This window comes from Nocardia farcinica (genome assembly GCF_001182745.1).
GTDB classification, from domain to species: Bacteria; Actinomycetota; Actinomycetes; order Mycobacteriales; family Mycobacteriaceae; genus Nocardia; species Nocardia farcinica.
On record NZ_LN868938.1, the window covers coordinates 1402816 to 1845995 of the forward strand.

The 443180-nt window shown below is 71.8% G+C and carries 459 protein-coding genes, 3 pseudogenes and 1 riboswitch (2 of these 463 only partly in view); of the genes and pseudogenes, 249 read left to right on the forward strand and 213 right to left on the reverse strand.

What is annotated here, in order from left to right; genetic code table 11:
* Positions 1 to 915, forward strand: the 3' portion of a protein-coding gene (locus tag AMO33_RS06795; protein ID WP_011209238.1) for a glycosyltransferase. 351 nt of this gene lie to the left of the window's left edge; the window shows 915 of its 1266 coding nt (coding positions 352–1266); its start codon lies beyond the left edge, outside the window; its stop codon occupies positions 913 to 915.
* On the opposite strand, the gene AMO33_RS06800 is transcribed toward AMO33_RS06795, so the two are convergent.
* Both AMO33_RS06800 and AMO33_RS06805 read right to left on the reverse strand, forming a co-directional pair.
* A complete protein-coding gene (locus AMO33_RS06800) occupies positions 869 to 1366 on the reverse strand; it encodes a DUF6328 family protein (RefSeq protein ID WP_011209237.1) in 498 nt (165 codons plus the stop codon). The genes AMO33_RS06795 and AMO33_RS06800 overlap by 47 nt on opposite strands.
* Complete coding sequence (locus tag AMO33_RS06805; RefSeq protein ID WP_041560979.1) at positions 1353 to 1775, reverse strand: ChaB family protein; 423 nt, start codon at positions 1773 to 1775, stop codon at positions 1353 to 1355. The genes AMO33_RS06800 and AMO33_RS06805 overlap by 14 nt, the downstream gene beginning before the upstream one ends.
* Before the next feature lie 112 nt (positions 1776 to 1887).
* On the opposite strand from AMO33_RS06805, the gene AMO33_RS06810 reads away from it, so the two are divergent.
* The 7 genes from AMO33_RS06810 (at position 1888) to AMO33_RS06840 (ending at position 6310) form a co-directional block, all read left to right on the forward strand.
* The gene (locus AMO33_RS06810) at positions 1888 to 2463 is read left to right on the forward strand and encodes a nucleotidyltransferase family protein (RefSeq protein ID WP_011209235.1); all 576 of its coding nucleotides are present in this window, start codon (positions 1888 to 1890) and stop codon (positions 2461 to 2463) included.
* 6 nt (positions 2464 to 2469) lie between these two features.
* A complete protein-coding gene (locus tag AMO33_RS32940) occupies positions 2470 to 2733 on the forward strand; it encodes a BON domain-containing protein (protein WP_060591350.1) in 264 nt (87 codons plus the stop codon).
* Positions 2734 to 2738: 5 nt separating this feature from the next.
* Positions 2739 to 3470: a metallophosphoesterase family protein gene (locus AMO33_RS06820; protein ID WP_060591352.1), complete on the forward strand. Its 732-nt coding sequence runs from the start codon at positions 2739 to 2741 to the stop codon at positions 3468 to 3470.
* Positions 3471 to 3558: 88 nt separating this feature from the next.
* The gene (locus AMO33_RS06825) at positions 3559 to 3870 is read left to right on the forward strand and encodes a hypothetical protein (protein ID WP_060591355.1); all 312 of its coding nucleotides are present in this window, start codon (positions 3559 to 3561) and stop codon (positions 3868 to 3870) included.
* A gap of 46 nt (positions 3871 to 3916) precedes the next feature.
* On the forward strand, positions 3917 to 4378 hold the full coding sequence (locus AMO33_RS06830) for a hypothetical protein (RefSeq protein ID WP_060591358.1): 462 nt from the start codon (positions 3917 to 3919) through the stop codon (positions 4376 to 4378).
* Positions 4379 to 4408: 30 nt separating this feature from the next.
* A complete protein-coding gene (locus AMO33_RS06835; RefSeq protein WP_060591361.1) occupies positions 4409 to 4726 on the forward strand; it encodes a hypothetical protein in 318 nt (105 codons plus the stop codon).
* A gap of 57 nt (positions 4727 to 4783) precedes the next feature.
* Positions 4784 to 6310 (forward strand): FAD-dependent oxidoreductase, encoded by a 1527-nt coding sequence (locus tag AMO33_RS06840; RefSeq protein ID WP_060591364.1) that lies wholly within the window; start codon positions 4784 to 4786, stop codon positions 6308 to 6310.
* A 9-nt stretch (positions 6311 to 6319) separates the two neighbouring features.
* On the opposite strand, the gene AMO33_RS06845 is transcribed toward AMO33_RS06840, so the two are convergent.
* The 4 genes from AMO33_RS06845 to AMO33_RS06860 form a co-directional block, all read right to left on the reverse strand.
* Entirely contained in the window at positions 6320 to 7408 is a 1089-nt protein-coding gene (locus tag AMO33_RS06845; RefSeq protein WP_060591367.1) for a PP2C family protein-serine/threonine phosphatase, read from the reverse strand.
* 173 nt (positions 7409 to 7581) lie between these two features.
* Complete coding sequence (locus AMO33_RS06850) at positions 7582 to 8469, reverse strand: SDR family oxidoreductase (protein WP_011209227.1); 888 nt, start codon at positions 8467 to 8469, stop codon at positions 7582 to 7584.
* 9 nt (positions 8470 to 8478) lie between these two features.
* Complete coding sequence (locus AMO33_RS06855) at positions 8479 to 11721, reverse strand: carboxyl transferase domain-containing protein (protein WP_060593333.1); 3243 nt, start codon at positions 11719 to 11721, stop codon at positions 8479 to 8481.
* Positions 11722 to 11797: 76 nt separating this feature from the next.
* Positions 11798 to 13303 (reverse strand): flavin-containing monooxygenase, encoded by a 1506-nt coding sequence (locus AMO33_RS06860; RefSeq protein ID WP_060591369.1) that lies wholly within the window; start codon positions 13301 to 13303, stop codon positions 11798 to 11800.
* A gap of 172 nt (positions 13304 to 13475) precedes the next feature.
* Between AMO33_RS06860 and AMO33_RS06865 the strand changes: the two genes are divergently transcribed.
* Entirely contained in the window at positions 13476 to 14492 is a 1017-nt protein-coding gene (locus tag AMO33_RS06865) for a TIGR03617 family F420-dependent LLM class oxidoreductase (protein ID WP_060591371.1), read from the forward strand.
* A 441-nt stretch (positions 14493 to 14933) separates the two neighbouring features.
* Positions 14934 to 15542, forward strand: coding sequence for an HAD family hydrolase (locus tag AMO33_RS06870; RefSeq protein ID WP_060591373.1), 609 nt, complete (start codon positions 14934 to 14936; stop codon positions 15540 to 15542).
* Here the strand turns inward: AMO33_RS06870 and AMO33_RS06875 are convergent.
* The 4 genes from AMO33_RS06875 to AMO33_RS06890 all read right to left on the reverse strand — a co-directional run bounded on the left by AMO33_RS06875 (position 15499) and on the right by AMO33_RS06890 (position 18504).
* Positions 15499 to 16167 (reverse strand): hypothetical protein, encoded by a 669-nt coding sequence (locus AMO33_RS06875; RefSeq protein ID WP_086846217.1) that lies wholly within the window; start codon positions 16165 to 16167, stop codon positions 15499 to 15501. The two genes, AMO33_RS06870 and AMO33_RS06875, sit on opposite strands and share 44 nt — an antisense overlap.
* A gap of 95 nt (positions 16168 to 16262) precedes the next feature.
* A complete protein-coding gene (locus AMO33_RS06880) occupies positions 16263 to 17150 on the reverse strand; it encodes an LLM class F420-dependent oxidoreductase (RefSeq protein ID WP_076573451.1) in 888 nt (295 codons plus the stop codon).
* Between the two features lie 57 nt (positions 17151 to 17207).
* A complete protein-coding gene (locus AMO33_RS06885; RefSeq protein ID WP_060591380.1) occupies positions 17208 to 17417 on the reverse strand; it encodes a hypothetical protein in 210 nt (69 codons plus the stop codon).
* Positions 17418 to 17427: 10 nt separating this feature from the next.
* Positions 17428 to 18504 carry an NAD-dependent epimerase/dehydratase family protein gene (locus AMO33_RS06890; RefSeq protein ID WP_060593335.1) on the reverse strand — a complete coding sequence of 359 codons (1077 nt, stop codon included), beginning with the start codon at positions 18502 to 18504 and terminating at the stop codon, positions 17428 to 17430.
* 126 nt (positions 18505 to 18630) lie between these two features.
* Between AMO33_RS06890 and AMO33_RS06895 the strand changes: the two genes are divergently transcribed.
* The 3 genes from AMO33_RS06895 to AMO33_RS06905 all read left to right on the forward strand — a co-directional run bounded on the left by AMO33_RS06895 (position 18631) and on the right by AMO33_RS06905 (position 20911).
* Positions 18631 to 19248: a TetR/AcrR family transcriptional regulator gene (locus AMO33_RS06895; protein WP_060591382.1), complete on the forward strand. Its 618-nt coding sequence runs from the start codon at positions 18631 to 18633 to the stop codon at positions 19246 to 19248.
* Positions 19249 to 19307: 59 nt separating this feature from the next.
* Complete coding sequence (locus AMO33_RS06900; protein ID WP_170916112.1) at positions 19308 to 20450, forward strand: alkaline phosphatase family protein; 1143 nt, start codon at positions 19308 to 19310, stop codon at positions 20448 to 20450.
* Between the two features lie 140 nt (positions 20451 to 20590).
* Positions 20591 to 20911: a hypothetical protein gene (locus AMO33_RS06905; RefSeq protein WP_060591386.1), complete on the forward strand. Its 321-nt coding sequence runs from the start codon at positions 20591 to 20593 to the stop codon at positions 20909 to 20911.
* Positions 20912 to 20917: 6 nt separating this feature from the next.
* Here the strand turns inward: AMO33_RS06905 and AMO33_RS06910 are convergent, their stop codons facing one another.
* The gene (locus AMO33_RS06910; RefSeq protein WP_011209214.1) at positions 20918 to 22471 is read right to left on the reverse strand and encodes a succinic semialdehyde dehydrogenase; all 1554 of its coding nucleotides are present in this window, start codon (positions 22469 to 22471) and stop codon (positions 20918 to 20920) included.
* 176 nt (positions 22472 to 22647) lie between these two features.
* Between AMO33_RS06910 and AMO33_RS06915 the strand changes: the two genes are divergently transcribed.
* From AMO33_RS06915 to AMO33_RS06930, 4 genes are read left to right on the forward strand one after another with little or no spacing between them, the layout of a single operon-like run.
* Complete coding sequence (locus tag AMO33_RS06915; RefSeq protein WP_060593337.1) at positions 22648 to 24885, forward strand: sensor histidine kinase; 2238 nt, start codon at positions 22648 to 22650, stop codon at positions 24883 to 24885.
* Positions 24882 to 25277 carry a roadblock/LC7 domain-containing protein gene (locus AMO33_RS06920; protein ID WP_011209212.1) on the forward strand — a complete coding sequence of 132 codons (396 nt, stop codon included), beginning with the start codon at positions 24882 to 24884 and terminating at the stop codon, positions 25275 to 25277. Before AMO33_RS06915 ends, AMO33_RS06920 begins: the two co-directional genes overlap by 4 nt.
* Positions 25274 to 25648 carry a DUF742 domain-containing protein gene (locus tag AMO33_RS06925; protein WP_011209211.1) on the forward strand — a complete coding sequence of 125 codons (375 nt, stop codon included), beginning with the start codon at positions 25274 to 25276 and terminating at the stop codon, positions 25646 to 25648. The genes AMO33_RS06920 and AMO33_RS06925 overlap by 4 nt, the downstream gene beginning before the upstream one ends.
* Positions 25629 to 26243, forward strand: a complete 615-nt coding sequence (locus AMO33_RS06930; protein ID WP_060591389.1) for a GTP-binding protein — start codon at positions 25629 to 25631, stop codon at positions 26241 to 26243. The genes AMO33_RS06925 and AMO33_RS06930 overlap by 20 nt, the downstream gene beginning before the upstream one ends.
* A 79-nt stretch (positions 26244 to 26322) precedes the next feature.
* On the opposite strand, the gene AMO33_RS06935 is transcribed toward AMO33_RS06930, so the two are convergent.
* From AMO33_RS06935 to AMO33_RS06950, 4 genes are all read right to left on the reverse strand, one after another.
* A complete protein-coding gene (locus AMO33_RS06935) occupies positions 26323 to 27177 on the reverse strand; it encodes an LLM class F420-dependent oxidoreductase (RefSeq protein WP_060591392.1) in 855 nt (284 codons plus the stop codon).
* A gap of 79 nt (positions 27178 to 27256) precedes the next feature.
* Entirely contained in the window at positions 27257 to 27769 is a 513-nt protein-coding gene (locus AMO33_RS06940) for a hypothetical protein (RefSeq protein WP_060593338.1), read from the reverse strand.
* 11 nt (positions 27770 to 27780) lie between these two features.
* A complete protein-coding gene (locus AMO33_RS06945; protein ID WP_060593339.1) occupies positions 27781 to 28182 on the reverse strand; it encodes an NUDIX hydrolase in 402 nt (133 codons plus the stop codon).
* Between the two features lie 118 nt (positions 28183 to 28300).
* Entirely contained in the window at positions 28301 to 29407 is a 1107-nt protein-coding gene (locus AMO33_RS06950; RefSeq protein ID WP_060591395.1) for a winged helix DNA-binding domain-containing protein, read from the reverse strand.
* Positions 29408 to 29588: 181 nt separating this feature from the next.
* Between AMO33_RS06950 and AMO33_RS06955 the strand changes: the two genes are divergently transcribed.
* Positions 29589 to 30209, forward strand: coding sequence for a TetR/AcrR family transcriptional regulator (locus AMO33_RS06955; RefSeq protein ID WP_060591399.1), 621 nt, complete (start codon positions 29589 to 29591; stop codon positions 30207 to 30209).
* Between the two features lie 9 nt (positions 30210 to 30218).
* Here the strand turns inward: AMO33_RS06955 and AMO33_RS06960 are convergent, their stop codons facing one another.
* Positions 30219 to 31040, reverse strand: coding sequence for a dihydrodipicolinate synthase family protein (locus AMO33_RS06960; protein ID WP_240327442.1), 822 nt, complete (start codon positions 31038 to 31040; stop codon positions 30219 to 30221).
* Positions 31041 to 31043: 3 nt separating this feature from the next.
* Here AMO33_RS06960 and AMO33_RS06965 point away from each other — a divergent pair, with 3 nt between their 5' ends.
* The 18 genes and pseudogenes from AMO33_RS06965 to nuoN all read left to right on the forward strand — a co-directional run bounded on the left by AMO33_RS06965 (position 31044) and on the right by nuoN (position 50102).
* Positions 31044 to 31679 (forward strand): LysR substrate-binding domain-containing protein, encoded by a 636-nt coding sequence (locus tag AMO33_RS06965; RefSeq protein ID WP_240327443.1) that lies wholly within the window; start codon positions 31044 to 31046, stop codon positions 31677 to 31679.
* Between the two features lie 117 nt (positions 31680 to 31796).
* On the forward strand, positions 31797 to 33038 hold the full coding sequence (dinB, locus tag AMO33_RS06970; RefSeq protein ID WP_060593340.1) for a DNA polymerase IV: 1242 nt from the start codon (positions 31797 to 31799) through the stop codon (positions 33036 to 33038).
* A gap of 92 nt (positions 33039 to 33130) precedes the next feature.
* Complete coding sequence (locus AMO33_RS06975; RefSeq protein WP_041560973.1) at positions 33131 to 33514, forward strand: PLD nuclease N-terminal domain-containing protein; 384 nt, start codon at positions 33131 to 33133, stop codon at positions 33512 to 33514.
* Between the two features lie 67 nt (positions 33515 to 33581).
* Positions 33582 to 33980: an Rv3143 family two-component system response regulator gene (locus AMO33_RS06980; RefSeq protein WP_060593341.1), complete on the forward strand. Its 399-nt coding sequence runs from the start codon at positions 33582 to 33584 to the stop codon at positions 33978 to 33980.
* Positions 33981 to 34288: 308 nt separating this feature from the next.
* Positions 34289 to 34669, forward strand: a complete 381-nt coding sequence (locus AMO33_RS06985; protein ID WP_060591402.1) for an NADH-quinone oxidoreductase subunit A — start codon at positions 34289 to 34291, stop codon at positions 34667 to 34669.
* A 48-nt stretch (positions 34670 to 34717) separates the two neighbouring features.
* Positions 34718 to 35272, forward strand: a complete 555-nt coding sequence (locus AMO33_RS06990; protein WP_011209198.1) for a NuoB/complex I 20 kDa subunit family protein — start codon at positions 34718 to 34720, stop codon at positions 35270 to 35272.
* A complete protein-coding gene (locus AMO33_RS06995; RefSeq protein WP_060591405.1) occupies positions 35269 to 36030 on the forward strand; it encodes an NADH-quinone oxidoreductase subunit C in 762 nt (253 codons plus the stop codon). Before AMO33_RS06990 ends, AMO33_RS06995 begins: the two co-directional genes overlap by 4 nt.
* Before the next feature lie 83 nt (positions 36031 to 36113).
* Positions 36114 to 37391: an NADH-quinone oxidoreductase subunit D gene (locus tag AMO33_RS07000; RefSeq protein ID WP_041560970.1), complete on the forward strand. Its 1278-nt coding sequence runs from the start codon at positions 36114 to 36116 to the stop codon at positions 37389 to 37391.
* Positions 37388 to 38125 (forward strand): NADH-quinone oxidoreductase subunit NuoE, encoded by a 738-nt coding sequence (gene nuoE, locus AMO33_RS07005; protein WP_011209195.1) that lies wholly within the window; start codon positions 37388 to 37390, stop codon positions 38123 to 38125. The genes AMO33_RS07000 and nuoE overlap by 4 nt, the downstream gene beginning before the upstream one ends.
* A complete protein-coding gene (nuoF, locus tag AMO33_RS07010; RefSeq protein WP_060591407.1) occupies positions 38122 to 39447 on the forward strand; it encodes an NADH-quinone oxidoreductase subunit NuoF in 1326 nt (441 codons plus the stop codon). Before nuoE ends, nuoF begins: the two co-directional genes overlap by 4 nt.
* A pseudogene (locus AMO33_RS32945) lies at positions 39444 to 40046 on the forward strand (2Fe-2S iron-sulfur cluster-binding protein); the annotation flags it as partial. The gene nuoF and the pseudogene AMO33_RS32945, both read left to right, overlap by 4 nt.
* Positions 40047 to 40426: 380 nt before the next feature.
* The gene (locus AMO33_RS32950; RefSeq protein WP_390502143.1) at positions 40427 to 42070 is read left to right on the forward strand and encodes a molybdopterin-dependent oxidoreductase; all 1644 of its coding nucleotides are present in this window, start codon (positions 40427 to 40429) and stop codon (positions 42068 to 42070) included.
* Positions 42063 to 43856, forward strand: a complete 1794-nt coding sequence (nuoH, locus tag AMO33_RS07020) for an NADH-quinone oxidoreductase subunit NuoH (protein ID WP_060591410.1) — start codon at positions 42063 to 42065, stop codon at positions 43854 to 43856. Before AMO33_RS32950 ends, nuoH begins: the two co-directional genes overlap by 8 nt.
* The gene (locus AMO33_RS07025; protein ID WP_011209191.1) at positions 43853 to 44677 is read left to right on the forward strand and encodes an NADH-quinone oxidoreductase subunit J; all 825 of its coding nucleotides are present in this window, start codon (positions 43853 to 43855) and stop codon (positions 44675 to 44677) included. The genes nuoH and AMO33_RS07025 overlap by 4 nt, the downstream gene beginning before the upstream one ends.
* On the forward strand, positions 44674 to 44973 hold the full coding sequence (gene nuoK / locus AMO33_RS07030; RefSeq protein WP_011209190.1) for an NADH-quinone oxidoreductase subunit NuoK: 300 nt from the start codon (positions 44674 to 44676) through the stop codon (positions 44971 to 44973). The genes AMO33_RS07025 and nuoK overlap by 4 nt, the downstream gene beginning before the upstream one ends.
* Before the next feature lies 1 nt (position 44974).
* Positions 44975 to 46861 (forward strand): NADH-quinone oxidoreductase subunit L, encoded by a 1887-nt coding sequence (gene nuoL, locus AMO33_RS07035; RefSeq protein WP_011209189.1) that lies wholly within the window; start codon positions 44975 to 44977, stop codon positions 46859 to 46861.
* Between the two features lie 11 nt (positions 46862 to 46872).
* On the forward strand, positions 46873 to 48489 hold the full coding sequence (locus AMO33_RS07040; RefSeq protein WP_060593342.1) for an NADH-quinone oxidoreductase subunit M: 1617 nt from the start codon (positions 46873 to 46875) through the stop codon (positions 48487 to 48489).
* Between the two features lie 68 nt (positions 48490 to 48557).
* Complete coding sequence (nuoN, locus tag AMO33_RS07045) at positions 48558 to 50102, forward strand: NADH-quinone oxidoreductase subunit NuoN (RefSeq protein WP_240327583.1); 1545 nt, start codon at positions 48558 to 48560, stop codon at positions 50100 to 50102.
* 41 nt (positions 50103 to 50143) lie between these two features.
* Here nuoN and AMO33_RS07050 read toward each other — a convergent pair whose 3' ends face one another.
* The 3 genes from AMO33_RS07050 to AMO33_RS07060 form a co-directional block, all read right to left on the reverse strand.
* Positions 50144 to 50980 carry an alpha/beta fold hydrolase gene (locus AMO33_RS07050; RefSeq protein WP_060591415.1) on the reverse strand — a complete coding sequence of 279 codons (837 nt, stop codon included), beginning with the start codon at positions 50978 to 50980 and terminating at the stop codon, positions 50144 to 50146.
* Between the two features lie 66 nt (positions 50981 to 51046).
* On the reverse strand, positions 51047 to 51532 hold the full coding sequence (locus AMO33_RS07055; protein ID WP_076573455.1) for a GNAT family N-acetyltransferase: 486 nt from the start codon (positions 51530 to 51532) through the stop codon (positions 51047 to 51049).
* A 61-nt stretch (positions 51533 to 51593) separates the two neighbouring features.
* A complete protein-coding gene (locus AMO33_RS07060) occupies positions 51594 to 52166 on the reverse strand; it encodes a peptide deformylase (RefSeq protein ID WP_060591417.1) in 573 nt (190 codons plus the stop codon).
* A 46-nt stretch (positions 52167 to 52212) separates the two neighbouring features.
* On the opposite strand from AMO33_RS07060, the gene AMO33_RS07065 reads away from it, so the two are divergent.
* Together AMO33_RS07065 and AMO33_RS07070 are read left to right on the forward strand one after the other, a co-directional pair.
* Positions 52213 to 52776: a PadR family transcriptional regulator gene (locus tag AMO33_RS07065; RefSeq protein ID WP_060591420.1), complete on the forward strand. Its 564-nt coding sequence runs from the start codon at positions 52213 to 52215 to the stop codon at positions 52774 to 52776.
* A 91-nt stretch (positions 52777 to 52867) separates the two neighbouring features.
* Positions 52868 to 53356: an AAA family ATPase gene (locus AMO33_RS07070; protein WP_240327444.1), complete on the forward strand. Its 489-nt coding sequence runs from the start codon at positions 52868 to 52870 to the stop codon at positions 53354 to 53356.
* Positions 53357 to 53569: 213 nt separating this feature from the next.
* On the opposite strand, the gene AMO33_RS07075 is transcribed toward AMO33_RS07070, so the two are convergent.
* From AMO33_RS07075 to AMO33_RS07090, 4 genes are all read right to left on the reverse strand, one after another.
* Complete coding sequence (locus AMO33_RS07075) at positions 53570 to 55189, reverse strand: amidohydrolase (protein ID WP_060591423.1); 1620 nt, start codon at positions 55187 to 55189, stop codon at positions 53570 to 53572.
* A gap of 120 nt (positions 55190 to 55309) precedes the next feature.
* A complete protein-coding gene (locus AMO33_RS07080) occupies positions 55310 to 55756 on the reverse strand; it encodes a GlcG/HbpS family heme-binding protein (protein WP_011209177.1) in 447 nt (148 codons plus the stop codon).
* The gene (locus AMO33_RS07085; RefSeq protein WP_060591426.1) at positions 55753 to 56685 is read right to left on the reverse strand and encodes a DMT family transporter; all 933 of its coding nucleotides are present in this window, start codon (positions 56683 to 56685) and stop codon (positions 55753 to 55755) included. Before AMO33_RS07085 ends, AMO33_RS07080 begins: the two co-directional genes overlap by 4 nt.
* Positions 56675 to 58213 carry a flavin monoamine oxidase family protein gene (locus AMO33_RS07090; RefSeq protein WP_060591428.1) on the reverse strand — a complete coding sequence of 513 codons (1539 nt, stop codon included), beginning with the start codon at positions 58211 to 58213 and terminating at the stop codon, positions 56675 to 56677. Before AMO33_RS07090 ends, AMO33_RS07085 begins: the two co-directional genes overlap by 11 nt.
* A 240-nt stretch (positions 58214 to 58453) precedes the next feature.
* Here AMO33_RS07090 and AMO33_RS07095 point away from each other — a divergent pair, with 240 nt between their 5' ends.
* Positions 58454 to 58801 carry a DoxX family protein gene (locus AMO33_RS07095; RefSeq protein WP_060591431.1) on the forward strand — a complete coding sequence of 116 codons (348 nt, stop codon included), beginning with the start codon at positions 58454 to 58456 and terminating at the stop codon, positions 58799 to 58801.
* 4 nt (positions 58802 to 58805) lie between these two features.
* Here the strand turns inward: AMO33_RS07095 and AMO33_RS07100 are convergent, their stop codons facing one another.
* Together AMO33_RS07100 and AMO33_RS07105 are read right to left on the reverse strand one after the other, a co-directional pair.
* A complete protein-coding gene (locus tag AMO33_RS07100; RefSeq protein WP_197657736.1) occupies positions 58806 to 60392 on the reverse strand; it encodes a three-helix bundle dimerization domain-containing protein in 1587 nt (528 codons plus the stop codon).
* Positions 60393 to 60876: 484 nt separating this feature from the next.
* Positions 60877 to 61350 (reverse strand): hypothetical protein, encoded by a 474-nt coding sequence (locus AMO33_RS07105; RefSeq protein WP_011209171.1) that lies wholly within the window; start codon positions 61348 to 61350, stop codon positions 60877 to 60879.
* Between the two features lie 89 nt (positions 61351 to 61439).
* On the opposite strand from AMO33_RS07105, the gene AMO33_RS07110 reads away from it, so the two are divergent.
* The gene (locus AMO33_RS07110) at positions 61440 to 62012 is read left to right on the forward strand and encodes a TetR/AcrR family transcriptional regulator (protein ID WP_060591434.1); all 573 of its coding nucleotides are present in this window, start codon (positions 61440 to 61442) and stop codon (positions 62010 to 62012) included.
* Positions 62013 to 62035: 23 nt separating this feature from the next.
* On the opposite strand, the gene AMO33_RS07115 is transcribed toward AMO33_RS07110, so the two are convergent.
* From AMO33_RS07115 to AMO33_RS07135, 5 genes are all read right to left on the reverse strand, one after another.
* Positions 62036 to 62320: a hypothetical protein gene (locus AMO33_RS07115; RefSeq protein ID WP_060591436.1), complete on the reverse strand. Its 285-nt coding sequence runs from the start codon at positions 62318 to 62320 to the stop codon at positions 62036 to 62038.
* Entirely contained in the window at positions 62317 to 63894 is a 1578-nt protein-coding gene (locus AMO33_RS07120; protein ID WP_228808154.1) for a radical SAM protein, read from the reverse strand. Before AMO33_RS07120 ends, AMO33_RS07115 begins: the two co-directional genes overlap by 4 nt.
* Positions 63894 to 64286, reverse strand: coding sequence for a hypothetical protein (locus AMO33_RS07125; RefSeq protein ID WP_076573459.1), 393 nt, complete (start codon positions 64284 to 64286; stop codon positions 63894 to 63896). Before AMO33_RS07125 ends, AMO33_RS07120 begins: the two co-directional genes overlap by 1 nt.
* Positions 64283 to 65038 carry a prolipoprotein diacylglyceryl transferase gene (locus tag AMO33_RS07130; RefSeq protein ID WP_060591441.1) on the reverse strand — a complete coding sequence of 252 codons (756 nt, stop codon included), beginning with the start codon at positions 65036 to 65038 and terminating at the stop codon, positions 64283 to 64285. Before AMO33_RS07130 ends, AMO33_RS07125 begins: the two co-directional genes overlap by 4 nt.
* A 139-nt stretch (positions 65039 to 65177) precedes the next feature.
* Positions 65178 to 65771, reverse strand: a complete 594-nt coding sequence (locus AMO33_RS07135) for a DUF308 domain-containing protein (protein WP_060591442.1) — start codon at positions 65769 to 65771, stop codon at positions 65178 to 65180.
* A gap of 192 nt (positions 65772 to 65963) precedes the next feature.
* Between AMO33_RS07135 and AMO33_RS07140 the strand changes: the two genes are divergently transcribed.
* Entirely contained in the window at positions 65964 to 66518 is a 555-nt protein-coding gene (locus AMO33_RS07140) for a putative immunity protein (protein WP_060591444.1), read from the forward strand.
* A 46-nt stretch (positions 66519 to 66564) separates the two neighbouring features.
* On the opposite strand, the gene AMO33_RS07145 is transcribed toward AMO33_RS07140, so the two are convergent.
* The 4 genes from AMO33_RS07145 to AMO33_RS07160 form a co-directional block, all read right to left on the reverse strand.
* On the reverse strand, positions 66565 to 67272 hold the full coding sequence (locus AMO33_RS07145) for a cation transporter (protein ID WP_060593348.1): 708 nt from the start codon (positions 67270 to 67272) through the stop codon (positions 66565 to 66567).
* Complete coding sequence (locus tag AMO33_RS07150) at positions 67272 to 67607, reverse strand: ArsR/SmtB family transcription factor (RefSeq protein WP_060593347.1); 336 nt, start codon at positions 67605 to 67607, stop codon at positions 67272 to 67274. Before AMO33_RS07150 ends, AMO33_RS07145 begins: the two co-directional genes overlap by 1 nt.
* A gap of 211 nt (positions 67608 to 67818) precedes the next feature.
* Positions 67819 to 68892 (reverse strand): coiled-coil domain-containing protein, encoded by a 1074-nt coding sequence (locus AMO33_RS07155; protein ID WP_060591446.1) that lies wholly within the window; start codon positions 68890 to 68892, stop codon positions 67819 to 67821.
* Positions 68893 to 69844: 952 nt separating this feature from the next.
* Positions 69845 to 70198 (reverse strand): RidA family protein, encoded by a 354-nt coding sequence (locus AMO33_RS07160; protein ID WP_050768278.1) that lies wholly within the window; start codon positions 70196 to 70198, stop codon positions 69845 to 69847.
* A gap of 175 nt (positions 70199 to 70373) precedes the next feature.
* Between AMO33_RS07160 and AMO33_RS07165 the strand changes: the two genes are divergently transcribed.
* On the forward strand, positions 70374 to 71342 hold the full coding sequence (locus tag AMO33_RS07165; RefSeq protein ID WP_060591448.1) for a helix-turn-helix transcriptional regulator: 969 nt from the start codon (positions 70374 to 70376) through the stop codon (positions 71340 to 71342).
* Here the strand turns inward: AMO33_RS07165 and AMO33_RS31355 are convergent.
* On the reverse strand, positions 71330 to 71488 hold the full coding sequence (locus AMO33_RS31355; protein ID WP_159005582.1) for a hypothetical protein: 159 nt from the start codon (positions 71486 to 71488) through the stop codon (positions 71330 to 71332). The genes AMO33_RS07165 and AMO33_RS31355 overlap by 13 nt on opposite strands.
* Positions 71489 to 71530: 42 nt before the next feature.
* On the opposite strand from AMO33_RS31355, the gene AMO33_RS07170 reads away from it, so the two are divergent.
* Both AMO33_RS07170 and AMO33_RS07175 read left to right on the forward strand, forming a co-directional pair.
* A complete protein-coding gene (locus tag AMO33_RS07170) occupies positions 71531 to 72442 on the forward strand; it encodes an LLM class F420-dependent oxidoreductase (protein WP_011209157.1) in 912 nt (303 codons plus the stop codon).
* Positions 72443 to 72554: 112 nt separating this feature from the next.
* Entirely contained in the window at positions 72555 to 73757 is a 1203-nt protein-coding gene (locus AMO33_RS07175) for a site-specific integrase (RefSeq protein ID WP_060591450.1), read from the forward strand.
* A gap of 9 nt (positions 73758 to 73766) precedes the next feature.
* On the opposite strand, the gene AMO33_RS07180 is transcribed toward AMO33_RS07175, so the two are convergent.
* On the reverse strand, positions 73767 to 75146 hold the full coding sequence (locus AMO33_RS07180; protein WP_159005584.1) for an MFS transporter: 1380 nt from the start codon (positions 75144 to 75146) through the stop codon (positions 73767 to 73769).
* Positions 75147 to 75219: 73 nt separating this feature from the next.
* Between AMO33_RS07180 and AMO33_RS31360 the strand changes: the two genes are divergently transcribed.
* Positions 75220 to 75867 carry a TetR/AcrR family transcriptional regulator gene (locus AMO33_RS31360; protein WP_060591453.1) on the forward strand — a complete coding sequence of 216 codons (648 nt, stop codon included), beginning with the start codon at positions 75220 to 75222 and terminating at the stop codon, positions 75865 to 75867.
* 341 nt (positions 75868 to 76208) lie between these two features.
* Here AMO33_RS31360 and AMO33_RS07190 read toward each other — a convergent pair whose 3' ends face one another.
* Positions 76209 to 76688 carry a nitroreductase family deazaflavin-dependent oxidoreductase gene (locus AMO33_RS07190; RefSeq protein ID WP_228799676.1) on the reverse strand — a complete coding sequence of 160 codons (480 nt, stop codon included), beginning with the start codon at positions 76686 to 76688 and terminating at the stop codon, positions 76209 to 76211.
* A 74-nt stretch (positions 76689 to 76762) separates the two neighbouring features.
* Between AMO33_RS07190 and AMO33_RS07195 the strand changes: the two genes are divergently transcribed.
* Positions 76763 to 77491: an endonuclease/exonuclease/phosphatase family protein gene (locus tag AMO33_RS07195; protein ID WP_060591458.1), complete on the forward strand. Its 729-nt coding sequence runs from the start codon at positions 76763 to 76765 to the stop codon at positions 77489 to 77491.
* A gap of 5 nt (positions 77492 to 77496) precedes the next feature.
* On the opposite strand, the gene AMO33_RS07200 is transcribed toward AMO33_RS07195, so the two are convergent.
* Entirely contained in the window at positions 77497 to 77823 is a 327-nt protein-coding gene (locus AMO33_RS07200) for a hypothetical protein (RefSeq protein ID WP_240327445.1), read from the reverse strand.
* Positions 77824 to 78150: 327 nt separating this feature from the next.
* Between AMO33_RS07200 and AMO33_RS07205 the strand changes: the two genes are divergently transcribed.
* On the forward strand, positions 78151 to 79473 hold the full coding sequence (locus tag AMO33_RS07205) for a family 1 glycosylhydrolase (RefSeq protein WP_060591460.1): 1323 nt from the start codon (positions 78151 to 78153) through the stop codon (positions 79471 to 79473).
* Between the two features lie 16 nt (positions 79474 to 79489).
* Here AMO33_RS07205 and AMO33_RS07210 read toward each other — a convergent pair whose 3' ends face one another.
* Positions 79490 to 80755 carry a PucR family transcriptional regulator gene (locus AMO33_RS07210; protein ID WP_060591462.1) on the reverse strand — a complete coding sequence of 422 codons (1266 nt, stop codon included), beginning with the start codon at positions 80753 to 80755 and terminating at the stop codon, positions 79490 to 79492.
* Positions 80756 to 80913: 158 nt separating this feature from the next.
* Here AMO33_RS07210 and AMO33_RS07215 point away from each other — a divergent pair, with 158 nt between their 5' ends.
* On the forward strand, positions 80914 to 81645 hold the full coding sequence (locus AMO33_RS07215; RefSeq protein ID WP_060591464.1) for a TetR/AcrR family transcriptional regulator: 732 nt from the start codon (positions 80914 to 80916) through the stop codon (positions 81643 to 81645).
* Positions 81646 to 81648: 3 nt separating this feature from the next.
* Here the strand turns inward: AMO33_RS07215 and AMO33_RS07220 are convergent, their stop codons facing one another.
* The 3 genes from AMO33_RS07220 to AMO33_RS07230 form a co-directional block, all read right to left on the reverse strand.
* Positions 81649 to 82638, reverse strand: coding sequence for an AurF N-oxygenase family protein (locus tag AMO33_RS07220; protein ID WP_011209148.1), 990 nt, complete (start codon positions 82636 to 82638; stop codon positions 81649 to 81651).
* A 142-nt stretch (positions 82639 to 82780) separates the two neighbouring features.
* Positions 82781 to 83476 (reverse strand): TetR/AcrR family transcriptional regulator, encoded by a 696-nt coding sequence (locus AMO33_RS07225; protein WP_060591467.1) that lies wholly within the window; start codon positions 83474 to 83476, stop codon positions 82781 to 82783.
* A gap of 21 nt (positions 83477 to 83497) precedes the next feature.
* Positions 83498 to 84193, reverse strand: a complete 696-nt coding sequence (locus AMO33_RS07230) for a MerR family transcriptional regulator (protein ID WP_060591470.1) — start codon at positions 84191 to 84193, stop codon at positions 83498 to 83500.
* Positions 84194 to 84281: 88 nt separating this feature from the next.
* Between AMO33_RS07230 and AMO33_RS07235 the strand changes: the two genes are divergently transcribed.
* Together AMO33_RS07235 and AMO33_RS07240 are read left to right on the forward strand one after the other, a co-directional pair.
* A complete protein-coding gene (locus AMO33_RS07235) occupies positions 84282 to 86015 on the forward strand; it encodes a GMC oxidoreductase (protein ID WP_060591473.1) in 1734 nt (577 codons plus the stop codon).
* Positions 86016 to 86120: 105 nt separating this feature from the next.
* Positions 86121 to 87692 (forward strand): GMC family oxidoreductase, encoded by a 1572-nt coding sequence (locus AMO33_RS07240; RefSeq protein ID WP_060591475.1) that lies wholly within the window; start codon positions 86121 to 86123, stop codon positions 87690 to 87692.
* 35 nt (positions 87693 to 87727) lie between these two features.
* Here the strand turns inward: AMO33_RS07240 and AMO33_RS07245 are convergent, their stop codons facing one another.
* Positions 87728 to 88078, reverse strand: coding sequence for a DoxX family protein (locus tag AMO33_RS07245; RefSeq protein ID WP_041560117.1), 351 nt, complete (start codon positions 88076 to 88078; stop codon positions 87728 to 87730).
* Between the two features lie 106 nt (positions 88079 to 88184).
* Here AMO33_RS07245 and AMO33_RS07250 point away from each other — a divergent pair, with 106 nt between their 5' ends.
* Positions 88185 to 89060 (forward strand): sigma-70 family RNA polymerase sigma factor, encoded by an 876-nt coding sequence (locus tag AMO33_RS07250; RefSeq protein ID WP_060593350.1) that lies wholly within the window; start codon positions 88185 to 88187, stop codon positions 89058 to 89060.
* A 31-nt stretch (positions 89061 to 89091) separates the two neighbouring features.
* Here the strand turns inward: AMO33_RS07250 and AMO33_RS07255 are convergent, their stop codons facing one another.
* A complete protein-coding gene (locus tag AMO33_RS07255) occupies positions 89092 to 89568 on the reverse strand; it encodes an HAD-IIIC family phosphatase (protein ID WP_011209141.1) in 477 nt (158 codons plus the stop codon).
* A 264-nt stretch (positions 89569 to 89832) separates the two neighbouring features.
* Between AMO33_RS07255 and AMO33_RS07260 the strand changes: the two genes are divergently transcribed.
* Complete coding sequence (locus AMO33_RS07260) at positions 89833 to 91383, forward strand: acyl-CoA carboxylase subunit beta (RefSeq protein ID WP_060591478.1); 1551 nt, start codon at positions 89833 to 89835, stop codon at positions 91381 to 91383.
* Between the two features lie 289 nt (positions 91384 to 91672).
* Complete coding sequence (locus AMO33_RS07265) at positions 91673 to 93772, forward strand: acyl-CoA synthetase (protein ID WP_060591481.1); 2100 nt, start codon at positions 91673 to 91675, stop codon at positions 93770 to 93772.
* A gap of 7 nt (positions 93773 to 93779) precedes the next feature.
* Here the strand turns inward: AMO33_RS07265 and AMO33_RS07270 are convergent, their stop codons facing one another.
* Positions 93780 to 94634 carry a helix-turn-helix domain-containing protein gene (locus AMO33_RS07270; protein ID WP_060591485.1) on the reverse strand — a complete coding sequence of 285 codons (855 nt, stop codon included), beginning with the start codon at positions 94632 to 94634 and terminating at the stop codon, positions 93780 to 93782.
* A gap of 228 nt (positions 94635 to 94862) precedes the next feature.
* Here AMO33_RS07270 and AMO33_RS07275 point away from each other — a divergent pair, with 228 nt between their 5' ends.
* From AMO33_RS07275 to AMO33_RS07285, 3 genes are all read left to right on the forward strand, one after another.
* The gene (locus AMO33_RS07275; protein ID WP_060591488.1) at positions 94863 to 95363 is read left to right on the forward strand and encodes a DUF2599 domain-containing protein; all 501 of its coding nucleotides are present in this window, start codon (positions 94863 to 94865) and stop codon (positions 95361 to 95363) included.
* A 31-nt stretch (positions 95364 to 95394) separates the two neighbouring features.
* Positions 95395 to 96054: an NAD(P)H-binding protein gene (locus AMO33_RS07280; RefSeq protein ID WP_060591491.1), complete on the forward strand. Its 660-nt coding sequence runs from the start codon at positions 95395 to 95397 to the stop codon at positions 96052 to 96054.
* A 674-nt stretch (positions 96055 to 96728) separates the two neighbouring features.
* Entirely contained in the window at positions 96729 to 96956 is a 228-nt protein-coding gene (locus AMO33_RS07285; RefSeq protein WP_041560115.1) for a hypothetical protein, read from the forward strand.
* 150 nt (positions 96957 to 97106) lie between these two features.
* Here AMO33_RS07285 and AMO33_RS07290 read toward each other — a convergent pair whose 3' ends face one another.
* Positions 97107 to 97994: a helix-turn-helix domain-containing protein gene (locus tag AMO33_RS07290; RefSeq protein ID WP_041560114.1), complete on the reverse strand. Its 888-nt coding sequence runs from the start codon at positions 97992 to 97994 to the stop codon at positions 97107 to 97109.
* Between the two features lie 196 nt (positions 97995 to 98190).
* Positions 98191 to 98415 carry a DUF397 domain-containing protein gene (locus AMO33_RS07295; protein ID WP_060593351.1) on the reverse strand — a complete coding sequence of 75 codons (225 nt, stop codon included), beginning with the start codon at positions 98413 to 98415 and terminating at the stop codon, positions 98191 to 98193.
* A gap of 341 nt (positions 98416 to 98756) precedes the next feature.
* On the opposite strand from AMO33_RS07295, the gene AMO33_RS07300 reads away from it, so the two are divergent.
* Together AMO33_RS07300 and AMO33_RS31365 are read left to right on the forward strand one after the other, a co-directional pair.
* On the forward strand, positions 98757 to 99554 hold the full coding sequence (locus tag AMO33_RS07300; protein WP_011209132.1) for an SAM-dependent methyltransferase: 798 nt from the start codon (positions 98757 to 98759) through the stop codon (positions 99552 to 99554).
* Positions 99555 to 99875: 321 nt separating this feature from the next.
* Complete coding sequence (locus AMO33_RS31365; protein WP_011209131.1) at positions 99876 to 100037, forward strand: hypothetical protein; 162 nt, start codon at positions 99876 to 99878, stop codon at positions 100035 to 100037.
* Positions 100038 to 100059: 22 nt separating this feature from the next.
* Here AMO33_RS31365 and AMO33_RS07305 read toward each other — a convergent pair whose 3' ends face one another.
* Positions 100060 to 101151, reverse strand: a complete 1092-nt coding sequence (locus tag AMO33_RS07305) for an NAD(P)-dependent alcohol dehydrogenase (RefSeq protein ID WP_060593352.1) — start codon at positions 101149 to 101151, stop codon at positions 100060 to 100062.
* The gene (locus tag AMO33_RS07310; protein ID WP_011209129.1) at positions 101151 to 101618 is read right to left on the reverse strand and encodes a DUF4334 domain-containing protein; all 468 of its coding nucleotides are present in this window, start codon (positions 101616 to 101618) and stop codon (positions 101151 to 101153) included. Before AMO33_RS07310 ends, AMO33_RS07305 begins: the two co-directional genes overlap by 1 nt.
* A gap of 92 nt (positions 101619 to 101710) precedes the next feature.
* Here AMO33_RS07310 and AMO33_RS07315 point away from each other — a divergent pair, with 92 nt between their 5' ends.
* On the forward strand, positions 101711 to 102274 hold the full coding sequence (locus AMO33_RS07315; protein ID WP_060591494.1) for a TetR family transcriptional regulator: 564 nt from the start codon (positions 101711 to 101713) through the stop codon (positions 102272 to 102274).
* Positions 102275 to 102300: 26 nt separating this feature from the next.
* Here the strand turns inward: AMO33_RS07315 and AMO33_RS07320 are convergent, their stop codons facing one another.
* A complete protein-coding gene (locus AMO33_RS07320; RefSeq protein WP_011209127.1) occupies positions 102301 to 102945 on the reverse strand; it encodes a TetR/AcrR family transcriptional regulator in 645 nt (214 codons plus the stop codon).
* 160 nt (positions 102946 to 103105) lie between these two features.
* Here AMO33_RS07320 and AMO33_RS07325 point away from each other — a divergent pair, with 160 nt between their 5' ends.
* Together AMO33_RS07325 and AMO33_RS07330 are read left to right on the forward strand one after the other, a co-directional pair.
* Positions 103106 to 104521, forward strand: coding sequence for an NAD(P)/FAD-dependent oxidoreductase (locus tag AMO33_RS07325; RefSeq protein WP_060593353.1), 1416 nt, complete (start codon positions 103106 to 103108; stop codon positions 104519 to 104521).
* Entirely contained in the window at positions 104514 to 106283 is a 1770-nt protein-coding gene (locus tag AMO33_RS07330; protein ID WP_060591497.1) for a hydroxysqualene dehydroxylase, read from the forward strand. Before AMO33_RS07325 ends, AMO33_RS07330 begins: the two co-directional genes overlap by 8 nt.
* A gap of 13 nt (positions 106284 to 106296) precedes the next feature.
* Here AMO33_RS07330 and AMO33_RS07335 read toward each other — a convergent pair whose 3' ends face one another.
* Genes AMO33_RS07335 through AMO33_RS07345 form a run of 4 tightly spaced genes read right to left on the reverse strand, consistent with a single transcriptional unit; the run spans position 106297 to position 109669 of the window.
* Positions 106297 to 107361 carry a phosphotransferase family protein gene (locus AMO33_RS07335; protein WP_060591499.1) on the reverse strand — a complete coding sequence of 355 codons (1065 nt, stop codon included), beginning with the start codon at positions 107359 to 107361 and terminating at the stop codon, positions 106297 to 106299.
* The gene (locus AMO33_RS31370) at positions 107358 to 107498 is read right to left on the reverse strand and encodes a hypothetical protein (protein WP_159005586.1); all 141 of its coding nucleotides are present in this window, start codon (positions 107496 to 107498) and stop codon (positions 107358 to 107360) included. The genes AMO33_RS07335 and AMO33_RS31370 overlap by 4 nt, the downstream gene beginning before the upstream one ends.
* Positions 107495 to 108391, reverse strand: coding sequence for an SDR family NAD(P)-dependent oxidoreductase (locus AMO33_RS07340; protein ID WP_076573467.1), 897 nt, complete (start codon positions 108389 to 108391; stop codon positions 107495 to 107497). Before AMO33_RS07340 ends, AMO33_RS31370 begins: the two co-directional genes overlap by 4 nt.
* 48 nt (positions 108392 to 108439) lie before the next feature.
* Entirely contained in the window at positions 108440 to 109669 is a 1230-nt protein-coding gene (locus tag AMO33_RS07345) for an MCE family protein (protein ID WP_082668609.1), read from the reverse strand.
* 132 nt (positions 109670 to 109801) lie between these two features.
* On the opposite strand from AMO33_RS07345, the gene AMO33_RS07350 reads away from it, so the two are divergent.
* Together AMO33_RS07350 and AMO33_RS07355 are read left to right on the forward strand one after the other, a co-directional pair.
* Positions 109802 to 111160 (forward strand): cytochrome P450, encoded by a 1359-nt coding sequence (locus AMO33_RS07350; protein ID WP_011209121.1) that lies wholly within the window; start codon positions 109802 to 109804, stop codon positions 111158 to 111160.
* Positions 111160 to 112824 (forward strand): FAD-dependent oxidoreductase, encoded by a 1665-nt coding sequence (locus AMO33_RS07355; protein ID WP_060591503.1) that lies wholly within the window; start codon positions 111160 to 111162, stop codon positions 112822 to 112824. The genes AMO33_RS07350 and AMO33_RS07355 overlap by 1 nt, the downstream gene beginning before the upstream one ends.
* An 86-nt stretch (positions 112825 to 112910) precedes the next feature.
* Here AMO33_RS07355 and AMO33_RS07360 read toward each other — a convergent pair whose 3' ends face one another.
* The 7 genes from AMO33_RS07360 to AMO33_RS07390 are packed head-to-tail and all read right to left on the reverse strand — an operon-like array spanning position 112911 to position 119293.
* Complete coding sequence (locus tag AMO33_RS07360; protein WP_060591506.1) at positions 112911 to 114137, reverse strand: cytochrome P450; 1227 nt, start codon at positions 114135 to 114137, stop codon at positions 112911 to 112913.
* A gap of 10 nt (positions 114138 to 114147) precedes the next feature.
* Positions 114148 to 115248: an NAD(P)H-dependent amine dehydrogenase family protein gene (locus AMO33_RS07365; RefSeq protein ID WP_060591509.1), complete on the reverse strand. Its 1101-nt coding sequence runs from the start codon at positions 115246 to 115248 to the stop codon at positions 114148 to 114150.
* Positions 115249 to 115271: 23 nt separating this feature from the next.
* A complete protein-coding gene (locus AMO33_RS07370) occupies positions 115272 to 116516 on the reverse strand; it encodes a hypothetical protein (protein WP_082668610.1) in 1245 nt (414 codons plus the stop codon).
* Positions 116517 to 116521: 5 nt separating this feature from the next.
* On the reverse strand, positions 116522 to 117073 hold the full coding sequence (locus AMO33_RS07375) for a nuclear transport factor 2 family protein (RefSeq protein WP_011209116.1): 552 nt from the start codon (positions 117071 to 117073) through the stop codon (positions 116522 to 116524).
* On the reverse strand, positions 117070 to 117297 hold the full coding sequence (locus AMO33_RS07380; protein WP_011209115.1) for a ferredoxin: 228 nt from the start codon (positions 117295 to 117297) through the stop codon (positions 117070 to 117072). Before AMO33_RS07380 ends, AMO33_RS07375 begins: the two co-directional genes overlap by 4 nt.
* Positions 117294 to 118088 (reverse strand): SDR family oxidoreductase, encoded by a 795-nt coding sequence (locus AMO33_RS07385; protein ID WP_060591515.1) that lies wholly within the window; start codon positions 118086 to 118088, stop codon positions 117294 to 117296. The genes AMO33_RS07380 and AMO33_RS07385 overlap by 4 nt, the downstream gene beginning before the upstream one ends.
* Complete coding sequence (locus AMO33_RS07390; RefSeq protein WP_060593355.1) at positions 118088 to 119293, reverse strand: cytochrome P450; 1206 nt, start codon at positions 119291 to 119293, stop codon at positions 118088 to 118090. Before AMO33_RS07390 ends, AMO33_RS07385 begins: the two co-directional genes overlap by 1 nt.
* Before the next feature lie 369 nt (positions 119294 to 119662).
* Between AMO33_RS07390 and AMO33_RS07395 the strand changes: the two genes are divergently transcribed.
* From AMO33_RS07395 to AMO33_RS07415, 5 genes are read left to right on the forward strand one after another with little or no spacing between them, the layout of a single operon-like run.
* Positions 119663 to 120046, forward strand: coding sequence for a carboxymuconolactone decarboxylase family protein (locus AMO33_RS07395; protein WP_060591518.1), 384 nt, complete (start codon positions 119663 to 119665; stop codon positions 120044 to 120046).
* Positions 120047 to 120084: 38 nt separating this feature from the next.
* Positions 120085 to 120945 (forward strand): LLM class F420-dependent oxidoreductase, encoded by an 861-nt coding sequence (locus AMO33_RS07400; protein ID WP_011209111.1) that lies wholly within the window; start codon positions 120085 to 120087, stop codon positions 120943 to 120945.
* 2 nt (positions 120946 to 120947) lie between these two features.
* Positions 120948 to 122222, forward strand: a complete 1275-nt coding sequence (locus AMO33_RS07405; protein ID WP_060591523.1) for a glycosyltransferase family 4 protein — start codon at positions 120948 to 120950, stop codon at positions 122220 to 122222.
* Complete coding sequence (locus AMO33_RS07410; protein WP_060591527.1) at positions 122209 to 122937, forward strand: class I SAM-dependent methyltransferase; 729 nt, start codon at positions 122209 to 122211, stop codon at positions 122935 to 122937. The genes AMO33_RS07405 and AMO33_RS07410 overlap by 14 nt, the downstream gene beginning before the upstream one ends.
* Positions 122924 to 123970, forward strand: coding sequence for a prenyltransferase (locus AMO33_RS07415; RefSeq protein WP_060591529.1), 1047 nt, complete (start codon positions 122924 to 122926; stop codon positions 123968 to 123970). Before AMO33_RS07410 ends, AMO33_RS07415 begins: the two co-directional genes overlap by 14 nt.
* Before the next feature lie 18 nt (positions 123971 to 123988).
* Here the strand turns inward: AMO33_RS07415 and AMO33_RS07420 are convergent, their stop codons facing one another.
* Entirely contained in the window at positions 123989 to 124645 is a 657-nt protein-coding gene (locus AMO33_RS07420; RefSeq protein WP_060591532.1) for a class I SAM-dependent methyltransferase, read from the reverse strand.
* Positions 124646 to 124706: 61 nt separating this feature from the next.
* On the opposite strand from AMO33_RS07420, the gene AMO33_RS07425 reads away from it, so the two are divergent.
* Positions 124707 to 125285 carry a TetR/AcrR family transcriptional regulator gene (locus AMO33_RS07425; RefSeq protein ID WP_060591535.1) on the forward strand — a complete coding sequence of 193 codons (579 nt, stop codon included), beginning with the start codon at positions 124707 to 124709 and terminating at the stop codon, positions 125283 to 125285.
* A 3-nt stretch (positions 125286 to 125288) separates the two neighbouring features.
* Here the strand turns inward: AMO33_RS07425 and AMO33_RS07430 are convergent, their stop codons facing one another.
* Complete coding sequence (locus AMO33_RS07430) at positions 125289 to 127391, reverse strand: MMPL family transporter (protein ID WP_170916114.1); 2103 nt, start codon at positions 127389 to 127391, stop codon at positions 125289 to 125291.
* 191 nt (positions 127392 to 127582) lie between these two features.
* Here AMO33_RS07430 and AMO33_RS32030 point away from each other — a divergent pair, with 191 nt between their 5' ends.
* The 5 genes from AMO33_RS32030 (at position 127583) to AMO33_RS07445 (ending at position 130430) form a co-directional block, all read left to right on the forward strand.
* The gene (locus tag AMO33_RS32030) at positions 127583 to 127759 is read left to right on the forward strand and encodes a hypothetical protein (protein ID WP_167547506.1); all 177 of its coding nucleotides are present in this window, start codon (positions 127583 to 127585) and stop codon (positions 127757 to 127759) included.
* Positions 127760 to 128019: 260 nt separating this feature from the next.
* Positions 128020 to 129276 carry a PucR family transcriptional regulator gene (locus tag AMO33_RS07435; RefSeq protein WP_011209103.1) on the forward strand — a complete coding sequence of 419 codons (1257 nt, stop codon included), beginning with the start codon at positions 128020 to 128022 and terminating at the stop codon, positions 129274 to 129276.
* Positions 129277 to 129308: 32 nt separating this feature from the next.
* The gene (locus AMO33_RS32515) at positions 129309 to 129443 is read left to right on the forward strand and encodes a hypothetical protein (protein ID WP_255266243.1); all 135 of its coding nucleotides are present in this window, start codon (positions 129309 to 129311) and stop codon (positions 129441 to 129443) included.
* Positions 129444 to 129447: 4 nt separating this feature from the next.
* Positions 129448 to 129894 (forward strand): hypothetical protein, encoded by a 447-nt coding sequence (locus tag AMO33_RS07440; RefSeq protein WP_060591538.1) that lies wholly within the window; start codon positions 129448 to 129450, stop codon positions 129892 to 129894.
* A gap of 101 nt (positions 129895 to 129995) precedes the next feature.
* Positions 129996 to 130430: a CBS domain-containing protein gene (locus AMO33_RS07445; RefSeq protein WP_011209101.1), complete on the forward strand. Its 435-nt coding sequence runs from the start codon at positions 129996 to 129998 to the stop codon at positions 130428 to 130430.
* 6 nt (positions 130431 to 130436) lie between these two features.
* On the opposite strand, the gene AMO33_RS07450 is transcribed toward AMO33_RS07445, so the two are convergent.
* Entirely contained in the window at positions 130437 to 130868 is a 432-nt protein-coding gene (locus tag AMO33_RS07450) for a pyridoxamine 5'-phosphate oxidase family protein (protein WP_011209100.1), read from the reverse strand.
* 138 nt (positions 130869 to 131006) lie between these two features.
* Between AMO33_RS07450 and AMO33_RS07455 the strand changes: the two genes are divergently transcribed.
* From AMO33_RS07455 to ligD, 9 genes are all read left to right on the forward strand, one after another.
* Positions 131007 to 132299 carry an aminotransferase class V-fold PLP-dependent enzyme gene (locus AMO33_RS07455; RefSeq protein WP_082668712.1) on the forward strand — a complete coding sequence of 431 codons (1293 nt, stop codon included), beginning with the start codon at positions 131007 to 131009 and terminating at the stop codon, positions 132297 to 132299.
* Positions 132296 to 133561, forward strand: a complete 1266-nt coding sequence (locus AMO33_RS07460) for a heavy-metal-associated domain-containing protein (protein WP_060591541.1) — start codon at positions 132296 to 132298, stop codon at positions 133559 to 133561. The genes AMO33_RS07455 and AMO33_RS07460 overlap by 4 nt, the downstream gene beginning before the upstream one ends.
* Complete coding sequence (locus tag AMO33_RS07465; protein WP_060591543.1) at positions 133558 to 134967, forward strand: Y4yA family PLP-dependent enzyme; 1410 nt, start codon at positions 133558 to 133560, stop codon at positions 134965 to 134967. Before AMO33_RS07460 ends, AMO33_RS07465 begins: the two co-directional genes overlap by 4 nt.
* Positions 134967 to 136292, forward strand: coding sequence for a pyridoxal-phosphate dependent enzyme (locus tag AMO33_RS07470; RefSeq protein WP_060591546.1), 1326 nt, complete (start codon positions 134967 to 134969; stop codon positions 136290 to 136292). The genes AMO33_RS07465 and AMO33_RS07470 overlap by 1 nt, the downstream gene beginning before the upstream one ends.
* A 55-nt stretch (positions 136293 to 136347) precedes the next feature.
* Positions 136348 to 136974, forward strand: coding sequence for a TetR/AcrR family transcriptional regulator (locus AMO33_RS07475; RefSeq protein ID WP_060591549.1), 627 nt, complete (start codon positions 136348 to 136350; stop codon positions 136972 to 136974).
* A gap of 93 nt (positions 136975 to 137067) precedes the next feature.
* Positions 137068 to 138780 carry an acyl-CoA dehydrogenase family protein gene (locus tag AMO33_RS07480; protein ID WP_060591552.1) on the forward strand — a complete coding sequence of 571 codons (1713 nt, stop codon included), beginning with the start codon at positions 137068 to 137070 and terminating at the stop codon, positions 138778 to 138780.
* Positions 138781 to 138874: 94 nt separating this feature from the next.
* Positions 138875 to 139267 (forward strand): cold shock domain-containing protein, encoded by a 393-nt coding sequence (locus AMO33_RS07485; RefSeq protein ID WP_060593358.1) that lies wholly within the window; start codon positions 138875 to 138877, stop codon positions 139265 to 139267.
* Between the two features lie 133 nt (positions 139268 to 139400).
* Entirely contained in the window at positions 139401 to 140489 is a 1089-nt protein-coding gene (locus AMO33_RS07490) for an ATP-dependent DNA ligase (protein ID WP_179946646.1), read from the forward strand.
* The gene (gene ligD, locus AMO33_RS07495) at positions 140486 to 141487 is read left to right on the forward strand and encodes a non-homologous end-joining DNA ligase (RefSeq protein ID WP_060591555.1); all 1002 of its coding nucleotides are present in this window, start codon (positions 140486 to 140488) and stop codon (positions 141485 to 141487) included. Before AMO33_RS07490 ends, ligD begins: the two co-directional genes overlap by 4 nt.
* A 7-nt stretch (positions 141488 to 141494) precedes the next feature.
* On the opposite strand, the gene AMO33_RS07500 is transcribed toward ligD, so the two are convergent.
* From AMO33_RS07500 to AMO33_RS07515, 4 genes are all read right to left on the reverse strand, one after another.
* Positions 141495 to 142187 (reverse strand): hypothetical protein, encoded by a 693-nt coding sequence (locus AMO33_RS07500; RefSeq protein WP_060591559.1) that lies wholly within the window; start codon positions 142185 to 142187, stop codon positions 141495 to 141497.
* A gap of 269 nt (positions 142188 to 142456) precedes the next feature.
* Positions 142457 to 143083: a TetR/AcrR family transcriptional regulator gene (locus tag AMO33_RS07505; protein ID WP_060591562.1), complete on the reverse strand. Its 627-nt coding sequence runs from the start codon at positions 143081 to 143083 to the stop codon at positions 142457 to 142459.
* Positions 143067 to 144212, reverse strand: a complete 1146-nt coding sequence (locus AMO33_RS07510; protein ID WP_011209088.1) for an acyl-CoA dehydrogenase family protein — start codon at positions 144210 to 144212, stop codon at positions 143067 to 143069. The genes AMO33_RS07505 and AMO33_RS07510 overlap by 17 nt, the downstream gene beginning before the upstream one ends.
* A gap of 128 nt (positions 144213 to 144340) precedes the next feature.
* A complete protein-coding gene (locus AMO33_RS07515) occupies positions 144341 to 145024 on the reverse strand; it encodes a flavin reductase family protein (protein WP_309545920.1) in 684 nt (227 codons plus the stop codon).
* Between the two features lie 116 nt (positions 145025 to 145140).
* Here AMO33_RS07515 and AMO33_RS07520 point away from each other — a divergent pair, with 116 nt between their 5' ends.
* The gene (locus AMO33_RS07520; protein ID WP_041560105.1) at positions 145141 to 146571 is read left to right on the forward strand and encodes an SDR family NAD(P)-dependent oxidoreductase; all 1431 of its coding nucleotides are present in this window, start codon (positions 145141 to 145143) and stop codon (positions 146569 to 146571) included.
* A gap of 19 nt (positions 146572 to 146590) precedes the next feature.
* Positions 146591 to 146965 (forward strand): DUF2784 domain-containing protein, encoded by a 375-nt coding sequence (locus AMO33_RS07525; RefSeq protein ID WP_060591564.1) that lies wholly within the window; start codon positions 146591 to 146593, stop codon positions 146963 to 146965.
* Between the two features lie 39 nt (positions 146966 to 147004).
* Here AMO33_RS07525 and AMO33_RS07530 read toward each other — a convergent pair whose 3' ends face one another.
* Positions 147005 to 147763 carry a thioesterase II family protein gene (locus AMO33_RS07530; RefSeq protein ID WP_060593361.1) on the reverse strand — a complete coding sequence of 253 codons (759 nt, stop codon included), beginning with the start codon at positions 147761 to 147763 and terminating at the stop codon, positions 147005 to 147007.
* Between the two features lie 39 nt (positions 147764 to 147802).
* Here AMO33_RS07530 and AMO33_RS07535 point away from each other — a divergent pair, with 39 nt between their 5' ends.
* The 4 genes from AMO33_RS07535 to AMO33_RS07550 all read left to right on the forward strand — a co-directional run bounded on the left by AMO33_RS07535 (position 147803) and on the right by AMO33_RS07550 (position 152927).
* The gene (locus tag AMO33_RS07535; protein WP_011209083.1) at positions 147803 to 149149 is read left to right on the forward strand and encodes a CoA transferase; all 1347 of its coding nucleotides are present in this window, start codon (positions 147803 to 147805) and stop codon (positions 149147 to 149149) included.
* A 175-nt stretch (positions 149150 to 149324) separates the two neighbouring features.
* Positions 149325 to 150875 (forward strand): MFS transporter, encoded by a 1551-nt coding sequence (locus AMO33_RS07540; protein ID WP_373862121.1) that lies wholly within the window; start codon positions 149325 to 149327, stop codon positions 150873 to 150875.
* Between the two features lie 100 nt (positions 150876 to 150975).
* Positions 150976 to 152043: a nucleoside hydrolase gene (locus tag AMO33_RS07545; protein ID WP_011209081.1), complete on the forward strand. Its 1068-nt coding sequence runs from the start codon at positions 150976 to 150978 to the stop codon at positions 152041 to 152043.
* Positions 152040 to 152927 carry an amidohydrolase family protein gene (locus AMO33_RS07550; RefSeq protein ID WP_060591567.1) on the forward strand — a complete coding sequence of 296 codons (888 nt, stop codon included), beginning with the start codon at positions 152040 to 152042 and terminating at the stop codon, positions 152925 to 152927. The genes AMO33_RS07545 and AMO33_RS07550 overlap by 4 nt, the downstream gene beginning before the upstream one ends.
* A gap of 51 nt (positions 152928 to 152978) precedes the next feature.
* Here the strand turns inward: AMO33_RS07550 and recD are convergent, their stop codons facing one another.
* From recD to recC, 3 genes are read right to left on the reverse strand one after another with little or no spacing between them, the layout of a single operon-like run.
* A complete protein-coding gene (recD, locus tag AMO33_RS07555; protein WP_060591569.1) occupies positions 152979 to 154865 on the reverse strand; it encodes an exodeoxyribonuclease V subunit alpha in 1887 nt (628 codons plus the stop codon).
* On the reverse strand, positions 154862 to 158203 hold the full coding sequence (locus tag AMO33_RS07560) for a UvrD-helicase domain-containing protein (RefSeq protein ID WP_060591572.1): 3342 nt from the start codon (positions 158201 to 158203) through the stop codon (positions 154862 to 154864). The genes recD and AMO33_RS07560 overlap by 4 nt, the downstream gene beginning before the upstream one ends.
* Positions 158200 to 161538 carry an exodeoxyribonuclease V subunit gamma gene (gene recC / locus AMO33_RS07565; RefSeq protein WP_060591575.1) on the reverse strand — a complete coding sequence of 1113 codons (3339 nt, stop codon included), beginning with the start codon at positions 161536 to 161538 and terminating at the stop codon, positions 158200 to 158202. Before recC ends, AMO33_RS07560 begins: the two co-directional genes overlap by 4 nt.
* A gap of 248 nt (positions 161539 to 161786) precedes the next feature.
* On the opposite strand from recC, the gene AMO33_RS07570 reads away from it, so the two are divergent.
* The 3 genes from AMO33_RS07570 to AMO33_RS07580 all read left to right on the forward strand — a co-directional run bounded on the left by AMO33_RS07570 (position 161787) and on the right by AMO33_RS07580 (position 164557).
* The gene (locus tag AMO33_RS07570; protein ID WP_228788317.1) at positions 161787 to 161939 is read left to right on the forward strand and encodes a hypothetical protein; all 153 of its coding nucleotides are present in this window, start codon (positions 161787 to 161789) and stop codon (positions 161937 to 161939) included.
* A gap of 99 nt (positions 161940 to 162038) precedes the next feature.
* The gene (locus tag AMO33_RS07575) at positions 162039 to 162938 is read left to right on the forward strand and encodes a serine hydrolase (protein WP_011209075.1); all 900 of its coding nucleotides are present in this window, start codon (positions 162039 to 162041) and stop codon (positions 162936 to 162938) included.
* A gap of 188 nt (positions 162939 to 163126) precedes the next feature.
* Complete coding sequence (locus AMO33_RS07580; protein WP_060591577.1) at positions 163127 to 164557, forward strand: NAD(P)/FAD-dependent oxidoreductase; 1431 nt, start codon at positions 163127 to 163129, stop codon at positions 164555 to 164557.
* A gap of 24 nt (positions 164558 to 164581) precedes the next feature.
* Here the strand turns inward: AMO33_RS07580 and AMO33_RS07585 are convergent, their stop codons facing one another.
* The 3 genes from AMO33_RS07585 to AMO33_RS07595 all read right to left on the reverse strand — a co-directional run bounded on the left by AMO33_RS07585 (position 164582) and on the right by AMO33_RS07595 (position 166829).
* Positions 164582 to 165295, reverse strand: a complete 714-nt coding sequence (locus AMO33_RS07585) for an urease accessory protein UreD (protein ID WP_060593363.1) — start codon at positions 165293 to 165295, stop codon at positions 164582 to 164584.
* A 139-nt stretch (positions 165296 to 165434) separates the two neighbouring features.
* Positions 165435 to 166151, reverse strand: coding sequence for an urease accessory protein UreG (gene ureG, locus AMO33_RS07590; protein WP_060591580.1), 717 nt, complete (start codon positions 166149 to 166151; stop codon positions 165435 to 165437).
* A 27-nt stretch (positions 166152 to 166178) separates the two neighbouring features.
* Positions 166179 to 166829, reverse strand: coding sequence for an urease accessory protein UreF (locus AMO33_RS07595; RefSeq protein ID WP_060591586.1), 651 nt, complete (start codon positions 166827 to 166829; stop codon positions 166179 to 166181).
* 154 nt (positions 166830 to 166983) lie between these two features.
* On the opposite strand from AMO33_RS07595, the gene AMO33_RS07600 reads away from it, so the two are divergent.
* The 3 genes from AMO33_RS07600 to AMO33_RS07605 all read left to right on the forward strand — a co-directional run bounded on the left by AMO33_RS07600 (position 166984) and on the right by AMO33_RS07605 (position 169385).
* Positions 166984 to 167718, forward strand: a complete 735-nt coding sequence (locus AMO33_RS07600; protein ID WP_060591589.1) for a hypothetical protein — start codon at positions 166984 to 166986, stop codon at positions 167716 to 167718.
* Between the two features lie 114 nt (positions 167719 to 167832).
* Positions 167833 to 168051 (forward strand): hypothetical protein, encoded by a 219-nt coding sequence (locus AMO33_RS31375; protein WP_086845768.1) that lies wholly within the window; start codon positions 167833 to 167835, stop codon positions 168049 to 168051.
* 296 nt (positions 168052 to 168347) lie between these two features.
* A complete protein-coding gene (locus AMO33_RS07605; protein ID WP_060591591.1) occupies positions 168348 to 169385 on the forward strand; it encodes a methyltransferase in 1038 nt (345 codons plus the stop codon).
* Positions 169386 to 169544: 159 nt separating this feature from the next.
* Here the strand turns inward: AMO33_RS07605 and AMO33_RS32830 are convergent, their stop codons facing one another.
* Entirely contained in the window at positions 169545 to 169718 is a 174-nt protein-coding gene (locus tag AMO33_RS32830; protein ID WP_314826380.1) for an ATP-binding cassette domain-containing protein, read from the reverse strand.
* Positions 169719 to 169749: 31 nt separating this feature from the next.
* Between AMO33_RS32830 and AMO33_RS31380 the strand changes: the two genes are divergently transcribed.
* The gene (locus tag AMO33_RS31380; RefSeq protein ID WP_139337502.1) at positions 169750 to 170472 is read left to right on the forward strand and encodes a hypothetical protein; all 723 of its coding nucleotides are present in this window, start codon (positions 169750 to 169752) and stop codon (positions 170470 to 170472) included.
* Positions 170473 to 170612: 140 nt separating this feature from the next.
* On the opposite strand, the gene AMO33_RS07610 is transcribed toward AMO33_RS31380, so the two are convergent.
* On the reverse strand, positions 170613 to 172106 hold the full coding sequence (locus tag AMO33_RS07610) for an MFS transporter (protein WP_060591594.1): 1494 nt from the start codon (positions 172104 to 172106) through the stop codon (positions 170613 to 170615).
* A gap of 107 nt (positions 172107 to 172213) precedes the next feature.
* On the opposite strand from AMO33_RS07610, the gene AMO33_RS07615 reads away from it, so the two are divergent.
* The gene (locus tag AMO33_RS07615; RefSeq protein ID WP_060591596.1) at positions 172214 to 172888 is read left to right on the forward strand and encodes a TetR/AcrR family transcriptional regulator; all 675 of its coding nucleotides are present in this window, start codon (positions 172214 to 172216) and stop codon (positions 172886 to 172888) included.
* Here the strand turns inward: AMO33_RS07615 and AMO33_RS07620 are convergent.
* Positions 172885 to 173547 carry an O-methyltransferase gene (locus AMO33_RS07620; protein WP_060591599.1) on the reverse strand — a complete coding sequence of 221 codons (663 nt, stop codon included), beginning with the start codon at positions 173545 to 173547 and terminating at the stop codon, positions 172885 to 172887. The genes AMO33_RS07615 and AMO33_RS07620 overlap by 4 nt on opposite strands.
* Positions 173548 to 173667: 120 nt before the next feature.
* Here AMO33_RS07620 and AMO33_RS07625 point away from each other — a divergent pair, with 120 nt between their 5' ends.
* Entirely contained in the window at positions 173668 to 174504 is an 837-nt protein-coding gene (locus AMO33_RS07625) for an SGNH/GDSL hydrolase family protein (protein WP_060591601.1), read from the forward strand.
* A gap of 19 nt (positions 174505 to 174523) precedes the next feature.
* Here the strand turns inward: AMO33_RS07625 and AMO33_RS07630 are convergent, their stop codons facing one another.
* The 3 genes from AMO33_RS07630 to AMO33_RS07640 all read right to left on the reverse strand — a co-directional run bounded on the left by AMO33_RS07630 (position 174524) and on the right by AMO33_RS07640 (position 176543).
* On the reverse strand, positions 174524 to 175519 hold the full coding sequence (locus AMO33_RS07630) for a WXG100 family type VII secretion target (protein WP_060591603.1): 996 nt from the start codon (positions 175517 to 175519) through the stop codon (positions 174524 to 174526).
* Positions 175520 to 175522: 3 nt separating this feature from the next.
* Positions 175523 to 175858 carry a hypothetical protein gene (locus tag AMO33_RS07635; protein ID WP_011209061.1) on the reverse strand — a complete coding sequence of 112 codons (336 nt, stop codon included), beginning with the start codon at positions 175856 to 175858 and terminating at the stop codon, positions 175523 to 175525.
* 88 nt (positions 175859 to 175946) lie between these two features.
* Positions 175947 to 176543, reverse strand: coding sequence for a YbaB/EbfC family nucleoid-associated protein (locus AMO33_RS07640; protein WP_076573536.1), 597 nt, complete (start codon positions 176541 to 176543; stop codon positions 175947 to 175949).
* A 216-nt stretch (positions 176544 to 176759) separates the two neighbouring features.
* Between AMO33_RS07640 and AMO33_RS07645 the strand changes: the two genes are divergently transcribed.
* The gene (locus tag AMO33_RS07645; protein ID WP_060591609.1) at positions 176760 to 177542 is read left to right on the forward strand and encodes a VOC family protein; all 783 of its coding nucleotides are present in this window, start codon (positions 176760 to 176762) and stop codon (positions 177540 to 177542) included.
* Positions 177543 to 177609: 67 nt separating this feature from the next.
* Here AMO33_RS07645 and AMO33_RS07650 read toward each other — a convergent pair whose 3' ends face one another.
* The 5 genes from AMO33_RS07650 to AMO33_RS07670 all read right to left on the reverse strand — a co-directional run bounded on the left by AMO33_RS07650 (position 177610) and on the right by AMO33_RS07670 (position 181445).
* Positions 177610 to 179331, reverse strand: a complete 1722-nt coding sequence (locus tag AMO33_RS07650; protein ID WP_011209058.1) for an urease subunit alpha — start codon at positions 179329 to 179331, stop codon at positions 177610 to 177612.
* Positions 179328 to 179654 (reverse strand): urease subunit beta, encoded by a 327-nt coding sequence (locus AMO33_RS07655; protein ID WP_060591610.1) that lies wholly within the window; start codon positions 179652 to 179654, stop codon positions 179328 to 179330. Before AMO33_RS07655 ends, AMO33_RS07650 begins: the two co-directional genes overlap by 4 nt.
* Positions 179655 to 179661: 7 nt before the next feature.
* Positions 179662 to 179964, reverse strand: a complete 303-nt coding sequence (locus AMO33_RS07660) for an urease subunit gamma (protein ID WP_011209056.1) — start codon at positions 179962 to 179964, stop codon at positions 179662 to 179664.
* 87 nt (positions 179965 to 180051) lie between these two features.
* Complete coding sequence (locus tag AMO33_RS07665; protein WP_060593364.1) at positions 180052 to 180498, reverse strand: PaaI family thioesterase; 447 nt, start codon at positions 180496 to 180498, stop codon at positions 180052 to 180054.
* 236 nt (positions 180499 to 180734) lie between these two features.
* Positions 180735 to 181445: a hypothetical protein gene (locus AMO33_RS07670; protein ID WP_060591613.1), complete on the reverse strand. Its 711-nt coding sequence runs from the start codon at positions 181443 to 181445 to the stop codon at positions 180735 to 180737.
* Between the two features lie 107 nt (positions 181446 to 181552).
* On the opposite strand from AMO33_RS07670, the gene AMO33_RS07675 reads away from it, so the two are divergent.
* The 10 genes from AMO33_RS07675 (at position 181553) to AMO33_RS07720 (ending at position 193174) form a co-directional block, all read left to right on the forward strand.
* Positions 181553 to 182599, forward strand: coding sequence for a FecCD family ABC transporter permease (locus AMO33_RS07675; protein ID WP_011209053.1), 1047 nt, complete (start codon positions 181553 to 181555; stop codon positions 182597 to 182599).
* Entirely contained in the window at positions 182596 to 183699 is a 1104-nt protein-coding gene (locus AMO33_RS07680; protein WP_060591615.1) for a FecCD family ABC transporter permease, read from the forward strand. Before AMO33_RS07675 ends, AMO33_RS07680 begins: the two co-directional genes overlap by 4 nt.
* Positions 183696 to 184535 (forward strand): ABC transporter ATP-binding protein, encoded by an 840-nt coding sequence (locus AMO33_RS07685; RefSeq protein WP_060591617.1) that lies wholly within the window; start codon positions 183696 to 183698, stop codon positions 184533 to 184535. The genes AMO33_RS07680 and AMO33_RS07685 overlap by 4 nt, the downstream gene beginning before the upstream one ends.
* 128 nt (positions 184536 to 184663) lie before the next feature.
* Complete coding sequence (locus AMO33_RS07690) at positions 184664 to 185056, forward strand: BlaI/MecI/CopY family transcriptional regulator (RefSeq protein ID WP_041560102.1); 393 nt, start codon at positions 184664 to 184666, stop codon at positions 185054 to 185056.
* A gap of 96 nt (positions 185057 to 185152) precedes the next feature.
* Positions 185153 to 186094, forward strand: coding sequence for a M56 family metallopeptidase (locus AMO33_RS07695; protein ID WP_011209049.1), 942 nt, complete (start codon positions 185153 to 185155; stop codon positions 186092 to 186094).
* 224 nt (positions 186095 to 186318) lie between these two features.
* On the forward strand, positions 186319 to 187821 hold the full coding sequence (locus AMO33_RS07700; RefSeq protein ID WP_229434999.1) for a DEAD/DEAH box helicase: 1503 nt from the start codon (positions 186319 to 186321) through the stop codon (positions 187819 to 187821).
* 170 nt (positions 187822 to 187991) lie between these two features.
* Positions 187992 to 189026, forward strand: a complete 1035-nt coding sequence (locus AMO33_RS32520) for a DMT family transporter (RefSeq protein WP_060591623.1) — start codon at positions 187992 to 187994, stop codon at positions 189024 to 189026.
* Between the two features lie 53 nt (positions 189027 to 189079).
* Positions 189080 to 190516, forward strand: coding sequence for a GuaB1 family IMP dehydrogenase-related protein (locus AMO33_RS07710; protein ID WP_060591627.1), 1437 nt, complete (start codon positions 189080 to 189082; stop codon positions 190514 to 190516).
* Between the two features lie 212 nt (positions 190517 to 190728).
* Positions 190729 to 192117, forward strand: a complete 1389-nt coding sequence (locus AMO33_RS07715; protein ID WP_011209045.1) for a hemolysin family protein — start codon at positions 190729 to 190731, stop codon at positions 192115 to 192117.
* Positions 192110 to 193174: a hemolysin family protein gene (locus AMO33_RS07720; RefSeq protein ID WP_060591629.1), complete on the forward strand. Its 1065-nt coding sequence runs from the start codon at positions 192110 to 192112 to the stop codon at positions 193172 to 193174. The genes AMO33_RS07715 and AMO33_RS07720 overlap by 8 nt, the downstream gene beginning before the upstream one ends.
* Positions 193175 to 193232: 58 nt before the next feature.
* On the opposite strand, the gene AMO33_RS07725 is transcribed toward AMO33_RS07720, so the two are convergent.
* Positions 193233 to 194168: an alpha/beta hydrolase gene (locus tag AMO33_RS07725; RefSeq protein WP_060591632.1), complete on the reverse strand. Its 936-nt coding sequence runs from the start codon at positions 194166 to 194168 to the stop codon at positions 193233 to 193235.
* A gap of 371 nt (positions 194169 to 194539) precedes the next feature.
* On the opposite strand from AMO33_RS07725, the gene AMO33_RS07730 reads away from it, so the two are divergent.
* Positions 194540 to 195019, forward strand: a complete 480-nt coding sequence (locus AMO33_RS07730; protein WP_060591635.1) for a hypothetical protein — start codon at positions 194540 to 194542, stop codon at positions 195017 to 195019.
* Positions 195020 to 195066: 47 nt separating this feature from the next.
* On the opposite strand, the gene AMO33_RS07735 is transcribed toward AMO33_RS07730, so the two are convergent.
* Both AMO33_RS07735 and AMO33_RS32045 read right to left on the reverse strand, forming a co-directional pair.
* On the reverse strand, positions 195067 to 196323 hold the full coding sequence (locus tag AMO33_RS07735; protein ID WP_060591638.1) for a PucR family transcriptional regulator: 1257 nt from the start codon (positions 196321 to 196323) through the stop codon (positions 195067 to 195069).
* A 191-nt stretch (positions 196324 to 196514) separates the two neighbouring features.
* Positions 196515 to 196682, reverse strand: a complete 168-nt coding sequence (locus AMO33_RS32045; protein ID WP_011209040.1) for a hypothetical protein — start codon at positions 196680 to 196682, stop codon at positions 196515 to 196517.
* 293 nt (positions 196683 to 196975) lie between these two features.
* On the opposite strand from AMO33_RS32045, the gene AMO33_RS07740 reads away from it, so the two are divergent.
* From AMO33_RS07740 to AMO33_RS07755, 4 genes are all read left to right on the forward strand, one after another.
* Entirely contained in the window at positions 196976 to 197860 is an 885-nt protein-coding gene (locus tag AMO33_RS07740) for a hypothetical protein (protein ID WP_060593365.1), read from the forward strand.
* Positions 197861 to 197979: 119 nt separating this feature from the next.
* On the forward strand, positions 197980 to 199554 hold the full coding sequence (locus AMO33_RS07745; protein WP_107103090.1) for an LVIVD repeat-containing protein: 1575 nt from the start codon (positions 197980 to 197982) through the stop codon (positions 199552 to 199554).
* Positions 199551 to 200183, forward strand: coding sequence for a DUF305 domain-containing protein (locus tag AMO33_RS07750; protein WP_060591640.1), 633 nt, complete (start codon positions 199551 to 199553; stop codon positions 200181 to 200183). The genes AMO33_RS07745 and AMO33_RS07750 overlap by 4 nt, the downstream gene beginning before the upstream one ends.
* A 66-nt stretch (positions 200184 to 200249) precedes the next feature.
* Positions 200250 to 200993 (forward strand): PaaI family thioesterase, encoded by a 744-nt coding sequence (locus AMO33_RS07755; protein ID WP_060591643.1) that lies wholly within the window; start codon positions 200250 to 200252, stop codon positions 200991 to 200993.
* Between the two features lie 245 nt (positions 200994 to 201238).
* On the opposite strand, the gene AMO33_RS07760 is transcribed toward AMO33_RS07755, so the two are convergent.
* Positions 201239 to 203419, reverse strand: a complete 2181-nt coding sequence (locus AMO33_RS07760; RefSeq protein WP_060591644.1) for a malate synthase G — start codon at positions 203417 to 203419, stop codon at positions 201239 to 201241.
* Positions 203420 to 203678: 259 nt separating this feature from the next.
* Between AMO33_RS07760 and AMO33_RS07765 the strand changes: the two genes are divergently transcribed.
* Genes AMO33_RS07765 through AMO33_RS07780 form a run of 4 tightly spaced genes read left to right on the forward strand, consistent with a single transcriptional unit; the run spans position 203679 to position 207373 of the window.
* The gene (locus AMO33_RS07765) at positions 203679 to 204359 is read left to right on the forward strand and encodes an SDR family NAD(P)-dependent oxidoreductase (RefSeq protein WP_050768275.1); all 681 of its coding nucleotides are present in this window, start codon (positions 203679 to 203681) and stop codon (positions 204357 to 204359) included.
* Positions 204360 to 204393: 34 nt separating this feature from the next.
* Positions 204394 to 205443 (forward strand): zinc-binding dehydrogenase, encoded by a 1050-nt coding sequence (locus tag AMO33_RS07770; protein ID WP_060591646.1) that lies wholly within the window; start codon positions 204394 to 204396, stop codon positions 205441 to 205443.
* A complete protein-coding gene (locus tag AMO33_RS07775; RefSeq protein WP_060593367.1) occupies positions 205440 to 206078 on the forward strand; it encodes a TetR/AcrR family transcriptional regulator in 639 nt (212 codons plus the stop codon). The genes AMO33_RS07770 and AMO33_RS07775 overlap by 4 nt, the downstream gene beginning before the upstream one ends.
* 2 nt (positions 206079 to 206080) lie before the next feature.
* A complete protein-coding gene (locus tag AMO33_RS07780) occupies positions 206081 to 207373 on the forward strand; it encodes an acyl-CoA dehydrogenase family protein (RefSeq protein ID WP_060591648.1) in 1293 nt (430 codons plus the stop codon).
* A 25-nt stretch (positions 207374 to 207398) separates the two neighbouring features.
* Here the strand turns inward: AMO33_RS07780 and AMO33_RS07785 are convergent, their stop codons facing one another.
* Entirely contained in the window at positions 207399 to 208088 is a 690-nt protein-coding gene (locus tag AMO33_RS07785; RefSeq protein ID WP_060591650.1) for a winged helix-turn-helix transcriptional regulator, read from the reverse strand.
* Between the two features lie 87 nt (positions 208089 to 208175).
* Between AMO33_RS07785 and AMO33_RS07790 the strand changes: the two genes are divergently transcribed.
* The 5 genes from AMO33_RS07790 to AMO33_RS07805 all read left to right on the forward strand — a co-directional run bounded on the left by AMO33_RS07790 (position 208176) and on the right by AMO33_RS07805 (position 212229).
* Entirely contained in the window at positions 208176 to 209306 is a 1131-nt protein-coding gene (locus AMO33_RS07790) for an acyl-CoA dehydrogenase family protein (protein WP_060591652.1), read from the forward strand.
* A 176-nt stretch (positions 209307 to 209482) separates the two neighbouring features.
* Entirely contained in the window at positions 209483 to 209605 is a 123-nt protein-coding gene (locus AMO33_RS32525) for a hypothetical protein (RefSeq protein ID WP_255266222.1), read from the forward strand.
* Positions 209606 to 209655: 50 nt separating this feature from the next.
* The gene (locus AMO33_RS07795; protein WP_060591655.1) at positions 209656 to 210189 is read left to right on the forward strand and encodes an HNH endonuclease; all 534 of its coding nucleotides are present in this window, start codon (positions 209656 to 209658) and stop codon (positions 210187 to 210189) included.
* Between the two features lie 38 nt (positions 210190 to 210227).
* Complete coding sequence (locus AMO33_RS07800) at positions 210228 to 210500, forward strand: WhiB family transcriptional regulator (RefSeq protein WP_011209027.1); 273 nt, start codon at positions 210228 to 210230, stop codon at positions 210498 to 210500.
* Positions 210501 to 210624: 124 nt separating this feature from the next.
* Entirely contained in the window at positions 210625 to 212229 is a 1605-nt protein-coding gene (locus AMO33_RS07805; protein WP_060591659.1) for a VWA domain-containing protein, read from the forward strand.
* Between the two features lie 14 nt (positions 212230 to 212243).
* On the opposite strand, the gene AMO33_RS07810 is transcribed toward AMO33_RS07805, so the two are convergent.
* The gene (locus AMO33_RS07810; protein ID WP_060591661.1) at positions 212244 to 213083 is read right to left on the reverse strand and encodes a Vgb family protein; all 840 of its coding nucleotides are present in this window, start codon (positions 213081 to 213083) and stop codon (positions 212244 to 212246) included.
* Positions 213076 to 214551, reverse strand: coding sequence for an ABC-F family ATP-binding cassette domain-containing protein (locus tag AMO33_RS07815; protein ID WP_060593368.1), 1476 nt, complete (start codon positions 214549 to 214551; stop codon positions 213076 to 213078). The genes AMO33_RS07810 and AMO33_RS07815 overlap by 8 nt, the downstream gene beginning before the upstream one ends.
* Positions 214552 to 214623: 72 nt before the next feature.
* Between AMO33_RS07815 and AMO33_RS07820 the strand changes: the two genes are divergently transcribed.
* Positions 214624 to 215232, forward strand: coding sequence for a TetR/AcrR family transcriptional regulator (locus AMO33_RS07820; protein WP_228786976.1), 609 nt, complete (start codon positions 214624 to 214626; stop codon positions 215230 to 215232).
* A 4-nt stretch (positions 215233 to 215236) separates the two neighbouring features.
* Here AMO33_RS07820 and gcvP read toward each other — a convergent pair whose 3' ends face one another.
* The 7 genes from gcvP to AMO33_RS07855 form a co-directional block, all read right to left on the reverse strand.
* Positions 215237 to 218041, reverse strand: coding sequence for an aminomethyl-transferring glycine dehydrogenase (gene gcvP / locus AMO33_RS07825; protein WP_060591665.1), 2805 nt, complete (start codon positions 218039 to 218041; stop codon positions 215237 to 215239).
* Between the two features lie 165 nt (positions 218042 to 218206).
* Positions 218207 to 218311: riboswitch (glycine riboswitch) on the reverse strand.
* 98 nt (positions 218312 to 218409) lie between these two features.
* On the reverse strand, positions 218410 to 218967 hold the full coding sequence (locus tag AMO33_RS07830) for a MerR family transcriptional regulator (protein ID WP_011209021.1): 558 nt from the start codon (positions 218965 to 218967) through the stop codon (positions 218410 to 218412).
* A gap of 185 nt (positions 218968 to 219152) precedes the next feature.
* The gene (locus AMO33_RS07835) at positions 219153 to 219626 is read right to left on the reverse strand and encodes a bifunctional nuclease family protein (protein ID WP_011209020.1); all 474 of its coding nucleotides are present in this window, start codon (positions 219624 to 219626) and stop codon (positions 219153 to 219155) included.
* Positions 219627 to 219771: 145 nt separating this feature from the next.
* Positions 219772 to 220545, reverse strand: coding sequence for a transcriptional regulator FtsR (ftsR, locus tag AMO33_RS07840; protein ID WP_060593369.1), 774 nt, complete (start codon positions 220543 to 220545; stop codon positions 219772 to 219774).
* Positions 220546 to 220690: 145 nt separating this feature from the next.
* Complete coding sequence (gene odhI / locus AMO33_RS07845) at positions 220691 to 221176, reverse strand: oxoglutarate dehydrogenase inhibitor Odhl (RefSeq protein ID WP_011209018.1); 486 nt, start codon at positions 221174 to 221176, stop codon at positions 220691 to 220693.
* Between the two features lie 164 nt (positions 221177 to 221340).
* Positions 221341 to 221739 carry a glycine cleavage system protein GcvH gene (gene gcvH, locus AMO33_RS07850; RefSeq protein ID WP_011209017.1) on the reverse strand — a complete coding sequence of 133 codons (399 nt, stop codon included), beginning with the start codon at positions 221737 to 221739 and terminating at the stop codon, positions 221341 to 221343.
* Between the two features lie 78 nt (positions 221740 to 221817).
* Positions 221818 to 222411, reverse strand: coding sequence for a CDP-alcohol phosphatidyltransferase family protein (locus AMO33_RS07855; RefSeq protein ID WP_011209016.1), 594 nt, complete (start codon positions 222409 to 222411; stop codon positions 221818 to 221820).
* A 129-nt stretch (positions 222412 to 222540) separates the two neighbouring features.
* Between AMO33_RS07855 and AMO33_RS07860 the strand changes: the two are divergent.
* The 4 genes and pseudogenes from AMO33_RS07860 to AMO33_RS07875 all read left to right on the forward strand — a co-directional run bounded on the left by AMO33_RS07860 (position 222541) and on the right by AMO33_RS07875 (position 227323).
* Positions 222541 to 224234, forward strand: a pseudogene (locus AMO33_RS07860) (GMC oxidoreductase).
* A gap of 52 nt (positions 224235 to 224286) precedes the next feature.
* Positions 224287 to 225678, forward strand: a complete 1392-nt coding sequence (locus AMO33_RS07865; RefSeq protein ID WP_060591666.1) for a DUF2252 domain-containing protein — start codon at positions 224287 to 224289, stop codon at positions 225676 to 225678.
* 99 nt (positions 225679 to 225777) lie between these two features.
* Positions 225778 to 226668: a nuclease-related domain-containing protein gene (locus AMO33_RS07870; protein WP_060591668.1), complete on the forward strand. Its 891-nt coding sequence runs from the start codon at positions 225778 to 225780 to the stop codon at positions 226666 to 226668.
* Positions 226669 to 226693: 25 nt separating this feature from the next.
* Positions 226694 to 227323, forward strand: coding sequence for a phosphatase PAP2 family protein (locus tag AMO33_RS07875; RefSeq protein ID WP_060591670.1), 630 nt, complete (start codon positions 226694 to 226696; stop codon positions 227321 to 227323).
* 46 nt (positions 227324 to 227369) lie between these two features.
* Here AMO33_RS07875 and AMO33_RS07880 read toward each other — a convergent pair whose 3' ends face one another.
* Positions 227370 to 229301 carry an acyl-CoA dehydrogenase family protein gene (locus AMO33_RS07880; protein ID WP_060591672.1) on the reverse strand — a complete coding sequence of 644 codons (1932 nt, stop codon included), beginning with the start codon at positions 229299 to 229301 and terminating at the stop codon, positions 227370 to 227372.
* 77 nt (positions 229302 to 229378) lie between these two features.
* Between AMO33_RS07880 and AMO33_RS07885 the strand changes: the two genes are divergently transcribed.
* The 6 genes from AMO33_RS07885 to AMO33_RS07910 all read left to right on the forward strand — a co-directional run bounded on the left by AMO33_RS07885 (position 229379) and on the right by AMO33_RS07910 (position 235350).
* Positions 229379 to 230032: a TetR/AcrR family transcriptional regulator gene (locus tag AMO33_RS07885; RefSeq protein WP_060591673.1), complete on the forward strand. Its 654-nt coding sequence runs from the start codon at positions 229379 to 229381 to the stop codon at positions 230030 to 230032.
* On the forward strand, positions 230032 to 230949 hold the full coding sequence (locus AMO33_RS07890; RefSeq protein WP_060591674.1) for an ABC transporter ATP-binding protein: 918 nt from the start codon (positions 230032 to 230034) through the stop codon (positions 230947 to 230949). Before AMO33_RS07885 ends, AMO33_RS07890 begins: the two co-directional genes overlap by 1 nt.
* Positions 230946 to 232580 carry an ABC transporter permease gene (locus AMO33_RS07895; RefSeq protein ID WP_060591675.1) on the forward strand — a complete coding sequence of 545 codons (1635 nt, stop codon included), beginning with the start codon at positions 230946 to 230948 and terminating at the stop codon, positions 232578 to 232580. Before AMO33_RS07890 ends, AMO33_RS07895 begins: the two co-directional genes overlap by 4 nt.
* Before the next feature lie 98 nt (positions 232581 to 232678).
* On the forward strand, positions 232679 to 234196 hold the full coding sequence (locus tag AMO33_RS07900) for a threonine/serine exporter family protein (protein ID WP_011209007.1): 1518 nt from the start codon (positions 232679 to 232681) through the stop codon (positions 234194 to 234196).
* Positions 234197 to 234273: 77 nt separating this feature from the next.
* Positions 234274 to 234543: a GlsB/YeaQ/YmgE family stress response membrane protein gene (locus tag AMO33_RS07905; RefSeq protein ID WP_082668612.1), complete on the forward strand. Its 270-nt coding sequence runs from the start codon at positions 234274 to 234276 to the stop codon at positions 234541 to 234543.
* A gap of 144 nt (positions 234544 to 234687) precedes the next feature.
* Positions 234688 to 235350, forward strand: a complete 663-nt coding sequence (locus AMO33_RS07910; protein ID WP_041560097.1) for a biliverdin-producing heme oxygenase — start codon at positions 234688 to 234690, stop codon at positions 235348 to 235350.
* Between the two features lie 4 nt (positions 235351 to 235354).
* On the opposite strand, the gene AMO33_RS07915 is transcribed toward AMO33_RS07910, so the two are convergent.
* A complete protein-coding gene (locus AMO33_RS07915; RefSeq protein ID WP_060591676.1) occupies positions 235355 to 236179 on the reverse strand; it encodes an IclR family transcriptional regulator in 825 nt (274 codons plus the stop codon).
* Between the two features lie 82 nt (positions 236180 to 236261).
* Positions 236262 to 236474, reverse strand: a complete 213-nt coding sequence (locus AMO33_RS07920) for a three-helix bundle dimerization domain-containing protein (protein ID WP_011209003.1) — start codon at positions 236472 to 236474, stop codon at positions 236262 to 236264.
* 177 nt (positions 236475 to 236651) lie between these two features.
* On the opposite strand from AMO33_RS07920, the gene AMO33_RS07925 reads away from it, so the two are divergent.
* Together AMO33_RS07925 and AMO33_RS07930 are read left to right on the forward strand one after the other, a co-directional pair.
* Positions 236652 to 237134 carry a nuclear transport factor 2 family protein gene (locus AMO33_RS07925; RefSeq protein ID WP_011209002.1) on the forward strand — a complete coding sequence of 161 codons (483 nt, stop codon included), beginning with the start codon at positions 236652 to 236654 and terminating at the stop codon, positions 237132 to 237134.
* A gap of 120 nt (positions 237135 to 237254) precedes the next feature.
* Positions 237255 to 238349 (forward strand): YncE family protein, encoded by a 1095-nt coding sequence (locus AMO33_RS07930; protein ID WP_060591677.1) that lies wholly within the window; start codon positions 237255 to 237257, stop codon positions 238347 to 238349.
* A gap of 98 nt (positions 238350 to 238447) precedes the next feature.
* Here AMO33_RS07930 and AMO33_RS07935 read toward each other — a convergent pair whose 3' ends face one another.
* Both AMO33_RS07935 and AMO33_RS07940 read right to left on the reverse strand, forming a co-directional pair.
* Positions 238448 to 239521 carry an NAD(P)H-dependent amine dehydrogenase family protein gene (locus AMO33_RS07935; protein WP_060591679.1) on the reverse strand — a complete coding sequence of 358 codons (1074 nt, stop codon included), beginning with the start codon at positions 239519 to 239521 and terminating at the stop codon, positions 238448 to 238450.
* A gap of 2 nt (positions 239522 to 239523) precedes the next feature.
* Positions 239524 to 240315: an SDR family oxidoreductase gene (locus tag AMO33_RS07940; RefSeq protein ID WP_060591680.1), complete on the reverse strand. Its 792-nt coding sequence runs from the start codon at positions 240313 to 240315 to the stop codon at positions 239524 to 239526.
* Between the two features lie 130 nt (positions 240316 to 240445).
* Here AMO33_RS07940 and AMO33_RS07945 point away from each other — a divergent pair, with 130 nt between their 5' ends.
* Entirely contained in the window at positions 240446 to 241330 is an 885-nt protein-coding gene (locus AMO33_RS07945) for a helix-turn-helix domain-containing protein (RefSeq protein ID WP_060591682.1), read from the forward strand.
* A 19-nt stretch (positions 241331 to 241349) separates the two neighbouring features.
* On the opposite strand, the gene AMO33_RS07950 is transcribed toward AMO33_RS07945, so the two are convergent.
* Positions 241350 to 241769 carry a hypothetical protein gene (locus tag AMO33_RS07950; RefSeq protein WP_060591689.1) on the reverse strand — a complete coding sequence of 140 codons (420 nt, stop codon included), beginning with the start codon at positions 241767 to 241769 and terminating at the stop codon, positions 241350 to 241352.
* Positions 241770 to 241837: 68 nt separating this feature from the next.
* On the opposite strand from AMO33_RS07950, the gene AMO33_RS07955 reads away from it, so the two are divergent.
* The 3 genes from AMO33_RS07955 to AMO33_RS07965 all read left to right on the forward strand — a co-directional run bounded on the left by AMO33_RS07955 (position 241838) and on the right by AMO33_RS07965 (position 243918).
* Complete coding sequence (locus AMO33_RS07955; protein ID WP_060591691.1) at positions 241838 to 242365, forward strand: DinB family protein; 528 nt, start codon at positions 241838 to 241840, stop codon at positions 242363 to 242365.
* Positions 242366 to 242440: 75 nt separating this feature from the next.
* Positions 242441 to 243112, forward strand: a complete 672-nt coding sequence (locus AMO33_RS07960) for a FadR/GntR family transcriptional regulator (RefSeq protein ID WP_060591693.1) — start codon at positions 242441 to 242443, stop codon at positions 243110 to 243112.
* Positions 243109 to 243918, forward strand: coding sequence for an ABC transporter ATP-binding protein (locus AMO33_RS07965; RefSeq protein ID WP_060591695.1), 810 nt, complete (start codon positions 243109 to 243111; stop codon positions 243916 to 243918). The genes AMO33_RS07960 and AMO33_RS07965 overlap by 4 nt, the downstream gene beginning before the upstream one ends.
* Positions 243919 to 243935: 17 nt before the next feature.
* On the opposite strand, the gene AMO33_RS07970 is transcribed toward AMO33_RS07965, so the two are convergent.
* Positions 243936 to 244589, reverse strand: a complete 654-nt coding sequence (locus AMO33_RS07970) for an HAD family hydrolase (protein ID WP_060591697.1) — start codon at positions 244587 to 244589, stop codon at positions 243936 to 243938.
* A gap of 122 nt (positions 244590 to 244711) precedes the next feature.
* On the opposite strand from AMO33_RS07970, the gene AMO33_RS07975 reads away from it, so the two are divergent.
* Positions 244712 to 245374, forward strand: a complete 663-nt coding sequence (locus AMO33_RS07975) for a PaaI family thioesterase (RefSeq protein WP_041560095.1) — start codon at positions 244712 to 244714, stop codon at positions 245372 to 245374.
* Here AMO33_RS07975 and AMO33_RS07980 read toward each other — a convergent pair whose 3' ends face one another.
* From AMO33_RS07980 to AMO33_RS07990, 3 genes are read right to left on the reverse strand one after another with little or no spacing between them, the layout of a single operon-like run.
* The gene (locus AMO33_RS07980) at positions 245375 to 246538 is read right to left on the reverse strand and encodes a sulfotransferase family protein (protein ID WP_060591699.1); all 1164 of its coding nucleotides are present in this window, start codon (positions 246536 to 246538) and stop codon (positions 245375 to 245377) included.
* 17 nt (positions 246539 to 246555) lie between these two features.
* Positions 246556 to 247332, reverse strand: a complete 777-nt coding sequence (locus AMO33_RS07985; protein WP_011208990.1) for an SDR family oxidoreductase — start codon at positions 247330 to 247332, stop codon at positions 246556 to 246558.
* Entirely contained in the window at positions 247332 to 248492 is a 1161-nt protein-coding gene (locus tag AMO33_RS07990) for a hypothetical protein (protein ID WP_060591701.1), read from the reverse strand. Before AMO33_RS07990 ends, AMO33_RS07985 begins: the two co-directional genes overlap by 1 nt.
* 84 nt (positions 248493 to 248576) lie before the next feature.
* On the opposite strand from AMO33_RS07990, the gene AMO33_RS07995 reads away from it, so the two are divergent.
* From AMO33_RS07995 to cysC, 3 genes are read left to right on the forward strand one after another with little or no spacing between them, the layout of a single operon-like run.
* The gene (locus tag AMO33_RS07995) at positions 248577 to 249464 is read left to right on the forward strand and encodes a helix-turn-helix domain-containing protein (RefSeq protein ID WP_011208988.1); all 888 of its coding nucleotides are present in this window, start codon (positions 248577 to 248579) and stop codon (positions 249462 to 249464) included.
* A gap of 32 nt (positions 249465 to 249496) precedes the next feature.
* A complete protein-coding gene (gene cysD, locus AMO33_RS08000) occupies positions 249497 to 250429 on the forward strand; it encodes a sulfate adenylyltransferase subunit CysD (RefSeq protein WP_011208987.1) in 933 nt (310 codons plus the stop codon).
* Positions 250429 to 252267 carry an adenylyl-sulfate kinase gene (gene cysC, locus AMO33_RS08005; protein ID WP_060591702.1) on the forward strand — a complete coding sequence of 613 codons (1839 nt, stop codon included), beginning with the start codon at positions 250429 to 250431 and terminating at the stop codon, positions 252265 to 252267. The genes cysD and cysC overlap by 1 nt, the downstream gene beginning before the upstream one ends.
* An 11-nt stretch (positions 252268 to 252278) precedes the next feature.
* On the opposite strand, the gene AMO33_RS08010 is transcribed toward cysC, so the two are convergent.
* Entirely contained in the window at positions 252279 to 252638 is a 360-nt protein-coding gene (locus AMO33_RS08010; RefSeq protein WP_011208985.1) for an Rv2640c family ArsR-like transcriptional regulator, read from the reverse strand.
* Positions 252639 to 252734: 96 nt separating this feature from the next.
* On the opposite strand from AMO33_RS08010, the gene AMO33_RS08015 reads away from it, so the two are divergent.
* A complete protein-coding gene (locus AMO33_RS08015) occupies positions 252735 to 253241 on the forward strand; it encodes an ArsI/CadI family heavy metal resistance metalloenzyme (protein ID WP_060593371.1) in 507 nt (168 codons plus the stop codon).
* A 91-nt stretch (positions 253242 to 253332) separates the two neighbouring features.
* On the opposite strand, the gene AMO33_RS08020 is transcribed toward AMO33_RS08015, so the two are convergent.
* From AMO33_RS08020 to AMO33_RS08035, 4 genes are all read right to left on the reverse strand, one after another.
* Positions 253333 to 253746, reverse strand: a complete 414-nt coding sequence (locus tag AMO33_RS08020; RefSeq protein ID WP_060591703.1) for an arsenate reductase ArsC — start codon at positions 253744 to 253746, stop codon at positions 253333 to 253335.
* Positions 253747 to 253760: 14 nt separating this feature from the next.
* The gene (gene arsB, locus AMO33_RS08025) at positions 253761 to 254861 is read right to left on the reverse strand and encodes an ACR3 family arsenite efflux transporter (RefSeq protein WP_060591704.1); all 1101 of its coding nucleotides are present in this window, start codon (positions 254859 to 254861) and stop codon (positions 253761 to 253763) included.
* Complete coding sequence (locus AMO33_RS08030) at positions 254858 to 255235, reverse strand: ArsR/SmtB family transcription factor (protein ID WP_060591705.1); 378 nt, start codon at positions 255233 to 255235, stop codon at positions 254858 to 254860. The genes arsB and AMO33_RS08030 overlap by 4 nt, the downstream gene beginning before the upstream one ends.
* 69 nt (positions 255236 to 255304) lie before the next feature.
* Complete coding sequence (locus AMO33_RS08035) at positions 255305 to 256210, reverse strand: alcohol dehydrogenase catalytic domain-containing protein (protein ID WP_060591706.1); 906 nt, start codon at positions 256208 to 256210, stop codon at positions 255305 to 255307.
* A gap of 116 nt (positions 256211 to 256326) precedes the next feature.
* On the opposite strand from AMO33_RS08035, the gene AMO33_RS08040 reads away from it, so the two are divergent.
* The 8 genes from AMO33_RS08040 to AMO33_RS08075 all read left to right on the forward strand — a co-directional run bounded on the left by AMO33_RS08040 (position 256327) and on the right by AMO33_RS08075 (position 265539).
* Positions 256327 to 256773, forward strand: a complete 447-nt coding sequence (locus AMO33_RS08040) for a winged helix-turn-helix transcriptional regulator (RefSeq protein WP_060591708.1) — start codon at positions 256327 to 256329, stop codon at positions 256771 to 256773.
* 87 nt (positions 256774 to 256860) lie between these two features.
* Positions 256861 to 258651: an acyl-CoA dehydrogenase gene (locus AMO33_RS08045; RefSeq protein ID WP_060591710.1), complete on the forward strand. Its 1791-nt coding sequence runs from the start codon at positions 256861 to 256863 to the stop codon at positions 258649 to 258651.
* Positions 258652 to 258857: 206 nt separating this feature from the next.
* Positions 258858 to 259616: a GntR family transcriptional regulator gene (locus AMO33_RS08050; RefSeq protein WP_060593372.1), complete on the forward strand. Its 759-nt coding sequence runs from the start codon at positions 258858 to 258860 to the stop codon at positions 259614 to 259616.
* The gene (locus AMO33_RS08055; RefSeq protein ID WP_011208977.1) at positions 259613 to 259840 is read left to right on the forward strand and encodes a 4Fe-4S dicluster domain-containing protein; all 228 of its coding nucleotides are present in this window, start codon (positions 259613 to 259615) and stop codon (positions 259838 to 259840) included. Before AMO33_RS08050 ends, AMO33_RS08055 begins: the two co-directional genes overlap by 4 nt.
* A gap of 14 nt (positions 259841 to 259854) precedes the next feature.
* Positions 259855 to 261276 (forward strand): ABC transporter substrate-binding protein, encoded by a 1422-nt coding sequence (locus tag AMO33_RS08060; protein WP_060591712.1) that lies wholly within the window; start codon positions 259855 to 259857, stop codon positions 261274 to 261276.
* Positions 261273 to 262118 carry an ABC transporter permease gene (locus AMO33_RS08065; RefSeq protein ID WP_060591715.1) on the forward strand — a complete coding sequence of 282 codons (846 nt, stop codon included), beginning with the start codon at positions 261273 to 261275 and terminating at the stop codon, positions 262116 to 262118. The genes AMO33_RS08060 and AMO33_RS08065 overlap by 4 nt, the downstream gene beginning before the upstream one ends.
* Positions 262115 to 262861: an ABC transporter ATP-binding protein gene (locus AMO33_RS08070; protein ID WP_011208974.1), complete on the forward strand. Its 747-nt coding sequence runs from the start codon at positions 262115 to 262117 to the stop codon at positions 262859 to 262861. The genes AMO33_RS08065 and AMO33_RS08070 overlap by 4 nt, the downstream gene beginning before the upstream one ends.
* The gene (locus tag AMO33_RS08075) at positions 262858 to 265539 is read left to right on the forward strand and encodes a fumarate reductase/succinate dehydrogenase flavoprotein subunit (RefSeq protein WP_060591716.1); all 2682 of its coding nucleotides are present in this window, start codon (positions 262858 to 262860) and stop codon (positions 265537 to 265539) included. Before AMO33_RS08070 ends, AMO33_RS08075 begins: the two co-directional genes overlap by 4 nt.
* Before the next feature lie 19 nt (positions 265540 to 265558).
* Here the strand turns inward: AMO33_RS08075 and AMO33_RS08080 are convergent, their stop codons facing one another.
* The gene (locus tag AMO33_RS08080) at positions 265559 to 265780 is read right to left on the reverse strand and encodes a hypothetical protein (protein WP_041560093.1); all 222 of its coding nucleotides are present in this window, start codon (positions 265778 to 265780) and stop codon (positions 265559 to 265561) included.
* A 267-nt stretch (positions 265781 to 266047) separates the two neighbouring features.
* On the opposite strand from AMO33_RS08080, the gene AMO33_RS31385 reads away from it, so the two are divergent.
* The 3 genes from AMO33_RS31385 (at position 266048) to AMO33_RS08090 (ending at position 267580) form a co-directional block, all read left to right on the forward strand.
* Complete coding sequence (locus AMO33_RS31385) at positions 266048 to 266194, forward strand: hypothetical protein (protein WP_011208971.1); 147 nt, start codon at positions 266048 to 266050, stop codon at positions 266192 to 266194.
* Between the two features lie 76 nt (positions 266195 to 266270).
* Complete coding sequence (locus AMO33_RS08085) at positions 266271 to 266624, forward strand: hypothetical protein (RefSeq protein WP_011208970.1); 354 nt, start codon at positions 266271 to 266273, stop codon at positions 266622 to 266624.
* Between the two features lie 215 nt (positions 266625 to 266839).
* Positions 266840 to 267580, forward strand: coding sequence for an LGFP repeat-containing protein (locus tag AMO33_RS08090; protein WP_060591718.1), 741 nt, complete (start codon positions 266840 to 266842; stop codon positions 267578 to 267580).
* On the opposite strand, the gene AMO33_RS08095 is transcribed toward AMO33_RS08090, so the two are convergent.
* Genes AMO33_RS08095 through AMO33_RS08110 form a run of 4 tightly spaced genes read right to left on the reverse strand, consistent with a single transcriptional unit; the run spans position 267564 to position 270689 of the window.
* On the reverse strand, positions 267564 to 268445 hold the full coding sequence (locus AMO33_RS08095; RefSeq protein WP_060591721.1) for a metal ABC transporter permease: 882 nt from the start codon (positions 268443 to 268445) through the stop codon (positions 267564 to 267566). The genes AMO33_RS08090 and AMO33_RS08095 overlap by 17 nt on opposite strands.
* Before the next feature lie 28 nt (positions 268446 to 268473).
* Positions 268474 to 269208 carry a metal ABC transporter ATP-binding protein gene (locus AMO33_RS08100; protein ID WP_060591723.1) on the reverse strand — a complete coding sequence of 245 codons (735 nt, stop codon included), beginning with the start codon at positions 269206 to 269208 and terminating at the stop codon, positions 268474 to 268476.
* On the reverse strand, positions 269208 to 270146 hold the full coding sequence (locus tag AMO33_RS08105) for a metal ABC transporter substrate-binding protein (RefSeq protein WP_011208966.1): 939 nt from the start codon (positions 270144 to 270146) through the stop codon (positions 269208 to 269210). Before AMO33_RS08105 ends, AMO33_RS08100 begins: the two co-directional genes overlap by 1 nt.
* 57 nt (positions 270147 to 270203) lie before the next feature.
* Positions 270204 to 270689, reverse strand: coding sequence for an STAS domain-containing protein (locus AMO33_RS08110; protein WP_060591724.1), 486 nt, complete (start codon positions 270687 to 270689; stop codon positions 270204 to 270206).
* Positions 270690 to 270972: 283 nt separating this feature from the next.
* Between AMO33_RS08110 and AMO33_RS08115 the strand changes: the two genes are divergently transcribed.
* Together AMO33_RS08115 and AMO33_RS08120 are read left to right on the forward strand one after the other, a co-directional pair.
* Positions 270973 to 272199 carry a cytochrome P450 gene (locus AMO33_RS08115; RefSeq protein ID WP_011208964.1) on the forward strand — a complete coding sequence of 409 codons (1227 nt, stop codon included), beginning with the start codon at positions 270973 to 270975 and terminating at the stop codon, positions 272197 to 272199.
* A 7-nt stretch (positions 272200 to 272206) separates the two neighbouring features.
* Complete coding sequence (locus AMO33_RS08120; RefSeq protein ID WP_060591727.1) at positions 272207 to 272917, forward strand: TetR/AcrR family transcriptional regulator; 711 nt, start codon at positions 272207 to 272209, stop codon at positions 272915 to 272917.
* A gap of 22 nt (positions 272918 to 272939) precedes the next feature.
* On the opposite strand, the gene AMO33_RS08125 is transcribed toward AMO33_RS08120, so the two are convergent.
* Positions 272940 to 274757 (reverse strand): hypothetical protein, encoded by a 1818-nt coding sequence (locus tag AMO33_RS08125; RefSeq protein WP_082668613.1) that lies wholly within the window; start codon positions 274755 to 274757, stop codon positions 272940 to 272942.
* 238 nt (positions 274758 to 274995) lie between these two features.
* On the opposite strand from AMO33_RS08125, the gene AMO33_RS30965 reads away from it, so the two are divergent.
* The 5 genes from AMO33_RS30965 (at position 274996) to AMO33_RS08150 (ending at position 281938) form a co-directional block, all read left to right on the forward strand.
* Positions 274996 to 276366 (forward strand): MFS transporter, encoded by a 1371-nt coding sequence (locus AMO33_RS30965; RefSeq protein ID WP_060591730.1) that lies wholly within the window; start codon positions 274996 to 274998, stop codon positions 276364 to 276366.
* Between the two features lie 8 nt (positions 276367 to 276374).
* Entirely contained in the window at positions 276375 to 277514 is a 1140-nt protein-coding gene (locus AMO33_RS08135) for a M20 family metallopeptidase (protein WP_197657740.1), read from the forward strand.
* A 137-nt stretch (positions 277515 to 277651) separates the two neighbouring features.
* Positions 277652 to 279253 carry a serine/threonine-protein kinase gene (locus AMO33_RS08140; protein WP_060593375.1) on the forward strand — a complete coding sequence of 534 codons (1602 nt, stop codon included), beginning with the start codon at positions 277652 to 277654 and terminating at the stop codon, positions 279251 to 279253.
* Positions 279254 to 279268: 15 nt separating this feature from the next.
* Positions 279269 to 280906, forward strand: coding sequence for a serine/threonine-protein kinase (locus AMO33_RS08145; RefSeq protein WP_060591731.1), 1638 nt, complete (start codon positions 279269 to 279271; stop codon positions 280904 to 280906).
* Between the two features lie 270 nt (positions 280907 to 281176).
* On the forward strand, positions 281177 to 281938 hold the full coding sequence (locus AMO33_RS08150; RefSeq protein ID WP_060591733.1) for a 3-hydroxyacyl-CoA dehydrogenase: 762 nt from the start codon (positions 281177 to 281179) through the stop codon (positions 281936 to 281938).
* Positions 281939 to 281965: 27 nt separating this feature from the next.
* On the opposite strand, the gene AMO33_RS31390 is transcribed toward AMO33_RS08150, so the two are convergent.
* The 3 genes from AMO33_RS31390 to AMO33_RS08160 all read right to left on the reverse strand — a co-directional run bounded on the left by AMO33_RS31390 (position 281966) and on the right by AMO33_RS08160 (position 284533).
* Entirely contained in the window at positions 281966 to 282115 is a 150-nt protein-coding gene (locus AMO33_RS31390; RefSeq protein WP_157838381.1) for a hypothetical protein, read from the reverse strand.
* Between the two features lie 175 nt (positions 282116 to 282290).
* Entirely contained in the window at positions 282291 to 283622 is a 1332-nt protein-coding gene (locus AMO33_RS08155) for an NAD(P)/FAD-dependent oxidoreductase (protein ID WP_373862105.1), read from the reverse strand.
* 263 nt (positions 283623 to 283885) lie between these two features.
* Entirely contained in the window at positions 283886 to 284533 is a 648-nt protein-coding gene (locus AMO33_RS08160; protein ID WP_060591736.1) for a TetR/AcrR family transcriptional regulator, read from the reverse strand.
* A 127-nt stretch (positions 284534 to 284660) separates the two neighbouring features.
* Here AMO33_RS08160 and AMO33_RS08165 point away from each other — a divergent pair, with 127 nt between their 5' ends.
* The 3 genes and pseudogenes from AMO33_RS08165 to AMO33_RS30245 all read left to right on the forward strand — a co-directional run.
* Positions 284661 to 286040, forward strand: a complete 1380-nt coding sequence (locus AMO33_RS08165; protein ID WP_060591737.1) for a flavin-containing monooxygenase — start codon at positions 284661 to 284663, stop codon at positions 286038 to 286040.
* The gene (locus AMO33_RS08170) at positions 286037 to 286984 is read left to right on the forward strand and encodes an alpha/beta hydrolase (RefSeq protein ID WP_060591740.1); all 948 of its coding nucleotides are present in this window, start codon (positions 286037 to 286039) and stop codon (positions 286982 to 286984) included. Before AMO33_RS08165 ends, AMO33_RS08170 begins: the two co-directional genes overlap by 4 nt.
* Positions 286981 to 287417, forward strand: a pseudogene (locus tag AMO33_RS30245) (SDR family NAD(P)-dependent oxidoreductase); the annotation flags it as partial. The gene AMO33_RS08170 and the pseudogene AMO33_RS30245, both read left to right, overlap by 4 nt.
* Positions 287418 to 287482: 65 nt before the next feature.
* On the opposite strand, the gene fadD1 reads toward AMO33_RS30245, so the two are convergent.
* The 3 genes from fadD1 to AMO33_RS08190 form a co-directional block, all read right to left on the reverse strand.
* A complete protein-coding gene (fadD1, locus tag AMO33_RS08180) occupies positions 287483 to 289090 on the reverse strand; it encodes a fatty-acid--CoA ligase FadD1 (RefSeq protein WP_060591743.1) in 1608 nt (535 codons plus the stop codon).
* Between the two features lie 77 nt (positions 289091 to 289167).
* Positions 289168 to 289512 carry a histone-like nucleoid-structuring protein Lsr2 gene (locus AMO33_RS08185; protein ID WP_060591745.1) on the reverse strand — a complete coding sequence of 115 codons (345 nt, stop codon included), beginning with the start codon at positions 289510 to 289512 and terminating at the stop codon, positions 289168 to 289170.
* A 114-nt stretch (positions 289513 to 289626) separates the two neighbouring features.
* Complete coding sequence (locus AMO33_RS08190) at positions 289627 to 290655, reverse strand: NAD-dependent epimerase/dehydratase family protein (RefSeq protein WP_373862107.1); 1029 nt, start codon at positions 290653 to 290655, stop codon at positions 289627 to 289629.
* A gap of 147 nt (positions 290656 to 290802) precedes the next feature.
* Between AMO33_RS08190 and AMO33_RS08195 the strand changes: the two genes are divergently transcribed.
* Positions 290803 to 291447, forward strand: a complete 645-nt coding sequence (locus AMO33_RS08195; RefSeq protein ID WP_060591747.1) for a TetR/AcrR family transcriptional regulator — start codon at positions 290803 to 290805, stop codon at positions 291445 to 291447.
* A 54-nt stretch (positions 291448 to 291501) separates the two neighbouring features.
* On the opposite strand, the gene AMO33_RS08200 is transcribed toward AMO33_RS08195, so the two are convergent.
* Both AMO33_RS08200 and AMO33_RS08205 read right to left on the reverse strand, forming a co-directional pair.
* Positions 291502 to 292569, reverse strand: coding sequence for an NAD-dependent epimerase/dehydratase family protein (locus tag AMO33_RS08200; RefSeq protein WP_060591750.1), 1068 nt, complete (start codon positions 292567 to 292569; stop codon positions 291502 to 291504).
* A gap of 76 nt (positions 292570 to 292645) precedes the next feature.
* Positions 292646 to 292834, reverse strand: coding sequence for a DUF2795 domain-containing protein (locus AMO33_RS08205; RefSeq protein ID WP_011208944.1), 189 nt, complete (start codon positions 292832 to 292834; stop codon positions 292646 to 292648).
* 147 nt (positions 292835 to 292981) lie between these two features.
* Here AMO33_RS08205 and rfaE2 point away from each other — a divergent pair, with 147 nt between their 5' ends.
* The 3 genes from rfaE2 to AMO33_RS32050 are packed head-to-tail and all read left to right on the forward strand — an operon-like array spanning position 292982 to position 295527.
* Entirely contained in the window at positions 292982 to 294502 is a 1521-nt protein-coding gene (gene rfaE2 / locus AMO33_RS08210) for a D-glycero-beta-D-manno-heptose 1-phosphate adenylyltransferase (RefSeq protein ID WP_060591751.1), read from the forward strand.
* Positions 294503 to 294513: 11 nt separating this feature from the next.
* Positions 294514 to 295365 carry a glycosyltransferase family A protein gene (locus tag AMO33_RS08215; RefSeq protein WP_050768272.1) on the forward strand — a complete coding sequence of 284 codons (852 nt, stop codon included), beginning with the start codon at positions 294514 to 294516 and terminating at the stop codon, positions 295363 to 295365.
* 24 nt (positions 295366 to 295389) lie between these two features.
* Positions 295390 to 295527 carry a hypothetical protein gene (locus AMO33_RS32050; protein ID WP_167547507.1) on the forward strand — a complete coding sequence of 46 codons (138 nt, stop codon included), beginning with the start codon at positions 295390 to 295392 and terminating at the stop codon, positions 295525 to 295527.
* A gap of 94 nt (positions 295528 to 295621) precedes the next feature.
* Here AMO33_RS32050 and AMO33_RS08220 read toward each other — a convergent pair whose 3' ends face one another.
* The 3 genes from AMO33_RS08220 to AMO33_RS08230 form a co-directional block, all read right to left on the reverse strand.
* The gene (locus AMO33_RS08220) at positions 295622 to 295897 is read right to left on the reverse strand and encodes a GlsB/YeaQ/YmgE family stress response membrane protein (protein ID WP_011208941.1); all 276 of its coding nucleotides are present in this window, start codon (positions 295895 to 295897) and stop codon (positions 295622 to 295624) included.
* 119 nt (positions 295898 to 296016) lie between these two features.
* Positions 296017 to 296907, reverse strand: coding sequence for a manganese catalase family protein (locus tag AMO33_RS08225; RefSeq protein ID WP_060591753.1), 891 nt, complete (start codon positions 296905 to 296907; stop codon positions 296017 to 296019).
* A 107-nt stretch (positions 296908 to 297014) separates the two neighbouring features.
* Entirely contained in the window at positions 297015 to 297683 is a 669-nt protein-coding gene (locus tag AMO33_RS08230; protein WP_060591755.1) for a TetR/AcrR family transcriptional regulator, read from the reverse strand.
* Positions 297684 to 297902: 219 nt separating this feature from the next.
* Between AMO33_RS08230 and AMO33_RS08235 the strand changes: the two genes are divergently transcribed.
* From AMO33_RS08235 to AMO33_RS08245, 3 genes are read left to right on the forward strand one after another with little or no spacing between them, the layout of a single operon-like run.
* Positions 297903 to 299252, forward strand: coding sequence for an MFS transporter (locus AMO33_RS08235; protein WP_011208939.1), 1350 nt, complete (start codon positions 297903 to 297905; stop codon positions 299250 to 299252).
* Positions 299253 to 299284: 32 nt separating this feature from the next.
* The gene (locus AMO33_RS08240) at positions 299285 to 299752 is read left to right on the forward strand and encodes a MaoC family dehydratase (RefSeq protein WP_060591757.1); all 468 of its coding nucleotides are present in this window, start codon (positions 299285 to 299287) and stop codon (positions 299750 to 299752) included.
* A complete protein-coding gene (locus AMO33_RS08245) occupies positions 299749 to 301380 on the forward strand; it encodes an AMP-binding protein (RefSeq protein ID WP_060591758.1) in 1632 nt (543 codons plus the stop codon). Before AMO33_RS08240 ends, AMO33_RS08245 begins: the two co-directional genes overlap by 4 nt.
* A 16-nt stretch (positions 301381 to 301396) precedes the next feature.
* Here the strand turns inward: AMO33_RS08245 and AMO33_RS08250 are convergent, their stop codons facing one another.
* On the reverse strand, positions 301397 to 302212 hold the full coding sequence (locus AMO33_RS08250; protein ID WP_011208936.1) for an SDR family oxidoreductase: 816 nt from the start codon (positions 302210 to 302212) through the stop codon (positions 301397 to 301399).
* Positions 302213 to 302321: 109 nt separating this feature from the next.
* Here AMO33_RS08250 and AMO33_RS08255 point away from each other — a divergent pair, with 109 nt between their 5' ends.
* The gene (locus AMO33_RS08255) at positions 302322 to 302924 is read left to right on the forward strand and encodes a TetR/AcrR family transcriptional regulator (RefSeq protein ID WP_060591760.1); all 603 of its coding nucleotides are present in this window, start codon (positions 302322 to 302324) and stop codon (positions 302922 to 302924) included.
* Positions 302925 to 302930: 6 nt separating this feature from the next.
* On the opposite strand, the gene AMO33_RS08260 is transcribed toward AMO33_RS08255, so the two are convergent.
* Together AMO33_RS08260 and AMO33_RS08265 are read right to left on the reverse strand one after the other, a co-directional pair.
* Positions 302931 to 304319 carry a lipase family protein gene (locus AMO33_RS08260; RefSeq protein WP_060591762.1) on the reverse strand — a complete coding sequence of 463 codons (1389 nt, stop codon included), beginning with the start codon at positions 304317 to 304319 and terminating at the stop codon, positions 302931 to 302933.
* 107 nt (positions 304320 to 304426) lie between these two features.
* Positions 304427 to 305716 (reverse strand): MFS transporter, encoded by a 1290-nt coding sequence (locus AMO33_RS08265; RefSeq protein ID WP_060591769.1) that lies wholly within the window; start codon positions 305714 to 305716, stop codon positions 304427 to 304429.
* A 179-nt stretch (positions 305717 to 305895) separates the two neighbouring features.
* Between AMO33_RS08265 and AMO33_RS08270 the strand changes: the two genes are divergently transcribed.
* A complete protein-coding gene (locus tag AMO33_RS08270; RefSeq protein WP_240327448.1) occupies positions 305896 to 306612 on the forward strand; it encodes a GNAT family N-acetyltransferase in 717 nt (238 codons plus the stop codon).
* Between the two features lie 17 nt (positions 306613 to 306629).
* On the opposite strand, the gene AMO33_RS08275 is transcribed toward AMO33_RS08270, so the two are convergent.
* A complete protein-coding gene (locus AMO33_RS08275; RefSeq protein WP_060591774.1) occupies positions 306630 to 307721 on the reverse strand; it encodes a glycosyltransferase family 9 protein in 1092 nt (363 codons plus the stop codon).
* A 248-nt stretch (positions 307722 to 307969) separates the two neighbouring features.
* Here AMO33_RS08275 and AMO33_RS08280 point away from each other — a divergent pair, with 248 nt between their 5' ends.
* From AMO33_RS08280 to AMO33_RS08315, 8 genes are read left to right on the forward strand one after another with little or no spacing between them, the layout of a single operon-like run.
* Positions 307970 to 309187, forward strand: coding sequence for a glycosyltransferase (locus AMO33_RS08280; protein WP_060593377.1), 1218 nt, complete (start codon positions 307970 to 307972; stop codon positions 309185 to 309187).
* A gap of 28 nt (positions 309188 to 309215) precedes the next feature.
* Positions 309216 to 309920 carry an SDR family oxidoreductase gene (locus AMO33_RS08285; RefSeq protein ID WP_060591775.1) on the forward strand — a complete coding sequence of 235 codons (705 nt, stop codon included), beginning with the start codon at positions 309216 to 309218 and terminating at the stop codon, positions 309918 to 309920.
* A gap of 47 nt (positions 309921 to 309967) precedes the next feature.
* Positions 309968 to 310918, forward strand: coding sequence for a glycosyltransferase (locus tag AMO33_RS08290; RefSeq protein WP_060593378.1), 951 nt, complete (start codon positions 309968 to 309970; stop codon positions 310916 to 310918).
* Positions 310915 to 312033 (forward strand): glycosyltransferase family 9 protein, encoded by a 1119-nt coding sequence (locus AMO33_RS08295; protein ID WP_060591777.1) that lies wholly within the window; start codon positions 310915 to 310917, stop codon positions 312031 to 312033. Before AMO33_RS08290 ends, AMO33_RS08295 begins: the two co-directional genes overlap by 4 nt.
* A gap of 10 nt (positions 312034 to 312043) precedes the next feature.
* Positions 312044 to 312622 (forward strand): HAD family hydrolase, encoded by a 579-nt coding sequence (locus AMO33_RS08300; protein ID WP_060591778.1) that lies wholly within the window; start codon positions 312044 to 312046, stop codon positions 312620 to 312622.
* Positions 312619 to 313236, forward strand: a complete 618-nt coding sequence (locus tag AMO33_RS08305; RefSeq protein WP_170916115.1) for a D-sedoheptulose-7-phosphate isomerase — start codon at positions 312619 to 312621, stop codon at positions 313234 to 313236. The genes AMO33_RS08300 and AMO33_RS08305 overlap by 4 nt, the downstream gene beginning before the upstream one ends.
* A 1-nt stretch (position 313237) precedes the next feature.
* Positions 313238 to 314212 carry a PfkB family carbohydrate kinase gene (locus AMO33_RS08310; protein ID WP_060591780.1) on the forward strand — a complete coding sequence of 325 codons (975 nt, stop codon included), beginning with the start codon at positions 313238 to 313240 and terminating at the stop codon, positions 314210 to 314212.
* Positions 314203 to 315165 (forward strand): glycosyltransferase family 9 protein, encoded by a 963-nt coding sequence (locus AMO33_RS08315; RefSeq protein ID WP_060591781.1) that lies wholly within the window; start codon positions 314203 to 314205, stop codon positions 315163 to 315165. Before AMO33_RS08310 ends, AMO33_RS08315 begins: the two co-directional genes overlap by 10 nt.
* Positions 315166 to 315197: 32 nt before the next feature.
* Here AMO33_RS08315 and AMO33_RS08320 read toward each other — a convergent pair whose 3' ends face one another.
* The 3 genes from AMO33_RS08320 to AMO33_RS08330 are packed head-to-tail and all read right to left on the reverse strand — an operon-like array spanning position 315198 to position 317864.
* Positions 315198 to 316196 (reverse strand): hypothetical protein, encoded by a 999-nt coding sequence (locus AMO33_RS08320; RefSeq protein WP_137354733.1) that lies wholly within the window; start codon positions 316194 to 316196, stop codon positions 315198 to 315200.
* Entirely contained in the window at positions 316183 to 317544 is a 1362-nt protein-coding gene (locus AMO33_RS08325) for a hypothetical protein (protein ID WP_060591784.1), read from the reverse strand. Before AMO33_RS08325 ends, AMO33_RS08320 begins: the two co-directional genes overlap by 14 nt.
* Positions 317541 to 317864: a hypothetical protein gene (locus AMO33_RS08330; RefSeq protein WP_060591786.1), complete on the reverse strand. Its 324-nt coding sequence runs from the start codon at positions 317862 to 317864 to the stop codon at positions 317541 to 317543. The genes AMO33_RS08325 and AMO33_RS08330 overlap by 4 nt, the downstream gene beginning before the upstream one ends.
* Before the next feature lie 163 nt (positions 317865 to 318027).
* On the opposite strand from AMO33_RS08330, the gene AMO33_RS08335 reads away from it, so the two are divergent.
* Positions 318028 to 319443: an MDR family MFS transporter gene (locus AMO33_RS08335; protein ID WP_060591787.1), complete on the forward strand. Its 1416-nt coding sequence runs from the start codon at positions 318028 to 318030 to the stop codon at positions 319441 to 319443.
* Positions 319444 to 319507: 64 nt separating this feature from the next.
* Positions 319508 to 320500 (forward strand): LLM class flavin-dependent oxidoreductase, encoded by a 993-nt coding sequence (locus AMO33_RS08340; RefSeq protein ID WP_011208918.1) that lies wholly within the window; start codon positions 319508 to 319510, stop codon positions 320498 to 320500.
* Between the two features lie 19 nt (positions 320501 to 320519).
* Here the strand turns inward: AMO33_RS08340 and AMO33_RS08345 are convergent, their stop codons facing one another.
* The 5 genes from AMO33_RS08345 to ilvD all read right to left on the reverse strand — a co-directional run bounded on the left by AMO33_RS08345 (position 320520) and on the right by ilvD (position 325581).
* A complete protein-coding gene (locus tag AMO33_RS08345) occupies positions 320520 to 321347 on the reverse strand; it encodes an NADPH-dependent oxidoreductase (protein WP_081433301.1) in 828 nt (275 codons plus the stop codon).
* Positions 321348 to 321417: 70 nt separating this feature from the next.
* On the reverse strand, positions 321418 to 322284 hold the full coding sequence (locus AMO33_RS08350; protein ID WP_060591789.1) for a glycosyltransferase family 2 protein: 867 nt from the start codon (positions 322282 to 322284) through the stop codon (positions 321418 to 321420).
* A gap of 66 nt (positions 322285 to 322350) precedes the next feature.
* Positions 322351 to 323121, reverse strand: a complete 771-nt coding sequence (locus AMO33_RS08355; protein WP_060591791.1) for a phosphotransferase family protein — start codon at positions 323119 to 323121, stop codon at positions 322351 to 322353.
* 65 nt (positions 323122 to 323186) lie between these two features.
* A complete protein-coding gene (locus tag AMO33_RS08360) occupies positions 323187 to 323543 on the reverse strand; it encodes a hypothetical protein (protein ID WP_060591793.1) in 357 nt (118 codons plus the stop codon).
* A 148-nt stretch (positions 323544 to 323691) separates the two neighbouring features.
* Positions 323692 to 325581 carry a dihydroxy-acid dehydratase gene (ilvD, locus tag AMO33_RS08365; protein ID WP_060591795.1) on the reverse strand — a complete coding sequence of 630 codons (1890 nt, stop codon included), beginning with the start codon at positions 325579 to 325581 and terminating at the stop codon, positions 323692 to 323694.
* 83 nt (positions 325582 to 325664) lie between these two features.
* On the opposite strand from ilvD, the gene AMO33_RS08370 reads away from it, so the two are divergent.
* Positions 325665 to 326462: a helix-turn-helix transcriptional regulator gene (locus AMO33_RS08370; protein ID WP_060591798.1), complete on the forward strand. Its 798-nt coding sequence runs from the start codon at positions 325665 to 325667 to the stop codon at positions 326460 to 326462.
* Positions 326463 to 326488: 26 nt separating this feature from the next.
* On the opposite strand, the gene AMO33_RS08375 is transcribed toward AMO33_RS08370, so the two are convergent.
* From AMO33_RS08375 to AMO33_RS32530, 3 genes are all read right to left on the reverse strand, one after another.
* Positions 326489 to 327883, reverse strand: a complete 1395-nt coding sequence (locus AMO33_RS08375) for a WS/DGAT/MGAT family O-acyltransferase (RefSeq protein ID WP_060591799.1) — start codon at positions 327881 to 327883, stop codon at positions 326489 to 326491.
* Positions 327880 to 328905, reverse strand: a complete 1026-nt coding sequence (locus tag AMO33_RS08380) for an alpha/beta hydrolase (protein WP_060591801.1) — start codon at positions 328903 to 328905, stop codon at positions 327880 to 327882. Before AMO33_RS08380 ends, AMO33_RS08375 begins: the two co-directional genes overlap by 4 nt.
* A 266-nt stretch (positions 328906 to 329171) precedes the next feature.
* A complete protein-coding gene (locus AMO33_RS32530) occupies positions 329172 to 329294 on the reverse strand; it encodes a hypothetical protein (protein ID WP_255266225.1) in 123 nt (40 codons plus the stop codon).
* A gap of 475 nt (positions 329295 to 329769) precedes the next feature.
* Between AMO33_RS32530 and AMO33_RS08385 the strand changes: the two genes are divergently transcribed.
* From AMO33_RS08385 to AMO33_RS08405, 5 genes are all read left to right on the forward strand, one after another.
* Positions 329770 to 330105: a hypothetical protein gene (locus tag AMO33_RS08385; RefSeq protein ID WP_050768268.1), complete on the forward strand. Its 336-nt coding sequence runs from the start codon at positions 329770 to 329772 to the stop codon at positions 330103 to 330105.
* 408 nt (positions 330106 to 330513) lie between these two features.
* Positions 330514 to 330744 (forward strand): ribbon-helix-helix domain-containing protein, encoded by a 231-nt coding sequence (locus AMO33_RS08390; RefSeq protein ID WP_011208906.1) that lies wholly within the window; start codon positions 330514 to 330516, stop codon positions 330742 to 330744.
* A complete protein-coding gene (locus AMO33_RS08395; RefSeq protein ID WP_060591803.1) occupies positions 330741 to 331193 on the forward strand; it encodes a PIN domain-containing protein in 453 nt (150 codons plus the stop codon). Before AMO33_RS08390 ends, AMO33_RS08395 begins: the two co-directional genes overlap by 4 nt.
* A 21-nt stretch (positions 331194 to 331214) precedes the next feature.
* Positions 331215 to 331586, forward strand: a complete 372-nt coding sequence (locus AMO33_RS08400) for a hypothetical protein (RefSeq protein WP_060591805.1) — start codon at positions 331215 to 331217, stop codon at positions 331584 to 331586.
* A gap of 59 nt (positions 331587 to 331645) precedes the next feature.
* Positions 331646 to 332407, forward strand: a complete 762-nt coding sequence (locus AMO33_RS08405; protein ID WP_060591807.1) for a siderophore-interacting protein — start codon at positions 331646 to 331648, stop codon at positions 332405 to 332407.
* A gap of 4 nt (positions 332408 to 332411) precedes the next feature.
* Here the strand turns inward: AMO33_RS08405 and AMO33_RS08410 are convergent, their stop codons facing one another.
* Entirely contained in the window at positions 332412 to 333158 is a 747-nt protein-coding gene (locus tag AMO33_RS08410; protein ID WP_060591808.1) for an HD domain-containing protein, read from the reverse strand.
* 31 nt (positions 333159 to 333189) lie between these two features.
* Positions 333190 to 334134, reverse strand: coding sequence for a GlxA family transcriptional regulator (locus AMO33_RS08415; protein WP_060591810.1), 945 nt, complete (start codon positions 334132 to 334134; stop codon positions 333190 to 333192).
* Positions 334135 to 334264: 130 nt separating this feature from the next.
* On the opposite strand from AMO33_RS08415, the gene AMO33_RS08420 reads away from it, so the two are divergent.
* Together AMO33_RS08420 and AMO33_RS08425 are read left to right on the forward strand one after the other, a co-directional pair.
* Positions 334265 to 335317, forward strand: coding sequence for a Gfo/Idh/MocA family oxidoreductase (locus AMO33_RS08420; RefSeq protein ID WP_060591812.1), 1053 nt, complete (start codon positions 334265 to 334267; stop codon positions 335315 to 335317).
* Positions 335318 to 335373: 56 nt separating this feature from the next.
* Positions 335374 to 336165, forward strand: a complete 792-nt coding sequence (locus AMO33_RS08425) for a M50 family metallopeptidase (protein ID WP_041560085.1) — start codon at positions 335374 to 335376, stop codon at positions 336163 to 336165.
* A 42-nt stretch (positions 336166 to 336207) separates the two neighbouring features.
* Here AMO33_RS08425 and AMO33_RS08430 read toward each other — a convergent pair whose 3' ends face one another.
* Positions 336208 to 336723 (reverse strand): gluconokinase, encoded by a 516-nt coding sequence (locus AMO33_RS08430; protein ID WP_011208898.1) that lies wholly within the window; start codon positions 336721 to 336723, stop codon positions 336208 to 336210.
* An 84-nt stretch (positions 336724 to 336807) separates the two neighbouring features.
* Between AMO33_RS08430 and AMO33_RS08435 the strand changes: the two genes are divergently transcribed.
* Entirely contained in the window at positions 336808 to 338619 is a 1812-nt protein-coding gene (locus AMO33_RS08435) for a serine/threonine-protein kinase (RefSeq protein ID WP_060593380.1), read from the forward strand.
* Positions 338620 to 338735: 116 nt separating this feature from the next.
* Positions 338736 to 339647, forward strand: a complete 912-nt coding sequence (locus AMO33_RS08440; RefSeq protein ID WP_082668616.1) for a DUF5995 family protein — start codon at positions 338736 to 338738, stop codon at positions 339645 to 339647.
* 39 nt (positions 339648 to 339686) lie between these two features.
* Here AMO33_RS08440 and AMO33_RS08445 read toward each other — a convergent pair whose 3' ends face one another.
* The 4 genes from AMO33_RS08445 to fabG form a co-directional block, all read right to left on the reverse strand.
* On the reverse strand, positions 339687 to 340478 hold the full coding sequence (locus AMO33_RS08445; RefSeq protein WP_060591813.1) for an SAM-dependent methyltransferase: 792 nt from the start codon (positions 340476 to 340478) through the stop codon (positions 339687 to 339689).
* Between the two features lie 78 nt (positions 340479 to 340556).
* A complete protein-coding gene (locus tag AMO33_RS08450; protein WP_060591815.1) occupies positions 340557 to 342089 on the reverse strand; it encodes a phytoene desaturase family protein in 1533 nt (510 codons plus the stop codon).
* A gap of 51 nt (positions 342090 to 342140) precedes the next feature.
* Entirely contained in the window at positions 342141 to 342557 is a 417-nt protein-coding gene (locus AMO33_RS08455; protein WP_011208893.1) for a hypothetical protein, read from the reverse strand.
* Between the two features lie 116 nt (positions 342558 to 342673).
* Entirely contained in the window at positions 342674 to 343435 is a 762-nt protein-coding gene (gene fabG, locus AMO33_RS08460; RefSeq protein ID WP_060591818.1) for a 3-oxoacyl-ACP reductase FabG, read from the reverse strand.
* A 124-nt stretch (positions 343436 to 343559) separates the two neighbouring features.
* On the opposite strand from fabG, the gene AMO33_RS08465 reads away from it, so the two are divergent.
* Positions 343560 to 344174, forward strand: coding sequence for a QsdR family transcriptional regulator (locus AMO33_RS08465; RefSeq protein WP_011208891.1), 615 nt, complete (start codon positions 343560 to 343562; stop codon positions 344172 to 344174).
* A 17-nt stretch (positions 344175 to 344191) separates the two neighbouring features.
* On the opposite strand, the gene AMO33_RS08470 is transcribed toward AMO33_RS08465, so the two are convergent.
* Positions 344192 to 344836 (reverse strand): LUD domain-containing protein, encoded by a 645-nt coding sequence (locus AMO33_RS08470; RefSeq protein WP_060591820.1) that lies wholly within the window; start codon positions 344834 to 344836, stop codon positions 344192 to 344194.
* A gap of 174 nt (positions 344837 to 345010) precedes the next feature.
* Between AMO33_RS08470 and AMO33_RS08475 the strand changes: the two genes are divergently transcribed.
* Positions 345011 to 345790: a uracil-DNA glycosylase gene (locus AMO33_RS08475; protein ID WP_082668617.1), complete on the forward strand. Its 780-nt coding sequence runs from the start codon at positions 345011 to 345013 to the stop codon at positions 345788 to 345790.
* Positions 345791 to 345815: 25 nt separating this feature from the next.
* The gene (locus tag AMO33_RS08480; RefSeq protein ID WP_060591822.1) at positions 345816 to 346787 is read left to right on the forward strand and encodes a proline dehydrogenase family protein; all 972 of its coding nucleotides are present in this window, start codon (positions 345816 to 345818) and stop codon (positions 346785 to 346787) included.
* Positions 346788 to 346882: 95 nt separating this feature from the next.
* On the opposite strand, the gene AMO33_RS08485 is transcribed toward AMO33_RS08480, so the two are convergent.
* The 7 genes from AMO33_RS08485 to AMO33_RS08515 form a co-directional block, all read right to left on the reverse strand.
* Positions 346883 to 347488, reverse strand: a complete 606-nt coding sequence (locus AMO33_RS08485) for a GTP-binding protein (RefSeq protein ID WP_041560084.1) — start codon at positions 347486 to 347488, stop codon at positions 346883 to 346885.
* Complete coding sequence (locus tag AMO33_RS08490) at positions 347463 to 347813, reverse strand: DUF742 domain-containing protein (protein WP_011208885.1); 351 nt, start codon at positions 347811 to 347813, stop codon at positions 347463 to 347465. Before AMO33_RS08490 ends, AMO33_RS08485 begins: the two co-directional genes overlap by 26 nt.
* On the reverse strand, positions 347810 to 348241 hold the full coding sequence (locus AMO33_RS08495; RefSeq protein WP_041560083.1) for a roadblock/LC7 domain-containing protein: 432 nt from the start codon (positions 348239 to 348241) through the stop codon (positions 347810 to 347812). The genes AMO33_RS08490 and AMO33_RS08495 overlap by 4 nt, the downstream gene beginning before the upstream one ends.
* Positions 348241 to 349614, reverse strand: a complete 1374-nt coding sequence (locus AMO33_RS08500; RefSeq protein WP_060591823.1) for an ATP-binding protein — start codon at positions 349612 to 349614, stop codon at positions 348241 to 348243. The genes AMO33_RS08495 and AMO33_RS08500 overlap by 1 nt, the downstream gene beginning before the upstream one ends.
* Positions 349615 to 350155: 541 nt before the next feature.
* Positions 350156 to 350707, reverse strand: coding sequence for a YceI family protein (locus AMO33_RS08505; RefSeq protein ID WP_011208882.1), 552 nt, complete (start codon positions 350705 to 350707; stop codon positions 350156 to 350158).
* Between the two features lie 79 nt (positions 350708 to 350786).
* Positions 350787 to 351482, reverse strand: coding sequence for an FMN reductase (locus tag AMO33_RS08510; protein ID WP_060591825.1), 696 nt, complete (start codon positions 351480 to 351482; stop codon positions 350787 to 350789).
* Positions 351479 to 352663, reverse strand: coding sequence for an LLM class flavin-dependent oxidoreductase (locus tag AMO33_RS08515; RefSeq protein ID WP_060591827.1), 1185 nt, complete (start codon positions 352661 to 352663; stop codon positions 351479 to 351481). The genes AMO33_RS08510 and AMO33_RS08515 overlap by 4 nt, the downstream gene beginning before the upstream one ends.
* Before the next feature lie 121 nt (positions 352664 to 352784).
* Here AMO33_RS08515 and AMO33_RS08520 point away from each other — a divergent pair, with 121 nt between their 5' ends.
* Positions 352785 to 353216, forward strand: coding sequence for a type II toxin-antitoxin system Rv0910 family toxin (locus tag AMO33_RS08520; protein WP_011208879.1), 432 nt, complete (start codon positions 352785 to 352787; stop codon positions 353214 to 353216).
* A gap of 58 nt (positions 353217 to 353274) precedes the next feature.
* On the opposite strand, the gene AMO33_RS08525 is transcribed toward AMO33_RS08520, so the two are convergent.
* The 12 genes from AMO33_RS08525 to AMO33_RS08580 all read right to left on the reverse strand — a co-directional run bounded on the left by AMO33_RS08525 (position 353275) and on the right by AMO33_RS08580 (position 360434).
* Positions 353275 to 354753: a DHA2 family efflux MFS transporter permease subunit gene (locus tag AMO33_RS08525; protein WP_060591829.1), complete on the reverse strand. Its 1479-nt coding sequence runs from the start codon at positions 354751 to 354753 to the stop codon at positions 353275 to 353277.
* 49 nt (positions 354754 to 354802) lie between these two features.
* Positions 354803 to 355633, reverse strand: a complete 831-nt coding sequence (locus tag AMO33_RS08530) for an SDR family oxidoreductase (protein ID WP_076573483.1) — start codon at positions 355631 to 355633, stop codon at positions 354803 to 354805.
* Between the two features lie 10 nt (positions 355634 to 355643).
* Entirely contained in the window at positions 355644 to 356144 is a 501-nt protein-coding gene (locus AMO33_RS08535; protein WP_011208876.1) for a hemerythrin domain-containing protein, read from the reverse strand.
* Positions 356145 to 356226: 82 nt separating this feature from the next.
* Positions 356227 to 356799: a hypothetical protein gene (locus AMO33_RS08540; RefSeq protein WP_060591831.1), complete on the reverse strand. Its 573-nt coding sequence runs from the start codon at positions 356797 to 356799 to the stop codon at positions 356227 to 356229.
* Entirely contained in the window at positions 356796 to 357434 is a 639-nt protein-coding gene (locus AMO33_RS08545) for a DUF6286 domain-containing protein (protein WP_060591833.1), read from the reverse strand. The genes AMO33_RS08540 and AMO33_RS08545 overlap by 4 nt, the downstream gene beginning before the upstream one ends.
* Complete coding sequence (locus tag AMO33_RS08550) at positions 357431 to 357778, reverse strand: Asp23/Gls24 family envelope stress response protein (RefSeq protein ID WP_060591834.1); 348 nt, start codon at positions 357776 to 357778, stop codon at positions 357431 to 357433. The genes AMO33_RS08545 and AMO33_RS08550 overlap by 4 nt, the downstream gene beginning before the upstream one ends.
* A complete protein-coding gene (locus AMO33_RS08555; RefSeq protein ID WP_011208872.1) occupies positions 357775 to 357963 on the reverse strand; it encodes a hypothetical protein in 189 nt (62 codons plus the stop codon). The genes AMO33_RS08550 and AMO33_RS08555 overlap by 4 nt, the downstream gene beginning before the upstream one ends.
* A 29-nt stretch (positions 357964 to 357992) precedes the next feature.
* On the reverse strand, positions 357993 to 358478 hold the full coding sequence (locus AMO33_RS08560; protein WP_060591837.1) for an Asp23/Gls24 family envelope stress response protein: 486 nt from the start codon (positions 358476 to 358478) through the stop codon (positions 357993 to 357995).
* Between the two features lie 105 nt (positions 358479 to 358583).
* On the reverse strand, positions 358584 to 358898 hold the full coding sequence (locus AMO33_RS08565; protein WP_060591839.1) for a hypothetical protein: 315 nt from the start codon (positions 358896 to 358898) through the stop codon (positions 358584 to 358586).
* Positions 358895 to 359272, reverse strand: a complete 378-nt coding sequence (locus tag AMO33_RS08570; protein ID WP_060591840.1) for an Asp23/Gls24 family envelope stress response protein — start codon at positions 359270 to 359272, stop codon at positions 358895 to 358897. Before AMO33_RS08570 ends, AMO33_RS08565 begins: the two co-directional genes overlap by 4 nt.
* Positions 359269 to 359859, reverse strand: coding sequence for an Asp23/Gls24 family envelope stress response protein (locus AMO33_RS08575; RefSeq protein ID WP_082668715.1), 591 nt, complete (start codon positions 359857 to 359859; stop codon positions 359269 to 359271). The genes AMO33_RS08570 and AMO33_RS08575 overlap by 4 nt, the downstream gene beginning before the upstream one ends.
* Complete coding sequence (locus AMO33_RS08580) at positions 359856 to 360434, reverse strand: RNA polymerase sigma factor (RefSeq protein ID WP_011208867.1); 579 nt, start codon at positions 360432 to 360434, stop codon at positions 359856 to 359858. The genes AMO33_RS08575 and AMO33_RS08580 overlap by 4 nt, the downstream gene beginning before the upstream one ends.
* A gap of 165 nt (positions 360435 to 360599) precedes the next feature.
* On the opposite strand from AMO33_RS08580, the gene AMO33_RS08585 reads away from it, so the two are divergent.
* Entirely contained in the window at positions 360600 to 361037 is a 438-nt protein-coding gene (locus tag AMO33_RS08585) for a DUF6098 family protein (protein ID WP_041560077.1), read from the forward strand.
* A gap of 145 nt (positions 361038 to 361182) precedes the next feature.
* Positions 361183 to 361722 carry a hypothetical protein gene (locus tag AMO33_RS08590; protein ID WP_060591844.1) on the forward strand — a complete coding sequence of 180 codons (540 nt, stop codon included), beginning with the start codon at positions 361183 to 361185 and terminating at the stop codon, positions 361720 to 361722.
* Positions 361723 to 361768: 46 nt separating this feature from the next.
* Here AMO33_RS08590 and AMO33_RS08595 read toward each other — a convergent pair whose 3' ends face one another.
* Positions 361769 to 362251 (reverse strand): hypothetical protein, encoded by a 483-nt coding sequence (locus tag AMO33_RS08595; protein ID WP_011208864.1) that lies wholly within the window; start codon positions 362249 to 362251, stop codon positions 361769 to 361771.
* A 294-nt stretch (positions 362252 to 362545) separates the two neighbouring features.
* Here AMO33_RS08595 and AMO33_RS08600 point away from each other — a divergent pair, with 294 nt between their 5' ends.
* Together AMO33_RS08600 and AMO33_RS08605 are read left to right on the forward strand one after the other, a co-directional pair.
* Positions 362546 to 363094 carry an LppA family lipoprotein gene (locus AMO33_RS08600; RefSeq protein WP_139337503.1) on the forward strand — a complete coding sequence of 183 codons (549 nt, stop codon included), beginning with the start codon at positions 362546 to 362548 and terminating at the stop codon, positions 363092 to 363094.
* Positions 363095 to 363200: 106 nt separating this feature from the next.
* The gene (locus AMO33_RS08605; RefSeq protein ID WP_011208862.1) at positions 363201 to 364184 is read left to right on the forward strand and encodes an LLM class F420-dependent oxidoreductase; all 984 of its coding nucleotides are present in this window, start codon (positions 363201 to 363203) and stop codon (positions 364182 to 364184) included.
* Positions 364185 to 364196: 12 nt separating this feature from the next.
* Here the strand turns inward: AMO33_RS08605 and AMO33_RS08610 are convergent, their stop codons facing one another.
* From AMO33_RS08610 to aztB, 4 genes are all read right to left on the reverse strand, one after another.
* Entirely contained in the window at positions 364197 to 365876 is a 1680-nt protein-coding gene (locus AMO33_RS08610; protein ID WP_060591850.1) for a hypothetical protein, read from the reverse strand.
* Positions 365877 to 366109: 233 nt separating this feature from the next.
* Positions 366110 to 367273, reverse strand: coding sequence for a zinc metallochaperone AztD (gene aztD / locus AMO33_RS08615; RefSeq protein ID WP_060591853.1), 1164 nt, complete (start codon positions 367271 to 367273; stop codon positions 366110 to 366112).
* 29 nt (positions 367274 to 367302) lie between these two features.
* Positions 367303 to 368214 carry a zinc ABC transporter substrate-binding protein AztC gene (aztC, locus tag AMO33_RS08620; protein WP_060591855.1) on the reverse strand — a complete coding sequence of 304 codons (912 nt, stop codon included), beginning with the start codon at positions 368212 to 368214 and terminating at the stop codon, positions 367303 to 367305.
* Positions 368211 to 370193, reverse strand: a complete 1983-nt coding sequence (gene aztB / locus AMO33_RS08625; protein WP_060591859.1) for a zinc ABC transporter permease AztB — start codon at positions 370191 to 370193, stop codon at positions 368211 to 368213. The genes aztC and aztB overlap by 4 nt, the downstream gene beginning before the upstream one ends.
* Before the next feature lie 59 nt (positions 370194 to 370252).
* Here aztB and aztA point away from each other — a divergent pair, with 59 nt between their 5' ends.
* Both aztA and AMO33_RS31395 read left to right on the forward strand, forming a co-directional pair.
* A complete protein-coding gene (gene aztA / locus AMO33_RS08630) occupies positions 370253 to 370993 on the forward strand; it encodes a zinc ABC transporter ATP-binding protein AztA (protein WP_060591861.1) in 741 nt (246 codons plus the stop codon).
* 598 nt (positions 370994 to 371591) lie between these two features.
* Positions 371592 to 371759, forward strand: a complete 168-nt coding sequence (locus tag AMO33_RS31395; RefSeq protein ID WP_159005486.1) for a hypothetical protein — start codon at positions 371592 to 371594, stop codon at positions 371757 to 371759.
* 38 nt (positions 371760 to 371797) lie between these two features.
* Here AMO33_RS31395 and AMO33_RS08635 read toward each other — a convergent pair whose 3' ends face one another.
* From AMO33_RS08635 to AMO33_RS08645, 3 genes are read right to left on the reverse strand one after another with little or no spacing between them, the layout of a single operon-like run.
* Positions 371798 to 372055, reverse strand: coding sequence for a DUF4235 domain-containing protein (locus AMO33_RS08635; protein ID WP_011208855.1), 258 nt, complete (start codon positions 372053 to 372055; stop codon positions 371798 to 371800).
* Positions 372052 to 372450, reverse strand: coding sequence for a DUF3618 domain-containing protein (locus AMO33_RS08640; protein ID WP_060591862.1), 399 nt, complete (start codon positions 372448 to 372450; stop codon positions 372052 to 372054). The genes AMO33_RS08635 and AMO33_RS08640 overlap by 4 nt, the downstream gene beginning before the upstream one ends.
* On the reverse strand, positions 372447 to 372881 hold the full coding sequence (locus tag AMO33_RS08645) for a phage holin family protein (protein ID WP_060591864.1): 435 nt from the start codon (positions 372879 to 372881) through the stop codon (positions 372447 to 372449). The genes AMO33_RS08640 and AMO33_RS08645 overlap by 4 nt, the downstream gene beginning before the upstream one ends.
* Before the next feature lie 391 nt (positions 372882 to 373272).
* Here AMO33_RS08645 and AMO33_RS08650 point away from each other — a divergent pair, with 391 nt between their 5' ends.
* The gene (locus tag AMO33_RS08650; protein ID WP_011208852.1) at positions 373273 to 373863 is read left to right on the forward strand and encodes a DUF6328 family protein; all 591 of its coding nucleotides are present in this window, start codon (positions 373273 to 373275) and stop codon (positions 373861 to 373863) included.
* On the opposite strand, the gene AMO33_RS08655 is transcribed toward AMO33_RS08650, so the two are convergent.
* The 3 genes from AMO33_RS08655 to AMO33_RS08660 all read right to left on the reverse strand — a co-directional run bounded on the left by AMO33_RS08655 (position 373779) and on the right by AMO33_RS08660 (position 376204).
* The gene (locus AMO33_RS08655; RefSeq protein WP_041560072.1) at positions 373779 to 374201 is read right to left on the reverse strand and encodes a hypothetical protein; all 423 of its coding nucleotides are present in this window, start codon (positions 374199 to 374201) and stop codon (positions 373779 to 373781) included. The genes AMO33_RS08650 and AMO33_RS08655 overlap by 85 nt on opposite strands.
* Positions 374202 to 374302: 101 nt before the next feature.
* Positions 374303 to 374461 (reverse strand): hypothetical protein, encoded by a 159-nt coding sequence (locus AMO33_RS31400; RefSeq protein WP_157838376.1) that lies wholly within the window; start codon positions 374459 to 374461, stop codon positions 374303 to 374305.
* A 141-nt stretch (positions 374462 to 374602) separates the two neighbouring features.
* Positions 374603 to 376204: a flavin-containing monooxygenase gene (locus AMO33_RS08660; protein WP_060591866.1), complete on the reverse strand. Its 1602-nt coding sequence runs from the start codon at positions 376202 to 376204 to the stop codon at positions 374603 to 374605.
* 358 nt (positions 376205 to 376562) lie between these two features.
* On the opposite strand from AMO33_RS08660, the gene AMO33_RS08665 reads away from it, so the two are divergent.
* Positions 376563 to 377261, forward strand: a complete 699-nt coding sequence (locus tag AMO33_RS08665) for a hypothetical protein (RefSeq protein ID WP_076573485.1) — start codon at positions 376563 to 376565, stop codon at positions 377259 to 377261.
* A gap of 13 nt (positions 377262 to 377274) precedes the next feature.
* The gene (locus AMO33_RS08670; RefSeq protein WP_082668620.1) at positions 377275 to 378159 is read left to right on the forward strand and encodes an alpha/beta hydrolase fold domain-containing protein; all 885 of its coding nucleotides are present in this window, start codon (positions 377275 to 377277) and stop codon (positions 378157 to 378159) included.
* 3 nt (positions 378160 to 378162) lie between these two features.
* Here the strand turns inward: AMO33_RS08670 and AMO33_RS08675 are convergent, their stop codons facing one another.
* Entirely contained in the window at positions 378163 to 378507 is a 345-nt protein-coding gene (locus AMO33_RS08675) for a histone-like nucleoid-structuring protein Lsr2 (protein ID WP_011208846.1), read from the reverse strand.
* Positions 378508 to 378661: 154 nt separating this feature from the next.
* On the opposite strand from AMO33_RS08675, the gene AMO33_RS30255 reads away from it, so the two are divergent.
* On the forward strand, positions 378662 to 378862 hold the full coding sequence (locus tag AMO33_RS30255; RefSeq protein WP_081433183.1) for a hypothetical protein: 201 nt from the start codon (positions 378662 to 378664) through the stop codon (positions 378860 to 378862).
* Positions 378863 to 379094: 232 nt separating this feature from the next.
* Here the strand turns inward: AMO33_RS30255 and AMO33_RS08680 are convergent, their stop codons facing one another.
* Positions 379095 to 380411, reverse strand: a complete 1317-nt coding sequence (locus tag AMO33_RS08680; RefSeq protein WP_060591871.1) for an FUSC family protein — start codon at positions 380409 to 380411, stop codon at positions 379095 to 379097.
* A 66-nt stretch (positions 380412 to 380477) separates the two neighbouring features.
* Here AMO33_RS08680 and AMO33_RS08685 point away from each other — a divergent pair, with 66 nt between their 5' ends.
* The gene (locus AMO33_RS08685; RefSeq protein ID WP_060593384.1) at positions 380478 to 381509 is read left to right on the forward strand and encodes an LLM class flavin-dependent oxidoreductase; all 1032 of its coding nucleotides are present in this window, start codon (positions 380478 to 380480) and stop codon (positions 381507 to 381509) included.
* A gap of 272 nt (positions 381510 to 381781) precedes the next feature.
* Positions 381782 to 382999 (forward strand): esterase/lipase family protein, encoded by a 1218-nt coding sequence (locus AMO33_RS08690; RefSeq protein WP_099421859.1) that lies wholly within the window; start codon positions 381782 to 381784, stop codon positions 382997 to 382999.
* Positions 383000 to 383062: 63 nt separating this feature from the next.
* Here the strand turns inward: AMO33_RS08690 and AMO33_RS08695 are convergent, their stop codons facing one another.
* Positions 383063 to 384283, reverse strand: coding sequence for a PucR family transcriptional regulator (locus tag AMO33_RS08695; protein ID WP_011208841.1), 1221 nt, complete (start codon positions 384281 to 384283; stop codon positions 383063 to 383065).
* A gap of 171 nt (positions 384284 to 384454) precedes the next feature.
* On the opposite strand from AMO33_RS08695, the gene bla reads away from it, so the two are divergent.
* The gene (gene bla / locus AMO33_RS08700) at positions 384455 to 385396 is read left to right on the forward strand and encodes a class A beta-lactamase (RefSeq protein WP_060591873.1); all 942 of its coding nucleotides are present in this window, start codon (positions 384455 to 384457) and stop codon (positions 385394 to 385396) included.
* Positions 385397 to 385411: 15 nt separating this feature from the next.
* Here bla and AMO33_RS08705 read toward each other — a convergent pair whose 3' ends face one another.
* The 3 genes from AMO33_RS08705 to AMO33_RS08715 all read right to left on the reverse strand — a co-directional run bounded on the left by AMO33_RS08705 (position 385412) and on the right by AMO33_RS08715 (position 387897).
* Positions 385412 to 386428 carry an aldo/keto reductase gene (locus tag AMO33_RS08705; protein ID WP_060591875.1) on the reverse strand — a complete coding sequence of 339 codons (1017 nt, stop codon included), beginning with the start codon at positions 386426 to 386428 and terminating at the stop codon, positions 385412 to 385414.
* Positions 386425 to 386877, reverse strand: a complete 453-nt coding sequence (locus AMO33_RS08710; protein ID WP_041560069.1) for a MerR family transcriptional regulator — start codon at positions 386875 to 386877, stop codon at positions 386425 to 386427. Before AMO33_RS08710 ends, AMO33_RS08705 begins: the two co-directional genes overlap by 4 nt.
* A 78-nt stretch (positions 386878 to 386955) precedes the next feature.
* On the reverse strand, positions 386956 to 387897 hold the full coding sequence (locus tag AMO33_RS08715; protein ID WP_060591877.1) for a GlxA family transcriptional regulator: 942 nt from the start codon (positions 387895 to 387897) through the stop codon (positions 386956 to 386958).
* A 196-nt stretch (positions 387898 to 388093) separates the two neighbouring features.
* On the opposite strand from AMO33_RS08715, the gene AMO33_RS08720 reads away from it, so the two are divergent.
* The 3 genes from AMO33_RS08720 to AMO33_RS08730 all read left to right on the forward strand — a co-directional run bounded on the left by AMO33_RS08720 (position 388094) and on the right by AMO33_RS08730 (position 390214).
* On the forward strand, positions 388094 to 388516 hold the full coding sequence (locus AMO33_RS08720; RefSeq protein WP_060591879.1) for a DUF6010 family protein: 423 nt from the start codon (positions 388094 to 388096) through the stop codon (positions 388514 to 388516).
* A gap of 121 nt (positions 388517 to 388637) precedes the next feature.
* Entirely contained in the window at positions 388638 to 389258 is a 621-nt protein-coding gene (locus AMO33_RS08725; RefSeq protein ID WP_011208833.1) for an NAD(P)-dependent oxidoreductase, read from the forward strand.
* A gap of 14 nt (positions 389259 to 389272) precedes the next feature.
* Positions 389273 to 390214 (forward strand): AraC family transcriptional regulator, encoded by a 942-nt coding sequence (locus tag AMO33_RS08730; protein ID WP_011208832.1) that lies wholly within the window; start codon positions 389273 to 389275, stop codon positions 390212 to 390214.
* A gap of 1 nt (position 390215) precedes the next feature.
* On the opposite strand, the gene AMO33_RS08735 is transcribed toward AMO33_RS08730, so the two are convergent.
* Positions 390216 to 390758, reverse strand: coding sequence for a carboxymuconolactone decarboxylase family protein (locus AMO33_RS08735; RefSeq protein WP_011208831.1), 543 nt, complete (start codon positions 390756 to 390758; stop codon positions 390216 to 390218).
* 126 nt (positions 390759 to 390884) lie between these two features.
* Here AMO33_RS08735 and AMO33_RS08740 point away from each other — a divergent pair, with 126 nt between their 5' ends.
* Positions 390885 to 391220 carry an ArsR/SmtB family transcription factor gene (locus tag AMO33_RS08740; protein WP_011208830.1) on the forward strand — a complete coding sequence of 112 codons (336 nt, stop codon included), beginning with the start codon at positions 390885 to 390887 and terminating at the stop codon, positions 391218 to 391220.
* Positions 391217 to 391699 (forward strand): SRPBCC family protein, encoded by a 483-nt coding sequence (locus AMO33_RS08745; RefSeq protein WP_060591881.1) that lies wholly within the window; start codon positions 391217 to 391219, stop codon positions 391697 to 391699. The genes AMO33_RS08740 and AMO33_RS08745 overlap by 4 nt, the downstream gene beginning before the upstream one ends.
* Before the next feature lie 232 nt (positions 391700 to 391931).
* Here the strand turns inward: AMO33_RS08745 and AMO33_RS08750 are convergent, their stop codons facing one another.
* Positions 391932 to 392912 carry an AraC-like ligand-binding domain-containing protein gene (locus tag AMO33_RS08750; protein WP_060593385.1) on the reverse strand — a complete coding sequence of 327 codons (981 nt, stop codon included), beginning with the start codon at positions 392910 to 392912 and terminating at the stop codon, positions 391932 to 391934.
* A gap of 310 nt (positions 392913 to 393222) precedes the next feature.
* Here AMO33_RS08750 and AMO33_RS08755 point away from each other — a divergent pair, with 310 nt between their 5' ends.
* From AMO33_RS08755 to AMO33_RS08765, 3 genes are read left to right on the forward strand one after another with little or no spacing between them, the layout of a single operon-like run.
* On the forward strand, positions 393223 to 394371 hold the full coding sequence (locus AMO33_RS08755) for a serine hydrolase domain-containing protein (protein ID WP_082668623.1): 1149 nt from the start codon (positions 393223 to 393225) through the stop codon (positions 394369 to 394371).
* Positions 394372 to 394396: 25 nt separating this feature from the next.
* Positions 394397 to 395803 (forward strand): flavin-containing monooxygenase, encoded by a 1407-nt coding sequence (locus tag AMO33_RS08760; RefSeq protein ID WP_060591884.1) that lies wholly within the window; start codon positions 394397 to 394399, stop codon positions 395801 to 395803.
* Positions 395804 to 395817: 14 nt separating this feature from the next.
* The gene (locus AMO33_RS08765; protein ID WP_076573487.1) at positions 395818 to 396897 is read left to right on the forward strand and encodes an alcohol dehydrogenase catalytic domain-containing protein; all 1080 of its coding nucleotides are present in this window, start codon (positions 395818 to 395820) and stop codon (positions 396895 to 396897) included.
* 56 nt (positions 396898 to 396953) lie between these two features.
* Here the strand turns inward: AMO33_RS08765 and AMO33_RS08770 are convergent, their stop codons facing one another.
* Complete coding sequence (locus AMO33_RS08770; RefSeq protein ID WP_060591889.1) at positions 396954 to 398180, reverse strand: cytochrome P450 family protein; 1227 nt, start codon at positions 398178 to 398180, stop codon at positions 396954 to 396956.
* Between the two features lie 275 nt (positions 398181 to 398455).
* Here AMO33_RS08770 and AMO33_RS08775 point away from each other — a divergent pair, with 275 nt between their 5' ends.
* Entirely contained in the window at positions 398456 to 399721 is a 1266-nt protein-coding gene (locus tag AMO33_RS08775) for a cytochrome P450 (protein WP_011208824.1), read from the forward strand.
* Between the two features lie 251 nt (positions 399722 to 399972).
* On the opposite strand, the gene AMO33_RS31405 is transcribed toward AMO33_RS08775, so the two are convergent.
* A complete protein-coding gene (locus tag AMO33_RS31405; protein WP_062954214.1) occupies positions 399973 to 400251 on the reverse strand; it encodes a hypothetical protein in 279 nt (92 codons plus the stop codon).
* Here AMO33_RS31405 and AMO33_RS31410 point away from each other — a divergent pair.
* Together AMO33_RS31410 and AMO33_RS08785 are read left to right on the forward strand one after the other, a co-directional pair.
* Entirely contained in the window at positions 400244 to 400594 is a 351-nt protein-coding gene (locus AMO33_RS31410; RefSeq protein ID WP_062954213.1) for a helix-turn-helix domain-containing protein, read from the forward strand. The two genes, AMO33_RS31405 and AMO33_RS31410, sit on opposite strands and share 8 nt — an antisense overlap.
* A 15-nt stretch (positions 400595 to 400609) precedes the next feature.
* On the forward strand, positions 400610 to 401359 hold the full coding sequence (locus tag AMO33_RS08785) for an SDR family oxidoreductase (RefSeq protein ID WP_060591893.1): 750 nt from the start codon (positions 400610 to 400612) through the stop codon (positions 401357 to 401359).
* Between the two features lie 17 nt (positions 401360 to 401376).
* Here AMO33_RS08785 and AMO33_RS08790 read toward each other — a convergent pair whose 3' ends face one another.
* From AMO33_RS08790 to AMO33_RS08800, 3 genes are all read right to left on the reverse strand, one after another.
* Positions 401377 to 402030, reverse strand: coding sequence for a response regulator transcription factor (locus tag AMO33_RS08790; protein ID WP_086838962.1), 654 nt, complete (start codon positions 402028 to 402030; stop codon positions 401377 to 401379).
* Positions 402027 to 403397, reverse strand: a complete 1371-nt coding sequence (locus tag AMO33_RS08795; protein WP_060593387.1) for a sensor histidine kinase — start codon at positions 403395 to 403397, stop codon at positions 402027 to 402029. The genes AMO33_RS08790 and AMO33_RS08795 overlap by 4 nt, the downstream gene beginning before the upstream one ends.
* 81 nt (positions 403398 to 403478) lie before the next feature.
* Positions 403479 to 404231 carry a TetR/AcrR family transcriptional regulator gene (locus AMO33_RS08800; RefSeq protein ID WP_062954212.1) on the reverse strand — a complete coding sequence of 251 codons (753 nt, stop codon included), beginning with the start codon at positions 404229 to 404231 and terminating at the stop codon, positions 403479 to 403481.
* A 187-nt stretch (positions 404232 to 404418) separates the two neighbouring features.
* Here AMO33_RS08800 and AMO33_RS08805 point away from each other — a divergent pair, with 187 nt between their 5' ends.
* Together AMO33_RS08805 and AMO33_RS08810 are read left to right on the forward strand one after the other, a co-directional pair.
* Positions 404419 to 405378, forward strand: coding sequence for an ATP-binding cassette domain-containing protein (locus AMO33_RS08805; RefSeq protein ID WP_060591897.1), 960 nt, complete (start codon positions 404419 to 404421; stop codon positions 405376 to 405378).
* The gene (locus tag AMO33_RS08810; RefSeq protein ID WP_011208817.1) at positions 405378 to 406184 is read left to right on the forward strand and encodes an ABC transporter permease; all 807 of its coding nucleotides are present in this window, start codon (positions 405378 to 405380) and stop codon (positions 406182 to 406184) included. The genes AMO33_RS08805 and AMO33_RS08810 overlap by 1 nt, the downstream gene beginning before the upstream one ends.
* 41 nt (positions 406185 to 406225) lie before the next feature.
* On the opposite strand, the gene AMO33_RS08815 is transcribed toward AMO33_RS08810, so the two are convergent.
* Together AMO33_RS08815 and AMO33_RS08820 are read right to left on the reverse strand one after the other, a co-directional pair.
* On the reverse strand, positions 406226 to 406642 hold the full coding sequence (locus tag AMO33_RS08815) for an SgcJ/EcaC family oxidoreductase (protein ID WP_060591899.1): 417 nt from the start codon (positions 406640 to 406642) through the stop codon (positions 406226 to 406228).
* Positions 406643 to 406656: 14 nt separating this feature from the next.
* Positions 406657 to 407085 (reverse strand): hypothetical protein, encoded by a 429-nt coding sequence (locus AMO33_RS08820; protein ID WP_082668624.1) that lies wholly within the window; start codon positions 407083 to 407085, stop codon positions 406657 to 406659.
* Positions 407086 to 407172: 87 nt separating this feature from the next.
* Here AMO33_RS08820 and AMO33_RS08825 point away from each other — a divergent pair, with 87 nt between their 5' ends.
* Complete coding sequence (locus AMO33_RS08825) at positions 407173 to 408054, forward strand: helix-turn-helix domain-containing protein (RefSeq protein WP_060591900.1); 882 nt, start codon at positions 407173 to 407175, stop codon at positions 408052 to 408054.
* On the opposite strand, the gene AMO33_RS08830 is transcribed toward AMO33_RS08825, so the two are convergent.
* Positions 408001 to 409239, reverse strand: coding sequence for an alpha/beta hydrolase family protein (locus AMO33_RS08830; protein ID WP_060591902.1), 1239 nt, complete (start codon positions 409237 to 409239; stop codon positions 408001 to 408003). The genes AMO33_RS08825 and AMO33_RS08830 overlap by 54 nt on opposite strands.
* The gene (locus tag AMO33_RS08835; RefSeq protein ID WP_060591904.1) at positions 409236 to 411317 is read right to left on the reverse strand and encodes a M13 family metallopeptidase; all 2082 of its coding nucleotides are present in this window, start codon (positions 411315 to 411317) and stop codon (positions 409236 to 409238) included. Before AMO33_RS08835 ends, AMO33_RS08830 begins: the two co-directional genes overlap by 4 nt.
* A gap of 160 nt (positions 411318 to 411477) precedes the next feature.
* Between AMO33_RS08835 and AMO33_RS08840 the strand changes: the two genes are divergently transcribed.
* Positions 411478 to 412287 carry a class I SAM-dependent methyltransferase gene (locus AMO33_RS08840; RefSeq protein WP_060591905.1) on the forward strand — a complete coding sequence of 270 codons (810 nt, stop codon included), beginning with the start codon at positions 411478 to 411480 and terminating at the stop codon, positions 412285 to 412287.
* A gap of 37 nt (positions 412288 to 412324) precedes the next feature.
* On the opposite strand, the gene AMO33_RS08845 is transcribed toward AMO33_RS08840, so the two are convergent.
* Positions 412325 to 412792 carry a DUF6194 family protein gene (locus AMO33_RS08845; protein ID WP_060591907.1) on the reverse strand — a complete coding sequence of 156 codons (468 nt, stop codon included), beginning with the start codon at positions 412790 to 412792 and terminating at the stop codon, positions 412325 to 412327.
* 62 nt (positions 412793 to 412854) lie between these two features.
* On the opposite strand from AMO33_RS08845, the gene AMO33_RS08850 reads away from it, so the two are divergent.
* Positions 412855 to 413598: a MerR family transcriptional regulator gene (locus AMO33_RS08850; protein ID WP_060591909.1), complete on the forward strand. Its 744-nt coding sequence runs from the start codon at positions 412855 to 412857 to the stop codon at positions 413596 to 413598.
* Here the strand turns inward: AMO33_RS08850 and AMO33_RS08855 are convergent.
* Both AMO33_RS08855 and AMO33_RS08860 read right to left on the reverse strand, forming a co-directional pair.
* The gene (locus AMO33_RS08855; RefSeq protein ID WP_011208808.1) at positions 413582 to 413956 is read right to left on the reverse strand and encodes a hypothetical protein; all 375 of its coding nucleotides are present in this window, start codon (positions 413954 to 413956) and stop codon (positions 413582 to 413584) included. The two genes, AMO33_RS08850 and AMO33_RS08855, sit on opposite strands and share 17 nt — an antisense overlap.
* Complete coding sequence (locus tag AMO33_RS08860) at positions 413953 to 414336, reverse strand: nuclear transport factor 2 family protein (protein WP_060591911.1); 384 nt, start codon at positions 414334 to 414336, stop codon at positions 413953 to 413955. The genes AMO33_RS08855 and AMO33_RS08860 overlap by 4 nt, the downstream gene beginning before the upstream one ends.
* A gap of 96 nt (positions 414337 to 414432) precedes the next feature.
* Here AMO33_RS08860 and AMO33_RS08865 point away from each other — a divergent pair, with 96 nt between their 5' ends.
* The 14 genes from AMO33_RS08865 (at position 414433) to AMO33_RS08930 (ending at position 427685) form a co-directional block, all read left to right on the forward strand.
* Positions 414433 to 415563, forward strand: coding sequence for an acyl-CoA dehydrogenase family protein (locus AMO33_RS08865; protein ID WP_060593389.1), 1131 nt, complete (start codon positions 414433 to 414435; stop codon positions 415561 to 415563).
* A 130-nt stretch (positions 415564 to 415693) separates the two neighbouring features.
* Positions 415694 to 416482: an enoyl-CoA hydratase/isomerase family protein gene (locus AMO33_RS08870; protein WP_011208805.1), complete on the forward strand. Its 789-nt coding sequence runs from the start codon at positions 415694 to 415696 to the stop codon at positions 416480 to 416482.
* Positions 416483 to 416511: 29 nt separating this feature from the next.
* Positions 416512 to 416865 carry a Zn-ribbon domain-containing OB-fold protein gene (locus AMO33_RS08875; RefSeq protein ID WP_011208804.1) on the forward strand — a complete coding sequence of 118 codons (354 nt, stop codon included), beginning with the start codon at positions 416512 to 416514 and terminating at the stop codon, positions 416863 to 416865.
* A 4-nt stretch (positions 416866 to 416869) separates the two neighbouring features.
* Positions 416870 to 418021 carry a thiolase family protein gene (locus AMO33_RS08880; RefSeq protein WP_011208803.1) on the forward strand — a complete coding sequence of 384 codons (1152 nt, stop codon included), beginning with the start codon at positions 416870 to 416872 and terminating at the stop codon, positions 418019 to 418021.
* A gap of 80 nt (positions 418022 to 418101) precedes the next feature.
* Complete coding sequence (locus AMO33_RS08885; RefSeq protein ID WP_373457334.1) at positions 418102 to 419244, forward strand: acyl-CoA dehydrogenase family protein; 1143 nt, start codon at positions 418102 to 418104, stop codon at positions 419242 to 419244.
* The gene (locus AMO33_RS08890; RefSeq protein ID WP_060591913.1) at positions 419241 to 420197 is read left to right on the forward strand and encodes a phosphotransferase family protein; all 957 of its coding nucleotides are present in this window, start codon (positions 419241 to 419243) and stop codon (positions 420195 to 420197) included. Before AMO33_RS08885 ends, AMO33_RS08890 begins: the two co-directional genes overlap by 4 nt.
* A 26-nt stretch (positions 420198 to 420223) precedes the next feature.
* Entirely contained in the window at positions 420224 to 421426 is a 1203-nt protein-coding gene (locus AMO33_RS08895; protein WP_011208800.1) for an acyl-CoA dehydrogenase family protein, read from the forward strand.
* Entirely contained in the window at positions 421423 to 422178 is a 756-nt protein-coding gene (locus AMO33_RS08900) for an SDR family NAD(P)-dependent oxidoreductase (protein WP_060591915.1), read from the forward strand. Before AMO33_RS08895 ends, AMO33_RS08900 begins: the two co-directional genes overlap by 4 nt.
* Positions 422179 to 422190: 12 nt before the next feature.
* Entirely contained in the window at positions 422191 to 422964 is a 774-nt protein-coding gene (locus tag AMO33_RS08905) for an SDR family NAD(P)-dependent oxidoreductase (RefSeq protein ID WP_011208798.1), read from the forward strand.
* Positions 422964 to 424043 carry an NAD(P)-dependent alcohol dehydrogenase gene (locus AMO33_RS08910; protein WP_060591917.1) on the forward strand — a complete coding sequence of 360 codons (1080 nt, stop codon included), beginning with the start codon at positions 422964 to 422966 and terminating at the stop codon, positions 424041 to 424043. Before AMO33_RS08905 ends, AMO33_RS08910 begins: the two co-directional genes overlap by 1 nt.
* Complete coding sequence (locus AMO33_RS08915; protein WP_060591918.1) at positions 424040 to 425551, forward strand: class I adenylate-forming enzyme family protein; 1512 nt, start codon at positions 424040 to 424042, stop codon at positions 425549 to 425551. The genes AMO33_RS08910 and AMO33_RS08915 overlap by 4 nt, the downstream gene beginning before the upstream one ends.
* A gap of 43 nt (positions 425552 to 425594) precedes the next feature.
* The gene (locus tag AMO33_RS08920; protein ID WP_011208795.1) at positions 425595 to 426218 is read left to right on the forward strand and encodes a TetR/AcrR family transcriptional regulator; all 624 of its coding nucleotides are present in this window, start codon (positions 425595 to 425597) and stop codon (positions 426216 to 426218) included.
* 73 nt (positions 426219 to 426291) lie between these two features.
* Positions 426292 to 426627 (forward strand): EthD family reductase, encoded by a 336-nt coding sequence (locus AMO33_RS08925; protein WP_060591920.1) that lies wholly within the window; start codon positions 426292 to 426294, stop codon positions 426625 to 426627.
* A complete protein-coding gene (locus AMO33_RS08930; RefSeq protein ID WP_060591922.1) occupies positions 426624 to 427685 on the forward strand; it encodes an MBL fold metallo-hydrolase in 1062 nt (353 codons plus the stop codon). The genes AMO33_RS08925 and AMO33_RS08930 overlap by 4 nt, the downstream gene beginning before the upstream one ends.
* On the opposite strand, the gene AMO33_RS08935 is transcribed toward AMO33_RS08930, so the two are convergent.
* From AMO33_RS08935 to AMO33_RS08955, 5 genes are read right to left on the reverse strand one after another with little or no spacing between them, the layout of a single operon-like run.
* Entirely contained in the window at positions 427634 to 428407 is a 774-nt protein-coding gene (locus tag AMO33_RS08935; protein WP_060591924.1) for an SDR family NAD(P)-dependent oxidoreductase, read from the reverse strand. The two genes, AMO33_RS08930 and AMO33_RS08935, sit on opposite strands and share 52 nt — an antisense overlap.
* A gap of 34 nt (positions 428408 to 428441) precedes the next feature.
* A complete protein-coding gene (locus AMO33_RS08940; protein WP_060591926.1) occupies positions 428442 to 430169 on the reverse strand; it encodes an ABC transporter permease in 1728 nt (575 codons plus the stop codon).
* On the reverse strand, positions 430166 to 431317 hold the full coding sequence (locus tag AMO33_RS08945) for an ABC transporter ATP-binding protein (RefSeq protein ID WP_060591929.1): 1152 nt from the start codon (positions 431315 to 431317) through the stop codon (positions 430166 to 430168). Before AMO33_RS08945 ends, AMO33_RS08940 begins: the two co-directional genes overlap by 4 nt.
* Position 431318: 1 nt before the next feature.
* Positions 431319 to 432101: an SDR family NAD(P)-dependent oxidoreductase gene (locus tag AMO33_RS08950; protein ID WP_011208789.1), complete on the reverse strand. Its 783-nt coding sequence runs from the start codon at positions 432099 to 432101 to the stop codon at positions 431319 to 431321.
* A gap of 24 nt (positions 432102 to 432125) precedes the next feature.
* Positions 432126 to 433163, reverse strand: coding sequence for an ABC transporter substrate-binding protein (locus AMO33_RS08955; protein WP_060591931.1), 1038 nt, complete (start codon positions 433161 to 433163; stop codon positions 432126 to 432128).
* 162 nt (positions 433164 to 433325) lie between these two features.
* On the opposite strand from AMO33_RS08955, the gene AMO33_RS08960 reads away from it, so the two are divergent.
* The 4 genes from AMO33_RS08960 to AMO33_RS08975 all read left to right on the forward strand — a co-directional run bounded on the left by AMO33_RS08960 (position 433326) and on the right by AMO33_RS08975 (position 438539).
* The gene (locus AMO33_RS08960) at positions 433326 to 435266 is read left to right on the forward strand and encodes an oxidoreductase (protein ID WP_060591933.1); all 1941 of its coding nucleotides are present in this window, start codon (positions 433326 to 433328) and stop codon (positions 435264 to 435266) included.
* Between the two features lie 59 nt (positions 435267 to 435325).
* Entirely contained in the window at positions 435326 to 436651 is a 1326-nt protein-coding gene (locus AMO33_RS08965) for an FAD-dependent oxidoreductase (RefSeq protein WP_060591935.1), read from the forward strand.
* Between the two features lie 67 nt (positions 436652 to 436718).
* The gene (locus tag AMO33_RS08970; RefSeq protein WP_011208785.1) at positions 436719 to 437417 is read left to right on the forward strand and encodes a hypothetical protein; all 699 of its coding nucleotides are present in this window, start codon (positions 436719 to 436721) and stop codon (positions 437415 to 437417) included.
* An 87-nt stretch (positions 437418 to 437504) separates the two neighbouring features.
* Complete coding sequence (locus tag AMO33_RS08975) at positions 437505 to 438539, forward strand: NADP-dependent oxidoreductase (RefSeq protein WP_060591937.1); 1035 nt, start codon at positions 437505 to 437507, stop codon at positions 438537 to 438539.
* 4 nt (positions 438540 to 438543) lie between these two features.
* Here AMO33_RS08975 and AMO33_RS08980 read toward each other — a convergent pair whose 3' ends face one another.
* Genes AMO33_RS08980 through AMO33_RS08990 form a run of 3 tightly spaced genes read right to left on the reverse strand, consistent with a single transcriptional unit; the run spans position 438544 to position 440266 of the window.
* Positions 438544 to 439428, reverse strand: a complete 885-nt coding sequence (locus AMO33_RS08980; protein WP_060591939.1) for a TIGR01777 family oxidoreductase — start codon at positions 439426 to 439428, stop codon at positions 438544 to 438546.
* A 59-nt stretch (positions 439429 to 439487) separates the two neighbouring features.
* Positions 439488 to 439859, reverse strand: coding sequence for a hotdog family protein (locus tag AMO33_RS08985; protein ID WP_011208782.1), 372 nt, complete (start codon positions 439857 to 439859; stop codon positions 439488 to 439490).
* A complete protein-coding gene (locus AMO33_RS08990; protein WP_107103118.1) occupies positions 439856 to 440266 on the reverse strand; it encodes a hypothetical protein in 411 nt (136 codons plus the stop codon). Before AMO33_RS08990 ends, AMO33_RS08985 begins: the two co-directional genes overlap by 4 nt.
* Before the next feature lie 203 nt (positions 440267 to 440469).
* Here AMO33_RS08990 and AMO33_RS08995 point away from each other — a divergent pair, with 203 nt between their 5' ends.
* From AMO33_RS08995 to AMO33_RS09005, 3 genes are all read left to right on the forward strand, one after another.
* On the forward strand, positions 440470 to 441645 hold the full coding sequence (locus AMO33_RS08995; RefSeq protein ID WP_041560895.1) for a Rieske 2Fe-2S domain-containing protein: 1176 nt from the start codon (positions 440470 to 440472) through the stop codon (positions 441643 to 441645).
* Between the two features lie 28 nt (positions 441646 to 441673).
* The gene (locus tag AMO33_RS09000; protein WP_011208779.1) at positions 441674 to 442852 is read left to right on the forward strand and encodes an acyl-CoA dehydrogenase family protein; all 1179 of its coding nucleotides are present in this window, start codon (positions 441674 to 441676) and stop codon (positions 442850 to 442852) included.
* Positions 442853 to 443036: 184 nt separating this feature from the next.
* Positions 443037 to 443180: the beginning of an IclR family transcriptional regulator gene (locus AMO33_RS09005; RefSeq protein WP_060593391.1), read on the forward strand. It continues 708 nt past the right edge of the window; the window shows 144 of its 852 coding nt (coding positions 1–144); its start codon is at positions 443037 to 443039; the stop codon falls past the right edge of the window.

Here is a 443180-nt window from a genome sequence, read left to right on the forward strand (position 1 = left end):
GCGCGAGCCTTCGACATCCCCGTGGTGGTCACCTTCCACGCCTTGGGCACCGTCAAGCGCAGGCACCAGGGCCTCGCCGACACCAGCCCGCCCTCACGCATCCGGTTCGAGCGGCTGATCGCCACCCGCGCCCGGCACATCCTGGCCACCAGCGTGGACGAGGCGGTGGAGCTGGTGCGCATGGGCGTGCCGCGCTTCCGCATCTCGGTGGTGCCCTCGGGTGTCGATGTCACGGCGTTCACCCCGGGCGGCGCGGCCGCCGACCGCAAGGCGCGGCACCGGCTGTTGTGCGCGGGAAAGTTGCTGCCGCGCAAGGGATTCGACGTCGCGGTGCGCGCCATGCCCGAACTGCCCGGCACCGAGCTGGTGATCGCGGGCGGCGCGGTCGGCGACGACGTGGCCGACGACGCGGAAACCAAACGGTTGCGCAGGCTGGCCGCCGAATGCGGTGTGGGCGACCGGGTCCGGCTGCTCGGCCGGGTCTCGCACAGCGCCATGCCCCGGCTGTACCGCTCCGCCGACGCGGTGCTGGCCATCCCGCGCTACGAGCCGTTCGGGCTGGTGGCGCTCGAGGCGATGGCCTGCGGCAGGCCGGTCGTCGCCACCGCCGTGGGCGGCATGCTCGATGCGGTGGTCGACGGCGTGACCGGACGTTTCGTCGCCCCGGCCGCCCCCGAGACCGTCGCGCGCGCGGTACGCCCGCTGCTCGACGACGACGTGCTGCGCCGCACCTGGGGCGCGGCGGGGTGCGAGCGGGTGCGCGAGCGCTACTCCTGGGACCGGGTGGCGGAGCGGACGCTGGCGGTCTACCACCGGGCCGCACCGACCCGGGACAGCGCGCTGGCGCGCGAGCTGGTCGATCCGGCGCTCAGCCGGCGCGCCGCCCCGGCCCGCGCCACCGCCACGGCGAGATGAGCCAGGCGATCAGGAACGACACCGCCACCAGCGCGCCCGCCGCGGACCCCGCCGCCGGGTGGACGACGATGTCCACCACCAGGACCAGCGACCCGACCAGCGCGACACCCAGCAGCGCCAGGCCCGCGATCGCGCAGCGGTGGGCGGCCGCCACCACGTTGGCCAGCCGGTGCCGGCGGAACAGGATCCGATGCCACGACACCGGCGCGACCAACAGCACCGTCGCACCGAAGGCCGCGGCAACGGTGGCCAGGTAGACCGCGCGCTCACGGTCGGACAGTTCGGCGAACCCGGCTTGGAACGGCACGATCAGCAGGGCGCCGACCAGGAACTGCACCCCGGTCTGCACCACGCGCAGTTCCTGGACCAGGCTGTTCCAGTTGCGGTCCAGCCGTTCGGTTTCGGTCTCGCCCCTGGCCACCCGGTTCCAGGCGTCGTCAGGAACGCGCACGGGCGGTCTCCCGGCGATTCTCCTTCTCGATCGCCGAGATCAGCTGGTGCTTGGTCATCTTCCACCGCCCCGTGATGCCCAGCCGCCCGGCGACATCGAGCAGGTGTTTCTTGGAGGCGTTGGCGTTCACCCCGCCCGCGGTCTCGCCTTCGGCATCGGGCCCGCCGTGTTCGGCGCGCTCGTCGGAGGGCCCGCGCTGCTCCTTGGCCTCCCAGTGGTCGCCGACCTTCTCGTAGCTGTGCTTGAGCGCGCTGTAGCCGACACGGTACGCGCGCTCCTCGCTGCCGTACTCGGCCAGGGCGGCATCGTGGGCTTTGGCGAAGGTGCGCTGCGCCTTCTCCTCCGAACGCCGCAGCGTGCTGGGCAGCTCGGACTTCTTCGCCTCCCCCGTGCGGGTGGTCTTCGGCATCTCCACTGCCCCCTTTCGGATCGGGTTCACCGGCGGTTTCCCGGCACTGGCACGGCTCGCATACCCGTGCTCACCACTGATTAACCGACCTGGCGCCGGGTATCACGCCGGCATGGTCGCCACGATGGACGAATTGCTGCACGCCCTCACGCGTGCCGTGAACGCCCTGTCCGAATCCGACGTGCGGTTCGCGGTGGCGGGCGGCTGCGCGGTCTACGCCCGCGGCGGTCCCGCCTCCGACCACGACGTCGATCTGTTCGTCAAACCCGAGGACGCCTCCCGCGCCGTCCAGGTGCTCACCCGCGCCGGGCTGCGCGGCTGCGACCCCGCCGAGGACTGGCTCAAGAAGGTCTACGACCGCGACACCCTCATCGACATCATCTACCGCCCCAACTGCCGCGACGTCACCGACGAGCTGCTCGACCGGGCCGAGACGATGCGGATCGGTCCCGCGGTCGCGCCGGTGGTCAGCGCCACCGACCTGATGGTGGACAAGCTGCTGGTCTTCGACGCCCATCGGCTGGATCTGAGCCCGCTGCTGCACATCGCCCGCGATCTGCGCGAGCAGGTCGACTGGCCGCAGGTGCGCGCGGAGACGATCCACTCCCCCTACGCGAAGGCCTTCCTCGGGCTGATCGACGATCTCGGCATCGCCGACACGCGCGCCGACATGAAGAAAGCCGGGTGAGAACCGATGGACAAGCCGCAGTACCAGGTCGCCCACCTGCGCCGGGCCCTCGCCGAGGATCCGCGCACCGCGGAACTGGGTGTGCAGGTCACCATCCGCGGCGATGTCGTCGTCCTGGACGGCGAGGTGGCCAGCGAGGCGCTCAAGGAACAGATGACGGCGGTGGTGCGCGAACAGCTGCCGCAGCTGCGCGTCCACAACGACGTGCGGGTGGTGCATCCCGCCGCACCGGCGGGCGCCGAACACCTGTCGACCCCCGAAAGGAGTTGAGCCGCATGCGCATCGCCGCGGTTGGAGACGTCCATCTCGGCACCGATTCCGGCGGGCAGTTGCGCCCGGTGCTGCGCGAACTGCCGTTGCGGGCCGACGTCCTGCTGCTCGCCGGCGACCTCACCCGGCACGGCACCGTCGCCGAGGCCAGGGTGGTGGCCGAGGAGTTCGCCGATCTCGGAGTGCCCGTGCTGGCGGTGCTGGGCAACCACGACCACCACAGCGACGCGCAGGACGAGATCGCCGCGCTGCTCACCGACCACGGCATCACGGTGCTCGAGGGAACGGCCGCCACCGTCGAGATCGAGGGGCGCACCCTCGGTGTCGCGGGCACCAAGGGCTTCGGCGGCGGGTTCGCCGGCAAGTGCGCCAGCGTCTTCGGTGAGCGGATCATGCGCGAATTCGCCCAGCACACCTGCGATCTGGCGGAATCGCTGCGGGCGGTGCTGCGCGAGCTGCGCACCGATGTCACCGTCGTCCTCACCCACTACTCCCCCGTCAGCGACACCCTGCACGGCGAGCCGCGCGAGATCTATCCGTTCCTCGGCTCCTATCTGCTCGGTGAGGTGATCGACGAGTTCGATGTCGACCTCGCGCTGCACGGGCACGCCCATGCCGGGACCGAGCGCGGCACCACCCCCGGCGGCATCCGCGTCCGCAACGTGGCCGAGCCGGTGATCCGGTCCGCCTACGCCATCTACGAACTCGAGCCCGCCCGCACCCGCGTGGGGCTGTGAGCCACGCCGCCGTCCCGGTCGATTGGCCGGAAGAGCCACGGGTATCCCCGAAGCGGCACCCGTGACGAGGTGGACTCGAAAGGAGACCATGATGAGTGCCCAGAGCCATTCCCCCCAGCACGGGGACTTCCCCGACCACGCCAGGACGATGCGATCGCACGCGGGCGAAGCCATCGAGGACACCCGCAACTGGCCGGGCATGATCCTGGTCGGACTCGGCATCGTGACCGTCGGCCTGACGCTGGTCGCGGCCGGTTACGGCTTCGAGGGCTGGGCGATCATCGGCGGCATCGCCGCAGCCCTGTTCCTGATCATCGGGGCGGTGCTGATCCTCGCCGAGCACCGCAGGCTCCAGAAGCTCTCCGACCGGAATTCGGGTTTCGACGACCGGGGTCACTGACCCCGCCGCACACCGGCCGCGCCGGTGCCGAGAGGAAGAACTGAACATGACAGCCCCGAGCCCGCGCAGGCGGGCCTTCTCGGCGTTGCCCCTCGCCGCGGCGTGTGCGCTGCTGGCCGCCTGCGGCAACGCCCTAGAGACCGACCAGCCCGCGGTGCCCGCGACGCCGACCGATCCCGGTTTCGAAATGACCATCGCCCCGCCGTCGAGCTCGGTCACCGACGTTCCCGACCCCGACCGGATCTCTCCGGAAGCCGCCACCGCGCTGTGCGACACGATCCGCGCCGACCTGGACAGCTGGCGCGATCAGGGCTCGATCATCGCGCGGGTGAGCTTCAACGGCGCCGTGCACAACTGGGCGGTCCGCAACGGCGGACTCAACGACGCGGTGGTGCGCGACCGCTCCGTGGTCGACACCGCCACGACCACCCAGTGTCCGGATGTCCGCGACCGCGCACTCGAGGTGCTCGACGTCCCCGACCTGGCCGCCGCGCTGGCCGGGTTCTGAAGCCATGACACACAGGAAGCGAGAGATCCGATGAGAGCACCGCGGAACACCGTCGCGGCACTGCTGGCCGCCGCCGCCCTCGCCGCCTTCGGCACGGCGTGCGACGAGGCCGAGAAGGCGGTCAACAAGGGCGGAGACACTCCGTGCAGCGAGTTCACCGCCCAGGACGCCGACAAGAAGCGCACCACGGTGACGAAGTTCCTCGAGGAGGAACGCGGCGAAGCGCCCGCCGATCAGAACACCCTGGATCTGGCCATCGCCGCCATCGACCTGATGTGCAGCGCCCAGGCCGACCCGGACACCCCGATCCACCAGGCGGACCTGACCGGCGTGCTGGTGCCCAAGTAGCCGCCCGTGATTGCGTCGGCCGCGTTTCGCGGCCACCGCAACGGATATGCCCCCTGCATGACGTCACTGTGGTTGAACGACGCGGAGGTTCCCGCGCGGTTGCGCCTCACCGCCGGTGCCCGATACGACACCCTCGTCGTCGGCGCCGGACTGGTGGGGCTGACGACGGCGCTGCTGCTGGCGCAGAGCGGACGCGAGGTCGCCGTCCTCGAGGCCAGGCGGGTGGGCGCGGGCACCACCGGCGCCTCGACCGCGAAAGTCTCGCTCCTGCAAGGCACCAGGGGCAGCACCATCGCCCAGCGCCACGGCACGGCGACGCTGTCCCGGTACGTCGCCGCCAACCGCGACGGCCTGGACTGGCTGCTGCACTTCTGCGCCGACCACGACATCGACGTCCAACGGGTGCCCGCATACACCTACGCGCAGGACGAATCCGAATTGTCCTCGGTGCGAGCGGAGTTCGAGGCGACCCGCGCGGTCGGCCTGCCCACCGAGCTGGTGGACGAGCTGGACGTGCCCTTTCCCGCGCACGGCGCCGTCCGGCTGGCCGAGCAGGCACAGCTGGACCCCATGGCCGTGCTGGCGGCGCTCGCGGCCGAGGTCGAGGCGCACGGCGCGCCCATCTACGAGTCCACGCGCGCGCAGGCATTGCGCCACGACGGCGGGCAGATCGTGGTGCGCACCGAGCACGGCGACGTCTCGGCCACGAACGTGGTGGTGGCCACCGGCACCCCGATCTTCGACCGCGGCGGGTTCTTCGCCCGGCTCACCGCGCAGCGCTCCTATCTGGCGGCGTTCCGCGTGCCGGGGCCGGTGCCGCACGAGATGTACATCAGCGCCGGTCAGCCCAGCCGCTCGCTGCGCTACCACCCCACCGCCGACGGTGATCTGCTGCTCGTGGGCGGCAGCGGCCACGAGGTCGGCCGCACCCGCTCCGAGGCCGCGCATGTCGAGCAGGTGCTGGACTGGACGCGGCGGTGGTTCCCCGGCGCCGAACCGCTGTACCGCTGGTCGGCGCAGGACTATCACCCGGTCAGCGAACTCCCGTACGTCGGGCCGTTGCTGCCCGGCCAGGACGGCGTGCTGGTGGCCAGCGGCTTCGCCAAGTGGGGCATGACCAACGGGGCGGCCGCGGCGCTGGCGCTGGCCGGGCGGCTGACCGGCAAGACACCGGCCTGGGCGGGGACGCTGGCCACCTGGCAGCCTGGTGAGCTGAAGTCGCTCGGCTCCGGCGTGCAGGTCAATGCCGCCGTCGCGCAACACATGTCGACCGGCTGGCTGCGATTGCTCGGCAACTCGGGCACGACCGTGCCGCCGGAGGGCTGCGGCCGGGTCGAACGGCACGGCCTGCACCCCACCGCGGTGTCGACGGTCGACGGGGTCACCCACGAGGTGTCGGCGGTGTGCTCGCACCTCTACGGCATCGTGCACTGGAACGACGCGGAACGCAGCTGGGACTGCCCGCTGCACGGTTCGCGGTTCGCCCCCGACGGCAGCGTGCTGGAGGGCCCGGCCACCAAACCGCTGCCGACCCGCCGCAGCCCGCTGCCGGCGAGCCCGGCCACCGAGAACCTCGGCTCCTGACCCCGGCCGCTAGGAGACCGGCGCGAGCGCGATGGTGATGTTGTCGTTGCCGCCGCTGCGCACCGCGAAATCGGCGAGATCGCGCGCGGCGGCCATGGGATCGGGCGCGGCGGCCAGCGCGGCCAGCCCGTCCGGCTCGGGGCGGTAGTTCCACAGCCCGTCGCTGCACAGCAGCAACCGGCCCGGCCCCACCGCACGGAAAGTCCGCACCGCGTTCTCCGACCACGGGTTCTCGTCGGAATCCGCCCCGAGCCAGCGCAGCAGGGTGTGCGCGCGCGGGTCGTTCATCGCGGCCTGCTCGTCCATCGCGCCCGCGTCGACCAGGGCCTGCGCCCAGGAGTCGTCGACGGTGAGCCGCTGGGACGGCATGAAGCCGGGATCGTCGCGGAACGGCTCGGCGGCAAGCCAATACGCCCGGCTGTCACCCACGTTGGCGACGGTGACGTCCACGGCGCCGCCTCCGGCGCCGCGCACGACGGCCGAGACGTAGGTGCACGACGGTGCGTGCAGATCGTCGGTGGCGATGGCGCGCACCGCGTCGGCGGCCGCGGCGAGTCCGGCCTGTGCCGCGTCCGGCGCCGTCGCCCCCTGGCGCAGTGCCGCCAGGCAGGCCTGTACCCCGGCCCGCACCGCGGTGCCGGAGGCGGCCTGCGGATTGGCCGAGGTGGACACCCCGTCACAGACCACGATCACGGTGGTGTGCGGGCCGTGCTCGCCCTCGAGCACGGCCGCCGCGACCGCGTCCTCGTTGCGCGCGTGCGCGATTCCGCGATCGGTCACCACGCACACCGCCCCCAGATCGGCCTCGAACCGGTCGGCGGCGGCGCCCGGCACCGGCAGCGCGACGTACTTGCCGTCGAGGTCGGCGCCGCAGCCAGGACACCGGGGTCCGCTCACCTCGGCGTCGCAGTCGGGGCAGCGCGGGCCGCTGTGCCGGACCGGCCGGGTGGCCGGGTCGTGTCCCGCGGGCAGGCCGGAACTCTCGGCGGTGATCTCGACGGTCGGGGCCTCGGCGGGCCGTGGCGTCGCGCCGGGCGCGCGGTGTTCGACGGGCTCGGTGGGCACGTCGGCGGGATCCTTGGGCAGATCGGGATTCACAGGGTGGTCCTCGAACGGATGTCGGTGGCACGGCCGACCGGCAGGTCGGGCCTCCAGCGTTCCAGACCGGCGGCCCCGTCGCCCCACTTCGCCCCCTGACCGCATCGCGGCGTGTCGCCCCGCACCCAGTCCCCCTTCGTCGTCGGCCGGCGCAGTTCTCGCCTGGATGCTACCTACGGCAGCGGGGCATCGCGCTCGCGGCCGGACTCGCGCAGCACGCCCGGCTTGTCCACGTAATGCTGCATGGCCCAGTTCAGCCCGCGCATGGCCAGGGTGTAGGCGGGCGGGAAGTACCGTTGCGCCCAGTGGCCGACGCGGATGTCGTGGGAGGTGTAGACGAGGTAGCGGTTGCGCTCCACCCCGCGCACGATCGATGCCGCCGCCGCCTCGGGCGTCACCGCGTGGCGCAGGAACAGCTTCATCCCCTTCTGCACGGCCTCGGCCTCCCGGTCGACCCCGGCGATCTCCACCCGGTTCACCATCGGGGTGCGCATCGCCCCCGGGCACACCAGGCTGACCCCGATCCGGTGCCGGCGCAGGTCGAAGCGCAGCACCTCCGAGACACCGCGCAGACCGAACTTGCCCGCACTGTAGGGCGCGTGCCACGGCAGCCCGAACAGGCCGGCCGCCGAGGCGACGTTCACCAGGTGCCCGCCGCGGCCCGCGGCGATCATCGGCGGCAGGAACTCCTCGATGACGTGGATCGGCCCCATCAGGTCGATGTCGACGGTGCGGCGCCACTGCCGGTGGGTGAGCCGGTCGACCGTGCCCCAGGTGGCGATGCCCGCGACGTTCATGACGATGTCGACGCTGCCGAGCCGGGCGTGGGTCTGCTCGGCCAGCGCGACGACGGCGTCGTGGTCGCTCACGTCGAGCGCTTCGGCCAGATGCACGGTGGCGCCGCCGTCGCGCAGCTCCGCGGCGGTACGCTCGAGTCCTGGGCCGTCGATGTCGGTGAGTACCAGCGAGGCGCCCTTGGCCGCGACCGCCTGCGCGGTACTGCGGCCGAGCCCGCTGGCGGCGCCGGTGATCAGGCAGCTCTTGCCGTCGAACTTGGTCATGCCACGACCCTAGTGTTCACGAACATTGTTGTCTATGAATCGTTGTCCCCGAGCTCTTTCCGGGCCGGTCAGCAGCCCGATCCAGCGTCGGGTGTCGGCCGGGTCGATGACGTCGTCGAGTTCGAGCACGGTGGCCGCCGTGAGCGCCTTACCGTTGGCGTAGGCCGCCGCGACGAGGGCGTCGAACGCCTCGGCTCGCTCGTCCGGGTCGGCGATGGCGGCCAGTTCCTTAGCGAACCCGAGCCGCACCGCCCCCTCGAGGCCCATCCCGCCGATCTCGCCGGTCGGCCACGCCACCACGAACCGCGGCGCGCGGAACGAACCCGCCGCCATCGCCTGCGCGCCCAGCCCGTAGCCCTTGCGCAGGATGATCGTGCCCCACGGCACCCGCATGTTCGCCGCGTCGACGAACAGCCTGCTGAACTTGGTCACCGTCGCGTGCTTCTCCGCGTCCGGGCCGACCATGAACCCCGGTGTGTCGCAGAGTGCCACGATCGGTAGCCCGTGCGCGTCGCAGAGCCGCAGGAACGCACTGAGCTTGTCTGCGGCCGGCGCGTCGATCGCCCCGCCGAGATGGTGGCAGTCGTTGGCCACGAGACCGTAGGGCTTCCCCTCCACCCGCACCAGCGCGGTCACCACGCCCACACCCCAGTCGCGGCGCAGTTCCAGCACCGAGCCCACGTCGACGACCGCCTCGATCGCGGCGCGGATGTCGAAGGCGCGCAAGCGGTTCTCCGGGACGACGTGCCGGGCCAGCCGCGGATCGGGCGCCTGCCACTGCTTGTCGGCGCCCTGGAAGTAGGCCAGGTAGCGGCGGGCGATGTCGACCGCCTCGGCCTCGTCGGCGGCGACCACGTGGACCACGCCGTTGCGCCGCTGGACCTCGATCGGCCCGATGTCCTCGGGGCGGAACACGCCGAGTCCGCCGCCCTCGATCATCGCGGGCCCGCCCATGCCGATGTTGGCGTCGGGGGTGGCGATCACGACGTCGCACATGCCGAGCAGCGCGGCGTTGCCCGCGAAGCAGCGCCCGGAGACGATGCCGATCAACGGCACCCGCCCCGACAGCGCACCCATCGCGCGGAAGGTGGTGACGTCCAGGCCGGAGATCCCCGGGTAGTCGGTGTCACCGGGCCGCCCGCCGCCACCCTCGGTGAAGAACACCACGGGCAGCCGCTGCTCGTGCGCCAGCTCCAGCATCCGGTCGGTCTTGGCGTGATTGCGCATGCCCTGGGTGCCCGCGAGCACGGTGTAGTCGTAGGACAGCACCACCGTGCGCGTCGCGTCGGGGCCGAAACGATCGGCGTTGACGGTGGCGACGCCGCCGATCAAGCCGTCGGCGGGGGTGTTGGCGATCAGGTCCTCCTGGCTGCGGCGCAGCCGTTGCGCGGCGACCGCGAGCGCACCGTATTCGACGAAGCTGCCCGCGTCGACGAGGTCGTCGATGTTCCGGCGGGCGGTGCGCCTGCCCAGCCGGTGCCGTTTGGCGACCGCGTCCGGCCGCGCCTCGTCCAGGACGCCGCGGTGACGCTCCAGGACCTCGGCCAGGTCGGGCCGGATGGCGTCGAGGTCGACGGTGGCGCGCTCGGTGTCCTCGCCGTCGTGCTCGGCGGGCGCCCACACCAGCAGCGCGGTGTGCGGGTCCACCACGTCGCCGGGCGCGACCAGGTGACGCAGCACCCGCAGCGGCCGCTCGGCGCGCAACACGTGCTGCATCTTCATCGCCTCCAGCACCGCCACCTCGGCACCGGCCGCCACGACGGCGCCGGTGTCGGCGAGGGCGACGACGGTGGCGCCCATCGGCGTGGCCAACGCCTGCTCGTCGGGCCCGAGCTCCGGCCCGGTGCGATCGGGCCCGGACCCGTCGGGCACGGACTCCGGTGGGACCACCGGCGCGAGTTCGGCCGCGGCGGCGAGGATGCCGTCGACGTGCCGCTCGAACCAGCCGGTGTCGACCGGACCGGCCTCGGCGAGGGCGTCGAGGATCGCGCGCAACACCGCGACGTTGGTGTCCACTCCGACGACGACGGTCTCGGCGAGCGCGTCGGCGCACCGGCGCACGGCCGCGGCGTGGGTGTCGGCGCGGGCGATCACCTTGGCCAGCAGCGAATCGAACTGCACCGTGTGCCGCAGGCCCGCGAACACCGCGGTGTCGACCCGGACGCCCGCGCCCGTCGGCGCGTCGAAGCGGGTGACGATGCCCGACCCGGGCAGCACGTCCCCGCCCGCGGTCATGGTCTCGGCGTTCACCCGCGCCTGCACGGCGTGCCCGCGCGGGGTGGTGTCGGGCAGCGCCAGTTCGGCCAGCGTCCGGCCGCGGGCCAGCGCGAACTGGATGCCCACCAGGTCGAGTCCGGTGACCTCCTCGGTGACGGTGTGCTCGACCTGCAGGCGCGGATTCACCTCGAGGAACCACGCTTCGGCCCCGCGGACCAGGAACTCCACCGTGATCACCCCGCGGCAGCCCACCGATTCGGCGAGCGCGGCCGCCGCGCGGTGCAACCGTTCGCGCACGGTCTCGGCCAGCTCCGGCGCGGGCGCGATCTCCACCAGCTTCTGGCGGCGCCGCTGCACGCTGCAATCGCGGTCGCCCACCGCCCGCGCGTGCACGCCGTCGGCGACGACCTGGATCTCGATGTGCCGGGCCCCGTCGACCAGCGCCTCGGCGAACACCCGGTCGTCGCCGAAGGCGGCGTTCGCCTCGGCCCGGCACTGGGCGTAGGCGTCGGCGAGTTCGTCCGGGTCCCGGACCGCGCGCATCCCGCGGCCACCGCCTCCGGCGGCCGCCTTGATCATCACACCGTCGGGATGCTCGGAAAGCAGCGCGGCCACGGCCGTCGCGTCCGCGCCCACCGGGGTGCCCGGCGGCACCGGCACCCCGGCACGTTCGGCGGCGGCGCGGGCGGCGACCTTGTCGCCGAAGGTGGCCAGCACCCGCGGATCCGGGCCGACGAAGACGAGCCCGGCCGCGGCGCAGGCCCTGGCGAACTCGGCGTTCTCGCTGAGGAATCCGTAGCCCGGGTGCACCAGCGCGCCCGCACCGGCGGTGCGGGCCGCGGCCACGACCGCGGGGATGTCCAGGTAGGCCGCCGCCCCCTCCCCCGGCAGTTCGACCGCGTCGTCGGCCAGTCGCACCGGCAGGGTCGCGGCTTCGGCGGGGGTGTGCACCACCAGCGTTCGATACCCGTGGGCCCGGGCGGCCCGCACGATCCGGACCGCGATCTCGCCTCTGTTCACCACGACCACACGCATGGGGCCAGTCTCGCCGACGATCATGGTCGGGGGCCACGCGGGGCGAGCACGGCCCGTCCCGCGTGGCCCCGGCGGCTCAGGCGCTGCGGGTTTCGGCGGCGCGGACCGGTGCCGACGCGGCGGCGTGCGCGTCGAAGGTGAGCACACCGTCCTCGATCGGCCCCTTGCGCAGGAAGGCGCGATCGCGGAAGTAGTTGTTGATCACCTGCCACGGGCCGTTGGTGCCCTGGCGCGGCATCACCGCGTCGCCGCGCTGGATGTAGCCGGAGGTCAGCGCGCCGCCCATCACCGAGTCGGTGCCACGGTCGCCCTCGCGGGCCACGGCGGTGAAGGTGCGGTACCCGCGCTCGGCCATGTGCCCGAGCAGCCGGCAGAAGTACTCGGCGGCCAGGTCGGCCTTGAGGGTCCAGGAGGCGTTGGTGTAGCCGAGCACCACCATCGCGTTCGGGATGCCGTCGAGCAGCGCGCCCTTGTACACCACGCGGTCGCGCACCACGACCGGCTCGCCGTCGACCTCGAGCGCGCCGCCGCCGAGCATCTGCACGCGCAGGCCGGTGGCGGTCACGATGATGTCGGCGGGCAGCTCCTCGCCGGATTCGAGCCGGATGCCGTCCTCGGTGAAGGTCTCGATGCGGTCGGTGACGATCGAGGCCTTGCCACTGCGCAGCACCTTGAACAGGTCGCCGTTGGGCACCACGCACAGGCGCTGGTCCCAGGGGTTGTAGCTGGGAGTGAAGTGGCGCATGTCGATGCCGGAGCCGACCTGCAGCCGGATCGCGGCCAGCAGCAGCTTCTTGGCCTTCTCCGGATGGGTGCGGGAGAGCTGGAAGCTGGCCCGCTGCAGGGCGATGTTACGCGCGCGGCCGACCTGGTAGGCGATCTTGTCGGGCACCCGCGCCTTCTTCAGCGCCAGCGCCACCGGGTCCTCGGCGGGCAGTGCGGTGATGTAGGTGGGCGAGCGCTGCAGCATGGTCACGTGCGCGGCGTCGGTGCTCATCGCGGGCACCAGGGTGATGGCGGTGGCACCGCTGCCGATCACCACCACGCGCTTGCCGCGGTAGTCCAGATCCTCGGGCCAGTGCTGCGGGTGCACGATCCGGCCGCGGAAGTTCTCCTCGCCGGGGAACTCGGGCCGGTAGCCGTTGTCGTAGTCGTAGTAGCCGGTGCAGCCGACCAGGAAGCGGCTGGTCCACTCCTCGGTGGCGCCGGTGCGCTCGTCCAGCGCGGTGACCGTCCACAGTTCGCGCTCGCTCGACCAGCCGGCCAGGATGACCTTGCGGCCGAACCGGATGTGCTCGGTGACGCCGTATTCGCGGGCGGTGTCCTCGATGTACTGGCGGATGTTCGGTCCGTCGGCGAGCACCTTGGTGCCGTTCCAGGGCCGGAAGCCGTAGCCGAAGGTGTACATGTCCGAGTCCGAGCGGATGCCCGGGTAGCGGAACAGGTCCCAGGTGCCGCCGATGCTGTCGCGCCGTTCGAGGATCGCGAAGCTGTGCTCCGGACGTTCCCGGGTGAGGTGGCAGGCCATTCCGATGCCGGACAGCCCTGCGCCGATGATCAGTACGTCGACATGCCGCGTCATTGAGGTACTCGTTTCGTCTGGGTCGCGCACTCGGGCTCCCTTGTCCGAGCGTTGCCGCGAGGTTACATGTTATCGCAAGTTACGTCTAGATCAGGGCGTCCCGGATGCTACATTCGCGACCGAATTGAAACGCGTTGCAGTCCGCCGTGGCGGTCGGAGGAGTGGTGGTCCGATGCGGGTGTACACGGCGATCTACGGCCTCACCGACAGCGCCGAGCGGGCGCGGGCACTCCGTGCGTCGGGGGTGGCGGGGGTGTTCACCTTCGAAGGTCCGCACGACGTGTTCGCCCCGCTGACGCTGGCCGCGACCGTCGGCGGACTCGATCTGCTCACCAACGTGGCCATCGCCTTCCCCCGCAACCCGATCCATCTGGCCCACCAGGCCAACGATCTCCAGCTGCTGTCCGGTGGCCGATTCACCCTCGGCCTGGGCACCCAGATCCGCACCCAGATCGAACGGCGATTCGGTGCCACGTTCGACGATCCGGTCGAGCGCATGGCCGAGCTGGTCGCGGCCCTGCGCGCGATCTTCGACTGCTGGCAGACCGGTGAACGACTGGATTTCCGCGGCCGCTACTACCGCCACACCCTGATGACCCCCACCTTCAGCCCCGGCCCCAACCCCTTCGGCCCGCCGCCGATCCACCTCGGCGCGCTGGGGCCCCGCATGACCGCGATGGCGGCCCGGGTCGCCGACGGCCTGCTCGTCATGCCCTTCACCTCCCGGCGGTACCTGCGGGAACGGACCATGCCCGCGGTGGACGAGGGCTTGGCCGCCGCCGGGCGCGAGCGCGCCGATTTCACCGTGGTACCCGAGGTCATCGTCGCCGTCGGCCGCTCCGCGGCCGAGCAGGCCGCCGCCGACGCCGCCACCCGCCGCCTGCTCGCCTTCTACGGCTCCACCCCCGCCTACCGTCCCGTGCTCGACCTGCACGGCTGGGGCGAGCTGCAACCGGAACTCAACGCTTTGTCCAAGCAGGGTCGCTGGCAGGAGATGGCCCACCTCGTCGACGACGACATGCTCGCCACCATCACCGCCCGCGGCACCCCGGCCGAGGTGGCCGCCGACATCCGCGCCCGGGTGAGCGGACTGTCGGACCGGGTGTGCTTCTACCAGCCCTACGCACCGGACGACGCGACGCTGGCGGAGCTGGTCGATCACCTGGTCGGTGCGGATCAGGCGGTCTGACCTGCGAATTCCGCGTATGACGAGCGAACCGGTCACGCGTGCACACACTGCAAACACGCACGGCTTGCACCGCGTCCCGCCCCCGCTTCGGGCTGCGGCCCGTGCCGACCGGCACGCGGTGCACGCCCGGTTCCACGTGAATCAGGCGAGACCGCAACACAATTCGGCATCGGACGCGTCGTGCCTCGGCGGAATTCCCTCGGCGGCAGACTTTTCCGGCTATCCGCGCTGTCGCCGACGGACAGGTCCGGCTCGGCGTCGCCCGTGATCCCCGTCTCCGGCACGGCCACCGGCAGCCCGACCGCGCCAGGGCCGCGATCGCGCGGCGGACCGGAACCGGAACGCAGGGGCGCAGCCACGGCCCGCCCCGCCCACCCGCGGTGACCGGAACGCCGACCGCACCCGGACGGCCGCTCGGGCCGCTCGTCTAGGGTCGGACGGGTGAGCTGGACCGTCGGATTCGACCTGGACATGACGTTGATCGACTCGCGCCCCGGGGTGGCCAGGGCGGTCGACATCGCCGCCGCCGAGTTCGGGGTGGGCGTGCGCGGGGCCGACATCGTCGACAAGCTCGGGCCGCCGATGCCGATGCTGCTGGCCGACGCGGGCATGGACGAAAGCCTCATCCCGGCGTTCGTGTCCCGCTACCGGGAGCTCTACCCCTCGGTGGTCGCCCGGATCCCCGCGATGCCGGGCGCGGACGCCGCGCTGGCGGCGGTGCTCGACCGGGGCGGCCGGGTGGTGGTGGTCACCGGCAAGCACACGCCGCTGGCCCAGCTGCACCTCGACGCGCTGGGCTGGCGGGTCGACGCCCTGGTCGGTGACCTCTGGTCGGCGGCCAAGGCCGGTGCGCTGCGCGAGCACCGCGCGCGGGTGTTCGTCGGTGACCACGCGGGCGACATGCGGGGCGCGAAGGCGGCGCAGGCGCTGGCCGTCGGCGTCACGACCGGACCGTGCGACGCCGACGAGTTGCGGGCGGCCGGGGCGGATGTGATTCTGGCGGGCCTCACCGATTTCCCGGCCTGGCTGGACGAGCAGGCCGTCGCCTGATCGCCCCGCGCAGCCCGGCGCGGCGGCGCGGTCCGTCCAGCACCGCCGACCCCGCGCGCGCCGGCGCACCGCCCGCGGCGCCGAGCACCGGCACGTCCTCGCGGTCCACCGGCGCGGACTGACCGCCGCGGGCCACGGTGCGGCCGAGCACCGGCACGCCCTGTTGCACCACCCGCTCGCCACCGATCAGCACGTCGGGACGGTGCGCCCGGATCGCACCGAGCACCGCGTCCACCCGCACCGGCAACGCGCTGACCGGGACACACGGGCACGCCCGCATCGACCCGCCGCGCAGCACGATCTCGAGCACCCGGCCGCGCCCGTCCCGCCGCACCCGCACGTGATCGACACTGCTCCAGGCGATGTGGCCGAGCGCGGGATGCGCGATCGCCTCGTCCCCGATCACCAGCTCGGGCCTGCGCCGCAGCGCCGCCCACCCCATCTCGCAGGCGATCGGCCCGAACAACAGTGCGCCGACCAGGCCCGCCAGCACCGCCACCCCACTCACGGCCGCGGCCAAGCCGAGCACCGCGACGACACCGCAACACACCAGCGCCCCTGGTGCCGCGCCGGTCGACCGATACACCGTGTCCGGCCGCCGGGGGCTCCCCTTCTCCGAATCCATTCGAGCGATCCTAGCCACGCCGCCACGGTTGGCAAGGCCGACGGTGGCCCCAAACCCGCCCCGCCGCAAACAGTTTGAGGCCGTACCCGGCGAGATCAGCGGGCGCGGGCCAGGATCGGGGCGAAGGCCTCCATGCTGTCCTCGAGGACGGTGAAGTAGCTGATGCCGAAACGTTCCCTCAGTTCGTGCAGGCGCTCGGCCGCCGCCTCCGGCGAGCCGGCGAGCAACGTGGGCACCGAACGCGGGTCGACGGCGGCCTCGGCAACCATCGCGGGACGATAGGTCTCGAACAGCTCCGTGGCGGCCGCACCGTCCCCGGCCACCCGCTGGATCAACAGGTTCAGCTCCACCTCGGACGCGCGCTCACCCAACGCCCCGCGCACGAAATCGACCCGCTCCCCCAGCTGCCGCTCACCGGCCAGCAGCAGCGGTCCGCCGTCGCGGGCGGCCGCGGCACCGGTGAAGCCGATGATCCGGGCGTGCGCGGCGGCGACTCGCAGCAGCCGGTCTCCCCAGCCCGCGATCAGCAGCGGCGGTCCCGCGGGCTGGGCGGGCCGCGGGCGGTGGTCGGGATCGGCGAACAACCGCCGCAGGGTGGTGGCGGTGCGTTCCAGGTGCGCGACCCGGCGCCCGCCGCTCTCGAACGGAATCCCCGCCTGCTCGAATTCCGCTTTCACGTAGCCCGCGCCCAATCCGAGTTCCACGCGGCCGTCGGTCAGTTGGTCCAGCCCCGCGACCTCACGGGCGAGCAGCACCGGGTTGTAGAACGGGGTGTTGAGCACGAAGGTGGTGAGCCGGACGCGCTCGGTGGCCTCGGCCGCGACCGCCATCGCGGGGAACGGGGCGGGCATCCCGAGATGATCGGCGACACCGAGGACGTCGAAGCCGAGTTCCTCGACCCGGCGGCACTTGCGCACCCAGTCCCGCCGCGACTCCGCGAGCACCATGTTGACACCGAACCTGAACGGACGCTGTGTGTTCACCGCTTCTGTCTAACGGCTCGGCCCCCGGCGCGCCACCGGTATCGCCGAGCGAACGGCTCAGCACCAGGCCAGGGTGCCCACGGCGACCGAGCCGCCGGCGAGCGCGACCGCGGCGGAGACGGCGGGCACGGGGCGGCGTGCCACCTGCCGGACCGACCGCCATCCGGTGGCGGCGCGGGCGGGCCGGTCAGGCCGGTCGGTCGCGGATCGGTTGCGCAGCTTGCGGATCAGGCCGATGGTGGCGACGACGAGGGTGGTGACGAGCACGGCGGCCTCCTCAGGCGCTCGCGGGGGCGGGGCGGGTGCGGCGCGGCGACGCGGGCGCCGCCGCCGGGGTCGGGACGAGGCCGTGCGCGATGAGGCTCTCGGCGGTGTCGAGCACCGTGTCGCGCACCGGACGCATGCGCCAGCCGAGATCGGCTTCGGCCTTGGCGGCGCTGACGTTCTCGGTGCGGCCGAGCACCGGCACGGTGAGCCGCACGGTGCCGTCGACCAGGGCGAGGGCGCGGATCAACCAGTTCGGCAGCACCCGGGTGGGCACCCGGTACCCGCGCGGGTTGTACTCGTCGGCGAGCATGCGGGCCAGCTCGCCCATCCACAGCGGCGGTGCGGCGCAGATGTAGCGGTTGCCCGCGGCGGCGGGCGTTTCCAGGGCGAGCCGGTGGGCGACGGCGAGATCGCGCACGTCGACGGGGGTCCACCCGGTGCGCACCGAGCCGGGCACCTCGCGGGCCAGCAGCTTGCGCACCGGCTCGTGCGAGGTGCTGGTGGCCGCGGTCAGCAGCGGGCCGAGGATCATGCCGGGGTTGAGGGCCACCAGTTCCAGCCCGCGCTCGTCGGGCAACGCGGCCACGAAGTCCCAGGCGGCACGCTCGGCCAGGGTCTTGCTCTTCTGGTAGGCCGGCACCCGGTCGACCACCGACCAGTCCGCCTCCGTGCGCACCGCGTCGTTGCCGTGGCCGTAGGCGATGGCGGCGACCGAGGACGTGAGCACCACGCGGCGCACGTCGGCGTCGACCGCGGCCCGCAGCACCCGCAGCGTGCCCTGGACGGCGGGCTCGATGAGCTCTCGTTCGTCCTTCGGTGGCGTGGCGGGAAACGGGGAGGCCACGTGCAGCACGGCCGCGCAGCCCGCCACGGCGGCGGCCCAGCCGGTGTCGGCGCCGAGATCGGCGGAGGCGAATTCGAGATCGCCGTCGAGACGGCGGGCCAGCTCGACCAGATGGGCGCGTTTGCCGGTGTCGGCGAGATCGCGCACGGTGGCGCGCACGGGATGGCCGTGGGCGAGCAGTTCGGCGATGACGTGGCCTGCGACGAAACCGGTGGCACCGGTGACGAGTACGCGTGTGTTCATGAAGTCCACCTGTCCGGGAGGGATGCGGCGCGGCGGGAATCTGAGCGCCGCTCAGATAATCTAAGCACCGCATAGATTGGTTGTCCAGGGAAATCCGCGCCGGCACCGGTCGCATACGCTCGGAGGGTGAAGCGGACCAGTTACCACCACGGCGCGCTCCGTGCCGAGTTGATGGCCGCCTGCCTGCGCCTGATCGAGACCGAAGGACTCGCGGCGGTGAGCCTGCGCCGCGTCGCGCGGGAGGCGGGCGTCAGCTCGGGCGCGCCCTACCACCACTTCCCCGACCGCGCCGCACTGCTGGCCGCCCTGTCCATCGAGGGTTTCCGCCTGCTCGCCGAGGAGCTGCGGGCCGCGCGCGCGGCGGCCGAGGGCACGCCACTGGACGCGCTGGGCGCGCTCGCCGCCGCCTACGTCCGGTTCTCCCGTACCCGGCCCGCGTACTTCCGGTTGATGTTCCGGCCCGAGTTGTCCCAGCCGGACAAGCATCCCGAGGCAGCCGCGGCGGGCGACGCCGCCTTCGGCGTCCTGGCCGAGGCCATCGGCGACTGTGTCGCGGCCGGGCAGCTGCCCGCCGACAAGGCCGACACGCTCGGCATCACGTGGTGGGCGGTGGGGCACGGCCTCGCCTCGCTGTGGCTGGACGGTCAGCTCGGCAAGCGCAGCGCCCAATTGGGCACCACCGCCCCCGAGCTCACCGACGACGTGCTCGCCACCCTCGTCCGGCTGCTGCGCCCGCACCCCTGAACGGGCCGGCACTCCCGAATACGCTTGCCACCGCGTCCCGGGGTTGCCATCCTGGCCAGGTGTTCGCCGCGCCCCGATACGGATCGGGTTCCCTCGCCGATGTCCTGCCCTCGGTCCTGGCCTGCCTTGGCGTGCCGGGCGAAGAGGATCGCCTCGGCCTCGACCTCACGGCCCGCCGCGTCTGCGTCCTGCTGATCGACGGACTCGGCGCCGAGCTGCTCGCCGAACACGCCGAGGCCGCGCCGTTCCTGTCCGGCCTGGCGTCGATGCCGCTGACCACGGGCTTCCCCAGCACCACCGCCACCAGCCTGAGCTCGCTCGGTGTCGGTGCCCCGCCCGGCGAACACGGCATCGTCGGCTACCAGATGACCGTGCCCGGCTACGACCGGCTGGTGAATCCGCTGCGCTGGCGGTTGCAGGGCGGCGGCCCCGAGGTCGATCTGCTGCGCGAACTGGTACCCGAACAGTTCCAGCCCCGGCCGACGACCTTCGAGCGCGCGGCCGCCGCCGGAGTGCGGGTGACCCAGGTGGCGCCCATGTACCAGGCGAACTCCGGGCTCACCCGGGCGGTGCTGCGCGGCAACGAGTTCCGGCCCGGCCTGTCGTTCGGCGATCTCGTCGACGGCACGATCACCGCGCTGCGGGCGGGTGAGCGCTCCCTGGTCTACGCCTACCACGGCGATCTGGACACCACCGGTCACGTGCGCGGCCCCTCCTCGGAGGCGTGGCTGCTCGAACTCGGGCACATCGACCGGATCGCGGCCGCCATCGCCGCCCGCCTGCCCGCCGACGCCGCCCTGGTGGTCACCGCCGACCACGGCATGGTGGAACTCGACGGCACCGTCGATTTCGACACCGTCGAGCCGTTGCGCGACGGGGTGCACCGGCTCGGCGGCGAGCCGCGAGCACGCCACGTCTACACCGTCGACGGCGCCACCGCCGACGTCGCCGCGGCCTGGCAGGAGACCCTCGGGCCGGATTTCGCGGTGCTGCCGCGCCAGGAGGTGATCGCCCGCGGCTGGTTCGGACCACTCGTCACGCCCGAGATCGCCGCCCGCATCGGCGATCTGGTGGTGGCCGCCGCGGGCACCCGCGGGGTGATCCGCAGCGCGGCCGAACCGCTCGAGTCGGCGATGATCGGTCACCACGGTTCGCTCACCACCGCGGAACTGGATGTGCCGCTGCGCATCGCCACCGCCTGACACGCCGCGATCCGATTGCTCACACTCGGCGCGTCGCGCGCGGGTCGGCGCCCGCCTCGGCGCGCAGCGCCTCTAGGCTCACCGTCGGGGGAGGTGGATCGCGCGGCTCATCCGCTCGACCGAGGCACCAGGAGGAGCGGATGAACGGCACGGCGGGCAGGACCGCACTGATGATGGCGGCGGCGGCCGCGGTGGCGGTGCTCGGCGGCTGCACCGATATCGAGCGGGCCCTCAACAAGGGCGGTGACACCCCGTGCCGCGAATACGTGGCGCAGGACCCCGACACCAAGCGGACCACGATCACCAAGTTCGTCAAGGAACGCGATCACCTGGAGAACGAGCCGCCGGGCACCTCCGTCGACGTCACCATGGTCGCCGTCGACGTGCTGTGCGGCGCCCAGCGCAATGCCGAGACGCCGATCAAGAACGCCGACGTCGCGGGCATCTTCTTCAACAAGTAGCGCCGGTCAGCGGCCGGGCAGGAACCGCAGCGACCGGGCCACGGTCATCAGGAACTTCTGCCACATCTCCTGCGGGACCAGCGGCGGGGTGTCCAGATTGAGGAACCGCGTCACCACCACGGTCTGCGGTTCGGTGAACTTGAGCAGGCCGTCGGGGCCGTGCCTGCGCCCGACACCCGAGATGCCCATGCCGCCCATCGGCGCGCCGGTGGTCCCCCAGGCGGGCGCGTAGCCCTCGTCCACGCACACCGTGCCCGCGCGCAGTTGCCGGGCGATCTCCTCGCCCGCCGCCTTGCTCTGCGCCCACACGCTGGCGTTGAGGCCGTACTCGGTGTCGTTGGCGCGCCGGATCGCCTCGGCCGCGTCCTCGACCGGGTAGATCGAGACCAGCGGGCCGAAGGTCTCCTCGCGCCCGCACTCCATCTCGTCGGTCACCTCGGTGAGCACGGTCGGCTCGAAGAACAGCGGCCCGAGATCCGGCCTGGCCTTGCCACCGACGAGCACCTGGGCGCCCTTGGAGGTGGCGTCGGCGACGTGCTTGGACACCGTCTCCAGCTGGGATTCGGAGATCAGGCTGCCGATGTCGGCCGAATAGTCGTAGGCGGCGCCTAGTTTCGCCGCGCGCACCGCCTCGACGAACTTCTCGGTGAACTGCGCGGCCACCGCCTTCTCCACATACAGCCGCTCGATGGAGATGCAGAGCTGACCGGCGTTGGAGAAGCAGGCGCGCACGGCCGCCTTGGCCGCGCGATCGAGGTTCGCGCCCGCGGTGACGATCATCGGGTTCTTGCCGCCGAGCTCGGCGGAGAAGCCGATGAGCCTGCGCCCGCACTGCTCGGCCAGCGTGCGGCCGGTGGCCGAGGAGCCGGTGAACATCAGGTAGTCGCAGGAGTCCACGATGGCGGTGCCGACGACCGTGCCCGGGCCGGGGACGACGGCGAGCAGGTCGCGCGGCAGGCCCGCGCGGTAGAGCAGTTCGGCGGCCGCGAGGGCGGAATAGGGGGTCTGGCTGTCGGGCTTGACCACGACGGCGTTCCCGGCCAGCAGCGCGGGCACCGAATCGCCGATCGAGAGCAGCATCGGGTAGTTCCACGGCGCGATCACCCCGACCACGCCCTTGGGCTGGCTGTACACCGCGGCCCGGTTCAGCACCGGGAAGGCGCCGGGCACCTTGTGCGGGGCCAGCAGGGCGGGCGCGACCCTGGCGAAGTAGCGGGCCGCGAACATCAGGCCCATGACCTCTTCCTGCGCCGCCCACCGCGCCTTGCCGGTCTCGGCCTGGATGACGTCCATCAGCTGCTCGCGATGCTCGACGAGCAGGGCGCGGAACCGGTCGAACACGGTCGCCCGCTCGCGTGGGGCGCGTGCGGCCCAGCGGGCCTGCGCGGTCGCGGCCTTGCCGAAGGCGACGCGCACGTCCTCGGCGGTGCCGACGGGCACCTCGCCCAGGACCGCGCCGGTGAAGGTCTCGGTGATCGTGCGGCGGGCGCGGTCGCCCGGGTCGTCGATCGCGGCGAGCGCGCTCAGACGGGCGAACACTGCGGCTTCGGGCGCCGGCATCTTTGCCTCCTACTTGTGAGTAACCCGCGGGTACACACAATCTACGCCGCCGTCCACCGCCACCGCATCCTCCCGGCGGCGCGCCGACAGCACATCCACCGTGCGATTGTCAATTGCAGTCTCGCTCAACGAGACCGGAATGACAGGGGTGTAGTCCGCTGAACTACGTTGTGCGGATGTTCAGAGCGAGGCTCGGTGTCCGGGGCCGGATCCTGGCGATCGCGCTGGTGCCGAGCCTGGTCCTGCTGGTGATCGGCGTCGGCGCCGCGGGATACCTGGTCGACGAGGGCAGACAGGCCAGGGACTGGGCGGTGCAACTACAGGCGGCCATGCCCAGCGCACGCGAACTCATCGAGGCCGTCCAGCAGGAGCGCCGCTACACCCTCGCCCATCTCGCGGGCGACCCCACCACCGGCCCGGCGCTCACCGCCGCCCGGGTCCGCCTCGACGGCGCCTTCCGGCAGCTGATCGAGGTGTCCGGCGACGTGCGCGCCGCCAGCGACGACCGCTACGGCGACGACCTCGCCGGTTTCGCCACCCTGGGCCAGCACCTGAGCGGGCTGCGCGCCGGCGTCGACGTCCGCCAGGTACCCGCCGCCGACGCCTACGCGTTCTACAACCGCCTGCTCGACGTCGTCACCGTCGGCACCCAGGTGACCCGGCAGTCCGCGCCCAGCGCCGAGGTCGGCGTCGAACTCACCGAGGGCATGCGGATGCTCTACGCGGCGGAGGCCATGTCCAAGGCCAACGCGCTGGCCGCCACGCTCGCCGACGGCGGCCCGCCCGCGGTGCCGGTCGAGGAGTTGCTGTATCAGATCGGCTTCTACCACACCGAGATCGGACTGCTGGCCGCCGACATCGACAACGAGCAGCGCGAGGCCGCGGCCGCCCTCACCCGCTCCCCCGCCTGGCAGCAGGTCACCGCCATGGAGAACGCGGTGCTGCGCCGGGTCGCCGGTGCCGACACCGCCGACCCGCCGATGGACACCGAGCAGTGGCAGAGCGCCGCCGCCGAGGTCAATCGCGGGCTGCTCGACCTGTGGATCGCGCAGAACAAGCGCACCCAGCGCTTGGCCGAGGAGACCTCCGGCGACTCGGCCCTCGGCTCGCTCTACGGCGGCATGGGCGTCATGCTGGTCAGCGTCGCCGCGTTCCTCATCGCCGTGGTGCTGGCCAACCGGATCATCCGCAGGCTCAAGCGGTTGCGCGGGGAGACGCTGGCCCTGGCCGACGAACGGCTGCCCGCCATGCTGCGCCGGCTCCGCGCCGGCGAGTCCGTCGACCCCGCCGCCGAGACACCGCGGCTGGACTACGGCCGCGACGAGATCGGCCAGGTGGCGCGCGCCTTCGAGCACGCCCACGCCGCCGCCGTCACCGCCGCCGTCGACGAGGCACGCACCCGCGAAGGGGTCAAGGCGGTGTTCCTCAACATCGCCCACCGCAGCCAGATCGTGGTGCACCGCCAGCTGGAGATCCTCGACGAAGCCGAATCCCGCCAGGAAGACCCGCAACTGCTCGAGACGCTGTTCCGGCTCGACCACCTCGCCACCCGGGAACGCCGCAACGCCGAGAACCTCATCGTGCTCGGCGGCGGCATGCCCGGCAGGCAGTGGCGCCACCCCATCCCGCTGCTCGACCTCGTGCGCGCCGCCGTCGGCGAAACACTCGACTACGCGCGGGTACACGTGCACCGCATCCCCGACACCCACGTGCTCGGCTCGGTGGTGGCCGACCTCGGGCACCTGCTGGCCGAGCTGGTGGACAACGCGATCGCCTTCTCCCCACCGCAGTCACGGGTGGAGCTGTCCGGCGCCGTCGTCGGCCGCGGCGTCGTGGTCGAGGTCAGCGACCAGGGCATGGGCATGTCCGAGGAGGAGCTGGCGCGGGTCAACGAGATGTTGCGTGAGCCGCCCGACTTCGGTGTGGCCCGGCTGTCCGCCGATTCGCGCCTCGGGCTGTTCGTCGTCGCGCAGCTGGCCGTGCGGCACGGTGTCTCGGTGCGCCTGTCGGAATCGCCCTACGGTGGCGTCCGGGCGGTCGTGCTGATCCCCAGCGCGTTGCTCGCCGCCGAGCCGCCCGCCCCGCGGCCCGCCGAATATCCACTGCGTCAACGGTATTCGGCCGTCCCCGACGAGCCTGCCGGGGACCGCGCCGACACCGCGGTGGCGACCCTGGCCCCGCCCGCCCCGGTGCGGGCGCCCGCGGCCGCGTTCACCCCCGACGGCCGCCCCCAGCTGCCCCGGCGCAGGCGCCAGGCCCCGCGAGCCGCCGAGTCGCCGGCCACACCCGCCCCGGCCGCGCCCGACCGCGAACGTTCCCCCGAACAGGCCCGCGATCTGATGTCGGCCATAGAGAATGGAACCCGGCAGGGCCGCCGCGAGCGGCTCGCCGATGGACAGGAAGGCGAACAGTGAGCACTGCCAAATCCGGTGATCTCGACTGGCTGCTCGATGACCTGGTCGACCGGCTGGCCGGTGTGCGCCACGCGGTGGTGTTGTCCACCGACGGATTGCTGCTCGGCCGATCGAAGGCGATCGAGCGCGACGACGCCGAGCATTTCGCCGCGATGTCGTCGACCCTGTACGGGCTGGCGCGCAGCGCGGGCAGCCGATTCGACGGCGGCGGGGTGCGCCAGGCGGTGATCGAACTGGACCGCGCGGTGCTGTTCGTCACCTCGGCGGGCGACAACGCGTGCCTGGCGTTGCAGGCCGCCGAGAACGCCAACCTCGGCATGGTCGCCTACGAAATGAACGTCACCGTCCAGCGTGTCGGCTCCTACCTGTCCACCCCCGCCCGTTTGTCATGACGCGCGGGGGCGAGCCGTGGTTCGACGAGGCGGCCGGGCCCGTGGTCCGTCCGTACGCGCTGATCCGCGGCCGCACGATGGGCGCCGCCCACGATCTGGACATGCTGACGGTGGTCGTCACCACCACCGCGGCGCCGACTCTGCGCAGGCCGGAGCCCGAATACGGGATCATCACCGCGCTCTGCGCGCAGCCGAAATCGGTGGCCGAGGTAGCCGCCCACTTGCAACTTCCCGTTGCGGTGACAAAGATTCTCGTCGGCGACCTGATCGGCGAGGGACACCTGATCTTCCGGGCTCCGGTGCAACCGGAAACAGGTCCCGGCGGTCTCAACGTATTGCGAGCGGTATTGGATGGCATCAGAAAACTTTGACCCCGCACGGGTCGATCCCAGCGGATCCCAGCGCTTGGCCGCCTCGGTCAAGATTCTCATCGCGGGCGGCTTCGGGGTCGGTAAGACCACCATGGTGTCGGCGATCAGCGAGATCACGCCACTACGCACCGAGGAACTCATCACCGAGGTCAGTACCGGCGTCGACGACCTGTCCGGCGTCGAATCCAAGGAAACCACCACGGTGGCGCTCGATTTCGGTCGCATCACCATCGACCGTGATCTCGTGCTGTATCTGTTCGGCACACCGGGCCAGGACCGATTCTGGTTCCTGTGGGACGAATTGTCCCGGGGCGCGCTCGGCGCGGTGGTGCTGGCCGATACCCGGCGCCTCAGCAATTCCTTCGCCGCGGTCGATTTCTTCGAGCGGCGCGGGCTGCCGTTCATCATCGGCGTCAACTGCTTCGACGGCGCACCGCGCTACACCGTGGACGAGGTGCGCGACGCGCTGGACCTCGATCCGGAGACGCCCGTGCTGCTGTGCGATGCGCGCAGCCGCGATTCGGTGAAGAACGTGCTGCTCACCCTCGTCCAGCATCTGATCGAGCTGGCGGGCCGCGCGGCCGTCGCCACCTGAGCCGGCTCGGCATCCCCGCCCACGGACGCGGATGCCGGGCACCGGCGGCCCGGCTCGGTCGGTCGGCCCGACCGTCCGGTCAGTGTGGGCCGAGACCGAACCGTTCCGCGAAAGCGGACAGCTGATCGAGTTGTTCGGCCGGGTCGGCCGCCGTCGCGCTCACGACCACCCGGGTGACGCCCTGCGCGACGAAAGCGTCGAGCCGCTCGGCGGTCATGTCGATGCCGCTCCAGCGGGTGTATTCGAGAGCGTCCGGGTCGCGCCCGGCCGCCGCCGCCGTGGCGCGGGCGAGTTCCCATTGCGCCGCGCGATCCCAGGGCATCAACGCTCCCCCGGCGAAGTAGCCGTCCCCGCGCAACCCGGCCCGGCGCGCGGCGGCCTCGCTGGAGCCACCGATGTGAATCGGCAGCGGGCGCACCGGCGTCGGATACTGGACCACGCGGTCGAGGTCGAAGAACTCGCCGTGGAAACTCACCCCGTCCTGGTCACCGGACCACAGCAGGCGCAGCACGTCGATCGCCTCGTCGGCGCGACGGCCGCGGGCACGGAAGTCCACCCCGGTGGCGGCTGCCTCGCGCGGCACCGTCCCCAATCCGACCGTCAGCAAGCGCATCCGGCCCTTGGACAGCACGTCGATCGTCGCCAGCTGCTTGGCCAGCACCACCGGATGCCGGTACGGCAGCAACAGCACCCCGGTGCCCAGCAGCAGCCGCTCGGTCGCGGCGGCGACGTAGGCCAGGGTGTCGAGCGGGTCGAGGAACGGCAGGGTGGGTGCCACCTCGGCACCGTGCAGTTCGATCCCGGGGCCGAGGACCAGGTGTTCGGGCAGATACAGCCCGTCGAAACCGCAGGATTCCGCGTGCCGGGCATAGGCGACGAGGCGGTCGGGGTCGGTGCCGAAATGGGCACTGCTGTAGCTGACGGCGAAGTGCATGCTGGTCCTTCCGGGCGCGACCGCGCGGGTGCGGGTCGTCTCGGAGGGAAACCGCGCCGCGCGCAGACCGATTCCCGGTTCAGAGCTGGCGGGTCCAGGCGATGAACAGCAGCGCGCCTGCGGCGGCGAGCGCGATGGACAGCGGAATCGCCCACGGCGGCCCGGTGCGCCCGAGCAGTCGCTGCGCCAGCCGCCACTGCACGGCGCCGAGCCCGGCGATCGCCAGGAGCCAGACCGGCAGCAGTGCCACGCCCAGGACCGCGTGCACCGCCCAGGCGCCCGCCAGGGTCGGGCCGCCCCAGGAGTTCGCGTGGTCGTCGCCGGTGAGCACCGGGTAGGCCAGCCCGCGGGTGAGCGCGACGAGGGCGAGGAGGGCCAGGAACCAGCCGACCAGGCCCGAGCCGCCGCTGAGAACCGAATGCGCGAGCACCCGCAGCGGGCCGGGACGCTCGAGCCGGACCGGGCTGCGCAGCCAGCGCCGCGGCACCCGCAGCCGGACACTCACCGGCGCGAACGCCAACGGCAGCGCCGCCAGCCCGTATCCCGACCAGCGCGCGAGTGTCGCCGCTGTCGTCCGTGGGCCCCGGCGCATACCGTCCCCGTTCACTCCAGCAGACCGGCGGCGTGCAGGTCGTCGAACAGCAGTTGATCCACCGGCGGTACCCGCGGGCGGTCGGCGTACCCGAACCAGGCCAGCTCGTCGATCTCGCTGCTGGCGGCGAGGGTGCCGCGGTATTCGGCGGTGTAGCAGGCCATCCGGACGAGCACGTCGTCGCCCGGTGCGTGCGCGCCCGCTTCGTAGACGCCCACCGCCGCGACGGTCCCTGCGATCAGCGCGACGGTCAGTTCCTCGCGGATCTCCCGCAGCAACGTGTCCAGATCCGATTCGGCGCCTTCGCGTTTCCCGCCGGGAATGAAGAAGACGTCCTTGCCGCGCGGACGCGCGCACAGGATGCGTCCCCGCACGATGTGCACCCACGCGACCGTATCGATGAGTGTCGTCACCGGGCCTTCCCTCATCGCCGCAGCCTACCGGGTCGCGCCGTCCGAGGTCGGCCATGAGGCGACACGGTGGGTGCTGCCACGCGGGTACCCGGTGCGGGCTGCCGTCCCAGGGTGGGCTTCACACCCGCCGGACGCGCAACGCCGCCCGACCCGTCGCGGTCGCCACCCGGTCGAGCGCGGCGTCCAGGTGTTTCGGGAGCGGGGCGTCGTCGAACATCGACACGGCCACCTCGTCGTCGGCGAATTCCCAGGTGCCCGCGATACGTCCGCCGACGACGACCAGCGGCGCGATCCAGCCGGCCGTCCGGCTGACCTGCGCGCGGTGTGCCTTGGGCAGCAGTTCCGTGGCGGCGGTGCCGGGGCCGAGAACGTACTGGTCGAACGGGCCGAGCAGGTGGACCTCGGCGCTCGGTTCGGCCGCGGCGAGGTCGTCGGCGTGTTCGGCGAGCAGCGCGCCGGGCGTGCCGTCGACGTCCACGGTCACCAACGCCGCGCCCATGTCGGCGAACCAGGACCGCACCACGGTCTTGCGGTGGCTGGTGCGGGTGAGCCACGCGTCGAACGTCTCCGGTGTCGCCGGGCCGTAGGCGCCGAGGTAGGCCGCGATCGCCCGCGGCGCGGCCTCCTCGGGCGCGAGTGGGCCGGTCCAGCCGGGAACGGCGCGGCGGGGACTGGTGAACGTCACCCGGTTGCCCTCGGCCGGCCCGTGGCAGAGCACACCCTGCCAGGCCAGCGGTTTGAGCAGCGCGCCCCACCCGGAATTCAGCTCGGTACCGAGCCGGTGGAACCGCGCGTCGGCCAGTAACGCGTCCACCAGTTCGGCGCGGGTGAGCGCGGCGTCGGCGAGCACGTCCCCGACGGCCTCGGCCAAGGCCGCCACGTCCGCGGGCGAGGCGCCGAAGGCCTTCTGCCAGGACGGTTTCTCCCACGTGCGCGCGGCCGCGATGAGCGGCAGCACGGTCGCCGCGGTCGCGGGCGTCATCGCGTGCAGCGTGCCGCGCATCGCCCAGGTCTTCACCAGCGTCCCCGCCGCCAGCGCCTGCGCGACCGCGCCCGTGCTCGGCTCCGCACTGCGCAACGCCACCGCCAACTCGGCCGAGGAGGCCACCTGCGCCTGCACCCCCACCAACCGCTCGGCCACCTCGACGGCCGACCGCGCGCCCGCCCCGGACACGAACTGCCTGCGCAGCCGCCAGGCGAACACCTGCTCCCACGTGACCCGCACCCGCTCCTCCTCATCACCGGACCGGCTGGAGGCTACCGGCCGTGGGCGACAGATCCGGCCTACCCGGTGACATGTTCGTGGCTATGAACGAACCACAGGATGCGCGGCAGCACCGACGAGCGTAGCACTTGGATGATATCGGCGTACCATAAGCGGTTTCGGAGGACGAAGGGACGACATCGTGCCGCGACTGGTGGATCACGACGAACGACGACGCCAGATCACCGACGCCGCCCGGCGGGTGATCGTGCGTGGCGGACTGGCGGCCGCCACCTTCCAGGCCGTCGCCGCCGAGGCGGGCATCTCGGTCCGCCTGGTGCAGTACTACTTCGGCACCAAGAACGACTTCCTGCTCGGCACCCTGAAAGCCGTGCTGGACGACATGGCCGTCCGCTTCATCCGCCACGTCGAAGCGCTCGGTCCCGACCCCGACCCCCGCGCGGCCATGCGCGCCACCGCCCTCGCCCTGCTCCCCCTCGACGAGACCCGCCGCGCGGAAGCCCTCGTCCTGTCCGCCTACCAGACCGCCCGGCTCACCGGCTCGCCCACCATCCCCGGCGAAACCCTCGAAGCACCCCGACTGCTCGCCCAGACCTTCGCCGGCCACCTGCGCCGTGCCCGCGGCAGCGATACCGACACCCACACCAGCGACACCGACACCGAAGCCGACGCCGAACTCCTCACCGGCATCCTCGTCGGCCTCACCCAATCCACCCTGGCCGGCTACCACACCCCCGACCGCGCCACCGCACTCGTCGACCACGCCCTCGACCGCCTCCTGGGTTCCGCGCCCCGCCGGTGACCCCGGCCGTCAGCGACCGGCCGTGACCACCGCGCCCGGGTACTCCGCCCGCAGCGCCCGCACCGCGGCCAGCACCGCCGGGAACGGCGCGGCGGTCAGCAGCGGCAGGCGCACCCGCGGCGTCGACAGCAGCCCGCGCGCGTGCAGCACCGCTTTGATCACGGTCGGATTGGGCTCCGACAGCAGCAGCCGGGCGGGCTCGACCAGACGATCGGCCAGCTCGCGCGCCCGGTCGGGCGTCCCGTCCAGCCAGCGCCGGTGCAGCTCGACCAACTCGCGCGCACACACGTTCGCGGTCGCCAGGATCCCGCCGCGCGCGCCCATCGCCAGCAGCGGCGAGACCAGCGTGTCCTCACCCGCCAGCACGGAGAAGGTGGCCGGGGCGTGCGCGATGAGTCGCGCGGTGTCGGTGTCCACCGCGCCCACCGCCTGCTTCACCCCGACGATCCCTGGTTGCCGGGCCAGCTCGAGCATCGCCTCGTATCCCACGGTCTGCGCCGTGCGATAGGGGACGTTGTAGACGAGCACCGGCACCGGGCTGCGTTCGGCGACGTACTCGAAATGCGCGACGACGCCGGCTTCCGAGGGCCGCACGTAGTACGGCACCACCGTCAGCACCGCCGCGACGTCGGTCCGGGCGACGGTCTGCTCGATCGCCCGCACCGTCGCGACGGTGTCGTTGGAGCCCACGGCCGCGATCAGCGGAACACCACGGGCCCGGCACACCTCGCCGCAGACCCGCAGCACCCGAACCCGCTCGGCCGCCGACAAGGTCGCCGGTTCGGCGGTCGTGCCCAGCGCGACGAGGCCCGCCGCACCCTCGTCGAGCACCGTGTGGGCGAGGCGCGCCAGCTCGGCGGCGGCGACCGCGCCGTGCTCGTCGCGCTCGCCCGCTCCGCGCCGGACCTCGCCGTCGACATCACCGAGGTCGACCCCGCCGAAGTGCCGAACCTGCTGCGCGGCGGTCGGCTCGATCTCGCCCTGGTCCACGAGTACGACAACGTGCCCTCCGCGCTCGGCGCGGGCCTCGATCTGGAGCCGTTGCTCGTGGAGGCCGTGCATCTCGCCTGTCCCGCGAGCTGGAATCCGGACCGCGAGATCACCCTCGGCGACCACGCGGAGTCGCGGTGGATACTCGCCAATCCGGGCACCCTCTGCCACAGCATGGCCGTGCGCACCTGTCGAGCGCACGGCTTCGAACCGCGGGTCGCCCACCACATCGACGACTTCGCCGCGGTGCTCCGGCTCGTCGCCGCGGGGGCCGGTGTGGCCCTCGTTCCCCACCTCGGCGTGGACCACCTGCCGGCCGGTGTGCGGCTGGCCGCCCTGCCGGTCGGCAGGCGAACCCGTATCGCCTATCGTCGCGGCAGCGCCGACCAACCGCTGTTCGCCGCCGTCGCCGCCGAACTCCACCGCGCGGCGGCGGCGTTCCGCGCGGACGACGGGATCCGGCTCGACGAGAATTCCTGACCGCCGAGGAGTGCCCCGCCTCGTCCACCGCAGTTTGTCACCCCCGCATGCGAACATGTGTTCGTGTCGGAAAGCCGCCTCGAACCCCCCTCGCCCACCGTTCGCGGGCGCGGCGGCATCGGGGACGCCGGGGCCGAACCGACCCGGGCACCCCGCCCGCGCATCGAAGCCAGGGCCGATGCCTCGATCCTGCACGCCGACCTCGACTCCTTCTACGCCTCGGTCGAGCAGCGCGACGATCCGAGCCTGCGCGGCAGGCCGGTCATCGTCGGCGGCGGGGTGGTACTGGCGGCCTCGTACGAGGCGAAGGCGTTCGGGGTGCGCACGCCGATGAACGGTGCGCGGGCGCTGCGGCTGTGCCCGCAGGCGGTGGTGGTGCCGCCGCGGATGAGCGCCTACGCGGCGGCGAGCAAGGCCGTCTTCGAGGTCTTCCGCGACACCACCCCGGTGGTCGAGGGCATCTCGATCGACGAGGCGTTCCTCGACGTGGCCGGGCTGCGGCGGATCGCGGGCGAGCCGATCGAGATCGCCCGGCGGCTGCGGGCCCGGGTGCGCGACGAGGTCGGCCTGCCGATCTCGGTGGGCATCGCGCGTACCAAATTCCTGGCGAAGGTGGCCAGCGCGGTCGCCAAGCCGGACGGACTGCGGCTGGTGGAGCCGGAGCGCGAGCTCGAGTTCCTGCATCCCCTGCCCGTCGAGCGGCTCTGGGGCGTCGGCGACGTCACCGCGCGGACACTGCACGAGCACGGCATCACCCGGATCGCCCAGCTCGCCGAACTCGGCGAGAGCGGGCTGCGCGGGTTCCTGGGTCCGGCGGCGGCCCGGCACCTGTCGGCTTTGGCGATGGCACGCGACCCGCGCCGGGTGGAGACCGGGCGGCGACGCCGTTCCCTCGGCGCCCAACGCGCGCTCGGGCGGCGGCACCGCACGCCCGAGGAGGTGGCGGCGTACCTGCACGGGCTGGTCGACCGGCTCGGCAGGCGGCTGCGCGCGGCGGACCGCCTGTGCCGAACGGTGGTGCTGCGCATGCGTTTCGACGATTTCACCCGCGCGACCCGCTCGCACACCCTGCCCGAACCGACCGACGACACCGCCACCGTGCTGCGCGCGGCCCGGCTGCTGCTCGACGCCGCGACCCCGATGATCCAGCAGCGCGGCCTCACCCTGATCGGCCTCTCGCTCACCAACCTCGTCGACGCCGACCCGCTGCAACTCACGCTGCCCCTGGAACCGCGCCCCACCGGCACCCTCGACCGCACGCTCGACGAACTGCGCCGCCGCTTCGGGTCGGCGGCGGTCACCCGGGCCGCGCTGATCACCAGCGGCGAGGGACTTTCGGTGCCGCTGCTCCCCGACTGAACCGATAGCGCTATGGTTGCCGGAACGGCCGGACGGGGGGCGTCACCACTCGGGACCGCGGAACGCCGGCCACGCTATCGAGGAGAATGTCCGTGCCCTACGCCGTGTTCGGCTTCCTCACGCTCGCGCTGTGGGTCTACTGCCTGGTCGACATCGTGACCTGTCCCGAGGCCGGCATCCGCCACCTGCCCAAGATGGGCTGGCTGCTGGTGGTACTGCTGGTGCCGACCATCGGTGCGCTGCTGTGGCTGTTCGCGGGCCGCCCCCTGCACGAGGGGGCGCCGCGCTCGACCACCCGCTACGCCGAGTACGACCGTCCCGGCCGCGCGGTGGCGCAGAACCCCGAGGACGACGAGGCGTTCCTGCGCGGGCTGCGCGAACGCGCCGAACAGCAGCGCCGCGAAGCCCGACGGCAGGAGGAGGAACGGCAGGAGCGGGAACGCCGGGCGCGCGAGAGCCGCGGCGACGCGGGCTGATCCGATCCGGCCGAACTTCGCCCGCCCGCCGCGGGGACGGACGTACGATGCGATCGTGGCCGACGAGATGCGTTCCACCGCACTGCGGGTCCTGGTCTACAGCAACGACGCCGATACCCGGCGCCAGGTCGTGCTCGCCCTTGGCCCGCGCCCGCACCCGGACCTGCCGGAGTTCGACTACCTCGAGGTCGCGACGGCACCGATGGTGATCGAGCGGATGGACGCGGGCGGCATCGATCTGGCCATCCTCGACGGCGAGGCCACTCCCGCCGGCGGTCTCGGCATCGCCAAGCAACTCAAGGACGAACTCGCGCAGTGCCCGCCGGTGCTCGTGCTCACCGGCCGCCCGGACGACGCCTGGCTGGCGAAGTGGTCGCGCGCCGAGGCCGAGGTCCCGCACCCGATCGATCCGCTGCGGCTGACCGAGTCGGTGGTCGAGCTGCTCCGCGATCGCTCCGCGGCCTGATTCATATCCATCGCACATGACCGGCCACCGCCGTGGCCGGCCCTCCCGCGCTCCGACCGCGACCCGAGCCGGTGCGCGCACCTGCCCGATTACCCCCGTTTCGGTCATGAATCGCAGTCGCGAATTCGATCAAACCGGACCCCGCAAAGGCCGCTCACGCACGTGCGGCGGTTGTAGGCTGTGCCGTAGCTCACACGGATGCGGGTAGCGGAATGACAGCCCCGTGACAATCACCGCTGCCCGCGCGCCGTCTCGAAGCTGCCCACCGGCCGTCGAGGAGCCTTGGCTCGCAAGGAGGGGAAGCGCTCGTGAACCTGGAAACGCCCACCCTCGTGCTCGGCGCGCTGGCCGGCGCCTTCGCCGTGTTCTCCATCGTGCTCTCGGCCCTGGTCGGCCCCAAGCGCTACAACCGGGCGAAGCTGGAAGCCTACGAATGCGGCATCGAGCCGACACCGCACGCGGTCGCCGGTGGGCCGGGAAATGCCACCGGGCAACGCTTTCCGGTGAAGTACTACCTCACGGCGATGCTGTTCATCATCTTCGACATCGAGATCGTGTTCCTCTACCCGTGGGCCGTGCATTTCGACGCACTCGGGCTGTTCGGTCTCGTCGCGATGGCGCTGTTCATCTTCAACGTCTCGATCGCCTACGCCTACGAATGGCGGCGCGGCGGGCTCAGCTGGGACTGATCACCGCCGGAGTCACGCCCGCACAGTGGAAGTGAGAGTCAGTCGGATATGGGTCTCGAGGAAAAACTGCCCAGCGGGTTCCTGCTGAGCACGGTGGAGAGTTTCGCCGGATATCTACGCAAGGGCTCGGTGTGGCCCGCGACCTTCGGCCTGGCCTGCTGCGCCATCGAGATGATGGCCACCGGCGCAGGCCGTTTCGACATCGCGCGCTTCGGTATGGAGGCCTTCCGCGCCTCGCCCCGGCAGGCCGATCTGATGATCGTCGCGGGCCGGGTCAGCCAGAAGATGGCGCCGGTGCTGCGGCAGGTCTACGACCAGATGGCCGAGCCGAAATGGGTGCTGGCCATGGGGGTGTGCGCGTCCTCGGGCGGGATGTTCAACAACTACGCGGTGGTCCAGGGGGTCGACCACGTGGTGCCGGTCGACATCTACCTGCCCGGCTGCCCGCCCCGCCCGGAGATGCTGCTCAACGCGATCCTGGCACTGCACGACAAGATCCAGCACACCCCGCTGGGCGTGAACCGGCAGGAGGCGGTGCGCGCCGCCGAGCAGGCCGCCCTCGCCGCGACTCCCACCATCCGGATGGAGGGCCTGCTGCGATGAGCCCGGACACGCCCCGCGGCGGCGAGCTGCACCCGCCCGAGCCCGACGCCGCCGCCACCGCGGGCCCCGAAGGCACCCCGCCGGACACCGAACCGGCCGCCGAGGTGATCGGCGTGCGGCACGGCATGTTCGGCATCCGCGGCACCGGCGACACCTCCGGCTACGGTCGCCTGGTCCGCCCGGTCACCCTGCCCGGCGGCACCGCGCCGCCCTACGGCGGCTGGTTCGACGAGGTCGTCGACCGGCTGCGCACCGCGCTGGAGAACAGCGGCACCCCCTTCGGGTCGGCGCTGGAGAAGATCGTGGTCTTCCGCGGCGAACTCACCCTGCACGTGCGCCGCGAGCACCTGGTGACCGTGGCGCGCCTGCTCCGGGACGACCCCGCCCTGCGATTCGAACTGTGCCTGGGCGTGAACGGCGTGCACTACCCCGACGACGCGGGCCGCGAACTGCACGCGGTCTACCCGCTGCGCTCGATCACCCACAACCGCCTCCTGCGCGTGGAGACCTGCGCCCCCGAGGCCGACCCGCACATCCCGTCGCTGTTCGAGGTCTATCCGACCACCGACTGGCACGAACGCGAGACCTACGACTTCTTCGGGATCCTCTTCGACGGTCATCCGTCGCTGACCCGCATCACCATGCCGGACGACTGGCGCGGTCACCCGCAGCGCAAGGACTACCCGCTGGGCGGGATCCCGGTCGAGTACAAGGGCGCGCGCATCCCGCCGCCCGACGAGCGGAGGGCGTACAGCTAGTGAAGGACACCGAGACCCGGCCGGGCCGCCACCGCGCCCCCGAGCCGGCACACCCCGAGCAGCCGGACACCACCGGCGACACCGTGGTCACCGTCTCCGGCCAGGACTGGGACACGGTCACCGAAACCCTCGGCGGCGCACGCGAAGAGCGCATCGTCGTGAACATGGGCCCGCAGCATCCGTCCACGCACGGCGTGCTGCGGCTGATCCTCGAGATCGAGGGCGAGACCGTCGTCGAAGCCCGCTGCGGCATCGGCTACCTGCACACCGGCATCGAGAAGAACCTCGAATACCGCACCTGGATGCAGGGCGTCACCTTCGTGACCCGGATGGACTACCTGTCACCGTTCTACAACGAGACCGCCTACTGCCTGGGCGTGGAGCGGCTGCTGGGGATCACCGAACAGATTCCCGAGCGGGCCAGCATCGTCCGGGTGCTGCTGATGGAACTCAACCGCATCTCCTCGCACCTGGTGTGCCTGGCCACCGGCGGCATGGAGCTCGGGGCGCTCACCCCGATGCTGTTCGGCTTCCGCGAACGCGAACTGATCCTCGACGTCTTCGAGACCATCACCGGCCTGCGGATGAACCACGCCTACATCCGCCCGGGCGGGCTCGCCCAGGACCTGCCCGACGACGGTGTCGCCAAGGTCCGCGAGCTGCTCGACCTCATGCCGAAGCGGTTGCGCGACATGGAACATCTGCTCACCCAGAACCCGATCTTCAAGGCCCGCACCCAGGACATCGGCTACCTCGATCTCACCGGCTGCATGGCGCTGGGGATCACCGGCCCGGTGCTGCGGTCCGCGGGCCTGCCGCACGACCTGCGCAAGTCCCAGCCCTACTGCGGCTACGAGACCTACGAGTTCGACGTGCCCACCACCACCGGCTGCGACTGCTACGGCCGCTACCTCATCCGGGTCGAGGAGATGAAGGAGTCGCTGAAGATCGTCGAGCAGTGCCTGGACCGGCTGCGGCCCGGCCCGGTCATGATCGAGGACAAGAAACTCGCCTGGCCCGCCGACCTGAAACTGGGCGCCGACGGCCTGGGCAACTCCCCCGCCCACATCGGCCGCATCATGGGCAGCTCGATGGAGGGCCTGATCCACCACTTCAAGCTCGTCACCGAGGGCATCCGGGTGCCGGCGGGCCAGGTGTACGTGGCGGTGGAGTCGCCGCGCGGTGAGCTGGGGGTGCACATGGTCAGCGACGGCGGCACCCGGCCGTACCGGGTGCACTACCGCGATCCCTCGTTCACGAATCTGCAAGCGGTGGCGGCGATGTGCGAGGGCGGCATGGTCGCCGACGTGATCGCCGCCGTCGCGAGCATCGACCCGGTGATGGGTGGTGTCGACCGATGAGCGACCGACAGACCGGCGACGGGCACGCCCCGATCCTGTTGCAGTTGAGCACCCGGCCCGAGCCGTACCCGCCCTCGGTGCGGGAACGACTCGCGCTCGACGCCAAGGAGATCATCGGCCGCTACCCGCAGCCGCGCTCGGCGCTGTTGCCGCTGCTGCACCTGGTGCAGTCCGAGGACGGCTACGTCACCGCCACCGGCATCGAATTCTGCGCCGAACAACTCGGGCTCACCGGCGCCGAGGTGACCGCCGTGGCGACCTTCTACTCGATGTTCCGCCGCACCCCGACCGGCGACTACCACGTCGGGGTGTGCACGAACACGCTGTGCGCGGTCCTCGGCGGCGACGCCATCCTGGCGAGCCTCACCGAACACCTGGGCATCGCCGCCGGGGAGACCACCGCCGACGGCGCGATCACCGTCGAGCACATCGAATGCAACGCCGCCTGCGATTTCGCGCCCGTGGTGATGGTCAACTGGGAGTTCTTCGACAACCAGACCCCCGAGTCCGCGCGAGCCCTGGTCGACGCGTTGCGTGCCGGGGAACCGGTGCGGCCCAGCCGCGGCGCGCCGCTGTGCACCTTCCGCGAGACCGCGCGCCTGCTCGCGGGCTTCCCCGACGAGCGGCCCGGCGCGCTGGACGGCGCGGCCGGGCACGCCACCCTGGCCGGGCTCGAGATCGCCCGCGACCGGAACATGACCGCGCCGCAACCGGATTCGGGAGAGCTGCGATGACCGCGCTCGCGCCCGTCCTCACCCGCTACTGGGACGACCCGCAGTCGTGGACCCTCGACACCTACCGCCGCCACGACGGCTACGAGGGCCTGCGGATCGCGCTGGGCATGGAGCCGGACCAAGTGATCCAGACGGTCAAGGACGCGGGCCTGCGCGGCCGCGGCGGCGCAGGCTTCCCCACCGGCATGAAGTGGGGATTCATCCCGCAGGGCCCCGGCCCGGACGGCACCGTGAAACCGCACTACCTGGTGGTCAACGCCGACGAGTCCGAACCCGGCACGTGCAAGGACATCCCGCTGCTGATGGCCACCCCGCACGCGCTGGTGGAGGGCGCGATCATCGCCTCCTACGCCATCCGCGCCAACACCGCCTTCATCTACCTGCGCGGCGAGGTGGTACCGGTGCTGCGGCGGCTGCGTGCCGCGGTCGACCAGGCCTACGCGGCGGGTCTGCTCGGCCGCGACATCCTCGGCTCCGGCTTCGATCTGGAGCTGATCGTGCACGCGGGCGCGGGCGCCTACATCTGCGGCGAGGAGACCGCGCTGCTGGATTCGCTGGAGGGTCGCCGCGGCCAGCCCCGGCTGCGCCCGCCGTTCCCCGCCGTCGCCGGTCTGTACGCCTGCCCGACCGTGGTCAACAACGTGGAGTCCATCGCCAGCGTGCCCCCGATCCTGCGGTACGGCACCGACTGGTTCCGGTCGATGGGCAGCGAGAAGTCGCCCGGGTTCACGATCTACTCGCTGTCCGGTCACGTCACCCGGCCCGGCCAGTACGAGGCGCCGCTCGGCATCACCCTGCGCGAGCTGCTCGACTACGCCGGCGGCGTGCGCGCCGGACACCGGCTGAAGTTCTGGACACCCGGCGGCTCGTCCACGCCGCTGTTCACCGACGAGCACCTGGACGTGCCGCTGGACTACGAGGGCGTCGCCGCGGCGGGCTCGATGCTGGGCACCAAGGCGCTGCAGATCTTCGACGAGACCACCTGCGTGGTGCGGGCGGTGCTGCGCTGGACGGAGTTCTACGCCCACGAGTCGTGCGGTAAGTGCACACCGTGCCGCGAAGGCACCTACTGGCTGGTGCAGTTGCTGCGGCGGATCGAGACCGGCGGGGGCACCGAGGCCGATCTGGACACCCTGCTCGACATCACCGACAGCATCAACGGCAAATCGTTCTGCGCGCTCGGCGACGGCGCGGCGAGCCCGATCGTGTCCTCGGTGAAGTACTTCCGCGACGAGTACCTCGCGCACATGCGCGGCGACGGCTGTCCGTTCGACCCGGCGCGGTCGACGGCGTGGGCCGAGGCAGGAGAAGGGGTTCGATGACCGCCACCGTCAGCAGCAACGCCAGCGGCGTGGTGCCCGCCGACCTGGTCACCGTCGTCATCGACGGCGTGCAGGTCAGCGTGCCCGCGGGCACGCTGGTGATCCGCGCCGCCGAGTTGATCGGCATCCAGATCCCGCGCTTCTGCGACCATCCGCTGCTCGACCCGGTCGGCGCGTGCCGTCAGTGCCTGGTCGAGGTGGAGGGCCAGCGCAAACCGGTCGCCTCCTGTACCCAGACCGTCGCCGACGGCATGGTCGTGCGCACCCAGCTCACCTCGCCGGTCGCCGGCCGCGCGCAGGAGGGCGTGATGGAGCTACTGCTCATCAACCATCCGTTGGACTGCCCGGTCTGCGACAAGGGCGGGGAATGCCCGTTGCAGAACCAGGCGATGTCCTCCGGCCGCCCGGAGTCACGCTTCGACGGCGTCAAACGGACCTACCCCAAACCGATTCCGCTGTCGAGCGCGGTGCTGCTCGACCGGGAACGGTGCGTGCTGTGCGCGCGCTGCACCCGCTTCTCCCAGCAGGTCGCAGGCGACCCGTTCATCGAGCTGATGGACCGCGGCGCGCTCGAGCAGGTGGGCACCGCGCAGGCCGCGCCGTTCGACTCCTACTTCTCCGGTAACACCGTGCAGATCTGCCCGGTCGGCGCGCTCACCGGCACCAGTTACCGGTTCCGCGCCCGCCCGTTCGACCTGGTCTCCTCGCCCAGCGTGTGCGAGCACTGCGCGTCGGGCTGCGCGCAGCGCACCGACCACCGGCGCGGCAAGGTGCTGCGCCGGCTGGCCGGCGACGATCCCGCGGTCAACGAGGAATGGAACTGCGACAAGGGCCGGTGGGCGTTCACCTACGCGAGCGAGCCCGACCGGCTCACCACCCCGCTGGTGCGCGGCGCCGACGGCGAGCTGCGACCGGCGTCCTGGTCCGAGGCGCTGGACGCGGCGGCCCGGGCCTGTCCGCCGCGCGCGGCGACGCGGGCGTGCTGGTCGGCGGGCGGGTCACCGAGGAGGACGCCTACGCCTACGCCAAGTTCGCGCGGATCGTGTTGGGCACCAACGACATCGATTTCCGCGCGCGTCCGCATTCGGTGGAGGAGGCCGACTTCCTCGCCGCGCGGGTCGCCGGGCAGGGCGTGGTCGTCGACTACGACGCGCTGGAGCGGGCCCCGATGGTGCTGCTGGCCGGGTTCGAGCCCGAGGAGGAGTCGCCGATCGTCTACCTGCGGCTGCGCAAGGCCGCCCGCAAGCGGGGGCTGGCGGTGTACTCGGCGGCGCCGTACGCCTCGCGCGGGCTGGCGCGGATGGGCGGCGCGCTGCTCCCGACCGTTCCCGGCGCCGAACCGCACCTGCTCGACGCGTTGCGCACCGGGCAGCTGCCGGAACCGAACGACCGTCCCGCGTCCGCGGAATCGGCCGATGCGGCGCACGGCACGGGCAGCCCGGAACCTGCCTCCGCCGCCGTGGTCGCGGGGGTGGACGGGGCCACGGTCCGCCGGGCGGCGGAACTGCTGCGGCGGCCGGGGGCGGTGATCCTGGTCGGCGAGCGGATGGCGGCGGTGCCGGGCGCGCTCTCGGCGGCGGTCCGGCTGGCCGAGGAGACCGGCGCGGCGCTGGCCTGGGTGCCGCGCCGGGCCGGCGAGCGCGGCGCCGTGGAGGCGGGTGCGCTGCCCGGCCTGCTGCCCGGCGGCCGTCCCGTGACCGATCCCGCCGCGCGCCAACAGGTCCGAGCGGTCTGGCAGACCGACGAACTGCCGGTCACACCCGGCCGCGACACCGGCGCGATCCTCGAGGCGGCACCCCGGCTCGGCGCCCTGCTGGTCGGCGGCGTCGATCCCGCCGACCTGCCCGACCCGGCCGCGGCGCTCGCCGCCCTCGACGCCGCACCGTTCGTGGTGAGCCTCGAGCTGCGGCGCAGCGCCGTGACCGAACGCGCCGACGTCGTCTTCCCGGTGGCCTCGGCGATGGAGAAGGCGGGCACCTTCCGCACCTGGGAGGGCAGGCCGCGCCCGTTCGCGGCCGCGCTGGGCACCTCGACGGTGCGCCGCGAGGCGGCACCGCTGTCGGACCACCGGGTGCTGCACGCCCTCGCCGCCGAACTCGGCGTCCGGCTCGGCCTGCCCGACGCGGACGCGGCCAGGGCGGAGCTGACCGCGCTGGGCGCCTGGGACGGGCAGCGGCTGGCACCGCCCGCGCACCGCGCACACCCGGTCACCCGGCCGGGGCCGGGCACCGCACTGCTGGCCGGCTGGCGGATGCTGCTCGACAACGGCCGCATGCAGGACGGCGAACCGAACCTCGCGGGCATCGCCCGCCCGGCGCTCGCGCGGCTGTCCGCCGCGACCGCGGCCGAGATCGGCGCCGCCGACGGCGACCTCGTCGAGGTGGCGAGCGAGCGCGGGGCGCTCACCCTGCCGCTGGCGGTCACACCGATGCCGGACCGGGTGGTGTGGGTGCCGCTGAACTCCCCCGGCTGCGCTGTCCCCGCCCAGCTGGCCACCCCGGCCGGTGCGGTGGTGCGGATCCGGCGAGCCGGTCGCGCGCCGCAGACCGGGCCGGTCGCCGCCGTCGTCGCGGCATCCGGTGCCGCCGAAGGCGCTACCCAGCAGGAGGACGACCATGCCTGACCTGTCCCTGTTCGGCCACGACCCGTTCTGGCTGGTCGTCGCCAAATCGGTCTTCCTGTTCGTCTACATCATCCTGATCCCGCTGGTCGCGGTGCTCGCCGAACGCAAGGTCGTGGCGCGCATGCAGATGCGGGTCGGCCCGAACCGGGTGGGCCCGTTCGGGTCGCTGCAGTCCATCGCCGACGGCGTGAAGATGGCGTTCAAGGAAGACCTCGTCCCCGCCATCGTCGACAAACCGATCTACCTGCTGGCGCCGGTCGTCTCGGTGATCCCCGCGTTCATGGCCTTCGCGGTGATCCCGCTCGGCGGCGAGGTGTCGGTGGCGGGCAACACCACCGCACTCCAGCTCACCGACATGCCGGTCGGCGTGCTCTACATCCTGGCCATCACCTCCATCGGCGTCTACGGCATCGTGCTGGCCGGGTGGGCGTCCGGCTCGACCTACCCGCTGCTGGGCGGGCTGCGCTCGACGGCACAGGTGATCTCCTACGAGATCGCGATGGCCTTGTGCTTCGCGGCGGTGTTCCTGCACGCGGGCACGATGGCCACCTCCGGCATCGTCGGCGCCCAGCATCCGACCTGGTTCGTCTTCCTGCTGCTGCCCTCGTTCCTCATCTACTGCGTGTCGATGGTCGGCGAGACCAACCGCGCGCCGTTCGACCTGCCCGAGGCCGAGGGCGAACTCGTCGGCGGCTTCCACACCGAGTACTCGTCGCTGAAATTCGCGATGTTCATGCTCGCCGAATACGTGAACATGGGCACCGTCTCGGCGCTGGCGACCACGTTGTTCCTCGGCGGCTGGAGCGCGCCGTGGCCGTTCAACCTCATCCCGGGCGCGGACGCGGGCTGGTGGGGGCTGCTCTGGTTCACCGCCAAGGTGTGGACGTTCATGTTCGTGTTCGTCTGGCTGCGCGGCACCCTGCCCCGCTTGCGTTACGACCAGTTCATGCGGCTGGGCTGGCAGCTGCTCATCCCGGTGTCGCTGCTGTGGGTGATGCTGGTCGCCACCGCCCGGCTGCTGCGCGCCGACGGCCACGCGTGGGCCACCGGCGCCCAGGTCGTCGTCGGAGTCGCGCTCACCGCGGCGATGATCGGGCTGTTCCTGCGGGCGGGCCGCCGCCCGGCCGCCCCGCCGGAGCCGGAACCCGAACCGTCCGGCGAGGCGGTGTTCCTCGGCTTCCCGACCCCGCCGGTGCCCGCCGACGCCCACCGCGTCGACAACCCGAAGGGCGGCCTGCTCGAACCGCTGGCGGGTTTCGCGGTCACCGCGGCCACCATGTTCAAGAAGCCGAACACCGAGTTCTACCCCGAGCAGAAGGTGCCGACCGCGCCGCGCTACCACGGCAGGCACCAGCTCAACCGCCACCCCGACGGGTTGGAGAAGTGCATCGGCTGCGAACTGTGCGCGTGGGCCTGCCCGGCCGACGCCATCTATGTCGAGGGCGCCGACAACACCGAAGACGAACGCTTCTCCCCCGGCGAGCGGTACGGCCGCGTCTACCAGATCAACTACCTGCGGTGCATCGGCTGCGGCCTGTGCATCGAAGCGTGCCCGACGCGCGCGCTGACCATGACCAACGACTACGAGCTCACCGACGACAACCGCGCCGACCTGATCTACGAGAAGGACCGGTTGCTCGCCCCGCTCGCCCCCGGCATGGTCGCTCCTCCGCACGCGATGGCGCCGGGCACCACCGAGGCCGACTACTACCTCGGCGCGGTCACCGGCGGCGCCCCCGCCGCCGAGCAACCCGCGCCCGCGGGCGCGAAAGGAGGTGCGCGGTGACGCTGGTACTGGCCGCCGAGCCCCTGACCCGAGCTTCCACCGGTGAGGCCGTGCAGTTCTGGATACTGGCTCCGCTGGCGGTGCTGGGCGCGCTCGGCATGGTGTTCGCCGCCAAGGCCGTCCATTCGGCGATCTGCCTGGCCGCCACCATGATCGCGCTGGCGGTGATGTACATCGCCCAGGACGCGTTGTTCCTCGGTGTCGTGCAGATCGTCGTCTACACCGGCGCGGTGATGATGCTGTTCCTGTTCGTGCTGATGCTCGTCGGCGTCGACTCGGCCGAATCACTGCGCGAGACCTTGCGCGGGCAGCGCATCGCCGCCACGGTCGTCGGGATCGGGTTCGGGCTGCTGCTGATGGCCGGAATCGGGATCGGCATCCGGGAGTCGGGAGTCACCTTCCCGGCCACCGGCTTCCCGGGCCGCGACGTCATCGCCGAACTGGCCGAGCTGATCTTCCTGCGGTATGTGTGGGCGTTCGAGCTCACCGGCGCGCTGCTCATCACGGCCACCATCGGCGCGATGGTGCTCGCCCACCGCGACCACTTCGGCGCCAGGACGACCCAGCGCGAGCTGTCCCGCCGCCGGTTCCGCGACGGCGCGAGCCGCGCGACACCGCTGCCGACGCCGGGCGTCTATGCCCGGCACAACGCCGTCGACGTCCCGGCGCGGCTGCCCGACGGTTCCTTCGAGGAACTCTCGGTCAGCACGATCCTGCGGCACCGCCGTACCAGGGCCCTCACCGAGGCGGCCGCGCTGTCGGTCGGCTCCGGGGGCGGCCAGGACGGTCCCGAATCCGCCGACGAGGGAGGCCAGCGGTGAATCCCGCGAACTACCTGTTCCTGTCCGCGCTGTTGTTCACCATCGGCGCGGCCGGAGTCCTGTTGCGCCGCAACGCCATCGTGGTGTTCATGTGCATCGAGCTGATGCTCAACGCGGTGAACCTCGCGTTCGTCACCTTCGCCAGGATGCACGCGAACCTCGACGGGCAAGTGTTCGCCTTCTTCACGATGGTCGTCGCCGCCGCCGAAGTGGTGGTCGGGCTGGCCATCATCATGACCATCTTCCGCGCCCGCCGCTCGACCTCGGTCGACGACGCCAACCTGCTGAAGTTCTGACGTGGATACCGCAACGTTGTCGCTGTTGCCCGCGCTGCCGCTGGCGGGCGCGGTCGTGCTGCTGCTGATCGGTCGCCGCGGTGACCGCTGGGGTCACCTGCTCGGCACCGCCACCGCGCTGGCGTCGTTCGTCGTCGCGGTGGTCGCGTTCGTGGCGATGCTGGGCCGCGCCGAACCCGCCCGCGCGATCCACACCGACCTGTTCTCCTGGGTGCCGGTGGCCGGCCTGCAGGTGGATTTCGGGCTGTCGCTGGATCAGCTGTCGATGTGCTTCGTGCTGCTGATCACCGGGGTCGGCACGCTCATCCACGTGTACTCGATCGGCTACATGAACGCCGATCCCGGCCGCAGGCGGTTCTTCGCCTACCTGAATCTGTTCCTGGCCGCGATGCTGATCCTGGTGCTGGCGAACAACTACCTGGTGCTGTACCTGGGCTGGGAGGGCGTCGGCCTGGCCTCCTACCTGCTGATCGGCTTCTGGTACCACAAGCCCTCGGCCGCCACCGCGGCGAAGAAGGCGTTCGTGGTCAACAGGGTCGGTGACATGGGATTGGCGCTGGCGATGATGGCCATGTTCGCCACCTTCGGCTCGGTCGGCTTCGACACCGTGTTCGCCGCGGCGCCCGGTGCGAGCGAGGCGACACTGACCGCCATCGGCCTGCTGCTGTTGCTGGCCGCCTGCGGCAAGTCCGCGCAGGTGCCGCTGCAGTCCTGGCTCGGCGACGCCATGGAGGGCCCCACCCCGGTCTCGGCGCTCATCCACGCCGCCACCATGGTCACCGCCGGTGTGTATCTCATCGCCCGGTCCAACGCCATCTTCGACCTCGCGCCCGGCGCACAACTCGGCGTGGTGCTCGTCGGTGCGGTGACACTGCTGTTCGGCGCGATCATCGGCTGCGCCAAGGACGACATCAAGAAGGCGCTCGCCGCCTCCACCATGAGCCAGATCGGCTACATGGTCCTGGCCGCCGGACTCGGCCCGGCGGGCTACGCCTTCGCCATCATGCACCTGCTCACGCACGGCTTCTTCAAAGCCGGGCTGTTCCTGGGCGCGGGCTCGGTGATGCACGCGATGAACGACGAGACCGACATGCGCCGCTACGGCGGGCTGCGCACCCTGCTGCCGATCACCTATGTCACGTTCGGGCTCGGCTATCTCGCGATCATCGGGGTGCCGCCGTTCGCGGGATTCTTCTCCAAGGACAAGATCATCGAGGTGGCCTTCGGCGACGGCGGCGCGGGCGGATACGCCCTCGGCACGGCCGCGCTGCTGGGCGCCGGGCTCACCGCCTTCTACATGACCCGGGTCATGCTGATGACGTTCTTCGGTGAACGCCGGTGGGCGCCGGACACCCATCCACACGAGGCGCCCGCGGTGATGACCGGCCCGATGATCCTGCTCGCGATCGGCTCGGTCGCCTCGGGTCTGCTGTTCGTGCTCGGCAACGGGCTGCAGAACTGGCTGGAGCCGGTCGTCGGCGCACACCACGCCGAGCACGCGGTGCCGCCGATCGTGGTGACCGTGCTCGCGCTCGCGGTCGTGGCAGTCGGCGCGGGCATCGCCTACCAGCGCTACGCCCGGGCCGAGATCCCGCGCACCGCACCGGAAGCCGTCGGCCCGCTCACCGTGGCCGCGCGCAACGATCTCTACGGTGACGCGGTCAACGAGGGCCTGCTCATGCGACCGGGCCTGCACCTGACCCGCTCGCTGGTGTTCCTCGACAACCGCGGCATCGACGGCCTGGTCAACGGCACCGCCGCGCTGATCGGCGGGCTGTCCGCGCGGGCCCGCCGCATCCAGACCGGCTTCGTGCGGTCGTATGCCCTGTCCATGTTCACCGGCGCGGCCCTGGTGGCCGCCGCCCTGGTGGCGGTGCGCATCCTGTGAGCGAGGCGGTCGTGAGCGATTTCCCGTGGTTGACCATCCTGTGGCTGCTGCCGGTGGCGGGCGCGCTGGCGGTGCTGGCCGTGCCCGCCGAACGCCGCACCCTCGCCCGCGGTCTGGCGCTGGTGGTGTCGGTGGGTGTGCTCGGCGTGGCCGCCGGTCTGGCGGTCGCCTTCGAACCCGGGGGCGCCCAGTACCAGTTCGTCGAGTCCCGGCAGTGGATCCCGGCGTTCGGCGCGGGCTACACGCTGGGGCTGGACGGGATCGCGCTGGTGCTGGTGGTGCTGACGGCCGCGCTGGTGCCGCTGTTGATCCTGGCCGGCTGGCACGACAACCGCGAGGTCGGCAGCGGCCGCCGGGTCGCGCACACCTACGTCGCGTTGACCCTGCTGGTCGAGGCGATGGTGCTGATGTCCTTCCTGGCCCTGGACATCCTGCTGTTCTACGTGTTCTTCGAGGCCATGCTCATCCCGATGTACTTCCTGATCGGCGGATTCGGCCCGCGCACCGGCGATCTCGCCGCGCGCGCCACCCGATCCCGGGCGGCGGTGAAGTTCCTGCTCTACAACCTGCTCGGCGGACTGATCATGCTGGCCGCGGTGATCGGGCTGTACGTGCTCACCGCGCGGGCGGGCCTCGGCCCCGACGGCGGCGGCACCTTCGATCTGCGCACCGTGGTCGCGGCCGCGAATTCCGGTGCCCTCGGCGCGGGTCCGGCGGTGCTGAACGCGCTGTTCCTCGGTTTCATGTTCGCCTTCGCGGTGAAGGCGCCGCTGTGGCCGCTGCACACCTGGCTGCCGGACGCGGCGGTGGCGGCGACGCCGTCGAGCGCGGTGCTGATGATGGCGGTGGTGGACAAGGTCGGCACCTTCGGCATGCTGCGGTTCTGCCTGACACTGTTCCCCGGCGCGTCGCAGACCTATGCGCCGCTGGTGATCACGCTCGCGGTGATCGGGATCCTCTACGGCGCACTGCTGGCCATCGGCCAGACCGACGTGATGCGCCTGATCGCCTACACCTCGATCTCGCACTTCGGTTTCATCATCCTGGGCATCTTCGCGATGACCAGCCAATCGCAGTCCGGCGCCACGCTCTACATGGTCAATCACGGCATCTCCACCGCCGCGCTGTTCCTGATCGCCGGGTTCCTGGTCTCGCGGCGCGGCACCCGGCTCATCGCCGACTACGGCGGGGTGCAGAAGGTGGCGCCGGTGCTGGCGGGCACGTTCTTCGTGGCGGGCCTGGCGACGTTGTCGCTGCCGGGTCTGGCGCCGTTCGTCAGCGAATTCCTGGTGCTGGTCGGCACGTTCAGCCGGTATCAGGTGGCGGCGGTCTTCGCGACCGGCGCGCTGGTGCTGGCCGCGATCTATGTGCTGTGGCTGTATCAGCGGATGATGACCGGGCCGGTGAAGGCCGGCAACGAGAAACTGCCCGACCTGGTGCCGCGGGAGCTGCTGGTGGTCGCGCCGCTGATCGCCGGGCTCGTGTTCCTCGGCGTGTACCCGAAGGCGGTGCTCGATGTCGTCGATCCCGCGGTCGGCCAGACCCTCACCACCATCGGCCGCCAGGATCCGGCGCCGACGGTGCCCGCGCCCGCCGCCGCGGACCTCCAGGAAGGTGGACACCCGTGACCGCCCAGCCGCTTCCGCTCGCCGCGACGGTGCCCGCCCCGAGCATCGAATACGGCGTGCTCGCACCGATGCTGATCGTGTTCGGCGCCGCCGTGGCCGGTGTGCTGGTCGAGGCGTTCGTGCCGCGCCGGTTCCGCTACGGCACCCAGCTGGTGTTGGCGCTCGGCGGTTCGGCGGCCGGGTTCGTCGCGGTGCTGGCCGTGTGGGGCGCCGAGCAGACGGCGGTGGTCGGCGCGGTCGCCGTCGACGGGGTGACGCTGTTCCTGCAGGGCACGCTGCTGGTGGTGGCGGCGCTCGGCGTGCTGTTGATGGCCGAGCGGCGCGGGACGCGCAGCCGGGTGCGGTCGGGTCCTGGCACGTGGAGCCGGGCCGCCGCGACCCTGGATCGTGGCCTGGACGCGTTCACCCCGCAGGCGGCGGCGGTGCCCGGCAGCGCCGACGAACAGGCCGCCGCGCGCGCGGGTGCGGTGACCACCGAGGTGTTCCCGCTGACCATGCTGGCGGTCGGCGGCATGATGCTGCTGCCCGCGTCCAACGATCTGCTCACCATGTTCGTCGCGCTCGAGGTGCTGTCGCTGCCGCTGTACCTGCTGTGCGGGCTGGCGCGGCATCGGCGGCTGCTCTCCCAGGAAGCGGCGCTGAAGTACTTCCTGCTCGGCGCGTTCTCCTCGGCGTTCTTCCTCTACGGCGTCGCCCTGCTGTACGGGCAGACGGGCACGGTGCGTCTCGGCGGCATCGCCGACGCCTTGGCCGCCCAGCCGCAGGACGATCCGCTGCTGGCGTTGCTGGGGTTGGCGATGCTGGCGGTGGGGTTGCTGTTCAAGGTGGGCGCGGTGCCGTTCCAGGCGTGGGTACCCGACGTCTATCAGGGTGCGCCGACGCCGGTCACGGCGTTCATGGCGGCCGCGACCAAGATCGCGGCGGTCGGTGCGCTGTTGCGCGTGCTGTATGTCGGGGTGCCCGGCCTGGTGGACGACTGGCGGCCGGTGCTGGCGACGGTCGCGATCGCGACGATGGTCGTCGGCGCGGTGCTGGCGGTCACCCAGACCGATGTGAAGCGGATGCTCGCTTACTCCTCGATCACCCACGCGGGCTTCCTGCTCACCGGGCTGCTCGCCGCCGACGACGCCGGAATCCACGCGGTGCTGTTCTATCTCGCCGCCTACGCGCTGGGCACGCTGGGCGCGTTCGCGGTGGTCACCCTGGTGCGCGACGGCGACGAGGAGGCGACCGGGCTGGCGCAGTGGGCCGGGCTGGGCCGCCGGTCCCCCTGGGCGGCCACAGTGTTCGCGCTGTTCCTGCTCTCGTTCGCGGGCATCCCGCTCACCAGCGGGTTCGTCGCGAAGTTCGCGGTGTTCGAAGCCGCCGCCGGTGGCTACGGCGCGGCGGTGGTCGTGGTCGGCGTGCTGACCAGCGCGGTGGCGGCGTTCTTCTACGTGCGGGTGATCGTGATGATGTTCTTCACCGACCAGCCCGCCGACGCCCCCGCTGTCCTGCCCCTCGCGCTGACGCGGGCGGTCATCACGGTGACGGCGGCGGCCACGCTGGTGCTGGGCATGTTGCCCCAGCCGCTGCTCGACCTCGCCGAGCACGCGGCCACCTTGGTGCGCTGAGCACGCCACCGCAGCTGCGCGGTACGCGCCACCTCCGACCGTCAGCGCCGGGCTGCCGAGTCGGTGAGAAAGGCCGCGAATCCGGCCGGATCGTCGACGAACCCGGTGTGATCGCCGGGAAAGACCACCGGCTCGCCGCCCAGCCGGGCGGCGAGCGCACGGGAGGTGCGGTCGCAGAGTTGCCCGGCGGAATCCGCGCCGACGCCGACGACGACCTTCGCGCCCTGAGCGGTGAGTGCGGCGATGTCGGGCTGCCAGGTCACGGTGCCGAGCAGTTCGTGCTCGAACCAGTACCGCTCGGTGGCGGCCTGTTCCGGGTCGCGCGCGCCGCCGAACATCTGCTCGAGCGCCTCGTCGGGGATCGGGATGTTCGCCTGGGCGAAGAACATCCGCCAGGCGCCGACCACGTCCCCGGACAGATAGGTGGCGATCATGGCGTGGGTGCCCGCCCGCAACGCCTCGCGGTCGTCGAGCAGTTCGATGAGCGGCGGTTCGTGCGCGATCACGGTGGCGACCAGGTCGGGGCGCCGCTGGACGAGCGCCAGCGCGCTCACCGCGCCACCGCTGGAACCGAACACCGTGGCCGGTCCGGCGCCGAGATGTTCGATGAGCCGGGCCAAGTCGTCGCCGCGCAGGGCCGGGGTGGAATCGGCGGCCGGGTGGTCGAGCGTACTGCCGCGATGCCCGCGCGGATCGGTGGTGAGCACGGTGTGGGTGGCGGCGAGCTGCTCGGCCACCGCCGCGAAATCCGCCGCCGCCATCGGCGCACCCGCCAGCACGAGGAGCGGGCCCGCGCCGCGCACCTCGTAGTACAGGCGTGCGCCGGGCACGGCGAGTTCACCGGTGCGGGGTTCGCTGATTCGACTGGATGTGGTCATGGGGTCTCCCGGATTGTCGAGGCTTCACCGGAGTCGACGGGGCGGGAGTACCGGATTCATCGGTCGTCAGTCTTCGAGGACGCGTTCGAAGGTGACGCGAACGGTGTTCGGCCCGTCGTAGCCGGGGTAGGCCGCCGTGCTCACCGTGAACCCCATGCGGGCGTGGAAGGCCTGGGACGCGGTGTTGGTGTCGGAGGTGATCGCGCGGACGATCCGCCGGCCCCGGGCGCGAACCAGCGCGAAGAAGCGCTCGTAGAGCGCCCGCCCGAGGCCGTGCCCGTGCAGGTCGGGTGCGACGCCGACGAAGTGGATGTAGGCCTCGTCCGGCCGGGACTGCGAGAGGAACCCGATCAGGAACCCCACCAACTGTCCGTCGCGCTCCACCACCGTGCTGGTGTCGGTGAAGTGCTGGAAGAACAACCGCGGCAAGAGCCCGGCCCGCTGCCGCGACCCCTCCGCCCCGCCCAACCCACCCCACCACTCGTCGAGCACGGCCAACACCCGGGCGTGATCCTCCTCGGTCGGTTCCCGGTACACCAGATCGGTCGACACATCACCTGCTGCATCATTATTTGCCACAATGCATATTCTTGCGCGCCGCGAGCGAGGCGCGTCAATCCGAATCCGGTCCCGAGTGGTTCTTCGGTGGTAGCCAGGTGTTGCCCGGGACCGTCCAGCCGTGGGCTTTGATCATGCGGCGGGCGGCGCGGGCGTGGCGGCCGAGCAGGCGCTCCAGGTAGAGCCGGCCGGCGAGGTGGTCGGTTTCGTGTTGCAGGCAACGGGCCAGGTAGCCGGTGCCCTCGACGGTGATGGGTGCGCCGGTGGCGTCGAGGCCGGTGACCCTGGCCCGGTCGGCGCGGCCGGTCGGGTACCACTCCCCCGGCACCGACAGGCAGCCTTCGAGGTCGCCGTCGGGGTCGGGCATCGTTTCCGGTAGTGCGGAGGTTTCCGCGACCGGGTTGACCACGACTCCGCGATACCGGTGTCCGTGGTCGACCAGGTCGTAGACGAACACCGCGCGCGGGTCGCCGATCTGGTTGGCCGCCAGGCCCGCGCCCTCGGCCGCGGCCAGGGTGTCGAAGAGGTCGTCGACCAGGGCGGCGAGTTCGTCGTCGAACACGGTGACGGGTTGGGCAGGGGTGGTCAGGCGCGGGTCGCCCGCGATGAGGATGGGTCGTATCGCCATGCCGCCGAGGGTACTCAAAACCGAGTAGTCGTGTCAGACTAGGAGCATGAACGAGACGCGGTTGTTCGTGCTGGCGGCGCTGGCCAAGCGCGGACCGATGCACGGGCACCAGCTGCGGCGCGACGCGCGGTTGGATCGCGCGGATCTGTGGTCGCGCGTGCGGCCCGGCTCGCTGTACAGCGCACTGCACCGGATGGCCGACGAAGGCCTGATCCGCCCGTTGCGCACCGAGCAGTCCGGTGCCCTGCCCGCTCGCACCGTGTACGAGATCACCGGCGAGGGGCACCGAGAGCTGCGCGCCCTGCGCGACGAGGCGTTCAGCGAGGTCGACATCCGCCCGGATCCCGTCGATCTGGCGTTGGCGGTGAGCGAGGATCTGGACGGGGAGCTGCTGCGCGGCTACGTCGAAGACCGCCTGGCAGCCCTGCGCGCCCGCCGATCCACCCTCGAGCACCAGCTCGACCGCCGCTGGCCCGACCAGACCGCGGCCGACGATCTCGTGGTCGAGCACGCCACGCTGCGCATCCAGGCCGAGATCGACTGGCACGAAAAGGTTCTCGCCCACATCGACAAACTCGACACCGCAGCGGCGGCCGACCGACAGCCCTAGGGCGCGGGGATCAAATCCGATCTGATTCAGATGGCCGATGAGCGGAGCGTCGCAAGTCGCACCGTCGGTGACGGAGCGTAACCTCGGTCCGGTGGCAGTGAGCAAGGCACGACGCCCCCGGGTCGTGATGATGTGCGGGCCGGCTGGTGCCGGCAAGACCACCTATGCCAAGCGCCTGGAGCGCGACGGTTGGACGCGTTTGTCGTTCGAGGTGGAGTTCTGGGATCGCGGAATCACGACGATGCCCTCCGCCGAAGTGGTGGCCGACGTGGCAGCAGACCTGAAGGCGCGGTTGCTGCGTCACGTCGCGGCGGGGGATGATGTCGTGCTCGACTTCGGATTCTGGTTCCGGCGTCAACGCGACGAGTTCCGCGCGCTGCTCGCGCCCCAGGGCATCGTGCCGCAGACTGTTTACCTCGCGACAAGTCTCGAGACCATCCTGAGCCGAGTCGGTGATCGGCACGGCAGGCAGGCCGACGATTGGCCGCTCACCGAGCAGACGGCGACGGAGTACTTCGAGCGGTTCGAGCCGCCGACGCCCGATGAGGGGCCACTCGAGGTGGTCGGCCAGGCCATGTGATTCACGTCGGTTTCGATCCAGATCAGCGTGGCGAGGAGGGTGATCGCGGCGCTGTGGGCGCGGGCGGTCATGTCCGAGCGCATCGCGATGGCTCTCCATTGCTCGGGCTTGTCGAAGCACCGTTGGACGCCGGTGCGTCCCTGATCGAGTTCGCCGACCACGAGCCCGGACGTCTTGATCAACGCTCCCCGGTCCGGGCGGTGGGCGATGTCCTCACCCCGTGAACGTCGGCGTTCCGGCGAGGTAGGTGGCGTGCACCTCGATCGCGGGGAGCTCCGCGGGATCGACGTCGTACGGGTCTCGGTCGAGGACGACGAGGTCGGCGTATTTGCCCGGGGTGAGCGATCCGGTGATGTCGTCGGCGAACAGTTGGTAGGCGGCGTCGAGGGTCTGTGCGCGCAGGGCCTGGTCGAGGGTGATGCGCTCCTGCGGGGCGAGCACGCGTCCGGTGCGGGTGGTGCGGGTGACGGCGGCGGCGATGTTGCGCAGCGGCTCTTCCTCGGTCACCGGGCTGTCGTTGTGGAAGGAGATCCGTACGCCCGCGTCGAGCGCGGAGCGAGCGCGTGTCCAGTGCGCGCCGTGGTCGGGCCCGAACAGGTCGTCGACGAGCACGTCGCCCCAGTGATAGATGTGGTCGATGAACAGGCTGCAGGTGACGCCGAGGCGGGCGGCGCGCCGGAATTGCTCGGCGGTCATGGCGCCGCAGTGTTCCAGGCGCAGCCGGTGGTCGGGGCGTGGGTGGGCGGCCAGCGCCCGTTCGTAGACGTCGAGGATGGTGTCGACGCCGTGGTCGCCGTGAATGTGGCAGGCCATCTGCCAACCGTGCGGATGATAGGCGGCCATGATCGAATCCAGTTGGGCCGCGGTGTAGTTGGCGTGTCCGCGGTGGTCGTGGGCGAGGCCGAGCGCGGCGGTGGCGGCGGTGTTCAGGTAGGGGAAGGAGATGTCGATGTTGCCGATCCAGGGTGAGCCGTCCAGCCACAGTTTGATGCCGATCTGGCGGAACATGTCGTCGCCGTTGTCGAGCGGGCAGCTCGCCCGGCCGTCGGCGGTGGACATTTCGTAGACCCGCATCCGCACCTTCGCCAGATCCCGCCGGTACAGCTCGTCGGTCAGTGGGCGCAGCCGGTCGGAGAAGGCCATGTCGCTGCACAGCGTGACTCCGCGCCGGGCCAGTTCGGCGTGCTGGCGGGCCAGCAGGCCGGGGCCGGTGAGTTCCCCGGCGAGGATCGGGGCGACCACGGCGAGTACGGCGGGCGCTTCGTAGACGCGGCCGGTCGGTTCCCCGGTGGCGTCGCGTTCGAAGCTGCCGCCGACCGGGTCGGGGGTGGCGGCGTGCACGCCCGCCTGCGCGAGGGCGGCGCTGTTGGCGTAGGCGAGGTGTCCGGAGTTCTGCCAGATCACGATCGGGCGGGCCGGGCCGAGGTCGTCCAGCCACCGCCGGGTGGGTTCGGGGAACCCCTTCTGCAACAGGATGTCGAGGCCGTAGAAGATCAGCGGAGCGTCCGCGGGGGCCACGGCGAGGGCCCGCTCGATCGTGCGGTGTACGTCCTCGGCGCTGGGGCAGGTGGTGACCGGGCGGATGTCGACGACGGCGTCGGAGTACATCATCTGGTCCTGGGTGGGGTGGGTGTGTGCCTCGACGAATCCCGGCAGCAGACAGCGCCCACCCAGGTCGATCATCTCGGTGCTCGCCCCGCGCAGCTCCAGGACCTCCTCGGCGCCCACGGCGGTGATCCGGCCGCCGGTGACCGCGACCGCGCTCGCGCGCGGCCGGTCGGGGTCCATGGTGTGGACGGGTCCTCCGGTGACGATCAGATCGGCCGTGCTCATCGCACACCTCCGCGGACGGGAGAACAGCGGGCGGAACAGCTCGAACCACCGAACGATAACAGCCGCCCGCGCCGCCCGGGCCGACATCGCCGCCGGCCGAGCAGCCCACGCCGCCGGATGTCAGGTCGACGGCGCGCCTGTCTCGGGCACCAGCCCCGCCGCGCGGATCCCGGCGATCGCGGCCAGCTCGTCCTCCGCCGAGGTGGCGGCGCCGGTGACGCCGACCGCGCCGAGCAGCGTCCCGGATTCGGCGCGGACGAACACCCCGCCGGGCACGTCGAGGATGCGGCCCTGGGCGAGCACGGCGACCGAGGTGAAGAAGGCCGGTGCGGCGGCGGCGCGGCGGGCGATCTCCCGGTTGGGCACGCCGAGCCCGAGCACACCCCAGGCCTTGGCGGTCGCGATGTCCGGGCGCAGGATGCCCGAGCCGTCCTGGCGGTGCAGCACGACCGGGTGTCCGCCGGGGTCGAGCACAGCCACGGTGAGCGGGTCGTAGCCGTGTTCGACGCCGAAGGCCACGGCGTGCTCGGCGATGGTGACAGCGGCGGTCAGGCTGATCGATGTCATGGAATCCTCCTCGGGACAGGGTGTTTCGATGCCGGTGTGACCGGCGGGGCAGGGTCGGATCGGGTGGTCGGCACGGCGGCCAGCGCGGCCAGGACGAGGGCGCCGCCGAGGATCTGGGCCGGGCCGATCCGTTCACCCCCGACGACCGCGAACGCCGCGGCGACCACCGGCACCGCGAACATGAGCAGCATGGTGCGCGCCGAGCCGAGGGCGCGCACCCCGCGATACCAGGCGACGAGGCCGAAGACGGTGACCGCGAGCACCGAGAACGCCAGCGACACCCAGGTGAGCGCGGCCCACTCGGCGGCGCCGGGCCGGGCGCCGGGCAGCAGCGCGGCGCCCGCGAGCAGGACCGCGCCGCCGATCAGCGCCGCCCACGCCGTCACCCGGACCGGGCTGTAGCGGTCCAGCAACGGCCGGGTGACCACCGGATACAGTCCCCACAACACGCCCGCGGCGAGCGCGGCCAGATCTCCGGCGAGGCGGTGCACCGGCGGCGGCCCGTCCGGTCGGCCGGTCACCACCAGGATCACCCCCACCGTGGCGACCAGCGCGGCGACGACGACCGGGCCGGGCACCCGCTCCCCCGCCACCGCGGCGAACAGCGCTGCCCACAGCGGCGAGAGGGCGATGAGGATCGCGGCCTCGGTGACCGTGGTCCAGGCGACCGCCAGCGAGAACGTCAGCTGATAGGCCACGATGCCGATCGACGCCGAGACCGCGAGCCGCGGCCATACCGCCCGCGCCACCCACGGCGCGCCCTCGGTGAGCAGCACCACCGCGAACAGCAGCGGCGCCGCGGCGGCGAACCGGATCGCGTTGTAGCTCAATACATCCAGTTCCCGCAGGCCCCAGCCGGTGACGGTGTAGCTGGCGCCCCACACCAGCGCCGCCGCCGCGGGCAGCAGTGTCGCCGGCTCACGCCGCACGAGCCAGGCTCACGCGATCGAGCACCTGGGTGACCGCGTCGAGCGCCGACTGCAGTGCGCCCTGGATCCACGCGTGTGCCACCGAGAGGTGTTCGCCGGCGAAGAAGATCCGCGGCGCGGGCGCGGGATGGGCGGCGCCGATCCCGGCCAGGTACCGCGCGTGCTCGCCGGGCGCCAGATAGGCGAACGCGCCGCCGCCCAGACCGACCTGTTCGTCCCAGGTCCAGTGCACCACGTCGTCGACCGAGGCGACGATGCCCGGGTGCAGCTTGTCGAGCGCGGACAGCACGACGCGGGTGCGGTCGGCTTCGGGCAGCGCGGCGAAGCGGCGGGCGTTGTTCTCCCACAGGTAGGCGGCGGTGAGTACGGCCGGACGATGCGAGCGGTCGCGGTCGCGGGCGGTGAGGCGATCGGTGCCCGGCACCCGCACGGCGTTGTCGGCCGGATACCACACCTGCTGGATCGGCAGGTCGGTGAAGCTGCCGCCGCCGTAGATGCCGTCACGGTACTCCCAGGGCCGGTCCCGCAGGTGCAGCAGGGTTTTGGTGCTGCTGGCGTAGTTCATGCCGCGGATGGCCTGCCGCTGGCGGGCGGGCAGGCCGGGGGTGATCTCGATCTGGTCGAGGCCGGGCGCGGGCACGGCGCAGACGAGGTAGTCGAAGTCCTCCTCGACCGGTGCGCCGAGCTGCTCGCCGTGCACGCGCACACCGTCGCCGTCGACCCGCACGGCGGTGACGCGGGTCGCCAGCCGCAGGGTGCCGGGGCGCAGGGCCGCGACGAAGGCGCGCACCAGGGCGTCGGTGCCGTCGACGAGCTCGACCTGGTCGACGTTGAACAGCCCGAAGTAGTCGACGAGCACCTCGAGCAGGGAGGCGTGCTCGTAGTGCAGCAGCCCGCTGGCGTGCCCGACCAGATCCCACGCCTCGGCGGAGAGCCGCTCGCGCGCGAACTGCCACAGCGAGGTGCCCGCCAGCCGCTCGAGTTCCGGGTCGGCGACGTCGCCGGCGAGCAGCGCCTTGCGCCGGTGCTCGCCGAGCCCCTCCCACGCCGAACGCAGCAGGGTGTCCAGCAGTGTCAGCGGGTCGCCCTGCTCACCGGCGGCGAGCCGATAACCGTTCACCACCCGCGCCACGTCGGCGCGCCGCACGCGCGTGTCGCGCAGCAGATAGAGGGCGTCGGGGTTCGCGTTGACGAACGGCCTTGTGGGTAGCGCGAATTCGCGTATGTAGTGCAGGGTGCAGTGGTGGTTGCCCGGGATGCGCATGGCACCGAGTTCGCCGTGGGTGCCGTCCCAGAACCGCCAGGTGCGGATGCGGCCACCGGGCCGGGCGGTGCGTTCGAAGACGGTCACGGCCAGCCCGCGGCGCTGGAGTTCGTAGGCGGCGGCGAGCCCGCCCACACCGGCGCCGACGACAGCGACCCGCGCGGGCGCCGCCGGTGCCGGGGTGCGCAGTGGCGCGGGAAAGGCGAAGGACTCGTCGAACAGCGACTCGCCACGGATCGGGCGGTGCTGTGCGGTAGCAGACATCGGACATCAACTCCCCCAGTAGGATTCGAGCCGGACCGATCCGCCGCCGCGTCGCGGGCGGACCGCGGTTCGAGCCTGTCCGGTCCGGGCCCGCGGGGCGAGCATTGCGATCAGCTCGAGCGAAGATGCCCGATTCGCCCGTCGTCGCGCATCCTCCGATTCGCGGCCGTGTCACACTCGGGCGGCCCGCATCGTCTCCCTGCCGACAGACCAACACGAGTCGGAAGGACGGGGAGTCGAATGGACGTCGCGTATCACATCGTCACGGTGGCGGCTGCGCTGTGGATCGGGTTCTCGGGGTATTCGCTCTACAGCAAGCAGCCGTTCGTCGTGGAACCGCTCGAGCGGTACGGGGTTCCGCGGGCCTGGTGGAATTGGTTGGCGGCGGCGAAGTCGGCGGGCGCACTGGGCCTGCTCGCCGGGTTGGTGGTGCCCGCGGTCGGTGTCGCCGCGGCGATGGGGTTGATCGTCTACTTCCTGGGTGCCGTCGCCACCACGATCCACGCGAAATCGTATGGGACGACCGTGTTTCCGCTGCTGTACCTGGCGCCGGCGGCGGCGGCCCTGGCGCTGCAGCTGGCCCGGTGAGGGCTCAGTTGTAGGAGCGGGTGACGCCGTCGAGCAGGCTCTCGAGAGTGTCGTAGGTGGGGGTGTCGACGACGTCGATGAGCTCGGCGGGGACCGGGGCGCGGTGTTCGGCGGCGACGGCGGCGAACTGGGCGGCGTCACGGGTGCGGAAGCCGTGTTCGGCGGCCAGGCGCTGGAGTTCGGGGTCGGTGGTGAGCAGGCGGCCGAGCCGGTCGCCCGGTTCGTCGAAGGGCACGACGGTGTGGGTCGACAGCACGGTCGGTGAGGGGTAGGCCAGCACCATGCCGGGCTGGATGCGGCCCTGGGCCAGCGCTTCGACGTACTGGGCTTCGTAGATGAGCACCAGCGGCGCGGGGCCCATGCCCGCGGTCAGGTATTCCTGGAAGGGGCCGGCACTGGAGTTCTCGGCGTAGCCCTGGCCGGTGAACAGACGGGTCAGCTGCGGCAGCACCCGCTGCTCGGCGTCGGAGCCCTGGACGACGGCGTTGTCGTTGGCGACGAACGCCGCGATCGCCAGGAACATCGCCGCCGAGTTGGAGGTGCGGGGGTCGGTGGTGGAGACCAGGATGTTCTTGCGCACGGGGTAGACGGTGTTGCCGGGCAGGTGCGTCCACTCGGTATTGCGTTGGACCAGTTCGAGATAGCGTGCCATGTCGACGGTGGGCTCCGGGCCGGGACGGAGGACGCCCGCGCCGGTGAGCAGGTCGGCGATCGGGGCGAAGGTGGCGATCGCCATCGGGGAGGAGAACGGCGTGTACTTGGTCGCCACACCGCGGGCGCGCTGGATGCGTTCGGCGGCGGTGGCGCTGGAGGGGAAGGCGAAGCTGTAGCCGGACAGGTCCATGTCGGCGATCTGGCGGGACCCGGCGGGTTCGATCTCGGCGCGCAGGCCGTGCCGGGCCAGCGCGTCGATGACGCGCTGATCTTCGAAGAAGGACGCCTTCTCCGAGCCGACCGCGCCGCGCACCACGGTGAGGGCGGGTCCGCTGGCCGCGGCGGGCTCGGGCTCGGGCTGGCGGCCGAGCTGGGCGGCGACCACGACGGCCACCACGAGCAGCGCGCCGCCGGCCAGCGCCAGGGTGCGTCGGGACACGCGGCCCACGGTGGCGGCGTGCCGTGCCCCGCTCCCCCGGGACTCCGCATCCGCCGATATCGCTGGTGCGCGGTGGCCGGTGCGGTTGTGCGGCGTAGCGTGGTCCCGCCCAGCCGATTCCAGCCGGGTGCTCGGCTGCGCTGCCGCACCGGCGTCCGGTGCCGGAGAGGCGACCGGTGCCGGAGAGGCGACCGGTGCCGGAGAGGCGACCGGTGCCGGAGAGGCGACCGGTGCCGGAGAGGCGACCGGTGCCGGAGAGGTGGCCGGCGTCGGAGTGGCGACCGGGCCGGCCCTGGCGGTCCGGTCCAGTTCGCGCCGGGCGATGCGTTCGACGAGGATCGGCACGAACTCGCGGACCGGGTTGCCGGTGAACCGCTCCCGGGCGTGGTCGATGACGGTGCGCACCCGTTCGGGCGGATGGGTCTCGGTGTAGCTCTCGACCAGGCTGTCGGCCAATCGGCGCAGTGCCTGTTCTTCGCGGACGGTATCGACAGCCACCACACACTCCCTCGGACCACGTATCCACCGGCGCCGCGCGCCGCCACCACCTGAGTTGCGCGCCGAAACGATACCGGCAGCGCACGGGTCTCGGCAGCGGCCGCGGACCGGCGCCGAGGGGCCGCCTCGACCCGCAGCGAACACCTCCGCGCGGGTGTCCTGGCCGGTATCCGCGCAGGTCGGCGGGCATGCGGCGGCGGTCGCCTGGCTTCGGCGGCAACCGTGCCGCGCTGCCTGCTGTGCGGACGAGAGTTCACTCGGGCATCGGCCCCTCGATACCGGTTGTTCGCCGGTGCGACGCGCAGACCGACCGCGTTCGCCACGGGACCGTTCGCCACGGGACCGTTCGCCACGGGACCGTTCGCTGCGTGACCGTTCGCTGCGTGACCGTTCGCCACCGGACTGTCAGGTGCGGGACCGTCCGGTGTGTCTGCCGTCGCCGGACCGGCGCGCACCCGTGGCGGGCACGAGAGAACACCACCGCTCAGACGGCAGCGATGGTGACCGCCGCGGCGAGGAGTGCGATCGCCTGCAATCCGACCCGCACACCGATGATGCTGTCCCATCGTTGCTGCAGCGCACGGGCATTCGCCGGGATGATGCCCGACAGCGCGGCTGCCTTCTGGGCGATGTTGACCGGCTTGGCGATTCGCGCGTACAGCACGAGCCAGGCGATCAGGGCGATCACCGACACTCCGGCGGCGGCGGCCGCGACCGTGTGCCCACCGAGCGCGGCGGCCACGGCGGCGGCGAGCATGCTCACCAGTCCGGTGATGCCGACCGGCGGCATGCGCCGGTCGGCGTAGTAGTGCCCCCACCCGGCACTGAGGGTCATCGCGGTGTCGTCGAGATGGGTGTTGGCCGAACGCACGACGAGCGCGGCGGCCGCGTCGGTGCCGTAGACGACGGCGTTGGCCGCCAGCGCGAGCACGGCGAGGACCTGAACGACGGTGATCATGGGCGGACTCCTGAAAACTAGCGTTGCTATCTGATGTAGCGACACTAACGTTCTGGCGCTACGTTGTCTAGCGCTGCTAGGTTCGCGGTATGGGTATCCAGAGCAGGCGGGAGCGGGAGCGCGCCGAGCGGCACCGCCTCATCGTCGACACCGCGCGCGAGTTGGCCGAAACCGAGGGCTGGGACGCGGTCACCGTCCGCAAGCTCGCCGACCGCATCGAATACAGCCAGCCCGTGCTCTACAGCCACTTCGCGGGCAAGCGCGCCATCGTCACCGCGGTGGCCCTCGACGGCATCGCCGAACTCGCCGAGGCACTACACCGGGCCCGCACCTCCGCACCCGACGCCCCCGCGGCCCTGGCCGCCGTGGCCCGCGCCTACACCGACTTCGCCGCATCCCACCCGGCCCTCTACGACGCCATGTTCTCCCAGCCCACCGATCTCACCTTCGGCGAGGGTGCCCCCGAACCGTTGCGCGCGGCATTCGCCGAGCTGGTGGCCACCTTCGCTCCCTTCGCCGCCGCCACCGACGTGGAGACCCTCACCGAAACCGTCTGGAGCACCCTGCACGGCCTGGCGAGCCTGGAACGCGATGCCCGCCTGCGCCCGGGCCTGCGGGAACAACGCCTCGACATCCTCGAGCGCTGGCTGACGGGCGCCTGACGCTCGCTGCCGCGGGCGATGTGTCAGATGAGCGGGTGGACCACCGCCACCACTCCGATCACCACGAGCAGCGCGAGATAGCCCAGCACGAGCCGGGTGTCGCGCAGCAGGCAGCGGCTGCGGCGCAGTCCGTGACGCCAGGCACGCCAGTAGCCGACGAAGGCCAGGGCGGCGAAGGCGATCAGGGCGAGCGGCCCGACCAGCCAGGTGAGCAGGGCGACGGTGGCGTAGACACAGAGGTTCAGCGGGTCGGGCGTGGCCTGTTTCGCGGTGGCCTCGGTGTAGTAGACCCCGGGGTTGTCGCTCATGGTGTGGTCACCGGGAGCAGCGCGGCCCCGGCGGGGGCGGCGGCGGACAGGCGTTGGCGCGACAGGGCGGGCCAGGCCTGCACGGCACAGAAGGGCGCGCACTGGTCCTGTTCGGCGCGGGTGCCCACGTGCACACAGCACTGGGTGAGGCGTTCCTCGAGCATGGTGTCGATGTCCATGAAGGGTTTGACGGTGAGGCGGACGACCCGCTCACCCAACAGGGTCCGCAGGCGGGCCTTGCGGCCGGGCAGCGCCGAGGAGGCCAGCGTCAGCAGCGTGGACATGCCCAGATCGCAGTGCTGGCAGATGGTCTGCCAGACCCGCCCGATGTCGGGGTGCGACAGCGAGGACTGTTCCGAGAGCAGCCCGAGCAGGGATTCGCGCACCGCCAGGCGCAGATCGGCGGGGATGTCGCTGTCGGCGATGCGGTTGGCGACCAGGCCGAGGCGCTGTTTGAGGGTGTCGTGTCCGAGCAGAGCGGTCAGGGAGCGCCAGTCGCCCGCGTCGTCGCGCAGCAGGTAGCCGACCGAGCAGCAGTGCGGGTGCGAGCAGGGCAGTGCGGTCAGGTCGCGCCAGGTGACCAGGCCGTCGGTCTGCGGGCCGAGGCGGGCCAGCACACCGGTGTGGGTGAGCCGGTGCATCGGGTCGATGACGCCGCTGCGGCCGGAGCCGAACTGCGGTTGCAGGGAGACCCCGCCGACGAACGGGGTGTCCAGTGCGGTGCGCACGACCGCGCCGATCTCGTCGTCGTTGACCCCGAACGCGACGGTCATCACCAGGGTGGTGAAGATGCCGTGACCGGAAAGACGGCGCAGCGCTTCGGCTTTGAGGGCGCGCAGATCCCCACCGCGGTGGTGGCGGGAGGCGGCGGCGCTGACCCCGTCGTATTGCAGGTAGACCTCCACGCGTTCGCGGTGCTCGGCCAGCAGCGCGACCAGCGACTCGTCGCGGGCGAGGCGCACGCCGTTGGTGTTGATCAGGATGCGGGTGATGGGGCGGGCGGTGAGTTCGGCCAGCAGGGTGGGCAGGTCGGGATGCAGGGTGGGTTCGCCGCCGCTGAGCATGAGCACATCGAGCCTGCCGTGTTCGCGGGCCAGCCGCTGGTCGACGTTGGCGAGCACGTCGGCGACGGCGACGACGCCGGCCAGCTCCGGGGTGGAGTCGGCGAAACAGGTGGGGCAGCGCAGATTGCAGCCCTCCACGATGTCGGCGAGCAGGATGCAGGTGTGCTGGGTCTGCATCTCCGGCAGTCCGCGCAGGTAGGCGGCGGGCACGGGGTCGAAATTGCCCGGCGTGTCGGGCAGGTGGGCCTTGGTCGGGGCGGTCCATTCCTCGAGGTAGGCCAGGATCTCGGGATGCTCGTCGTAGAGGGTGCGCACCATGCCGTGCTCGGGGCAGCCGCGTTCGAGGTAGACCCGCCCGTCGCGTTCGGCCAGCCAGCCCGAGCGGCGGGCGACCTCGGCGAGCGGGCGGTCGGGGTCCGCGCGGTGGCAGTGCGGGCAGAACGCGTTGACGTAGCGCAGGATCCGGTCACCGCGCAGGGGCATGCCGGTGCCGGTCGGTCGACGGCTCATCACGGTACTCCGTTCGAGGCGGGCCAGGTCAGGGCGGCATACAGGTCGGGGTTGACGCCGGTGCAGAGGCCGACGGTGCAGATGGTGACCAGGGCCCAGCCGATCATCAGCCCGAGACCGAGTCCCTTGGCGACGGCGTTGCGGGTCCGGATCAGCAGTCCCCCACCGACGAAGACGGTGAGCACCCCGGCGGCGGTGGCCACACCGAGGATGATCTCGCCGGTGGTCCCCGGCCGGTCGGAGACCAGCAGGAACACCATGAACCCGAGCACGGCGTTGGCGCAGATGTAGACGAATGCGCCGAGCACCGCGAATCCGGCGACGGCCAGACCATTACCGGAGCCGGGCGGCGGCGGGCCGACGGGTGGTGGTGGGGGTGGGGGCTGGGTCATGCCGCGACCTTTCGTCGGAGGACAGCGTCATAGGTGCCGCGCCGGTAGCCGAGGGTCAGCCGGACGGCGACCAGCACCAATCCGGGCAGCAGGAACCACTGCGGGCGGGTCAGATCCAGCCACACGGTGTCGTTGGCGCGGGTGAATTCGACGAGGAACCGGAAGATCGCGTAGGCGCCGATGTAGAGGGTGAACAACTCCCCGGGCGCGGTGATGCGGGTGCGCGCCCACCGCAGCGCGGCGAACGCGGCCAGGTGGAAGGCGATCTCGTAGAGGAAGCTCGGATGCATGGCGGCACCGCTGGCGCAGCCCGGGCACTGCGGGACGGTACCGGGTGCGTGCACGCCCCACGGCAGGCCGGTGGGCCGCCCGGGTGCTTCGGTGAGATGGCAGCCGATGCGGCCGACCGCCATGCCGAGGGCCACGGCGGGGGCGAACAGATCACCGGTGCGCTCGCGGTAGCCGATGAGACGTTTGGCGACCAGCACGCCGAGGTAGGCGCCCAGCAGCCCGCCCAGCACACTGCGGGCGCCGAACAACCAGCTCTCGTAGGGGTCCAGCGTTTCGGCCAGGCTCGACAACCGCATACCGATCGCGCCGCCCACCAGCGCGCCGGTGACCGCGACCAGCGATTCCTCGCGCAGCGCGGCCCGGCGCCTGCATTCGAGCACGAACACCACCGCCGCCACCGCGACCCCGAGCGCCACGAAGAACCCGTGGGTGGGGATCCCCCCGATCAGCTGCGGCACCATGGGCCGAGACTAACCGCCGCGCCCGCTCGCGGGCATGAGTGAAACCACTCGGTATGTCGGCAGGTGCGCGGTGACCGCCGAACCCTTCCAGCCCTCCCCCGCGCCCGATCACCGGTACGGACCCACCGACCGACCCGGTTCAGCCGCGCGGCACCACGATCCGGTTCGCCCACACCGCGCGCGCCTCCGCGCGCCCGACCCCGGCCACGCCCAGCTCCGCCGCCCCGATCGCGAGCAACCCGGCCGCTGCGACGAATCCGAGCGCCATCGTCGACTCCAGCGGCCACAACAACACGACGATGCCGATCACCAGCGCCGCCACCCCGGCCAGCTCGAGACGCAACGGCTCGGACAGCTGCTCGTCCCACACCGCGACGGTGGCCTGGCTCACCCCGCGCATCGCCCACCCCAGCCCCAACCACATCGACAGTGTCGGTATCGAATTGCCGCCGCTGAGCGCCAGCACCGCCAGGATCACCGACAGCAGCCCGGACACCAACAGCAACGCCCGCAACGGCATCGCGAACCGCGCGCCGAACGCCAGGAACACCTGCGCGCCCGCGCTCACGGCCAGGTACAACCCGAGGAGCAGTTCGAGGGTCGGCACGGTCTTGCCCGGCCACAGCGCCACCAGCACGCCCAGCGCCACCGAGCAGATACCCAGCACGAGAATCGCTTCCCGGCCACCCCGGACTCGCGACGAAACCGGCTTTCCGCCATAGTTGTCCGACATAAGCCCATGATATGGGCGGGCGAACAAGCGGTTCGTCAGTGCCGGGAGTCGGGTTCGCAACGTCACCATGCCGCAAGGGTGCCCGCTGAGCCCGGATCGACACCGCCCATCGAGGGGGCTTGGCAGCCATCGCGCGCCGGGCGGCCCGGCGCCGAAGTCTCCACCGGGACTTCAACGATACTGTCGAGGCTCATGACACCGAACGACCGGCACCCCGCCATCGACCTCACCCTCGACGAGGTGCGCGCGGTCACAGCGTTCGCGCTCGCCTGCGCCGAATCGGTGCTGCCGATCGCCGAGCGCGACTGCCCCGACGACCCGCGCCCGCGCGCCGTCCTCGACCGCGCGCGTGCCTTCGTCACCGGTGGCCCACGCACGCAGGCGATCCGGGTGACCGCGCTCGCCGCGCACCGCGCCGCCCGAGAGGCCCGCGACCGGGGGATGGACGCCGCCGCGGAGGCGGCGCTGGCCGCCGGGCACACCGGCGGAGCCGCCTACCTGCATCCGCTGGCGACCGCGACCCAGGGCGGACACATCCTCCTGTCGGCCGCGCACGCGGCGCGCGCCCGCGAACTCGACGCCGGAGACCCGACCGTCGCCGCCGACACCCTCGCCACGGCCCAGCGGCTGGCCGGCCCGGTGGTGCGGGCGGTGTTGCGGCGATATTCACCCGCACCGGCGCGGGGACGCGGACGGGTGGGTGAGTTGTGGCGCACGCTCGACTCCGCCCTCCGCCAGACCGGGTGAGTTGAGTTCCGCCGCACGGCTGTTCGGCTCCGCGAGGTGGCTTCGGTCACCCCTCGCCGACGGTGCCCTCATCGCACCCGGACCTCCCGCAGCACCCGTCGCCGATCGCGTCCCCGTCGATCCGGGCGGGGGCCACCGGCGTGCAGCAGTGGTCACCGTTCCAGGCTTCGCGGCCTTCCTTCACCGCGACGGCCGCGATCACCAGCGCCGCGATCGGGTCCGCCCACGACCAGCCGAACAGGCTGTTGAGCACCAAGCCCAGCAACAGCACTCCCGACAGGTAGGTGCACAGCAGCGTCTGCTTGGAATCGGCCACCGCCGAGGCCGAGCCCAGCTCCCGCCCGGCCCGCCGCTGCGCTGCCGAGAGCACCGGCATGACGACCAGACTCACCGCGGCCAGCACAATACCCACGGTGGAATGCCGGGCTTCGCCGAATCCGGCCAGCGCCCGCACCGCCTCCACACCGACATAACCGGCCAGCGCGAAGAAGGAGCAGGCGATCACCCGCAGCGCCACCCGTTCGCGCGCCTGCGGGTCGGGCCCGGCGAACTGCCAGGCGACCGCCGCCGCCGAGGACACTTCGATCACCGAATCCAGTCCGAACCCGATCAGCGCGGTGGAGGACACGCGCGCCCCCTCGGTGAGGGCCACGCCCGCCTCGATCACGTTGTAGGTGATGGTGGCCGCGACGAACCAGCGGATCCGCCGCGCCAGCACGTCCCGCCGCGACAACGCACTCGCCGACGCCGTCATCAGCAGCACCCCTGCTCGTCCGAGGCCGGGCAGCAGGCCGGATCGACGGCGAGCACCAGACCCAGCAGATCCCCGAGCGCGGCACCGACACGGGCGTCGGCCAGCTCGTAACGCACGCGCCGCCCCTCGGGCACCGCGACCACCAGCCCGCACCCGCGCAGGCACGCCAGATGATTGGACAGGATCTGCCGCGACACCCCGAGCTGCTCGGCCAACTCCGACGGATATCCCGGCTGCTGCCGCAGCCGCACCATGATCCGCGCGCGCGTCGGGTCGGACAGGGCGTGCCCGAAGCGAGCCAGCGCGTCGATGTGCAGCACGGGAGCGGTCTCCATGCCGAAATAGTACAGCGGAATCTGTACTGTCGGGGCCGGGGCGGTCGCCACGAGGACTGACACCTGCCGATCCGCACGGCGGCGCGCACCGCCCACGGCCGGTATTCCGCAGCAGGGGCCGCTACCCGACGGTGCGGCGGTCGTGTTCGAGGAACGAGGAGAGTGCGCACTCGACCCCCGGGGTGTCAGGGACCGCTCGGTGAGCGGGTGGTCAGACCGATTCCGGTGTGCCCGAACGCCGCCCGTCGAGGAGTTCGTCGAGTTGGCGTTCGGCCCGTTCGGCGCGCGCGAGGGTTTGGGCGCGGGCGTCGTCGAGGGCCGCGATCCGCTCGGCGGTCTCCGCGCGGACCTGCTCCAGGGCGGCGGCCGCTTCGGCTCGTGCCTGCTCGAGCGCGGCCGCGGACTCACCGCGCACACGCTCGAGCGCCGCGGCGGAATCGGCGCGCACACGGTCGAGGGTCGCGGCCGATTCCGCGCGCAGATCGGCGAGTTCGGTGGCGGCGGCGCGGCGGGCTTCGGCGGTCTCGGCGCGGGCGAGACCGAGTTCGGCGCGGGCGGTGTCGAGTTCGTCCCGGGTGCGCGCGAGCTCGTCGCGAACGCGGGCGAGTTCGGCCTTGGTGTCGGCGAGGGCCTCGGCGCGTTCGGCGGCGGCCTGTTCGGCCCGGGTGATGGCCCGCTCGGCGTCGGCGGCACGTTGGACGGCGAGGTCGCGTTCGGCGGCCGCGGCGGTGGTCTGCTGTGCGGCCTCGCGGCGGACCTGTTCGATCTCGGCGGCGGCCTTGGCTCGCGCGGCGTCGACGTCCTCGGCGGCCTGCCGGCGGGCGCGTTCGATCTCCGCGGCCGCCTCCTGGCGCGCCGCACGCAGGTCGGCCTCGGCCGCGCTGCGGAGGGTGAAGGCTTCCTCGGCCGCGGCGGCCGCGACCCGCTCGACCTCCTGGAGCGCTTCCGCACGCGCCGAATTCGCCTCGGCTGCGAGAGCTTCGGCGCGCTCGGCCGCCGCGGCCGCGTCCTCGGCCGCCGATTCGGCGACCGCGCGCGCGTCCTCGGCCTCCCGCCGCGCCTGCTCGGCCGCGACGGCGCTCATCTCCGCTTCCGCGATCCGCCGCGCCGCATCCGCCTGCGCCGCCTGGACCTGCGCTTCGGCCACGGAAGGGTCGGCGAGGGTGGACAATTCGGCGACCGCTGCCGTGAGGTTGGCGCTCAGTTGCTCGGCCAGTCCACGAAACTGACCCAGCAGCTCATCGGCTCGCAGCCGGGCAGCCGTCACCGGACCCTGTTGCGTCACAGTGACACCAGCCGGGGGTGCCTGCGTCTCCTGCTGCATCCGCTGCCGCTCCCGCCAGGCCCGCCACCGCGTATGGTCCGGGTGGTCGCAGTACTCCGACGGGCGGCCGGGCCCGCTCCCGCGCGTGACAGGACGGGAACAGCCGGGATAGTTGCAGACACTGGACACGGGTGGATCGTAGCCGCACCGGCCGCGTCCACCGCGTTCCCGCGGACGGGCCGAGGGCGACGATTGCGCCGTTCAGCCGACGGCGACGAGGAGTGCCACCGCCCCAGCCCGGTCGAGTGCGAGCGCGGCCATCACCGCATAGATCAGGATCGACACCACCCCGGCGACCCGCAAACCCGCGGGCAGCACACGCGGGTGCGCGCCTCCCCAGGTGAAGCGCCCCAGCGGCGCCCCGCGGCCACCGCGATCTGGACGATCGCCAAGGCGGCCAGCAGGGCGACGAACAGTCACGCCCAGATCATGACCGCGACGCCAGCCGATCGGCGAGATCCACGGTCCGCCACGGTCGCCGCGCTTCGCCCCCGGACAGACGGGGACATCCCACCCCTCCGCCGTCGTGCAGCACCGGCGAGGACGACGTTTCCTCTACGCCGACGGCCAACGAAATGCCCTTGCCCCCAGCGGAGAGGAGTGGAGACCGTCCCTTTCCTGACCGCCGATAAGTGAACCTTATCGGCGGTCAGGATCTCCCGAACATCGGAATCAACTCTGCTCATTTTCGTTATCGTTACCGTCACGCCAACGCAACGTATTGCGACGTAAGCGGTCGAAAAACTGGGATCGGTTGCACGGACGTACCGAACGTGAGCCACAACACTTCCGCACGCACTGGCGAGGACGGCACGCCGAATTCCCGTCCCCTACTGCTTCCGCACGACGCGGGCGTACCCCGGGCGGGTTGGACGACCGTCCCCGGTCGCTGCGGCCGGGGACGGTGACCCACTCACTCCACCGCGGTCGCCTCGAGCTCGACCAGCTGCCCCGGCACGGCCAACCGCGTCACACCGAGCATCGTGGTCGCCGGCGCCACCCCGGCCGCACCCAATCGGCCGGCCAGCACGCCGTAGTGTTCGAGCAGCAGGTCGACGTCGGTGGTGTAGACGTCGAGGCGGACCAGGTTCGCCAACGACATGCCGCCCGCCGCCAGCACCGCCTCCACGTTGTCCAGGCTCAGCGCCAGCTGCGCCGCCATGTCACCGTCGTGGCACGGTTGCCCGTCCGCGCTCATGGCGGTCTGCCCGGAGCAATACAGGGTCCGGGTGTGCCCGGTGACGAGCTCGCCCTGGTTGAACCCCATCGCCAGCGACCACGTCACCGGGTTGATCGCCGTTCGTTCCGCTACCACATCAGCTCCATTCGCTTCGTCGGATCCGGCGCCCCGCGGTCGGGTGACCGCGTGGTCGAGCGCCGTGCCGAGGAGCCTTCCCGGTAATGACGACACCCTCTGTCGCGTATCGGACTAGGGTTTTGCGGTGCGCGCGGATCGATTGGTGTCGCTGGTGCTGCTGCTCCGACAACGCGGCAGGGCCACCGCGGCCGAGCTGGCCGCCGAACTCGAGGTGTCCACACGCACCGTGCTGCGCGATATCGACGCACTGTCCACCGCAGGCGTTCCCGTGTACGCCGAACGCGGCAGGTACGGCGGCTTCGCATTGTTGCCCGGATTCCGCACCGAGCTCACCGGCCTCAACCACGACGAAGCGCTGGCCTTGCTGATCGCCGGATCCCGCCGCGGAGCACAGGCATTCGGCCTCGACTCCGCGCTCGCCTCGGCAATGCTCAAGGTCGTCGACGCACTGCCCGACACCTATCGCGACACCGCCGCCGACATCGCCGAGCGGCTGCTCATCGACCCACGCACCGACCTGCTGTCGCGTCCACTCGCGGCCGAGGAGATCCCCGGCACCGTCCTCGCCGAGATCCGGCGCGCGGTGCTGGCCGGCCACCGGCTGCGCATCCACTACGCCGCCGTCGACCAGCCGCCGCGGTGGCGCACCGTGGACCCCATCGGCCTGGTCGTGGCCCGCGGCCAGACCTACCTGCTGGCCACCCGATCCGGCGCGGACCGCACCTACCGGCTGGCGCGAGTGCTCGCCGCCGAAGAACTGCCCGACCCCGCCCAGCGACCCGAGCAGGTCGACCTGGACCAGATCTGGCAGGAGCGCAGCATCCGCTTCCGCACCGGCGGCGACCAGATCACCGTGCTGCTCCGACTCAACCCGGCCAGACGCGACGACCTGGTGACCACCGCACTGGCCGTGCTCACCGAAGAACCCGACACCGACGGCAGGCTGCGCATGGAAGTCACCTTCCAGGACTCCCGCCACGCCGAATGGGCACTGTGGCAGCTCGGCATCGACGCCGAAGCCCTCGCCCCGCCGGCCCTGCGCGCCGCCCTGCACGACCGCGCCGCCGCCATCGCCGCCCGCTACGAGCGCTGACCACCACCGACGGCCCGCGACACCAGCCGCATGATCCAGAACGGCTCGGGCGGAAAGGCCACCGTCCAGTACTTCAGGGCGGCCGCCAGCGCCTGCGCGGCGGCCCGCCGCGTAGGCTTCGGGCGAGCGACGACGCCGGGTCGCACCGGGCCACCGGGGCGCCCTCGGCACGACCCGAAGGAGACCCCGTGCGGATCGGAATCATGCTGAACGAGCATGCCGGACCCGACAGCCTGCGCCTGCTCACCGACGAGCTGCGCCGCAACGCCGACGAAGGATTCGACTCGTCCTGGCTCACGCACGTCTTCGGCGTGGACGCGCTCACCGCGCTCGCCGTCGCGGGCAGCCGAGTTCCCGACATCGCCATCGGCACCGCCGTCGTGCCCACCTACCCACGCCACCCCGGGGCCCTCGCCCAGCAGGCGCGCACCACCGCGCTCGCGGTCGGACCCGACCGGCTGACGCTGGGCATCGGGCTCTCGCACCAGATGGTCATCGAGAACATGTACGGCTACGACTTCGCCCGCCCGGTCCGGCACCTGCGCGAATACCTCGAGGTGCTGATGCCGCTGGTGGACGGACAGCCGGTGTCCTTCAGCGGCGAAACGGTCAGCGCCAACCTGCAACTGAGCGTCCCCAACGACGACCGCGTGCCGGTGCTCGTCGCCGCGCTGGGCGAACAGATGCTCCGGCTCGCGGGCAAACGCACCGACGGCACCGTGCTGTGGATGACCGGCCCCACCACCATCCGCGACCACATCGCCCCCACCATCACCGCCGCCGCGACCGAAGCGGGCCGTCCGGCACCCCGGATCGTGTGCGCGCTGCCGGTGCTGGTCACCGACGACCCCGACGGCGCCCGCGAACGCGCCGCCAAGGTGTTCAAGATCTACGGCAGCCTGCCCTCCTACCGCGCCATGATGGACCGCGAGGGCGCCGCGGGCCCGGCCGACCTGGCCATCGTCGGCACCGAGGACCAGGTCGCCGAACGGGTGCGCACGGTCTTCGCCGCTGGCGCCACCGAATTCGTCGGTATCGTCTTCGCCGACGGCGACGACGCCACCCGCACCCGCAAGCTCCTCACCGACCTGAAATCCTGACCACGTGATCCGGCGCGCGCCGACCGGTGCGGCGCGCCCGACCGGTCCGGGGATCGATCGCCGTAGACTCGGCGAAACCGGTGCGGCGGGCGGTGATTCACGAGGAGGTGCGGTGCCGGAGGGAACGGTGGTCGTGGCGGTGCCCGACGCCGTGCGCGGGGAACTGCGACGCGGAGTGGGCAGCGTGCTCGTCGACGCCGCGGCACTGCGGCTGGTGCGCGAACGATTCGACGACGGTCAGGCCGGCGCGTTACGCCGCTACCTGGAGGCCTCGCAGTCACCGAACACGTTGCGCGCCTATCGAACCGACTGGGTCGCCTGGGCCGCCTGGTGCGCGCGCGAAGGACGCCAGGCCCTGCCCGCCGAACCCCTCGACGTGGCCGTCTATCTCGCCGCGGCCGCCGACGCCCGCCGCGAGGACGGCACCTGGGCGTTCGGACCCGCAACCCTGGAACGCAAATCCGCCGCCATCGCCGCCGTCCACGCCGCCAACGGCCTGCCCTCCCCCACCCGCTCCGACGTCGTGCGACTGACCCTGCGCGGCATCCGCCGCACCCGCCGCAGCGCCCCCACCCGCAAACGCCCCGTGCTGCTGCACACCCTCGAACAACTCCTCGACGGCCTGCCCGAACCCGGCTGGCCCGGCGAACCGGCCCGCCGCCGCGACACCCTCGCCCTGCTCATGGGGTTCGCCGGCGCCCTGCGCCGCAGCGAACTCGCCGGACTGCGCCTCGGCGACGTCGAACAACGCACCGACCACGCCACCGGCGAACCGCTGCTGCTCCTCCATCTGCCCACCACCAAGACCGACCCCACCGGCACCGCCGAACACCGCGTCGTCCTGCCCCGCGGCAAACACCCCCGCACCTGCCCCGTCTGCGCCTACGCCGACTGGCTGCGCCTGCTCGACATCCACCACCGCGGCGGCACCGACGCCGTCCGCGCCTACTGCGCGCAAACCCACCACGACCCCGCCCTGCACCGCTGCCACGGCTTCACCGGCAGCACCGGCGGGCACCCCGACGCACCCCTGCTGCCGACCATCACCCGGCACGGGCACATCGGCGCGCGCCCGCTGTCCGGCCGCGCCGTCGCCGAACTCGTCAAACGCTACGCCGCCCGCGCCGGCCTCGACCCCGCCCTCTTCTCCGGCCACTCCCTGCGCGCCGGCTTCGCCACCCAAGCCGCCCTCGGCGGCGCCGGCGACCGCGAGATCATGCGCCAGGGCCGCTGGTCCAATCCCCGCACCGTGCACGGCTACATCCGCACGGCCGACCCGCTCCAGGACAACGCCGTCACCAAACTCGGCCTCTGAGAAAACCGTTCACCGGTCCTCCGTCAGGAGACCGAGCACCGCCATTCCCGCCGCCAGACCCGCCGCGACCAGCAACGCCGCGTTGTACCCCCGCACCGCCGACCCACCACCGTCGGCCACCGTGCCCACCACCGTCACCAACCCGGCCAAACCCACCGCACCGCCGACGTGCCGGGCCATGTTCACCAACCCCGAACCCAGTCCCGCCAACTGCGGCCCCACCGCCCCGGTCACCAGCTCGACGATCGGCATCGTCAGCACCCCGACCCCGGCCGCCCACACCATCGTCGGCCCGAGCACATGCACCACATACCCCGGCGATTCCGGCAGCCGCGCCATCCACACCAGCGCCACAGCCGCCACCAGCGAACCCGCCACCACCAACAACCGTGCACCGCACCGGGGCAACAGCGTCCGGGACGCCAGGGAACCCACCAGGATCACCGCGCTCATCGGCAGCAGCGCTGCCCCCGTGCGCAGCGGGCCGTAGCCGAGCACCTGCTGGTGGTACAGCGACAGGAAGTACACCGTCGCGTTCATGACCCCACCGAACAACGCCATGATCGCCACTCCCGTCGCCACCCCACGCCGCCCGAGCACCGGCAACGGCAGCAACGGCGCCGGAACGCGCTGCTCCACCACGACCGCCAGCCCGAACAGGATCACGGCGGCCGACAAGGCCAAGAGCACCCGAGCCGTACCCCACCCGTGCTCGGCCGCGTGCGCCAGCCCCAGAATCAACGCACCGGCGCCACCGGTGACGGCGACCGCGCCGGTCACATCCAACCGCGCCCGCTCGACAGGCCGGACCACCGGGAGTCCCACCGCGGCGGTCGCCAGAACCACCACGCCCAGTGGCACATTCACCAACAGCACCCACCGCCATCCGAGCAGCGCGGTGATCGCACCACCCAGCACGAACCCCAGCACACCGGCCGTCGCCGACACCGCCGCCCAGATCGCCACCGCATGCCGTCGCCGTTCCGGTTCGGCGAAGGTCGTGACGAGCAGGCTCAACGTACTCGGCGCCAGCGCGGCGGCGCCCACGCCCTGCGCGAACCGGGCCGCGATCAACAACCACGCCGCGCCCGCCACTCCGGCCACCAGCACCGCGACGGTCGATACGGCTGCACCGTACAGGAACACCCGCCGATGGCCGAACACATCACCCGCCCGGCCCGCCAACAGCAGGAGCCCACCGAAGGTGAGCAGGTATCCGTTGAGTACCCACTGCTGACCCGCCGCCGACAACCCCAGATCCCTCGCCATGTCCGGGAGCGCGATCGTCACGATCAGCCCGTCGAGCACTACGAGGAACTGCGCGGCGCACGTCACGAACAGCACAACGCGCGCGGTGCCGACGGTCGACCTGTGGTAAACAATGTTCACCACAGGCACGGTAGCCGTGCCCCGCCGTGCCCGTCAACCACCACACCCCCGCGGCCCCGTTACCCTCGGCACCGTGGTGAAACGCGGATTGACCAGGGAGCGGCTCGTCGCCATCGCACACGACTTCGTCGCCGCTCACGGCATCGACGCACTCACCATGCGCAGGCTCGCCGCCGCCGCCGAGGTCTCCCCCGGTGCGCTCTACAAGCATCTGCGCGACCGCAAAGACCTCCAGCGCGCCATGGCCGATGCCATCTTCACCACCATCGATCTCGACGACATCGACCTCGACCACCCGGATGTCGAGCAGGTCCTCACCTGCTGCACGCGCCTGCGCCAGGCCATGCTCGCCTTCCGCGACGGCGGTCGCATCGTCGCGGGTTCCTACGCACCCACCGTGGCCACCGCGCGGCTCGGCGTCACCCTGCGCACGCTGCTCGCCGCCGTCACCCGCGCGCCCTTCACCCCCGGTGACCTCGCCTCCGTGCTGCGCTCGTACACAACGGGTTTCGTCATCGAGGAACAGGCCTACCTGGAGATCTCCGACAGTGGGGAATGGGACGACCTGATCACCGCGCTGGAAGCCACCGGCCAGCCGCGCGTCGATTCCACCGGCGACATCATCGCGATCATGACCGGCGACCGGGACGAGCGATTCCGTGCCGGACTGCGCGCGATCCTCGCCGGGACGGTGCGCGCAGACATCGACAGCGCGGGATAGTCCGGCGTCCTGCCGGCGACGGCGGCGCAAAAGCCCCGAACGAAACGCCGGGCGGCCGGCAGCTCGACCACCTCGGGATTGCCGAAGGTGGCCGGAGTCCGCAGCCGACACGCTCTCTGTTCGAAGACCACGGCCTGCCTGTGGCCGTCTCTCCCGTCACGTTCGGCGCGACGCTCCCCACGCCCCGAGACAGGCTTACTCGATCACGACCCCGGCGAATCGCCTGCGCAAAGGGCGTACGGTCCGAATCCGACCGGCAAGCCGGCCCGCCACCGCCGTGGGCGGACAGCACCAGAGTGGTCATCCGTCAACGCCCCCGAGCTCGCCGTACGCCGTCCCACTCACTCCCGCACGCGCTGCAACACGAACATCCGGAACTCGCGACCGCCCGACAACTCGCACTCCATCAGGTAGCCGGGCCAGAACCGCACGGCCGCCGCCCAGGCTTCCTTGCGCTCCGGTCCGGTCAACTCCACCACCCGTACCGGATACCGCTCGCCCCGGCGATGCACCACCGCGCGGTCGGCGGCGCGCAGGTTCGCCGACCATACGGGGTGCTTGGCGCTGCCCCAATTCGAACCGACGACAAGGTGATCCGGGCCGTACGGCACATACAGCAGCGCGGTGGTGCGGGGCCGACCGGTCTTGCGGCCCGCCACCGTCAGTTCCAGGGACGGCAGGCCCGCCAGGTCCAGTACCCCGTACCGGCCGCGGGTCAGCCGACGTACGAGCCGTTCCCAGCGGACCACCAGGGGCGCCGTGCGCATCACCCAGCGTTGCCGGGCGAGATACCGGGCCAGGACGGGCAACGGGTTGGCCATATCCGCCATCCTGGCACGATCCGGACGCCCCGTGTGGCGCGGCGCCCCGACGGGGATCGGTAGCATCACCCCGTGTGATCACGGTGGCCACCTGGAATGTCCTGCACCGCATCCACGCCGACAACTGGGGTGAGGAGGCGCCGCGCCGGTGGCCGAACGAGGCCGCCCGGATCAGCGCCGTCACCGAGTGGGTCGCGAGCCGGTCCGAACAGGTGATCGCACTACAGGAAGTCAGCGGCGACCTGCTCAACAGCCTGCGCATCGCCCTCCCGGACCGGACCGTGCCGTATTTCCGCTACCCCCGCATGCCCACGCCGCGACGCACGGCCGCCGAACTGACCGAACCCGCCGAATACCTGGTGCTCATCCTCGACAAACCCGCCCGTCCACTGGTCGCCGAGGCCTTCCCCGACGACCCGGGCAAGGGCGTGCTCGCCGTACAGACCGACGAACTCGTCGCCGTCGCCACCCATCTCAGCGGACGCGGCCGCACCAACGGCCAGCTCGACCGGCTGGCCGCCCTCACCCGCGAACACACCGACCGGCCGGTCGTGTTGCTCGGTGACTTCAACACCGGCCGTGACGCGGTCGCGCAGCACCTGCCCGACTTCACCGTCGCGATCCCACCCGAGGACGCGCCCCCGACCCGCCCCCGCGAGCGTGCCGGCCGGTCCCGCACCATCGACCACATCGTCGTCCGCGGCGCGCGCATCACGGAGGTCGGCGTCGAGATCACCGGCGACCGCTCCGATCACAACTTCGTGCACGCCGCCCTGGCACTGGACCCACCGCCCCGGATCTGACGCGGTCACCCGCAACAGAACGGATCGTCACAGGGCGCACCGACCTCACTGCCGTACACGGCGAACGGTTCGACCACGGCCAGGATCGCGCTCGCGGTCGCGGCCTCGAGCATCGTCGACACGGTCAGCGGCCGTCCCCATCCCGCGGGCAGGTCGTTCAGGTCGTACCGGGCGGCGCCGTCCACGAATACCGTCCACAGGTCGTGGTCGGGAAAAGGATTGCGGCGCAATACCCACCACGCGCCGTCGACCGACGCGGCCACGGGAAAGCGGTCATCGCCGGTCCTGCACCACCGCAGATGCACCGGCAGGTCCGAAAGATGGTCGGGCACGGGTCCGATTCTCCTCTTCGTCCTTGCTGGTCGTTGCATCAGTACGGGGCTGGTTGGCAGCGTTCGGTGAAGAGGGTGAGAATCATGGTTAGATGCGAATATCTACGTATCGGCACTTTTTCTCGCGGGCGTCTTGGACCACCTCCCTGCCCGCCGGCTCGCTTCTCCAACCCGGTTCCGGAGCGGCACCCTCGCCCCGGCGCACTCGCCTCCCCCGACTCTTCCGTACGAATCACTCGGTCCACCCCCCCAATCGGACAATCGACCAGTACAGTGGCGCCCGAGCGCCATCCCGCCCTCCCCCGTCCGGACACAACAGGAGCCACGATGCGATCACCCCGTCGCCGTCACGTCCTGGCCGTCGTCGCGGTAACCACGGCCGCGCTCTTGCTCGGCGGCCCCACCACCGCCCAGGCACAGCCCGCGCCCGACCGGGTGGCGCCACTCGGCAACGACTTCCTCTGGGGTGTCGCCTCCTCGGGCTATCAGTCCGAAGGCCAGGCGCCCGACAGCAATTGGTCCCGCTATGTCGCCCAGGGCAAGACCGAGGACCCGTACGCGAACAGCGTGGATTTCTTCGGCCGCTACCGCTCCGACATCCAGCTCGCCGCCGACCTCGGTGTGCGCGTGTACCGGATCGGCATCGAATGGGCCCGCGTGCAGCCGCGCCCGGGCGAGTGGGACGAGCAGGGGTTCCGCTTCTACGACGATGTGGTCGCCGCCATCCGCGCGGCGGGGATGCGGCCGATGATCACCCTCGACCACTGGGTCTACCCCGGCTGGGCCGTCGACCGGGGCGGGTGGGGCAACCCGGGGATCGTCGAGGACTGGCTGACCAACGCGCGCCGGGTGATCGACCGTTACGCGCCCGCCGACCCGCTGTGGGTCACCTTCAACGAGCCGCTGATGTACCAGATCAACGAGGTGCGCCACGGCGGCCTCTCCCCCACCGACGTCCCGGCGATGCACGACCGGATCGCGCGGGCCCACAACGCGATCTACGACCACATCCACGCCGTGCAGCCCGGCGCGATGGTCACCAGCAACGTGGCCTACATCCCCGCCGTCGAGGACGTGGTGAACAAACCGCTGCTCGACAAGATCGGCGGCAAACTCGACTACATCGGCATCGACTACTACTACGGCGTCGCGCCCGACGCGGTGACCGAGGAATGGAGTTTCGCCGAGCTCTGGAAGAACCCGCTGCACGCCGAGGGCATCTATTACGCGCTACGGCACTACGCGCGCGCCTTCCCGGGAAAGCCGCTCTACATCGTGGAGAACGGCATGCCCACCGAGAACGGCCACCCCCGCGCCGATGGCTACGGCCGCGCGGACAACCTGCGCGACACCGTCTACTGGCTGCAGCGCGCGGTCGCCGACGGCATGAACGTGCTGGGCTACAACTACTGGAGTCTCACCGACAACTACGAATGGGGCTCCTACACACCGCGTTTCGGCCTCTACACCGTCGACGTCCGCACCGATCCCACCCTCACCCGCCGACCCACCGACGCCGTGGCCGCCTACCGGGAGATCACCGCGTCCGGCGGCGTGCCCGCGGACTACCGCCCCACCCGCGACCCGAAGCTCTGCTCGCTGGTCGACGGGCTCTCGAGCTGCCTCGAACCGGTGACGCTGACCCGGTGACGCTGCCCCGGTGAACTCAGGCCCGGCGGCGTACTCGCGCGCCGTCGGGCCCGGCGGCGGGCTCGGCCGTGCGGTGCGTGCGGGCGACCAGGGCCGAGCGCAGGTACCACAACCCGGAGGGGTTGGTGGGGTCGAAGCCGATCAGGTGACCGATGCGCTTGAGGCGGTAGTCGACGGTGTTGGTGTGCACGTGCAGCAGCCGGGCGGTGCGCTGTCGATTGAGGTTGGTGGAGATGTGCACGCGCAGGGTTTCCAGCAGCTCGGGGTACTCCTCGAGGGGATCGAGCAGCCCGCCGAGGTACTCGCGGGCGGGGCCGGGCCGGGTGAGCTGGTATTCCAGGGCCAGATCGGTGAACCGGTAGAGTCCGGGCTCGCTGTGCATGCGCTGCACCATGTCGAGCAGTTCGTGGGCCTGGTCGGCGGCCTGCGGTACCCGGTCCGGCTCGGCGGCCACCACCGCGGCCCGCACCGGCACCTGCGCGGCCCCCGACAGGCGGGCGACCAGGTCGTCCAGCGCCTCGTCCGCGCAGGCGTCGGTGGGGATCAGGACGGTGCCGCCGTCCACGCTGAGCAGTGACAACGCGGCCTCGCCGACCCGGGTCGCCAGCTCGGCCTGTACTCTGCGCAGCTTGCGCCGGGCGACGACGCCGCCGTCCAGTGCCGGGTTGTGCTCGTCGGGGTGCTGCGGAACCGCCAGGGCCAGGACGTGATACGACGCGGCGATCGGAATGCCGCACTCACGCACCATGGTCGAGGTGGTGTTGCCCGCGAGCAGTGCCGAGGTGAGGGTGTGCACCGCGGTGTGGTGTTCACCGACGACCGCGCGCAGCTCCCGCACATAGGCGGCGGAGACGGCCACGGTGATGGCGTCGAGGATCTCCATGAACCGGCGCGCCACGTTGATCAGGCTCTCGTAATCCTGTGCGCTGGCCTGGGATTGGATCAGATCGAAACTGAGTTTGAAGCCCTCGTGGATGGCGTGCTGGATGGTGTCGATCGGGATGCCCTCGCGCGCCCAGCCCGCCGCCGCGGCGGCGACCTCGTCGATGTTCTCGCCGATCTCGTGACCGTCGAGCATCCGCATGGTCAATTCCAGGCAGGCGCGGGTGACCGCGGTGACGTCGCCGGCCAGCGCGTCGCCGGGCAGCGTTCCGCACGGCACGACGTTCTCGACGAAATGGCCTACCATTCGCCGGGAGATCGTGCGAACATCCCGCAGGTGCGTCGACGCGGGCCGGCCGGAGACGATCAGGTCCGGATCGGCCGTGGGTGGTGGGGTCATCGAGATTCCTTCCGCCCGGGTAACGCAGCGATTCAACCTAACGGCAATCGCGTGCTCGCTGGGAGGCGCAGGCGTCCGGTTTGTGATACTCGACGAGCGCTCCGGCGGCCCGTTGTGATCATCGCCAGCCGGATGGGGTGGTGTTCTAGACTCGGTGCGTGTCGATCTCCGCGTCACCCGATCCGCCGCGCGGCGGCAGACAGGCGCGTTGGCAGCCGCACAACGACCGGCGCCGCGAGCGCATCGTCGCCGCGCTCATCGAGCTGATCGAGGAGACCCCGCCGGGCATCGAGGTGCCGATGCAGCGGATCACCGAGCGGGCGGGGCTGGCGAAATCGGTGGTCTACCGGCAGTTCTCCGGCCGGGACGAACTCGACCGCCGGGCCAGGACGGCCATCTCCGATCAGTTCGCCGACACCCTGGCCACCGCGCTGGACGTCTCGGTCGGCTCGATCAACGAGATCCTGCACCGCGCCATCGCCGCGGTGGTCGACTGGATCGACGGGCACGCCAGCCTCTACGAATTCCTGCGCCGCGGCCCGGCGCTGGGCGACCCCGACGACGTCGACGGCGTGAGCAGCCTGAAGGACCGTATCGCCGCGGACACCCGCGGGCTGGTGTCCGGCTTGGCGGGCGTGATCGGCGTGGTGGACGAGCCGGTGGTCGACACCATGACCTTCGCCATCGTCTCGATGACCGAGGCGACGGTCACCCGCTGGGTGCGCAGTCCGGACCGGTTGATGGACCGGGACCGGCTGGTCACCGAACTCGCCGGGTACGCGTGGAGCGTGCTCGACGGCGTGTGCCGGGCCCAGGGTCTGCTCATCGATCCGGACGAGCCGCTGTTGTCGGTGCTCACCCGGCTCTCCGACGTGCAGACCCCGGGCTGACGGTCACGCCGCCCGGCGCTCGGGTTCGCTGCGGTAGCGCGAGGCTTCCCCGTCGACGTTGAGCAGCGCCCACAGCCGCTTGGTCACCGGGTTCATCAGGCCGAGTTCGTCGGCGAGTTTGCGCACGTCGCCGAAGTAGCCGGCCAGGATGCGCTTGGAGTGCGGCGCGCGCCAGAACGCTTCCTTGAAGACCTCGCGGGGCACGTCGAACTTCTCGGCGAACGAGCGCGGCGGCACCATGATCTCGCCGGCCAGCCACCGCATCACCACCGGGAAGGCGACCGCGCACACCGCCCGGCCCGCGGGCGTCATGTGCTCGAGGTGCGCCTTGAGGAACTCGTTGGCGAACGAGATGTGACGGGCCTCCTCGGCGATGTGGATCTGCATGCACCGGCGCACGGCGGGCGGGATGTTGCCGCCGTCGCGCAGCAGCGCCTTCTGGTAGTGGTCGATCGGCTCCTCGCCGCCGAGGATCCCGATGAACAGGATGGCCGGGGCGAAGCCGCCCGCGACGCCGATGAACGGCGAGAGCCTGCGGAAGATCGGCCGCATGCCCGGCACGTCGTCACCGATGCGGTTGACCAGTTCCTGGAACATCTGGATGTGGTTGCACTCTTCGGTCATCTCGTGCAGGCAGTACCGGAACTCCGGTGACTGGTTCGGCAGCTTCATGATGTACTGCATCATTCCGCGGATGAGCACACTCTCGAAGGCGGCGCCGACCTTGATCGCGTTGGCGGTGCGCCAGCGGCCGATCTCGATCTGCCGCTCCACGGGCAGGTTGCGGTACCACGAGGTCGCGCCGAGCGGATCGTAGTCCGGCGACAGGATCCAGCGCGGGTCGTTCTTGTCGATCCCGAGTTCCGGGGAGTCCCAGTCGATGTCGAGATACGGGTCGAATTTGCGGTGCACCGATCCGTCCGACAGGGTCGCCAGGGCGTCCCGGTACTCCTGATCGAACAGTCCGGCACGTACCGATTCGGACAGCGTCATCGATGCCTCCTCGTTCCCGCCGGCGCGCCGCGCCGGCTCTGCGCACGCGGGGTGCGTGATGTGATCCAGAATATATGGGACTACCGGTCCCACACAACACCCCGGGTGTCGTTCGCGCGTCCGGGCCGCGAATCGTCGCGGCTCAGGCGGGCAGGCCGAGGAGTTCGACCAGGTTCTCGACCAGCAGCTCGAACAGTTCGTCCCGGTCGGCGAAGGTGTCGCGGCCGTACATGTCGAACACGTCGAACCCGACCGCGCCGAACAACGCGGTCCACACCGAGACCAGGCGCGGCACCAGCCCGTCCGGCAGCCGGACCCCGAATTCCGCGCCCACCCGGGCGAAGCTGCGGGCCAGGTCCGGCGAGACCCGGACCGGCCGCGCCGGCTCGGTGAGCAGGCCGCGCTCGTGGGCGTCGGCCGCGATCCGCAGCAGGGCGGCGATCACCCTGGTGCCGGGATCGACGGTCTGTTCGGCGGGTGCGTCGTAGCCGGGCACCGGGGTGCCGAACAGCAGCCCGTACCAGGCCGGTTCCGCCAGCGCCCACGCCCGCACGGCCCGTGCGGCGGCCCGCAGCCGCTCGGCCGGGTCCTCGGGCGCGGCCGCGATCGCCGCGTCCACCGCGTCGCCGAGCGCGTTGTAGCCGTCGACCACCAGCAGCGTGAGCAGTTCGTCGCGACTGGCGACGTACCGGTACACCGCCGAGGAGACCACCCCGAGATCGCGCGCCACCGCGCGCAGCGACAGCGCGGCCGCGCCGTGCAGAGCCAGATGTTCGCGGCCGATGCGCTTGATGTCCTCCATGGTCCGGGCCCTGGCCCGCTGGCGGGGTGTGGTCATGTCCCACACCCTAGGCGGCGCTCAGGCCTCGGATTCGCGGACCGCGCGGTCGATCTCGTCGGCCAGGGTGGCGCCGGCGACCTCGCGGGCGGCGGCGCGGAAACGCTCACGGAACCGGCTGTGGTCGATGCCGATCCCTTCGCCGCCGTAGCTCGTCGCGGCCGCGTCGCGGAAGGTCGCGACGATCTCGTCGGCGAGTTCGGCCAACCGGGTCCTGATCAGTTTCCGCAGCGCGCCGCTGAGGGTGATGTCGGTGCCCAGGTCGTAGAGGATGAGCGCGCCTTTGAGCATGGGCTGGTCGGGAATGCGCCAGCCGCCCTCGCACCGGTGCAGGTACTCGGCCGCGATCAGTTCGTCGAGGATGTCGGCGCGCCGGTCGCCGAGCAGGGCGGTGAGCTGGTCGTCGTCGAGCACCGCCGATTGCTCGCCCGCGCCGGGATAGCGGGGATCGAGGACCGCGCGCCAATCCGCCGGGGCGCCCGACTGTGCCTGGACGTCGAACACCTCGCGGATCGCGTCGAGGCGCAGCCCGCGCGCCTGCATCTCGGCGATGTCGCGCAGGCGGGCGAGGTGATCGTCGCCGTAGACGGCTTCCTTGCCCGCGCGGCCGGGCTTGGGCAGCACGCCCAGCGAGTGGTAGTAGCGGATGGTGCGCGCCGGGACGCCGCTGAGTTCGGCGAGCTGCGAGCGGCTGTAGCGGGACACGACTGTCAGCATAGAGCGCCACCTCCCGCCTTCGTTGACAGTTCCTACTGTCGGCGTTAGCGTAGCGCGCGTCACTGCCGACGCGACCGAGGAGTTCCGCATGACCCAGCGAGAAACCGACTTCGACGTGCTCATCGTCGGTTCCGGGTTCGGTGGCAGCGTCACCGCGCTGCGCCTGGTCGAGAAGGGCTACCGGGTCGGCGTGCTCGAGGCCGGACAGCGCTTCGCCGACCACGAGCTGCCCAAGACCAGCTGGGACGTGCGCAAGTTCCTGTGGGCGCCCGCTCTGGGGTGCTACGGCATCCAGCGCATCCATCTGCTGCGCGACGTGCTCATCCTCGGCGGCGCGGGGGTCGGCGGCGGCTCGCTGAACTACGCCAACACCCTCTACGTGCCGCCGGAGCCGTTCTTCCGCGACCCGCAGTGGCGCGACATCACCGACTGGCGCGAGGAACTGACGCCGTACTACGAGCAGGCCCAGAAGATGCTCGGCGTGGTCCGCAACCCGCACATGACGCCCGCCGACGAGGTCTTCAAGAAGGTCGCCGACGACATGGGCTTCGGCGACACCTTCGTGCAGACCCCGGTCGGCGTGTTCTTCGGGGAGCCGGGAAAGACCGTGCCCGACCCCTACTTCGGGGGCGTCGGCCCCGAGCGCACCGGGTGTGTCGAGTGCGGTGACTGCATGGTCGGCTGCAAATACGGGGCCAAGAACACCCTGGTGAAGAACTACCTCTATCTCGCCGAGCAGGCGGGCGCACAGGTGGTGCCGATGACCACGGTCACCGCGATCCGCCCGCTCCCGGACGGCACCTGGGACGTGGAGACCAAGCGCACCGGCAAGCTGATCGGCAAGCAGCCCAAGACCTACACCGCGGGCCACGTGGTGCTGGCGGCAGGCACCCGCGGCACCCAGCAACTGCTGTTCGCCATGCGCGACAAGGGGGTGCTGCCCAAGCTCTCCGACCGCCTCGGCGTGCTGACCCGCACCAACTCCGAGTCCATCGTCGGCGCCGCCACCAAGACGCTGCAGCCCGGCCAGGACTTCACCAAGGGCGTGGCGATCACCTCCTCGATCCACCCCACCCCCGACACCCACATCGAACCGGTCCGGTACGGCAAGGGCTCCAACTTCATGGGCCTGCTCCAGACGCTGATGGTGGACGGTGGCGGCCGCATCCCGCGCTGGCTGAAATTCCTGCTGCTGGTGCTGCGCCGCCCGCTGGACCTGCTCAGCTTCCTGAGCACCAAGAACTGGAGCGAGCGCACCATCATCTCGCTGGTGATGCAGCACCTGGACAACTCCATCACCACCTACACCAAACGCGGCCTGTTCGGTCGCAAGATGACCTCGAAACAGGGCCACGGCCAACCGAATCCGACCTGGATCCCGGTGGGCAACCAGGTGACCCGCAAGGTCGCCGAGGAGATCGGCGGCATCGCGGGCGGCAGCTGGGGTGAGATCTTCAACATCCCGCTCACCGCGCACTTCCTCGGCGGCGCGGCGATCGGCGCCGACCCCGAGCACGGCGTCATCGACCCGTACCACCGCGTCTACGGCTACCCCACGCTGAGCGTGGTGGACGGTGCCGCGGTCTCGGCCAACCTGGGCGTCAACCCGTCACTCACCATCACCGCGCAGGCCGAGCGGGCCGCCGCCTACTGGCCGAACAAGGGCGAGCAGGACAAGCGCCCGCCGCAGGGCGAGGGCTACCGCCGGATCGACCCGGTGCCGCCGGTGCGCCCGGTGGTGCCCGCCGAGGCCCCCGCCGCCCTGGTGCTGCCGATCAGTCCGGTGCGCCGCACCGAGCAGGACACGCCCGCCGCGGGCTGACCCACCGCTCGCCACCCCACTTCGGCGAAACACCGCCGGGGTGGGCCGCGTGCTCGTATCTTGGCCCTAGCAGCAGATCGGAGTGGGACAGTGGCAGCAGAACAGATGGCCGCGGACTACGTCGTGGTCGGGACCGGGTCCGCGGGCGCGGTGGTCGCCCACCGGCTCAGCGAGGATTCCGGCACCCGTGTGGTGGCGCTCGAGGCGGGTCCGCCGGACAAGAACAAGTTCGCGCACATCCCGGCCGGATTCGCGAAACTGTTTCGCTCCGAACTGGACTGGGACTACCTGACCGAGCCGCAGCCCGCCCTGGACGGGCGCCGCATCTACTGGCCGCGCGGGCGGATGTTCGGCGGCTCCTCGTCGATGAACGCGATGATGTGGGTGCGTGGCTTCCGCGCCGACTACGACGAGTGGGCACTGCTGGCCGGGGACGAGTGGGGCTTCGCCGCCGCGGTGGAGCAGTACCGGCGCATCGAGAACGTCCAGGACGCGCAGTACCCCGACGAGGGCACCGGAGGGCCGATCCACGTCGAGCACCAGCGCAGCCCGCGCTCCTCGACCGCGGCGTTCCTGACCGCGGTGCAGGAGTCCGGCTTCCCGGTGGAGCCGCCGAACCGCCCGCAGCCCAAGGGTTTCAGCCAGACCATGGTCACCCAGCACGGCGGCAGGCGGTGGAGCACCGCCGACGCCTACCTGAAACCGGCCATGCGCCGACCGAACCTCACCGTGCTACCCGAGGCGCTCGCCACCCGGGTGCTGTTCGAGGGCACGCGGGCGGTCGGGGTCGAATACCGCCGCGGCACCGAGACATTCGTGGTGCGGGCGCGGCGCGAGGTGGTGCTGTGCGGCGGTGCGATCAACAGCCCGCAACTGCTGATGCTGTCCGGCGTCGGCGACGCCGATGAGCTGGCCCGGCACGGCATCCCCGTGGTCCGGCACGCACCCGAGGTCGGCGCGAACCTCCAGGACCACCTCGTCGCGGGCCTCGGTTACTCCGTCGAGGGCGATTCGCTCTTCGCCGCGGAGAAACCGAAGGAACTGCTGAACTACCTGTTGCGCCACCGCGGCATGCTCACCTCCAACGTCGGCGAGGCGTACGGGTTCGTGCGCAGCAGGCCCGACCTCGAGCAGCCGGATCTGGAGCTGGTGTACGCGCCCGCCCCCTTCTACTACGAGGGTCTGCTCGACCCGACCGAACACGGCGTCATCCTGGCCACGGTGTTGTTGCGCCCGGAGAGCCGCGGCCGCATCACCCTGGCCTCGGCCGACCCGACCGCCAAGCCGGTGATCGATCCGCGCTACCTGTCCGACAGCGACGGGGTGGACCGCGCGGCGATCCTGTCCGGCCTGCGCACCTGCGCCAGGATCGCCGAGGCGCCCGCCCTCAAGGCCGTGCTGGGCGATCTGATCTACCCGCCGAAGGCACCCGCCGACCTCGAAGCCGCCATCGAGCTGGCGCTCACCGGCTACTCGCACACCCTTTATCACCCGGTCGGCACCTGCCGCATGGGTACCGACCCGGTGAGCGTGGTCGATCCGCAGCTGCGGGTCCGCGGCGTGGCGGGGCTGCGGGTGGCGGACGCGTCGGTGATGCCGCTGCTGGTCCGCGGGCACACGCACGCGCCGAGCGTGTTCGTCGGCGAGCAGGCGGCCCGCTTCCTGCGGGCGGGCTGAGGACCGCCCGCGGCGGGGATCCTCGCGACCGACCCCTAGGACGCGACCAGCGTGACGCCGAGCGCGGCGACCGAGATCGCCAGGTAGGGCAGCGGGTAGCCGACATCGGCGAACACTCGCGCGCGCAGGACGGTGAGCACCGCGAGTGAGAAGTAGCCGACGAGCCCGATCGCGGCGGCCAGACCGACCGGAGCGACGACGAGCCCGGCCAGCAGCCCGAGCGCGCCGATCGCCTTGACGGCCGCCAGCGGGTACAGGGCCCGGTCCGGGATGCCGTAGGTGCGCATGTTGGCGCGCACCCATTCCGGGCGCACCAGGTCCACCCCCGCGGCGAAGGCGGCCGCGGCGGCGGCCAGTGCGGTGAGGACGACGTAGGCGACGTGCATGGGGACACCCTTCTGTCGAGGCCGACGAGCGGCTCTGCGATCGTGATGACGCGGGCGCGCACGCGCCCGTCATGAGGTCGACGGACGGGGGGCGGCGAAGGTGACCGTGGACGAGCCGCAGCAGCTGGCCGGGCGCTTCGAACGGCAGCGCGGGCGGCTGCTCGGCCTCGCCTACCGCATGCTCGGCGGGATGAGCGAGGCCGAGGACGCGGTCCAGGAGGCCTGGCTGCGGCTGTCCCGCGCCGACACCGCCGACGTGGTGAACCTGGACGCCTGGCTCACCACGGTGGTGTCCCGGATTTGCCTGGACATGCTGCGCACCCGGGGCGCGCGGCGCGAGGAACCCCTCGACGCGGCTACCGCACTGCTGCGGCCCGCCCCCGACCGCGCACCGGAAGAGGAAGCGGCACTGGTGGATTCCGTGGGCCGCGCGCTGCTGGTGGTCCTGGACCGGCTCGGCCCCGACGAGCGGGTCGCCTTCGTGCTGCACGATCTGTTCGCCGTGCCGTTCGAGCAGATCGCGCCGATCGTGGACCGCAGCGCGGCCACCACGAAGAAGCTGGCGAGCCGGGCCAGGGCGCGGGTGCGCGGCGAGCAGACCGCGGCCGACCCGGATCTCCCCCACCATCGCGCCGTGGTGCAGGCCTTCCTCGACGCCGCCCGCGGCGGTGACATCGCCGCGCTGCTGCGCGTCCTGGCGCCCGAGGTGGTGCGCACCGCCGATCCCGCCGCGCTGCCCGCCGGTGCGGCGCCGGTCGTCCGCGGCGCCGACGCCGTCGTGCGCGAGACGCTGCTGCTGCGCACCCGCGCCGCGGCCGCCGATCTGGCCCTGGTGGACGGCCGGGTGGGCATGGTCGTCGCCCCCGCGGGCCGGCTGCTGCTTGCCCTGCGGATCACCGTGGCCGACGGCCGGGTCGCCGGCTACGAGGTGGTGGCCGAGCCGGCCCGGCTGGCGCGGCTCTCCCTCGCGGTGCTCGACTGATTCGGGCGGCCCCGGCGCACGGAGCCGAAAACTACACGGCCGGAATGCGATCGAAGCCGAGCGGCGGTGTCGGGTGCGGGCCGGAGCGGCGGACCGGGCGGAAATCCGGCAGCGCGGTGAGCACGTCGACGTTGCGCGCCGCGTAGCAGCGGACCTGCGGCAACGCCCGCGACACCTCGGCGCGCTCGACCGGCTCGTCGTCGATGTAGGCGATGGTGTCCAGACTCAGGCCGAGGGTGCGCGCGATCCGCACGATCGACGCCGATTTCCGGCCCCAGCCGATCTCGAGGGCGGAGAACATCTCGTAGACGCCGTGGCGGTAGAGCCGCTCGAGGGTGAGCCCGCGGTCGCTGCGGCTGGCGGCGGCGTGCCAGATGCCGCGCTCGTTGAGGACCCGCAGCGTGCGCAGGGCGGCCGGTCTGGGCGCGGTGCTGGTGGCGTCGCAGACGACGCCGTCCCACAGCGTGTTGTCCAGTTCCCAGACAAGACATCTCAGAGCCGGTCGCATGCCTGCCCCTCATCGGTTCGTCACCACAGCAGCCGCGCCGATAATACCGTTCGCGCCACGACCCGCCACCCGAGCGGCATCGTCGACCGGGTGCTTTCCCGCTCCGGCCCAAGTCACGCCCGGCCCCGCCTGTGAGGTCGCCCATGAGTAACGGTCCCGGGGTGTGCGAAGCGTCTCATCCCGGATAGAGTCGAGCGCCGCGCCTCCGCACAGTGATATCGGCGGATCGGGCGCCACGGCGAGTTCGAAGGACAAGACGACACTATGAGCGGTACGCGAGAGAAGCTGGATCAGCTACTGGGGATCCTGGAACTCGCCGAGGAACCTGCCGGAGAAGCCGGCATCGCGAAACGCAAAGCCAAGGAGATACCGAGCGCTCGCGAGCGCGTGCGCATGCTGCTGGACAAGGGCACGTTCGTCGAGATCGGAAAACTGGTGCGCCAGCCGGGATCCGGCGACGCCATGTACGGCGACGGCGTGGTCACCGGCCGGGGCTACATCGACGGCAGGCCGGTGGTGGTGATCGCCCACGATCAGACCGTGCACGGCGGGTCGGTGGGCGAGATGTTCGGTCGCAAGGTGGCCGCGGCGATGGAGTTCGCCTACCAGAACGCCTGCCCGGTCATCGCCATCAACGACTCCGGCGGCGCCCGCATCCAGGATGCGGTCACCTCGCTGGCCTGGTACGCGCTGATGTGCCGTCGGCAGGAGGATCTGTCCGGCTACGTCCCGCAGATCGCCGTCATGCTCGGCAAGTGCGCCGCGGGCTCGGTGTACGGGCCGGTCAACATGGACGTGCTGGTCGCCACCGAGAAGTCCTACATGTTCGTCACCGGCCCCGAGGTGATCAAGGCGGTCACCGGGGAGACGGTCAGCGCGGAGGAACTCGGCGGCGCGGCGGTGCAGGCCGAGAACGGCACCGTGCACCACGTCGCGTCCACGGAGCAGGCCGCTTTCGACTGGGTGCGCGACTACCTGAGCTACCTGCCGTCGAGTTGCCTCGAGCAGCCGCCGGTGGTCAACCCGGGTCTCGAGCCCGAGATCACCGACCACGATCGCGAGCTGGACTCGATCATCCCGGACTCGGACAAGGTCGGCTACGACATGCACGAGATCCTGCTGCGCATCTTCGACGACGGTCAGCTGCACGAGATCGGCGCGGCCACCGCGGGCAACCTCATCACCGCCTTCGCCCGGGTGGACGGCCGCCCCATCGGGGTGATCGCCAATCAGCCGCAGGTGCTCGGCGGGGCGCTCGACGCGCAGTGCTCGGACAAGGCCACCCACTTCATCCGGCTCTGCGACGCCTTCGGCCTGCCGCTGGTGTTCGTGGTCGACACCCCCGGCGTGCTGCCCGGTATCGAGGAGGAGCGCAACGGCGTCATCAAGCGGGGCGGCCGGTTCTTCCGGGCGGTGATCGAGGCGACCGTGCCCATCGTCACCGTGGTGACCCGCAAGGCCTACGGCGGCGGTTACGCGGTGATGGGGTGCAAGCAGCTCGGCGCCGATGTCAGCTTCGCCTGGCCCACCGCCCGCATCGCGGTGATGGGCGCGGAGAGCATGGTCGGCATCATCGGCCGCAAGAAGCTCGCCGAGACGCCCGCCGACCAGCGCGAGGTCGTGCGGCAGCAGATGATCGATTTCTACAACGCCACCATGGCCACCCCGTGGATCGCGGCCGAGCGCGGCTACATCGACGCGGTGATCGAACCGTCCCAGACCCGGCTCGAGATCCGCAAGGCACTGCGGATGCTGCGCGACAAGAATCCGCGGCCGCGCCACAATCCGCGCAAGCACAGCCTTTTCCCGGTGTAAGCACGAATTTCCCGCGCGCGGGCGATTTCCGGTGGAATCGTGAATGATCACAGATTCCACCGGAAATCGCCCGTTTTCGCTTCCGCCATGGTCGACCGTGGCTCCCGATCCGTGGGATGACCTGCGGTTCTGTGCGATCCCACAAGTCCGTTCGCGGTCGGGTGAGGTGGGCAAACAAAGTGTGAACAGTGGTAACCGAAAACGCTTGACCAAGATCGAGCGCGAGGGTTACAAATGAAATCTCCGCCGACCCGAGCTGTTCGAACCGGCCGACGAGAATTGCACGCCAGTGGTTACCGATGTCCTCGATGTGACCGCGGATCTGCCCATCTCCCGCCAGGCGGTGTGGGATCTGCTCCGCGAACCGCAGACCTATCCTCGTGTCTTTCCCGGTGTGGGCGCCTGCGATCCCCTGGAATCGGTGGGCGGCCACACGATGCTGCGCCTGCGCGTCGGCACCGCCGCCGCGGGCATCCGCCTGCACACCGTCCAGCTCCGCGTCGGACGCTGGTACGAGAGCCTGGAGCTGGTGTGCCCGGCGCTGGGCAGCTTCGCGTCGGTGCGGCTGCTCGGCGACGAGCGCCGCACCCGCGTCACCGTGACACTCTTCGCGCCCGGCCGCATGCACCCGGCGATCGAGCGCTCCACCAACGCCGCCATCGCCGCCTGGACCGAACGCGGCCTGCGGCGCATCGCCGACCTGGTGCGCGGCACGCCGACCTCCACGGTGGTCAACGGCGAGAACTCCCCGGTCCGCCGGCGCGCCGAAGTGCTGCGCCAGATGGTCGGCACCGGTGTCGTGCCCACCACGCGACCCGACATCGGGCTCCGGCAGCTGCGCATGCTCTCCGAGTGGGGATTCAACATGGCGGGCGGGTACGCGGCGGGCGCGGTGTTCGACCCGGCCCGGACCGCCCTGGTCGACGAGCACGGCACCGCCACCTTCGCCGACGTGCACGAGCGGACCACCGCGATCGCGGGCGCGCTCGGCGAACTGGGCCTGCGCGCGGGCGACGCGGTCGGCCTGCTGGCCCGCAACCACCGTGGCATGGTCGAAACCATCGTGGCGGCCGGGAAACTCGGTGTCGACGTCGCGCTGCTCAACACGGGACTGCCCGCCCGTCGCATCGAGGAGGTGGTGCAGCGCGACAAGCTCACCGCGCTGTTCGTCGACGACGAGTTCGACCATCTGGTCCAGTACCTACACGCCGACCTGCCGCGCTACGCCACCGAGGCCACCGCGGTCCCGGGCCGGATCACCCTCGACGATCTGGCGGGCATGGGCCACACCCGGTTCCGCAAACCCACCCGGCCCGGCAAGCTGATCGTGCTCACCTCCGGCACCTCGGGCACCCCCAAGGGCGCGCGACGTCCGCATCCCAAGGGCTTCAGCACCGTCGCCGCGCTGCTCTCCCGCATCCCACTGGGCATGGACGAGACCATGCTCATCCCGGCGCCGTTGTTCCACACCTGGGGCCTGGCCGCGCTGCAACTGAGCACCGCGCTGCGCTCGACGGTGGTGCTGCCGCGGCACTTCGACGCCGAGCAGTGCCTGCGGCTCATCGCCGACCACCGGGTCAGCACGCTCATCGCCGTGCCGATCATGGTGCACCGCATCCTGGAACTGCCCGCACACGTGCGCGCCCGCTACGACACCTCCAGCCTGCGGGTGGTCGCCAGCTGCGGAGCGCCGCTGGCCGCGCACACGGTGCTCGGCTTCATGGACGCCTACGGCGAGATCCTCTACAACGTCTACGGCTCCACGGAGGTCTCCTGGGCCACCATCGCCGATCCGGCCGACCTGCTCGCCGCCCCCACGACCGCGGGCACACCCCCGCTGGGCACCAAGGTCGCCGTGCTCGGACCCGACCACCGCCCGGTGCCCGTCGGCGCCACCGGGCACGTGTTCGTGAGCAATCACATGCTCTTCGACGGCTACGTCAACTCCGCCCCGCCCGACGAGGCCGACGGCATGCTCGACACCGGCGATCTCGGCTATCTCGACGCCACCGGACGGCTGTTCATCGCGGGCCGCGACGACGAGATGATCATCTCCGGCGGGGAGAACGTCTTCCCCCGCCCCGTGGAGGAGGCGCTGGCCTACCTGCCGCAGGTGCGCGAGGTCGCGGTGGTCGGCGTGCCGGACCCGGAGTACGGCCAGCGGCTGGCGGCGTTCGTGGTGAAAAGGGAAGGCACCGGACTGGATTCGGACATGGTGCGCACCTACATCCGCAACCGGCTGAGTCGGTTCTCGGTGCCGCGCGACGTCACCTTCCTCAGCGCGCTTCCCCGCGGTGACACCGGCAAGATCCTCAAGCGCCTGCTCACCGGCGAGGCCGGAGGCGAGGATCTGCACCCGATCATCGGGACGATCGCCCCGAACCCCTGACCCACCCTCAGCGGCCCAGCGGCTCGTCCACGGTGGCGGGCTGGCGCAGCCGTAGCGCCTCTAGCAGGCCCTTGGTGTACTGCGGCGGCGACGCGTGCACCGAGAGCATGTTCGCGACCGCGCGATAGGCGGACAGGTCCGACTCCTTGTCCAGGTACAGCGCGCCGGTGAGCTGCTGGAGGTAGACGATGTCGGGCAGGTCGGCCTCGGTGAAGCGCAGCACGGTGAAGGCGCCGTCGGCGAGGGCCGGTCCGCCGACGTGGTCGGGCAGCACCTGCAGGGTGATGTTCGGTCGGTCCAGGGCCTCGAGCAGCCGATCGAGCTGGTCGCGCCACACGGCCGACCCGCCGATCGGCCTGCGTAGCGCGGCTTCCTCCACGATCAACCACACCTGCGGCGGGTCGGTCCGATCCAGGATGTGCTGCCTGCGCATGCGCAACGCGACGCGGCGCTCGATCGCGTCGGCGGGTTCGTCGGGGTGTGCCAGGGTCAGCAGGGCGCGCGCGTAGTCGGCGGTCTGCAACAGTTCCGGGACCGCCCGTGGCTCGTAGCAGCGAATCAGCCGCGCGCCCTGCTCCAGGCCGAGATAGGTGTCGAACCACTTGGGCAGCCAGTCCGAGTCGTGGTGCCACCAGCCCGAGGCATTGGCCTGCCTGGCCAGCGTGAGGAACTCCGCGCGCTCGGTCTCGTCCTCGACGCCGTAGAGCGTGAGCAGGTCGACCAGATCGCGTTCGCGAAAACCGGTGCGACCCAGCTCCAGCCGGCTGATCTTCGAGTGCGATCCGCGGATCGCCTCGCCGGCGTCCTCGCGCGAGATGCCGCGGCTCTCGCGCAGCCGCCGCAGCCTGCCGCCGAGAATCATACGAAGCACAGTCGGACCGCCTTCGGGAGCGGGTTGTCTTGCGGGCGGGGCAGATTCGGTGCCGGGAGCATGGCGTCGGCCGTCCGGGGAACGCATCCATAGAGTCTGCCATGCGCACAGCGCATGACTCCAGCACTAAAACGGAGTGTCTTCAGTGATATTCATCCGGGGTCGCCGCGGCGTCTAGGCTGGTTCACGACGCGGCCCCACGGCAGGGAAGGACGGCGGGTGACACTTCGGAGACCGGCGGGCAGGCGCGCGGCGGCGGTCCTGGCCCCGCTGGCGCTGGCCGCCCTCCTCACCGGTTGCGGCGACGACCAGCCCGCCGCCGCTCCCCCGGCCACCGCCACCACCCCGCGTCCGCCGACCACCGCCACACCGCCGCCGGTCGCCGCACTGCCGACGATCGATCCCTACGCGGACGTCCCGCTGATCGATCGGGTGGAGTGGACCGACACGGTCGACGGCGACCGGCTGCTGGTCGTGCCGACCCGGGCGGGCCGGGACACCACCTTCCCCGGCGCGGAGAACCGCGCCTGGGCCGAGATCGTCGCGCTCTCCCCGGCGGCCGACAGCCCCGGCATGCGCGACCAGTTCGTCTGCCACTGGCACTGGGCGCGGCTGGTGCAGCCGGACAAACCGAGCTGGAACCTGGAACCCTGGCGCCCGGCGGTCGGGTATCAGGAGACCGTGCGGGCCTCCTGCAATCCCGGCGGACCCGAGCGCTGACCCGAACCGGCGTCGACACGAGAGGACCGACATGGACGTGGTGATCGCAGGCGGACACGGCAAGATCGCGCTGCTGCTGGCCGAGCAGCTGACGGCGAACGGGCATCGGGTGCGCAGCCTGATCCGCAACCCCGAGCACACCGGTGACGTCGTGGCGACCGGCGCGGAGCCGGTGCTGCTCGACCTCGAACAGGCCGACGTCACCGCGGTGGCCGCCGCCCTCGCCGGCGCCGACGCGGCGGTCTTCGCGGCCGGCGCGGGACCGGGCAGCGGTGCGGCCCGCAAATACACCGTCGACCGGGACGGTTCGGTCCTGCTCGCGGAGGCGGCCCAGCGCGCCGGAGTGCGGCGCTTCGTGCAGATCTCGGCGATGGGCACCGGTGCGCCACCGGCACCGGGAACGGACGAGGTGTGGGCGGCCTATCTCGACGCCAAGACCCAGGCCGAAGACGATCTGCGGTCAAGGGATCTGGACTGGACGGTGCTGCGGCCGGGCCGCCTGGTCGACACGGTCTCCAGCGGTTCGGTCACGCTCAGCACCGGACGGGTGGGTCGCGACAGTATCGCTCGCGCGGACGTCGCCGCCGTCATCGCCGCGTTGCTGCCCGCAGCGAACACCGTGCACACCACACTCGAGCTGGTAGCGGGCGTCACACCGATTTCCGAGGCCGTCGCAGCAATCAGTAACTGAAAAATTGCTGAACTGATCTGCGCGGCAAGGAAATAAGTACCATCCACTCGGTTGGATTCAGCCCCGGGCACATCCATTGGATTCGTTTTCATCACGATTGCGTGTGCTTGCTCCCGTTCGGATGACAGAAGCGGTAGACCGGGAGTGCACGGCGAATCCGATCGAGCGGAAGGCCTCACGCACCGCGAGACGGATTCTTCACACACCGGTGAGTGCGGGCCCGGACCGCGCCCGCACCCGCCGGACGAAGCACCACCCCAGGCCCGACCGACCCGCCGGCACCCGATCCGACGGGCCACGAGCGGCGGAAACACCGCCGCGCGACGGGCAGCGCACGGTATCCGCACGGGGATGATCGGTGGCAGTCACCCATAGCGAACCACCCGGTCGGCACGACCGGTAGTACTGCCGGAATGCGAAAGTCATTCTCTGCGAATACAAATGGACCGTACAGATGTACTTGCATCTGCAAGACACACGGTCCTAGACTCTGAATCGCACAGCTCGACAAGGGGACAACCAGGGGCGGCCGTTACGGCGAATCGACGGGCAATGTCGCCATAAGTTAGCCGCCGCCGAAAGTCAGGGGCGTTCACATGAATCAACCACTCATTGGCGGCCACGTCGGCCTCGCCGAATCCGCTCTGGCCGTCCAGCCAGCGAACGGTAGAACCATGAGCACACCGTCGGCCCGGTCCGGGCAACGAACCACCAGCTATTCGCGGGAGACCGCCGTCGCCTTCGTCATCGACGCCGTCGAGTCCACCGGCGCCGCGACGCGGAACGACTTCGACATCGATCGGATCGTCAACACCGCCCACGACCTGGCGGACGACTGGGATCTGAACACCCTGCAGCCGGAGACCTTCTGGCGCATCGCGGCCACGTTCATCAAGCAGTGACGGCCGCGCGGTAGCTGCCGGTTCGCCTCCCGATCACCGTCCACTGGTCGGGTGGCGGTACCGCGGGCCACGACGACGAATGACGGCCTGCCCGGAGCGATCCGGGCAGGCCGTCATCCATTTCGCGACCGGGCGGTCGCTTCCGAACTGCTACAAGCCGGCGGCGAAGTTCTTCAACCAGTCCACCGACTTGTCGGGCGCCAGCGCCTGGACGCTCAGGCGGTCCATCACCGACCGGTACAGCGCCAAGTCCTGCGTACGATCCAGATACAGGGCACTGGTCAGGTGTTCGAGGTACACGACGTCGGGCAGTTCCGCCTCGGCGAAGCGCAGAATGCTGAACGACGCCCCCGCGGCGGCGTGCTCACCCGCCGAGTAGGGCAACACCTGCAAGGTGACGTTGGGCAGCGCGGCGAGTTCGATCAGGTGCTCGATCTGCGCCCGGTGCACCTGCACGCCGCCCACCGGCCGGTGCAGGGCCGCCTCGTCGAGGACGGCCCACACGATCGGCGGCTCCGGCCTGCGCAGGATCTCCTGCCTGCGCCTGCGGACGTCGACCCGGCGATCGGTGTCGGCGTCGTCGCTGCCCAACGCCAGCACGGCGCGGGCGTAATCGGGGGTCTGCAACAGGCCGGGCACGAGGTGTGCCTCGTAGGTACGGATCTTCCACGCGGCCTGTTCCAGACCGAGATACTGACCGAACCACTGGGGCAGCAGATCGCTGTAGCGATGCCACCACCCCGGCTCGTTGGCCCGGCGCGCGAGATCCAGGAACGATTCGCGCTCGGCGGGGTCGACCACGCCGTAGAGCGTCAGCAGATCCCGGATGTCGCGTTCCTTGAAGCCGGTGCGGCCCAACTCCAGACGACTGATCTTCGCGTGCGATCCGCGGATGGCGTCACCCGCCGCTTCCCGGGTGATGTTGCGGCTCTCCCGCAATTTCCTCAGCTGACCGCCGAGTGCGATCCGCAGTACGGTCGGACCACGTTCCGCGACAGCTTGTTGCACACGACCGTCGTCGTTGGGTTCTGCGATCATGGAGCTCGTCTCCGCTACTCGAGGGCGCATTCCCGTCCGCACGGGAGGCGCCACTGCGCCACCAGCATCCAGGGGGTCCCGGCACCACCAGTGTGGCACATCCGTCGCCGGTCACAAAGACCACCGGCACACCTGTGGCGTCGCGGGAATCGGCGCACCGCTCGACGACGGAGACGATCCGGCGCCGCCCGGGCTCTCAGTTGGTCAGATCGTCGAACTCCCCGGCTTTCGCGCCGCGAACGAACGCATCGATCTCGGGCCGGGTGTAGAAGATGACTGCTCCTTGGGGGTCGCGCGAGTTCCGCATGGCCACAAGACCGTTGGTCGCCTCGGCGAGTTCGACGCAGTTGCCGCCGCTCGGGCCGCTGAACGAGCTCTTCCGCCAGGCACCGGTGATGCGGTGCGCGATCGTCTCCGACATGTCCACTCCTCGTTTGCGCAGTGTGAGTGATTCGTACGAGTCGGTTTTGCAGATGCACGCTCAAACGTTCTTGCATTTGCACCGACGCGTGGACGATAGCACGAAGTTCACCGCGGGGGGCGTTGTGCGCCAAGGATTTTCGGACCTACTGGTCGGCTTTGTTACGCGTGTCGAGAACTGTCCGAATACGCCGAGTTCAGGTCCCTCATCTCGGCGGCCGACCGGCCTTGAATCTTGTACTGTCACAGTGCAACAACGGATGTACCGACCGTTCGCGCGGGGAGGTCGCGCACGGCGGTACCGCCATCACGAAGAACCGCTCGCCTGAGGAGTCGCACGCAATGCCCGATGACCACGCCCCGTTGATCCGGACCGACATCCCGCACTCGGCGCGCATCTGGAACTACTGGATGGGCGGCAAGGACTACTACGAAATCGACAGGGTCGCCGGCGACGCGGGCATCGAGGTCGACCCCGACATCACCACCATGGCGGTGCAGTCACGGCAGTTCCTCATCCGCGCCGTGCGGTTCCTGGCCAGCGAGATCGGCATCCGCCAGTTCCTCGACATCGGCACCGGCCTGCCCACCATGCAGAACACCCACGAGGTGGCCCAGAGCGTCGCGCCGGAGTCCAAGGTCGTCTACGTCGACAACGATCCGCTGGTGCTCACCCACGCCAGGGCGCTGCTGACCAGCACCACCCCCGAGGGCGTGACGACCTACGTCGACTGCGACTTCCACGACCCCGAGCAGATCATCGCCGACGCCCGCAACGTGCTCAATCTGAACGAGCCAGTCGGCGTGATGTTCATGGGCGTGCTCGGCCACGCCAAGACCTACGACGAACTGCGCCGCATCGTGGACACCGTGCTCGCGGCGGTGCCCTCGGGCAGCTACCTGGTCATGTGGGACGGCACCGACGACAGTGCCGAGTACGTCGCCCTGTGCAAGAACTACGCCGAAACCGGTGGCGTGCCCTATGTTCCGCGGCCGCAGGAGCAGATTCGCGCGGTGTTCGACGGATTGGAGATGGTGGAACCGGGGTTCGTCTCCATCACGCAGTGGCGGCCCGACGCCACCCAGGTGGGCGAGATCCGGCCGATCTCGGCCTACGGCGCGGTCGCGCGCAAGCCCTGACGCCGACGCGGCATCACGAGCCAAACCCCCTGCGGCACAACGGCGGCCGTCGTCCTGCGCGGACGGCGGCCGCCGTTTACAAACCGCCCGGCACCCTTACAGATGTACTTGCATCTGTAAGCGACACGGCCGTAAACTCGCCGCAAGACATATCGGGGAGGTCCGCCGGAATTTCCGTTCGGCGCCGGATCATCGCCTCCCCATCGCCAGAAGCGAGGGGCGGTCGAAATGCACCAACCATTCCGAACTCCCTACCCGGCGGGCATCGCTGCGGGGATAGCCGAACCACCACGCTCCCCCGCCGAGACCTGGCGTGCTCGGGTGTACACCGATGTGGCATCGGCCGATTGCAGCGTCGAGCCGGGCGGGCTCACCTATCGCCGCGCCCGCGAGATCCTGCTCGTTCACGAGGTCCACGGACCGCAGTGCCGGCAGTGGCTGGCCGCCGCGGCCTACCTGTCGGCCGGACTCGACGACGAGTGACCGAAGCGGCACGCCCTAGAGCTCACCAGCGCAGCACCGGTTTGACGATCGTCCCCGCGCGCTGATCCGCGAGCGCCGTCTCGATCTCCGCGCTCGGATAGACGCTCACCAGCCGATCCAACGGCAACCGGCCCGAGCGGTACAACTCCAGTAGCCGGGGCACGAATTCGGTGGGCACCGAGTCCCCCTCCAGGCAACCCCGGATGCTCTTGCCGTGCACCACGATGTCCCGCATGTCCAGCGGCGGTGCGCCGGTCCCGAGGCCGACCGCCGCGACGGTGCCACCCACCCCGAGCGCGCGGACCGCGTCGGCCAGTACGGTGGGAATGCCGGTGGCCTCCAGCGCGTGGTCGGCCCCTCGCCCGGTCAGTTCGCGCACCCGGGCGGTGGTGTCGCCGTCGGCGGGGTCGAGTGCCGCGGTCGCGCCCAGTTCGAGCGCCAGGGCGCGACGTTGCGCCGAGGTCTCCACGACGACCGTCCGCACCCCGTCGAGCGTGCGGGCCGCCAGCAGCGCGGCCAAGCCCACCGCGCCCGCGCCGTACACCACCAGCCAGGAATCCGCTTCCGGCCGAAGCAGATTCAGCACGGCACCGGCGCCGGTCTGGAAGCCGCAACCCAGCGGGGCGGCCACGACCGGATCGACCGACGGGTCGATGACGACGGTGTTGTCGGCGGTGGCGAGCGCATAGCCGGCCAGGCTCGATTGACCGAAGAACCCGTCGAGGACCGGTGCGCCGTCGACGGTCACCCGCGGCGTACCGTCCGCCCTCCGCCCGAACGTGTTGAGAGCGGTGGCTTTTCGGCAGTATGCCGGGCGGCCGGTGGCGCAGTTGCGGCAGGCGCCGCAGTGCCGGAACGTCAGGACCACGTGGTCGCCGGGGCGCACCGCCGTGACCGCGCCGCCGACCTCCTCGACCACCCCTGCGCCCTCATGGCCGAGCAGCACCGGTCGATCGGCGGCGCCGGCGGCCCTGCTGACCAGATCGGTGTGGCAGATGCCCGAGGCGAGCACGCGAACCAGGATCTCGTCCGGACGCGGGGCGTCCAGGCACACCTGTTCGAGCTGGAACGGGCCGCGCGGATCCCGCGACAGCGCCGCCGTGGTCGTGCGCATCACGAATCCCGCTCCAGCAGGAAGTAGAAGTGCTCACCGCGGCTGAGCACCAGCTCGGGCCTGCCGTTCATGATGCCCATGAGGGTGTTCTCGTCGAGCCACTTGAAATGGTCGAAGACGGCGCGGCCGTCGTAGACCATGGTCGCGGTGACCTCGCCGCGGAACTCGATGTTCCACAACGTCGCCTCACCCTGGCCGAGTTCCACATTGGAGAACAGGCTGCCGTCCTCGGCGCGGCAGATGAGCGGCTTGGCATCGTCGAGCGCCAGGAAGTGCTTGCCGTACCAGCGGCTGGCGGGCAGCGCCCGGCACAGCGGATGACCGGTCGGGAAGGCATCGCCGCGCCAGTTGCCGAGGATGTCCTCGGCCCGCGCGGTCGGCAGCTGCGCCCACAGCCGGTCCAGGTCGCGGGGCGAGACGCCCTCGTGCTGCTCGCGCAGTTGCCGCCAGTCGATCTGTTCGCTCATCACAGTCCTCGCCTCCGCCGGTGCCGAACCACCCGGTTCGCGGATCGACCTTATATCCGAACCAAACGGTTCGGCAAGATAGGATCGTCGGCATGCGTGCAGCTGGAGAGGCCACCCGGGAGCGGATACTCGCGGCGGCGAAGGCCGAGTTCGCCGAGTTCGGCGTCGCCGGTGCGCGGATCAATCGCATCGCCACGGCCGCCCGCGCCAGCAAGGACCGGCTCTACGCCTACTTCCCCGGCAAGGACGAGTTGTACGCGGCCGTCACCGAACGCTGGACGGCACAGACCACCGCGGAGACGGCGCTGGCGGCCGACGACCTGCCCGGCTACGTCGGGCGGTTGTTCGATCATTTCGTGGCCAACCCCGACAATGCCCGGTTGCAGGCGTGGGCCGATCTGGAACCGACGACGCACGCGGCCGTCGCCACGGTGCTGAAGGCGGCGATCGCCCCGAAGCTGGCCGAGATCCGGCGCGGCCAGGCCGCGGGCACGGTGACCACCGAGTTCCATCCGGCCGCCTTGCTGCGCATCCTCACCGATCTGGCGCGCACGTCGGCCACCCACGCGATCCAGGCCACGTCCGGGCCGAGCCGGGCGGCGCAGCGCGAGGCGATCGTGCTGGCCGCGCGCCGCCTCGTCGAGCCTCGCCCCTGATCGGAAACCTTGGGGTGCGGCGTCTTTCAGCGACCGGGCGCGTCCCCGTACACGATCAGCCAGATCGCCCGGCCCAGCGCCGCGGCCAGGGCATCGTCGCCGACCGCCGAGTTCGACGCGAACGCGGTCGCGATGGCGCGTTCCACCATCGCGGTCAACACCAGTGCCGTCGCGGCGCTGTCCACCGCGGGGTCGATTCGACCGGCCGCTTTCTCGGCGTCCAGGCGCTCGCGCACGATCGCCACGAACGCGGCGACGCGGCCGCGCCAGTAGCGGCCGACCGCCCGGTCGTAGGCGGCCACCTCGCTCAGGGCCAGCAGCAGGTAGCGGTGTTCGCGGAACCCGGCGATCATCGCCGCGATGGCCGCGACGACACCGGCCGGTTCCTCGGTGTGCTCGGCACGCCACCAGTTCTCGGCGGCCTCGAACAGGTCGGTGGTCGCCAGTTCGGCCATCCGGACCAGTAGCTCGCTCTTGTCCGGGAAGTAGCGGTAGAAGGTCGAGCGCGCCGCGCCCGAGGCCGCGGCGATCTTCTGCACGGCGATCTCGGTGTAGGGGGTGCCGTCGGCGAGCAGGTCCTCGACGGCGGCCAGCACGCGCCGCTCGAATTCGGCGCGGCGCTCGTCGTCCGGCTTGCGCGCGCTCCTGGGCACCCGGGTCAGCGACGGCATCCGGCACCCGTCCTCGCGGCGCGCGAGAGCCGTTCGGGTCGGCGGCGTGGCTGCATGTCGACCATTGTGCCCGCATCCGCACAGTCGTTGACAATCCCGCGCCGGGCCCGGACCATCAATCGGACAGTGTGTCCGAGACTTAGTGACCGAGGTGGTCGGAATGAGCGGTACCCCCGCCACGGGCGTCGAGGAAACCGAGGTCGTCGTCGTCGGGGCGCGCTGTGCCGGATCGGCCGCGGCCACCGCCTTCGCCCGGGCGGGCCGGGCGGTCGTGCTGCTCGACGCGGCCCGCTTTCCCTCCGACACGCTGTCCACCCACCTGCTGTGGCCCGCGGGCGTGGCCGAACTCCGGCGGCTCGGCGCGCTGGACCGGGTGCTGGCGCTCGGCGCCCCGCCCCTGCGCACCGCCTTCGCCGCGGGCGCCGGGCTGGCGGTGCGGTCGAGGTTCGAGCCGGTCGACGGGATCGACTACGCGCTGTGCGTGCGGCGCACCGGCTTGGACGCGGCACTGGTGGCGACCGCCACGGCGGCGGGGGCGCAGCTGCGCGAGGGGGCCCGCGTCGCGGAACTGGTCTGGGAGCGCGGGCGCTGCGTGGGTGTCCGCTACGCCGAGGGGAACGGTCTCCGGGAGCTGCGGGCGGCGCTGGTGGTGGGAGCGGACGGGCGGCGCAGCACGGTCGCCCGGCTGGCCTGCGCGGGCGAGCCCTGGCTGGCGCGGGCGAGCGGACGCGACTGCTTCTACGCCTACTGGCGCGATGTCCACCATGATCGCCGCGCGATCGCCGCCCAATGGCGCGAGGGCACCGACCTGGGCACGGCGTTCCCGTGCGACGACGGCCTGCTGTTGAGCCTCGTGCAGCCCGCCGCGAGCACCGAGCGGCTCGGACCGGGCACCGCCGAACGGCGTTATACCGCGGCGATCGCGCGGATTCCGGGTCTGGCGGCGCGGCTGGCGGGCTGCGAGCGGGTGGGGCGGGTGCGCTCGGCGACCGGACTGGTCTCCTATTTCCGCCGGTCGGCCGGTCCGGGCTGGGCGTTGCCGGGCGACGCAGGCCATTTCAAGGATCCCGTCACCGCACAAGGCATCCGGGACGCGCTGCGGTACGGCCGCCTGCTCGGCGAGCAGGCGGCGCCGATGCTCGACGACACCCACGCACTCGACGCGGCGGTGACCGCCTGGGAACGCGAGCGCGTGGCCGAGTGCCTGGAGATCTTCCAGTGGACGAACCGGCTCGCCCGCGGCACCGCCATGAACTCCCTCGAGACCGAGCTGTACCGGGCGGCACAGGCCGACCCCGCGCTGGCTTCGGCGGTGACCGCGATCTTCTCGCGGACCCGGCGCCCCACCGACATTCTCGGTCCCGCACGCGGCGCCGCCCTCACGGTCTCGGCGCTGCGCCGGGCGTTTCCCGGCATCGGTCCGGTGCTCGGCGATCTCGCCGCCGAGGCCCGCGACGCGGTCGCCGACTGGTGGCAGGCGCGGGCGCTGGCACACCACCGGTTCGGCGCGCAGTCGTCCGCCCTCGCGGCGGCCACCCCTCCCTCCGCCGTCTGCTCAGGAGATCGACATGGATGACAAGCGACCGGGCATCGTGAACCGCCGCGACGTGCTCCGCGGGGCGCTGGCCGCGGGTCTCGGCCTCGCCGCCACCGCACCAGCGGCCGCGGCGCAGCGACGCCGAACGCCGTGGTTGCGCACCGGCGGCGGGCGCAGCGTCGCGATCTTCGGCGGCGGCGTGGCGGGACTGTCGGCCGCCCACGAACTCGTCGAACGCGGTTACCAGGTGACCGTGTACGAGCCCGCTCATCTCGGCGGCAAGGCGCGCAGCATGGCGGTGCCGGGGACCGCCCGCGACGGGCGGCTCGATCTGCCCGGCGAGCACGGATTCCGGTTCTTCCCCGGCTGTTACCAGAACATCCCCGAGATGATGCGGCGCATCCCGTTCCCGGGGAACCCGAACGGTGTGGCGGACAATCTGATTCGCGTCGAGGGCACGGTGGCCGGCTTCCGGGGCAGGCCGCCGATCTTCGTTCCGGTGGAGGTCGGCGCGATCGATCAGCTGACGCCGCAGCGGTTACAGAACACGGTGGTGGGCGGGCTGAGTTTCATTCCCGAACTGCCGCCCGACGAGCTGGCCTTCTTCGGCAGGCAGATGATGATGTGGTTCACCTCCTGCGATGCCCGCCGCTTCGGGCAGTGGGAGCACATGACCTGGGCGCAGGCGCTCCGGGCCGAGGGCAAGTCCGCGGCCTACCGCGAGTACCTGGTCAGCGCGCTGACCAGGATCACCGTGGCGGCCAAGCCGCACATGAGTTCCGCGCGCACCATCGGCACGATCGGCGAGGCGCTGGTACTGGCAGGCACCGGGCTGATCAAGGAGTATTCCGGCGGGATCGACCGCATCCTGAACCGGCCGACCAACGAGGCATGGATCGACCCGTGGGTCGACCATCTGCGTGCGAGCGGGGTGCGTTTCGTGCTCGGCCGGGCGGCGAGCGCGCTGGAGCTGGCCGAGGGGCAGATCGCTGCGGTGCGGCTGAGCGGTGGCGAGCGGGTGACCGCGGACTGGTACGTCTGCGCGATGCCGGTGGAGCGGACGGTACCGCTGCTGAGCAACGCCGTGCTCGACGCCGACCCGAGCCTGGCGGGCATGCGTGAGCTGGTGGTGGACTGGATGGTCGGCATCCAGTACTACCTGCGCACACCGACCGACATCCCGGAGGGCCACATCGCCGCGCTCGGCTCGCCGTGGGCGTTGACCGCACTGCGGCAGGCGCCGATGTGGGTGGGCGATTTCGCCGCCCGCTACGGCGACGGCACGGTCCGCGAGTGCCTGTCCGTCGACATCTCCGACTGGGACACCCCCGGCATCCTCTACGGCCGAACCGCCAAGGAATGCTCCGCCGAGGAGATCGCCGCCGAAGTGTGGGCGCAGCTGAAGGAATGGCTCAACACCGCCACCGGCTGGCTGCGCGACGAGGACGTGCACTCCTGGCATCTCGATCCGGGCATCACCTGGGGCCGCGGCGGTATCGAGAACGCGACCCCGCTGCTGGTCAACACGGTCGGCTCGTACGCGAACCGGCCGGAGGCGCGCTGCGCGATCCCCAACCTGTTCTTCGGCGGCGACCACGTGCGCAACCACATCGATCTGGCGACGATGGAGGGCGCCAACGAGTCCGGGCGCGCCGCGGCGAACGCGATCATGGACGCCGCCGACGACCCCGGCCCGCGGGCGCCGATCTTCCCGCTCGTGCGGGTGCCGGTGTTCGAGGCGGCCAAGGCGATCGACGCCGACCGGTATCGGGCCGGGCTGCCGCACGTGCTCGACGTCTGACATCGCCTCCGGTTCAGCCCGGTGTCGCGGCGAGTGAGCCGAGTTCCCGGATCGCGGCGCAGCTGCGCCGGACCATGGCGGCGAACATGGCGTCGCCGCGCTCGCTCGGCGTACCGTAGGCCGCCCCGAACACGGCGACCAGCGGACCCTGCGGCATCGCGAAGACGTAGTCGCGCCGGCATTGCCCGAGGGTGTATCCGGTGACGCCGAGCTCGCACAACGCCCGCCAGTACTGTTCGACGAGCGCGTCCTCGTGGCGTGCCCGGTCGGCGGGGTCGAGCGCGGTACCGACGAAATAGGCCAGATCCCGTGCGGGCAGGCCCAATCCGAGGGTCTGCCAGTCGACGGCGGTGACGGTGCCGCCGCCGCGGGTGTCGAACAGCAGGTTGTCGAGCCGGTAGTCGCCGTGGACGAGCGCGAATCGCTCCGGGCGGGCCACCAGCCAGTCCGCCGACCCGGCGGCGCAGGCCCGCAGCGTGTCGGCATCGGCGGGGTCCAGCCGGTCGCCGAGGCGCGCGAGGAAGGTGTCGAGCGCCGGGCCGTAGAGGTCGGCCAGCATCGCCGCCTCGCCGGGCCCGGTGAGCGACAGGCCCGGTTCGTCGAGCAGCGTGGGGTCGCACCAGCGCGGCGCGTGCAGTCCGGCGAGATTCCGGACGGCGGCGGCGGCCTCCGGGTAGCCGCAGCCGGCGATCTGGTCGCCCGGCGTGGCCGGGGCCAGATCCTCGAGCAGGAGGGTGAACTCGGCGCCGTCGCCCCGGCTGACGGCGTGATGACACCGCGGCACCCGCACCGCCACCGTCGCCGCCAGACGGGTGTAGAACGCGACCTCCTGCCGGTAGGGGCCGGCGAGCATGGCGCGGGTACCGGGGTCGGCGGCGGGCAGCTTGGCCAGCACGCGTTCGGGCACGCCTGCGCCGTCGAGGTGGACACGGTACACGGCGCCGATCTGGCCGGTGCCGACCGGTTCGACGCGGGCGGCCCGCACCGGGCGGCCGAGCGCGCGACCGAGCCACTCCGGGGTGAGTTCCGCTGCGGTGCAGGCCGGTTCGAGGTCCGCGGCGGTGACGTCGGCGCTCACGCTGTGGTGCTTCCCGGATCGGCGAGCAGCCCGGCGAACCGCGCCGGGTCGCGGCGGCGCTCCCAGGCTGCCGGCACGGGCGCGAGGTCGGCGGGGGTGGAGCACCCGAGTTCGGGGAAGCGTGGTACGGCACTCATCGGCGGGCCCGCCGCCCGATCATGTGCTCGAGGTCGCCGAGTTCCCAGGGGGGATCGGCGTGGTGGTCGCGGTAGCCGAGAACGGCCGGCGTGGGCCGCTCGAACCGGCCGACGAATCCGCCCGCGGCGACGAAGACCTGCCCGGTGACATCGGCGGCGCGGTCCCCGGCGAGGAACAGGTACAGCCGCGCGGCGTACTCGGCGGGCGGCGCGTCGAGCGCGCCGTGCGCGGACACCTCGTCGAGCAGCCCGCGCCGGTGCAGCTCCCGGATCTTCGCCTCGTAGCCCGGCCCGCTGGACAGGCGGGTCTTCGCGCCCGGGCACACGACGTTCGCGCGGACGCCGTGCTCCTTCAGCTCCGCCGCGACGGCCAGCGTCAGACTGGTGACCGCGCCCTTGCCCGCCGCGTATCCGGTCCCGCCGTAGTCGCCGAGGTAGGCGAAGGAACCGGTGGTGACGATCGACCCGCGACCCTGGGCGACCATGTGCGGCGCCACCGCCCGGCAGGTGGCGAACGCCGTACCCAGGTGCGCCTCCAGCAGTGCATTCCATTGCGGCTCGGTGACATTCAGGATCGACGAGCCGTCCGGCTCGGGCACGCCGGCGCAGTTCACCAGCACGTCGACCGCGCCGAACTCGGCGCGGCAGGTGGCGACGGCCTGCTGCGCCACCGCCTCGTGCGCCGCCGACCCCGGCACCCCGACCACCCTGCCGCCCTGCCGCGCGCGGGCGCCGAGGTGCGCGACCGCGGCGTCGACCGCGGCGCTGTCGCGCCCGTTCACGACCACCCCCGCGCCCTCGGCTGCCAGGGCCTCGGCGACGGCGCGGCCGATGCCGCTGGTCGCGCCGACGACCACCGCACCGCGGCCACGCATCGATCCATGTCCGCTCATGCTCGGATTCGCTCACTTTCGTCGTGCCACCGGCGGGTATACCGGCGGTCAGCGCCTGCCCACGCCGGGCAGGCCGGCGAAGATGATCTCGAAGACGCGGGGCGGGTCGTCGAGCCACCGGATGCCCGTCGAGGGCGTGAAGGGCGCGCCTTCGCTGGTGTCGGTGACGACGTAGTCGGCGTGCGAGCCGGGCACCCGATCGGTGATGCCCGCGCAGCTCGGCCCGCCGGTCGCGTTCACCTTCGGCAGGTCCTCGGGATAGCTGTAGGGCTCACCACCCAGCATGAAGTTGGTGTTGAAGGCCGCGCCCGGCTGGTTGCCGCCGAAGATCGCCTCACCCTGGGGCAGCACCGACGCCACGCCGGTGACGATGCAGTAGAAGACCGGGTTGTACCGGTTCAGCAATCCGGTGGTGGGGGCCAGCAGGCCGAGCGACTCGGCCAGCCGCCCCTCGTTCGCCGCGAGCACCGTGCCCGCCGTCTGCGCGAGCCCGGTCACGTTCATGAGCACCTCGTCGAACTCGGCGGCGTGCTCGGTGAGCGTCGTGGCGGTGCCGGTCGCGTTGTCGACGGTGTGCAGCAACTCGGGCGCGGTATCGGCGTAGAGGTGCCCGACCTGGGCGGTGGCCGCCATGTCCGCGCGGAGCGCGGGCAGCGTCGGATTCATCTCGCGCAGGTAGGCGTCGGCGCGAGCGAGCAGGTCACCGAGCGTTTCGCCGCGGCCGTGCAACGCCTGCCCGATCGCGGACAGGGTGGCGTTGAGCTCGGCGGGATCGATCCGGGACAGGATGGTCGACAGCCGTTGGAACAGGGTGTTGAACTCGACGGTCACCGATTCGCCGCGCACCAGCGCCCCCGCGCGCAGCGGCCGGTCCGACGGCTGCGGCGGCGCGACGAACTTGACGTATTTGGCACCGAAGACCGTGGTGGAACGGATGTCGACCAGGGCGTTCTCCGGCACCATGCGCATCAGCTCGGGATCGAGGGCGAGCGTCAGCCGCACCCGGCCCGCGGCCGGTTCGATCGCGGCCACCCGGCCGATCTCCACGCCCCGCATGCGCACCTTGGCGTCGGGGTCGAGCACCAGGCCGCTCCGCGGCGCGTCGACGGTGACGACCGCGGTGGACTGGAACCGGCCGGTGAACATGGCCAGCGCCAGCAGCATGACGGCGAGGAGAACCGTCACCATCGCCAGGCCGGCGACCTTGAGCCGCAGTAGCGACCAGGCGGTGCGCAGCAGTACGTATCGCTCGTGGCTGTCGGATTGTCCTGCGTCCACTTCTCACCTCTCGCGAGAGGGCCGGGTGCGCGGGGCCGACCGCGACTCCTTGCCCGGGTCCGGTCAGCCGTAGTACTGTCCAGACACGTGTCCATCATATGACGTGGACAGGTATCTGGGGAAGGAATTCCGATGACTCTGGTGAAACCACGGCGGGTCTCCGGCGGCGAACACGAGCACGGGCATCTCGAGGAGTTCCGCACCGATCCGATCGCCCTCATGCGGCGGGTGCGGCAGGAGTGCGGCGATGTCGGCGCCTTCGAACTCGCGGGCAAGCAGGTCATCCTGCTCAGCGGCGCGGAAGCCAACGAGTTCTTCTTCCGTTCCGGGGACGAGGACCTCGACCAGGGCGCGGCCTACCCGTTCATGAAACCGATCTTCGGCGAGGGCGTCGTCTTCGACGCCAGCCCCGAACGCCGCAAGGAGATGCTGCACAACTCCGCCCTGCGCGCCGAGCAGATGCGCGGGCACGCCACCACCATCGCCGCCGAGGTGGACCGGATGATCGCCGGATGGGACGACGAGGGCGAGATCGACCTGCTCGACTTCTTCGCCGAACTGACCATCTACACGTCCTCGGCCTGCCTGATCGGCGTGAAGTTCCGCAACGAACTCGACGATCGCTTCGCCAGGCTCTACCACGAGCTCGAGCGCGGCACCGACGCGCTCGCCTACGTGGATCCCTACGCCCCGATCGAGAGCTTCCGCCGCCGCGACGAAGCCCGCGCCGCGCTGGTCGCGCTGGTGCAGGCCATCATGGACGAGCGTGCGGCGAACCCGCCCGCCGACAAGTCCGACCGGGATCTGCTCGACGTGCTGGTCTCGGTGCCGAACGAGGACGGCGGTCCGCGCTTCTCGGCCAGCGAGATCACCGGCATCTTCATCTCGATGATGTTCGCCGGTCACCACACCACCTCGGGCACCGCGGCCTGGACGGTCATCGAACTGCTGCGCCATCCCGAGCTGCGCGACCGCGTGGTGGCCGAGCTGGACGAGTTGTTCGCCGACGGCAAGGATGTCAGCTTCCACGCGCTGCGCCAGATCCCGCTGCTGGAGGCGACGCTGAAGGAGACGCTGCGGATGCACCCGCCGCTGATCATCCTCATGCGGGTCGCGCAGGGCGATTTCGAGGTGTGCGGGCACCACATCGCGGCGGGCGACCACGTCGCGGCGACCCCGGCCATCTCCAACCGCCTGCCCGAGGACTTCCCCGACCCCGACACCTTCGACCCCGGCCGCTACATCGACCCGAACCAGGAGGATCTGGTCAACCGCTGGACCTGGATCCCGTTCGGCGCGGGCAGGCACCGCTGCGTCGGCGCGGCGTTCGCGCTCATGCAGCTGAAGGCGATCTTCTCGATCCTGTTGCGGGACTGGGAATTCGAGATGGCTCAGCCGTCGGAGAGCTACCGCAACGACCACTCCAAGATGGTGGTGCAGTTGCAACAGCCCTGCCGGGTGCGTTACCGCCGCCGGGTCAGGACCAGCTGATGGCCTACGTCATCACCCAGCGCTGCTGCAACGACGCCAGTTGCGTGGCCGAATGCCCGGTGGACTGCATCCGGCCGCGCCCGGAGGACCCCGAGTTCACCTCGGCGGAGATGCTCTACATCGACCCGGAGACCTGCATCGACTGCGGGGCGTGCTTCGAGGCCTGCCCGGTCGGGGCGGTCTACGCCGAGGACGAGTTGCCCGCGCAGCTGGACCGCTACCGCGAGATCAACGCCGACTGGTTCGCTCGGCACCCGATGACCACCGATCTGCCGCTCCCGGCGCCGCCCGCGCGGCTGCCCGCCCACCTGGGCACCCTGCGAGTCGCGATCGTGGGCACCGGTCCCGCCGCCTGCTACGCCGCCGAGCATCTGCTGGCCGCGGGCAACGTCGAGGTGGAGATGTTCGACCGGCTGCCCACCCCGTGGGGCCTGGTCCGCCACGGGGTGGCGCCCGATCACGGCCAGACCAGGGCGGTGGCGGAGATGTTCGCCGCGGCCATCAAGCGCGACGCGGTCCAGCTGCATCTCAATGTCACTGTCGGCGAGCATGTCGCCCAGGCCGAATTGTTGGACAGCTGTCACGCGGTGATCTACGCGGTCGGCGCCTCGGCCGACCGGGAGCTCGGCATCCCCGGCGAAAACCTGCCGGGCAGCCATTCCGGCACCGATTTCGTCGCCTGGTACAACGGCCATCCCGAGCACGCGGACCTCGCCGTCGATCTGTCCGGCGAGCGCGCGGTGGTGATCGGCAACGGCAACGTCGCCCTCGACATCGCCCGCGTGCTCACCGCCGACCCCGACGAGCTGGCCCGCACCGACATCGCCGACCACGCGCTGGCCGCGCTGCGGCACTCGCGCATCCGCGAGGTGGTCGTGCTCGGCAGGCGCGGCCCGGCGCAGGCGGCCTACACCGGTCCCGAATTCCTCGCCCTCGCACACCTGTCCGGGGTGGACGTGATCGTCGACCCCGCCGATCTGGCGCCGGGGCCGGGCACCGCCGTGCCCGAGGGCGACGACGCCGCCCGCCGCAAGGTGGCGCTGGCCCACGAATACGCCTCGGCCGCGGTGGGTTCGGGCCGCCGTCGGATCCGCTTCGGCTACCGCGCCGCCCCCACCGCGATCCTCGGGACGGACCGGGTCACCGGTGTGGAGTACGCGCGCACCCGCGTGCGGCAGACCGCCGACGGCGTGGTCGCCGACCGCACCGAAGACCGGGCGCACATCGAGGCGTCGCTGGTCCTGCGCGCGACCGGCTACCGGGGCGTGCCGGTGCCCGACGTGCCGTTCGACCCCGAGCGCGGCATCGTGCCCAACACGGCCGGTCGCGTCCTCGACGCGCCCGGCGGCAGGCCGGTGCCCGGGTTGTACGTCACCGGCTGGATCAAACGCGGCGCCCGCGGCGTGATCGGCTCCAACCGCGGCGATTCCGCCGAAACCGTGCAGGCCCTGCTCGCCGACTTCCGTGCCGGACTGCTACCCACCCCGGCCGGTGACCGCACCGCCCTGACCGCACTGATCCGCACTCGGCAACCCGACGTGGTTGACCGCACCGCCTGGCAGGACATCGACCGCGCCGAACGCGCCGCGGGAGCCGCGACCGGCCGCCCCCGCGTCAAACTCACCAGCGTCGAAGCCCTGCTCGCCACCGCCCGCCGCGGCTGACCGGACCACCGAGCGCACACCACTCGACACACACGCCACGAAGCGCCGCGACCCCTCGATCGCGGCGCTTCGCCGGTTCCGCAGACCTATTCGTAGGCGACCTGCCAGCTCTTGATGCCGTGGATCCAGCCGTTGCGCAGGCGGACCGGCTCGGCGAGCTGGCGCAGGTCGGGCATGGCGTCGGCGATGGCGTTGAACATCAGGTCGATTTCGAGGCGGGCGAGGTTGGCGCCGACGCAGTAGTGGGTGCCGGTGCCGCCGAAGCCGACGTGCGGGTTGGGGTTGCGGCCGATGTCGAAGGTGAACGGGTCGTCGAAGCCGTCCTCGTCGAAATTGGCCGAGCCGTAGAACAATCCGACGCGCTGGCCGGCCCCGATGGTCTGCCCGCCCAGTTCCACGTCTGCGGTGGCGGTGCGCTGGAAGACGGTCACCGGGGTGGCCCAGCGCACGATCTCGTCGGGCGCGGTGCGCGGGCGTTCGGCTTTGAACCGCTCCCACTGCTCGGGGTGGTCGACGAAGGCCTTCATGCCGTGGGTGATGGCGTTGCGGGTGGTCTCGTTGCCCGCCACCGACAGCAGGATGACGAAGAAGCCGAACTCGTCGGAGGCCAGCCCGTCGCCGTCCACGTCGGCGTGCACGAGCTCGGTGACGATGTCCTCGGCCGGGCAGGCTCGGCGCTGTTCGGCCATGTTCCAGGCGTAACCGAGGATTTCGGCCGAGGCCATCGCCGGGTCGCCGTACTCGGGGTCGTCGTAGTTGAGCATCTGGTTCGACCAGTCGAAGACCTTGCGGCGGTCCTCCTGCGGCACGCCGAGCAGTTCGGCGATCGCCTGTAGCGGCAGCTCGCAGGCGACCTGTTCGACGAAATCGCCGCTGCCCGCCCGCTTCGCCTCGTGCACGATGCGTTCGGCGCGTTCGGTGAGCGCGGCGCGCAGGCTCTCCACCGCCCGCGGGGTGAAACCCTTGGCGATGATCCGGCGGATCTTGGAGTGCTTGGGCGGGTCCATGTTCAGCAGCAGCGCGCCGGTCTCGTTCATCTGCTGCGGGGTGATGTCGCCGGGCAGCCGGATGATGGAGCCCTTGAGCTGGGAGGAGAAGAGTTCCGGATGGCGCGAGATCTCCTTGATGTCGGCGAGCTTGCTCACCACCCAGTAGCCGCCGTCGTGGAAGCCGCCGGAGTCCGCGTCGGCCTGCGGATTCCACCAGACCGGCGCGGTGCGGCGCAACAGCGCGAACTCCTCGACGGGACGGCGCCGGGCCCACAGGCCGGGGTCGGTGAAGTCGAAGCCCGGGGGCAGCGACGGTGCGCTCATGGGGTACCTCCTAGGAATGCGGGTGGTCGCCGGCGGGAGCGGCGGCGCGGTGCACGGGCCCCGCGGCGACACCACCCAGCAGCGGCAGGTCGAGATAGGTGCGCACGCCCGGCTCGGCGGCGACCACGGCGGGCACGGAGTTGACGCAGTGCATGGCCGTGGCGACGATGCCGGGATGCCGTGCCAGGCCCGCCGCGGTGCTGTGCGCGTGCATGCCGGTGATCACCGCGTGCGTGCCGGGGTCGCCGACGATCCGGATGTCGTAGCGTTCGCCCGCCGGACCGAACCGCCACGGCGGGTCGAGGTCGTCCTCCCCCATCAGCCAGTTCACCCCGACCGTCACCACCGCCGCGCCGTCGACGGTGCCCTCCCAGCGGATGCGCTGTCCGGCCACCAGGCCGGGTTCGATGACCCCGATCGGTGATTCGATGGGCGCGGTGGCCACGGCGACCTCGTGCACGGTGCGCACCTCGTCGTCGAGGGCGAATCCGAGCGCGTCGGCGATCATCCGCACCGACTGGCCGTAGCCGCCGGCGAGCATCGCCGCCATGTGTCCGCCGGTCGCCTCGGTCGGGGTGGCGCCGAAGCGCATCCATTCGCGTACCACGTCGGGGGCGCCATAGGTGCGGATGTCGGAGTACTCGTGCGCGTGCACCTCGGTGATCGAACCGGAGAACGCCGAGAGCACGATCGGCAGCTTGTCGGTCATGCCACCGGGGTGGATGCCGGTGCCGTGCAGGGTGACGCCGGCCTCCCGGCACACCGCGTCGAAGCCCGCGCGCTGCTTGCCCGCCGGATGGAACCAGCCCAGCGGGGTGACGAGGTTCTTGCCGGAGCGCAGGATCGCCCGCATCACCGCGGTGTCGGCCGTCATCGGACTGTAGATCACGCAGTCGGCGGGCAGCGCGAGCAGGGCGTCGGCGTCGGTGCTCGCCCGCACCCCGATCTCGGCGCGCCCGACCAGCGTGCCGAGGTCCCGGCCGTCCTTGTCCGGGCTGTGCACCCACGCCCCGACGAGCTCCAGGCCGGGATGGCCGAGGACGCCCTCGATCGCGGCGCGCCCCACCCCGCCGGTGGCCCACTGGATGACCCGCAGAGGTTGGTCTGCCATCGGCTCTCGCCTCGCTCTCTCGCTCACACCACGGTGAGCGGCAGGGGAATTCCCCGGTCGGTGAACTCGAAGGCCGCCCCGGTGCTGAACCGGGTGACGGCCACCTCGGAGGCCTCCCGGAACGGCCGGTCGGCCAGGGTGAACTCGACGGACAGGCCGTCGGCGGTGTCCTCGCCGGTCGCCACGTATCGCGGGTCGACCGCGCGGGCGAGCGCGTCGAGCGGCTGCAGCTGCCCCGCGGTCAACAGGGCGGGCCAGGTGCCGTCGGTCTGCGCGCCGCTCGCCCGCGGAATGTGCAGGCGCACCCGCTCCCCGGCCTCCTCGATCTCGATTCCGGTGTAGGGCAAGGGATTCAGCGCCGGATGCACGCGCAGGACGGCGGCCAGCGCGGCGGCGTCGGTACCCAGCCCGAGGCAGCGACGCAGTCGTTCCGCGGTGAGCCCGGCGATGCCGGTGAACTGTTTGCGCGCGATCACCGCCGCCTCCTCGGCACCGGCCCTGGCGCGCACGGCGATCAGGAAACCCATCGTCAGCAGGTGCTGTTGCAGGCACACCTCCTCGGCGATGCGCACCAGCGCCGAGTGGGAGAAGTCGGCGAAGCGCAGATCGCTGAGCAGCGGACCGGAATAGTCGGCCTGTCCCTCCTCGGTCGGGTCGATCGGGGCCAGGTCCAGCCGGGCGGCCGCCGATCCGGCGAGCAGCCCGGCGTTGGGCGGCACCGGCGGCGGGACGTGCGCGGCATCGATGGTGACCGTCCACGCGCACACCGGTACCCGGCCCGCCGGGTTGCGGGGCGGGCGGTGGATCGGGCGGACCTGGGCGTGCGGGTTGGTCGCCAGCGCGGTGGCGTCGAAGGTCGGGTCCTCGATGTCGTGACACATCGAGACCACGAACTCCTCCCCCATCGGTTCCACGTCGGCGAGCGCGCCGCAGTGGTCGAGCCAGAACTCGCCGTGATCGTGGTCGTCGACGCGGAACCGGAAGTCCATGAACTGCGGCGGCGCGCCGATGTCGAGTTGCAGGCCCTTGAAGATGGTTTCGACGCTGTCGCCACGAAAGTTCAACGCCGCCTGCATGCGCCGGGTGTAGACCGGGCTGGCGGTCTGCCACTCCTCGATCGCCACCTGCGCCATCCCCTCGCGCCCGAACGCGGCGATCGAGTACGCCATGCCCGACCGGTCGATGAGGTGCCCGCACAGCAGCAGTTCGGGCACCAGTGCGGCCAGGGTCTCGCGGGCGAGCGGGCGGAATCGGCTGGACTCGCTCATCGCACTCACCAGAGCGGGACCGGCGACTCGCCGATCTTGTACCAGCCCGGCAGTCGCGTGCCGGAGGTGGAGCGCTGGATGCGCTGCTGCATGCCGGGCGAGAGCGCGTCGGCGGTGATCATCTCCAGGAACAGCGCCGAGACGTTGCCGAAGTCGAAGAAGTCACGCTGCCAGGACCATTGGAAGTTGCCGCCGTAGCGGAACCAGCTGCCGCCGATGCCGTTGACCGTGTAGTGGCTGCCGTCCGGGCGGGTGGCGTCGGCGACCTGCTTCCACAGTCCGATCACCGAACCGCTGCGGTCGTCGACCACGAACTCCTGGTACGGATAGGTCCAGCCCTCCAGGCCGAGCATCTCCTGTCCGAGGGCGAGCTCGCGGATCTCCGCCCGGCCGACCGCCATGAACTCCTGGGTGGGCCCGTAGTTCCAGCCGTAGGTGGCGTCCTCGGTGTACAGCTCGGCCAGCGGCTTCCAGTCGCCCTTCTCCTCGCATCGCTGGTTCTCCGCGACCCAGCGGCGCACCATCTCGTCGAGTTCTTCGCGCTCGTAACCCGTCATCGGTGTGTCCCTTTCGCAGTGGAATCGTCCTCGTCCTCGACGAGCGACAGAGCTTGGGTGGGGCAGTAGCGGACGGCGTCGGCGACCTGCGCGCGCAGCCCCGGACCTGGGGCGGGATCGAGGATCTCGACCTGGCCGCGCTTGGGCACCCGGAACACCTCCGGCGCCTCGGCCTGGCACATCGCGTGCCCCTGGCACAGGTCCAGGTCGACCACGATCCTCACGAGTCCGCCTCCGGCCGCGGCTTCAGGGGCGCTTCCGGCTGCACCTCCACCAGCACCAGGTGGGCGCCGCGCGGCGCGCTGACCACCGCGACCACCGCGTCGGCCAGCTGCGACGCCCGCAGGAAGTACGGGTGCCGGGCGAAGCCCCACTCCTGCCAGGCCTCCAGCATGGGCCCGACGACCTCCGGCGCCGAGGTCATGCCCATCCCGGTCTGGGTGGGCCCCGGCCGCACCAGCGACGCCCGGATCCCGGTGCCCTCCAGTTCCATCCGCAACTGCACCGCCATCGCCTCGACACCGGCCTTGGCCGCGCTGTAGGCGCCGGTGTGCGGACGCGGGTGGTCGGCGCAGTCGGAGCTGATGAGCACGATGTCGCCGCGCCGGCGCGCCGTCATGCCCGGCAGCACCCGGTGCACCATGCGGTGCGCGCCGACCAGGTGCACCTGCACCTGCTTCACGAACTGGTCCGGCGCCATCTCCCCTACCGGCCCGAATTCGATGTCCCCGGCGCCGGACACCAGCATCTCGGTGGGCCCGTGGGCGGCCTCGGCGGCGGTGACGAACGCGTCCACCGAGGCGTCGTCGGTCACGTCGAGGCGGTGCGCCAGTGCGGTGCCGCCGTCGGCGCGGATCTTCCCGGCGATCTCCTCGCACAGCTCGACCCGGCGGGCGCCCAGGGCGACGGGGTGTCCGAGCGCGGCCAGCGCCACGGCCGTGGCGGCGCCGATGCCCGAGGACGCGCCCGCGATCAGCGCGGGCCTGCGCGCGGGATGGGGGTCGAAACGGGGCATCAGTGCACCTCCACGGTGATGGGCAGGTGGGCGAACCCGCGGACGTTGGTCGAGTGCACCCGCTCGATGCCCTCGGTGACCACGGTGTACTCGGTGACGCGCGTGGCGAATTCGCGCAGCGCGACATTGGCCTCCAGCCGGGCCAGGTGCGCGCCGAGGCAGAAGTGCACGCCCGCGCCGAAGCTGGCCAGCGCGCTGGTGTCGTGCCGGTCGATGCGGTAGCTGTCGGCGTCGTCGAAGGCCGCCGAATCCCGGTTGGCCGAGCCGATCAGCAGCAGCACCTTGGCGCCCGCGGGAATGGTGCCGCCGTGGTAGTCGATGTCGGTGGTGGCGCTGCGGGCGACCATCTGACTCGAGGTGTCGTACCGCAACGTCTCCTCCACCCAGTCCGGTACCCGGTCGGGATCGGCGGCGACCTTGGCGTACTCGGCGGGGTTGCGCGCGGCCCAGTAGACCGCGTTGCCCAGCAGTTTGGTGGTGGTCTCGTTGCCCGCCACCACCATCAGGAACATGAAGCCGATGATCTCGTCGTCGGAGAGCGAGTCGCCGTCGATCTCGGCGTCGAGCAGGGCCGAGGTGAGGTCGTCGGTGGGGTCGGCCCGACGGTCCTTCACCATGTCGGCGTAGTAGCCGACCAGCCGCAGCGAGGCGTCGATCGCCGCGTCGGGCACGTCCAGCACGCCGTCCTCGCGGTGCACGACCAGATCGGCCAGCCTGCGGATCTCGGCGCGGTCCGGCTCGGGCACGCCCATCAGCTCGGAGATGACGTCCATCGGCAGCTTGCCCGCGAACTCGTCGATCCAGTCCAGCCGCCCGCGCTCGAGCGCGGGCTCGAGGTAGGACAGCGTGATCTCGCGAATCCTGGTCTCCATCTCGGCGACCCGGCGCGGGGTGAACCCCTTGTAGACCAGTTTGCGCATGCGCATGTGCCGCGGGTCGTCCATCGCCAGGAACGACATGGTGCGATGCGCGTGCGGGCCCCAGGCGGCCGGGTCGAGCGAGACGCCGTTGGCGCTGGAGAGCCGGGTGGCGTCACGGAAGGCCGCGGTGACGTCGGCGTGCCTGGACAGCGCCCAGAAGTCCAGCTCCGGATTGTGGTAGAGCGGCGCCTCGGCGCGCAGCCGCGCGTAGACCGGATAGGGATCCTCGTGGAAGGCGTAGTCGTAGGGGTCGAAGATCACCGGTTCCGACGATGCCGCCGTCATCGCGTGCACCCCCATTTCGATAACAGGTTCTTCCGGGGCGGCGGCCCCGTGACGCAGCGTGGAGACAGATAGCTGGACATGTGTCTGGACACTACCACCGACACTATTCCATAACAATGGGAACGTACGATCACTCCATGAAACCGCCGCGGCGATGCGCCGCGCAGCGAAATCGCACTACCGGACGACCGCGAAAAACAGGAACATGTTCTTGCGGTTCATGATCAGTTCGGACTATATTCCGAACACCTGTCCAGACAGCGCAGGAAAGCCGCGGACCCGCCCCGCGGCTCCCCCGGGCCCCAGGAGTGACCGCATGCGGCGTACCACTGAGCACACCGTCCGCACCGGCGCGCGGATCGCGCGGCCATGACCGCGCCGCACCCGCCCACCGGCGCCGAGAACCCCGGACCGACCGTGCGCGAGCGCGGGCTGGCCAAGATGGCCGAGGTCTACGGCTTCGACTTCGCCGACGGCACCGACGAGCTCTTCGCCCTGACCGCCGACCACCTCTTCGCCGGCATCTGGTCGCGGCCCGGGCTGAGCGTGCGCGATCGCAGGTTGCTACTGCTGGGCGCCCTCACCGCGGGTGGCCTGCCGGACGTCGCGAGCATCCAGGTGAGCGCCGCGCTGCACAACGGGGAGTGCACCGGCGAGCAGCTGCACGCGATCGCCCGATTTCTCGGCACGCAGCTCGACCCCGCGCAGGGCGACGCACTCGACGAGGTTGTCACCGCCGCGCTCGGCGCGTGACGCACGACCTGACCCAGCACAGACAAGGCAGCACACCCATGCGCTTCGGCATCGTTCTCTTCACCAGCGACCGCGGGATCACCCCGGCCGCGGCGGCCCGCGCGGCCGAGGATTTCGGCTTCCACTCCTTCTACGTTCCCGAGCACACCCACATTCCGGTCAAACGCGAGGCCGCGCATCCACAGACCGGTGACGCGAGCCTGCCCGACGACCGCTACATGCGCACCCTCGATCCGTGGGTCTCCCTCGCCATGGCGGCCGCGGTCACCGAACGCATCGAACTGGCGACCGCGGTCGCGCTGCCGGTCGAGCACGACGCGATCACCCTCGCCAAGACCATCGCCTCGCTGGACCACCTCTCCGGCGGCCGGGTGCTGCTCGGCGCCGGATTCGGCTGGAACACCGACGAACTCGCCGACCACAAGGTGCCCGCGGGCAAGCGCCGCACGGTGTTGCGCGAATACCTCGAGGGCATGCGGGCGCTGTGGCGCGACGACGAGGCCGAGTATCACGGCGAACACCTCGACTTCGGTCCCAGCTGGGCCTGGCCCAAGCCGGTGCGCCGCGACGTGCCGGTGCTGATCGGCGCGGCGGGCACCGAGAAGACCTTCCGCTGGATCGCCCGCTCGGCCGACGGCTGGATCACCACCCCGGGCGAAACCGACATCACCGACCGGCTCGCGCTGCTGCGGTCGATCTGGACGGAAGCGGGCAGGCCGGGAGCGCCCCGGGTGGTCGCACTCGACATCAAACCCGACGCGCAGCGGCTCGCGGAATGGCGGGCCGCCGGAGTGACCGACGTGTTGTACGGTTTGCCCGACAAGCCCGAGGAACAGGTGCGGGCCTATCTGGAGCGCCTGGCCGCCAAACTGGCCGTCCCGGCCGGGGAAGGGAACTGAGCGTGCGGATCGCCCTGCTGTCCTACCGGAGCAAGACCCACTGCGGCGGACAGGGCGTCTACGTCCGCAAGCTCAGCGCGGGGCTGGCCGAACTCGGACACGAGGTGGAGGTGTTCTCGGGTCAGCCGTACCCGGAGGACCTCGATCCGCGTGTGCGCCTCACCGAGGTGCCCAGCCTCGACCTCTACCGCGATTCCGACCCGTTCCGCACCCCGCATCCGCGCGAGATCCGCGACCGGATCGACCTGTTGGAGCTGGTGACCATGTGGACCGCGGGCTTCCCCGAGCCGCGCACCTTCAGCCTGCGCGCCGCGCGACTGCTGCGCGAGCGCGCACGCGACTTCGACGTGGTGCACGACAACCAGTGCCTGGGCAGCGGGCTGCTCGACATCGCCGAGTTCCTGCCGGTGGTGGCCACCGTGCACCACCCCATCACCCGCGACCGCGCGGTGGACCTGGCCGCCGCACCCTGGCGACGCAAACCGCTGGTTCGGCGCTGGTACGGCTTCCTCGGCATGCAGCAACGGGTCGCGCGCAGGATCCCCGACCTGGTCACCGTGTCGAGTTCGTCGGCCGCCGACATCGTGGCCGACTTCGGCGTCGACCCCGGCCGGCTCAACGTGGTGCCGCTCGGCGTGGACACCACCCTGTTCGCGCCGCGGGCGGCCCCGCGGGTCGCGGGCCGCATCGTCGCGGTGGCCAGCGCCGACAAGCCGCTCAAGGGCGTGGCGCATCTGCTGCGGGCCTGCGCGCGGCTGCGGGTGACCCACCGGATCGAACTGCAGCTGGTCGCCAAGCTCGAACCCGAGGGTCCCACCGAGAAGCTCATCGCCGAACTCGGCCTGTCCGACATCGTCACCGTGCGTGCCGGCCTCAGCGACGCGGACTTGGCCGATCTGCTCGCCTCGGCCGAGATCGCCTGCATCCCTTCGCTGTACGAGGGCTTCTCGTTGCCCGCGGTGGAGGCGATGGCCAGCGGCACGCCGCTGGTGGTCAGCCGTACCGGCGCGCTGCCGGAGGTGGTCGGCGAACCGGGGGTCTGCGCCGATCTGATCACCCCCGGCGACGCCGACGAACTGGCCGCCGCCCTCGGCGCGCTGTTCGACGCGCCGTTGCGCAGGCAGGCGATGGCCACCGCCTGCCGCGCGCGGGCCGTCTCGGTGTTCAGCTGGGAATCGGTCGCCGCCCAGACGGCCCGGATCTACCTGCGTGCGATCGCCCGTACCGGGAGCCGCGCACTCGACAACGCCCAGGAGGTTCCTCGTGCTCACCGTTGACTTCGACCGGCTCGCACTCGGCCCGGGCACCCGGGTGATCGACGTCGGTTGCGGCGCGGGACGGCACTCCTTCGAGGCCTACCGGCGCGGGGCCGACATCATCGCCTTCGACCAGAACGCCGACGACCTCGCCGGGGTGCAGACCATGTTCGAGGCGATGGCGGCCGCCGGCGAGGCGCCCGCCGGCGCGAACGCGCAGACGGTGCGCGGCGACGCCCTGGCACTGCCCTATCCCGACAACCACTTCGACGTGGTGATCGCCTCGGAGATCCTCGAGCACATCCCCGCCGACGACCAGGCCATCGCCGAACTGGTGCGGGTACTGGAACCGGGCGGCCAACTGGTGGTGACGGTGCCGCGCTGGCTGCCCGAGCGGGTGTGCTGGGCGCTGTCGACCGAGTACCACAGCAACGAGGGCGGGCACGTGCGGATCTATCGCGCGGACGAGCTGCGCGACAAGATCGCCCGCCGCGGCATGCGCTTCGTGCACCGCACCCACGTGCACGCCCTGCACGCGCCGTACTGGTGGATCAAGTGCGCGGTCGGCGTCGAGCGCGATCATGCCCTCGTGCGCGCCTACCACCGAATGCTGGTGTGGGACATGATGTCCCGTCCCGCGGTCACCCGGGTGGCCGAAGCACTGCTCGATCCGCTCATCGGCAAGAGCGTCGCGTTGTACTTCGCCAAGCCGGCGGTGCACCGTGCCGCCGTCTGAGCTGCCCGGCGTCCCGTGGGCGCTGACCCGCTCACAGTGCCACCGCACCGGCGCCTCGATCGCGGCCGCGCAGGAACCCACGGGCGCGATCCCCTGGTTTCCGGGCGGGTACACCGACCCGTGGGATCACGTGGAATCGGCGATGGCGTTGACCGTCACCGGTTTCCGGGACGAAGCGGTCGCCGCGTACCGGTGGTCGGCCGAGACGCAGCGGCCGGACGGGTCGTGGCCGCGCCAGTTCCGCGCCGGGGTGGTCGAGGACGGTGGCGCCGAGACGAACTTCTGCGCCTACCTGGCCACCGGGGTCTACCACCACGTCCTGTGCACCGGTGACCTGAATCTCGCCGCGGAGCTGTGGCCGACCGTGCGCGCCGCCGTCGACTTCGTCCTCGCCGCCGCCGGTCCGCAGGGCCAGATCTATTGGGCGGCCGACGAACACGGCGGTGTGCTCGCCGAGGCCCTGGTCACCGGGTGCGCGAGCATCCACCACAGCCTCGGCTGCGCCGTCGCGCTGGCCGAGCTGATGAACGATCCGCGCCCGGAGTGGGCGCAGGCCCGCCACCGGCTCGGCGCGGCACTGCGGCATCGACCCGACCTGTTCACCCCGAAGGACCGCTACTCGATGGACTGGTATTACCCGGTCCTCGGCGGAGCGCTGCGCGGTCCGGCGGCGGTGGCCAGGATCGATGCGCGGTGGGACGACTTCGTGGTCGGCAACATCGGCATCCGCTGCGTGGCCGACCGGCCCTGGGTGACCGGCGCGGAAACCTGCGAGCTGGTGATGGCGCTGGACGCGCTCGGCGACGACGACCGCGCGCACCGCCTGTTCGCCGCCATGCAGCACCTGCGGGAGAACGACGGCTCGTATTGGACCGGCCTCGTGTTCGCCGACGGCAAGCGCTGGCCCGAGGAGCGCACCACCTGGACCGCGGCCGCGGTGGTGCTGGCCGCCGATGCGCTCTCACGCACCACCCCCGCCAACGGACTGTTCCGCTCGACCGCGCTCCCGGTGCCCGCGCCGGTCGGCGTCTGACCGACACGGGCGTCCCGGTCAGGAATCGCCGGTTCGTTCCAGCACGCGCAACGAGCCGGTCGCGCTCACCTCGCGGAATTCGCCGCTGTCGAGGGCGCGTCGGTAGATGTGATAGGGCGGGCGCCCGCCGTCGGCCGGGTCGGGAAAGACGTCGTGAATGGCGAGTGCCTTGCCCACCGCCACGAATTTCGCCCAGCCGGAATAGTCCGCCTGCGCCGCTTCTTCGGTGTGTCCGCCGTCGATGAAGAGGAAATCCAGCGGCGCGCCCCACACCGACGACAGTTGGGTGGACGAGCCCACCAACGCGACGACGGTGTCGCCCAATCCGGCCCGCAGGACGGTGCGACGGAATGCGGGGAGGGTGTCGAAACACCCGGTTTCGGGATCCACCAGGGAACTGTCGTGGTATTCCCAGCCCGGCTGGTGTTCCTCCGAACCGCGGTGGTGGTCCACGGTGTAGACGGTCGACCCGCACGCGCGCGCGGCCGCGCCGAGCAACAGCGTGGATTTTCCGCAGTAGGTGCCGATTTCGACCAGCGGACCGCCCGCGCAATACCGCGCGGCGGCCGCGTGCAGCGCGCGTCCCTCGTCCTCGGGCAGAAATCCGCGCACCGACCGGGAAATGTCGAACAATTCGGCTTCCGAGACCGCGGACCCGGCGCTGAGCTGCGTCATGAACTGACCGTTCTCCCTCGAATATTGCTGTTCAGGAACGACAATAGTAGCATCTAGACACATGTCCGAACGCGATTCCATCACCCTCGAGGCGACGCGCAGGCGGCTCAGCGGCAAACAGGCCGACACCGTCGACAAGCTCACGCGCGCGGCGCTCGACGTGCTGGCGCGGGAGGGCTACGCGGGAATGACGATCCGGATGGTGGCCGCCGCGGCGGGCGTCGGCGCCGCCACCGCCTACACCTACTTCTCCTCCAAGGAACACCTGGTGGCCGAGATCTTCTGGCGGCGCCTGCGCGCGGCACCCGTGCCCGCGGCGGCTGGGTCCGACCGGACGGCGCGCGTGATCGCCGAATTGCGGACGATCGCCCTGCTGGTCGCCGACGAGCCCGAGTTGTCCGGCGCGGTGACGGGCGCGCTGCTCGGCCGCGATCCCGATGTGCAGCACCTGCGCACCCGCATCGGCGTGGAGATCCGCGGGCGGATCAGTGCCGCGCTGGCCCCCGACCCCGACCCGGAGATCATCGAGTCGCTCGAGCTGATCTACGCGGGCGCGCTGATGCGCGCGGGCATGGGCCACGAGTCCTACGCCGACATCGCCGACCGCATCGTGCGCTCGGCGATGCTCGTCCTGCGCTGAGCCTCAACGAATTCCGGCACGCTGGGCCGGCACGTCGCCGGTGTCCGGCCGGGCGTCGAGGCGGCTCGGCCACCACACCCGCGCGCCGACGAGAGCGAACAGCGCGGGCACCACCACGGTGCGCACCACGAAGGTGTCGAGCACGATACCGATACCGACCACGATGCCGAGCTGGGTCAGCGTGATCAGCGGCAGCACGCCCAGCACACAGAACACCGCGGCCAGCACGATGCCCGCGCTGGTGATCACCGGCCCGGTCGCCGAGACCGCGCGCACGATGCCGGTGGCGGTGCCGTATTCCGGCGCCTCCTCCCTGGCCCGGGTGACCAGGAAGATCGTGTAGTCGACCCCGAGCGCGACGAGGAACAGGAAGCCGAACAGCGGCACGGTGGTGTCCAGCGCCGGGAAGCCGAAGATGTGCTCGCTCACCAGGCTGCCGAGCCCGAGCGCGGCCAGCGCGCTGAGGACCGTCACCCCGATCAGCAGCACGGCCGCGGGCAGCGCGCGCAGCAGCGCCAGGAGCACCAGGAACACCACCGCCAGGATCAGCGGAATCACCAGCAGCTGATCGCCGCGCGCGGCTTCGGCGGTGTCGAGTTCCTTCGCGTCGCTGCCGCCGACCAACGCCTCGGCGCCGGGCACCCGGTCCAGCTGCGTGCGCAGGGCGCGGATCGTGTCGAACGATTCGGCCGAGGCGGGGGCGGCGTCGAGCACCACGGTCCAGCGGGCCAGCCCGTCATGGGCGGGGCCGGTGCGCATCGCGCGCGACACGCCGTCGGTGCCGTCGAGCGCCGCCTGCACGCCGGCGGCGGCCTCCGCGCGCGCCAACACCACGGTGGGATCCGAAGCGCCGGAAGGGAAATGGGCCGCGACGGTGTCGAGCGCGTCCACCGATTCGGCGCGCACCCGGAACTGGTCGGCCTGCGCGAGTCCGACATCCGCGCCGAACAGCCCGGTGGCGCATACCAGCAAGGCGCCGAGCGTGGCCGCCGCGATCGGCAGCGGCCTGCGCACCACCGCCGCGGCGATGCGGTACCAGACCCCGGACCCGGCCACGTCCCGGCCGTCGACACGGGGAACGAACGGCCAGAACACCCGCCGCCCGCACAGGGCGAGCGCGGGCGGCAGCGCGATCAGCACGAACACCGCCGCCACCACCAGTCCGGCCGCGGCGAGCAGGCCGAGACTGCGGGTGTTGGGCAGGGTGGCCAGCAGCAGGGTGAGCAGTGCGAGCACGACCGTGACGTTGCTGGCGACGATCGCCGGGGCGCAGCGGCGCACGGCGGCGCGCAGGGCCGCGCGGTGATCCTCGGCGCGGTGCAGTTCGTCGCGGTAGCGGGAGATGAGCAGCAGGGCGTAGTTCGTGCCCGCACCGAAGACCAGCACACTGGTGATCCCCGCGGTGGAGCCGTCGAAGGTGAGCCCGGTGACCCGGGCCAGGCCGACGCCGACGCCGGCGGCGACCCGGTCGGCGTAACCGACGACGAGCAGCGGCACGAGCCACAACACCGGCGAGCGATAGGTGAGCATCAACAGCAGCGCGACCACCAGCGCGGTCACCACCAACAGGGTGACGTCGGCGCCGGCGAACGAGTCGGCGATGTCGGCGCCGAACGCCGGGCCACCGGTGATCTGGGCGCGCAGCCCCGCGGGCACGGCCTCGCCCGCCAAGGTGCGCAGCCGCTCGATCTCGTCGGTGAGGGCCGTGCCGTTCAACTCACCCGGCACCGGCACCTGCCCGAGAGCGACCTTGCGGTCCTCGGACACCGTGAGCCGATCCGGGGCGGCGCCCGCGTCCGTGCGCAGGCCCGCCACGGCGGCGCTCGCCGCGGCCACCTGGTCCTCGGTCAGTTCCGCGCCGTCGGGGCGGTCCAGCACGACGATGGCGGTGGCCACGTCGCCGCCGGGGAAATCCCGCAGCAGCCGCTGCACCTGCGCCGACTCGGCCGAGTCGGGCAGCGAGGTCGGTGCCTGTCCCGCCGAGTCGTTGGCGCCCACCAGGCCCAGCAGGGCGCCGGACGCCAGCAGCAGGGCGAGGAGCACGAGCCAGGAGCGCCGCCCGGTGACGACGGCGGCCAACCGATCCCACGGATTCACGTCGTCCACCTTCCCAGATCCGCCGTCCGCGCGGGTGCGCGGCCGGTGCCCCGGCGCGGCGCGCCGCGGGCCACTGTCGGATGTCCCGAAAAATCTTTGCGCACAATGATGTTCGTACAGATGTGCTTGCATCTGCACGATTACCGCGCTTAGGATCACCCGAAACAGGGGAGCTTCACACCCGTCGAAGGCCAGGCGTCATGACTCAGCCACCATCACGTTCCCGTCGTCTCGGCATCGCCGAGATCGCCGCCGTCTACGGCACCGAGGCCTTGCATCGCCGCATCGCGCAGTTGCGGGCGTGCGGCCAGCACTACGCCGCGGTGGCGATCGAACGCGAACTACTCGGCACGACCGACACCACCCCGCGGCCCTGACCGGGAGGCACCGGGACGACACCGCACCGAGGGCGATGAATCCGGCGGCCGGCCGTCGTCTGCGTGCCGCGCCCGACATCGCCGCACGCTACGGGGATCCGAATGCCTGACATGTCAAGCGAACCCGCAATCAGGACATACCCGACCGAACGGTGTCGATCTCGCCGAAGCCGACCCGCTGGTGGGAATCGTTTCCTATAGTGAGGCACGATTCGGGCGCGGTCGCAGGACGCCCGAGGTGGCAGTGGGAGCGCTGATCCATGACCTTGCCCGCGCCGGACCTCTCTCCGGAGCCGTCCGCGCCTGCGCTCGAAATCGGCGGGCGGCCGGCGTCGGTGCCGTTGCAGAACACCGACCGGGTCGCCTCGACGATGGTCGGGCACTTCGCGTCCACCGCCCCGTGCCGGACGCTGCCCGGGGAGCAGCTGCGCGGTGACGTCACCAAGGTGACCCGCTTCTGCCTGGCGCTGGCCGCGGAAATGTTCGACCGGCGCGCCGTACCCGCCGCCGACCAGCTGGGCGAGGTCCGCGAAGCGGCCGCGCAGTGGGCCCGGGAAGCGGTGCCGTTGAGCACCATCCTGCGCGCCTACCACGAGGGCCTGCGCATGGCGTTCGGGCTGGTCACCGCGCCCGCCGAGGACGGTGACGTGGGCGAGGTCCTGGTCGCCACCGACCTCATGCTGGAACTGTTGCAATCGATCACGGCCGCGGTGTGCGACGCCTACGTCGACGAGCAGCATCTGGTCGCGCGCGAACACCAGACCGCCGCGCAGACGCTGGCCTCGGCACTGCTGAGCGGCCGCGCCAGCTCGGCGGTGGCACGCCAGAGCGGGATCCCGATCGCCGAGGTCTACCAGGTGGTCGCGCTCGCCATTCCCGCGCACCCCGACGAGCTCGATCCGCGCATCGACACCCAGGTCGCGGCGCGCCGCAAGCTGCGCCGCGTGCAGTCCGGGCTGGCCACCGCCTTCGACGCGCAGGTGCTGGCGCTGCTGTCGCCCACCGGTGGGACACTGCTGGTCCCGCACGGCGAGCAGCACCGGCCGTTCACCGCGGAACTGCTCGCGGTACTGGGCAAGGCCGCCGAGGTGCCGTTGTCGGCGACCGTGGTCACCGCCGCCACCGACCGGATCCCGGAATCGGCCGAACAGGCGCACGAACTGCTCGAGCTGGCGCAGCTGGCCGGACGCGGCCCCGGCCTGTACGAAATGGCCGACCTCGCGGTGGAGTACCAGCTCACCCGCGGCGGTCCCGCCACCCGCCAGGTCGCCGGTCTGCTCGAGCCCCTCGACGCCCACCCCGAACTCTCCGACACCATGCGCGCCTACCTGCGCAACGACATGAACCGCCGGATGACCGCCCGTCAGCTGTTCGTCCACCCCAACACCGTCGACTACCGCCTGCGCCGCATCGCCCAACTCACCGGCATCGATCTGGCCACCTCCGCGGGCATCTCCCAAGCCGCCATCGCCCTCCTCGCCCGCGACCTCCACCGCCCCACCCGCACCCCCCACTGACCCCGACCCACTCGATGCCGATTCGTGCCGAGATGCAGGCGCTGAAGGTCGAGCTCGAGAATCCGCAGGGCTTTCCCGGTGCGCGGTGGCCGGAAACCGGTGCTCAGAACTACACCGACGCCACGGTGACAGATGGAGACGCCGACTGGTCGGTCAAGACGGCGTGATGCGATGAGTGTCATGGGCTCGGGCCAGGACTCCCAAGCCGGACTGGGTTCCGTCGATCGGATCCGCACGTGGAGTTCGATGATCCTGGGGACTCTCGCGCTGGTCACGGCGGCGGGCATCGTGGTGCTGTTTCATGTCTCGCAGCCCGAGCCAGGGCGACTTGCGGCGACTGATGTGCTCGTCCTCGTCCTGGTCGGGCTGTCGACCTGCACTTTTCTGGCGGCGGGTGCGCTCGTCCTGCGTGGACGGACTCCTGCTGTGGTGCTCAGAGCCGTCGAACTGCTGTTGTGGCTCGACCTGATGGTTCTCGGGGCCGCGACGATCGTGCTGTTGGCCGGCGGTTCGTTGGCTCCGCTCACCTGGCTCGCCGCGATCGGCTTCGGCTTCGATATCGCTCGGGTCCTGCGGACCGCCGTCCGCAGCGGTGGCCGGTCTCGTCGACCCGCGTAGGCGGACGTCTCGCGACCCACCCCACTCGATGCCGATTCGTGCTGGCGTGGGGGGCGGGATCGCGCGATCCTGGAACCCCGTGAGTCTGGATGGTGAGGCTTATGCGTATCGCGGAGATCTTGCGTCGGAAGGGTTGCGAGGTCGCCACCGTCACTCCCGGTACGACGGTGCGTGCGCTGCTGGCGGTGCTGGCCGAGCACAACATCGGTGCGGTGGTGGTGTCGCCGGGCGGCGGCCGCATCTCGGGCATCGTGTCCGAGCGTGACGTGGTGCGCGGCCTGCACGAGTACGGTGCGGGGCTGCTGGACACGCCGGTCAGCGACATCATGACCACGCCGGTGCGCACGTGCGCGCCGGAGGACCGGGTGGACGGCCTGCGCCGCATCATGACCGAGCACCGGGTCCGGCACCTGCCGGTGGTGCGCGACGACCGGCTGGTGGGCATCGTCAGCATCGGCGACGTGGTCAAGAGCGCGATCTCCGAACTCGCCACCGAGCGCCAGCTGCTGGTCGACTACGTGCAGGGCCGCTACTGACAGCACTCACATGTCGTCGACGGACCCCAGGTCGGCCGAGAGCCACCGCTCCGGCCGCATCGAGACCACGACCTGCGGCCCGTAGGCCTCGGCCGCCTTCAGATACGACTCCACCTTGTCGGCGGGCAGGTACCGCTCGACCATCTCGCGGTGCTGCGCGTCGGTCATCGGCTCGATCCCGGTGACCGGCCCCTCGACGGTGACGTAGCGGATGGTGGGCTCGACCTGCTGCACCATGATGCTGAACCGCCCCGCGTCGCGGATGTGGCGCAGTTTGCGGGAGTCGGCGCCGGTCAGCACCCACAGGTCCGACCCGGGGCGGTACTGGTACCAGATCGGCACCAGCAGCGGGCCGCGGCCGGGACCGGCGGCGACCGACAGGGCCGCGCTGTGCGGCCGGGTGAGAAACTCCTGACGCTCTTCCAGGCTCAACGGCATGCCTCCGAGTGTAGGCCGCGGGTCCGGCACCACCCCGCCCGCGAGCCGAAACATGTTGAGTGCGTGAAACCTTCGAGCGCGGCGGGAAAACTGCGTATCGTGGATTCCGTCCACCCGGTGGGTGAAGGGAGGGTCACGGTGCGGACATCCACGCCGGGTTCATCCACGTCCACCCGCCCGTCGATCACCTCCCCCGTCGGCGCGTCGTTCGCGTCCGTGCCGGCACTGTTCCCCGCGCTCGCGGACCCCGCCCACACCTATCTCGACAGCGCTGCCACCACCCAGAAGCCGGTGCCGGTCATCGACACCGTCACCCGTTACCACCGCGAGCGCACCGCCAACGCCGGACGCGGCTCCTACCCGTGGTCGACGGCGCTGGCCGCACGCATCACCGAGATCAGGGCACGGACGGCCGCCTTCCTCGGCGCGGGGCACACCGACGAGATCGTGTTCACCCCCGGCGCCACCGCCGCGCTCAACGCCGTGGCACTCTGCTGGGGCCTCGCCGTGCTCGACGACGGCGACGAGATCCTCTACAGCCCGGCCGATCACGCGTCGAACGTGCTGCCGTGGCACCACCTGCGCGGACTGCTGGGCCGGGTCGGACGGCGGATCGACCTGGTCCCGTACGCGACCACCCGCCGCGGCACCGCCGACATCGACGACATCCTCGCCCGCGCGAGCCCGCGCACCCGGCTGGTCACCCTCGCCCACCTGCATCACGTCTACGGTGGCCGCACCGATGTCGCGGCGTTGCGGGCGGGCCTGGACCGGCGGGTGGCGCTGTGCGTGGACGCCAGCCAGAGCGCGGGCCATCTGCCGCTGGACGTGACCGCCCTCGGCGCCGACTTCGCGGTCCTCGCCGCCCACAAGATGTTCGGCGCACCCGGCCTCGGCGTGCTGTACTGCGGCCGGCGCGTGCACGACTCGCTGCTGCCGTTCCTGCCGGGTGGGAACTCCGGTGTGCGGGTGGGTGATTCGGGCCTCGAATCGACCGGCATGCCACACCTGCTCGAGGGCGGGACCCCGGACATTCCCGCCGTCCTCGCTCTCGGCAGCGCCCTCGACGTGCTGGAATCCCTCGGCCGCGACCGCATCGCCGCCCACAACCACCTGCTCACCCGGCGGCTGATCGACGGCCTGCGCACGGTGCCCGGCCTGGACTTCCTGCCCGGGCCCGCCCACGGCCCCGAGACCGACGGCGACGGCATCGTCTCGTTCACCCTCGACGGCATCGCCGCCGCCGATCTCGGTTTCGTGCTGGCCGAGCACGGTTTCCTGGTGCGCACCGGATCGCACTGCGTGCCGGCCGCGGACCACGCTGCCCCGCACCGTGATTCGGTGCGCGTGAGCACGCACGTCTACACCACGGTCGAGCAGATCGACCGGTTCGTCCGCTGTGTCGCGACCATCGCCGAGGAGGTCACGTGAGTGCGCACACCCCCCGCTACGACCGGAGGGCGGCCTCGCGGGTGCTGGCCGAGCTCACCGAGCCCGGCCTGTTCACCGGCCCGCTCGAGCCCGGTGAACCCCGGCTCGTCGAATACACCGCCACCCCGGTGCGCGGCGAGCCCGGCAGCCACCTCACCACCTCCCAGCGGATGTATCTGGAGCGGTTCATGCGACCCTGCCGTCCCGAGCAGGTCACCACCGCCACGCATCGGATGACCTGGACCGACAGCGACGGCGTCCCGAACACCGGGCACTTCCGCGCCGACGGCCTCGGCCCGCTGGTGCCCGTCGCGGCCAGGGAAACCGTGCTCGTGCTCCGGCGGGCGCTCACCGCCGACACCGCGCTCGCCGCCCGGATCGCCGCGCTCGGACCGCAACAGCACGCGGTGCTGACCGGTACCACCACCGACCACGACCCGCTGGAGATCCTGTGCGTCGGCATCGAGGCCGCGGCGCGCGCGCTGGCACAGCACGCGCTGCTGGCCCGGCAGACGCCGTACCGGGAGCCGGGCGAATTCGCCCGCGGGCTCGCCGATTCCGGCATCTTCACCGCGGTGGCCACGCGCTGGTTCTGGGAGTTGCAGGCCTCGACCTACCGCCGCGGCATGATCCCGGCGACGCTGGTCGCGCTGCCCGACGGCACCGTCCGCTACACGGCCGAGACGGTGGCCACGCTGCGGGCGATGAAGGACGCGACCATCGCGGAGGCGCACGCGGTGATGCGCCGCGCGACCACCACCGAGGGCCTGACGGTGGCCGAGGCGCTGGCCAAGTACCACGACGAGCTCGACCTCATCTCCCGCCAGTACGCGCTGCTCGGGCCCGGCACCCGGCCCGCCTGCCTGGCGGCGATGCCGCATCAGCTCGACGGGCGGCACTACACGCTGCTGCCGCTGGTGATCGACCGCTTCGTGGAGACCTTCGGCGCGGTCGTCGACCGCTGCCGGATCGTGGCCGCGCCCGAGACCGGCGAACCCGGCGACGAGCCGCTCGCCGCGCAGGACATGGTCTGTTACGTCCCCGACATGAGCTGCCGGCACTGCGTGCGCACCATCACCGCGACACTGGCGGGCATGGGCGTCCCCGTGCTGGAGGTCGACCTGGAGACCAAGCGGGTCGTGGCGGAATTCCGCAGCCCGCGCAACCGGGCCAGGGTGTTCGAGGCGTTGCGCGACGGCGGCTACACCCCGGTGTCGGAGCGGCCGCGGGTGGCCGGTCCGGCCACCGAGCCGGTGGTATGAGCGGCGAACCGCCCGCGCTACCGGCGCGGCTGCATCCGCTGGTGCGCGCCTTCCTCGACGACCGGGCCGCCGTCGCGGCCGTCGCCGACTCCGGCACACCCGCGCACGTGGTGTTCCCGCAGGTGCTCGCCGAGAACGTGGGCGCGCTGGCGGCGGTGCTCGACCGGAGCCCGGTGCGATCGCGGATGTGCTACGCGCACAAGGTGAATCGCTCGCCGGCCTTGGCGAGGGCGGCCGAGCGGTGCGGCATCGGCATCGATGTCGCCTCCCCCGGCGAACTGGCGAACGCGCGCGCGGCGGGTTTCGCGCCCGCGCGGATCGAGGTGACGGGGCCGAAAGGCGCGCGCTTCCTGGCGACGGCGGTGGCGTCCGGCGCCACGATCAACGTGGACAACCTCTGGGAACTCGCCGCCCTCGACGACCTCGCCCGCGGCACGGACCCGATACCGGCGCTGCTGCGCGTCGGTGACCTCCCCGGGACGCCGCGCAGCCGCTTCGGTGTGCCGCTGCCCCGGGTCGACGACGCCCTGCGGCTGCTGGCCGCGTCCACCTCGCGGATCCGGTTCCTCGGCTTCGCCTTTCACCTCGATTCCGGCGCGGTGACCGACCGGGTGCGCGCCGTGCAGACCTGCCTGGCATTGATCGAACGCGCCCACGCCCACGGCCTCGCTCCGCACGTGCTCGACATCGGCGGCGGGCTGCGCCAGGTGTTCACCGCCGACGCCGACCGTTTCGACGGCTACGTCCGCGCGTTGCGCGACGGGCTGGCCGGGCGTGGGCCTGCGATGAGCTGGCCGGGGCAGACCTTCGGGTATCACGTCGCAGGCGGTGCGGCCCACGGCACGCCGGTGTTCCACAAGTACGGCAACACCGTCGGCGCGTCCGACATGCTCGCCGAACTGCTGGCCGCCCCGCTGGCCGAGCACGAGGGTCGCCCACTGGGCACGGTGCTGGCCGACAACCTGCTCGAGCTCTGGCTGGAGCCGGGCAAGGCGTTGGTCGACCACGCGGGGCTGACGCTGGCGAGCGTGGAGTTCGTCAAGGAACTCGGCGACGGCACCGTGCTGGTCACCCTCGACCTCAGCCGCGACACCGTGACCCCCGCCGACCAGGAGGTGATGGTCGACCCGCTGGTCCTGCCCGGTGCGCGGCGCGACGACGGTCCCGCGGTGGGGGTCTACTTCGCGGGCAGGCTGTGTCTCGAACGCGACCTGATCACGACCCGGCAGGTGTTCCTGCCCGGCGTGCCCGCGCCCGGTGACGTGGTGGTCTTCCCGAACACCGCCGCCTATCACATGGATCTGTCCGCCTCGACCGCGGCGAGGTGGGCACCGCCGCGGCGGTGGGTCGTGGAGTCCACCGAGGCGGGTTTCGCGGCGCGCCCCGACACCGAGGCCGCCGCCTGATGCGCTACGACCACATCACCGACCTCGTCGGCAACACTCCCCTGCTGCGACTCGATCCGGCGGTGCACGGCCTGGACGGGGTCGAGCTGTTCGCGAAACTGGAGTCGCACAACCCCTTCGGCTCGGTGAAGGACCGGGTGGCGGTCGCCCTGCTGCGCGACGAACTCGACCGCGTGCGCGCGGACGGGCAGAGGCTGATCGAAGCCTCCAGCGGCAACACCGCCAAGGCCCTGCGGGTGCTCGGCGCGATGTCCGGCGTCGGGCTGCGCGCGGTCACCAACCGGATCAAGGTCGGCGAGGTCCGTGACCTGCTGCGCCTGCTCGGCACCGAGATCGTGGAACTGCCCGGGCTGTCGGAATGCCCCGATCCCGGTGCGCCCAACGACGTCGCGGCGGTGATCGCGGCGACGATGGCGCAGGCACCGGGCGCCTACCACCACCCCTCGCAATACACGAACGAGAAGAACATCGAGGCGCACTGGCACGGCACCGGCCACGAGATCCACCGCGACCTCGCCGCGCGCGGCATCGACCGGGTCGACTATCTCGTCGGCGGACTCGGCACCACCGGCTCCACCCGCGGCACCGCCACCCACCTGCGCACCCACCATCCCGGCCTACGCACCATCGGGGTGGTGTCCACCCGGGCGGATTTCATCCCCGGCATCCGCTCGGAGACCGAGATGTGGGACGTGGGGCTGTTCCGGCCCGAGTTCTACGACCGCATCCTCGCGGTCGACTCCGGCACCGCCATCGAGGCCACCCTGCGCCTGGCCACCGGGTACGGCGTGCTGGCCGGGCCGACCAGCGGCGCGTCCTACGCGGCGGCCCTACAGACACTGCGCGACCTCGACCGTTCGCGGCGGCCACCGGACGGTCCGGTCGTCGCGGTCGTGATCGTCTGCGACCGGCTCGAGCCGTACCTGTCCTATATCAAGAAGCGCAGGCCCGACCTGTTCGGCGGCGCGGATCCCGAGGCGGCGCCCACGCCGGCCGAACTCGCCGCCGTTCCCCGCCTGACCCCGGCCGAACTCGCCGACCGCGACCGGACCGAGCGGCTGACCGTCGTCGACACCCGCGGGGCGATGGCCTACCGGATCGGGCACGTGCCCGGCGCGATCAATCTGCGCGACGACCTGCTCGACGACATGCTCACCCACGGCGTGCCGTTCCCCCGCGGCAGGCCGGTCGTCTTCGTCTGCCCGGTCGGCGAGGTCGCGCTGCGTTTCGCGGTCCGCGCCCGGCGCGCGGGCTACGACGCCGCGAGCCTGGACGGCGGCGTGGTGGCCTGGCGCGACGCGGGCCTGCCGTGGGAGCGCGGCTGACGACGCGGGCGACTGAGCGAGCGGCGCGGCGCCGGCCGAACGATAGTGTGGGGCCGTGCAGACAGGTCAGGATTCAGACGACGCCGGTCCCCGCATCTGGGGTGGAACGACGCTCACCGAGCGCCGGGAGGCGCGCCGTGCCGCGCTGCTCGAGGCCGCGCTCGACCTGATCGGGGAGGCGGGGGCGGCGGGAGTCACGATGCGCGCGGTGTGCCGGCGGGCCAATCTCACCGACCGCTACTTCTACGAGAGTTTCAGCAGCCGCGACGAGTTGCTCGACGTGCTCTACCGCGGGGTCGCCGAGGAGTTCCTCGATCCGATGACGGCGTTCACCGACGCCGACGATCCTTCCCGCGACCGGGCGCTGGCCGAGGTGCTGGTCGACAAGGTGCTCGAGGATCCGCGCAAGTCGCGGCTGTTCCTGGTGGAGCCGTATTCGAGCACGGGCTTGGGGCAGACCACCATCGCGGTGATGCCCGCGTTCACCCGGCTGATCCAGGATCACCTGTTCGTCCACATCGAGGATCCGGTCAAGCGGAGGCTGGCGGCGGTGAGCATGGCGAGTGGGAACGCGGGCATGTTCTCGGCGTGGTTGAACGGTTCGCTGCGCGCGACCCGCGAGCAGATCGTCGAGCACTGCGTGGCGATGCTGGGGGCCTACCGCACGCTCTACCGCTCCTGACACCGGACCGTTTCTTCGCGGCACCGCATTGACGGCGGCTGCCTTCACTTCTAAATTGAAGGCACCTGCCCTCAGATGAAAGGCGTCGCTGCCATGCCACTGTTCAACCCGACGACGGACACCTTCGCGGAGTTCGATCCGAAGACGCGGGAGCTGCTGACGGCACTCGTGGACTTCTTCGAGCGCAAGGGCAAGCAGAAGCTGACGGCCGACACCCACCGCGCCGAGTGGTACGACGACTGGATGGCCTTCCTGGCCGAGTCCCGCATCCTCGCCTACATGGCGACCCCGAAGGCGCACGCCGGCGGCGATCCGGACAAGCGCTGGGACACCGCCTTCATCTCCAAGTTCAACGAGATCACCGGTTTCTACGGCGCCCAGTACTGGTACGCCTGGGGGGTGTCCACACTCGGGCTGGCCACCATCTGGCAGAGCGACAACGCCGAGGCGCACGCCCGCGCCGCCGAGGAACTCGACCGCGGCGGCATCATCGCCTTCGGCCTGTCCGAAAAGGACCACGGCGCCGACATCTACGCCACCGACATGCTGCTCACCCCCGACGGCGCCGGCGGCTTCACCGCCACCGGCGGCAAGTACTACATCGGCAACGGCAACGTCGCGCGGCTGGTGCCGACCCTGGGCAGGCGCACCGACATCGAGGGCCCCGACGCCTACGTGTGGTTCCTCGCCGACTCCCAGCACCCCAACTACACGCTGGTCAAGAACGTCATCCACGGCCAGAACTACGTCAGCGCCTACGATCTGGCGAACTACCCGGTGCGCGCGCAGGACGTGCTGCACACCGGCAGGCGGGCCTTCGACGTCGCACTCGCCGCCGTGAACTGCGGCAAGTTCAACATCGGGATGGTCACCCTCGGCATCGTCCAGCACAGCTTCTACGAGACGATCAACCAGGCGCACGGCAAGATCCTGTTCGGGCACCCGGTCACCGATTTCGGTCAGGTGCGCCAGATCCTGTCCGACGCCTACGTGCGGATCACCGCGATGAAGCTCTACCACGAGCGCGCCATCGACTACATGCGCTGTTCGTCCCCGGCGGACCGGCGGTTCGTGCTGTTCAACTCGATCGGCAAGATGAAGGTCACCCGAGAGGGCGAGCGGGTGTTCCGGGAACTCTCGGATGTCATCTCCGCCAAGGGATTCGAGAAGGACACCTACTTCTCGATGGCGCGCGGCATCATCGATTCGATGCCGCGACTCGAGGGCACCGCGCACGTGAACATGGCGCTGACGCTGAAGTTCATGACCAGCTTCCTCTACAACCCGGCCGAGCTGCCGCCGGTGCCGGTGCGCCGCGATCCCGGCGACGACGAGGCGCTGTTCCGCCAGCCCGGCGCGGCGGGGTTGAGCAAAGTCCGTTTCGCGGACTGGCGGATCCCGTTCCGCCGATTCGAGCACCTGCCCAACGTCGCCCTGTTCCTGGCCCAGGCCGAGCGGTTCGTGCAGTTCCCGGTGCAAGCGCCGATGACCGACGCGCAACTGGCCGATCTCGACTTCCAGCTCGCCGTCGGCGAACTGTTCACCCTGCTGCCCTACGGCCAGCTCATCGTCGAACAGGCCGCGCTCGCCGGCACCGCCGAAGAACTCGTCGACGCGATCTTCGAGGTGCTGGTCCGCGACTTCGCCGGGTACGCGCTGGGCATCTTCACCAAGCCGTCCTCGACCCCGGCCCAGCAGGACTGGGCGCTGGCCGCGCTGGCAAAGCCCGTCTCCGACCCCGAGCGCGCGCGGCGACTCTACGCGGAGGTGCTCGGTTACGCGGGCAGCTACGAGATGGCGCCGTAACGGCGGCCGACTCGCACGACGCCACCGCGCTTCGGGCCGACCGCGGCGAGCTGGCGAGCTAGAGTTGCCCGATAGCGACGGCGGCGAGGAGCGGGTGTTGGTGTCCATCGGGAAATTGGTGTCCTTCGACAGTTCGCGGGGGTTCGGGTTCATCCGCCCGGAGGACGGTGGGCCGGATGTGTTCGTCCACGTCAACGACATCGGGCTGGACGAGGACGAGCTACGCCAGGGCCGGGTCTTCGAGTTCGACGTGACCGAGGGCGACCGCGGCCCCAAGGCGATCAATCTGAGCGCGGTCGGCGGTGGCGGGCCCGCCGCCGCACCGCGCGTCCGCAAGGACCGCGGCGGCCAGCTCAGCGCCGACGAGCATCGCCGGTTGATCACCGAGCTGCTGCTCGACGCGAGCCCCGCGCTGACCGCCGGGGAGATCCTCACCATCCGGGAGCGGCTGACCGCGTTCGCCGACGAACGCGGCTGGCTGGACTGACGGCGCGGCGGGCGCACAGATCCGCGCTCGTGTCGGACCGGCGTCCTACGATCGAGCCGATCGCCCGCCGGGCGATGAATTCGCGTCGGCCGCGGCGTCGACACGGGTGAGGACGCCGACCCGAGGAGGAAGCGTGGACCTGCCGGTGATGCCACCCGTCAAGCCGATGCTGGCGAAAGCGACGCCGACGGTGCCGCGTGAGCCCGGCCTGTGCTACGAGCCGAAATGGGACGGCTTTCGCTGCGTGGTGTTCCGCGACGGCCCCGAGGTCGAGCTCGGCTCCCGCAACGACCGCCCGCTGACCAGGTACTTTCCCGAGGTCGCCGAGCTGTTGAAGCAGGCGCTGCCGGCGCGCTGTGTGGTGGACGGCGAGATCGTGGTGGTCACCGAACACGGCCTGGATTTCGACGTGCTGCAGAACCGCCTGCATCCGGCCGCCTCCCGGGTGAACAAGCTGGCCGTGGAGACACCGGCCAGCTTCGTCGCCTTCGATCTGCTCGCCCTCGGCGACGAGGACCTCACCGGCGAGCCGTTCGCCGAACGCAGGCGCAGGCTCGAGCAGATCCTCGACACCGAGCTGGCCCGCGTGCACCTCACCCCGCTCACCCGCGATCCCGACGTCGCCGAGGACTGGTTCACCCGGTTCGAGGGCGCCGGCTTCGACGGGGTGATGGTCAAGGCCGCCGATCAGCCGTATCAGCAGGACAAGCGGGTGATGTTCAAGGTCAAGCACGAACGCACCGCCGACTGCGTGGTGGCGGGCTTCCGCTGGCACAAGGACGGCCAGGGGGTCGGTTCGCTGCTGCTCGGTCTCTACGACGACGACGGGCGGCTGCACCACGTGGGCGTCGCCAGCAGTTTCACCGCCGCCCGGCGCGCGGAACTGGTCGACGAACTCGCCCCGCTGCGGGAGAACGCGCTCGTCGACCACCCCTGGCGGGAGTGGGCCGACGCGGCGGCCCAGGCCAGGTCGGAGGGCAAGATGCCGGGCGGGATCAGCCGGTGGACCGGCGGCAAGGATCTGTCCTGGGAGGCGCTGCGGCCGGAGCTGGTCGCCGAGGTGCGCTACGAACACGTGCAGTCCGGCCGGCTGCGCCACGGCGGCAGGCTGGTGCGCTTCCGCACCGACCGCACGCCGCAGTCGTGCACCTACGCCCAGCTCGAGGAAGTCGCGCCCGCGGAACTGTCGGAGATCTTCACCGAGACGGCGGCGTCGCGATGAGCGGGCCCACCCTGGAGGTCGAGGTCGACGGCCGGGTGCTGGCCATCAGCAACCCGGACAAGGTGTATTTCACCAAGCGCGGGGAGACCAAGGCGGATCTGGTCCGCTACTACCAGGCGGTGGCCGAGCCGCTGCTCGGGGTGATCCGTGATCGGCCGCTGCTGCTGGAACGGCACCCCGACGGCGCCTCGGGCAAGTCGTGGTTCCAGAAGCGGGTGCCCAAGTCGGCCCCGGACTGGCTGCACACGGTCGAGGTGACCACCCCCAACGGCACCACCAGCGACGCGCTCGTCGCGCACGACCTCGCGCACATCCTGTGGGCGGTGAACCAGGGCTGCCTGGGCTTCCACGTCTGGCCGAACCGGGTGCGGGACCTCACCGTCGCCGACGAGCTGCGCATCGATCTCGATCCCTCCCCCGGCATCGGCTATCCGGACCTGGTGCAGGCGGCGAAACTGACCAGGGGATTGTTCGACGAGCTGGGCATCGCGTCGGCCGTGAAGACCTCCGGCTCGCGCGGTCTGCACATCTACGTCGCGCTCGAGCCGCGCTGGGACGGGTACCAGGTGCGCGCGGCGGCGGTCGCGCTGGCCAGGGAGCTGGAGCGGCGGCATCCGGACCTGATCACCGCGCACTGGTGGAAGGAGGAGCGCGGACAGCGGGTCTTCGTCGACTACAACCAGAACGCCCCGCACAAGACGGTGTTCGGGGCCTGGTGTGTGCGGCCGAAGGTCGGCGCGCAGGTGTCCACGCCGATCTCCTGGGACGACCTGGACAGCGTGGTGCCCGACGATCTCACCATCGCGACCGTGCCCGCGCGGCTGGCCGAGCGCGGCGATCCGTGGGCGGACCGGGCGCCGCAATCGATCGAGCCGCTGCTGGCGATGTCGGAACGGGACATGGCCGCCGGGATGATGGACGCGCCGTGGCCGCCGCAGTACCCGAAGATGCCCAACGAGCCGCCGCGGGTGCAGCCCAGCCGGGCCAAGAAGCAGTAGCGCCGCCTCACTCGGTCCAGCGGACCCAGGCGGCGTCCCGCGCGCCACCCTCGCACACCAGCGCGCGGCCGTCGGCGGTGCGCCCGGATTTGGCGATACCCGGATCGCAGGTCTCGCCCGGTTCGTACACCCCGGTGCCGACGTGGTACGGCCCCGACCAGCGGTAGACACCCTCGGTGGCCGGGTCACCCAGGCACAGCAGCGTGCCGCCGTCGGCCGCGCTGCCGATCATCCCGAGCTGCGCGGCGGTGCACGCGGCGCCCTTGCGCACCACCGGCGCCTCGGCCGTCGGCAGCGCGGTGGGCGTGGTGCTCGCCGGCGGCGGGGTGGGGGTCGTGGTGGGCGGCGCGGCGGTCGATCCGGCCGTGGACTGCGGGGCGACCAGGTCGTCGGCGCGGGTGAGGCCGTCCGACAGCAGGTTTCCCGACATCAGCACCAGCGCCGCCAACGTGGCCACTTCGGCGAGCCCGAGCAGCACCGCGAACGTCGCCATCGCCCGGCCGCGCGGATGCCCGAAGGCGATCAGGCCGAACACGATCGCGACCGGGAACAGCGCGAGCAACGCGGCCACGAGCGCGATCACCGCGTACGGGTTGACCATCGGGCGCGGTTCGGGCGGGAACGGGTCGTCGGGCTCGTGCTCGTCGGGCCACGCCTGCGGCCACGGCTCGCTGTCCTGCCATTCCTGCGTCCGTGCCATCGCCGGTCCCTCTCGCACATCCCACTCTCGCGCGGCGCCCCGGAAGCGGCGAACCCCACCAGATACCGGGACAGAATACGGGCGCGTCCGGCGGATGGTCGGGCCACCGCGGTGATCGGGACGTAATACGCGTCACACCGCAATCGGCTGAAGGGAACCGATTTCTGCACTCGATGCAAAACGGCATCCAGTGCATGACACGGCGGGCGATCGGCGCATCACGGTCGACCGGTGGCGGGACGCGACACGCCGCCACCCGCCGGACCGGATCACTCGGCCGTGTCGACCGTGCGCATCGTCTCGGTGACCAGGGTGTACAGCAGATCGGCGAGCAGATGGTGGACCTGATCGCGGGTCAGGTTGCCGCGGGTGATCCATTCGCGGCCCGCGGCTTTCACCAGCCCACCGTAGGACCGCACCATCGCGCGCAATTCTGCACTGTGTGCAGAATCGGCGAGACCGACCATCCGCAGCGTCCGCTCGGCCGCCGCGTCGTCGGCCTCGTCGAGGATCTGCTGCACCTCCGGATCGTCACCGACGCCTTCGTGACTGGTGACCTTCACCCAGGTGCTGCCGTGTTCGGCGATGGTGTCCAGCAGCCACCGCACGCTGGCGTCCACCCGTTCCCGCGGGGTGCCGGTGGGCTCGAACATGTCGTCGGCGCGGGGCAGCGTCACCATCCGGCGCACCACCGCGAGATACAGGTCGCGCTTGTTGCCGAAGTAGTGGTTGATCAAGCCGCGGGCCACCCCGGCCCGCTGCGCCAGTTCGGCGGTGGACACGGCCGCGTACGGCCGCTCGCCGAACATCTCGATCGCGCGGGCCAGGATCTGCGCGCGCCGCTCGTCGGGTTCGAGCCGGCGCCTGCGCGCGGGGGCCTCAGAGTGACCGGGCAATGAGATCCTTCATCACCTCGTTGCTGCCCGCGAGGATGCGCAGCACACGGGCACCGGTGTACAGCTGGGAGATCGGATACTCCGTCATGTACCCGTAGCCACCGAACAGCTGTAGGCAGCGGTCCACCACGCCGCCGAGCTGGTCGGTGATCCAGTACTTGGTCATCGCCGCGGTGGGGATGTCGAGTTCCCCGCGTAGGTGCTTGACGATCGCGTCGTCGAGGAAGGTGCGCGCCACCCTGGCGATGGTGGCACATTCGGCGAGTTCGAACTTCGTGTTCTGCATGGCGTACAGCGGCTTGCCGAACGCCTCGCGGCCCTTGGTGTACTCGACGGTGAGCTGGACGGCCTTCTCCATCATCGGCACCGCGATCACCGCGGTGACCAGGCGCTCCTGCGCCAGCAGCTGCATCATCTGGTAGAAGCCCTGGCCCTCGGCCTCGCCGAGCAGGTTGCTCGCGGGCACCCGCAGGCCGTCGAAGAACAGCTCGGCGGTGTCCTGGCCCTTGCCGCCGATCTTGCTCAGGATGCGGCCGCGGGTGAAGCCCGGGGTGTCGTCGCCGACCTCGGCGAAGATCAGCGAGACCCCCGCGGCGCCCTTGGTCGGGTCGGTCTTGGCGGCGATGATGATGCCGTCGCACAGCCAGCCGTTGGTGATGAAGATCTTCGAGCCGGTGATGACGTACTCGTCACCCTCCCGCACCGCCCTGGTCTTGATGTTCTGCAGGTCCGAGCCGGTGCCCGGTTCGGTCATGCCGATGGAGAGCACCATCTCGCCGCTGGCGGCCTTGGGCAACACGCGGCGCTTGAGCTCCTCGGAACCGAACTCGGCGAGGTAGGGCGCGATGATCGAGCTGTGCACGGGCATGCCGAGGGCGCCGTCGCCGGCCAAGGTCTGCTCTTCGATGATGGCGGCCTCGTGCGCGAACGTCCCACCGCCGCCCCCGTATTCGGCCGGGATCGCGGTGCACAGCAGGCCGAGTTCACCGGCCCGGTTGTACAGGTGGCGGTCGGGGTGGCCCTGCTCGACGAACTTCTCCTCGTGCGGGACGACCTCCTTCTCGAAGAAGTTGCGGGCGAGTTCGCGTACCGCCTCGACCTCGTCGTCACTCCACGCCGCGCGTGCCATGGTGTCGATCCTTTGCTCGCTGTGGCCCGGCCTCGGGCACCGGACCCCGGCATCAGAGTCCCAGCCCTATTGGCGGCTTGTCAACAAAGGACGGACAAGAGTCCGCCGCGCGGGTGGAACCGGAGCGGTCAGGCCTCGTGACCGGGTCGCAGACCGGCGACGCGGTCGTAACGGAGGGCGGGCCCGGCGACCGGCGCGCGCCCGGCGAGCGGTTCGAGCAGCAACCCGCAGTGATCGCCGAAGTCGTGGCGTTCGAGAATGCGCCCGGCGAACCAGCCCGACGCGCCGGTGAGCACCGGCACCTCGTGCGGGCCCGGCGTCCACGCGCAGTGGGCGAACTTGTCCACGGTGTCGCCGGATTCGGTGGCGAAGAGCCGGGCCAGCGCCTGCTGGCCGGAGGCGAGCAGATGCACCGCCAGATACTCGGCATCGGCGGCGACGCGATAGGTGTGGTTCCTCTTCGACAGCCCGACGAGGAACCGGCGCGGTTCGATGCTCACCTGCGTGCCGAAGCCGACCAGGCAGCCGGCCCGCACCCCGTCGGCCACGGTGGTCACCACCCATACCGGATAGTCGGCGGCGGCGACGACCGCGTCGAAGGCCTCCTCGACACCCTGCCGGGCAACGACCACGGTTCCCTCCTCACCCTCGTCCCGCCGCGGGCGGGCGTACCCGTCGCGGCGGTCGCGCCCCCTGGTAGCGCGCGCGACGGTCGGGGGCGAGCCGTGCGCGCCGTCCCGCGGCCCACCGAGGGCCGCCCCGTCCACCGTACCGAGGCCGAGCGGATCGGCGGCGACGGCAGCGATTGCCACAGCCGTTGATCGGGTCCGCCGCGGCTGCTCACCCACCGCGGTCGGGGCACCGCCGGGGGTTTGCGAGAATGGATGCCGCGTTCGCCCCCAGCTCACGAAGGATGTTCCCAGACCCGATGGCCGAGACCCGTATCGATCCCGACGAGCTGGCCACCTGTCTACGGGTGCTCGATCAGGCCGCCGAGCTGGACAAGGACGACCCCGACTCGGTCGCGGTGCAGCGGGCCGTCGGCCACATGTTCAAGAAACTCAAGCAGCGCAGGCGCAGCGAGGCCCGCCGTCGGGTCGCCGAGGCCGACCGCGCCGTCGTCGCCGCCACCGCCACCGGCTCACCGAACCGCATCGATGACGAGACCGCCGGTATCCCGCTGTCCTCGAGCGCCGCGGGCGCCAGCGCGGGCGAACTGCTGCGGGCACGGCCCTGCTACATCTGCAAGCAGCGCTACACCCGGGTGGACGCCTTCTATCACCAACTGTGCCCGGAGTGCGCGGCCGCCGGCCACGCCAAGCGCGACGCGCGCACCGACCTCACCGGCAGACGCGCGCTGCTCACCGGCGGCCGGGCCAAGATCGGGATGTACATCGCGCTGCGGCTGCTGCGCGACGGCGCGCACACCACCATCACCACCCGCTTCCCCAACGACGCCGTGCGCCGCTTCGCCGCGATGGAGGACAGCGCGCAGTGGCTGCACCGGCTGCGCGTGGTCGGCATCGACCTGCGCGACCCGGCCCAGGTGGTGGCCCTGGCCGACGACGTGGCCGCGCAGGGCCCGCTCGACATCCTCATCAACAACGCCGCCCAGACCGTGCGCCGCTCCCCCGGTGCCTACAGCGCGCTGGTCGAGGCCGAATCCGCGCCGCTGCCCGCGGGCGCGCTGCCCGACGTGGTGACCTACGGCAAGACGATGCAGCCACACCCGACCGCACTCACCGCCTCGCTGGCGCCCAGCCTCACCGCCGCCGACGTCGCCGAACTCGCCCTCGTCGCGGGATCGGCCACCCCCGACCGGATTTCGCGTGGCGTGGCGATCGACGCGGGCGGCCTGGTACCGGATCTCGCGCACACCAACAGCTGGGTGCAGACCGTCGGCGAGGTGGACCCGACCGAGTTGCTCGAGGTGCAGCTGTGCAATTCGGTGGCGCCGTTCATCCTGGTCTCCCGGCTGCGCCCGGCCATGGCGGCGGCACCGGCGCGGCGCAAGTACATCGTGAACGTCTCGGCCATGGAGGGACAGTTCAGCCGCGGCTACAAGGGCCCGGGCCACCCGCACACGAACATGGCCAAGGCCGCGCTGAACATGCTGACCCGCACCAGCGCCGGCGAGATGTTCGAATCCGACGGCATCCTGATGACCGCGGTGGACACCGGCTGGATCACCGACGAGCGCCCGCACTACACCAAGATGCGGCTGGCCGAGGAAGGCTTCCACGCGCCGCTGGATCTCGTCGACGGCGCCGCCCGCGTCTACGACCCCATCGTGCAGGGCGAGAACGGCGTGGATCTCTACGGCTGCTTCCTCAAGGATTACCGGCCCTCGCCCTGGTGAGAGTGCCTACCCTGGAGGCATGGGCTACCGCCTGCTCGCCGATCTCACCGCGCTGACGCATTTCGCGTTCGTCGGGTACGTGGCCCTGGGCGGGTTCCTGGCGTGGTCGCGGCCGTGGGCGTTCTGGCCGCACCTGGCCGCGGTCGGGTGGGGATTCGGCACCGTGCTCGTCGGCTACGACTGCCCGCTCACGCACGTGGAGAACTGGGCGCGCCGCCGGGCCGGTGACGCCGAACTGCCCGCCACCGGGTTCATCGACCACTACCTCACCGGGGTGATCTATCCCGAGGACGCGGTCGACCTGGTGCGGCTGCTGGTGGCGGTGGTCGTCGTGGCGTCCTGGGCGGGGGCACTGGTGACGATCCGCCGCCGCGGCGCCCCGGTCGGGCCGTGACGATGTCCGCCCGAGCGGGGCGGCGTGCGCGGTGCCCGGTCAGGACTCGGCGAGCACGGAACTGATCAGCGCGGCCACCTCGGCGACCTGCTCGTCGAGGTAGAAGTGCCCGCCGGGGAAGGTCTCGCGCCGGAACGCGCCGGTGGTGAAATCGCGCCACTCGTCGCCTTGTTCGGGCGTCATCGTCGGATCGGCGGTGCTCACCAGCGCGGTGATCGGGCACGGCAGCGGATCGGTGCCGCCGGGGGTGTAGGTCTCCACCGCCTGGTAATCGGCGCGCACCGCGGGCAGTACCAGGTCGGCGAGGCCGGGCTCGGTGCGCAGCACCGCGACCGAGGACGGATCGGTGGCCAGGCGTTCGAGGTCGGCGATCAAGCCCTCGTCCGGACCCTGGTGCAGCCTGCCCGGTTCGACGAACGTGGGTGCGGGACGGCCGGAGACGAACAGGTGGGTGAGCGGCAGGCCCGCCTCGGTCAGCCTGCGCGCGGTCTCGTAGGCGACGGTGGCGCCCATGCTGTGCCCGAACAGGGCCAGCCGATCGACCGGCTGGGGCAGCAACTCCGCGGCGATCCGGTCGGCGAGGGTGTGCAGATCCGGCACCGCCGGCTCGCCGAGGCGGTCCTGCCTGCCCGGGTATTGCACACCGAGGACCGCGATGCCGGGGCCGGTGCGGCGGGCGAGTTCGCGGTACGCGGTGGCCGAACCACCGCCCGGCGGGAAACACACCAGGTGATGGCGCGGCGCGGGGTCGGTTCGAAGTTCGCGCAGCCAATCGGTGGCGGCGATCGCCCTCTCCAAGTCGGTCTCCTCCGGGTCGTAACGGCTAGTCTCGGACTGGTGAACGCGCACACACGGCTGGTCCACGACTACGAATCCGGAATCGGTGTCCCCGCGTCCGGCATTACCGATTCTCCCGATCCCGGTAGCAATCTCGCTGCGACCCTGCCGGTGTGGGCGCTGGCCGCCGGGTCGGTCGCCGCGGTGGCCGCCGCGGCCAACCGGTTGCGCGACGCGCACGGACTGGCCCCGGTCCCCCACCGTATCGACCCGGAGCGGATCACCGCCGCGTTCTCCAGTGATCACCTGATGCGCGTGGACGGCCGCCCGGTCACCGCGTTCGCCGATCTGTCCGGCTTCTTCCCCACCTTCGACGGCTGGGTCCGCACCCACGCCAACTATCCGCACCACCGCGCCCGCCTGCTCACCGCGCTCGGACTACCCGAGGACATCCCGTTCGACATCGCCGTCGCGCAGATCGCCATGAGCCGCGCCGCCGACATCGAGGACAACGCCGCCGCGGCCGGGGCGATCGCGGTGCGGGTGCGCACCGAACAGGAGTGGGCGGCCACCCCGCAGGCCGCGGCCGCCGCGTCCGGGCCGGTGGTGGCGATGGAGCAGCGCGAGGACCGCTCGGGCAGCATGATGCGTTCGGAGGCGACGCCGTTCCAGCCGCTGCGCGGGGTGCGGGTGCTCGATCTGACCCGCGTCGTCGCCGGGCCGGTGGCCACCCGCACGCTCGCGCTGCTCGGCGCCGAGGTGCTGCGGGTCGATCCGCCGTGGCTACCGGAGCTACCGTGGCAGTTCGCCGACACCTGTCAGGGCAAGCACTCGGTGCTGCTGGACCTGCGCACCGGCTCGAGCACCTTCCACGACCTGCTCGCCAACGCCGACGTGCTGGTGACCGGTTATCGGCCCGGCGCGCTGGAGCAGGCGGGCCTGATCACCGCGGTGCGCCGCGGGCTCGTGCACGCCCGGGTGTGCGCCTGGGGCGAGAGCGGTCCGTGGGGAGATCGCCGCGGATTCGACAGCATCGTGCAGGCCGCCACCGGAATCGCGGTGCTGGAGGGCGCCCCGCAGGTGCCCGGCGCGCTGCCCGCCCAGGCGCTCGACCACGCGTCGGGGTACCTGCTGGCAGCGGGTGTGATCGACGCGCTGGCCGCCCGCACCTTCGACGGTGTCGGCCGCGACGTGCGAGTGTCGTTGGCGCGCACCGCGTCCTGGCTGCTGGCCGCTCCCGGTCGCACCGTCAAGCATCCGCCGCCCGCCGCGCCGAACCCGCACGCGGTGGTCGCCCACGGCACGCTGCTGACCGCCGCGCCCGCGCTGGCCGAGTATCCCGATTACGCCTGGCCCGCACCGCAGTTCGGGTCCGGCGCACCCGCCTGGCCGGTGCGCACCCGGTAGTCCACGGCGCGAGCACGAACGACTGCTCCGCGACCGCTGGTCCACACCGGAGAAGTTGTCCCCACCCGCCCGAAATTCCTTTGCGCCGCCACCGCGGCGGGCGGTGGAATGGGTCACCGCCGACATCCCGGTCGGCGGACACGACCAACGACGCGGCAGGGGACTCATCGTGGACATCATCGGCGACCGCCTACCCACCGCGGCGCCCGCGCGGGCGGGCCGCCGCGAATGGGTCGGCCTCGCCGTGCTCGCCCTCGCCTGCCTGGTGTACGCGATGGACCTGACGGTGCTGCACCTGGCCGTGCCGATGATCAGCGCCGATCTGCACCCGACCGGCTCGCAACTGCTGTGGATCATCGACATCTACGGGTTCATGGTCGCCGGGCTGCTGATCACCGCGGGCACGCTCGGCGACCGGCTGGGCAGGCGGCGGATGCTGCTGTTCGGGGCGGCGCTGTTCAGCCTGGTCTCGATCGTGGCCGCCTTCGCCCCCAGCGCGGAGATCCTGATCCTGTGCCGCGCGCTGCTCGGCATCGCCGGTGCGACGGTGGCGCCCTCGACGCTGTCGCTGATCTTCGACATGTTCGCCGATCGGCGGCAGCGGTCACTGGCCGTGGGGGTCTGGGTTGGCGCGTTCTCCACCGGCGGCGCGGTGGGGCCGATCGTCGGCGGCGTGCTGCTCGAACACTTCTGGTGGGGATCGGTGTTCCTGCTCGCGGTCCCGGTGATGGGGTTGCTGCTGGTGCTCGGCCCGATGGTGTTACCGGAGTACCGGGATCCCACCGCGGGCAGACTCGACCCGCTGAGCACGGCATTGTGCGTGGCCACCATGCTCGCGGTCGTGTTCGGGATGAAGAAGATCGCCCAGGACGGGCCCGGCGTCGTCGCGGTGGGCGCGCTCGGCGCGGGGCTCCTGCTGGGCGCGGTGTTCGTGCGACGACAGCTCACCGGCGCCGCGCCGATGCTGGATCTGCGCCTGTTCCGGCTGCCCACCTTCCGTTACGCGCTGCTCATCAACGTGGTCGGGGTGTTCGTCGCGTTCGGGTACTTCCTGTTCGTCGCGCAGTACCTCCAGCTGGTGCTCGGACTCTCGCCGTGGCAGGCGGGGCTGATGATGGCGCCGTCCGGGCTGGCGTTCATCGTCGGTTCGCAGGCCGCACCGCGCCTGGTCCGGGTGGTCCGGCCCGCCTACCTCGTCGGTGGCGGGCTGCTCACGGCGGGGATCGGGCTGTTGCTCATGACCCGGCTGGCCGCGGACGGCGGCGCCGGCCTCGCGGTGGCGGCCGCCTTGATCAGTTCGCTCGGCCTGGCGCCGGTGTTCGGCATCACGACCGAGATCGTCGTCGGTTCGGCGCCGCCGCAGCAGGCGGGCGCCGCCTCCGGGGTGTCCGAGACCGGCGCGGAACTCGGTGGGGCGCTCGGCATCTCGATCCTGGGCAGTATCAGCGTGGCCATCTATCGCGGCGACCTGAACACGACGTTGCCCGACGGGCTGGCTCCGGCTCAGCGCGACGACGTGCGCGACACGCTCGGCGCGGCGGCGCGGGTGGCCGCGGAGCTGCCTGCCGCCACCGGTGAAGCCGTGCTGACGGCGGCGCGGGCGGCCTTCCTGCACGGTGTGCACCTCACCGCCGGGCTGGCGGGCGTGTGCGCGCTCGTCATCGGTGTGTTCGCACTGCGGCGGCTGCGGCATCTGCCCGCGGGCGAACTCGACGCCGGGCACTGAGCGGCGCACCGGCGCGCGGTGCGCCGGTGAACGACCCAGCTCCGACCGGCCGCGGAGGGCACCCGGGCGTGGGCGGGAACGGGTTGATTAGGCTCGGTTCGTGCGGCAGAAGATCATCGTGGACGTCGATACCGGCATCGATGACTCGCTGGCGCTGCTGTATCTGCTGGCCTCCCCCGAGGCCGAGATCGTCGGCATCGCCGCGACGGCGGGCAATGTGAGTGCGGCGCAGGTGGCCGCCAACAACCTGGCCTGGCTGGACGTGTGCCGGGCGCCGGCGATCGAGGTCGCCCTCGGTGCCGCCGCACCGTTGGCGATCCCGCTGCGCACCACCGAGGACACCCACGGCCCGCAGGGGGTCGGCTACGCCGAACTGCCCACCTCGGCCCGCCCGCTCTCGGACCGCTCGGCCGCGCAGCTGTGGGTCGACCTGGCCCGCGCGCATCCCGGGCAGATCACCGGACTGTGCACGGGACCTCTGACCAACCTGGCGCTGGCCCTGCGACTCGAGCCCGCCCTGCCGCTGCTGTTGCGCAGGCTGGTGGTGATGGGCGGGGCGTTCAACCATCCCGGCAACACCACGCCGACCAACGAGTGGAACGTCCACGTCGATCCGGAGGCGGCCAAGGCGGTCTTCGACGCCTTCTCCGCCGCCCCGCCCGAGCGCAGGCCGCTGATCTGCGCCCTGGACATCACCGAGACCATCGAGATGCACCCGCACCACCTCGCCGAGCTCGCCCGGCGGGCGGGCAGCACGCCGGTGGAACAGCCCGCCCCCACCGATCCGCCCGGCACGCGGTCGACGGCCGCCAACCCGGTGATCCGGCACGTCACCGACGCGGTGCGCTTCTACTTCGAATTCCACGACGCCTACGACCAGGGCTATCTCGCGCACATGCACGACCCGTTCGCCGCCGCCGTCGCGCTCGACCCCGCGCTGGCCCGGGTGCGGCCCGCCACCGTGGACGTCGAGCTCACCGGCACCATCACCCGGGCGACCACGGTCGCCGACTGGGCGGGCATGTGGGGCAGGCCCTTCAATGCCGACATCGTGCTCGGCACCGACCCGGCGCTGTTCTTCGAGCGCATGATCGACCGCGTCGGCGCGTACGCGCGGTCGCTGTACCCGCCCGTGGCGAATCTGCCCGCGACACAGGAGGTTCCGTGACCGACCGCACCGACGACACCGCCTACCTCGCCGGGTTCCGGGCGCGGCTCGGCCTGCCCGGCATCGTCGACGTGCACACGCACTTCATGCCGGAACCGGTGATGCGCAAGGTGTGGGCGTATTTCGACGCGGTGGGCCCGCTGGTCGGCCGGGAGTGGCCGATCACCTACCGCGACGAGGAACAGGTCCGGCTGAAGACGTTGCGCGACTTCGGGGTCCGCGCGTTCACCTCGCTGGTCTACCCGCACAAGCCGGAGATGGCGGCCTGGCTCAACGGCTGGACCGCCGAATTCGCCGCGCGCACCCCCGACTGCCTGCACACCGCCACCTTCTACCCGGAACCCTCCGCGCCCGACTACGTGGCGGCCGCGCTCGCGGACGGCGCGCGGGTGTTCAAGGTGCACATCCAGGTGGGCGACTTCCCGCCGAACGACCCGCTGCTCACCCCGGTGTGGGGGCTGGTGGCCGAGGCCGGGACGCCGGTGGTCATCCACTGCGGTTCGGGTCCGGCGCCGGGCCGGTTCACCGGGCCCGAACCCGTCGCCGACATCCTGACCCGCTTCCCGGGCCTGCGGCTGATCGTCGCGCACATGGGCACGCCCGAGTACTCGGAGTTCCTGGATCTGGCCGAGCGCTTCCCGAACGTCTGCCTCGACACGACCATGGTGTGGACCGATTTCAGCGAGAGCGACGCACCCTATCCGGTGCACGAGCACGGCCGGCTACGCGACCTGGCCGACCGGATCCTGTTCGGCAGCGACTTCCCCAACATCCCGTACCCGTACGCCCACGCGGTGCAGGCCCTGGAACGCCTCGAGCTGGGCGACGACTGGCTGCGCCGGGTGTGCTGGGAGAACGGCGCCCGGATGTTCGGTCTCACCTGATCCGGTGCGCGCCCGAGGCGCCGGGCCGAGCCGCGGAGCGCTCGGCGCCGCTCATCCGCCCGCGGGCCGCGACAGCCCGCTCGCCCGCAACACGCGCCGCCCCACCGCCGCCCGGATCGACTCCTCGGTCCCGATGACGCGGACGTGCCCGCGCGCCCGGGTGATCGCGGTGTAGAGCAGTTCGCGGGTGAGCAGGGTGGATTCGGGTTCGGGCAGCACGATGGAGACGGTGTCGTACTGGCTGCCCTGGCTGCGGTGGATGGTCATCGCGAACACGGTCACCACCGCCGGGAACTGGGTGGGGTGGACCAGGTAGGGCTCGCTGCCGCGTTGCAGGGCCGCCCGCAGCGAACCGTCGGGCATGGCGACGATCACCCCGGTGTCGCCGTTGTAGATGCGGGCCTCGTGGTCGTTGGCGGTGACGAGCAACGGCTGGCCCGGATACCAGGACGACTGCGCGGAGTCCGGGCCCGCGCCCGCCGCGGCGGCCCACTCCCCCGCGAGCCGGTCCCAGCGTTCCACACCGAACGGGCCCTGCCGGTGCGCGCACAACAGCCGATGCGATTCCAAGGCGGTCAGCGCGCCGGTCGCGTCCCCGGCCTGCGCGGCGGCCGTGACGGTCCGGGCGGCGCGCACCACGTCGGCGCGGACGGCGGCGACGTCGTCGGGCGCGCACAACGACAGGTCGTCGCCGCCGGTGTGCAGCAGGTCGAGTGCGCGGTCGGCGTCGCCGGCGCGCACCGCCACGGCGAGTTCGGCGATGCGGCCACCGAATCGGCGCCCGCGGGTGAGCCGTACGATGCCGCCGCGCAGCCGCGTGCGCTCCAACGCGGTCAGGCCCTCCGGATGCGCGGCGAGGTCTGGTGGGGGGCCGCCGAGGATGCGGTCCAGCTCCGGGTTGGGGATGCCGAGCACCGGCCCGGCGACGAGGTCGGCGAGCACCGCGCCCGCGTCGACCGACGCCAGCTGGTCCGGGTCGCCGACGAGTACCAGCCGGGTGTCCGGCCGTAGCGCGGCGAGCAGGCTGCTCATCATGGTCAGCGACACCATCGAGGTCTCGTCGACCACGATCACGTCGTAGGGCAGGCGGTTGAATTCGTTGTGGCGGAAGCGGGTTCGACGGCCGCGTTGCCAGCCGAGCAACCGGTGCAGGGTGGCGGCCGACAGCTCGGGCAGGCCGAGCTCGCCTGCCTGTTCGCGCACCGCCTCCTGCAGCCGGGCGGCGGCCTTGCCGGTGGGGGCGGCCAGGGCGATGCGCAGCGGCGGCGCCTTGGGGTCGGCGCGGCGGTGGGCGTCGAGCAGCGCGAGGATGCGGGCGATGGTGTGGGTCTTGCCGGTGCCCGGACCGCCGGCGACCACCGTCGTCCAGTGCGTGGCGGCCAGGGCGGCCGCCAGCCGCTGCCGATCGGGCGCGCCGTCGTGGTCGGCGCCGAACAGCCGGTCGAGTTCGCGGCGGACGATCGCGGCGTCGACCCGGGGGTGGCTCGCGGCGCGTTCGGTGAGTACGCGCCGGATGGTCTGCTCCTGCCGGAAGTACCGGTCCAGGTACAGCAGCGGGCCGTCGTCGCCGGGTACGACCCGCAGCGGGCACAGCGGGCCGGCCGGACCACCGCACACCAGCGGGCTCACCCGCAGCGCGGCGATCACGGCCTCGACGTCCGGCCAGGGCAGGGTGGCCGGGTCGATGCCGGTGCCCGCGTCCCAGCTCTCGTCGGCGTCCACCCCGATCTCGCGCATCCGGTGCAGCTCCAGGCACACCGACCCCGACCGCACCGCCCGCACCGCCAGCGCGGCCGCGAACAGCACCAGCTCGGATTCCTCGCGGCCGAGCCTGCCGAGCCGCACCGCCACGTGCACGTCGGCGGCCGAGAGCACCCCGGCCTCGTTGAAGGTGCGCAGCAGTCCGGTGCCGCGCTGCGCCAGCTGGATCGAGGTCACCGGTCCTCCTCGGCGCCCGCGAGCAGATCCGAGAGCGCGAGCACCAGCGGCACGGGCGGGTCCCAGTCGAACACGCCGTGGCCGGGCGGCGTCTCGGGTCCGATCATGCCGCGCACGAACAGGTAACGGCAGCCGCCGAGGTGGCGCGCGGGGTCGTAGCCGGGCAGCCGCCAGCGCAGATACCGGTGCAGCGCCACCGAATACAGCAGCGCCTGCAGCGGGTAGTGCGAGCGCAGCATCTCCGCGGCCATCCGCTCGCGGGTGTAGTGGCCGACGGTGAGGTCGCCGGTGCCGAGCCGGTTCGTCTTGTAGTCGACGACCACGAATTTCGGGCCGGGCAGCCGCAGCACCGCGTCGATACTGCCGGTCAGATACCCGCGCAGGGTGACGTCGTCGAGCCCGGCCAGCAGGTCCGGGTAGCCCGACAGGTCGTCGGCCTGGCCGAGGTGGGCGCGCACGAGTTCGGCGATCGCGCCGAGGGTGGCGGCCCGGGCCGCGGGGGTGTCACCGCCGCCGAGCGGGAGCTCGAACTCCAACTCGCTCAACCGGTCCCGGGCGGCGATGTCGGCCAGGGTGCCGAAGCCGAGCGGGGTGCGCAGCACGGCGAGCAGCGCGGTGGCCAGGACGCCGTGGTCGAGGTCGGCGAGCAGTTCGGCCGCCGCCTCCCGGCAGCGGGTGCGCACCTCGGCGGCCAGATCCGGTGCGTCGGTGTCGATCCGCTCGAGCACCCCGTGCACGAGCGTGCCGAATTCCGCGCCGTAGGGCAGGTCGTTCATCAGCGAGGGCGCGGCGGTGGCGGCGGGCTCGTCGCTGAGCAGTGCCGGAGTCTCGGGTTCGTCGCCGGGGCCGCGCACGTCCTCGGGCTCGGCGTCGGTGACCAGGTCGTGCGCGCCCGCGGTCAGCGCGGAGTAGGAGGTGCGCCGCCACAGCAGGTCCAGCGACCGGTCGAACCGGGCCGCGGCCAGCTCCCCGGTGACGGGTTCGACACGCACGCGGCGGATCTCGACGGCCTCGGCGGTGTCCACCGCGGTCACCGAGATCGCCGCGCCCGCGGGCTCGGCCCAGGCGGTGAACATCGGGACGGCCGCGGTGTCGGCGGGCACCGGCGCCCGGTCGGGCACGTGCGGGCCGCCCTCGGGACGGCCGAGGATCATCCGATGCAGCGGTGCGGCGGCGGTGCTGTGCGCGGGCGCCCACCAGGCGACGACCTGGCATTTGGCGCGGGTGAGGGCGACGTAGAGCAAGCGCAGTTCCTCCCCGGCCTCCTCGGCCTCGCAGCGCAGTTTGCGCTGGGCGTAGCCGGGCGCGTCGGGGCCGCCGACGTCGAGCACCCGGGTGCCGTCGTCGTCGTGGAACAGCAGCGAGCCGGGATAGGGATTCTTGGCGTTGTCCCACGCGAACGGCAGGTACACGATGGGGAATTCGAGCCCCTTGCTGGCGTGCACGGTGGCGATCTGCACGGCGGCCGCGTCCCGGTCCAGCCGCCGGGAACGATCGGCGACCGCGCCGGAGGCGGGGTCGCGCACCCGGTCGGCGAGCCAGCGGGTCAGCGCGGTCAGGCCGAGTCCGTCGGCGAGGGCCACCTGGTCGAGCAGCTGGGCGATGTGGCGCAGGTCGGTGAGGGTGCGTTCACCGTTCTCGATGCCGAGCAGCCGGGGCGCGAGACGCGCCTGCGCGGCGAGACGCTCGTACACCGCGGCGAACCCGGCGCGCGCGAACAGCCGGGCCGCGTCGCGCAACTGCGCGCTCACCCGCCCGACGAGATCGGCTCCGCCCCGGTCGATCTCGGCCGGCGGGTACCCCAGGATCGGGGTGGCGGCGGCCAGCCGGACCCGGTCGGAGCGGTGCGGCTGTTCGAGCGCGCGCAGCACCCACAGCCAGTGCGTGGCGCTCGGCGTGCCGAACACGCTGGTGCCACCGGCCAGGACCGAGGCGACACCGACCCGGTCCAGGGCCGCGCGCACCACATCGATCTGCGTGCGGGTGCGCACGAGCACGGCGATGTCGCCCGCCGCGACCGGCCGCCGGACCGCCCCGGCGCCGTGCCCGTCGGTCACCTCGGCGCCGGATTCGAGCAGTCGCACCAGGTCGGCGGCGAGATCGTCGGCGACCTTGGCCCGCTGCCGCCCGACCGCCGGGAAGCCCGACTTGTTGAGTGGGCCCGCGCCCGTGCGCGGCAGGCAGCGCAGCCGCAGCGGGGTGATCAGTTCGGCCGGGCCGGACAGCCTGCTCCACGGCCGTGTCGCCTCGACCGGGTACACGCTGATCTCGGGATGTCCGAGCGCGGCGCCACCCTGCAGATGGTCCAGGGCGCGCAGCAGGCCCGCGTCGCTGCGCCAGTTCCTGGTGAGTTCCTTGCGGCTGTCGGCGTGCGCGACCGCGTCGAGGTAGCTGAGCACCTCCGCGCCGCGGAACGCGTAGATGGCCTGCTTGGGGTCGCCGACCAGCACGAGGGTGGTGTGGCCGTGGAAGGAGCGGCGCAGGATGTCCCACTGCAGCGGGTCGGTGTCCTGGAACTCGTCGACCAGCGCGACCCGGTAGCGGGCCCGGACGCGGGCGCAGGCGCCCTCGCCGTGGTCGGGGTCGGCCAGTACGTCGTGCAACAGCACCAGCAGATCGTCGAAGTCGCGCAGCCCGGCCAGCCGCTTGCGGCGTTCGGTCTCGGCGCGCACCGCGGCGGCGAAGGCCACCCGCTCGCCCGGTTCGTCCTCGTCGTCGGGCACCAGCCGGGCGTGCCGGTCCCGGGCCGCGGCCAGCGCCAGCGTGTGCGCCTCCTTGCGCCCGAACGGCGGCTGCGCGCGTGCGTAGCGGTGCAGGTACAGGTCGTCGGCCACGGTGACGACCAGATCGTCGACCGTCTCCACCAGCCGGGCCGCGGTGTCGCGCTCGCCGGCGAGACCGAGTTCGTCGAGCATCCGCTGGCAGAAGCTGTGCGTGGTGGCGATGGTGCCCGCGTCGAAGTCGGACAGGGCCGTGAGCAGGCGGGCGCGGCGCAGCGCGACCTCGGTGTCGTCGGCGGCGGCGAGATGGGCGATCAGCTCGTCGCCCGCCGCCCGGGCCGAGTCCGGGTCGGCCAACGCGGCGGCCACCGCGACGAACCGGTCGCGGGCGCGTTCGCGCAGCTCCTGGGTGGCGGCCCGGCTGAAGGTGACCAGCAGCAACTCGGCGATGCGTACCCCCGCCTCGGCCACGTAGCGCACGGCGAGGCCGACGATGGCGTGCGTCTTCCCGGTGCCCGCGCTGGCCTCGAGCACCGTGGTGCCCCGCGGCAGCGGGCCGCACGGGTCGAAGGTCTCGGGGGTGACGGGCGCGTGGTCGAGCGCGAACGGTGTGCTCACGGTTGCCCCTGGGTCTCGGCGGCCAACAGCGGGGTCCACAGCCGCACGGCCAACGCGCCGAAGCGCGTCGGCTCACCGGGCGAGCCCGCGGGCGCGGGGGCGGCGGCGAGGTGGTCCAGGCGCGGGGCGGTGCCCCACACGTACCGCAGGTGCCGGTCGGTGTGTTCGCCGAATTTGTCGGGACCGTTGGGGCCGCCGTCGAATTCGCGCTCGGCCGCGGCGAAGGCGTCCTCGGCCGAGCCGCCGCGCACCCGGCGTTCGGCGTAGGCGGCCGAGGACGCGGGCGCGATCGGCAGCGGCTCGGTGAGTCCCTCGTCGCGCAGGCGCACCAGGTCGCGCAGCACCGCGACGGCCGCCGGGCGGTCCGGTGCGGTGAGCTCACAGCGCCACGCCGGGCGACGGAACTTTCCCCGGCCGGTGGTGACGGCGCGCCAGGACCGGTCCTCGGTGGCGGCCAACGCCAGCAGCGCCACCCACGCCCCGATCCGGTGCTTGGCCGCGACCCGCGAGAACGTGGTGCGCACCAGCGTCTCCCCGCGGACCTCCGGCACCGTGCCGGTCAACCGGCGGCCGTCGCCGAGGTCGACGGCGATGTCGACCGCGCGCGGCGCGGCCGCGTAATCCGGCTGCGCGACCCGCACCAGGGTGTCCACCGTGTGTTCGATCTCGTCGAGCACCGCACCGCCGAGCCGGAACGGCGGCAGGGTGCCGCGCCGCCACTCCGCGGCGCGCAGTCCCGCCGGGTCCGCGCCGGTGAGCCGGGCCGCGAGCATCCGTTCGCCCAGTTCCCATTTGGCCAGGCCGTCGAGCTCGATGGGCAACGCGTCGGCGAGGTCCTCCTCGTGCTCGGGAACCCGCAAACCCAGTCGCTGCCAGAGGAATCCGCGCACCGGGTGCTCGGCGAAGGCGATGAGGTCGGCGAGTGCGACATCGCCCCGCTCGGCGGGCGGCAGCGGTTCGGGCAGGAACGGCGGCGCCGGCTCGGGCACCCGGGCGGCGGCGCGGGCCCCGGCCAGCGCGACGGTGTCGAAGCTGAACGGCGCGGCGGGGTCGAAATTGCGGCGATCGAAGCTCTGCAACGGGTGCCGGGTCAGCACCTGCGCCATCGCGTCGGCGCCGACGTGGGCACGCACCACGTCGAGCAGTTCGGCGACCGGGATCGCGGGCGGGCGCGGCGAGCCGGTGACCGGGTCGGCGCCGGTGTGGAAGATCAGCAGCCGCTCGCGGGCCGCGAGCACGGCGTCCAGCAGCAGCTGGCGGTCCTCGCTGCGCGGATCCCGTTCGCCCAGCAGCGGTTCCCGGGCGAGCACGTCGTCGCCGTCGACGCCGCCGGTACGCGGGAAGACGTCGTCGTCCAGGCCGAGCAGCACCACCACCCGGTGCGGCACCGACCGCATCGGCACCATCGTGCACACCGTCAGCTCCCCGGTGCGGAAGTTGGCGCGTGTGGGCCGGGCGGCCAGCCGATCGGCGAACAGCACCGCGACGTCGGCCAGCCGCAACGGCACATCCCCGGCGTGCTCGGTGGCGGCCGCGATCTCGGCACGTGCCTCGGTGCGCACCCAGGACTGGCTGTCGGGCACGTCGGTGAGCAGTTCCAGCGCCCGCCCGAGCACCTGGGCCCACTCGGTGGCCGGGCGCGGGCCGCGCAGATCGCGCAGGCACACCGCGAGGCGGTCGACGAATTCGGCGAAGCGCCCGGCCAGATCGACGTCGTTGCTGTCCACGTCGTCCAGCGGCAGTGCGAGATCCAGCCAGTCGTCGCCGGATTCGTCGGCGGTGACGCCGAGCAGGATGCGGTCCACGGCGCCGTTGAGGGTGTTCTGGGCGAAGTCGGCCAAGCCGAACGCCTGCCGCTGCCGCTGCCCGATCCCCCAGCGCGCGCCCGCCGCGGCGGCCCACTCGCGCAACCGCTCGATGGCGTCGTCGTCGAACCCGCACCGGCGGCGGACGGTTTCGGAGGCGGCGAGGTCGAGCACCTGCGTCACGGTGACGCGCCCGTCCGCCAGCTCCAGCAGGGTCTGCACGACGGCGAGCAGTGGATTGGTCACACCGCGGCCGCGGTCGGCCAGGCGCACCCGCAGCAGGTGTGCGGGGTGGGCCGGCTCCGGGGCCTCGTCGGCGCCGCCCCGGGCGCCGAACGCCGCCCGCACCAGCGGCGCGTACGCCTCGACCTCCGGGCACATGATCAGCACGTCGCGCGGTTCCAGCGTCGGATCGGCGGCGAACAGGCCGAGCAGACAGTCGCGCAGCACCTCCACCTGGCGCGCGGGACCGTGGCAGGCGTGCACCTGCACCGTGCCGTCGGCGGGCAGCCGCGCGGGCGGCCACGCGTCGTCGCGGATGCCTGCCTGCACGCCGGCCAGCAGCGAAAGCTGCTGCGGGGACGGCGCTTCCGGTGCCGACAGCGGCCCGGTGTCGATCGCGCCGGTGCCCGCCAGCCGCTGCTGGAGTTCGCGGACGTCACGAGCCAGCCCGGTGAGCAGCGGATGCCGGACGGCGCTCGCGCTGGTGTCGGCGGCGCGGGCACGCGCGGGCGGGCGGCCGACCAAGGCCGACCACAGCGCGGGACTGGGATGCACCAGCCACACGTCGACCTCGCGGCCCGCGCCCACCGCGTCGAGCACCGCGAGCTGATCGGTGGTCAGGCGCGTGACGCCGAACAGCGAGAGCCGCTCGGGCAGGTCCAGCAGGCCGGGTTCGGCGCGCAGCCGCTCGCACGCCGGGGCGAGCCGCTCGGCCGGGCTCGGGCTGCCGATCTCGGCGCGCAGCATCCGCCACAGGCGCGGCTGCCAGCGCAGGTCCGCGGGCACCTCGCCGCCGGCGCCGTCGCCGTCGCCGCCGGCGGCCCAGTCCAGCAGCAGGGCCGGACGCTGCGCGGCGTAGCTGTCGAACAGGGCGGCCAGCTGCGCGGCGGTGGCGTAGCGCCTGCCGATCCGGTGGTCGCGGCCGCGCGAGGGCGCGCCGAGGTGGCGGGCCAGCACCGCGCACCACGGCTCGGCGACGGCGCGGTCGATCACCCGCAACAGCGTCCACACCACCCGCTGGTGCGCCCACGGGTCGTCCTCGGGCGCGATGCCGGTGCAGGCGGCCAGCGCCTCGGCGACCAGCGCCGCGGGTGACGGGAAGCGGATGTTGGCGGCGACCCCGTCGCGTCCGCCCGCGGACACGCCGAGCACCGCGGACAGGCGCTGGGTCAGCCAGCGCTCGACCCCCTTGGCGGGCACCGCGACGACCTCGGCCGCGAACGGATCCGGCTGCGGCACGGCCAATCGCGCGGCGAGCGCGTCGGCCAGGATGTCCGCGCGCTCGGCCCGTCGGATGTGCAGCGGCATTGCACATTTATACGCCAGCGACCGGCGCGCAACTCGCCCGGCCCGCCGAGGCGGAGTGAATTGGAACACACCCGGGCGCGCGAGTTCGCCGTGTCACCGCGTCTGTGTCGGACCTGTGTGCGACAGTGCTCAACCGGGAGGAGCTGGTACGGGGTGGAACGGGAAAGTTCATGTCGAAAGGCTGGTTCGCGTTCATGGGTTCGATGGTCATTCCCTTGGTCCCGAGAAACGGGTTCACGGTGCGCCGCGTGGGTGACCGCTGGGAACTGGTCAACTCCCGCCACTACGGCCGCGACGTCGTGCTGCACACCTGGCCGCGCGAGCGGCACTCCGAGGCTTTCGAGCACTGCTACCGGCTCAACGGCCGCACCGTCGAGGAACTGCGCGCCGCCTTTCACTGACGCCGAAACACCCTGCGGGCCAACACAACCGGGGTCGCCGAGCGCCTAACACATCACCGCGGTGAGCTCAAGACGTGCATCCTGAGCCGTAGTGTGCCAATGTCGTCCCTCGTGCGTTATCCGAAGGCCGCCACCGGGGCCGTCCCCCGCGTGGCCGCAACCGCCTCTGTCCTGGCCGCCGCGGCGATCCTGATGCCCGGCGCGCCCACCCCGCTGCCCGGCGTCACCGCGCCCGCGGCCCATGCCGCCCCCGCCGGCTGCTTCGCCGGGTTCGACTGCGACATGAGCAGCCGCATCCGGGCCGCCGACGACTACCTCGCCGGCCGCCCCGGCGTCACCGGCTACGTGCTGCGCGACCGCGTCTCCGGTGCGGTGTACGCCAACGAGCACGCCGAGGACTCGGTGTGGACCGCCTCCACCATCAAACTGGCGATCGCCGCCGACCTGCTCAACCGCGCCCGCGTCGGCGCGATCGTGCTGACCCCCGAGGACCGCGGCCTCATCGAGTCCATGCTCGCCACCTCCAACGACGCCGCCACCGACCTGCTGTGGAACAAGTACGCGGGCCCGGACCGGATGGCCTACAACAACGCCTTCCGCGCCAACGGCATGGTGAGCCTGGTGCCGCAACCCACCAGCACCGCGCTGTTCCCCGACTGGTCGTTCCAGAAGTGCACCGCCGCCGATCTGGACCGGATGATGAACCACGTGCTCGACGTCATGCACCCCGACGATCGCGCCTACCTGCTCGACCGCATGCGGGCCGTCGACTCCAATCAGCACTGGGGCGTGTGGGGCGCGGGCGAGTCGATGCGTCCGGGATTGAAGAACGGCTGGTCCGAGGAGCAGGGCGGCTGGGTGGTCAACTCGGTCGGCTTCGCCGGGCCGGGCGAGCGCTACACGCTGGCGATCATGACGTCGATGGGCGGCGAAGGCGGCTACACCGAGGGTGCCGACACCGACACCCAGCTGGCGAAACTGCTGCTCGCGGGGCGCTGAGCGCGACGTTCGCGCCGCGCAGGCCGACCGCCGCCGCGCCCGACCGGGCGCCGCGGCCCGCCCGCGGTCGCGACGCACCACGCCGTAGTGCGTCCTCGTCGTGACGACCGCACAGCGGCCGACTACCGTTGTGCGTGTCAGGAGAACCGTTGGCGGGGTGAGCCCCGGGTCTGTCGAGGAGCACGACGATGAGCAATCGGACCGGCGAGAACCGTCGTCATCAGGTGGTGGTGATCGGCTCGGGCTTCGGCGGCCTGTTCGGCACCAAGCACCTCAAGCGCGCCGACGTGGACGTCACCCTGATCTCCAAGACTTCCACCCATCTGTTCCAGCCGCTGCTCTACCAGGTCGCCACCGGCATCCTGTCGGTCGGTGAGATCGCTCCCGCGACCCGCCTGGTGCTGCGCAAGCAGAAGAACGCGAGGGTGCTGCTCGGCGAGGTGATCGATATCGACCTGGAGGCCAAGACGGTCACCTCCCGGCTGCTCAACCAGAACACGGTCACCCCGTTCGACAGCCTCATCGTCGCCACCGGAGCCCAGCAGTCGTATTTCGGCAACGACCAGTTCGCCACCTACGCCCCCGGCATGAAGACGATCGACGACGCCCTCGAGCTCCGCGGCCGCATCCTCGGCGCGTTCGAGGGCGCGGAGCTGGCCACCACCCAGGAGATGCGCGACCGGCTGCTCACCTTCGTCGTCATCGGCGCAGGCCCCACCGGTGTGGAACTGGCCGGGCAGATCGCCGAACTCGCCGACCGCACACTGGAAGGCACCTTCGACAACATCGACCCGCGCGACGCCCGCGTCATCCTCATCGAGGGTGCGGGCGCGGTGCTCGGCCCGATGGGTCCCAAGCTCGGCGGCAAGGCCCAGCGCAGGCTCGAACGGATGGGCGTGGAGATCCAGCTCAACGCCATGGTGACCGATGTCGACGCGCACGGTGTCACGGTCAAGGACGCCGACGGCACCATCCGCCGCATCGAGTCCTCGTGCAAGGTGTGGTCGGCGGGCGTGCAGGCCAGCCCGCTGGGCAAGATGCTGGCCGAGCGCTCCGCGGGCACCGAGGTGGACCGCGCCGGTCGCGTCATCGTCGAGCCCGATCTCACCATCAAGGGTCATCCGAACGTCTTCGTCGTCGGCGACCTGATGTCGGTGCCGGGCGTGCCCGGCCAGGCGCAGGGCGCGATCCAGGGCGCCACCTACGCCGCCAAGCAGATCAAGGCCGGGCTGCACGGCCAGCGGCCCGAGGACCGCAAGCCGTTCAAGTACTTCAACAAGGGCAGCATGGCGACCGTCTCGCGGTTCAGCGCCGTCTGCCAGATCGGCAAGCTGGAGTTCGGCGGGTTCATCGCCTGGTTGGCCTGGCTCGCCCTGCACCTGTACTACCTGATCGGCTACCGCAGCCGCATCATCACCTGCATCCAGTGGTTCGTCACCTTCCTCGGCCGCAGCCGCGGGCAGATGGCGGCCACCGAGCAGTGGGTGTTCGCGCGGCTCGCCTTGGAACAGGTCAACGAGGACCAGGCCGACGCCGACGAACTGGCGGCGGCGCTGGGTGCGCCACCGGCGGCCGGGTGGGCACCGGGGAGCAAGGCGGCGGATCAGCGCGCCTCCTGAGCGCGGGCGGCGGCTCGTCGTTCATCACCGGCGCGGCGACGACTGTGCCGGCAGTGCCGCGGCGTCCGTGAGGCGTTCGGGCGTCGGGGTGTCCGCCAGCCGGTCGCCGAGACCGGTGAAGAGGCTGCCGCCCGGTGCCAGGGGCAGGCGCGCCGCCGTGACGCCGTGGGTGGCGGCCGGACGGTCGTCGGGGTAGCGGAGTTCGCTCACCAGCGCACGGGGCGCCGTGAGGACGTCGTCGACGGCGGTGTGCTCGCCCAGCTCGATCCGATGCCGCACCAGCGGCAGGTCGCCGAGGTCGGCGGTCAGGTCACCGCGCCACCGGCCGTGCCGCTCGCCGCTGCGGCCGATCTGCACGAGTTCCCGCATCCGCAGCCGGGCGTCCGGATCGAGCAGCGCGGTCGTCGCCGTCCGATGTTCGGCGCCGCCCGCGACGATCATCGCCGGGGTCTCGATGTCCAGTTCGCCGTACGCGGCGACCTCGAATCGCCAGTGCGCCGTGGACACCGGGGTGCCCCGCCCGGGCAGTGCCAGGGCGGCGGCGACCGCACGCACCGCGAGCCGCGCGCCCGGCCCGACGACGACCGTGATGTCGAGGTGGTCACCGCCCAGCGGAGTCGCCGCGGTGCCGATGAGGTGGACGGTGTCCGGGCCGGTGCGGCGTGCCGCCAACCCGCCGCCGGCCTCGATGCGCGGCAACGTGCCCGCCTCGGCGACGATGCGGAGCCGGGTGTGCACCGACGAGCCGCTGTCGGACGACAGCCCCTCGCAGGCACCGGCTCCGGCCGGTGCCGACGCTCCACCGGACAGCCGCGGCACCGGGTGAGCGGCGAGCGGGCCGGGCCCGGGGCCGCGGCGGTCCGTGCCCGGTTCGGCGTCAGTGGGCAATGCCGGATGCGGCGCCGTGCCGGTCCGCCTCGGCGATCGCGGCGAGTTGCTCGCGGACCCAGGCCAGTACCGGGGTCGCGGCGGGGTCGTCGGTGAGCGAGATCAGGGCGGTGGGACGGCCCTGGCGGACCTTGGCGGCGTCGCGCTCCATCACCCCGAGGTCGGCGCCGACGAGCGGGGCGAGGTCGGTCTTGTTGACCACGAGCAGGTCGGAGTAGGTGACGCCCGGGCCGCCCTTGCGGGGCACCTTGTCGCCGCCGGCCACATCGATGACGAAGATCTGCACGTCGATGAGACCGGAGGAGAACGTGGCGGTGAGGTTGTCGCCGCCGGATTCCACCAGGATCAGATCCAGCGGTGGGTTGGCGGCGATCAGGTCGTCGATGGCGTCGAGGTTGGCGGTGATGTCGTCGCGGATGGCGGTGTGCGGGCAGCCGCCGGTCTGCACCGCGGTGATGCGCTCGTCGGGCAGCACCGCGTGCCTGCGCAGGAAGTCGGCGTCCTCGGTGGTGTAGATGTCGTTGGTGAGCACGGCCAGCGAGAGTTCCTCGCGCAGTTGCCTGCACAGCGCCGCGACCAGGGCGGTCTTGCCCGACCCGACCGGTCCGCCGATGCCGATCCGCAGCGGCTCCCCCGGCGTGCGCTGCCGCTTCGGACGGTCGTGCGCGTGGTCGTGGGGTTCACCGTCGATCAGGTGCGGTGGCATCGGGTTCTCCTTCTCGGTCGGGCGGGATCAGCTGGCGAACAGCGGCATGTCCCGCCGCGGATGGCGTTCGGCCAGCACATCCTGCAGCGGGTCGGACAGGGCCGCGAGCCCGGTGACGGCCGCGGCGGCGGTGCGATCGCACACCGGGGCCAACCGGACGGTGCACGCGGCGATGTCGGCGGGGTCGAGGGCCAGCAGGCGTTGCGCCGCGGTCGCGGCGCCGGTCAGGGTGGTGTAGACGACGACGCCCGCGATCTCGTCGGGCGCGGCCCCGCACGCGAGCCCCACCGCGCCGAAGGCCGTGGACAGGTGCGGTTTCGACGGCAGCGACCGCCACTCCGCCTGCGGCCACACCTGTTTGGCCAGTCGCAGCAGCCCGCGCCCCTGCGCCCGGGAGGCCGCGCGGGCGGCGGGTGCGAGCGTCCGGGCGTCGGCCTCGGCATCGGCCCGGCCCAGCGTCAGCTCGCCGGCGCACACCGCCGCCGCGAGCGACGCCGCCACCAGGCCCGAGGTGGCGACCCGGCGGCGCAGATACGCCTCCACGGACGTGAGGTCGCGAACCAGACCGGAGGTGACGGCCTCCTCCACTCCGCCGGAGTGCACGTGGCCGCCGATCGGCAGGCGCGAATCCGCCAGGGCGTAGAGAATCGCCCGGGGCTGCGCGCCGCTGGAGTTCATCGCCCGATCCTATGCCGGGCGTGTCGGTGCCGCCGGGCGAGCCGGGGTGGGCTGCGCCACCGGCGTGGGTGTTTCCACTCAGGGCGGGTGCGTGGGTTCACCGGGGCGCGCCGGGCTGCCGGGGTGCGAAGATCCTCGCGGGCAGGAGGTTTCGATGGACACGAGGGACGACAGGCGGCGGGTCTCCCCCGGCGAATGGCTGGCGCGGATGATCGCGGTGGTACTGCTGGTGCCGGTGCGGATGCTGTGGGAGGGTGCGCGGCTGTGCGGGCGCGCGGTGGGCGCCGCCTGCCGGTATCTGCTGGACCGGCTGATCGCGCCGGTGGGCCGGGTGATCTGGTACTGGGTGGTCCGCCCGCTGTGGCTGTTCGCGAAGGACGCGGTGTGGGGGTGGGCCCTGCACCATGTGCTGTGGGGCATGGTGCTCACGCCACTGGGTGCGTTCCTGCTGGACCGCCTGCTGCGGCCGCTGCGCCGGGCCGTCGAGGAGTGGGTGTGGCGGCGTGTGCTGCGGCCGGGCCTGGTCCTGCTGTGGCGATGGGTGCTGCGGCCGATCGGATACGCGGTCGCGGTCGTGGCGGGCCGGCTGTGGCGGTGGTGCGTGGAATGGCCGCTGCGGGTGCTCTGGCGGTGGGTGCTGCGTCCGCTGTGGATCGCGGTCGCGGCCGTCGCCTGGTTCGGGTGGCGGGCGGCGACGGCGATCGTCGATGTCCTGGTGGTGCGGCCGTGCCGGTTGCTGTACCGGGTGATCGTCGGTCCCGTGCTGCGGTGGGTGGCCGAGATGTGGCGGTTCGCCGTCGTGCGGCCGGTCCGGTTCGTGCACCGGCGGGTGGTCGCCCCCATGAATCGCGTCGCCGCCGAGGTGCTGGCCGCCGTCTTCGGGCGATGACTCGCGTGGCCGACGACTCGCGCGCCTGACGGCTCACGTGCTTGGCCGGATATTTGCGCACTATGGCACCGCTGCCACTCGTGGCAGGAAGTTGCGTTGTGAAGACTTGCTGCCATGGATGTATCAGGGACCCGATCGATCGCACCGCAGCGCGCGCCGGCGCCCGACCGGCACCGCCGCGAACCGAACGGCACACCGTGGTCGGTGGACAGCATCGGCGCCGCCGCGACCACGCCGGGCGCCCGCGCCTTCCTCCACCGCGTCGCCACCGCACTCGCGGCAGCAGGTCGTGCCGTGCCGTTCCATCGCGAAGACTCCTGGGACAACTCCTGATTCGCTGTCGGCAGCCCGGCCGATCCGCCGCGCGTCCTGCGCGTGCCGACCATCCCGGTCCGGTGCTCTGCGGACGCGACGGGTCGCCGCGACCGGCGTCGTGCGAGGATCGACACCGCACCCGATCGGAAGGACTGACCGTCGTGACCATGGGCATGGTGTTGGGCGACCGCCACTCCCGCGCTTCGGCACGGGAGCCGGCGGTGCCGCCTACCTCGTGATCACCGGGTAGCCCGCCTGCTCCCCCTCGAAGCGTCGTCGGCCACGACCACCCACGACCTTCCCGGGAGCATCACATGTCCACGATCAGCTGGACCGAGCACGGAACGCGACGAACCGGTCGCTGGCACTCCGAGAACGGCACGCCGCCGCCCGCCCGCGTCGTCGTCGCCGACGACCGCACGTCGGCGGCCGCGGCGCTGCGCCTCGCGCGTTCGGGCACCGCCCTGCTGTGGCGCGGCGATTTCCACAACGCCGGTAACCTGTTGCGCGCCATGGGGCGTCGACTCCCGGCACCCGCGCGCGCGACACCCGATGACCTCGGCGCCCACTTCCACGCCCACCGTCGGGCACGCGCGCGCCGCGCGGCGCTCCTGGGGAAGGTCGTGGTCGCGGTGGAGCGCGACCACTCGGTCCGGCTCCGCCGGGCACCCGATGTGCGGGCCGCCTGTCGGCATGCCTACGGTCATCTCGCCGGCGAGCCGGGCGCGGCCACCGACACCCCGACCGTGGTCTCGCTCCCGGAACTGCTCGGCGTCGTCGGCGCCTATCAGTGGCACGACCGGGGCATCGACATCCCCATCGGCACCGGCACCGGGGTACTCGCGGCCGTTCTCGCCCAGCGCGGCGCCGCCGACGTGCGGGCCACCGACCTCAACCCGCGCGCGGTGCGGTGTGCGCGGTCCAACCTGCGCCGACTCGGCCTCGACGATCGCGTGCACGTCACCGAAGCCGATCTGTGGCCCGCCGTCCCGGCGCACGCCGACCTGATCGTGTGCAATCCACCCTGGCTCCCCGGGCATCCGACCTCGGCGCTGGAACTCGGCGTCTACGACCCCCGCTCGGCCGTGCTCGACCGCTTCCTCACCGGACTGGCCGACCACCTGACCCCGCAGGGCGAAGGCTGGCTGATCCTGTCCGACCTCGCCGAACGTCTCGGCCTGCGTCCCCCCGACGAGCTCCGGGCGCGCATCGCCGCCGCGGGTCTCACCGTCGTCGGGCGTGCCGAGACGGCGCCGCGCCACCCCCGCAGCACCGACCGCGCCGACCCGTTCCACGCCGCTCGTTCCCGCGAGCGCACCGTGCTCTGGCGGCTGCGGCCCGCGACGCCCTGAGCAGCACGGACGTCACCGCGGCAGTGCCGGTTCGGCCACCGGCGCGCCGCAGCGGATGACGTGGTCGCCGTCGCGGACGAGCCCGGTGCGATGGGTGACCGCGACGATGGTCATCTCCCGGCCCGCGGCGCGCAGGCGCTCGAAGATGCTGCGCTCGGTTTATTCGTCGAGCGCCGAACTCGGCTCGTCCAGCAGGAGCAGCCGGGGTGCGCCGATCAGGGCGCGGGCCAGCGCCAGGCGTTGGCGTTCGCCGCCGCTGAGCAGGCTCCCGCGTTCCCCGATGCGGTAGTCCAAGCCACCGTCGAGCTCGGCCGGCCACTCGCCCAACTCCACCGCGCGCAATGCCTCGAGGACTTCGGCGTCGGTGCCTGGCCTTACGGTAGAAGTCCGTCCACCCCTGCCGGGATCGCCGGAAGTACCGGTCGTTGGCCGCCACGACCCAATCGATGCCGCGGAACACCCGCAGCGACACCAGATTCGTGAGAACGTTGCCGAGCAGGTTCGACGCTTCGTCGCTGTTGTGCTGGGCGCGCTTCAGATACGCGCTGGTGACCTTGTTGGCGCGCAGGGTCAGCCACACGCTCGCCGCGCCGTAGCCGACGACCGCGGCGCCGATCGTCCAGTCGACATAGCCGCCGATCACCAGGAACGACAGCGCGACGTCGAAGAGCCCGCCGAGGAAGGCCATCAGCAGGATCTGCACGAGCATCTTGTTGGACCGATGGAAACTCGCGACCACGCTCGCGATGCGCGCCGGATTGTTGGCCACGGCCAGCGAGCCGTCGGCGCCCAGGAGGCTGCGCAGCACCGTACCGTCGGCCGTCGTGGCCACCCGCTGCTCGACCGCATTCGCCAGCACCATGCGGACGTCGTACAGGAACCGGGCGGCGGCGACCGCCACGGCATAGGCGGCCAGCGCGGCCGCCACCGTCGTGGCCGGGCGGTCCGGCCGCTGGACGATACCGGCGAGGATCAGCGGCGAGGCGATCGCACACGTCGAGCCGAGGGCGGTCACCGCCACGAAGGCGGCGACCCGCGAGCGCGCCGCCCCGAGCCCGGCCAGCACGACCCCGCGTTGCACCGGTGACATCAGCGCGCCCGCACCGCGCATCCAGCTCTCCCCTCCCCGAAGGTCGCCGTCCCGGGCACCGCTCGACGGCGGGTCGGACAGCTGCCGACCGAGGCAGGTCTACCACGGCCCACCGACACCCGGCGGCCCCGCCGGGGTCAGCTCTCGCCCACCCGCCCGCGCCCGGTGCTCACCCACGCGATCACCGCCATCGCCGTCAGGACGGCCGCGCCGACCCCGGTCGCGACGTGCATGCCGGTGACGAACGATTCACGGGCGGCGTGGATCACCGCGTCGTTGCCCGCGGCGTGCTGCACCGTCTCCCCGAGGGTGTCGCCGAAGTCGCCGCCGGAGCGGAAGACCAGGGCGGCCAGGGAACCGAGAAGGGCCAGGCCCAGGGCGTTGCCGAGCTCGAAGCTGGTCTCGGAGATGCCGACGGCCGACCCGGCCCGTTCCGGCGGCACCGAGGAGACGGCGACATCGGAGACGAGCGTGAAGGCCAGGCCGTAGCCGACGCCCGCGATGGTGGAGCCCGCCACGTACCAGCCGACGCCGCCGTCCACGCCGACCCCGAGCACCATGAGATTGCCCACCGCGGCGGCCAGCAGGGCGATGACGAACGTGGCGCGCACGCCGAGCACGTGGCCCACCCGCGCACCGCCCATGGAGAAGACGAAGACCGCGATCGCCATCGGGATGCCGAGCAGTGCCGCCGCCAGCGGGTCGCGCCCGGTGACCGACTGCAGGTACACGCTGGTCAGGTAGCTCAGCGCGGCCAGCGACATCATGCCGGCCAGGCTGGAGCCGATCGCCACGCGGAACTGCGGGCGACGGAACAGGTCCAGATCGAGAAGCGGCTCGTCGAGCACGCGCTGGCGGCGGGCGAACAGCACCAGCACGACGGCGCCGAGCAGGCCGATCAGCACCGCCTCGAGATCCACCCCTTCGGCGGCGGCGTGCTTGACCGCGTAGACCACCGGCAGGATGCCGCCGATGGACAGCGCGACGCTGGGCAGGTCGAGCGGGCCCAGTTCCCGGGAGCGGTGCTCGGGCAGCACCAGCGGGCCGAGCGCGAGCAACACCAGCAGCACCGGGGCGTTGATGAGGAACACCGAACCCCACCAGAAATGGTGCAGCAGCAGCCCGCCGATGATCGGGCCGACCGCCGACCCGCCCGCGAAGAAGGCCGTCCACACGCCGATGGCGGCGGCACGCTCGCGCGCGTCGGCGAACAGGGTGGAGATCAGCGCCAGGCTCGACGGCAGCAACGTCGCACCGCCGATGCCCATCAGGGCGCGAGCGGCGATCAGCACGGCGGCGCTGGGCGCGAAGGCGGCCAGCACCGAACCGACACCGAAAACCGCGGCGCCCGCCAGCAGGATGTTGCGGCGGCCGATCCGGTCGCCGAGATTGCCCATCGTGATGAGCAGGCCGGCGATCAGGAAGCCGTAGATGTCGAGGATCCAGAGCTGTTGCGTGGCCGACGGATCCAGGTCGGTGGTGAGCGTCGGCAGCGCGAGGAACAGCACCGAGACGTCCATCGACACCAGCAGCACCGGCAGCAGCAGGACGGCCAACCCCAGCCAGGCCCGTCGCGAGCCGACCGTGGGCGCCGCCGCATCCGCGGGCTGCTGCGCCTGCACCTGAGTCATGGCTGCGCCCCTGTCATATCCGAATCCTCTCCCATCTCGCGTACACCGTACGCCCGGCCGGGGTACAGTGTACGCACACGGGCTCCCGAGGGGAAGTGAGTGATGGGATGACCGAGCCGAAGCTCAGCCGGGAGGCGATCGTCGACGCCGCGATCGCCCTCGCCGACGAGGACGGCCTGGACGCGCTGTCCATGCGGCGCATCGCCGACCGGATGGGGGTGGGTGCGATGTCGCTGTACCGGCACGTCGCCGGCAAGGACGAGCTGATCGCGGCCATGACCGACGAGGTCGCCGGCCGCTACCCCTATCCGTCGGCGGCCGGTCGCGGCTGGACGTGGCGCGACCGGGTCCGCATCGCCGCCGAGGTGGACTGGCAGCTCTATCAGCAGCACCCGTGGGTGCTGCTGACCTTCGCCATGCCCCGGTACAGTTTCGGCCCGCAGAGCCTGAGCTGCCTGGGCTGGCTGGTGGAGGGCTTCCGCGAGCTGGGGGTGAGCACCCGGGAGGCGATGCGGATGACGTTCACGGTATGGAACTACATCTCCGGCGCGACCCTGCCGCACATCAGCGAGGCGCTGCTGCTGCGCCAGGACGCGGGGGTCGAGGCGGGCAACGGGTTGCGCGCGCTGCTGCAGGGCGAGCCGATCGGCGAACCGCCCGCCGCACTCGCCGATCTGCTCGGCGCGGGCACGGACGACCTCACCCAGGAGCAGTTGCTCTACGCCGGCCTGGAGGCGCTGTGCGACGGCTTCGCCGCTCGGGTGGCGGCGCGCACCGGCTAGTCGACCACGGCGAAGGCGAAGCCGTCCCAGCCCTTCGCGCCCACCGTCTGGAGGACGGTGGCGTCCAGGCGCGGGTCCTGGTCGAGCAGTTCGACGAGCTCGCGGCTGGCGTGCACGGCCGAATCGGTGGACGCCTCGTCGATCAGCGCGCCGTGGCGCACGACGTTGTCGACCACGATCACGGTGCCCGGCCTGCCCAGCCGCACCGCCCAGTCGACGTAGTTCGGGTTGTTCTCCTTGTCGGCGTCGATGAACACGAGGTCGAACGGCTCGGGCCGCTCCTGCGCCAGCGCGGGCAGCGTCTCCATCGCCGCGCCGACGCGGATCTCCACCCGCCCGGCGACGCCGGCGCGCGCCAGGTTCGCGCCCGCGACCCGGGCGTGCCGCTCCTGGTACTCGAGGGTGACGACGCGCCCCTGCTCGCCGACCGCGCGGGCCAGCCACAAGGTGCTGAAGCCGCCCAGTGTCCCGATCTCGAGCACCCGCCGCACGCCCAGGGACTTGCCGAGCAGATACAGGAACTTGGCCTGGGCGGCCGAGACGTCGATGGGCGGCAGGCCCGCCGCCGCGTTGGCCTCGAGCGTCGCCGTCGACGCGGGGTCGCGCACCAGGTGCGATACCAGGTAGCCGTCCACATCCGCCCAGTCAGCTGTCGTCATATCAGCAGTCTGCCATCGCGGCCGCCGGAATCGGCTCCGCCCGCGGAGCGGGCACGGTAGCGTGCAAACCGGAACCAACGCGTCTCAGATTGACGCCTCCTCGACGAAGCGGAGTTCACCATGCCCCTCGGTCACCGTCTCGCCGCCGCGGCAGCGGGCCTGCTCGCCCTGCCCGGCGTCCTGCTCCCCGACGCCACCGCCGCACCCACGGACGGCGGCGCGGAGTATGTGGCACTGGGTGATTCGGGTGCGGCGACGACCGGGGTGCGCGACCTCGACCTCGGCGCGCCACTGCTGTGCGCCCGCTCGACCGCCGACACGCCGAAGCTCGTCGCCGCCGAACTGGGCCTGCGGCTGGACGACCGCACCTGCAGTTCGGCCAAGATCGACCACCTGTCCACCTCCCAGGGCCCGGGCATCGCTCCGCAATTCGACGCCCTCGGCCCGGCGACCCGGCTCGTCACCGTGCACATCGGCGCCAACGACACCGGCATGACCTCGTATGTGGTCGGCTGCCACCTGGCCGGACTCGGCATGGGCGCGTGCACCACCGACGGCTGGGACGCCGCGATCGACGGCATCGCCGACGAGTATTCCGCCGCGCTGGAACGGATTTCGCAGCTCGCGCCGAACGCCCGGGTGATCGTGGACGGCTGGCCGACCTATGTCCGGCCCGGTGGTTGCCCCGAGCTCGTCGGCCTGCGTCCCGAGGACGCGGTACTCGTGCAGCGCGCCTTCGACCGGCTCAACGCGGTCGTCGCCCGCGCCGCCGCCGAGCACGGGGCCGACTACGTCGACACCCGCGGCCCGTCCGAGGGTCGTGACATGTGCGCGCCCGCGGGGGTGCGGTGGTTCGACCCGGTACTGGCGACCGAGACCCTGCTCCCCTACCACCCGACTCCGCAGGGCATGCGCGGCGTGGCCGACCTGATCGTCGCGGCGGTGCGGGCGCGCTGACCCGACCGCCGCGAGATCCTCACGCCTGCGCCGCGGCCGCCTGCACCTCGACCACCCCCACCAGCATCTTCGTCACGTCGTCGGCGAGCGCCGCGATATCGAACAGCACCGTCGCCAGCTGTGTCAGCATCCGCGAGACGCTCATCGTCGCGGTCGAGATCTCGAACACCGCGCGGGCGATCAGGCCCGGGGAGGCGCTGCCCGCGCTGGCGATCAGGATCGCCGCGATCTCGACGAGCACCCCGGCGAGGCTGTTGAGGATCTCGGTGATGATGCCGCGCACACCGTCGACCACGTCGGCCATCTTCTGGTTGACCGTGCTCAGCACGTCGGCCAGGCCCGCCTGGGTGATCAGGTCGGCGGTCAGCTCGTCGACCTTGGCGCGATACGCGTCGGCGGTCGCCCCGACCCAGCCCGCCGTGCGGGTGGCGCAGTCCCGCTGCCAGTCGGCCGCGACCCCCGCCAACTCCTGCGAGATCTTCGCCCACGAGGACGAATACGCCTTCACCATGTCGGGATTGCCCGCCAGCGAATCCAGCGACTTGCGCAACGGCTCGACGTGTTCGAGCATCCAGCCCATCAGCTGGCCGCCCAGATAGTTGAACGGGTCGAACTTCGCCAGCGGGATGCCGCGCAGGTAGTTCTTCGCCATGTCGGCGATCTCGACGGCGTCGGCGGCGACACCCCACGCCTTGAGCGCCGCGCCGTACAGGTTGCGGCCGGAATCCTGGCCCTGCAACGCCGCCCACGCGTTGTGCAGGCCCTCGAAGGTGTCACCGACGACGGTGCCCTTGAGGATCTGCGCATCGGGATCGGCCTCGCCCACCTGGCCTTTCGGCACGCCGACCTTGGTGAGGAACGGGACGTCCTCCTGGTAGTACTCGTTGCGGAAGTCGGCCTTGTCCTCGATGAGGTCGTTGCCCTCGGGGGCGGCCGGGTCGTCGAACGTGCTCGGGAAGCCGGGAAGGACGGCCTCCTCGTTGAGGAACTTGCCGACCTGGTTCTCGTAGGACATCCCTCACCCCTGCCGGTCGATCTGCTCGCCCTGCTGGGCGAGCTGCTTGGCGCGCTCTTCTTCGAGCGCCTGGAACTGGTCGGCGGCGATGCACAGCTTGGGCGGAATCGCCCCGGTCTCCTCGACCAGCACCCGCAACCGCTCGGAGATCCGGTCGTGCAACGGATTCAGGATCGACCGGGCGTAGGGGCCGACGAGCAGGCCGTAGCCGTCGTCGACGTGGCCGAGATAGTCGGCGGCCTCGCGCGCCTTCGGCACGCCCTCGATCGTCTCCGTCACCGTGGCAGCGTGCGCGCGCAGCACACCGACCTCGATGTTCACGCCTTCGGCACTGGTCATCTCGCCTCCGCCTCTCGTCCGTCTCCCCCGGCCTCATCTGTCTCTGACGCGGCGGGACCGGATTCGGTTCCGCCGGACCGCCGCCGATCTATTCCAGCCAGGAGCGGCGCCGGTAGTAGAGGTCGTCGGCGTCGGGCTCGGCGGGCGCGACCGTCCGGTCCCGGTCCGGTTTACGGGTGCCCGGGGTGGTCGGCGGCGGTGTGTAGGCCGCCGGCGGCGTGGGATCGGCGGGCACCGGCGGGTCGACGTGCAGTGCCGGGTCGACGTGCGCTGCCGGGTCGGCATGCGCGGCGGGGTCGGCCTGCGGCGCGGCGGGCACCGGGTCGGGGAATCGTTCGGCGTACTGCGCGAGGATGGCCTGGCCTGCCCCGTCCTGGCCGACCAGGTCGTGGACCAGCTCGCCGACCTGCCTGCGCAGCCGGGCCTGTGCCCGGTGCGTGCACGCCATGAGCTCGGCGGCGACGGCGGCCGGGTCCATTCCGCGGGTGCCTGGTGCGAGTTCGATGCCGGTGGTCACCCCGTCGGCGTCGACGGTGACGGCGATCCTGCCGTCCGCGCTCCGCTCGGTCACCGAGAGCGCCCGCATCCGGCCCTGCAGGTCCTGGTAGCGCTGCGCGGTGCGCTCCAGGTTCTCGGCCCACCGGGCCAGCTCGTCGGCGGCCTGATTCGCATCGTTGCCGAGCACGGCGTCCCCTTCCACGCGTGGCCGCCCGCGGGCGGCGTCCGGTCACCGGGGCGTCGCCTGCCGACTCCCCCGTTCGTCGGCGGGCACCTTACCCACCGCCGCCGTGGCCGGGCGATGTCGGGCGGGTCGGAACGGCTCGTCGCGGACCGATGAATTCGCCTGGGCGGTCCCGTCACTACGGTTGTATCCGATCCTCCGACTCCCCAGGAGACACAGATGACGCAGTCCGGTTTCGCCACGGGTGCACCCTGCTGGTTCGACGTGACGTCCCCCGACATTCCGGCCACCGCCGCCTTCTACAGCGAGCTGTTCGGCTGGAAGGCCGACGATCTCGGGCCCGAGGCCGGGCACTACACGATCCTCAGCCAGGACGGCGCGCCGGTCGCGGGCATCGCGCCCGCGACCGCGCCCGACGGCAGCACCGCCCCGCCCATGTGGACGACCTACTTCGCCGTCCCCGACGCCGAGGCCACGGTGCGCGCCGCGCGCGAGGCGGGCGCGCAGGTGTACCTGGAGCCGACCGACGTGTTCGGACAGCTGACCTTCTCGGTCCTCGGCGATCCGGCGGGCGCGATGTACGCCGTGGCCCAGCTCGTCACCCATCCCGGCACGGCCCGCTGGGCCGAGGTGAACAACCCCTGCTGGGTGGAGTACGCCGCGACCGGCGCCCCGGCCGACGCGATGGCGCACTACGCGCGCGTGCTCGGCTGGCGCCACCAGACCGCCGCGTGGGAGACCGACACCGTCGCCCCCTACCAGGCGCTCGCGCCGGGCGCGGGTGGCCGCGAGTTCGGCGGCGCCCACGCGGCCACCGAGGGTGAGCCCGCGCCGTCCTGGTCGGTCACCCTGCGGGTCGAGGACTGCGACGCGCTCGCCGAACGTGCGGTCGCACTCGGCGGTTCGGTGGTGACCGCCGCCGCGGACATGCCCGGCCCGTCGCGGGTGGGCGCGCTGGCCGACCCCGCGGGCGCGACGTTCGCGACGATGTCGTTCGGCTGAACGGCGGCATCCGGCCGACCGACGGCAGCGTCGCGCCGATCACCGGTGCCGGTCGGCGCGACGTGGGTCAGAACAGGAAATACCGTTGCGCCATCGGCAGTTCGGTGGCGGGCTGTTCGGCCCACACCTCGCCGTCGACCCGTACGGTGAAGGTGTCCGGGTCGACCTCGATGCGCGGCATGGCGTCGTTGAGCGGCATGTCGGTTTTGGTGAGCCGGCGAACGTCCTTGACCGCGACCAGCTTCCGCCGCACCGCCAGCCGCTCGGCGAGTCCGTCGGCCAGGGCATGCTCGGAGACGAAATGCAGCGACGTGGCGGCCGCGACGGGTGCGGCGGCGCCGAACATCGGGCGCGGCAGCACCGGCTGCGGCGTCGGGATGGAGGCGTTGGCGTCACCCATGGCGGCCCAGGCGATCGCGCCGCCCTTGAGCACCGCGTGCGGGCGCACCCCGAAGAAGGCGGGGTCCCACAGCACCAGGTCGGCCAGTTTGCCCACCTCCACCGACCCGATCTCGGCGTCCAGGCCGTGCGCCACGGCCGGGCAGATCGTGTACTTGGCGATGTAGCGGCGCACCCGCGCGTTGTCGGCGGCGCCGTCGCCGGGCAGCGCGCCGCGGCGGCGTTTCATCACGTGCGCGGTCTGCCAGGTGCGCATCACCACCTCGCCGATGCGGCCCATCGCCTGCGAGTCGCTGCCGATCATCGAGATGGCGCCCAGGTCGTGCAGCAGATCCTCGGCGGCGATGGTCGAGGGCCGGATGCGGCTCTCGGCGAAGGCCAGGTCCTCGGGGATGGACGGGCTCAGGTGATGGCACACCATGAGCATGTCCAGGTGCTCGTCGAGCGTGTTGACGGTATGCGGGCGGGTCGGATTGGTGGAACTCGGCAACACGTTGGGATGCGCGGCCACCGTGATGATGTCGGGCGCGTGGCCACCGCCCGCGCCCTCGGTGTGGTAGGCGTGGATGCCGCGGCCGGCGATGGCGGCGAGGGTGTCCTCGACGAAACCGGCCTCGTTCAAGGTGTCCGAGTGCAGCGCGACCTGCACTCCGGAGGCGTCGGCGACCCGTAGGCAGGCGTCGATCGCCGCGGGCGTGGAGCCCCAGTCCTCGTGCAGCTTGAAACCCGAAGCGCCCGCGCGCAACTGCTCCCACATGGCGGCTTCGCTGACGGTGTTGCCCTTGCCGAGCAGCGCGATGTTCAGCGGCCAGTGGTCGGTGGCCTCGAGCATCCGGGCCAGGTGCCAGGCGCCGGGCGTCACGGTGGTGGCCTTGCTGCCCTCGGCCGGGCCGGTGCCGCCGCCGATGAGGGTGGTGATGCCGCCGCCGAGCGCCTCGTCCATCAGCTGCGGGCAGATGAAGTGCACGTGACAGTCGATGGCGCCCGCGGTGAGGATGCGCCCGTTGCCGGCGATGATCTCCGTCGAGGGGCCGACCACGAGGTCGGGGTGCACACCGGACATGGTGTCGGGATTGCCGGCTTTGCCGATGCCGCAGATGCGACCGTCGCGGATGCCGATGTCGGCCTTGACGATTCCCCAGTGGTCGACGATGACGGCACCGGTGATGACGGTGTCGGGCGCGCCGTCGGCGCGGGTGGCACGCGACTGCCCCATGGACTCGCGCAGCACCTTGCCGCCGCCGAAGACGGCTTCGTCGCCGGCCAGCCCGGGTCCACCGCTGCGATCCTCGGTGATCTCGATCAGCAGGTCGGTGTCGGCCAACCGGATCCGGTCGCCGGTGGTGGGGCCGAACAGTTCGGCGTAGCGGGCCCGGCTCAGTTCGGTCACTGTTCTCCCTCGGGGTCGTCCAGCTTGCCGGGCGGGTTCGGCCCGATCCCGTACACCTCCCTGGTACCGGCCAGCGGCACCAGCGAAACCCGCTGCGCCAGGCCCGGTTCGAAGCGCACGGCGGTGCCGGCCGGAATGTCGAGCCGGCAGCCGTGGGCGGCCGCACGGTCGAAGTCGAGCGCGGCGTTGGCCTGCGGGAAGTGCACGTGGCTGCCGACCTGCACGGGCCGGTCGCCGGTGTTGACCACGTCGAGTGCGATGCGTTCGCGGTCGGGGTTGATCTCGATCACCCCGTCGGCGCAGAGGTATTCGCCCGGAATCACGACGGGCTCACGCGATCGGCTGGTGGACGGTGACGAGCTTGGTGCCGTCGGGGAAGGTGGCCTCGACCTGGACGTCGTGGATCATCTCCGGTACGCCGGTCATCACGTCGTCGCGGGTGAGCACGGTGCGGCCCGAGGCCATCAGCTCGGCGACGCTGCGCCCGTCCCGCGCGCCCTCGAGGACGTGGTCGGTGATGAGCGCGACCGCCTCGGGGTGATTGAGTTTGAGGCCGCGGGCCTGCCTGCGCCGCGCCAGCTCGGCGGCGTAGCTCAGCAGCAGGCGTTCCTGCTCGTGCGGCGACAGGCGCATCCGGGCTCCTCACCGGGTCGGCGGACGGGTGACGGTCATTCTGGCACGGTCACCGCGGTGCCGCCGGTCGAGCGCACCCCGGTGTGGTCAGTCCCGCTTGGGCAGGTTCTGCAGGCGGACCTGGCCGCGCGCGACCACGCGCTCCTGCTCGTCGGTGATGACCACCTGCCACAACTGCTGGAGTCGGCCGCGGTGCAGCGGGGTGGCCTCGCCGCGCAGCAGGCCCTCGCGGACCGCGCGCAGGAAGTCGGTGTTGTTGTTGACGCCGACGACGGTGCCCTGGTCGCCGTACCAGACGCTGCCCGCCACGCTGGCCAGTGTCTCGATCACGGTGCAGTAGACGCCGCCGTTGACGATGCCCGCCGGCTGGAACAGGTGCGGCTGTACATCGAATTCGCCGCGCACCCGGTCCGGGCCGAGTTCGGTGTAGCGCAGGCCGAGCAGGTCGGCGAAGGTGCCCTGCTCGAATTCGTTCAGCATCTCCGGTGTCACGCCGGCCAGCGACTCGACCGGGGGCGTCTGCTGTTGCGTCATGCGTTCCACCTTTACACCTCACCGGACCGGGCGGTACGGGCGGGCCGCCGGAAGGGCGGCGAACGAAAAAGCGGCGGGCCCCATGGTGGTGGGGCCCGCCGCGGCAACGGATCGGGGGTCACTGCAGCCCTCAGGACTCTCGCTCGATCCTCACGCCGGGATTGACTATAGGACAGGCTTACCTAACTTGCAAGAGCGTCGAGGTCTCCCGTGTCGAATTCCGGCGTCCGCCCCGCTCAGCCCAGCAGGCAAGCACTGCGGCGGACCGGCAACCCCCGCTCCTCGAGTGCCACCAGCAGTCCCTGCCCGCGGCGCGCCCCCAGCACCGAATCGGTGCGCGCCAGATCCGGCACGTAGGTGGCGGCGCCGACCACCGATTCGCCCACCAGCGACCAGAATCGGCGCGCGCTCAGCCCCGAACAGCGCGACAGCCCGTGGTGCACCAGCGCCAGCGACGCCTCGCAGCGGTGCGCCAGCCACACCGACATCGCCCGCTCGCACGGGAATCCGACGACGCCGTGCGCGCCGACCAGCGGGTCGTCGTCGAGGACGCGGATCGTGGTGTCCTCCAGGCCCGCCCAGTCGATGCCGCCGTCGTTGTCGTTGTGCACCCACAGGTTCTCCGGGCCGGGATCCCAGGCGCGGCCCTCCATCACCAGCAGCGCGGCCACCCGGCCGACGACGGCGTGGATGAGCGCGGTCGCGACCACCTCGGCGGCGACCTCGGCGTTGGTCATCTCGGCGGCGTGGCGCCGGTACATCAGCTCGATGCGGCCCTCGCGCAACCCCTCCGAGAGTTTCCACCAGCGGCGGCGGCCGTGTTCGGCGACGGCGGCCACGGCGTAGACGCGCGGATGGTCCGGCTGCAGCGCGCGCAGCCGGGAACAGGCACGCCCGAACACCGGGTCGGCGTAACGATCGGGGATGCTGGTCACGGGCTCGGTCATCGAACCTCCTCGGGTCGGCTCCGCGATGGAGTCGGAGCGGGAAGATAGGTTAGGCTTACCAGACCTGAACCCCTGGCACCAGATCGAGGCAGGAGCACGTCGTCGCCGTGACAACCCTTGGCACCGTGCGGCGACGACGCCGCGTCGGCCTGCTGGCCCTGCTCGCGCTGCTGGCGCTGGCCGCCCTGGCCAGCGTCGCCCTCGGCGCGCGCGCCATCGCACCCGGCACCGTCTACGAGGCGGTCGCGCACGCGCTGGGGTGCGCGGACGGGCCGTTCACCTGCCCGGCCGCCTCCACCACCGAGGAAATCGTGCGCGGCCTGCGGATTCCGCGCACGGCACTGGCACTCGTCGCGGGCCTGGCCCTCGGCGCCACCGGTGCTCTCATCCAGGGCTACACCCGCAACCCGCTCGCCGACGCGGGCCTGCTCGGCCTCAATTCCGGCGCCGCGTTCCTCGCGGCACTGAGCGTGTACCTGTTCGCCTTCACCGACCCCGAGCAGTACATCTGGTTCGCGATGGCCGGCGCGCTGCTGGCCGGGCTCGCGGTGTTCGGCGCGTCCTCGCTCGGCGGCGGCAAGGCCAGTCCGCTGAGCCTGGTGCTGGCCGGCGCCGCGATGACGGCCTTCCTCCAGGCGATGACGCAGGCGGTGGTGCTGTTCGACGCGACCGCGCTGGACACCTACCGGTTCTGGGTGGTCGGCACGGTCGCCGGGCGCGATGCCGCGGTGTTCTGGCAGGTACTGCCGTTCATCGCGGTGGGCGCGGTCCTGGCGACGGCGGCGGCGCCCGGCCTGAACCTGCTCGGTCTCGGCGACGATGTCGCACGCGGACTCGGCATGAACATCGCCCGCAGCCGGGCGCTCGGCTTCACCGCGGTCGTGCTGCTGTGCGGCGCGGCGACCTCGGCGGTCGGGCCGATCGCGTTCCTGGGGCTGGTCGTCCCGCACATCGCGCGAGCCTTCACCGGGCCGGACCACCGCTGGCTCATCCCCTATTCCGCGTTGCTCGGCGCGGTGTTGCTGCTGTGCGCCGATACGCTGGGCCGGATCGTCGCACGGCCGGGCGAGTTGCAGGTGGGCGTGATGCTGGCGGTCGTCGGCGCGCCCTACTTCATCGCCCTGGTGCGCCGCAGGAAGTTGGTGAGCCTGTGAACGTCACGGTGCAGGACCCCGACACCGCGCTCCGGCGGGTGCGGCCCGCGCTGCGGGTCGGGCCCGTCTCGCTGGTGCTGCGGCCGCGGATGATCGCGATCGTGGCGGTGCTGGCCGCGCTGGCGTTCCTGCTGTTCTGCTGCGACATCGCCTTCGGCGACACCACCATTCCGCTCGGCCGCGTGCTGGACGTGCTCGGCGGCGGGGGCACCCGCTCGCAGCGGTTCATCGTGCTGGAGTCGCGGCTGCCCCGCGCGCTCACCGCGCTGGTGATCGGCGCGGCGCTGGCGCTGGCCGGCGCGATCACCCAGTCGATCCTGCACAACCCGCTGGCCAGCCCGGACCTGCTCGGCATCACCACCGGCGCGAGCCTCGGCGCGGTCGCGGTGCTGGTCGGCACCGGCGGCGCCACCGGGTTGGCCGCGACGGTCGGCGCCCCGCTGGCCGCCCTGGTCGGCGGGATCGGCACGGCCGTGCTCATCTATCTGCTGGCCTGGGGCCGCACTCCGGGCGGCGAGGCAGGCACCACCGGACTGCGCTTCGTGCTCATCGGCATCGGCGTCAACGCGCTGCTCGGCGCCGGGGTGAGCTGGCTGGTCGCGCAGGCAAAACCGGAGGACGCCGCCCGCGCGCAGCAGTGGCTGACCGGCACGCTCAACGGCGCCGACCACGACCGCCTGCTCCCCGCGGCGGTCGCACTGGCCGTGGTCACGCTCGTCGCGCTGGCCTCGGCCCGCACGCTGGCGGCGATGCGGATGGGCACCGACACCACCCGCATCCTGGGTGTGCGCATCCAGACCCAGCAGGCGATCCTCGTCGGCGCGGCCGTCGTGGCCGCCTCGGTGGCCACCGCGGCCGTCGGGCCGGTCGCCTTCGTCGCGCTCGCGGCACCGCAGATCGCCCGCGGCCTGTTGCGCACCGCCGGTGAACCGCTGATCGGGTCGGCGGTGGTGGGTGCCATCCTGGTGGTCGGGGCGGACGTGGCCGCGCGCACCCTGTTCCCCGTCGACCTGCCGGTGGGCATCGTCACCGCCGGTGCGGGCGGGCCGTTCCTGCTCTACCTGCTCGTGCGCATGAATCGGAAGGCGACCCTGACATGACCGTCACCACCACCGGTGCCGCCGCGCACCAGCTCGGCGCCCAGGGCATCCGCCTCGGCTACGGCGATCGCGTCATCGTCGACGGGCTCAGCCTGGACATCGCGCCGGGCGTGGTCACCACCGTCATCGGCCCGAACGGGTGCGGCAAGTCCACCCTGCTGCGTTCGCTGGGCAGGCTGCTGCGCCCGAGCGCCGGCCAGGTGCTGCTGGACGGCAAGGCGATCTCGTCGATGAAGACCAAGGACGTCGCCCGCATCGTCGGCATGCTGCCGCAGACCCCGGTCGCGCCCGAGGGCCTCACCGTCGCCGACCTGGTCGCCCGCGGCAGGCATCCGCACCAGTCCTGGCTGCGGCAGTGGTCGGCCGACGACGAGACCGAGGTGTTGGCCGCGCTGGAACAGACCGGCATCGCCGACCTGGCCGACCGGCCGCTGGACGAACTGTCCGGCGGCCAGCGCCAGCGCGCCTGGATCTCCATGGCGCTGGCCCAGGGCACCGACATCCTGCTGCTGGACGAGCCGACCACCTACCTCGACCTGGCGCATTCGCTCGAGGTGCTCGACCTGGTCGACCGGTTGCACGACGAACTCGGCCGCACCGTCGTCATGGTGCTGCACGACCTGAATCTGGCCATCCGCTACAGCGACCGGCTCGTGGTCATGCACGACGGGCGCATCGTGGCCCAGGGCAGTCCGGGCGACATCATCACCGCCGAGCTGCTGCGCGAGGTGTTCACCCTCGACGCCTCGGTGCTCGAGGACCCGGTCTCCGGACGGCCGATGATCGTGCCGATCGGCACCCGGCACGTCCGCCCCGGCGCCGCCCGCCCCGCCTGACCGGGAGGTCGCCGGGGCCGTTCCAGGCCACAGCGGGGCGGTCGGTATGAGCAATACCACACCAGCAATCGGACAGTTACGACAGGGTGTAGTACGCGTTCGTGTCGTTGAGTCCGTAAACTTGGGGAATGGCAGGTCTTGGTGAACTCGAGAAGGCGGTCATGGACCAGTTGTGGTCCAGTGACGAACCGCAAACCGTCCGGCAGGTGCACGAGGCGCTGGCCGCACGCCGGGAACTCGCGTACACCACGGTGATGACCGTGCTGCAACGGCTGGCGAAGAAGAACCTCGTGGTCCAGCGCCGCGACGATCGCGCCCACCGGTACGCCCCCGTGCACACCCGCGACGAACTCGTCGCCAGCCTGATGGTGGACGCGCTGCAACAGGCCGAGGAGGCGGGCAGCCGCGCCGCCGCGCTCGTGCACTTCGTGGAACAGGTCGGCCCCGACGAGGCCGACGCGCTGCGTGAGGCGCTGGCCAAGCTCGAGGCCGCCGAGGGCACCTCACCGCCGGGCGAGTAGCACGGCAGGCCGCCCAGTAGTATGGGGGCGGCTTCGTGCCCCGGGGCGCACAACGCCGTGAGCCCTCGGCCCCCCACAACGCAGTGAGCTGAGTCGATGAACGCAACCGCGCCGGTCTTCGCCGGTCTCGCTTTGCTTCTCGCGGGGCCCGCCCCCGCGCTGCTCAGTCGCGCCAAGTGGCCGTATCGCACGCCGCGCGCGGCGCTGGTCCTCTGGCAGGCCATCGCGCTGGCCGCGGTCCTGAGCGCGTTCGGGTCGGGTCTGGCGATCGCCGCCGAACTGCTCGTCCCCGGCCCCGACGGGCGGCCAACCACCTCCCCCACCCGGGAGATCGACGCGCTCGGCTTTCCGCTGTGGCTGGCCTACGTCGTCGTCTTCGCGCTCACGCTGCTCGTCGGCGCGCGCCTGATCTTCTCCATCGTGCGGGTCGGCGTGCACACCCGCAGACGGCGGGCCAAGCACCGCATGCTGGTCGACCTGCTCGACCAGAGCGGGCCGCGCAGGCGCGCGCACGACATCCGCGTGCTGGCGGCCACCGAACCGATCGCCTACTGCCTGCCCGGCCTGCGCCAGCGGGTGGTGCTCAGTGAGGGCACGCTGACGAATCTGGCCGACCCGGAGGTCACCGCGATCGTCAGCCACGAGCGCTCGCACCTGCGCGCCCGCCACGATCTCGTGCTCGAGGCGTTCACCGCCGTGCACGAGGCGTTCCCGCGGGTGGTGCGCAGCAAGGCGGCGCTGGGATCGGTGAAACTGCTCATCGAACTGCTCGCCGACGATTCCGCGGTCAAGGTCACCGGTCCGGCGCCGCTGGCCCGCGCGCTGGTCGCCTGCGCGAAATCCACTGCGCCGCAAGGGGCGCTGGCCGCCGGCGGGCCGACCACACTGATCCGCGTGCAGCGGCTGGGCCAGGGTGGCAGTGGCGATGTGCGCATCGCCACAGCCGCGTATCTCGGTTCGATCGCCATCCTGGTGGTGCCGACGCTGGCTGTCGCGGTACCGTGGTTGGTCGAACTCAGTCGGCTGTTCAACAGCTGAGCGTTTCCCGCTGAGCCGACAGCCGTTCCCCACCGAGCGGACTCCACCGCCCGAGTACGAACGTTTCCTCCACCGCGAGCAGGCCCCGGTTCTCCGCAGGGCAGCGCGCGGGCGCACCCTCCGCAGCGACGATCGCGACGGTCCGGCGCGCACGGGCCGCGCCCACCGGCGTGGCTCTCCCCCGCGGCGCCCCGGTGCGCCGCGCCACGAAAGGCTCCATCTCCGTGACCACCTCGCCCGACGCCGCGACGCCCACCGTGACCTTCGCGGAACTGGGCCTGCCCGCCGTGCTCGTCCAGGCCCTGCGCCGCAACGGCATCGACGCCCCCTTCCCCATCCAGGCCGCCACCGTGCCCGACGCCCTCGCGGGCAAGGACGTGCTCGGCCGCGGCCCCACCGGCTCCGGCAAGACCCTGGCCTTCGGCCTGCCCATGCTGGTGCGCCTGGCGGGTAACGCCGCCGCGCCGCGCCGCCCGCGCGGGCTGGTGCTCGTACCCACCCGGGAACTGGCCGCCCAGATCGAGCGCGCCCTCGACGAGCCCGCCCTCGCGCTGGGCCTGCGGGTCGCCTCCGTGGTCGGCGGCGCGCCGATCAAGCGCCAGGCCGATCGGCTCGCCCGCGGGGTCGACCTGCTCATCGCCACCCCCGGCCGGTTGTCCGACCTGATCGCCCAGGGCGCGGCCGCGCTCGACGACGTATCGATCACCGCGCTCGACGAGGCCGACCACATGGCCGACATGGGCTTCCTGCCGCAGGTCACCCGGCTGCTCGACCGCACCCCCGCCGACGGGCAGCGGCTGTTGTTCTCGGCGACCCTCGACGGTGAGGTCGACAAGCTGGTCAAGCGCTACCTGCGCAACCCCGTCACGCACTCCACCGCGCCGCCCTCGGCGTCGGTGGCGACCATGTCGCACCACCTGCTGTACGTGCGCAAGGCCGACAAGCGGGCGGTGATCGCCGAGATCGCCGCGCGCGAGGGCCTGACGATCCTGTTCGTGCGCACCAAGCACGGCGCCGACCGGCTCGCCAAGCAGCTGCGCGCGGCGGGCATCGCCGCCGGGGCGCTGCACGGCGGCAAGGCCCAGAACAACCGCACCCGCACCCTGGCCGCGTTCGCCGACGGCTCGGTGCCGGTGCTGGTGACCACCGACGTGGCCGCCCGCGGCATCCACGTCGACGGCATCTCGCTGGTCGTGCACGCCGATCCGCCCGCAGAGCCCAAGGCATACCTGCACCGGGCGGGCCGCACCGCGCGCGCGGGCGAGGACGGCGTGGTGGTCACCCTGGTGACCGAGGACGAGCGCGCCGACGTGGAGAAGATGACCCGCAAGGCGGGCGTGGACGTGGTCGGGGTGAACGTCACCCCCGGCCACCCGGCGCTGCGCGAGATCACCGGCGCGCGGACGCCCTCCGGGGTGCCGGTCCCCGCGCCCACTCCGCCCGGCGGGCCGCAGCAGGCTCCGCAGAGCCGCGGCGCCGTCACCACCCACCGCGTCGGCTCGGCCCGCCGCGGCCGCGGCGGCGCCCGCACCACCGAGGCCGTGGGCAGCCACGCCGATCGCCCCGCCCGCGGACGCGCCGCGGCCGAGACGGGCGGCGCCCGCACCGGCTCCCGCCGCGCGGAAGGCAACGCCGAAGCCCGCGGCACGCGCGGTGGGCACCCCGGCCGCCCCGCCCGGCACACCGGCGCCCCGACCGGTAGCCGCCGCAGGCGCGCCCAGGGATGACGCCGGGCGCGGCCCGGAGGTCGCGCACGGTCTGTCACCCCGCCCACCGGTGCCGCCGGCCACGCCGGGCGGCGGCCCCCTCGTCCGACTGAGACACGCCCGGGTTTCGCGACTCGCCGAGCTGCGGCGACTCGCGAACCTGGTCGGCTACCGGACGGCAAACTGGATGGGTGGAGCATCCGATCTGGTCGATCGTCTGCGCGCTGGCGGCGGCACTGCTGTTCGCGGTGGCGGCCGTGGCGCAGCAGCGGGCCGCGGCGGCGGTGCCTGCGGGCGATTCACTGGTGCGGACGCTGCTGCGGAGCCCACGCTGGTGGGCGGGGATCGTCGGCGACGGCGGTGGCTACGGGCTGCAGGTGGCCGCGCTCGCGCTCGGTCCGGTGTTGCTCGTCCAACCGCTGCTGGTGACCTCGCTGGTGTTCGCGCTGCCGATCGCGGCCCGGGTCGACCACAGGACGGTCGGTCGCCGGACCTGGGCGGCGGCACTGTTGCTGCTCGCCGCGCTCGGGTGCTTCCTCGTCGTCGGCGCGCCCACCTCCGGGAATCCCACTGCCCCGCTGCGTGATTGGGCCGTGCCGTCGGCGGTCCTGCTGGGCGCGGTAATCCTCGCCGTGGTCGCGGGCAGCAGGAGCCCAACCCCGGAGCCGGCCGACCCCGCGCACACGCCGCGTCGACCACCGGACCAGCCCACGCCGCGCGGCACCCCTCCGGCCGAGCCCACCACCCGGTCGACGGGACCGCCGCCCGAGGGCTCCCCCGCGGCGGAGTCCACGCCCGCCGGGACGGTCGCTCGATCGGTTCAGCGCCCGCCCCCGGCATCCCCACGTTCCGCCTCGCGCGCCCCGCTGCTGTTCGGTGCGGCCGGTGGCGCGCTGTTCGGTCTCGCCGCCGCGCTCACCGACTTCGTCGCGGGCCGGTTCACGCACGGACTCGGCGCGGTACTCACCACGTGGCAGACGTGGGCGCTGGTCGCGGCGGGCGTGGTCGGCGTCTACGTGCAGCAGCGGGCATTCCAGGTGGGCAGCATCGCCGCGGCGCTGCCCGCCGCCACCATCGCCGAACCGCTCGCCGCCGCGTTCCTCGGCCTGACCGTGCTCGACGAACGGCTGCGCACCGACGGATTCGGGCTCGTGGTCGTCGTCGCATCGGTGGCCGTGCTGTGCGTGACCACCGTGCGCCTGGCCCACGCACAAGCCGCCGAATAGCGCGACCCGGCCGAAACGGGCGCGTTGTCCGGCCGATCGTTACTATCGGTCGAGTGCAGTTCCTCCCCGGACACCAGCCGCCCTACGATCTGACCTACGACGACCTCTTCCTCGTCCCGAACCGGACGGATGTGGCGTCGCGCTTCGACGTCGACCTGTCGAGCGTGGACGGATCGGGCACCACCATTCCCATCGTCGTGGCGAACATGACCGCCGTCGCGGGGCGCCGGATGGCCGAGACGGTCGCCCGCCGCGGCGGCATCGTCGTACTGCCGCAGGACCTTCCGCTGGACGCGGCCGCCGACACCATCGGCTACGTCAAGAGCCGCTCGCTCACCGCCGACACCCCGGTGTCGATGGAGCCCGAGCACTCGGTGGCCGAGGCCCTCGCCCTGATGCACAAGCGCGCGCACGGCGCGGTCGTGGTGGTCGAGGACGGCAAGCCGGTCGGTGTGGTGACCGAGGCGTCGTGCACCGACGTCGACCGGTTCGCCCGGCTGCGCGAGGTGGCCCGCACCGACTTCGTGTCCGCGCCCGCGAGCACCTCGCCCCGCGCGCTGTTCGATCTGCTCGAGGCCGAGCACGCGCAGCTGGCCGTGCTGACCACCGAGGACGGCGCGCTGGCGGGCGTGATGACCCGCACCGGCGCCGTGCGGGCGGGCATCTACCAGCCCAACGTCGACGCCGAGGGCAAGCTGCGCATCGCCGCCGCCGTCGGCATCAACGGCGACGTGGCCGCCAAGGCGAAGTCGCTGGTCGACTCCGGCGCCGACCTGCTGGTGATCGACACCGCGCACGGCCACCAGGAGAAGATGCTCGAGGCGCTGCGCGCGGTCGCCGGGCTCGGGCTCGGCGTCCCGCTGGCGGCGGGCAACGTCGTGTCCGCGCAGGGCACCCGCGATCTGGCCGAGGCGGGCGCCGACATCGTCAAGGTCGGTGTCGGCCCCGGCGCGATGTGCACCACCAGGATGATGACCGGCGTGGGCCGCCCCCAGTTCTCGGCGGTGGCCGAATGCGCTGCCGCGGCAAAGGAAGTCGGTGTGCACGTGTGGGCCGACGGCGGCGTGCGGCACCCGCGCGACGTGGCGCTGGCGCTGGCGGCGGGCGCGTCCAACGTGATGATCGGCTCCTGGTTCGCCGGCACCTACGAGTCGCCCGGCGACCTGCGCGTCGACCGGGACGGCAACGCCTACAAGGAGAGCTTCGGCATGGCGTCCAAGCGGGCCGTGGCCGCCCGCACCGCCACCGACAGCGGCTTCGACCGGGCCCGCAAGGCACTGTTCGAGGAGGGCATCTCCAGCTCGCGGATGCGGCTCGACCCGGAGCGGCCGGGCGTCGAGGACCTGATCGACCACATCTGCTCTGGCGTGCGCAGTGCGTGCACCTACGCCGGTGCCCGCACCCTGCCGGAATTCCATCACCGGGCGGTGCTCGGGGTGCAGTCGGCCGCCGGATTCGCCGAGGGACGGCCGCTGCCGAGCGGGTGGTGAGCGGACGGACGCGCCGGAGGCGGGCGACGCGACAGGCACGCCCGCCCGGTACCATGAGGGATGCCGGTTCGCCCGGCACCCCCGTCGCCGCACCCCGAAAGGAACAAGTTGTCACCCGCGTCCGAGGGCGCCACTCAGGAGGGCTCCTCTACCGAGCCGGGTGACCAACCCGGCGCAGTCGCTGCACATGCTCTCCCCGGACGGTGTTGACCGTGTCCACCGTCCTGACCGTTCTCAGCCTCATCGGCTTCATCGCCCTGACCGCGGGCACGGCGTTGTTCGTCGCCGCGGAGTTCTCCCTCACCGCCCTGGAACGCAGCACCGTCGAGGCGCACGCCCGCGAGGGTGACGTCCGCGCGCGGATGGTGCGCCAGGCCCATCGCACGCTGTCGTTCCAGCTCTCCGGCGCCCAGCTCGGCATCACCATCACCACCCTGATCACCGGTTACATCGCCGAGCCCGTGCTCGCGCGGCTGCTGCGGCCGGTGTTCACCGCGGTGGGCCTGGGCGAGAGCGCCGCGGGCGGCATCTCGCTGGCGCTGGCGCTGGTGCTGGCCACCTCGCTGTCGATGATCTACGGCGAGCTGGTGCCCAAGAACATCGCCATCGCCAAGCCGCTGGCCACCGCCCGCGCCACCGCCGGGCCGATGGTCGGCTTCTCGGTGGTGTTCAAGTGGATGATCCACTTCCTCAACGGCACCGCGAACTGGGTGGTGCGCAGGCTCGGCGTCGAGCCCGCCGAGGAGCTGCGCTCGGCACGCTCCCCGCAGGAACTCGGCTCCCTGGTGCGCACCTCCGCCCAGCGTGGCGCGCTGGACCAGCGCACCGCGCAGGTGATGGACCGCTCGCTGCAGTTCGGCGAGCGCAGCGCGGAAGAGCTGATGACCCCGCGGGTGAAGGTCGAGTCGCTGGACAAGGACGACACCATCGCCGACCTCCTCGCCGCCGCCGGCCGCACCGGCTACTCGCGGTTCCCGGTCATCGACGGCGACCTGGACAACACCCTGGGCGTCGTCCACATCAAGCAGGCCTTCACCCAGCCGGCGGCGCAGCGCCGGACCATCCCGCTGCGCCTGCTCGCCCGGCCGGTGCCGGTGGTGCCTGCCAGTCTCGACGGCGACGAACTGCTCGAACGCGTGCGCGCGCACGGCATGCAGGTGGCGCTGGTCGTCGACGAATACGGCGGCACCGCGGGCCTGGTCTCGATGGAGGATCTGATCGAGGAGATCCTCGGCGACGTGCGCGACGAGCACGACGAGGAGGAACGCGATGTGCGGCGCACCGCTGACGGCTGGGACTGCTCGGGCCTGCTGCGCATCGACGAGGTCAGCCGCGCGACCGGGTACGAGGCGCCCGAGGGCGAGTACGAGACGCTCGGCGGTCTGGTGCTGACCCGCCTGGGCCGCATCCCCGAGGTGGGCGACGAGGTGATGCTGCCGAATTCGCCCGCCCATCATCGTCATCCCTACGAGACCGAACAGGGTGGCTGGATCGCCCGGGTGGAGCGGATGGACGGCAGGCGCATCGACCGCGTCCGGCTGATCCCGGTCACCGCCGAGGAACTGGTGTCGCGCACGTTGCAGGAGCACAGCCATGGGTGATCTGTTCGGTGTCGCGCTCACCGTCGTGCTGCTGGCGGGCAACGCGTTCTTCGTCGGCGCGGAGTTCGCGCTGATCTCCGCGCGCCGCGACCGGCTGGAGGCGCTGGTGGCGCAGGGCAAACGCAACGCGATGACCGTCATCAAGGCCGGTGAGAACCTGTCGATGATGCTGGCCGCCGCCCAGCTCGGCATCACCATCTGCTCGATCCTGCTCGGCCGCGTCGGCGAGCCCGCCGTCGCGCATCTGCTGGAGAAGCCGTTCGAGCTGGCCGGACTGCCCGACCAACTGCTGCACCCGGTGGCCTTCGCGCTGGCGCTCACCATCGTGGTGATCCTGCACATCCTGCTGGGCGAGATGATCCCGAAGAACATCGCCCTGGCCGGGCCGGAGCGCACCGCGCTGCTGCTGGTGCCGATCCACCTGATGTTCCTGCGGCTGGCCCGCCCGCTCATCGCGCTGTACAACCTGGCGGCCAACCTGTCGCTGCGGATGCTGCGCATCGAGCCCAAGGACGAGCTGGACGCCACCGTGTCGAGCGTGGAGCTGGCCGAGATGATCGGCGAGTCCCGCTCGGAGGGCCTGCTGGACGAGGAGGAGCATCGCCGGCTCACCCAGGCGCTCGGCACCTCCGAGCGCACCGTCGCCGACGTGATGGTGCCGCTGGCCACCACCCGCTCGGTCCCGTTGCGCGGCAACGGCACCACGCTCGGCGACATCGAGACCGCGGTCGCCGAGACCGGCTTCTCCCGCTACCCGGTGCGCGCGAGCGACGGTTCCCTGGTCGGCTACCTGCATGTCAAGGACGTGCTCGACAAGGTCGCCGACGAACAGGCGGGCCCGAACACCCCGATCCCCCGCACCGACATCCGCCCCCTGCCCACCGTCGGCATCGGCACCCCGCTGGTGGAAGCGCTGGCCCGGCTGCGCCGCACCAGCAGCCACCTCGGCCGCGTGGTCGACAGCCGAGGCAACACCTGCGGCATCGTCGCACTGGAAGACCTGGTGGAGGAATTCGTCGGCACCGTCCGCGACACCACCCACCGTCTCTCGGACTGAAGGCGCGAATTCGGGTGGCGCCGGGGTGCGACGCCGGGCCTCGGTCGACGGTGACGGCTCATGCGCCCAGCGCGGCTGCCAGGTGCGGCCATGATTCGTGCAGGTCGGTCTCGAACTGCCCCCAGGTGTGCGCACCGAGTGGCCGGTCGACGTGCACCGCGGCGATGCCGAGTTCCGCGAGCCGATCGGCGAACGCCGCGGTGCACGTGCTCGCGATCGCCTCGAGTGTCGGTGCCGGAAGACCGCCCCGATCGATCGGGCCGGGGATGCCGGAGGCGGCCGAGAGATAGACGGTCTTGCCGGCCAGTGCCCCGGCGTTGCGGAAGGCGTCGTGCGATTGCCAGCCGGGATCCCCCGGCGGCCCCCACATGTTGACCGGATTCCCGCCACCGCGCAGCACCTGGGCGGCGACCAGGGTCATGCCCGGCGGGTCCGCGCGCCAGGGGCAGCCGCTGTAGGCGGCGACCGCGCGGTAGCGGTCCCCCGCCTGGATCGCGAGGTCGATCGCCGAGGCCGCGCTCATCGACACCCCGGCGATCGCGTCCCGGCCGGTCGCTCCCAGCCACGGCGTCATCGCCGCGGGCAGTTCCCGGGTCAGGAACGTCTGCCACCGATTCCGGCCCAGCACCGGGTCGTCGGCCTGCCAGTCGGTGTACAAGCTGAACCCGCCGCCGATCGGCATCACGACGTTGACGTTCTTGTCGGCGAAGAACTGCCGCACGTCCGTGTGGTTCCACCACGAGATCCCGTCTGTTCCTCCCCCGGCGCCGGCCAACAGGTACAGCGTGGGCGCCGGTCCGTCGGCCCGGATCACCGTGCTGCTCACCACGGCGTCCATCGACGGCGAGTACACCTGCACCTGGTCGACCCGCGGGGCCAGCGCCATCACGTCGATCACCCCGGCTCCCGGCTCGGCGGGCGCGGGAGAGGCACCGCCCGACACGCTGATCAGCACAGCGGCGGCGATCAGCCAGCCGCGAACGCCCTTCTCCACGGTGTCCTCCCTGCGCGCGAGACATCGTCGGCCGGTGTCGGCACCGGACGGCCGTGGCCCGCAAGGCCGGAATCCCGCGGTTGTTCGGGGACCTCGGACCTCGCCCCGGCGCTCCGCACCCTGCTGACCTGGACAAGACGAACGAGCGGGTGGCATGCGCACACCGCCCGACCGACAGAGAGCGGTGAACACCATAGTGCCCCAGCACCCCCGTCCGCCGCACCCGAAGCGGCCCGATAACCGGCAAGATCTGTCGAACCGGCTGCTGGGGACCGCACGGAATTCTGCGGAGTGGTCGGCGTGGCCGAGCGTGAATCCCGCCGGGCCGGGTAAGCCGCGGCCAGGGAACCATCGACCCAGGAGGCAAACCAATGGCTATCGCACTCACTCGACTGGGGGCAGCCGCGGCCTTGGCGACCGCCGCGCTCATCGCCGGCGCCGGGTCGGCTTCCGCCGAACCGGACAGTGTTTCGATCAACGGAAACATGCAGGTGATGGGCCTGAACGTGCTGCACGTCGACGCCCAAGGCACCGGCGCCGACCCGGCGACCGGCACCTACGTCGCCACCGGACGCTTGGGCAACATGCCGCTACCGGTCCGGGTGACCGGCCCGGTGACCTGCTTGACGATCAACGGCAACACCGTCTCGCTCGTGTATCCGATCACCACCGCCGAACCCGTCATGGTCTTCGCCCCCGACTCGATGGCCATCCAGATCACCGTCACCAAGGGCGAGAACGGTGAACCCAACCGGATCGGCTACGGGATCCCGATGCCGACCACCAGCTTCCGCGGCTGTCAGCCCGGCCCGACCCCGCTGATCTTCGACGGGACCATCGACATCAGCTGACGGTTCGGCGCATGCCATGCGCCATCCGATTCCGAGGCCGAGCGAGGTCAGCTGGCGCGGGTATCCGGGGAGAATTCGGAGTTTCCCGCGCCGCGGTGGGCGCGGATGAGCAGGGCGGCGCGCAGATAGCACAATCCGGTGACGTCGTTGAGATCGAATCCGGTCATCTGGCTGATTCGTTTGAGGCGGTAATCCACGGTGTTGGTGTGGACGAACAATCGCCGGGCGGTGCGTGCGCGCTGCATGTTGGTGGCCAGGTACACCTCGAGGGTCTGCATCAGTTCGGGGTGCGCTTCGAGCGAATCCACCACCGAACTCAGATAGTCGCGGGCGGGCCCGGGGCGGGTGAGCTGATACTCGAACGCCAATTCGTGGGGCCGGTACACCTTCCCCGGCTCGCCGAGCCGGTGCACGATTTCGACGAGTTCGTGGACTTGTTCGGCGGCGCGCGGAATCTCGCCGGGCGCGGCCGTGGTCGCCACCGCGCGCACCGGCACCTGGGCGGCCGCCGAGAGGTGCCCGATCAGCTCGTCCACCTGGCTCGCGGTGAATACCGAGGCGGGCAACAACAGCGTGCCGCCGTCGACACTGAGCAACGAGAGCACCTTCCCGTCGCACCGGTGCGCGAGTTCGGCCTGCACCCGCCGCAACTTGCGCCGCGCGACGACTTTCGCGTTCAGGCCCGGTGTGGATTCCTCGGCGTGCGGCGGCAGTTCCAGCGCCACGACGTGGTATTCGTCGGCGACCTCGATCCCGCATTCCCGGGCCATCGTCGAGGTGTTCTGGCCGCCGAGCAGCGCCGAGGTCAGGGTGTGCACCGCGGTGTGGTGTTCGCTGACCACCGAACGCAGTTCGCGCACATAGGCCGCCGAGACCGCGGAGGTGATCATGTCCTGGGCGTCCATCAGGCGCCGCATCACCCCCACCAGGGTGTCGTAGTCGTGGCTGGTGACATTGGCGATCAGCAGGTCGAAGCCGAGTTTGAAGCCCTCGTGCACGGCATGGTGGATGGTGTCGATCGGGATGCCTTCGCGGGCCCAGTCGGCGGCGGCGGCCTGGACCCGCTCCACCCGGCCGGGCAGATCGCGCCCGTCGAGCATGCTTCGGGTCAGTTCGAGGCACACGCGCGTCACGGTGGTGACGTCGCCGTCGAGGGCTTCGCCGGGCAGCGTGGCACACGGCGCGACGTTTTCGATGAAATGCACGACCATCTGCCGCGCGACCGAACGAACATCTTTCAGCGGAGTCGAGACCGGGCGGCCCGCGGCGGTCAAGAACGGTTCGATGGATGTTGGTGCAGCCATGAGTGAATCCTTCCCACCCAGTTCACTGGGCAAGTGACCAAACTACCGCGTCGGCCATTTGTGAGGTCCCCGCTCCGCTTGTGACAAGCGGCAAAAGAACACGCGATCGTTTAGGGAAGCCGACAACGACCGCCGGGCCGGTGTGGACGCCCCGGACCCTCGTCCACACCGGCTCCGCGCGGTCTAGCCGGTCACACGCACAAGCTGACTTCGAGCACGGGCAGCGGCAACGGCAGGCACACCTCCACCGAACCCGACACCGGGGCCGGTGCGGCGGCGGACGCGGTGCCGGTGCTGAGCGCCGCGACGGCCACCGCGAACGTAGCGACTGCGAACGAGCGGACAATTCTGGAGTTCATGGATACTTCCTCGGTCGAACTTCGGTGAAACATCCCGATCTGCGGGACATCTCGATCAGATCACGGCGCCGCCCGACCACCGGAGCAGATTTTCATGTTTCGGCCTTTCCCTATCGCGCCGGCCGGAATCGTCGGAGAAATCCACAACGACGGCTTGCAGCGGACACGCACGGCATCGGCTAGGAATGCCCGTTGTTTTCCGCTCCGACCATCCCCACCCGTTCGGCCCCCGCGAACCGGTGCGGGACAATGGCGGGGTGAGCACGCGCACCACCCTCGATCACCTTCCCGACCTGCGGGTATTGCCGCCGGCCGAGTGGCGGGCACGCGCGCGGGCGCATCGGGCGCGCTTCGAGGAGTTGGTCGGGCCGTACCTGGAACGCCGCCGAGCCGGGCAGAACCACCCGGTGATCGATTTCCTGTTCACCTACTACGGGCACAAGCCCGCGCAGTTGCGGCGCTGGCATCCCGGCTTCGGCGTCGGGCTCGCCGGCGCGGGCGAGTACGACGGGGCGCGCGGCTACCACCGGGTCGGGGGCGTCGTCACCGCCGATCCGGCTTTTCTGGCCCGGCGCCGGGACACCGTGGTGTTCATCGCCGATCTGCTGCGCGCCACCGCCGCCCGGCCACCGCAGCTGTCCTGCTTCGGCCTGCACGAGTGGGCGATGGTGTATCGCACCGACGAGGTCAGGCACCGGCAGGTGCCGTTGCGCCTGGGCCGGGCGGGCACCGACGCGGTGGTGGAATCGATGTCGTTGCGCTGCACCCATTTCGACGCCTACCGCTTCTTCACCCCGGAGGCCGTCGGGCGCAACGCGGCCGCGCTGACCCGCGACGACCAGATCGCCGTCGAACAGCCCGGCTGCCTGCACGCCAACATGGATCTGTACAAGTGGGGTTTCAAACTGGTCCCGCTGATCGATTCGGCGCTGCTGCTGGATTGCTTCGAGCTGGCGTGCGCGGCCCGCGAGCTGGACATGCGGGCCAGTCCCTACGATCTGCGCGACTACGGCTACGCGCCGGTGCCGATCGAAACACCGTCGGGGCGGGCCGAATACGTGCGCGGTCAGGCGGCGTTGGCCGAGCGAGCGGGCGGGCTGCGCGGCCGGCTGCGTGCCGCCTGTGAACGGTTGCTCGCGCATCCGGTCGAGGCGGCGACAGCGACCGTGTCGTCCTGACGCGTCCGCCCGGTTCCCGGAAATCGCCTCCGGCGCTGCGGACCTCTCATTACCATGCAGTCAGTTCGCACCGCCGGGTCCGGCGGGCACCTGACAAGGAAGTTGGGGGGATTGCGACGATGCGTTCTCCGAGCGGGATGCGCCGCGCCCGGCCGCTGGCCGTGCTGGTCGCCGGTGTGCTGGCCGCGATGATGCTGCCCGGCGGCGCGGGCGCGGATCTGCGCTCCGACATCGAGACGGCCGTCCAGGAGTTCTTCGACGTGGGCCGCACCGCCGTGCCGCGGGCGGACTGCGGGCCCGGCTCGCGACCCGAGCCCGGCCTGCAGGGTGACGTGCCCGCCGCCGACCGCGACAGCGGCCGCAGCACGATGGGCTACAGCTGCAACATCTCGATGGTGGGCCGGTATCCCGGCCACGGCGCGGGCATCACCTCCACGAGCTTCGAGCACTGCGCCTACCTGGGCACCTTCTTCCCCGGCAATCTGCTGACGCAGGGCGGCGGCGTGCAGGTACTCGACCTGTCCGATCCGGCCGCTCCCCGGCACACGGCCACGCTCACCGAACCCGCCATGGTCGCGGGCACCTGGGAGAGCCTCAAGGTCAACACCGAACGGAAACTGCTCGTCGGCACGGGCGTGCCGCTGCTCCTCGGGGCCGGCTTCCTGTCGGTCTACGACGTCTCCGACTGCGCGCATCCCCGGCTGCTCAACCCCGGGCCCGGCACCAACCCGGCGATGCCGCTGCCGATCACCACGCACGAGGGCGGCTTCTCCCCGGACGGGCGCACCTACTGGGCCTCGGGGATCGTGCCCGGCTTCCTCAGTGCCGTCGACCTCACCGATCCCGCCAACCCGCGGGTGATCTGGCAGGGCCTCACCGGCATCGAGGCGCACGGGTTCGGCGTCAGCCCCGACGGCAACCGGCTGTATCTGTCCGCGCTGGGCGGTTTCACCGTGCTCGACGTCGGCGCCGTGCAGCGCCGCGACCCGAACCCGCAGGTCCACCACATCGGGCGGACCTTCTGGACCGACGGGTGGGCCACCCAGCACAGCATCCCGGTGAGCTACGACGGCGAACCGTTCCTGTTCACCGTCGACGAAGGCGGCTCCGGCGGGGTCAAACTGATCGACCTCTCCGACGAGACCGCGCCGAACGTCGCCGCGAAGCTCAAGCTCGAGATCAACCTGCCCCAGCACATCGACAGCAATATCGGCTCCTCGATGGGCGGTTCGGCCTTCGCCTACGAATCGCACTACTGCGCGGCCGACCGGCAGGTGAATCCGACCGCGCTGGCCTGCGGGTGGATCTCCTCCGGCATCCGGGTGTTCGACGTGCGTGATCCCTTCGCGATCCGCGAGATCGCCTATTTCAACCCGCCAGCCCGCACCGGGCGCAACCTCGAGCTGTGGAACTCCCCGCACGCGCTGGCCTCGCTGATCGGTGTGCCGCTGATGAGCGCGCCGACCGCGGTGCGGGCGGTGCTGGAGGGCGAGTTCAACCCGCACGACGCGCTCACCCCGCGCACCGGCAGGCTGGCCTTCGGCGACGTGTCCACCGACTGGTGCTTCTCGCCGCCGGAGTGGCGCGGCGATCAGCTCTACGTGGCCTGCTCGGACAACGGCTTCATGGTGTTGCAACTGGAGAACGGGGTGTACACGCCGCCGCCGGATCAGCGCTCGGTCGTCGGGTCGTGACCGTGCCGCGCGCGATGCGGATCGCCGCCTCCGCCGCACTCGCACTGACGCTGCTGGTGCTCGGCGCGGCGCTGCGCCCGCTGGTGCTGCCCGAACGCCACTCCGCGCCGCCGGTGCTCAGCACCGTGGAGACCGGATTCACCCAGGACATGGCCGCCCACCATCAACAGGCGCTGCTCATGGCCGACCGGCTCGCGCCCGACGCCGACCCGACCGTGCGGCGGCTCGCCCGGCAGATCACCGACACGCAGCGCATCGAGATCGGCACGATGCTGGGCTGGTTGCGCTTGGCGGGCGCCTCCCCGCTGCCCACCGAGCACCTGGGCTGGCTGCCCGCCGGACACCGGCACGACGGGCCGGACGAGGCCGCCGGTGGCATGCCGGGCATGGCGAGCACCGCCGACCTCGACGCGCTCGCCGCCGCCCGCGGCCGCGACGCCGACATCCTCTTCCTGCAGTTGATGATCCGCCATCACGAGGGCGGGGTGGCGATGGCGCGGGCCGCCGACGCGCTGCTCGAGCGCGGGCCGGTGAAGGAGACCGCGCGCTCGATGGTGCAGCAGCAGGGTCAGGAGCTCGGTGTGCTCAACGCGCTGCTGGTGCAGTTCGGCGGGCAGCCACTGCCCTGAGCGGCGGCGGTATCGTCGGATCAGCTCGACCACGTCCGGGTCGAGGGGAAGGACACCACCGCGCGCATGATCCAGCTGGACCAGATCACCATTCCCGAGCACGTGTTCGGGTATCCCGGTGTCGCCTTCGGCGGTTACGTCGCCGGCGTGCTCACCGCCCACTCCCCCGCCGAGACCCTGCGTGTCGACTTCCGCGGCGCGGTGCCGGTCGGCACACCACTGACCCGCACCGGCACCGCCCGCGGCGGCCTGGCCCTCACCGACGCCGACGGCGCCGTTCTCACCGAAGCCCATCCCGCGACCCTCGACCTCGACGTCCCGGACTGCCCGCCGCGCGCCGAGGTCGAGGCCGCCACCGACCGCGCGCTGCGCTCCACGCGCCGCCCCTACACGCACTGCTACGGCTGCGGGCAGGGCTGCCCGCCCGGCCGGGGCCTACGGTTGTTCCCCGCGCCGCTGCGCGAGCGCGGCCTGGTCGTCTCCGCCTGGACCCCCGATCCGGCGCTGGCCGGTCCGGACGGCACGGTGGGCAGGGAGAACGTCTGGGCGGCGATGGACTGCCCCGGCGGCTGGGTCGGCTTCACCCTCACCGGGATGCGGCAGGGATCGGTGACCGCCGCGCTGACCACCACCGTGCTCGCACCGGTCGAGGCGGGCGCGCCGCACATCAGCTACGCCTGGCCGCTGGCCGTCGAGGGGCGCAAGCACACCGTCGGGGTGGCGCTGGCGACGTCCTCGGGCGAGCTGTGCGCGGTGGCCGAGGCGCTGTGGATCGAGCCGCGCGAGCCCTCCCCGCATCCACTGCCCTGACCGCCCGGCATCCACTGCCCTGACCGCCCGACCGCCCGGAAACGAACGAACCCCCGGCCCAGTGGCCGGGGGTTCGTTGCGCCGGGATCAGCGGCAGGTCACAGCGGGGGGAATCCCGCGGAGCCGGTGGCCATCCAATTCCAGAAGGCCGCGGCACGATTGGTGACCAAGGCGACGATGTCGAGAACGACGCTTCCCATGAATACCTAACCTCTCGATTGCAGTGCGTGGCCCAGGGTAGCGGCTCACACCCGCGAGAGCGCCTTGGCCTCACGGCGGCGGCGGTGCAGGATGGGCTCGGTGTAGCCGTTGGGCTGCTTGGTGCCCTCCAGGATCAGTTCCTTGGCCGCCTGGAAGGCGATGCTGCCGTCGAAGTCCGGCGCCATCGGGCGGTAGTTCGGGTCGCCGGCGTTCTGCCGGTCCACCACCGGGGCCATCCGCTCCAGGCTGGCCACCACCTCGTCGGCGGTGACGATGCCGTGGCGCAGCCAGTTGGCCATCAGCTGGCTGGAGATGCGCAGGGTGGCGCGGTCCTCCATGAGGGCGACGTCCTTGATGTCGGGCACCTTGGAGCAGCCGACGCCCTGGTCGATCCAGCGCACCACGTAGCCGAGGATGGACTGGGAGTTGTTGTCCAGCTCCTGGCGGATCTCCTCCGGCGACCAGTTCGGGTTCGCCGCCAGCGGGATCTCCAGGATCTCGTCGACGCTCGCGCGCCGCCCGCCCTTGGCGATCTCGGCCTGCCGCTTGAACACGTCCACCAGGTGGTAGTGGGTGGCGTGCAGGGTCGCGGCGGTCGGCGAGGGCACCCAGGCGGTGTTGGCGCCCGACTTCGGGTGGCCGATCTTCTGGGCGAGCATGTCGGCCATCAGGTCGGGCATGGCCCACATGCCCTTGCCGATCTGGGCCTTGCCGGGCAGGCCGGTGGCCAGGCCGGTGTCGACGTTCCAGTCCTCGTAGGAGGCGATCCACTGCTGGGACTTCATGTCGGCCTTGCGGACCATCGGCCCGGCCTCCATCGAGGTGTGGATCTCGTCGCCGGTGCGGTCCAGGAAGCCGGTGTTGATGAAGACCACGCGCTCCTTGGCGGCCTCGATGCAGGCCTTCAGGTTCACCGTGGTGCGGCGCTCCTCGTCCATGATGCCGACCTTGAGGGTGTTGCGGGCCAGGCCGAGCACGTCCTCGATGCGGCCGAACAGTTCGTTGGTGAACGCCACCTCGTCGGGGCCGTGCATCTTCGGCTTGACGATGTAGACCGAGCCGGTGCGGCTGTTCTTCAGCTCGACGTCCTCGCGCAGCGAGTGCTTGGCGATGAGCGAGGTGATCAGGCCGTCCATGATGCCCTCGGGCACCTCGTTGCCCTGCGCGTCGAGGATGGCGTCGGAGGTCATCAGGTGGCCGACGTTGCGCACGAACAGCAGCGAGCGGCCGTGCAGGCGCAGCTCGGACCCGTCGAGCGCGGTGTAGACGCGGTCGGGGTTCATGGTGCGGGTGAAGGTCTTGCCGCCCTTGCTGACCTCTTCGGCCAGCGTGCCCTGCATCAGTCCGAGCCAGTTGTGGTAGCAGAGCACCTTGTCCTCGGCGTCGACCGCGGCGACCGAGTCCTCGAAGTCCATGATGGTGGTGACGGCGGACTCGAGCACGATGTCCTTGATGCCCGCGGTGTCGGTGCTGCCGATCGGCGACTCGGGATCGATCTGGATGTCGATGTGCAAGCCGTTGTGCTTCAACAGGATCGAGGTCGGCTTGGCCGGATCGCCCTGGTAGCCCACCAGTTGCGAGGCGTCGGCGAGGCCGATGGTGGTGCCGTCCTCCAGCCCGACCTCGAGCTCACCGTCGACGATCGCGTACGAGGTGGAGCCGATGTGCGAGCCGGTGATCAGGGTGACCGCGTCGTCGAGGAAGTTGCGCGCCCACTCGATGACCTTGTCGCCGCGCACCTTGTTGTAGCCGGTGCCCTTCTCCGCGCCGTTGTCCTCGGGGATGGCGTCGGTGCCGTAGAGGGCGTCGTAGAGCGAGCCCCAGCGCGCGTTGGCGGCGTTGATCGCGAAGCGCGCGTTCATCACCGGCACGACCAGCTGCGGGCCCGCGGTCTCGGCGATCTCGCTGTCGACGTTCTGGGTGGTGATCTGGAAATCGGCGGGTTCGGGCCGCAGGTAACCGATCTCGGTGAGGAAGTTCTTGTAGGCGGCCTTGTCGTAGTTCGCGCCCGGGTGCTCCGCGTGCCAGGCGTCGAGCTTGCCCTGGATCTCGTCGCGTTCGGCCAGCAGGGCGCGGTTGCGCGGAGCCAGATCGGTGATCACCTGCTCCGCACCCGCCCAGAACGCGGCGGAATCTACGCCGGAGCCGGGCAGTGCCTCGTTCTCGATGAAGTCGTGGAGAACCTTGGCCACCTGGAGCCCGCCGACCTGAATCCGCTCTGTCATCTACTGCCTCATTTCCGAGAAGCCGGGTGGGAAAGGACGGCATTCATATTACCCACCGGTAGTGGGCCCCTTTCCGTGGGCCGAGGGCGTAGCTGCGGGTTGGCCGGGCGGCGCCCCTTGCCCGGCACCGCCGGGGCCCTTAATGTACTGATCGGAACATTTCGGCCGGAACCCCGTTTCCCCGACGCAAGGAGTGCTGGTGTCGCTCACGGACAAGGTCGTCCTGGTCACCGGAGGCAGTCGCGGCCTCGGCAAGCAGATGGTGCTGGCCTTCGCCGCGGCGGGCGCGGACGTGGTGATCGCCAGCCGCAAGTTCGACGGCTGCGCCGCGCTGGCCGAGCAGGTGCGCGAGCAGCACGGGCGGCGCGCGCTCCCGGTGGCGGCCAACGTCAGCGACTGGGCGCAGTGCGACGCGCTGGCCGAGGCCGCCTACGCCGAGTTCGGCCGGGTGGACGTGCTGGTGAACAACGCGGGCCTCTCGCCGCTGTACCCGAGCCTGGACCAGGTGAGCGAGGCGTTGTTCGACAAGGTGATCGGGGTGAATCTCAAGGGTCCGTTCCGGCTCTCGGCCCTGATCGGCGCGCGGATGGCCGCGGGCGCGGGCGGCAGCATCATCAACATCTCCTCCATCGAGGCGGCCCGGCCGGAACCGCTCGCCGTGCCCTACGCCGCCGCCAAGGCCGGGCTCAACGCCCTCACCGCGGGCCTGGCGCAGACCTTCGGCCCGACGGTGCGGGTCAACACCATCCAGTGCGGCCCGTTCGCCACCGACATCTCGGCCGCCTGGCCGGACGAGCTGCGCGCCGAACTGGCCCGGCACACCGCGCTCGGCCGGGTCGGCGAACCGCACGAGATCATCGGCGCCGCATTGTTCTTCGCCACCGAGGCGTCCTCGTTCGCCTCCGGAGCCACCCTCGCCCTCGACGGTGGCTGGCGATGAGGGGCCACGGCACCGAGGCGAACGGCGGGACGGCGTGAAAGCACTGACCTACGCGGGGCCGCAAGCGATTTCGTGCACCGAGGTGGACGTTCCGGCCCTGCCCGGCCCGGACGGCGCGATCGTGCGCGTGACGGCGGCCGGGATCTGCGGCAGCGATCTGCACATCTACGGGGGTCACGGCTTCACCCCGGGCACCGGGTACGGCGTCGGGCACGAGGCGGTCGGGCAGGTCGTGGAGCTCGGGCCGCAGGCGCACGGGTTGTCGGTCGGCGACCGGGTGCTGGTGCCCGCCTCCGCGGGCTGCGACCGGTGCGGGAACTGCCGGGCCGGCGTCGTGGCGGCGTGTGCGCGGCAGCCGCTGCCGGTGGACGCGTGCTACGGGCTGGGCGGGGCACTGGCCGGTGCGCAGGCGCAGCTGCTGGCGGTGCCGCACGCCGGCGGCAACCTGGTCCGGTTGCCGGACGCGATCGGTGACGAGGCGGCGGTCGTGCTCACCGACAACGCCCCCACCGCCTGGTACGGCGCCCGGCGCGCACGGATCGCCCCGGGCGACACGGTGGTGGTGATCGGTCTCGGTCCGGTCGGGCTGATGGCCGTGCAGGCCGCGTTCGTGATGGGGGCGGCCCGGGTGCTCGGCGTCGACCTGGTCGCCGACCGGCGCGCCCGCGCCGCCGCACTCGGCGCGGAACCGGTCGAGGGCGACGATCCCAAGCAGGCCGTGCGCGAGATGCTCGGCGGCGGCGCCGACGTCGCGTTGGAGGCCGTGGGCGCCGACGCCACCATCGCGCTGGCGACCGCCGTGGTCGGCCACCGTGGCCGGGTCGCCGTCGTGGGCGTCAGCCAGAACCGGGCGTTCCCGTTCCATCTGCCGCTCGCGCAGGTCAAGGAACTCGAGTTCCACATCGGCCTGTGCTCGGTGCAGTACGAACTTCCCGCCCTGCTGAGTCTCACGGCCGCGGGCAGGCTACGCCCCGAGGTGGTGGTGTCGCACCGGCTGCCGATGTCGGCCGGGGCGCGGGCCTACCGGATGTTCGCCGACCGCGCCGACGACGTGTGCAAGGTCGTGCTCGACCCGTGGCGATGAGCGAGCAGACGCGCACCCGCCGCCGCGGCAGGCCACCCGCCTCGGCGGCCGGCGCCGCCGACACCCGTGAGCGCATCGTGCGCGCCGCGGTGGAGCTGTTCGCGGAGAAGGGTTTCCACGGCACCGGCGTCGCCGAGATCGGCGACCGCGCCGACGTGCAACGCGGGGCGCTGTACTACCACATCGGCTCCAAGGAAGAGCTGCTGTGGCAGATCCTGCACGGCTACACCGCGCTGATGCTCGCCGACGCCGAACGCATCACCGACGGCGACGACGACCCGGTGGCGAAACTGCGCAAGCTGATCCGCAGCCACGTCGTCCTGATCGTCCGGCACCGCCGCGAGGTCGCCATCCAGCTGCGCGATGTCGGCGCCCTGACCGGCGAGCGGGCCGCGCAACTCCAGGAACTGCGCGACCGCATCCAGGCACGCTGGCAGCGGGTGTTCGACGCCGGCCACGCCGCCGGTCTGCTGCGCACCGCCGACCACGTGGTCACCAACAGCGTGCTCGGCATGCTCAACACCGTCACCCTCTGGTATCGCCCGCACGGCGGACGCACCCCCGCCGAGATCGCCGACATCCTCGCCGCCACCGTCCTCGACGGTGTCGTCACCATCTCCCACACGAAAGGCTGACCATGGCTTGGGATTTCGAAACCGACCCGGAGTTCCAGCAGAAGCTGGACTGGGCCGCCGAGTTCGTCCGCACCGACGTCGAGCCCCTCGACCTGATCTACCCGAATCCCTACGACCGCTCCGACACCGCGGCCATGGCGCTGGTGCGGCCCTTGCAGGAGAAGGTGAAGGAGCAGGGGCTGTGGGCCTGCCACCTCGGCCCCGAGCTCGGCGGTCCCGGCTACGGCCAGATGAAGCTGGCCCTGCTCAACGAGGTGCTCGGCACGTCGGTGTGGGCGCCGTCGGTGTTCGGTTGTCAGGCGCCGGATTCCGGCAACGCCGAGATCCTCGCCCACTACGGGACCCCCGAGCAGAAGGCGAAGTATCTGCGGCCGCTGCTCGACGGCGAGATCGGCTCCTGCTACGTGATGACCGAACCGACCGGCGGCTCGGACCCCACCCTGTTCAAGACCCGCGCGGTGCGCGACGGCGACCACTGGGTCATCAACGGCGAGAAGTGGTTCAACTCCAACGCCGAGTTCGCGAGCTTCCACATCGTCATGGTGGTCACCGACCCCGACGTCAGCCCGTACCAGGGCATGTCGATGTTCATCGTGCCCGCGGGCACGCCCGGACTGGAGATCGTCAAGAACTTCCACGTCCCCGGGTTCAGCGAGCACGAGGGACACCTGCGCTTCACCGACGTGCGGGTGCCCGCCGACCACCTGCTCGGCGCGGAGGGCCAGGGCTTCGTCGTCGCCCAGACCCGCCTCGGCGGCGGCCGGGTGCACCACGCCATGCGCACGGTGGCGTTGGTGCGCAAGGCCTTCGACATGATGTGCGAGCGCGCGGTCTCCCGGGAGATGCGCAACGGCCGCCCGCTGGCGGCCCTGCAGATGACCCAGGAGCGCATCGCCGACAGCTGGATCGAGATGGAGCAGTTCCGCCTGCTGGTGCTGCGCACCGCCTGGCGTATCGACAAGGAGCAGGACTACCTGAAGGTGCGCAAGGACATCGCCGCCATCAAGGTCGCGATGCCCAAGGTCATGCACGACATCGCCCAGCGGGCCCTGCACCTGCACGGTGCCATCGGCGTGAGCACCGACCTGCCGTTCGTGGACATGCTCACCTACGCCGAGGTGATGGGCCTGGCCGACGGGCCGACCGAGGTGCACAAGATCACCCTCGCCAAGGAGGTGCTGAAGAACTACGCGCCCGGCGACCCGGTGTATCCGAGCGGCTACCGTCCGGCGCTGCGCGAGCAGGCGCGCGAATACCTTGCCGAGCGCCTCGAGCACGTCGTCGGCAACCTGTGAGGCCGGCGCGCCCGGGGCCTCCGGCTCACGCGGTCTCCGCCATCCGCAGCGGAGTGGCCGAGTACGCGGCCACCGGGCTCAGCCGCAGGATGGTCGACATGCGACGGGTGAGCGCGGGCGGGCCGAGGAATTCCAGGCGGCCGGTGCGCTGCGCGTGCCCGATCGGGAGGCGGCCCAGCCACACCTGGTAGAGCGAGGCCACATCGGACCGGATGGTGACGTCGACCGGGAAGCCCGGGTCGGTCACGCACACCGACGGCGCGCCGCGGTCGACGACGATCCAGTAGCGCCGCGCGTCGTCGGTGAAGCGCACCGCGAACACCTGCCGCAGCCCCGGCAGTCCGGTGGTGTCGAGCCGGGTGTGCATCCACCACACCAGCAGGTCGGCGTCGAGTTCGGCCGGGTCGGGTGCGCCGAAACTCCAGCTCGCGCCCCACTCGGCGAGCCCGAACAGCACCGGCTCGAGATCCAGGCCCGCCTGGGTCGGCACGTACCGGAGGCCGACCTTCTCGACCAGGCCGGCCCGCTCGAACTGGCGCAGCCGCTTGGCGAGCAGGCTGCGGGACAGGCCGGGCAGGCCCCGGGACAGGTCGTTGAAGCGGGTGCTGCCCAGCAGCAGATCCCGCAGGATCAACAGCGACCAGCGCTCGCCGAGCAGATCCAGGGCGCGCGCGATCGGACAGTACTGGCCGTAGGCTGCGGTCGGGCTCGGCATCGGCTCACCTCGGAGGTCGTGATTCGGGACCGGGACGGTCCATTTCCTGGACTATCCGGTTATCGCGCCGGTTCCTAGCTTCGAAACATGACTACTTTCGCCGCTCCCGAGACCACCGTGAACTGGATCGATCGCGCCCGCGCGGTCGGTGCGACGCTGCGCCCCGAGGTCGCCGACCGCGACCGCACCGGCGTCATCTCCCCCACCGCCGTCGACACACTGCGCGAGCACGGCCTGACCGCCGCGGGCGTGCCGGTCGAATTCGGCGGGGGCGGGGCCACCCACGCCGAGATCGGCGCGATACTGCGCGAACTCGGCCGCCACGACCCGAGCACCGCGGTCGCCTTCGCCATGCACTGCCACCTCGTCGCCGCCCAGGTGTGGCGGCACAAGCACGGCGCCGACGCCTCCGGGGTGCTCGGGAAGGTGGGGGCCGGGGCGATCCTGGTGAGCACCGGCGCCTCGGACTGGGTGGCCTCCAACGGCCGGGCCGAGCGGGTCGAGGGCGGCTATCGCGTGTCCGCCCGCAAGGCACCGGCCAGCGGGTGCGAGGTCGGCACCATCCTGGTGACCAGCATCCGGTGGGACGCTCCGGAGGGCGCGCGGGTGCTGCACTGCGCGGTGCCGCTGAACGCGCCGGGCGTGCGGATCGAACAGACCTGGGACACCCTGGGCCTGCGCGCCACCGGATCGCACACCGTCGTGCTCGAGGACGTGTTCGTCCCCGATGCCGCGGTGTCGCTGATCCGCCCGGCCGACGTGTGGCCGCCGCTGCTCAACATCGTGATGGGCGCGGCCATGCCGCTCATCACCGCCGCCTACCTGGGCATCGCCGACGGTGCGGTGGACACCGCGCTCGCTCTCGTGCGCGGACGCACCGACGATCACGTGATCGCACTGACCGGTGAGATGGCCAACGCCCACACCACCGCCGCCGACCTGGTGGACGCGATGTTCGCCGCCTCCGACGACCTGGGCTTCGACAACACCGACGCGCACGCCGCGGCGATCCTGAGCCGCAAGACCGTGGCGGGCGACCAGTTGGTGACCACCGTCCGGCTGGCGATGGAGACCGTCGGGGGGCTCGGCTACTCGCGGTCCTGCGACATCGAGCGTCGCTACCGCGACGTGCATGGCATCCTCTTCCATCCGCTCCCCCGCGCCAAACAGCTGCGGTTCACCGGCAACGTGCTGCTCGGACACGGCCCGTTGGGCTGACACCCGACCGGCGCGAACGCCTCGCCCCCGCACCGGGGCGAGGCGTTCGTCGTGCGTCGGCCCGACCGCGGAGAAAATGAGCCGACAGAGCCGTATGCCCTGTGCCACCATGGCATTCCACGATGTCGCGCCCGGCCGGACCGGCCGCGACCACCAGGACCGGGAAGGGGGTGACCATGCGTTCGTATCCATCGAATCCGACGGATCTGCCGTCGCCGCAGGGGATGTCGAGCGAACGCCGCGCGGTCGCCCGCCGTGTCCCCGGCGTGCCCGGCATCGCCGGACAACACGGCGCCTGAGCCGCGTCCCGCCGCCCTTCCCACTTTCCCCACGAAACATGGTGAGCCCCATGCTGCCCGCTGCCGTCCCCGAGGTGACCGCCGACAACTGGATACACACCCGCGTACTCGTGCTCAACGCCTCCTACGAGGCGCTGACCGAGGTCACCGCCGACCGGGCCGTGGTGCTGCTGATCAGCGGGATCGCCGAGTCGATCGCCGACCGCGAGCCCTATCTGCCGATCCGGTCGCAGCGACTCGAGATCGCGCTGCCGCAGACCATCCGGCTGCGGCACTACGTGTTCCTCGGGCACGCCGCGGTGGTGCACGACGACAGCCGCGCCACCCTGGCCGGTGTGCTGCGCCGCGACGGCAACCGGTGCGGGTACTGCGCCGACTGGGCGCACACCGTCGACCACATCCGCCCGCGCAGCCGGGGCGGCCCCAACACCTGGGACAACCTCGTCGCCTGCTGCGCGCCCTGCAACACCCGCAAGGCCGACCGCACCCCGGAGGAGGCGGGCATGCGGCTGCTGTGGCAGCCCAAGGCGCCCGACCACTTCGGCAAGCGCCAGCGGCGCATCTGGAAGCAGTTGTCCGCGTGAGGACTTCACGCGAATCCGCACGGAGAGGAGCGAACACGATGACCGTCCGAACCCTACCGAGCGCGGCGCAGCGGGCGCTCACCGAGCTGCTGCCGCTCTCCGACGCGCGAGGCTGGCACCGCGCCGCCTGCCGCGGCGACCCCAACCACGACGCGTGGTTCCCGTACCCGTCGGAGGACTTCGACTACGCCCGCGCCATCTGCGCGGGCTGCCCGATCCGGGTGGCCTGCGGCGAGTTCGCGGCCGAGACCGGACAGTCCGGGGTGTGGGGCGGGTCGGAGTTCGATCGCGGCCGCCTGGTGCGCGAGTGACCGGGTAACCGGGATCAGTCCCTCGCGGGGCCTGCCCGAGCGGGTGACCATACACTGTTGCCCCGTGGGCACTCATCGCAGCGGAACCCGATCCCGGGGCGTCAGCAAAGGTCCGGTTATCGCAGTGGTTGCCGTTCTGCTGCTGGTCGCGGCGGTCTTCGCGTGGTTCCAGTTCCGGGACCGGGCGGCCGAGCGCGACAGCGCGGCCGCGGCCGACTGTGTCGAAGGGTCGGCGACGGTCTCCGTCACGGTCGACCCCGGGATCGAGGCGCCGGTGCGTGCCATCGCGGAGAAGTACAACGCCACCGATCCGCAGGTGCGCGACCACTGCGTGACGGTGACCGTCACCGCGCAACCCTCGGCGGCGGTCGTCGAGGCCTTCCGCGCGGGTGGCCCGTGGAACAGCACGCTGGGACCGCAACCGGCACTGTGGATTCCGGACTCCTCGCGCTCGGTCGAGGCGATGCGGGTGCCGGGGCTGGTCGCCGGTGAGCCGTCGCCGATCGCCGCCACGCCCGTCGCGCTCGCGGTGCCGGAGCCGTTGCGCGCCGCACTGGCGCAGGCGAACGTCGCGTGGGCCGATCTGCCTCGGCTGCAACAGGGTTCGCTCGACGAGTTCGGGCTGTCCGGGTGGGGCGGGCTGCGGCTGGCGCTGCCCGAGGGGGACGCCGCCCTGGCGGTCGCGACCTCCGTCGCGGCGGCGGTCGCGGGCGAGGAACCGTTGACCGAGTCCGGCGCCGCGTCCGGGCAGGCGGTCGCCGCCGTCTCCGGGCTGGCCGTCGGTGCGCCCGACGCCGGGGACACCGCGGCCGCGCTGGCCGCCGCCGGAGGCGGGAACGCACCCGTGCACGCGGTGGCCGCAACCGAACAGCAAATCGCGGCGCACCCGCAGCTCACCGCGTTCCGGCCCGCCGGGACCACACCGGTCGCCGACCACCCGGCCGCGCTGCTGTCCGGCCCGTGGGTGGACCAGACCCAGAACCTGGCCGCGGGCATGTTCGTCGACTACCTGCGCCACCCCGACCAGGCCGCGTTCTTCACCACCGCCGGATTCACCGCCACCCCCGCACCGACCGGCGCGGGCGCGGACCGGGCGGCCTTGGAGACGGTGCGCGCCACCCTCGCCAACCCGGTCCTCGGCGTCCATGCCACCGTGCTGGTGGACGTCTCCGCCAGCATGGCCACCACCGAGGGCTCGACCACCCGCCTGGCCAACACCCTGGGCGCGCTGCGCTCCACCATGACCGTCATGCCGCCCGACTTCGGTCTCGGCGTGTGGACCTTCGGCAAGAACCTCGACGGCAACCGGCCCTACGAGGTCCAGGCCCCCACCGGCCTGCTCACCGACGCCCAGCGCGCCGCCGTCGATCAGGCGCTGTCCTCGGTGCGCGCCACCGACACCCGCCCCGACCAGGCCTACCCCACGCTGTTGGCGGCCTACCGCCAGGCCGTGCAGAACCACCAGGCGGGCCGCACCAACACCGTCCTACTCGTCACCGACGGCCCCGACGACGACTCCGCGGTCACCGGGCCGCAGCTGCTCGCCGATCTCGCCGCCGCCGCCGACCCCGCCCGCCCGGTCCGCATCGACGTCATCGTGGTGGGCGGCGCGGGCACCGACACCCTGCAGACCGCCGCCGAACGCACCGGCGGCACCTACACCACGGTGCCCACCTCGAACGACCTGGCCTTCGGCACCGCGATGGCGCAGGCGCTGACGACGACCTAGGCCGGCCGGCGCCGTCAGGGACGGACGTGCACCAGCGCGCCGGACTCCATCGCCACCCACAGCGTCCCGTCCGGCGCCACGGTCAGTCCGTGCGGTTCGGCGCCGGGCAGCGCCAGCTCGGTGATCTCGCCGTCGGCGGTGCGGCGGCCGAGGCGCGCGGCGGCCCACTCGGTGAACCACACCGTGCCGTCCGGGGCGACCACCACCGCGTGCGGGCGCGCGTCGCGGTCCGGCAGCGGATGTTCGGTGACGGTCCCGTCCCGGTCGACGTGCCCGAGCTGACCGGCGAGCAGTTCGACGAACCAGGCGCCGTCGGCGGCCGTGGCGAGGCCGACCGGTCCGGCCCCTGCGGTGGGCAGGGCGGTGGTGCGCACCTGCCCGTCCGGGGCGATGCGGGCGACGGCGTTGCCCTGGTTGAGGGTGACGAACACCGTCCCGTCCGCGGCCTCGGCGATCATCGACGGCATTCCCTCGACCGCGTACCGGGTCGCGGTGCCGTCGGGTGCCCGGTGGACCACGCCGCCCGCGGACAGTTCGGTGTACCAGAGCCCGCCGTCGCCCGCCCGGCACAGCCCGTACGGCGACTCGGCGGCCAGGAAGGACAGGGCGCCGTTCGCCTCCACGCGGCCGATCCGGTTTCCGCGGAACTCGGTGAACCACGCGCCGTCCCCCTCGGCCACGATCACCGTGGGCGAGCCGTCCGCGGGGTCGAGCGCGACGGTCTCGACCGTGCCGTCGACCAGCCGGCCCACGGCGCCGCGGGCCGCGAGGGTGAACCACAGCGTGTCCGTCTCGTCCACGGTCACCCCGTACGGGCCACCGTCGACGTCGACCACCTCGAGGATCTCAGGCAAACTCCCACACTCCCTTCTGCACCCCGCGGAAGCGGCGCCGCAGCCCACGATCGTGGGTCACGACGACGACCGCGCCGCGGTACTCGGCCAGCGCCTGTTCCAGCTCCTCGACCAACCGGAGCGACAGGTGGTTGGTCGGCTCGTCGAGCAACAGCAGGTCGTGCTCGCCGGCGAGCAGCCTGGCCAGCGCCAGCCTGCGCCGCTGCCCCTCCGACAACGCCCCCACCCGCACATCCAGCGTTTCGGCCGCGAACAGGCCGGTGGCCAGCAGCGCCGCCCGCCCGCGTCCGTAGGCGGCGAGCACGGTCTGCTCGGGATCGAACGTCTCCTCCTGGCGCAGGTAGCCGACCCGGCCCGGCGCCGTGGCGTAGAGCCGGTCCAGCAGCGTCGACTTGCCCGCGCCGTTGGGACCGTGGATCAGCAGCCGATCCCGCGGGCCCAGGGTCAGCACGCCGAGATCGAACGACTTCGGCTGCGCGGCACGGAATCCCGCGCGGAACCGCAGGGGCTCCGGCGGCCGCGGCACCGGGTCGGCCTCGAGGCGGCGCACCTTCTCCGCGGCCTGGCGCACCCGCGAGGACACCGAGCTCTGCACCCGCCCGGCATTGCGGTCGTAGGCCATCTTGTTGTTGTCACGCATGGCCCGGCCCACCGCCACGCGGTGCGCCGTGTCGCGGGAGAACTCGCGCAATCGCTCGATCTCGGCGCACCAGCGGGCGTACTCCTGCTCCCAGCGCTGCCGCGCCGCCGCCTGCTCGGCCAGGAATCCGGAATAGCCGCCGCCGAACCGGGTGACGCCGCCGTCGGCCACCTCCACGATCGCGGTGGCCACGCGATCCAGGAACACCCGGTCGTGCGAGACCACCACGACCGTGCCGCGATGGCCGCGCAGCCGCTCTTCCAGCCACGTCAGCGCGGCGTCGTCGAGGTGGTTGGTCGGCTCGTCCAACAGCAGGATCTCCGGGGAGGCGGCCAGCAGGCAGGCCAGTGCCAACCGGGCCCGCTCCCCGCCGGAGAGCGCCGTCAGCGGGCGGTCGCGGTCGAGGTGTCCCAGGCCGAGCCCGTGCAGCGCCTGGTCGACCCGGAGGTCGGCCTCGTACCCGTCCCGCGCCTCGAACGCGGTGAGCAGTTCGCCGTAGCCGGCCATGTCCTGGGCTTCGGCGGCGATCTCCATCCGCCGGGCGAGTTCGCGCACGTCCGCGAGCGCGGCATCGATGGCGGCGCCGACGGTCTCGGCGTCGAGCGTCTGCGCGAGGTGCCCGACGCCGCCGGGCGCGGAGCAGACGACCTCGCCGTCGTCGGGCGCCTCGAGCCCGGCCATGATCCGCACCAGGGTGGACTTGCCGGAGCCGTTCTCCCCGACGACGCCCACCCGCTCGCCGGGCCGGATCGACAGGGACACTCCGTCGAGCACGACCCGGGCGCCGTAGGACTTCTCGATGGTCCGCAAAGACAGCTGAGTGGTCAGGTGGTTCTCCAATCGCTACGTGTGTAGCTTTAAGATAGACCCACCACTCAATTAATGCAACAGGAGTTGTCTTTGGAGACCACGAAGCGCCCCGGCGGCCGCAGCGCGCGCGTGCGCGCGGCCGTGCGGCAGGCCACCCTCGACGAGCTCGTCGCGCACGGCTACGCCGGGCTGACGATCGACAACGTCGCGCAGCGCTCCGGCGTCCACAAGACCACCGTCTATCGCCGGTGGGGCTCCCCCGCCGGACTGGTCGCCGACGCACTCGAACTGGCGGCCGAGGAGGCATGGCCGCTGCCCGACACCGGTGATCTCACCGCGGATCTGCGCGCCCTCACCGCCGCCGTGCACACCGGATTCACCGACCCCGACGCCGGACCGGTCGCCACCGCGTTCGTCACCGCGGCACTGCAGAACCCCGACGCCGCGACGGCGCTGCGGGCGTTCTACCGCGCCCGCCACCACCAATCCGCCGAGATCGTGCGCCGCGCCGTCGCCCGCGGCGAGCTCGGGCCCGAGGTCGACCCGGAGGCGGTGGTCCGCTACGCCATCGCGCCGGTGTTCCACCGCCTGCTCATCACCCACGAACCCGTGGACGAGACACTGACCCGGCACGCCGCCGACACCGCGATCGCGGCCGCCCGCGCCGGGCTGCTCGATCGCGCACCGGGCCGGTCCTGATCGGCTATTCCGCGTACGCCTCGAGCGGCGGGCACGAGCACACCAGGTTCCGGTCGCCGTACGCGCCGTCGATGCGCCGCACCGCGGGCCACACCTTGGCCCTGGCGTGGCCGAGACCCCGTGGGTAGACCGCGATTTCGCGCGAGTACGGGTGCGTCCACTCGCCGACCAGGCACTCGGCGGTGTGCGGGGCGCCGCGCAGCGGGTTGTCCTCGGCGGGCCACACGCCCGCGCCGACCTGATCGATCTCGGCACGGATGGCGATCATCGCCGCCACGAACTCGTCCAGCTCAGCGAGGTTCTCGCTCTCGGTGGGCTCCACCATGAGGGTGCCCGCCACCGGGAAGCTCATCGTCGGTGCGTGGAAACCGTAGTCGGCCAAGCGCTTCGCCACATCGTCGACGGTGACGCCGGTGCGCTTGGTCAGCTCGCGCAGATCCAGGATGCACTCGTGGGCGACCATGCCGTTCTCGCCGGTGTAGAGCACCGGGAAGTACTCGTCGAGCCTGCGCGCCAGGTAGTTGGCCGAGGCGATCGCCGTCAGCGTCGCCTTGCGCAGCCCCTCGGCGCCCATCATCCGGATGTAGGCCCAGGTGATCGGCAGGATCGAGGCCGAGCCGTAGCGCGCCGCCGAGACCGCGTGCGACTCCGATTCCAGCGGGTCGCCGGGCAGGTACTGCGCCAGGTGCGCGCGCACCGCGACCGGCCCGACACCGGGACCACCGCCGCCGTGCGGGATGCAGAAGGTCTTGTGCAGGTTCAGGTGGCTGACGTCGCCGCCGAAACGGCCCGGCCTGGCCAGCCCGACCAACGCGTTGAGGTTCGCGCCGTCGACGTAGACCTGCCCGCCCGCGTCGTGCACCAGCGCGCACAGTTCGGCGATCTCGTGCTCGTAGACGCCGTGCGTGGACGGGTAGGTGATCATGATGCACGCCAGCCGCTCGGCGTGGTCGGTGATCTTGGCGCGCAGGTCGTCGAGGTCGACGTCACCGTTCTCGCGGCACTTGACCACCTCCACCCGCAGCCCCGCCATCGCGGCGGAGGCCGCGTTGGTGCCGTGCGCGCTGGACGGGATCAGGCAGGTGTCGCGATGGGTGTCGCCGCGGTCGAGGTGGTAGCGGCGGATCGCCAGCAGGCCCGCGTACTCGCCCTGGCTGCCCGCGTTCGGTTGCAGGCTCACCGCGTCGTAGCCGGTGATCTCGGCCAGCCAGCTCTCCAGATCACCGATCAGCTTCAGCAGGCCGGGGGCGTGCTCGACCGGTGCGTAGGGGTGCAGCTTGGCGAAGCCGGGCCAGGTTATCGGCTCCATCTCGGCGGTCGCGTTGAGCTTCATGGTGCACGAGCCCAGCGGAATCATGCTGCGGTCCAAGGCGATGTCCTTGTCCGACAGCGATCGCAGGTAGCGCAGCATCGCGGTCTCGGTGCGGTAGCGGGTGAACGCCGGATGGGTCAGGAACTCCGAGGTCCGGGTGGCGATGCCCGCGTCCACCGGCTCGGCGGGCGCCACGCCGAACGCGTCGAGCACGGCCTCGACGTGCGCGTCGGTGGTGGCCTCGTCGCAGGCGACCGCGACGTGATCGGGGTCGACCAGGCGCAGCGTGATCCCGCAGGCGGCGGCCTTGGCGACGACGGCTTCGGCGTGGCCGGGCACCCGCGCCAGCACGGTGTCGAAGTAGGTGTCGTGCACCAGCGCCTCCCCGAGCGCCCCGGCGATCCGCGCGGCATGGCCGTGCACCCGGCGCGCGATGGCGCGCAGCCCGTCGGCGCCGTGGTAGCAGGCGTACATCGCGGCCACGATCGCCAGCAGCACCTGGGCGGTGCAGATGTTGGAGGTCGCCTTCTCCCGGCGGATGTGCTGCTCGCGGGTCTGCAGGGCCAGGCGGTAGGCGGGATTGCCGTCGGCGTCCTTGGAGACACCGACCAACCGGCCCGGCAACTGCCGCGCGTGGGCGCTGCGCACCGCCAGATAGCCCGCGTGCGGACCACCGAAGCCCATCGGCACGCCGAAGCGCTGGGTGGTGCCGAAGCACACGTCGGCGCCCTGCTCACCGGGTGGGACGATCAGCGTCATGGCCAGCAGGTCGGCGCCCGCGGCGACCAGCGCGCCGCGCTCGTGGGCCGCCGCGATGAGCGCGGTCCAGTCCACCACCCGGCCGGACGCGCCGGGCACCTGGACGATCACACCGAAGAACTCTCCCTCGGGCAGTCCGGCGGCGGCCAGGTCGGCCTCGACGATCTCGATGCCCAGCGGCTCGGCCCGGGTGTGCAGCACCGTGCGGGTCTGCGGGAACAGGTCGGCATCGATCAGCAGCCGGTTCGATCGGGAGCGGCCCGCGCGGCGCAGCAACGTCATCGCTTCCGCGGCCGCGGTGGCCTCGTCGAGCATGGAGGCGTTGGCGACCTCCATCCCGGTCAGATCCGACACCATCGTCTGGAAGTTGAGCAGTGCCTCGAGCCTGCCCTGGCTGATCTCGGGCTGGTACGGGGTGTAGGCGGTGTACCACGCGGGGTTCTCCAGCAGGTTGCGCACCAGCACCGGCGGAGTCAGCGTGTCGTAGTAGCCGAGGCCGATCATCGAGGTCGTCACGGTGTTGGACTGCGCGAGGGCGGCCAGTTCGGCCAGCGCCTCGTGCTCGCTCACCGCGGGCGGCAATGCGGCCAGCGGGCCCGCGCCTGCGTCGTCGAGGATGCTCGCGGGCAGCGCGGCCGCGGCCAGCGCGTCGAGGGAGTCGACCCCGACGACCTCGAGGATCCGGGACAGTTCGGCGGCATCGGGTCCGATGTGGCGGTCGGCGAAGGATCGGGTCACGGCGGCAACTCCAGGTCGGGCGGGTCGACGGTGTCGACGGGTACCGGCCCTCCCCCTCTGTCGTGATGCCTGAGAGATTCGGGATGCCGACGCGCTGCCGGCCCCCTTTCCCCGTGGGCGGGCGCACCCGCGTCAGCGCGCGGACCACCGCTTTCCAGAGGCGTCGAAAGCCGCACGGTCCGGTTGCCTGAGAGATTGACGGGGAGGTGCTGCTCCTTCGGCGCCCGGACTCGGCTGAGACTGAGACCGGGACTCTCCCGCACGGCGCGACGCACCGTCAGTGTAAGGCGCGCGGTGCCGAAACCACGCGCCGACTCCGATGTCGCGCTCGTCACTCCCGCGAACGGACAGCGATCGGCACTGTCCGCCTATCCGGTGGCCCGGTTCATCCGCGCCTTGCGACGGTAGGCCAATTCGTCTTCCGGCCGCTCGGTGGCCGCGGTCGCCCGTTCGGCGGGGAAATTCGCGATGACGCCGGTGAGCTCACGCATGGCGCCGGAGACCGCGATCCCGAACACGCCCTGGCCGCCCTGCAGTAAATCGACGACCTCTTCCGGCGAGGTGCATTCGTAGACCGAGGTGCCGTCGGAGAACAGCGTGATGCCCGCCAGATCCTCCACGCCGCGGCTGCGCAGGTGGTCGACCGCGATGCGGATGTTCTGCAACGAGATGCCCGCGTCCAGCAGCCGCTTGACGATCTTCAGGACCAGGATGTCCTTGAACGAGTAGAGCCGCTGACTCCCCGAGCCCGCGGCGCCGCGGATCGAGGGCACGACCAGCCCGGTGCGCGCCCAGTAGTCGAGTTGGCGGTAAGTGATCCCCGCCACCTGACAGGCGCTGGGCACGCGATAGCCGACCAGGTCGTCGGGCACCGCGTCGTTCGGGAACAGGCCTGGCTGTACCACATCCTGCGATTGCTCTGCCACTGACCACTCCCTTGCTCCGCCGACGCCCGGCCGCACCGATGACCCGACTCCGTCACGACCGCGAGCACCGTGATGATCGCGGCCCAACTATCGAGATTACTCCCGTCGATTGTCCGGGGAATGGCATCATCGGACCAAACGCGACGCGCGGTAAAAGTCTCAGGCTGTACTTCAGGTCGAGAAATTCAGCTGTCGGTGGCCTTGAAATCGTCCGGGGAGACCGATTCCAGGAACTCCTTGAACTTCTCCACTTCGTCCTCGCGCTCGTCGGGCATCACCAGTCCCGCCTCGTCGAGCACCGGCTCCTCGGCATAGATCGGGCAACCGACCCGCAGGGCGATCGCGACCGAGTCCGAGGGGCGCGCGGAAATCCGCAGATCGTTGTCGAAGACCAGATCCGCGTAGAAGGTGCCCTCCTGCAGATCCACGATCCGCACTTCTTTGAGGGTGTGTCCGAGCTCGGTGATCATGATCTTGATCAGATCGTGGGTCAGCGGACGGATCGGGGTCACCCCCTCCTGCTCGAGCACGATGGCTGTGGCCTCGGCCTGTCCGATCCAGATCGGCAGATACCGATCGCCGGACACCTCGCGAAGCAACAGCACCGGCTGGTTCTGTGGCTGCTCGACGCGGATGCCGATCACACGCATTTCACTCATGCCACTGCCTCCCATAATCGCCGGCCGCCCGGCTCGAACCGCTGCAGAGCTCGCCGTAACTCCGAGTCTAAGCGAACGGGCGGGGGTGCTGCGATCGGTCCGTGCCGCCGCCCGGGGCGTGTTGCCCGGCCGACGGCGGCGCGGTTCAGTTACCGAGCGCGTGCCGCACCGAGGCCTTCACCAGGGACGTGTGCAGGGTCAGCGACAGCGCCGCCAGCTCCCGCACCGTCTCCTCGGCCCTGGCCCTGGCGCCGGCATCACGGCTCTTGGCGATCGGCGCGGCGATCTGGGCCAGCAGCGCGGCCTCGCGGTCGGCGGCCAGTTTGAACGCCCGCAGATGGCGCGCTTCCAGCCCGAATTCGGCCATCGCGCGGGCGGTCTTGGCCAGGGTCACCGCCTCGCCGTCGAAGAAGCCCGCGGGACCGGGCGTGATGAGCCCGGCACGGATCAGGTCGTTGAGGAAGGGTTCATCGATGCCCGCCTGGGCGAGCAGATCGGCTCGGGTGAGCCGGATTTCGTGATCGACACGCAACTCCTCCGGCGATACCTCGTCGGGCACCACACCCAGTTTGCGGGGTACGCCGCGCCCGCCGGCCGAGCCGGCACCGGCCGCCGGGGCCTCCGCGCCGCCCGCCCGGCTCGACAGCGCCCTGGCGCGAGCCTCGCGCACGCCGAGGGTGGCCGCCCCCTTGTCGATCGCCTCGAGTTGCTCCTTGATCACCTTCAACGGCAGGTACTGGTCGCGCTGCGCGGTGAGGATGAAGCGCAGCCGCTCGCAGTCGGCCACCGAGAACCGCCGGTACCCCGAGGGGGTGCGCTCCGGACGGATCAGGCCCTCGGATTCGAGGAAACGGATCTTGGAGATCGTGACGTCCGGGAAATCAGGCCGCAACAGGTCGAGCACGGAGCCGATCGACATGCCTCCGCGTGCCCACTGCTGCGCCGCGCCCGTCACCGCGCCGAGTCCTTCCCGTCCGTTGCCGCACGCCGGACCGGCGACGGGTTCGACGACCGCGCGCTACCGCCACGCGTGCCCCCGCGAACGCCGCCGTCCGACGTGGTTCTCATAGACTGCCCGCACCCGCCGAGGGCTCGTTCACCTGTGCGCGCGGACCGGTGAGGAACACGAGCCGGAACTTGCCGATCTGCACCTCGTCGCCGTTCTGCAGTTCCGAGGAGTCCACCGGCTCCCGGTTGACGTAGGTGCCGTTGAGGCTGCCCACGTCGACCACCTGGAAGGTGTCGTCGTCCTGACGGAACTCCGCGTGCCGACGGCTGACGGTGACATCGTCGAGGAAGATGTCACTGTCGGGGTGGCGGCCCGCCGAGGTGGTCGGCTGGTCCAGGAGGAACCGCGAGCCCGCGTTGGGGCCACGCTTGACGACCAGCAGGGCCGCGCCCGCCGGTAGGCCCTCGACCCCTTGAACCGGCTGTTCGCCGGTCTGCTCACCGGAGCGCGACGCGTCGACCTCGTTCAGGAAATCCGCGCGGAAGACCGACGTCGTCTCGGCCGCGGTCTCCTGGTAACCCGGGTCTTTGTTCTCGCTCACCGTTTCTCTCCTCCTCGAACCTGATTATCCATGCAAGCAGGTGATGCTTTGGTCGACACGAGGTCGTGTCGTCAGAACGCCGACGTCACCGCGCCGGCTCATCCGTTGGCTTTGACCGTACCCTGCCGGGGCCCGCCCGTGCAGGGAGAACCGGGAAGGCCGGTTCAGCCCCCGATAACTCCTTGATAACCTGCCGCATCCAGCAGTTCGCCCAGCGTGACGTCGAGTGCGGCGGCATCGGCCACCTCCAGCTCGAACAGCCAGCCCGCACCGTACGGATCGGCGTTCAGCGTCTCCGGCGCGTTGGACAGTTCTTCGTTCACCGCAACGACTTTCGCGGCCAGCGGGGCGTAGATGTCCGAGACGCTCTTGGTCGATTCCACCTCGGCGATGCTCTCGCCCGCGGCGGCCTCGCGCTGCTCGTCCGGCAGCTGAACGTACACGACGTCACCCAGCTGGGACTGGGCGTAGTCGGTGATGCCGACCCGGACCCGCGTGGGGCCGATCCGCCGGACCCACTCGTGCTCCTCGGTGTAGCGCAGATCCTCGGGGGTCACTGCCACTGGGCGTCCTTTCCGTCATGACCGTCGTTCGTCGTGAACGCTGCACGCAACCTTATCGGTACCGGGTGACGCCGGCGGTTATGGGTGATGCTGCCGCACAGCCGGTATCGCCCGTGCCACCGCGACCGCCTTGCCCGTGTAGAGCACGCCGGTCCACAGATACACCGCGGTGCCCCAGATCAACAATGCCCCGCCGAAGGCCCGTCCGAAACCGTCCAGCGGCCAGTCCATCTGCCCGGCCAGCAGCCAGGGCAGCGCCGACATGAGCGCGAAGGTGGCGGCTTTGCCGAGGTAGATCACCTCGGGCGGGTCGAGTTCGCGTCGGCGATAGATCGAGAGGGTCAGGGTCAGCACCGCGTCGCGCCCGACCAGCAGCAGGGCCACCCACCAGGGCAGCAGCCCGCGCGCCACGAAGGCCACCAGCGTGGTGACCAGATAGAGCCGGTCGACGAAGGGATCCAGCAGCGCGCCCAGCCGCGAACTCTGGTCGAGCAGCCGGGCCAGCTTGCCGTCGAGGAAGTCGGTGATCCCGCTGGCGACCAGCAGGGCGAAGGCCCAGCCGTCGGCCCGTTCGACCAGCAACAACCACAGGAACACCGGCACGCCGATCAGTCGCAGCACGCTCAGCACGTTGGGGACGGTGAGGATGCGGTCGGCCGGCGTCGTCGTCACACGCTGTGCTTACCGCACCGGCCCCGGTGACCGCCATCCGGGCGCGCGGTTGCTTTTCGCCACAACACCCGCGGTGAAAGAATGACTGTGAAATCATCTCATCGAACCGATGGTGATGGAGAGGAAGACATGGCCGAGTTCGACTACGACGTGGTGGTGATCGGCTCCGGGTTCGGCGGCAGCGTCGCCGCCCTGCGGCTGACCGAGAAGGGGTACCGGGTCGGCGTGCTCGAGGCGGGCAGGCGCTGGGACGCCGCGGATCTGCCCGCCACGAATTGGAATCTGCGCAAGTCGATCTGGGCACCGAAACTGGGCTTGACCGGGCCGCAGCAGATCAGCATCCTCGGCAAGTGCGCGGTGTTCGCCGGCGCGGGGGTCGGCGGCGGGTCACTGATCTACGGCAACACCCTCTACGAGCCGCTGCCCGCCTTCTACACCGACCGGCAGTGGGCCCACATCACCGATTGGCGCAGCGAACTCGCCCCGTACTACGACCAGGCCAAGCGCATGCTCGGCGTGGCGCCGAACCCGCGGACGACCCCGGCCGACGAGATCATCAAGGAGGTCGCCGAGGACATCGGCGTGGCCGACACCTTCCATCCCACCCAGGTGGGTGTGTTCTTCAACGAGGACCGGCAGGGCGAGGAGGTGGACGACCCCTACTTCGGCGGGGCGGGGCCGCGCCGCAGCGGCTGCGTCCACTGCGCGCGCTGTTTCACGGGCTGCCCGCACAACGCCAAGAACACGACCACCACCAACTACCTCTATCTCGCCGAGCAGGCCGGGGCGCGGGTGCACGAACTCACCACCGCCACCGCGGTGCGGCCGCTGCCCGCGGCGGGTACGCGGTGGACACCGAGCGGTCCGGGCGCTGGATCCGCAAGGAGCCCAGGACCTTCACCGCCGAGCAGGTGGTCTTCGCGGGCGCGGCGCTGGGCACCCAGAAGCTGCTGCACCGGATGCGGGACGAGGGCGTGCTGCCCGGACTGTCCCCCCGGCTCGGTGAACTCACCCGCAGCAACTCCGAGGCGATCCTGAACGTGGCCAGCCGGTCCCGGTACGACTTCGCTCAGGGTGTGGCGATCACCTCCTCCATCCACCCGGAGCCGAACACGCACGTGGAGGTGTGCCACTACGGCAAGGGCCAGAACGCGCTGGCGACCATGGCGGTGCCGCTGGTGGACGGCGGGGCGTTCCGGTTCCTACGGTTCCTGCTGGCGATCCTGACCCATCCGCTGGCGTTCCTGCGCAGCCGGGTGCCCTACCGCGGCTCGGAGAAGTCGGTGATCCTGCTGGTGATGCAGTCGCTGGACAACTCGCTGACCTCGTTCCGCAAGCGCGGCGCGCTGCGCACCGAACAGGGCACGGGCGAGCCGAATCCGACCTGGATCCCGCTGGCGCACGACATCGCGCGGCGGTTCGCGGACAAGATCGACGGCGACACCCACGGCTTGATCATGGACGTGTTCAACATCCCGGCGACCGCGCACTACATCGGCGGCTGCGTGATCGGCGAGACCCCGCGCTCCGGTGTCGTCGACCCCTACCAGCGCGTGTTCGGGCACCCCGGCCTGCACGTGGCCGACGGTTCCGCGGTGACGGCCAATCTGGGCGTGAACCCGTCGCTGACCATCACCGCGCAGGCCGAGCGCGCGATGGCGTTCTGGCCGAACAAGGGTGAGCCCGATCCGCGCCCGGAGCTGGGCGCACCGTACCGGCGCATCGATCCGGTCCGGCCGGTGCGGCCCACGGTGCCCGAGCACGCGCCCGGCGCGCTGCGGTTGCCGATCACCCCCGTCGATCCGCCGGTGCCCGCGCCGTGATCCCGGCCGGGTTCCGCGCGCGGCGCAGGCCACGGCATTAACGTGAGCGGCTGTGTCAGACAGTCGTATCGACCTGCGTACCTTCGTGCCCGCCGACGAGGTACGCGCCAGGGGCCGCGCCCTGCGGGAGCACGTGCCGGCGACGGCTCGCGACCGGCAGGCCGCCGGGCCGCGCCGGCCCGCCGTGCTCGATTTCCTCGCCGCCGCGCACGCCGACCGGCTCGCGCATCTGGTGCCGCTGCGGGTGGGCCGGATGGCGAGCGGTCCGTTCACCTTCTACCGGGGCGCGGCGGGCCTGATGGCCGCCGATCTCGCGGACGGCCCGGTGACCGGCGTGCACGCCCAGCTGTGCGGGGACGCCCACCCGGCCAACTTCGGCCTCTACGGCACCTCGCGCGGCGAGATCGTCATGGACATCAACGATTTCGACGAGACGATCCGCGGGCCGTGGGAATGGGACCTGGAACGGCTGGCGGCCGGCCTGGTGCTGGCCGGCCGGGAGTCCGGCGTCGGCGAGGACGACTGCCGGGCCGCCGCGCTGGACGCGGCGCGCTCCTACCGGCTGGCGATCGACGATCTGGCCGGGCGGCCGTTCATGGAGTCCTGGAGCGCGCTGCCCGACGAATCGATCCTCGGCCGGGCCAAGGCCGACGACCTGATCGACGATTTCAAGAAGGCCGCCAAGAAGGCGCGCAAGAACACCAGCGCCAAGGTCGCCGCGAAGTGGACCGAGCACATCGACGACCACGAGACGGGGGTGCGCAAGCGCCGCTTCGTCGCCGACCCGCCGGTGCTCACCGAGGTGAGCGAGGAGGTGGCCGAGGCGGTCACCGACGGCCTGGAACGCTACGGCGTCACGCTGCGCGAGTCGCGGCGCGATCTGCTCGCCCGATTCGCGGTGTCCGACATCGCTTTCCGCATCGTCGGCACCGGCAGCGTCGGCCTGCACAGCTACGTCGCGCTGCTGCACGGCAACGACGAGGAGGTGCTGGTGTTGCAGCTCAAGCAGGCCATCCCCTCCGCGCTCGCGCCCTACCTGCCCGCCGCCCCGGTCGCGCACGAGGGCGAGCGAATCGTGCAGGGCGCCAGGCTGGTTCAGGCCGAGACCGACATCCTGCTCGGTTGGACCACGCTGCGGCTGGACGGGCGCGAGTTGCCGTTCATCGTGCGCCAGTTCCGCAATCTCAAGGGCAGCATCGATCCGGCGGGCCTGGGCAAGGACGATCTCGACGACTACGGCCGGCTGGCGGGGGCGCTGCTGGCCAGGGCACACGCCCGCTCGCTCGACCCGCGGCTGCTGTCGGGCTATCTGGACGGCGACGAGCGCTTCGACGAGGCGGTGGCCGCCTTCGCGGTCCGCTATGCCGACCGGACCGAGGCCGACCACGCCGAGCTCGTGCGCGCGGTGGCGTCGGGCCGGTTGCGCGCCGAACTCCCCGAGTGAGCACCGGGCGCCGACACGCCGCGTCGGCGCCGGGGCGCGCGGTGGCGGATTCCTCGTATCCTGTGCGGAGTCGAGTGACGACGTGAAGGGTGGTCGCGAATGCTTGTGCGAGTACAGAACCCGGCAGGCACCACTGCCGAGCGGGCGCTGATCGACTGGCTGCGCACCTGGAAGGACCCGGACAGCCCGCACGGCGTCGCGACGATCAATTGCAGTCTGTTCCACCAGGATCGGCTGCACCAGTTCGACGCGGTGGTGTGGACGCCGACCAGCTGCGTGGTGATCGAGGCCGCCGAGCCCGACACCCAGCGCGACGGCACCCTCGAGGTCCCGCTCAACGGCCCGTGGACCATCGACGGCGAGCAGATCACGATGACCGGCCGCGACAAGCGCACCCCGCTGGAGCGGTCCCGCGAGCACACCTTCGCCTTGCAGGACTGGTTGTCCGCGCGCGGCCTCGGCCAGCGGGCGGTGCACGGGGTGGCGCTGGTCATCCCGCCGCGCGGGTCGAAGCTCGAGGTCCGCCAAGCCTGGAGCGACCCGAGCTTCGATGCGATCCTGGGCAGTGACCCGGGCCGGTTGCGGCACTACTTCGACACGCTGGCGCAGAGCGAGAAGCACCTGTGGACGGCCAACGACGTCGCGGTGGCGTTTCGTGGGCTCGGCCTGCTCCCCTACCTACCCGCTCCGCAGGAGCTGCTGAACGAGGGCTTCCTGGGGCCGATCGACATCACCCTGTGGCACGGCGGCCCGGCCCAGGCGCAGGCCGAGGCCTACGCCGAGGAGCTCGCGCAGCTCGAACGCGACGCGCGGCCACCGCTGGTGCGCGCGCCGTGGTACAGCCCGTGGAAGCTGTATCCGTTCGAGGCGGGCGACATCGACATGGGGCGCGCGTTCATGCGCACCACGCTGGCCATCGGGATGGTGATCGCCGCGGCGTGGGTGCTGTGGTTCCTGGTGTCGGCGTTCCTCACCTACGGGCCGGGCTGAGCGCGGCCCTGGTTATCGTCGTCGGGTGCTCGATCAGAAGCTCACCGGCCGGGCCGTCGTCGCGACGCTCGCCGCGCTCGTCACGCTGACCCTCCCGCTCACCTTTCCGCCCGGCGGCGGCCCGACGGGGGTGGACCGCGCGCTCGCGGACATGGTGCGCACCGACCCACCCGCCGCGATCCACCGGGTGCTGGTCGCGCCGAGCGACGGTTGGCTGGTGGTGACCCTGCTGCTGGCGGCGATCGCGTGGTTCGGGTGGCGACGGCAGTGGTGGCGGGCGGCGACGATGCTCGTGGTGCCCGAGGCGGCGATCGCGCTCAACACCTGGGTGCTCAAGCCGCTGTTCGACCGGCCGCTGCACGACTACCTCGCCTATCCGAGCGGGCACACCGTGCACCTGGTCGCCGTGGTGACGACCGTTGTGCTGCTGTGCGATTCGGCCCGCGTCCGCCTGGCCGTCGCGGTCGCCGGGGTGGTCGCCTGCGGCGCCGTGGTGGTGGGACAGGTGGGCATGGACTACCACTACGCGACCGATGTGGTCGGCGGAGCCGCGGCGGCACTGGCCCTCGGCATCGCCGGATGCGCCGCGGCCGAACGGCTCGCGGGTTCGCGTCGACCCGCCCGCGGACCGGGGCACGACGACTCGGTCCCCTGAACGGGTCGGGGGCAGCGCCACCGAAGGAGCCGCCCCCGATCCGGCGTCAGCTCCGCTGGTACACGCTGGCGTCGTGCAGCATCGCCGCGTGCAGCATCTCCTCCGGCACGCCCATCGCCTCGACGAGGGTGAGTGCGTGCGGGCGCAGCCGGTCGACCAGCTCGTTGACCCCGCGCCGCACCGCCTTCGCCCGCTCGACGGACATGAAGCGGTGCATGATGTACCAGGCCGAGTTCTCCTCGAGCAGCGTGTAGACGAACAGGTCGCACACGGTCTCGGCCAGCGCCCTGGCCTCGGGGTCCTCGATCTCGCCGATGCCCTCGATGAAGGCTTCCAGCACCAGCCGGTCGATGTGCGCGGACCCGGCCGCCAGGATGTGGTCCTGGGCGTTGTTGAAGCCCTCGAACGGCGTGGTGTCCTCGGCCCGGGCGCGCAGCCGGTGGGCGGCGGTGCGGACGAGATAGTCCTCGCGGTCGGCGAACAGCTGCAACTGGGTGGAGCGGCGCGACAGGTCGCCCTCGTCGACCGACTCGTCGCTGCGATCGCGCAGGGTCTGGATCAGCTGGCGCACGCCCGAGCGCTTGCGCACCACGTCACCGGCCATGGTGGCCGCGAAACGCACCCAGCCCAGCGCGTCGAGATCCTGGACCTCGTCGGCGTAGGCGGTGAGCAGTTCCTTGGCGACCAGCTGGGTGAGCACGACGTTGTCGCCCTCGAAGGTGGTGAACACGTCGGTGTCGGCCTTGAGCGTGACCAGCCGGTTCTCGGTGAGGTAGCCGGCGCCGCCGCACGCCTCCCGGCATTCCTGGATGGCGCGGGTGGCGTGCCGGGTCTGGGCGACCTTGAGACCCGCGGCCCGCTTCTCCAAGGCCCGCTGGGCGCCGGGGTCGAGGTTCTGGCCGGTCTGGATGACGTGCATCCGGCGCACCAGGTCGTTCTGCGCGAAGGCGTAGGCGAAGGACTTGGCGACCAGCGGCAGCAGCCTGCGCTGGTGCATCCGGTAGTCCATGAGCACCGTCTCCGTCCCGCTGTCGGGGTCGGCGAACTGGCGGCGCTGCAGCGCGTAGCGGACGGCGATGCTGAGCGCGACCCGCGCGCCCGCGGCGGCCGCGCCGCCCACACTGATCCGGCCGCGCACCAGCGTGCCGAGCGTGGTGAAGAAGCGCCTGCTCGGGTTCTCGATGGGTGAGCTGTAGGTGCCGTCGGGCTCGACGTCGGCGTAGCGGTTGAGCAGGTTCTCCCGCGGAATCCGGACGTGGTCGAAGACGATGCGGCCGTTGTCGACGCCGAGCAGCCCGCCCTTGAGGCCGTCGTCGGAGGTGGTGACGCCGGGCAGGTCGGCGCCCTGCTCGTCCCGGATGGGCACCAGGAAGCAGTGCACGCCGCGGCCTTCACCCTGCGTGATCAGCTGCGCGAACACCGCCGCCATCCGGGCGTGCTCGGCCGCGCCGCCGATGTAGTCCTTGCGGGCCGAGGGCGTCGGCGAGTGGATCACGAACTCCTGGGTCGCCGGATCGTAGGTGGCGGTGGTCTCCAGGCTGGCGACGTCGCTGCCGTGGCCCGACTCGGTCATCGCGAAGCAGCCGAGCAGGTCCAGCGAGATCAGCTGCTTGATGTACTCGCGATGGCGCTCGGTGCCCAGGTTCTCCACCGCCCCGCCGAACAGGCCCCACTGCACGCCGGATTTCACCCACAGCGACAGGTCGGCGTAGGCGACCATCTCCAGTGCCGTCACCGCGCCGCCGGGGTCGCCGACGCCGCCGTTCTCCAGACGGAAACCGCGCTTGGCGTAATCCATCGCGGCGAGCAGGCGCATCTGGTCGAGCACCCGCGCCCGCGCGGCCTTGTAGTCGAGGTTCGGGTCCCCGAGAAAGCGCTCGTCGGCGAGTTCGCGGCGGGCTTGCTGCCGGATGTCACGCCAGGGTCCGTCGAGTGCTGCTCGGAGGTGATCTGCCGTCGTCGGGCTGCCGGTTGCCATGCCTCCGACGATAACCGTCAAGCGGGGTGGTCAAACCCTTGCGCGCGCGTTGAACGACTGTTTAATATACTGAACATGTGTTCAACCAACAGCCCGTATCGCAAGGATCCCCCACGGAACTGACCACGGCGGCGCGCATTCGCGACGCCGCGATCGAGGTCTTCGGCGACCGCGGATTCGATGTCGGCGTACGCGTGATCGCGGCGGCGGCAGGCGTATCCCCCGGGCTGGTCAACCACCACTTCGGCTCCAAGGACGGCCTGCGTGCCGCCTGCGACGAGCGGGTGCTGCAACTCATCCACGACGAGAAGACCAAGGCGCTTCTCGCACCGGACACGGGTGCGGGCCTGTTGGCCGCGATGGCCGAGGTGGAGGCCTACGGTCCGCTGGTCGCCTACATGGTGCGCAGTCTGGAAGCAGGCGGACCGATGGCGGAGTCGCTGTTCGAGCACATGGTCGCCGACGCCGAGGACTACATGCGTCGCGGCGTCGAGGCGGGCGTGATCAAGCCCAGCCGTGATCCCAAGGCCCGGGCCAGGCACCTGATGCTGGCCAACGTCGGCGCCACGCTGCTGTGGGTGCGCCTGCACCAGCGTGACGGCGAGACGATCGATTTCCGCGCCGCCATCCGCCGCATCACCGAAGAACTCACCGGCCCCGCCCTGGAGCTCTACACCCAGGGCCTGCTCACCGACCCCACACTTCTCGACGAAATCACCAAGGAGCGCTGATGTCCGAGGTCATCCGAATCCGGGACCTGCGCAAGACGTTCGGCCATGTCACCGCCCTCGACGGCCTGGACCTGGAGGTCGCCGAAGGCGAGATCCACGGCTTCCTCGGGCCCAACGGCGCGGGCAAGTCCACCACCATCCGCATTCTGCTCGGCATCCTGCGGGCCACCGCGGGGCAGGCCGAACTGCTGGGACGCGACCCGTGGACCGACGCGGTGGAGCTGCACCGCGAACTGGCCTATGTGCCCGGCGATGTCACGTTGTGGCCTTCGCTCAGCGGCGGCGAGACCATCGACCTGCTGGCCCGCATGCGCGGCGGGATCGACCGTGCCCGCCGGGACGAACTGATCGAACGGTTCGATCTGGACCCGCGCAAGAAGGCCCGCACCTACTCCAAGGGCAACCGCCAGAAGGTCGCGCTCGTCTCCGCGTTCGCCTCCGACGTGCGCCTGCTGCTGCTCGACGAGCCGACCTCGGGCCTGGACCCGTTGATGGAGCAGCTGTTCCGCGACTGCGTGCGCGAGGCGGCCGCGCGCGGCACCACCGTGCTGCTGTCCAGCCACATCCTGTCCGAGGTGGAGGCGCTGTGCGACCGGGTGACCATCATCCGGGCCGGCCGCACGGTGGAGAGCGGCTCGCTCGCCGACCTGCGCCACCTCTCGCGCACCTCGATCACCGCCCAATTGCTCGGTGACCCTGGCGATCTGAGCCGCATCGCCGGGGTCGACGACATCGAGCGCGACGGCGACACGCTGCGCTGCCAGGTCGACAGCGAACACCTCGGCGAGCTGATCCGGGTGCTCGGCGACACCGGCGTGCGCAGTCTCACCAGTGCTCCGCCGACGCTCGAGGAGCTGTTCCTGCGGCACTACCACGTCGGCGGCGCCGACGAGGCCGGACAGGTGGTGCGGGCATGACCGCGATCACCGCCGAAAGGCCGTTCAGCGCACCGCTGTTCGGGCATCCCGCGGACTTCGCCGGCACCGGGCAACTGCTGCGCCTGGTGCTGCGCCGCGACCGGGTGGTGCTGCCGCTGTGGACCCTGGTGCTCGGCCTGATGCCCGCGTTCCAGTTGATCAGTGTGCGCGACCTGTACACCACCCAGGAACAGCTGGACAGCTTCGCCCGCACCACCGCCGCCAGCCCGGCGCTGCTGGCGATGTACGGACCGGTGTTCGAGAACACGCTCGGCTCGATCGGGACGTGGAAGGCGGGGGCGATGTACAGCATGATCGCCATCGCCACCGTGCTCACCGTCGTCCGGCACACCAGGGCCGAGGAGGAATCCGGCCGCGCCGAACTGGTCGGCGCGACCAGCATCGGCCGTTTCGCCGGGCTCACCGCCGCGTTGCTGGTGGCGTTCGGCGGGTCGGCGCTCGCCGGCGTCCTGTGTGCCCTGTCGCTGGCCGCGACCGATGTGGCACTGGCCGGCTCGGTCGCCTTCGGTGCCGCCCTGGCCGCCTCGGGCATCGTCTGGGCGGCCGTCGCCGCGGTGACCGCCCAGCTGAGCACGTCGGCCCGGGTGGCGCGCGGGCTCGCCTTCGCCGTCCTCGGCACCGCGTTCGCACTGCGCGCCGCAGGCGATGCGGGCAACGGGGTGCTGTCCTGGTTCTCCCCGCTGGGCTGGTGCCTGCAGATCCGGCCCTACGCGCAGGAGCGCTGGTGGGTGCTGCTGCCGCTGGCCACCGTCGCGGTGCTGGCGACCCTGGTCGCCTACGGACTGCTCGGCACCCGCGACACCGGCTCGGGGCTGATCGCGCAGCGGCCGGGGCCCGCGGCCGCGGGGGCGGATCTGGCCGGTCCGGGCGGGCTGGCCTGGCGGTTGCAGCGCGGTTCGCTGCTGGCGTGGACGATCGGCTTCGGCCTCTACGGGCTGATGATCGGCGGCGCCGTGAACAGCATCGGCGACATGATCGGCGACAGCGGCGCGATCACCGACCTGGTGGTGCGGATGGGCGGTTCGGAGAGCCTGGAACAGTCGTTCATCGCCTATGCGGTGGCCATGCTCGCCGCGGCCGCGTCGGCCTATTCGATCTCGGCGGTGCTGCGCCTGCACGACGAGGAGACCAGCGGCCGCGCCGAGACGACGCTGGCCGCGGCCGTCGGCCGGGTTCGCTACGCCGCGGGCCATCTCGGCATCGCCCTGCTCGGCCCGGTCCTGGCGCTCATCGTCGCGGGTGCGGCGGTCGGAATCGTCTACGGCGCGGCCACCGGCGACCTCGGTGCGAAGCTGCCCCGGACCGTCGCGGCCGCGCTGGTGCAGGTGCCCGCGGTCTGGGTGCTGACCGGTGTCGCGATCGCGCTGTTCGGGCTGGCGCCGCGCTTCGCCCCGGTGGCATGGGGCGTGTTGAGCACGACGATCGTGCTGTTCTTCGTCGGCTCGCTCGACGGGCTGCCGCAGTGGCTGGTCGACCTCGTGCCCTTCGTGCACCCGCCCAAACTTCCGGGTGCCGAATTTCACATCACCCCGCTGCTGTGGTTGCTGGCCGTCGCGGCCGTGCTGACCGGCGCCGGATTGCTCGGGTATCGACGCCGCGACCTGCGGTGATGGGGTCCGGGCCCGCGCCATGACCGGTGTGGGCCCGGCCGCGCGGGCCGTACCTGGGCCGATGCCGCACCCGGATGGCTCGACTACCGTCGAAGAACATGGGTCTGGACGCGATCTCGGGAGGAGACGACTACATCGATCGGCAGCGGCAGCGTGCCGCGCGACGACCGCGGCTGTGGCCGCGCCGGGCCCCTCGCCTGCTGGAACAGGCCGTCGGTGTGCTGGTCGCGGACCGGCAGGCCACCGCCGACACCATCATCGCCGCGCCCGCCCCGCTGCAGCCGATCGACCTCACCGACGACGCCAAGGTCGCCGAGGTGCTCGATCTCGCGGTCCGGGTCGGGGAGGTGGTGCTCGCGTCGGGCACCGGCGTGATGGACACCACCACCCAGGTGCGGTTCATCGCCGCCACCTACGGCCTGTCGCGCTGCGACGTCGACGTCACCTACGACTCGATCCGCATCTGGGCCGACCGCGGCCCCCTGCTCCCCCCGGCCAGCACCATGCGCGTGGTGCGCTACCGCTCGCTGGACTTCACCCGGCTGGCCGCGGTCGACCGGTTGACCCGCCGGATCCGTCACCAGGTCGTACCACCCGCCGAGGCGCGCGCCGCGCTCGACGCCATCACCACCGCACCGCACCCCTACGCCCGCTGGGTGGCGACCTTCGGCTGGTCGCTGATGGCCGCCGCGATCGCGGCGCTGCTCGGCGCCGACCTGCTGGTGACGGTGCTCAGCTTTCTCACGACCGCCGCCATCGACCGCACCAACCGCGCGCTCAACCGCTACGGCCTGCCGTTCTTCTTCCAGCACATGGCGGGCGGCCTGATCGCGGCGACACCGGCGATCCTGCTGTCCAGTCTCGCCGAGCCGCTGGGCATCCGCGTCGACGCCACGCTCATCGTGGCCGCAGGCATCACGGTGCTGCTCAGTGGGCTGCAATTGGTCGGCTCGGTGCAGGACGCCATCACCGGCGCACCCATCACCGCCGCCGCCCGCATGCTCGAGGTGGTGATGATGACCGGCGGCATCGTCGCCGGAATCGCGCTGGCACTGCGCCTGGGCGAGGTGGCGGGCACGACGGTGCCCAGCATCGACCTGGTGTCCGGCCGCGACATCACCGATCTGCCGGTGAAACTCGTCGCCGGTGCCGTGGCCGCCCTGGCGTTCGCGCTGGCCTGCTACGCCGAGCGGCGCGCGCTGGCCGCCGCCGCGTTCGGCGGTGCGGCGGGCACGATCTGCTTCCTGCTCGTGCAGTACCTGGGATTCGGCCCGGTCATCTCCTCCGGTGTCGCCGCGACGCTGGTCGGCATGGCCGGTGGTCTGATGGCGCGCCGGGCGATGACGCCGCCGCTGGTGGTCGCGGTCGCAGGCATCACCCCGCTGCTGCCCGGCCTGAAGGTCTACCGCGGGCTGTACGCGGTGCTCAACGACGAACTGCTGCTCGGTTTCAACCAGCTCTTCGCCGCGTTCGGTGTGGGCTGCGCGCTCGCCGCGGGCGTCACCCTCGGTGAATGGTGCGACCGAACCCTGCGCCGCCCACGGATTCTCAGCCGGTTCGGGTCGCTGCGGAAACCGGTGGTGCGCCGCAAGCGCCGTACCGCCTCGCCCGGCTGAATTCCGCCGGGTACGACCGGAAGAATTCACCGGCATGTCGCTGGACAACCGGGGTGACTGGTTGGAGAGTTGCGCACATGTGGAACGCAATCGTCCAAATCGTCGGCTTCCTGATCATCGGTGTCATCATCGGATTCCTCGCCCGCGCACTGAAACCCGGTGCCGACAAACTCGATTTCAAGATGACCGCGCTGCTCGGCATGGCGGGCGCGCTGATCGGCGGCATCGTCGCCAGCCTGATCGGCAAGGGTTCGATCACCGAACTCAATTTCTGGGGTTTCGTGTTCGCCGTCATCGCGGCGATCGCGCTGCTGTTCCTCGCACCGGTGCTGCAGGGCAAGCGCTGAGCGGTGCGCCCGGCGCCGACCGTGGCGTCCCCACCCGCGGCGGACCGGTGCGACAATCGTGCCGAGCCGGTATCGTCGGGCCGGTCGGGTCAGGGCTGCCGGAGACCCCGGCAGCCCGCGGGTGATTGCGAGGTGCCATCGAAGATGTCGGAAGCCGTACCTTTTTCGACGCGTATCCGCACCGCGACCGAGCGCCAGCACGCCGAGGCGGAGAACTCCACGTTCATCACCGACATGCTCGGCGGGCATCTCGGCATCGATTCCTATCACCGCTACACCGGCCAGCTGTGGTTCGTCTACCGGGCGCTCGAAGCACGCATGGACGAGCTGGCCGCCGATCCGGTCGCCGGGCCGTTCATCCGACCCGAGCTGGCCAGGACGGCCGAACTCGAGCGCGACCTCACCGCGCTGATCGGCCCCGAGTGGCGCGCGGACCTGACCCCGCTGCCCGCGACCGCCGCCTACGCCGCGCGCATCGAGGAGTGCGCCCGCGAGTGGCCCGCCGGGTACGTCGCCCACCACTACACCCGCTACCTCGGTGATCTGTCCGGCGGGCAGGTCATTCGCGGCACCGCCGAGAAGTTGTGGGATCTGCCGCGCCGCGGGGACGGGGTGCGCTTCTACGTCTTCGACGACATCCCCAACCCGGCGGCCTTCAAGCGGGAGTACCGCGCGCTGCTCGACCGGTTGCCGGTCGACGAACTCGAGCGCCGCCGAGTGCTCGACGAGGGCAAGCGCGCTTTCGAGCTCAACGCCGCGGTCTTCGCCGAACTGGCCGCGGAGTTCCCGGTGCGCCGGCCCTCCTGAGCCGCTAGCGCAGGCGTTCGTGCCGGGGGAACAGCGCTCGCCCCGCCTCCTGCGCCGCCTCCGACAGCATCCGCGCCAGCCGCGCGGTGTCCAGGGCGCCGCGTTCCCCACCGACGTGACCGGACAGCGACAGCGCCGCGGCCGCCGCGCCGCGGCCGCGCACCGGCACCGCGACACAGCACACGCCGTCCACCGATTCCTCGTTGTCGACGGCGACGCCGCCCTGGCGCACCCGCACCCGGGCCAGCTCGCGATGCAGTTCCGCGCGGTCGCCGATGGTGCGCGCCGTCAGCTGGGGCAGCTTCTCGCGCAGCGCGGCCTCGACGATGCTGGGCTCCAACGTGGCGAGCAACGCCTTGCCGAGCGCGGTGCTGTGCGCGGGCAGGCGGGCGCCGAGCCGGGTCGGGATCGCGGCGGCCTGCCGTCCGCCCGCCTTGTCCAGGCACAGCACGTCGCGACCGTCGAGGACGGCCAGGTGTCCGGCCATCCCGGTGCGCTGGCACAGATCCTGCAACAGCGGGCTCACCGCCTCGCGGATCTCGTTGTGGTCGGCGGCGAGGCCGCCGAGCTCGAAGGCGCGCAGACCGAGCCGGTAGCCGCCGGGCGCGTGCGCGAGCCAGCGCAACCGCACCATCTGGTCGAGGATGCGGTGCACGGTCGACCGCGGTAGCCCGGTGCGCTCGGCGACGCCGAGCAGGGTGACGGTCGGGGTGTCGGCGTCGAAGGCGTCCAGGATCGCCGTCATCCGCTCGATCATCGATACCGGCGGCGCCGCCCGGCCCGCCCCCGCCCACCCGGATTCGGGATGGCTCACCATCTCGACCGACATGACGCACCTCTCTTCGTACCGCGGGGCCAGCATAAGAGGAATGTGCCGGGGCGGGCGGGGTTCGGGCCGTTTCCGCCGCCGCTCAGCTCGTGCGCTCGCGCAGCCACTCCCGGGTGTAGCGCTCGGCGAGCAGCGGCAGGAAGTTGTCGAGGGTGGCGTGGTCGGCGATGTGCTCGTAGGTGTCCTGTAGGAACTGTTCGATCTCCGCGTCCGGGACGGCACCGCCGAACTCGCGCTCGAGCCGGTCGGCGGCCATCTTCAGGGCCAGGTCGTGATCGAGGCTGGGTGCGGTCACTGGTGTGCTCCTCCGCGTGTGTGTCGGATCGGTCCCCGGTGGCCACGGCGCCGGTTCCGGCGCAGGCGGCCGTTCCTCGGGTACCCCGCGGGACGCCGCGCTATCCCCGGCCTCGCTTCGCGCCACAAATTAGAACACGTTCTTGTCGAGTGGCGCAGGGCGTGCCAGGCTGAGCGGATGGATCTGGCAGCAATCGAAGACGTGCGCAGGCTCAAGTACCGCTACTTCCGCACGCTCGACCTCAAACTCTGGGACGAGTTCGCCGACACCCTGGCCGAGGACGCCGTCGGCCGCTACGGCACGCACGCCCTCGGCGAGCCGCTGGCGTTCGAGGGCCGCGCGGCCATCACCGAATTCATGCGCGCGAACCTGGGCCCCGCCATCGTCACGGTACACATCGCCCACCATCCCGAGATCACCGTCGACGGCGACACCGCCACCGGTTCGTGGGCCTTCGAAGACACCGTGATCGCCACCGAATTCGGCGCGCTGATCCGCGGCGCGGGCTACTACAGCGACCGCTACCGCCGCGACGCCGACGGCAACTGGCGCATCGTGGAAACCGGGTACCGGCGCATCTACGAGTCCAGCCAGTCGCTGGCCGACACACCGAGTTTCGCGTTGCTGTCGAACATGTGGGCCACCCCGACCGGGCAGTAACCTGCCTGCGATGCGCGACCGTGTGCGTTGCTGGGTAAGGTGACCGGTCGACGGTAACGCTTGCGGCGGCGGCGTTTCCGGGGAATAGTCCGTTCGGATACCCACACGAAAGGTCCGAGGATGGCAATCCGGTTCCGGCGTCGATCCGGGCGCGCGTTCGCGCTCGCCGCGGTCGTCCTGTCGCTGCTCGCGCCTGCCGCGGGCGCCGACGAGGGTGCCGACATCGCCTACGTTCCGGTCATGGGCGAGGGCGCGGTGCTCGTCGTCGACACCGCCGCCGACCAGGTACGGGCCCGCATCGACGGTGTCGGGGCGCAGGCCGCGGCCGTCGCCGCCGCCCGCGACGGCAGGCAGCTGTACGTGCAGTCGGCCAATCCGCCGTTCACCGGGCCGGACGACATCGCCGTGGTGGACCGGACCAGCAACACCGTCACCGCCCGCATCCCGATCAGCGGCACCGACGGCATGACCGAGCCGATCGCCGACCCGGTGCGCGACCGCGTCTACGTCTTCACCGCGCGTCCGTCGATCGACGTGCTGGACACGGTGAGCAACACCCTGGTGCGCTCGATGCCGTTGCCCGCCATCCCCTTCGCCGCCGCCATCTCCCCCGACGGCGGCAAGCTGTACACCGTCTTCGCCGACTCGACCGCCGCCGTGTTCGATCCGGAGACCGGCTTCCAGGTGGGCGAGCGGATCCAGATCGACGGCTCGCTACCCGCCTCCGCGGCGGTCTCCCCCGACGGCCGCAAGCTCTACACGCTCAACGTGCTCGGCGACAACGTCTCGGTGATCGACACCCAGAGCTGGACCCGGTTGGGCGCCATCGCCTTCGCGCCCGGCAGCGCACCGGTGGCGGGCGCGATCAGCCCGGACGGGACGCGGCTGATGGTGGCGACCCTCGGCGCGGACGCGGTCCAGGTCATCGATCTCGCCGCCGACCGGGTCACCGGCACCGTGCCCGTGGACGCGCCGCTGTCGGTGGGCTTCACCGCCGACGGCGCCAAGATGTACGTCGGCAGCCTCGGCACGCACGTCGCCGCGCCGTTCACGGTGCCCGCGGCCGCGCTCGACGCCACCACCCTGCTGCACACCTATCTGCGGACCGACCCGCACGCGGGCGCGCTGGTGCCCTTCCACACCGCCACATGGCAACCGGCGGGCGCCCCCATCCCCACCGGTTCCGGCCCCGCCTCCGGCGCCTTCCTCGACTGAACGAGCCGGAGCGACACCGCGTTCCGGACCGACCCCCCGCGTTCCGGCGGCCGATGAGGTGACCGCCGGAACGCATCGGAGAGCGCCGGGCTCTCCGATCAGGAGGGTGGTACGGCGGGCCGCGTGATCAACGGCAGGTCGAGCGCGGTCAGCAGGCCCGGTGGTGCGGCGACGACCGCGGGCACGGCGTTGACGATGCGCATCGCGGTGGCCAGCAGGGTGGCGAAGTTGTGGTCGCCGCGCGGGCTCGACGTCACCAGGTCCAGCACGTAGCTCGGGTCGCCGGTGAGCTCGACCCGATAGCAGCCCTGCGGATGCGGCGGCTGCGGCCAGTCCGGGCACAGATCGGGTCGCAGCCGGGTGACGTGTTCGAGCACCGTCACCGCCCGGTCCCCCACCATGCCGCGCACCTCGAATCGCAGTGCGGCGGCGGTGCCTTCGGCGATGTGGCCGGTGGCGATGTCGAAAGACTCCGGTGCGGGCACCCGCTCGTAGGTCTCGGTCACCGCGTCCAGCCGCACCCCGATACCCGCGGCGAGCTGACGCACCACACTGCCCCATGCCAGCGACAGCACGCCGGGCTGCAACAGCATCGGGGTCTCGTCCATCGGCTTGCCGAAGCCCATGATGTCGACCATCACCGCGCGGTTGTCGTAGCTGGCGTAGTCGACGATCTCCAGGCAGCGCAGCTGGTCGATGCGCAGGCAGGTGCCCGCCAGCGCCAGCGGCAGCAGATCGTTGGCGAAACCGGGGTCGATCCCGTTGACCCACAACGAGGCACCACCGTCGGCGGCGGCGCGCAGCACCGGCTGCAGCAGGTCGTCGGGGAGCACGTCGTAGGGGTATTGGAAGAACACCGGGGCGCAGGCCACCACGTTCACCCCGGCGGCGAGCAGGGTGCGCAGGTCCTCGACGGCCTCCAGCAGCCGGTTGTCGGTCATGGCGCAGTAGACGACGCAGTCCGGGCGCAGGGCCAGGATCTCGGCGACGTCGGCGGTGGCGGTCACGCCGGTCGGGGTGTCCAGGCCCGCGAGGGCGGCGGCGTCCTTGCCCGCCTTGTCGGGTCCGGAGACGTGGACGCCGACCAGGTCCAGGTCGGGGGCGGCGATGATGCCGGCCAGCGCATGCCTGCCGACATTGCCGGTGCCCCACTGCACGACTCGTACGCTCATGGTCACAGGTCCGGGATCGGGATGGCGAGATTGGGCTGGATCAGACCGCCGTCGGGTTCGAGCACCTTGCCGGTGAGGTACTTCCCGGCGGGCGAGACCAGATACAGGGCGGCCGCGGCGATGTCGGCGGGCTCGCCGATGGTGTGCAGCGGGGTCTTCGTCTCGAGTTCGGTGCGCAGTTGCTCGTTGCCCGCGACCACCTCGAGCGACGAGGTGAGGATCGAGCCGGGGGCGATCGCGTTCACCCGGATGCGCGGATTCAGGTCCAGCGCGGCCAGTTTCGTGTAGTGCGCGAGCGCGGCCTTGGCGGTGCCGTAGGCGGCGAAGGCGCGACCGGGCAGGCGGCCCATGGTCGAGGTGATGTTGACGATCGAGCCGCCGTCCGCGGTGGCCAGCATGTGCGGCACGGCGGCGCGGATCAGCGCGTGCGCGTTGGCGACGTTGAAGGTGAACGCCTCGATCATCGCCTGCGGGGTGGTGTCCAGCAGCGGCGAGGGCATGGCGCCGCCGACATTGTTGACCACGATGTCGAGCCTGCCGAACCGCTGCACGGCCGCCTCGGCGAGCCCGGCGGCGGTCTCGGGGTCGCTCAGGTCGGCGGCAACGACGTGCGCCTGCCTGCCCGCGGCCGTGATCTGCTCGGCCACCTCGTCGAGTTGTTGCTTGGTGCGCGCCGCGATCAGCACGTCGGCGCCCGCCTCGGCGAAGGCCACGGCGATGGCGCGGCCCAGGCCGCGGCCCGCGCCGGTGACGACGGCGACCTGCCCGTCTATCCGGAATCGGTCGAGAATCATGTGTGCTCCGATCGGCGCCGCATGCGGCGGCGGTAGACGACGTCGAATACTGATGACGAATATTCGACAGGTGATGTTCTATATTCGTCATCGTAGGTCGGTGCCAGGAACGGACACAAGGGGTTCGCCGATGACGGACACGCAGACGGGCGCGGTGCGCTCGCCCTCCCCGCCGACGCGGCGGGTGGTCGAGATCCTGACGTTGCTCGCCGGTGCGGCCGAGCCGCTTCCCGTGGCCGCCATCGCCGAACGCCTGGGCATCGCCCGCGCCACCGCCACGGCCGTGCTGGCCGAACTCGATCTCGCGGGCTGGGCCGTGCGGGTGCCCGATCGCGGGTACCGGCTCGGACCCGGCCTGCTCACCCTCACGGGCCCGCTGCTGCCGCCCGAGATCGGGGACATACTCCAGGAACTGGCCACCGAGGCGGGCTGCGGCGCGACGCTGAGCCGCATCGAACCCGACGCGCTGACGGTGCTCGACGTCCGGCACGGCCCGGACCGGATGGTGCCGGGAATCCCGGTCGGCCACCGGATTCCACTGCGGTTCCCGGCCGGGGCGGCGGTGATGCCGTGGCGGCCCGCCGCCGAGCAGAACACCTGGCTGGCCACCACCGCCGACGCCGACCGACGGACCGCGGGCGCGCTGCTCACCCTGGTGAAGGACCGCGGCGTCGCCGTGTTCCGTCCCCGCTCCGACGACGCAGGCACCGTGGACCTGCTCGCCGACCTGCTCGCGGCCGTGGGCACCGAACTGCTGCACCCGCACCTGCGCACCCGGGCCCTGCGCCAGCTCACCGCCCTCACCGCGCGTCCCTTCACCCGGCACGAGCTCGACGGTGACGAGCAGCTGCCGCTGAGCTACCTGGCCGCGCCGGTGTTCGACGGCGCGGGCACGGCCGCCTACGAGGTGCAGCTCGGACCGCTGCGTGCGACGACCACAAGGGCAGATCGGGACCGGTACATCGCCATCACCCTGGCGGCCGCCCGGGCGCTGACCGCCGCGCTGAGCGGGTGAGCCGACGCTCCGCGCGCCGCTAGCCGGGCGGCGGGTCGGCCGGGGCGCCGTCGTCGCCCAACAGTTCGTCGGCCCGGCGGAGCGCGTCGTCGAGTCCGTCCTCGAACTCGGCGAGCGCGTCGAGAAGTCCGAAGCCGTCGAGCAATTCGCTCATCTCGCCGCGGACGGTCTCGAGTTCGGCGATCGCGGGGTCGATGCGCGACCACGCCGGGGACTCGTGCCAGCGGTCGTCCCGAGCGAGCCAGGCGACCAGGATGTCGCGCACCCAGCGGTGATCGGCGGTGTACAGCTCGTACCGGTCACCGCCCGCGCGCCGGTATCGCAGGTGGTAGAGCGCCTCGGGAAGGTACTCCGCCCGGATCCAATCGTCCTCGGCCCGCGCGAGTTCCAGGTGGGGACGGCCCTCGCCGGGGTCCGGTGCGCGGGATTCGGGACGCATCGGGTCAGTCTGCCCGATTCCGCGCCGGGCGGCACCGCGGCGGCCGGCGCCCCGGTTACCCTCGGAGCGTGACGTGGACCGCGCCCGAAGTGACCCGCACCAGCGCCCCGACCGACGGCGGCGAGCGAGAGTTGTTGCAGGGCTGGCTCGATCGGCATCGGCGCACGCTGCTGTGGAAGTGCGCGGGACTGGACGCCGCCGCCCTGCGCCGCCGCGCCGTGCCGCCGTCACGGATGTCGCTGCTCGGCCTCGTCCGGCACATGAGCGAGGTCGAACGCGGCTGGTTCCGCCTCGCCGCCGCCGAGACCGACCTCGACCACCTCTACTGCAGCGAGGCGAATCCCAGCGGCGATTTCGAGGACATCGACGACGCCGACCCGCGCGCGGCCTTCGCCACCTACCACGCCGAGGTGGCCGCGGCCGACGCCGCGATGGCGCCCCTGCCCCTCGACCACACCTTCGTCTTCCCCCGCGGCGGAACCGGCACCCGCTACACCGTCCGCTGGGTCTACCTGCACATGATCGAGGAGTACGCCCGCCACAACGGCCACGCCGACCTGCTGCGCGAACGCATCGACGGGCGCACCGGCGACTGAGGCCCTGCCCGACCCACCGGCCGCCGGATGTGCTTCCATGGAGGCAACTCCTCAGACAAGTAGAGAGGCAGGGTGATGGTCCCGCAGGTGAGACGGCATCCGCTGGCCGCGCAGACGGCCGAGCTGTTGCTCGAACGGATCCGTGCCGGCGAATGGGCGCTCGGGCACCGGTTGCCCGGCGAGACGACACTGGCGGCCCAGCTCGGCGTCGGCCGCTCGACGGTGCGCGAAGCGATCCGCGAACTCGCGGGCAAGGGCGTGCTCGACAGCAGGCAGGGCGCCGGGGTGTTCGTCACCGCCCTGGACGTGACCGAGGACTGGGACGCGATGCTGCGCCGGGCCGACATCGCCGCCGTGATCGAGGCACGCATCGCCATCGAGGCCGAGGCCGCCGCGCTCGCCGCCCGGCGGCGCACCCCCGCCGACCTGCGCGCGCTGCGGCGCAGCCTGGCCGCGCGCGAACCGCACGGGGAGCCGATCCCCGACCACGTCGACGCCGACATGGCCTTTCATCGCACCGTGGTCGTCGCCGCGCACAACGACGTGCTCACGCAACTGTTCGACACCTTCCTCCCCCGGCTGCGCCCGGCCATGATCGACATGCTCGCCATCCGCCCGGTCCCCTCCGAACAGGCCGACCATGCCGCGCACGCCCGCCTGGTCGAGGCGATCGCGGCCGGCGATCCCACCGCGGCAGCGGAATTCAGCCGCGCCCACCTCACCCAGCTGAAGGCGGCCTTCGCATGACCGACCCGGTGCTCGAACTGATCGATGTGACCTTCCGGCGCGAGGGCCGCACCATCCTGCACGGCATCTCGCTCACCGTGCGTCCCGGCGAGCGCTGGGCGCTGCTCGGCCCCAACGGCGCGGGCAAATCCACGCTGCTCGGTTTCTGTGCCGCGAACACCTTCCCGACCACCGGCACCGTGCGCGTGCTCGGGCAGCAACTGGGCCGGGTGGAACTGGCGCGGCTGCGCCACGACATCGGCCACGTGAACCCGCGTCATCCGCTGCGCTCCCCGCTGAGCATTCGCGAGGTCGTGCTCACCGGGCTCACCGCGACCGTGGATCTGCCGATGCGCTGGACCCCCGGCGCCGACGACCTGCGGCGGGCGGAGGAGATGATCGACACGGTCGGCCTGTCCGGCAAGGCCGACAACGGGTGGCCCACCCTCTCCCAGGGCGAACGTGGCCGGGCCCTGATCGCCCGCGCCCTCGTCGCCGAACCCCGCCTGCTGCTGTTCGACGAGCCGACCACCGGCCTGGACGTGGCCGCCCGCGAACAACTCCTGGAGACGATCGCCCGCCTGGACGACACCCATCCCGACGTCGCCTCGATCCTGGTCACCCACCATCTCGAAGAACTGCCGACCACCACCACCCACGCCCTGCTCATCGCCGACGGCCGTACCGTCGCCGCCGGTCCCGCCGCCGACACCATCACCACCGCGACCGTCACCGCGGCCTTCGACCACCCCGTCGAGGTCGGCTACGACCGCGGCCGCTGGAGCGCCCGCGCGCAGGCCGAACCGCTGCGCGCCTACGCGGGCTGAACCGGCGCGGCCGCACCTCACCCGCCGGCCACCAGCGCGGGGGTGAGCGCGGTCGGATCCGTCACCAGCGCGCTCGCCAGTGCCCGCGCGTCCGGGTCCAGCGGGTACTCGGGCCGGGGCACGGCGATCACCCGCATGCCCGCCGCGTGCGCGGAGCGCAGGCCGTTGCTCGAATCCTCCACCGCCGCACAGGCTTGCGGCGCGACACCGAGCTTGTCGGCGACGGCCAGGTACACATCGGGTGCGGGCTTGCCGCGCGCGACCTCCTCGGTGGACAACGTCACCGTGAAGTGCTCGATCAGCCCGGTGCGGCCGAGGACGGTGTCGATCAGCGCGCGCGGGGAGGAACTGGCCAGGCCGAGCGGAAAGTTCTCGCTCATCCGCCGCACCGCCTCGACGGCGCCGGGCAGCAGCGGCACCGCGCGGTCGTAGTGCTGCGACATCAGCGCGATCACCTCGGCGGCGACCCGGTCGGGTGGCGCGTCGACACCGAGCTCCCGGCTGAGGTAGGCCGACCACTCCCCCGTGCTCATGCCCATCAGCCTGCGCTGGGTGTCCGGTTGCCAGGTGCCGCCGTGGTCGGCGATGTAGGCGCGGCGCACCCGCTCCCACACCGGTTCGGAATCGATGAGGACGCCGTCCATGTCGAACACGACCGCTGTGATCTGCATCGCCCTGCCACACCCCTTCGCCGTCGGGACACCAACCACGGTGCTCGACGCCCAGCGTAGAGGCCGTGGCGGGCGCCACCCACCGGTCGGCGCCCGGCAACCAACCGGATACCGTTGTCCTCATGACCGAGGACCACACCGCCGACCCGCTGCCCACCGCCGAGCACCACGAGGGCGGCTTCCGGCCGATGTGGGAGCAGATGGTGCGCGACTCCGATTTCAGCCGGGGCGGACCCTACTTCGGCGAATTCGTCGAGCAGGTGCGCATCCTCATGGACCAGGCCCGGGTCGCCGCCCCCTCCGACGACCTGGCGCTGGAACTGATCGGCCAGCTCAAGGAACTCAACGCCAAGCTGGCCGACGCGGTGGTGGACGAGTGGTCGACCCCGACCTGGACCCGCCACGATCTGCCCGCCCGCGGCAACGTCACGCTGCCGCCCTTCCGGGTGCAGCGGGCCAGCCGCAAGGGCGTGGAAACCGCCATCACCTTCCGCACCTTCCACCTCGGCGGCAACGCGGCCGCGCACGGCGGCCAGATGGCCGTCGGCTTCGACGAGCTGTGCGGCATGGCCGCGGCCATCCACGCCGGTTCGGTCACCCGCACCGCCTCGCTGACCATCGACTACCGCTCCATCACCCCGCTCGACAAGGAGCTCACGCTGCGGTCGTGGGTGGAGAACCAGGAAGGCCGCAAGGTGTGGGTGCGCGCCACCCTGCACGACGGCGAACGCCTGTGCGCCGAGGCGCACGGGCTGTTCATCGTGCTGCGGCCCGGTCAGGCCTGATCACCGGTCGGGAAAGTACACCGCCCGGTAGTCGGCGAACCGCTCGTCGACCTGATCGGCGGTGAGGCCGAACTCGGCGAGAGTGTACTGGTGGGCGGGCCGCGCCGCTCCCGAGGTGGATTCGCCGTGCAGTGCCCGCATGGCCGACTCGGCCTCGGCGGTGAAGGTCATCCCGAACCGGTCGTAGATGCCGCCGATGGCGCCGATCGGGTCGGCGACGAAGTCGTCGTAGTAGACGTCGGCGAACTGCGCCTGGTCGTAGCGCTTGCGGTCCTCCTGGAATCGGTGGGCCCCGCGCGCCCACAGGTCCAGCTGGGTCTCGCCGACGACCGGCCCGCGGAACTTCTCCGACCAGCCCTCGGTGGCCTTCTCGTTGAGGCTGCACACCGAGGCGATGATGGTGCGCGGATCGCGGTGCATCTGCACGACGAGTGCGTCCGGGTAGACGGCCATGAGCGCGTCGAGGGCGAACAGGTGGCTGGGATTCTTCAGCACCCAGCGCTTCTCGGCGTCGGGCAGCCCGATCAGTTGCAGGTTGCGCTTGTGCCTGCGATAGGCGGGCGTCCAGTCCTGCTCGCGCAACCACGTGGAGTAGGTGGGCAGGTAGGCCAGGCATTCGTAGGACACCGACATCGCCGACTGGCGCAGCAACTGCCAGCACTCCTCCACCTGGTCGGCGGAGATGTGGTGGACACCCATGAATTCCGGGTGTTCGACGTGGTGTTTGGCGAAGGCCGCTTCGATCCGCTGATACACCGGGTTCTCGGCCCAGGTCTCCCGCGGCGGGCGCGGCTGCGGCATCTCGGTCAGCCACATCTCCAGGCCCTGATGCGCCGGGTCGGCCTCGAGCAACCGGTGCACCGCCGTGGTGCCCGACCGCGGCAGGCCGGTGACGAAGACCGGTCGCTCGACGGCGACCTCGGCGTGCTCGGGGTGCCGTTGCCAGGCGTTCTCGCTGAGCAGCCGGGCGATCAGCGCGCCGCGCAGGAAGGCGCGGTTGACCTTGTTGCCGAAGGGGGTCAGCTCCGCGTCGCGGTGGTAGGAGTCGAGCAGCACGCCCAGCCCCTCGCGGTAGTCGTCGGTGCCGAAGTCGTCGAGCCCGACCACCTTGCTCGCCGAGGCGTGCAGATCCTCGACGGTGCCGACGTCGTCCCTGCCGATCATGTCCTGTGTTCTCCTCATCAGTGGTGGTACTCGCCCGCGTTGACGTCCAGGCACGCGCCGGTGATCGCCCGCGCCAGCGACGAGGCGAAGAACACGACCGCGTCGGCGATCTCGTCGGGTTCGGGCAGCTTGCGCAGGTCGATGGTGCTCGCGGTCTCGGCGTAGACCTCCTCGGCGGTGATGCCGCGCTGCTCGGCCAGGTAGTTGAAGTACCACTTCAGGTTGTCGGCCCAGATATAGCCCGGCGCCACGGAATTGACGCGGATGCCCTGCGGGCCCAGCTCGGTGGCCAGGCTCTGGGCGAGTGCGAGCAGGCTCGACTTGGCCATCTTGTAGGGGCCGAAGGTGCGCCGGGAGTGGTGCAGCACGGCCGAATTGATCATCACCACCGAGCCGGTGGACGCGGCGAGGTCGGGGATGAAGGCGCGGGTCAGCCGCAGCGCCGCCAGCACGTTGGTCTCGAAGCCCGCGCGCACCTGGTCGAGGTCGACCTCGGCCAGGTCGGCCAGCGGCGGGATGGCGAACGCGTTGTTCACCACGGTGTCCACCCGGCCGAACTCCGCGCGGGTGGTCTCCACCAGGGCGCGCACCGCGTCCTCGTTCCTGATGTCGGTGGGCACCGCCAGGGCCCGCCTGCCCAGCTCGCCGATCTCCTTCGCCACCTCGGTGAGCCGCGATTCGGTCCGCGAGGCCAGCACCACGTCGGCGCCGGCCTTGGCGCTCTGCACCGCGATCGCCCGGCCCAGTCCCGGACCCACGCCGGAGACGACGACCACCTTGTCCTGCAACAACATCAGCCCAGCATCCTCTCCGCGACCGCGACCTGACGCGCGGCGATCCGCGCCTTCCACTCCTCGGGGGTGACCCGGGCGTCCTCGTAGTAGGGCAGCCGCGCGGGCAGCTCGTCCATCGGCACGATCTCCACGGTCGGGCCGTCCTCGGGTTTCAGTTCCCGGGAGAGCCGCTGCCAGCGGAACTGGAGGTAGCCGCGGGCGTGCCCGGTGCGTTCGATCCAGTTGACCAGGCCGGGGTCGCGTTCGGCGACGACCAGCCGGATCATGCCGTCCGGGTCCACCCGGGCCTGGTCGGCGTTGAGGCTGGTCTGGTGGTTGATGTAGTCCAGCGAGATGTACCACATGCTGCCCAGCTGGAAGCCCTGGTAGGGCGCGTCCGACTTCGGGACGGTGATGATCATCGCCTGGTCGTCGGTGAGGTCGTAGTGGCCGACCGAGGAGAACTGGGTGGCCAGGCCACCGGGGGTGGGGCGCGGTTCGGTCATCGTGTTCACCGGCAGGTTCAGGTAGAACCACTCGGGGAAGGCCAGGAAGGTCCGCAGCCGGGAGACCAGCATCTTGCCCGCGATCTCGTACCGCTTGGCGAGCAGATCGCGGCTGGGCGCGGGCGGCGCCACACCGATGGTGTCGACGCGCTGGATGCGCAGGCTGCCCGGCCGCTCGGACCAGTCCCCGAACACCTCGCGGACCACGAGCATGGCCGAATCCTCGGCCAGGTGCACGTAACCGCGACGGCCGGGCCCGGGCCCGAGGCGCAGTTCGTAGCTGCCGTCCGGGGCGATGTCGAGTTCGCGGTCGTCGAAGGCCGTCTCGCTGTCGGGCACGTCGACCGGGGAGTAGTTGCCGTTGAGCACCTGGAAGCTCAGATCGCGGGTGGTGCCCCGGCGCCCGGTGACGACGTATTCGGCGTCCGGGCGCAGGAACGTGTGGAAGTAGAGGGTGTCCGGATTGTCCAGACCCATCTTGGTGTATTGCGCCGTGGAGCGGGCGAAGAACGGGAAATCCCGGTCGTAGGCCCACGCGAGCTGCATGCAGGCGCGGATACTGCCCGCGAGGTAGTCGTAGCCCTCGACGAGATCCTGCTCGGTCCGGATATGCGGCGCTTCGGTGATGATCTGCTCGGCGGCGGCCATGGCGTCCGCGAACGGTTGGGTCAGCAAGAGGCTCTCTCCGGTGTTCCAGATATGTACCGCTCTGGTACATTTCGATGGAAGCAAGATTAGAACCTGTTCTAGGAGTTGTCCATGACCGCGCGCAGATCCGCACCGACCGCCCGGGTGATCCAGGTGCTGGACTTCCTCGTCGAGCAGCGCGGCAAGCGCTTCGGCCTCTCGGAGCTGGCGCGGGCGCTCGACCTGGCCAAGCCCACCTGCCTGGGCATCCTCAACGAGCTCACCGCCGCCGGCTACCTGGTGCGCGACCCGCACCTGCACACCTACGGCCTCGGCCCCGCCCTCATCGCCGCGGGCCGGGTGGCCCAGGACAGCTTCGCCATCTCCGCCATCGCCCGCGCCGAGCTGGCGAAACTCAGCGAGACCTACCGCACCACCTGCACCGCCTCGGCGGTGGTCGGCGACCGGATCTCGGTGCTGGAGAGCACCGGCCCGGGCATGGTGAAGGTGGGCGCGTCCTATCACTTCGCCCCGCCGGTGGGCCTGATGTACGTGCTCTGGGACCACGACGCGGCACTCGACGCCTGGCTCGCCCTGCCGCCTGCGGTCCCGCTGGAACAGGACGAGACACGGTTGCGCCAGGTGGTGGCCGAGTGCCGGGAGCGCGGCTACCTGGTGGAGAGCCTCACCGCGGCCGGGCGGCGGCTCTACGCGCTACTGGCCGGTGTCGCCGACCGAGACCTGCCCGCCGAGCTGCGCGAGATCGTCGGTGAACTGGTCACCAGCCTGGGCGAACGGGTCTACCTCGGCGCGGATCTTCGCCCGCGCAAGGAACATCCGGTGAGCCTGCTGGCCGCCCCGACCTACGGCGGGGACGGCAGGCAGAACATGGTGCTGACGATGTACGTGGGCGCCTCGATCACCGGCGCGGAGATCCACCGCCGCGGCAGCGCGCTGGTGGCCGCGGCCGACGCGGTGACCGCCGCCTCGGGCGGACGCAAGCCCGCGCGCACCCATTGACCTAACACAGAAACGTGTTCTAGTTTTCAAGCGTGAGCCAGTACGCGAAGTCGACGGCGAACACCTACGAGCTGCCCCATCTGGACACGCTCGAGGCCGAGTCGGCACACATATTCCGGGAAGTCGCGGCAACCTTCGAACGGCCGGTGCTGCTGTTCTCCGGCGGCAAGGATTCGGTGGTGATGCTGCACCTGGCGGCCAAGGCCTTCTGGCCGGCGCCGCTGCCGTTCCCGGTGCTGCACATCGACACCGGGCACAACTTCGACGAGGTGATCGAGTTCCGCGATCGCACCGTCGAGCGCCTGGGCCTGCGGCTGTTGGTCGGGCGGGTGCAGGACGACATCGACGCGGGCCGGGTGGTCGAGGAGACCGGGCCGCGCGCCTCCCGCAACCGGTTGCAGACCGCCACCCTGCTGCGCACGATCCGCGAGGGCGGATTCGACGCGGTGTTCGGTGGCGCGCGCCGCGACGAGGAGAAGGCCCGCGCAAAGGAGCGCGTGTTCAGCTTCCGCGACGCCTACGGCCAGTGGGAACCGCGCAACCAGCGCCCCGAACTGTGGAACCTCTACAACGGCAGGCATCGCCGCGGCGAACACATCCGGGTGTTCCCGTTGTCGAACTGGACCGAACTCGACATCTGGAGCTACATCGCCGCCGAGGGCATCGACCTGCCCCCGCTGTACTACGCGCATCGCAGGCCGGTGGTGCAGCGCGACGGAATGCTGTTGGCGCACACCAGGTTCCTGCACCTGCTCGACGGCGAGCAGCCCTACGAGGCCACCGTGCGGTTCCGCACCGTCGGTGACGCCACCTGCACCGGCTGCGTCGAGTCGGCCGCCGCCACCCCCGCGGAGGTGGTGGCCGAGGTCGCCGCCGCGCGGATCACCGAACGGGGCGCCACCCGCGCCGACGACCGCATCTCCGAGGCGGGCATGGAAGATCGCAAACGAGAAGGGTACTTCTGATGGCCGCCACCACCCTGTTGCGCCTGGCCACCGCGGGCAGCGTCGACGACGGCAAATCCACCCTCATCGGCAGGCTGCTCTACGACTCCAAGAGCCTGTTCACCGATCAGCTCGCCGCCGTGGAGCGCACCAGCCGCGACCGCGGCGACGCCTACCCCGACCTCGCGCTGCTCACCGACGGCCTGCGCGCCGAACGCGAACAGGGCATCACCATCGACGTCGCGCACCGCTACTTCGCCACGCCGCGGCGCAAATTCATCATCGCCGACACCCCCGGCCACATCCAGTACACCCGCAACATGGTCACCGGGGCCTCCACCGCCGACGTCGCGCTGATCCTGGTGGACGCCCGCAAGGGCGTGGTGGAGCAGACGCGCAGGCACGCGTTCCTGGCGAGCCTGCTCGGCATCGGGCACCTGGTGCTGTGCGTGAACAAGATGGATCTGGTCGACTGGTCCGGGCAGCGGTTCGGCGAAATCCGCGACGAATTCGCCGGTTTCGCCACCAAACTCGACGTCACCGACCTCAGCTTCATCCCGGTGTCGGCCCTGCAGGGCGACAACATCGTGCACCGCGGCGCGAACATGCCGTGGTACGAGGGCACTCCCCTGCTGCACCACCTCGAGGAGGTGCACATCGCCTCCGACCGCAACCTAATCGACGCCCGTTTCCCCGTGCAGTACGTGACCCGCAGCCACGCCAAGGACTTCCGCGGCTACGCGGGCACCGTCGCGGGCGGGGTGTTCAAGCCCGGCGACGAGGTGACGGTGCTGCCCTCGGGACTGTCCACCACGGTGGCCGCGATCTGGGGGCCGGGCGGCAAGCCGGTCACGGAGGCGTTTCCGCCGCAGGCGGTCACCGTGCAGCTGAGCGATCAGCTCGACGTCTCCCGCGGCGACCTGATCTGCCGGCCCGCCAACCGCCCGCAGGTGGGCCGCGACATCGACGCGATGGTGTGCTGGTTCGCCGAGGACACCCAGCTCACCCCCGGCGCCCGCTACACCCTCCAGCACACCACCCGCTCGGTGACCGCCGAGATCCGCCGCCTGGACTACCGGCTCGACATCAACACCCTGCACCGCGACGATTCGGCGCAGTCGTTGTCGCTCAACGAGATCGGGCGCATCCAGCTGCACACCCGCCAGCCGCTGCTGTTCGACCCCTACCGGCGCAACCGCACCACCGGCAGTTTCATCCTCGTCGACGACGCCACCGGCAACACCGTCGCCGCGGGCATGATCAGCGGCCCCACCCTGCCCACCACCCAGGTGGTGTGGCATTCCACCGCCGTCGGCAGGCAGGAGCGACCCACCCGCGGGGCCACGGTGTGGCTGACCGGCCTGTCCGGCTCCGGAAAGTCCACGGTGGCGGTGGAATTGGAGCGCAGGCTGGTCGCGGAGGGCCGTCCGGCCTTCCTCCTCGACGGCGACAACCTGCGGCACGGACTCAACGCCGATCTCGGCTTCTCCGCGGCCGACCGCGCCGAGAACGTGCGCCGGGTCGGCGAGGTCGCCCGCCTGTTCGCCGACGCGGGTGTCATCGCGGTGGTCTCCCTGATCAGCCCCTACCGCGCCGATCGCGAGCGGGCGCGCGCCGTGCACGAGGCGGCGGGCCTGCCGTTCGTCGAGGTGTTCGTGGACACGCCGCTGGAGATCTGCGAGTCGCGGGATCCGAAGGGGATGTACGCCAAGGCACGCGCCGGGGAGATCTCGGGGTTCACCGGCATCGATGATCCCTACGAGGCGCCGGAGTCCCCGGCGCTGGTGTTGCGTCCCGAGGACGGCGACCCGGCCGCGATGGCGCGGGCGATCCTGACGTTGCTGGAGGACCTGGCGTGACGGGCTGACTGCTACCGGCAGCAGTTCGGGTCGAGGACGACGCAGAGGGCGGCGAGTGCGTCGCGGTGGACGCGGTGCACGACCGTCATGCCCTGGCGTTCGGAGGTGACCAGCCCGGCTTTGCGGAGCTGACCCAGGTGGTGGCTGACCGTGGACTCGGCGAGGCCGACGGCTGCGGCCAGTTCTCCCCCGTTGCGTCCGGTGTCGGCCCCGGCCAGCAGCAGTGACACGAGCTTGACCCGGACCGGGTCGGCCAGCGCCTTCAACCGCAGCGCGACGTGCAGGGCCGCCTCGTCGTCGACCGGTCCGGCGGCGACCGGCGGGCAGCAGACCGGGGCGGTCATGTCGATGACGGGCAGTGCTTTCGGCATGACCCCATCCTACGCACTGTATTGACATATGTCGAAAAGGTGGCAGACTCATGCCTGTCCAGCTTTTCGACATATGTAAAACAGGTGGTGATTCCGATGTCCCGAGTCCAACTCGCGCTCAACGTCGACGATCTCGAGCAGGCGGTCGGCTTCTATTCGACGCTGTTCGGCGCCGAACCGGCCAAGCGCAAGCCCGGATACGCGAACTTCGCGATCGACGAGCCCCCGCTCAAACTGGTGCTCATCGAGAATCCCGGCCGGGGCGGCAGCGTGAACCACCTCGGCGTGGAGGTGGACTCCTCCGAGCAGGTGCACGCCGAGATCGCACGCCTGTCGCAGGCCGGCCTGTTCACCGAGGAGCAGATGGCCACGACGTGTTGCTTCGCCACCCAGGACAAGGTGTGGGTAACCGGTCCGGACGCGGAGCGATGGGAGGTGTACACGGTGCTGTCCGATACCGAACACTTCGGCGCCGCACCGGAATCGACCGAGCGGGATGATCGGCAGGCCGTGCGGGCGTGCTGCGGTTCCGGCGCGTCCGCCGAGGGAGACGGCGGGACCGAGCCGACCGTGTCGTGCTGCACGCCGTCCGCCGTGGGCTGACGGCCGCGACCGCCGGCGCACCCCGCGTTCCGCCGCGAGCACTCCGGCCGCTGCGGCGGCGGACCGCGCCTGCCCGCCCACGCCATGCCGATCAGGCGCGGTCCGGCACCAGTTCGGCGACGAGTTCTTCGATCCTGGCACGGATTTCGTCGCGGATGGGCCGTACCGCGTCGATCCCCTTGCCCGCCGGGTCGTCCAGTTTCCAGTCGCGGTAGGTGGTGCCGGGCAGCACCGGGCAGGCGTCGCCGCAGCCCATGGTGATGACCACATCGGCGGCGTCGACCGCCGCGTAGGTGAGCCGCTGCGGGCGGCGGCCGGCCAGGTCGAGGCCGACCTCCCGCATGGCCTCGACGGCGACCGGGTTGATGTGGTCGGCGGGATCGCTGCCGGCCGAATCCACCTCGACGGCAGCACCGGCGAGGTGGGCCAGGAATGCGGCGGCCATCTGCGAGCGTCCGGCGTTGTGGACACACACGAACAGGACGCGAGGCTTGTGGTTGCGCATCGCGGACGGGCCTTTCAGCTGGTGGGCATGTCGACGGTGGCCGGGGTCGGCCGGGATCCCCCGCCGGTGCGGAAGCGGGGGCGCAGGGCCAGCGAGACGTAGACCAGGGCGACCAGGACGGGGACTTCGATGAGGGGTCCGACGACACCGGCGAGAGCCTGGCCGGACGTGGCGCCGTAGGTGGCGACGGCGACGGCGATCGCGAGTTCGAAATTGTTGCCCGCGGCGGTGAACGCCAGCGTGGTGGTGCGCGCGTAACCGACTCCGAGCGCGGCGCCGAACAGATAGCCGCCACCCCACATGAGGGCGAAGTAGACCAGCAGCGGCAGCGCGATCCGGACCACGTCAAGCGGCTGGGCGGTGATCCGTTCGCCTTGGAGAGCGAACAGGACGACGATGGTGAACAGCAGGCCGTAGCGCGCCCACGGAGCGAGCGCGGGCAGCAGCAGGCCCTCGTACCAGTCGCGCCCCTTCGCCCGCTCCCCGAGTCGCCGGGTCAGGTAGCCCGCCGCCACCGGGACGCCGAGGAAGATCAGCACCGAGCGGGCGATCTGCCACGGCGAGGCGTCGATGGCGGCCTGCTCGAGGCCGAGCCTGCCGGGCAGGACCGACAGATAGAACCAGCCGAGCACGGCGAACATGAGCACCTGGAACACCGAGTTCAACGCGACGAGCACGGCGGCGGCCTCGCGGTCACCGCAGGCCAGATCGTTCCAGATGATCACCATCGCGATGCAGCGCGCGAGGCCGACGATGATCAACCCGGTGCGGTACTCGGGCAGGTCCGGCAGGAAGATCCAGGCCAGTGCGAACATCAGCGCGGGCCCCACGACCCAGTTCAGCAGCAGCGATCCGGCCAGCAGGCGACGATCACCGATGACGGTGTCGAGGCGGTCGTAGCGCACCTTCGCCAGCACCGGGTACATCATGATCAGCAGTCCCGCCGCGATGGGCAGCGAGATGCCGTCGATCTCGATCGCGCTCAGCACATCGCCGAGTCCCGGCACCAGCCGCCCGAGCAACAATCCCGCCGCCATGGCGGCGCCGATCCACACCGGCAGCAACCGGTCCGGTGTCGACAGCTTGCCCACCACCGCGTCCGGCGCGGTGGTCACGCGGGCACCTCGTCACCGCGGCGCGCCGGCACCGGCAGCACCTGCGACAACCGCGCGAAGGCACCGGGCACCACCCGGTAGTACACCCAGGACGCGCGCCGCTCGCTGGTCAGCAGGCCCGCCTCGCGCAGCACCTTGAGGTGGTGGGAGATGGTCGGCTGGGTCAGCTCGATCCCCGCCGAGAGATCACAGACGCACGCCTCCTGGTCCGCGCGGGAGGCGATCGAGCTGAGCAGCCGCAACCGCACCGGATCCGACAACGCCTTGAACACCACGGCCAGCTCGGCAGCGGCCTGCTCGCTCAGCGGCTCCCGCACCAGCGGAGCCGCCGGGCAGGCGTCGACGGGGGCCACCGGAAGCGACGGATTAGACATGCATCGATATTGACCGATGTCGAATCAATCGGCAAACCGGCGCGAATCCTCCGGCCCGCCGGCGACCCTTCACGGCGCCAGCACGTACTTCCCCCGGACCCCACCTTTGGCGACGGCGCGGTGCGCGGCGGCGGCCTCGCTCAGCGGGACCACGGCGTGCACGCGGGTGGGCAGGACGCCGCGCGCCGCGGCGTCGAGAAGTTCGGCGAGCCGTGCGGTGTCGGGGCGCGTCTCCACCACATCGACGGTGATGTCGCGTTCGGCGGCGGGCGCCATGCCGGGGCGCACGCCCAGATAGGTGCCGCCGTCCCGGACCAGGGCGAGGGCGGGCCCGCCCAGCGCGGCGGCGTCGGCCACGGCGTCGAAGCCCGGCGCGGGTGCGGTGGTGAACTCGGCGCCGAGGTCGCGGAGGAAGGGTTCGTCCTCGGCGCGGGCCAGGCCGGTGACCAGCCAGCCGCGGTCCCGGGCGAGCGGCACCAGATAGGCGCCGACGGTGCCCGCCGCGCCGGTGATCAGCAACCGGCCCGGCCCGTCGCCGAGCAACTCGGCCAGCTGCGACGCGGCCAGGCCGTTGATGCCGACGGTGGCGGCGGTCGGCAGGTCGAGCGCATCGGGCACGGGGGCGACGGCGGCGGCCGGGACGACGAGCTGTTCGGCGTAGGCGCCAAGGTCGCGGTCGAAGCCGGTGAGCACACCGGCGACCCTGGTGCCGACCGGCAGGTCGACACCCGCGCCGGCGGCGGCGACGGTCCCGGCGAAATCCCAGCCGATCCCGACATGATCGGGCTGGTGGATGAGGCCGAGTTGGTGGAAGAGCCCACCGACGGTGCTCAGATCCACCGGGTTGACCGTGGCGGCGGCGACGGCGACCCGCACCTCACCGGGTCCGGGTGCGGTGACGGGCAGCTCGATGAGCTCGATGGCGTCGGGTCCGCCCGGGGTGCGGACGACGGCGGCGCGGAAGGTGGGGGACATCGGGTCTCCTCTGGTGTGGAACGGCTGTCCACTCCACAATGGAGCGGTAACTCTCCCTCGGGAAGTAGGCACCTGAAAGTGCGTATGGCACCGAGGAGCACGAAAGGAGATCGGCCATGCCGACCATGACCGCCGCGCAACAGCGCGCCGAGGCACAGGCAGGGTACGACGCGTTCCTCGCGGGCTGCCCCAGCCGTCAGTTGCTCGAGCGCATCTCCGGCAAATGGGTGGCGTTGGTGCTGGCCGCCCTCGGCAGCGACGGCCCGCACCCGCCCGGCACACCGGCGGGTCGGCCGCGCGCGATGCGCTATTCCGAGTTGTCCCAGCGGCTGGCCGGCGTCAGCCAGAAGATGCTCACCCAGACGCTGCGCTCGCTCGAACGCGACGGCATGCTCACCCGCACGGTGACCCCGACCGTGCCGGTCACGGTCACCTATGAACTCACCGACCTCGGCCTGTCCCTGCACGGGGTCATGCGCGGCATCAAGCTCTGGGCCGAAGCGCACATGGACGAGGTGGTGGCGAACCGGGAGCGCTACGACGCCGAGAATCCGGATCGGTAACCCCACCCTTTTCGCGACACAGGCCGGGTAATGTATCAATCGCCGAACGGCCGACCCGGCCCCGAGAATCCACGAGAGGATGGACCCGTGCGTTCCGACCTGATCTCCCGCCGTGATCTGGAGTTCCTGCTGTACGAGTGGTTGCGGGTGGAGGAGCTGACCGGGCGGGAGCGGTTCGCCGACCATTCCCGGGAGACCTTCGACGGCTTCCTCGACCTGTGCGAGGACCTGGCCACCCGCTACTTCGCCCCGCACAACAAAGCCAACGACGCGCAGGAGCCGCGCTTCGACGGCGAGCGGGTGACGATCATCCCCGAGGTGAAGGACGCGGTGCAGGCGTTCGGCAAGGCGAACCTCGTCGGCGCCGCGATGGACGCCGAGGTCGGCGGCATGCAGTTGCCGTCGGTGGTGGAGGCGGCCGGGTTCGCCTGGTTCCAGGCCGCGAACGTGGGCACCGCGGGCTATGTGTTCCTCACCATCGGCAATGCGAATCTGCTTGCCGCGCACGGCAGCCCCGAGCAGGTGGACCGGTTCGTCAAGCCCATGGTGGAGGGCCGGTTCACCGGCACGATGTGCCTGTCGGAGCCGCAGGCGGGCTCCTCGCTGGCCGACATCGTGACCCGTGCCGAACCGCAGGAGGACGGCACCTATCGGCTGTTCGGGTCGAAGATGTGGATCTCCGGCGGCGATCACGAGCTGACCGAGAACATCGTGCACCTGGTGCTGGCCAAGATTCCGGGCGGCCCGGCGGGCACGAAGGGCATCTCGCTGTTCGTGGTGCCGAAATACCTGGTGGATGCGGACGGTTCGCTCGGTGCGCGCAACGACGTGACCCTCGCCGGACTCAATCACAAGATGGGCTACCGCGGCACCGTCAACACGGTGCTCAACTTCGGCGAGGGCAGGCACACGCCGGGCGGCGCGGCCGGGGCGGTCGGCTACCTGGTCGGCGAACCGCACCGGGGCCTGTCCTACATGTTCCACATGATGAACGAGGCCCGCCTCGGCGTCGGGCTCGGGGCGACCGCGCTGGGCTACACCGGGTACCTGAAGTCGCTGCGCTATGCCCGCGAGCGGCAGCAGGGCCGGGCGGTCACCGCCAAAGACCCGGCCACGCCGCAGATCCCGATCATCGAGCACGCCGACGTGAAGCGGATGCTGCTGGCGCAGAAGTCCTATGTGGAGGGCGCGCTGGCGCTGTTGCTCTACTGCAACCGCTTGGTGGACCTGGCCCGCACCGATCCGGCGTCGGCGCGCGAGCACACGCTGCTGCTGGAGATCCTCACCGGCGTCGCCAAGAGCTGGCCGTCGCAGTGGTGCCTGGAGGCCAACAATCTCGCCATCCAGGTGCACGGCGGCTACGGCTACACCCGTGAGTACGACGTGGAGCAGCACTACCGCGACAACCGGCTCAACCCCATCCACGAGGGCACCCACGGCATCCAGGGCATGGATCTGCTGGGCCGCAAGGTGATCCAGCACGAGGGCGCCTCGCTGCGGTTGCTCGCCCAGCGGATCGCGGCGAGCGTGGCGGCGGCCCGCGCGCTGGGCGGCGAGCCCGCCGAACTGGCCGAGGCCCTCGACGCGTCCTGGCAACGACTGGTCACCGTCACCACCGCCATGCTGTCGGCAGGCGACCCGGCGGCCACCATGGCCAACTCCACGATCTACCTGGAGGCCTTCGGGCACATCGTGCTGGCCTGGATCTGGCTCGAGCAGGCGGTCGCCGCGGCCGGGCACGACGGTGACTTCTACGCGGGCAAACGCGCCGCCGCCCGCTACTTCTTCCGTTACGAACTGCCCAGGACCGGGCCGCAGCTGGACCTGCTCGCCGGCCTCGACCGCACCACGCTGGAAATGCGCGACGCCTGGTTCTGAATTTCGCTCGGCCTGATCCGAACTCGAGACGCCCGGCCCCGGGTGGCGCAATGCCGCCGGAGCCGGGCGTTTGCGCAGGTGGATCGCCGGTGCGACCGGCGAAATCCGCGCCGCGGCCGACGGCGCGGATTTCGCGGCGGAATCAGGGCCTTCGACGCCGTCTATCGTCGCTGTTCGTGCAGGTCAGCGAGGGAGAGGCGGACGAGATGGGAGCACAGCCCGCACCGGTGCGGCGGCTGCGCGCGGATCATGCGCGCCAGGTCGCCGATCTGCTGCGCCATCAGATCCACGCCGGGGCGTTCGAGCGGGCGCTGCCGAGCGAGCAGGCGCTGGCCGCCGAATACGCCGCCTCCCGCAACACCGTGCGGGAGGCGCTGGCGCTGCTCCGAGACGAGGGCCTGATCGAGCGCGCGCCCAAGATCGGCACCCGGGTGGCGCGGCGCAAAGTCGACCACGGGCTCGACGAGCTGCTGGGCCTGCAGGAGACGCTCAAGGACCACGGCACCGTCCGCAACGAGGTCAGGGTCGCCACCCACCGCACCCCGCCGCCCGCGGTGGCGCGCAGACTCGCGCTGGCACCCGGCGAACGTGTCGTGCACGTGGAGCGCCTGCGTTACCTCGCCGACCTGCCGCTGAGCCTGGATCTGACCTACCTCTCCCCCGACATCGGCGCCGAGGTGCTCACGCACGACCTGGAGAACACCGACATCTTCGTGCTCATCGAGCAGATCGCCGGGTGCTCGCTCGGTTCGGCGGACCTGGCGCTCGAGTCGGTCGCGGCCGACCCGCACACCGCCACCACCCTCGACATCCCCGCGGGCGCGCCCCTGCTCATGCTGGAGCGGCTGACCCGCCTCGACGACGGCCGACCCGTCGACCTGGAGTACATCCGCATGCGCGGAGACCGAATCACCATGCGCGGCAGCTTGTCCCGCAGCAATCCGGAATGGAGGGTCCGCCAGTGACACTGGTGAACCAGCGCGCCGACATCCCCGTCACGATCGACGAATCGCTGTGCATCGAAGGCTGCACGCTGTGCGTGGAGATCTGCCCACTCGACTCACTGGCGATCAATCCCGACAACGGCAAGGCCTACATGCACGTCGACGAGTGTTGGTACTGCGGCCCGTGCGCGGCCCGCTGCCCCACCGGCGCCGTCACCGTCAACATGCCCTACCTGCTCCGCTGAACTGGAAGTCCCCGATGAAAGCTCGTCTCGTCCCGCTCCTGCTCGCCGCCGCGCTCGCCGCGGCGGGCTGCTCCCTGGCACCCTCCGACGACGCACCGGCGGGCACGGTGCAGGTCGTCGTCGGCTACCAGTCCAAGACCATCAACACCGTCACCGCCGGAACCTTGTTGCGCGCCAAAGGTTTCCTCGAACAACGGCTGGCCGCGATCACCGCGGCCGGTGGCGCGCGCTACCAGGTGGAGTGGCAGGACTACGACACCGGCGCACCGATCACCGCGCAGATGGTGGCGGAGAAGATCGACATCGGCTCGATGGGCGACTACCCGCTGCTCATCAACGGTTCCCGCACCCAGGCCAACGAACGCTCGGCCACCGCGCTGGTCTCGGTGACCGGCTACAACCCCAAGGGCGCGCTGAACATGGTGGTGGTGCCCACCGACTCGCCGGCCACCCGGCTGGCCGACCTGGCCGGGCAGAAGGTCTCGGCCAGTGTCGGTTCGGCCGGACACGGCACGCTCGTGCAGGCACTCTCGCGGGCGGGCATCGACCCGGCCACCGGCGTCGAAGTGGTCAACCAGCAGCCGCAGGTGGGGGCGAGCGCGCTGGAGTCGCACCAGGTGAGCGGCCTGTCGCAGTTCGTGGCCTGGCCCGGACTGCTGGTGTTCCAGAACAAGGCGAAGCTGCTCTACGACGGCGCCGAACTGAACGTGCCGACCTTCCACGGCGTGGTCGCCCGGCGGGCGTACTCGGCCGAGCATCCGGAGGTGTTGCAGGCCTTCCTCGCCGCGCAGCTGGACGCGACGCGGTTTCTCAACGAGCAGCCGTTCGAGGCGGCCCGGCTCGTCGCCGAGGGTTCCGGGCTGCCGCAGGAGGTGGTGTACCTCTACAACGGTCCCGGCGGTACGAGCTTCGACCCCATCGTGAAGCCCAGCCTGATCGAGGCGCTGAAAGGCGATGTGCCGTACCTGAAGTCGATCGGCGATTTCGCCGACCTGGACATCGACCGCTTCGTCGACCCCGCCCCGCTGCGGGAGGCGTTCGCGGCGTTCGGCGACTACGACACCGCGCTGGCCGCCACCGGCAACCCGAACCGGGTCCGCGGCACCGACCCGGTGTGCGGCACCGAGGTCACCGACCCGGCCACCGCCGGCGAGGTGTGGGTGGACGGCGCGCCCGCACCGCAACCCGCCGCCGACCCCACCTGCCTGCTGCGCGCCGTCCGGGCCGCCCAGGCGAACGGTGCCGTGATCCGGGCCGCCTACGTCCCCGACGCCGAACTGGGCACCCGCTGGTTCGCCGACAAGTCGGTCTGGGTGCGCGACGGCGACCGGTACCTGCCGTTCACCACCGCGGCCGCGGCCGAGCGGTACCGGCAGGCGCATCCGGGCGCGGCGCCGGTGTCCTACGAGCAGGCGGTGCGGGAGGTGCGGCCGTGAGCACCGTCGCCCTCACCGCCGCCCCCGCCGACACCGTCGCCGAGCCGGCGCGGGACACCCCGGCGGGCGCCTCGCGGTGGCGCTCCCGGCTGATCCGGGTGGTCTCGGTGGCCGCGGCCATCGCGCTGTGGCAGCTGCTCACCGTCAACGACGTGCGCGCCGGGTTGCGGTTCGACGCGCTGCCGACGGTGACCGAGATCGTCGCCGAGTTCGGCGAGCACCTGGGCAGGCAGGAGTACTACCTCGACATCGGGCAGTCGCTGATCCGCATCGTCACCGGCTTCGGGCTGGCCGCCGTCGTCGGTGTGCTGGCCGGGATCGGCCTCGGCCGCTCCGGTCTGCTCGGCGACGTGTTCGGCCCGCTCACCGAACTGGTGCGGCCGATCCCCGCGATCGCGCTGGTGCCGGTGGCGATCCTGCTGTTCCCCAGCGACGAGTCCGGCATCGTGTTCATCACCTTCACCGCCTCGCTGTTCCCGGTGCTGGTCAGCACCCGGCACGCGGTGCGGGCGCTGCCGACCATCTGGGAGGACGCCGTGCGCACCCTCGGCGCCACCCGCACCGACGTGCTGGTGCGGGTGGTGTTCCCCGGCATCCTGCCCGGGGTGTTCAGCGGCCTGTCGGTGGGCATGGGCGTGGCCTGGATCTGCCTGATCTCGGCGGAGATGATCTCCGGCCGCCTCGGCCTCGGCTATCGCACCTGGCAGTCGTACACCATCGTCGACTATCCGGCGGTGTTCGTCGGCATGATCACCATCGGCGTGCTCGGGTTCGCCACCTCCGGCCTGGTGGAGCTGGCCGGGCGGCGCCTGACCCGCTGGCTGCCGCGGGAGGTGCGATGACGACCGCCGCGATCCGCGAGCCCGCGGGCCTCACCCTCGACGGCGTGCGGCTCGGTTACCGCGAACGGACCGTGCTGGAGCGGCTCGATCTCACCGTCGCGCCGGGCGAGATCCTGGTCGTGGTCGGCAAATCCGGCTGCGGCAAGTCCAGCCTGCTGCGCGCGCTGGCCGGGTTGCGGCCGCCGGAGGCCGGGGCGGTGCGCGCCGACGGCGAGCTCGTCACCGGGCCGTCGGCCGACCGGGCGCTGGTGTTCCAGGACGACGCGCTGCTGCCCTGGCGCACGGCGCGGCGCAACATCGAACTGGCGCTGCGGCTGCGCGGCGTCCCCCGACCCGAACGGCGCGAGCTCGCCCTGCGCAGGCTCGACGAGGTCGGCCTCACCGGCTACGCCGACTACCTGCCGCGCGACCTGTCCGGCGGCATGCGGCAGCGGGTCCAGCTGGCCCGCGCGCTGGCCGCCGCGCCGCGCGCCCTGCTGATGGACGAGCCGTTCGGCGCGCTGGACACCCAGACCAGGGCGGGCATGCAGCGACTGCTCGTCGACACCTGGCGGGCCCATCCCACCACCGTCGTCTTCGTCACCCACGACCTCGACGAGGCGCTGCGCCTCGGTGACCGGATCGCCGTGCTCGGCCGTGGCGCCACCGGCGCCGGCGTGCTGCGCGCCCTCGTCGAGGTGCCCGATCCGCGTACCCCCGGCGACCGCCCCGCGGTCCGGGCCGAGATCCTGGAGCACCTGTGAAGATCCCCGAGTTGACCGATCGCCTGCGCTTCGACTGCGACGTCCTGGTGATCGGCGGCGGCACCGCGGGCACGATGGCCGCGCTCACCGCCGCCGAGCACGGCGCGAACGTGCTGCTGCTGGAGAAGGCGCACGTGCGGCACTCCGGCGCGCTGGCGATGGGCATGGACGGGGTCAACAACGCCGTCATCCCCGGTAAGGCCAGCCCGGAGGACTACGTCGCCGAGATCACCCGCGCCAACGACGGCATCGTCGACCAGCGCACGATCTATCAGACGGCGACCCGTGGTTTCGCGATGGTGCAGCGCCTGGAACGCTACGGCGTGAAGTTCGAGAAGGACGAGTACGGCGAGTACGCGGTGCGGCGGGTGCACCGGTCCGGCTCGTACGTGCTGCCCATGCCGGAGGGCAAGGACGTCAAGAAGGCGCTCTACCGCGTGTTGCGCAAGCGGGAGAACCGCGAGCGCATCCGCATCGAGAACCGGCTGATGCCGGTGCGGGTGCTCACCGCGGGCGGGCGGGCCGTCGGGGCGGCGGCCCTGCACACGCGCACCGGCGAATTCGTCGCCGTCGCAGCCAAGGCGGTGATCCTGGCGACCGGCCCGTGCGGACGGCTCGGCCTGCCCGCCAGCGGCTACCTCTACGGCACCTACGAGAACCCCACCAACGCCGGGGACGGATACGCGATGGCGTATCACGCGGGCGCGGAACTGTCCGGGATCGAGTGCTTCCAGATCAACCCGCTCATCAAGGACTACAACGGTCCGGCGTGCGCCTATGTCGCCAACCCGTTCGGCGGCTACCAGGTCAACGCGGCGGGCGAACGGTTCGTGGACTCCGACTACTGGTCGGGCCAGATGATGGCCGAGGTCAAGCGGGAGATCGAATCGGCGAAAGGCCCGATCTATCTCAAGGTCTCCCACCTGCCCGAGGAGACCATCGGCACCCTCGAATCCATCCTGCACACCACCGAGCGCCCGACGCGCGGCACCTTCCACGCCAACCGCGGCCACGACTACCGCACCCACGACATCGAGATGCACATCTCCGAGATCGGTTTGTGCAGTGGGCATTCCGCCTCCGGGGTGTGGGTGGACGAGCACGCCCGCACCACCGTGCCCGGACTGTACGCGGCCGGTGACCTGGCCTGCGTGCCGCACAACTACATGATCGGCGCCTTCGTCTTCGGCGACCTGGCGGGCGCGCACGCCGCGGGCACGCTCGCGGAGGTGCCCGCGCCGGGGGAACTTCCGGAGGATCAGCTGGCGGCCGCGCACGAGCTGATCTACCGGCCGCTGCGGCAGCCGGACGGCCCGCCCCAGCCCCAGGTGGAATACAAGCTGCGCCGGTTCGTCAACGACTATGTGGCCCCGCCCAAGACCGCCACCAAACTGGCCCTGGCGGTGGAGACCTTCGAGCGGATGCGGGCGGAGGTGGCCGGGATCGGCGCGCGCACTCCGCACGAGTTGATGCGCGCGGCGGAGGTCTCCTTCATCCGGGACTGCGCCGAGATGGCCGCGCGCAGTTCACTGACCCGCACCGAGTCCCGGTGGGGGCTGTACCACGAGCGCGCCGACCTACCCGCCCGCGACGACGGCGCCTGGCGTTATCACCTGAACCTGCGCAAGAACGCCGCCGGGGAGATGGAGTTCCGCAAGCGGCCGGTGGCGCCCTACCTGGTGCCGGTGCCCGGGCTCGACGACATCCCGTCGGTGGGACCGGACCTGCCGGTCGAACAGCCGCGGGTGCGGGTCGGGCGGGCACCCGACCGGGACGCCACGCCCGCCGCGCCGCGCACCGACGCGCCCGCGGCACCGCCCTCACCACGGATCGTGACCCTGCTCGCGCTGGATTCGCCCACCGTCGAGGACCTTTCGCCGTATCTCGCCGACACCGACGCGGGCGTGCGGGCGGCGGCACTGTCGGTGCTCACCGAGCACACCCCGGACGGCTTCGCCGAGCCGCTGGTGCGCGCGCTCGACGATCCGGCCGCCGCCGTGCGCCGCACCGCCGCGGAGAGCCTGCGGGAACTGGTGGAGGTGCTGCCGGCGGCGACCGGGCTGGCCGAGCGGCTGGACTCCCCCGATCCGCTGGTCCGCGCGACGGTGCTGGATCTGGTGCGGGCACGGCGTGCGGGCACGGCCGCGCAGTTCACCGCCGCACTGGCCGACCCGGACCACCGGGTGCGCATCGAGGCCGTGCGCGGGCTGGTCGCCCTCGACGACGTCGAGGGCGTGTCGGCGGCGGCCACGGACGGCAACCGCGAGGTCCGCGTCGCGGTCGCCAACGGGCTGGCCGCCATCGGCGCGGGCGGGCACCCGGTGATCCGCGCGCTGACCGGCGATCGCGATCCCCTGGTGCGCGCGGCGGCGCTGGCCGCCTACGCCGCGCTCGGCGCCACCGAACCGGACCGCGCCGAACTGGCCGCGGCACTGGGTGATTCCGCGTGGCAGGTGCGGGTCGGCGCGGCCAAGGGGTTGGCCGGGGCGCCCGCCGACGCGGCGGTGCCGCTGTTGGTCGAGGCGCTGCGCGACCCGCACCTGGATGTGCGCAAGGCCGCGGTGCTCTCGCTGGCGCGCTGGCCCGAACATCCCGGCGCGCACGACGGATTGACCGGTGCGACCACCGACAGCGATGCCGACGTGCGCGCCTACGCCCGCCGCGCCGTCACCGCGTGACGACCCGGCGGCGCGGCGGTCAGGCCGCGCCGCCGGGCAACCGGGAAAGCTGTTCGCGCAGGGCCAGAGTGGCGTGTACCTGCGCCTGGCCCTGCAGCGTGCGGGCGCGCACCCACGCCTCGTCGCTGGGCAGGCTGGCCAAGTCGTCCTCGAGGAGGGGGCGCAGGATCTGCATCGCCTTGTCGAGGTAGAACTCCGCCAGCTTCGCGTGGTCGGTGAGGTTCGCGTCGTCGATCCGCATACCCGCAACGCTACGGCCCGGTGGCGTTGTGCGACAGGGGCGAAACACCGCGGGAACGTGGGCGGAATGCGCGGAAGGTCCGTCGCGACAGCGACGGATACCCCCCGTGAGCCGGCCTACACCGGCCCGGCGACATGACTCGTCTCACAGCGCGGGAACATGCGTCCGCCCGGTCCGAGTTCTAGGATTCGAAGGGAGCTCGAACTTGGGCGCAATGCCGCGCCGGCTTGCTTCGATGCCGACACACCCGATTTCGGGGGAGGGCTCATGGCTCTGGTGATCTTGTTGCTGTTGCTGTTGTTCGCTGTCACCGCGTTGGTCGTCGTCGCCGCTTACGGCACCGTCGTCGCGACCTACTGGTTCGAAATGCGCCACAACCACACCGAACCGCCGGACCTGCCGGCCATGCGCTGAACGGCTGGCGATCGCTCGGCGGGTTTGGCGCACGCGCCTCAGGCAACTCCGGTGACGAGACGGAGGTGAGGCAACGGTGGTCGACGATGTCGAGAAGCGGTGGTCGGATCCGGAGGGCTTTCGCAAGGCCGTCCGCTTCGGGCTGGGCGTGGTCGCGCTGGCCGCGCTCGTGGCGGTGATCATCGGGATCTGGGCGGCGAGCCGCGACGCCTGCGAGACCGGACCGATGCTGTGCGACACCGCGTCCCGGGTCGCCATGGTGGTCGGCCCGGCGGTGGTACTGGCGGCCGGCTGGATCGGCGCGTTCGTCATCACCTACCTGCGCTGGCGGCAGGGCCGGGTGTGGCCGATCTGGCAGGGCACCGGGTGGTTCCTGTTCTTCCTGCTGCTCGCCTACCTCACAATCGGTGGCAGCGTGTTCGCCCGGTGAGCCGGTGGTGCACGCCGCCCACACCAGGATCTCGGCCGGGGTCGGCGCGGTGACCCGGTGGGCGGCAGCCACATCTGCGCCGTCGCGGTATTCCGTGGCGTGAGCCGCGCCACCGTCGCTAACGCTGCTCGGGGCCGGGCCGATGAAGGCGATGTCGTAGCACCATGTCGTCACGTTGGTACCGAGGCAGCATCGACCTGAGCAGGGAGTTCTTCATGGCACAGCGTCCAGGATCGCGCGCGGCACGCCGCACCGCCGCCGCCACCGCCTCGTTGGCGGTGCTGTTCACCTCCGCACTCGGCGTCGCAGGCGCGCGACCGGTCGGCGCGTTCGACGTCGGCGGCGCGATCGAGGTCGAGTACGACCAGGCGGGCGGCCCGGCCGTGCTCGGCGACCCCACCGGCCCCGAACTCGACGCGGCGTCGGGGGGACGATTCCAGACCTTCGCCAACAACGCCGCCATCTACTGGCGAGGCGATGTCGGCGCGCACCAGGTCGGCGGCCCGATCCGCGACAAATGGGGCCAGCTCGGCTACGAGCGCGGCGCGCTCGGCTACCCCGTCACCCGCGAGACCGCCACCCCCGGCGACACCGGCCGCTTCAACCACTTCCAGGGCGGCAGCATCTACTGGTCGGTCGGCACCGCCGCCCACCAGGTCGGCGGCGCGATCCGCGACAAATGGGGCCGGCTCGGCTGGGAGTCCGGACCGCTCGGCTTCCCGGTCACCGACGAGTCCACCAGCGCCGACAACGGCCGCTACAACCTGTTCAACGGCGGCGCGATCTACTACTCGCCGCGCACCGGCGCGCACGCGGTGTGGGGCGTGATCCGCGATCGCTGGATCGCCGCGGGCGCGGAGAACGGCCAGTACGGCTACCCGACCAGCGACGAGTACGACTACGAGGACGGCAAGGCGCAGGACTTCGAGGGCGGTCGCATCACCTGGACGCCGTGACCTGATCACGGCGGGCCAGGGCGCGCGCGGCCAGCCTGCGCCCGAGGATGCCGTGGCGCGGGGCGAACAGGTAGACCAGCACGAACACCGCGCCCTGCACCACCACGATCATCGCGCCCGACGCGGTGTCCAGGTGGTAGCTCAGATACAGGCCGGTGACCGCGGCGGCGACGGAGACCGCGGGCGCGATGAGCAGCATCCGCTGGAAGCGGTCGGTGAGCAGATAGGCCGTCGCGCCGGGGATGATCAACATCGCCACCACCAGCACCACGCCCACCGCCTGGAGTGCCACCACGGCCGTCAGCGCGAGCAGCCCGAGCAGGCAGCTGCCGAGCACGCGCGGATTCAGGCCGATGGCGTGGGCGTGGGTGGGGTCGAAGGCGAACAGGGTGAAATCGCGGCGCAGCAGCACCAGCGCCAGCAGGGTGATCGCGGCGAGCACCACCACCTGGACCAGTTCGCCGCGGCCGACACCGAGCAGGTTGCCGAACACGATGTGATTGAGGTCGGTCTGGCTCGGCGTCACCGAGACCAGCACCAGGCCCGCGGCGAAGAACGTGGTGAACACGATGCCGATGGCCGCGTCCTCCTTGACCCGGCTGGTCTCACGCACCAGCCCGATCAGGCCGACCGCCGCGAAACCGAACACCACCGCGCCCACCGCGAACGGCAGCCCCGCGATATAGGCGAGCACCACGCCGGGCAGCACCGCGTGCGAGACCGCATCCCCCATCAGCGACCAGCCGATCAGCACCAGCCAGCACGACAGCACGGCACAGACCAGCGCCGCGGCGACCGTGGTGGTCAGCGCGCGCACCATGAACTCGTAGCGCAGCGGCTCGAGGAAGAACTCGATCGGATTCATCAACGCTTCCCGTCGTCGAAGGGGCCGGTCAGGACCGGCCGAGCACGTCAAGGCCGAAGGCGGCGGCCAGGTTCTCCGGCCGCAGCACCTCCTCCGGCGTGCCGCGCGCCAGCACGCTGCGCATCAGCAGCACGGCCTCGTCGGCCAGCTCGGGCAGGGCGTGCAGGTCGTGGGTGGACACCACGATCGCCGCGCCCTCGGCGGCCAGCTCGCGCAGCAGCGTGGTGATCGCCGCTTCCGAGCGCTTGTCCACCCCGGCGAACGGCTCGTCCAGCAGCAGCAGGGTCGCCTCCTGGGCCAGCGCCCGGGCCACGAACGCGCGCTTGCGCTGGCCGCCGGAGAGCCTGCCGATCTGCCGGTCGGCCAGCTCGGTCAGCTCGACCCGCGCGAGCGCGCGGTCCACGGCCTCCCGGTCGGCGCGGCGCGGACGGCGCGGGAAGCCCATCCGGCCGTGGCGGCCGGTGAGCACCACGTCGCGGACCGTGAGCGGGAAGCTCCAGTCCACGTCCTCGCTCTGCGGCACATAGCCGAGCAGACCGGCGCGCCGCGCCGCGCGCGGGGTGTCCCCGTAGAGGGTGACCGTGCCCGAGGTCGGCTTGACCAGTCCCACAATGGTCTTGAACAGTGTCGACTTGCCCGAGCCGTTCATGCCGACCAGGCCGCAGATCCGGCCGGGGGCCAGCGTCAGCGAGACACCGTCGAGGGCGAGCACCTCGCCGTAGCGGACCGTGACGTCGGCGACGTCCACCGCGAGTTCACCCATCACGCCCGTCCTGTCAGCGCATCGGCGATGGTCCGCGCGTCGTGCCGGATCAGTGCCAGGTAGGTGGGCACCGGCCCGTCCGGTTCGGACAGCGAGTCCACGTACAGCACGCCGCCGAAGGCGGCGCCGGTCGCCTCCACCACGCGCCGCATGGGCGCGTCGGAGACGGTGGATTCGCAGAACACCGCGGGCACGGCGCGCTCGCGGACGAAATCGATCGCGGAGGTGATCTGCTGCGGGGTGGCCTGCTGCTCGGCGTTGACCGGCCAGATGTACTTCTCGGTGAGCCCGGCGTCCCTGGCCAGGTAGGAGAACGCGCCCTCACAGGTCACCAGCGCCCGCTGCGATTCGGGCAGCGCGCTCAGCGCACCGGTCAGCTCCGCGTGCACCGCGTCCAGTTCGGCCTTGTAGCGCTCGCCGTTGGCGCGGAAGTCGGCGGCGTGGTCGGGGTCGAGTTCGGCGAAGGCGCGCACCATGTTGTCGACGTAGATCCGTACGTTCAGCGGCGACATCCAGGCGTGCGGGTTGGGCTTGCCCCGGTAGGCGTCGCCGGCGATGTCGATCGGTTCGACGCCCTCGCTGACGACGGCGTGCGGCACGTCGACCTCGGCGACGAACTGCTCGAACCACGCCTCCAGGTTCAGCCCGTTGTCCAGGATCAGGTCGGCGGTGGCCGCCTTCCTGATGTCCCCCGGGGTCGGCTCGTACCCGTGGATCTCCGCGCCCGCCTTGGTGATCGATTCGACGCGCAGGTGCTCGCCCGCCACCGTGCCCGCGATGTCGGCGAGCACGGTGAAGGTGGTCAGCACGGTCGGCCGGTCGTCGTCACCGCGCGCACCGCCGCACGCCGCCACGACCGAGACCATCAGACAGGCCGCCAGCGCGGCCGTCACCGACCGCCACGGCACGGAGAACGCACGAGACGCAACGAGCTTCATACGTCCGGATTGTAATTTTCGGACGCCCTAACTTTCAAGTTCGCGTATGTGTATCGGTCAGTTGCCCAGGGCGAGCGGTGTGCCGGAGCGACCGGAGGTGTCCTGCGAATCCCGCAACCGCAGGGCGGTCAGGGCGCTGACGACCGTCGAGTGGATGGACAGGGCGACGGTGGCCGGATCCACCGCGGCGATGCGGGCGATGGTCCGGTTCGGCGTCACCAGGCTCACCGGCACGCCGCGCTCGGCGGCGCGTCCGGCCTCCTCGGCGAGCACCACCAGCGCTCGGCAGGACAGGAAGTCGATCCTGCTCGTGTCGACGATCAGCGCGCAGGCCGACGCGGCCGCCGTGTCGACCGCCTCGCGCACGGCGCACCGCCACAGGTCGAGGGTGTAGGCGTCGGCGGCCCCGCGCGGGGACAGCACCAGAGCCGGTCCGCGGCGGCGCAGCCTGCTGAACAGCCTGCGATTCGCGGTGGTGGCACCCTCGGGGGCGGGGAGCCGGTGTGCGGCCTGGGCGAGACGAGATTCGAGTGCGGAATCCATGGCGCTCCCGATCCGATGCGAGTGCTCCGGGCACTCGGGCCGAGCGGGTCGTCCTACCGACTGAAGACGGCCCGTCGATCACCGTCCTATCACGCGCGGCGGGCCCGGCACACCGATTCGGAGCCGCCGGGGCCGCTTCGTGTCGAAACCGAAACAGGCGCGGACGCGCGCGCCGTCCAGACCCCTCGACGCATCGGATGAACATCATTTACTAAATACTGTTCACAAATTGGGGTGTGGTGTGGTTCACTCTCCCGTGAACCAGCCCTACGAGGAGGTAGCCGTGTCCGCGCCGTCCCTTTCGCACGACTTCGACTTCACCGACCCCGACCTGCTCGCCACCCGGTTGCCCGTGGCGGAATGGGCCGAGCTGCGCCGCACCGCTCCGGTGTGGTGGGTCGACCAGCCCGACGGCACCAGCGGGTTCGACGACGGCGGGTACTGGGTGGTGAGCAAGCTCTCCGACATCAAGGAGATCTCCAAGACGCCCGAGATCTGGTCGAACCACGAGAACACCGCGGTCATCCGCTTCAACGCCGACATCACCCGCGAGGAGATCGACATCCAGCGCGCCATGCTGGTGAACACCGATCCGCCCGCGCACGACAAGCTGCGCCGCATCATCTCCCGCGGCTTCACCCCGCGCGCGGTGCAGTCGCTGCGCGACGCCCTGCACGAGCGAGCCGAGCGGATCGTGCACGAGGCCAAGAAGACCGGCGGCGGTGACTTCGTGCAGCAGGTGGCCTGTGAGCTGCCGTTGCAGGCGATCGCCGAACTGCTCGGCGTGCCGCAGGCCGACCGCGGCAAGCTCTTCGACTGGTCGAACCAGATGATGGGCTACGACGATCCCGATTTCGACGGCAACCACAAGGTCGCCACCGCCGAGATCATGGGGTACTCCTGGAACCTGGCCGAGGAGCGGCGCAAGTGCCCGGCCGACGACATCGTCAGCCAGCTGGTCACCGCCGACATCGAGGGCGAGTCGCTGGGGTCGGACGAGTTCGCCTGGTTCGTCATCCTGCTGGCCGTGGCGGGCAACGAGACCACCCGCAACGCCACCACCCACGGCATGAAGGCCTTCGTCGACTTCCCCGAGCAGTGGGAGCTGTACAAGGCCGAGCGCCCGCGCACCGCGCCCGACGAGATCGTGCGCTGGGCCACGCCGGTGGTCGCCTTCCAGCGCACCGCCCTGCAGGACACCGAACTCGGCGGACAGGCGATCAAGAAGGGCCAGCGGGTCGGCTTGTTCTACGCGTCGGCCAACTTCGACGAAGACCACTTCACCGACCCGTACACCTTCGACATCACCCGCAACCCGAACCCGCACGTCGGCTTCGGCGGCACCGGCACGCACTACTGCGTCGGCGCGAATCTGGCCCGGTTGCAGCTGGACCTGATCTTCAACGCGATCGCCGACGTGATGCCGAACCTGCGCCAGGTGAGCGAACCGGTGCGGCTGCGCTCGGGGTGGCTCAACGGCATCAAGAGCTGGCAGGTCGCCTACCAGTGAGCCGATCGTGACCGGGCGGCGCGGCCGGGTGCCCGCGGTGGCCGCCGCCGACATCCGGCGCGCGGCCAGGGCGCTGCTGGTGGCGCAGGGGCCGGAGGCGATGACGCTGCGGGCGATCGCCCGCGACCTCGGCGTCACCGCCCCCGCCCTCTACCGGCACTACGCCTCGCACGAGGAGCTCGCCGACGCGCTGCGCGCGGACATCTGCCTCGACCTCGCCGACGAGCTGGCCGTCGAGGCGGCGGCGGCGACCGAGGACGGCCTGCTGCAACTGATCGCGATCTGCCGCGGTTTCCGGCGCTGGGCACTGGCGCACGCGCACGAGTTCACCCTGGTGTTCGCCTCGCCGAACCGGGTGCACACCGCGGGTCTGCGCCGGTTCGAGGAACCGTTCGGCCGGGTGTTCCTCGCCGCGGCGGGACGCCTGCTGACCACCTACGAGCTGGCGCTGCCGCCGACCGACACCATTCCGCCCGCGTTGCGCGCGGACCTGATCGGCTACCAGAACGACCTGCTGGCCATGCTCGCCGAAGCCGGTCAGAAGTTCCCGGCCGAGAAGCTGGATCTGGGCGTGACCTACCTGATGATCACGCTGTGGGCGCGGCTGTACGGGCACGTCACCCTCGAGGTGTTCGGCAACTACCCGCTGCCGGTCCGCGACCCCGAAGCGCTGTTCGACACGGTGCTGGCGGAGCTGGCCCGCGGCATCGGCGTATGACCGGGCGATCGGCACCGGGCGCTCAGCGATCGAACGAGGCGACCCCGACCGGACCGACCCCGATGCACAGGCCGAGCCCCGGTGTGAAGGCGCCGACCCGCAACGCGGTGCCGCCGCCGATCACCCGCACGTAGACGGTGTGCACCCCGGCGCGCACCGGGACCACGACCGGCTCGCCGTCGCCGAGGGCGACGGTGATGCGGCCGTCGCGGTCGGCGAGGTAGTTGAGCTGGGCGGTCCACTTGTTCTCGATCATCGGACCGTCCAGCGGCAGATCCACCGGGGTCGGCCCGGCCACGCGGTGGTCGCAGCCCGGTTCGGGGCCGGGCAGGATGTGCCGGTTCCACCAGACCACCGCGTCGACGATGTGCCCGTCGTCGGTGATCATGCGCAGCCGCGGTGTCGAGTCGGCGAAGGCGTCCTCGCCTGCGATCGGCGCGAAGACCTGACCGGTGAGATTCTGCGGATAGGCGACCGGCGCCAGCACCTCCCAGGGCACCTCCTGCTCGAGCAGCGGCGCGTCCTGCCGCGGTAGTTCGGCGGCCACGGTCGGCAGGTAGGTCCGGGTGCGGTTGGTCCACCACGAGTCCGCGTAGGTCAGCGTCGAGACCAGGCTGCCGGCCACGAACGCCGCGGTCAGCGCGAAGGCCGGACGGCGGAACGGGACCGGGCCGCCACGACGGGCGGGGGCACGGCACACCAGGGCCGCGGCGACGGTGAGCACCACGGCGACATCGGCGAGGTAGCGCAGCGACTGCATGATCTCGGTGGCGGTGTGCGGGCCGCTGCGCAGCAGGGCCAGCGGCAACTGTGCCAGCACCACGTAACCGATCGCCGCCGCCAGCACCGGCAGCACGTGCCTGCGCCGGGCGAGCACGAACGCCACCGCGAGACCGGCGAGCACCCAGCAGGCCGCGACCACCCAGCCGGGCGGCGCAGCCCACGGGGTGGCTGGCACCCAGCGCTCCCACCGCCACGGTCCGCCGAACAGCGCGGGCACCACGCCGCGACCGGTGGCGCTGCGCACCAATTCGCCGACGTCGTGCCGGTCGTGGGGTTCGCTCGTCAGGTCGACGACGCTCAGATACACCGCCGCCCAGCCGGCCAGCACCACCGCCGACCCCAGCCACAGCACCCGACCACGGCGCGCCACCGTGCGCACCGGCCGCGGGATCCCCCGCACGTGCAGCGCCAGCGCCGCCGCCGCGAACGCGGTGAACGGCACCACCACCGACTTCTCGAAGAACGACAGGGCCACGACGAGCACCGCGATCCCCGACCAGGCGAAGCGGATCCGCCCGGTGCGCACCAGCCGGACCGCGTCGGCGATCAGCCAGGCCAGCGCGATCTGCAGCGGCAACGCGTTGAGCGCGGCCGCCCACCACACGAACGCGGGCAGCGTGAGCGGGCAGAACAGGTAGAACGCCAACGGGATCAACACCACCGGCCGTCGGCCGAGCAACACCAGCAGCATGCGCAGCACGGCCAGCGAAGCCGCCAGTTGCAGCACCACCATCGTCAGCACCGGGCCCGCCCAGACCAGCGGCGCGGCGCGGGTGAGCACCCAGGCGGTGGCGAACGCCAGCGGCATGAAGTGACCGTCGTGGTCGTGCAGCAGCAGGTCCGCCGAGAACAGGTCGTAGCGGCCCGCGCGGCCGACCAGGATCAGGTCGTCCCAGTAGAAGTAGCCGCGCGCGGCGATCCAGCCGCGCAGCGCCAGTTGCGCCAGGATCAACGCCAGCGCCGTCAGCAGCACCGCCCGGCGCAGGGACCGGCGGCGCGGCGTGGGAGCGGGCGCGGCGGGCGCGGCACGGTCGAGCGTGCGGACGCCCTCGACCATGCCTGCTCCTCGCCGTTCCGCCGAACCTCTCCGATCGCCCGGCGGTCCACCGGACGATCCGCGTGCAGGTTCCCAGTCTGCCCGACCGTGCCGCGCACCCCCGGACGCCGGGGTGACCGCTGTAGCGGATCACCACCCGCACCGATGCCCGATTGTCGGGTGTACCGTTGTCGGCCCTGGTCGAAGGGGCGGCGCACGGTAGGTTGGCCGAGCAGGCCAGTTCGGGGGAATCGAGAACATGATCCGGTCGCCGGCGATGATGCTCCTCGCCGAACAGGCCGACGACCACAGCACGAAGAACCCCGCCCGGGTGTACGCCACCCTCGACGCCGCGCGCATGACCGGCATGCTCGCCGGCCCGGTGGTCGGCGGTGTCGCGGTCGGGTCGGTCGGCTTCGCGGCGACGATGGCGCTCGACGCGATGTCCAGCATCGTCCTGGTGGTGTCGATGGCCGCACTCGGCCTACGGCGCTTCCCGCCCGAGCATCCGGCGACGGGTCGACCCGGTTGGTGGCGGCACGTCGTGGAGGCGCCCGCCCTGCTGGCCGCGAATCGGGTCGTTCGGGCGGCGATGGGCGTCCTGGCCGCGGCGATCGTGTTCACCGCCGTCTTCACCGTGGCGGAAGTCTTCTACGTGCGCGCAACCCTGTCCGCGACACCGCTGGAATACGGGCTGGTGACGACCCCGTTCGTCGCCGGACGGCTGCTGACGTCGGTGTGGCCTGCGCCGAAGATCGCGCCGCAGCACCAACGCCGCACTCTGGTCGCGGCCGGACTGCTCATGGGCGCGGGCCTGGCCGGCGCCGGCCTGTCCGGATCGCTCCTCGGCGCGGCGATCGGGTTCGCCGCCGCGGGCGTGGCGAACTCGCTCCAGGTCTCGGCCATCACGGTGCTCATCGCGACGCACGTGCCGCCCGCGGTGAAAGGCCGCGCGTTCGCCGCGATGGGCTCGGTCAACAACGCGGCGACGATGCTCGGCACGCTGCTCGGCGCGCCGGCGGTCGCCGCCGTCGGTGCGGGTGGGGCATTGGTCCTTGCCGGCGCAGGCACCGCGGCGGCGACGGCGGCGGCAGCTCCGGTGCTGCTGGTCCGCGGCCGCGAACAGCCCGAGGATGGCGTCGACAGGACGCCGTCGACACGCCGGCCTGGGTGGGCGGGTGGGCCCCGGAACGGCGCCCCGCCGCCGAACTCGGCGGCGGTGTCAGCCTCCGGTCAGGCCGGTGTTGACCTTCACGACGACCTGGTCGGCGGTCACCTCCTGCACCGCGACGTCGAGACCTTCGGCGGGGCGGGTCTCGCCCATCGGCACGGTCACCTGCTGACCGGCGATCTTCAACGTGACCAGGTTGCCGTCGACGGCCACCAGTTGCGCGTCGACGCCCAGGACACTCACCTGGGCGTCGACCCCGCGGGTGAAGGTGATGGTGCAGCCGCCGACGTTGCAGTCGGCGGTGGAGCCCGGTCCCTCGGCGGTGCAGGCGGCACCGAGCGGGACGAGCAGGGCGAACAGGGACAGGGCGATCAGCCGGCGAGGACGCACTGCGCCAGTGTAGAAGGGATACGGACCTTTCGGACACCTCCCGGTGGAACTCCCCCGGACGTGGGATGATCCGGAGCGTGGACGGCGAGCACGACACCCTCGTGCGGGCGGGCGAAGCCCTGCCGGACATGGTGGCGCGCCTGGCCGACCTCGTGGGCTGCGAATCCCCCTCGGACTCCCCCGCCGACCTGCGCCGGTGCGCCGACCTCCTGGTGTCCTGGCTCGCGCCGTTGCTCCCGCACCGCGTCGAGGTGCTCGAACGCGACGGCCTGCCGCACGTCCTCGCCGCCGCCGCGCACCCGACCGTGCTGCTGCTCGGCCATTTCGACACCGTGTGGCCGCTGGGCACCCTCACCGACTGGCCGTTCACGGTGCGCGACGGAATCGCGCGCGGGCCGGGCGTTTTCGACATGAAGGCGGGCATCGTCCAGCTGGTCACCGCACTCGCCCTGCACGGCGACCCCGGCCGGGTGAGCGTGCTGCTCACCGGCGACGAGGAGATCGGCTCCCGCAGCGCGTGGACGCTCATCGAGGAGCAGTCCCGGCGCGCCGGGGCGGTCCTGGTCTGCGAACCCGCCGCCGACGGTGGGGCCGTGAAGGTCGGCCGCAAGGGAATCGCCAACTACGACATCGAGATCCGCGGCCGCGCCGCCCACGCGGGCCTGGAACCCGAACGCGGCATCAACGCCGGAGTCGAACTGGCGCACCAGATCCTGGCGCTCACGGCACTGGCGGACCGGGACACCACCGTGACCCCGACCGTGCTGTCGGCGGGCACCACCGGCAACACCGTGCCCGAACGCGCGCACTGCCACGTCGACGTGCGGTCCTGGACGACCGCCGCCATGGCAGACGTCGACCGCGCCCTCACCGGCCTGCGCCCCCGCCTGCCCGGCGCCGAGGTCGTCGTCACCGGCGGTATCGACCGGCTCCCGTTCGAGGAACGCGCGGCCGCGGGCCTCCTCGCCCACGCCGAGGCGGCCGCCGACGAACTCGGGCTCGGCCCGCTCGCCACCGCCACCGCGGGCGGCGTCTCCGACGGCAACATCAGCGCCGCCGCCGGCGTCCCCACCCTCGACGGCCTCGGCGCGATCGGCGGCTACCCCCACGCCCGCGACGAACACGTGCAGGTGCCCACCATGCCCCGCCAAACGGCCCTGCTCACAGAGTTGCTGGCACGGTTGGCACAGCGGCGCCCCGGTCGTCTCGAGCCGTAGTGACAGCACCACCGCGGCCTCGCCGTCCACCGGACGAGCCCGCGACCGCACCGGCCGGGGTGCGCCGGGACGGCGGCGGGATTCTCGACGGACGGGCGGTGGCGCCGGCGGTATTGTGCGGGTGGGAGGAGGTCGTCGTGCGGTTGCCGGGTGCTGGGGATGTCTTCGCCGGGTATCGGATCGTGCGTCGGCTCGGGGCGGGCGGGATGGGAACGGTGTATCTGGCCGAGCATCCTCGGCTGCCGCGGCGGGACGCGGTGAAGGTGCTGGATCCGGAGTTGGCGGCCGATCCCGGGTATCGCGCGAGGTTCGAGCGGGAGGCCGAGCTGGCGGCGCGGCTGGAGCACCCCAACGTGGTGGCCGTCTACGACCGGGGGCGCGAGGGCGAGTTCCTGTGGATCGCCATGCGTTATGTCGACGGGGTGGATGCGGGCGAGCTGGTCGCCGCCGAACCGGCCGGGTTGCCCGCCGAGCGGGCCGTGGGGATCGTCGCCGCGGCGGCACGCGGGCTCGACGCCGCGCACCGGCGCGGGTTGCTGCACCGTGACGTCAAACCCGCGAACATCCTCGTCTCCACCGACGACGACGGCGCGGACGTCGTGCGCCTCACCGATTTCGGCATCGCCCGATCGCTCGACGCCGCGGCGACCACCTCCGGCTCGGTACTGGCCAGCTTCGCCTACGCGGCGCCGGAGACGTTCGCCGGTGGCCCGCTCGACGCCCGCACCGACGTCTACGCGCTCGGTTGCACGCTCTACGAAATGCTCACCGGCGCTGTGCCGTTCGCGCGGCGCTCGCCCGCCGCCGCCATGCAGGCCCACCTGTACGAGCCGCCGCCACGCCCGTCGGCCACGCATCCGGCGCTCGCCGCGTTCGACCCGGTGATCGCCCGGGCGCTGGCGAAGGTACCGGCGCACCGGTACGGGAGTTGTGGCGAGCTCGCGCGGGCGGCGACGGCGGCGCTGGCGGCGAACACCCCGCACCGTTCGGCACCCCACCGGATGGCGCCTCCCCCGCCGTCGGCGACGACCGGACCGGCCGGCGGTCCCGGTGTCACCCCGGCGGACCTCTCCCCCGCCCCGCACCCCACCGCCTCGGCGCAACCTCGAACACCGTCGGAACCGGGCATTGCCGGGCCGGCCGGACCACCCCGTTCCGCTCGGCTGCTGCTGATCGCCACCACGGTGGCGGCGCTCGTCGTGGCCGCGGCGGTAGCGGCCGTCCTGGTCCGCGGGAACAGCACCGCAGGCACGCCGGTCGCGACCCCGTCACCGGCGACCATCACGACGCCACCGACCACCACGACGCCGACCATCACCACCTCCGCGTGGGGTCCCGCCGCCTACATCGTGGCCGCGTTCCCCGATCTGCTGCCGTCCGAGCCGACGGGCACCGGCTACCAGGGCATGCGCTGCGCCCGCAACGACGACGAGGGTTCGTGGCTGCACTGCCCGGCCACCACCGACGACGGTATCAACGTCAACATCCGATGCGACCCGTCGCGGGCGCCGGTGACCTACCGCTCGGACACGCTCGGCCTCACCGACATCCACGAGGAACCCTGGACGCGGCCCTCCGGGAGCGGCACGATCCGGTGGGCGACCGACGACACCGCCGGGTTCGGACTGCTCGATGTGGCGTTCGACGACCCCGATCGCCACTTCTGCCTGGTCTCGGCCAGCGGCGGCAGCGGCGGGCAGGATGTGTACGACCGATGGTGGCGCTCGGCGCCGCTCTGAGAAGGAGAGCCGGACATGGCGATGCCGCCGGGGACCGTGTTCGCCGGTTTCCGCATCGAGCGCACCCTCGGCTCGGGCGGGATGGGCACGGTGTATCTCGCCCGGCATCCCCGGCTGCCGCGCTCGGTGGCGCTGAAGGTGCTGGACGCGGCGGCGGGCGCCGACCCCGAGTTCCGCGCCCGGTTCGCCCGCGAGGCCGATATCGCGGTGCGGCTGGACCACCCGCACGTCGTGGAGATCTACGACCGCGGCGCCGAGGACGAGCGGCTCTGGATCTCCATGCGGTACGTCGCGGGCCCGGACGCGGCGCGGCTGATCCGGGAGCACGGGCGCCTACCCGCGCGGCGCGCGGTCGGCCTTGTCGCCCAGGCCGCCGCCGGATTGGACGCCGCCCACCGCCGCGGCCTGCTGCACCGCGACGTGAAGCCCGCCAATCTGCTGGTGGCCGCCGACGACGACGGCGGCGACCACGTCTTCGTCGCCGACTTCGGCATCGCCCGCAGCCGCGACGACGCCGTCCGCCTCACCGGCGCGGGCGCGCTGCCCGCCACCCTCGGCTATGTGGCCCCCGAGCAGATCGACGGGCGCGAGCCCGATCACCGCAGCGACCTCTACTCCCTCGGTGTCACCCTCTACCAGATGCTCACCGGCGCTTTGCCGTTCACCGGCACCACCCCCGCCGAACTCCTCCGCGCCCACCTGCTGGAACCACCACCCCCGGTGACCCGGCGCGCCCCGGACCTTCCGCGCGCCCTCGACGACGTCCTCGCCACCGCCCTGGCCAAGGATCCCGCCGAGCGTTATCCCGACTGCCGCGCCCTGGCGGTCGCCGCCGCGGCCGCGCTCGCCGACCACCCGCCCGGTCCGGAAGCTGCGGGGCCGGAACAGAACTCCGCCCGAGCAGACCGTCCGCACCAGCCCAGTCCGCACCGGGCGGGTCCGGCGCGGCACGCCCCGGCTGCCGCGCGCGCGACGGTCCGCCCGCTCCCGGACGGCAGCTCCGCTGCCGCGCCCGACAACCACCGGACCGCACATCCTCCCGGTCGCCCCGCCGCCGTGTGGTGGGGTGCGGGGGTCGCGGTCGCCGGTGTCCTGGCGGTCGCCCTGGTGCTCGCGTTCGGCCGCACCGCCACCACGGTCCCGGGCAGCGCCGTCGCCGGGCCCACGACGAGCCCACCGCCGGTCACCTCCGGCATCGCCACCACCACCGTCGCGACGAACCCCGCCTGGGGCCGCACCGGCGAACTCGCCGCCCTCCTCCCCGGCCTGATCCCCGACACCCCGGCCGCCACCGGCTACCAGGGCGCCCGCTGCACGCCGTTGGACGTGCTCGACAATGGCCGCGCCCCCGCGCTGGAATGCGTGCAGGACAACGGCATCCACTTCTACGCGTGGTCCTTCCGCCCGGGCGACCCACGCCGCGACGAGACCTTCCGCACGGCCGTCGCCGACGACACCACCCGCGAGGAAGTGTGGCAGCGCGATTCGGGGACCGGCCGGGTCCGCTGGACGCACTACGCCGGCGGTGACACCGGCCTGCTCACGGTCACATTCGACGATCCCGCCCGCGCCTGGATCGTCCTCGACGTCTCCTGGGACCACCACACCGGCCGGGACCTCTACGACCACTGGTGGGCGACCGCACCGCTGTGAAAGCGCGGGGAGAACAGCGAACAACCACCAACATCGAGTCTCGGCACCGGAACACCTGCTGTCGGCACAGGCCGAAATCGCACGTCGCAGCGCAGGGGTGAACCGACGGTTCACCCCCTTTGAACAGCACACTTCCGAACAAGAGGGAGAACGCCGGTTTACTTCCTGGTGACGGCCTGGCTATCCTACGGACGCCGACAGCGCCGGTGTCGCGCGCGGCATGGGACGGATCCGGTCCAACGCGACCGGCGACGCAGAAGGGAATTCGAGATGCAGATCGGCAACTCCGTCGCGGTGGTCACCGGCGGTGCCTCGGGCCTCGGCCTGGCCACGGTGAAGGAACTGCACCGCAACGGCGGCAAGGTGGTCATCATCGACCTGCCGTCCTCCGACGGCGAGAGCGTCGCCAAGGAACTCGGCGACGGAGTGGTCTTCGCCGCGGCCGACGTCACCAACGAGGAGCAGGTGAGCGCCGCCCTCGACGCCGCCCAGGAACTCGGCACGCTGCGCATCGCCGTCAACTGCGCCGGCATCGGCAACGCGATCAAGACCGTCGGCAAGAAGGGCGCGTTCCCGCTCGCCGACTTCACCAAGGTCGTCAACGTCAACCTGATCGGCACGTTCAACGTGATCCGCCTGGCCGCCGAGCGCATCGCCGCCACCGATCCGGAGGGCGAGGAGCGCGGCGTCATCATCAACACCGCATCCGTCGCCGCCTTCGACGGCCAGATCGGCCAGGCCGCCTACTCCGCCTCCAAGGGCGGCATCGTCGGCATGACGCTGCCGATCGCGCGCGACCTGGCCGCGATCAAGATCCGGGTCGTCACCATCGCGCCCGGCCTGTTCCACACCCCGCTGTTCGCGACGCTGCCCGACGAGGCGATCGCCTCGCTCGGCGCGCAGGTCCCGCACCCGTCGCGGCTGGGCGATCCCGGCGAGTACGCGGCGCTGGCCCGGCACATCGTGGAGAACCCGATGCTCAACGGCGAGACGATCCGCCTCGACGGCGCGATCCGGATGGCGCCGCGCTAGTCCCCGGGCCGATAAGTTCTGGGCCGATCAGTTCTGGGCAGAGGAGTTCGTCGGCCGCTGGGTGGTGCCGCTCGACATCACGTCGGCCCACCACCCGGCCAGCGGGCTCGGGTCGGGCCAGATCACGGGGTCGGTGTCCTGAGGCTCGCCGCTGCGCACGGGAGTGTTGTCCATCATCACGCTGCCATTCCTTGTGCGATACCTGTCGCGAGCGGCACCCGCTGCGGTCGGGCCGGACGGCTCGGCCGCAGCGGGAACCCTCACGTGATCTCGCCCCGGCACCATCGGCGGGGCCATACGCGGGGTGGGTACCACGGGGGCGCGGGGCCAAACCCGCCGGTTCGTTCCCCGCTCATCGGTGCGCGGGGATGCCCTCGCTCATGCCGAAGCTTGCCTCCTCGGGACTGACCAGGCCCAGCAGCGACAGCGGCCGCGGCGTGACGGCGTTGGTCAGGTAGGTGAGGGTGATCGCCCAGCGGTTGACCCCGCGCGGCACCGCATACGTGTGATAGGCGCGCGCGACCACCTTGGCGGGCAGTCCGGACAGTCGCACGCCGAGCGGATTCGCGACGGCGAAGCCGGGGCCGAGGTCGACCACCAACCCCATGTCCTTGTGCCGGTAGGGCGCCTCGCTGCCCGTGCCGAGACTCGCCGCGACATTGCGGGCCAGCGCCTTGCCCTGCCTGCTCGCGTGCTGGGCGGTCGGTGGCGTGATCTTGCCCGGCGCGGTCAGGTCGGGCACCGCGGCGGCGTCGCCGCCGGCGAACACGTCCGGGTGGCCGGGGACCCGCAGGTATTCGTCGACCACCAGACGCCCCCGTTCCATCGGCAGCCCCAGCGTGGCCAGGATCGGCGCGCCGGTCACGCCGGTCACCCACGCGACGGTGTGGGTCGGCACCACCGTACCGTCGGTGAGCACCACGCGGTCGTCGTCGAGTTCGGCGAGCGTGGTCTGCAACCGGATGTCGATGCCGCGGCCGCGCAGCACCTCCAGCACCTTGTCGCCGAGGCGTTCGCCGACCTCGGGCATCACCCGCTCGGCGGTGTCGAGCAACAGGAACCGGATCTCCTCGCGGGCGAAGCCGCGGCGATCGGCGTAGGTGTCGGCGAGGGCCCGCAACTGGGCGACGAGTTCGGTGCCCGCGTAGGAGGCGCCGACCACCACGAACGTGCGGCGCGCCCGGCGCACCTCGGGGTCGTCCTCGTGGTCGGCCAGTTCGAGCTGGCGCAGCAGCTGCTCGCGCAGGTACAGCGCCTCGGCGACGGTCTTGAGCCCGCGGGCGTGCTCGGCCAGGCCGGGCACGTCGAACAGCCGGGTCACCGAGCCGGGTGTGAGCACCAGCCGGTCCCAGGACAGCTCGCGGGGTGCGTGGTGCGGGCTGGTGACGGTGATCGTCTTGTTCTCGAGGTCCACCGACTCCGCGGTCGCGACCACCAGCCGCACCCGGGGCAGCGAATCGGCCAACGAGATGACGACGAAGCGCGGATCGATCAGCCCGCCCGCCACGTCCGGCAAGAGCGGGGTGTACAGCATGTAGTCGTTGGGGGTGACGAGCACGATCTCCACATCGTCCTCGCCGGTCCAGGCCAGCGTGCGGCACAGGTGCTTGGCGCACGTGAACCCGGCGAATCCGCTGCCGACGATCACCACTCGCCGCCGGCTCGCGGCCTGTGTCTGCGACACGATCGGCCACCTCCTTCGTTTCGGCTCTCCCCCGGCCATTCCCGGCCTGGTATTGCCGAAACGGGTTTTCGTCGGCCCCCCGAACGCGTGGTCAGCGCGGCCGAGCCGGACGGTGGCGGTCTCGCTCACCGCCGTGTTCGACGGGCTCGCGACCGGGCAGGCCGGCTTCGCGGTGTATCAGCGCGGCAACCTGCGCCGCACGCCCGAGCGGCCGACGACCGAACCGGAGGCGGAGGCGCACGCCGGATCGCGCACGCCCGGGATCAGTGCGCGGCGGCCGGATCGGCGCGCAGTGCGGGCAGGAAGTATGTGCGCACCCAGCGCAGCACGGCCGCCGGGTCGTCGGGGTCGATGGTCTCCCCGGGCACGGTGCCGAGGCTGATGAGGACGCGGGCCAGCCATTCCGACACCTCGGCCAGGTCGTGGCCGGGGTGGATCTCGCCGCGGGCGGCGGCGGCTTCGACGAACGGGCGCCAGAACGCGGCCAGGTCGGGCACCAGACCGGAGACACCGGCGCCCGCGCAGGCGGCGAACTCCTCCGGTTCGTCGGTGCGCAGCCGCAGCAGCAGGGCGCCGGGGTCGTCGTAGGCGCCGCGCCCGATCCGGACACCGGCGGCGATCTGTTCGGCGAAGGTGCCGATGCGCTCCAGCTCGGCGCCGGCGTCCTGCCAGAAGGTCTCGTTCAGGCGGACGATCGCCGCGCCGATCAACGCGGGTTTGTCGGGGAAATGGCGGTACAGCCAGGCGCGCGAGACGCCGGCCGCCTCCGCGACCTCGCTGACCGTGGTGGCGCGGATCCCCTTACTCGCCAGCAACTTTTCGGCGGCGTCGAGCAGCCGGTCCACCACCGAGACGGTCGGTGCCTCGCTCACGCGCCTCGCTTTCGCCTCGAGCCGCCACGGCAACGGCATCCGGTTTCGCGAAAACCCTAACAAAGGGTGGACAGATCTGAGAATGTGACTACTTGTAGACAGAATCGTAAATCTGTCTACCCACCGCGTCCACCGACGCCGGGGCCCGGCGGAAAGGGATTCGACGATGTATCTTCCGCGCACAGCGGTCATCGGGGCGGGTATCAGCGGGTTGACGGCGGGCAAGATGCTCACCGACTACGGCGTGCCCTATGTCTGCTTCGAGTCCTCCGACCGGATCGGCGGCAACTGGGCCTTCGGCAATCCGAACGGCCACAGCAGCGCCTACCGTTCGCTGCACATCGATACCTCCAAGCACCAGTTGTCCTTCCGCGACTTCCCGATGCCCGCGGACTATCCGGACTTCCCGCACCACACCCAGATCAAGGCCTACCTCGACGACTACTGCGCGGCGTTCGGCCTGGCCGAGCACATCGAGTTCGGCAACGCCGTCGAACACGCCCGCAGGCTGCCCGGCGGTGGCTGGGAGCTCACCACCGGGCGCGGCGAGACCCGCCGCTTCGACCTGCTGGTCGTCGCCAACGGCCACCACTGGGACCCGCGCTACCCGGACTTCCCCGGCGAGTTCGGCGGCACCGTGCTGCACGCGCACCACTACATCGACCCGTGGACGCCGCTGGACTTCACCGGCAAACGCATCCTGGTCGTCGGGCTGGGCAACAGCGCCGCCGACATCGCCGTGGAACTGTCCGCCAAGGCGCTGGGCAACACCCTCACCCTGTCCACCCGGTCCGGGGCGTGGATCGTGCCGAAGTACATCGCGGGCCGCCCGGCCGACAAGTACTACCGCACCAGCCCGTACCTGCCGCTGTCCTGGCAGCGCAAGATCGCGCAGTGGGGGCAGCCGCTCACCGCGGGCAGACCCGAGTCCTACGGGCTGCCCACCCCGAACCACAAGTTCTTCGAAGCACATCCGACGCAGTCGGTGGAGTTGCCGCTGCGCCTCGGCTCCGGCGACGTGGTCGCCAAACCCGATATCGCCCGGTTGGACGGGCACACGGTGCATTTCGTCGACGGCACCAGCGGCGAGTTCGACATCGTCGTCTACGCCACCGGGTACAACATCACCTTCCCGTTCTTCGACCCGGAGTTCATCAGCGCCCCCGACAACCGGATCGACCTCTACAAACGCATGTTCGCCCCCGGCGTCGAGGATCTGGTCTTCGCGGGTTTCGCCCAGGCCACGCCCACGCTGTTCCCGTTCGTGGAGGCGCAGGCCCGGCTGATCGGGGCCTACGCCGTCGGCCGCTACCGGCTGCCGTCCCCGGACCGGATGCGACGCGTGATCGCCGAGGACCAGCAGCGCTACACCGGGCACATGCTCGACCGTCCCCGGCACACCCAGCAGGTCGACTACTTCCTCTACGAACACGACCTGCGGGTGCGCGAACTCCCGGCCGGCGCCGACCGCGCCCGGCGCCAGGGTCCACCGCCCTGGGCGCGGGTGGCCGAGGACGACGCGGTGACCGCCGGCGGTGCCCGATGAGCACACGCACCGAGATGACTTTCGATTCGCACGGCACCACCTGCCATGCCTGGTACTTCCACGGCGGCGACAGCCCCTTCGCGGGCGAGCGCGGCAGGCCGGTGGTGGTGATGGCGCACGGCTTCGGCGGCACGAAGGACTCCGGGCTCGAACCGTTCGCCCGCCGGCTCGCCGCCGCGGGGCTGGCCGTGTTCGCCTTCGACTATCGCGGCTTCGGCAGTTCGGAAGGGCAACCGCGGCAGCGGGTCTCGATGCGCGGGCAGGTCGAGGACTACCGTGCCGCGATCGCCGCGGCGGGGCGGGCCCCCGGCGCGGACCCCGCGCGGATCGTGCTGTGGGGCGTCTCGCAGTCGGGCGGGCACGCGCTCACCCTGGCCGCCGAGCGGGCCGACGTGTGCGCGGTGATCGCCCTGGTGCCGATGGTCAGCGGCCTGGCCGCGGGCAGGCACGCGTTCGCGCAGCGGGGCGCGGCGCCGATCGCCGCCGCCACGCTGGCCGGGTTGCGCAGCGCCGTGGCCACCCGGCTCGGCGCGGCCCCGACGATGATGCCGCTGGTGGGCAGGCCGGGCGAGCGAGCCGCACTCACCGCTCCCGGCTACTACGAGAGCTATCGGGCGCTGGCCGGCCCGACCTGGCGCAACGAGGTCGACGCGGCGGTGGGCCTCGAGCTCGGCGGTTACCGCGCCGACCGGCACGCCGACCGCATCACCGCCCCGGTGCTGGTGCAGGTCGCCGACTTCGATCGCGCCGCACCGGCGCAGGCGGCGGCCAAGGCGGCCTTCGCCGCGCGCGCCGAGGTCAGGCACTACCCCTGCGACCACTTCGACGTGTTCGCCGGAAACCCGTGGTTCGATCCGGTGGTCGACCATCAATTGCGCTTTCTGACCAGGAAATTGGGCGCGGCCGGACAGCCCGCTCCGGCGACCGCGGAGCCGGCGGAATGAGCGACCACCACACCCCGGGCACGGCTCTCGTGATCGGCGGCGCATCCGGCATCGGGCTCGCCACCGCCCGCGCCTTCACCGCCGAGGGCTACCGCGTCGTCGCCGACATCGACGAAGACGCCGCCCGGAACTCGGCGCCACCGCGCTCGGCATGGACGTCACCGACGAAGAGTCCGTCGCCACGGGCATCGCGGGCATCGCGAGTCCGACCGCGGTGGTCGATCGCGCCGGACTGTCCATGCCCGGCCCGATCACCGAGCCGGCGCCGGCGCACTGGCAGACGACCGTCGACGTGTGCCTCACCGGCAGCTTCCTGGTGATCAAGCATGCCGGACGGCACATCGCCGAGGGCGGCAGCATCACCTGCATCGCCTCGCTGAATGGCAGGCAGCCGGGCACCGGCATGGCGGCCTACTGCGCGGCCAAGGCGGGCGGGTGTTCCTCGCCTCCGCCAAGGCCCGGTGGATGACCGGCGGCGGGTGATCCCGGCCGCCGAACTCACGGGGCGCCCGCACCTTCCAGCGTGGCGGTGCCGGCCGGGGTGTAGGCGAACGAGCGTTCCGGGCGGACCCAGAGCGTGCCGCCCGCGGCGGTCACCCCTTGGGATTTCAGTTCGCGTTTGAGGATCTTGTTCGTCGCGGTGGCGGGCAGATCCCGGTTGAACCGGACATAGCGCGGCCATGCCTTCGGCGACAGGTCGGCCTGCGCGCGCAGGAAGTCGGCGAACTCCTCGGGGGTCAGGGAGGCGTTGTCCTGCAACACGATCGCCGCCATCACCGCATCGCCCACGTGCTCGTCGGGTACACCGTAGACGGCCACCCGGTTGAGCCCCGGCAGGCGCTGCAGCACGCGCTCGATGGGGCCGGCCGCCAGGTTCTCGCCGTCCACCCGCATCCAGTCGGCGGTGCGCCCGGCGAGGTAGATGAAGCCGTCGCTGTCCTTGTAGGCCAGGTCGCCGGACCAGTACATCCCGTCGCGCAGGCGTTCGGCGGTGGCGTCCTCGTCCTTGTAGTAGCCCACGAACAATCCGGCGCCCTGCGAGTTCACCAGTTCGCCGATCGCCTCGTCGGCATTGACCAGCGCGCCGTGCTCGTCGAACCGGGCGGGCGGGCATTCGGCCACCGTCTGCGGATCGTAGACCGCGACACCGGGGAAGCCCTTGCCGATCGAGCCCGGCGGAGTGTCCTCCTCACGGGTGATGATGATGGCCAGTTCGGTGGAGCCGAAGCCGTCCCACACCGTGCAGCCGAACCGGCGGGAGAACTCGGCGATGTCGCGGTCGGTGGCCTCGTTGCCGAAGGCCACCCGCAGCGGATTGTCGGCGTCGTCGGGGCGTTCCTCGGTGGCCAGGATGTAGGCCAGCGGCTTGCCGACGTAGTTCATGTAGGTGGCGCCGTAGCGGCGGATGTCGGACAGGAACGTCGAGGCCGAGAACTTCGCGGGCACCATCGCCGCGCCGCTGCACAGCGCGACGCTCAGGCCACCGAGAATGGCCGCGGAGTGGAACAGCGGCATGGACAGGTAACAGATGTCGTCGGGACCGATGCCGAAGCGTCCGGTCAGCGGCGGACCCGCGAACGGAACCATCATGTGCGCCAAGCGGACCGGTTTGGGATTGCCGCTGGTGCCGGAGGTGAAGATGAGCATGAAGGTGTCCATCGCGCCGGGCACGCTCAGCGGTTCGAGTTCGCCCGCGTGCGCGACGGCCTCGGCCCATTCCGGCGCCGAGGTGTCGACGACCCGCACGCCGGGCAGCTCGAGTCCGTCGAGCAGGACGCGGTGGTCGGCATCGGTGAGCACGATCTGCGCGTCCGCGCGGGCGATGTCGTCGGCGAGCGCGGCGCCGCGGCGGGTGTCGTTGAGCCCGACGGTGACATAGCCGCCGAGTGCGCCGGCGGCCAGCGCGAACAGCATCTCGGGGGTGTTGCCCAGCAGGGTGGCTACGTGCGGCGGCCGGTCCCGGTCGATCATCGCCAGCACGGCGGTGGCGCGGTGGCGCGCGCCGTCGACGTACTCGCGCCAGCTCCACCGCCGGTCGGCATAGCTGACGGCGAGATCGTCGTCCTCCGCGCGCGCCTGGAGGAGTGCGGTGACTGTGTCGGCCATGTCCCGAATCTAGAACGCGTTCTCACACCGCGTATACAGATTCGGGAAATTGTCTACTACCCGGCGCGGGAAGCGGTTCAGCCGTGCGGGTTCGCCTTGTGGTAGGCCTCCACCACCGCGGCCGAGACCCGCCCGCGGCTGGAGACCTGCATGCCGTTCTCCTGCGCCCACCGGCGGATGGCCAGCGTCTGGTCCTGCTCGGTGGCGCGGCGCGACCGGGGCGCCCGCGTGCCGCCCGCGGCCTTGCCCACCCGGCGCGCGAACGGCGTCCACTGCGCGAACAGGGCTCGCAACTGCTCGGCGTTCGCGGTGCACAGGTCGAGCTCGTAATGCACACCGTCGAGCGCGAACGACACCGTCTCGTCCGCCACGGATTTCCCGTCGACGTCATCGACCAGCAGCACGGTCACCTTGCGAGCCATCAATTCCCCTCACATCACATGAATGAGCAAAGGACACAAGCGTAGCCACTCGCCCGAGCCCGCTTCCAATCGGAAGCGGCGCGGCGCGCGCGGACCGTGGACCGGCGGCGGAACTCAGGCGTCCGCGGCGGTTTCGGTGGCGCGCACCGCATCGACGATCGATGCGCGGATCGGTCGCCAGCGCACCCCCAACTCGGCGAGGGTGCGCGAGTCGTCGGTGGGCGTGGCGGCCGTCAGCAACCACGCGGCCTCGTAGCTCAGCCCGGCACTGATCGGCATCACGCGCGAGAGCAGATCGGTCGCGCGGCCGATGCCGCGAAACAGCGCGGGAGAGAGCGGCACCCGCCGGATCCGCCGTCCGCTCGCCTCTTCGAGCAGATCGACGATCTCGTCGAAGGTCAGCAGATGGCCGCCGCACAGGTACCGCCGCGGCCCGCGCCCCGGGCGCATGAGCGCCGCGTGCACCGCGGCCACGTCCCGCACGTCGACCATCTGCATGCCCCCGCGCACACTGGGCGCCCAGCCGCTGCGCAGCATCACCGCCCAGCCCTCGGCGGTGATACCCGCCTGCGGGCCGAGCGCGGGGCCCACCACGGACGAGGGATAAGTGATCACCAGCGGCGCGCCCGCCGCTTGCAGGGCACGGGCGATCCGGTCCGCGGTGGATTTGGTGCGGCCGTAGGCGCTGCGGCCCGCCGCGGTGGGACTGTCGGGCGTGATCACCGGGTCCGGGCACGGGAACAGCGCGCTGTAGCTGGCGACGTGCACGATGGGATCGAGTCCGCGCGCGGTCGCCTCGGCCAGGATGCGCCCGGTCGCCTCGACGTTGACCTCCCACATCAGCGCCTCGCGCCTGCTGTCGGTGCCCACCACGCCCGCCGCGTGCAGCAGCGCGTCGCACCCGTCGAGCAGCGTGGCGACCACCGCGCGGTCGCGGATGTCGCCCGCGACGGTGGTGAGACGATCGGCGCCCACCCCGAACAGGGCCGTCACCTCGGCGGGCTTCTCGGCCGGGTGGACGAGCAGGCGCACCTCGTGCCCGTCGGCGAGCAGGGCGGCGACGGTGTGCGCGCCGAGGTAACCGGTGCCGCCGGTGACCGCGATCAGCACGGCGCCCTTCCCGTCGGTCGGCGCCCGCCGCATGGCTCGGCCACGGTCCGCTGCATCCTCGACCTCATCTCTCTCCGGTCCCGGGTACCGAGACGCGCGCCCGCACGGCACAATCGGCGGGAGCTCTGCCCGAAACCATAATCGATACCACTGGCATCGTAATAGCGATCTGGGAGTCGCATGACGACATCGGCAGCCGCACCCACCGACCCGCCCTCGCGTGGCGCGGGCAGGCCCCGTGACGAGACGATCGAGCACCGCGTGCTCCCGGTGGTGCGGGCGATGCTGATCGAGACCGGCTACGACGAGCTCAGCGTGCGTGGCGTGGCCGCGCGCGCCGGCGTGGGCCGGGCCAGCATCCTGCGCCGCTGGGCCAGCAAACCGGAGCTGGTGCTGCACGCGGTGCTCGGCGAGGTTCCCGACCTCACGCCGTTCGCGGGCACGGACCGGCGCGGCTGGGTGGAGTGGGTGCTTCGCGGCAGCCGGGAACTGTTCGCCCGGCCCGAGGTCCGTGCCGCGGTGCCCGGGCTGCTGACCGCGCTCGACCGCGACCCCGACCTCAAGCACCGGCTGTGGTCCGGATTCAGCGGCCCGGCGGCGGCCCTGCTCGCCCCCGCCGACGCCGACCCCGAGCGGGCGGCACTGCATGCCCGCGCGCTCATCGCGCTGGCGGCCGGGTCGGCGCTGTTCCTGGAGCTGGTCGCCGAGGACGACACCGGCGCGATCCACGAGCACATCACCCGGCTGATCCTCGACGCGACGGTGCCCGACCCGAAGGGCGCGGCACCGCGGGGTGATTCGATCGCCGACGACGAGAGGCCCTGAATCCGGGCGGCGGCGGGCACCCGGCCGCGACCGGACTCCGGCGCGCCGGACGCCTCAGGCGCCGAACCGGTCGACGCTGTCGCGTCCGCCCACACCGGAGGCGAATTCCCGGACCCGCCACGGCCCGCCCGCGTCGGCGGCCAGCGGCGGCGTCGCCCCGCCCGCGCCGTCGTGCAGCCCGGTCAGCATCTCGCGCAGCGCCTCGACCGCGGAATGCCGTGGGGTCCAGTTCAATTCGTCGTGCGCGCGGGTGGTGTCCAGGATCGGCAGGCGCAGGACGGTGTCGAACAGCCCGGGTGTCGCGGGCACCAGCCGCAGCCGCCAGCCCACCGACAACGCCCCGCGCACCAACCCCGCGGGCACGTCCACCGGGCGGGCGCCGAACAGTTCGGCCAGCCGATCGCGATCGAGCACCGGCGGCGCGGCCAGGTTGAACGCACCGCGCACCGGCAGCACGACGGCGTGGGCGAAGGCGCGGCCCGCGTCGGCACTGTGGACGGCCTGGAACCGCAGTCCCTTCGGCACCGGAAGAATCGGAAGTCCCGGCCGCACCAGCGCATTGGGCACCAGCGGCCCGGCGAACAACCGGCGCTGCTGGCTGGCCGAGGACCGTTGGAAGACGAACGACGGCCGCATCCGCACCACCCGCATCTCCAGGTGGGCGCGCTCGAACGCGTCGAGCACCCGCTCCACGTACGCCTTCTCGCGCGGGTAGGCCGCCAGCGGCCAGCCGTCGGTAGGCCAGGTCTCGCGCACCGGCTCGTCGTCGCGCGCCGGGGAATACGCGGCCACCGAGGAGGCGCACACCAGCGTGCGCACCCCCGCCGCCGACGCGGCGGCCAGCACCCGCTCGGCCCCGATCACGTTGTTGTCCCAGGTGTCGGCGGGGCGATGGGTGGGCTGGAACAGCCACGCCAGGTGCACCACGGCGTCGGCGCCGCGGAAGGCCGCCACGAGGTCGTCGGTGCGGATGTCGGCGCGGTGGAACTCGACCCCCGGCGGCAGTTCGCCGGGACCGCGCCGGGCGACCCCGACGATCGAGTCGACCTCGGGTTCCCCGCGCAGGGCATCGACAACCGCCGTGCCGATGTTGCCCGTCGCCCCCACCACCACTACGCGCATGCCGCGCTCCTTCCCGGTTGACGCCGACGGCGCCGGGCCCCCGGGGTGCGCGGGCCCGGCGTCGCTGGGAGACCGCTCAGGACACGGCCTGGCTGACGGCGTTCGGGCCGTCGTAGGTGCGGTCGGGGATCTGCTCCAGCGCGCGGACGATGTCGTCGTCGGCGCCGTTGCTCTTGGCCGCGGAGACGATGCCCTCGCGGTCGCACGGGTAGTCCACACCCGACAAGAACTTCTGCACCTGGATGGGGTTCACCTGCTGACCCATGTGATCTGCTCCTTTCCCCTCGAGGTCGATCGATGTCGGACGTGGGCCGCAGTACCACGCGGGGTGGATGTCAAACCGGCGCCGGTTTAACCACACCGGTTCGTGGAACAGCGACAGCGACTGTCCGAGGCGAACGGGAGGCTTGGCATGCGGGTCGACGGCGGCACGGAGGAGACGGGTACCGACAGCAGTCTGGGGCCGGAGGCGGCCGAGCGGATCACCGGCGGCGAGGCGACCGTGGTCGTGCTCGGCGACGCCGTGCTCGACGTCTGGAAGTGGGGCCGCTGCGAACGCCTGTGCCGTGAGGCCCCGGTGCCGGTGGTGGACGTGCACCGCGACTCCGCGGTCCCCGGCGGTGCCGGCAACACCGCCGCCAACCTGGCCGCGCTCGGTGCGCGCACCCGCCTGGTCGGCCTGGTCGGCGCGGACGCCGAGGGCGCGGCGCTGCGGGCGGCCCTGGAACGCGACGGCGTGGACGCGAGCAGGCTGCACGCGGTGCCCGGCCGTGCCACACCCGCCAAGATCCGCATCCTGGCCGACGACCAGATCCTCCTCCGCTACGACGAAGGCGACACCGGGCGGGCCACCCCCACCGACCTGGACGCGGTGGCCGAACTGCTCGACGAGGCACTGGTCGACGCCGACGCGCTGGTGGTGTGTGACTACGACGGCGCTCTCGGTGACGCGTTGTGCCCGGTACTGGCGCGCCGGCGGGCATCGCTGCCCCTGGTGGTGCTCGACACCCACCACCCCGACCGGTGGCGCGACCTGCACCCCGACGTGATCACCCCCAACGCCGACGAGGCCGCCGCGGTACTCGGGCTTGCCCGCGCCGACACCGGCCGCGACGTCGACGACCGGGTGCGGCTGTTCGACGAGCACCGCGAGGAATTGTTCGCCGCCACCGGCACCAGGGCCGCGGTGGTCACCCTCGACCGGGACGGCAGCGTGCTGCTGACCGGTGACCGGCCCGCGCACCGCACCTGGGCGCAGCCGGTGCCCGACAGCCAGTCCGCGGGCGGGGGCGACACCTTCGTGGCGGCGCTGACGCTGGCACTGCTCGGCGGCCTGCCGCTCACCGCGGCGGTCGAACTCGCCCAGGCCGCCGCCGACGTGGTCGTGCACCGGCCCGGTACGTCGGTGTGCACGCAAACCCAGTTGCGCGAACGGCTCGACCGCGCGGGCGGCGCGGTGCTGTCCCGAGCCGCGTTCGTCGAGGTGGTCCGCCGCCACCGCGCCGAAGGCAGGCGGGTGGTGTTCACCAACGGCTGCTTCGACGTCCTGCACGCGGGCCACATCGCCTACCTCAACGAGGCCAAACGACTGGGCGACGTGCTGGTCGTCGCGGTCAACTCCGACAGCAGCGTGCGCGCGCTCAAGGGCCCGGATCGGCCGGTGAATCCCGACCACGACCGCTGCGCGGTGCTGGCGGCGCTCAGCTGCGTGGACCATGTGACCGTCTTCGAGGAGGACACTCCGGTGGAACTGTTGCGCGCCACCGAACCGGATCTCTACGTCAAGGGCGGCGACTATCGCCCGGAGATGCTGCCGGAGACCCCGGTGGTGCGCGAGTACGGCGGCGAGGTGCGGGTGCTGACCTACCTCGCCGACCACTCCACCTCCGCGGTCATCGAACGCATCCGGTCGCGCGTCACGGCGGGCAGGTGACCCCGGCGGTGATGGAGATCGATGTTCTCGTCCCGACCCGCAATCGCCCGACCGAGCTCGCCACGACCCTGTCCGGCCTTGCCGCCCAGGATTTTCCGGATTTCGGCGTGATCGTCAGCGACCAGTCCGACGACGCGCCCAGCTACGACACGCCCGCGGCCCGGACGATGGCCCGGGTGCTGCGCAGGCACGGACACCCGGTGCGGTTCGGCAGCCACTGCCCACCGCGCGGCATGGCCGAGCATCGCGCCCACCTGCTGGCGCAGTCGCGGGCGCGGTATGTGCTGTTCCTCGACGACGACGTGTGGCTCGAACCCGACACGGTGCGCCGGATGCACGCGTCCATCACCGAATGGGGGTGCGGCCTGGTCGGCTGCGCGGTGCAGGGTTTGTCCTACCTGTCGGATTTCCGCCCGCACGAACTGGAGCCGTTCGAACGGTGGCGCGGGCGGCCCGAACCCGAGCACATCGTGCGCGGCGAACCTGCCTGGGAGCGCTGGCGACTGCACAACGCCGCCAACCCCACGCACCTGGGCGAGGCGGTGGCCACCGAGCCGGGCGCCCGGGTGCCCTACAAGATCGCCTGGGTGGGCGGCTGCGTGCTCTACGACCGCGCGGCGCTGGTGGAGACCGGCGGGTTCGACTTCTGGACCGAGTTGCCCCCGCAGCACAGCGGCGAGGACGTGCTCGCCCAGCTGCGGGTGCTGGCCCGCTACGGCGGCGCCGGGATCCTGCCCAGCGGCGCCGTGCATCTGGAGTCCCCGACCACGGTGCGCGAGCGCCCGGTCGAGGCCTACGAGATCGTGCCGCCGGACTTCTGGCCGGAGCGGGCGGTGCGCGGCGGGCGCTCGGCGCGCCCGTGACGAGCCGACACGAAAGGGGAAACCATGTCCCAGCCATCGGGCGAGCACGCCGGCTACGACCCCGACCGCGACCCGGACGCCGACCCGGAGATGCTGCAACCGGAACGCGTGCGCCCGCAACCGGATCAGGCCGAGGGCGAGGACGACGACGAGGCCGGTTGACCCCCGGCCGCACCCGATTCCGTCCGCACACGACACGGTCACCGCGATCCCGGAGGTTCGCGGTGACCGTCGTTCGTGGATCCGGGCCGTCCGGTCAGCGCATGGCGCCGCGTCGGCCGGTGACGAGGCCGACCAGGAACAGCAGGATCACCGCACCGCCCAGGCAGGTGAAGAAGCTGAACCACAGGCCGCCGCCCTCCACGTCGACGCCCAGCAGCTTCAGCAGGAAACCACCGAGCAGACCGCCGATGACGCCGACCACGATGTTGAGCAGGATGCCCTGCTGAGCGTCGGTCTTCATGATCTTGCTGGCGATCCAGCCCGCCAGACCGCCGATGATGATCCACCCGATGATTCCGAGACCGAGCATGATCTTCTCCCATCCTCGTTGGTACAACCGCACGCCGTTCGACGTGCGCTGCGCAGGAGATACCCCGCATCGCCCGAACCAACCGAGCACCGGAGGGTCATCCCCCGATTTTCCGCCGCCTATTGCGGCATGTGCTGTTCGTGGGTGAACGGCTTGCTGCCGTGCACCGCCGGCTCACCCTGCGGGTTGTCCTGGGGGCCGCGGTTCGCCCGCTCGTCGCTGCCCAGCCACTGCCCCGCCGGGTCCTCGATGTAGCGCCACTGCATGCCTTCCGGCCACGGTCCGCGGCCCTCGTTCCAGGGCCCGCGCGCACTGGCCGACCCGTTGGACATGTTGAAGGCCAGGTTCTGGAACCGGTCGTCGCCGGGCAGCTGTCCGGGCGGGAAGTTCACCGGCAGTTCGTTCAGCGCGGCGGTGAACTGCTGGAAGTGCGCCACCTCCCGGGTCATCAGGAACGACAGCGTGTCCTGCACGCCGGGATCGTCGGTGAACTGCTTGAGATATTCGTAGACGATCTTCGCCCGGGATTCGGCCGCGAGATTGCTGCGCAGATCGACCGACGGTTCCCCGTTGGAATTCACATAGGAACCCGACCACGGCACGCCCGCCGAATTGCCCACATCGGGGCCACCACCACGCAGGGCGAAGAACAGCGGATCGGCGGCGACCTGGTGGATCGCCTCGTCCCGTCCGTCCGAACCGGCCACCGTTGGCATCCAGTCACAGCGCTCGTTGGCCTGCTTCAGATCGTCGTTGAGCCCGTCGAGCAGCATGGTGATCATGGATCCGACGATCTCGAGGTGACTGAACTCCTCGGTCGCGATGTCCATGAACAGGTCGTACATCTTCGGGTGTTTGCGCCGCAGCACGAACGCCTGGCTGAAATACTGCATGGCGGCTTTCAATTCCCCGTTCGCGCCGCCGAACTGCTCCTGCAACAGTGTCGCGAACCGCGGATCCGGCCGGTCCACGCGCACCTCGAACTGTAGGTCTTTGTTGTGGATGAACATCGTTCTCCTCACCGAGCCGTCGGGGTGGATACGACGCGCGCCTACCCGGCGCGTACCGGCGGAAACACCGCGGTTGCCCGGCGATATCCGATCGAAATCCGGCCCGTTCAGCGGGCGGCGGCGCCGGTACCCCATACGTCGGCCGAGCGGGCCTCGGGTTCGCTGTCGAGGCGACGGGTGTCCTGCAGGTAATCCACCCCGTCGAGTTCGCCGGGGTCCACCGCGACCAATCGGCAGGCGGACCGGACGAAATACCGCTGGACGTCCACCAGCGCGAGACGGCCGCCGGGCCGGTACCAGTGGGCCACCCCGGTGCACATCTCGAGAATGGCCAGCCGGCACATCGCCGGGTCGTCGATGTCGAACAGGCCGACCCGCGCGCCGCGTTCGAGCACCTGGCCGAAGAGCATTTCGTATTCGTCGCGCATCCGTTGCAGCTCGCCGCGATTGGCATCGGTGAGCGCGCGCATCTCGTATTCGGCCACCCGCGCGGTCAGTTGATTCACCGCGGTGATGCCGACATGTGCGGCGACCAGGCCGGCCAGTTGCGCCACCGGATCGGCGCTGCGGCGCAGGGCGCGGGTGCCCGCCTCCATGAGTTCGTCCAGGCAGGACCGGATGATCATGGCCAGCAGCGCTTCCTTGCTGCCGACGTAGTGGTACAGCGTCGCCGAGTTGATCCCCGCCTCGGCACCGAGTTCGCGGATTCCGGTCGCGGCGAACCCCTTGGTGGCGAAGAGCGTCACCGCCGCTTGCTGCACACGCCGCAGGTCCATGGCCCTCTTTCGGTCGTCTCCCGATCATGCTAGCACCCGGCCACCCGGCCGACCGATAGCCAATCGATTGATTGGGAACCGTGTTTGGCCTGCACTTATCTTCTGTTCGCTATCAATCGATTGATTGACAAGGTCTTGACTGTGTCCTGAGTCACTGCCTACCCTGCTGCCCAGGCCCGGTTCGTCGACCGGGATCTCAGCTACCGCAGGAGCACTGTCATGCAGGTCGAACTGTCTGCACCGCCGGCCACCGTCGATCGGCCCGCGCTTCGGCGCGTGGCCGGATCGGTGCTCGTCGGCACCACCATCGAGTGGTACGACTTCCAGATCTACGGCGCGTCCGCCGCCGTGGTGTTCGCGCCCTTGTTCTTCTCCGGCGTCGAGCCCTGGCTGGCCACCATCCTGTCGTTCGCCACCTTCGCGGTGGGTTTCGTGGCCCGGCCGCTCGGCGGCATCGTCATGGGACATTTCGGTGACCGGATCGGCCGCAAGAAGATGCTGGTGGTGGCGCTGCTGCTGATGGGCGCCGCAACCTTCGCGGTCGGCCTGCTGCCCACCTCCCAGCAGATCGGCATGTGGGCGCCGGTGTTGCTGGTGGTGCTGCGGCTGATCCAGGGATTCGGGGTCGGCGGCGAGTGGGGCGGCGCGGTGCTCACCGCGGTCGAGTACGCCCCGAAGAACCGCCGCGGCTTCTACGGTTCCATGCCGCAGGTCGGCGTGCCCGCCGGACTGCTGCTGGCCACCGGCGTCATGTTCGGCACGCGCGCGGTGACCGGCGACCAGTTCCTGGTGTGGGGATGGCGGATTCCGTTCCTGCTCAGCATCGTGCTGGTGGCGCTCGGCCTCTACATCCGCGTCGCGCTCGCCGAGACCCCGTCGTTCACGCGGGTGAAGCAGACCGGCGCCGAGGTCGAGGTTCCGCTGGCGGATGCCTTCCGCACCTACCCCCGCCAGATCGTGCTCGCCGCCGGGTCGATGATCAGCACCGGCGCCTACTTCTACATTCTCAACACCTACAGCCTCACCTACGCCGACCAATTCGATCTGCTCTCCGGCAATCTCATGCTGGTCGCCGTCATGGTGTCGGCGGCGGTGGCGGTGATCTTCATTCCCGTCTTCGGCCAGATCTCCGAGCGCTACGGCCGTCGCCGGATCCTGATGGTGGGTATCGGCGGCATGGGCGTGTGGATCTTCGCCGCCTTCGCCGCGATCGATACCGGCAACTTCGCGCTGACCACCGGCGCGCTCGCGGTCGGCGCACTCATGCTCAGCATCTCCTACGGTCCGCAGGCCACCTTCATCGCCGAATTGTTCGACGCCAGGGTCCGCTACAGCGCGTCCTCGATCAGCTTCCAGATCGGGGTGCTGCTCGGCGGCGCGATCGCGCCGATGGTGGCGGCCACGCTCGTCGCCAAGACCGGCACGTCGTTCACCGTGGCGCTGTATATCGCGGTGCTGTCGGCGATTTCGCTGGCGAGTGTCTACTTCGTCCGGGAATCGGATCTGCGCAGGGGCAGCACGGACATGTTCATCGACGACGACGGCGTGTACCGCCCCGTCGCGCAGTGATTTCCGCTCGTTCCACGACGTAAGGACGTTCGTTGATTTCCAAGCCCTTCGAGGATATTCGCGTCGGTGACACCGAGACCACCGCGTGGCGCACGGTGACCGAGGAATATGTCCGCGATTTCGCCGAGTTGACCTGGGATCGGCACCCGCTGCACCTGGATCCGGAGTACGCGCGGCGGACCCGGTTCGGGGAACGGATCGCCCACGGCGCGTTGATGATCGCCACCCTGCTCGGCCTGGTGGAATTGCATCCGGCCTATCTGCAGTGCTTCTACGGCCTCGACGAGGTGCGCTTCCTCGCCCCGACCCGCCTGGGCGACCGCGTGCACGTCGTCTCGGAGGTGGTCGGCATCCGGCCCCGCCCGGACGGCGAAGCCGCCGTGGTCACCTGCCGTGGCTCGCTGATCAACCAGGACGGCACGACGGTGTTCACCGGCCTGTTCTCGCTGCTGGTCGCCGGACGCGCGCACGCCATCGAGCGACAGGAGGTGGCCCGGTGAACGCCGCACCGCGCCATCGGTGGTGGCAGGACCTCGACGCCGAACCGTTCACCTGGCACGTGCCCGACGAGTTCAACATCGCCCACGCCTGCCTGGATGTCCAGCGGCCGGACGACACCGCCCTGATCGTCGACACCGGCGACACCAGCACCCGGCACAGCTTCGGTGAGGTGGCCGCGCTCAGCCGCCGGTTCGCCGCCGCCCTGCGCGAGTTCGGCCTGGCCGCCGGCGACCGGATCGGCGTCATGGTGCCGCAGGGCCTCGAGGTGCTCACCGCACATCTGGGTGCGTTCCGGGCCGGGATGGTCACCGTGCCGCTGTCGGTGAAGTTCGGCGGCGACGCGGTCGCCCATCGGCTGCGCGATTCGGGCGCGCGCGTGCTCGTCGTCGACGCCGACTGCTTCGCCCGCGTCCGCGACGGCCTCACCGACGTCCCGTCGCTCGCCGCGGTCCTGGTCGTCGGCGACGTCCCGGCCGGGCAGGCGATGGTGCGGTCGTTCGCCGAAACACTCACGGCCGCTACCGAAGACACCCACACCGCGGCGACCGGCCCGGACACCCCGGCGATCATCATCTACACCTCGGGCACCACCGGACGCCCCAAGGGCGCCCTGCACGGGCACCGCGTCCTGCTCGCCCACATGCCGGGCGTGCGCACCGCTTTCGAGAACGCGCCGCAGCCCGGCGACGTGTTCTGGACACCGGCGGACTGGGCGTGGATCGGTGGGCTGTTCGACGTCCTGTTCCCCGCCCTGGCCCTGGGCTGCCCCGTGGTCGCCACCCCCGGCGCCTTCACCCCCGACCGCGCCCTCGCGGTCATGCGCGCCCATCGCATCACCGCCGCGTTCCTCCCGCCGACGGCGCTCAAGCAGATGCGCAGCGCCGGTGTCGACCGCGCCGCCGCCACCGGCACGCACCTGCGGGCGCTGGCCAGCGGCGGCGAATCCCTCGGCCAGGCACTGCAACACTGGGTGCACGACACCTTCGGCGCACCCGTCAACGAGTTCTACGGCCAGACCGAGATGAACCTCACCGTCGGCACCGCCCGCACCCGGTGGAGCGCCGAACCCGGCTCGATGGGACGCGCGTTCCCCGGTTTCACCGTGACCGTCCTCGACGACACCGGCGCCCCGGCGCCACCCGGCGAGACCGGCGAAATCTGTGTGGCCGCGGGCAATCCGGGGCAGTTCCTCGGCTATTGGAACCAACCCGGCACGACCGCCGAGAAGGTCCACGACGGCTGGATCCACACCGGCGACCTCGGGCGCGCCGACACCGCGGGCAACCTCTGGTATCAGGGCCGCCTCGACGATGTGATCTCCTCCGCCGGTTACCGCATCGGGCCGGGCGAGATCGAGGAATGCCTGCTCACCCACCCCGCCGTGGCGATGGCGGCCGTCATCGGCGTCCCCGATGATCTGCGCGGTGAAGCCGTGCATGCCTTCGTCGTCCCCACCGACGGCGTCACCGGCACCGACGACCTGCGCCGCGCACTCCAGGACCACGTCAAATCCCGGCTTGCCTTCTACCAGTATCCGCGCCGGATCACCTTCCTCGACGAACTGCCGATGACCACCACCGGGAAGATCCTCCGCCGCGAACTACGGCACCTGGCGGCCGACGGGTGAGCGCGGGCGGCGGCGGTCAGCCCGCGACGGCACGGCTGAGGTGCTCCCACTCGCGGTAGCCGGCCGCCCGGTCCCGCAGGTTCTGCTGGACCAGGTCGAAGGAATCGGACCCGACGATCAGCCGCCGCGGCGGATTCGGCAGGTCCACCAGCCGCAGCAGGACGGGTGCGGCGGTCTCCGGCGCGGGGCCGGCGTCGTCGCCCCACATCTCGGTGAGTTCGTCGCGCAGCCGCTGATACCGCGGGTCGGGGGTGGTGGCGGTGGTGCCCAGGGTGAACAGGCCGGTGTCGTAGCCGCCCATCTGGACGATGGTGACCTGCACGCCGAACTGTTCGGCCTCCATCGCCACGGCCTCGCTCACCGAGTCCAGCGCCGACTTACCGGCCGCGTACAGCCCGACCATCGGGAAACCGCCGCCGGTGCCCATCGTGGTGATCTGCAGCAGCCGCCCGCCGCCCTGGTTCCGCAGGTGGGGCAGCACCGCCTGGGTCACCCAGAGCGCCCCGAACAGGTTGACGTCGAAGTGGGCCCTGATCTGTTCCTCCGTCGCCTCCTCCACCATGCCCAGCAGCATGGCCCCGGCGTTGTTGACCACGATGTCGAGCCGTCCGACGCGTGCGACGGTCCGCTCGACCGCCGCGAAGACGGCCGCGCGGTCGGTGACGTCGAGCGCGAGCGGGACCAGCCGGTCGGGATACTCCGCGGCGAGATCGGCGAGCGGTGCGACATCGCGCGCCGCGCCGACCACCCGATCACCCGCCCGCAGCGCCGCTTCCGTGAACGCCCGGCCCAGGCCTCGCGACGCGCCCGTGATGAACCAGATGCGGCTCATGGCCCCACCTCCTTCTACTCGCTTCCGGTAACGAGACAAGACGTTACGTCTCGTCTCGCTGGAAGTCAAGACGGACCGTGCCGTCTCGCCCGACGGGTACGATGCAGGCATGGTCAAACAGCCCGATCCCACCCGCCGCAGCGAGCGGTCCCGGCAGGCGATCCTCACCGCGGCGCGCGAACTCGTCGCCGAGACGGGATACGCCAAACTCTCCATCGAGGCCATCGCCGCACGCGCCGGGGTCGGCAAACAGACGATCTACCGCTGGTGGCCCTCGAAGGGCGCGGTGGTCCTGGACGCCGTGCTGGCGTTGAGCCGCAGCGGTCCCGAGCAGAGCATGGCGCTGCCCGACACCGGCGATCTGGCGGCCGACCTCAGAACGGTCATGCGGGCCACGGTGGCCGAATTCGCCGATCCGGCCTTCGAGAAGCCGATCCGGGCGCTCAACCGCGAGATCATCGACGACCCCGACCTCGCCGCCCGCTACCGCGAGACATTGGCGGACCCGGTGGACGAGGCCAAGAAGGCCCGGCTGCGCAGCGCCCAGCGCGCCGGTCAGCTCGCCGCCGACGTCGACCTCGACCTGGCCCTGGAACTGCTCTACGCGCCGCTGTATCAGCGCTGGCTGCTGCGCACAGGCCCGCTCACCCCGGACTACGCCGACGCCCTGGTGGACGCCTTTCTCAAAGCCATGCGCCCGGACGCCGGCTGACGAGGGTCAGAACCCGAGCAGCTGGCGCATCGACCCGGCGATGATCCCGGACCCGAGCGCGTCGAGCGCCTCGGGCGCCAGCAGCGTGGCGGGGACGGCCCGGATGTCGCACCCGCTCGGCACCGCGGAGTCGTGCGCGCGCTGTTCCAGCCAGGCGAGCGCACCCGGTGCGCCCAGCCCCCATTCGACCGTGTGCGCCGACACCGGCATCGGCAGTTGCTCCTGGCGGAAGGTGACGGCGGTGCCCGCGCGGCAGTAGGCGTCGACCAGCGCGCCCACCCCGTCGATGGTGCTGATGTCGTCGCCGACGGCGTTGTAGACATACAGCGGCGCGGTGGGCGCCGCCGACCCGAGTTCGGCGGCGTCGACGGCGGCGCTGATCACCGGATCGGCGAAGACCTCGGCCAGTGGCACCGTGAGGTGCGCGGACGCGTCGAAGCCGAGATTGGCGAGCAGGTTCTGCGGTGTGCAGTGGGCCGCGGCGGCGCGCACCTTCTCCTGCCCCGCGGGCGTGAGATACCGGTTCAGCGCGGCGGCGAACTCGGCCGAACCCTCGGCCATGCCCATCAACGCGACGGGCAACAGCGCGCCGTCGACGGGTTTGCCGTTCGCCGTGGCGATCCCGGCGCGGAAGTCGCCGACCGGTGCGCCCAGCGCCGCACCGGCCAGGGTCAGCTCCGGTGCGTAGCCCGGCTGCTCCTGCGCCGCCCATCCGGTGGCGATGCCGCCGCCGGAGTATCCCCACAGCAGCGCGCGGGTGTCGGGGCCGGGCAGGCCCGTCGGACCGAACGCGGCGGTGGCGCGGATGCCGTCGAGAACGACATAGCCGGGTTCGCGCGCGGCGAGGAAGTGGTTGTCCACACCGCCGTAGTCGGGCACCGACACCACCCAGCCGCGCGCGAGCGCCGCGGCCACCAACGGCGTCTCCGCCGCCATCGTGGTGAGCGTGACCGGCCCCGGCCGGCCCGGATCGAGCCACGGCACCGCGCCCCGCTGCAGGGCCTGCGACGGCACGCAGTGCGGCGCAACGGCATCGGTCATGTTCTGGAACGACAGCAGCGCGGCCGGGGGTCCCCCGTGCCGGGGTTTCAGCACCGTCGTGACCGCGCTGTACGGGCTGCCGTCGGCCCGCGTCGTCCGGTACAGCACCTGCCACCCGTCGACCTGCATCGCGACGGCCTGGAAGAACCCGACATCGATCGCGCGGGTCCGCAGAATCGTGCCCGGCGCCGTCGCCTCGTACCCCGGCGGCGGGGCGTAGAAGGGATCCGCGAGATTCGGCGCGGCCCCCGCCGACACCGGGAACACCGTGCACACCAGGGCGATCGCCGCGGCGACCAGCACGGTCGAGCGCACCAGGTACGCGGGGCGGCGGCGACCGAGACGTGCGGGCATACGCGATTCCCTTCGAGCGGCGACGAGGGAACTATAACAAGTTCCAATTCCGCGGCCTGGCTTTTGCTTCCCTCGCGGAATCGCGGTTTTTCCTGGGCCGGAGGAATTCACACCACCGGTCGGGAGCGGGGTGGGCGGGCGAGGACGGACACGCCCGCGGCGAGGACGCAGAGGGCGGCGCCGGCCAGCCAGGCGTAGGTGTAGCTGCCGAAGCGATCGCGGATCACGCCCGCGCCGAACGCGGCTGCGGCGGCGCCGAGTTGGTGCGAGGCGAAGACCCAGCCGAAGACGATGGTGCCGCGGTCGCCGAAGATGTCGCGGCACAGGGCCGCGGTGGGCGGCACGGTGGCGACCCAGTCGAGGCCGTAGAGGACGACGAACAGGATCATGCTGGGGTGCACGTGCTGGGCGAGCAACAGCGGCAGCACGAGCAGGCCGAGGCCGCGGAAGCCGTAGTAGCCCACCAGGAGTGCGCGCGGGTCGAACTTGTCGGTGAGCCAGCCGGAGGCGATGGTGCCCGCGATGTCGAACACCCCGACGGCGGCGAGCAACCCGGCGGCGGTGGTGGCGGGCATGCCGTGGTCGTGGGCCGACGGGATGAAGTGGATGCCGACCAGACCGTTGGTGGTCGCGCCGCAGATCGCGAACGCGAGGGCCAGTGCCCAGAAGGCGCGGTGCCGGGCGGCGAAGACCAAGCCGTCGATCGCCCGCCGGACCGCGCCGCCGCCGGTGCGGGGCGCGGCGACGTGGGTGCCCGGATCGGCGCCGTAGGGTGCGACGCCACGGTCGTCGGGGTGATCGCGCAGCACCCACCACACGAGCGGGGCGACGACCAGCGCCGCGCCACCGATCACCAGCGAGGCCGGCCGCCAGCCGACACGATCGGCGAGCGCGGCGACGGGCGGCAGGATGACCAGCTGGCCGGTGGCGGCGCCCGCGGTGAGCACGCCCATGACCAGCCCGCGGCGGCGCACGAACCAGCGGTTGGCGATGGTCGCGGCGAACACCAGCGCCATCGCGCCGGTGCCGGTGCCGATCAGCAGCCCCCAGCACACCAGCAGCTGCCAGGAGGCGGTCATGAACACGCTGCCGCCCGCGCCGAGCGCCACCAGCAGCAGCGCCGCCGAGACGACCTGCCGGATGCCGAACCGGTCCATCAACGCCGCGGCGAACGGGGCGACCAGCCCGTAGAGCACCAGGTTGATGCTCACCGCCAGCGACATCACGCTCATCGACCAGCCGAATTCGTGATGCAACGGCACCATCAGCGCGCCGGGTGCGCCGCGGAACCCCGCCGCGCCGAGCAGCGCGAGGAACGCGACGGCGGCCACCCACCAGGCCGGGTGGACCCGTGGGCGGCGGGGCGCGCCGACGGGCGCGGAAGTACGCAGCGACATCCCGGTGACTCTCTGGACGAAGATGGCTTTCTCGAAAGAAGTTATCGCGACGTGATCGGCGTCTTCGGAGGCGGTGTGCCGACGGCTCACGACCCGGGGCGAACGGCACAGCCACCGACGTGCCGGGTCCCCGGGGAGTGCCGGCCCGGCGCCGCGCACGCCCGGCGCATACTCGGGACGTGCTGAACGACCAGAGCCGCAGAACAGCGGTGTACCCGGACACCGCGCTCGACGATCCGGTGGGCGCATCCCTGCGCGGGCGGCACGCGCACCTGGCCCGGCGGTGCGGAGGTGCGCTCACCTACCGGGCGGAGGTGGCGACCTTCGCCAGCGTCGGCCTCGACCCCGACCCGGGGCGATGGGACGAGCTGGCGCGGCTGCTGGGCCGCGGCGAGCTCGCGGACATGTTCAGCTGCCCGGCCCTGCCGCCCGACGGCTGGGACCCGGTCTTCACGCTCGACGGACGTCAGATGGTTCACGCCGGTGGCCGGGAGACCGGTCCGCCCCCCGCCGGGATGGTCGAGCTGGGCGCCGCCGACGTGCCCGAGATGCTCGACCTCGTCGCGCGCACGCAACCGGGCCCGTTCCGCCCGCGCACCCACGAACTCGGCACCTACCTCGGTGTGCGCGTCGACGGCGAGCTGGTGGCGATGGCCGGGGAACGCCTGCGACCGCCGGGGTGGACCGAGATCAGCGCGGTCTGCACCGCACCCCGGGCGCGCGGGCGCGGGTACGCCGCCGGGCTGGTGCGGGCACTCGTCGCGCGGATCGAGGCGCGCGGGGACCGGCCGTTCCTGCACGTCGCCGAGTCGAACACCGGCGCGATCGCCCACTACGAACGGCTCGGTTTCCGTACCCGGCGGCGCCTGACCTTCCGCGGCTTCCGCGTCCCATAACGGCCCGGCCCCGCGGCTCAACCCTGTGCCGCGAGCAGGTCGTCCACCTCGGCGCAGACCTGCTCGGTCCGCACCGTGGTGACCACGGAGTCGTCGTGCGGGCAGCGCGGCAGGGTCTCGTCGGTCAGGTCGGCGTGACAGACCGGGCAGTTCGTCATCCAGGAGGCCAGCACGCGGTCCCGGGCGCGGACCAGCGGACCCGCGTTGACGACATTGCCGATCCAGTAGATGCCGACCGTCGGTGTGCCGACCGCGCGGGCCAGGTGGCGCGGACCGCTGTCGTTGCCGAGGAACAGGGTGCTGCGCGCCAGCACCCCGCACAGCGCCGACATCGAGGCGCCGACCATCGAGCGCACCGCCTCCGGCTGCGGGGCGCGGCGCCGGGCGAGCAGGCAGACCTCCTCCACGAGCGGGCGCTCCGACTCCGCGCCGAGCACCAGGACCACCGCACCGCGCCCGACGCAGTAGGCCGCCACGTCGGCGAACCGGTCCGGCGGCCAGCGGCGGCGCGGGTCGGTGGCGCCCGGGTGCAGGGCGACGACCGGTCCGGCGGCCTCCTGCAGCACCGCCTCGGAGGCGAGCAGGTCGGCGCCGGTCACCTCGAGTTCCGGTTCCAGGACCACCGGCGCGGCCCCGGCCAGCCCGGCCACTTCCAGCCAGCGCAGCATCTCGTGCTGGTAGTAGCGGAACGGCAGGGTGCGGGTGAGCGGACCGGCGTCGGCGGCCCGTGGCCCGACGGTCCAGCGCGGCCCGAGCCCGGTCAGAAAGGGATTCGACCACGCGCCGCCACCGTGCAGCTGCACGCCGAGGTCGGGGCGGCGGCGCGCGAAATCGCGGCTGAACGCCGCTTCGTGCTCGGCCGCCGGGAGCGGGATCACCTCGGCCACCGGACCGGGCCGCTCCCCCAGCAGTTCGGCGTGCACGGGCGCGCCCAGCAGGGTGATCTGCGCATCCGGGTAGGTGGCGGCCAGCGCGTGCACCGCGGGCATGGCGAAGAGCAGATCGCCGAGGCCGCCGCCGCGCAGCACGACGATGCTGCGCACGTCGGGGAACGGCTCGGCCAGCGGGCCGAGAACCGAGCGCCGGGACACCTGTTCACGAGTCGTCACGCCGAACTCCTGTCACGAGGTGGATCACACGTCCTGGCCGTTCTACCCCGGCATTCTCCGGGCAAACCGGGCGCGTCCTCACCAGGCCCATCAACCCCGTTTGTTTCACCGGAGAAGTGCGGGGTAGTCGCCGGGCACCGCGGCAGTTGCGCGTCGCGGGACAACCCGGCACAACGACGACCAGGACCGATTCGCCCGAAATGACCGGCGAATCGGTCTCCGTGTCGCCTCGACGAACGGAGCACGCGGTGAGAATTGCGATGGTTTCCGAGCACGCCAGCCCGCTGGCCCCTTTGGGCGGCACCGATGCGGGGGGCCAGAACGTCCACGTCGCCGAGCTCTCCGCGGCGCTGGCGCGCCGAGGTCACGAGGTCACCGTCTATACCCGTCACGACGGTTCCTGCGCGGAGCCGGAGGTGTTGACCGGTGCGGGATATCGCGTCGTCCATGTGCCTGCGGGCCCGCCGCATCCCATCCCGAAGGACGACATCCTGCCGTTTCTCAGCCAATTCGCCCGGTTTCTGCGCGAACGCTGGGCAATCGAGCGGCCGGAGGTCGTCCACGCGCATTTCTGGATGTCGGGTGTCGCCGCCGAACTCGCGGCCCGCAAATTCGATGTGCCGGTGGTGCTGACCTTTCACGCGCTCGGCACCGTCAAACGCCGCTACCAGGGCGCCGACGACACCAGCCCGCCGACCCGGCTGCGGCTGGAACGCCAGATCGCCAACCGCGCCACCCATGTGATCGCCACCTGCTCCGACGAGGTCGCCGAACTGGGCGAGATGGGGGTGCCGCGCAACCGGACCACGGTGGTGCCGTGCGGGGTGGACCTCGAGCAGTTCACCCCGGACGGGCCCACCGACCCGAAGACCTACCCGCACCGGCTGGTCACGGTCGGACGGATGGTGCGGCGCAAGGGATTCGACACCGCCATCGGCGCGCTCGCCGACCTGCCCGACACCGAGCTGGTGATCGCGGGCGGCGCACCGGGTTCCGATGCCGAGGCCGACCCGGAGATGAACCGGTTGCGCGAACTCGCCGCCGATTACGGCGTCGCCGACCGGGTCCGGCTGGCCGGGCAGGTGCCGCGCGCGGCGATGCCTGCGCTGCTGCGCTCGGCCGACGTGGTGGTGTGCACGCCGTGGTACGAGCCGTTCGGCATCGTGCCGCTGGAAGCGATGGCGTGCGCGAAACCCGTGGTGGCCAGCGCAGTCGGCGGCATGCTCGACACCGTCCACGACGGCGTGACCGGTCGCCTGGTCATGCCGGTCACGTCGCGGGCGGTCGCGGAGGTCGTGCGGCCGCTACTGGCCGATCCCGACCTGCGGCTGGCCTTCGGCACCGCCGGTTACCGCCGCGCCCACAGCACCTACTCGTGGGACCGCGTCGCCGAACGCACCCTGACCACCTATCAGCGCATCACCTCCGCCACCAACGCCGGCGCGACCACCGCGTCGGCGGGCTGAGCCACCACCTCCGGCCGAAAGGAGCACAGTGAGCCGACCAGGAGCACGCGAGCTCGGGAACATCCTGATCACCGGTGGCGCGTCCGGTCTCGGCGCCGCCACCGCCGCCGCCGTCCGCGCCGCGGGCGGCACTCCGCTGGTCATCGACCGCGACAAGCCGGACCCCGAATTGGCCTGGGAGTACGCCGATCTCGCGGACTCGCAGGACGCCGAGGAAGCCGTCGCGCGGCTGCTCAGCCGGGTGGACGGGCGCCTGGACGGGGTTTTCACCGCGGCGGGCACCGATGTCTGCGGTCCGCTGGACGGGGTGTCGACCGCCGACTGGGAACGGGTCGTGCGGGTCAACCTGTTCGGCACCGCGGCGGTGGTGCGGGCCGCGCTGCCCGCGCTGCGCGCCTCGCACGGCACGGTGGTGACCGTCGCCTCGACCCTGGGCATCAAGGCGGTCGGTGACGCGACCGCCTACTGCGCCTCGAAGTTCGGCGTCGTCGGTTTCACCCGCGCGCTGGCCGCGGAGACCCGCGGCGAGGTGGGTGTCACGCTGCTCGTCCCGGGCGGCATGCACACCGCCTTCTTCGACGGCCGCCCCGAGCAGTACGCGCCGCCGCCGGATGTCACCCTGAACCAGCCCGAGGATGTCGCCCAGACCGTGCTCTTCGCGCTGACCCGCCCGCCGGGCTGCGAGGTGCGCGAGCTGGTGGTGTGTCACTCCACCGAGGGATCGTGGCCGTGACGGGGCGACGGTTGACCATCCTGGCCTGGCACGTGCACGGGTCGTGGATGACCTCGTTCGTGCAGGGCGGGCATCGGTATCTGATCCCCGCCGACGGGCACCAGGGCGAGTGGGCGCGCGGCCGCTGCGGGCGGCCGTGGCCGGAGTCCGCGCAGGAGATCGCGCCCGCCGCGCTGGCCGACGCCGAGATCGACGTGGTGGTGGTGCAGCGACCACGCGAGCTCGACCTCACGCTCGAGTGGACCGGCAGGCGGCCGGGCATCGATGTGCCCGCGCTCTACGTCGAGCACAACACCCCGAACCAGCACGCCGCGCTGACCCGGCATCCGCTGGCCGACCGGCCGGAGATCCCGATCGTGCACGTCACCGATTTCAACCGGCTGATGTGGGACAACGGGCGCAACCCCGCCACGGTGGTGCCGCACGGCGTGCTCGACCCCGGCTACCGCTATACCGGCGAAATGGCCAGGGCCGCAACGATCATCAACGAGCCGGTGCGGCGGGGACGGGTCACCGGCACCGATCTGCTGGTGCCGCTCTCGGCGGCGGCGCCGATCGACGTGTTCGGCATGGGCACCGACGATCTGCACGAGGCACTGGAGGTCGGCGACGACCGGGTGCACGGCGCGGGCGACCACACCCAGGACCGCCTGCACGCCGAACTCGGGCGTCGACGGGTGTTCCTGCACCTGCCGCGCTGGACCTCGCTCGGCCTGTCGCTGCTCGAGGCGATGTATCTCGGGATGCCGGTGGTCGCCGTCGGCAGCACCGAGGCGGGCGCGTCGATCCCACCGGAGGCGGGCACCGTGTCGACCGACCCGGCCGTGCTCGCCGACGCGGTGCGCGGCTATCTCGCCGAGCCGATGCTCGCCGAGGTCGCGGGCAAGGCCGGCCGGCAGTGGGCGCACGCGCATTTCGGCATCGACGCCTTCGTCGAGCGCTGGGATGCCCTGCTGGCGCGCACGATCGCCGAGCATCCGGCGGGGCGGCCGTCATGACCTCGCCACCGCCGCCCGCCCCGCACGTCCTGGCCGCGCGGCTCGACAGCGCCGGGGACGTGCTGCTCATGGGTCCGGCCGTGCGGGCCGTCGCCGCCGGGGCGGGCCGGGTGACCTTCCTGGCCGGTCCGCGCGGGGTGGCCGCGGCGCGACTGCTGCCCGGCATCGACGAGATCGTCGAATATCACGCGGGCTGGGTCGATTTCGACTCCCCGCCGGTCACCGCGGCGGGCATCGACGCGTTCGTCACCGACCTGCGCGCGCGCCGGATCGACGAGGCGGTGATCTTCACCTCCTTCCATCAGTCGCCGCTGCCGCTGGCGCTGCTGCTGCGCATGGCCGGGGTGCCGCGGATCTCGGCGATCAGCCCCGACTATCCGGGTTCGCTGCTCGACGTGCGCCACCGCGTCGACGACGACGTACCGGAACCGGAGCGGGCGCTCTCGCTCGCCGAAGCCGCGGGCTACCGGGGCGACGGCGGCGGGTTGCGAGTGCGGGCCGACCTCCCCGACGTCGGACATCTCACCGGCGCACCGGGTTACGTCGTGGTGCATCCCGGGGCCGCGGTGCCCGCGCGGCGCCCCTCGGCCGAACGCTGCCGGTCCTATGTGGCCGCACTGACCGCCGCCGGGCATCGGGTGCTGGTCACCGGCGGGCCCGACGAACGGGAACTCACCGCCGCCGTCGCGGCCGGACTCGCTCCCGATCTGGGCGGCGCCACCGATCTCGCGGGGCTGGCGGCGATCCTGCGGGACGCGGCGGTGGTCGTCGCCCCGAACACCGGGCCCGCGCACCTGGCCGCGGCGGTCGGCACGCCGATCGTGTCGCTGTTCGCCCCGGTGGTGCCCGCGATCCGCTGGGCGCCCTACGGGGTGCCCACCGTGCTGCTCGGCGATCAGCGGGCGGCGTGCGCGGGCAGCAGGGCGCGGGAATGTCCGGTTCCCGGGCATCCGTGCCTGGACGGGATCACCGCGCAGGAGGTGGTGGCCGCGGTGGTGACGCTGCTGGACGGGCGCGACGCGCCGACCCGGCTGCGGCCGCGCCGTTTCGACCGCGCGCGGCGGGGAATCAGCGAGGCAGACGTGGTCGGCGCGGCCGACCAGGGGCAGGCGTGAGGAGGTCCGGGTGGACACGATCGACGACACGGTGGCCGCGGCGGCGCCGTGCGCGGTGCTCTTCGACCGCGACGACACCCTCATCGTCGACGTCCCCTATCTCGCCGACCCCGCCGGGGTGCGTCCGGTGCCCGGCGCGGCCGAGCAACTGAACCGCCTGCGGGCGGCCGGAATCCGGGTCGGGGTGGTCAGCAACCAGTCCGGCGTCGCCGCCGGGCTGATCAGTCCCGCGCAGCTGGCGGCGGTCAATGCCAGGGTCGAGGAACTGCTCGGACCGTTCGACACCTGGCAGGTGTGCACGCACGGACGCGACGACGGATGCCGGTGCCGCAAGCCCGAACCGGGGCTGGTGATCGACGCCGCCGCCGCGCTGGGCACGGTGCCCGCCGACTGTGTGCTGATCGGCGACATCGGCTCGGACGTGGCCGCCGCCGTCGCGGCGGGCGCGCGCGCCGTATTGGTTCCCACCGCCAAGACCCGCCCCGAGGAGATCGCCTACGCCCGGGAGGTGGCACTGGTCGCGCCGGATCTGGCCGACGCGGTGACGCTTGCCCTGTCGGGCACGTCGAGAAAGGACGTACTGTCGTGACCAGCTCGAAGGTGCAATCCACCCGTCATCTCGTCCCCGGTACCGGGGCCGAGCTCGAGCGCCACTTCGACGCGCTCTCGAACGCGCTGCGGCGCAATCTGTCTCCCGCCGTCGCGCACATCTGGACCTGGGGCGAGGAACTGGCCCGCGTCTATCAGCGCGGCGGGCGGCTGTTCACCTGCGGCAACGGCGGCAGCGCGGCCGAGGCCCAGCACCTGTCCGCCGAGCTGACCGGCCGGTTCCGCGGCGAACGGCAGCCGTTGTCGGCGATCGCGTTGCATTGCGACACGTCGAGCACCACCGCGATCGTCAACGACTACGGCATCGACGAGATGTTCGCCCGCCAGCTGCGCGCGCACGGCCGTCCCGGCGACGTGCTGGTGGTGTTGTCCACCAGCGGCTCGAGTCCCAACGTGGTCGCCGCCGCCAAGGCCGCGCACGACATCGGCATGGCGACACGGGCGATGACCGGTCCCCCGCCGAATCCCCTTGCCGCCCTGTGCGACGACGCCGTCGCCATCGAAGCCGACACCGTCGCCACCGTCCAGGAGATGCACCTGGTGCTGGTGCACGCGCTGTGCACCGCGCTCGAGGCCGCGCTGGAGGTGCGCTGACATGGCGGCCACGGGGCCGCTGGTCGTGGTGGGCGACATCCTGCTGGACGTGGACGTCGAGGGTACGGCGGATCGGCGCAGCCCGGACGCTCCGGTGCCGGTCGTCGATGTCACCGGCCGCACCTATCGTCCCGGCGGCGCGGGCCTGGCGGCCCGGCTGGCCGCCGACGACAGCGCCGAGGTGGTGCTGATCGCCGGCTTCGCCCCCGACGAGGCGAGCGAGCGGTTGCGCGCGCTGCTCGGTCCGCGGGTGCGCGTGGTCGCCCTGCCGCTGCACGGCGCGACCGTCCGCAAGGAGCGGGTACTCGCCACCGGGCCGTGGGCCCGGCCCGGCGCGCGCGGCGACCAGCGCGGCCGCCGGGCCCTGATCACCCGCATCGACTACGGCGACGGCCGGATCGGCACCGACCCGCTCCCGGACGACGCGCTCGACGCGCTCGCCGCCGCGCGCGGTGTGCTGGTGTCGGATTACGGGCGCGGCGCGAGCGCGCACCCGCACCTGCGGGCGGTCCTGAAGAACGCCGCGGCGCCGGTGGTGTGGGATCCGCATCCGCGCGGCGCGGCGCCCGTGCCGGGCATGACGCTGGTGACACCGAATCGCGGCGAGGCGCTGGACCAGCTGGCCGCCCCGCCCACCACGGACACCGACCTGTGCGCGCTGACCCGGCGGTGGGGCGTTCGGGCGGTGGCGGTCACCCTCGGGTCGGAGGGCGCGCTGGTGTGCGGGCGGCACGAGTGCACCCGGATCGCCCTGCCCGCCGAGCGACGCGGCCCGGACGGGTGCGACACCTGCGGCGCGGGCGACCGTTTCGCCACCGCCGCGACGGCCGCCCTGGCCGACGGCCACGACCTCGAGCAGGCGGTGCGGCGCGCGGTGTACGCCGCGGCCGATTTCGTGGCCCGCGGCGCGGCGGGCACCGTCTCGGTCACGGAATCGGCGGTGCCCGAACCGGTCTCGGTGACGTCGTGGGCGTGACGCTGGCGCTGCGCGCGCTCGGGCTCGGCGATCTGCTCACCGCGCTGCCCGCCCTGCGCGCCCTGCGCGCGGCCCGCCCCGACGACCGGCTCGTCCTCGCCGCCCCCGGCTGGCTGCGCCCGATCGTCGACCTGGCCTGCTGTGTGGACGAACTGCACGAGACACCCGGCCTCGGCCGACTGCACTGGACCGGCCCGCCGCCCGACCTGGCGGTGAATCTGCACGGACGCGGACCCCAGAGCATCGCCGACCTGCTCGCCACGGGCGCGACGCGGCTGATCACCCACGCGCACCCGGATTTTCCGATCCCGGGCCCGTCGTGGTCGCCGACCGCCCACGAGGTGCGGCGCTGGTGCGATCTGCTCGCGGGGGCCGGCATTCCCGCCGATCCGGCCCGCCTCGACCTGGCTCCCCCGCCCGAGGGCACCCCGCACACGGGCGCGGTGGTGGTACATCCGGGCGGCAGTTCGGCCGCGCGGCGCTGGCCCGCCGACCGGTTCGCCGAGGTCGCCGCCTACCTGCGCGGCCGCGCCGACCGCGTGCTCGTCACCGGCGACGCCGCCGAACGGCCGCTGGCCGAATCCGTCGCCGCCCGTGCGGGTCTCGGCCCGGACGCGGTGCTGGCGGGCGAACTCGACCTGCGTGAACTCGCCGCCACGGTGGACGGCGCGGCCCTGGTGGTCTGCTCGGACACCGGCGTCGGTCACCTCGCGACCGCCTTCGGCACGCCCTCGGTGGTGCTGTTCGGCCCCAACCCGCCCGCCTGGTGGGGTCCGCCTCCGCAGCGCCGCCGCCACGTCGCGTTGTGGGCCGGGCACATCGGCGACCCGCACGGCGACACCGTCGATCCGGGCCTGCTCGCCCTCGGCACCGACGAGGTGATCGCCGCCGTCCGCGCCCAGCTCACCCGGTGGCCGCCCCGCGCGCGCCAGGACAGCCCGGCGCCCTCCTGACACCGGCACCGTAGCGCCCTCGACGAGGCGCGCTACCCCATCGCGATCGAGGCGATCAGTGTGCGCCCGGCCTGGGTGCGGGTGGCGATGACCTGGGTGAAGGTCTTGGGCTGTTCGTTCGGGTACTGCTGGGTCAACCGCACCTCCCAGCGGGCCAGCCCGTCGAGCGCGGGCGCCGCCGTCGCCTTGCCGATCCGCACGCAGTAGCGGGTGCCGACCGGCACCTGATCGATACCGCGCTGGATCTGGTCGGCGGGTGGGACGGCGGCGTCGGGGGTGACGACCGCGCGGGCGGCGGCGCCGGAACGCAGCACGTAGTAGGCGTGCTCGAAGGCCAGGATCGCGGACGGTCCGTCGGTGGTGCCGCCGGGGCCGGTGCCCGAGACGATGTCACCGGAGTTGCGTTGCTCGCAGCCGGGGGTCGCCACCGGGGGCGCGACCGTGGTCGGTGCGACGGCCGGGGGCGGGGCCGCCACCGAGGTCGGCGCGCTCGACGGCTCGGCACCGGGCAGCACCGCCCACAGGATCGAGCCGACCGCGACCAGCACCCCGACGACGACCAGCACCGCCAGCACCCGGTCGCCGCCGGAGCGGCCGTCCTCGCGCTGGGGACGCGGTCTGCGCAGCGCTGGGCCCGGATTGCCGCCGGTGCGGTCGACGAGCGAGGGCAACAGCCGTGGCGCCTCCTCCGCGGCCGGTTCCTCCGGCTCCGGCGCGGGCTCGTCGAGTGGAGCGCGCGGCAGCGGCGGCTCGCCCGGACGGGCCCGCGACGGCGACGGCTGGAGCCATTCGGACCAGTCGCCGCTGGGGCGCGACTGATCGGGCACCGGAAGCGGCGGGATCGGTTCGCCGGTGCTGTGCGCGTCGATCACTCCCGGCTCCGGGCGCGGCGGGCGACCGCGCTCGGCGGCCGGTGGCCGCTTGCGTTTGCGCCTGCCCTTGGGCGGTTCGGGCAGCCGCAGCATGGGCAGGCCGGTGTCGAACGGGTTCGGGTTCGGAGGTGTGCGCGGGTCTCGGTCAGAGGGCGTCATCACCGAAGTCGCCGATCACGGCGGCGGGCACCGTCACCGTCTCGGGCAGGATCTCCGACGCGGGCACCGTCACCCCGAGCTGACCGTCCCGCGGCCTGCGGTCCTGATCGCCGCCGACCGCGGGCGGCATCGCCATCCCGCCCGTCGTGCCCGGCTGGTGGGTGGGCGGCTCCGGCGCCGGCTCGGCCGCGAACGGCGCCTGGGCCAGCGGCGTCTCGGGTTCGGGGGCCGGGACCGATTCGCCCGCGGGCGGCTCCGGTTCGGGTTCCTCGGCGGGTGGCGGGTCGGTCTTCGGTGCGGGCGCGGCGGTGCCCGGTGCGGCCATGAGCGGTGCGGAACTCGACGGGCCGGTGCCACCGCCGAAGTCGATGAGTTTGGACGGCGCGCCACCGGACTGGCCGCCCGCGCCGTTGTTCGTGGTGCTGCCCGGGTTCAGCAGTTCGGGGATGGCCTTGTCGATCGCCTTGTCCGCCGAGGCGGCGACGGTGTCCATCGCGTGCGTGCCGACCTCGACGATCTTGTCGATGAGGTGGGTGCCGATGTCGACGCCGGCGGTGATCGCCGCCGTGCCCAGCTGCACGCCCGCCGACACGAGCTGCTGCTGCAACTGCAACTGCGCGATCAGCGCGGGGTCGAGCGGTTGGCCGTCGGCGGTGGTGGTCGGATATCCGGTGCTCGGCGTGTTGGCGAAGTAGGTGACCGGCGTGGACGTACCGCCGATACCGCCCTGCCCGGTGACCCCGGCGGGCGTGGTGACGGTGAGCGGGCCCATCGCGTCCAGGCGCCCGGTGTGCCCGTCCATCTCGGTCCGGGCCGCGGTGACCGTGGTGATGGCCTCGCGCAGCGCGGTGGCGGCACGGTCGATCACCGCGTCGGTCTCCGGCGCGGACCCGGCGTTGGCCAGGATCACCCGCGCGTCGGCGCGGAAGTCGGCGATGATCTGGTCCACCTTGCGGGCCGCGCGGGCACTGGTCGCCTGCGCGTCGGCCAGCACCGACAGGTAGGCCGGGCCACGATCGGAGATCTCCCCGAGCTGGGTCTGCGTGGTGCGCAGCGCGGGCACGGCGGCGTCGGCGCCGGTGGAGGTCCAGGTCGATTCGAGGGCGTGCAGGCCGTCGCGGTGCGGCGCCTCGGAATCGGCCGCCCGGTTCGCCGCCGCCGACAGCGCGGTGGTGATCCCGCGATCGGGCAGGGTGGCGCCGGAACCGAGCGAGGCGCGCAATGCCAGCATCGGCTGCACGAGCGCGGCGATCATCGGCGGGTCGGCCGCCGGATCGGGGGTGACGGAAACGGTGTCGTTCGCGGCGTTTTCGGGGCGGCGCCTGCGTAATCCGGTGAGCGTCCTCATGCCAGCTCCTCCCCCGCCTTGTCCAGCGCGGCGGCCGTCTCGGCGTCGCCGGTCCGCATCGCGCTGTCGTAGTCGCGCAGCACCCGGCCGTAGGCGGCGACCAACTGGCCCGCCGTGGTGAGGGCCTGGGTGTGTTCGGCGACCGCGGCGGTGAACCGGGCCGCGAATCCCGCACCGAGCAACCCGAGATCGGCTTCGAGCCGCGCCTGATCGACCGCCCCGGCGCTGGCCGCCGCCGCGTCGGCGAGTTGTTCGGAGACGGTGTCCGCTATCGCGGTGTACGCGGCGATCGCCGCCGGATCGAGCTTCAGCGTGTCCATCGTTCCCCCTTCACGGAAACCAAACTGATCGCTGCCGCATCACGCCCCACCATCCTCGCATGCCGGGCAGTGGAATAACCCCTGGCAGCCCGAAAGTTGGTGCCGGTATACAGAACGCGGGCACGCGCTGCCCGAATCCGACCCACCCGAGGAGATCCGCGCAGTGGCGACCGAGACGACATCAGCAGGCATCGGCTTACGTTCCGACCGTGGTCCGATCCTCGCCGCGCTGATGTTGTCCACCGGGCTGGTCGCCCTCGATTCCACGATCATCGCGACCGCGGTGCTCTCGATCACCCGGTCTCTCGGCGGATTCGCGCAGTTCCCGTGGTTGTTCTCGATCTACCTGCTGGCGCAGGCGGTCACGGTGCCGATCTACGGCAAGCTCGCCGACACGCTGGGCCGCAAACCGGTGATCCTGTTCGGCATCGGCATGTTCGCGGTGGGTTCGCTGCTGTGCGGACTCGCGACGAGCATGCCCGCGCTGATCGTGTTCCGCGCCCTGCAGGGTGTGGGCGCGGGCGCGATCCAGCCGATGACGATGGTGATCGCGGGCGATCTCTACACCCTCACCGAGCGGGCCAAGGTGCAGGGCTATCTGGCCAGCGTGTGGGCGATGTCCTCGGTGGCGGGTCCGCTGCTGGGCGGGGTGTTCGCCGACTTCGTCAGCTGGCGCTGGATCTTCCTGATCAACCTGCCGCTGGCCGCGGTGGCCGCGTGGACGCTGGTGCGCAGCTTCCACGAGCACCCGCAACGGCGCGATCAACGCATCGACTACCTCGGCGCGGCCCTGCTGACCGTGGGCGCGGGCGCGGTGATCCTCGGCCTGCTCGAGGGCGGGCAGGCGTGGGCGTGGTCCTCGCCGGTGAGCATCGGCGTCTTCGGCGGCGGCGCGCTGGCGCTGGTGCTGTTCGTGCTGGTGGAACGGCGTGCGGGCAACGCGATCCTGCCGCTGTGGGTGTTCACCCGGCGGGTGGTGGTGGCCAGCAGCCTGATGTCGGTGCTGATCGGCGCGCTGCTGCTCGGGCTCACCTCCTACGTGCCGACCTTCACCCAGGGTGTGCTCGGCACCGGCGCGCTGGTCGCCGGTCTCACCGTCGGCGCGTTGACGCTGGGCTGGCCGCTGGCCGCCTCGCAGGCCGGGCGGGTGTACCTGCGCATCGGCTTCCGCGGCAGCGCGCTGATCGGCAGCGGCCTGGCCGTGCTCGGTGCGGCGTCGACCTTGCTGATCGACCAGGACTCGACGCTGTGGCAGGTGTCGCTGTCGTGTTTCGTGATCGGCGCGGGCATGGGCCTGGTCGCCACGCCCAGCCTGATCGCGGCGCAGACCAGCGCGGAATGGTCCGAGCGGGGCGTGGTGACCTCGGCGAACATGTTCGCGCGCTCGCTGGGCAGCGCGGTGGGGGTGGCCGTGTTCGGCGCGATCGTCAACGCCCGCGTCGGCGGTGCCGAACACCCGGCGCCGGCGGTGCTCGCCGACGCGGTGCACCTGGTGTTCGTCGCGGTCGTCGTGTCGGCGGTGGTGTTGCTGGCCGCCTCGGCCATGCTGCCGGGCCGGGCGGTCGACGGCACCGGGTAGCCCGGGATTACCGGCCCGGCGCGGGACGTTGTCCTGACCAGACATCCGTTCGCGAAGGAGCCCCATGATCGACGTCCCACTGTCCGTGCTCGATCTCGCGCCGGTGCAGGAGGGCGCCGACCCGGGTGCCGCGCTCGCCGCGACCACCGAGCTGGCCCGCCGCACCGAGGAGCTGGGCTACCGGCGGTTCTGGGTGGCCGAGCACCACAACATGCCCGGCATCGCCAGCTCGGCGCCCGCGGTCCTGATCGCGCACGTGGCCGCCGCCACCAGCCGCATCCGCGTCGGTTCCGGTGGGGTCATGCTGCCCAACCACGCGCCGCTGGTGGTCGCCGAACAGTTCGGCACGCTGCACGCACTGCATCCCGGGCGCATCGACCTGGGCATCGGCCGCGCCCCCGGCACCGACCAGGCCACCGCCCGTGCGCTGCGCCGCACCGAGGCGGGCCTGTCGGCGGAGAACTTCCCCCAGGAGCTGGCCGACCTGCTGCGCTACTTCCGCGGCACCGGTCCCGGCGGCATCGCCGCGACGCCCGGCCGGGGCGAGGAACCCGAGATCTGGTTGCTCGGCTCCAGCGGCTACAGCGCGCAGGTCGCCGCCGTGCTCGGCCTGCGTTTCGCGTTCGCCCACCACATCAATCCGGCCGCCACCGAGGCCGCACTCGCCCTGTACCGCACCGAATTCCGTCCGTCCGCGCAGCTCGAGGCGCCCTACGCGATGGTCGCGGCGGCGGCGCTGTGCGCCGACACCGACGAGCGGGCCGAGGAACTGGCCCGCCCGCGCGACCTGGCCTTCCTGCAGCTGGCCGCGGGCAGGCCGCGCGAACTGCCCACCCCCGAGCAGGCCGCGGCCTTCCAGCCGAGCGAGGGCGAACGCCAGTTCATCGAACAGCGCCGCGCCGGACAGGCGCTCGGCTCGCCGGAGACCGTGCACGCCCAGCTCACCGACCTGCTGCACCGTACCGAGGCCGACGAGCTGATGATCAACACGCTCGTCTACGACATCGACGACCGCACCCGCTCCTTCGAACTCATCCGCAAGCTCGCCCAGGGCTGATCCCCCGGCTCGGGGCGGGTCACCGCAGGGGGAAGCCCTGGTTGTGCAGGGCGGTGCGGAGGCGGTCGCGGCCGGCGAGGCTGCGGGCGGAGGCGAGACGGGCCAGCACCCGCTCGGTCCAGGAGTGCGCGAGATCCTGCTCGCCGTAGAACTCGGCGATGCGGCGCTCGTAGGTGGCGACGTGCGAGCGCTGCTCGGGGAGCCGGTAGGTTTCCCGGTGCAGTACCGCCTGCTGTGGCAGGCGCGGCTTGACCTGGGCGCGCTCGGCCGGGTCGGGATGGCCGACCACCAGGCCGAAGGTCGCGAAAACCCCTGGCGGGAGCTGGAGTTCGGTCGCGACCGCCTCCGGATGATTGCGCAACGCCCCGATGTAGACCGTGCCGAGGCCGAGGGATTCGGCGGCCACCACCGCGTTCTGCGCCGCCAGCGCCGCGTCGATGAAGCCGACGTAGCTGGACTCGAGATAGTCGGCTCCGGCCAGCGGGGCGTCGTGGTCGGCGGCGAGCTGGCGCAACCGCGCGAAATCGGCCGTCCACACCAGCAGCAGCGGCGCCCGCACCACGTGCGCCTGGTCACCGGCCAGGGCCGCCAGCCGGGCCTTGCGATCGGGGTCGCGGACCGCGACCACACTCCACACCTGCAGGTTGGACGAGGTCGGCGCCGACTGCGCGGCCGAGATCAGCAGTCGCAACGTGTCGTCGGACACCGGGTCGGGCAGGTAGCGGCGCACCGAACGGTGCTCGTGCAGCACCGCCAGTGTGGCGTTCCACACGGCGGGCTCGGGCACCTGCGCGTCCCGGTACCGGGTGCGCACGGTCTCGGCCGGAGAGGGGGCGATCTGCGTCATGGCGGTCATGATGGTCGCCGCGGGCCACCCCGTCTCCGGTAACCCTCACCCTGAACCGAAAGCGCGGGGCTCAGTTGCGGGCGAGGCGCCCGGTGGCGGCGGTGACGGCGGCGGCGAGGACGGCGCGGACGGCCAGGCCCGCGGCGACCAGCGGGGCGGCGAGGATCCAGGGGGTGCCGCGGTGGTAGTCGCAGTAGAAGCGCAGCGCCGAGCGGTGGTGCGCGCGGACCTTGCGGAAGGGCGCCGAGCGCATGCTGCCGCCCTCGCGGTGCCGGATCTCGACGGTGGGGTCGAGGACGACGCGCCAGCCCGCCCGGTGCATGTTCAGCGCCATCTGCACTTCCTCGAAGTAGAGGAAGTAGCGCTCGTCGAAGCCGCCGACCTGGTCGAAGGCGGCGCGACGGAACAGCATGCAGCAGCCGGAGATCCAGTCCACGTCGCCGGGGCCGGTCAGCTGGGGGCCGAAGTAGCGGCGGGTGGCCGGGTTGCCGGGCCACACCCCGCCCAGCAGGGCGTGCGCGACACCGACGAGCAGCGACGGGAAGCGGCGGCCGGACGGGTACGGGGTGCCGTCCAAGCGCAGGATCTTCGGGCCGATCATGCCGATGCGGTCGTCGGCGCGCGCGGTCTCGACCAGTCCGGCGACGGCACCGGGCGCGAGCTGGGTGTCCGGATTGGCGACCAGCAGCCATTCGGCGTCGGTCTGCGCCGCGGCCTGATTGATCGCGCGCGAGAGGCCGACGTTGCGGGTGTTGCGGATGACGCGGCCGCCGTAGTCGGCGACGAGGTCGGGACCGTTGTCGGTGCTGGTGTTGTCCACACACACCACGTCCACCGCCAGCGGCTCCACCGCGGGACCGAGCGAATCCAGGAAACGGGGCAGATCCTCGGCGCTCTGGTAGGTCACCAGCAGCACCCCGACCGTCTTGTCACGCATGGGCCGCGAACCTACCAGCGCGCGGCGTTCGGTGCGAAGTCGAGCCGCGGCCCGCGGCCGACGGGCTCAGCGGACTCCGAGCGCCGATCTCTCGATCACCCCGGCCAATCCGCTGCGGACCGCCGCCTCGTCGCCGGTGTCGAGGCCGTGCAGCACCTCGTGCCAGGGTCCGAGCCGATGCCAGAGCAGCGCCCGCCGCCGGAGGTCGTCGGTGGGTTCGTAGGCGGCGGCGACGGCGGCGGCGAACTCGGCGGGCGCACCGTACAGGGGCCAGGCCAGATCGTTGGCCGCGTCGCCGAGGTGGAGGTCACCGAAATCGATGACGCCGCTGACCCGATCGTCCGCCACCAGGATGTGCTCCGGGCCGAGATCGCCGTGGACCACGGTGTCGGCCGGGAGCTCGCACGCGTCCGCGAGCACGGCATCGGCGCAATCACGATGCGACGCGGGCACTCTGGGAACGACCTGCGCGCGGAATCGGCCGACGATGGCCGCGCGGTCGCGGTGCGTGGCCGCCGCGGGCGCGAGACCGTGCCGGACCGCCGCCGACGCCGAACTCCCGTGCAGCGCGCGCAGGAAGCCGCCGAGGACGCGACCGTGGTCGGCCCGCGGCGTGGTCAGGGGCTCTCCGGGCACGAGCGCATGACGCACGACGAGCGGGTCGGCCTCGACCACCACGGGAACCGGAACCGGCAGCGGCAGTAGCGGAGCCAGCCACGGCATCACCCGCGTCTCGCGCAGCAACTGTTCAGCCACCTCGGGCCGCCGCGGCCGCCGCTCGACCCACCGACCCTCGACCAACGTCGCGACACTGTCCCATCCACCGGAGAACTCCACGCCTCACGGTATTACCCCTGCTCCCCCGCCCGCCGCCGGGCACGGTGGGACGGTCGCCCGCCGTCCTACCGGTCGCCGTGCGCACACAGTTCGCCGGGGGCGATCGTCGCGCCGGTGGTGCGGATCAACCCACACCGGCGGCGACCCGACCAGCCGCGGCACGAGCAGATGGAACCCGCAGCTCGCCCTTGCACGAACTCGTGGCCCGCCAGCCGGCCTTGGACGACATCGGCGACCCACACGGCGGCCGCGCCGTATCCGGCGTCCATCGTCAAACCCGTGCCCGATCCCGAACTCGCCGATCCCGCGCCCGCGCTCCACCCGACGACGTCGTACTCGCCGGTGATCACCAGGCTCCACACCAGCCGATCGACCGCCGCATCCGCCCGTGGCGTGCGGGCGACCGCGGCCGGCGCCCGCATCCACGCCGCGTGCGGGCGATGCGGGGATCGGCCGGCGGCGCCGGGGCGTCCGCGCGCATCGGGAGGCGCCCGACGAGGCGATCGTCGTCCCCGGGGGGCGGAAAGGGCACGGCGTCATCGTCCCTCCGCGCGGTCGTGGCCCGGGCGATCAGCCGGCGCGGGTCTGCGTGTCGAATGCCACCTCCGGCCCGCCGAGCTCGTCGGGCGGCAACCGGCGCACACCGCCCTTGTCGGCGGATTGCGCGAGCAGCGCGTAGGCGCGCAGGGCGGTGCTCAGCGGACGGTGGCGGCTGCGCGGGCGGTAGCCGGTGCGGCGTCGGTGGGCCAGGCGGCGGGCGATTTCGGCGTCGTCGACCTCGAGCCGGAGGGTCCGGGACGGGATGTCGATGGTGATCCGATCGCCGTCGGCGACCGCGGCGATGGTGCCGCCCGCCGCGGCTTCCGGGGAGACGTGGCCGATCGACAGACCGGAACTCCCGCCGGAGAACCGCCCGTCGGTGACCACCGCGACCGACCCCGCCAGCCCACGGCCCTTCAGATAGGCCGTGGGATACAGCATTTCCTGCATGCCCGGCCCGCCGCGCGGTCCCTCGTACCGGATCACCAGTACCGTGCCCGGCCGCACCCGGCCGGAGAGGACCGCCGTCACCGCCTCCTCCTGCGATTCGGCGACCACCGCCTCGCCGGTGAAGACGTGCAGGTCGGCGGGAACACCGGCGGACTTCACCACGGCTCCGTCGACGGCGAGATTGCCGCGCAGCACCGCCAGTCCACCGTCCTCGGAGTAGGCGTGCGCCACGTCGCGGATGCACCCCGATTCGGCATCGAGGTCCAGTGACGCCCACCGCGCCGATTGCGAGAACGCCGTCGCCGAACGCACCCCGCCGGGCGCGGCGTGGAACAGGTCGACCGCCGCCTGCGCCGGATTCGCCCCGCGCACATCCCATTCGGCGAGCCACCCGTCCAGCGACTCGCTGTGGACCGCCCGCACCGTCGTATGCAGGTGCCCGCCCCGGCGCAATTCACCGAGGATCGCCGGAATCCCGCCCGCGCGGTGCACATCCTCCATCAGATGGCTGCCGTTGGGCGCCACCTTGCACAGACAGGGCACCGCACGGGACCGTTTCTCGATGTCGGCCAGGGTGTAGTCGAGCCCGGCCTCGTGCGCGGCGGCCAGCAGATGCAGCACGGTGTTGGTGGACCCGCCCATCGCCAGGTCCAGCGCCATCGCGTTGTCGAACGCCGCTCGTGAGGCGATCGCGCGCGGCAGGACGGTGGCGTCGTCGCGGTCGTAGTAGCGGCGGGTGATCGCCATGATCGTTTCCCCGGCCGCCTCGTACAGGTCGCGTCGGGCGGTGTGGGTGGCCAGCGTCGTGCCGTTGCCCGGCAGCGCCAAGCCCAGCGCCTCCACCAGGCAGTTCATCGAGTTCGCGGTGAACATCCCCGCGCACGAGCCGCAGGTGGGGCAGGCGTTCTCCTCGATGGTGGCCAGGTCGGCGTCGGAGGTGGCGTCGTTGACGGCCTCGCTCATGGCGGTGATCAGGTCGAGCCGGCGCACCGTGCCGTCGGCGAGCGTGGCGCGCCCGCCCTCCATCGGCCCGCCCGAGACGAACACGGTCGGGATGTCCAACCGCATCGCCGCCAGCAGCATCCCCGGGGTGATCTTGTCGCAGTTGGAGATACACACCAGCGCGTCGGCGCAGTGCGCCTGGACCATGTATTCGATCGAATCGGCGATGAGGTCGCGCGAGGGCAGCGAGTACAACATGCCCTGATGCCCCATCGCGATACCGTCGTCGACGGCGATGGTGTTGAACTCGCGCGGAATGCCGCCCGCCCGGCGGATCGCGTCGCCGACGATGCGCCCGACCGGTTGCAGATGGGTGTGGCCGGGAACGAACTCGGTGAAACTGTTGGCGACGGCGACGACCGGTTTGGCGCCGATGTCGGCGGCGGGCACGCCGGAAGCGCGCATCAATGCCCGCGCACCGGCCATGTTCCGCCCGTGGGTGACCGTCCTGGAACGAAGTTCTGGCATGTCCCGAGCCTGCCGCGACGGCCGCCACCTGCGAAGACGCCCGTAATACCAGTAGTAGGACCACCAGTTCTAGGATTGCTCGGATGAGCACCACAGCCCAGCGGCGGGCCGAGCTCGCCAGCTTCCTGCGCGCCCGCCGCGCCCGGCTGGACCCGGTCACCGTCGGCCTGCCGCCCGCGGGGCCACGACGGCGCGCCGGGCTGCGCCGCGAGGAGGTCGCCACGCTCTCCGGGGTCAGTGCCACCTGGTATACCTGGCTCGAGCAGGGCCGCGACATCCAGCCGTCCCGCCAGGTGCTCGACGCGCTGGCCGCGACCCTGCGCCTGACCCCCACCGAGCACCACTACCTGCTGTCTCTCGCCGGTTACGCGCCGCTGCCCGCGGCCGACGAGCCCGCGAACCACCGTGCGCCCGAGCACATCCAGCACCTGCTCGACGCCGTGCCGTTTCCGGCGTACGCGATCGCGCCCGACTGGCAGATCTCCGGCTGGAACGCGGCGTACCTCGAGCTCTACCCGAATGTCGCCGCCGTCGCCCCCGCCGACCGCAACCTGCTGTGGCTGGTGTTCACCGACCCCTACGTGCGCGACCTGCTGCCCGACTGGGAGATCACCAGCCGCCGCTTCCTCGCCGAATTCCGCGCCGAGGCCGGGCCCCGCCTCGGCGATCTGGCCCGGTCACCGGCCATCCGCCGGCTCCTCGACGACAACGCGACCTTCCGGCAGGCCTGGCGCAGCCATCACATCGAGGGATTCGCCTCCCGGGAACGGGTCTTCCACCATCCCGTGCGCGGCGAGCTGCGCTACGAGCACCACCGCCTCGCACCGGCCGACCACCCCGACCTGCACCTGGTCATGTACACCCCCGTCGGACCCGGATGACCGGTGCGGCGGCCGGCCGTCGGCGGTCACCCCGCCCGGTCACCGCTGTCGACCAGCAGGTCTCGCAGGGTGGCGAACGCTGCGCGCAGCAGGTCACCGTAATGCCGCGGGTCCGGCATCGCCGTCTCGTCGGTGCTGAACGAGATGACGACTTCCTCGCCCTGCGAGGTGACCAGGTGGCGCAGGCAGTCGCCGTCCATGGTGGGCAGGACGCCGAAGATCCTCGTCACCGGCCTGCCGAGGAAGGCGAGGTCGGTGGCGACCGGGGGGACGTTGCTGACGGTGGTGTTCATCAGCGGCACGGTCTCCACGGTGCGGTAGTCGCGCCGGGCGCGGGCCCAGCCCGCCAGCCGCAACAGCCAGGCCGGTGCGGTCTCCACCCGGGATTCGGCCCGCAGCACGTCCGGATGGACGTTGCGCTCCTTCTCCCGGGCGGCGGACCGGTGCACGGCGGCCAGCCGGACGAGGGGGTCCGGGACGTCGGTGTGCAGGTCGACATACCGCTGGCACAGCTGGTTCGCCGAGGTCCAGCCGATACCGCGCACCGACATCGGCACCATCGCGGCCAGGGAACCGGCGGGCAGCTCCCCGCGCTCGGCCAGGTAGTCGCCCAGTGCCAGGGAGACCGTGGTCAGCAGGAGGTCGTTGAGGGTGACCGGGGTGTCCGAGGCGGCCCTGGCGCGGCGGATGTCGGCGAGCGGGAGCGTGACCAGGTCGAAGACGAGCGGGCGGTGGACGGGGCGATTGAACCGCGTGGCGGGCCGGGTCGGCAGCGGCGGGGGCAGGCCGGCGGGCTCGGTGGTACGGGTGCGCCGCAGGCCCGCGGCGAAGCGGGCGGTGCCGACGGTGAGGGCGCTCGCGGTGCGCAGCGCGGCGGACGGAAGCCACGGGGTGCGGTCGAAGGTGGGCGGCGGCGGGAGCGGGTCCGGGCCGAAGAGCTTCAGTTCCAGTTCCCGGGTGGCGACGCCGTCGGCGGCACCGTGGTGGAACTTCAGGACGACCACGGTGGTCTCGCCCGGCAGGCCGGGCACGTCGGAGATCAGGTCGAGCACGTGGATCTCCCACGGCGGGCGGGCGAGGTCCATCGGGGTCGCGGCCAGCTCGGCGATCACCCGGCGCGCGTCGTCCCACGTGCCGCCGGTGCGCAGCGAAACATGCGCGCGCAGATCCGGATCCGGGTGGGGCACCCAGTAGGGCAGGTCCAGGTCGAGCGGGACGCGCCGAAGGCGGCGATGGAACAGCGGTGCCAGACCGAGGCGGTCGCGCACCCAGTCCAGCACCGCGGCCTCGGTCAGCGGGGTGGTCGCGGTGCAGGCGTAGCAGCCGACGACGGTGGACGGGTGGGTGTCGGTCTCGTCGTAGACGAACACGGCGTCGCGCGGGTGCAGCCGCTGCGCCGACACACGGGCGGCGTGGCTCATTCGGCGCCGATCGACCGGGCGATCATCGGCCAGGAGTCGCGCAGGTCGTCCTGCCAGTACCCCCACGAATGGGTGCCGGGGCGCCGGATGTTGTAGGTGATGTCGGTGCGGCCGAGTTCGGCGGTGCGCTGGGCCAGCCGGGTCGTGCACAGGTTCGTCACCGATTCGATGGCGCCGCCGACCAGTGTCTGGTTGAGCAGCTGCCGATCGTCGTTGTGCAGCCGCGGGTTGGCGAGGGTGTCGTGCGGGCCGGGCAGGCCGCTGCCGCTGGAGATGTACATCGGTATCGGCGGCAACCGGTGCGCCTGCAGGTACGGGTCGTGTTCGCGCCAGCCGTCGCCGCCGGTGGGCCCCCACATGTTCTCCGGGTCGCCGCCGCCGAGGCTGATCACCACGGTGACGAACATCCGGCCGAGCGGGTCGCTGGTCATCGCGCAGCCGCTGTAGGCCGCGACGCTGCGGTAGCGGGTCGGGGCCTGAATGGTGAGGTCGAGCACCGAGCTGCCCGCCATCGAGATGCCGGCCAGCGCGTTCGCGCCGGTCGCGCCGAAGGTCGCATCGATGACCGGCGGCAGTTCCTCGGTGAGGAAGGTGGTCCACATGTTGCGGCCGTTGTTGCCCAGCGTCTCGGCCAGGCCCTCGTCGGCCCGCTCCCAGTCGGTGTAGTAGCTGAACGCGCCCTCCATCGGGATGACGACGTTGACGTGTTTGTCGGCGAAGAAGTCCACCGCGTCGGTCTGGCCGAACCAGTTGGCCGCGTCCTCGCCGCCACCGGCCCCGTTGAGCAGGTACAGCGTCGGCGCGGGGCGGGTGGTGTCGGCGGGCCGCAGCACCTTCACCGCGATCGAGCGCTGCATGGCGGGGGAATACACGGCGAGGTCGACGAGCCGGGCGTCGGCGGGCGTCGCCGTCACCGCGGGGGCGTCCGGCGTCGCGGTCGCCACGGCACCGGTCAGGGGTGTGCAGGCGAGCGCGAGAACGGTTGCGGCGCAGGCCAGTGCACGGTTTCTGCGGGGATCCATCGTTCGATCAACCTTCGACCGGAACAGTGGAGACGCCCGGCATCGCGGGCGTCTCCACGGGTCCTGCGCGCCTACTTGCCCGCTCCCGGCGTGCCGCCGCTCAGGCTGATCAGCGCGTTCACGATCCTGGTGCCGGTCTCGCCGAGGCTGGCGGTGCCCATGCCGAGGATGTCGATCAAAGATCCCATTGTTCTCTCCTTGCGTTGCTGGTTTCAGGAGCCGGCGGACGCCGGACTCGGAGGTCGGATCGCGGAGCCGGCCGGCACTCAGCCGGCGAAGCCCGTGATGCCCTCGAGCGAGCCGAGGAACACATCCCACAACCCGTCGCCGGCCACGGCGGACCCGAGGGCGGGAATCAAAGCGCCGAGCAGGTCGCTGAGCGAACCCATAGCGAATCTCCTTCGTCCGTGGTATGCACCAGACCTCACAGCCATCGAGGGGTCGGCTGTGGCGCAATCGGTGCATGCCATCTCGTGTGACCGGGGCAACATATCAAGCGATCAGTTGGCTGACAAGGCATGTTTCACATTTTCCCGCATTCATGGGATGTAATGCCTGGTCAGGGCACTTTTCGCAGGTCATGCCCACGAAACTCGGGGCACGGCGATACACCGGACGATCTCGGGTTGCGCGAGCAAATTTCCAGAGGGAAACGACTGATCGAGCGGTTCGCAGCCACGGAAAGCGACAGCAGGGCGGGCGACGCTGTGCGGTGTCCCAGGGACCGCAGCGCGCCTCGGCACCGCCTCCGGCAGATAGCAATTATCTGGCGAATAGGCTCGCCACCGCATACGTCGCGCCGGTTTCGCCGCGGACGTCGCGGGTAGGCGGGAGGGAAGCGACGTCTGGATCGGAGGTATGGCGATGAGCGGCGACACGGATCTCCCGCTGCCCGACTACGACCAGCTCGAGGTCGGTTCCATCGAGCACCGCATCAGGGCACTCGACCTCGACGCCGTCCGGCGGCTGCTCGACCACGAGCGCGGCGCCGCGCACCGCCCGCGGGTGGTCGCGATCCTGTCCGCGCGGATCGACCAGCTCGAGGCGGGCGCCCAACCCTCCGGCGGCGACCCCGGCAACGCCCCGCCGGTACACGGCGAACCCGGCGGCTCCCCGGTACACCCCGCCCACTCCCCCGCCGACAACACCCCCCTGCGCCACGGCGTCGCCGGCCAAACCCCCGCCCGCGGCAAACCCTGACCCGGACGGGGATGAACCGGTCACCTCACCGCGACGAACACCTAGGGGCGCCTTGCCCTGCGGATCGGTGCCGGTGTAGGTGATGGTCACATCGGCCAGCAGATACTGTGAACCGGCCGGAGGCGCATCGTTGAACGGGTTCTCCTCTGCCACAGCGTCATTCGCATTGGGCGCGGCGCTGTTGACGGTGACCCGCCAGTCGCCGTCGGCGATCACCGATCCCAGCGGATACGGATCCGCGCGGGTTCCTCGACTCCCTGGCGTGTCTCGAGCGGCCGCGTCGGAGTCGGTCGCCTGGCCGGGAGCGGCCGGAGTGACAACCGAAGCGTCGCTGCTGAATGCCTCGTCGAAGCGTGCGCCCGGCGTCGCGAGCCCGGGGTCGGGTGCCCTACGTGTTACCATACGTTTGTGAAGATCAAGACCAGCGTGTACCTCGATCAAGAGCAGGTCGAGCGTCTCAAGCGCGCCGCGGAGGCCGCTGGTCGTTCGGAAGCCGACCTGATTCGGGAAGGCGTGGACCTGGTCCTGCTACGAACCCCGCGGGCACCGCGAACCCGCGAGTGGCCCTCGTTCGACTCGGGTGACCCGCGGTTCGCCGTCGACGCCGAGGAACACCTTCGCTCGGCATACGAGCGGTGAGCTTCTTCATCGCCGACACCTCCGCGCTGATCGCCGCGTACGACAATGCGGCAGCGCAGCAGGAAAAGGTGCAAACTCTACTCGCGAGCTCGGTCGCCGTCGTCTCCCCGCTGGTCCTGGACGAGGTCGATCACTTGCTCGTCGCCCGCTTCGGAAAGGACCGGCGCGTCGCCGATCTCGTCCTGGACGATCTGCTCACCTCGGCCGAGGAAGGGGCGATCCTCGTCCCTCCCGTCGACCACCACGACCTGCGGGTGGCTCAGCGACTCATCCACCAGTTCGGCGGTCTACGCCTCGACCTGGCCGATGCTGTGAACGTGGTGCTCGCTGAACGTTATCTGACGAATGCCATCGTGACGCTCGACGAACGTGACTTCCGCGCACTGACCCCGCTCACCCCATCCTTCGCCGCTTTCCACCTGCCCATCCAGGACGGCGAATCAGAGTAGGCGTTGCCGGGAGGAGTCGGGATGAGTGTGCTGGTGCGGGTCGGGCTGCTGGAGTTGGCGTTCGGGGCGATGTTCGGGTGGGTGATCGCGGGTAGCCACGCCGCGCCGCGGCTGTTCGAGCGGTGGGGGGTGGTGAGTCCGCGCAGGCTGCTGCAGGCGCACCTGGACTACATCATCATGGGGGTCATCCTGATCGCGGTCGGGGTGGCGGTGCCCGACCTCGCGGGGTGGATCGTCGCACTGGTGATCCTGGGCACCCTGCTCAATCCGACCTTGTTCCTGCCGTTGGCGTTTCGCGAGGAGTTGACCGGCCACCTCGCCTATCGCGCGGTGAGTGTGCTGTCGTTCCTGGCCACCAGCGTCGGGCTGGTCGCGGCGGCGTTCAGCTACTGACAGCCGGAAGCGGGTACGGTTGGTTAGGCAACCCTTATTCGCTATTGCCGGAGGTTCTCTTGGCCCGCCCACGTACCACCCTCACCGTGCTGCGCACCGAGCAGCTCACCCCGCACCTGATCCGCGTCCACTTCGGCGGCCCCGGGTTCGCCGCGTTCCGGCCGAGTGAGTTCAGCGATTCCTACATCAAGCTGATCTTCCCGCGCGCGGACGGCGAGGTGCTGCGGACCTACACCGTGCGCCGGGTCGACGCCGCGGCCGCGGAGCTGGCGGTCGATTTCGTGTACCACGGTGACGAGGGCGTCGCCGGCCCGTGGGCCGCCTCGGTGCAGCCGGGCGAGACCATCGACGTGTACGGGCCGGGCGGGGCGTATTCGCCGCGCCAGGACGCCGACTGGCATCTGCTCGCCGGGGACGAGGCCGCGCTGCCCGCCATCGCCGCCGCCCTCGAGACGATGGACCCGGGCGCGTCCGGGCTGGCCTTCGTCGAGGTACCCGGCCCCGCGGACGAACTGCCGCTGGCCACCCCGGCGGGCATCGAACTGACCTGGCTGCACCGGGGCGACCGCCCGGCGGGCGAACTGCTGGCCGAGACGGTGCGGGCCGCGCAGTGGCGGCCCGGCCGGGTACAGATCTTCATCCACGGCGAAGCGCACGCGGTGATGCAGGACCTGCGCCGGTACATCCGCCGCGAACGCGAGGTGCCCGCGGAGTGGGCATCCTCGATCTCGGGCTACTGGCGGCGCGGCCGCACCGAGGAGGGCTTCCGCCAGTGGAAGGCCGACCTGGCGGCGAAGGAGTCAGCGCCCGCCGCGAGTTGAGCGGTCAGTCCCGCCACCCGCTCGAGGCCAGGATCATGTCCCAGGTGAGGTAGGGCAGGTGCGGGTGGCGCTGGTGCACGATCTCGCCGGGCAGGGTGGCCGGTGGCGCCTTGCGCGGGTCGGCGAGCGCCTGCCGTTCGATCGCCTCGGTGAGCGCGCGGCTGCCGCCCAGCCGCGGATACCGCTCGTGCACCCGGTCGGCCAGGCCGGGCGGCAGGTCCGCCGGGCCGCCGGCCACATCGATGCCGATGCCCTCCACCGTGATCCACATCTCCGGACGGCGCCTGCGCCGATAGACCGGGGAGTCGCCGAAGCCCGTGGTGTGCCAGGCGATGGCGTCCCACACCACGTCCACCCGCTCGTCGGTGACGCCGTTGCGCTCCAGGAACTCCGCGGCGTAATCGGCGCCGTCGAACTCGAAACGTTGGCTGCCGTTGGCGATCTCGGCCAGGCCGATGTCGTGCAGGGCGCTGATGAGGTACATCAGCTCCTCGTCGTAGTCGTGGCCGGGCCGCATGCCGCGTGTGGCGGCCACCGCTCGGGCGAAGAGGAATCCGCGCACGCTGTGGTTCCGCAGATGCGCGGGGAGTTCGGCGTCGATCAGTTCGGTGGCGCGGCGGGCCAGCGGGGTGGTCGGCACCGCGAGCGGATCGTCCGGTGCGACAGGCTGATGCGCGTCGGCGGCCGCGACCGCGGCGGAGGCGAGGACGGCGGCGGACGCACCGAGGGCGGCACGGCGGGACAGGGACATGGGTCACCCCTCTGTTCGAGAACGGATCGGATCAGTGCGCGCGAAAGCGCGCCCGGTAGTCGCTGGGCGTGACGCCGAGCACCTTGACGAAGGTGCGGCGCAGTGTTTCCTCGGAGCCGAGCCCGCAGCGGCGCGCCACCACGGGAATCGGATCGGTGCTCGCCTCCAGCAGGTGCTGCGCGGCTTCCACCCTGGCCCGTTCGACGAACCGGCCCGGCGTCGTCCCGAGTTCCCTGCGGAACAGGCGGCTCAGATGCCGTTCGCTCATGGCGGCGCGGGCCGCCAGCGCGGGCAGGCTGTGATCGCCTGCGGGATCGGCGATCACGGCATCGACGACGGCACGCACGCCGTCGGCGCGCGGGCCCGCGATCTGCGCGCGCACGCTGAACTGGGACTGGCCGCCCGGCCGGCGCAGGAACACGACCAGCTGTTTGGCGACGGTGCGGGCCAGCTCCTGGCCCTGATCCTCCTCCACCAGCGCCAGTGCCATGTCGATGCCCGCGGTGACCCCGGCCGAGGTGACGACGCCGCCGTCGCGCACGTAGATGGCGTCGGGCTGCACGGTGACGCGCGGAAAGCGCCGGGCCAGTTCGCCGCAACCCATCCAGTGCGTGGTGGCCCGGCGCCCGTCGAGCAGCCCGGCTTCGGCGAGGACGAAAGCGCCGGTGCAGACCGCGGCGACCCGGCGCGCCCGCCCGGCCAGCGCGCCGACGGCGGCGACCAGGCGCGAGTCCGGCCGGTCGTCGGGCGCGAAGCCCGGGACGAGCAGCGTGTCGATCCGCGCGGCCACCTCCGCGAACGCGCAATCCGCGCCGAGCGGTGCGCCCACGTCGGTGCGCACCGGGCCGCCGTCGAGGGAGGCGAATCGCACCCGCCGCCGCGCCCAGTGCAGCACCTGGACCGGACCGGCGACATCCAGCAGCAGCACCCCGTCGGCCAGGGCGACCACCACGTCGTCGCGGTCCGTCGATTCCATGCGTTCAGTCTCTCGACCGCGACGGCATGTCCACAAGGACACGTCACCCACAGATCCGGACACGGTCGGGGCGTCCGGTCCCGGCGGCGCATGCCGCGACCGGCCCGGTGCGGGCGGTAGCGTCGGGAGCATGAGCAGCCTCGACGTGGCGGTGATCGGATACGGCTTGGCGGGTGCAGTCTTCCACGCACCCTTGATCGCGGCGCATCCGCGGATGCGGGTGGCGGCGGTGGTGACGGGTTCGGCCGAGCGCGCCGAACAGGCCCGGCGCGAGCACCCCGGGGTGCGGGTGCTGCCCGACGCCGACGCGCTCTTCGCCGATCCGGGCGACGTCGGCCTCGTCGTCGTGGCCACCCCGAACCGGACCCACGCGCCGTTGGCGTTGCGTGCCGTCGCGGCCGGGCTGGCCGTGGTGGTGGACAAGCCGTTCGCGGTGTCCGCGGCCGAGGCCGCGGAGGTGGTGGCGGCCGCGCAACGGGCGAACGTGGCGCTCTCGGTGTTCCAGAACCGGCGCTGGGACGGCGATTTCCGCACGGTGTGCCGGCTCGTCGAGACCGGGGAACTGGGCGAGGTGCGCCGGTTCGAGTCGCGGTTCGAGCGGTGGCGGCCGGTGTCCAAGGGCGGCTGGCGCGAGGTCGGCACCGCCGCCGACGGCGCGGGCCTGCTCTACGACCTCGGCTCGCACCTGGTCGACCAGGCGCTCACGCTGTTCGGACCGGTGCGGTCGGTGTTCTGCGAACTCGACAACCGGCGCCCGGAGGTGCGCACCGACGACGATGTGTTCCTCGCGCTGACCCACCACAGCGGCGTGCGGGCGCACCTGTGGGCGAGCGCGGTCGCGCCGCGGCTCGGGCCCCGGTTCCGCGTGCTGGGGGCGCGGGCGGGCTATGTCACGTTCGGGCTCGACCCGCAGGAGGACGCGCTGCGGGCGGGCCGCCGTCCCGGTGCAAGCGACTGGGGCACAACCCCTCCCGAGGCGTGGGGCACTCTCGGCGCGGAGCCCGACAGCGCGCCGTACCCGACGCTGCCCGGCGACTACCCGGCCTTCTACGACGGCATGGCGCGGGCGGTTCTCGACGGTGGCCCGGTGCCGGTCGATCCCGCCGACGCGGTGGCCGGACTGCGCGTCCTGGAAGCCGCGCGCCGCTCCGCCGAGGACGGGCTGGTCGTCGCCGTCGACTGACGACCGGACGCCGGGAGCCGGTGCGGTGCGGCGGTGCGATCGCTAGGGTTCGGCGGGTGCACACCGCCGAATTGGTCGATCGTGGCGCCTCCCTCGTGGACCGGCTCACGACCACGCAGAGTCCGCCGCCGTGGCAACTGGTCCTCGTCACCGCCGTGCTGGCGCTGGTGCTCGTCGCCGCCGGGCCGCTGTGGCGGATCACCCGCAACGCGGTCACCATCGCGCACGAGGGCGGCCACGCGCTCGTCGCGCTGGTCACCGGCCGCAGGCTCGACAGCATCACCCTGCACTCGGACACCTCGGGCCTGACGGTCTCGCGCGGAAAGCCCTACGGCCCCGGCATGATCCTCACCGCGCTCGCCGGGTATCCGGCCCCGCCGCTGCTCGGGCTCGGTTTCGCGGCGTTGCTGGCCGCCGACCGGATCACGCTCATGTTGTGGACCTCGATCGCGCTGCTGGCCGCCGTGCTGATCAAGGTGCGCAACCTCTACGGCCTGTGCACGGTCCTCGCCCTGGGCGCGCTGGTGTTCGCGGTGTCCTGGTTCGGCACCGACCTCGTGCAGGCGGCCTTCGCCTACCTGGCCGCCTGGTTCCTGCTGTTCGCCGGGCTGCGGCCGGTGGTCGAGATGCAGCGCGGCCGCCGACACCGGTGGGGCAATCCGGGCGGCGTCGACTCCGACGCCGACCAGCTCGCCGCGCTCACCCACCTGCCCGCGCTGCTGTGGGTGCTGATCTTTGCCGCGATCGCCCTGGCCGCCCTGCTCTACGGTGGCGGGCTGCTGCTGTCGGAGGCGACCGGACTGTGCCTGCCCGCGATCTCGTCGGGCAATTGCCCGGCGCCGGGCTGAACCGGTCACCCCGGCACCGGAAACGGCCATCCGGGCCGGTGGTCAGCGGGGCGTCGTCCGCATCAGCTCGCGTGCCCGCGCCACCAGTTCCTCGGGTGGCCGCGTTCCGTCGAGCACCACGCCCGGCTCGTCGGGCCCGAGTGGCTCCAACAGCGCCAGCTGGGAATCCAGCAGCTGCGGCGCCATGAAGTGCCCGCGGCGTTCGCGCACCCGCCGATCCAGCACCGGCCGCGGCACGTCGAGGTGCACGAACAGCACATCGGGCGCGGCCGCGCGCAGGGTGTCGCGGTAGGCGCGGGCCAGCGCCGAACAGCTCACCACGCCCCCGCCGGTCGCCCCGGCCAACCAGGCGGCGATGCGGTCCAGCCACGGCCTGCGCTCGGCGTCGGTCAACGGGATACCGGCGCGCATCCGCTCGATGTTCGCCGCCGGATGGAAGTCGTCGCCCTCGGCGAAGGGCACACCCAGTGCCGCTGCCAGGCGCGTTCCCACCGTCGTCTTGCCGGATCCGGTCACGCCCATCACCACCACCCGCGGCGCGGATTCGTTCTGCGTCATCCCCCCATGGTGCGTGTCGCGGACGCGATCGGTGGGTGGGTAGCCTTTCGGGGTTCGATCGGCTCGAAGGGAACCCGCTACGCGATGCAACCGCTCGGCTTGGACGATCCGCGACGGATCGGCGACTACCGGCTTCTCGGCGTCCTCGGGGCGGGCGGCATGGGGCGGGTGTACCTGGGGCGCAGCGCGGGCGGCCGCACCGTCGCGGTGAAGGTGATCCGGCCCGATCTGGTCGCCGACCCGGAGTTCCGCACCCGCTTCCAGCGCGAGGTGGCCGCCGCCCGGCGCGTCGGCAGCTCGTGCACCGCGCCGGTGCTCGACGCCGACGTGGCCGCGAACCCGCCGTGGCTGGCCACCGGTTACGTCGCCGGGCTCGCGCTGTCGGATGCGGTGGAGCGGTTCGGTCCGCTCGGTGAGCACAGCCTGCTCGTGCTCGCCCACGGCTTGGCCGAGGCCCTGATCGCGGTGCACGCGGCGGGGGTGGTGCACCGCGACCTCAAGCCCTCCAACGTGCTGCTGGCCCTCGACGGGCCGAAGGTGATCGATTTCGGCATCGCCCGCGCCATGGACGACACCTCCCTCACCACGACCGGCAAGGTCATCGGTTCCCCGGCGTTCATGAGTCCGGAGCAGGTGACCGGCGAACCGATCGGGCCCGCGGGCGACATGTTCGCCCTCGGCGGCGTGCTGGCCTACGCCGCCGCAGGCCAAGGGCCGTTCGGCACCGGCGACACGGTGCAGTTGCTGTGGCGCGTCGTCTACGAGGAACCGCGGATCGAGGCGGTGCCGCCGCGGCTGCGGCCGGTGGTGGCCGCCTGCCTGGCCAAGAACCCGGCCGACCGGCCCACCCCGCGGCAGGTGCTCGACCAGCTCACCGCGCTCGGCCTGCCCGACCGCGCGGGCTGGCTGCCCGCGCCGGTGCTCGAGGACGTCAGCGCCCGTGCCGTGCGGCTGCTCGATCTCGACTCCGAACCCGACGACGGCTACGGCGAACCCACCCGAGCGGCCGCCATCCCGTCCGGCCACGGCACCGCGCCTTCGCATCCCGGCACCGCCCGCTTCCCGCAGGACGACCCCTACCGGCAGTCGTCGGGCGGGTACGGCACCGCGGCGGGGCAGGGCACCGGAGCGCAGCCCGAGTCCGGTCGCTACGGCACCACCCCGACCGGGTGGCACACCCACACCGCACACTCCGGCTCCGACCGCTCGGTGGACCGGAATCACTCTGTCCCCCAGGGCTATTCGGCGCACTCTCCACACGGCCGGCAACACGGGTCCGGCGCGGGCCGCACCGACGCGACAGCCCTGCACCGCCCGTCGACCGCGCACGAGCCGTCCACCCGCCGGTCCGGCCGGCGCGGGCCGCTGGTGGCGGCCCTGGTCGTCGTCGGAACGGCCGTCGCCGCGGGCGCTTTCGTGATCGGTACGCAGTTGCGGGACCAGCCCCCGCACGAGAACGCGGGCGCCCCGCCGAGCGCACAGGTCGCCGAACCGACCGAGGCCGCGCCGACGACCACGGCGGCCACCTCGACGACCACCGCCCCCGAATCCGCGGTACCCGCCGAGTTCGTCGGCACCTGGCGCGGCACGGCGGCCGACGGCCTGGTGGCCTTCGACATCGAACTCGTCATCGACGAGGGCGAGGTCGGCGCGGAGGTGGCCCGCTCGGCCAACACCGGCAAACTCATCGGACAGCGGTGCAGCCGCGTCGAACGGCTCACCGAGGCGAATCCGCAGCAGCTCACCTTCGTCGCGCGGCTGGCCGACGACAGCCCGCGCGACTGCCGCGACGAGGGCGCGGTCACCACCGTGCGCCTGCAACCGGACGGCTCCCTCGCCTACAGCACCCCGGGACTGTTCGGCGGTTCGATCGCGGGGATCCTGCGCCGCGGCTGACCGGGTTAGGCTGTATCCCAGCCCGCTCGACGTCCCAGCCCGCTCGACATCCCAGCCGCTCGACCGCGTCACCGCCCGATCGCCGATCACTCGCCGACCCGAAAGCGCAGCGACCCATGAGCCTTCGCCCCGCGCGGCCGTTCCTGCCCCTCGCCGTCCTCGCGGCACTGCTGTGCAGCGCGCTCACCCTGCTCGTCCCCGCGCGCGCAGCCGCCGTCGCCGACACCGCCTGCGGTGCGCCGCTCGCGCCCGCGACCGTGGCCGAGATCGCCGACCTCGCCGACACCACCGAGGTCGCCGACCCGGCCACCGGCAGCTCCCTCGACCGGCTCGAGCGCGCGGTGGAGCGGCACCGGCGCATCACCGAGATCCTCGTCGAGCACCGCGACCGCCGCGGCCTGCTCGCGCTCGGCCTGGACACCGTCGAACAGACCGCGGTGATGCCGCTGCAGCGCACGCCCGCCGCCTTCGACGACCCGGAGTGGGCGCACCGCATCAGCCTCGACCTGCTGCTGCGCTTCCTGCGGAACCTGCACGCCGAGTTCACCGGCGGGCCGACCGAACCCCAATGGACGCACTATTTCGCGCTCACCCGCCGCTGCGAACTCTCCGCGGCCCGGGTCGCGATGGCCGGCTACAACGCCCACCTCAGCGTCGACCTCGCCAACGCCGTCGCCGCCACCCGCGCCACCCCGGCCGATGCCCGCGACTACTTCACCATCGTCGACGCGATCGCCAGTCACGGCTTCCTGATCGTGGACGCGACGAAGGCGATCTACGGCGGCGACCTGGGTCCGCTGTGGCGGTTCTACTTCGTCGGGGAGGGCTTGGACGCCGTGCTCGGCGCGGGCGTGGCGACCGGGCCACTGCTGCGGCTGGCCGACGCGGGCGCCAACGTGGTGATCTTCGGCAACGGTCTGGCACTCCAGGATCCGGCGCTCGAACCCGCGGTGCGCGCCGAGATCGACGTGCTGTGGCGCAGCGCGGACGCCGCCTTCGAGGTGCTGGCCGCCGTCGGCGGCCTGTGAGACGTCCGCGGATCGTGGCGCATCCGCGGACTGTGCGGGTCAGGGCTTGCGGCCGACCCCGCCCCAGGCCGACGCGCGACGAACGCCCTGCTCGGCCTCGTCGGTGCGCCAGAAATTGATCGGCACCACACCGGGTTCGACGAGTTCGAGCCCGTCGAACAGTCCGCGGATCTGCTCGGAGGTGCGCGGAGTATAGGGCACCCCACCGGTTTTCGCGTAGTTCGCGCACAGCCGGACGTAGCCGGGATCGTCGGTGGTGCCGTCGTAGAGCACCAGGTAGCTGCCCGAGGCCAGCGGCTCCATGATGGTGCGCACCACGCGGCGCGCGTCCTCGTAGGAGGCGGCGTGGCCGAGGACGCCGATGAACATCACCGCCACCGGCTTGCTCAGGTTCAGCACGTTGCGGCTGTCGGCGAGGATGAGCTCGGGAGCGTTGAAATCGGCCTCCATGTAGGTGGTCACGCCCTCGTCGGTGGTGTTGACCAGCAACGCCCTGGCATGGGCCAGCACCAGCGGGTCGTTGTCCACGTAGACGATCTTGGCGTCCGGCGCCGCGGCCTGGGCCACCTCGTGGGTGTTCTGCATGGTGGGCAGACCCGTGCCGATGTCGAGGAACTGGCGCACCCCGGCCTCGGTGGCCAGCCAGTGCACGGCCCGGATCAGGAACTGCCTGGACTGCACCGCCATCGAGCGGATCTCGGGGTAGCTGGCCAGCCCTGCTTCACCCGCTTGGCGGTCCACCTCGTAGTAGTCACGCCCGCCCAGCCAGAAGTTCCAGATGCGCGCCGAGGACGGGACATCGGTTCGGACGGGACGGTGCTGGTCGACCATGGGTGACTCCTGAAACACTTTTCCGGCGATGTCGTGGCGACTGTACCGCCGATCCCGCTGTCGCAGCAGGGTCTTCGGTCACCGGTCCAGTACCGCCATGGCGGCGTTGTGGCCGCCGATCCCGCTGACGCCGCCGCCGCGCACCGCACCCGCACCGCAACACAGCACGTTCGGCACGCCGGTCGCCACCCCCCACCGGTGCGCGGGATCGTCGGCCTCGGTTGCGCGCCACGGGAACTCGAGATCGCCGTGGAAGATGTGTCCGCCCGGCAAACCCAGCTCCCGCTCCAGGTCCAGCGGCGAGCGCACCTCCAGGCACGGCCTGCCCTCGGCGTCCTCGGCCAGGCAGTCGGCCAACGGCTCGGCGAGCACCGCGTCGAGCCCGGCCAGCGCCGACCGCAACGCCGCGGCCCTGGCCGCCTCCGGATCGTCGCGGAAAAGCCGTGCGGGCGTGTGCAGTCCGAACAGGGTGAGGGTGTGCATCCCGGCCGCGTCGCCGGTCAGGATCGACGGGTCGGTCAGCGTGTGACAGTACAGTTCCGACGGCAGCACCGCGGGCATCCGCCCGTGCGCGGCACTGCGATAGGCGGCGTCGAGTTCGCGGTAGGACTCGGCCACGTGGAAGGTGCCCGCGAAGGCGTCCCGGGGATCGACCGCGGTGTCGCGCAATCGCGGCAATCGGCGCACCACCATGTTGACCTTCAGTTGGGAGCCTTCGGGTTCGCCGCCCGGCGCGCGGCCGAGCAGCCGATCCAGTTCGCGCGGGGCGGCGTTGACGAGCACGTGCCCGGCACCGACCGCGCCGCCGTCGTAGCGCACCTCGGCGGTGCGCCCGTCGCTGTCGATGCCGGTCACGGCGGTGCCGGTGCGGATCTCGGCGCCGGCCGCGCGGGCGGCGTCGGCGAGCGCGGAGGTCAGTGCGCCCATGCCGCCCACCGGCACCGTCCAGTCACCGGTCCCGCCACCGATGACGTGGTAGAGGAAGCAGCGGTTCTGCCGCAGGGTGGGGTCCTCGCCGTGGGTGAACGTGCCGATCAGCGCGTCGGTGAAGACGATGCCGCGCACGGTGTCGTCGGCGAAGGTGGCGGTGAGGGCCTCGCCGAGCGGCCGTTCGAACACCGCCGCCCAGGTCCGGTCGTCGTCGACGCGGGCGCGCAGTTCGGCGCGGGTGGGCAGCGGTTCGGTCAGGGTCGGGAACACCCGGTGCGCCAGCCGGGCGGTGGCGGCGTAGAAGCGTTGCCACGCCTCGAATTCCCGGTCCGAGCCGGTGAGCTCGCGGAACGAGGCGCGGGTGCGGGCGAGGTCGGCGGTGTCGACGAGCAGGCCGCCGCTACCGACCGGGGTGTAGGACGAGATGCGCCTGCGCCGGGTGTGGAAGCGCAGGCCGAGATCGCGCACGATGCGCTCCGGCAGCAGGCTCACCAGATACGAGTAGCGCGAGACCCGGGCGTCCACGCCCGGGAACGGACGTTGCGAGACCGCCGCACCGCCGGTGTGATCGAGCCGCTCCAGCACCAGCACCGAACGCCCGGCGCCGGCCAGATACGCGGCGGCGACCAGACCGTTGTGCCCGCCGCCGACCACGACCACGTCATAGCTACCTCGCGTCATCGGTCCTCGATAGCACGGCGGCGCGGCCGCGGCCCAACCCCGACACGCCGGTCAGGCGCCGGTGACCACGCACCCGTAGCCCACCGGCGTGCCGACACCGGTCCACACATCCACCGCCACCGCGGCCACCGCGTCGGGTGCCTGGCCCGCGCTGATCCGGTGCATTCCGGGTGTGGCCGGTACCCAGGTGACGAGCGCGACCCCGCCGGTGGGACGCACGGTCGCCAGCGGAATCCCGTTGTCGTAGAAGTACACCGGGGCCACCGGATCGGTGACGAAGGCCTGGATCGTCGCGGTGCAGCCGGTGCCGTAGTCGCTGTCGATGCCCCAGGTGAGGTTGGGCAACGTCTTCAGTCCGGTGACGGCACCGGCCGCGGCCGGTGCCGTGGCCACGGCGAGCCCGGCGGCGCAGGCGCACAAGCCTGCGGCGACGGCGGCGCGGACGCGGGTGTGCGCGGTGACGGTCATCGGCGTGGCCCTTCCGGATCGACGCGGGAAACCCACTGCGATCGTAGGGCGGCGACCGGCCCGATCGGGGCCTTTCCGCCGATCTCGCAACGATCCGGCAAACCGTGCCGTGCCGGTCAGGCCGTGGGGCCGCCCGCCACGTAGACGACCTGGCCGGAGACGAAGCCCGCACCCTCGCTCACCAGGAACGACACCGTGTGCGCGATGTCCTCCGGCGTGCCGGTGCGCGCCACCGGAATCTGCTTGGCGGCGGCCTCGCGGAACTGCTCGAACGGGATTCCCAGCCGCTCGGCGGTGGCCGCGGTCATGTCGGTCTCGATGAAGCCGGGGGCGATGGCGTTGACGGTGACGCCGAACTTGCCGAGCTCGATCGCCAGCGTCTTGGTGAAGCCCTGCAGGCCCGCCTTGGCGGCGGAGTAGTTGGCCTGGCCGCGGTTACCCAGCGCCGAGGTGCTCGACAGGTTCACGATGCGGCCCCACTTCGCCTCGGTCATGTACTTCTGGGTGGCCCGGCTCATCAGGAACGAGCCGCGCAGGTGCACGTTCATCACCGCGTCCCAGTCCTGCACCGACATCTTGAACAACAGGTTGTCGCGGGTGATACCGGCGTTGTTCACCAGCACGGTCGGCGCGCCGAGCTCGCTCGCCACCCGCTGCACCGCGGCGTCCACGGACTGCTCGTCGGCGACGTCGACGCCGACGGCCAGTGCCCGGCCGCCCGCCGCCTCGATCTCGCCGACGACCGGCCCGGCCGCCGACTCTTCCAGATCCAGGACGGCGACCGCGAAGCCGTCGGCGGCCAGCCTGCGTGCGGTCGCGGCGCCGATGCCGCGCGCGGAACCGGTGACGATGGCGGTGCGGGAGGTCGATGCGCTCATGATGCTCCTGACATGTTCGAGGGCGCGCCGGTGTGGGACCGGCGGATACCGAATAACATAGACGCGCCCGGCGGTACGACGCGGCCATTTTGATACACAGTCGACTGCCTGTATTATTCGCCCGATGACCACTCCCCCACGCCCCGCGGGCACCCGATCCCCGGGCAGGCCCGCGTCGGCGACCCGCCAGGAGGTCGTCGCGCTCGCCCGGCGCGCCTTCCTGGCCGGCGAACGGGTGGACGTGCAGGCGATCGCGGCCGAACTCGGCCTCAGCCGCGCCTCGATCTACCGCTGGTTCGGCTCCCGCGACGGCCTGCTCGGCGCGATGCTGGTCCAGGAGTACGAGCAGATGATCGCCAAAGCCGACGCCAAGTGCCGGGCGCGCGGCGGACGCCGGATCCTCGACGTGCTCGACCGCGTGGCCCGCTGGGAGGCGGTGAACGAACCGTTCCGCCGGTACTTCGAGAACGAGCCGATGTCGGGACTGCGGATCCTCACCGCCAGCGACGGGCCGGTGCAGCCGCGGGCCGTCGCCGCCGTCGCCGAACTCATCAGCCGGGTCGAGACCGAGGACGGGTATCAGCCGCCGCTCGAACGCGACCTGCTGGCCTACACCCTGGTGCGCATCGGCGAGGCGTTCCTCTACACCGACACCGCCGCGGGCATCCGCAACGACGTGGACCGGCTGCGCGAGGTGTATTCGGTGCTGGTGGGGCTGGTTCCGCCGACCTCCGGCTGAACCACACCGGAGCGGAACTACTCCACCACCAGGACGACCAGGCCCGCGCCGCCCGCCGACTCCTGGCCCGGCCCACCGAACATCGTGATCGACCGGCGCGGGTCGAGCCGGTCGACCACCTCCGGCAGGGACGGGCCGATCTGCTCGGCCCGCACCAGGCACACGTGCCACGCGACGTCGAGGCGCGCGGCACGCCGCATCTGGCCGGGGCCGCCGTCGAGCACCAGCGCTCCGGAGTCGGCGACGGCAGCCGCGCAGGTCGTCACGACCGCGTCGACCCCGTCGAACTCCTCGGCGGCCGACATCGGACTGTCGGTGACCACCCGGTGGCCCGCGTTCCGCCACGGCGCCAGCAGGGCGGCGGGCAGCCCGTCGGGCACCATCACCGCGGTCGCGCCGAGCGTGCGCAGCGCGTCGTCGAGTGCCGCGGCGACCTCTTCTTCGGCGACCCGCCGCCCCCGCGCACCGTCGCGCGCGAGGCGGGCGAGGAAGTCCGAGACGAGGCCGGCGCGGTCGGCCGGGTCGATCGCGGCGTGCCTGCCGCGCCGCACCGGAACCACCCGCTCGTCGTCGGGCAGTTCGACGAGCAGGTCGCGGACCCGGCGCAGCAGCTGTTCGTCGGAGCTCACCGCGCCGCCCTCCGGGGTGCGCGCGGTTCGCACCTGCCCTCGGTCATGTCTCACCTCACCGTTGTCGCCTACGCGGGTCGACGGCCTCTCGCGTCCGCGACCGCCGGGCCGTCCCGCACCGGGCAACGTACCCGCGCCGCGCGGGGCGTGGCAACCGCATGATCCCCGTCACGACGGGCCTATGCTGCGGATATGTCCCCTGGCGAGATGTCCTCCGGTACGCGACCGCCGCCCGTTCCCCTCGCCGGTGGTGCGCCGGCGCGCGCCCGCTACCGCAGCATCGCCGACCTCGACGCCGACATCGCCGCCTGCCGCGCCTGCCCTCGGCTGGTGCGGTGGCGCGAACTCGTCGCCGAGACCAAGCGCGCGGCGTTCCGCGACGAGACGTACTGGGGCCGCCCGGTGCCCGGCTTCGGTCCCGACGACGCCCGGCTGCTGCTCGTGGGACTCGCGCCCGCCGCGCACGGCGGCAACCGGACCGGGCGGATGTTCACCGGTGACCGCAGCGGTGACGTCCTCTTCGCCGCCCTGCACGCGGTCGGCCTGGCCAATCAGCCCACCGCGGTGCATCCCGGCGACGGGCTGCGCCTGCTCGGCGCGCGGGTGACCGCCCCGGTGCACTGCGCCCCGCCGGACAACAAACCCACGGTGGCCGAACGCGATCGGTGCCGCGGCTGGCTCGACGTCGAGCTCGGGTTGCTCGCGCCGACCGTGCGCGCCATCGTGGTACTCGGCGGCTTCGGCTGGCAGGCGCTGCTGCCCGCGCTGGCCGAGGCGGGGTGGGCGGTGCCACGGCCGCGGCCGAAGTTCGGGCACGGGGTGCGGGTGCGGCTGGAACCGGCCGCCGCGGACCGCGCGCCGCTCGAGCTGTTCGGCTGCTACCACGTCAGCCAGCAGAACACCTTCACCGGCAGGCTGACCCCGGCGATGCTCGAAGCCGTGCTGGCCGAAGCCGCCGACGCCGCCGGACTGCGGACCACGTCGTGAGCGACCGTACGGAAAGGGCACGCCGATGAGCGGTTTCACCCGATTGCTCCGCCCCGCCCTGCTCGCCGCGGCCGCCTCGCCCCGCGTCGAGCGCACCGTCACGTCGCTGCGCGCGACCCGGGCGCTGGTGGACCGCTTCGTGGCGGGCACCACCGAGGCCGACGCGCTCGGCACCGTCGAGGCGCTGCTGGCCTCCGGCCGCTGGATCACCGTCGACCATCTCGGTGAACACACCACCGACCTGGCGCGGGCCCGCGACACCGTCGCCCACTACCGCCGCCTGCTCGCGGCCCTCGCCGAACTGCCCGCCGCCGGTGCGCCGGGAACGGTCCGCCCGCTCGAGGTCTCGGTCAAGCTCTCCGCACTCGGCCAGGCCCTGCCCGGCGACGGTGCGGCGATCGCGCTCGACCACGCCCGCGAGATCTGCACCGCCGCGTCCGCGGCCGGGATCGGCGTCACGGTGGACGCCGAGGACCACACCACCACCGACGCCACCCTCGCCGTCGTGCGCGAGCTGCGAGCGGACTTCCCGGGCGTCGGCACCGTCCTGCAGGCCTATCTGCGCCGCACCGAGGGCGATTGCCGAGAATTCGCCGGGCCGGGATCACGGATCCGGTTGTGCAAGGGCGCCTATCGCGAACCCGCATCGGTGGCCTTCCAACGCGCCGCCGAGGTGGACGATTCCTACCGCCGGTGCTTGCGCATCCTCATGTCCGGCCGGGGTTACCCGATGGTCGCCAGCCACGATCCCGCGATGCTGGCCGAGGCCGATCGCCTGGCCGCCGAAACCGGACGGGGCCCGGACGATTTCGAGTATCAGATGCTGTACGGCATCCGCGACGCCGAACAGCGCCGCCTCGCCGACGCGGGCCACCGCATGCGGGTCTACGTGCCCTACGGCGACCAGTGGTACGGCTATTTCATGCGCCGCCTCGCCGAACGCCCCGCGAATCTGGCCTTCTTCCTCCGCGCCGCCGCCTCCCGCGACCGCGCCTGATCCGCGCGCGGCGTGCCCCGTCGTCCGGCGCCGAGCCGGTGCGAGCGGCGTCCCGCCGCGGGCGGGCCACACCTGATGCGGCCCGCCCGGGGGCGTCAGACGCGCGACTCCACGCGGTGGAACAGATACTCCACCAGCGTGATCAGCGATTGCAGACAGGTGCCGCGGTGGCGGGCGTCCAGGTTCGTCAGCGGGGTCTCCGGCGAGAGGTCGAGCGCGTCGCGCACCTCGTCGAGCGGATAGACCCGGCCGTCGTCGAACTGGTTGACCGCCACCGAATACGGCACCCCGCGCTCCTCGAGCACCGAGAGCACCTCGTCGGACTTCTCGATCCGGCGGGTGTCGACCAGCACCAGCGCGCCGAGCGCGCCCCGGGCCAGCTCCTCCCACAGCGGCACGAACCGCTGCTGGCCGGGCGTGCCGAACAGGTACAGCGCCAGCGTGGGATTCAGGGTGATGCGCCCGAAGTCCATCGCGACCGTGGTCTGCGTCTTGCCCGGCAGACCCGCCATGTCGTCCACCCCGATGCTGGCCTCGGTGATGGTCTCCTCGGTACGCAGCGGCTTGATCTCGGAGACGCTGCTGACGAAGGTCGTCTTGCCGACGCCGAAATTACCCGCCACCAACAGCTTCACCGATCGGGTCACCGTCTCCGGCACATACTCGACGACACGGTCAGGCCGGGAGAGCACGGAGCCCATTGAGTACCTCCTCCAACAGGGAGATCTCCGGCAACATCTGGGCCGGAGTCGGTGTGCTGAGATTGCCGCCGTCGAGCAGATCCGAGACCACGATCTTCACCACGGACGGCGGCATGTCCAGGTAGGCGGCTATTTCCGCGATGGACAGGGCGCCGCGGCGGCTGCACAGATTCATCACCCGGCGCGCGTCGGGACTCGCGCCGGTGGGCGGATCCGACGCGGCCACGACCAGGGTCACCAGATCCAGGTCGCGGGTGGGTCGGGATCGACCGCCCGTGCGCACATAGGCCCGAACGAGGTCGGGGTCGCGGCGGTGCCTGCTCATGACAGGTCGCTGTCTGTCCTCTGCCGCGGCATGCTGCCGAGCTCGTGCCCGACGCGGCCCGCGAGCTCGTTCATCCGATGCGCGATCAGGCTGACATCGATCTCGGTGGTGGTCGACACGCCGAGCAGCGCGCCCTCGCCCGCGGCAGTGATGAAGATCATCCCGTCGTCGTACTCGGTCATGTTCTGCCGGACACCGCTCTCCGGGCCGCCGCAGAACTCGCCCAGGGCCTTGCCCAGCGAGCGCAGACCCGACGCCGCCGCGGCGAACCGCTCGGCGTCGTCACGGGCGATCCCCGAGGAGTGCGCGATGCGCAGGCCGTCGTCGGACAGCAGCACCGCGAAACGCACACCGGGAATGCTCAGATCCTCGAGTAACCAGCCCAGCCTGTTGCTGCTGTCGGTCACGGCCGTATTCGTTGTGCCCATCAAGGTGTCGTCCCTTCCGTGTGTTCGGTCGCGGCGGCGCGACCGCTCTTGGAACCGGCATGCCAAGCCGCGGCGATATCCGGGCGGCCGGGCGTCGCCTCGGTGCCGGTCCGGCGCGGCCGGGCGCCGATCGCGGGCGCGACGGCCCTGCGCCGCCGCTTCGGCAGTCCGCCCTGGGTGATCTCGTGCACGGCGAACTGCTTCTCCTCCCCTTCGTCTGTACGGGCCGCGGCGACCGCGACCGGCTCGCGCGCGGGCGCCGGCTCCTCGACCACGTCCTCGCCCGACTCGCTCGCCTTCTGCGGCTGCAGCAGCGCCTCCGGGATGTAGACCATCGCGCGCATGCCGCCGTAGGCGTTGGGACCGTCGATGTAGACGGTGAATCCGTAGCGGCGGGCCAGCGCGGCGATGCCGGGGAAGCCGACCTTCGGCGAGGGCCCGAGCTGGTGGATGTCCACCGAGCGCTCTCCGGCCAGCACCTGCCTGGCCTCCTCCATCTGCTCGGAGTTCATCCGCACGCCCGCGTCGTCCACGATGACCGTCACGCCGTGGTGGCCTTCCTGGAAGGTCACGTCCACGAAGGAGGTCGGCGGCGAGTAGCGCAGCGCGTTGTCCAGCAGGGTCGCCAGCGTGTGCACCAGCGGCTCGACCGCGCGGCTGATGACCACCCGGTCGGACTGGTTGGCCCGCACCCGCAGGTAGTCGCGCACGCGGCCGGTCGCACCGCCGACCACGTCGGTCAGCGTCTGGGCGGGCCAGCGCCGGCCGGGCAGGCCGCCACAGACGATCACGTAGGACTGCGCCTGGCGGATCATCTGCTGGACGGTGTGGTCGATGCGGGTCAGCGTCGCGTACACCTCGTCGTCGCGGTGCGCGCGCAGCGCGGCGCTGACCACCTGGCTGACGTCGGCGCCGAGGCTCACCACCGAGGTGCCGAACGAGCGCACGGCGCCACTGGTCGCTTCCCGCGCGGAGGCACGAACGGCCTCCTCGGCCGCTTCCACGGCCTGCCTGGTGCGGGCCTCGGCCTCCGCGCCCACCCGGTCGGCGGTCTCGGCCTGCACCATGCGCAGGCCGTCGACGTACCGCTCCCCGGTCCAGTTCAGCACCTGAGCGAAGCGCGAGTTCTGTAGCGCGACAGGCACTTCGACGGTGACGTTCGGCGCGTCGTGGCGCCGGATCGCCTCGGTGAGCGCGGGCACGGTCTGCGAGGCGAATCGCTCCAGCGCCTCGTCGCGCGCACCCTGCTCACGGGTGAGTTCCTCGACGCGGGCACGCTCCTTGCGGATCGCGACCGAGGCGTACACGGCCACCGCCAGGACCAGGACGGGGGCGAGAATCCACGGAAGTACTACGGCGATATCCAAATTCATCTGTTCTCTCGTCATCTACGGCTACGAGCCTTCACCCGGAAACAGCACGTCACGGCCCCCGTGTCGACCACCAGCCTGCGACCACAGAACTCGTTGTGCCTTTCCTCGGGATTTTCCGACCTGTGGAACTCGATCGGATCGGTTTCCTGCCGGAGGGTTCAACGGCCCGGGGCGGCACGGAGGCTCACCGCTCACCTCACTGTGCCTGCGGGACAGGCGATCCAGACCACGACCGCCGTCCGGACGGGGTATCCCGACCGGACCGGAACCCGACGACGCGCCAACATTAGCAGTATTACGGCGCGGTCTCGACGTAACCTGCTGACCGGCATCGGATTTGCCCGCCCCGCACGTACCTGCCCGTGGAAAACAGCTGGTCCGAGGGCCGTACGGCGTCACGGCCCCCAGACGCCGAGCCGGACCCGCCGCCGCGACACGCCGGTCCCGCAGCCGACCGGCAACGCCCCCCGGAGACGACAACGGCCCGTCCACCCACGGCAGCGGGTGGACGGGCCGGTCGGTATCGCGGCGTCGCCGGCGATCAGCTCGCCTGCTTGACGACCTCGACCTCGAGGGTCAGCGTGATCTTGTCGCCGATCACCGCGCCACCGTCGGGCAGCGGCATGTCGATGTCGAGCCCGAAGTCGCGGCGGCTCACCACGGTCTTGGCCTCGAACCCGGCGACCTCACCCTGGCCCATGCCCGGGTTGACCCCGAGGAACTCGACGTCCAGCGAGACCGGCTTGGTGTTGCCGCGGACGGTGAATTCGCCGTCCACCACGAAGTTCTCCCCGTCGACGCGGAAGCCGGTCGACTTGAAGGTCATCTCCGGGAATTCGGCGGCGTGGAAGAAGTCGGCGGTGCGTAGGTGCGCGTCGCGCTGCTCGTTGTCGGTGGTGACCGAGTCGACGCGGATGGCGGCCTCGGCCGAGGCGGTGCCGTCCGCACCGATGACGAGCTTGCCGTCGAAGTCGGTGAAGCGGCCGCGGACCTTGCTCACCATCAGGTGCCGGACCGAGAAGCCGACGGTCGAGTGGGCGGGGTCGATGACCCAGGTGCCCGCGGTCAGTCCCTTGGCGATTCCGGTGGTCATGTCGTGTCCTCCAGTGGTAGAAATTTCAACTAGTGGGGTGGTCGGGAGCCCCGGGGGCGGTGCCCCGACGGGGTGCCGGTCAGCCGAGGCGGCCGGCCAGCAGGTCTTCGAAGGGAACGGTTTCCTCGTAGGGATCGGCGGGGTCGGGATCGGCGGACCGGGCGCCCACCCGTCCAGCCACCAGCTCGGCCAGTTCCCCGGCCGCGCGATCGATGCGCCGGTCCAGTCCTTCCCCGGCGTCGCCGCCGCCCCAGTCGGCCGAGGCCGCGTAGACGGCCGTCGGCACGACGATCGAGCGCAGGTAGGCGAACATCGGGCGCAGCGCGTGCTCGAGCGCCAGCGAATGCCGTTCGGTGCCGCCGGTGGCGCCGAGCAGCACCGGCATCCCGGTCAGCGAGTCCGGTTCCAGTACGTCGAAGAAGGTCTTGAACAGGCCGCTGTAGGAGGCGTTGAAGATCGGCGTCACCGCGATCAGACCGCTCGCCGTGGTCACCGCCTCGGTCACCTCGCGCAGTGCGGGCGAGGGGAACCCGGTGACCAGGTTGTTCGCCAGGTCGTGCGCGTGGTCGCGCAGTTCGATCACGGTGAACTCCGCGCCGGTGAACTCCGCGTCGCTGGACCCCGCGCCGGTGAACCCCGGCCCGGCGACCTCCGCCTCGCGTGCCCGCGCGGTGAGCGAACGGGCGGTGGCCGCGGCGAGCCGGTCGGCCAGCAGGCGGGTCGACGAGGGCTGGGACAGCCCGGCCGAGATCACCGCGATTCGGGTGTCGGTCACGACCGCACCTCCTGCCTCTGCTCGTCGGCCTGAACCTCGTCGGCCTGAGCCTCGTGGGCCTGAACCCCGTCGGGCTGAGCAGCGTCGGACTGAATCTCGTCGGCCCGCGCCCGGCGGGCGGCGACCAGCGCGGCGTGGGTGGGGGCGTCGGGCACGTGCGCGGGGCGGCGGGCGGCGAACTCCTTGCGCAGCACCGGCACGACCTCCTCGCCCAGCAGGTCGAGCTGCTCGAGCACGGTCTTCAGCGGCAGGCCGGCATGGTCCATCAGGAACAGCTGGCGCTGGTAGTCGCCGAAGTACTCCCGGAAGGTCAGCGTCTTGTCGATGACCTGCTGCGGGCTGCCGACGGTGAGCGGGGTCTGCTCGGTGAACTCCTCGAGCGAGGGCCCGTGCCCGTAGACCGGCGCGTTGTCGAAGTACGGCCGGAACTCGCGGACCGCGTCCTGGGAGTTCTTGCGCATGAACACCTGCCCGCCCAGGCCGACGATGGCCTGGTCGGCCGAGCCGTGCCCGTAGTGCTCGTAGCGGCGCCGGTACAGCGCGATCAACCGCTGGAAGTGCTCCTTCGGCCAGAAGATGTTGTTGGCGAAGAAGCCGTCACCGTAGTAGGCGGCCTGCTCGGCGATCTCCGGGCTGCGGATCGAGCCGTGCCAGACGAAGGGCGGCACGTCGTCGAGCGGGCGCGGGGTCGAGGTGAACGACTGCAGCGGGGTGCGGAACTTGCCCTGCCAGTCCACCACGTCCTCCCGCCAGAGCCGGTGCAGCAGGTGGTAGTTCTCGATGGCGAGCGCGATGCCGTCGCGGATGTCCTTGCCGAACCACGGGTAGACCGGGCCGGTGTTGCCGCGGCCGAGCATGAGGTCCACCCGGCCGTCGGCCAGGTGCTGCAGCATCGCGAAGTCCTCGGCGATCTTGACCGGGTCGTTGGTCGTGATCAGCGTGGTCGCGGTGGACAGCTGGATGCGCTCGGTGGTGCCGGCGATGTAGCCGAGCATGGTGGTCGGCGAGGACGGCACGAACGGCGGGTTGTGGTGCTCGCCGGTGGCGAAGACGTCGAGTCCGACCTCCTCGGCCTTCTGCGCGATCCGCACGATCGCCTTGATGCGTTCGGCCTCGGTGGGGGTCCGACCGGTCGTCGGGTCCGTGGTGACATCACCGACGGAGAAGATTCCGAACTGCACGAGGCCTCCTCGGGCTCGTTGGTTGACTTGGCAACCATACCAACCGGGGCCTCCCCCCGTCTATTCCCCGCACCCGTTCCCGTGGCGGGCGCCACCGGAAGCCGCCGGATACCATGCGCGAATGGCAAAGCTGAAGGTCTCCGCCGACGTCCCGATCAGCCCGGAGCAGGCGTGGACGCACACCTCCGACCTGGCCGGCCTGGACAAGTGGCTGACCATGCACGAGGCCTGGCGCGGCGAGGTGCCCACCGAACTGACCCCGGGCACCACACTGGTCGGGGTGGCGACGGTGAAGGGCCTGCGCAACCGCGTCACCTGGACGGTGCAGACCGCCGAACCGCCGAACCGGCTGGTGTTGAAGGGTTCGGGCAAGGGCGGCACCAAATTCACCCTCGGCCTGCTGGTCGCCCCCACGGGCACCGGCTCGCAGGTGAGCGTCGACCTCGAACTGGGCGGCGCGCCGCTGTTCGGTCCGATCGGCGCCGGCGTAGCCAAGGCCGTACGCGGCGACATCGAGCGGTCGCTGGAGAAATTCGTCGCGCTCTACGGCTGATGAAACGCCGATCGCCGGCCACGGACGAACCGGGACCGGCGATCGGCGTCGGCGGCGCTCAGTGCACGAGCATCGGCGCGTCCGCGTCCTGGGTCGCGGCGGGCCGGGTGCGCGGCAGGAAGAACGCCGGGATGAGGGTCAGCCCGGCCAGCACCAGCGCCACCACATAGGTGTTGCTGAAGGCGTCGGCCGCCTCGGCGGGGCCCGGCAGACCGGCCGGTCCCGACCGGTCCTTCATCTCGTTGGACAGCACCACCGACATCGTCGCCGTGCCGATGGAACCGGCGGTCTGGTTGATGATGTTCATCAGCGTCGAGCCGCGGGCCACCTGCTGGTGGGTCAGCGTCTGGATGGCGGCGGTCATGATCGGCATCATCGTGCAGCCCATGCCCAGGCCCATGACGAACAGCGCGGCGCACAACGCCACGTAGGAGGTCTGGTCGGTGAGCTGGACGAAGAACACCATCGACACCGTGATGACGGCGATGCCGACCATGACGATCTTGCCCGGTCCGATCCGGTCGACGAAGCGCCCGGCGATCGGCATGGTCAACATCGCGCCGATGCCCTGCGGCGCCATCAGCAGGCCCGCGGCCATGGCCGACTCACCCCGCACCTGCTGCAGGTAACTGGGCAGCAGCAGGCCTGCGCCGAAGAACGCGATGGCGAACAGCACCATCGTGAGCACCGAGAAGGTCAGCGCGCGGTTGCGGAACAGGTGCAGATCGATGAGCGGGTGCTCGGTGCGCAGCGCGTGGAACACGAAGCCCACCAGCAGCAGGACGCCGATGGCGGCCGGGACCAGCACCTTCGCGTCGGCGACCGTGCCGGTCTCCGGAATGGTCGACACGCCGTAGAGGAACAGCGCCAGGCCCGGCGAGGCCAGCAGCATGCCCAGGAAGTCGAAGGACTCCGAGGGCTGCGGTTCGTCCGCGGGCAGCACCAGGTAGGCCAGCACCAGCGACACGATGCCGATCGGCAGGTTGATCAGGAAGATCCAGTGCCAGCTGAACGCGTCGATCAGCCAGCCGCCCAGGATCGGGCCGGTGATCGGGCCGAGCAGCATCGGCACGCCGAGCACGGCCATGACCCGGCCGATGCGCTGCGGGCCCGCCGCGTGCGTCATGATCGTCATGCCGAGCGGCATGAGCATGCCGCCGCCCAGGCCCTGGATCACGCGGAAGGCGATCAGCGACTCGATGTTCCAGGCCACGCTGCACAGCAGCGAGCCGAGCACGAAGAAGGTCAACGCCATCAGGTAGAGGCGTTTGGTGCCGAACCTGTCCGCCGCCCAGCCGGTGATCGGGATGACGGTGGCCAGCGCCAGCGTGTACCCGGTCATGGTCCACGCGGCGATCGCGTAGGTCGTCTCGAATTCGGTGATGAAAGTGGGCAGGGCGACGGTCACGACGGTGACGTCGAGGATCGACATGATCGCGCCGAGCACGACCACGCCCGCGACCTTGTACACCCCTGCGTCGAGTTTGTCCGCGGCGGGATCAGGCTGTGCCGCCTGCGTATGTGGAGGTTCTGTCACCGCTTAAGGGTGCCACGTTCGCGCGTCCGTGACCACCCGATATCCGCGCTCAGACCTCCCGCCACTGCTCGTCGGGCAGCATGCTGCTGGCCTGCGGACCCATCAGGAGCATGCCGCCGTCCACCACGAACGAGGCGCCGGTGACGTAGCCGGCCGCGGGGGTGGCGAGGAAGGCGACCACCGCGGCGACCTCCTCGGCGTGTCCCGGCCTGCCCAGCGGCACACCCGGACGCGGCTGTTCGCGCGGGTCCACGTCCTCCTGGCCGGTCATCGGGGTGGAGATCTCGCCGGGCGCCACCGAGTTGACGGTGATGTCGTACTCGGCCAGCTCCAGCGCGAGCACCTTGGTGAGCGCGCCCAGCCCGGCCTTGGCCGCGCAGTAGGGTGCGGCGCCGACCTTGGGCGCGTGCTCGTGCACGCTGGTGATGTTGATGATCCGGCCGCCCCGGCCACCCCGGATCATGTGCTTGGCCGCGCGCTGCGCGCACAGGAAGGCGCCGTCCAGATCCACCGAGAGCACCCGGCGCCAGGTGTCGAAGTCCATGTCCATGACCTTCTCGGCCGACCCGGTGCCCGCGCAGTTCACCAGCAGGTCGAGCCCGCCCAGCTCCTCGGCGATGTCGTCGATGACGGCGGCCGCGGTGGGCAGGTCGGTGAGGTCGAGCTGCCGGACGGCCGCGCTCGCACCGCGCTCGCGGACCTGTTCGGCGGTGCGTTCGGCACCCTCGGCGTCGCGGTGGTAGGTGACGCCGACGTCGACGCCGCCGCCCGCGGCCAGCGCCACCGCGACGGCCTTGCCGATGCCGGAGTCCGAGCCGGTCACCACCGCGCGCAACGGCGCGCCGGTGCGTTCATGGGGAAGGGGTGCGATGGTCGGCACGGCGGCCTCCTCAGCTGATGACCGCGTCGACGGCCTTCTTCAGGGCCGAGGGCTGCGCGGGCGAGTGCGGCGCCTTCTTCTTCAGCTCCAGCATCCGCGCGCCGATCTCCTGGAGTTGCTTGCGCCCCAGCCGCTCCCGGACCTTGGGGAACCACTCGTGCTCCTCCTCGTCGATGTGGTGGTCGACGTTCTCGATCAGCACCGTGGTCTTGGCGGTGAAGTGCTCGTCCTCGGGCTTCATGGTGGCCAGCTCCATGACGAGCAGATCGGCCACGTGGTGCTCCTCGTAGGACTCGAGAATGTCGTCGGTGAGTTCGGGCACCAGCTTGCGCACCTCCGGGTACATGCACTCGTTCTCGATGTAGGTGTGCACGGTGAGCGCCTCGATGATCTTGTCGACCACCCGGCCCTTGGTGGCGTTGGCGTCGTCTCCCGCTTTCTCGAACTCGCGGAACAGTTTCCGGATCTCCTTGTGATCCTCCCGCAGCAACACGATGGCATCGGTGCTCATGGCGACTCCTCGGATTCGGTTCGACCGTCGTGGCGGACATTCCCGCCGGGCGAGGTCCGAAACCTGCGGTCGCGCCGGGACGCTAGCGCGCCAGCCCGCGCCTGCCGTCGTCGAAGCGCAGCTCCAGCGTCACCGGCACGGCGCTCACCTCCAGTGCCTCGCGCAGCCGTGCCACCGCGTGTCCGAGAATCCGCCGCCGCAGCTCGGCGATGTCGGCGGTCGGTTCGGCGGTGACCACGAGATGCAGTTCCGGCTCGGTGCCGGTGCCGGTGAGCCAGGCCGAGGCCGAGCGCACCCCGGGATAGGTTCCGATGTCGTCGGCGACCGGCGCCGCGGCGGTGCGGGTGTCGAGGGTGGTGACGCCGGCGCCGGTGGCGGTGCCGATCTCCCACGCCTGTGCCTTGGGCATCCGGAACGCCTGGGCCAGCAACCAGCGCAGGCACAGCAGCGCCGCCAGCAACCCCGCGGCGATCACGATCACCAGCACCCAGGTGGGCGGCGCGCCGGTGCCGGGGACCAGCGGTTCGTCGCGGCCCGCGGCGGCCAGGCGGCCGAAGTGCGCGGCGATCAGCAGCGCACCCGCGGCCACCAGCACCGCACCGGTCAGCCCGAGCAGGGTCCGGTTCGTCCCGGCCGGGCGGTTGATTCCGCTCACGACACTCCCCTTCCGGTCACCTCGACCGTTTCGGGCGCGGCCGACGGCTGCGGCGCGACGGGTTCCGCCCCGAGCTGTCCCTTCGCGCCCCGGCGTCCCTCGGCCTTCGCGCGCCGACCGCCGTGCACCGACGCCTTCACCTTGCGCACCGACTGCGGTCCGATCTCCTGCACCCGGTTGGTCAGCCGCTCGCACACCGCCTCGGCCAGCCCCTCGGAGCGGGCCCGGTCGGTGCGGATGCGGGCCTTGACGGCCTTGCGCCGCACCCGGATCCGCGCGGCGGACACCCCGCCGACGGTGGTCGCCGAGGCCCGCAGCGCGGTGCCGAGTCCGCGCCGGGTGACGCCGCCGCGCAGCCCGTCGTCGCCGGCCAGCGGCACCACCACCGCGCGGCCGGGCCAGATCGCCAGCACCAGCAGCACGAGGCCGAGCGCGGCGAGGACCACCCCGGTCACGAGGACGGGCACGTCGTCCCAGGTGCGGCCGTGCAGTTCGGTCGCCACCCGCTGGTAGGACACGAACTCGCGCGCACCGGCCAGCCGCTGCACCGCCCAGACGATCGCGCCGACCGACAGCGCCAGCAGCACCAGCGCGACGATCACGGCGGGCAGCGTGCGGCGCGGCCTGCGGATCATCGCACCCTCCCGGCCGTCTCGGCCGGACGCACCAGCCGGTTCACCACGATGTCCACCCGGTCGACGGTGAGCCCGGTGAGCTCGCCGGTGCGGCGGATCAGATGTGCGCGGCAGCTGTCGCTGGTCCGGCCCACCGGGCGCGGGTAGCCCACCGCCAGCCGCACGTCGAGGGTGGCGCGGTCGCCGAGCACGCGCACCGCCACGTCGACATCGGGCTCGACGCCCTCGACCTCGCGCGCCGCCCGCGCCGCGATCTTGCGCACCACGCGGTCGGCCACGACGGTGACGCCGGGCAGGTCCGCCGCCGGGTCCACCGGATCGGCCGCGGCGGTCACCGCCGTCATCGCCCGCTCCGGCGCTGGGCGGTGCGCACCAGGCCCGCCACGTCCAGCTCGCCGTCGAGCCAGCGGCCGACCACCAGGCCGAGCAGCGCGAACACCAGGACGATGGCGAAGGCGCCGAAACCCCCGAAGGCGACGGCGAATCCGAGCGCCAGACCCACGGCCAGGCACAGCGTTGTCGCGTTCACACCGGTCTCCTCTCCGCGGCCCCGGCCGCTCAGCGGACCCGGCTCGGCGCGGCGTCGGTCTCGTCCTCGTCGTCGCCGGGGATGTGCACGTCGTTGACGTGGATGTTGACCTCGACCACCTCGAGGCCGGTCATCTGCTCGATCGCGGTGATCACGTTGCGGCGCACCGTGCGCGCCAGTTCCGCGATGGCCACGCCGTATTCGACGACGATCTCCAGGTCGACCGCGGCCTGGGTCTCGCCCACCTCGACCGAGACGCCCTGGCCGATGCTGGCCGAGGCGCCGGGGATGCGGTCACGGATGGCGCTGAAGGCGCGGGCCGCGCCGCCGCCGAGCGCGTGGACGCCGCGCACCTCGCGGGCGGCCAGGCCGGCGACCTTCTGCACGACGACGTCGGCGATGGTGGTGCTGCCCTGATCGGTGACCAGGTCGTTGCGCTTGGGCGCGGTTTCGGCCGTGGTCTTGGCGGGGGCGCTGTTCTCGCCGGTGGACTTCGAGGGTGTCGCAGTGGTCATCGTTCCTCCTGAGTTTCCTTCGGATACAGCGGTTGTCGCCGGTCCTGTACTCCTTTCGACACCGGCACGGACGGGATGCTCACGGTGGAAATCGGGTGAGCGAGGTCACCCGCCCTGGTCGTCGGCGAAGGCGGCGGCGTCGAGTTCGGTCACCACCAGGCGCACCGCGGCGTTCTCCCAGCGGGTGCCGTGCAGGACGCCGCGCACCGCCTCGGCGGCGAGGTTCAGCAGCGGCGGCAACGGCAGCGCCGCGGCGATCACCCTGACCTCCACCGTGGTCGGGCCGAGATCGACGGCGTAGCGGCGGGTGTCCCACGGCCACCAGGCCGGGTCGCCCGCGCCGAGCGGGGTCGCGGGCCGCAGCCCGGACACGCCGCCGACCGCGGCCACGATCTTGTCCCTGGTCTCCTCCTCGATCATCGCGCCTCCGGCTCGATGTCGAGCACGAGCACCGCGACCTCGCCGACGTCCTCGCCGGTCTGTTCGGCGACGACGCGGGTGATCTCGCGCTGCACGGCACGGCCGACCGCCGCGACGTCGGCGTCGGCGGTGACCACCAGGTCCACCGCGACCCGCACGCCGCCGTCGTTGGTGCGCCGCACGCGGACGCCATCGGCGCGGGCGGGGTCGGCGCCGGCGAGCCGCTGCCGACCGGCGCGCAGCACCGACCCCACCAGTCCGCGCACCCCCGGTTCCAGTCTGCGTACCCCGGGGACGGCGGCGGCCGCACGCGCCGCCACCGCCGCCACCACGGCGGGCTCGACCACCAGCACGGTCCCCGGCGGCGTGCTCATCGGCCCTCCCGCGGCGACTCGTCGAACACGTCGGCGACGACCACGTCGATGCGTTCGGCCACCAGCCCGGTCCGCGCGGCCAACGCCGTGCGCACCCGCTCGCGCACCGCGGGCAGCACCCGGCCGACCTCGGTGGCCGGGAAGCGCACGGCGATGGACAGCTCCACCGTCACCCGGCGCGTCCCGTCCGGCTCGGCGCCCAGTTCCCGCACCGCGCAGTGCCGGGCGCGCACGCCGGGCACGGTGTCGGCGGCGTAGCGCAGGACCGCGGCGACGGCCTGCTCGCTCACCTCCACCGCACCCGGCTGGTCGGTGGCCAACCGCAGGGTGCGCCCGCGCCGCGCCTCGGCCCGTACCGCGGACATGATCCGGGTGACCAGGTCCGGTGGCGGCGCGGTGGGCTCCTCGATCAGTTCCGCGGTGGCCGCGCGCAGGGCGAGCAGGCTCTCCCGCGCGCCGCGGCAGTACTCGCAGGTCATGTCGTGCTCGTCACCGAAGCCCGCGCGCACCATGTCCAACCGCTCCCACACCTGTTCGATGTCGCGGCCGCACGGCAACACATAGTTCTGTTCGGTCGTGTCGTTCACCGCCACGGCTTCATCACCTCCGCGAGTTGGGCGCGTGCCCGGGCTATGCGGCCGCGTACGGCGGTCGTGTTCGTCTCGACGATCGTGGCGATCTCCTCGTAGGACAGTCCGTCGACTTCCCGCAGCAGCCAGCACGCGCGTTGTTCCGGCGTGAGCCGTTGCAGGGCCTGGTTCAGTGCCGCCAGCTGCGAATTCACCTGGGCGGCGTGGTCGGGTCTGGTGTCGGTGCGCGGCGACTCGGCGGTATCGGGGTCCACGTCGGCGGTGGGGCGGCGGGCGCGGATCACGTTCAGGCACCGGTTCGTCGTCATCCGGTACAGCCAGCCGACGAACGCGGCCGAGTCCTGCAATTGGCTCAGCCTGCGCCACGCGCCGAGGAAGACCTCCTGCACCGCGTCCTCGGCGTCGGCGCGGTCGCCGAGCATGCGCAACGCCAGCCGGAACATCTGGTTCTGGTACCGCAGCACCAATTGCTCGTAGGCCCGCACATCACCGTCCTTGGCGCGCTCGACCAGCGTCACCTCGTCGGGCGTCGTGGACCCCGTGTCGTGAACAACCGCATCGGTCGTGGTCACCGCACCTCCTCCGCCGCTCATGGGTGGGACACCGCGGGCTGCGAGAACGTCACGGCGATTATCGCGTGACGGTCGTCTCAGCGAGTGCCGTTCGCGGGCGGGGTGCGCGCGTGTCGTCCCCGCCAGGACCGATTACCGCACCGGGCGCTGGTTAACCTCCCGGACATGGCGATCGACGAGGATTCCCTGCCGAGCGTCGACACCCTCGACGAGGTGACCGAGATCGCACGCGCCCACGATTCGGTGTTCCTGCGCTACTCGCGCGGGCCCGCGGCCGACGCGCGCAGCGGTCCCAGCCGCGATTTCGAGGCCGAGGTCGAGTTGCCCGGGTGGTCGGTGACGACCGTGACACCGGAACCGTGGTGGCCGCGACCCGACCGGGACTGGGTGGCGCGCCGGCTGTGCAAATACGCCGAACTCGGCGCCGCGCACGGCCGGTTTCCCTGGTTGCTGATCGGTCGCGTGGTGGGGCGCGGACCAGACCACGAGCCGCTGGTGGCCGATATGACACCGATTGCCCGGGTGAGCGAGGCGGCGCTGGCGGAGGCCGAACGGGTCTACGGCGAGCGGTTCCACGTGGGCCGGGACTCCACCTCGGACTGAGATTTCTTGTGGAAAACCTTGCGGTGGCGGGGGTTTCGCGGGCGAGAATGGAAGGGGCCGCGCGCCGGCCGCCGACGGGGGGGACATCCGCAGCTCGTCTTTCCCGATCGACTCTTGCCCGCACGAAACACGTAGGGATCACACGATGAGAGTCCATCGATTCGCCGCAACCGCCCTGCTCGCCATCGGGGCCACCACCTTCGCCGCGGGCACCGTGCACGCCGCACCCGCCGCACCCGAGATCGCCGGGGTGGAACAGGGCATCGGCTTCACCGCGGGCCCGACCACGGACGGCACCGGTCTGGTCACCCGCCTCGACTCCGGCACGTTCCGCGCGGTCGGCGATGCCGTCGTCCTCACCGACGCCGCGGGCCTGCCGGTCGCCGCGGTGCCGGCCACGGTGCAGGTCGACGGCGCCGCGGTCGCCCTGTCCCCGCGGATCAGCGACGCGGGCCGCACGCTCACCCTCACCCCCGTCGGCGCGCCCGCGGCGAGCGAGCGGCTGGCCAGCTTCGTCGACCAGGACGAGACACTGGCCCGCAAGCAGCACAACGCCGGTGTCGGGGCGCTCATCGGCGCCGGAATCGGCGCGGTGTTCGGGTTCTTCCTCGGTGGCGTCGGCGCACTGGTCACCGTGCCGATCGGCGCGGGGATCGGCGCCCTGATCGGCTTCGCCACCCCCTAGCACGGCCACCGGGATCGCCGGCGTCCGCACGCACGGACGCCGGCGATCAGCGCAAGGGGGCGGTGACGGTGTTGGATCGGCCGACGTACTCGTCGTTGATGAGGTGATAGGCCTCGCCGAGATCGGTGAGCGCCCGCTGCCACCAGCCATCGGCCAGTTCCCCCGCGGGCCTGCGGCTCAGCGCCAGCAGTGCGGCGGCGGCATCGGCCGACCTGGCGGCGGCGTCGAGCAGCACCGGCGCCGGGTCGGCGGTGGCCGCCCCGGCCAGCGCGTCGATGTGATCGTGCAACAGGCACGCCTCGAAACACACCTGTTCGGTGGGGCTTTCGTCGAGCACCGCACCGACCTCGGCGAGCGGGTGGGCCGGGTCGGCGGTGAGCACCTGCCGCAACTCCCCCGACACCACCCGGTGCAGCAGGCCGACGAGTTCGGCCTGCTCGGACGCCGGATCGCGGTGCGCCGCGACCGACTCCTGCGGGTCCACCCGCAGGATCGCCAGCACCGCCCGCAGTTGCGCGATGGTCACCACGTTCGCGTCCTCCCTGTTCGCCAGCGCCTGTCCTGCCCACCCATCGAACCGCCTCGAACCACCCGCCGCGTCGAAACACACCCGGTACCGAACCCACACCCCCGGGACCGGAACACGCCCCTGCATCGAACGCGGCATCACCAACGCGGCATCAACGTAGCCAAGTCGGCCTGCCCTGTCCAGAGCAGCCACCACCTGGCCGGATGCCGCGATCGGCACCGGCGCGGGCGGCCACCGAATAGGCTTGCCGCCGAAGCGCGCTCGCCGCCCGTGCGGGCGCTCGGGGAGGACTCCATGCCCGGCCGTCTACGCCGCGCGCTCGCCGTCACCGCCGTCGTGGCCGCCGTCCCGGGTTGCGCGACCCTGTTCGGTGATCCGCCGCCGCCGCCGCCGGAGCAGATCGCGCGCGCCGCCGACGAGGTGGCGGCACTGCCGCGCGCCGCCGAGGCCGAACAGTCGCTGCGCACGGCCGTCGAGCACATCGCCGCCGCGGCCGCCGCGCACAACCCGGCGTTGCGGTGGAGCTGGAGCGGCGAACGCGCCGAAGGTCCTTGCCACGGCCCGTACGCGAGTGTCGGCGGGCTGCGGGTGGTCTTGCCGCGCTACCTCGCCGAGGGCTCCGTTCCCGCGTCGGCCTGGCCGGAGTTCCGCCGCGTCGCGCACGAGATCGCCGCCGCCGCGGGAGCGGTCGACCTGCGGCCCGACACCAGCACGCCACCGCACTACCACCTCGACGCCGACGGCACCGACGGTGCGTACTGGGACAACCAGACGAACCTGGCCGTGTTCGCCGGGCCGGACTCGATGACGATCACCGCCAACACCGGCTGCCGCCGTCCCTGACGCCGCGCCGTGGCTGTTTGCCCGGCGGGGGCCCGGGTAGGCGCTCCATGGTCGCCCGGCGTCCCGGGCGACCGACCGGGACTGCACACCAGCTCAGGAGGTAGCGATGCCCATCGGATACAAGCTCGCGGCCGAGGGCTACGGGCCGAACGACCTCATCCGGCAGGCCGTGGCGGCCGAGCAGGCCGGCTTCGACTTCGTCGAGATCAGTGACCATTTCCATCCCTGGCTCGACAACCAGGGCCATTCCCCGTTCGCCTGGAGCGTGCTCGGCGCGATCGCCGCGCGCACCGAACGGATCGGCCTGGCCACCGGCGTCACCTGCCCGACGCTGCGCTACCACCCCGCCATCGTGGCCCAGGCCGCCGCGACCACCGCGCTGATCTCCGACGGCCGCTTCACCCTCGGCATCGGCTCCGGTGAACGCCTCAACGAACATGTGGTGGGACTGGAGTTTCCCGACTCGGTGCGGGTGCGCCACGAGATGCTGCGCGAGGCGCTGGAGATCATCCGGCTGCTCTGGCAGGGCGGCTACCGGTCCTACGAGGGCAAGTACCTGCAATTGTCGGATGCCCGCATCTTCGACCTGCCCGAGACGCCCCCGGTGATCGCGGTGGCCGCGGGCGGACCCGCGGCCGCGCGGCTGGCCGCCGATCTCGGCGACGGGCTCTTCGCGACCGAGCCGAATGCCGAGATCGTCCGCGAGTACCACGAGCACGGCGGCAGCGGCCCGCGCTACGCCGAGGTGCCGGTGGCCTGGGCGCCCGACGAGCACACCGCCGCGCAGGCCGCGCTGGAGACCACCCGCTGGGCGCTCGCCGGCTGGAAGGTGATGAGCGAACTGCCCAACCCGGTGAACTTCGCCGCGGCCAGCGCGACCGTGCGCGAGGACGACATCCGCGCGCACTTCACCTGCGGGACCGACCCGGATCGCTACGTCGAGGCCGTGCGCACCTTCACCGACGCCGGGTTCGACCACCTCGTCCTGCAGAACGCGGGGCCGGACCCGTACGGCTTCATCGACTTCTACGGCTCGCGGTTGCGCGAGACGTTGCGGGAGTCGACGGCGCTCACCGCGCACCGCGGCTGAGCGGGCGCCCGCTCAGCTCAGGCGCTGCCTGCTGCTGCGGGCGCGGCGGCGCGCCTCGGCCATCTCGGCGAGCTCCTGCTCGAGCGCCTCGGCGATGCGGAACTGGCCGGTGTCGTAGATGCCCGAGGACCGCACCACCTCGTGGTAGGCACCGTCCGGATCGGGCGGCGGCACGCTGCGCTCCTTGCTCTTCCGCGAGGACATGGTGCGGCTGTCCTTGGCCAGCGACCGGTTGTCCTTGGCGACCGGCGGCGGCACCGAGGGATCGCCCTTGGCCGCCGCGGGGGTCTGCGGCACGACGACCTTGGCGGTCATCGCGCTGTCGGACCGGCCGGGCACCGCGGGGCGGCCGACCGGAGCCAGTGCCTCGTCGATCGTCTTCGCCCGGTTCGGGGCCGGATTCGGTGACGCGGCCACGGCTTTCCCGGTCGCGGTGGGGATCGGCGCGGTCGCGGGCACCGACGTGCTCAATGGCTTGGTCGCGGGCGCAGCCGGTTTCGGCGTCTTCACCGCGGCCGGGGCGGACTTCGCGGGGGTGCCGTTGGTGGTGGTGCCCTTGCCTGAGGTGCCGTGGGTGGCGGCGCTGCCGTTCGTGGACGCCGCAGCTGTCGGCTCGGCCGGCGTGGCCGCCTTCTTCTCGGGCGCGGCGGTCTTCGGGCGCGACTTCTCGGCCGCCGGTGCGGCGGACTCGTCCGCGGGCTCGCCTCGGTGGCCCGCCTCGACGAGTTCGCCCTCGGCCGGTGCCTCCTGCGCCTCGTCGGCGGCCAGCGGCTCACCGGTCTCGGGATCGACGCGGCCGTCCACGTCCGGGTCGGCCTGCTCGGCGATCTCGGCCTCGGCCGCCACCCGCGGCACCATCTCGATCGGGCCGCGCGAGCGCACCGCCACCAGCGAGGGCAGGCTGTTGCGGATCTGCTCGGCCGGGTCGGGCAGCTCGCGCACCTGCTCGGTCGCCCGGTAGATCGCCAGACCGTAGCGGGAGCTGGCGGCGTCGTGGATGAGCAACGCGACGCCGATCATCACCGGCGCGATGGCGTGCACACCGACCTCGTACCACTGCCCCGCCCGCAGATACGGGTAGGTGTTCAGCACGACCGTCAGCGACAGCAGCGCGATCTCGGCGGCGGCGACCTGCTTGCGGTTGTCGACCACGCCCCATTCGGCCACCTTGTTGGTGCCGATCATGATGATGATCAGACAGACGCTGATCATGCCTTCCAGCAGATAGCTGAACCAGTACAGCGGATCGCCCGGCCCGCCCGGCGCGATGTTGTGCTGGACGTTGACCGCCGACCAGAGCATGCCTGCGGCGACGACACCGGCGAGCGCGCGCAGCGACCAGGACCGATGCCGGTACAGCGAGGCGAGTTTCGCGTGCGGGCTGGATTCGCGCCGCTGCGCGGCGATCGCCTTGCGGGCGAGCAACAGATCTCGCATGTCGGCCTTCGCGATCTCTTCCGCGGTTTGACGTGCCCGGTCCGAGGCCACCGCGGCGGCCTGCACTTCTTTCCAGCGCTGTTCCCGGTCCTGCTCGCGAATGCGTTCGGCCAGCTCGCGTTCGGCACGCAGCTCGTCCTCCGACAACGCCTCGGTGAGCGCCGGGTCGAACTGGTAGGCCAGGCGGCCTCTGGCCTTCTCGACCCGCCGCGCCAGCTGCGTGACCTCGTCCTCGATCGGATGCTCGACGGTCATATCGACCTCCCGCCGGGGAGTTTCGATGGCAGACAAGTGATCACGGGTGTGAACAGCACCCCACATTCATAGTCCATGCACGGTTGCCTGCAAAACCATAGATTTTCCCGCTCCGCTCTCCCCCGGCGCGCCGCGCGCGACACACGGGGGAACGACGCGCTTTTCCCAGGCACGACGACAGCGCGGTGCCCGCCCCGGCACGTCCCGGGACGGGCACCGCTCGGCGCGCGCGATCAGTGCGCGCTCACGCCGCTCAATTCGTTCGGGCTGTCGGGCAAGGTGACCGAGGCCGCCACGGTGCCCGCGGCCAGATCGATCCGGTGCACCTGCTTGGTCGCCGGATCGCTGACGTAGACGTCACCGCCCCGCACGAACAGCGCCGGGCGCGGCTGCTGCCACTTCAGCGGTTCCTGCCACGGCGCGAGCACGTCGATGCGACGCACCACAGTGCCCGCCACCGGGTCGATGACGTGCAGGCGGCCGTCGGTGCCGAGCACCAGCGCCTCGCCCTGCGGGCCGCGGCCGAGGGAGCGGAAGGTGTAGCTGGCGCCCAGATCCACCAGGCGCAGCGAGCCGGTGGTGGTGTCGATCAGCGAGACCTGCTGCGGGCGCTCCAGTTCGGCGTCCTTGTCCTGCTTGTAATCGCCGAGCACGATGGCCGATTCGGGGCTACCGGCCTGGTTGCCGATGCGACCGTAGGGGGTCGGGCTGGTGATCTTGGTGATGACGCCGTCGCGGTAGACGAGCACACCGTTCTCGCAGCCGACGACGACGGTCTCGTCCTCGGCGGCGGCCTCGCCGTGCACGCCGGGGCAGTCCTCGTTGCGGGTGATCTCGGTGCGCCGCTCGTCCAGCACGGCCAGACCGGTGCGCTTCTCCTCGGTGCCGAGGGTGACGACCAGCTTCCCGTCCGCCAGTTCCACCGCGACACCGTGGTGCGGCTGCGGGGTCTTGTAGACCTCGGTGGGCGGCGCGCCCGCGGCGAGGTCGGCCGGGTCGAAGGAGACCACCTCGCCGGTGCCGTCGGTGAACAGCACGGTGCGCCCGGCGTGGCGCACGACGTGCCCGGGCTCCGGGCCGGGGAAGGAGATGTCGGTGAATTCGGCGGCGGTCGCGTCGTAGACCCGGAACCCTTCGGACGTGGAGACCATCAGGTGCCGCTCGTCACCGGCCGGGTTGAGCCGGTTGAAGCCGTCGAGCCGGGTGGTGCCGCCCAGTTCCAGCGTGCGGCCGTCGAGGACGTGGATGCCGCCGTCGAAGGTGACCGCGATCGGCTCGGCGATCGCGCGGTCCTGGGCGTCGGCGTCGTCGCCGGACCCGCAGGCGGTCAGCGTGACCGCGGCGGTCAGCAGACCGGCCAGCGCGGTCGCGGTCCGCGCGGTGGATCGAATGTGCATGTGGTGCTCCCTTTTCCGATGTACTGCGTTCACGGAGCGGCCAGCCCGGCCACGATGGCCTCGGTGTTGGACCGCATCATCTCCAGGTAGGTGGCCGCGCCGCCGCCGGGTGGGCTCAGCGATTCCGAGTGCAGGCCGATCACCCGCACGTGCAGTCCGGCTTGTTCGGCGAGGACGCGGGCGAGCCGGTCGGGCTGGGCGGTGTCGGCGAAGACCGCCCCGACACCCGCCGCGCGCACCGCGCCGGCGAGCTCGGCCAGATCCGCGGGGCTGGGCGAGGCGAGCGTGGTGCCGCCGGGGATCACCGCGCCGATCACCTCGAAACCGAAACGCTGGGCCAGGTAGCCGAAGACGTGGTGGTTGGTGACCAGCTTGCGGCGCTCGGGCGGCACGGTGGCGAAACGTTCGGTCATCCAGCGGTCCAGCTCGTCGAGCTCGCGTAGGTAGTTCTCGGTCCGCGCCCGCACGATGTCCGGGTCGGCGTCGGTGTGTTCGAGCACCGCGTCGCGCAGCGCTTCGACAGCGCGGGCCACCCGGCGCGGGTCGGTCCAGAAGTGCGGGTCGGGACGATCGGCACCGACCTCGGGCCGGAAGCGCAGCGGATCGACCCGCTCCCCCACCGCCAGCGTCGGCACACCCGCCTCGGCGGCGGCGGTGACGTGGCGGGCCACGCCCTCCTCCAGGCCGAGGCCGTTGTGCACGATCAGGCTCGCCCGCTCGAGCACGGCCGCCTGCTGGGCGGAGACGGCGAAATGGTGCGGGTCCGCGCCGGGCGACATCAGCACGGTCACCTCGGCGGCGTCGCCCACCACGGCGGCGGTGAGGTCGCCGAGGATGTTCGTGGTCACCACGACGCCCTCGCCGCGGCCACCGCCGTCGGCACAGCCCGCGGCCAGCACGAGCGCGGTGACCAGGACCAGCAGTCGCAGGATCGTTCTCATTCGCCGGTCTCCACCATCAGCGCGGGGGCGATGTCGAGCGGGAAGGTCCGCGCGACCCGCAGATCCGCGTAGTCGATCTCGAACACCCGCCTGCCCGCCGGGTCGTTGACATAGGCGCGGGCGCTGTCGACGGTCACGGTCGGGGCCGCGGCCGGATCCACCGTCGCCAGCAGCTGCGTGCCGGCGAGTTCGACACCGGTGACCGGGTCGTGGGCGTGCAGCATCCCGTCGGCGGTGAGGGTGAGCAACGGGGCGCCCTCCCCCGCGGTGTTCGCCGCGAGCACCGGCCCGGCCGGGACGAGCGTCCAGGTCCGCGCCCGCACGTCGAGCAGCCAGGCGCCGCGATCACCGGCCCGCGCCGCCAGCGTCGCGCTGCCCGGACGGTGTCGGAACTCGGTCGCGCGCTCGGTGGCGGGCACCGGGTGCGGGTAGGCGATCGGAGTGCCGGCGAAGGCGGTGCCGTCCGCGTACACGACCAGCGCGCCGTCCGCGCAGCCGAACACCACACCGCGGCGGGTCGAGGCGCTGCCGCGCGGTTCCGGGCAGGGCTGCGGCAGCGACGCGACGGGGGCACCGTCCCTGGTGCGCACCTCCACCCGGCCGTCGGGGCGGGCGATCACCAGATGTTCGGCGTAGGGCACGGCCGTTCCGGCGATCGGCTCGCCGAGCGCGCGCACCGAACCGTCGTCCAGCGCGCCACGATCCAGCAGCACGGTCTCGGCGCCGGTGTGCACGGCCGCCACGGCGCGGTCGGCGAGCACCGTGACGTCACCGGCGACCGGCCGGGTGCCCACTTCGCGGATCGGCGCACGGTAGTAGTGGGTGTGGTCGCCGTGGTCGACCAGCCAGCTGCCGGTGTCCACGATCCGCAGCGCGGCGCCGTCGGAGAGGTAGGCGTGCCTGCCGTCGGCGGCGATGCCGCGCACGCCCGGCACCGCGGGCAGCTCGGTGACCTGCTCGCTCACCAGGTCGAGGACCCGCACGGCGCCGGACCCGCTGTCGGCCAGTACCAGCCGCGGCTGCGGTTCGGCCGTCTCCTCCGCGCCCGCGATGTATCCGTGCGGCGTCGGCTCCGGTTGCGCCGGTTCGGGATTCGCGGCGCAACCGGTCAGCACCGCGGCCACGGCCACGGTGGCGGCGGCCGCGCGGGCCCGGCGCCCGCGCCACCACGAGCGGGCGGCGGAGGCGGCCGCGGACAGGAAGAACAGCGCCACCGCCACGACCGCGATCGTCGCGCCCGCCGCGGTGCCCGCATGCCAGGAGATGAGCAGTCCCGCCACCGTCGCGCTCGCGCCGAGCAGCGCGGCCAGCGCCATGATCACCGGAATGCGGTGCGCCCACAGCGTCGCCGCCGCGGGCGGCGCGATGAGCAGCCCGAAGACCAGCAGGGTGCCGACCACGTGGAAGGAGGCCACGATCGCGAGCGTGATCAGGCCGAGCATGGCCGCCTGCGCCAGGCGCGGTCGCAGGCCGAGGGTGTGGGCCAGGCGCGGATCGAAGGCCAGCGCCACGAACGCGCGGTGGCCGAGTGCGGCCACGATCCCGGCGAGCAGCAGGGCCGTCGCGAGGAAGGCCAGGTCGCGGTCACGGATCGCCAGCACGTCACCGAACAGGAAGCCGGTGAGGTCGACGGCGAACGACTGCGCCCGCGAGATGATCACCACGCCGATCGCCAGCATGCCCACGAAGAGCAGGCCGATGCCGATGTCGGCGGAGAATCGCGGCGAGCGGGTCAGGGCGGAGACGCCGAGCGCCATCGCCGCGGCGCTGACGGCGGCGCCCAGTACCAGGTTTCCGCCCAGCAGCGCGGCCACGGCGATGCCGGGCAGCATGCCGTGCGCCATGGCGTCGCTCAGAAATGCCATGCCGCGCACCACGACCCACGTTCCGGCGATCGCGCACAGGCAGCTGACCAGCAGCCCGCCCCACAACGCCCGGTGGACGAAGGACACCTCGAACGGGGCGAGCAACCATTCCATGGCGAGACACCATAAGATGAAAACGATTATCACTACAACTGACGTGACGGGAGCCACACATGGCGGCGGGACTGCGGATCCACGGCTTGACCGCGGGCTATCGGGGGCGGATCGCCCTGCACGACCTCACCGCCGATCTGCCCGGCGGCGCCGTCACCGCCGTGCTCGGACCCAACGGTTCGGGCAAATCGACGCTGCTCGCCGCGGTCGCGGGAGTGCTGCGCCCCGCGGCGGGACGGGTCGAGCGCGGCCCCGGCACGCGGCTGGCGTTCGTGGTCCAGCACAGCGCCGTGCCCGCCACGCTGCCCATCACCGTCGCGGAGACGGTGGCGATGGGCCGCTGGTCGCATCGCGGTCCGTGGCGGCGGCTCACCCGCGCCGACACCGCGATCGTCGACGCCTGCCTGGACCGGCTGCACCTCACCGAGCTGGCCGGGCGCCGCCTCGACACCCTCTCCGGCGGCCAGCGCCAGCGCACCCTGCTCGCCCAGGCGATGGCCCAGCGGGCCGACATCCTGCTGCTCGACGAACCCACCGTCGGCCTCGACGCGCACTCGCGCCGGATCATCGCCGACCTGCTCGTCGAACTGGCCGCCGACGGCGCGACGATCGTGCAGGCAACCCACCATCCCGACGAGGTACTGGCAGCGACCCACTGCCTGCTGCTCGAGGCGGGACACCTGCGCGCCCAGGGTGATCCCGCGTCGATACTCGGCGGCCCCGCGGCGCAACTCTTTGGTCACGAGGGCGTGTCGTTCGACCGAAACGCCTTGGCGCGGCAATCGATCGGCTTACGCTGAGTGCGCCCCGGTAGCCCCGGGGTTGCAGGGCGGGTCGTCACGCCCCCGAACGCGACTCGCCATCGCCGAGCAGGTCAGGCGGGGCCCGGGTCCGGCTTCAGCCCGGACCCCGCCTGACCAGCACCCCGTCCGGAAAACTCCGCTCGTTCCGAGCGATCCTCGATCCATCGAAGAAATTGCGGCACATCGCCGAGCACGAATTGCGCGGGGCGCCCGGACGGTCGACAGGATACCGTTTGCACCGGCGCGGATACGTGAATTGTTAATTCCGCGCAAATCTTCCCGTGCATCCGAACGCGCAGATCATCGGCACATCCACGCCGGAAGTCCCGATTTGTGGGCTCCACCGGGCGAGATTCGGACCGATTTTCCGGTAACCGACCACCGATGCGGGGTGGCAGTCCGAATTGTTTCCCGCATTCTCGGCGATCAGCGGCTAAAATTGTCGGCACCTGGAAAATCGAAGTGGGTCGGCATTCCTGTCCACCTCACCAGTTCGTCTGTACAGGAAGTCCCCGCGGCCCGACGACCAGCGCCTTCGCTCGAACATCGCGATGCCGCCACGTCGGCGCCGGCCCACCTGCCGAGGAGGCCGACCATGGTCGACAATGCCGTGACCGAGCAGTACGAACCCGAGCCGGGGGTGGTGATCTGGCCCGAGCCGAGCCGTCTCGAGCCGTGGTGGGAACGGGTCATGTTCGGATCGGGCAGCCGGTCCGCCGGGTCGTCGGGGGATGCGCTGCACGAGAGCACCCGGCGGCAATAGCGCCGCCGGGCCGGAACCCCGCACTCCCCGCCCGGCGATCAGCCCGGCCAGGTACCGGTCAACGACTGGTATCCGCGGGCACCCGCGCGGTCCACCGCGGCCTTCACCGCACCGAAGATGGCACCTTGCAGCGCGGCCGCGATGACGACCTCGCGCCAGGTGTGATCGGGCGCGGTCGCGTTCGGCGCCTCGTCCTCGCCGGTCAGCTTGCCCCATACCTTGCTGAACACGGCGTTGGCGGCGACACCGCCGAGCACGCCGACGATCAGTCCGAGGGGTTTGTACAAGGTCTTCACAAGCGCCGCCTCCGCAACAGCCACCACACCAGGACGCCGGCACCCACGGCGCCGAGCACCAGCGGCACCGGCTGCCTGCGCGCGGTGTCGGCGGCGTGCCTGCCGCTCTGGGCGACCGGTTCGGGCACCTTGGCCTCGGCGCGGGCGATGGCCTCCTTGGCGCGCCTGCCCGCCTGCGCGGCCTTGTCCTCGGCGGCGAGCACCGCCTCGTTCGCGGCCTGCTGCGCAGAGTGCACGGTGTCGTTCACCTTCTCCTTGCCGCGGGCTCGGATGTCCAGTTTGCGGCCGAGTTCGTCGACGGTCTCGCCCAGTTCGCGGCGCGCCTGATCGCGGTCCTCGCGGACGGCGTCGGCGAGCGCGTCCGGGCTCGTGTTGTTCGGCTCGGTGTCACTCATCGGCGGGTCCCGTTCCTGATCGCTCGAATGTCGCCTTCCACGCCGCGCACGGCCTCCTGTGGCACCGGCGGGGTGGCGTTGTCCACCTTCTTCTTGCCCGCCAGCGCCAGCACGCCGGCGACCAGCAACAGCGCCGCGGCCACGATCAACGCGGCCGCCCAGTCCGGCAGCGGGATGTTCAGCGCGAACACCGCCGCCGCGACCAGGGCCGCGCCGCCGTAGAACGCCAGCAGCCCCGCGGCGCCCGCGAGTCCGGCGCCGATCCCGATGCCGCGCGCCTTCCTCTGCATCTCCAGCTGGGCCAGCCGGAATTCGTCTCTGATCAGCCTGCTGACCTGCGCGGTGGCGTCTTCGACCAGTTCGGCCGTCGACCGGGACTGCGTCGTCGACCTGGCCTGCTCGGTCAGGTGAGCCCCTGTCGTGTCGGTCATGAGTCCTCCTCCGCATCGAGCGGCATGTCCGTTCCGGACGGGCACACCCGATTCGCCTGTGCGTCGCCGTTCCCGGCCCGCGCCGTTGCGAGCCCACGTCCCCGTTGACGCCGTCGGCGACGGCCGAATCCGCGGTGGTGCCGCCGGGATCCGCGTCGGGTGTCGATGACGCGATGTCCCACGGGGCGTATACCCTGCCGCCGATCACTCAATCGCCGACCTGAACAGCAGGTCAGGGCGCGATTCCGCGATTGGATCCGGCGCGGGTGGGTAGTTCGCTCCAGCGGGGCCGCGCCCCGTGCGAGTACTGGAGAAGGTGGTCGACCCGATGCTGGAGCCTTCGACCGCTCCGGGCCGCGGTCGCCGCCGCGGCCGGCGGGAGCACGGTCCGATGACGCTGGATGACGACGACGGTTGGAATCGCCGGGCCAGGGGCGAGACGAAAACCCAACGGCTGGACCGCAACTGGTCGCATCTGCTGCAGGAGCTGCGGGTGTTGCAGACCGGTGTGCAGTTGCTGACCGGTTTCCTGGTGACCCTGCCGTTCCAGCCCGGTTTCGCCGATCTCGACACCGGCATGCGCGCGATCTATCTGACCACGATGGGCGCCTCGGTGGCGGCGACGGTCTTCGTCGTCGCGCCGGTGGCCTGGCATCGGGTGCTGTTCCGCAGGCACCGGCTCGAACAGTTGGTCGCCGCCGCGCACCGGTTCGCCGCCGCGGGCATGGTGTGCCTGGCGGTGGCGTTGACGGGGGCGCTGGTGCTCGTGGTGGACCGGATCCTCGGCGAGGAGGCCGCCGCCGCGGCGGCGGTCGTGCTCGCGGTGTCGTTCCTGCTGGCGTGGATGATCGGGCCGTGGCGCCGGCGGGGCCACCGACAGGCGCCACGGCGTTCGCCTCATTCGGGCGGCTCGGGACGGCGGATGTCGTCGGCGACCGAGCCGCCCGCGACATCGGCCTCCACGCCGAGCGACTCCTCGTAGCTGGTGGCCGGGCCGACTTCCTCGCCGTTGTCGGCCGCGATGTCGGTGAGCCGCTGGTCGTCCGCGGGCGGCGCCTGCCGGTCCGGATCGATGTCGGGTTCCTCTTCGGTGAGCCGGTCGCCGATCGGGCGCGGATGGGCCTGCTCCCACGGGGTGGTGCCGTACTTGTCGGCGGCGGTCCAGTGTTCCGGCGGATCCATACCCGCCTCCAGCGGATCGGATCGCAGCCGGTCCTCGTCCAGGTCCTCGGCGCTGTTGAGAGCGGCCGGGTCGGTCTCGACCGAATCCGGCGCCCCCGTGTCCTGTGGCGGGTCGAAGGTGTCGTTCGGTTCCGTCATTGCCGTCTCCTTTATTGCCCTCTGCTCTATTTGCCGTCGGCTCATCTGCCCCCAAGCGACTTCCCGCCACGGCGGCCACCAAACCGGCGGCGACGGGCGCCTCAGCCGGTCCGGTCGGTGTACACGGGCGCGGGGCCGCGCTGGGCCTCGGCGAGGGCACGGTCGGCGGGCAGTGCCCGCTGGGCGACGACGAAGCCCGCGGCCAGCACCGCCGCGGCCACGCCGATCGTGACGGCCGTCCGCACTGCCTCGATCCGCATGCCTGCCACCTTCCTCACCGGTCCGCACCGTGCACGGGTCGAGCGGCGACGCTAGCCCGGCGGGCGGGTGACGGCAGGCGGGGCACACGGCGCGGAGACCGTCTCGTGACGACCCCTACGCCGTCCGGTGACCTCCCCGCCTCAGGCCCGAGGCGCCGGAGCGTGCGAGGAGTAGCGGGCCGACAGGATCCGGGCGACCCGGGCGCGGTCGCAGGCGCTCGGTCTGCGCGGCGGCGCAGGCGGCGGGTCGACGCGCCGGAACGCGTGGGCGGGTGACTGTTTCAGCATCCGGGCGAAGGAGCGCGCGGTGGCGGGCCACGGGTTGGTGACCCGGCCGCTCGGGTGCCGGTACCAACTCGCGCTGGCCGGCCACACGGTCTCGGCGATCGCCCCGCTGAGCCAGCGCCGATAACCCTCCATGGCGGCGGGGGTGACCTCGATGGCCGGTGCGCCGATCTCGTCGCGCCAGCGCAGGCATTCCAGCACGAACTCGATCTGGTGTTCCTTCATGCCCGGGTTGCTGCCCGCGGGATTGAACGTGTTGGGCCCGGCGATGAGGAAGGCGTTGGGGAATCCGGGCACCGCCAGCCCGAGATAGGCCTCGGCGCCGTCGCGCCACCGCTCGTGCAGCACCTGCCCGCCACGTCCACGCACGACGATCGGGGCGAGGAATTCCGCGGCGCGGAACCCGGTGGCGTAGACGAGCACGTCGGCGCGGCGGTGCACGCCGTCGGTGGTGCACACGCCGTCGGGGGTGAGCCGCGCGATCGGCTCGGTGACGAGTTCGACGTTGTCCCTGGTCAGCGCGCGATAGTAGCCGTTGTCGAACAGAATGCGTTTGGCGCCGATGGGGTGGCGGGGGGTGAGTTTCGCCCGCAGGTCCGGGTCGGCGACACGGTGGCGCAGGTGGGCGCGGGCCAACCACTGGGCGGGCCGGGCCGACCACCCCCGGCGCATGATCGGGGCCAGGGTGAGGTCGGCGCCCTGGGCCAGCACGCCACGGTACATCCGGTGGGCGGCGGGCAGGTGCAACAGGGTGCGCGAGACGCGGCCGAATTGCTCACACGGCTTGGGCAACAGCCAATTCGGGGTCCGCTGGTAGACCGTCACCCGGCGCGCCACCGCGGCCAGTTCCGGAACCACCTGCGCGGCGCTGGAGCCGGTGCCGATCACGGCGATCTCGCGTCCCGCGGGATCGACCCGATGATCCCAGCGCGCGGTGTGGAAGGCCTTGCCCGCGAATACTTCCCGGCCGGGCAGCGCGGGTTCCCACGGCCGGTGCAGTTGGCCGACGGCGAACACCACGAACTCCGCGTCGATCGCCTCCCCCGCCACCGTGCGCACCTCCCAGCGCGCCCGGTCCTCCCGGTAGGTGGCCGCGGCGACCGGCGTGCGCAGCCGCAGGTGCGGGACCAGCCCGTGGTCGGCGGCGACGCGGCGCAGGTAGGCCAGGATGTGCTGCTGTCCCGGGTAGCGTCTACGCGTGCTGCGGTAGGGCGCGAACGAGAACGAATACAGGTGCGCGGGCACGTCACACGAGCAGCCCGGATACGTGTTGTCGCGCCACACCCCGCCGACGTCGGTCCCCTCCTCGAGGATCAGGAAGTCCTCGATCCCGGCCCGTTTCAATCCCACCCCCGTGCCGATCCCGCCGAACCCCGCCCCGACGATCACCACCCGTGTCGTTCGAACCGCGTCCGCCCCGTCCCGCTCCCCGTTCGCCCCGTCCCGCTCCGCAGTCACCGCAGCCTCACTTCCTCACCAATGGACAACATTCAGCAAACCCAATTGTGACGCGGACCACATGCTATGGGACAGCACGGTTCAAGATCGAATCACACGCACACAACGAATAAAACGGGGTCTTCTCAGCGGAAATGGCCGAAACGCACTCAGCGTGGACGTAGGCCAGGCCCTTCCATGCAGAATGGAACAGCCCGAAATCAGGGAGAGAACAGGTTCACAGCAGACATCCAGCAAAATCAACCGACCAGCACGTGAGCCCCGACACGTGCCCGTGCCGTCTGAGCGGCCGGGGTGTCGGGTATCCGTGAGGTCGATCCGATTCCGCGGACGCGGAGTCGTAGGAAAGGGTGGCAACGTGTTCGGACAGGCCGTGAACAAGATCGTGCTGACCGCCATCGACACCGGCGCGCGGGCGCAGACCCCGCTGGTGGAGAAGTACGGCGACTGGTTGCGTCGCGCGCACCCCGCCGAGTCGCCGGAGCAGCTGCTGCACCGTGCTCGCAGGCATTACCTCGTCGCCGTCACCGCCAGCGGTGTCGCGGCGGGTATGTGCGCCGCGGTGCCCGGCATCGGGCTGATCACCGGGTTCGCCGCGATGGGCGTGGACACCGTGTTCTTCGTCGAAGCCTCCGTGTTCTACGCACTCACGGCCGCCGCGCTGGCGGGCGAGGAGACCGAGCTCATCGCGCGACAGGCCACCCTGCTCTCGGGCATCGTGTTCGGGGCCGAGGGCGCGCGACTGCTCGGCAAGGAGTCGGCGGGGTCGGCCAAGAACTGGGCCGACGAGCTGGCCGACCGGCTGCCGATCATCGGCGAGATGGACGACTCCGCGCTCAAACGGCTCGTCGTGCGCGCCATCGCCAAGCGCAGCGTGCTGGCCTTCGGCCGGGTGATCCCGGCAGGCATCGGCGCGGTGGTCGGCGCGGCGGGCAACCGTATGCTGGCCAAGAGCGTCATCCGCAACGCCGACAAGGCGTTCGGGCCGGGCGAGCCCAACTCGCCCGAGCGCGACGAACCGGAGCGCGCGTCGGTGCCCTCCGCGTCGCGCGGATGAGAGGACGTGTGGTGTGAGCGGTCTGGGAATGCGCGCGGTCGGGCTCTACCTGCGGCTGACCTCGCGACGCCGGATGGCCACCGCCGAACGGGCCCGCGCGCGGATGGCGGCGCCCAAGGGTTCGGCCGCGCCGCCCGCCCGGTTACGGGCCCGCCACACCGTCACCGAACGTCGGTTCGGCCAATTCACCACCTACACCGTGACGCCACGGCACCGCGCGCCGCACTGCGCGGTGCTGTTCCTGCACGGCGGCTCCTACATCGCCGAGATCGCGCGCCAGCACTGGGGACTGATCGCCCGGCTGGTCGACCACGGTGCGCGCGTCGACGTCCCGATCTACGGTCTGGCCCCGCGGTTCAGCCATCACGACGCGTATCCGTTCGTCACCGAGGCGTATCGCGCCATGGCCGCCGAGGCGCCGGGACCGGTGACGGTGCTGGGTGATTCCGCGGGCGGCGGACTCGCCCTCGGCTTCACCCAGACGCTCGCCGGACTCGACGAGCCCGTCCGCCGGCCGGATCGGCTGGTGCTCATCGCACCGTGGCTCGATCTCACGTTGTCGAATCCGGACATGGCGGCCGTCGACGATCCGTGGCTCACCCGGGCCGGGCTGCTCGAGGCCGGACGGGCGTGGGCGGCGGGCACCGACCCGACCGATCCGCGGCTGAGTCCGCTCAACGGCCCGATGGACGCGCTGCCGCCCACCGATCTCTACATCGGAACCCGCGACCTCGGCTACCCCGACGCGTGCGCGTTCCGGGACCGTGCCACCGCGGCGGGAGTGCGGGTCGATTTCACCGTGTGCGGCGGTGCGCTGCACGACTATCCGCTGCTGCCGACCCGCGAAGGCCGCGCCGCCGCGGCCCGCATCGCCCGCGCGGTGTGCGCGAGCCGCTAGGCGTCAGTCGCCGTCGGCGTGCGCCGCCTTGTACGCGGCCACCACGTCGGCGGAGACCCGGCCGCGGCTGGACACCTCGTAGCCGTTGCGGCGCGCCCACTCCCGGATCGCGGCGGCCTGCTCCTGATCGCCGCGCTCGCGCTGCTTCACACTGCGGCTGCGGCCGGACTTGCCCACCTTGCGCGCGTAGGGAGTCCACTGTTCGAAGATCTGCCGCAGCGCGGCGGCGTTCTGCTCGGACAGATCGATCTCGTAACCCACACCGTCGAGCCCGAACGAAACCGTCTCCGCGGCCTGCGATTCGCCGTCGTAGTCATCGACGATCGTCACGACCACCTTGCGTGCCACTACGTGCCCTCCTCCTCGGTCTGCGAAACTGCGATCCTATTCTGCGTCGCACCCGCACCGAGGCCGCTCTCGCCCCGGTCACGATCGGTCTCATTTCCCCCGCCACGCCGCACGGGTGATTGCATTACCCCCGCCCACTGCCCACTCTTACCCCATGTCCGACCCCTGCCCCACCTGTGCCTGGCCCGCCCCGATGCTCGTGTCCACCCACGGTTCCGTGCGCTACCTCCGCTGCGTCTGCGGGCAATGGGTGGTCGCCCACCCGGGCGGGTCCACCGCGATCAACGGCAGGCCCGGCGGACCGGCCGGTGAACCCGGCGACCATTTCGAACTCATCCCCCTCCCGGAATCCTGAAATCCGCCACCACCGAGTATTTCATCCCCGCGGCAATTCCGCCGCCCGCAATTCCCCGGCGGCGGAATTCCCCGGGAAATCGGCGCAGCACTCCTTCCGTGCCACCCGGCCGGCGGGAACACCGGCCACGAACCCGCCGTCCCGTCTCGCGATCGCCCGCTGCGCCGATCCGGCGCGCGCTCGCCCCGCCGGGGCGTCCGGGTGGCGGCCCGGCCCGGCGACGCGGGGTGAGTCAGGCTCGTGCGCGGGCGGGACGGGGGTGGACGAGCAGCACGGCGAGCACACCGACGAACGCGCCGAGCGCGGTGTCCAGCGCGCGGTCGATCGCGAGCGCGGACGGGTCGGCGGGCGCGCCGAGCGCGGTCATCAGCAGCGCCATCGGCGCGATGAGCAGCTGCGCGAGACCGTAGTTCACCGCGATGACGATCTCGGTGGCGACCTGCAGGACGAGCACCACGCAGGCCGCCTGCCAGAAGGACAGGTCCGCGGCCAGCAGCGGCCACGCGATCGCCAGCGCCCCGACGACCGTGCCCGCGGCGCGCTGCACCGCCCGCACCACCGCGTGCCGGGGCGTGTCGGCCTGCAGGGTGGCGGTCGACCCCATCACCGCCCAGGCCGCGTGCCCGAGCCCGGCCACCGCGGAGGCCACGCAGGCGACCAGACCCGCGATCGTGACCCGGGCGGTCGCCAGGATCCAGCCCGGCCCGGCGCTCTCGGCCCGGGCGGTGCCGCGCAACGAACGGCGCGGTGGCAGCGGTGTCGGCGGGCCGGTGCGGTCGGGGTACAGGGCACGCTCGATCGCGTCGAGTTCGCCGGTCAGCAGCTGCGCGACGGGCCGGGTGCGCCGCCACGATCGGTCGTCGGCGAGGGCCGCGCGGGCGGCGGCCAGTGCGGCCTGCGCCGCGGCCAGGTCGTCGGCGGACCGGTGCGCGCGGGCCCGGCGCACGGCGTCGGCGGCGCGGCGCACCGCCAGCCGGGCGGGCGCGGTCGGGTACCCGAGCACGCCCGCCATGCACACCACCCAGGCCAGCAGCGCGCCGGTCGCGGCGGCGCCGGTGCGCGGCAGCACATCGCCGGTCGCCGGATCGCCGGCCATTCCCGCCCCCGCACAGAACACGACGATCGTCGCTCCCGGCGGTCCGGCCCGCAGCAGCAGCACGAACGCGGTCATCCCGCCGGCCAGTGTCGCCATCAGCAGCCAGCCCACCGGTGTCGGCGCGCCGAGTGCGGCGAGCAGGGTGAAACCGCCGATCGCGGCGGTCATCAGCGTCCCGACGGTGGCGAGCAGGGCCGCGCGCCGCCGATAGGTGTCGTAGCGGCCGTAGAGCGAGGTCAGGGCGCCGAGTGCGGCGAAACCGGCCAGTTCCTGATGCCCGGCCAGCCCGAAGCCGACCAACGCGATCGCGGCCGCGATGCCGACGCGGACGGCCGGAGCCAGCGCGGCGTCGGCCCGGCCGACGCGCAGCGACTGCCGCAGCACGGCCGCGTCGAGCACCTCCCGTGCGGTGGCGCGGACCGGGTTCGCGGGGTCGGGGCGATCGGAGCTCATTGCCCGGATCAGTCTACGGAGGACCGCCCGGTGGAATCCTCGCGCCGCGCGCGCGTTGAGGTGAACATGACCAGCGCGACACCGACCGGTACCGTCCGATTCTCGATCCTGGATCGATCGCGGGTGCGCCGCGGCCAGCCGCATCCGGCCGCGTTGCGCGAGACGGTCGAGTTCGCCCGGCTCGCGGAGCGGTGGGGGTACCACCGGTTCTGGGTATCCGAGCACCACAGCGTGCCTGGCGTGGCCGGGTCGGCGCCGACGGTGCTCGCCGCCGCCGTCGCCGCCGCGACCGAGCGCATCCGGGTCGGCACCGGCGGGGTGATGCTGCCCAACCACCAGCCGCTGGTCGTGGCCGAACAGTTCGGGGTGCTCGAATCGCTGTATCCGGAGCGCATCGACATGGGCTTGGGCCGGTCGGTCGGCTTCACCGAGGCGGTGCGCCGGGCGCTGGCCCACGGCAAGAGCGACGCGGCCGACTTCGACGCCCGGCTCACCGAGGTGCTGGACTATCTGGCGCGCGGGCGCGCGGGCGTGCACGCCTGGCCCGCGGAGGGCCTGTCCGTTCCCGCCTTTCTGCTGGCCACCGGGTCCGGTGCGGCGCGGGCCGCCCGGTTCGGGTTGCCGCTGGTGATCGCGCCGGTCGGCGGCTTCGACCGGATGGCCGAGGCGATCGCCCGCTATCGCGCCGACTTCACCCGCACCCCGTGGGGCGAGCAGCCCTACGTCATGGTCTCCACGACGGTGATGATCGCGGACACGACCGAGCAGGCACATCGATTGCTGTGGCCGGAAGCGTGGTCGAACGCCTATTCCCGGACCAAAGGCGAATTCCCGCCACTGCCCGATCCCGCCACCATCGATCCCGCGGCACTCGCGCCCCGCGAGCGGGCGTATTTCGACGAAGCACTGCGCGATCAGATCCACGGCACCGAAGACGAGGTCGCCGAAGCACTCGAGCAGTTGCTCGCCGCCACCTCCGCCGACGAGGTCCTGGTGCACACCAGCACATTCGACCGGGCGGCCCGGCTGGAGTCGCATCGGCGACTGGCGCTGCTCGCCGGCCTGACCGCGCGGGCACAGGCATATCCCGCCGCCTGAACGACTCCGCGCGCGATTTGTGAGAATTCACCGGGCGCAACGGTATTCGGCACCGCCGAAGGACCGCGGGCGCCTCCGGACCAGTCCGGTGACTGGCGCCGGTACGCCGCTGTGGCCGCTCCCTAGCTGTTCCGGAACGCTTTCGTGAGCTGTCCGGACAGCCGGTCGATCGGTGGTTTCCGGGATTTCGCCGACCCTACTGTCCTCCCGGAATTCGAGGTCGCAAGTACCTCGAATCCGAGAACGCCGACGTTCTGTAGGAAGGCATCTCCATGAAACGAAGTTCCGGCCGGCGCGCGACGCTTCTGGCCAAATGGTGTGGCACCGCGGCGATGGTCACCGTCTCGGTGCTGGCGGTGACGGTGTCCGGCTCCCCCGCGCACGCCGATCCCGACGCGGGCACCTCCGTCTCCGAGCAGGCGCTGGCGGCGATCATCGCCGAGGGTCGCACGCTCGCACCGACCGCGGGCGGCACCGGCTCGGCGTGCACGTCCGGCAGCGGTGCGGGCTCGGGTAACGGCTCGGGCAACTGCTACGGCGGTTCGGGCAGCAGCTCGGGTTCGGCGGGCGGCTACGCCAGCGACACCGTCGGGCACGGCCCCGAGATGTCGTCGTGGCTGGCCGCTTTCGGCTACGGCCTGGGCAATCCGGATGTGGCGCCGCCGGGCGCCAACGACTGGAACTGCAAGCCGACCGCCGAGCATCCGCGCCCGGTGGTGCTGCTGCACGGCACCTGGATGAACGCCTACAACGGCTTCGCCTACATGAGCCAGCCGATCAAGGACGCCGGATTCTGCACCTTCACCCTGAACTACGGGCGGTCGAATCTGCTCGAGGGCGGCGGCCTCGGCTCGGTGCTGCCGGGCGTGATGGGTACCGGCTACATCCAGGATTCGGCCAAGCAGGTGGCCACCTTCGTCGACCGGGTGCTGGCGGCGACCGGCGCCGACGAAGTCGACATCATCGCCCACTCCCAGGGCGGTGCGCTGGCGAACTGGTACACCAAGTACGAGGGCGGCGCGGACAAGGTGAAGAACCTGATCACCTACGGGGCCACCCACCACGGCACGACGCTGGTCGGTATCGGCGCGCTCGGCCGGGCGATCAACAACTTCGGCATCGACGTGCTCGGTTTCGTGGAGATCTTCGTCGGTCACGCCGGTATCCAGCAGACCGTGGGATCGGATTTCATCAACAAGCTCAACGAGAACGGCGACACCATCGCCGGGGTGGACTACACCGTGGTGGGCACCCGCTACGACGAGATCACCAACCCCTACGAGCTGACCTTCCTGCAGGCCGTGCCCGGCGCGACCGTGCAGAACATCACCCTGCAGGACGGCTGTGAGCAGGACATGTCCGATCACCTGACGATGATGTACTCCCCGCGCGGGCTGTCCATCGCGTTGCGCGCCCTGGACCCGGAGGGCCACCCGGATCTGGTGTGCACGGGCAACCCCTGGTTGCTCGGTGGCGGCGGATCGCTGTGACACGCTGATCGCACCGAGAAGGGCCGGGCGAGGAGATCGCCCGGCCCTTCTCGGTGTTCGCGGTCAGCGGGTGCGGTAGCTGCGCGCGACCAGCGCCGAACGCAGGTACCACAGTCCGGAGGGCTGGGTGGGGTCGAAGCCGGTGAGCTGGCCGATCCGCTTGAGGCGGTAGTCGACGGTGTTGGTGTGCACGTGCAGCAGGCGTGCGGTGCGCTGGCGGTTGAGGTTGTTGGCGATGTGGCGTTGCAGGGTTTCGAGCAGTTCCGGATGGTCGTCGAGCGGGTCGAGCAGTGCGCCGAGGTACTCCCGGCCCGGGCCGGGCCGGGTGAGCTGGTATTCCAACGCCAGTTCGTCGAAGCGGTAGAGGCCGGGCACCGCCTGCAACCGCTGCACCATGTCCAGCAGTTCGTGCGCCTGGTCGGCGGCGTCGGGGATCTGCGGTGGCGGGGCCTGCACGAGGGTGGCGGTGATGCCGACCTGCGCGGCGCGCGAGAGGTCGGTGACGAGACGGTCCAGGCCGTCGTCGTCGAACATGGTCGCCGGGACGAGCAGGGTGCCACCGTCGACGCTGAGCAGCGACAGCGCGGCGGTGCCGCAGCGGGTGGCGAGTTCGGCCTGCACCCGGCGCAGTTTGCGGCGCGCGACCACCTGGCCGTCCAGCGCCGGATTCGCCTCGTCGCGGTGCGGGGGGATCGCCACCGCCACCACCGCGTAGGAGTCGGCGATGGCGATGCCGCATTCGCGCGCCATCGTCGAATTGCTGTGCCCGCCCAGCAGTGCCGAGGTGAGGGTGTGCACGGCGGTGTGGTGTTCGCTGACCACCGCGCGCAATTCGCGCACGTAGGCGGTCGAGATCGTGGTCGTCATCCGGTCGAGCATCTCCACGACCAGCTTGGCGCCGTCGACGAGGCTGTCGTAGTCCTTGACCGAGGCATTGGCGACCACCAGGTCCAGGCCGATCTTGAAGCCCTCGTGCACCGAATGGTGGATGGTGTCGATGGGGACGCCTTCGCGGGCCCAGCCCGCCGCGGCGTCCTCCAGCCTGCGCAGTTTGGTCTGGATATCGCGGCCGTCGAGCATGCTCACCGCCACCTCGAGGCAGACGCGGGTGATGGTGGTGACGTCGCCGCTGATCGCGTCGCCGGGTAGCGTGCCGCAGGGCACCACGTTCTGCACGAAGTGGCCGACCATCTGCCGGGACAGGCCGCGGACGTCCTTGAGTGGGGACGACATCGGCTTGCCCGACAGGGTCAGGCTCGGTCTGATCGAACTGTCGACGGTCATCGGCAACTCCTTCAGCCCCCGAGAATTACTGTGTGGCAGATTCACACTAATGAGCGGGGTGCTGCCGCGGACGGAATCGCGTGGTTCTGTGACAACGCTCCGGACCGCCGCGACCGCGTCTGTGAGTGCTCACAGCGCTCGCGTTGCGCGGCGGTGGGGCGTCGGCCGAAGATGCCAGGCGTGGATATTTCCTTCCTGAAGAAATCTGGTCGCCGGACGATGGCGGCCGCCGCGGCGATCGCGCTACTGGGCGGCTGCGGCGCGGACGCGGGTTCCGAGCCCGCCACCACCGCGGCGAGCACGAGCGCGCCGAGCACGGCCACCGACGCGGCGACCGCCGAGTTCGCCGCACTGGAACAGCGATTCGGCGCGCGGCTCGGCGTCTACGCGGTCGACACGACCAGCGGCGCCGAGGTCGCCTACCGGGCGGACGAGCGGTTCGGCATGGCCTCCACTTTCAAGGGCCTGGCCTGCGGCGCGCTGCTGCGCGAGCACCCGCTGTCGTCCGGCTATTTCGACCAGGTCGTCCGCTACTCCCGCGAGGAGGTGGTGTCCTATTCGCCGGTCACCGAGACCCGCGTGGACACCGGGATGACCGTCGCCGAACTGTGCCACGCCACGATCACCGTCAGCGACAACACCGCGGGCAACCAGATCCTGAAACTGCTCGGCGGCCCCGCCGGTTTCACCGCCTTCCTGCGCTCGCTCGGCGACGAGGTGAGCCGGCTGGACCGCTGGGAGACCGAACTCAACGAGGTGCCGCCCGGCGAGGAACGCGACACCACCACCCCCGCCGCCGTGGCGGCGAACTACCGCGCGCTGGTGCTCGGTGACGTGCTCGCCGAGCCCGAGCGCGCCCAGTTGCGGGACTGGCTGGTCGCCAACACCACCGGCGACCAGCGCATCCGTGCGGGCGTACCCGCGGGCTGGACGGTCGGCGACAAGACCGGCGGCGGCAGCCACGGCGGCAACAACGACGTGGCCGTGGCCTGGACCGAGACCGGCGACCCGATCGTCATCGCCCTGCTCTCGCACCGCACCGACCCCGCCGCCAAGGCCGACAACGCCCTGCTCGCCGAGGCGACCCGGGCGGTGGTCACCGCCCTGCGATGACGATCAGCGCGCGGGTCACTCCCGCCCCGCCGAGGTGAAGGCCATGTCGGCGTAGCGCGGTCCGGCCACCTGTTCGGCGATCGGCTCGAGCACCGCCAGCTCCTCCGGCGTCAGGCGAAGCGTCGCGGCGGCGACGTTCTCGGCCAGCCGGGTGCGGCTGCGGGTGCCCGGGATCGGCACCACCGGCAGGCCGTGGACCTGGGTGCGGCTGTGCACCCAGGCCAGCGCCACCTGGGCCGGGGTGCGGCCCCGCTCCTGGGCGATGGCGCGGATCGGGGCGAGCAGTTCGGCGTTGCGGGCGGCGTTGGCGCCGGTGAACCGCGGCATCGCCCGCCGGAAGTCCGTGTCGCTCAATTCGGTCGCGGCCGTGAAGGACCCGGTGAGGAAGCCGCGGCCGAGCGGTGAGTACGGCACGAAGGCCACCCCGAGCTCGGCCGCGGCGGGCACGGCGGTGCGTTCGACGTCGCGGGAGAACAGCGACCACTCCGACTGCACCGCCGCGATCGGGTGCACCGCGTGCGCGGCCCGCAGCTCGGCACCGGTCACCTCGGACAGGCCGAGCGCGCGCACCTTGCCCGCGGCGACCAGCTCGGCCAGCACGCCCACCGTCTCCTCGATCGGCACGCGCACGTCGCGCCGGTGCAGGTAGTACAGGTCGATGGTGTCGATGCCGAGCCTGCGCAGGCTGGCGTCCACCGCGGCGCGCAGGTAGGCCGGGGAGTTGTCGATGCCGCGGAAGGCGGGGTCGTCGGCCTTGCGGACGATACCGAACTTGGTGGCCAGCACGATCCGATCCCGGTGCGCGCGTACGAAATCGGCGAGGAATTCCTCGTTGTGGCCCATGCCGTACACGTCGGCGGTGTCGAACAGGGTGACACCGAGTTCCAGGGCCCGTTCCAGCGTGGCCCGCGATTCGGCGAGATCGGACTGGCCGTAGAACTCGCTCATGCCCATGCAGCCCAGGCCCTGGCTGCCGACGCGGAGCCCGGAGGCGCCCAGCGTGGTGGTGGGCAACGTGTCGGGGGTGCTCATGCGGTGGTCCCTTCGCAGTCGTCGGTGCCGAGCGCGGCAGGCCGGGTTGCGGAAGCGCCCTCGTAGAGCGCGATCTTGCGATCCAGCACGGCCACGGTCTGTTGCAGTTCGGCGATCTTGGCGAGGGCCTCGGCGCGGGTGGCGCGGAACATCTCCAGGCGTTGCGGGAACGTGGCATCCCCGGCGCGCACCAGCTCCGCGTAGCGGATCATGTCCGCCACCGACATGCCGGTCGCGCGGAGCCTGCCGATCAGCTCCAGCCACTCGAGGTCGCGGTCGCTGAACCGGCGGCGGCCGGTGTGATCGCGGCCGATGTAGTTCATCAGCCCGATCCGCTCGTACCACCGCAACGTGTCGCGGCTCAGCCCGGACCGTTCGGCCGCCTCACCGATGGAGTATTTCGCCCGTTCCCGCTCGCCGTCGTCGGCTTGTGCCGCGATCACGCTCACCGGACTCGCCCCTTTCGTCGAACACGACCCGACGCTAGTCACCTGGAGTGCGCTCCAAGCAAGACCGATTCTGCCCCCTCACCGGAAACTGCGGCGGTAGGCGTGCGGCGTGACGCCGGTGACGCGGGTGAAGCGCTCCCGGAAGGTGGTCGGCGAGCCGAAGCCCACCTGGGTGGCGATCCGCTCGACCGTGTGATCGGTGGTCTCGAGCAGATGCTGGGCGCGGTGGATGCGGGCCCGGTGCAGCCAGCGCAGCGGCGTGGTGCCGGTCTGGTCGCGGAACTGTCGCAGCAGTGTCCTGGTGCTCGTCCCGGCGTGGGCGGCGATCTCGGCGAGGGTCAACGGGCGGGACAGGTTGTCCTGCAACCAGATCAGCAGCGGTTCCAACGCCGAACCGCGCGGGGCGGGCGGCAGCGGCGCGACGATGAACTGGGCCTGACCGCCCTCGCGTTCCAGCGGCATCACGGCCAGCCGGGCGGCGTCGGCGGCCACCGCGGACCCGTAGTCGCGGCGCACGAGATGCAGGCACAGATCCAATCCCGCCGCCGCGCCCGCGGAGGTGAGGACGCGGCCGTCGTTGTCGACGTAGAGGACGTCCGGATCGACGGTGACCGCCGGGTGGGCCCGCGCGAGCGCCTCGGCGGCCGCCCAGTGGGTGGTGGCGCGCAGGCCGTCCAGCAGCCCGGTGGCCGCCAGCGGAAAGGTGCCCGTGCAGATGGAGGCGATGCGGGTGCCGGCCGCGGCCGCGCGGCGCAGCGCCGCGACGACCGCGGGTGACGGCGGGGACGCGGGGTCGGCGACGCCGGGGACGATCACCGTGTCGGCGCCGTCCAGGCCGTCCAGGCCCCAGGGCGCGCGCAGGGTGAACGCGCCCGCGTCCACCTGCGGGTGCTCGGCGCAGACGCGTACCCGGTAGGCGGGGCGCCCGTCGGGCAGCCGGGTGCGGGTGAAGACCTCGAGGGGTGTCGAGAGGTCGAACGGGATCACCCGGTCCAGGGCGAGAACGGCCACCATGTGCACGGCTACAACGTACCTCTCCGCCGGGTTTCCGCCAGCTGCGCTTTCGCCGATCGCCTGAGCTCGGCCCCGGTCAGGAGTGTTGGCGCTATCCCGTCGTCATCTGGCGTTCTCGCCACTGTGCGGCTCCCGTGGCGCTGGATAGCGTCGGAGCGGTCCGGCTCGGACCCCTTCCACCGCCACCCCGAGGAGTCGCTCCATGAACTACGTCGCGCCACTGTTCGTCGGTGCCGTCTACATCGTGCTGATGTCGCTGATCCGCGAACCGCACCGGCGCCAGTTCAACGCGATCATGGTGGCCGGGGCCGGGGCCGCCTACCTCAGCGGCGGCGGCTTCGGCATCTGGGAATTCGCGTTCACCGCGCTCGTCACCTACTGCGCCTACCGGGGTCTGCGATCCTGGCGCTTCATCGGCATCGCCTGGCTGCTGCACACCGTCTGGGACGCCGTGCACCATCTCAAAGGGAACCCGATCGTTCCATTCCTGCACGACTCCTCGCTCGGCTGCGCGATCTGCGACCCGGTGATCGCGGTGTGGGCGTTGCGGGGTGGGCCGGACGTCATCGCGTGGGCGCGCGGCAAGCTCGGCGCGACCCGGCCGACCACGGCCGAGATCCCCTGAGCGGTCGGCGGCTCCGGTGTGGACGATCGCGTATGCTCCGGCGCGTCTCGGCGATGGTTCGACCCGGCTCCCGGCAGTTGACTGGAGTGGACCGAAAAACCCACTCGCCGAGGAGAACACCATGCGAATCACCCTTCTGGGAGCCACCGGCAGCGTCGGCGCCCACGTCGTCGAGCAGGCGCCGGCCGACGGTCACGAGATCGTCGCCCTCGTCCGCGATCCCGCCCGCCTGCCCGCCCGGCCCGGCCTGACCGTCGTCCGCGGCGACGCAACCGTCCCGGCCGACGTGACCGCCGCGGTCGACGGCAGCGACGCGGTGATCGTGGCACTCGGCGCGGGCCGCGCCGCCGGGGTGCGCGAGACGGGCACCCGCACGGCCGTCGAGGCGATGCGCGCGACCGGGGTGCGGCGACTGGTGTGCCTGTCCACCCTCGGGGCGGGCGAGAGCCGCGCCAATCTGAACTTCGTCTGGAAGTACCTGATGTTCGGTCTCCTGCTGCGTGCCGCCTACGCCGACCATCAGCGCCAGGAGGAGGTCGTGCGCGGCAGCGGCCTGGACTGGACCCTCATCCGGCCCAGCGCCTACACCGACGGTCCGCGCACGGGCGACTACCGCCACGGATTCGGCCCGGACGCAACCGGTCTCACCCTGAAGGTGGCGCGCGCCGACGTGGCCGACGCGCTGCTGCGCGCCGTCACCGACCGCGCCCAGGTCGGTCGTGCGGTGGCGGTGTCGCACTGAGTACGCTCACCGATGTGGACGTACTGGAGGCGCTGCTGGACGGCCCGCGGGCCCGCGGCGCCTTCCTGCTGCGGTCCCTGCTCGACCCGCCGTGGGCGCTGCGGATCGAGGACGGCGCGCCGCTCACCGTGGCGGCGCCGCTGCGGGGCGAGGCGTGGCTGCTCCCCGACGACGGCGACGCCGTGCGGCTGAGCACCGGGGACGTGGCGATCGTGCGCGGCCCCGGCTTCTACACCGTCGCCGACGATCCGGCCACCGAGCCGTCGGTGGTCGTCCTGCCCGGCGGATTGTGCACCAGCGCCGAGGACGGGCGCAGCCTCGTCGACGAGTGGTCGCTCGGTGTGCGCACCTGGGGCGCGCCCGAGGGCCGCACCACGCTGCTCACCGGCACCTACGACAACGCAGGCGAGGCGAGCAAACCGCTGCTCGCGGCCTTGCCCGCGCTGGTGGTGCTGCGCCGCGACCAGTGGCGTTCGCCGCTGATCGACGTGCTCGCCGAGGAGATGCAGATCGCCGCGCCCGGTCAGCGCGCGGTGCTGGACCGGCTACTGGACGTGCTGCTCATCTCCGCGTTGCGCACGTGGTTCGCCGCGCAACGCGAGCACGCACCGGCCTGGTATCGGGCCCAGCAGGATCCGGTGGTCGGGGTGGCGCTCGCTCGCATCCACGGGGCGCCGGAGCGGCCGTGGACCGTCGCGACCCTGGCCGCCGAAGCCGGTGTGTCGCGGGCGAATCTGGCCAAACGCTTCACCGACCTGCTCGGCGAGCCGCCGATGGCCTACCTCACGCATTGGCGGCTGGCGGTGGCCGCCGACCTGCTCACCGATCCGGAGGCGACCGTCACCAGCGTGGCCCGCCGGGTCGGGTACAGCACGCCGTTCGCGTTCAGCACCGCGTTCAAACGCGCCCGCGGGATCAGCCCGCAGCAGCACCGATTGCGCGGCGCCACCGCGTGATTCAGCGCGCGGGCTCGGGCAGCGCGCAGGCCAGTCCCTCGGCCATCCCGGTGGGCCGCACGCCCAGGCCCTGATTCAGCCGGGCGCGCTGGTTCTCCCACGCGATGGTGGCCGCCAGTTCCGCCAGTTGCGCCTTGCTCAGGTGGGCCAGCAGCTGCTCGCGCAGGTCGGCCAGGTCGACGGCGGGCGTCGCGGTCATCGCCTCGGCGTAGGCGATCACCAGCCGCTCCAGCTCGGAGTAGGCCGGGCTGGTGCGGTACCGCGGCAGGTCGGTGATCTGCTGTTCGGTCACACCGCTGCTGTGTGCGAGGGCCGAGCCGATGTCGAGGCAGAACTCGCAGTTGATCAGCCCGGCCGTCTTGAGTTCGGCCAGCTCCTTGAGGTGCGGGTCGAGCCGGTTGCTGAACAGCAGCATGGATTCGTAGAAGGCCGTGCCCGCGCCGAGCTGCGGCCGCCGCGCCAGCCATCCCACCAGGTCGCCGCGGTGCCGCCGGGCCTGCCGCATCGCCTGCGCGTAGTTGCGTATCCGCCTGAGTGCCCGCATCTCCCCACCTCCGTCGCCGTACGTCGTGTGCCGCCGATGCTACGCCTCAACGACGACTTGTAGTAGAGCAATTCTCACATCCCCACCCCCTTGCCAGGGAGCTTTTGAAAGCCGATACTTACGAAAGTGGCTGCTTTCAGAGATGTGGATCTGGCGATCCTGGGCGATCCGACCCGGCGGGCGATCTTCGAACGGCTCGCGCGCAGGCCCTCGTCGGTCGGCGAGCTGGCCGAATCGCTGCCGATCACCCGCCAGGCGGTCTCGCAACACCTGCGGGTGCTCCGGGACGGCGGACTGGTGGTGGCCACGGCGCAGGGCACCCGGCGCATCTACCGGATCAATCCCGAGGGACTGGCCGCGATCCAGGCCTATTTCCAACAGATCTGGGACGAGGCGCTGACCGCTTTTCAGAAGGCCGCCGACGCGGCGGCCACCGATCCCGGACAGGAGCACCGAACATGACCACCTCCACCCTCCCGACCCTGCGGGGCACCGCGACCGTCGCCTTGCCGCTCGCGCGCGCCTTCGCGTTCTTCACCGACTCGTTCGGCAGCTGGTGGCCCGCCGCCTACCACATCGGCTCGGCCGAGATGGCGGACGCCGTCGTCGAACCCCACGTCGGCGGCCGCTGGTACGAACGCGGCGTGGACGGCTCCGAATGCGACTGGGGCCGCGTGCTCGCCTGGGAGCCGCCGCACCGCCTGCTGCTCACCTGGCAGATCAACGGTCATTGGCAGTTCGACCCCGACCCACGACGGGCCAGCGAGATCGAGATCCGCTTCACCGCCGACACTCCCGAGCAGACCACGGTGACCCTCGAACACCGCCATCTGGATCGTCTCGTCGACGGCCGCGCCATCCACGACACCATCGCCGAACGCGGCGGCGGCTGGAGCACGCTACTCGAACTGTTCAGGCGGACCGCCGAATCCGCGTCCTGAACGTCGGGCACCCGGGGGTGTGGGCCGATGCGATCGACCCGGTGAGCCCGCCTTCCCACACCGGCAGCGCGGGGTCCAGCACCACCGTGGCGGCGCCGCATATTGCCGGCCGAGCGCCCCCAGCACTCCGCGTAGCAGGGCGCACCAGACCCACACATCCCGACACCGCCGCACGCCGCCACCTCACCTCGGAACCGACAGCGGGCAGTCCGCCCGACACCGCCGGCGCAGATCACCCGGCCGGCAGCGCGCGCTGACGGAATTCCGTTGCGGACTCTCCGAACGTCTTGCGGAACGCCTGGCTGAAATGTGAGGCGCTGGTGAACCCCGAACGCGCGGCGATGGCCGACACGGTGTCGGCGCGCAAGGCCGGATCGGCCAGATCACGTCTGCACTGCTCCAGTCGGCGCAACCGCACCCACTCCGAGACCGAGACACCGTGTGCGCGAAAGATCGCGTGCAGGTGGCGAGTGGAGATGAAGTGGGCGGCGGCGATGGTGGCCGGGCCGAGGTTCGGATCGGTCAGATGCGCATCGATGAAGTCGAGAATCCGGCGGGTCAACGCACGGTGGCGGTCGTCGGTCTCGTCGGTCCGCGCCGATTCGAGCTGGCTGACGAGCACGGTGGTGACCAGGTCGATCGCGTTCGTGATCAACCGCGCCCCACCGGCACCGGCGAGTGCGCCCAGATTGCTGCCGAGTTCGACGAGGAAAGGGCTCACGACGCGGGACAGGCCCTCGTCGCCTGCCATCCGGGTCGCGGCCAGGTGCGCGACCAGCGGACTCGGGAGCCCCAGGCGCGGGCGGGGAACCGTGATCGCCAAACTGCGGAATTCCTGCTCGAAGACCAGTGTGTACGGCTCATCCATGTCGTAGACGGAGATATCCCCCGGTTCCAGCGCCGCTTCTCGGCCGCCCTGGCTCAGGATGCCGCGGCCCGCCAACTGAAAGCACAGCATGTAGCGGCCGGTGCCGTACGCCTCGATCGATGCCGACGTCCGTTCCACCACCTGCGCGGCCGCGGCGACCTCCGAGACGTTCACCTCTCCGAGCGTCCTGGTGCGGATCAGCCCGCGGAAATCGGCCCGTCGCGCGGCCCGCACCTGTAGCGGCGCGAATGTCGACGATACGGCGGCGCGCCATTCGCCGATTCCGCGGACCTCGACGGCGACCGCATCCTGTACGGATGCTCCCTCCGGAGCCCTGCCCTGCACGATCCGCACCTCCACCGACATCGTAACCGGGACGGATCCGGCCGCACCGGGCTTCGGCTACGACTCGGCAACTCGTCCGAACACACGGTATGGCGCGGCGAGTCGCCGGACCGGCGTTCGATCCACTCGTGCGCGGAGACGACATCGGTGTGCGCGCTGGTGAAAGAGCGGCTGCCACGGCGACGGATACGGTCACCGCGGCACGGACATTCCGGTGCACCGATCGCGGCGAAAACGTCGTTCGCCGAACCATTCCCCCATCACCAGGCGGCAGCCGAGCACACCCGGCGGCGCCTCGAAGGAGACCAGCATGAGCACAGCAGCCGTGGCCCCACCCGTCACCCCGGTGTCCGGGGTGGTGGAAGCGCCATTCGACCAGGTCGCCGACATGTTCGCCCGCACGGTCGCGCGGCAGGGCGGTGGCGGCAGCGCCCTGTGTGTGTACCGGGAGGGTCGCCCGGTGCTCGATCTGATCGGCGGCACATACCGGCCCGACTACCTGCAGCAGGTGTTCTCGGTGTCCAAGGGGATCGTGGCGGTCGCCGCGGCCGTCGCCCACCACGACCAGATGATCGACCTCGACGCGCCGATCGCCGACTATTGGCGGGAGTTCCGTCGGCCGTCGACGGCGATGATCACGGCCCGGATGATCTTGGCGCACCGCTCGGGTCTCTCGGCGGTCGCCACCCCGCTCAGCCTCGCCGACCTGGTGTCGGGCGAGCTGGACCGGGCCGTCGCCAGGCAGGAACCGTACTGGGAACCCGGCACCGACCACGGATATGCCGCCTTCACCTTCGGCGCCTTGATGGCAGGCGTGTTCCGCCACGGCGCCGGGGTGGAGATCGCCGATTTCCTCCGAACCCGGATCTCGGCACCCCTCGGCCTCGAACTGTGGCTCGGCGCTCCCGCCGATCAGCTCGACCGGATCGCGCCCACGGTGTTCTCACCCCCGGCGTCGACGCCCGCACAAGCACGGGCGATGAGTTCGCCTCGGTTCATTCCCGACGGGAGCTTCGTCGAGATCAACGCCGATCCGGTCGGCTTCTTCGGCGACCCGCGGGTGCGGACCGCGCGATGGCCCGCGATGTCCGTGGTGACCACGGCGCGCGATCTGGCCCGCGCCTTCGCCGCGACGCTGGACGCCGTGGGCGGCGTCCGCCTGCTCGACGCCGGCTCCCTCACCGCCATGACCGCTTCGCGCTCGCACGGCCCCGATCGCATGGTCGGCCACGTGACCCATTTCGGCTCCGGCGTGGAGTTGCCGCACACCCATCTGCCGTTCCTCGGTGAGCGCTCGTTCGGTCACGAAGGCGCGGGCGGATCCGTCGTCTGCGCCGACCCCGAGCTGGGTGTGGCACTGGCATTCACCACCAGCAAGGCGCCCGCCGTGGTCGGTGTGAGCGACCAAGCGCTCCTGCTCCTCGGCGCCGTGCGCCACTGCCTCACCCACCTCCGCTGATCACCCGCGACGGAAGCGAACAACCATGAGCGAGAAGACTTCACTGCCCACCACCTACTGCATCGTCGGCGCCGGTCCGATGGGTCTGATCGCGGCGCGAGCCATGCGCCGCTACGGGATCGACGTCGAGATCGTCGAGCGGCACAGCCGGGTCGGCGGACTGTGGGACATCGACAACCCCGGCTCGCCGATGTACGAAACGTGCCACTTCATCACCAGCAGAGACCACGGCGGCTTCATCGGGTATCCGATGCCCGCCGACTATCCCGACTACCCCTCCTGGCGACAGATCCGGGACTACATCCGGAGCATGGCCGCGGCGTACGGACTCACCGATCTCGTCCGTTTCGACACCGAGGTCCACAGTGCCCGCCCGATCACGACCGGGTCGGGCACCTATTGGAAAGTCGTCTTCGGTTCGGGCGAGACCCGTGACTACCGCGGAGTCGTCTACGCCTGCGGGCAGCAGTGGCACCCGTTCGTCCCCCGCATCCCCGGCCACGAATCCTTCACCGGACGTTTCCTGCATTCCCGCGACTACCGCTCGGCCGACGAGTTCGCCGGGAAACGGGTGCTGGTGATCGGCGCGGGCAACAGCGGCGTGGACATCGCCGTCGACGCGGCCTTCCACGCCGAACGCGCCCACCTGTCGACCCGCCGCGCCTACCACTTCTTCCCGAAGCAGGTATTCGGCGTCCCGACACCCGATCTGGTGAACGGAAAGGTCCAGCTCCCCGATCTCCCGTTGCTGGCCGGTCTGACCCCCGAGCAACAACTCGAGCTCGTGCTCGCCACGGTCGGTGACCTGAGCCGGTTCGGACTGCCGGTGCCCGACAACCCCGTCGGCGCGACGCAGCCGATCGTCAGCAATCTCGCCCTGCACTGCTTCTCACACGGGACGCTGACGCCGCGGCCGGACGTGGCGAGCATCGACGGGTCGACCGTCCGTTTCGTCGACGGCAGCACCGCCGAGGTGGACGTCATCGTCGCGGCCACCGGATACGATATCGAAATCCCCTGGCTGCCGGACGGATTGGTGCCCTTCGCCGAGGGCCACCCCGTGTTCCACCTTGGCACCTTCGCCGACGGTGTCCCCGGACTGTACGCCGTGGGCGTGTTGCATCCCAGCGTCTCGGACGCCTGGTCGGTCTTCGATCAGCTCTTCCAGCTGGCGGCTGCCGACGCGCACGCCACCCTCACCGGGGCGAACGCCGAGAACATGCGCAGAATCCGCGAGGACTACCGGCCCGATCTCAAGGCCGACTTCCCCTTCATCGATGTACGGCGAAACGTGAATCAGGCCGACGTGCGGCGCTTCCGGGCCATGATCGCCGAAGCGGCGGACCGGTTCGGCGTCGCTGTCCCCGACCCCGGCGACGCCTGCTTCTACGCCGACCAGCTCGTACGCCACGTCGCCGCCCGCTCGGCCTGAGGGAAGGACCTGCGATGCGTGCAGCAGTGTGCCCGGAGCAGGGCACGGTCGCGGTGACCGATGTCCCCGACCCCGAGTTGCGGGCGCCCACCGACGTGATTCTGCGGATCCGGGCCACCACGATCTGCGGCAGCGACCTCCATCTGAGGAACGGACACATCCCCACGCCGTGGGGTTTCTGCCTCGGCCACGAGTATGTCGGCGAGGTCGTCGAGATCGGTGGGGCGGTGTCGCAGGTGCGGATCGGTGACCGGGTCGTCGGACCCGCCGCGCCGTGGTGCGGCAGCTGCCCGACCTGTCGCCGTGGCCGGATACAGCGCTGTCCCCGCGGCGGAGTGTTCGGCTCCGGCGCCGCGTGGGGCGACCTCGGCGGCGCGCAGGCCGAATACCTGCGGGTGCCGTGGGGGGACCGGATCCTGTCGGCCGTTCCGGACACAATCGAGGACGGGCAGGCGCTGACCGTCGGCGATGTGCTCTCCACCGGCTGGACGGCGGTGCGCCGATCGGTGCATGGGCCCGGCGCCACCGTGCTCGTGCTCGGCTGCGGCCCGGTCGGGCTCTCCGCGATCCATACCGCGTCGCTGTACGGGCCGAGCCGGATCGTCGCCGTGGATTCCGTTCCGGAACGCCTGCGGCTGGCACGCGCCCTCGGCGCCACGCACACCGTCGGCGCGGACGAGGACGTCGCCGCGGCGATCGCCGATCTCACCGACGGGCTCGGCGCCGACTCCGTCATCGAGGCAGCCGGGGCGGACGCGGCCTTTGCCACCGCCACCGCCGCGGTGTCCATCGGCGGGACGATCGCCGTCGTCGGGATTCACGGCGCGCCGGTCGAGGTGCCGATGGCCGACCTGCTGACGAAGAACGTCTCGATCTGGGCCGGGCTCGGCGACCTCGGACGGATGGACGAACTCCTCGCGCTCATCGCCGCGGGGCGGCTCGATCCAGCACCGATGTTCACCCACCACCTGCCGTTCGACCGCATCGAAGACGCGTACCGGATGATGGACGCGGGAGCGAACGGCATGGTGAAACCGCTGATCACCTCGATCACGCCCGGACGGCGGGGCGCCGGAATCCGGCTCCGGTCGTGACGGCCACCCGCACGGCCACCGTCGGCGCCCACGACACCGACGGTGGCCGTGCGGGATCACGCCGTCAGGTACACCGGCAGGTGGCGGTGGCCGTTGGAGATGAAGCTCTGCACCGTGCCGAGTTCGTCGGAGGCGGCGGCCAGGCGCAGGTTCGGGAAGCGGTCGAACAGGGCGGGGAGCGCGATGGACGCCTCGAGGCGGGCCAGCGGGGCGCCGAGGCAGTGGTGGGCGCCGTAGCCGAAGGCCAGGTGGTCCTTGGTGGTTCGGCTCAGGTCGAATTCGTCGGCGTTGTCGCCGAACACCTTCGGGTCGCGGTTGGCCGCGGCGTAGGAGGCCAGGATCGGCTCGCCCTTGGCGATGTGCACGCCCCCGACGTCGAGGTCGTCGACGGCGTAGCGCAACGGCAGGTGCGCGATGGGGGCCTCGAAACGCAGCGATTCCTCGACGACGTCGGTCCAGGTGGCCCGGCCCTCGGCGAGCGCGGCCCGCTGCTCGGGGTGTGTGAGGAGGGCGAAAACCGCCTGGTCGAGCAGGTTCACGGTGGTCTCGTGGCCCGCGCTGATCACCAGCAGCAGGGTGTCGAGGAGTTCCTGGTCGGTGAGGCTGGAACCCTCGTCGTCACGCTGGGTGATGAGCAGGCTGGTCATGTCCTCGCCCGGGTTCGCACGCCGGTAGGCGATGAGTTCGCCCAGGATGCGGTACATTTCGCCGTAGTTGGCCTGGGCCTGCTCGGCGGTGAGCGAGGTGTCGAAGATGCCGTCCACGCAGGCGCGCAGGCCGGGATTGAGATCCTCGGGCACGCCCATCAGTTCCGAGATCACCTGGATCGGCAGCGGATAGGCGAACGCCTCGCGCAGGTCGACGGCCTCGCCCGCGGGGGTCTGCGCGAGGGTGTCGAGCAGTTCCTTGGTGATCCGTTCCACCTGCCCGCGCATCGCCTCGGTGCGGCGCGCGGTGAAGGCGGGGGCGACCAGCTTGCGCAGGCGCCGGTGGTCTGCGCCGTAGGCGGTGAACATGTTGGTCACCGCGACCCACAGGAAAAGCGGCCAGTCCTGGGAGATCTCGCCGTTGATGAAGGCGGGCCAGTGCTGGCGGGGATCCTTGGACACCCGGGGATCGACCAGGAGTTGCTTGAGCAGGGCGGGATCGGTGACCGACCAGGCCCGCACACCACCGGGCATCTCGACCGAGGTGACCGGTCCCCGCGCACGGAGACGTTCGGATTCGCCCTGGATATCGGCGCCGATCGGATCGAGCACGAGCGGCATCTGGGTTGACTCCATGGTCAGGAGCTCCTAACTGGCTGTGACCGCGAACGAACTAAGGTAAACCAAACTCTTTGTGACAGAGCACATTCTGAACAGCAGTCGTGAATGGTACCAGCCGGTAGGAGCCGTGCACGCCGAGTCGCGTAGAACGCCCGCCGCGTGCACGAATTCGCCGCATCCGGCTGTCGACCGGGGCGAGAATGCCCAGGGGCCGGGCTGGTCCGGCGCGCGCGCACCGCTTAGCGTTGTCGGGATCGACCCGGAGCACATCGACCACGTGGAGGCCCTCTGTGACAAACTCCAATCCGACGATCGACGGCCGTCCCGTCGTACCCGGTGCACCGATGGACCCGGACGGGCCGCGCTTCCCGATCTACACCCCGGAGTTCGCCGCGGACCCGCACGGCGCCTACGCCGAGATGCGCCGCCATCACCCGTCCCTCGCTCCGGTGGAGATCGCTCCCGGCGTGCCCGCGACGCTGGTGATCGGTTACCGGACCGCGGTGCGGATCCTGCACGACCCGGAGCGCTTTCCCGCCGACCCGCGCGCGTGGCAGAAGAAGGTGCCCGCCGACTGCCCGATCCTGCCGATGCTGGAGTGGCGGCCGAACGCCCTGCGCAGCAGCGGTTTCGACCACGTGCGCTATCGGTCGGCGAACAAGTCGGCGATCGAGGGCGTCGATCTGCACGCCATGCACGCGGTGGTCGAGCGGATCGCGGTGCCGTTGATCAACGGCTTCTGCGCGGACGGGCGCGCCGATCTGCTCAGCCAGTACATCCACCCGCTGGTGTTCACCGCGCTGAACACGATGCTCGGCTGTTCGGCCGACATCGGCCAGCGGGTGGCGGCGGGCATGGCCGCGGTGTTCGAGTCCGGGGAGGGCGCCGAAGCCGGTAACCAGATGCTGCTCGAGGCGCTGCTCGAGCTCACCGGCTACCGGCGGGCGCACCCCGAGGACGACATCACCTCCCGGCTGGTCACCCACGAGACGGGGCTGACCGACGAGGAGATGATCCACCAGCTGGTCACCCTCTACGGCGCGGGCATCGAGCCGGAGGTGAACCTCATCGCCAACACGGTGCTGCTGATGCTCACCGACGACCGGTTCGCCGGCAGCGTGCTCGACGGCAGGCTCAAGACCCGCGACGCGCTCGACGAAGTGCTCTTCACCGACCCGCCGATGGCGAACTACTGCGTGAGCTACCCGCGCCAGCCGATGCTGGTGGACGGGGTGTGGCTGCCCGCCAACGAGCCGGTGCTGATCAGCATGTCGGCCTGCAACAACGATCCGGCGGTCAATCCCGGTGGCGCCGACGCGCTCCCGCTCAACAGTTCCCACCTGGCCTGGAGCGCGGGCCCGCACAGCTGCCCCGCCCACCAGGTCGCGACCCTGATCGCCCAGGACGCCATCGACCAGCTCCTCGACGCGCTCCCCGAGATCGAGCTGGCCGTGCCCCGCGAGCAGTTGACCTGGCGCCCCGGCCCGTTCCACCGCGCCCTGGAATCGCTACCGGTCACCTTCCCGCCGACGGCGCCGTTGACGACCCCCGCCTGAGCCGGCCGCCGCCGCCCGCCCGATCGCGCCCGGCAGCGCACACCACCTCCTCCGACGGCCCGCGGCCACTGCCGCGGGCCGTCGACGCTGGCGCCCCGGGTGGATATGCCCGGCCGTGTCCCGGTTCGAGGAGCCCTGAGCCTTGACCCGACCGGTGCCCGCGGTCGAGTTCCACACCACCGGTGCCCATTTCAAGAAACCGTCCAGCAATCCCCGCATGAAAACTGGAACTCTCGGTACCAGATACCGAATCATAGGGTTTTACCTGCAACTTCGAGTACACCGGTCTCGGTGACGAAGAAGACAATCGTCCACTCCACCCCGATGTCGGGTGTTTCGGTGAGGTTTCCGCTAACATCCAGCGACGGAAGGCAGGTCGGCACAAGGACCGGGCGGTCGGGGGTCTGGCGGCACTGCCGGAGGTGGAAGGACAACCGAATGACGTCGGCGCAGTTCAAGTCTCGCTTGAACAGATTGATCGAGCGCTGGGAAGCCGAACACGGCACGACGGTGACGAACGCGATGCTCATCGAGCGCATGGAGAGGGCGGGATATTCGGTGTCACCGGCGTATCTGTCGCAGTTGCGGACGGGACGCCGAGCCAACCCCTCACCGGCGTTCCTGGCGGCGCTGGCCGAGGCCATGAACGCACCGCCGGACTACTTCCTCTACGGTGATGCGGTGGACGGCGGGGGCGACGGCAACAGCGACGACGGACTGCTCGGCGATGTCCGTGACCCGAAGCTGCGCGGTCTCATGCGCGCGGCGGCCGGGCTCTCGGAGGACTCGCAGCGCCTGCTCATCTCGCTCGCCGACAAACTGCGCGACGCGGAGGGCCGCTCGGGTGGCACCACCGCCGAGTTGTATCCGTGAGTGCGAGGAGGCACGGTGGAGCCAGGAACGGTCGTGGTCACCGGCGGCAGCCGCGGTATCGGCGCCGCCACCGCGCGCAGGCTGGCCCGCGACGGTTTCGCGGTGCACCTGACCTACCGTGAGCGCGCCGACGCCGCCGATCGGCTGGTGCGCGAGATCGCCGGCTCCGGCGGCCGCGCCCGCGCCACCCGGGTGGACCTGAGCGTGCCCGGCGACGTCGACGCGCTCTTCGCCGCCGTGGACGCCGACTCCGCCCCGCTGGTCGGCCTGGTCAACAACGCCGGACTACTGGAAACCCAGTGCCGGGTGGCCGACCTCGACGCCGCCCGCCTGCACCGGGTGATGGCCGCCAACGTGGTGGGCCCGATGTTGTGCGCCGCCGCGGCGGTGCGGCGGATGTCGACCCGCCACGGCGGGCGCGGCGGCGCGATCGTCAACGTCTCGTCGGTCGCCGCCCGGCTCGGCGCGCCCGGCGAGTACGTCGACTACGCCGCGAGCAAGGGCGCTCTCGACACCTTCACCCGCGGCCTGGCCGCCGAGGTGGCGGGCGAGGGGATCCGGGTGAACGCGGTGCGGCCCGGTTACATCCACACCGACATCCACGCGCTCGGCGGTGACCCCGACCGGGTCGAACGGCTCGGCCCGGCCCTGCCGATGGGTCGCGGCGGGCGCCCGGAGGAGGTGGCGGAGGCGATCGCCTGGCTGCTCTCCGCCGCCGCCTCCTACACCACCGGCAGCTTCCTCGACCTGGCCGGCGGACGCTGATCCGACCGACGCGGCGGTCAGCCCTTGAGCCGCAGCACCGCGAGCACCCGCCGGTGATGGGTGTCCGAGGGCGGGAGATCGAGTTTGGTGAAGATGTTGCCGATGTGCTTCTCCACCGCACGTTCGGTGACGGTGAGCGACGCGGCGATGGCGTTGTTGGACAGGCCCTGCGCCATCAGCTCGAGCACCTCGCGTTCGCGCGGGGTGAGCCGGGCCAGATGATCCTGCTGGCGGGAGGCGCCCATCAGCTGACTCACCACCTCGGGGTCGAGGGCCGTGCCGCCGGTGGCGACCCGGTACAGGGCGTCGACGAAGTCGCGGACGTCGGCGACCCGGTCCTTGAGCAGGTAGCCGACGCCGCCCGCGCCGCCGGCGAGCAATTCGGTGGCGTAGCGGGTCTCGATCCACTGCGAGAAGACCAGGACACCGGTCATCGGATACTTGCGGCGCAGTTCGATGGCCGCCAGCAGACCCTCGTCGGTGAAGGTCGGCGGCATGCGCACATCCACCACCGCCACGTCCGGGTTGTGCTCGCCGACCACGTCGCTCAGGCTGCCCGCCTCCCCCACCATCGCCACCACCTCGTGCCCGCGTTCGGTGAGCAGACCGGCCAGGCCGTCGCGCAGGATGGCACTGTCCTCGGCGATGACGATGCGCAACGGCGCGCTCACTGCGGGTCCTCCAGCGGCAGCACGATGGTCACCACGGTGGGGCCGCCGAGCGGGCTCGCCACGGTGAGGCTGCCGTCGACCGCGCGGGCGCGGGCCGCCAGCCCGGCCAGCCCGCTGCCCGCCGACGACGCACCCTCGGCGGGCGGCAGCACGCCGCCGATCCCGTTGTCGCGCACCGTGACCGCCAGGGTGCGGATGCTGTCGGGCAGCACCGAGACCCAGGCGCGCTCGGCTCGCGCGTGCTTGACGACGTTGGTCAACAACTCGGCGACCGAGAAATAGGCGATCGCCTCGACGGCCGGACTCGGCCTGCGCGGCAGGTGCACCCGCAATTCCACCGGCACCGCGCACCGCGCCGTCAACGTCTCCAAGGCCGGGCCGAGTCCGAGCTCGAGGGCGGGCGGATGGATACCGCGAACCAGTTCGCGCAGTTCGGTGAGCGCCTCCTTGGAGCTGGCGTGCGCGTCGGCGATGAGGTCGCGGGCATCGCCGCCCGCCGCCAGTCGCTCCTCGGCGCGGCCGAGCGCCATCGCGATCGTCACCAGCCTGGCCTGGGTGCCGTCGTGCAGATCGCGTTCGACCCGGCGCAGCGTCGCCGCGGCGTCCTCGACGGCGGCCCGCCTGCTCTCCCGCAGTTCGGCGAGCTGACGGTCCCGCGTCGTCTCGGCCAGCAGCGCCACGGTCAGCATCCGGTGCAGCAGGCAGACGCCGCGCACCAGCCACGGCACCGCGAAGCAGGCGAGGACGCCCACCGCCGCGACACCGAGCACGCGCGGCCAGGTGTCGACGTAGAAGCTGCCGAACTGCATCAGCGAGTGCCGCGCGACGCCGTTCTCGTCCACGTTCACCGGATCGAACAGCGCCCACGGGATCGGCGAGAGCGCGGTGAACACCGCCACCGCCACCGCCGTGAGCACCAGGTAACCGAGCACGACGCCGACGACCGCCTGCGCCAGCAGGAACAGCAGGGCCCGCCAGCTCACCCGATCGGTGAACGCGCCCTTGAGAAAACCGAGGAACCCGCGCGGCGGCGCGAACTCCGGTGGCGCGGGCACCGTGGTGTCGAGCAGATGTTCGGCGAGGCCGCGATAGATCGCGCCCCACACCCGACCGCCGAGCAGCACCAGCGCCAGCACCGGGATGCCGACCACGAGGACCGACAGGTACAGCCCGCCGCCGATACCGAAGAACACCCAGCACACCGCGACGCACCCGAGCGCGAACGCCGTCACCAGGTAGACCAGTTCCTTCCACGTGCGTGCCTCGACGGGTGCGCGCAGCACCGCGGGCACGGTCCGGCGCGGCGGCGGCAGCGGCGCCACCGGGCGGTCGAGGACGAGCGTGGGTTCGGTCGAGGTCTCGGTCATGCCATCCATCCTGGTTCCCGGTGGTGCCGGTGCCGAGGGAGCTGACCACCGGATCGAGGGTGGGGCCAGCCACACCACGGCTCACTCGGCCTGTGCGCGGCGGGCGACCAGCACCTCCAACCCATCGAGGATGCGCTGCAGACCGAACTCGAAGTGCTCGAAGGCCGGGTCGAACGCGGCCGCCGACAGCGAGGCCATCACCGGATACCGCCCCGACGCCATCGCCTGCTCCAGCACCGGTGCCTGCGCCTGCCAGAACTCCGCGTCGGTCATCCCGGTGCTGCGCTCGGCGTCGCGCTGGTAGAGCTGGGTGCGGGCGGCGCCGGCGACATAGCTCTCGACCATCACCAGCACCGATACCAGTTCCGGGTCGGACAGTTTCATCGGCATGATGCGGCCCATCAGGAGTTCCATGTTCGCCAGCGCGCCGGGACCGAGCACGGGCCGGGTCTGGTTCACCTGGAGCAACCACGGGTGCCGCCGGTAGAGCTCGAGCGTCTGGTGGGCGTAGAAGCGCAGGGTCTCCCGCCAGTCCGCGTCGGCGTCGACCTCCTCGTCGGGGTACTGGACGCGGTCGAGCATGAGGTCGAGCAGTTCGGCCTTGCCGGGCACGTAGCGATACAGCGACATGGCGCCGGTCCCGAGTTCGGCGGCCACCCGGCGCATGGTGACCGCGGCCAGCCCCTCCGCGTCGGCCACCCGCACCGCGGCCTCGACGATCCGGTCCAGCGTCAGCGTCGGCTTGGGCCCGCGACTCGGCCGGGGGCCGGTGTTCCAGAGCAGGTCGAGCGTGCGCGCCAAGTCGCCGCGGCCGCTCGCCTCGGTGGTCGTCATGCGTCCCAGGGTAATCGCTTGGCGAAAAACCGAGTACGTTGTACTCTAATTTGGGTACAACGTACTCGGTTTTGCGATGCGGTTCGCGCTGAAGCGGGTTCGCGCTGAAGCGGGTTCGCGCTGACACGGGTTCTGCGACGACAAGGTTCGCGACGACAGGGTTCGCGACAACACGGGAGGACGACGGGTGAACGACGACGCGGTGCGAGCCGAAGGGCTGCGCAAGAGATACGGGGACAAGAACGCGCTGGACGGCTTCGACCTGACCGTGCGGCGCGGGACCGTGCACGGCCTGCTCGGGCCGAACGGCGCGGGCAAGACGACGGCGGTGCGCATCCTGTCCACACTGATCCGGCTCGACGGCGGCCACGCCACCGTCGCCGGGCTCGACGTGGCCCGTCGGCCGGCGCAGGTGCGCGCGCGCATCGGCCTCACCGGCCAGTACGCGGCGGTCGACGAGGTGCTGACGGGTCGGCAGAACCTGGAGATGTTCGGCAGGCTGTTCCACCTGGGCGCCCGCCGTGCCCGCCAGCGCGCCGACGAGCTGCTGGAGCGTTTCGACCTGGTGGCGGCGGCCGACCGCGGCGTCGGCAAGTACAGCGGCGGCATGCGGCGCAGGCTGGACCTGGCCGCGTCGATGATCCTGGCGCCGGACGTGCTGTTCCTGGACGAGCCGACCACCGGCCTCGACCCGCGCAGCCGCGGCGAGGTGTGGGAGGCGGTCCGCGCCCTGGTCGCCGACGGCACCACGGTGCTGCTCACCACCCAGTACCTCGATGAGGCCGACCGGCTGGCCTCCCGGATCACCGTGATCGACGCCGGTCGCGCCATCGCCGACGACACCCCGGACGGGCTGAAGAACGCGGTGGGCGGCGATCTGATCGAGGTGGTCGCCGCCGAGTCCGCCGACCTGCCGTTGGTGGCGAAGGTGGTGGCCCGGGTGTGCACGGGCGAACCGGACACCCACGACGCCGAACGCCGCGTGTACGCGCCGGTCACCGACCGCGTCGCCGCGCTCACCGAGGTCGCCAGGACCCTGCAGGACGAGGGCGTGGCCGTCGAGGACATCGGTTTGCGCAGGCCGAGTCTCGACGACGTGTTCCTGCACCTGACCGGACACCGCACCGCCGCAGAGGAGGCCGCCTGATGACCACGCTCACCCGCTCGCGCGCCTACTGGACGCTGGCCGACTGCTGGAACGTGGTGCGCCGCGGGCTCACCCACTACCAGCGTCAACCGGTGAACATCGCCTGGCAGCTCGGTTTCCCGATCCTGTCGGTGCTGCTCTACGGCTACGTGTTCGGCAGCGCGATGACCGTGCCCGGCGGCGGTGACTACCGCGACTTCCTGATGCCGGGCATGTTCGTGATGACGATGGCGTTCGGCTTCATCCACACCGCGTCGCTGGTCGTCCACGACTCCGCCAAGGGCGTGATCGACCGCTTCCGTTCCATGCCGATGGCGCCCTCGGCGGTGGTGTCCGGGCGCGGCGTCACCGATCTGATCGTGGCGTGCGCGGAGCTGACCATCCTGATGATCACCGCGTTCGTGATGGGCTGGCGACCCGACGGCGGGCTGCTCGGCGCGGTCGCGGCCTTCGCCCTGCTGCTGTGGTTGCGGATCGCGCTGATCTGGGTCGGGGTGTGGCTGGGACTGCTGGTGCCGAACGCGGAGGCGGCGGGCAACCTGTTCGTCGTCGCCTTCCCGTTGACGATGATCTCCAGCATCTTCGTCGCGCCCCAGCTCATGCCCGGCTGGCTCGGTCACATCGCGGCGTGGAATCCGATCTCGGCCACGGTCGGCGCCACCCGCGAACTGTTCGGAACCCCGGTCGGTAGCGGGGATTCCTGGGTCGAACAGCACGCGGTGCTGATGGCGGTGGTCTGGCCGCTGCTGCTCACCGCGGTGTTCCTGCCGCTGGCGGTGCGCCGCTTCCAGCGCCTGAGCCGCTGACGACGGCTCCCGCACCCGGCACTGCGGGTGCGGGAGCTCACTCAGGGGGCCTGCCGGATGCGCGTGTTCTGGAAGCTCGCGAACAGCCAGCGTCCGTCGCGCCGCACCGCGGTCCTGGTCTGGATCGACCGGTCGGCCGGATCGCCGGTGGTGGCCCCGCCGCGCAGCACGCAGACCCCGCTGGTCACCACCACCGCGACGTCGGGCGCCGGGAATCCGATGGTGGTGCGTTCCGGCTCGGACAGCCGGGTGTCGCGCATGAAGCCGTCGAAGCCCTCCTGCATGACGCGCGCGAGCTCGGCGCTGCCCTCGATGTGTTCGCCGATCACCGAGACGAACACCGCGTCGGGGGTGAACGTCGCGGCGAACGCCGCGCCGTCGCCCGCGGCCCACGCCGCGGATTGAGCGCGCAGCAGTGCGTGCAGCGCGGCGCGGTCGGTGGTGTCGGTGGTGGTCATGGTGGCTCCTCGGGTCAGCGCGCGCGGCGCAGGCCGGCGTATTCGGCGGCGGCGAAGGTCGCGACGATCGCCGCGCCGGACAACAGGAAGGCGACGCCGAGCCCGGTCAGGTCCAGCACCCGGGCGCAGGCCAGGACCACCATGCCCACCGCGGACGCGCTGTTCACCAGCACGACGGTCCGAGCGTGGCGGACGGCCTGCCGCGCGCGGCCGCCGAGCAGTACCAGCGCCAGGGCGCCCGCGAGCATCACCACGCCGAAGCCGAGCGAGAGCCCGGTGGGCACCCCGAGCGGATCCCGCAGCGCCGCCGCGCCCGCCAGCAACACCGCGCCGAAAACACCGGTCCCCCAGCCGTCCACGCGCAGGGCGGTGCACAGCAGTGCCGTGTCCGGCGCCGTCGTCACCGTGCTCATCGGCTCGTTCCTTCCGATCATCGTGCTCATGGCACCACCCTGGCCGGGGCCGGGTCGGCTCCGCAATGACCTCGGAGGTCATGGTGGCGCCCCCGTGCCCGCCGCTACCCTGACCGGGTGGTGGCGACCAGCAAACGACCGGTGACCAGCGATCGACCGGCGACCGACTCCCGGGTCGGCGCACTCCTGCGCGAGTGGCGGCAGCGCCGCCGATTGAGCCAACTCGACCTCGCCCTGCTCGCCGACACGTCGGCCCGGCACCTGTCCTACGTGGAAACCGGCAGGTCGCGACCGAGCCGGGCGATGGTGCTGCGCCTGTGCGCGGCGCTGGATGTGCCACTGCGCGACCGCAACACGCTGCTGCTGGCCGCCGACTACGCCCCCGCCTACCGGGAGAGCGACCTGCACGACGTGAGCCTCGCGCCGGTGCGGGCCGCGCTGGAAACCATGCTCACCGCGCACGAGCCGTATCCGGCGGTGGTGGTGGACCGGCTGTGGAACGTGCTGCTCGGCAACGCCGCGATGCCGATCCTCACCGCGGGCCTGCCGCCGCACCTGCTCGAGCCCGCCCCCAACGTCTACCGGATGGTGCTGCACCCGCAGGGGCTGGCCGCGCGGCTGGTCAACCACGCCCAGGTGCGGCGGCTGTTCCTGGAGCGCCTGACCCGCCAGATCGCCGGAAGCGACGACCCGGCCCTGCGGGCACTGCACCGCGAGGTCGAGAGCTACCCCGAGCCGCCCGAGGACCTCGCCGCGCCCGCGCCGCCCAGCCCCTTCGAGGTGCCCATCCGGATCCGCACCCCCGCGGGTGAACTGGCGATGTTCTCCACCATGGCCACCTTCGGCGCCCCCGCCGACGTCACCCTCTCCGAACTCGCCATCGAGTTGTTCTATCCCCTCGACGATTTCACCGCCGCGGTGCTGCGCGGGGCCACCCCGGCGGACTCAGCCCGCGAATCGCTCGGTGACGTCCACGATCTCGGGGTACCGGCCGGGTAGGTCCGGCAGCCCACCACCGCGCAACCGGGCGTCGAGAAAACCGCGGACGATGTCGTTCACGATCGCGCCCGCACGCTCGGGGGCGATGTCGCCGATCAGTCCGAGCGTCCGCAGCAGCGGTGAGAAGTACTGCTGGTCCATGAAGTTGTTGTGCGCGGTGCCCCGCACGTACAGGATCGGGCTGCCCGCTCGCGCCGCGGCGCGCAGATGCTCGAGTTCGCGGCGCGCGACCGCGGTGTCGCGGTCGACCTCGGCGCGGCTCGCCCCCAGCTCGGCGAGTTCGGCATCGCTGTAGACGTGCCCGCGCCGCACCCTGTCGTAGAGGTCGAAGGCCTGTTCGGAGTAGACGAACAGGAACGGCTCGGCCAGCGGCGCGCGATCGCGGAACCGATACAGGGTGCCGTCGAGGTCGATGCCGGTCGTGACGCGCGGGTCGTAGGCGGCGTCGTAGGCGGCGGCGCCGCCGAAGGAGTGCCCGACCACGCCCACCCGCCCGGTGTCGAGCCGTCCGGCGAACCGCGGATCGGCGTTCAGCGCGGGCAACCGGTCGAGCACGGCGGTGACGTCGGCGGTCCACACCTGTCCGACCTCGTCGCGGTAGTCGGGTTCGCCGATGCGGTCCTCGTCGGTGCGCATGGTGGCGAGGCGGCCACCGGGCAGCGCGGTGGCCCGGGTGCTGTAGGTGTGGTCGATCGCGAACACCGCGTAGCCGTGCGCGGCCAGATCCTCGGCGAGGGACGTGTGATAGAACCGCGCGGAACCGTAGCCGTGGTTGAGCAGCACCACCGGGAACGGGTGCCCGGAATCCGCGATCGGCACGTTCTCGCGGGCATGGGTCGGGATCTCGGTGAGATAGTCCAGCCCGCGTGCCGGGAGCCCGAAGCCGCGGGCGATCTGCTCGGTCACCGCGGTCCCGCCCGGCACGAGCGGGGCGAGCGCGCCGTCGGTGTCGCGCGCCGGATACCACACCTGCACCATCAACTCCCGCGGCGCGGTGGGATCGGGGCCGAAGACCTCGCGCCGCTCGGTGTCCACCAGGTGCAGTGTGGTCGTGCCGACCGGATGCGCACCGGTGGGTGCGGGCAGCCGGAAGGTCGGGAACACGAGGGCGGCGGCGACGGCGACCGCCACCGTGGCCACCGCCGTCACCGCGGCGACGGCGACGACCGACCGCCGCCGGGTCACAACCGCACCCGTTCGTGCTCGGCCAGGTACATGCCGTCGCCGGGCCGGACCTCGAAGGCCGTGTGGAACTCGGCCATGTTGCGGACCACCTGGTTGACCCGGAACTCGGCGGGTGCGTGCGAATCCAGTCCGAGGGTCGCCGCGGTGTACTCCGGCGTCGCGGTGTGCCGCCAGATGCGGGCATAGGACAGGAACAGCGCTCGCCAATCGGGTTCGGCGGCTCCCGCGCGGGCGGCGGCGATGCGGTAAGCGGCCAGTGCGGTGCTCACCCCGCGGATGTCGGCGAGGTTCTCGGTGACGGTGAGCGCGCCGTTCACCCGCCGGTCCGGCGGCATGCCGGCCGGGACGAGCGGATCGTACTGGGCGATCACGGCTTTCGTCTTCGCCTCGAACGCCGCCTTGTCCGCGCTCGTCCACCAGTCGCGCAGGGTGCCGTTCTCGTCGTAACGGGAGCCGCCGGTGTCGAAGCCGTGCCCGATCTCGTGACCGATCACCACGCCGATCGCGCCGTAGTTCACCGCAGGCGCGGCGGCCGGGTCGAAGAACGGCGGTTGCAGGATCGCGGCGGGGAACACGATGTGGTTGATCTCCCAGCTGTAGTTCGCGTTCACCTCCACCGGGGTCAGCATCGTCCACTCCCGCCGATCGACGGGCCGGTCCAGGCGGCCGAGCCGGTGGCGGAATTCGTGGTTCTCCACCGCGCGCAGCGAGGCGAGCAGTTCGCCGGGACGCACCACCAGGCCCGAGTAGTCACGCCAGGTGTCCGGGTAGCCGATGAGCGCCACGATCTTGTCGACCTTGGCCAGCGCGGTGCGGCGGGTCTGTTCCGACATCCAGTCCGCCTCGGCGAGGCGCTGTCGGTAGGCGGCGAGCAGATCCTCGACCAACTGCTCGACCTGCCGTTTGGATTCGGCCGGGAAGTGCCGCTGCGCGTATTCGCGGCCGAGTGCGTCGCCCATCTTCGTGCGCACGAACCGCACCGCGGCCCGCCAGCGCGGCGGCGGCTGCTGGATGCCCGTCTGCGCCCGCTCCGCCCAGTCGAAGTGCGCGTCGGCGAACGCCGCGGGCAGCACCGGCGCATAGTGGTCGAACAGTCGCAGCCGCAGGTACTCCCGCCACCGACCGGCGTCCTCGGCCTCCCACAGCCGGGCCAGCGCCGCGGGATACTCGGGTTGATCGACCAGCACGGTCTCGAACCGGGCGCGCTGCCCACCGAGGCCGTCGAGCCAGGCATCCCAGTCGAATCCCGGTGCCCGGTCCCGCAATTCGGTCCAGGACCAGGGGTGATACGACGACAGCGAGTCCACCCACCGCACCATGTCGACGTGGCCGGCGGCGAGCCGGGTCTCCAGGTCGAACACCCGCTCGGCCACGCCCGCCGGATCGGGCAGGCCCGCGGCGGTCGCGATGCGGGTCAGGTAACCGCGGTAGGCCGTGCGCAGTTCGCTGTGGACGGGCTCACGGTAGTAGGCCTCGTCCGGCATCCCCAGCCCCGACTGCACCAGGTACGGACGGTGCCGGGTGGAGTCCTTGCGGTCGGGCTCGACCCGCAGCCACACCGGACCGGTGACCTCGAGGGCGTGCAGGGCGCCCGCGACCCGCGCCAGGTCGGATTTCGTCGCGGCGGCGTCGATCTCACCGAGCAGGTCGGCCAGCGGACGGGTGCCCGCGGCCTCGATCGCGGCGGTGTCCAGGTAGGCCCGGTACAGATCGCGCAGCCTGCGCGCGTCGGTGCCCGGCCCGGCGTCGTCCGGCGCTTCCAGGATCTCCCGCAGCCGGTCCTCGGTGCGGTCGGCGAGTTCCTCGAAGGTGCCGTGCGACGCCTTGTCCGGCGGTAGCCGGTAGTCGCGCAACCAGCCGCCGTTCACGTGCCGGAACAAGTCGTCCTGCGGACGCACAGCCGGATCGACGCCGGTCAGATCCGGCCCGGCCGTACCCGTCGGTGCGGCGGCGTCCTCCCCCGCGCAGGAAGCCAGCGTCACCGCCAGCGGCACCGCCGCGCCGACCGTGAGGAATCGTCGCCTGTCCCATCGCAGGCCACACGCTCTGCGCCCCGGCGCAGCCCCGTTCTCCGTCATGATCGCGACAGTAGGATTTCGGGCGGTCGCGGGAATCGGGCTGCCGGACGACATCCGGGTCAGCCTGCGGACGGATCACTCCCCGGATTCCACCCTGAGATCGGCCGCCGGCACCGGAAATTCGATTGGCCCGGCACCCGCCCGTCGATACGGTGCGGATATGACCGACCTCGACTATCTGACGGTGAACAAGGCGCTGTGGGACGAGCGGGTGCCCGTGCACCTGGACAGCGAGTTCTACGACCTGGACGGCTTCCTCGCCGGCGCCGAGGCGCTGCGCCCGTTCGAACTGGCCGAGGTCGGCGACGTCGGCGGCGCCGATCTGGTTCACCTGCAATGCCATTTCGGGCTCGACACCCTCGCCTGGGCCCGGCACGGCGCCCGTGTCACCGGGCTGGACTTCTCCGCGCCCGCCATCGAGGCGGCCCGCCGGATCGCCGACTCCGCGGGCCTGTCCGCGCGGTTCGTCACCGCCGACGTCTACTCCGCCGTCGACGAACTCGCCGCCACCTACGACATCGTCTACACCGGTATCGGCGCCCTGTGCTGGCTGCCCGACATCACCCGGTGGGCGCGGGTCGTCGCCGCGCTGCTGCGGCCCGGCGGCTTCCTCTACCTCGCCGAATTCCACCCCTTCACCGACGTGCTCGACGACGCCACCGGCACCACCGTCACCCTCGACTACTTCGCCGAGGGCCCCGAGGTCTGGGACGAGCCGGACGCGGGCACCTACGCCGACCGGGGTGCGTCCCTGCGCAACACCACCTCGGTGGAGTTCCGCCACGGCCTCGGCGAGATCCTCACCGCACTGGCCGCGGCCGGGTTGCGGCTCGAGTTCCTGCACGAGCACGACCACACCCTGTTCCCGCGATTCGAGGCGCTCGAGCGGCACGGGATCGAGTACCGGTTCCCGCCGGGGCGGGCGCGGGTACCGCTGATGTACTCGTTGAAGGCGACCCGGCAGCGGTGACCGGCCGGGCGCGTACCCGGCCCGGTTCCGCCGGCGTTCAGTTCGCGGTGCGCCGTTCGTAGGCTGCCCGGGCCCGCTCGTGCGCCGTGCGCAGCAGGGTCCGGCAGACCTCGTCGGTGCGCGGGCCGGGAGCCACGACCGCCAGCCAGCCCGCGCCGCCGTAGACCGGGTGCGCGATCACCGTGTCCACCGCGCCCGGATCCTCCTCGGGCGCAGCGTTTTCCCGCGGCGTGCGCCCCAGGGTCGCGACGAACGCCTCCCGCCCGGCGGCGATGTTCAGCCGGAACACGCCGGGGCGGTCGAGGCGGGAGCTCTCGTCGTCGGGATAGTTCTTGGTGACGACGGTGGCGAAGGGCTGGGTGCGGGTGGGTACCCGGCCGTCCGGGGCGTAGTAGAAGAACAGGTCGCCCCAGGCCAGTTCCGGCGAACCGTCACCGGGACCGGGCCGCAGCGTCAGCACACCACCGAGGGATTCGAGGAATTCGGCGATCTCGTCGATACTCATGCTTCGAGCGTTACATTGAAGTGCTTGTGGCGACCTGGACCCGAGTATGCCGAGGTGAATGCGTGGAAAGCCGCAACAGTGGGCCGATGCGGACGGTGACCGTCGCGCGCCGCAGCGGATATTCGGTGCAGCAGATCCGCAATCTCGAGGGCGACGGCGTGCTCCCACCCGCGGCCCGCACCGACAGCGGCTATCGGGTCTACGACGACCGCCACGTGCGCGCCGCCCGCGCCTATCGCGCACTCGCCGCGGCCGTCGGCCCGGTGGAGGCCAAGACGATCATGCGCACCGTGCACGCCGCGCCGGTCGCCGAGGCACTGGCCCGGCTCGACGCCGCGCACGCCGACCTCGACCGCCAACGCCGCGACCTGCGGGCGGCCGAAGCCGCCGCGCACGCCATCGCCGACGAACCACTCACCGCGGTCCGTCCCGCCGACGCGATGACGGTCTCCGAACTCGCCGACGCACTCGGCATCCGCGCCTCCACGCTGCGCCACTGGGACGCCGAGGGCCTGGTCGTACCCGGGCGGGCGGGCGGTGCCCGGCGCTACTCCCCCACCGACGTCCGCGACGCCCGCATCGTCCACCAGCTCCGCCGCGCGGGCCACCGCATCGACGACCTGCGCACCCTGCTCCCCCACTTCCGCGGCGCCCGCAGGCACGAGGTCCTGGCCGCCCTCGCCGCCCGCGGCGAAACCCTCACCCGCCGCTCCCGCGCTCTGCTCACCGCCGCCGCCGAACTCGACGGGCTGCTGGCGGAGGCGGAGCCCGCGGCGGGGCCGGGGCGGCTCACCGCGCGAAACTGAGTTCGGGCGTGCGGGCGATGAGCAACCTGCGCACCCGGCCGTCGGCGTCGACCTGCGCCGAGGCGTTGAACGACGCCTCGAAGGCGCCGTCGCGGGTGGTGCGGCCGAGCACCAGCTCGTGACCGTCCACCACGGCGCCCGCGTCGAGGTGGTGTACCAGCGTGCTCTTCTCCCGTTGCGCCAGATAGCCGATCAGCGCCGCGCGGTCACCGACGAACTCGGTCGAGGCGCCACCGCCGCGGGAGAACTGCACCGACATCACGAAGTCGTCGGTGATCATGGTGAGCACCCGGTCCGGGTCGTCGGAATCCATGTACTCGAACCAGCGGGCGAGCACCGGTGTCGCGGTGGTGGTCATCGTGGGGAACTCCTCGTCGGTCGATCGGGCACGAGCGCGAAATCCACGCTGAAACTCACCTGGTAGCGATCGATGAGCCCGTCCGCGCCGACGTGCATGGCGCCGACGAAGTGCCCGGTGGTCACGCGGCCGCCCTGCTCGGTGACCTCGCCGTAGGCGAACATCGTGTCGCCGTCGGCGGCCACCCGCAGCACCCGGTGCCGTCGGTCGACCGGCGGGCGGCCCGCCAGATAGTCGAGCATCGCGGCGCGCCCCCGGCCCAGGTTGATCCCGTTCGGCAGCACCATGGCGAACTCGACGTCGTCGGCGAGCATCGCGGTCGCCTCCGCGAGCCGGCCGCTGTCGACGGTGGCGTAGTAGTCCTCGATCGCCGTAGCCATGAAACTGAACCTAGTTCAATCCGACCTTTCTTGTCGAGCGGTTCCGCCCTACCCTCGGACGAGTACCGAACTGAACTCAACTCTATGGAGAAGGTCATGACCCTGGAAGTCCCCTGGCCGCGCACCGAACCGGCGGCACTAGAGCCCGGCCCGGAGCGCATCGAACTGCGCGACAGCCTGCGCGCCCTGCTCGCCCGGCACAGCGACATCGAACAGGTCCGCACCGCGAGCGAGAGCGAGCTGGGCTACTCGCCGCGACTGTGGCGGCTGCTGGCCGAGGACATGTCGGTGGCCGCCATCGCGGTGCCGGAGGACCGGGGCGGGCTCGGCTACGGCACCGCCGAACTCGCCACCGTCCTCGAGGAGTGCGGCCGCGCCCTGGTCTGCGAACCCGTGCTCACCTCGGCGGTCCTCGGCGCGCAGGCGCTGCTCGCCGCCGCGGATCGCGACGCCGTCGCCGACGTGCTGGCCGAGGTGCTCACCGGCGCCACCGTCGCCACGGTCAGTGCGTTGGACCCGGCCACCGACCGGCTCACCGCCGAGCCCACCGCGCACGGCTGGCTGCTCACCGGCACCGTCGGTCACGTCCTCGGCGGCGCGACCGCCGACCTCGTGATCGCCACCGCCGAGACCCCGGACGGCGTGCGGCTCTTCGCCTTCCGCCCCGGCCCTGCGGTCACCCGCACCCCACTCACGGTGCTGGACCCGACCCGCGGACAGGCCGACATCACCGTGCACCGCCGGGCAGCACTCGCCCTCACCGATCCGGCGACCACCCCGGCGACCGTCACCCGGCTGCGCGATCTGGCGACCCTGGCCATCGCCTGCGAACACACCGGAATCGTCGAGCGCCTGGTCGACACCACCGTCGCCTACACCCGCACCCGCCAGCAGTTCGGCAGGCCCATCGCGTCGTTCCAGGCGATCAAACACCGGCTGGCGGACCTGCTCGTGCTTCTCGAGCGGGCCCGCTCGGCCTCCCGGTACGCGGCCGCGGTATTCGCCGAGGACCCCGACGGCGCCCGGCTCGCCGTCGCCGTGGCCGGGGCGGTGTGCACCGACGCCGCGCTGACGGCCGCCGCGGAGGCGGTGCAACTGCACGGCGGGGTCGGCTTCACCTGGGAACATCCCGCGCACTCCTACTACCGCCGGATCCTGGGCAACGAGGCCGCCCACGGCGACGCGCGCACCCATCGCGCGGGTGTCGCCGCCCTGCTCGGTCTGTAGCCCGCCGAAATCGCCGCTGCCGACGTATTGACGGCAGCCCACTCCACGCACTAGAACTGAATTGAATCCAGTTCAAGTCCGGACACTGGACCGAATCAGGACCCTGGACCGAATCAGAAAGAGGCCCACCATGGTTGACACCGACCACATCGTGCTCGAGAAGGACGGCGAGGTCGCTCGCGTCTGGCTGAACCGCCCGCACAAGAAGAACGCGGTGACCGTCGAGCTCCTGCATCGCCTGGACGAGATCATCGTCGAGGTCGACAACGATCCCGAGCTGAAGGTGCTGGTGCTGCGCGGCCGGGCCAACACCTTCTGCTCCGGCTTCGATCTGGACGAGCTGCGCGAGAACTACGTGGGCAAGACCAACGCGATGGACGTCGCGGTGCTCTCGGCCAAGGTCTGCGACCGGCTGTACTCGATGAACACCCCCTCGGTGGCGGTGCTCGAGGGCTACGTGACCGCGGGCGGTTTCGAGCTGATGATCTCCTGCGATTTCGCCGTCGCCGCCGACGACGCCAAGATCGGCGACTTCCACATCCGCCGTGCCCTCTTCGGCGGCGCGGGCCCGATCTACCGTCTGCCGCGCATGATCGGCATCCGCAAGACCAAGGAGCTCATGCTCACCGGCAAGCTGCTCAGCGGCGCGGAGGCCGCCGCCTTCGACCTGATCAACGCCTCGGCCCCGGCCGCGGAACTCGACCAGCTGGTGGCCGATTTCATCGCCCCGATCGTGGACAAGAGCCCCTTCATCATGAAGCTCACCAAGATGACCATCGACCGCGGCCTCGACGCCGACATCCAGTCGCTGATGGTCATGGAGCATCTCGCCGTGGGCAACGCCCTGCAGTCCGAGGACGCCGCCGAGGGCGTCAACGCCTTCCTGGAGAAGCGCGAACCCAAGTGGGTCGGTCGCTGAGTCCCGGCAGGGCGGCGGAGGGAGACGACATGGACGAACCGGTCCTGGAGGGCAGCGAGTGCGGCGTGTGCGGCACGGTCGGGTTTCCGGCGAGCACGATGTGCGCGCGCTGCGCCACGCCGACGGCGCGGCCGCGACCGCTGAGTCGCGACGGCGTGGTCTGGGCCTACACGGTGCAGCGCTTCCCACCCAAATCGCCGCCGTATGTCGCTCCCGCCGAAGGGTTTTCGCCCTACGCGGTGGGCTGGGTGGAACTGCCCGACGGCATCAGGGTGGAGGCGTTGCTCGACGGCGGCGCCGACACCGATCTGGATCGGGCACCGGTGCGCCTCGTCGCGGCGTCGCCGGTGCCCCGGTTCGCCGTGATCGGCGAGGAGGTGTAGTGCGATGAACCAGCCCGTCTCGATCATCGGCGTCGGCCTGTCGAAGTTCGGCAGGCAGCCCGGGGTGAGCGGCAGACAGATGGCGATCACCGCGATCGGCGCCGCACTGGCCGATGCCGGGGTGACCTGGCCGGACGTGCAGGTGGCCTTCGGCGGCAGCGACGGCTCCGGCCTCGCCGACACCCTGGTGGCCGACCTCGGCCTGACCGGCATCCCGTTCACCAACGTCAAGAACGGGTGTGCCACCGGCGGTTCGGCGCTGTTCTCGGCGGTGAACGCCATTCGCGCCGGGGCGGCCGACATCGCGCTGGCGGTGGGATTCGACAAGCATCCGCGCGGCGCGTTCGACCCGGCTCCGGCCGAGTGGGGCCTGCCCGAGGGCTACGGCAGCGAAGGACTGATGGTCACCACACAGTTCTTCGGCGCGAAGATCAACCGGTACATGCGCCGCCACGGCATCTCGGCGGCGACGCTGGCCGCCGTCGCCGAGAAGGCGTACCGCAACGGCGCGTTGAACCCGAATGCCTGGCGCCGCGAACCGATCCCGGCCGCGCGGATCGCCGCGGCGGAGATGGTGAACGACCCGCTGACCAAGTTCATGTTCTGCTCGCCCGGCGAGGGCGGCGCCGCGGTGATCGTGGCGTCCCCCGCGGTCGCGCGGCGACTCGGCGCCCGTGCCGTGCAGCTGCGCGCCATCAGTCATCGCACCCGCCGGTTCGGCTCGTTCGAAGTGTTCAGCCCGGCGGTACAGGGCAGCGGCGAACCGACCAGCGTCAGCGCCGACGCCGCGGGCGCGGCGTTCGAGCAGGCCGGCATCGACCCGCACGAGGTGGACGTCGCGCAAGTGCAGGACACCGAGAGCGGCGCGGAGATCATGCACATGGCCGAGTGCGGCTTCTGCGAACACGGCGAGCAGGAGAAGTGGATCGCCGCGGGCGACACCGAGATCGGCGGCAGGCTGCCGGTCAACACCGACGGCGGTTGCCTGGCCAACGGCGAGCCGATCGGCGCCTCCGGGCTGCGGCAGGTGCACGAGATCGTCACCCAGTTGCGCGGCGAGGCGGGCGCCCGGCAGGTGCCCGGCACACCCCGGGTCGGGTTCACCCATGTCTACGGCGCGCCCGGAATCAGCGCCTGCACCGTGCTGGCCGTGTGAGAGGAGACAGACCCGTGCAGACCAGAACGCTGCCCGACCTCGGGCAGTTCACCGAGCAGGCGCGCGCCTGGCTGGCCGGGATGGCGCCGCCGCGCACCGCGGCGGCGTGGGGCGAGGGCTCGGATTCGGTGGCGGTGTTCGAGAACTGGACCGCCGAGCAGGAGCGCGCCCACACCGACGAGATCCGCGCCTACGAACAAGCCAAGTTCGACGCCGGCTGGGGCGCGCTGGACTGGCCCGCCGATTACGGCGGGCGCGGGCTGCCCATGTCCTATGTGCTGGCCTTCCGCCGCGTCGAGGAGGAGTTCGCGGTGCCCCGGCGCACCGAGATGTTCTCGGTGACACAGCAACTCGTCGCACCCACGGTCGCCCAGTGGGGCACCGAGACGCAGCGCGAGCGGTGGGTGCGCGCGATGCTGCGCACCGATCTCATCGCCTGCCAGCTCTTCTCGGAGACCGAGGCCGGTTCCGACCTGGCTGCGGTGCGCACCCGCGCGGTGCGCACCGAGGACGGCGGCTGGCGGCTGGACGGCCACAAGGTGTGGACCTCCGGCGCCCGCGTCGCCGATCTCGGTGTGGCGGTCTGCCGCACCGATCCGGCCGCGCCCAAGCACGCGGGCCTCACGGTGTTCCTGGTACCGATGGACACGCCCGGCGTCACCGTGCGCCCGATCCGCCAGATGACCGGCGGCTCCTCGTTCAACGAGGTCTACCTCGACGACGTGCGCCTCCCCGACGAGTACCGGCTCGGGCCGGTCGGCAAGGGCTGGCCGGTGGCATTGACGGTGCTGGCCGCCGAACGCCTCGACGGCGCGCACCTGGGTCTGGCCAACGCCGACCGTGCCGTGGCGCTGGCCGGGCACCTCGGGCGCGCGCTGACCGACCTCGAGCGCGACCGCGTCGCCGATCTGGTCACCCGCAGCTATGTCCAGCGGGTGGCCGCCATGCGGGTCGCCGCCGCCGTCGTCGCGGGCAAGGATCCCGGACCCGAGGCTTCTATCGGCAAGCTGCTGGCCACCGACACGATGGCCCGCACCTCGGAGGTGGTCCGCCTGCTGCTCGGCCGCGATCTGGGCGCCGACTCCGGCCGCTGGGGGCACTTCGCCTGGACCGAGCACGTGCTGGGCGCGCCCGGCTACCGGATCGCGGGCGGCACCGACGAGATCCAGCACAACATCATCGCCGAGCGGGTGCTCGGCCTGCCCAAGGAGCCACGACTGTGACCGGCACCGTCGCACCCCGGGTCGCCGCCCGACTGCGCACCGAGTTCGGCGAGACCCTCACCGAATTCGAGCCGCTGCTCGGCGGGCACTCCGGCCTGACCTACCGGGTACGCACCGACCGCGCCGGCTACGTCGTGAAAGCGGTGCCCCCGGGCCGCAAACCCCTCGGCAGGCACGACATGCCGCGCCAGGCCGCGATCATGCGGGCACTCGCGGACACCCCGGTGCCGGTGCCGCGCATCGTCGCCGAGGACAGCGCCGAACCCGCCTGGTTCGCGATGGAACTGGTCGCGGGCGAGTCGCTGGAACCGGTGCTGGACGACCCGCCGGTGGCGCCCGCGCTGGCCGCGGCCAGGATGCGGCGCGCCGCCGCGGTGCTGCCGCTGCTGCACGCGGTGGATCCGGCCACGCTGCCCGGCGCGGAACCACCGCTGTCCCCCGCCGACGAACTGGCCCGCTGGGCCCGCACCCTGGACGCGGTGCCGCCGGAGCTGGTCGCGGGCGGGGCCCGGCTGCTCGACCTGCTCGCCCGCGACATCCCCGCCCCCGCCGCACCCACCCTGGTGCACGGCGACTATCGCCTCGGCAACATCCTCTGCGCGGGCACCGAGCCCGCCGCACTGATCGACTGGGAGATCTGGAGCGTCGGTGATCCGCGGGTGGAGCTGGGCTGGTTCGGCGTGTTCACCGACGGCGACTGCTTCCCCGGCGTCGGCCGCACGGTGCCCGGCCTGCCGACGGCCGCCGAACTGGTCGCGATCTATCGCGAAAGTCGTTGCCTGCCGGGCGAACTCACCTGGTTCGACGCGCTGGGCAGGCTCAAGATGGCCGCGATCATGGGGCACAACCTGCGCAGGCACCGCGAGGGCAGGCATCACGACCCCGACCAGGAGAAACTGCCCGCCACCATCGACCGTCTCATCGAGACCGGCACCGCGCTGCTCGCGCGCTGACCTCTCCCTCCCTCAGGAGCCACCCCGTGGATTTCTCGTACTCCGCCCGCACCGACGATCTGCTCGACAAACTCGAGCTGTTCATGGACACCCACGTCTACCCCGCCGAGCGGGTCTACGACGAGCAACTCGCCGCCCAGCGCGACCCGCACGCCCAGCCGCCGATCATGCGGGAACTACAGGCCGAGGCCCGGGCCGAGGGCCTGTGGAATCTCTTCATGACCCACGGCGGGCACGGCGCCGGGCTGACCAACCTGGAATACGCCCCGCTGGCCGAGGTGATGGGCCGCTCGCTGATCGGCAACGAGGTGTTCAACTGCTCGGCGCCCGACACCGGCAACATGGAGATCCTGGCGCTCTACGGCACCGAGGCGCAGCGCGAGCAGTGGCTGAAACCGTTGCTGGACTGCAGCATCCGCTCGGCGTTCGCGATGACCGAGCCCGCGGTCGCCAGCTCCGACGCCACCAACATCGGCGCCACCATCCGCCGCGACGGCGACCACTACGTGCTCAACGGCCGCAAGTGGTACATCTCCGGCATCCTCGATCCGGACTGCAAACTGCTGATCTTCATGGGCAAATCCGATCCGGACGCACCCACCTACCGTCAGCAGAGCATGATCCTGGTGCCCGCCGACACCCCCGGCATCGAGGTGCTGCGCGACCTGCCCATGTTCGGCTACCACGACCGCCTCGGCCACGGCGAGGTGCAGTTCACCGACGTGCGCGTCCCGGCGGAGAACATGCTCGGCCGGGAGGGCGACGGGTTCGCCATCGCGCAGGGCAGGCTCGGGCCCGGCCGCATGCACTACGCCATGCGCGCCGTCGGCATGGCCGAGCGGGCACTGGAACTCATGTGCCGCCGCTCGCTCGAACGGGTCGCGTTCGGGCAGCCGCTGGCCGAGCGCGGCGTGGTGCGCGAGTGGATCGCGCGCAGCCGCATGGAGATCGATCAGATCCGCCTGCTGGTGTTGCAGTCGGCCTGGCTGATGGACACCAAGGGCAACGCGGCCGCCCGCGCCGAGGTCGCCGCCATCAAGGTCGCCGCGATGGAGGTGGCGCACCGGGTGGTCGATCGCGCGGTGCAGACCTTCGGCGCGGCCGGGGTCAGCGACGACACGGTGCTGGCCCGCATGCACGCCGTCACCCGGGCACTGCAGATCGCCGACGGTCCCAACGAAGTCCATCTGCGCACCATGGCGCGTCTCGAGGTGAAGAAGTACCGATGAACACCGATCTGACGGGCAGGGTCGCCCTCGTCACCGGCGCCAGCCGCGGGCTCGGCCTGGCCATCGCCCGCGGCCTCAAGCAGGCGGGCGCCACCGTGATCGTCTCCAGCCGCAAACTCGATTCCTGCGAACGGGCCGTGGCCACGCTGGCCGACATCCCCACCGGCGCGGCCCATCCGCTGGCGCTGCACGTCGGGCAGTGGGACACCATCGAACCCGCCGTCGACGCGATCATCGCCGAGTTCGGCAGCCTCGACATCGTGGTCAACAACGCGGGCATCGCCCCGCTCGCCCCGAACCTGGCCGCGGTCGGCGAGGGCCTGTGGGACAAGACCCTCGAGGTGAACCTCAAGGGCCCGTTCCGGTTGATGGCGGTGGCGGGCGCGCGGATGGCGGCCGCGGGCGGCGGGTCGATCGTCAACATCTCCAGCATCGGCGCGGAGCGGCCCAGCCCGCCGGAGGCGATGTATGCCGCGGCCAAGAACGGGCTCAACGCCTTGACCCGCGCCTTCGCCCAGGAGTACGCGCCGACGGTGCGGGTGAACTGCGTGATGCCCGGTGGTTTCGCCACCGACATGGCCGAGCACTGGGACGAGGAGTTCGTCGGCAAGATCGTCGACCGGCTTCCCGCGGGCAGGCTGGGCAGGCCCGAGGAGATCGCGGGCATCGTGGTGCACCTGGCCTCCGACGCCGCCGGCTACACCACCGGCGCGCTCATCCCGGTCGACGGCGGCCGCACCGCGGTGTACTGAGGTGGGGCGACGATGAGCGAATCAGCCTTCCTGGACACCATGTTCGGACTGCACGGGCGCGTCGCGGTGGTCACCGGCGCCTCCTCGGGTCTCGGCCTCGGCTTCGCCCGCACGCTCGCCGGCGCGGGCGCGACCGTCTACGCCGCCGCCCGCCGCCTCGACCGGCTCGACGCGCTCGCCGCGGAGAACCCGCGGATCGTGCCGGTGCGCTGCGACGTCACCGCCGACGCCGACCGCCGGGCCCTGGTCGATCGCTGCCATGCCGAGCACGGCCGCCTCGACGTCCTGGTCAACAACGCGGGCCGCCCCGGCCCGCCGCACGCCGAGGAGGAGACCGCCGCCGGGTTCGCCGCCATCCTCGAGGTGAACCTGCTGGCCGGCTTCCACCTGGCCACCTACGCCGCCACCCGGCTGCCCGCGGGCGAGCGCGCCTCCTACATCAACATCGCCTCGGTGGTCGGGCTGGTCTCCACCGCGCCGATCGGCGGGGCCAGCTACGCCGCCTCCAAGGCGGGCACCCTCGGGCTGACCCGTGAGCTGGCCGGTCAGTGGGGCAGGCGGGGGATCCGGGTGAACGCCGTCGTGCCGGGCTGGTTCGATACCGAGATGACCGACGGACTGTTCGACAACGAGAAGTCCGCGGGCTGGGTACGGCGCAACACCATGCTCGGCCGCGGCGGCGCACCCGGCGAGGTCGACGGGGCGGTGCTGTTCCTGGCCTCGGACGCCTCCTCGTACGTGACCGGCCAGACCCTGGTCGTCGACGGCGGCTGGACGGCCCGCTGATGCTCGCCGTGCAACTCACCGCGTGGGGCGCCGAACCGGAGGTCCGGGACGTCCCGATGCCGCGTCCGCGCGGCGAACAGGTGCTGGTGCGGGTCGCGGCGGCCGGGCTGTGCCGCTCGGACCTGCACGTCATGGACTCCCCCGCCGGTGTGTTCGACTATCCGCTGCCGCTGACCCTCGGCCACGAGGTGGCGGGCACGGTCGCGGAGGTCGGCCCCGAAGCCGACCCCGGCTGGCTCGGCGAACCGGTGGTGGTGCACGGGGTGTGGAGCTGCGGGGACTGCCGCAACTGCCGGCGCGAGCGGGAGAACTACTGCCTGGCCACCCGCCGCCGCCCGGACGGCAGGCTGGCCCCGCTGGGCAACGGCCTGGGACACCACGGCGGCCTTGCCGAGGCCATGCTGGTTCCGTCCACCCGCTTCCTGGTCCGCGCGCACGGAGTCGATCCGGTCGCGGCGGCGCCCCTGGCCGACGCCGGGGCCACCGCCTACCACGCGATCCGGGAACACCTCGACCTGATCGATGCGGACACCGTCGTCCTGGTGATCGGGATCGGCGGGCTCGGCCATCTCGCCGTGCAGGTGCTGCGTGATCTCGGCGTCCGCGCGATCGTGGCGGTCGACGAACGCGCCGAGGCGCGCGATCTCGCGGTGCGGCTTGGCGCGCGCATCGCGCTCCCGGACGTCGAGTCCGCGGCGGCCGAGCTCGCCGCGGCGGGCGGTGCCGACCTGGTCCTGGACTTCGCGGGTGCGCCCGCCACGGTCGCCCCGGCCGCACGCACGCTCGCGCCCGGCGGACGGCTGGTGCAGGTCGGCAGCGCGGGCGGGCGGGTCGAGGTCGGCAAGGATCTCGGGCTGGCCGCCGGCTGGCGGGTGGCCGCACCGTTCTGGGCCACCCGCGCCGACCTGGCCGCGGTGCTCGACGCCGCCCGCCGCGGCGCGCTGCACAGCACCACGGCCACCTTCCCGTTGGCCGAGGCGCCCGCGGTCTATCGCGCGTTGCGCGCGGGCACGATCACCGGGCGCGCGGTGCTGATCCCACCCGGACTGTCCCCATCGAGCACGAGGAACCGACGATGAAGGTACTGGCGAAGGAACTGATCGAGCGGTGCAGGCAGGCGCCCGGCACGCTCGCGGTGGTCGACGAGCACGGTGCGCACACCCTCGCCGAGATCGTCACCGCCGCCGAGGAACTGGCGTCCCGGCTGGCCGAGATCGACACCCGCGCGCCGACCGTGCTGGTGCAGGCGGACAACACCTGGCGCACCGTGGCGGCGGCGCTGGCCGTCGGTCTGCGCGGCGGTGTCGTCGCGGTGTTCAGCCCACACGCCAGCGCCGCCGAATTCCGGTTGGCCGTCGAGGACATCGACCCGGACGTCGTCGTGGGCGACGTGGCTACGCTGGCGCACTGGGCGGTCCCGGAATCCGGGTTCCCGGTCGGGGCACCCGGTTTCGACACCGTGTCGGTCCGCGCCAAGCCCGGCTTCGGTGACGTGACCCGCTGGCGCGGCGGCGCGGCGATCGCGATGACCTCCGGGTCCACCGGCAGGCCGAAGTGCGTGGTGCAGTCCGAGGAGGCCATCCGCTATGCCTGCGACCGCACCATCGAGGCGGTCGGCCTGCGTGCGGGCGAGGGCGTCGGCGCGTTCGTGCCGCTGTCCAGCGTCGCGGCCTTCTGTTTCGGCCTGTATCTGCCGGCGCATCTGGGCGGGCACATGGTCTGCGTCGGGCGCTGGTCGCCGGCCGCGGCGTTGGCCGCCATGCACGAGCTCCGGGTCGCCTGGACCATGCTGGTGCCCACGATGGCGCTGCAACTGTCGGTGGTCGACGACGCCGCGGGCAAGCTCGGCGCGCTGCGGGCCATGACGGTGGGCGGCGGTCCGATGAACGAGCGCGCCCTCGCCGAGGCGGAGTCCGTGCTGGGCACCACGTTCCTGCGGGTGTTCGGCATGTCGGAGTGCCTCGGCCACACCACCCCGCGTCCCGACGACCCGCCCGCGATCCGGCTGGGCCGCGACGGACGCCCCTTTCCCGGTACGGTGGTGCGCGCCGTCGGCGGGGACGGAAACCCCTTGCCGCCGGGCGAGATCGGCGACGCCCAGGTGAAGGGGCCGTCCTTGTTCGTCGGCTATGCTCGCCACGGCGTTCCGGTGCCGCCGGAGCTCACCCCGGACGGCTTCCTGCCGACCGGTGACCTGGTGGAGGTGGCGGCGGACGGATCGATCCGGGTGATGGGCCGCCAGAAGCAGATCATCATCCGGGGCGGGCGCAACATCGACATCAACGAGATGGAGGCGGCCCTGGCCGCGCTGCCGGGCGTGGTGCAGGTGTGTGTGGTGCCGGTGCCCGACGACCTGTTGGGTGAACGCGCCGCCGCGCTGATCGTGACAGGCGGCGCGCCGCTGACCCTGGCCGAGGTGACCGAGCGGCTGGCGGTCGCGGGCGTTCCCAAGGCGAAGTGGCCGGAATACGTCTTCACCGTGCCCGACCTGCCGCAGAATCGGGTCGGCAAGCTGTCCCGGCCGGACGCCGTGCGCCTGGCCACGCAGCTGGCGACACTCGACCCGAGTTCATCTCAGGTGCGGTAGAGTTCCTTCATTTACGACAACAAGCGCCTGGGGGCATTGGCTGATGACCGTCGACACCGAGAAACGCCGTGAGAGTCCGCGTTCGAAGCGGGCCACCATCCTCGCGGTCGCGATCGAGCAGTTCGGGCGTACCGGCTACGAGCACACCAAGTGGGCCTCGATCGCCGACGAGGTCGGCATCGGCCAGACCGCCCTGTACCACTACTTCGAATCCAAGGCGCACTGCCTGCTCACCATCATGCGGCTCGAACTGGCCGACTCGGTGGCCCGGTTCGACGCCACCACCGCCGAGATCGAGGATCCGGCCGAGGCACTGCGCGCGGCGGTGAGCGGCGCGCTGGCGGCCACCCCGAGCGACGCGTTGCAGCGCCGGATCCTGCAGAACCACATGGATCTGCTGGCCGGGGAACGCCAGTCGGAGAAGGAGGAGGCCGAGCGGCTGCGCTCGCGCGAGCTGGTGCAGGAGATCGAGTCGCGCTGGACCGCGCTGATCGCCCGCGGGATCGAGGCGGGCGTGTTCGTCGACGACGATCCGCGCACGCTCGGCCGGTTGGTGCTGGGCATGATCGTCAGCGTGTGGCGCTGGTATCGCCCGGACGGTCCGCTCACCCTGGACCAGATCATCGAGACCGTGCGCGAGGCGGCGGTCCGCGTCGCCGCGAAGTAACACCGAGGCCGTCCCGCGGGACGGCCTTTCTTCCACCCCGCCAAACAGAACAGAATTCAATTAGGAGACTCCGATGTACAACCTGATCGTGCTGGCGGCCCGCCCCGGCGATTGGACCCACGAGCAGTTCATCGACTGGTGGCGCGGCGAGCACGCCGAGGTGACCTATCCGCTGCCCGGCCTGGTGCGCTGGCAGCACACCGAGATCCTGGACAGCGGCGACGAACGCTCGGCGGGGTGGGACGGCCTGTCCGTCCTGAGTTTCGAGTCCCGGGAGGCGCTCGACGCGGCACTGGCCAGCCCGCAGTGGCGGGCGGCCGTCGAGCACGTGGGCGCGATGCGGGGCCGCCGGATGATCTGGTTCGGGGAGGAGCGCACGATGGTGCCCCTGGCCGGTGGCCCCGCATGAGCGGCGAGTGGACCGAACCCGGTTGCCACCCCGTCGCCGACGGGGTGCATCGGGTGCCGCTCACCCTCCCGCAGGACGGCCTGCGCGCGGTGAACGTCTATGTGCTGGAGACCGACGCGGGCCTGGCCTTGATCGACGGCGGCTGGCACCGCCCGCACACCCACACCGAACTCGCCGCCGGGTTGGCTCGGATCGGCCGCCGCCCTGCCGAGATCCACGACGTCTTCGTCACCCACATCCACCGCGACCACTACACCTTCGCGCTGGAGCTGCGGCGGCGGTACGGCACCCGCGTCCATCTCGGCGCCGACGAGGCACCCGGGCTGGCCGCGGTGCGGGCGCTGGGCAGCAACGTGCCGGAGAGTTCGCTGCGCGAACTGCGCCGCGCGGGAGCGCCGGAACTGGCCGCCGCCGCGTACGCCGCCACGGCCGCCGAGCCCTTCGATCGTGCCGATTGGGCGGCGCCCGACCACTGGCTGCGGCCCGGACCGTTGCCGCTGGCCGGTCACGACCTGCGTGTGCTGGCCACCCCGGGACACACCAAGGGCCACCTGGTCTTCCACGATCGACGCCGGGGCCTGCTCTACACCGGCGACCATCTGCTGCCCACCATCACGCCCTCGATCGGCTTCGAACTCGGCGAGTGGGACCTGCCCCTCGGCCGCTTTCTCGACTCGCTGCGGGCGTGCGCGGATGCCACGGCGATCATGCTGCCCGCGCACGGCCCGACCGGTGGGAGCGCGGGCGCTCGCGCGGCCGATCTGCTCGCCCACCACGAGCAGCGCTTCACCGAGATCGCTGCGGTGCTGGCCGATCTCGGTCCCGCCACTGGTTTCGCGGTCGCCCGCGGCCTCACCTGGACCAGGCGGGGTCGCCGCTTCACCGAACTGGACACCTTCAACCGCATGATCGCCGTCTGCGAGACCATGGCGCACCTGGACGTGCTCGTGGCCCGCGGCGTGGTCCGCCGCGAGCCACGGGACGGCGTCGAGCTGTTCCGGCCGGTTCAGGCGCAGGTCCACCCGCCGTCGACGTACAGTTCGGCGCCGGTCAGGTAGGTGGCGTCGTCGCCGGCCAGGAAGGCCACCGCGGCGGCGACCTCCTCGGCCCTGCCCAGCCTGCCCATCGGGGTGCCCGCCAGCATCGCCGCGTGCCGCTCGCTGCCCGCGTAGCGCTCCAACAGCTGGGCGGTGCCGATGAAACCGGGATGGATGGAGTTCACCCGCACGCCCCGCCGCGCCCAGTGCAGCGCGGCGTTCTTCGTCATCGTCCGCACCGCGCCCTTGGCGGCCGCGTAGGCCACGCTGTTGCCCATCCCGCCGATGGTGCCCAGGATCGAGCACATGTTCACGATCGAACCACCGCCGCTGCGCTCGACGAGCGCACCGGCGTGCTTCATGCCCAGCCAGGTGCCGAGCTGACCGACCTCGACCACGCGCTGGAACCGGTCCAGCTCCTCGTCCACCACCGTGGCGATGCTGCCGATCGCGCCGTTGTTGACGAGGGCGTCGAGCCCGCCGAAGCGGGCTTCGACAGTCTCGGTCGCCGAGCGCCAGTCCTGTTCGTCGGACACGTCGAGCCGCAGGGCCAGGTGCCGGTCGGGCTCGGTCAGCCCGGCCAGCAGCTCGGCGCAGGCCGCGGTCGTGGCGGCGGTGGCGTCGGTGGCGATCACCACGGCGCCCTCGGCCGCGAGCCTGCGCACGATCTCCACCCCGATCCCGCCACTCGCCCCGGTCACCAGCACGGTCTTGTCCCGGAGTCGGTCCGCTCCCGGTGCCATCGAATTCGCCTTTCCGCCAGGATGTTTTGCCGGATCAGAGCTTGCTGAGCACATTGCGTCCACCCACCGCCATCGCCGCCGCGACACCCACGGTGGTCACCGCGGTCATCAGCAGCGCCATCGCGGCCACCAGCGGGTAGGAGCCGTTCTGCCACAGGTCGAACAGCAGCGTGCCCATCACCTGGGTGGTTGAGGCCCGCACCAGCAGCGAGGCGGCGAACTCGTGGGTCAGCAGGATGAACATCAGAGCCACCGCGCTGAGGATGGTCGGACGCATCAGTGGCAGCATCACCCGGACGGTGGTGACGACCGGGGAGGCGCCGCTGGTCGCCGAGGCCTCGCCGTAGGTGTCGCCGAGCGCGAGCATCGCCGTCATCTGCATGCGGGTGGCGAACGGCAGCATCAGCACCACGTAGACCAGGATGATCACCGTCCTGGTGCCGTAGAGGATCAGCGGCGGCTCGGTGTAGGTGAGCAGGAACCCGACGCCGAAGATCACCGCCGGGATGCCCAGCGGCAGCGAGGTGATCAGGTCGCCGATCATCGCGAGCACGCGGTAGCGCCTGCCGCGGACCAGCAGGGTCGCCATGAGATAGCCGATCGGCACGCAGATCAGCACGGCGCCCAGCGAGGTCGTCACGCTGGTGACCACCGATTCCACGATGGCCGCGTCGGCGGCGAGGGTGCGGAAGTTGTCCAGCGTGAGGATCTCCCAGGACAGCGAGCCCGACCAGTACGGGGTCAGCGCGACGATCACCAGACCCACCAACGGCACGACCAGCGCCAGCAACGCGTAGGCCACCAGGGCGAGCACGGCCAACGGGGAGCTGCCGCCACCGGGCGCGAAGGCCTTGCCGCCGTGGGTGACGAAGCGGGTCTGGTTGCCCAGCAACGCCTTCTGCACCAGGACCAGGGCCAGGCCGAGGATGACCAGCGGGGAGCCCGCGGCCGCCGCGGCGGCGAAATCGGCGGGCGATTCGGAGACCCGGCGGTACATCTCGGTGGTGAGCACCTGGACGCCGTAGTTCTGGCCGAGCAGCAGCGGCCCGGTGAACTGGCCGAGGCCCAGCAGGAAGGCGATGCCGCCGCCGTAGATCAGCGAGGGCCGCAACAGCGGCAGCACCACCCGGAAGAACACGCCGGTGGTCGAGGACCCGCTGATCTGGGCGGCCTCGAGATGCTCGGCGCCGATGTTCTGCATGCCCGCGCTGACGAACAGGTACACGAACGAGGTGAGCCCGAAGCCGGTGAGCACGATGATCCACGGCACGGTGTACACATCCACCGGGCCGCTGTCGGTTCCGCTCCACCACGGCAGCTTGCGCAGCAGCACGTTCAGGTAGCCGGGTCCGGGCGAGAGCAGGAAGGCCCAGCCGACCACGTTCGCGACCGCGGGCAGCACGATCGGCAGGATCGGCACGATGCGCAGGAAACCCAGCCGATCCGGCAACCTGCTCGCCGCGTAGGCCAACAGGGTGCCGAGCACCATCGCGATCACCAGGGAGCCCAGCGCCAGCGCGACCGTCGTGCGGATCGTCTCGCCGATGTCGAAGCGGGTGTACTGGCTGCGATAGCCCTGCCCGCCGTCGTCGAAGGCCAGCGACTGCAACCGGATCATCGGCAGCACGACCAGGTAGGCCAGCACCGCCAGCAGGACCGCATACCCCAGTCGCGGACGCCAGTGCGCGGGCAGCGCGAACGTGCGGCGGTTGCCCGCCGGCTCGGCGGGCGCGGCCTCGGGGCGCACGACGGTGGCGGTCATCGGACCTCCCCCGCGGCGACGGTGGCACGAGCGGCGGCCGGCGCGTCGCCCGGGAACACCCGCAGGCTCGCCGGTGAGAAGCTGACCAGCACGGGCGCGCCGGGTTCGCTGTTGCGCAATGCCGAACCGTGTTCGGCGGCCGGGGCGCGCAGCGCCAGGTCGGCACCGGCGGTCTCGACGGTCACGTCGTAGTGGCGGCCGCCGTATTCGTAGCCGGTGAGCCTGGCGTGCAGCGCCACGTTGCCCAGCGGGACGTCGGCCTCGGTGGCGTGCAACATCAGGTCCTCGGGGCGCAGCCGCGCCACCGCCGCCTCGCCCTCGTCGGCGGCGCCGCGCACCACCGCGTGGGTGAGATCGACGGCGTCGCCGGCTTCGGTCTCCCAGCCGCCGTGTCCGCGGCGCAGCACCAGCCGGTTGCCCATGCCGATGAACGCGGCGACGTACTCCGAGACCGGGTTCTCGAACACCCGCTCGGGGGTGTCGTACTGCTCGATGCGGCCCGCCTTCATGATGGCCAACCGGTCGCCGAGCGCGAACGCCTCGGCCTGGTCGTGGGTGACGAACACCGCCGTGAAACCGAGTTCGCGGTGCAGCCGGTGGATCTGGGTGCGCACCTGATCGCGCAGGCGGGCGTCCAGATTGCTCAGCGGCTCGTCGAACAGCACCAGATCGGGCCGGGCCACCAGACCGCGGGCCACGGCCACGCGCTGCTGCTGACCGCCCGACAACTGCGCCGGGTAGCGGTCGAGCAGCGCGCCGCAGTCGACCATGTCCGCGGCCTGCTCGACCGCGCCGCTCGCCAGCGCCGACTTGAGCTTGCGCACCTTCAACGGGTAGGCGATGTTCTGCCGCACCGTCATGTGCGGCCACAGCGCATAGGACTGGAAGACCATCCCGATGTTGCGCTTGTGCGCGGGGACGTTCAGCCGCGCGGCCGCGTCGAACACCGTGCGGTCCTGGAACGTCATGGTCCCGCCCTGCGGGGTCTCCAGCCCGGCCAGGCAGCGCAGCGTGGTGGTCTTGCCACAGCCGCTGGGGCCGAGCAGCACCAGGAACTCGCCCTCGGCGATCTCCAGATCGAGGTGGTCGACCACCAGGGTGGACCCGTAGGTCTTGGTGAGCCCGGAAACGGTGAATTGCGAAGTCATCTCACGCCTTCTGAGTCTGCAGTCGGGGGGTTCGGACACCGGCGGCGAGGCCGCCGTCGACGAGGATGTCGGCGCCGGTGACGTAGCCGCTGTCGCCACCGGCGAGGAACGCGATCACCGCCGCCACCTCCCGGGGCGAGCCGCGCCGCAGCATCGGGATCGTGCGTACGTACGCCGCCACGTCGTCGTCGGCGAATCCGGGGCCCTCGGTGATGTCGGTCGCGATGCTGCCCGGGCACACCGAGTTCACCCGGATGCCCCGCTCGGCGAGTTCGAGCGCCGCCACCCTGGTCAGTGCGCGCACGCCGAACTTGGCCGCACCGTAGGCGCCGAGTTCCGCGGTGGCCAGCACGCCGCGCACCGATGACACGGTGATCACCGAACCGCCGTCGCTCATCCCGCCCGCCGCCGCGCGCAACGCCAGGAACGTGCCGACCAGGTGCTGGTCCAGCATCCGGCGGAACTGGTCGAGCGAGGTCCGGGCCAACGGCGCCTTGAGCGCGCTGCCCGCGCAGTTCACCAGGACGGTCAGCGGGTTGCCCGCCCACGCCATCTCCGACACGACCGCGTCCCAGTCGGCTTCCAGGGTGACGTCGAGGTGGCGATAGTGCGCGGCCGGACCGAGGCGGCGGGCCCGGTCGCGGCCCGCGGCGTCGTCGACATCGGTCAGATACACCGTGGCGCCCTTGGCGACCAGCAGATCGGCGCTCGCTCCGCCGATCCCGCCCGCGGCGCCGGTCACCAGTGCGTGCACGCCGCGCAACGGCTCGGCGAGTTCGTCCATGAGGTTGCCTCTCCTGTCCGGCGATCAGCTCTGGAAGAGCCGGGCCCACTGCTGGGAGTACTCGCCGACCAGCTGCGGCGACAGATCCGCGGTGTCGGGCATGCTGATGTCCTCGGCGCGGGCCACCGCCCCCGGCACGTCGGGCAGCACCGCGGCGTATCCGGAGTTGAGTGCGGTCTGTCCCGCCCGGGTGACCATGAAGTCGACCAGCACCTGGGCGGCGTTGGGGTGCGGTGCGACGCTCAGGGCGTGGGTGTACCACGGTGTGCCCCAGGGCGATTCGGGCAGCTTCCAATCGACCGGCGCGCCGGCCGCGACCTCGGTGACCAGCGGCTGCACCGACGGGGTGGCGATGATCTCGCCGGAGGTCAGCGCCTGCGCGACGCCCAGTGCGCTCGGGTAGATCCGCGGCTTGAGCGCGGCCAGGCGCTCCCAGTACTCGGGGCCGAAAGCCTGCGCGTAGTGGCGGTACAGGTCCACGTAGGAGGCGATGCCGGTCGGGTTGACGATGCCGATCTTGCCCTGGAAGCGCGGGTCGAGCAGATCGCGCGGCGAGGACAGTCCCTGCGGCACCGCGGTGGTGTTCCAGCCGAGCGCGAACACCGCGGCGCTGGTGAGCGCGAACCGGTTGTTCAGCACGGTGGTGTCGGTGCGGAATTCCGGTGCGCTCAGCGAAGGACCGATGAGCTCGGTGGAGTACCGCCCGGACTCGGCGGCCCCGGCGATCCAGGTCGCGTCGGTGATCATGTGCACGTCGGCGGTGCCGCGGCCGGTGCGGTTCTCGGTCTCCACCCGGGGGTTGAGGTCGGCGTCGGTGCCGCGCACGAATTCCAGATCGATGCCGGGATAGGCCGCCTCGAACTCCTTCTCCAGCACCTGGAGGTTGGCGGGCTTCTGACTCGAATACAGCAGCACCTTGCCCTCCTGCCGCGCGGCGGCGACCACGTCGTCCCAGCTGCCGTCGACGGGCGCGGTGGTGGAGGGCGAGCCGCCGCAGGCCGCGAGCACGGCGACGGTGGCCAGGGTGGCGACGGCGGCAGCCGCCTTTCGGAGCGTCTTCATACGCGATCTGTCTTTCCCGCGAGCCCGGCTCCGGCCCGCCCCCGGAGCGGCGAACCGGACCCAAACTGAACTGATGTCAGTTTGAAACTAGGGTGCGAGACCTGTGGTGTCAATCACTTGCCCGCCACTAGCGTGAATTGAATCCGATTCAAGGAGGCCTCGATGGTTCCCGATCTTTCCAGCCCGCTCCCCCTCGGCGCACTCCGGTTGCGCAACCGTCTCGTCGCCACCGCCCACGGCTCGGGCGCGGTGGCCGCCGGACTCGCCCAGCCGGGTGACGACGACTACTGGCGCCGCTGCGCGGCGGGCGGCGCGGCGATGGTCGTCGCGGGCGGCACGGTCGTCAGTCCGGAGTCGGGCAACCGCACCGGCAACATCACCGAGGCGTGGCGGCCCGAGGCGGTCCCCGGCCTGCGCCGCCGCGCCGCCGCGATCGCCGGGGAAGGCGCGATCGCCTGCTGCCAGCTGGTACACCTCGGCCGCGAGACGCTGGGGGCCGAGCTGTGGGAACACCCGGTGGCGCCCTCGCCGGTGCGTTCCCCGCGCGAGCCGGTGCGCGCCCGCACCCTCACCGAGCCCGAGATCGACCGGCTGGTGGACGACTTCACCGTGAGCGCGCGGCACGCCGCCGACGCCGGCTTCGCCGCGGTGGAACTGCACGCCGCGCACGGCTACCTGCTGGCCCAGTTCCTCTCCCCCGCCACCAATCACCGCGCCGGCGCCGAGACCGCGGCCGGTCGCGCACGCATTCTGCACCGCCTGCACGCCGCCCTGAGCGCCGCCTGCCCCGGCCTCGCGCTCGGAGTGCGGGTCTCGCTCGAGGGCGCGGGCGAGGCCGGGCTGGATCTGGCCGGGCTCGCCGAGCTGCTGCCGCTGCTGGACCGGTTCGACTACGTCAACGTGACCGTCGGCGTGCGCACCACCTACGTCCGCGACATGGCGACCACGGCGCCGCCGCTGCTGTCGGCGCTGCCGGTGCTGCGGGCGGCCACCACCCGGCCGCTGCTCGTCTCGCAGGCCTTCCGTGACCGCGCCGACCTCACCGCCGCCCTCGCCGCCGGCGCCGACCTGGTCGGGATGGCGCGCCCCTTCATCGCCGACCCCGCGATCGCGACGAAGCTGCTGCGCGGCGAGGACCGGCACATCCGGCCGTGCGTGTCCTGCAACGAGGACTGCCGCTCGTTCACCCCGGTCCTGCTCTGCTCGGTCAACCCCGAGCTGGCCCCGCCCGGCGAACCGGCCAGGCCCGCCCGGCCGCTGGTACTAGGCCTGCCGACATTCCCGACCCGCCGCATCGCCGTCGTCGGGGCGGGACCGGCCGGACTCGAGGCCGCCCATCGCCTCGGCCCCCTGGGCGAGGTCACGCTGTTCGAGGCCGACAGCGAGATCGGCGGACAGCTGCGGTCGGCCGCCCGCGCCCCGCACCGTGGCGGGTGGGGCAGGCTGCTGGAGTACTACCGGCGCAACCTCGACGGGGTGCGGCTGCGACTGGGCCACCGGGTGACGGCGGCCGAGTTGACCGCCTTCGACGACGTGGTGCTCGCGGTCGGCGCGAGCGAGACCACCGCCAGGGACGCCGACTGCGCGACAGCGCTGATCACCACGCCCGAACGCGTCCGCCCCGGCGACCACGTCGTGGTCGTCGACGACGGCTTCGGCTGGTGGCTGGGCGTCGGCGCGGTGGAGGCGGCGCTGGCCGCGGGCGCCGGACGCGTGACGCTGCTGGTGCCCGGGCCCGCGGCGGTCGCGGGCATCCCGCCCGAGAGCCGCGTGCAATTGCGGGCGCGGTGGACCGGCAGGCCGGTGCGCATTCTCGTGGAGACGGCCTGCGCCGAGTTCGGCACCGAGGCCGGGCGCACCGTGGTCGTGACGCGAAACCTGCTCTCCGGCGAGGAGACCCGACTGACCTGCGACCGGCTGGCCCGGGTGGGCGAGCGCCGGTCGCACGACTGGACCGAGCTGGCCGCCGCCGCGCCCGGCCGCGGCGTCCAGGTGATCGGCGATGCCCTGGTGCCACGCCGCGTCGCGCATGCCGTGGCCGAGGGCCGCGCCGCCGCGACGGCGATCGCGGCGAGGATTTCTTCCGCCCCGGTATTGAACTGACTTCAATTAAAGTCTACTGTGATCCGCGGCACAGCTTTCGGCAGACAGGAGCACCACGCATGTCGCGGATCGACACCGACGTCCTCGTGATCGGCGCCGGCATGGCCGGACTCACCACGGCGACCAGGGCACTGGACCGCGGCGCGCGGGTGGTCGTCGTGGAGAAGGCCGAGACCGTCGGCGGCTCCGCCCTCTTCGCCGGGTACGCGTGGACGGCGCCCGACCACGCGGTCATGGACCGGGTGAATCCCGGCGGCGACCCCGAGTTGCGCCGCGCGCTGGTCGACGGTTTCGCCGACGGCGTCGACTGGATCCGCGGGCTCGGCGTCGAGGTGGACGAGGCGGTGCCGGTGCTCGGCTACGGGCGCGGCCACCGCTTCGACACCCACCGCTACGTCGAGGAGTGCCGCCGCCGCGTCCGCGCGGCGGGCACGCTGCTCACCGGTACCGAGACGCTCGCGCTGCGTACCCACGACGGCGCGGTCACCGGCGCGGCGGTCCGGCTGCCCGACGGTGCCACCCGGGAGATCGAGGCCGGTGCCACCGTGCTCGCCACCGGCGGCTTCCAGGCCGACCCCGAGCTGGTCCGCGCACACATCCATCCGGCCGCGGCCGCCATGCCGCTGCGGTCGAATCCCACCAGCGCGGGCGACGGGCTGCGACTGGCCGAATCGGTCGGCGCGGCCACCGGCACCCCGGGCTCCGGCTTCTACGGCCACCTGGTCCCCACCGGCGTCGACTTCCGCGACTCCGGCGATTTCGTCGCCCTCTCGCTCTACTACAGCGAACACGCGCTGCTGTTCGACCTGACCAACCGCCGCTTCACCGACGAGACCCGCGGCGACCACCTCACCGCGATGGCGCTGCTGGACCGGCCCGAGGCACGCGGCCTGCTGATCGCCGACGAACGCGTGCACCGCGACTGGGTGCTCGGCAGCTACGTGCGCGGCGCCGTCGCGGTGGACAAGTTCGACCTCACCCGCACCCGCGGCGGTCGCTGCGGACTGGCCGAGGACCTGGACGAACTGGCCTACCTGCCCGCCGAATGGGGCTACGACGGCGCCGAGATCGCCGCCCAGATCCGTGCGGTGAACGCGGCGGGCGCGGCCGTGCGGCCCGGCCGCGCCAACGACCCCGCACCGCTGGACCGCGGCCCCTACTACGTGATCGAGACCCGCCCGGCGCTGACCTTCCCGTTCCACGGCATCCGCATCGACGCCACCGGCCGGGTGCGCGCGGCGACCGGCGGCCTCGTGCCCGGCCTGTTCGCCGTGGGTTCCGACATCGGCGGCCTCTACGACCACGCCTACGCGGGCGGTATCGCGCCCGCCCTGGTCTTCGGCCTGGCGGCCGCCGACGCCGCGGTGCCCGCCGCGGTCGCCTGACCGACCGAACCTCCTGTCCCGGACCACTTTCCGGTGGTTCGTCCCTGCAACGATGAGGAAATCCCAGATGAAGTACCGCAAGTCCGTCGCCGCACTCGCGCTCGCCCTCGCCGCGGGCACGGCAGGCGCCGCCACCGCGACGGCCGCCCCCTCCCTGGACGTCGACCTGGCCCCCGGCGTGAACTACCGCGCCTACCAGGACGGCGCCGCCGCCGTCATCAGCATCGATTCCGGCTCGCTGATCGTGGAGAACGGCAAGTTCCAGATCCGCTCCGCCGACGGCCAGGTCGTGGCCGGAGTGCCGCTGGAATTCAACTACGACGACATCGCCTTCCCCATCGACGCCGAGATCGAGGGCAACACCGCCCGGCTCACCCCGGTCCTGGACATGGACCGCGCCCGCTACAACCCGGTCGCCCTGCCGTTCGAGGACAGCGCCCCCTGGAAGACCCCGTACGAGCGCGAAGTCGCCGCGTGGACGCGGATGACCTCCACCGTCTCCATGGCCGCGACGGTCGGTGCCGTCGTCGGCGCCGTCGGCGCCGGTGCGATCGGCTGCCTGCTCGGCGGGGTCGCCGGCACCGCGCTCACCGGCCCGCTGGCCACCCTGTTCGGCGCGGGCCCGCTGGCGGGATGCCTGATCGGCGCCGGTGCGCTGGCGCCGATCGGCGCGCTGGTCGGCTCCATCGGCGTCACCGGTCCCGTCGCCATCGCCGCCTTCATCCAGTACCAGAGCACCATCACCGCACCCTTCCCCGCGAAGTGACGCCGTAGCGCTGTGCCCTCGCGTCCGACGCGGGGGCACAGCCGCTGCCGAACGGCGTGACCGGCTCGACCATCCGGAGGTCCATTCGTGCCCGACATCAACCGCCGGCTCGTCCTCGCCCGGCGTCCCCAGGGCCGGGTGCGGCCCACCGACCTCGAACTGCGCACCGTCGCGCTGCCCGAACCCGGACCCGGGCAGGCCCTGGTCCGCAACACGTGGCTGTCGATCGATCCCTCCGTGCGGATCCGCTTCGCCGCCACCACACCGCGCGGCTATCTGCCGCCGCTGCGCGAGGGCGAACCGCTGGCCGGCCTGGCGCTCGGCGAGGTGGTGGCCTCCCGCCACCCCGGGTTCGCCGTCGGCGATCTCGTCTCACACACCCTCGGTTACCGCGACTACGCGGTGGTCGGCGCGGACAGCGCCACCATCGGCGGCTACGGGGCGCCGACCAGGATCGACACCGACGGCCTCCCACCGCAGTGGTTCCTCGGCCCGCTCGGCAGCGCCGGGCTCACCGCCTACGTCGGACTGACCGCGATTCTCGAACTACGACCCGCCGACACCCTGTGGGTCTCCGCGGCCGCGGGCGCGGTCGGCGGTCTGGCCGCGCAGCTAGCCCGGCTGCGCGGCGCCACCGTGATCGGTTCGGCCGGCGGCCCGGCGAAGGTGGCGTTCCTGCGCGACGAGCTCGGCATCGCCGCCTTCGACTACCGCGCGTGCCCGCCCGCCGCCGCGCTGGCCGAACTCGCGCCCGCGGGCCTCGACGCCTACTTCGACAACGTCGGCGGCGAGCACCTCACCGCGGCGTTGGACGCGATGCGCGCCGAGGGCCGGATCGCGCTGTGCGGGGCGGTCGCCGAGTACGACGGCGCGGGGGCGGCCGGGCCGGGCAACCTGTTCCAGATGGTGTCCAAGCAGCTGCGAATGCGCGGCTTCCGGGCCGGTTCGTTCACCGACCTCGAACCGGCCATGCGCGCCGAGGTCGCCGCCCACCTGCGCGCGGGCAGGCTGGTACACCGGGAGACGGTGTTCGACGGGCTGGAGCGGGCCGCCGACGCGCTGTGCGCGATGCTGGCGGGCGAGACCGTCGGCAAGACACTGTGCCGACTGATCCCCGCGTGAGGGCTCACCGCCCCAGGGCCCACCCCAGCGCCGCGGCCAGCGTCTCGTGCTGGAAGTCGAAGCCGATGCTCTCGAGCACCTTCGGCCGCATCTTGTGCCCGTGCAGCAGTTCCGCTCCGGCTTCGCCGCCGATCAGTTTCAGCACCGCGCCGGGCAGGACCAGCACGGCGGGGCGGCCCAGCGCCGCGCCGAACGCCTTGGCGAACCGGGCGTTCGTCACCGCTTCGGGGGCGACGAGGTTGACCGGGCCGCTGACGTCGGCGGTCATCAGGGTGGTCACCGCGGCGAGCCAGTCGGGCAGGGAGATCCACGGCATGTACTGGCGGCCGGAGCCGAAGCGGCCGCCGAGGCCGAGCTTGAAGATCGGCGACAGCTTGGCGATGACGTCGGAGTCCGTGGCGAGGACGTTGGAGGTGCGCAGCAGCACGACCCGCGTGCCCGCGGCGCGCGCCGGTTCGGTGGCGGCCTCCCAGTCGCGGCACATGGTGCCGAGGAAATCGCCTGCGGGCGGATCGGATTCGACGACGTCACGCTCACCGGTGTCGCCGTAGTACCCCGCGGCCGAGGCGTTGAGCAGCACCGGCACGCCCGCGGCCGCGACGGCGCCTGCGAAGATCCGGGTGGTGCCGATGCGGCTGTCCCGCAGCAGAGCGCGGTATTCGGGCGTCCAGCGCGCGCCGGCGATCGCGGCACCGCAGAGGTTGACGGCGACATCGGCGCCGGACAGGACCGCGGGGTCGAGCCGGCCGGTGTCCGGCTCCCAGCGGACCTCGCCGGGGGCCGCCGGTTCGCGACGGACCAGGCGGACGACATCGTGACCGTCGGCGCGGAGCCGGGTCGTCAGGTGATTGCCCAAGAAGCCGGATGATCCGACCATGACGATGCGCATGCCCGCAATTGTGCACCAAGACATTTCGGGCACGCCGGGTGACGTCCCCCGGGCCGCGCTCAGCGGGCCGCGAAGCTCGCCCAGGCCCTGATAACCACCTCGCCCTCCTGGTCGAGACCGGTCAGCGCGACGTCGACGCGGTCCTCGCCGTCCTCGACGTAGCGCTGCACGACGTACCCGGAGCAGGTGAGGGTGTCACCGGGCCACAGCGCGCGGGTGCAGCGGGTGCGGAAGCGGCGCACGGTGTCGGCGCCCAGCCAGCCGGTGGCGAAGGAGGCCAGCAATCCGGCCGCGAGCGGCGCGGCGGCCACCGTGAACTCCTCGGTGGCGACCCGGGATTCGAGCATGCCGGGGTGCCGGGCGGCGGCGCGGTGGCCGAGGAAATCGGACTCGGTGAGCGGGCCGAACGACACCGGCGCGGGGGCGGTCACGACGGCTCTCCGGTCGGCCGGGCGCCGCGCAGCCAGGATTCGGCGACCAGCCTGCCGGTGCGGTCGAAGTACCTGGTCAGCAGTTCGACGACGGTGACGAGTTCGCCGTGCGCGTCGGGGAGCCGGTGCACGCGCTCCACCCGTGACTGCGCCCGCAGGCGCTCACCCGCGCGGGGCGGCGGACCGAAGAAGCGGTGGTCCTGCTCGAGCGGGATGCCCGGCCAGTGCTGGGGCTCGGCGTACTCGCGCGCCGGTCCGAGGCCCGCGGGCAGGAAGGTCGGCGGCACCACCGGACGCTCCGGGTCGACGGCCGTGCCGGTGACGGCGGCGAACGCGTGCACGGCGGTCGCCTCCGGATGCAGGTCCACCGGTGCGCTGTGCGTCCCGGCCGTCGCGACGTGCGCCATCGCCACCATCCCTTCGCTCGTGGATGCGACCCACGGTAGGTGTGCTCGCGCGCCGTGACGCACACCCCTCCCGCTGATCGGGAAGCCCCGCGCACCCGGCGGAAAACCTGTCCGCTGACCGGGACAGCGGAGTACGCACCGACACCGCCCGGGGACCACCATCGGCATCCATCAGCACAATCCGGTGGAACATGGAGGTTTCGATGCCGGGTCACTCCCCGAACGGCCGCACAGCCCACGAAGCGGACGAAATCAGGCAGATCGAGGCCGCGCCCGCGCCGACCCGGTTCGCCCGTGGCTGGCACTGCCTCGGCCTGCTGAAGTCCTTCCAGGACGGCAAGCCGCACGAGATCAAGGCGTTCGGCACCACGCTGGTGGTCTTCCAGTCCGAGACCGACGGCGCACTGCACGTGCTCGACGCCTACTGCAGGCACATGGGCGGCAACCTCGCCGACGGCACCATCAAGGGCGACTCGATCGCCTGCCCCTTCCACGACTGGCGCTGGGGCGGCAACGGCCGCTGCACCGGTATCCCCTACGCCCGCCGGGTGCCGCCGCTGGCCAGGACCCGCTCCTGGCCCACGCTCGAGCGCAACGGCCAGCTCTACATCTGGCACGACCCGCAGGGCAGCAAGCCCACCGACGAGGTGACCATCCCCGAGATCGAGGGCTACGGCACCCCGGAATGGACGGACTGGACCTGGAATTCGATGCTGATCGAGGGCTCGCACTGTCGCGAGATCGTCGACAACGTCGTGGACATGGCGCACTTCTTCTACGTGCACTACGCCTTCCCGCGCTACTTCAAGAACGTCTTCGAAGGCCACGTCGCCACGCAGTACATGCGCTCGACGCCGCGCCACGACGTCGAGGTGGGCACCAACTACGACGACCCGAACTCCACCCTGCGCTCGGACGCCTCCTACTTCGGCCCGTCCTACATGATCGACTGGCTCTGGAGCGAGGCGAACGGCATGACGATCGAGACCGTGCTGATCAACTGCCACTACCCGGTGACCGAGAACTCCTTCGTGCTCCAGTACGGCGCGATGGTGAAGAAGCCGCAGGGCATGTCCGACGAGGACGCCGACGCGATGGCCGCGCAGTTCGCCCGCGGCGTGGAGGTGGGCTTCGAGCAGGACGTGGCGATCTGGAAGAACAAGGCGCCCATCGACAATCCGCTGCTGTCGGAGGAGGACGGGCCGGTCTACCAGTTGCGCCGCTGGTACAAGCAGTTCTACGTCGACGTCGAGGACATCACCGAGGACATGACCAAGCGCTTCGAGTTCGAGATCGACACCGAGCGCGCGGTGGCGAGCTGGGAAGCCGAGGTCGCCGACAACATCGCCCGGGGCGCCGTCCTGGACACCACCCGCTGAACCCTCCGACGACAGGAACGACACCCCGATGACCAAGGTTCTCGACAACATCGCCGCCATCGCCGACCGGCTGCGCGAGCAGTCCCCGGAGGCCGAGCGCCTGGGCCGGCTGCCCGACGACACCGCCAAGCTGCTCAAGTCGGCCGGTCCGATCCGCCTGCTCCAGCCGAAGAAGTACGGCGGGTTCGAGGCGCACCCGCGGGAATTCGCCGAGACGGTGATGGCCGCGGCCGCGCTCGACCCGGCCACCGGCTGGATCTGCGGCATCGTCGGCGTGCACCCGTGGCAGCTGGCCTTCGCCGATCCGAAGGTGCAGGAGGAGGTGTGGGGCGCCGACAACGACACGTGGATGGCCTCGCCGTACGCCCCCACCGGCATCGCGCGCCCGGTGGAGGGCGGCTATATCTTCAACGGCCGCTGGCAGTTCAGCTCGGGCACCGACCACTGCGACTGGATCTTCCTGGGCGCCATGCTCGGTGATCCGGAGGGCAACATCGCCACCCCGCCGACCATGCTGCACATGATCCTGCCGCGCAGCGACTACGAGATCGTCGAGGACTCGTGGAACGTGGTGGGACTCAAGGGCACCGGGTCCAAGGACATCATCGTCAAGGACGCCTTCGTGCCGTCGTACCGGGTGATGAACGGCGATCACGTGATCGACGGCACGGCGCAGCGGCAGTACGGCGTCACCGAGACGCTCTACAAGATGCCGTGGTCCAACATGTTCCCGCTCGGCATCACCTCCGCGGTGATCGGCATCGCCGAGGGTGCGCTGGCCGCACATCTGGACTACCAGCGCGACCGGGTGGGCGCGCAGGGCACCGCGATCAAGGACGACCCCTATGTCCTGTTCGCGGTCGGTGAGGCCGCGGCCGACATCAACGCCGCGCGCCAGGAACTGCTGGCCAACGTCGACCGGATGTGGGATCTGGTCGACGCGGGCAAGGAGGTGTCCTTCGCCGACCGGGCCGCGGGCCGGCGCACGCAGGTGCGGGCGGCCTGGCGGGCGGTGATGGCGGTGGACCAGATCTTCGCCCGCTCCGGCGGCAACGCGCTGCGCATGGACAAGCCGCTCCAGCGGTTCTGGCGGGATGCCCACGCCGGCCTCAACCACGCGATTCACGTGCCGAGCACCGTCTACCACGCCTCGGCGTTGAGCTCGCTGGGCATCGAGCCGCCCCAGCACCTGCGCTCGATGATCTGACCGAGTAGTTTCATCCCGAGACCCCGGGTCGCGCCGAAACGGCGCAACCCGGGGTCTTTTTGTGATTTTCGTCACGCTTCTTCGATTCTGTGACAGTTACCACATGAAACATGGTACGAATAGTCATATGCCTAATAGGACTATTGCGTTGGGCATCAGCTCGCAGACCCGCAGGGAGGGCCCCATGAACCACCAGGCCGACACCACCGCCCCCAGTGCCGTGCTCGATCGCGTCTCGCTCGTGCTCGACGCCTTCGACGGGCCGGGCAGGCTCACCCTCGCCCAGATCGTGCGGCGCACCGGACTACCCCGGTCCTCGGCGCACCGG

Excerpts from the sequence above, each read along its gene's own strand:
- AMO33_RS06805 (WP_041560979.1), bottom strand. The coding sequence starts at position 1,775 with ATGCCGAAGACCACCCGCACGGGGGAGGCGAAGAAGTCCGAGCTGCCC.
- AMO33_RS06810 (WP_011209235.1), top strand. The coding sequence starts at position 1,888 with ATGGTCGCCACGATGGACGAATTGCTGCACGCCCTCACGCGTGCCGTG.
- AMO33_RS32940 (WP_060591350.1), top strand. The coding sequence starts at position 2,470 with ATGGACAAGCCGCAGTACCAGGTCGCCCACCTGCGCCGGGCCCTCGCC.
- AMO33_RS06820 (WP_060591352.1), top strand. The coding sequence starts at position 2,739 with ATGCGCATCGCCGCGGTTGGAGACGTCCATCTCGGCACCGATTCCGGC.
- AMO33_RS06825 (WP_060591355.1), top strand. The coding sequence starts at position 3,559 with ATGATGAGTGCCCAGAGCCATTCCCCCCAGCACGGGGACTTCCCCGAC.
- AMO33_RS06830 (WP_060591358.1), top strand. The coding sequence starts at position 3,917 with ATGACAGCCCCGAGCCCGCGCAGGCGGGCCTTCTCGGCGTTGCCCCTC.
- AMO33_RS06835 (WP_060591361.1), top strand. The coding sequence starts at position 4,409 with ATGAGAGCACCGCGGAACACCGTCGCGGCACTGCTGGCCGCCGCCGCC.
- AMO33_RS06840 (WP_060591364.1), top strand. The coding sequence starts at position 4,784 with ATGACGTCACTGTGGTTGAACGACGCGGAGGTTCCCGCGCGGTTGCGC.
- AMO33_RS06850 (WP_011209227.1), bottom strand. The coding sequence starts at position 8,469 with ATGACCAAGTTCGACGGCAAGAGCTGCCTGATCACCGGCGCCGCCAGC.
- AMO33_RS06855 (WP_060593333.1), bottom strand. The coding sequence starts at position 11,721 with ATGCGTGTGGTCGTGGTGAACAGAGGCGAGATCGCGGTCCGGATCGTG.
- AMO33_RS06860 (WP_060591369.1), bottom strand. The coding sequence starts at position 13,303 with ATGACGCGGCATGTCGACGTACTGATCATCGGCGCAGGGCTGTCCGGC.
- AMO33_RS06865 (WP_060591371.1), top strand. The coding sequence starts at position 13,476 with ATGCGGGTGTACACGGCGATCTACGGCCTCACCGACAGCGCCGAGCGG.
- AMO33_RS06875 (WP_086846217.1), bottom strand. The coding sequence starts at position 16,167 with ATGGATTCGGAGAAGGGGAGCCCCCGGCGGCCGGACACGGTGTATCGG.
- AMO33_RS06890 (WP_060593335.1), bottom strand. The coding sequence starts at position 18,504 with ATGAACACACGCGTACTCGTCACCGGTGCCACCGGTTTCGTCGCAGGC.
- AMO33_RS06905 (WP_060591386.1), top strand. The coding sequence starts at position 20,591 with ATGAACGGCACGGCGGGCAGGACCGCACTGATGATGGCGGCGGCGGCC.
- AMO33_RS06910 (WP_011209214.1), bottom strand. The coding sequence starts at position 22,471 with ATGCCGGCGCCCGAAGCCGCAGTGTTCGCCCGTCTGAGCGCGCTCGCC.
- AMO33_RS06915 (WP_060593337.1), top strand. The coding sequence starts at position 22,648 with ATGTTCAGAGCGAGGCTCGGTGTCCGGGGCCGGATCCTGGCGATCGCG.
- AMO33_RS06925 (WP_011209211.1), top strand. The coding sequence starts at position 25,274 with ATGACGCGCGGGGGCGAGCCGTGGTTCGACGAGGCGGCCGGGCCCGTG.
- AMO33_RS06930 (WP_060591389.1), top strand. The coding sequence starts at position 25,629 with ATGGCATCAGAAAACTTTGACCCCGCACGGGTCGATCCCAGCGGATCC.
- AMO33_RS06935 (WP_060591392.1), bottom strand. The coding sequence starts at position 27,177 with ATGCACTTCGCCGTCAGCTACAGCAGTGCCCATTTCGGCACCGACCCC.
- AMO33_RS06940 (WP_060593338.1), bottom strand. The coding sequence starts at position 27,769 with ATGCGCCGGGGCCCACGGACGACAGCGGCGACACTCGCGCGCTGGTCG.
- AMO33_RS06980 (WP_060593341.1), top strand. The coding sequence starts at position 33,582 with ATGCGTTCCACCGCACTGCGGGTCCTGGTCTACAGCAACGACGCCGAT.
- AMO33_RS06990 (WP_011209198.1), top strand. The coding sequence starts at position 34,718 with ATGGGTCTCGAGGAAAAACTGCCCAGCGGGTTCCTGCTGAGCACGGTG.
- AMO33_RS06995 (WP_060591405.1), top strand. The coding sequence starts at position 35,269 with ATGAGCCCGGACACGCCCCGCGGCGGCGAGCTGCACCCGCCCGAGCCC.
- nuoE (WP_011209195.1), top strand. The coding sequence starts at position 37,388 with ATGAGCGACCGACAGACCGGCGACGGGCACGCCCCGATCCTGTTGCAG.
- nuoF (WP_060591407.1), top strand. The coding sequence starts at position 38,122 with ATGACCGCGCTCGCGCCCGTCCTCACCCGCTACTGGGACGACCCGCAG.
- nuoH (WP_060591410.1), top strand. The coding sequence starts at position 42,063 with ATGCCTGACCTGTCCCTGTTCGGCCACGACCCGTTCTGGCTGGTCGTC.
- nuoN (WP_240327583.1), top strand. The coding sequence starts at position 48,558 with ATGCTGATCGTGTTCGGCGCCGCCGTGGCCGGTGTGCTGGTCGAGGCG.
- AMO33_RS07050 (WP_060591415.1), bottom strand. The coding sequence starts at position 50,980 with ATGACCACATCCAGTCGAATCAGCGAACCCCGCACCGGTGAACTCGCC.
- AMO33_RS07060 (WP_060591417.1), bottom strand. The coding sequence starts at position 52,166 with ATGGCGATACGACCCATCCTCATCGCGGGCGACCCGCGCCTGACCACC.
- AMO33_RS07065 (WP_060591420.1), top strand. The coding sequence starts at position 52,213 with ATGAACGAGACGCGGTTGTTCGTGCTGGCGGCGCTGGCCAAGCGCGGA.
- AMO33_RS07075 (WP_060591423.1), bottom strand. The coding sequence starts at position 55,189 with ATGAGCACGGCCGATCTGATCGTCACCGGAGGACCCGTCCACACCATG.
- AMO33_RS07080 (WP_011209177.1), bottom strand. The coding sequence starts at position 55,756 with ATGACATCGATCAGCCTGACCGCCGCTGTCACCATCGCCGAGCACGCC.
- AMO33_RS07090 (WP_060591428.1), bottom strand. The coding sequence starts at position 58,213 with ATGTCTGCTACCGCACAGCACCGCCCGATCCGTGGCGAGTCGCTGTTC.
- AMO33_RS07095 (WP_060591431.1), top strand. The coding sequence starts at position 58,454 with ATGGACGTCGCGTATCACATCGTCACGGTGGCGGCTGCGCTGTGGATC.
- AMO33_RS07105 (WP_011209171.1), bottom strand. The coding sequence starts at position 61,350 with ATGATCACCGTCGTTCAGGTCCTCGCCGTGCTCGCGCTGGCGGCCAAC.
- AMO33_RS07110 (WP_060591434.1), top strand. The coding sequence starts at position 61,440 with ATGGGTATCCAGAGCAGGCGGGAGCGGGAGCGCGCCGAGCGGCACCGC.
- AMO33_RS07115 (WP_060591436.1), bottom strand. The coding sequence starts at position 62,320 with ATGAGCGACAACCCCGGGGTCTACTACACCGAGGCCACCGCGAAACAG.
- AMO33_RS07120 (WP_228808154.1), bottom strand. The coding sequence starts at position 63,894 with ATGAGCCGTCGACCGACCGGCACCGGCATGCCCCTGCGCGGTGACCGG.
- AMO33_RS07125 (WP_076573459.1), bottom strand. The coding sequence starts at position 64,286 with ATGACCCAGCCCCCACCCCCACCACCACCCGTCGGCCCGCCGCCGCCC.
- AMO33_RS07130 (WP_060591441.1), bottom strand. The coding sequence starts at position 65,038 with ATGGTGCCGCAGCTGATCGGGGGGATCCCCACCCACGGGTTCTTCGTG.
- AMO33_RS07135 (WP_060591442.1), bottom strand. The coding sequence starts at position 65,771 with ATGTCGGACAACTATGGCGGAAAGCCGGTTTCGTCGCGAGTCCGGGGT.
- AMO33_RS07140 (WP_060591444.1), top strand. The coding sequence starts at position 65,964 with ATGACACCGAACGACCGGCACCCCGCCATCGACCTCACCCTCGACGAG.
- AMO33_RS07145 (WP_060593348.1), bottom strand. The coding sequence starts at position 67,272 with ATGACGGCGTCGGCGAGTGCGTTGTCGCGGCGGGACGTGCTGGCGCGG.
- AMO33_RS07150 (WP_060593347.1), bottom strand. The coding sequence starts at position 67,607 with ATGGAGACCGCTCCCGTGCTGCACATCGACGCGCTGGCTCGCTTCGGG.
- AMO33_RS07160 (WP_050768278.1), bottom strand. The coding sequence starts at position 70,198 with ATGGGGTTCAACCAGGGCGAGCTCGTCACCGGGCACACCCGGACCCTG.
- AMO33_RS07190 (WP_228799676.1), bottom strand. The coding sequence starts at position 76,688 with ATGGCCAACCCGTTGCCCGTCCTGGCCCGGTATCTCGCCCGGCAACGC.
- AMO33_RS07205 (WP_060591460.1), top strand. The coding sequence starts at position 78,151 with ATGCGATCACCCCGTCGCCGTCACGTCCTGGCCGTCGTCGCGGTAACC.
- AMO33_RS07210 (WP_060591462.1), bottom strand. The coding sequence starts at position 80,755 with ATGACCCCACCACCCACGGCCGATCCGGACCTGATCGTCTCCGGCCGG.
- AMO33_RS07220 (WP_011209148.1), bottom strand. The coding sequence starts at position 82,638 with ATGACGCTGTCCGAATCGGTACGTGCCGGACTGTTCGATCAGGAGTAC.
- AMO33_RS07225 (WP_060591467.1), bottom strand. The coding sequence starts at position 83,476 with ATGACCACACCCCGCCAGCGGGCCAGGGCCCGGACCATGGAGGACATC.
- AMO33_RS07230 (WP_060591470.1), bottom strand. The coding sequence starts at position 84,193 with ATGCTGACAGTCGTGTCCCGCTACAGCCGCTCGCAGCTCGCCGAACTC.
- AMO33_RS07235 (WP_060591473.1), top strand. The coding sequence starts at position 84,282 with ATGACCCAGCGAGAAACCGACTTCGACGTGCTCATCGTCGGTTCCGGG.
- AMO33_RS07240 (WP_060591475.1), top strand. The coding sequence starts at position 86,121 with ATGGCCGCGGACTACGTCGTGGTCGGGACCGGGTCCGCGGGCGCGGTG.
- AMO33_RS07245 (WP_041560117.1), bottom strand. The coding sequence starts at position 88,078 with ATGCACGTCGCCTACGTCGTCCTCACCGCACTGGCCGCCGCCGCGGCC.
- AMO33_RS07255 (WP_011209141.1), bottom strand. The coding sequence starts at position 89,568 with ATGCGACCGGCTCTGAGATGTCTTGTCTGGGAACTGGACAACACGCTG.
- AMO33_RS07260 (WP_060591478.1), top strand. The coding sequence starts at position 89,833 with ATGAGCGGTACGCGAGAGAAGCTGGATCAGCTACTGGGGATCCTGGAA.
- AMO33_RS07270 (WP_060591485.1), bottom strand. The coding sequence starts at position 94,634 with ATGATTCTCGGCGGCAGGCTGCGGCGGCTGCGCGAGAGCCGCGGCATC.
- AMO33_RS07280 (WP_060591491.1), top strand. The coding sequence starts at position 95,395 with ATGGACGTGGTGATCGCAGGCGGACACGGCAAGATCGCGCTGCTGCTG.
- AMO33_RS07285 (WP_041560115.1), top strand. The coding sequence starts at position 96,729 with ATGAGCACACCGTCGGCCCGGTCCGGGCAACGAACCACCAGCTATTCG.
- AMO33_RS07290 (WP_041560114.1), bottom strand. The coding sequence starts at position 97,994 with ATGATCGCAGAACCCAACGACGACGGTCGTGTGCAACAAGCTGTCGCG.
- AMO33_RS07295 (WP_060593351.1), bottom strand. The coding sequence starts at position 98,415 with ATGTCGGAGACGATCGCGCACCGCATCACCGGTGCCTGGCGGAAGAGC.
- AMO33_RS07300 (WP_011209132.1), top strand. The coding sequence starts at position 98,757 with ATGCCCGATGACCACGCCCCGTTGATCCGGACCGACATCCCGCACTCG.
- AMO33_RS07305 (WP_060593352.1), bottom strand. The coding sequence starts at position 101,151 with ATGCGCACGACCACGGCGGCGCTGTCGCGGGATCCGCGCGGCCCGTTC.
- AMO33_RS07310 (WP_011209129.1), bottom strand. The coding sequence starts at position 101,618 with ATGAGCGAACAGATCGACTGGCGGCAACTGCGCGAGCAGCACGAGGGC.
- AMO33_RS07315 (WP_060591494.1), top strand. The coding sequence starts at position 101,711 with ATGCGTGCAGCTGGAGAGGCCACCCGGGAGCGGATACTCGCGGCGGCG.
- AMO33_RS07320 (WP_011209127.1), bottom strand. The coding sequence starts at position 102,945 with ATGCCGTCGCTGACCCGGGTGCCCAGGAGCGCGCGCAAGCCGGACGAC.
- AMO33_RS07325 (WP_060593353.1), top strand. The coding sequence starts at position 103,106 with ATGAGCGGTACCCCCGCCACGGGCGTCGAGGAAACCGAGGTCGTCGTC.
- AMO33_RS07330 (WP_060591497.1), top strand. The coding sequence starts at position 104,514 with ATGGATGACAAGCGACCGGGCATCGTGAACCGCCGCGACGTGCTCCGC.
- AMO33_RS31370 (WP_159005586.1), bottom strand. The coding sequence starts at position 107,498 with ATGAGTGCCGTACCACGCTTCCCCGAACTCGGGTGCTCCACCCCCGCC.
- AMO33_RS07340 (WP_076573467.1), bottom strand. The coding sequence starts at position 108,391 with ATGAGCGGACATGGATCGATGCGTGGCCGCGGTGCGGTGGTCGTCGGC.
- AMO33_RS07350 (WP_011209121.1), top strand. The coding sequence starts at position 109,802 with ATGACTCTGGTGAAACCACGGCGGGTCTCCGGCGGCGAACACGAGCAC.
- AMO33_RS07355 (WP_060591503.1), top strand. The coding sequence starts at position 111,160 with ATGGCCTACGTCATCACCCAGCGCTGCTGCAACGACGCCAGTTGCGTG.
- AMO33_RS07360 (WP_060591506.1), bottom strand. The coding sequence starts at position 114,137 with ATGAGCGCACCGTCGCTGCCCCCGGGCTTCGACTTCACCGACCCCGGC.
- AMO33_RS07365 (WP_060591509.1), bottom strand. The coding sequence starts at position 115,248 with ATGGCAGACCAACCTCTGCGGGTCATCCAGTGGGCCACCGGCGGGGTG.
- AMO33_RS07370 (WP_082668610.1), bottom strand. The coding sequence starts at position 116,516 with ATGAGCGAGTCCAGCCGATTCCGCCCGCTCGCCCGCGAGACCCTGGCC.
- AMO33_RS07375 (WP_011209116.1), bottom strand. The coding sequence starts at position 117,073 with ATGACGGGTTACGAGCGCGAAGAACTCGACGAGATGGTGCGCCGCTGG.
- AMO33_RS07385 (WP_060591515.1), bottom strand. The coding sequence starts at position 118,088 with ATGCCCCGTTTCGACCCCCATCCCGCGCGCAGGCCCGCGCTGATCGCG.
- AMO33_RS07390 (WP_060593355.1), bottom strand. The coding sequence starts at position 119,293 with ATGACGGCGGCATCGTCGGAACCGGTGATCTTCGACCCCTACGACTAC.
- AMO33_RS07395 (WP_060591518.1), top strand. The coding sequence starts at position 119,663 with ATGACCGCGCCGCACCCGCCCACCGGCGCCGAGAACCCCGGACCGACC.
- AMO33_RS07400 (WP_011209111.1), top strand. The coding sequence starts at position 120,085 with ATGCGCTTCGGCATCGTTCTCTTCACCAGCGACCGCGGGATCACCCCG.
- AMO33_RS07420 (WP_060591532.1), bottom strand. The coding sequence starts at position 124,645 with ATGACGCAGCTCAGCGCCGGGTCCGCGGTCTCGGAAGCCGAATTGTTC.
- AMO33_RS07425 (WP_060591535.1), top strand. The coding sequence starts at position 124,707 with ATGTCCGAACGCGATTCCATCACCCTCGAGGCGACGCGCAGGCGGCTC.
- AMO33_RS32030 (WP_167547506.1), top strand. The coding sequence starts at position 127,583 with ATGACTCAGCCACCATCACGTTCCCGTCGTCTCGGCATCGCCGAGATC.
- AMO33_RS07435 (WP_011209103.1), top strand. The coding sequence starts at position 128,020 with ATGACCTTGCCCGCGCCGGACCTCTCTCCGGAGCCGTCCGCGCCTGCG.
- AMO33_RS32515 (WP_255266243.1), top strand. The coding sequence starts at position 129,309 with ATGCAGGCGCTGAAGGTCGAGCTCGAGAATCCGCAGGGCTTTCCCGGT.
- AMO33_RS07440 (WP_060591538.1), top strand. The coding sequence starts at position 129,448 with ATGAGTGTCATGGGCTCGGGCCAGGACTCCCAAGCCGGACTGGGTTCC.
- AMO33_RS07445 (WP_011209101.1), top strand. The coding sequence starts at position 129,996 with ATGCGTATCGCGGAGATCTTGCGTCGGAAGGGTTGCGAGGTCGCCACC.
- AMO33_RS07450 (WP_011209100.1), bottom strand. The coding sequence starts at position 130,868 with ATGCCGTTGAGCCTGGAAGAGCGTCAGGAGTTTCTCACCCGGCCGCAC.
- AMO33_RS07465 (WP_060591543.1), top strand. The coding sequence starts at position 133,558 with ATGAGCGGCGAACCGCCCGCGCTACCGGCGCGGCTGCATCCGCTGGTG.
- AMO33_RS07470 (WP_060591546.1), top strand. The coding sequence starts at position 134,967 with ATGCGCTACGACCACATCACCGACCTCGTCGGCAACACTCCCCTGCTG.
- AMO33_RS07480 (WP_060591552.1), top strand. The coding sequence starts at position 137,068 with ATGCCACTGTTCAACCCGACGACGGACACCTTCGCGGAGTTCGATCCG.
- ligD (WP_060591555.1), top strand. The coding sequence starts at position 140,486 with ATGAGCGGGCCCACCCTGGAGGTCGAGGTCGACGGCCGGGTGCTGGCC.
- AMO33_RS07500 (WP_060591559.1), bottom strand. The coding sequence starts at position 142,187 with ATGGCACGGACGCAGGAATGGCAGGACAGCGAGCCGTGGCCGCAGGCG.
- AMO33_RS07510 (WP_011209088.1), bottom strand. The coding sequence starts at position 144,212 with ATGGCACGCGCGGCGTGGAGTGACGACGAGGTCGAGGCGGTACGCGAA.
- AMO33_RS07520 (WP_041560105.1), top strand. The coding sequence starts at position 145,141 with ATGGCCGAGACCCGTATCGATCCCGACGAGCTGGCCACCTGTCTACGG.
- AMO33_RS07525 (WP_060591564.1), top strand. The coding sequence starts at position 146,591 with ATGGGCTACCGCCTGCTCGCCGATCTCACCGCGCTGACGCATTTCGCG.
- recC (WP_060591575.1), bottom strand. The coding sequence starts at position 161,538 with ATGCCGCTGCACATCCGACGGGCCGAGCGCGCGGACATCCTGGCCGAC.
- AMO33_RS07575 (WP_011209075.1), top strand. The coding sequence starts at position 162,039 with ATGTCGTCCCTCGTGCGTTATCCGAAGGCCGCCACCGGGGCCGTCCCC.
- AMO33_RS07580 (WP_060591577.1), top strand. The coding sequence starts at position 163,127 with ATGAGCAATCGGACCGGCGAGAACCGTCGTCATCAGGTGGTGGTGATC.
- ureG (WP_060591580.1), bottom strand. The coding sequence starts at position 166,151 with ATGCCACCGCACCTGATCGACGGTGAACCCCACGACCACGCGCACGAC.
- AMO33_RS07595 (WP_060591586.1), bottom strand. The coding sequence starts at position 166,829 with ATGAACTCCAGCGGCGCGCAGCCCCGGGCGATTCTCTACGCCCTGGCG.
- AMO33_RS07600 (WP_060591589.1), top strand. The coding sequence starts at position 166,984 with ATGGACACGAGGGACGACAGGCGGCGGGTCTCCCCCGGCGAATGGCTG.
- AMO33_RS31375 (WP_086845768.1), top strand. The coding sequence starts at position 167,833 with ATGGATGTATCAGGGACCCGATCGATCGCACCGCAGCGCGCGCCGGCG.
- AMO33_RS07605 (WP_060591591.1), top strand. The coding sequence starts at position 168,348 with ATGTCCACGATCAGCTGGACCGAGCACGGAACGCGACGAACCGGTCGC.
- AMO33_RS07610 (WP_060591594.1), bottom strand. The coding sequence starts at position 172,106 with ATGACTCAGGTGCAGGCGCAGCAGCCCGCGGATGCGGCGGCGCCCACG.
- AMO33_RS07615 (WP_060591596.1), top strand. The coding sequence starts at position 172,214 with ATGACCGAGCCGAAGCTCAGCCGGGAGGCGATCGTCGACGCCGCGATC.
- AMO33_RS07620 (WP_060591599.1), bottom strand. The coding sequence starts at position 173,547 with ATGACGACAGCTGACTGGGCGGATGTGGACGGCTACCTGGTATCGCAC.
- AMO33_RS07625 (WP_060591601.1), top strand. The coding sequence starts at position 173,668 with ATGCCCCTCGGTCACCGTCTCGCCGCCGCGGCAGCGGGCCTGCTCGCC.
- AMO33_RS07630 (WP_060591603.1), bottom strand. The coding sequence starts at position 175,519 with ATGTCCTACGAGAACCAGGTCGGCAAGTTCCTCAACGAGGAGGCCGTC.
- AMO33_RS07635 (WP_011209061.1), bottom strand. The coding sequence starts at position 175,858 with ATGACCAGTGCCGAAGGCGTGAACATCGAGGTCGGTGTGCTGCGCGCG.
- AMO33_RS07645 (WP_060591609.1), top strand. The coding sequence starts at position 176,760 with ATGACGCAGTCCGGTTTCGCCACGGGTGCACCCTGCTGGTTCGACGTG.
- AMO33_RS07660 (WP_011209056.1), bottom strand. The coding sequence starts at position 179,964 with ATGCGCCTGTCGCCGCACGAGCAGGAACGCCTGCTGCTGAGCTACGCC.
- AMO33_RS07665 (WP_060593364.1), bottom strand. The coding sequence starts at position 180,498 with ATGACGCAACAGCAGACGCCCCCGGTCGAGTCGCTGGCCGGCGTGACA.
- AMO33_RS07670 (WP_060591613.1), bottom strand. The coding sequence starts at position 181,445 with ATGACCGAGCCCGTGACCAGCATCCCCGATCGTTACGCCGACCCGGTG.
- AMO33_RS07685 (WP_060591617.1), top strand. The coding sequence starts at position 183,696 with ATGACCGTCACCACCACCGGTGCCGCCGCGCACCAGCTCGGCGCCCAG.
- AMO33_RS07690 (WP_041560102.1), top strand. The coding sequence starts at position 184,664 with ATGGCAGGTCTTGGTGAACTCGAGAAGGCGGTCATGGACCAGTTGTGG.
- AMO33_RS07695 (WP_011209049.1), top strand. The coding sequence starts at position 185,153 with ATGAACGCAACCGCGCCGGTCTTCGCCGGTCTCGCTTTGCTTCTCGCG.
- AMO33_RS07720 (WP_060591629.1), top strand. The coding sequence starts at position 192,110 with ATGGGTGATCTGTTCGGTGTCGCGCTCACCGTCGTGCTGCTGGCGGGC.
- AMO33_RS07730 (WP_060591635.1), top strand. The coding sequence starts at position 194,540 with ATGGCTATCGCACTCACTCGACTGGGGGCAGCCGCGGCCTTGGCGACC.
- AMO33_RS07735 (WP_060591638.1), bottom strand. The coding sequence starts at position 196,323 with ATGGCTGCACCAACATCCATCGAACCGTTCTTGACCGCCGCGGGCCGC.
- AMO33_RS32045 (WP_011209040.1), bottom strand. The coding sequence starts at position 196,682 with ATGAACTCCAGAATTGTCCGCTCGTTCGCAGTCGCTACGTTCGCGGTG.
- AMO33_RS07745 (WP_107103090.1), top strand. The coding sequence starts at position 197,980 with ATGCGTTCTCCGAGCGGGATGCGCCGCGCCCGGCCGCTGGCCGTGCTG.
- AMO33_RS07755 (WP_060591643.1), top strand. The coding sequence starts at position 200,250 with ATGATCCAGCTGGACCAGATCACCATTCCCGAGCACGTGTTCGGGTAT.
- AMO33_RS07760 (WP_060591644.1), bottom strand. The coding sequence starts at position 203,419 with ATGACAGAGCGGATTCAGGTCGGCGGGCTCCAGGTGGCCAAGGTTCTC.
- AMO33_RS07765 (WP_050768275.1), top strand. The coding sequence starts at position 203,679 with ATGGTGCTGGCCTTCGCCGCGGCGGGCGCGGACGTGGTGATCGCCAGC.
- AMO33_RS07775 (WP_060593367.1), top strand. The coding sequence starts at position 205,440 with ATGAGCGAGCAGACGCGCACCCGCCGCCGCGGCAGGCCACCCGCCTCG.
- AMO33_RS07780 (WP_060591648.1), top strand. The coding sequence starts at position 206,081 with ATGGCTTGGGATTTCGAAACCGACCCGGAGTTCCAGCAGAAGCTGGAC.
- AMO33_RS07785 (WP_060591650.1), bottom strand. The coding sequence starts at position 208,088 with ATGCCGAGCCCGACCGCAGCCTACGGCCAGTACTGTCCGATCGCGCGC.
- AMO33_RS07790 (WP_060591652.1), top strand. The coding sequence starts at position 208,176 with ATGACTACTTTCGCCGCTCCCGAGACCACCGTGAACTGGATCGATCGC.
- AMO33_RS32525 (WP_255266222.1), top strand. The coding sequence starts at position 209,483 with ATGCGTTCGTATCCATCGAATCCGACGGATCTGCCGTCGCCGCAGGGG.
- AMO33_RS07795 (WP_060591655.1), top strand. The coding sequence starts at position 209,656 with ATGCTGCCCGCTGCCGTCCCCGAGGTGACCGCCGACAACTGGATACAC.
- AMO33_RS07800 (WP_011209027.1), top strand. The coding sequence starts at position 210,228 with ATGACCGTCCGAACCCTACCGAGCGCGGCGCAGCGGGCGCTCACCGAG.
- AMO33_RS07835 (WP_011209020.1), bottom strand. The coding sequence starts at position 219,626 with ATGAGTGAAATGCGTGTGATCGGCATCCGCGTCGAGCAGCCACAGAAC.
- ftsR (WP_060593369.1), bottom strand. The coding sequence starts at position 220,545 with ATGTCGATCGGCTCCGTGCTCGACCTGTTGCGGCCTGATTTCCCGGAC.
- AMO33_RS07870 (WP_060591668.1), top strand. The coding sequence starts at position 225,778 with ATGCTTGTGCGAGTACAGAACCCGGCAGGCACCACTGCCGAGCGGGCG.
- AMO33_RS07880 (WP_060591672.1), bottom strand. The coding sequence starts at position 229,301 with ATGGCAACCGGCAGCCCGACGACGGCAGATCACCTCCGAGCAGCACTC.
- AMO33_RS07890 (WP_060591674.1), top strand. The coding sequence starts at position 230,032 with ATGTCCGAGGTCATCCGAATCCGGGACCTGCGCAAGACGTTCGGCCAT.
- AMO33_RS07895 (WP_060591675.1), top strand. The coding sequence starts at position 230,946 with ATGACCGCGATCACCGCCGAAAGGCCGTTCAGCGCACCGCTGTTCGGG.
- AMO33_RS07900 (WP_011209007.1), top strand. The coding sequence starts at position 232,679 with ATGGGTCTGGACGCGATCTCGGGAGGAGACGACTACATCGATCGGCAG.
- AMO33_RS07905 (WP_082668612.1), top strand. The coding sequence starts at position 234,274 with ATGTGGAACGCAATCGTCCAAATCGTCGGCTTCCTGATCATCGGTGTC.
- AMO33_RS07910 (WP_041560097.1), top strand. The coding sequence starts at position 234,688 with ATGTCGGAAGCCGTACCTTTTTCGACGCGTATCCGCACCGCGACCGAG.
- AMO33_RS07915 (WP_060591676.1), bottom strand. The coding sequence starts at position 236,179 with ATGTCGGTCGAGATGGTGAGCCATCCCGAATCCGGGTGGGCGGGGGCG.
- AMO33_RS07925 (WP_011209002.1), top strand. The coding sequence starts at position 236,652 with ATGGATCTGGCAGCAATCGAAGACGTGCGCAGGCTCAAGTACCGCTAC.
- AMO33_RS07930 (WP_060591677.1), top strand. The coding sequence starts at position 237,255 with ATGGCAATCCGGTTCCGGCGTCGATCCGGGCGCGCGTTCGCGCTCGCC.
- AMO33_RS07935 (WP_060591679.1), bottom strand. The coding sequence starts at position 239,521 with ATGAGCGTACGAGTCGTGCAGTGGGGCACCGGCAATGTCGGCAGGCAT.
- AMO33_RS07940 (WP_060591680.1), bottom strand. The coding sequence starts at position 240,315 with ATGATTCTCGACCGATTCCGGATAGACGGGCAGGTCGCCGTCGTCACC.
- AMO33_RS07945 (WP_060591682.1), top strand. The coding sequence starts at position 240,446 with ATGACGGACACGCAGACGGGCGCGGTGCGCTCGCCCTCCCCGCCGACG.
- AMO33_RS07950 (WP_060591689.1), bottom strand. The coding sequence starts at position 241,769 with ATGCGTCCCGAATCCCGCGCACCGGACCCCGGCGAGGGCCGTCCCCAC.
- AMO33_RS07960 (WP_060591693.1), top strand. The coding sequence starts at position 242,441 with ATGGTCCCGCAGGTGAGACGGCATCCGCTGGCCGCGCAGACGGCCGAG.
- AMO33_RS07965 (WP_060591695.1), top strand. The coding sequence starts at position 243,109 with ATGACCGACCCGGTGCTCGAACTGATCGATGTGACCTTCCGGCGCGAG.
- AMO33_RS07970 (WP_060591697.1), bottom strand. The coding sequence starts at position 244,589 with ATGCAGATCACAGCGGTCGTGTTCGACATGGACGGCGTCCTCATCGAT.
- AMO33_RS07975 (WP_041560095.1), top strand. The coding sequence starts at position 244,712 with ATGACCGAGGACCACACCGCCGACCCGCTGCCCACCGCCGAGCACCAC.
- AMO33_RS07980 (WP_060591699.1), bottom strand. The coding sequence starts at position 246,538 with ATGATCGGCAGGGACGACGTCGGCACCGTCGAGGATCTGCACGCCTCG.
- AMO33_RS07985 (WP_011208990.1), bottom strand. The coding sequence starts at position 247,332 with ATGTTGTTGCAGGACAAGGTGGTCGTCGTCTCCGGCGTGGGTCCGGGA.
- AMO33_RS07995 (WP_011208988.1), top strand. The coding sequence starts at position 248,577 with ATGACCGCGCGCAGATCCGCACCGACCGCCCGGGTGATCCAGGTGCTG.
- cysC (WP_060591702.1), top strand. The coding sequence starts at position 250,429 with ATGGCCGCCACCACCCTGTTGCGCCTGGCCACCGCGGGCAGCGTCGAC.
- AMO33_RS08010 (WP_011208985.1), bottom strand. The coding sequence starts at position 252,638 with ATGCCGAAAGCACTGCCCGTCATCGACATGACCGCCCCGGTCTGCTGC.
- AMO33_RS08015 (WP_060593371.1), top strand. The coding sequence starts at position 252,735 with ATGTCCCGAGTCCAACTCGCGCTCAACGTCGACGATCTCGAGCAGGCG.
- AMO33_RS08020 (WP_060591703.1), bottom strand. The coding sequence starts at position 253,746 with ATGCGCAACCACAAGCCTCGCGTCCTGTTCGTGTGTGTCCACAACGCC.
- AMO33_RS08030 (WP_060591705.1), bottom strand. The coding sequence starts at position 255,235 with ATGTCTAATCCGTCGCTTCCGGTGGCCCCCGTCGACGCCTGCCCGGCG.
- AMO33_RS08035 (WP_060591706.1), bottom strand. The coding sequence starts at position 256,210 with ATGTCCCCCACCTTCCGCGCCGCCGTCGTCCGCACCCCGGGCGGACCC.
- AMO33_RS08040 (WP_060591708.1), top strand. The coding sequence starts at position 256,327 with ATGCCGACCATGACCGCCGCGCAACAGCGCGCCGAGGCACAGGCAGGG.
- AMO33_RS08050 (WP_060593372.1), top strand. The coding sequence starts at position 258,858 with ATGGGAGCACAGCCCGCACCGGTGCGGCGGCTGCGCGCGGATCATGCG.
- AMO33_RS08060 (WP_060591712.1), top strand. The coding sequence starts at position 259,855 with ATGAAAGCTCGTCTCGTCCCGCTCCTGCTCGCCGCCGCGCTCGCCGCG.
- AMO33_RS08070 (WP_011208974.1), top strand. The coding sequence starts at position 262,115 with ATGACGACCGCCGCGATCCGCGAGCCCGCGGGCCTCACCCTCGACGGC.
- AMO33_RS08080 (WP_041560093.1), bottom strand. The coding sequence starts at position 265,780 with ATGCGGATCGACGACGCGAACCTCACCGACCACGCGAAGCTGGCGGAG.
- AMO33_RS31385 (WP_011208971.1), top strand. The coding sequence starts at position 266,048 with ATGGCTCTGGTGATCTTGTTGCTGTTGCTGTTGTTCGCTGTCACCGCG.
- AMO33_RS08090 (WP_060591718.1), top strand. The coding sequence starts at position 266,840 with ATGGCACAGCGTCCAGGATCGCGCGCGGCACGCCGCACCGCCGCCGCC.
- AMO33_RS08095 (WP_060591721.1), bottom strand. The coding sequence starts at position 268,445 with ATGAATCCGATCGAGTTCTTCCTCGAGCCGCTGCGCTACGAGTTCATG.
- AMO33_RS08100 (WP_060591723.1), bottom strand. The coding sequence starts at position 269,208 with ATGGGTGAACTCGCGGTGGACGTCGCCGACGTCACGGTCCGCTACGGC.
- AMO33_RS08105 (WP_011208966.1), bottom strand. The coding sequence starts at position 270,146 with ATGAAGCTCGTTGCGTCTCGTGCGTTCTCCGTGCCGTGGCGGTCGGTG.
- AMO33_RS08110 (WP_060591724.1), bottom strand. The coding sequence starts at position 270,689 with ATGGATTCCGCACTCGAATCTCGTCTCGCCCAGGCCGCACACCGGCTC.
- AMO33_RS08125 (WP_082668613.1), bottom strand. The coding sequence starts at position 274,757 with ATGGTCGAGGGCGTCCGCACGCTCGACCGTGCCGCGCCCGCCGCGCCC.
- AMO33_RS30965 (WP_060591730.1), top strand. The coding sequence starts at position 274,996 with ATGATCCGGTCGCCGGCGATGATGCTCCTCGCCGAACAGGCCGACGAC.
- AMO33_RS08145 (WP_060591731.1), top strand. The coding sequence starts at position 279,269 with ATGGCGATGCCGCCGGGGACCGTGTTCGCCGGTTTCCGCATCGAGCGC.
- AMO33_RS08150 (WP_060591733.1), top strand. The coding sequence starts at position 281,177 with ATGCAGATCGGCAACTCCGTCGCGGTGGTCACCGGCGGTGCCTCGGGC.
- AMO33_RS31390 (WP_157838381.1), bottom strand. The coding sequence starts at position 282,115 with ATGATGGACAACACTCCCGTGCGCAGCGGCGAGCCTCAGGACACCGAC.
- AMO33_RS08160 (WP_060591736.1), bottom strand. The coding sequence starts at position 284,533 with ATGCCGTTGCCGTGGCGGCTCGAGGCGAAAGCGAGGCGCGTGAGCGAG.
- AMO33_RS08165 (WP_060591737.1), top strand. The coding sequence starts at position 284,661 with ATGTATCTTCCGCGCACAGCGGTCATCGGGGCGGGTATCAGCGGGTTG.
- AMO33_RS08170 (WP_060591740.1), top strand. The coding sequence starts at position 286,037 with ATGAGCACACGCACCGAGATGACTTTCGATTCGCACGGCACCACCTGC.
- fadD1 (WP_060591743.1), bottom strand. The coding sequence starts at position 289,090 with ATGGCCGACACAGTCACCGCACTCCTCCAGGCGCGCGCGGAGGACGAC.
- AMO33_RS08185 (WP_060591745.1), bottom strand. The coding sequence starts at position 289,512 with ATGGCTCGCAAGGTGACCGTGCTGCTGGTCGATGACGTCGACGGGAAA.
- AMO33_RS08190 (WP_373862107.1), bottom strand. The coding sequence starts at position 290,655 with ATGCGGCGGGCGCCGACCGACGGGAAGGGCGCCGTGCTGATCGCGGTC.
- AMO33_RS08195 (WP_060591747.1), top strand. The coding sequence starts at position 290,803 with ATGACGACATCGGCAGCCGCACCCACCGACCCGCCCTCGCGTGGCGCG.
- AMO33_RS08200 (WP_060591750.1), bottom strand. The coding sequence starts at position 292,569 with ATGCGCGTAGTGGTGGTGGGGGCGACGGGCAACATCGGCACGGCGGTT.
- AMO33_RS08205 (WP_011208944.1), bottom strand. The coding sequence starts at position 292,834 with ATGGGTCAGCAGGTGAACCCCATCCAGGTGCAGAAGTTCTTGTCGGGT.
- rfaE2 (WP_060591751.1), top strand. The coding sequence starts at position 292,982 with ATGCGGGTCGACGGCGGCACGGAGGAGACGGGTACCGACAGCAGTCTG.
- AMO33_RS08215 (WP_050768272.1), top strand. The coding sequence starts at position 294,514 with ATGGAGATCGATGTTCTCGTCCCGACCCGCAATCGCCCGACCGAGCTC.
- AMO33_RS32050 (WP_167547507.1), top strand. The coding sequence starts at position 295,390 with ATGTCCCAGCCATCGGGCGAGCACGCCGGCTACGACCCCGACCGCGAC.
- AMO33_RS08220 (WP_011208941.1), bottom strand. The coding sequence starts at position 295,897 with ATGCTCGGTCTCGGAATCATCGGGTGGATCATCATCGGCGGTCTGGCG.
- AMO33_RS08225 (WP_060591753.1), bottom strand. The coding sequence starts at position 296,907 with ATGTTCATCCACAACAAAGACCTACAGTTCGAGGTGCGCGTGGACCGG.
- AMO33_RS08230 (WP_060591755.1), bottom strand. The coding sequence starts at position 297,683 with ATGGACCTGCGGCGTGTGCAGCAAGCGGCGGTGACGCTCTTCGCCACC.
- AMO33_RS08235 (WP_011208939.1), top strand. The coding sequence starts at position 297,903 with ATGCAGGTCGAACTGTCTGCACCGCCGGCCACCGTCGATCGGCCCGCG.
- AMO33_RS08250 (WP_011208936.1), bottom strand. The coding sequence starts at position 302,212 with ATGAGCCGCATCTGGTTCATCACGGGCGCGTCGCGAGGCCTGGGCCGG.
- AMO33_RS08255 (WP_060591760.1), top strand. The coding sequence starts at position 302,322 with ATGGTCAAACAGCCCGATCCCACCCGCCGCAGCGAGCGGTCCCGGCAG.
- AMO33_RS08260 (WP_060591762.1), bottom strand. The coding sequence starts at position 304,319 with ATGCCCGCACGTCTCGGTCGCCGCCGCCCCGCGTACCTGGTGCGCTCG.
- AMO33_RS08265 (WP_060591769.1), bottom strand. The coding sequence starts at position 305,716 with ATGTCGCTGCGTACTTCCGCGCCCGTCGGCGCGCCCCGCCGCCCACGG.
- AMO33_RS08290 (WP_060593378.1), top strand. The coding sequence starts at position 309,968 with ATGACCTCGTTCGTGCAGGGCGGGCATCGGTATCTGATCCCCGCCGAC.
- AMO33_RS08295 (WP_060591777.1), top strand. The coding sequence starts at position 310,915 with ATGACCTCGCCACCGCCGCCCGCCCCGCACGTCCTGGCCGCGCGGCTC.
- AMO33_RS08310 (WP_060591780.1), top strand. The coding sequence starts at position 313,238 with ATGGCGGCCACGGGGCCGCTGGTCGTGGTGGGCGACATCCTGCTGGAC.
- AMO33_RS08320 (WP_137354733.1), bottom strand. The coding sequence starts at position 316,196 with ATGACGCCCTCTGACCGAGACCCGCGCACACCTCCGAACCCGAACCCG.
- AMO33_RS08325 (WP_060591784.1), bottom strand. The coding sequence starts at position 317,544 with ATGAGGACGCTCACCGGATTACGCAGGCGCCGCCCCGAAAACGCCGCG.
- AMO33_RS08330 (WP_060591786.1), bottom strand. The coding sequence starts at position 317,864 with ATGGACACGCTGAAGCTCGATCCGGCGGCGATCGCCGCGTACACCGCG.
- AMO33_RS08340 (WP_011208918.1), top strand. The coding sequence starts at position 319,508 with ATGATCGACGTCCCACTGTCCGTGCTCGATCTCGCGCCGGTGCAGGAG.
- AMO33_RS08345 (WP_081433301.1), bottom strand. The coding sequence starts at position 321,347 with ATGACGCAGATCGCCCCCTCTCCGGCCGAGACCGTGCGCACCCGGTAC.
- AMO33_RS08350 (WP_060591789.1), bottom strand. The coding sequence starts at position 322,284 with ATGCGTGACAAGACGGTCGGGGTGCTGCTGGTGACCTACCAGAGCGCC.
- AMO33_RS08360 (WP_060591793.1), bottom strand. The coding sequence starts at position 323,543 with ATGCGGGCGCCGGCCGCGGTCGCCCGCACGCCACGGGCGGATGCGGCG.
- ilvD (WP_060591795.1), bottom strand. The coding sequence starts at position 325,581 with ATGCCAGAACTTCGTTCCAGGACGGTCACCCACGGGCGGAACATGGCC.
- AMO33_RS08370 (WP_060591798.1), top strand. The coding sequence starts at position 325,665 with ATGAGCACCACAGCCCAGCGGCGGGCCGAGCTCGCCAGCTTCCTGCGC.
- AMO33_RS08375 (WP_060591799.1), bottom strand. The coding sequence starts at position 327,883 with ATGAGCCACGCCGCCCGTGTGTCGGCGCAGCGGCTGCACCCGCGCGAC.
- AMO33_RS08380 (WP_060591801.1), bottom strand. The coding sequence starts at position 328,905 with ATGGATCCCCGCAGAAACCGTGCACTGGCCTGCGCCGCAACCGTTCTC.
- AMO33_RS32530 (WP_255266225.1), bottom strand. The coding sequence starts at position 329,294 with ATGGGTTCGCTCAGCGACCTGCTCGGCGCTTTGATTCCCGCCCTCGGG.
- AMO33_RS08385 (WP_050768268.1), top strand. The coding sequence starts at position 329,770 with ATGAGCGGCGACACGGATCTCCCGCTGCCCGACTACGACCAGCTCGAG.
- AMO33_RS08400 (WP_060591805.1), top strand. The coding sequence starts at position 331,215 with ATGAGTGTGCTGGTGCGGGTCGGGCTGCTGGAGTTGGCGTTCGGGGCG.
- AMO33_RS08410 (WP_060591808.1), bottom strand. The coding sequence starts at position 333,158 with ATGTCCCTGTCCCGCCGTGCCGCCCTCGGTGCGTCCGCCGCCGTCCTC.
- AMO33_RS08415 (WP_060591810.1), bottom strand. The coding sequence starts at position 334,134 with ATGGAATCGACGGACCGCGACGACGTGGTGGTCGCCCTGGCCGACGGG.
- AMO33_RS08420 (WP_060591812.1), top strand. The coding sequence starts at position 334,265 with ATGAGCAGCCTCGACGTGGCGGTGATCGGATACGGCTTGGCGGGTGCA.
- AMO33_RS08430 (WP_011208898.1), bottom strand. The coding sequence starts at position 336,723 with ATGACGCAGAACGAATCCGCGCCGCGGGTGGTGGTGATGGGCGTGACC.
- AMO33_RS08435 (WP_060593380.1), top strand. The coding sequence starts at position 336,808 with ATGCAACCGCTCGGCTTGGACGATCCGCGACGGATCGGCGACTACCGG.
- AMO33_RS08440 (WP_082668616.1), top strand. The coding sequence starts at position 338,736 with ATGAGCCTTCGCCCCGCGCGGCCGTTCCTGCCCCTCGCCGTCCTCGCG.
- AMO33_RS08445 (WP_060591813.1), bottom strand. The coding sequence starts at position 340,478 with ATGGTCGACCAGCACCGTCCCGTCCGAACCGATGTCCCGTCCTCGGCG.
- AMO33_RS08450 (WP_060591815.1), bottom strand. The coding sequence starts at position 342,089 with ATGACGCGAGGTAGCTATGACGTGGTCGTGGTCGGCGGCGGGCACAAC.
- AMO33_RS08455 (WP_011208893.1), bottom strand. The coding sequence starts at position 342,557 with ATGACCGTCACCGCGCACACCCGCGTCCGCGCCGCCGTCGCCGCAGGC.
- fabG (WP_060591818.1), bottom strand. The coding sequence starts at position 343,435 with ATGAGCGCATCGACCTCCCGCACCGCCATCGTCACCGGTTCCGCGCGC.
- AMO33_RS08465 (WP_011208891.1), top strand. The coding sequence starts at position 343,560 with ATGACCACTCCCCCACGCCCCGCGGGCACCCGATCCCCGGGCAGGCCC.
- AMO33_RS08475 (WP_082668617.1), top strand. The coding sequence starts at position 345,011 with ATGTCCTCCGGTACGCGACCGCCGCCCGTTCCCCTCGCCGGTGGTGCG.
- AMO33_RS08480 (WP_060591822.1), top strand. The coding sequence starts at position 345,816 with ATGAGCGGTTTCACCCGATTGCTCCGCCCCGCCCTGCTCGCCGCGGCC.
- AMO33_RS08485 (WP_041560084.1), bottom strand. The coding sequence starts at position 347,488 with ATGGGCTCCGTGCTCTCCCGGCCTGACCGTGTCGTCGAGTATGTGCCG.
- AMO33_RS08490 (WP_011208885.1), bottom strand. The coding sequence starts at position 347,813 with ATGAGCAGGCACCGCCGCGACCCCGACCTCGTTCGGGCCTATGTGCGC.
- AMO33_RS08495 (WP_041560083.1), bottom strand. The coding sequence starts at position 348,241 with ATGGGCACAACGAATACGGCCGTGACCGACAGCAGCAACAGGCTGGGC.
- AMO33_RS08500 (WP_060591823.1), bottom strand. The coding sequence starts at position 349,614 with ATGAATTTGGATATCGCCGTAGTACTTCCGTGGATTCTCGCCCCCGTC.
- AMO33_RS08505 (WP_011208882.1), bottom strand. The coding sequence starts at position 350,707 with ATGACCACCGGAATCGCCAAGGGACTGACCGCGGGCACCTGGGTCATC.
- AMO33_RS08520 (WP_011208879.1), top strand. The coding sequence starts at position 352,785 with ATGGCAAAGCTGAAGGTCTCCGCCGACGTCCCGATCAGCCCGGAGCAG.
- AMO33_RS08535 (WP_011208876.1), bottom strand. The coding sequence starts at position 356,144 with ATGAGCACCGATGCCATCGTGTTGCTGCGGGAGGATCACAAGGAGATC.
- AMO33_RS08545 (WP_060591833.1), bottom strand. The coding sequence starts at position 357,434 with ATGATCCGCAGGCCGCGCCGCACGCTGCCCGCCGTGATCGTCGCGCTG.
- AMO33_RS08550 (WP_060591834.1), bottom strand. The coding sequence starts at position 357,778 with ATGACGGCGGTGACCGCCGCGGCCGATCCGGTGGACCCGGCGGCGGAC.
- AMO33_RS08560 (WP_060591837.1), bottom strand. The coding sequence starts at position 358,478 with ATGACCACTGCGACACCCTCGAAGTCCACCGGCGAGAACAGCGCCCCC.
- AMO33_RS08565 (WP_060591839.1), bottom strand. The coding sequence starts at position 358,898 with ATGATCGAGGAGGAGACCAGGGACAAGATCGTGGCCGCGGTCGGCGGC.
- AMO33_RS08570 (WP_060591840.1), bottom strand. The coding sequence starts at position 359,272 with ATGAGCACGCCGCCGGGGACCGTGCTGGTGGTCGAGCCCGCCGTGGTG.
- AMO33_RS08585 (WP_041560077.1), top strand. The coding sequence starts at position 360,600 with ATGGCGATCGACGAGGATTCCCTGCCGAGCGTCGACACCCTCGACGAG.
- AMO33_RS08590 (WP_060591844.1), top strand. The coding sequence starts at position 361,183 with ATGAGAGTCCATCGATTCGCCGCAACCGCCCTGCTCGCCATCGGGGCC.
- AMO33_RS08600 (WP_139337503.1), top strand. The coding sequence starts at position 362,546 with ATGCCCGGCCGTCTACGCCGCGCGCTCGCCGTCACCGCCGTCGTGGCC.
- AMO33_RS08605 (WP_011208862.1), top strand. The coding sequence starts at position 363,201 with ATGCCCATCGGATACAAGCTCGCGGCCGAGGGCTACGGGCCGAACGAC.
- AMO33_RS08610 (WP_060591850.1), bottom strand. The coding sequence starts at position 365,876 with ATGACCGTCGAGCATCCGATCGAGGACGAGGTCACGCAGCTGGCGCGG.
- aztD (WP_060591853.1), bottom strand. The coding sequence starts at position 367,273 with ATGCACATTCGATCCACCGCGCGGACCGCGACCGCGCTGGCCGGTCTG.
- aztC (WP_060591855.1), bottom strand. The coding sequence starts at position 368,214 with ATGAGAACGATCCTGCGACTGCTGGTCCTGGTCACCGCGCTCGTGCTG.
- aztB (WP_060591859.1), bottom strand. The coding sequence starts at position 370,193 with ATGGAATGGTTGCTCGCCCCGTTCGAGGTGTCCTTCGTCCACCGGGCG.
- aztA (WP_060591861.1), top strand. The coding sequence starts at position 370,253 with ATGGCGGCGGGACTGCGGATCCACGGCTTGACCGCGGGCTATCGGGGG.
- AMO33_RS31395 (WP_159005486.1), top strand. The coding sequence starts at position 371,592 with ATGGTCGACAATGCCGTGACCGAGCAGTACGAACCCGAGCCGGGGGTG.
- AMO33_RS08640 (WP_060591862.1), bottom strand. The coding sequence starts at position 372,450 with ATGAGTGACACCGAGCCGAACAACACGAGCCCGGACGCGCTCGCCGAC.
- AMO33_RS08645 (WP_060591864.1), bottom strand. The coding sequence starts at position 372,881 with ATGACCGACACGACAGGGGCTCACCTGACCGAGCAGGCCAGGTCGACG.
- AMO33_RS08650 (WP_011208852.1), top strand. The coding sequence starts at position 373,273 with ATGACGCTGGATGACGACGACGGTTGGAATCGCCGGGCCAGGGGCGAG.
- AMO33_RS08655 (WP_041560072.1), bottom strand. The coding sequence starts at position 374,201 with ATGACGGAACCGAACGACACCTTCGACCCGCCACAGGACACGGGGGCG.
- AMO33_RS31400 (WP_157838376.1), bottom strand. The coding sequence starts at position 374,461 with ATGCGGATCGAGGCAGTGCGGACGGCCGTCACGATCGGCGTGGCCGCG.
- AMO33_RS30255 (WP_081433183.1), top strand. The coding sequence starts at position 378,662 with ATGTCCGACCCCTGCCCCACCTGTGCCTGGCCCGCCCCGATGCTCGTG.
- AMO33_RS08680 (WP_060591871.1), bottom strand. The coding sequence starts at position 380,411 with ATGAGCTCCGATCGCCCCGACCCCGCGAACCCGGTCCGCGCCACCGCA.
- AMO33_RS08685 (WP_060593384.1), top strand. The coding sequence starts at position 380,478 with ATGACCAGCGCGACACCGACCGGTACCGTCCGATTCTCGATCCTGGAT.
- AMO33_RS08690 (WP_099421859.1), top strand. The coding sequence starts at position 381,782 with ATGAAACGAAGTTCCGGCCGGCGCGCGACGCTTCTGGCCAAATGGTGT.
- AMO33_RS08695 (WP_011208841.1), bottom strand. The coding sequence starts at position 384,283 with ATGACCGTCGACAGTTCGATCAGACCGAGCCTGACCCTGTCGGGCAAG.
- bla (WP_060591873.1), top strand. The coding sequence starts at position 384,455 with ATGCCAGGCGTGGATATTTCCTTCCTGAAGAAATCTGGTCGCCGGACG.
- AMO33_RS08705 (WP_060591875.1), bottom strand. The coding sequence starts at position 386,428 with ATGAGCACCCCCGACACGTTGCCCACCACCACGCTGGGCGCCTCCGGG.
- AMO33_RS08720 (WP_060591879.1), top strand. The coding sequence starts at position 388,094 with ATGAACTACGTCGCGCCACTGTTCGTCGGTGCCGTCTACATCGTGCTG.
- AMO33_RS08725 (WP_011208833.1), top strand. The coding sequence starts at position 388,638 with ATGCGAATCACCCTTCTGGGAGCCACCGGCAGCGTCGGCGCCCACGTC.
- AMO33_RS08735 (WP_011208831.1), bottom strand. The coding sequence starts at position 390,758 with ATGCGGGCACTCAGGCGGATACGCAACTACGCGCAGGCGATGCGGCAG.
- AMO33_RS08745 (WP_060591881.1), top strand. The coding sequence starts at position 391,217 with ATGACCACCTCCACCCTCCCGACCCTGCGGGGCACCGCGACCGTCGCC.
- AMO33_RS08755 (WP_082668623.1), top strand. The coding sequence starts at position 393,223 with ATGAGCACAGCAGCCGTGGCCCCACCCGTCACCCCGGTGTCCGGGGTG.
- AMO33_RS08760 (WP_060591884.1), top strand. The coding sequence starts at position 394,397 with ATGAGCGAGAAGACTTCACTGCCCACCACCTACTGCATCGTCGGCGCC.
- AMO33_RS08765 (WP_076573487.1), top strand. The coding sequence starts at position 395,818 with ATGCGTGCAGCAGTGTGCCCGGAGCAGGGCACGGTCGCGGTGACCGAT.
- AMO33_RS08770 (WP_060591889.1), bottom strand. The coding sequence starts at position 398,180 with ATGGAGTCAACCCAGATGCCGCTCGTGCTCGATCCGATCGGCGCCGAT.
- AMO33_RS31410 (WP_062954213.1), top strand. The coding sequence starts at position 400,244 with ATGCTCATCGAGCGCATGGAGAGGGCGGGATATTCGGTGTCACCGGCG.
- AMO33_RS31405 (WP_062954214.1), bottom strand. The coding sequence starts at position 400,251 with ATGAGCATCGCGTTCGTCACCGTCGTGCCGTGTTCGGCTTCCCAGCGC.
- AMO33_RS08795 (WP_060593387.1), bottom strand. The coding sequence starts at position 403,397 with ATGACCGAGACCTCGACCGAACCCACGCTCGTCCTCGACCGCCCGGTG.
- AMO33_RS08800 (WP_062954212.1), bottom strand. The coding sequence starts at position 404,231 with ATGACGACCACCGAGGCGAGCGGCCGCGGCGACTTGGCGCGCACGCTC.
- AMO33_RS08810 (WP_011208817.1), top strand. The coding sequence starts at position 405,378 with ATGACCACGCTCACCCGCTCGCGCGCCTACTGGACGCTGGCCGACTGC.
- AMO33_RS08815 (WP_060591899.1), bottom strand. The coding sequence starts at position 406,642 with ATGACCACCACCGACACCACCGACCGCGCCGCGCTGCACGCACTGCTG.
- AMO33_RS08820 (WP_082668624.1), bottom strand. The coding sequence starts at position 407,085 with ATGAGCACGATGATCGGAAGGAACGAGCCGATGAGCACGGTGACGACG.
- AMO33_RS08835 (WP_060591904.1), bottom strand. The coding sequence starts at position 411,317 with ATGACGGAGAACGGGGCTGCGCCGGGGCGCAGAGCGTGTGGCCTGCGA.
- AMO33_RS08840 (WP_060591905.1), top strand. The coding sequence starts at position 411,478 with ATGACCGACCTCGACTATCTGACGGTGAACAAGGCGCTGTGGGACGAG.
- AMO33_RS08845 (WP_060591907.1), bottom strand. The coding sequence starts at position 412,792 with ATGAGTATCGACGAGATCGCCGAATTCCTCGAATCCCTCGGTGGTGTG.
- AMO33_RS08855 (WP_011208808.1), bottom strand. The coding sequence starts at position 413,956 with ATGACCACCACCGCGACACCGGTGCTCGCCCGCTGGTTCGAGTACATG.
- AMO33_RS08860 (WP_060591911.1), bottom strand. The coding sequence starts at position 414,336 with ATGGCTACGGCGATCGAGGACTACTACGCCACCGTCGACAGCGGCCGG.
- AMO33_RS08865 (WP_060593389.1), top strand. The coding sequence starts at position 414,433 with ATGACCCTGGAAGTCCCCTGGCCGCGCACCGAACCGGCGGCACTAGAG.
- AMO33_RS08870 (WP_011208805.1), top strand. The coding sequence starts at position 415,694 with ATGGTTGACACCGACCACATCGTGCTCGAGAAGGACGGCGAGGTCGCT.
- AMO33_RS08875 (WP_011208804.1), top strand. The coding sequence starts at position 416,512 with ATGGACGAACCGGTCCTGGAGGGCAGCGAGTGCGGCGTGTGCGGCACG.
- AMO33_RS08880 (WP_011208803.1), top strand. The coding sequence starts at position 416,870 with ATGAACCAGCCCGTCTCGATCATCGGCGTCGGCCTGTCGAAGTTCGGC.
- AMO33_RS08885 (WP_373457334.1), top strand. The coding sequence starts at position 418,102 with ATGGCGCCGCCGCGCACCGCGGCGGCGTGGGGCGAGGGCTCGGATTCG.
- AMO33_RS08900 (WP_060591915.1), top strand. The coding sequence starts at position 421,423 with ATGAACACCGATCTGACGGGCAGGGTCGCCCTCGTCACCGGCGCCAGC.
- AMO33_RS08905 (WP_011208798.1), top strand. The coding sequence starts at position 422,191 with ATGAGCGAATCAGCCTTCCTGGACACCATGTTCGGACTGCACGGGCGC.
- AMO33_RS08910 (WP_060591917.1), top strand. The coding sequence starts at position 422,964 with ATGCTCGCCGTGCAACTCACCGCGTGGGGCGCCGAACCGGAGGTCCGG.
- AMO33_RS08915 (WP_060591918.1), top strand. The coding sequence starts at position 424,040 with ATGAAGGTACTGGCGAAGGAACTGATCGAGCGGTGCAGGCAGGCGCCC.
- AMO33_RS08920 (WP_011208795.1), top strand. The coding sequence starts at position 425,595 with ATGACCGTCGACACCGAGAAACGCCGTGAGAGTCCGCGTTCGAAGCGG.
- AMO33_RS08925 (WP_060591920.1), top strand. The coding sequence starts at position 426,292 with ATGTACAACCTGATCGTGCTGGCGGCCCGCCCCGGCGATTGGACCCAC.
- AMO33_RS08930 (WP_060591922.1), top strand. The coding sequence starts at position 426,624 with ATGAGCGGCGAGTGGACCGAACCCGGTTGCCACCCCGTCGCCGACGGG.
- AMO33_RS08935 (WP_060591924.1), bottom strand. The coding sequence starts at position 428,407 with ATGGCACCGGGAGCGGACCGACTCCGGGACAAGACCGTGCTGGTGACC.
- AMO33_RS08940 (WP_060591926.1), bottom strand. The coding sequence starts at position 430,169 with ATGACCGCCACCGTCGTGCGCCCCGAGGCCGCGCCCGCCGAGCCGGCG.
- AMO33_RS08945 (WP_060591929.1), bottom strand. The coding sequence starts at position 431,317 with ATGACTTCGCAATTCACCGTTTCCGGGCTCACCAAGACCTACGGGTCC.
- AMO33_RS08950 (WP_011208789.1), bottom strand. The coding sequence starts at position 432,101 with ATGGACGAACTCGCCGAGCCGTTGCGCGGCGTGCACGCACTGGTGACC.
- AMO33_RS08955 (WP_060591931.1), bottom strand. The coding sequence starts at position 433,163 with ATGAAGACGCTCCGAAAGGCGGCTGCCGCCGTCGCCACCCTGGCCACC.
- AMO33_RS08960 (WP_060591933.1), top strand. The coding sequence starts at position 433,326 with ATGGTTCCCGATCTTTCCAGCCCGCTCCCCCTCGGCGCACTCCGGTTG.
- AMO33_RS08965 (WP_060591935.1), top strand. The coding sequence starts at position 435,326 with ATGTCGCGGATCGACACCGACGTCCTCGTGATCGGCGCCGGCATGGCC.
- AMO33_RS08970 (WP_011208785.1), top strand. The coding sequence starts at position 436,719 with ATGAAGTACCGCAAGTCCGTCGCCGCACTCGCGCTCGCCCTCGCCGCG.
- AMO33_RS08980 (WP_060591939.1), bottom strand. The coding sequence starts at position 439,428 with ATGCGCATCGTCATGGTCGGATCATCCGGCTTCTTGGGCAATCACCTG.
- AMO33_RS08990 (WP_107103118.1), bottom strand. The coding sequence starts at position 440,266 with ATGGCGCACGTCGCGACGGCCGGGACGCACAGCGCACCGGTGGACCTG.
- AMO33_RS08995 (WP_041560895.1), top strand. The coding sequence starts at position 440,470 with ATGCCGGGTCACTCCCCGAACGGCCGCACAGCCCACGAAGCGGACGAA.
- AMO33_RS09000 (WP_011208779.1), top strand. The coding sequence starts at position 441,674 with ATGACCAAGGTTCTCGACAACATCGCCGCCATCGCCGACCGGCTGCGC.